Annotated in this window: 418 protein-coding genes, 4 tRNA genes and 10 pseudogenes (1 of these 432 cut by a window edge); 219 read left to right on the top strand and 213 right to left on the bottom strand. The window is 43.2% G+C overall.

Going from position 1 to position 461373, the window contains the following annotated elements; genetic code table 11:
* The first annotated feature begins 136 nt into the window (after positions 1-136).
* From FGL37_RS21335 to FGL37_RS21310, 6 genes are all read left to right on the top strand, one after another.
* Complete coding sequence (locus FGL37_RS21335; RefSeq protein ID WP_028070350.1) at positions 137-2356, top strand: RelA/SpoT family protein; 2220 nt, start codon at positions 137-139, stop codon at positions 2354-2356.
* 77 nt (positions 2357-2433) lie between these two features.
* Positions 2434-2925, top strand: coding sequence for a Fur family transcriptional regulator (locus FGL37_RS21330; RefSeq protein ID WP_028070351.1), 492 nt, complete (start codon positions 2434-2436; stop codon positions 2923-2925).
* A 130-nt stretch (positions 2926-3055) separates the two neighbouring features.
* Complete coding sequence (locus tag FGL37_RS21325; protein ID WP_028070352.1) at positions 3056-4333, top strand: adenylosuccinate synthase; 1278 nt, start codon at positions 3056-3058, stop codon at positions 4331-4333.
* 3 nt (positions 4334-4336) lie between these two features.
* Positions 4337-5626: an anthranilate synthase component I family protein gene (locus tag FGL37_RS21320; protein WP_028070353.1), complete on the top strand. Its 1290-nt coding sequence runs from the start codon at positions 4337-4339 to the stop codon at positions 5624-5626.
* A gap of 70 nt (positions 5627-5696) precedes the next feature.
* Entirely contained in the window at positions 5697-6356 is a 660-nt protein-coding gene (locus FGL37_RS21315; RefSeq protein WP_028070354.1) for a TatD family hydrolase, read from the top strand.
* Complete coding sequence (locus FGL37_RS21310; RefSeq protein WP_028070355.1) at positions 6353-7078, top strand: tRNA threonylcarbamoyladenosine dehydratase; 726 nt, start codon at positions 6353-6355, stop codon at positions 7076-7078. Before FGL37_RS21315 ends, FGL37_RS21310 begins: the two co-directional genes overlap by 4 nt.
* A gap of 94 nt (positions 7079-7172) precedes the next feature.
* Here FGL37_RS21310 and FGL37_RS21305 read toward each other — a convergent pair whose 3' ends face one another.
* Positions 7173-7682, bottom strand: coding sequence for a BON domain-containing protein (locus tag FGL37_RS21305; RefSeq protein WP_028070356.1), 510 nt, complete (start codon positions 7680-7682; stop codon positions 7173-7175).
* Between the two features lie 74 nt (positions 7683-7756).
* Complete coding sequence (locus FGL37_RS21300) at positions 7757-8227, bottom strand: hypothetical protein (protein ID WP_037533533.1); 471 nt, start codon at positions 8225-8227, stop codon at positions 7757-7759.
* Between the two features lie 144 nt (positions 8228-8371).
* Between FGL37_RS21300 and FGL37_RS21295 the strand changes: the two genes are divergently transcribed.
* Positions 8372-8462, top strand: a tRNA-Ser gene (locus FGL37_RS21295).
* A gap of 197 nt (positions 8463-8659) precedes the next feature.
* On the opposite strand, the gene FGL37_RS21290 is transcribed toward FGL37_RS21295, so the two are convergent.
* The 3 genes from FGL37_RS21290 to FGL37_RS21275 all read right to left on the bottom strand — a co-directional run bounded on the left by FGL37_RS21290 (position 8660) and on the right by FGL37_RS21275 (position 11783).
* Positions 8660-9775 (bottom strand): alpha/beta hydrolase, encoded by a 1116-nt coding sequence (locus FGL37_RS21290; RefSeq protein ID WP_232048757.1) that lies wholly within the window; start codon positions 9773-9775, stop codon positions 8660-8662.
* Between the two features lie 117 nt (positions 9776-9892).
* Positions 9893-10804 carry a helix-turn-helix domain-containing protein gene (locus FGL37_RS21280; RefSeq protein ID WP_028070359.1) on the bottom strand — a complete coding sequence of 304 codons (912 nt, stop codon included), beginning with the start codon at positions 10802-10804 and terminating at the stop codon, positions 9893-9895.
* Positions 10805-10835: 31 nt separating this feature from the next.
* Positions 10836-11783, bottom strand: coding sequence for an NAD-dependent epimerase/dehydratase family protein (locus FGL37_RS21275; protein WP_028070360.1), 948 nt, complete (start codon positions 11781-11783; stop codon positions 10836-10838).
* A 237-nt stretch (positions 11784-12020) separates the two neighbouring features.
* Here FGL37_RS21275 and FGL37_RS21270 point away from each other — a divergent pair, with 237 nt between their 5' ends.
* A complete protein-coding gene (locus FGL37_RS21270) occupies positions 12021-12605 on the top strand; it encodes a dihydrofolate reductase family protein (protein WP_037533539.1) in 585 nt (194 codons plus the stop codon).
* Positions 12606-12759: 154 nt separating this feature from the next.
* Here the strand turns inward: FGL37_RS21270 and FGL37_RS21265 are convergent, their stop codons facing one another.
* The 4 genes from FGL37_RS21265 to FGL37_RS21250 form a co-directional block, all read right to left on the bottom strand.
* A complete protein-coding gene (locus FGL37_RS21265; RefSeq protein WP_028070362.1) occupies positions 12760-13557 on the bottom strand; it encodes a class I SAM-dependent methyltransferase in 798 nt (265 codons plus the stop codon).
* 56 nt (positions 13558-13613) lie between these two features.
* Positions 13614-14066 carry a VOC family protein gene (locus tag FGL37_RS21260; protein ID WP_028070363.1) on the bottom strand — a complete coding sequence of 151 codons (453 nt, stop codon included), beginning with the start codon at positions 14064-14066 and terminating at the stop codon, positions 13614-13616.
* A gap of 181 nt (positions 14067-14247) precedes the next feature.
* Positions 14248-16311, bottom strand: coding sequence for a heavy metal translocating P-type ATPase (locus tag FGL37_RS21255; protein WP_051606979.1), 2064 nt, complete (start codon positions 16309-16311; stop codon positions 14248-14250).
* Between the two features lie 106 nt (positions 16312-16417).
* On the bottom strand, positions 16418-16840 hold the full coding sequence (locus tag FGL37_RS21250; RefSeq protein WP_028070365.1) for a Fur family transcriptional regulator: 423 nt from the start codon (positions 16838-16840) through the stop codon (positions 16418-16420).
* 252 nt (positions 16841-17092) lie between these two features.
* Between FGL37_RS21250 and FGL37_RS26215 the strand changes: the two genes are divergently transcribed.
* On the top strand, positions 17093-17623 hold the full coding sequence (locus FGL37_RS26215) for an ABC transporter permease (protein WP_197734499.1): 531 nt from the start codon (positions 17093-17095) through the stop codon (positions 17621-17623).
* 227 nt (positions 17624-17850) lie between these two features.
* Here FGL37_RS26215 and FGL37_RS21235 read toward each other — a convergent pair whose 3' ends face one another.
* The 4 genes from FGL37_RS21235 to FGL37_RS21220 form a co-directional block, all read right to left on the bottom strand.
* A complete protein-coding gene (locus FGL37_RS21235) occupies positions 17851-18180 on the bottom strand; it encodes a YegP family protein (protein WP_028070366.1) in 330 nt (109 codons plus the stop codon).
* 182 nt (positions 18181-18362) lie between these two features.
* The gene (locus FGL37_RS21230) at positions 18363-19439 is read right to left on the bottom strand and encodes a serine hydrolase domain-containing protein (protein ID WP_051606981.1); all 1077 of its coding nucleotides are present in this window, start codon (positions 19437-19439) and stop codon (positions 18363-18365) included.
* 10 nt (positions 19440-19449) lie between these two features.
* Positions 19450-21828, bottom strand: a complete 2379-nt coding sequence (locus FGL37_RS21225; RefSeq protein ID WP_160169498.1) for an ABC transporter permease — start codon at positions 21826-21828, stop codon at positions 19450-19452.
* Between the two features lie 183 nt (positions 21829-22011).
* The gene (locus FGL37_RS21220; protein ID WP_028070368.1) at positions 22012-22419 is read right to left on the bottom strand and encodes a hypothetical protein; all 408 of its coding nucleotides are present in this window, start codon (positions 22417-22419) and stop codon (positions 22012-22014) included.
* Positions 22420-22723: 304 nt separating this feature from the next.
* Between FGL37_RS21220 and FGL37_RS25870 the strand changes: the two are divergent.
* The 4 genes and pseudogenes from FGL37_RS25870 to FGL37_RS21205 all read left to right on the top strand — a co-directional run.
* Positions 22724-23098: pseudogene (locus tag FGL37_RS25870) on the top strand (alcohol dehydrogenase catalytic domain-containing protein); the annotation flags it as partial.
* 201 nt (positions 23099-23299) lie between these two features.
* A complete protein-coding gene (locus tag FGL37_RS25865; RefSeq protein WP_232048797.1) occupies positions 23300-23875 on the top strand; it encodes an MDR/zinc-dependent alcohol dehydrogenase-like family protein in 576 nt (191 codons plus the stop codon).
* Positions 23876-23893: 18 nt separating this feature from the next.
* Positions 23894-24418, top strand: a complete 525-nt coding sequence (locus FGL37_RS21210; protein WP_051606982.1) for a hypothetical protein — start codon at positions 23894-23896, stop codon at positions 24416-24418.
* 18 nt (positions 24419-24436) lie between these two features.
* A complete protein-coding gene (locus tag FGL37_RS21205) occupies positions 24437-24793 on the top strand; it encodes an SPW repeat domain-containing protein (RefSeq protein ID WP_028070371.1) in 357 nt (118 codons plus the stop codon).
* A 79-nt stretch (positions 24794-24872) separates the two neighbouring features.
* Here FGL37_RS21205 and FGL37_RS21200 read toward each other — a convergent pair whose 3' ends face one another.
* The 11 genes from FGL37_RS21200 to FGL37_RS21150 all read right to left on the bottom strand — a co-directional run bounded on the left by FGL37_RS21200 (position 24873) and on the right by FGL37_RS21150 (position 40902).
* On the bottom strand, positions 24873-26000 hold the full coding sequence (locus FGL37_RS21200; RefSeq protein ID WP_197734498.1) for a glycoside hydrolase family 26 protein: 1128 nt from the start codon (positions 25998-26000) through the stop codon (positions 24873-24875).
* The gene (locus FGL37_RS21195; RefSeq protein WP_037533542.1) at positions 25975-27120 is read right to left on the bottom strand and encodes a glycoside hydrolase family 26 protein; all 1146 of its coding nucleotides are present in this window, start codon (positions 27118-27120) and stop codon (positions 25975-25977) included. The genes FGL37_RS21200 and FGL37_RS21195 overlap by 26 nt, the downstream gene beginning before the upstream one ends.
* Positions 27117-28286, bottom strand: a complete 1170-nt coding sequence (locus FGL37_RS21190; protein ID WP_028070374.1) for an AGE family epimerase/isomerase — start codon at positions 28284-28286, stop codon at positions 27117-27119. Before FGL37_RS21190 ends, FGL37_RS21195 begins: the two co-directional genes overlap by 4 nt.
* Before the next feature lie 22 nt (positions 28287-28308).
* The gene (locus tag FGL37_RS21185) at positions 28309-29709 is read right to left on the bottom strand and encodes an MFS transporter (protein WP_232048756.1); all 1401 of its coding nucleotides are present in this window, start codon (positions 29707-29709) and stop codon (positions 28309-28311) included.
* 18 nt (positions 29710-29727) lie between these two features.
* On the bottom strand, positions 29728-30906 hold the full coding sequence (locus FGL37_RS21180; RefSeq protein ID WP_028070376.1) for a glycoside hydrolase family 130 protein: 1179 nt from the start codon (positions 30904-30906) through the stop codon (positions 29728-29730).
* Positions 30907-30941: 35 nt separating this feature from the next.
* Positions 30942-32726: an acetylxylan esterase gene (locus FGL37_RS21175; RefSeq protein WP_028070377.1), complete on the bottom strand. Its 1785-nt coding sequence runs from the start codon at positions 32724-32726 to the stop codon at positions 30942-30944.
* Positions 32723-33712, bottom strand: a complete 990-nt coding sequence (locus tag FGL37_RS21170; protein ID WP_028070378.1) for a glycoside hydrolase family 5 protein — start codon at positions 33710-33712, stop codon at positions 32723-32725. The genes FGL37_RS21175 and FGL37_RS21170 overlap by 4 nt, the downstream gene beginning before the upstream one ends.
* A 10-nt stretch (positions 33713-33722) precedes the next feature.
* Positions 33723-34877 (bottom strand): glycan-binding surface protein, encoded by a 1155-nt coding sequence (locus FGL37_RS21165; RefSeq protein WP_028070379.1) that lies wholly within the window; start codon positions 34875-34877, stop codon positions 33723-33725.
* A gap of 22 nt (positions 34878-34899) precedes the next feature.
* On the bottom strand, positions 34900-36672 hold the full coding sequence (locus FGL37_RS21160) for a RagB/SusD family nutrient uptake outer membrane protein (protein ID WP_037533547.1): 1773 nt from the start codon (positions 36670-36672) through the stop codon (positions 34900-34902).
* A gap of 21 nt (positions 36673-36693) precedes the next feature.
* The gene (locus FGL37_RS21155) at positions 36694-39891 is read right to left on the bottom strand and encodes a SusC/RagA family TonB-linked outer membrane protein (protein ID WP_197734497.1); all 3198 of its coding nucleotides are present in this window, start codon (positions 39889-39891) and stop codon (positions 36694-36696) included.
* Between the two features lie 183 nt (positions 39892-40074).
* Positions 40075-40902 (bottom strand): helix-turn-helix domain-containing protein, encoded by an 828-nt coding sequence (locus FGL37_RS21150; protein WP_232048755.1) that lies wholly within the window; start codon positions 40900-40902, stop codon positions 40075-40077.
* 282 nt (positions 40903-41184) lie between these two features.
* On the opposite strand from FGL37_RS21150, the gene FGL37_RS21145 reads away from it, so the two are divergent.
* The 12 genes from FGL37_RS21145 (at position 41185) to FGL37_RS21090 (ending at position 52194) form a co-directional block, all read left to right on the top strand.
* Entirely contained in the window at positions 41185-41904 is a 720-nt protein-coding gene (locus FGL37_RS21145) for a DUF3575 domain-containing protein (protein WP_028070383.1), read from the top strand.
* Positions 41905-42222: 318 nt separating this feature from the next.
* A complete protein-coding gene (locus FGL37_RS21140) occupies positions 42223-43275 on the top strand; it encodes a tellurite resistance/C4-dicarboxylate transporter family protein (RefSeq protein WP_037533551.1) in 1053 nt (350 codons plus the stop codon).
* Positions 43276-43338: 63 nt separating this feature from the next.
* Positions 43339-44403 carry a hypothetical protein gene (locus FGL37_RS21135; RefSeq protein ID WP_028070385.1) on the top strand — a complete coding sequence of 355 codons (1065 nt, stop codon included), beginning with the start codon at positions 43339-43341 and terminating at the stop codon, positions 44401-44403.
* A gap of 32 nt (positions 44404-44435) precedes the next feature.
* Positions 44436-46652 (top strand): molybdopterin oxidoreductase family protein, encoded by a 2217-nt coding sequence (locus FGL37_RS21130; protein ID WP_028070386.1) that lies wholly within the window; start codon positions 44436-44438, stop codon positions 46650-46652.
* Between the two features lie 21 nt (positions 46653-46673).
* A complete protein-coding gene (locus tag FGL37_RS21125) occupies positions 46674-47240 on the top strand; it encodes a 4Fe-4S dicluster domain-containing protein (protein ID WP_028070387.1) in 567 nt (188 codons plus the stop codon).
* Between the two features lie 33 nt (positions 47241-47273).
* On the top strand, positions 47274-47759 hold the full coding sequence (locus FGL37_RS21120) for a Rieske (2Fe-2S) protein (RefSeq protein ID WP_028070388.1): 486 nt from the start codon (positions 47274-47276) through the stop codon (positions 47757-47759).
* 12 nt (positions 47760-47771) lie between these two features.
* Positions 47772-48005, top strand: a complete 234-nt coding sequence (locus FGL37_RS21115; protein WP_028070389.1) for a DUF6755 family protein — start codon at positions 47772-47774, stop codon at positions 48003-48005.
* A gap of 27 nt (positions 48006-48032) precedes the next feature.
* Positions 48033-48788, top strand: a complete 756-nt coding sequence (locus FGL37_RS21110) for a helix-turn-helix domain-containing protein (protein ID WP_028070390.1) — start codon at positions 48033-48035, stop codon at positions 48786-48788.
* 25 nt (positions 48789-48813) lie between these two features.
* Entirely contained in the window at positions 48814-49980 is a 1167-nt protein-coding gene (locus FGL37_RS21105) for an FAD-dependent oxidoreductase (protein ID WP_028070391.1), read from the top strand.
* Positions 49981-50095: 115 nt separating this feature from the next.
* Positions 50096-50695 carry a DUF4142 domain-containing protein gene (locus FGL37_RS21100; protein ID WP_028070392.1) on the top strand — a complete coding sequence of 200 codons (600 nt, stop codon included), beginning with the start codon at positions 50096-50098 and terminating at the stop codon, positions 50693-50695.
* A gap of 133 nt (positions 50696-50828) precedes the next feature.
* Positions 50829-51317 (top strand): GNAT family N-acetyltransferase, encoded by a 489-nt coding sequence (locus FGL37_RS21095; protein WP_028070393.1) that lies wholly within the window; start codon positions 50829-50831, stop codon positions 51315-51317.
* Positions 51268-52194, top strand: coding sequence for a hypothetical protein (locus FGL37_RS21090; RefSeq protein ID WP_138097016.1), 927 nt, complete (start codon positions 51268-51270; stop codon positions 52192-52194). Before FGL37_RS21095 ends, FGL37_RS21090 begins: the two co-directional genes overlap by 50 nt.
* A 6-nt stretch (positions 52195-52200) precedes the next feature.
* On the opposite strand, the gene FGL37_RS21085 is transcribed toward FGL37_RS21090, so the two are convergent.
* Positions 52201-53352, bottom strand: a complete 1152-nt coding sequence (locus tag FGL37_RS21085) for a TlpA disulfide reductase family protein (protein WP_028070394.1) — start codon at positions 53350-53352, stop codon at positions 52201-52203.
* Between the two features lie 127 nt (positions 53353-53479).
* On the opposite strand from FGL37_RS21085, the gene FGL37_RS21080 reads away from it, so the two are divergent.
* A complete protein-coding gene (locus FGL37_RS21080; protein WP_037533554.1) occupies positions 53480-53677 on the top strand; it encodes a DUF2188 domain-containing protein in 198 nt (65 codons plus the stop codon).
* Between the two features lie 51 nt (positions 53678-53728).
* Positions 53729-54502, top strand: coding sequence for an Fpg/Nei family DNA glycosylase (locus tag FGL37_RS21075; RefSeq protein WP_028070395.1), 774 nt, complete (start codon positions 53729-53731; stop codon positions 54500-54502).
* Positions 54503-54530: 28 nt separating this feature from the next.
* Here FGL37_RS21075 and FGL37_RS21070 read toward each other — a convergent pair whose 3' ends face one another.
* Positions 54531-54989, bottom strand: a complete 459-nt coding sequence (locus FGL37_RS21070; RefSeq protein WP_028070396.1) for a GNAT family N-acetyltransferase — start codon at positions 54987-54989, stop codon at positions 54531-54533.
* Positions 54990-55175: 186 nt separating this feature from the next.
* Here FGL37_RS21070 and FGL37_RS21065 point away from each other — a divergent pair, with 186 nt between their 5' ends.
* The gene (locus FGL37_RS21065) at positions 55176-56060 is read left to right on the top strand and encodes an SDR family oxidoreductase (RefSeq protein ID WP_037533617.1); all 885 of its coding nucleotides are present in this window, start codon (positions 55176-55178) and stop codon (positions 56058-56060) included.
* A gap of 118 nt (positions 56061-56178) precedes the next feature.
* Here the strand turns inward: FGL37_RS21065 and FGL37_RS21060 are convergent, their stop codons facing one another.
* On the bottom strand, positions 56179-58431 hold the full coding sequence (locus tag FGL37_RS21060) for a TonB-dependent receptor domain-containing protein (protein ID WP_028070398.1): 2253 nt from the start codon (positions 58429-58431) through the stop codon (positions 56179-56181).
* Between the two features lie 173 nt (positions 58432-58604).
* On the opposite strand from FGL37_RS21060, the gene FGL37_RS21055 reads away from it, so the two are divergent.
* A complete protein-coding gene (locus FGL37_RS21055; RefSeq protein WP_028070399.1) occupies positions 58605-59609 on the top strand; it encodes a sensor histidine kinase in 1005 nt (334 codons plus the stop codon).
* Position 59610: 1 nt separating this feature from the next.
* Complete coding sequence (locus FGL37_RS21050) at positions 59611-60330, top strand: LytR/AlgR family response regulator transcription factor (protein WP_028070400.1); 720 nt, start codon at positions 59611-59613, stop codon at positions 60328-60330.
* A 33-nt stretch (positions 60331-60363) separates the two neighbouring features.
* Here the strand turns inward: FGL37_RS21050 and FGL37_RS21045 are convergent, their stop codons facing one another.
* From FGL37_RS21045 to FGL37_RS21030, 4 genes are all read right to left on the bottom strand, one after another.
* Positions 60364-62001, bottom strand: coding sequence for a RagB/SusD family nutrient uptake outer membrane protein (locus FGL37_RS21045; protein WP_028070401.1), 1638 nt, complete (start codon positions 61999-62001; stop codon positions 60364-60366).
* Between the two features lie 12 nt (positions 62002-62013).
* Positions 62014-65007 (bottom strand): SusC/RagA family TonB-linked outer membrane protein, encoded by a 2994-nt coding sequence (locus FGL37_RS21040; protein ID WP_081817896.1) that lies wholly within the window; start codon positions 65005-65007, stop codon positions 62014-62016.
* A 218-nt stretch (positions 65008-65225) separates the two neighbouring features.
* Positions 65226-67544 carry a TonB-dependent receptor gene (locus FGL37_RS25995; protein WP_160169499.1) on the bottom strand — a complete coding sequence of 773 codons (2319 nt, stop codon included), beginning with the start codon at positions 67542-67544 and terminating at the stop codon, positions 65226-65228.
* A 218-nt stretch (positions 67545-67762) separates the two neighbouring features.
* Positions 67763-68662 (bottom strand): Rpn family recombination-promoting nuclease/putative transposase, encoded by a 900-nt coding sequence (locus FGL37_RS21030; RefSeq protein WP_197734496.1) that lies wholly within the window; start codon positions 68660-68662, stop codon positions 67763-67765.
* 224 nt (positions 68663-68886) lie between these two features.
* Between FGL37_RS21030 and FGL37_RS21025 the strand changes: the two genes are divergently transcribed.
* The gene (locus FGL37_RS21025) at positions 68887-71253 is read left to right on the top strand and encodes a GAF domain-containing protein (protein WP_028070405.1); all 2367 of its coding nucleotides are present in this window, start codon (positions 68887-68889) and stop codon (positions 71251-71253) included.
* 182 nt (positions 71254-71435) lie between these two features.
* Here the strand turns inward: FGL37_RS21025 and FGL37_RS21020 are convergent, their stop codons facing one another.
* Positions 71436-74063: a TonB-dependent receptor gene (locus tag FGL37_RS21020; protein WP_138097014.1), complete on the bottom strand. Its 2628-nt coding sequence runs from the start codon at positions 74061-74063 to the stop codon at positions 71436-71438.
* An 8-nt stretch (positions 74064-74071) separates the two neighbouring features.
* Positions 74072-74917: a GLPGLI family protein gene (locus FGL37_RS21015; RefSeq protein WP_051606985.1), complete on the bottom strand. Its 846-nt coding sequence runs from the start codon at positions 74915-74917 to the stop codon at positions 74072-74074.
* A gap of 180 nt (positions 74918-75097) precedes the next feature.
* On the opposite strand from FGL37_RS21015, the gene FGL37_RS21010 reads away from it, so the two are divergent.
* The gene (locus FGL37_RS21010) at positions 75098-76669 is read left to right on the top strand and encodes a sensor histidine kinase (RefSeq protein WP_051606987.1); all 1572 of its coding nucleotides are present in this window, start codon (positions 75098-75100) and stop codon (positions 76667-76669) included.
* An 18-nt stretch (positions 76670-76687) separates the two neighbouring features.
* Entirely contained in the window at positions 76688-77383 is a 696-nt protein-coding gene (locus FGL37_RS21005) for a response regulator transcription factor (RefSeq protein ID WP_028070407.1), read from the top strand.
* 109 nt (positions 77384-77492) lie between these two features.
* On the opposite strand, the gene FGL37_RS21000 is transcribed toward FGL37_RS21005, so the two are convergent.
* Entirely contained in the window at positions 77493-77840 is a 348-nt protein-coding gene (locus tag FGL37_RS21000) for a winged helix-turn-helix transcriptional regulator (RefSeq protein WP_028070408.1), read from the bottom strand.
* A 69-nt stretch (positions 77841-77909) separates the two neighbouring features.
* Between FGL37_RS21000 and FGL37_RS26190 the strand changes: the two are divergent.
* Positions 77910-78906 (top strand): annotated as a pseudogene (locus tag FGL37_RS26190) (aldo/keto reductase).
* 190 nt (positions 78907-79096) lie between these two features.
* On the opposite strand, the gene FGL37_RS25445 reads toward FGL37_RS26190, so the two are convergent.
* From FGL37_RS25445 to FGL37_RS20980, 4 genes are all read right to left on the bottom strand, one after another.
* Positions 79097-79270: a hypothetical protein gene (locus FGL37_RS25445; protein WP_171019314.1), complete on the bottom strand. Its 174-nt coding sequence runs from the start codon at positions 79268-79270 to the stop codon at positions 79097-79099.
* Complete coding sequence (locus FGL37_RS20990; protein ID WP_138097012.1) at positions 79257-79481, bottom strand: hypothetical protein; 225 nt, start codon at positions 79479-79481, stop codon at positions 79257-79259. The genes FGL37_RS25445 and FGL37_RS20990 overlap by 14 nt, the downstream gene beginning before the upstream one ends.
* A 70-nt stretch (positions 79482-79551) precedes the next feature.
* Positions 79552-79956: a DUF5675 family protein gene (locus FGL37_RS20985; protein WP_232048753.1), complete on the bottom strand. Its 405-nt coding sequence runs from the start codon at positions 79954-79956 to the stop codon at positions 79552-79554.
* A gap of 3 nt (positions 79957-79959) precedes the next feature.
* Positions 79960-80721, bottom strand: a complete 762-nt coding sequence (locus FGL37_RS20980; protein ID WP_028070411.1) for a hypothetical protein — start codon at positions 80719-80721, stop codon at positions 79960-79962.
* Positions 80722-81106: 385 nt separating this feature from the next.
* Here FGL37_RS20980 and FGL37_RS20975 point away from each other — a divergent pair, with 385 nt between their 5' ends.
* Positions 81107-81307 (top strand): hypothetical protein, encoded by a 201-nt coding sequence (locus FGL37_RS20975; RefSeq protein ID WP_028070412.1) that lies wholly within the window; start codon positions 81107-81109, stop codon positions 81305-81307.
* A gap of 63 nt (positions 81308-81370) precedes the next feature.
* Here the strand turns inward: FGL37_RS20975 and FGL37_RS20970 are convergent, their stop codons facing one another.
* Positions 81371-82231: a hypothetical protein gene (locus tag FGL37_RS20970; RefSeq protein WP_028070413.1), complete on the bottom strand. Its 861-nt coding sequence runs from the start codon at positions 82229-82231 to the stop codon at positions 81371-81373.
* Between the two features lie 320 nt (positions 82232-82551).
* On the opposite strand from FGL37_RS20970, the gene FGL37_RS20965 reads away from it, so the two are divergent.
* The 3 genes from FGL37_RS20965 to FGL37_RS20955 all read left to right on the top strand — a co-directional run bounded on the left by FGL37_RS20965 (position 82552) and on the right by FGL37_RS20955 (position 83982).
* A complete protein-coding gene (locus FGL37_RS20965; RefSeq protein ID WP_028070414.1) occupies positions 82552-82926 on the top strand; it encodes a hypothetical protein in 375 nt (124 codons plus the stop codon).
* A 10-nt stretch (positions 82927-82936) separates the two neighbouring features.
* Entirely contained in the window at positions 82937-83476 is a 540-nt protein-coding gene (locus tag FGL37_RS20960) for a cyclic nucleotide-binding domain-containing protein (protein WP_028070415.1), read from the top strand.
* Between the two features lie 284 nt (positions 83477-83760).
* Positions 83761-83982, top strand: coding sequence for a hypothetical protein (locus FGL37_RS20955; protein ID WP_028070416.1), 222 nt, complete (start codon positions 83761-83763; stop codon positions 83980-83982).
* A gap of 57 nt (positions 83983-84039) precedes the next feature.
* Here the strand turns inward: FGL37_RS20955 and FGL37_RS20950 are convergent, their stop codons facing one another.
* The 3 genes from FGL37_RS20950 to FGL37_RS20940 are packed head-to-tail and all read right to left on the bottom strand — an operon-like array spanning position 84040 to position 90020.
* Positions 84040-85275 (bottom strand): TlpA family protein disulfide reductase, encoded by a 1236-nt coding sequence (locus FGL37_RS20950; protein WP_138097010.1) that lies wholly within the window; start codon positions 85273-85275, stop codon positions 84040-84042.
* A 30-nt stretch (positions 85276-85305) separates the two neighbouring features.
* Positions 85306-86658, bottom strand: a complete 1353-nt coding sequence (locus FGL37_RS20945; RefSeq protein WP_037533557.1) for a RagB/SusD family nutrient uptake outer membrane protein — start codon at positions 86656-86658, stop codon at positions 85306-85308.
* A gap of 2 nt (positions 86659-86660) precedes the next feature.
* The gene (locus FGL37_RS20940; RefSeq protein WP_160169500.1) at positions 86661-90020 is read right to left on the bottom strand and encodes a SusC/RagA family TonB-linked outer membrane protein; all 3360 of its coding nucleotides are present in this window, start codon (positions 90018-90020) and stop codon (positions 86661-86663) included.
* Positions 90021-90910: 890 nt separating this feature from the next.
* Between FGL37_RS20940 and FGL37_RS20935 the strand changes: the two genes are divergently transcribed.
* The 6 genes and pseudogenes from FGL37_RS20935 to FGL37_RS20910 all read left to right on the top strand — a co-directional run.
* Complete coding sequence (locus FGL37_RS20935; RefSeq protein ID WP_028070420.1) at positions 90911-91459, top strand: hypothetical protein; 549 nt, start codon at positions 90911-90913, stop codon at positions 91457-91459.
* A gap of 14 nt (positions 91460-91473) precedes the next feature.
* On the top strand, positions 91474-91776 hold the full coding sequence (locus FGL37_RS20930; protein WP_028070421.1) for a hypothetical protein: 303 nt from the start codon (positions 91474-91476) through the stop codon (positions 91774-91776).
* 55 nt (positions 91777-91831) lie between these two features.
* Complete coding sequence (locus FGL37_RS20925; RefSeq protein WP_028070422.1) at positions 91832-92521, top strand: hypothetical protein; 690 nt, start codon at positions 91832-91834, stop codon at positions 92519-92521.
* A 150-nt stretch (positions 92522-92671) separates the two neighbouring features.
* Positions 92672-93316 carry a Dag1 family anti-phage DNA glycosylase gene (locus FGL37_RS20920; protein ID WP_051606989.1) on the top strand — a complete coding sequence of 215 codons (645 nt, stop codon included), beginning with the start codon at positions 92672-92674 and terminating at the stop codon, positions 93314-93316.
* A gap of 430 nt (positions 93317-93746) precedes the next feature.
* Positions 93747-94004: a DUF7660 family protein gene (locus FGL37_RS20915; protein ID WP_037533562.1), complete on the top strand. Its 258-nt coding sequence runs from the start codon at positions 93747-93749 to the stop codon at positions 94002-94004.
* Positions 94005-94173: 169 nt separating this feature from the next.
* Positions 94174-94356 (top strand): annotated as a pseudogene (locus FGL37_RS20910) (IS256 family transposase); the annotation flags it as partial.
* A 39-nt stretch (positions 94357-94395) separates the two neighbouring features.
* On the opposite strand, the gene FGL37_RS20905 reads toward FGL37_RS20910, so the two are convergent.
* A complete protein-coding gene (locus FGL37_RS20905) occupies positions 94396-95601 on the bottom strand; it encodes a WYL domain-containing protein (RefSeq protein WP_028070425.1) in 1206 nt (401 codons plus the stop codon).
* A 441-nt stretch (positions 95602-96042) separates the two neighbouring features.
* Here FGL37_RS20905 and FGL37_RS20900 point away from each other — a divergent pair, with 441 nt between their 5' ends.
* The 4 genes from FGL37_RS20900 to FGL37_RS25610 all read left to right on the top strand — a co-directional run bounded on the left by FGL37_RS20900 (position 96043) and on the right by FGL37_RS25610 (position 98848).
* Complete coding sequence (locus FGL37_RS20900; protein WP_037533564.1) at positions 96043-97605, top strand: reverse transcriptase domain-containing protein; 1563 nt, start codon at positions 96043-96045, stop codon at positions 97603-97605.
* A gap of 66 nt (positions 97606-97671) precedes the next feature.
* Positions 97672-97971, top strand: a complete 300-nt coding sequence (locus tag FGL37_RS25620; RefSeq protein ID WP_028070427.1) for a transposase — start codon at positions 97672-97674, stop codon at positions 97969-97971.
* Positions 97971-98678, top strand: a complete 708-nt coding sequence (locus tag FGL37_RS25615) for an IS3 family transposase (RefSeq protein ID WP_197734541.1) — start codon at positions 97971-97973, stop codon at positions 98676-98678. Before FGL37_RS25620 ends, FGL37_RS25615 begins: the two co-directional genes overlap by 1 nt.
* Before the next feature lie 44 nt (positions 98679-98722).
* The gene (locus FGL37_RS25610) at positions 98723-98848 is read left to right on the top strand and encodes an IS3 family transposase (protein WP_232048752.1); all 126 of its coding nucleotides are present in this window, start codon (positions 98723-98725) and stop codon (positions 98846-98848) included.
* Between the two features lie 41 nt (positions 98849-98889).
* Here the strand turns inward: FGL37_RS25610 and FGL37_RS26185 are convergent, their stop codons facing one another.
* The gene (locus FGL37_RS26185; protein ID WP_028070428.1) at positions 98890-99150 is read right to left on the bottom strand and encodes a DUF4372 domain-containing protein; all 261 of its coding nucleotides are present in this window, start codon (positions 99148-99150) and stop codon (positions 98890-98892) included.
* A 474-nt stretch (positions 99151-99624) separates the two neighbouring features.
* On the opposite strand from FGL37_RS26185, the gene FGL37_RS20885 reads away from it, so the two are divergent.
* The 5 genes from FGL37_RS20885 to FGL37_RS20865 all read left to right on the top strand — a co-directional run bounded on the left by FGL37_RS20885 (position 99625) and on the right by FGL37_RS20865 (position 107773).
* Complete coding sequence (locus FGL37_RS20885) at positions 99625-100185, top strand: RNA polymerase sigma factor (protein WP_160169501.1); 561 nt, start codon at positions 99625-99627, stop codon at positions 100183-100185.
* 87 nt (positions 100186-100272) lie between these two features.
* A complete protein-coding gene (locus FGL37_RS20880; RefSeq protein WP_028070430.1) occupies positions 100273-101388 on the top strand; it encodes a FecR family protein in 1116 nt (371 codons plus the stop codon).
* Between the two features lie 172 nt (positions 101389-101560).
* Positions 101561-105055 (top strand): SusC/RagA family TonB-linked outer membrane protein, encoded by a 3495-nt coding sequence (locus tag FGL37_RS20875; protein WP_160169502.1) that lies wholly within the window; start codon positions 101561-101563, stop codon positions 105053-105055.
* A 112-nt stretch (positions 105056-105167) separates the two neighbouring features.
* On the top strand, positions 105168-106505 hold the full coding sequence (locus FGL37_RS20870) for a RagB/SusD family nutrient uptake outer membrane protein (protein WP_028070432.1): 1338 nt from the start codon (positions 105168-105170) through the stop codon (positions 106503-106505).
* 35 nt (positions 106506-106540) lie between these two features.
* A complete protein-coding gene (locus FGL37_RS20865) occupies positions 106541-107773 on the top strand; it encodes a TlpA family protein disulfide reductase (protein ID WP_051606993.1) in 1233 nt (410 codons plus the stop codon).
* 447 nt (positions 107774-108220) lie between these two features.
* On the opposite strand, the pseudogene FGL37_RS25605 reads toward FGL37_RS20865, so the two are convergent.
* A pseudogene (locus FGL37_RS25605) lies at positions 108221-108319 on the bottom strand (ATP-binding protein); the annotation flags it as partial.
* Between the two features lie 95 nt (positions 108320-108414).
* Between FGL37_RS25605 and istA (FGL37_RS20850) the strand changes: the two are divergent.
* A complete protein-coding gene (gene istA, locus FGL37_RS20850) occupies positions 108415-109416 on the top strand; it encodes an IS21 family transposase (RefSeq protein WP_171019313.1) in 1002 nt (333 codons plus the stop codon).
* Positions 109417-109421: 5 nt separating this feature from the next.
* Here the strand turns inward: istA (FGL37_RS20850) and istB (FGL37_RS20845) are convergent, their stop codons facing one another.
* Together istB (FGL37_RS20845) and istA (FGL37_RS20840) are read right to left on the bottom strand one after the other, a co-directional pair.
* Complete coding sequence (gene istB, locus FGL37_RS20845; protein WP_081817988.1) at positions 109422-110246, bottom strand: IS21-like element helper ATPase IstB; 825 nt, start codon at positions 110244-110246, stop codon at positions 109422-109424.
* 16 nt (positions 110247-110262) lie between these two features.
* On the bottom strand, positions 110263-111702 hold the full coding sequence (gene istA, locus FGL37_RS20840; protein ID WP_051607276.1) for an IS21 family transposase: 1440 nt from the start codon (positions 111700-111702) through the stop codon (positions 110263-110265).
* Positions 111703-111809: 107 nt separating this feature from the next.
* Here istA (FGL37_RS20840) and FGL37_RS20835 point away from each other — a divergent pair, with 107 nt between their 5' ends.
* The 3 genes from FGL37_RS20835 (at position 111810) to FGL37_RS20825 (ending at position 114903) form a co-directional block, all read left to right on the top strand.
* Positions 111810-112403 carry a Mu transposase domain-containing protein gene (locus FGL37_RS20835; RefSeq protein ID WP_407695586.1) on the top strand — a complete coding sequence of 198 codons (594 nt, stop codon included), beginning with the start codon at positions 111810-111812 and terminating at the stop codon, positions 112401-112403.
* An 80-nt stretch (positions 112404-112483) separates the two neighbouring features.
* A complete protein-coding gene (gene istB / locus FGL37_RS20830; protein WP_262709475.1) occupies positions 112484-113137 on the top strand; it encodes an IS21-like element helper ATPase IstB in 654 nt (217 codons plus the stop codon).
* Positions 113138-113280: 143 nt separating this feature from the next.
* Positions 113281-114903, top strand: coding sequence for an ISL3 family transposase (locus tag FGL37_RS20825; protein ID WP_138097002.1), 1623 nt, complete (start codon positions 113281-113283; stop codon positions 114901-114903).
* A gap of 165 nt (positions 114904-115068) precedes the next feature.
* Here the strand turns inward: FGL37_RS20825 and qatD are convergent, their stop codons facing one another.
* Genes qatD through FGL37_RS20805 form a run of 4 tightly spaced genes read right to left on the bottom strand, consistent with a single transcriptional unit; the run spans position 115069 to position 118482 of the window.
* Complete coding sequence (qatD, locus tag FGL37_RS20820; protein WP_028071707.1) at positions 115069-115800, bottom strand: Qat anti-phage system TatD family nuclease QatD; 732 nt, start codon at positions 115798-115800, stop codon at positions 115069-115071.
* Positions 115797-117155, bottom strand: a complete 1359-nt coding sequence (gene qatC / locus FGL37_RS20815; protein WP_051607275.1) for a Qat anti-phage system QueC-like protein QatC — start codon at positions 117153-117155, stop codon at positions 115797-115799. Before qatC ends, qatD begins: the two co-directional genes overlap by 4 nt.
* A 2-nt stretch (positions 117156-117157) precedes the next feature.
* Entirely contained in the window at positions 117158-117898 is a 741-nt protein-coding gene (locus FGL37_RS20810; protein WP_138097000.1) for a Qat anti-phage system associated protein QatB, read from the bottom strand.
* 2 nt (positions 117899-117900) lie between these two features.
* Positions 117901-118482 (bottom strand): hypothetical protein, encoded by a 582-nt coding sequence (locus FGL37_RS20805; RefSeq protein ID WP_028071705.1) that lies wholly within the window; start codon positions 118480-118482, stop codon positions 117901-117903.
* Between the two features lie 41 nt (positions 118483-118523).
* On the opposite strand from FGL37_RS20805, the gene FGL37_RS20800 reads away from it, so the two are divergent.
* Positions 118524-118802 carry a transposase gene (locus FGL37_RS20800; RefSeq protein ID WP_028071709.1) on the top strand — a complete coding sequence of 93 codons (279 nt, stop codon included), beginning with the start codon at positions 118524-118526 and terminating at the stop codon, positions 118800-118802.
* Positions 118799-119650, top strand: a complete 852-nt coding sequence (locus tag FGL37_RS25850) for an IS3 family transposase (protein ID WP_028071708.1) — start codon at positions 118799-118801, stop codon at positions 119648-119650. Before FGL37_RS20800 ends, FGL37_RS25850 begins: the two co-directional genes overlap by 4 nt.
* Positions 119651-119863: 213 nt before the next feature.
* Here FGL37_RS25850 and FGL37_RS20790 read toward each other — a convergent pair.
* Positions 119864-121024, bottom strand: a pseudogene (locus FGL37_RS20790) (KAP family P-loop NTPase fold protein); the annotation flags it as partial.
* A 104-nt stretch (positions 121025-121128) separates the two neighbouring features.
* On the bottom strand, positions 121129-121317 hold the full coding sequence (locus tag FGL37_RS20785; RefSeq protein ID WP_037533046.1) for a YbjQ family protein: 189 nt from the start codon (positions 121315-121317) through the stop codon (positions 121129-121131).
* Positions 121318-121569: 252 nt separating this feature from the next.
* On the opposite strand from FGL37_RS20785, the gene FGL37_RS20780 reads away from it, so the two are divergent.
* The 3 genes from FGL37_RS20780 to FGL37_RS20770 all read left to right on the top strand — a co-directional run bounded on the left by FGL37_RS20780 (position 121570) and on the right by FGL37_RS20770 (position 123062).
* Positions 121570-122013, top strand: coding sequence for a hypothetical protein (locus FGL37_RS20780; protein ID WP_138096996.1), 444 nt, complete (start codon positions 121570-121572; stop codon positions 122011-122013).
* Positions 122014-122022: 9 nt separating this feature from the next.
* Complete coding sequence (locus tag FGL37_RS20775; RefSeq protein ID WP_028069698.1) at positions 122023-122250, top strand: hypothetical protein; 228 nt, start codon at positions 122023-122025, stop codon at positions 122248-122250.
* Between the two features lie 92 nt (positions 122251-122342).
* Positions 122343-123062 carry a hypothetical protein gene (locus FGL37_RS20770; protein WP_028069697.1) on the top strand — a complete coding sequence of 240 codons (720 nt, stop codon included), beginning with the start codon at positions 122343-122345 and terminating at the stop codon, positions 123060-123062.
* A 221-nt stretch (positions 123063-123283) separates the two neighbouring features.
* On the opposite strand, the gene FGL37_RS25600 is transcribed toward FGL37_RS20770, so the two are convergent.
* Positions 123284-123520 carry a transposase gene (locus FGL37_RS25600; RefSeq protein WP_197734492.1) on the bottom strand — a complete coding sequence of 79 codons (237 nt, stop codon included), beginning with the start codon at positions 123518-123520 and terminating at the stop codon, positions 123284-123286.
* A gap of 241 nt (positions 123521-123761) precedes the next feature.
* A complete protein-coding gene (locus FGL37_RS20760; RefSeq protein ID WP_028069696.1) occupies positions 123762-125189 on the bottom strand; it encodes a TlpA family protein disulfide reductase in 1428 nt (475 codons plus the stop codon).
* A 1008-nt stretch (positions 125190-126197) separates the two neighbouring features.
* Here FGL37_RS20760 and FGL37_RS20755 point away from each other — a divergent pair.
* The 4 genes from FGL37_RS20755 to FGL37_RS20740 all read left to right on the top strand — a co-directional run bounded on the left by FGL37_RS20755 (position 126198) and on the right by FGL37_RS20740 (position 128593).
* Positions 126198-126437, top strand: a complete 240-nt coding sequence (locus FGL37_RS20755; protein WP_028069695.1) for a hypothetical protein — start codon at positions 126198-126200, stop codon at positions 126435-126437.
* Between the two features lie 177 nt (positions 126438-126614).
* On the top strand, positions 126615-127022 hold the full coding sequence (locus tag FGL37_RS20750) for a GNAT family N-acetyltransferase (RefSeq protein WP_028069694.1): 408 nt from the start codon (positions 126615-126617) through the stop codon (positions 127020-127022).
* A 51-nt stretch (positions 127023-127073) separates the two neighbouring features.
* The gene (locus FGL37_RS20745) at positions 127074-127853 is read left to right on the top strand and encodes a DUF4241 domain-containing protein (RefSeq protein WP_051606779.1); all 780 of its coding nucleotides are present in this window, start codon (positions 127074-127076) and stop codon (positions 127851-127853) included.
* A gap of 197 nt (positions 127854-128050) precedes the next feature.
* Positions 128051-128593: an HAD family hydrolase gene (locus FGL37_RS20740; RefSeq protein WP_037533042.1), complete on the top strand. Its 543-nt coding sequence runs from the start codon at positions 128051-128053 to the stop codon at positions 128591-128593.
* Positions 128594-128629: 36 nt separating this feature from the next.
* On the opposite strand, the gene FGL37_RS20735 is transcribed toward FGL37_RS20740, so the two are convergent.
* From FGL37_RS20735 to FGL37_RS20725, 3 genes are all read right to left on the bottom strand, one after another.
* Positions 128630-129286, bottom strand: coding sequence for a CPBP family intramembrane glutamic endopeptidase (locus FGL37_RS20735; protein WP_028069691.1), 657 nt, complete (start codon positions 129284-129286; stop codon positions 128630-128632).
* A 380-nt stretch (positions 129287-129666) separates the two neighbouring features.
* Complete coding sequence (locus FGL37_RS20730; RefSeq protein WP_028069690.1) at positions 129667-130617, bottom strand: helix-turn-helix domain-containing protein; 951 nt, start codon at positions 130615-130617, stop codon at positions 129667-129669.
* Positions 130618-130710: 93 nt separating this feature from the next.
* The gene (locus FGL37_RS20725) at positions 130711-131547 is read right to left on the bottom strand and encodes an SDR family NAD(P)-dependent oxidoreductase (RefSeq protein ID WP_028069689.1); all 837 of its coding nucleotides are present in this window, start codon (positions 131545-131547) and stop codon (positions 130711-130713) included.
* A 736-nt stretch (positions 131548-132283) separates the two neighbouring features.
* Between FGL37_RS20725 and FGL37_RS20715 the strand changes: the two genes are divergently transcribed.
* The 5 genes and pseudogenes from FGL37_RS20715 (at position 132284) to FGL37_RS20695 (ending at position 134487) form a co-directional block, all read left to right on the top strand.
* Complete coding sequence (locus FGL37_RS20715; protein WP_037533039.1) at positions 132284-132622, top strand: energy transducer TonB; 339 nt, start codon at positions 132284-132286, stop codon at positions 132620-132622.
* A complete protein-coding gene (locus FGL37_RS20710; protein ID WP_197734491.1) occupies positions 132619-133191 on the top strand; it encodes a metallophosphoesterase in 573 nt (190 codons plus the stop codon). The genes FGL37_RS20715 and FGL37_RS20710 overlap by 4 nt, the downstream gene beginning before the upstream one ends.
* 342 nt (positions 133192-133533) lie before the next feature.
* Positions 133534-133635 (top strand): annotated as a pseudogene (locus tag FGL37_RS26210) (transposase); the annotation flags it as partial.
* A gap of 101 nt (positions 133636-133736) precedes the next feature.
* The gene (locus FGL37_RS20700) at positions 133737-134315 is read left to right on the top strand and encodes an ATPase (RefSeq protein WP_028069685.1); all 579 of its coding nucleotides are present in this window, start codon (positions 133737-133739) and stop codon (positions 134313-134315) included.
* Positions 134305-134487, top strand: coding sequence for a DUF8506 family protein (locus FGL37_RS20695; RefSeq protein ID WP_028069684.1), 183 nt, complete (start codon positions 134305-134307; stop codon positions 134485-134487). The genes FGL37_RS20700 and FGL37_RS20695 overlap by 11 nt, the downstream gene beginning before the upstream one ends.
* A 492-nt stretch (positions 134488-134979) precedes the next feature.
* On the opposite strand, the gene FGL37_RS20690 is transcribed toward FGL37_RS20695, so the two are convergent.
* Positions 134980-137709: a DEAD/DEAH box helicase family protein gene (locus tag FGL37_RS20690; RefSeq protein ID WP_028069683.1), complete on the bottom strand. Its 2730-nt coding sequence runs from the start codon at positions 137707-137709 to the stop codon at positions 134980-134982.
* A gap of 470 nt (positions 137710-138179) precedes the next feature.
* Between FGL37_RS20690 and FGL37_RS20685 the strand changes: the two genes are divergently transcribed.
* Complete coding sequence (locus FGL37_RS20685) at positions 138180-138677, top strand: hypothetical protein (protein WP_028069682.1); 498 nt, start codon at positions 138180-138182, stop codon at positions 138675-138677.
* A gap of 134 nt (positions 138678-138811) precedes the next feature.
* Here FGL37_RS20685 and FGL37_RS20680 read toward each other — a convergent pair whose 3' ends face one another.
* The 10 genes from FGL37_RS20680 to FGL37_RS20635 form a co-directional block, all read right to left on the bottom strand.
* Complete coding sequence (locus FGL37_RS20680; protein ID WP_028069681.1) at positions 138812-139561, bottom strand: ATPase; 750 nt, start codon at positions 139559-139561, stop codon at positions 138812-138814.
* Positions 139540-139782, bottom strand: a complete 243-nt coding sequence (locus FGL37_RS20675) for a hypothetical protein (protein ID WP_028069680.1) — start codon at positions 139780-139782, stop codon at positions 139540-139542. The genes FGL37_RS20680 and FGL37_RS20675 overlap by 22 nt, the downstream gene beginning before the upstream one ends.
* A gap of 589 nt (positions 139783-140371) precedes the next feature.
* Positions 140372-141604, bottom strand: a complete 1233-nt coding sequence (locus FGL37_RS20670) for an MFS transporter (RefSeq protein ID WP_028069679.1) — start codon at positions 141602-141604, stop codon at positions 140372-140374.
* Between the two features lie 46 nt (positions 141605-141650).
* On the bottom strand, positions 141651-142748 hold the full coding sequence (locus FGL37_RS20665) for a hypothetical protein (RefSeq protein WP_051606777.1): 1098 nt from the start codon (positions 142746-142748) through the stop codon (positions 141651-141653).
* Positions 142729-143652, bottom strand: coding sequence for a dihydrodipicolinate synthase family protein (locus FGL37_RS20660; RefSeq protein ID WP_037533036.1), 924 nt, complete (start codon positions 143650-143652; stop codon positions 142729-142731). The genes FGL37_RS20665 and FGL37_RS20660 overlap by 20 nt, the downstream gene beginning before the upstream one ends.
* A gap of 21 nt (positions 143653-143673) precedes the next feature.
* On the bottom strand, positions 143674-145320 hold the full coding sequence (locus FGL37_RS20655) for a sialidase family protein (RefSeq protein WP_028069678.1): 1647 nt from the start codon (positions 145318-145320) through the stop codon (positions 143674-143676).
* A 52-nt stretch (positions 145321-145372) separates the two neighbouring features.
* Positions 145373-146053, bottom strand: coding sequence for a FadR/GntR family transcriptional regulator (locus tag FGL37_RS20650; RefSeq protein ID WP_028069677.1), 681 nt, complete (start codon positions 146051-146053; stop codon positions 145373-145375).
* 68 nt (positions 146054-146121) lie between these two features.
* Positions 146122-147579 (bottom strand): RagB/SusD family nutrient uptake outer membrane protein, encoded by a 1458-nt coding sequence (locus FGL37_RS20645; protein ID WP_028069676.1) that lies wholly within the window; start codon positions 147577-147579, stop codon positions 146122-146124.
* Between the two features lie 11 nt (positions 147580-147590).
* Positions 147591-150749 carry a SusC/RagA family TonB-linked outer membrane protein gene (locus FGL37_RS20640; RefSeq protein WP_051606775.1) on the bottom strand — a complete coding sequence of 1053 codons (3159 nt, stop codon included), beginning with the start codon at positions 150747-150749 and terminating at the stop codon, positions 147591-147593.
* Positions 150750-151099: 350 nt separating this feature from the next.
* Positions 151100-152026: an Rpn family recombination-promoting nuclease/putative transposase gene (locus tag FGL37_RS20635; protein ID WP_037533024.1), complete on the bottom strand. Its 927-nt coding sequence runs from the start codon at positions 152024-152026 to the stop codon at positions 151100-151102.
* 227 nt (positions 152027-152253) lie between these two features.
* On the opposite strand from FGL37_RS20635, the gene FGL37_RS20630 reads away from it, so the two are divergent.
* The 4 genes from FGL37_RS20630 to FGL37_RS20615 all read left to right on the top strand — a co-directional run bounded on the left by FGL37_RS20630 (position 152254) and on the right by FGL37_RS20615 (position 155603).
* Positions 152254-152478: a hypothetical protein gene (locus FGL37_RS20630; RefSeq protein ID WP_028069674.1), complete on the top strand. Its 225-nt coding sequence runs from the start codon at positions 152254-152256 to the stop codon at positions 152476-152478.
* 188 nt (positions 152479-152666) lie between these two features.
* Positions 152667-154082 carry an aldehyde dehydrogenase family protein gene (locus FGL37_RS20625; RefSeq protein WP_028069673.1) on the top strand — a complete coding sequence of 472 codons (1416 nt, stop codon included), beginning with the start codon at positions 152667-152669 and terminating at the stop codon, positions 154080-154082.
* A gap of 5 nt (positions 154083-154087) precedes the next feature.
* Positions 154088-154918 carry a helix-turn-helix domain-containing protein gene (locus FGL37_RS20620; protein ID WP_051606773.1) on the top strand — a complete coding sequence of 277 codons (831 nt, stop codon included), beginning with the start codon at positions 154088-154090 and terminating at the stop codon, positions 154916-154918.
* A 16-nt stretch (positions 154919-154934) separates the two neighbouring features.
* On the top strand, positions 154935-155603 hold the full coding sequence (locus FGL37_RS20615; protein ID WP_081817851.1) for an SDR family NAD(P)-dependent oxidoreductase: 669 nt from the start codon (positions 154935-154937) through the stop codon (positions 155601-155603).
* Here FGL37_RS20615 and FGL37_RS20610 read toward each other — a convergent pair.
* Entirely contained in the window at positions 155583-155942 is a 360-nt protein-coding gene (locus tag FGL37_RS20610; protein WP_028069671.1) for a winged helix-turn-helix transcriptional regulator, read from the bottom strand. The two genes, FGL37_RS20615 and FGL37_RS20610, sit on opposite strands and share 21 nt — an antisense overlap.
* Positions 155943-156070: 128 nt before the next feature.
* Here FGL37_RS20610 and FGL37_RS20605 point away from each other — a divergent pair, with 128 nt between their 5' ends.
* Together FGL37_RS20605 and FGL37_RS20600 are read left to right on the top strand one after the other, a co-directional pair.
* Positions 156071-156862, top strand: coding sequence for an SDR family oxidoreductase (locus tag FGL37_RS20605; protein WP_028069670.1), 792 nt, complete (start codon positions 156071-156073; stop codon positions 156860-156862).
* A 24-nt stretch (positions 156863-156886) separates the two neighbouring features.
* The gene (locus tag FGL37_RS20600) at positions 156887-157204 is read left to right on the top strand and encodes a Cif family virulence factor (protein WP_028069669.1); all 318 of its coding nucleotides are present in this window, start codon (positions 156887-156889) and stop codon (positions 157202-157204) included.
* Positions 157205-157322: 118 nt separating this feature from the next.
* On the opposite strand, the gene FGL37_RS20595 is transcribed toward FGL37_RS20600, so the two are convergent.
* A complete protein-coding gene (locus FGL37_RS20595) occupies positions 157323-158270 on the bottom strand; it encodes an NADP-dependent oxidoreductase (RefSeq protein WP_028069668.1) in 948 nt (315 codons plus the stop codon).
* A gap of 42 nt (positions 158271-158312) precedes the next feature.
* Here FGL37_RS20595 and FGL37_RS20590 point away from each other — a divergent pair, with 42 nt between their 5' ends.
* Positions 158313-159191, top strand: a complete 879-nt coding sequence (locus FGL37_RS20590; protein WP_232048751.1) for a helix-turn-helix domain-containing protein — start codon at positions 158313-158315, stop codon at positions 159189-159191.
* 31 nt (positions 159192-159222) lie between these two features.
* On the opposite strand, the gene FGL37_RS20585 is transcribed toward FGL37_RS20590, so the two are convergent.
* On the bottom strand, positions 159223-159735 hold the full coding sequence (locus FGL37_RS20585) for a ClbS/DfsB family four-helix bundle protein (RefSeq protein ID WP_028069666.1): 513 nt from the start codon (positions 159733-159735) through the stop codon (positions 159223-159225).
* A gap of 213 nt (positions 159736-159948) precedes the next feature.
* Here FGL37_RS20585 and FGL37_RS20580 point away from each other — a divergent pair, with 213 nt between their 5' ends.
* The 5 genes from FGL37_RS20580 (at position 159949) to FGL37_RS20560 (ending at position 164007) form a co-directional block, all read left to right on the top strand.
* Positions 159949-160920, top strand: a complete 972-nt coding sequence (locus FGL37_RS20580; RefSeq protein ID WP_028069665.1) for an aldo/keto reductase — start codon at positions 159949-159951, stop codon at positions 160918-160920.
* Complete coding sequence (locus FGL37_RS20575; protein ID WP_028069664.1) at positions 160921-161730, top strand: helix-turn-helix domain-containing protein; 810 nt, start codon at positions 160921-160923, stop codon at positions 161728-161730. It begins immediately after the preceding gene.
* Positions 161731-161777: 47 nt separating this feature from the next.
* Positions 161778-162644, top strand: coding sequence for a helix-turn-helix domain-containing protein (locus FGL37_RS20570; RefSeq protein ID WP_081817847.1), 867 nt, complete (start codon positions 161778-161780; stop codon positions 162642-162644).
* Positions 162645-162796: 152 nt separating this feature from the next.
* Positions 162797-163222, top strand: coding sequence for a YybH family protein (locus FGL37_RS20565; protein ID WP_051606771.1), 426 nt, complete (start codon positions 162797-162799; stop codon positions 163220-163222).
* Between the two features lie 32 nt (positions 163223-163254).
* Positions 163255-164007 (top strand): SDR family oxidoreductase, encoded by a 753-nt coding sequence (locus tag FGL37_RS20560; RefSeq protein WP_028069661.1) that lies wholly within the window; start codon positions 163255-163257, stop codon positions 164005-164007.
* A 108-nt stretch (positions 164008-164115) separates the two neighbouring features.
* Here the strand turns inward: FGL37_RS20560 and FGL37_RS20555 are convergent, their stop codons facing one another.
* The 5 genes and pseudogenes from FGL37_RS20555 to FGL37_RS26235 all read right to left on the bottom strand — a co-directional run bounded on the left by FGL37_RS20555 (position 164116) and on the right by FGL37_RS26235 (position 167884).
* Entirely contained in the window at positions 164116-164655 is a 540-nt protein-coding gene (locus FGL37_RS20555) for an MFS transporter (RefSeq protein ID WP_138096990.1), read from the bottom strand.
* Between the two features lie 93 nt (positions 164656-164748).
* On the bottom strand, positions 164749-165201 hold the full coding sequence (locus FGL37_RS20550) for an MFS transporter (RefSeq protein WP_028069659.1): 453 nt from the start codon (positions 165199-165201) through the stop codon (positions 164749-164751).
* A gap of 42 nt (positions 165202-165243) precedes the next feature.
* Positions 165244-166284, bottom strand: a complete 1041-nt coding sequence (locus FGL37_RS20545) for a bifunctional transcriptional activator/DNA repair enzyme AdaA (RefSeq protein WP_028069658.1) — start codon at positions 166282-166284, stop codon at positions 165244-165246.
* A 187-nt stretch (positions 166285-166471) separates the two neighbouring features.
* Positions 166472-167353 (bottom strand): annotated as a pseudogene (locus tag FGL37_RS25845) (DUF4932 domain-containing protein); the annotation flags it as partial.
* Between the two features lie 24 nt (positions 167354-167377).
* Positions 167378-167884, bottom strand: a complete 507-nt coding sequence (locus FGL37_RS26235; protein WP_051606769.1) for a DUF4932 domain-containing protein — start codon at positions 167882-167884, stop codon at positions 167378-167380.
* A gap of 198 nt (positions 167885-168082) precedes the next feature.
* Between FGL37_RS26235 and FGL37_RS20530 the strand changes: the two genes are divergently transcribed.
* Positions 168083-168991, top strand: a complete 909-nt coding sequence (locus tag FGL37_RS20530; RefSeq protein ID WP_028069657.1) for an SMP-30/gluconolactonase/LRE family protein — start codon at positions 168083-168085, stop codon at positions 168989-168991.
* Positions 168992-168993: 2 nt separating this feature from the next.
* Here FGL37_RS20530 and FGL37_RS20525 read toward each other — a convergent pair whose 3' ends face one another.
* From FGL37_RS20525 to FGL37_RS20500, 6 genes are all read right to left on the bottom strand, one after another.
* Positions 168994-170016: a hypothetical protein gene (locus FGL37_RS20525; RefSeq protein ID WP_028069656.1), complete on the bottom strand. Its 1023-nt coding sequence runs from the start codon at positions 170014-170016 to the stop codon at positions 168994-168996.
* A complete protein-coding gene (locus FGL37_RS20520) occupies positions 169998-170693 on the bottom strand; it encodes a hypothetical protein (RefSeq protein WP_028069655.1) in 696 nt (231 codons plus the stop codon). The genes FGL37_RS20525 and FGL37_RS20520 overlap by 19 nt, the downstream gene beginning before the upstream one ends.
* A 67-nt stretch (positions 170694-170760) precedes the next feature.
* Positions 170761-171882, bottom strand: a complete 1122-nt coding sequence (locus FGL37_RS20515) for a helix-turn-helix domain-containing protein (protein ID WP_028069654.1) — start codon at positions 171880-171882, stop codon at positions 170761-170763.
* Positions 171883-171936: 54 nt separating this feature from the next.
* A complete protein-coding gene (locus FGL37_RS20510) occupies positions 171937-173691 on the bottom strand; it encodes a serine hydrolase domain-containing protein (RefSeq protein WP_028069653.1) in 1755 nt (584 codons plus the stop codon).
* A gap of 262 nt (positions 173692-173953) precedes the next feature.
* Entirely contained in the window at positions 173954-174517 is a 564-nt protein-coding gene (locus FGL37_RS20505) for a hypothetical protein (protein ID WP_138096988.1), read from the bottom strand.
* 47 nt (positions 174518-174564) lie between these two features.
* Positions 174565-175131, bottom strand: coding sequence for a hypothetical protein (locus tag FGL37_RS20500; RefSeq protein WP_028069651.1), 567 nt, complete (start codon positions 175129-175131; stop codon positions 174565-174567).
* 666 nt (positions 175132-175797) lie between these two features.
* Here FGL37_RS20500 and FGL37_RS20495 point away from each other — a divergent pair.
* Entirely contained in the window at positions 175798-176982 is a 1185-nt protein-coding gene (locus tag FGL37_RS20495; protein WP_028069650.1) for an exo-beta-N-acetylmuramidase NamZ family protein, read from the top strand.
* A 132-nt stretch (positions 176983-177114) separates the two neighbouring features.
* On the opposite strand, the gene FGL37_RS20490 is transcribed toward FGL37_RS20495, so the two are convergent.
* The 8 genes from FGL37_RS20490 to FGL37_RS20455 all read right to left on the bottom strand — a co-directional run bounded on the left by FGL37_RS20490 (position 177115) and on the right by FGL37_RS20455 (position 186027).
* Complete coding sequence (locus FGL37_RS20490) at positions 177115-178227, bottom strand: TlpA disulfide reductase family protein (protein ID WP_081817845.1); 1113 nt, start codon at positions 178225-178227, stop codon at positions 177115-177117.
* A gap of 376 nt (positions 178228-178603) precedes the next feature.
* Positions 178604-179560 carry a hypothetical protein gene (locus FGL37_RS20485; protein WP_028069649.1) on the bottom strand — a complete coding sequence of 319 codons (957 nt, stop codon included), beginning with the start codon at positions 179558-179560 and terminating at the stop codon, positions 178604-178606.
* 24 nt (positions 179561-179584) lie between these two features.
* A complete protein-coding gene (locus FGL37_RS20480) occupies positions 179585-180346 on the bottom strand; it encodes a PoNe immunity protein domain-containing protein (protein WP_028069648.1) in 762 nt (253 codons plus the stop codon).
* 105 nt (positions 180347-180451) lie between these two features.
* A complete protein-coding gene (locus FGL37_RS20475) occupies positions 180452-180805 on the bottom strand; it encodes a hypothetical protein (RefSeq protein ID WP_138096986.1) in 354 nt (117 codons plus the stop codon).
* Between the two features lie 133 nt (positions 180806-180938).
* Entirely contained in the window at positions 180939-181877 is a 939-nt protein-coding gene (locus tag FGL37_RS20470; protein WP_028069646.1) for an SPFH domain-containing protein, read from the bottom strand.
* A 94-nt stretch (positions 181878-181971) separates the two neighbouring features.
* Positions 181972-184521 carry a tetratricopeptide repeat protein gene (locus FGL37_RS20465; protein ID WP_028069645.1) on the bottom strand — a complete coding sequence of 850 codons (2550 nt, stop codon included), beginning with the start codon at positions 184519-184521 and terminating at the stop codon, positions 181972-181974.
* A gap of 224 nt (positions 184522-184745) precedes the next feature.
* Positions 184746-185555: an SDR family oxidoreductase gene (locus tag FGL37_RS20460; protein WP_028069644.1), complete on the bottom strand. Its 810-nt coding sequence runs from the start codon at positions 185553-185555 to the stop codon at positions 184746-184748.
* 61 nt (positions 185556-185616) lie between these two features.
* Positions 185617-186027, bottom strand: coding sequence for a GlcG/HbpS family heme-binding protein (locus FGL37_RS20455; RefSeq protein ID WP_028069643.1), 411 nt, complete (start codon positions 186025-186027; stop codon positions 185617-185619).
* 163 nt (positions 186028-186190) lie between these two features.
* Between FGL37_RS20455 and FGL37_RS20450 the strand changes: the two genes are divergently transcribed.
* On the top strand, positions 186191-187105 hold the full coding sequence (locus FGL37_RS20450) for an AraC family transcriptional regulator (RefSeq protein ID WP_028069642.1): 915 nt from the start codon (positions 186191-186193) through the stop codon (positions 187103-187105).
* 1266 nt (positions 187106-188371) lie between these two features.
* Positions 188372-189007: an isochorismatase family protein gene (locus FGL37_RS20445; RefSeq protein WP_028069640.1), complete on the top strand. Its 636-nt coding sequence runs from the start codon at positions 188372-188374 to the stop codon at positions 189005-189007.
* Positions 189008-189247: 240 nt separating this feature from the next.
* On the opposite strand, the gene FGL37_RS20440 is transcribed toward FGL37_RS20445, so the two are convergent.
* From FGL37_RS20440 to FGL37_RS20425, 4 genes are all read right to left on the bottom strand, one after another.
* On the bottom strand, positions 189248-190069 hold the full coding sequence (locus tag FGL37_RS20440; RefSeq protein WP_262709474.1) for a pirin family protein: 822 nt from the start codon (positions 190067-190069) through the stop codon (positions 189248-189250).
* A 192-nt stretch (positions 190070-190261) separates the two neighbouring features.
* Entirely contained in the window at positions 190262-190987 is a 726-nt protein-coding gene (locus tag FGL37_RS20435; RefSeq protein WP_051606766.1) for an MBL fold metallo-hydrolase, read from the bottom strand.
* A 55-nt stretch (positions 190988-191042) separates the two neighbouring features.
* Positions 191043-191630, bottom strand: coding sequence for a Crp/Fnr family transcriptional regulator (locus FGL37_RS20430; RefSeq protein ID WP_028069638.1), 588 nt, complete (start codon positions 191628-191630; stop codon positions 191043-191045).
* Positions 191631-191787: 157 nt separating this feature from the next.
* Positions 191788-194175 (bottom strand): TonB-dependent receptor domain-containing protein, encoded by a 2388-nt coding sequence (locus FGL37_RS20425; protein WP_051606765.1) that lies wholly within the window; start codon positions 194173-194175, stop codon positions 191788-191790.
* 111 nt (positions 194176-194286) lie between these two features.
* Between FGL37_RS20425 and FGL37_RS20420 the strand changes: the two genes are divergently transcribed.
* Positions 194287-195381 (top strand): hypothetical protein, encoded by a 1095-nt coding sequence (locus FGL37_RS20420; protein ID WP_028069636.1) that lies wholly within the window; start codon positions 194287-194289, stop codon positions 195379-195381.
* Positions 195382-195466: 85 nt separating this feature from the next.
* Here the strand turns inward: FGL37_RS20420 and FGL37_RS20415 are convergent, their stop codons facing one another.
* The 4 genes from FGL37_RS20415 to FGL37_RS20400 all read right to left on the bottom strand — a co-directional run bounded on the left by FGL37_RS20415 (position 195467) and on the right by FGL37_RS20400 (position 198101).
* Positions 195467-195781, bottom strand: a complete 315-nt coding sequence (locus tag FGL37_RS20415; protein WP_028069635.1) for a DUF3817 domain-containing protein — start codon at positions 195779-195781, stop codon at positions 195467-195469.
* A gap of 2 nt (positions 195782-195783) precedes the next feature.
* Positions 195784-196242, bottom strand: coding sequence for a hypothetical protein (locus FGL37_RS20410; RefSeq protein ID WP_028069634.1), 459 nt, complete (start codon positions 196240-196242; stop codon positions 195784-195786).
* A 199-nt stretch (positions 196243-196441) separates the two neighbouring features.
* Complete coding sequence (locus FGL37_RS20405) at positions 196442-196876, bottom strand: TetR family transcriptional regulator C-terminal domain-containing protein (protein WP_232048794.1); 435 nt, start codon at positions 196874-196876, stop codon at positions 196442-196444.
* Between the two features lie 226 nt (positions 196877-197102).
* On the bottom strand, positions 197103-198101 hold the full coding sequence (locus FGL37_RS20400; protein ID WP_051606763.1) for a hypothetical protein: 999 nt from the start codon (positions 198099-198101) through the stop codon (positions 197103-197105).
* 316 nt (positions 198102-198417) lie between these two features.
* On the opposite strand from FGL37_RS20400, the gene FGL37_RS20395 reads away from it, so the two are divergent.
* Positions 198418-199290 (top strand): DJ-1/PfpI family protein, encoded by an 873-nt coding sequence (locus tag FGL37_RS20395; protein ID WP_037533019.1) that lies wholly within the window; start codon positions 198418-198420, stop codon positions 199288-199290.
* Positions 199291-199349: 59 nt separating this feature from the next.
* Here FGL37_RS20395 and FGL37_RS25990 read toward each other — a convergent pair whose 3' ends face one another.
* From FGL37_RS25990 to FGL37_RS20385, 3 genes are all read right to left on the bottom strand, one after another.
* Positions 199350-199628, bottom strand: coding sequence for a DUF6807 family protein (locus FGL37_RS25990; RefSeq protein WP_197734489.1), 279 nt, complete (start codon positions 199626-199628; stop codon positions 199350-199352).
* Positions 199629-199711: 83 nt separating this feature from the next.
* Entirely contained in the window at positions 199712-200344 is a 633-nt protein-coding gene (locus FGL37_RS25985) for a DUF6807 family protein (RefSeq protein WP_197734488.1), read from the bottom strand.
* 59 nt (positions 200345-200403) lie between these two features.
* Positions 200404-201768, bottom strand: coding sequence for a Gfo/Idh/MocA family protein (locus FGL37_RS20385; protein WP_028069632.1), 1365 nt, complete (start codon positions 201766-201768; stop codon positions 200404-200406).
* 504 nt (positions 201769-202272) lie between these two features.
* On the opposite strand from FGL37_RS20385, the gene FGL37_RS20380 reads away from it, so the two are divergent.
* A complete protein-coding gene (locus FGL37_RS20380; protein WP_028069631.1) occupies positions 202273-204006 on the top strand; it encodes an NPCBM/NEW2 domain-containing protein in 1734 nt (577 codons plus the stop codon).
* 150 nt (positions 204007-204156) lie between these two features.
* On the opposite strand, the gene FGL37_RS20375 is transcribed toward FGL37_RS20380, so the two are convergent.
* The 4 genes from FGL37_RS20375 to FGL37_RS20360 form a co-directional block, all read right to left on the bottom strand.
* Entirely contained in the window at positions 204157-204894 is a 738-nt protein-coding gene (locus FGL37_RS20375) for a YggS family pyridoxal phosphate-dependent enzyme (RefSeq protein WP_028069630.1), read from the bottom strand.
* Positions 204895-205135: 241 nt separating this feature from the next.
* On the bottom strand, positions 205136-206581 hold the full coding sequence (locus tag FGL37_RS20370) for an arylsulfatase (protein ID WP_081817850.1): 1446 nt from the start codon (positions 206579-206581) through the stop codon (positions 205136-205138).
* Between the two features lie 271 nt (positions 206582-206852).
* Positions 206853-207788, bottom strand: coding sequence for a helix-turn-helix domain-containing protein (locus FGL37_RS20365; RefSeq protein ID WP_028069628.1), 936 nt, complete (start codon positions 207786-207788; stop codon positions 206853-206855).
* Positions 207789-207843: 55 nt separating this feature from the next.
* A complete protein-coding gene (locus tag FGL37_RS20360) occupies positions 207844-208617 on the bottom strand; it encodes an SDR family NAD(P)-dependent oxidoreductase (RefSeq protein ID WP_037533016.1) in 774 nt (257 codons plus the stop codon).
* A 177-nt stretch (positions 208618-208794) separates the two neighbouring features.
* On the opposite strand from FGL37_RS20360, the pseudogene FGL37_RS20355 reads away from it, so the two are divergent.
* A pseudogene (locus FGL37_RS20355) lies at positions 208795-209322 on the top strand (O-acetyl-ADP-ribose deacetylase).
* Between the two features lie 108 nt (positions 209323-209430).
* On the opposite strand, the pseudogene FGL37_RS26175 reads toward FGL37_RS20355, so the two are convergent.
* The 6 genes and pseudogenes from FGL37_RS26175 to FGL37_RS20330 all read right to left on the bottom strand — a co-directional run.
* Positions 209431-209799, bottom strand: a pseudogene (locus tag FGL37_RS26175) (penicillin-binding transpeptidase domain-containing protein); the annotation flags it as partial.
* Between the two features lie 188 nt (positions 209800-209987).
* Positions 209988-210086, bottom strand: coding sequence for a hypothetical protein (locus FGL37_RS26170; protein ID WP_407695580.1), 99 nt, complete (start codon positions 210084-210086; stop codon positions 209988-209990).
* The gene (locus FGL37_RS20345; RefSeq protein ID WP_197734487.1) at positions 210083-210703 is read right to left on the bottom strand and encodes a LytR/AlgR family response regulator transcription factor; all 621 of its coding nucleotides are present in this window, start codon (positions 210701-210703) and stop codon (positions 210083-210085) included. Before FGL37_RS20345 ends, FGL37_RS26170 begins: the two co-directional genes overlap by 4 nt.
* A gap of 4 nt (positions 210704-210707) precedes the next feature.
* Entirely contained in the window at positions 210708-211781 is a 1074-nt protein-coding gene (locus tag FGL37_RS20340; RefSeq protein WP_051606762.1) for a sensor histidine kinase, read from the bottom strand.
* 7 nt (positions 211782-211788) lie between these two features.
* Positions 211789-213999: an outer membrane beta-barrel family protein gene (locus FGL37_RS20335; protein WP_028069626.1), complete on the bottom strand. Its 2211-nt coding sequence runs from the start codon at positions 213997-213999 to the stop codon at positions 211789-211791.
* A 118-nt stretch (positions 214000-214117) separates the two neighbouring features.
* Entirely contained in the window at positions 214118-216622 is a 2505-nt protein-coding gene (locus tag FGL37_RS20330) for a cation-translocating P-type ATPase (protein WP_028069625.1), read from the bottom strand.
* Between the two features lie 370 nt (positions 216623-216992).
* Between FGL37_RS20330 and FGL37_RS20325 the strand changes: the two genes are divergently transcribed.
* The 3 genes from FGL37_RS20325 (at position 216993) to FGL37_RS20315 (ending at position 219440) form a co-directional block, all read left to right on the top strand.
* Positions 216993-217727 carry a DNA-formamidopyrimidine glycosylase family protein gene (locus FGL37_RS20325; RefSeq protein WP_028069624.1) on the top strand — a complete coding sequence of 245 codons (735 nt, stop codon included), beginning with the start codon at positions 216993-216995 and terminating at the stop codon, positions 217725-217727.
* Between the two features lie 183 nt (positions 217728-217910).
* Positions 217911-218795, top strand: a complete 885-nt coding sequence (locus tag FGL37_RS20320; RefSeq protein ID WP_028069623.1) for an NmrA family NAD(P)-binding protein — start codon at positions 217911-217913, stop codon at positions 218793-218795.
* A 228-nt stretch (positions 218796-219023) separates the two neighbouring features.
* Complete coding sequence (locus tag FGL37_RS20315) at positions 219024-219440, top strand: VOC family protein (RefSeq protein WP_232048749.1); 417 nt, start codon at positions 219024-219026, stop codon at positions 219438-219440.
* A 769-nt stretch (positions 219441-220209) separates the two neighbouring features.
* Here FGL37_RS20315 and FGL37_RS20310 read toward each other — a convergent pair.
* Complete coding sequence (locus FGL37_RS20310) at positions 220210-220983, bottom strand: TspO-related membrane protein (RefSeq protein ID WP_028069620.1); 774 nt, start codon at positions 220981-220983, stop codon at positions 220210-220212.
* 115 nt (positions 220984-221098) lie between these two features.
* Positions 221099-221899: an inorganic diphosphatase gene (locus tag FGL37_RS20305; RefSeq protein WP_051606760.1), complete on the bottom strand. Its 801-nt coding sequence runs from the start codon at positions 221897-221899 to the stop codon at positions 221099-221101.
* A gap of 308 nt (positions 221900-222207) precedes the next feature.
* Here FGL37_RS20305 and FGL37_RS20300 point away from each other — a divergent pair, with 308 nt between their 5' ends.
* Positions 222208-223200, top strand: a complete 993-nt coding sequence (locus FGL37_RS20300) for an SDR family oxidoreductase (protein WP_081817843.1) — start codon at positions 222208-222210, stop codon at positions 223198-223200.
* A 4-nt stretch (positions 223201-223204) separates the two neighbouring features.
* Here FGL37_RS20300 and FGL37_RS20295 read toward each other — a convergent pair whose 3' ends face one another.
* Positions 223205-223813, bottom strand: coding sequence for an alpha-ketoglutarate-dependent dioxygenase AlkB family protein (locus FGL37_RS20295; RefSeq protein ID WP_028069618.1), 609 nt, complete (start codon positions 223811-223813; stop codon positions 223205-223207).
* A 253-nt stretch (positions 223814-224066) separates the two neighbouring features.
* On the opposite strand from FGL37_RS20295, the gene FGL37_RS20290 reads away from it, so the two are divergent.
* Positions 224067-225644, top strand: coding sequence for a Na+/H+ antiporter (locus FGL37_RS20290; RefSeq protein WP_028069616.1), 1578 nt, complete (start codon positions 224067-224069; stop codon positions 225642-225644).
* Positions 225645-225825: 181 nt separating this feature from the next.
* On the opposite strand, the gene FGL37_RS20285 is transcribed toward FGL37_RS20290, so the two are convergent.
* From FGL37_RS20285 to FGL37_RS20275, 3 genes are all read right to left on the bottom strand, one after another.
* Positions 225826-226011: a hypothetical protein gene (locus tag FGL37_RS20285; protein WP_028069615.1), complete on the bottom strand. Its 186-nt coding sequence runs from the start codon at positions 226009-226011 to the stop codon at positions 225826-225828.
* Between the two features lie 243 nt (positions 226012-226254).
* Positions 226255-227499 (bottom strand): beta-ketoacyl-ACP synthase II, encoded by a 1245-nt coding sequence (gene fabF / locus FGL37_RS20280; RefSeq protein ID WP_028069614.1) that lies wholly within the window; start codon positions 227497-227499, stop codon positions 226255-226257.
* Positions 227500-227501: 2 nt separating this feature from the next.
* Positions 227502-228053 (bottom strand): TetR/AcrR family transcriptional regulator, encoded by a 552-nt coding sequence (locus FGL37_RS20275; protein WP_028069613.1) that lies wholly within the window; start codon positions 228051-228053, stop codon positions 227502-227504.
* A gap of 216 nt (positions 228054-228269) precedes the next feature.
* On the opposite strand from FGL37_RS20275, the gene FGL37_RS20270 reads away from it, so the two are divergent.
* The 5 genes from FGL37_RS20270 to FGL37_RS20250 all read left to right on the top strand — a co-directional run bounded on the left by FGL37_RS20270 (position 228270) and on the right by FGL37_RS20250 (position 232461).
* On the top strand, positions 228270-228803 hold the full coding sequence (locus FGL37_RS20270) for an RNA polymerase sigma factor (RefSeq protein WP_028069612.1): 534 nt from the start codon (positions 228270-228272) through the stop codon (positions 228801-228803).
* A complete protein-coding gene (locus tag FGL37_RS20265) occupies positions 228784-229056 on the top strand; it encodes a hypothetical protein (protein WP_028069611.1) in 273 nt (90 codons plus the stop codon). The genes FGL37_RS20270 and FGL37_RS20265 overlap by 20 nt, the downstream gene beginning before the upstream one ends.
* Positions 229057-229066: 10 nt before the next feature.
* Positions 229067-229753 carry a ClpP family protease gene (locus FGL37_RS20260; RefSeq protein ID WP_028069610.1) on the top strand — a complete coding sequence of 229 codons (687 nt, stop codon included), beginning with the start codon at positions 229067-229069 and terminating at the stop codon, positions 229751-229753.
* 161 nt (positions 229754-229914) lie between these two features.
* Complete coding sequence (locus tag FGL37_RS20255; protein WP_232048748.1) at positions 229915-231033, top strand: DNA alkylation repair protein; 1119 nt, start codon at positions 229915-229917, stop codon at positions 231031-231033.
* Positions 231034-231375: 342 nt separating this feature from the next.
* Positions 231376-232461 (top strand): Atu1372/SO_1960 family protein, encoded by a 1086-nt coding sequence (locus tag FGL37_RS20250; RefSeq protein WP_232048747.1) that lies wholly within the window; start codon positions 231376-231378, stop codon positions 232459-232461.
* Positions 232462-232490: 29 nt separating this feature from the next.
* Here the strand turns inward: FGL37_RS20250 and FGL37_RS20245 are convergent, their stop codons facing one another.
* Positions 232491-232781: a hypothetical protein gene (locus FGL37_RS20245; RefSeq protein ID WP_028069607.1), complete on the bottom strand. Its 291-nt coding sequence runs from the start codon at positions 232779-232781 to the stop codon at positions 232491-232493.
* Positions 232782-233016: 235 nt separating this feature from the next.
* Here FGL37_RS20245 and FGL37_RS20240 point away from each other — a divergent pair, with 235 nt between their 5' ends.
* Positions 233017-233676 carry a FadR/GntR family transcriptional regulator gene (locus FGL37_RS20240; RefSeq protein ID WP_028069606.1) on the top strand — a complete coding sequence of 220 codons (660 nt, stop codon included), beginning with the start codon at positions 233017-233019 and terminating at the stop codon, positions 233674-233676.
* A 99-nt stretch (positions 233677-233775) separates the two neighbouring features.
* Entirely contained in the window at positions 233776-234987 is a 1212-nt protein-coding gene (locus tag FGL37_RS20235; protein WP_028069605.1) for an MFS transporter, read from the top strand.
* Positions 234988-235105: 118 nt separating this feature from the next.
* On the opposite strand, the gene FGL37_RS20230 is transcribed toward FGL37_RS20235, so the two are convergent.
* The 4 genes from FGL37_RS20230 to FGL37_RS20215 all read right to left on the bottom strand — a co-directional run bounded on the left by FGL37_RS20230 (position 235106) and on the right by FGL37_RS20215 (position 242223).
* Positions 235106-236977 carry a RagB/SusD family nutrient uptake outer membrane protein gene (locus FGL37_RS20230; RefSeq protein WP_028069604.1) on the bottom strand — a complete coding sequence of 624 codons (1872 nt, stop codon included), beginning with the start codon at positions 236975-236977 and terminating at the stop codon, positions 235106-235108.
* Between the two features lie 103 nt (positions 236978-237080).
* The gene (locus tag FGL37_RS20225) at positions 237081-240296 is read right to left on the bottom strand and encodes a SusC/RagA family TonB-linked outer membrane protein (protein WP_081817842.1); all 3216 of its coding nucleotides are present in this window, start codon (positions 240294-240296) and stop codon (positions 237081-237083) included.
* A 570-nt stretch (positions 240297-240866) separates the two neighbouring features.
* On the bottom strand, positions 240867-241814 hold the full coding sequence (locus FGL37_RS20220) for a polysaccharide deacetylase family protein (RefSeq protein ID WP_051606756.1): 948 nt from the start codon (positions 241812-241814) through the stop codon (positions 240867-240869).
* A 178-nt stretch (positions 241815-241992) separates the two neighbouring features.
* Positions 241993-242223 carry a hypothetical protein gene (locus FGL37_RS20215; RefSeq protein ID WP_138096984.1) on the bottom strand — a complete coding sequence of 77 codons (231 nt, stop codon included), beginning with the start codon at positions 242221-242223 and terminating at the stop codon, positions 241993-241995.
* Positions 242224-242431: 208 nt separating this feature from the next.
* Here FGL37_RS20215 and FGL37_RS20210 point away from each other — a divergent pair, with 208 nt between their 5' ends.
* From FGL37_RS20210 to FGL37_RS20195, 4 genes are all read left to right on the top strand, one after another.
* Positions 242432-243820, top strand: a complete 1389-nt coding sequence (locus FGL37_RS20210; RefSeq protein WP_051606754.1) for a glycoside hydrolase family protein — start codon at positions 242432-242434, stop codon at positions 243818-243820.
* 48 nt (positions 243821-243868) lie between these two features.
* Complete coding sequence (gene glsA, locus FGL37_RS20205; protein ID WP_037533012.1) at positions 243869-244900, top strand: glutaminase A; 1032 nt, start codon at positions 243869-243871, stop codon at positions 244898-244900.
* 115 nt (positions 244901-245015) lie between these two features.
* Positions 245016-245381 carry a VOC family protein gene (locus tag FGL37_RS20200; RefSeq protein WP_028069600.1) on the top strand — a complete coding sequence of 122 codons (366 nt, stop codon included), beginning with the start codon at positions 245016-245018 and terminating at the stop codon, positions 245379-245381.
* Positions 245382-245475: 94 nt separating this feature from the next.
* Positions 245476-245916 (top strand): carboxymuconolactone decarboxylase family protein, encoded by a 441-nt coding sequence (locus FGL37_RS20195; RefSeq protein WP_028069599.1) that lies wholly within the window; start codon positions 245476-245478, stop codon positions 245914-245916.
* Positions 245917-246062: 146 nt separating this feature from the next.
* Here FGL37_RS20195 and FGL37_RS20190 read toward each other — a convergent pair whose 3' ends face one another.
* The 7 genes from FGL37_RS20190 to FGL37_RS20160 all read right to left on the bottom strand — a co-directional run bounded on the left by FGL37_RS20190 (position 246063) and on the right by FGL37_RS20160 (position 257505).
* Complete coding sequence (locus FGL37_RS20190) at positions 246063-247502, bottom strand: TolC family protein (RefSeq protein WP_028069598.1); 1440 nt, start codon at positions 247500-247502, stop codon at positions 246063-246065.
* Complete coding sequence (locus tag FGL37_RS20185) at positions 247495-250659, bottom strand: efflux RND transporter permease subunit (RefSeq protein ID WP_028069597.1); 3165 nt, start codon at positions 250657-250659, stop codon at positions 247495-247497. Before FGL37_RS20185 ends, FGL37_RS20190 begins: the two co-directional genes overlap by 8 nt.
* A 20-nt stretch (positions 250660-250679) precedes the next feature.
* The gene (locus FGL37_RS20180) at positions 250680-251762 is read right to left on the bottom strand and encodes an efflux RND transporter periplasmic adaptor subunit (protein WP_028069596.1); all 1083 of its coding nucleotides are present in this window, start codon (positions 251760-251762) and stop codon (positions 250680-250682) included.
* A gap of 175 nt (positions 251763-251937) precedes the next feature.
* Positions 251938-252336 carry a hypothetical protein gene (locus FGL37_RS20175; RefSeq protein WP_028069595.1) on the bottom strand — a complete coding sequence of 133 codons (399 nt, stop codon included), beginning with the start codon at positions 252334-252336 and terminating at the stop codon, positions 251938-251940.
* An 84-nt stretch (positions 252337-252420) separates the two neighbouring features.
* Entirely contained in the window at positions 252421-253641 is a 1221-nt protein-coding gene (locus FGL37_RS20170; RefSeq protein ID WP_037533009.1) for a DUF763 domain-containing protein, read from the bottom strand.
* A 195-nt stretch (positions 253642-253836) separates the two neighbouring features.
* Complete coding sequence (locus FGL37_RS20165) at positions 253837-254487, bottom strand: hypothetical protein (protein ID WP_028069594.1); 651 nt, start codon at positions 254485-254487, stop codon at positions 253837-253839.
* A 93-nt stretch (positions 254488-254580) separates the two neighbouring features.
* On the bottom strand, positions 254581-257505 hold the full coding sequence (locus FGL37_RS20160; protein WP_051606752.1) for an FAD-binding and (Fe-S)-binding domain-containing protein: 2925 nt from the start codon (positions 257503-257505) through the stop codon (positions 254581-254583).
* 202 nt (positions 257506-257707) lie between these two features.
* Here FGL37_RS20160 and FGL37_RS20155 point away from each other — a divergent pair, with 202 nt between their 5' ends.
* From FGL37_RS20155 to FGL37_RS20130, 6 genes are all read left to right on the top strand, one after another.
* On the top strand, positions 257708-258211 hold the full coding sequence (locus FGL37_RS20155; RefSeq protein ID WP_028069592.1) for an FUSC family protein: 504 nt from the start codon (positions 257708-257710) through the stop codon (positions 258209-258211).
* A gap of 179 nt (positions 258212-258390) precedes the next feature.
* Entirely contained in the window at positions 258391-258864 is a 474-nt protein-coding gene (locus tag FGL37_RS20150) for an Lrp/AsnC family transcriptional regulator (protein ID WP_028069591.1), read from the top strand.
* Between the two features lie 54 nt (positions 258865-258918).
* A complete protein-coding gene (locus FGL37_RS20145) occupies positions 258919-259947 on the top strand; it encodes an EamA family transporter (protein WP_232048746.1) in 1029 nt (342 codons plus the stop codon).
* Between the two features lie 151 nt (positions 259948-260098).
* A complete protein-coding gene (locus FGL37_RS20140) occupies positions 260099-260860 on the top strand; it encodes a 5'-nucleotidase C-terminal domain-containing protein (protein WP_232048745.1) in 762 nt (253 codons plus the stop codon).
* Entirely contained in the window at positions 260838-261797 is a 960-nt protein-coding gene (locus FGL37_RS20135; protein ID WP_028069589.1) for a bifunctional metallophosphatase/5'-nucleotidase, read from the top strand. Before FGL37_RS20140 ends, FGL37_RS20135 begins: the two co-directional genes overlap by 23 nt.
* 157 nt (positions 261798-261954) lie before the next feature.
* Positions 261955-263166, top strand: a complete 1212-nt coding sequence (locus FGL37_RS20130) for an MFS transporter (protein WP_028069588.1) — start codon at positions 261955-261957, stop codon at positions 263164-263166.
* 51 nt (positions 263167-263217) lie between these two features.
* Here the strand turns inward: FGL37_RS20130 and FGL37_RS20125 are convergent, their stop codons facing one another.
* The 4 genes from FGL37_RS20125 to FGL37_RS20110 all read right to left on the bottom strand — a co-directional run bounded on the left by FGL37_RS20125 (position 263218) and on the right by FGL37_RS20110 (position 267216).
* Entirely contained in the window at positions 263218-265221 is a 2004-nt protein-coding gene (locus FGL37_RS20125) for a M13 family metallopeptidase (RefSeq protein ID WP_028069587.1), read from the bottom strand.
* Between the two features lie 105 nt (positions 265222-265326).
* Positions 265327-265536 (bottom strand): hypothetical protein, encoded by a 210-nt coding sequence (locus FGL37_RS20120; RefSeq protein ID WP_138096982.1) that lies wholly within the window; start codon positions 265534-265536, stop codon positions 265327-265329.
* A 97-nt stretch (positions 265537-265633) separates the two neighbouring features.
* The gene (metA, locus tag FGL37_RS20115) at positions 265634-266578 is read right to left on the bottom strand and encodes a homoserine O-acetyltransferase MetA (RefSeq protein ID WP_028069585.1); all 945 of its coding nucleotides are present in this window, start codon (positions 266576-266578) and stop codon (positions 265634-265636) included.
* Positions 266579-266688: 110 nt separating this feature from the next.
* On the bottom strand, positions 266689-267216 hold the full coding sequence (locus tag FGL37_RS20110) for a TlpA family protein disulfide reductase (RefSeq protein WP_051606751.1): 528 nt from the start codon (positions 267214-267216) through the stop codon (positions 266689-266691).
* Positions 267217-267427: 211 nt separating this feature from the next.
* Here FGL37_RS20110 and acnA point away from each other — a divergent pair, with 211 nt between their 5' ends.
* Positions 267428-270196, top strand: a complete 2769-nt coding sequence (acnA, locus tag FGL37_RS20105) for an aconitate hydratase AcnA (protein ID WP_051606750.1) — start codon at positions 267428-267430, stop codon at positions 270194-270196.
* A gap of 416 nt (positions 270197-270612) precedes the next feature.
* Positions 270613-271983 carry a WG repeat-containing protein gene (locus FGL37_RS20100; protein WP_028069583.1) on the top strand — a complete coding sequence of 457 codons (1371 nt, stop codon included), beginning with the start codon at positions 270613-270615 and terminating at the stop codon, positions 271981-271983.
* 53 nt (positions 271984-272036) lie between these two features.
* Here the strand turns inward: FGL37_RS20100 and FGL37_RS20095 are convergent, their stop codons facing one another.
* Positions 272037-272921 (bottom strand): DUF808 domain-containing protein, encoded by an 885-nt coding sequence (locus FGL37_RS20095; protein ID WP_028069582.1) that lies wholly within the window; start codon positions 272919-272921, stop codon positions 272037-272039.
* Between the two features lie 228 nt (positions 272922-273149).
* On the opposite strand from FGL37_RS20095, the gene FGL37_RS20090 reads away from it, so the two are divergent.
* The 3 genes from FGL37_RS20090 to FGL37_RS20080 all read left to right on the top strand — a co-directional run bounded on the left by FGL37_RS20090 (position 273150) and on the right by FGL37_RS20080 (position 275811).
* Positions 273150-273617: a DUF4256 domain-containing protein gene (locus FGL37_RS20090; protein WP_317132255.1), complete on the top strand. Its 468-nt coding sequence runs from the start codon at positions 273150-273152 to the stop codon at positions 273615-273617.
* A gap of 287 nt (positions 273618-273904) precedes the next feature.
* Entirely contained in the window at positions 273905-274366 is a 462-nt protein-coding gene (locus tag FGL37_RS20085) for a GyrI-like domain-containing protein (RefSeq protein WP_028069581.1), read from the top strand.
* A 158-nt stretch (positions 274367-274524) separates the two neighbouring features.
* A complete protein-coding gene (locus FGL37_RS20080) occupies positions 274525-275811 on the top strand; it encodes a chloride channel protein (RefSeq protein ID WP_037533003.1) in 1287 nt (428 codons plus the stop codon).
* An 80-nt stretch (positions 275812-275891) separates the two neighbouring features.
* Here the strand turns inward: FGL37_RS20080 and FGL37_RS20075 are convergent, their stop codons facing one another.
* Entirely contained in the window at positions 275892-277313 is a 1422-nt protein-coding gene (locus tag FGL37_RS20075) for an RtcB family protein (RefSeq protein WP_037533001.1), read from the bottom strand.
* Positions 277314-277788: 475 nt separating this feature from the next.
* On the opposite strand from FGL37_RS20075, the gene FGL37_RS20070 reads away from it, so the two are divergent.
* Positions 277789-278388 (top strand): hypothetical protein, encoded by a 600-nt coding sequence (locus FGL37_RS20070; protein WP_138096980.1) that lies wholly within the window; start codon positions 277789-277791, stop codon positions 278386-278388.
* A gap of 41 nt (positions 278389-278429) precedes the next feature.
* Here FGL37_RS20070 and FGL37_RS20065 read toward each other — a convergent pair whose 3' ends face one another.
* Entirely contained in the window at positions 278430-279686 is a 1257-nt protein-coding gene (locus tag FGL37_RS20065; RefSeq protein WP_037533072.1) for an amidohydrolase, read from the bottom strand.
* A 295-nt stretch (positions 279687-279981) separates the two neighbouring features.
* Here FGL37_RS20065 and FGL37_RS20060 point away from each other — a divergent pair, with 295 nt between their 5' ends.
* Genes FGL37_RS20060 through FGL37_RS20050 form a run of 3 tightly spaced genes read left to right on the top strand, consistent with a single transcriptional unit; the run spans position 279982 to position 282171 of the window.
* Positions 279982-280602, top strand: a complete 621-nt coding sequence (locus tag FGL37_RS20060) for a hypothetical protein (protein ID WP_028069575.1) — start codon at positions 279982-279984, stop codon at positions 280600-280602.
* A gap of 8 nt (positions 280603-280610) precedes the next feature.
* A complete protein-coding gene (locus FGL37_RS20055; RefSeq protein WP_138096978.1) occupies positions 280611-280967 on the top strand; it encodes a hypothetical protein in 357 nt (118 codons plus the stop codon).
* Positions 280968-280983: 16 nt separating this feature from the next.
* Entirely contained in the window at positions 280984-282171 is a 1188-nt protein-coding gene (locus tag FGL37_RS20050) for an oxygenase MpaB family protein (RefSeq protein WP_037532988.1), read from the top strand.
* Here FGL37_RS20050 and recR read toward each other — a convergent pair.
* On the bottom strand, positions 282159-282773 hold the full coding sequence (gene recR, locus FGL37_RS20045) for a recombination mediator RecR (RefSeq protein WP_028069572.1): 615 nt from the start codon (positions 282771-282773) through the stop codon (positions 282159-282161). The two genes, FGL37_RS20050 and recR, sit on opposite strands and share 13 nt — an antisense overlap.
* Before the next feature lie 114 nt (positions 282774-282887).
* Here recR and FGL37_RS20040 point away from each other — a divergent pair, with 114 nt between their 5' ends.
* Positions 282888-283592: an LOG family protein gene (locus FGL37_RS20040; RefSeq protein ID WP_028069571.1), complete on the top strand. Its 705-nt coding sequence runs from the start codon at positions 282888-282890 to the stop codon at positions 283590-283592.
* Positions 283593-284261: 669 nt separating this feature from the next.
* On the opposite strand, the gene FGL37_RS20035 is transcribed toward FGL37_RS20040, so the two are convergent.
* On the bottom strand, positions 284262-285704 hold the full coding sequence (locus FGL37_RS20035; RefSeq protein WP_081817839.1) for an exonuclease domain-containing protein: 1443 nt from the start codon (positions 285702-285704) through the stop codon (positions 284262-284264).
* 227 nt (positions 285705-285931) lie between these two features.
* Between FGL37_RS20035 and FGL37_RS20030 the strand changes: the two genes are divergently transcribed.
* A complete protein-coding gene (locus tag FGL37_RS20030; protein WP_028069570.1) occupies positions 285932-286213 on the top strand; it encodes a GNAT family N-acetyltransferase in 282 nt (93 codons plus the stop codon).
* Positions 286214-286315: 102 nt separating this feature from the next.
* Here the strand turns inward: FGL37_RS20030 and hutG are convergent, their stop codons facing one another.
* From hutG to hutH, 4 genes are read right to left on the bottom strand one after another with little or no spacing between them, the layout of a single operon-like run.
* The gene (gene hutG, locus FGL37_RS20025; protein WP_028069569.1) at positions 286316-287317 is read right to left on the bottom strand and encodes a formimidoylglutamase; all 1002 of its coding nucleotides are present in this window, start codon (positions 287315-287317) and stop codon (positions 286316-286318) included.
* Positions 287314-289332 (bottom strand): urocanate hydratase, encoded by a 2019-nt coding sequence (gene hutU / locus FGL37_RS20020; protein WP_037532985.1) that lies wholly within the window; start codon positions 289330-289332, stop codon positions 287314-287316. The genes hutG and hutU overlap by 4 nt, the downstream gene beginning before the upstream one ends.
* The gene (gene hutI / locus FGL37_RS20015; RefSeq protein WP_028069567.1) at positions 289332-290585 is read right to left on the bottom strand and encodes an imidazolonepropionase; all 1254 of its coding nucleotides are present in this window, start codon (positions 290583-290585) and stop codon (positions 289332-289334) included. Before hutI ends, hutU begins: the two co-directional genes overlap by 1 nt.
* 10 nt (positions 290586-290595) lie before the next feature.
* The gene (gene hutH / locus FGL37_RS20010) at positions 290596-292158 is read right to left on the bottom strand and encodes a histidine ammonia-lyase (protein WP_037532982.1); all 1563 of its coding nucleotides are present in this window, start codon (positions 292156-292158) and stop codon (positions 290596-290598) included.
* A gap of 75 nt (positions 292159-292233) precedes the next feature.
* On the opposite strand from hutH, the gene FGL37_RS20005 reads away from it, so the two are divergent.
* The 6 genes from FGL37_RS20005 to FGL37_RS19980 all read left to right on the top strand — a co-directional run bounded on the left by FGL37_RS20005 (position 292234) and on the right by FGL37_RS19980 (position 299011).
* Positions 292234-293142 carry a LysR family transcriptional regulator gene (locus FGL37_RS20005; protein ID WP_028069566.1) on the top strand — a complete coding sequence of 303 codons (909 nt, stop codon included), beginning with the start codon at positions 292234-292236 and terminating at the stop codon, positions 293140-293142.
* A 68-nt stretch (positions 293143-293210) separates the two neighbouring features.
* A complete protein-coding gene (locus tag FGL37_RS20000) occupies positions 293211-293501 on the top strand; it encodes an antibiotic biosynthesis monooxygenase family protein (RefSeq protein ID WP_028069565.1) in 291 nt (96 codons plus the stop codon).
* A 107-nt stretch (positions 293502-293608) separates the two neighbouring features.
* Entirely contained in the window at positions 293609-294115 is a 507-nt protein-coding gene (locus FGL37_RS19995; RefSeq protein WP_028069564.1) for an S-ribosylhomocysteine lyase, read from the top strand.
* Entirely contained in the window at positions 294116-294760 is a 645-nt protein-coding gene (locus FGL37_RS19990) for a nucleoside phosphorylase-I family protein (protein WP_028069563.1), read from the top strand.
* A 253-nt stretch (positions 294761-295013) separates the two neighbouring features.
* Positions 295014-297197 (top strand): bifunctional alpha,alpha-trehalose-phosphate synthase (UDP-forming)/trehalose-phosphatase, encoded by a 2184-nt coding sequence (locus FGL37_RS19985; protein WP_037532980.1) that lies wholly within the window; start codon positions 295014-295016, stop codon positions 297195-297197.
* An 11-nt stretch (positions 297198-297208) separates the two neighbouring features.
* Complete coding sequence (locus FGL37_RS19980; protein ID WP_028069561.1) at positions 297209-299011, top strand: glycoside hydrolase family 15 protein; 1803 nt, start codon at positions 297209-297211, stop codon at positions 299009-299011.
* Between the two features lie 74 nt (positions 299012-299085).
* Here FGL37_RS19980 and FGL37_RS19975 read toward each other — a convergent pair whose 3' ends face one another.
* The 3 genes from FGL37_RS19975 to FGL37_RS19965 all read right to left on the bottom strand — a co-directional run bounded on the left by FGL37_RS19975 (position 299086) and on the right by FGL37_RS19965 (position 300271).
* Positions 299086-299271 (bottom strand): CsbD family protein, encoded by a 186-nt coding sequence (locus FGL37_RS19975; protein ID WP_028069560.1) that lies wholly within the window; start codon positions 299269-299271, stop codon positions 299086-299088.
* A gap of 30 nt (positions 299272-299301) precedes the next feature.
* Entirely contained in the window at positions 299302-299571 is a 270-nt protein-coding gene (locus tag FGL37_RS19970; RefSeq protein WP_028069559.1) for a hypothetical protein, read from the bottom strand.
* 121 nt (positions 299572-299692) lie between these two features.
* The gene (locus FGL37_RS19965; RefSeq protein ID WP_232048744.1) at positions 299693-300271 is read right to left on the bottom strand and encodes a porin family protein; all 579 of its coding nucleotides are present in this window, start codon (positions 300269-300271) and stop codon (positions 299693-299695) included.
* Between the two features lie 181 nt (positions 300272-300452).
* Between FGL37_RS19965 and FGL37_RS19960 the strand changes: the two genes are divergently transcribed.
* The gene (locus FGL37_RS19960) at positions 300453-300800 is read left to right on the top strand and encodes a hypothetical protein (RefSeq protein WP_138096976.1); all 348 of its coding nucleotides are present in this window, start codon (positions 300453-300455) and stop codon (positions 300798-300800) included.
* Between the two features lie 107 nt (positions 300801-300907).
* Here FGL37_RS19960 and FGL37_RS19955 read toward each other — a convergent pair whose 3' ends face one another.
* Positions 300908-301153: a hypothetical protein gene (locus FGL37_RS19955; protein WP_138096974.1), complete on the bottom strand. Its 246-nt coding sequence runs from the start codon at positions 301151-301153 to the stop codon at positions 300908-300910.
* Between the two features lie 379 nt (positions 301154-301532).
* Here FGL37_RS19955 and FGL37_RS19950 point away from each other — a divergent pair, with 379 nt between their 5' ends.
* The 4 genes from FGL37_RS19950 to FGL37_RS19935 all read left to right on the top strand — a co-directional run bounded on the left by FGL37_RS19950 (position 301533) and on the right by FGL37_RS19935 (position 303950).
* Positions 301533-302033 (top strand): RNA polymerase sigma factor, encoded by a 501-nt coding sequence (locus FGL37_RS19950; protein ID WP_028069555.1) that lies wholly within the window; start codon positions 301533-301535, stop codon positions 302031-302033.
* Between the two features lie 69 nt (positions 302034-302102).
* On the top strand, positions 302103-302294 hold the full coding sequence (locus tag FGL37_RS19945; RefSeq protein WP_028069554.1) for a hypothetical protein: 192 nt from the start codon (positions 302103-302105) through the stop codon (positions 302292-302294).
* Positions 302295-302472: 178 nt separating this feature from the next.
* Complete coding sequence (locus tag FGL37_RS19940; protein ID WP_028069553.1) at positions 302473-302940, top strand: PA2169 family four-helix-bundle protein; 468 nt, start codon at positions 302473-302475, stop codon at positions 302938-302940.
* A gap of 44 nt (positions 302941-302984) precedes the next feature.
* Positions 302985-303950, top strand: a complete 966-nt coding sequence (locus tag FGL37_RS19935) for a DNA topoisomerase IB (RefSeq protein WP_028069552.1) — start codon at positions 302985-302987, stop codon at positions 303948-303950.
* Positions 303951-303952: 2 nt separating this feature from the next.
* Here FGL37_RS19935 and FGL37_RS19930 read toward each other — a convergent pair whose 3' ends face one another.
* Positions 303953-305155, bottom strand: coding sequence for an NAD(P)/FAD-dependent oxidoreductase (locus tag FGL37_RS19930; protein WP_028069551.1), 1203 nt, complete (start codon positions 305153-305155; stop codon positions 303953-303955).
* Positions 305156-305293: 138 nt separating this feature from the next.
* Between FGL37_RS19930 and ku the strand changes: the two genes are divergently transcribed.
* The 3 genes from ku to FGL37_RS19915 all read left to right on the top strand — a co-directional run bounded on the left by ku (position 305294) and on the right by FGL37_RS19915 (position 309136).
* Positions 305294-306049, top strand: coding sequence for a non-homologous end joining protein Ku (gene ku / locus FGL37_RS19925; RefSeq protein ID WP_028069550.1), 756 nt, complete (start codon positions 305294-305296; stop codon positions 306047-306049).
* A gap of 149 nt (positions 306050-306198) precedes the next feature.
* The gene (locus FGL37_RS19920) at positions 306199-306810 is read left to right on the top strand and encodes a hypothetical protein (protein ID WP_138096972.1); all 612 of its coding nucleotides are present in this window, start codon (positions 306199-306201) and stop codon (positions 306808-306810) included.
* 163 nt (positions 306811-306973) lie between these two features.
* Positions 306974-309136, top strand: a complete 2163-nt coding sequence (locus tag FGL37_RS19915; RefSeq protein ID WP_028069549.1) for a GAF domain-containing sensor histidine kinase — start codon at positions 306974-306976, stop codon at positions 309134-309136.
* A gap of 36 nt (positions 309137-309172) precedes the next feature.
* On the opposite strand, the gene FGL37_RS19910 is transcribed toward FGL37_RS19915, so the two are convergent.
* Positions 309173-309364, bottom strand: coding sequence for a hypothetical protein (locus FGL37_RS19910; RefSeq protein ID WP_028069548.1), 192 nt, complete (start codon positions 309362-309364; stop codon positions 309173-309175).
* Positions 309365-309542: 178 nt separating this feature from the next.
* Here FGL37_RS19910 and FGL37_RS19905 point away from each other — a divergent pair, with 178 nt between their 5' ends.
* Positions 309543-309797 (top strand): hypothetical protein, encoded by a 255-nt coding sequence (locus FGL37_RS19905; RefSeq protein WP_037532971.1) that lies wholly within the window; start codon positions 309543-309545, stop codon positions 309795-309797.
* 90 nt (positions 309798-309887) lie between these two features.
* Here the strand turns inward: FGL37_RS19905 and FGL37_RS25980 are convergent, their stop codons facing one another.
* Genes FGL37_RS25980 through FGL37_RS25435 form a run of 3 tightly spaced genes read right to left on the bottom strand, consistent with a single transcriptional unit; the run spans position 309888 to position 311319 of the window.
* Positions 309888-310016, bottom strand: a complete 129-nt coding sequence (locus tag FGL37_RS25980) for a hypothetical protein (RefSeq protein ID WP_262709473.1) — start codon at positions 310014-310016, stop codon at positions 309888-309890.
* Between the two features lie 31 nt (positions 310017-310047).
* On the bottom strand, positions 310048-311091 hold the full coding sequence (locus FGL37_RS19900) for a glycoside hydrolase family 43 protein (protein WP_081817838.1): 1044 nt from the start codon (positions 311089-311091) through the stop codon (positions 310048-310050).
* A gap of 57 nt (positions 311092-311148) precedes the next feature.
* Positions 311149-311319, bottom strand: a complete 171-nt coding sequence (locus FGL37_RS25435; RefSeq protein ID WP_160169482.1) for a hypothetical protein — start codon at positions 311317-311319, stop codon at positions 311149-311151.
* Between the two features lie 148 nt (positions 311320-311467).
* Between FGL37_RS25435 and FGL37_RS19895 the strand changes: the two genes are divergently transcribed.
* Both FGL37_RS19895 and FGL37_RS26230 read left to right on the top strand, forming a co-directional pair.
* The gene (locus tag FGL37_RS19895; protein WP_138096970.1) at positions 311468-311938 is read left to right on the top strand and encodes a hypothetical protein; all 471 of its coding nucleotides are present in this window, start codon (positions 311468-311470) and stop codon (positions 311936-311938) included.
* 25 nt (positions 311939-311963) lie between these two features.
* On the top strand, positions 311964-312293 hold the full coding sequence (locus FGL37_RS26230) for a four-helix bundle copper-binding protein (RefSeq protein WP_081817837.1): 330 nt from the start codon (positions 311964-311966) through the stop codon (positions 312291-312293).
* A gap of 35 nt (positions 312294-312328) precedes the next feature.
* Here the strand turns inward: FGL37_RS26230 and FGL37_RS19885 are convergent, their stop codons facing one another.
* The gene (locus FGL37_RS19885; RefSeq protein ID WP_028069545.1) at positions 312329-312985 is read right to left on the bottom strand and encodes a response regulator transcription factor; all 657 of its coding nucleotides are present in this window, start codon (positions 312983-312985) and stop codon (positions 312329-312331) included.
* A gap of 7 nt (positions 312986-312992) precedes the next feature.
* The gene (locus FGL37_RS19880) at positions 312993-313691 is read right to left on the bottom strand and encodes a hypothetical protein (RefSeq protein WP_028069544.1); all 699 of its coding nucleotides are present in this window, start codon (positions 313689-313691) and stop codon (positions 312993-312995) included.
* 358 nt (positions 313692-314049) lie between these two features.
* Between FGL37_RS19880 and FGL37_RS19875 the strand changes: the two genes are divergently transcribed.
* On the top strand, positions 314050-314556 hold the full coding sequence (locus tag FGL37_RS19875; protein WP_028069543.1) for an RNA polymerase sigma factor: 507 nt from the start codon (positions 314050-314052) through the stop codon (positions 314554-314556).
* Between the two features lie 413 nt (positions 314557-314969).
* Entirely contained in the window at positions 314970-316304 is a 1335-nt protein-coding gene (locus FGL37_RS19870) for a GH1 family beta-glucosidase (protein ID WP_028069542.1), read from the top strand.
* A 119-nt stretch (positions 316305-316423) separates the two neighbouring features.
* Here FGL37_RS19870 and FGL37_RS19865 read toward each other — a convergent pair whose 3' ends face one another.
* Complete coding sequence (locus tag FGL37_RS19865) at positions 316424-319306, bottom strand: two-component regulator propeller domain-containing protein (protein ID WP_028069541.1); 2883 nt, start codon at positions 319304-319306, stop codon at positions 316424-316426.
* A 176-nt stretch (positions 319307-319482) separates the two neighbouring features.
* On the opposite strand from FGL37_RS19865, the gene FGL37_RS19860 reads away from it, so the two are divergent.
* The 4 genes from FGL37_RS19860 (at position 319483) to FGL37_RS19845 (ending at position 327479) form a co-directional block, all read left to right on the top strand.
* Complete coding sequence (locus tag FGL37_RS19860) at positions 319483-322563, top strand: SusC/RagA family TonB-linked outer membrane protein (protein ID WP_028069540.1); 3081 nt, start codon at positions 319483-319485, stop codon at positions 322561-322563.
* A gap of 21 nt (positions 322564-322584) precedes the next feature.
* Positions 322585-324135 carry a RagB/SusD family nutrient uptake outer membrane protein gene (locus tag FGL37_RS19855; protein ID WP_028069539.1) on the top strand — a complete coding sequence of 517 codons (1551 nt, stop codon included), beginning with the start codon at positions 322585-322587 and terminating at the stop codon, positions 324133-324135.
* A complete protein-coding gene (locus FGL37_RS25580; RefSeq protein WP_197734485.1) occupies positions 324136-326187 on the top strand; it encodes a family 16 glycosylhydrolase in 2052 nt (683 codons plus the stop codon).
* Positions 326188-326453: 266 nt separating this feature from the next.
* Positions 326454-327479 (top strand): threonine aldolase family protein, encoded by a 1026-nt coding sequence (locus tag FGL37_RS19845; RefSeq protein WP_028069538.1) that lies wholly within the window; start codon positions 326454-326456, stop codon positions 327477-327479.
* A 97-nt stretch (positions 327480-327576) separates the two neighbouring features.
* On the opposite strand, the gene FGL37_RS19840 is transcribed toward FGL37_RS19845, so the two are convergent.
* Both FGL37_RS19840 and FGL37_RS19835 read right to left on the bottom strand, forming a co-directional pair.
* Positions 327577-328293: an MIP family channel protein gene (locus FGL37_RS19840; protein WP_028069537.1), complete on the bottom strand. Its 717-nt coding sequence runs from the start codon at positions 328291-328293 to the stop codon at positions 327577-327579.
* Between the two features lie 262 nt (positions 328294-328555).
* The gene (locus FGL37_RS19835) at positions 328556-329635 is read right to left on the bottom strand and encodes an NAD(P)H-dependent flavin oxidoreductase (protein WP_028069536.1); all 1080 of its coding nucleotides are present in this window, start codon (positions 329633-329635) and stop codon (positions 328556-328558) included.
* Between the two features lie 155 nt (positions 329636-329790).
* Between FGL37_RS19835 and FGL37_RS19830 the strand changes: the two genes are divergently transcribed.
* Complete coding sequence (locus tag FGL37_RS19830) at positions 329791-330783, top strand: 2-hydroxyacid dehydrogenase (protein ID WP_028069535.1); 993 nt, start codon at positions 329791-329793, stop codon at positions 330781-330783.
* A gap of 14 nt (positions 330784-330797) precedes the next feature.
* Here the strand turns inward: FGL37_RS19830 and FGL37_RS19825 are convergent, their stop codons facing one another.
* Entirely contained in the window at positions 330798-331136 is a 339-nt protein-coding gene (locus FGL37_RS19825; RefSeq protein WP_138096968.1) for a winged helix-turn-helix transcriptional regulator, read from the bottom strand.
* A gap of 119 nt (positions 331137-331255) precedes the next feature.
* Between FGL37_RS19825 and FGL37_RS19820 the strand changes: the two genes are divergently transcribed.
* Positions 331256-332677 carry an MFS transporter gene (locus tag FGL37_RS19820; RefSeq protein WP_028069534.1) on the top strand — a complete coding sequence of 474 codons (1422 nt, stop codon included), beginning with the start codon at positions 331256-331258 and terminating at the stop codon, positions 332675-332677.
* Between the two features lie 36 nt (positions 332678-332713).
* On the opposite strand, the gene FGL37_RS19815 is transcribed toward FGL37_RS19820, so the two are convergent.
* On the bottom strand, positions 332714-333847 hold the full coding sequence (locus FGL37_RS19815; RefSeq protein WP_051606746.1) for a 2-isopropylmalate synthase: 1134 nt from the start codon (positions 333845-333847) through the stop codon (positions 332714-332716).
* 78 nt (positions 333848-333925) lie between these two features.
* Here FGL37_RS19815 and FGL37_RS19810 point away from each other — a divergent pair, with 78 nt between their 5' ends.
* Positions 333926-334708 carry a helix-turn-helix domain-containing protein gene (locus FGL37_RS19810; RefSeq protein ID WP_028069533.1) on the top strand — a complete coding sequence of 261 codons (783 nt, stop codon included), beginning with the start codon at positions 333926-333928 and terminating at the stop codon, positions 334706-334708.
* 53 nt (positions 334709-334761) lie between these two features.
* Here the strand turns inward: FGL37_RS19810 and FGL37_RS19805 are convergent, their stop codons facing one another.
* From FGL37_RS19805 to FGL37_RS19785, 5 genes are all read right to left on the bottom strand, one after another.
* Positions 334762-337902 carry an error-prone DNA polymerase gene (locus tag FGL37_RS19805; protein ID WP_037532966.1) on the bottom strand — a complete coding sequence of 1047 codons (3141 nt, stop codon included), beginning with the start codon at positions 337900-337902 and terminating at the stop codon, positions 334762-334764.
* Positions 337903-337904: 2 nt separating this feature from the next.
* A complete protein-coding gene (locus FGL37_RS19800) occupies positions 337905-339407 on the bottom strand; it encodes a Y-family DNA polymerase (protein WP_028069532.1) in 1503 nt (500 codons plus the stop codon).
* Positions 339404-340150: an ImuA family protein gene (locus FGL37_RS19795; RefSeq protein WP_051606745.1), complete on the bottom strand. Its 747-nt coding sequence runs from the start codon at positions 340148-340150 to the stop codon at positions 339404-339406. The genes FGL37_RS19800 and FGL37_RS19795 overlap by 4 nt, the downstream gene beginning before the upstream one ends.
* A gap of 142 nt (positions 340151-340292) precedes the next feature.
* Positions 340293-341030 (bottom strand): LytR/AlgR family response regulator transcription factor, encoded by a 738-nt coding sequence (locus FGL37_RS19790; RefSeq protein ID WP_197734484.1) that lies wholly within the window; start codon positions 341028-341030, stop codon positions 340293-340295.
* Positions 341031-341041: 11 nt separating this feature from the next.
* Positions 341042-343135, bottom strand: a complete 2094-nt coding sequence (locus tag FGL37_RS19785; RefSeq protein WP_028069530.1) for a sensor histidine kinase — start codon at positions 343133-343135, stop codon at positions 341042-341044.
* A gap of 79 nt (positions 343136-343214) precedes the next feature.
* Here FGL37_RS19785 and FGL37_RS25975 point away from each other — a divergent pair, with 79 nt between their 5' ends.
* Together FGL37_RS25975 and FGL37_RS25970 are read left to right on the top strand one after the other, a co-directional pair.
* Complete coding sequence (locus FGL37_RS25975) at positions 343215-343622, top strand: prolipoprotein diacylglyceryl transferase family protein (protein WP_262709472.1); 408 nt, start codon at positions 343215-343217, stop codon at positions 343620-343622.
* Positions 343623-343669: 47 nt separating this feature from the next.
* Entirely contained in the window at positions 343670-344023 is a 354-nt protein-coding gene (locus FGL37_RS25970; protein WP_317132247.1) for a prolipoprotein diacylglyceryl transferase, read from the top strand.
* A gap of 4 nt (positions 344024-344027) precedes the next feature.
* Here FGL37_RS25970 and FGL37_RS19775 read toward each other — a convergent pair whose 3' ends face one another.
* The 3 genes from FGL37_RS19775 to rocD form a co-directional block, all read right to left on the bottom strand.
* The gene (locus FGL37_RS19775) at positions 344028-344690 is read right to left on the bottom strand and encodes a response regulator (protein WP_037532963.1); all 663 of its coding nucleotides are present in this window, start codon (positions 344688-344690) and stop codon (positions 344028-344030) included.
* Positions 344691-344914: 224 nt separating this feature from the next.
* Complete coding sequence (locus FGL37_RS19770; RefSeq protein ID WP_028069528.1) at positions 344915-345880, bottom strand: arginase; 966 nt, start codon at positions 345878-345880, stop codon at positions 344915-344917.
* A gap of 3 nt (positions 345881-345883) precedes the next feature.
* Positions 345884-347143: an ornithine--oxo-acid transaminase gene (gene rocD, locus FGL37_RS19765; RefSeq protein WP_037532960.1), complete on the bottom strand. Its 1260-nt coding sequence runs from the start codon at positions 347141-347143 to the stop codon at positions 345884-345886.
* 120 nt (positions 347144-347263) lie between these two features.
* Here rocD and FGL37_RS19760 point away from each other — a divergent pair, with 120 nt between their 5' ends.
* On the top strand, positions 347264-347716 hold the full coding sequence (locus tag FGL37_RS19760; RefSeq protein ID WP_028069526.1) for an Lrp/AsnC family transcriptional regulator: 453 nt from the start codon (positions 347264-347266) through the stop codon (positions 347714-347716).
* A gap of 44 nt (positions 347717-347760) precedes the next feature.
* On the opposite strand, the gene FGL37_RS19755 is transcribed toward FGL37_RS19760, so the two are convergent.
* Positions 347761-347946: a hypothetical protein gene (locus tag FGL37_RS19755; protein ID WP_028069525.1), complete on the bottom strand. Its 186-nt coding sequence runs from the start codon at positions 347944-347946 to the stop codon at positions 347761-347763.
* Positions 347947-348145: 199 nt separating this feature from the next.
* Between FGL37_RS19755 and FGL37_RS19750 the strand changes: the two genes are divergently transcribed.
* The 3 genes from FGL37_RS19750 to FGL37_RS19740 all read left to right on the top strand — a co-directional run bounded on the left by FGL37_RS19750 (position 348146) and on the right by FGL37_RS19740 (position 350569).
* Positions 348146-348388, top strand: a complete 243-nt coding sequence (locus FGL37_RS19750) for a hypothetical protein (protein ID WP_028069524.1) — start codon at positions 348146-348148, stop codon at positions 348386-348388.
* Between the two features lie 30 nt (positions 348389-348418).
* Entirely contained in the window at positions 348419-349063 is a 645-nt protein-coding gene (locus FGL37_RS19745; protein WP_028069523.1) for an NAD(P)H-binding protein, read from the top strand.
* A 93-nt stretch (positions 349064-349156) separates the two neighbouring features.
* Complete coding sequence (locus FGL37_RS19740; RefSeq protein ID WP_028069522.1) at positions 349157-350569, top strand: alkaline phosphatase; 1413 nt, start codon at positions 349157-349159, stop codon at positions 350567-350569.
* Between the two features lie 40 nt (positions 350570-350609).
* Here the strand turns inward: FGL37_RS19740 and FGL37_RS19735 are convergent.
* Positions 350610-350682, bottom strand: a tRNA-Thr gene (locus tag FGL37_RS19735).
* Positions 350683-350715: 33 nt separating this feature from the next.
* Positions 350716-350788: transfer RNA gene (locus FGL37_RS19730), tRNA-Thr, on the bottom strand.
* A gap of 271 nt (positions 350789-351059) precedes the next feature.
* Between FGL37_RS19730 and clpB the strand changes: the two genes are divergently transcribed.
* Positions 351060-353660 carry an ATP-dependent chaperone ClpB gene (gene clpB / locus FGL37_RS19725; RefSeq protein ID WP_028069521.1) on the top strand — a complete coding sequence of 867 codons (2601 nt, stop codon included), beginning with the start codon at positions 351060-351062 and terminating at the stop codon, positions 353658-353660.
* 47 nt (positions 353661-353707) lie between these two features.
* Here the strand turns inward: clpB and FGL37_RS19720 are convergent, their stop codons facing one another.
* Positions 353708-354202 (bottom strand): TlpA family protein disulfide reductase, encoded by a 495-nt coding sequence (locus FGL37_RS19720; protein WP_028069520.1) that lies wholly within the window; start codon positions 354200-354202, stop codon positions 353708-353710.
* Positions 354203-354359: 157 nt separating this feature from the next.
* Between FGL37_RS19720 and purN the strand changes: the two genes are divergently transcribed.
* Positions 354360-354932: a phosphoribosylglycinamide formyltransferase gene (purN, locus tag FGL37_RS19715; RefSeq protein ID WP_028069519.1), complete on the top strand. Its 573-nt coding sequence runs from the start codon at positions 354360-354362 to the stop codon at positions 354930-354932.
* Between the two features lie 246 nt (positions 354933-355178).
* On the opposite strand, the gene FGL37_RS19705 is transcribed toward purN, so the two are convergent.
* Entirely contained in the window at positions 355179-356414 is a 1236-nt protein-coding gene (locus FGL37_RS19705) for an MFS transporter (RefSeq protein ID WP_028069518.1), read from the bottom strand.
* A 93-nt stretch (positions 356415-356507) separates the two neighbouring features.
* Here FGL37_RS19705 and FGL37_RS19700 point away from each other — a divergent pair, with 93 nt between their 5' ends.
* The 9 genes from FGL37_RS19700 (at position 356508) to FGL37_RS19660 (ending at position 365794) form a co-directional block, all read left to right on the top strand.
* Positions 356508-357005 (top strand): DUF4442 domain-containing protein, encoded by a 498-nt coding sequence (locus FGL37_RS19700; protein WP_028069517.1) that lies wholly within the window; start codon positions 356508-356510, stop codon positions 357003-357005.
* A 40-nt stretch (positions 357006-357045) separates the two neighbouring features.
* Positions 357046-357462, top strand: coding sequence for a hypothetical protein (locus FGL37_RS19695; protein ID WP_037532943.1), 417 nt, complete (start codon positions 357046-357048; stop codon positions 357460-357462).
* A gap of 2 nt (positions 357463-357464) precedes the next feature.
* Positions 357465-358112: an SCO family protein gene (locus FGL37_RS19690; RefSeq protein ID WP_028069515.1), complete on the top strand. Its 648-nt coding sequence runs from the start codon at positions 357465-357467 to the stop codon at positions 358110-358112.
* Position 358113: 1 nt separating this feature from the next.
* Entirely contained in the window at positions 358114-358533 is a 420-nt protein-coding gene (locus FGL37_RS19685) for a c-type cytochrome (RefSeq protein WP_028069514.1), read from the top strand.
* Positions 358534-358744: 211 nt separating this feature from the next.
* A complete protein-coding gene (locus tag FGL37_RS19680) occupies positions 358745-359335 on the top strand; it encodes a TetR/AcrR family transcriptional regulator (RefSeq protein WP_160169481.1) in 591 nt (196 codons plus the stop codon).
* A 4-nt stretch (positions 359336-359339) separates the two neighbouring features.
* Positions 359340-360665: a TolC family protein gene (locus tag FGL37_RS19675; RefSeq protein ID WP_028069513.1), complete on the top strand. Its 1326-nt coding sequence runs from the start codon at positions 359340-359342 to the stop codon at positions 360663-360665.
* A 25-nt stretch (positions 360666-360690) separates the two neighbouring features.
* Complete coding sequence (locus FGL37_RS19670) at positions 360691-361848, top strand: efflux RND transporter periplasmic adaptor subunit (RefSeq protein ID WP_028069512.1); 1158 nt, start codon at positions 360691-360693, stop codon at positions 361846-361848.
* 36 nt (positions 361849-361884) lie between these two features.
* Positions 361885-365055 (top strand): efflux RND transporter permease subunit, encoded by a 3171-nt coding sequence (locus FGL37_RS19665; protein WP_028069511.1) that lies wholly within the window; start codon positions 361885-361887, stop codon positions 365053-365055.
* A gap of 127 nt (positions 365056-365182) precedes the next feature.
* Positions 365183-365794, top strand: coding sequence for an HAD family hydrolase (locus tag FGL37_RS19660; RefSeq protein ID WP_028069510.1), 612 nt, complete (start codon positions 365183-365185; stop codon positions 365792-365794).
* Positions 365795-365825: 31 nt separating this feature from the next.
* Here FGL37_RS19660 and FGL37_RS19655 read toward each other — a convergent pair whose 3' ends face one another.
* Positions 365826-367181, bottom strand: coding sequence for a hypothetical protein (locus FGL37_RS19655; protein ID WP_028069509.1), 1356 nt, complete (start codon positions 367179-367181; stop codon positions 365826-365828).
* A gap of 17 nt (positions 367182-367198) precedes the next feature.
* Positions 367199-367804, bottom strand: coding sequence for an RNA polymerase sigma factor (locus tag FGL37_RS19650; protein WP_028069508.1), 606 nt, complete (start codon positions 367802-367804; stop codon positions 367199-367201).
* 376 nt (positions 367805-368180) lie between these two features.
* Between FGL37_RS19650 and lysS the strand changes: the two genes are divergently transcribed.
* The 6 genes from lysS (at position 368181) to coaA (ending at position 374325) form a co-directional block, all read left to right on the top strand.
* Positions 368181-369899: a lysine--tRNA ligase gene (gene lysS, locus FGL37_RS19645; RefSeq protein WP_028069507.1), complete on the top strand. Its 1719-nt coding sequence runs from the start codon at positions 368181-368183 to the stop codon at positions 369897-369899.
* A 206-nt stretch (positions 369900-370105) separates the two neighbouring features.
* Positions 370106-371161, top strand: a complete 1056-nt coding sequence (locus tag FGL37_RS19640; protein WP_028069506.1) for a patatin-like phospholipase family protein — start codon at positions 370106-370108, stop codon at positions 371159-371161.
* Positions 371162-371192: 31 nt separating this feature from the next.
* On the top strand, positions 371193-372425 hold the full coding sequence (locus FGL37_RS19635) for a spore maturation protein (protein WP_028069505.1): 1233 nt from the start codon (positions 371193-371195) through the stop codon (positions 372423-372425).
* Between the two features lie 74 nt (positions 372426-372499).
* On the top strand, positions 372500-372880 hold the full coding sequence (locus tag FGL37_RS19630; RefSeq protein ID WP_028069504.1) for a methylglyoxal synthase: 381 nt from the start codon (positions 372500-372502) through the stop codon (positions 372878-372880).
* Between the two features lie 24 nt (positions 372881-372904).
* Positions 372905-373306, top strand: coding sequence for an OsmC family protein (locus FGL37_RS19625; protein WP_028069503.1), 402 nt, complete (start codon positions 372905-372907; stop codon positions 373304-373306).
* A 59-nt stretch (positions 373307-373365) separates the two neighbouring features.
* Positions 373366-374325: a type I pantothenate kinase gene (coaA, locus tag FGL37_RS19620; RefSeq protein WP_037532931.1), complete on the top strand. Its 960-nt coding sequence runs from the start codon at positions 373366-373368 to the stop codon at positions 374323-374325.
* On the opposite strand, the gene FGL37_RS19615 is transcribed toward coaA, so the two are convergent.
* Positions 374322-375170, bottom strand: coding sequence for a mechanosensitive ion channel family protein (locus tag FGL37_RS19615; RefSeq protein ID WP_232048743.1), 849 nt, complete (start codon positions 375168-375170; stop codon positions 374322-374324). The genes coaA and FGL37_RS19615 overlap by 4 nt on opposite strands.
* 178 nt (positions 375171-375348) lie before the next feature.
* On the opposite strand from FGL37_RS19615, the gene FGL37_RS19610 reads away from it, so the two are divergent.
* From FGL37_RS19610 to FGL37_RS19595, 4 genes are all read left to right on the top strand, one after another.
* A complete protein-coding gene (locus FGL37_RS19610; RefSeq protein ID WP_028069500.1) occupies positions 375349-377448 on the top strand; it encodes a heavy metal translocating P-type ATPase in 2100 nt (699 codons plus the stop codon).
* Between the two features lie 162 nt (positions 377449-377610).
* On the top strand, positions 377611-380166 hold the full coding sequence (gyrA, locus tag FGL37_RS19605) for a DNA gyrase subunit A (protein WP_028069499.1): 2556 nt from the start codon (positions 377611-377613) through the stop codon (positions 380164-380166).
* A 94-nt stretch (positions 380167-380260) separates the two neighbouring features.
* Complete coding sequence (locus tag FGL37_RS19600; RefSeq protein ID WP_037532930.1) at positions 380261-381361, top strand: tetratricopeptide repeat protein; 1101 nt, start codon at positions 380261-380263, stop codon at positions 381359-381361.
* 2 nt (positions 381362-381363) lie between these two features.
* Positions 381364-382536 carry a tetratricopeptide repeat protein gene (locus FGL37_RS19595; protein ID WP_028069497.1) on the top strand — a complete coding sequence of 391 codons (1173 nt, stop codon included), beginning with the start codon at positions 381364-381366 and terminating at the stop codon, positions 382534-382536.
* A gap of 672 nt (positions 382537-383208) precedes the next feature.
* Here the strand turns inward: FGL37_RS19595 and FGL37_RS19590 are convergent.
* A complete protein-coding gene (locus tag FGL37_RS19590; RefSeq protein ID WP_028069496.1) occupies positions 383209-383619 on the bottom strand; it encodes an OsmC family protein in 411 nt (136 codons plus the stop codon).
* A 152-nt stretch (positions 383620-383771) separates the two neighbouring features.
* On the opposite strand from FGL37_RS19590, the gene FGL37_RS19585 reads away from it, so the two are divergent.
* The gene (locus tag FGL37_RS19585; protein WP_138096966.1) at positions 383772-384023 is read left to right on the top strand and encodes a hypothetical protein; all 252 of its coding nucleotides are present in this window, start codon (positions 383772-383774) and stop codon (positions 384021-384023) included.
* A gap of 52 nt (positions 384024-384075) precedes the next feature.
* A complete protein-coding gene (locus tag FGL37_RS19580) occupies positions 384076-385260 on the top strand; it encodes an MFS transporter (RefSeq protein ID WP_028069494.1) in 1185 nt (394 codons plus the stop codon).
* Between the two features lie 133 nt (positions 385261-385393).
* On the opposite strand, the gene fabV is transcribed toward FGL37_RS19580, so the two are convergent.
* Entirely contained in the window at positions 385394-386596 is a 1203-nt protein-coding gene (gene fabV, locus FGL37_RS19575) for an enoyl-ACP reductase FabV (protein WP_028069493.1), read from the bottom strand.
* A 160-nt stretch (positions 386597-386756) separates the two neighbouring features.
* On the opposite strand from fabV, the gene FGL37_RS19570 reads away from it, so the two are divergent.
* Complete coding sequence (locus FGL37_RS19570; protein ID WP_037533058.1) at positions 386757-387695, top strand: DMT family transporter; 939 nt, start codon at positions 386757-386759, stop codon at positions 387693-387695.
* A gap of 24 nt (positions 387696-387719) precedes the next feature.
* Here the strand turns inward: FGL37_RS19570 and FGL37_RS19565 are convergent, their stop codons facing one another.
* The 3 genes from FGL37_RS19565 to FGL37_RS19555 all read right to left on the bottom strand — a co-directional run bounded on the left by FGL37_RS19565 (position 387720) and on the right by FGL37_RS19555 (position 391063).
* Positions 387720-389507: an ABC transporter ATP-binding protein gene (locus tag FGL37_RS19565; RefSeq protein ID WP_028069491.1), complete on the bottom strand. Its 1788-nt coding sequence runs from the start codon at positions 389505-389507 to the stop codon at positions 387720-387722.
* A 282-nt stretch (positions 389508-389789) separates the two neighbouring features.
* Positions 389790-390584: a S1/P1 nuclease gene (locus FGL37_RS19560; RefSeq protein ID WP_028069490.1), complete on the bottom strand. Its 795-nt coding sequence runs from the start codon at positions 390582-390584 to the stop codon at positions 389790-389792.
* A 17-nt stretch (positions 390585-390601) separates the two neighbouring features.
* Positions 390602-391063 carry a DUF4268 domain-containing protein gene (locus tag FGL37_RS19555; RefSeq protein WP_028069489.1) on the bottom strand — a complete coding sequence of 154 codons (462 nt, stop codon included), beginning with the start codon at positions 391061-391063 and terminating at the stop codon, positions 390602-390604.
* Between the two features lie 97 nt (positions 391064-391160).
* Here FGL37_RS19555 and FGL37_RS19550 point away from each other — a divergent pair, with 97 nt between their 5' ends.
* Positions 391161-391697: a lipocalin family protein gene (locus FGL37_RS19550; protein WP_028069488.1), complete on the top strand. Its 537-nt coding sequence runs from the start codon at positions 391161-391163 to the stop codon at positions 391695-391697.
* A gap of 15 nt (positions 391698-391712) precedes the next feature.
* Here the strand turns inward: FGL37_RS19550 and FGL37_RS19545 are convergent, their stop codons facing one another.
* Both FGL37_RS19545 and FGL37_RS19540 read right to left on the bottom strand, forming a co-directional pair.
* A complete protein-coding gene (locus tag FGL37_RS19545; RefSeq protein WP_232048742.1) occupies positions 391713-392018 on the bottom strand; it encodes a hypothetical protein in 306 nt (101 codons plus the stop codon).
* A 167-nt stretch (positions 392019-392185) separates the two neighbouring features.
* On the bottom strand, positions 392186-393490 hold the full coding sequence (locus FGL37_RS19540; RefSeq protein WP_028069487.1) for an ammonium transporter: 1305 nt from the start codon (positions 393488-393490) through the stop codon (positions 392186-392188).
* A 258-nt stretch (positions 393491-393748) separates the two neighbouring features.
* Here FGL37_RS19540 and FGL37_RS19535 point away from each other — a divergent pair, with 258 nt between their 5' ends.
* Positions 393749-394801, top strand: coding sequence for an outer membrane beta-barrel protein (locus FGL37_RS19535; RefSeq protein WP_028069486.1), 1053 nt, complete (start codon positions 393749-393751; stop codon positions 394799-394801).
* 234 nt (positions 394802-395035) lie between these two features.
* Here FGL37_RS19535 and FGL37_RS19530 read toward each other — a convergent pair whose 3' ends face one another.
* Positions 395036-396397, bottom strand: coding sequence for an OmpA family protein (locus FGL37_RS19530; RefSeq protein ID WP_028069485.1), 1362 nt, complete (start codon positions 396395-396397; stop codon positions 395036-395038).
* A 62-nt stretch (positions 396398-396459) separates the two neighbouring features.
* Positions 396460-396867, bottom strand: coding sequence for an NUDIX hydrolase (locus FGL37_RS19525; protein WP_028069484.1), 408 nt, complete (start codon positions 396865-396867; stop codon positions 396460-396462).
* A gap of 102 nt (positions 396868-396969) precedes the next feature.
* On the opposite strand from FGL37_RS19525, the gene FGL37_RS19520 reads away from it, so the two are divergent.
* Both FGL37_RS19520 and FGL37_RS19515 read left to right on the top strand, forming a co-directional pair.
* A complete protein-coding gene (locus tag FGL37_RS19520; RefSeq protein WP_028069483.1) occupies positions 396970-397989 on the top strand; it encodes a L,D-transpeptidase in 1020 nt (339 codons plus the stop codon).
* Between the two features lie 81 nt (positions 397990-398070).
* Entirely contained in the window at positions 398071-398829 is a 759-nt protein-coding gene (locus tag FGL37_RS19515) for a murein L,D-transpeptidase catalytic domain family protein (protein ID WP_232048741.1), read from the top strand.
* A gap of 85 nt (positions 398830-398914) precedes the next feature.
* Here the strand turns inward: FGL37_RS19515 and FGL37_RS19510 are convergent, their stop codons facing one another.
* Positions 398915-399574 (bottom strand): carboxylesterase family protein, encoded by a 660-nt coding sequence (locus tag FGL37_RS19510; RefSeq protein ID WP_171019312.1) that lies wholly within the window; start codon positions 399572-399574, stop codon positions 398915-398917.
* A gap of 276 nt (positions 399575-399850) precedes the next feature.
* On the opposite strand from FGL37_RS19510, the gene FGL37_RS19505 reads away from it, so the two are divergent.
* The 6 genes from FGL37_RS19505 (at position 399851) to gap (ending at position 407604) form a co-directional block, all read left to right on the top strand.
* Positions 399851-401056 carry a metallophosphoesterase family protein gene (locus FGL37_RS19505; protein WP_028069481.1) on the top strand — a complete coding sequence of 402 codons (1206 nt, stop codon included), beginning with the start codon at positions 399851-399853 and terminating at the stop codon, positions 401054-401056.
* A gap of 4 nt (positions 401057-401060) precedes the next feature.
* Positions 401061-404099, top strand: coding sequence for an AAA family ATPase (locus tag FGL37_RS19500; RefSeq protein WP_028069480.1), 3039 nt, complete (start codon positions 401061-401063; stop codon positions 404097-404099).
* Between the two features lie 83 nt (positions 404100-404182).
* On the top strand, positions 404183-404377 hold the full coding sequence (locus tag FGL37_RS19495; protein ID WP_028069479.1) for a hypothetical protein: 195 nt from the start codon (positions 404183-404185) through the stop codon (positions 404375-404377).
* Between the two features lie 295 nt (positions 404378-404672).
* The gene (locus FGL37_RS19490; RefSeq protein WP_051606741.1) at positions 404673-405767 is read left to right on the top strand and encodes an AI-2E family transporter; all 1095 of its coding nucleotides are present in this window, start codon (positions 404673-404675) and stop codon (positions 405765-405767) included.
* A 203-nt stretch (positions 405768-405970) separates the two neighbouring features.
* Positions 405971-406591 carry a redoxin domain-containing protein gene (locus FGL37_RS19485; RefSeq protein ID WP_028069478.1) on the top strand — a complete coding sequence of 207 codons (621 nt, stop codon included), beginning with the start codon at positions 405971-405973 and terminating at the stop codon, positions 406589-406591.
* A 5-nt stretch (positions 406592-406596) separates the two neighbouring features.
* Complete coding sequence (gene gap / locus FGL37_RS19480; RefSeq protein WP_028069477.1) at positions 406597-407604, top strand: type I glyceraldehyde-3-phosphate dehydrogenase; 1008 nt, start codon at positions 406597-406599, stop codon at positions 407602-407604.
* A 47-nt stretch (positions 407605-407651) separates the two neighbouring features.
* Here the strand turns inward: gap and FGL37_RS19475 are convergent, their stop codons facing one another.
* The gene (locus FGL37_RS19475; protein WP_028069476.1) at positions 407652-408431 is read right to left on the bottom strand and encodes a TIGR02757 family protein; all 780 of its coding nucleotides are present in this window, start codon (positions 408429-408431) and stop codon (positions 407652-407654) included.
* Complete coding sequence (locus FGL37_RS19470) at positions 408431-409465, bottom strand: quinone-dependent dihydroorotate dehydrogenase (RefSeq protein ID WP_028069475.1); 1035 nt, start codon at positions 409463-409465, stop codon at positions 408431-408433. Before FGL37_RS19470 ends, FGL37_RS19475 begins: the two co-directional genes overlap by 1 nt.
* A gap of 60 nt (positions 409466-409525) precedes the next feature.
* Between FGL37_RS19470 and FGL37_RS19465 the strand changes: the two genes are divergently transcribed.
* Positions 409526-411445 (top strand): ABC-F family ATP-binding cassette domain-containing protein, encoded by a 1920-nt coding sequence (locus tag FGL37_RS19465; protein ID WP_028069474.1) that lies wholly within the window; start codon positions 409526-409528, stop codon positions 411443-411445.
* A 131-nt stretch (positions 411446-411576) separates the two neighbouring features.
* A tRNA-Lys gene (locus tag FGL37_RS19460) sits at positions 411577-411649 on the top strand.
* A 739-nt stretch (positions 411650-412388) separates the two neighbouring features.
* On the opposite strand, the pseudogene FGL37_RS25830 reads toward FGL37_RS19460, so the two are convergent.
* A pseudogene (locus FGL37_RS25830) lies at positions 412389-413186 on the bottom strand (recombinase family protein); the annotation flags it as partial.
* A 26-nt stretch (positions 413187-413212) separates the two neighbouring features.
* Positions 413213-413374: a hypothetical protein gene (locus tag FGL37_RS25430; RefSeq protein WP_162835070.1), complete on the bottom strand. Its 162-nt coding sequence runs from the start codon at positions 413372-413374 to the stop codon at positions 413213-413215.
* 559 nt (positions 413375-413933) lie between these two features.
* Here FGL37_RS25430 and FGL37_RS19450 point away from each other — a divergent pair.
* Positions 413934-414566, top strand: coding sequence for an antirestriction protein ArdA (locus FGL37_RS19450; protein WP_138096963.1), 633 nt, complete (start codon positions 413934-413936; stop codon positions 414564-414566).
* 318 nt (positions 414567-414884) lie between these two features.
* On the top strand, positions 414885-415868 hold the full coding sequence (locus tag FGL37_RS19445; protein ID WP_028069471.1) for a hypothetical protein: 984 nt from the start codon (positions 414885-414887) through the stop codon (positions 415866-415868).
* A 27-nt stretch (positions 415869-415895) separates the two neighbouring features.
* Here FGL37_RS19445 and FGL37_RS19440 read toward each other — a convergent pair whose 3' ends face one another.
* The 14 genes from FGL37_RS19440 to FGL37_RS19370 form a co-directional block, all read right to left on the bottom strand.
* Positions 415896-416279, bottom strand: a complete 384-nt coding sequence (locus tag FGL37_RS19440; protein WP_028069470.1) for a response regulator — start codon at positions 416277-416279, stop codon at positions 415896-415898.
* Between the two features lie 288 nt (positions 416280-416567).
* Positions 416568-417881, bottom strand: a complete 1314-nt coding sequence (locus FGL37_RS19435; protein WP_138096961.1) for a hypothetical protein — start codon at positions 417879-417881, stop codon at positions 416568-416570.
* A gap of 458 nt (positions 417882-418339) precedes the next feature.
* Complete coding sequence (locus tag FGL37_RS19425; protein WP_370484274.1) at positions 418340-418744, bottom strand: DUF3872 domain-containing protein; 405 nt, start codon at positions 418742-418744, stop codon at positions 418340-418342.
* A gap of 54 nt (positions 418745-418798) precedes the next feature.
* Positions 418799-419356, bottom strand: a complete 558-nt coding sequence (locus FGL37_RS19420; RefSeq protein ID WP_028069466.1) for a conjugal transfer protein TraO — start codon at positions 419354-419356, stop codon at positions 418799-418801.
* A 17-nt stretch (positions 419357-419373) separates the two neighbouring features.
* Entirely contained in the window at positions 419374-420276 is a 903-nt protein-coding gene (gene traN / locus FGL37_RS19415) for a conjugative transposon protein TraN (protein ID WP_028069465.1), read from the bottom strand.
* 101 nt (positions 420277-420377) lie between these two features.
* Positions 420378-421703, bottom strand: a complete 1326-nt coding sequence (gene traM, locus FGL37_RS19410; RefSeq protein ID WP_028069464.1) for a conjugative transposon protein TraM — start codon at positions 421701-421703, stop codon at positions 420378-420380.
* On the bottom strand, positions 421690-421977 hold the full coding sequence (locus tag FGL37_RS19405; protein WP_028069463.1) for a hypothetical protein: 288 nt from the start codon (positions 421975-421977) through the stop codon (positions 421690-421692). Before FGL37_RS19405 ends, traM begins: the two co-directional genes overlap by 14 nt.
* Positions 421978-421990: 13 nt before the next feature.
* The gene (locus tag FGL37_RS19400) at positions 421991-422410 is read right to left on the bottom strand and encodes a hypothetical protein (protein ID WP_028069462.1); all 420 of its coding nucleotides are present in this window, start codon (positions 422408-422410) and stop codon (positions 421991-421993) included.
* A gap of 10 nt (positions 422411-422420) precedes the next feature.
* On the bottom strand, positions 422421-423044 hold the full coding sequence (traK, locus tag FGL37_RS19395; protein ID WP_028069461.1) for a conjugative transposon protein TraK: 624 nt from the start codon (positions 423042-423044) through the stop codon (positions 422421-422423).
* 13 nt (positions 423045-423057) lie between these two features.
* Positions 423058-424053: a conjugative transposon protein TraJ gene (traJ, locus tag FGL37_RS19390; RefSeq protein ID WP_028069460.1), complete on the bottom strand. Its 996-nt coding sequence runs from the start codon at positions 424051-424053 to the stop codon at positions 423058-423060.
* Between the two features lie 3 nt (positions 424054-424056).
* A complete protein-coding gene (locus tag FGL37_RS19385) occupies positions 424057-424689 on the bottom strand; it encodes a DUF4141 domain-containing protein (protein ID WP_028069459.1) in 633 nt (210 codons plus the stop codon).
* A 37-nt stretch (positions 424690-424726) separates the two neighbouring features.
* Positions 424727-427240, bottom strand: a complete 2514-nt coding sequence (locus tag FGL37_RS19380) for a TraG family conjugative transposon ATPase (protein WP_028069458.1) — start codon at positions 427238-427240, stop codon at positions 424727-424729.
* Positions 427237-427569: a DUF4133 domain-containing protein gene (locus FGL37_RS19375; protein ID WP_028069457.1), complete on the bottom strand. Its 333-nt coding sequence runs from the start codon at positions 427567-427569 to the stop codon at positions 427237-427239. Before FGL37_RS19375 ends, FGL37_RS19380 begins: the two co-directional genes overlap by 4 nt.
* An 11-nt stretch (positions 427570-427580) precedes the next feature.
* Positions 427581-427886 (bottom strand): DUF4134 domain-containing protein, encoded by a 306-nt coding sequence (locus FGL37_RS19370; RefSeq protein WP_028069456.1) that lies wholly within the window; start codon positions 427884-427886, stop codon positions 427581-427583.
* 560 nt (positions 427887-428446) lie between these two features.
* On the opposite strand from FGL37_RS19370, the gene FGL37_RS19365 reads away from it, so the two are divergent.
* Both FGL37_RS19365 and FGL37_RS19360 read left to right on the top strand, forming a co-directional pair.
* Entirely contained in the window at positions 428447-429490 is a 1044-nt protein-coding gene (locus FGL37_RS19365; protein WP_028069455.1) for a ComEC/Rec2 family competence protein, read from the top strand.
* Between the two features lie 3 nt (positions 429491-429493).
* Positions 429494-430204 (top strand): hypothetical protein, encoded by a 711-nt coding sequence (locus tag FGL37_RS19360; protein ID WP_028069454.1) that lies wholly within the window; start codon positions 429494-429496, stop codon positions 430202-430204.
* Between the two features lie 66 nt (positions 430205-430270).
* Here the strand turns inward: FGL37_RS19360 and FGL37_RS19355 are convergent, their stop codons facing one another.
* The 5 genes from FGL37_RS19355 to FGL37_RS19335 form a co-directional block, all read right to left on the bottom strand.
* Complete coding sequence (locus tag FGL37_RS19355; protein ID WP_028069453.1) at positions 430271-430909, bottom strand: hypothetical protein; 639 nt, start codon at positions 430907-430909, stop codon at positions 430271-430273.
* 2 nt (positions 430910-430911) lie between these two features.
* A complete protein-coding gene (locus FGL37_RS19350) occupies positions 430912-431187 on the bottom strand; it encodes a DUF3408 domain-containing protein (protein ID WP_028069452.1) in 276 nt (91 codons plus the stop codon).
* An 11-nt stretch (positions 431188-431198) separates the two neighbouring features.
* Complete coding sequence (locus FGL37_RS19345; RefSeq protein ID WP_028069451.1) at positions 431199-431621, bottom strand: DUF3408 domain-containing protein; 423 nt, start codon at positions 431619-431621, stop codon at positions 431199-431201.
* 5 nt (positions 431622-431626) lie between these two features.
* Positions 431627-432394: a ParA family protein gene (locus tag FGL37_RS19340; protein WP_028069450.1), complete on the bottom strand. Its 768-nt coding sequence runs from the start codon at positions 432392-432394 to the stop codon at positions 431627-431629.
* A 183-nt stretch (positions 432395-432577) separates the two neighbouring features.
* Positions 432578-432820 carry a hypothetical protein gene (locus tag FGL37_RS19335; RefSeq protein WP_028069449.1) on the bottom strand — a complete coding sequence of 81 codons (243 nt, stop codon included), beginning with the start codon at positions 432818-432820 and terminating at the stop codon, positions 432578-432580.
* 86 nt (positions 432821-432906) lie between these two features.
* Between FGL37_RS19335 and FGL37_RS19330 the strand changes: the two genes are divergently transcribed.
* The 19 genes from FGL37_RS19330 (at position 432907) to FGL37_RS19230 (ending at position 452680) form a co-directional block, all read left to right on the top strand.
* A complete protein-coding gene (locus tag FGL37_RS19330) occupies positions 432907-433143 on the top strand; it encodes a hypothetical protein (RefSeq protein WP_028069448.1) in 237 nt (78 codons plus the stop codon).
* A 40-nt stretch (positions 433144-433183) separates the two neighbouring features.
* A complete protein-coding gene (mobA, locus tag FGL37_RS19325) occupies positions 433184-433621 on the top strand; it encodes a conjugal transfer protein MobA (protein ID WP_028069447.1) in 438 nt (145 codons plus the stop codon).
* A 1-nt stretch (position 433622) separates the two neighbouring features.
* The gene (mobB, locus tag FGL37_RS19320; protein ID WP_028069446.1) at positions 433623-434921 is read left to right on the top strand and encodes a conjugal transfer protein MobB; all 1299 of its coding nucleotides are present in this window, start codon (positions 433623-433625) and stop codon (positions 434919-434921) included.
* A 150-nt stretch (positions 434922-435071) separates the two neighbouring features.
* Positions 435072-437072 carry a conjugal transfer protein MobC gene (mobC, locus tag FGL37_RS19315; protein WP_028069445.1) on the top strand — a complete coding sequence of 667 codons (2001 nt, stop codon included), beginning with the start codon at positions 435072-435074 and terminating at the stop codon, positions 437070-437072.
* A gap of 65 nt (positions 437073-437137) precedes the next feature.
* Positions 437138-437470: an ArsR/SmtB family transcription factor gene (locus tag FGL37_RS19310; protein WP_028069444.1), complete on the top strand. Its 333-nt coding sequence runs from the start codon at positions 437138-437140 to the stop codon at positions 437468-437470.
* 73 nt (positions 437471-437543) lie between these two features.
* Complete coding sequence (locus FGL37_RS19305) at positions 437544-438008, top strand: DUF6428 family protein (RefSeq protein WP_028069443.1); 465 nt, start codon at positions 437544-437546, stop codon at positions 438006-438008.
* Positions 438009-438027: 19 nt separating this feature from the next.
* Positions 438028-438642, top strand: a complete 615-nt coding sequence (locus FGL37_RS19300) for an arsenate-mycothiol transferase ArsC (protein WP_028069442.1) — start codon at positions 438028-438030, stop codon at positions 438640-438642.
* Between the two features lie 3 nt (positions 438643-438645).
* On the top strand, positions 438646-439677 hold the full coding sequence (arsB, locus tag FGL37_RS19295; RefSeq protein WP_028069441.1) for an ACR3 family arsenite efflux transporter: 1032 nt from the start codon (positions 438646-438648) through the stop codon (positions 439675-439677).
* Between the two features lie 465 nt (positions 439678-440142).
* Positions 440143-442314 (top strand): TonB-dependent receptor, encoded by a 2172-nt coding sequence (locus tag FGL37_RS19285; RefSeq protein WP_028069440.1) that lies wholly within the window; start codon positions 440143-440145, stop codon positions 442312-442314.
* A 3-nt stretch (positions 442315-442317) separates the two neighbouring features.
* A complete protein-coding gene (locus FGL37_RS19280) occupies positions 442318-443112 on the top strand; it encodes a cation efflux transmembrane domain-containing protein (protein WP_013407368.1) in 795 nt (264 codons plus the stop codon).
* A gap of 712 nt (positions 443113-443824) precedes the next feature.
* Positions 443825-444706 (top strand): DUF3347 domain-containing protein, encoded by an 882-nt coding sequence (locus tag FGL37_RS19270; RefSeq protein ID WP_028069438.1) that lies wholly within the window; start codon positions 443825-443827, stop codon positions 444704-444706.
* Between the two features lie 14 nt (positions 444707-444720).
* Positions 444721-445026 (top strand): hypothetical protein, encoded by a 306-nt coding sequence (locus FGL37_RS19265; protein ID WP_028069437.1) that lies wholly within the window; start codon positions 444721-444723, stop codon positions 445024-445026.
* 18 nt (positions 445027-445044) lie between these two features.
* Entirely contained in the window at positions 445045-447165 is a 2121-nt protein-coding gene (locus tag FGL37_RS19260) for a heavy metal translocating P-type ATPase (protein ID WP_028069436.1), read from the top strand.
* Positions 447166-447171: 6 nt separating this feature from the next.
* Positions 447172-447837, top strand: coding sequence for a DUF3347 domain-containing protein (locus tag FGL37_RS19255; protein WP_028069435.1), 666 nt, complete (start codon positions 447172-447174; stop codon positions 447835-447837).
* A gap of 10 nt (positions 447838-447847) precedes the next feature.
* Positions 447848-448372 carry a DUF305 domain-containing protein gene (locus FGL37_RS19250; RefSeq protein WP_002993268.1) on the top strand — a complete coding sequence of 175 codons (525 nt, stop codon included), beginning with the start codon at positions 447848-447850 and terminating at the stop codon, positions 448370-448372.
* 26 nt (positions 448373-448398) lie between these two features.
* Positions 448399-448818, top strand: a complete 420-nt coding sequence (locus FGL37_RS19245) for a hypothetical protein (RefSeq protein ID WP_028069434.1) — start codon at positions 448399-448401, stop codon at positions 448816-448818.
* Positions 448819-448850: 32 nt separating this feature from the next.
* The gene (locus tag FGL37_RS19240; RefSeq protein ID WP_028069433.1) at positions 448851-449306 is read left to right on the top strand and encodes a heme-binding domain-containing protein; all 456 of its coding nucleotides are present in this window, start codon (positions 448851-448853) and stop codon (positions 449304-449306) included.
* A 13-nt stretch (positions 449307-449319) separates the two neighbouring features.
* Complete coding sequence (locus FGL37_RS19235) at positions 449320-451593, top strand: multicopper oxidase family protein (RefSeq protein ID WP_028069432.1); 2274 nt, start codon at positions 449320-449322, stop codon at positions 451591-451593.
* Between the two features lie 259 nt (positions 451594-451852).
* Positions 451853-452680, top strand: a complete 828-nt coding sequence (locus FGL37_RS19230; RefSeq protein WP_028069431.1) for an RteC domain-containing protein — start codon at positions 451853-451855, stop codon at positions 452678-452680.
* A gap of 158 nt (positions 452681-452838) precedes the next feature.
* Here FGL37_RS19230 and FGL37_RS19225 read toward each other — a convergent pair whose 3' ends face one another.
* From FGL37_RS19225 to FGL37_RS19210, 4 genes are all read right to left on the bottom strand, one after another.
* Positions 452839-454923, bottom strand: coding sequence for a type IA DNA topoisomerase (locus FGL37_RS19225; protein ID WP_028069430.1), 2085 nt, complete (start codon positions 454921-454923; stop codon positions 452839-452841).
* A 103-nt stretch (positions 454924-455026) separates the two neighbouring features.
* On the bottom strand, positions 455027-456469 hold the full coding sequence (locus tag FGL37_RS19220; protein ID WP_028069429.1) for a DUF3945 domain-containing protein: 1443 nt from the start codon (positions 456467-456469) through the stop codon (positions 455027-455029).
* An 87-nt stretch (positions 456470-456556) separates the two neighbouring features.
* A complete protein-coding gene (locus tag FGL37_RS19215) occupies positions 456557-456961 on the bottom strand; it encodes a helix-turn-helix domain-containing protein (RefSeq protein WP_232048740.1) in 405 nt (134 codons plus the stop codon).
* Positions 456962-457128: 167 nt separating this feature from the next.
* Positions 457129-457977, bottom strand: coding sequence for an RteC domain-containing protein (locus tag FGL37_RS19210; RefSeq protein ID WP_028069428.1), 849 nt, complete (start codon positions 457975-457977; stop codon positions 457129-457131).
* A gap of 273 nt (positions 457978-458250) precedes the next feature.
* Here FGL37_RS19210 and gapS4a point away from each other — a divergent pair, with 273 nt between their 5' ends.
* Positions 458251-459186: a GapS4a family protein gene (gapS4a, locus tag FGL37_RS19205; RefSeq protein WP_028069427.1), complete on the top strand. Its 936-nt coding sequence runs from the start codon at positions 458251-458253 to the stop codon at positions 459184-459186.
* 4 nt (positions 459187-459190) lie between these two features.
* Positions 459191-460297: a GapS4b family protein gene (gene gapS4b / locus FGL37_RS19200; RefSeq protein WP_037532904.1), complete on the top strand. Its 1107-nt coding sequence runs from the start codon at positions 459191-459193 to the stop codon at positions 460295-460297.
* A gap of 485 nt (positions 460298-460782) precedes the next feature.
* On the opposite strand, the gene FGL37_RS19195 is transcribed toward gapS4b, so the two are convergent.
* Positions 460783-461022 carry a hypothetical protein gene (locus FGL37_RS19195; protein ID WP_051606739.1) on the bottom strand — a complete coding sequence of 80 codons (240 nt, stop codon included), beginning with the start codon at positions 461020-461022 and terminating at the stop codon, positions 460783-460785.
* Positions 461023-461317: 295 nt separating this feature from the next.
* On the opposite strand from FGL37_RS19195, the gene istA (FGL37_RS19190) reads away from it, so the two are divergent.
* A protein-coding gene (istA, locus tag FGL37_RS19190) for an IS21 family transposase (protein ID WP_232048733.1) crosses the window boundary here: on the top strand, positions 461318-461373 show its 5' portion. It continues 1522 nt past the right edge of the window; only the first 56 of its 1578 coding nucleotides appear in the window; its start codon is at positions 461318-461320; the stop codon falls past the right edge of the window.

The following is a 461373-nucleotide window of genomic DNA, read 5'->3' as shown; positions in this document are numbered from 1 at the left end:
ACACTTTTTAATTTGTCAATGCTATTAAATTTTGGTAAATTTATTACAAAATAAGTTAGCTTGAACACAGTATTCAAAATACATTAACTAAATTAAGCAAATTTACTCAAAAAAACATCATTTACCTGCAACGTTTATGAAAGATTATGTGATTGATATAGAAGCAGAAAACAAAGAGATAAGAAAACGTTATCGCGCTTTATTGCGTGCCTGTAAGCCTACGTTGCAGCGCGGAGATAAGCAGGAGATCCGTAAAGCTTTTGACCTTGCTCTGGATAGTCATAAAGAAATGCGGCGCAAGTCAGGAGAACCTTATATTTATCATCCGATTGCGGTAGCGCAGATTGCAGCCGAGGAAATTGGCCTGGGTACGACATCCATCGTCTGTGCTTTGCTGCATGATGTTGTTGAAGATACCAACGTGACACTCGATGAGATCGAGGAGATGTTTGGGAAGAAAGTCCGCCGCATTATCGACGGTCTAACCAAAATTTCGGGGATATTCGATCCTAATAGCTCCATGCAAGCGGAAAATTTCCGTAAAATGCTGCTGACACTGGCGGATGATGTGCGCGTGATCCTCATTAAGCTCGCGGACAGGCTGCACAATATGCGGACCATGGAGTTTATGGCTAGAGACAAGCAACTGAAGATCGCTTCAGAGACCAGTTATCTCTATGCGCCTCTGGCCCATCGTCTAGGGCTTTACGCCATTAAGTCGGAGCTTGAGGATCTATCGATGAAATATACCGACCCTGATACCTATAAATTTATTGCACGCAAGCTGAATGAGAAAAAGGCCGAGCGTGAGAAATTCATCGGCGATTTTATCGGTCCTATACAGGAGATTCTTCAGGAGCAGGGTATTAAAGCAGAAGTCTTCGGACGCCCCAAATCCATACATTCTATCTGGAACAAAATGCGCAAAAAGTCCATTCCATTTGAAGAAGTGTATGACCTATTTGCGATTCGTATTGTCATCGATGCGGTGGACGAAAAAGAAAAGACCGAATGCTGGAAAGTCTATTCCATCGTCACTGACCTTTATCGGCCCAATCCTGACCGTCTGCGCGACTGGATCTCCTCACCCAAAGGAAATGGCTATGAGTCATTGCATACCACCGTTATGGGCCCCAAAGGCCAATGGGTTGAGGTGCAGATTCGTACCAAACGGATGAATGAGATTGCGGAGAAAGGATTTGCGGCACACTGGAAGTATAAAGAATCGAACTCAGATTCAGGTTTGGACCAGTGGATCAAAAAAGTACGTGATGTATTAAGCAGTCCTGACCAGAATGCAATGGACTTTGTGGATGACTTTAAAATGAATCTATTTTCAGATGAGATCTTCATTTTCACTCCCAAAGGTACCTTGATCCAGCTGCCCAATAATGCAACAGCACTGGATTTTGCGTTCGAAATCCATTCAGATATCGGTGCAAGTTGTATTGGAGCTAAAGTGAACCACAAGCTGGTGCCGCTCAGCCATGTTTTGCAGAATGGTGATCAGGTTGAGATCATCACCTCCAGCAAGCAGTCGCCAAAAGAGGACTGGCTCAACTTTGTGGTAACAGCAAAAGCAAAATCCAAGATACGTTCGTCCCTCAAAGAAGAGAAGAGACGTGTTGCTGAAGATGGCAAGGAAATTCTTGAGCGTAAGCTAAAGTCGCTCAAAGTGACTTACAATACGGACAATATTAATAAGATTGCAAACTATCTAAAATATCCAAGTTCACAGGATCTTTTTTACAACGTTGCAAAAGGTGTGGTTGATATCAAACAATTACGCGAGTATGTGGCCCATGAAAAAGCTGTGGAGATCAATGCCGGCCCTGCCAACGGCAACCAGTTTAATGCCCATATCGGTGGTCTGGTGGAGAAAATCAATAAAAAGGAGTTTGATACCATATTGATCGGTGACGATATGCAAAAGGTGGATTATACCCTCGCCCCCTGTTGTAATCCCATACCCGGCGATGACATATTCGGTTTTCTGACGGTCAATGACGGTATAAAAATACACCGTACCAGTTGCCCCAACGCTTCCAAACTAATGGCAAACTATGGTTACCGGATCCTCAAAGCACGGTGGGCCTCGACCAAGGACTCCGCATTCTTAACGGGCCTGCATATTGTGGGGATTGACGATGTCGGCTTGGTCAATAAGATCACGACAGTCATTTCCCAGGAATTTGCGGTCAATATCCGCTCCCTGTCTATTTCGAGCAATGAAGGTATTTTTGACGGTAATATTATGGTCTACGTCAATGATACCCAACAGCTGGAAAGCCTCATGAAGAACCTGAAGCAAGTCAGGGGTATTACGGGAGTAAACCGTTACGAATCCGAAAGTTAATCAAATGAATATCACAATTTAGAAACGTTATCAAATGTCAATCTAAATTGGTAAATTTGTAAAAGAATATTTTTACTATGAATCAAGCTGAAAATTTTGCAACTGTAAAAAAGATCTTTGAAGCCTACTTAGAAAATAAAAATCTAAGGAAAACCCCTGAGCGTTATGCGATCCTGGAGGAGATCTATTCGCGTACTGACCACTTTGACGTTGAATCTTTGTATATCCATATGAAGAACAAAAAGTACCGTGTCAGCCGTGCTACAGTATATAATACCCTCGAGTTATTGGTGTCCTGTGATCTGGTGACCAAACATCAGTTTGGACGTAATATGGCTCAATTTGAAAAATCTTATGGCTTCAAACAGCATGACCATGTCATCTGTATTGAGTGCAACAAGGTGGTCGAATTCTGTGATCCGCGTATCAACCAGATCCAGAGTCTGATGGGTGACTTGCTGAAATTTGACATTAAGCACCACTCGCTAAACCTGTATGGTGTATGTCAGGATTGCCAGGAAAAGAATAAAAAAGAAGAAACTGTGGCTCACGAAGCTATTTCAAATTAATCTTATATTTTTGTTAAATATAATAGTACATTTGTTCGGGAATGTTCAGGGGGAAAATTCCTGAACATTTTTATTTTTTAAATGAGTCTATTTTTATTAATAACATTTTAATTACTATACTTTAAAAGCTATGCAAGTTGATGTGCTTTTGGGCTTACAATGGGGTGACGAGGGTAAAGGTAAAATCGTAGACGTCTTCTGTCCGAAATACGATTTGATCGCTCGTTTCCAAGGCGGCCCTAACGCCGGACACACGTTGGAATTCGATAACAAAAAATTCGTACTCAACACAATTCCATCTGGTATCTTCAATGAAGGTACACTAAATCTTATTGGTAATGGCGTCGTTATCGACCCTATTATCTTAAAAAGAGAGTTAGATAACCTTAAGACAGCTGGTTTTGATCCGGTGGGTAAAGGCAATCTGGTGCTGGCCCGCAAAGCGCACCTGATCTTGCCTACACACCAATTATTGGACGCCGCTTCAGAATCGAAGATGGGTGCAGGCAAAATAGGATCTACCCTCAAAGGAATCGGTCCTACATACATGGACAAAACCGGACGTAACGGTTTACGTGTAGGTGACACCACCCTCCCCGATTTTCAGGAGCGCTATCAGAAGCTGAAAGAAAAGCACTTGAATATTCTTTCGCACTACGGTGAGATTCCTGATTTCAGTGAAAAGGAAAAAGCATTCTTAGATGCGATCGAATTTATTAAAACTATTCCTCACGTCGATTCAGAGCACTTGGTCAACAAGTACCTTAAAGAAGGTAAGCGTGTATTGGCCGAAGGTGCTCAGGGTACACTACTGGATGTGGACTTTGGGTCTTATCCGTTCGTTACTTCTTCGAATACCACGACTGCCGGAGCCTGTACAGGACTTGGTGTGGCACCGAATAAGATCGGTAAAGTGTATGGTATCTTCAAAGCCTACGCTACGCGCGTAGGTGGCGGCCCTTTCCCTACCGAGCTACATGATGAGACCGGTGAGAGGTTGCGTCAGTTGGGCCATGAGTTTGGTGCGACTACAGGCCGCGCACGCCGTACAGGATGGATTGATATCCCTGCCTTAAAGTATGCCATTATGCTCAACGGTGTGACCGACCTGATCATGATGAAAGCCGACGTGCTGGATACTTTTGACAAAATCTATGCATGTACGCATTACAAGTACAACGGTGAGGTCATTGACTATATGCCCTACGAGATCATCACGCACCAGGCTGAGCCAATTTTGGAGGAAATCGACGGCTGGAAGCAGGATCTTACAGGTATTACCTCGGCAGATGAAATCCCTGAGGCATTGCAAAATTATATTTCTTATTTAGAGAAAGCACTTGAAGTTCCGATTACGATCCTGTCGGTAGGTCCGGATCGTAAACAAACCTTAGCTTTATCCAAGTAAACTATGCGGATCGAAAGTTTTGATCTTCTCGATTCTAAAGATAAATTTCATCAAAAAGCCCTGCACTGGTCGGGGCAATTTGATGAAATTTCTTTCTTTAATAGCAATGGGTCACCTGATCAGTGGGGAAGATATGAATGTGTCCTGGCTGTAAAGGCCCTGCACGCTTTTCGTGGACAAGACCATGTATTGGACGAGTTGCAGCAGTTTTTGTCCCGGCATCAACAATCATTTATTCCGGGCTACTTGTCCTATGATCTGAAAAATGAGATTGAGGAGCTGCGCACCACGACACCCGATCATCTGAGGTTTCCAGAAGCCTACTTTTTTGTGCCAGCCGTGGTTGTGCGCTGGACAGGTAATCTGGTCCATATCCAGGCAGATGATCCCAAACAGGTCTATGAGGCGATCTCTGCGACCACCATCCCTCCTGTTTCTACACCGCTTAAGGTGAAAGTCAGGTCCCGCTGGAGCAAAGACCAGTATTTTCGGGCATTCGACCGAGTGCAAGCACACATTCAGCGCGGAGACATATACGAAGTGAATCTCTGTCAGGAATTTTACGCGACTGACGCGAAGATCTCGCCTGTAGAGGTCTACCTTCACCTGAATGCGATATCCCCGACCCCATTCAGCAGTTTCTTTCGAGTAGGATCACATTATATCCTATGTGCATCACCTGAACGTTTTCTCGCCAAGCGACAAGGTCGGCTGATTTCACAACCGATCAAAGGTACTGCCAAAAGAGGCCGTACCGTGGAGGAAGACCAGGAAATCATTGACCGAATGCTGCGGTCCCAAAAGGAGATTGCTGAAAATGTGATGATTGTTGATCTGGTACGTAATGACTTGACGCGAAGTGCTCTCCCGGGTACGGTGCAAGCCACCGAACTATTTGAAATCCAGTCGTTCAGACAGGTGCATCAGATGGTTTCCACAATCACCTGTATACAAGATCCGGCAGTGTCCAATATGGACGTTCTGCGGCATACCTTCCCAGCAGGCTCCATGACGGGAGCCCCCAAAATCGCGGCCATGCGCATCTGCGACCAAGTTGAAGCCTCCAAACGGGGTGTCTACGCCGGTTCGATCGGTTACATTGACACAGTTCACGATGAATTCGATTTCAATGTTGTCATACGTTCATTGCTTTACAATGAAGCAACAGGATACCTCTCCTTCCATACGGGCGGTGCCGTTACAAATCAGGCATTGGCAGAACAAGAATATCAGGAATGCTTGCTGAAAGCCTCGGCAATCCTGCATGCCCTCGATACGACACTGGAACCATAAATCTATACTAATTTTGTAGAATATATTTTTTTTGCTTCAACTATTTTTTCGACCTTTGTGCAGTTTGACGATGCAACGGCCTTATATTGATATCCATACACACCAGCATTATCCGATGGGTGACAATGCGGTGATTTCTATTCAAAATATCGCCTTGAATCACCATGAGATCTTATCCGGGAAGCCCTGTTCCGTAGGCCTTCATCCATGGTATGTCCATGATGATTCGCTCTCCCTGCTCCAGCATATGCAGACCATTTTACATCAGAACAATGTGATGGCTGTCGGAGAATGTGGTCTAGACAAACATGTAGAAGTACCTTTCGCGCTACAGCAATATGTCTTTGAGGAACAGATTGCATTGGCTGCCAGATTCCAGAAGCCATTGCTTATTCATTGTGTCCGTGCTTTTCAGGAAGTGGTGCAAACGCTGGATCGAACCGCATTTAAGCAGGGGGTGATTTTTCACGGCTATCGTAAAAACTGGACTCTGGCGCAGCAGTTGCTGGCTTTAGGATATTATCTGTCGATCGGTTCGCATTGTCTAAACGGCAGCCAGGACCAGGTGCTGAAAAATATACCGCTGACGCAATTGTTTCTGGAAACCGATACATCAGCCGCAGCGACGGTCGAAGCTATTTATCAATATGTTGCTACCGTCAGATCTATTCCATTGGATGCATTAAAAGAAGCAATATACCGAAACTATAAGACACTATTTAATAAATGAAAGATTTAAGTTGGCTGTCCCGCACTGAGGCTTTGATCGGGCGGGCGGCGCTGGAAAAACTGGCAAATTCACATGTGATGGTTCTGGGACTGGGGGGCGTAGGTTCCTTTGCAGCCGAATTTATCTGTCGTGCCGGAGTTGGGAAAATGACTATCATCGATGGTGATACCGTAGATCCGTCGAACAGAAACAGGCAGCTACCTGCGCTGGCGACCAACCATGGAGAAGCGAAAGCCGAGATTATGCGGCAGCGGCTCCTGTCAATTAATCCTGAGCTCGACCTGACGGTGATACAGGATTTTATTATTCCCGAGAAAATTCCTGATTTGCTGGAACTGGCACCCGACTACTGTGTGGAGGCGATCGATAGCATCACGCCAAAACTATTTTTTATACGCCGGGCATTGGAGGCCAAAATTCCATTTGTAAGCTCTATGGGTGCGGGCGGTAAAGTCGATCCCACAAAGATCAGAATCGCCGATATCAGCAAGTCGTACAATTGTAAACTTGCCCAGCATATTCGCAAGAAGTTGCGCAAGCATGGTATCCGTGATGGCGTCAAGGTCGCTTTTTCGACGGAGCTTCCCGACAAAAATTCATTGCTCTATACCGATGGAAGCAATTTTAAGAAATCTGCCTATGGAACGATGTCCTATTTACCGGCAGCTTTTGGCGGCGCCATTGCATCCGTTGCTATTCGCGATCTCATAGAAAATACGTAAATTAGCCGCATAAATAAACATATGCATAAATAGTAAAAGCTACCTGTCCACCGGACAGCGTAGCTTTTATTTTGAGTTGTTGTCAGCGGATGTCCTATCGGCTGGTTACCCCTTTCATATCAATGCTCTTAGGTTTGATGTGTTCAAGCTTTTTGCGGAGTGTATCTAATTTCGCTTTTTCAATGTTGCCCGTTGCGATGATAACACCGTCCTTTACCTGCGCGGTTATCGTGGGGAACTCTTCCAGCACACGGTTGACATCTCTGGTCAACGTCGAGTCGACTGCTCCTTCCACGATCTCATGATACTTTTCGCGGGCGTCTTCCGGTTCAGGCAGGTTGACCATAATATTATTATGGATGGACTTAATATCTGTACCACCAGCCTGTTTCACCTTATCTTCGATCAACTGTTTTAAAGAATCTGATCCAATCTGTCCGTCCAGCGTGACATTTCCTTCCTCGACATCCACTTCTATACCTTGGTTGTCCGCCAAAGCTGCTTCGATGGTAGACTGTAGTTTATCGTCCGATTCCGGAGACCGACACGCCTGCGTAGCCAGCAGGACACCTAAACCTGCACAAAGTAAACTGTTTAATCTCATTTCTTCATTTTATATGCGTTCAATATAAGAACAGTTGTATGGCGATATTGTTTCCTTTCGGCGGTTTTAGGCTGCTAATAGATGCTGATGATGTGCTGTTCGTTTTTATTGAATACAAAGGTATCCCTTCTTTTCTTTCCCAGGAGTATCTGTCCGATGGGCGATACTGGGGAGATCACGAAAACACCGGTATCCCCTATTTTTAGCGCACCTACGCTGACCGCGATAAAATAGAACCCGGCATTGGTTTGAACGAGACTGCCCAGGCGGGCATGTTCATTGTTTTCGTCCAGCATTGAACTGATCGCCGCTAATTGCTGCAGGTCCTTGTTTGCTTCCAGTAGCTGTTTTTGATAGCGGTTGATATCCTGCTGGATCATTTCGCGCGAGGTCTCATATTTGTCTCCGGCACTACTTTTTGTGTCGTCATTGCTGGAGTCGCGCGCCGTCTCCAACGCAGCGTCGATCATAGCGATTCGCTCTTCTGTACGTGCCACAAGAACTTTGAGGAGCTCCTTTTTGATTGTAGAATAATCGTTTCCCATCCCGAAAAATAAGGAATAAGTTTAATTCAAAAAAAAATAAAAACAATCAGCTTAATCTCAATACAATATAAAAAAACTGAAGGCAAAATACCTAGTCAGCCTTGCAATGAATTAAAAAATTGCTACATTTGTGCACGGAAACACGGAAAGGTGTCAGAGTGGTCGAATGAGCAGTCCTGGAAAGACTGTATACGGGATGACTGTATCGAGGGTTCGAATCCCTCCCTTTCCGCCAGATGATACAAATGCCACGAATAATCGCTATTCGTGGCATTTCTGTTTTACGACTATAGAATACGCTCTGGAAGCCGCTTTAACCTGCAAGGTTCGAATCCCTTCCTTTCCGCATAGAAATAAAAACACAGTTTCGTGCATTTTTGGAAAGTTGTCGCAGAATCGTGGCAAAATGATCTGGCTTCAATCTATTCATTATCATTTTCCGAACAGTGCTTTTTTGAGCGCGAGAGCGCCTTGCTCTGATGAAAACTTCACGGCTTCAATATGATCTAGCGGATTCAACAAGCCATAATCATGGATAAACCCATTATAAGTCTGGATAGTAGTCGGAACGCCTGCTTCATCTAACTTTCTTGCATACGCCAATCCTTCATCAAAAAGAATATCGTTTTCAGCCAGCTGCACCAGTGCTGGTGGAAGCCCTTTAAGCTTTTCCAAAGGCGCATTGAATGGAGTCGCATAATATTCCTTGCGTTTCTCGGTGTCGGGAAGGTAATTATCCCACATCCATTTCATTAATGGAGCGGTAAGGAATCGTTCTTCTGCATATTTCTGCCAGGATTCACGGGTAAAATCCGCGTCAGTTACGGGCCACAGTAATAACTGAAATTTTATTTCAGGCCCGCCTTTATCTTTAGCCATCAGGCAAAGGACCGCAGTCATATTTCCGCCGACACTATTTCCTGCAGCAGCCATATTTTTGCCGTCAACACCGATTTCGGCCCCGTTTTCTGAAACCCATTTTGCAGCTGCATAAATTTGATTGATCGCTACAGGATATTGCGCTTCTGGTGAGGGTGTGTAATCGGTAAAAACTGCTGCCGCTCCGCTATGAACAACTAAATCCCTTACCAGTCTTCTATGGGTTGGATAATCGCCCAATACCCATCCACCACCATGCGTAAACATAAATACCGGAAGGTTTTCAGTAGTGGCATTAGCAGGTTTTACAATATGGATATTGACGGTGATGCCATCCTGGGTAATTTCCCTTTCTTCTTCCATAATTCCTGAATAATCTACTTCCACAGAACTTTGCGCATCAACCAAGACCTGTCTGGCTTCCCGTGGAGTCAGTGTTTCCAAGGGTTTGCCGCCGCTATTATTCAACCCATTCAAAAATTCTCTGATTCCTGAAAGGATCTGTGGATCGTTTTCAGCTTTAATATTGTTTGCCATAATTGAAATTTTAATGATTAACGTATGAGTAATAACCTTATTTAGGTCATCAAAGTTTATATTTTTTCCAGTTGCTCGACAACTACCTTTGCCATCTCTTTCGAGCTGAAGGGCTTTTGCCCCGTTATCCAATGACCATCAACAACAACATTGGAGGAAAGTTCGCAATATTGGATGATTTGGAAGTAGCCTAATTACAGGAATTAGTAAGCGATCTCTGTATTTCAACTTTATTTTAAAGCGACCTGATTAATTTAATGATGACCTGAATTCCAGCGGAGAAAGTGATGTTCGGCTTTTGAAAAGACGGTGAAAGGATTGCGGATGTTCGAACCCAAGCTGATAGGCAATTTCAGAGACCGACATGGAGGTGGTCGACAGTAATTCTTTTGCTTTTTCGATCAACCTGTTCTGGATATGCTGCTGCGTTGTTTGCCCGGTTTGCACCCTTAACATATCGCTCAGATAATTGGCACTCAGGTGTAATTGGTCGGCAATAGAGTGAACTGAAGGTATACCGTTAATGGTTAATTTATCATTGTTGAAATAGTCATCCAATAAAAGCTCCAACCTGGAAAGAAGGTCACTGTTGATTTTTTTTCTGGTCAGAAACTGGCGATTGTAATAACGGTCACAATATTTCAACAAAAGATCCAGATTAGAGACAAGCAGATCCTGTGTAAAGGAATCCATGTTGAAATCAATTTCCTGTTCAATATTGGCTATGATATCAAAAATGGTTTTCTCTTCCTTCTCAGAAAGATGCAAAGCTTCATTGGCTGTGTAAGAAAAATAACCGTATTCTTTTATGTGAGATGCCAGTCCATAACCATGCAGGAAATCCGGGTGTACCACCAGGACAAACCCTCTTACTTTGTCAAGCAGTATATCATCAAACTGAAGGACCTGATGCGGGGCAATAAAATACATGGTACCTTCATCGAAATCGTAATATTGCTGTCCATATCTGCATTTTCCACCGGCACAGTCTTTTTTCAAAGCAATGACATAAAAATCAGTGGTTATCGCACCAAGTATGGTCTCCGGTTCCAGCTTAACATCATCGAAATTAAATACACTGATCAGCGGGTTGGCGGGTTTCTTTAAACCCAAGAATTGATGAAGTGTACTTATAGAGGATACTTTTTCCGGAGTTTTCATATGCTGATTTTCGGATTTATACATGACTAATTTACTTAATTATCTTGTTAGGTGAAAGCTGTTCATCTTTGATGATACTGATTCCCTGCTTATAGGATGTGACCTGAAAGTCCGGAAATTTCGTTCTGAATTTTGAATCGTCAAATAGATTGTCATGTTCATATCGGGGAAGAAGCTCCAGCAGTTCCTTTACGCTTTTATTGAAAAGTGAGCCTATTTTGAACATCAGTTTTCGGACAACAGAATATTTCAGGTCTCTGCCGTAGATTCCTGCTGCCATTCGGATAAACTCTTTATAAGTAGGATGGCTTTTATCGACCGGCAGGTGCCATGTCTGACCAAATGCGTCAGGGGTATTTCCAATCAAAGCAGTAGCCCGGCTCGCGTCAGGAGTCCAGATCAGGCTTCTTTTCTTATTTGCGCTCAATGGAACCTTCAGCTTGCTACCTTCTTTGATATTGTTAAAAATCAAGGTATTGGTAATACTCTGCGTTTTGCCCGGACCGTAAAATTCAGGAGCACGACAGATCACCGCTTCAAGTCCGCCGGATTCAATTTCTTTCAACACCATTTCGGCCATTTTCCTTCTGACCCTTCCCTTTCTTCCCACAGGGTCAAAAGCGGTTTCTTCTGTCAATACGTGATCATCCTGGGGATACATATACGTATTGTCAAAGAATACGAGTTTGGTATGGTTGATCTTGCAGGCATCAATGACATGACGTAGGATCAGTGAAAACTGTTTCTCCCAGAGATCCGAACTGATGGGAAGCCCCAATGTGAAATAGGCAATTTCACTGCCTTTTACCGCTTCAACCGCTTTTTCACGAATGGACAGATCCGCAGAAAAAATCTCGTCCGTGTCATTTACTTTTTTCGCATTCCTGCTAACAATTCGTATAGAAGAAGTAAAATTTCTTCTAAGTTCTCTGGCGAGCTCTTCGCCAATCTGACCGTTAGCTCCTAATATCGTTTGCATATCTTGCTGCTTTAAATTATTATACAAAGTTCAGTAACCAGCCTAAAAGCAGCGTATCTGAATCAACGGAAGTTGTAACACAATCTCTGTTACATTACCTTTTTTCATTCTATTTCTTGTCATAGGAAAACTCCAATAATCCAAAGTCTTTTTAATTTTATGCATTAAAATAAGAGAACAGATTAATGTCTTTGAGACCGTGTGTGCCTACAGCGAATGACGATTTAAAATTAAATTATGAAAAAGCTTATTCTACAACAATTTATATCGCTAGATGGTTTTTGTGCAGATAGGGACAAAACCACTGGTTTTTTTGATGGAACTTATAATAGTATAGGTAATGAAATAACACCACATCAGGAAAAACTTATGGAAAGTATCGATCTGATTCTTCTTGGAAAAGAAACCTATAGCATGTTTAGCGCCTATTGGCCGGAGGCCGGAGGGGATGATGGCAAGATCGCAGAGGCAATGAACGATATTCCAAAAATCGTTTTTTCCAGCTCATTACAAGAGGTACATTGGGGCCGTCATGAAAACATTAGACTCGTTCCGGATGACGCTATTACTTTTGTCAGATCTATAAAACATAAAAACGAGGGAAAAAACATGATTATGTGGGGTAGTATTTCCTTGGCACAATCGTTATTGAGAGCTGAACTCATTGATGAGGTGCAATTAGTTATAGTACCTGTAGCTATTGGTAAAGGGTATTCTCTATTCCCCGAGGATTTTGAACTTTTTCATTTCGCACTTACAGATCACAAGGTATTCTCAGATGGTGTGGTTTTGCTTACCTATACACCACAGAAAAATTCTTAGCTTGGCGACATAATTGCTTTCCCTTTTATTTTGTCTATTCGGCCGAATGGTAAGAACCATCACCAAAGTCCGAGTAGCATCTGATATCAGCGGCACAGTATATTTTCTTATTGGTCGCCTGTCAGAAAGCGGACGAATTTGCAAAAGATTAAATTTATCCCTCCTTTAACGCCATAATAGCATAGACCATCGGAATTTTATCGTCCAAATGCTTGATCCTATATTTTTTAGGTTCTTGTTCGACTGTGTTGTTGAAGCAGTCGTAGGGCGAATAATCGTACTCTTCAAAAGACTTTATTAGCAGTCCATTCGTGATCAGACTAGTGATCACCTCGCTTAGACTATGGTTCCAGCCCACCGTTTTGAGCGATATATCTGCAGTTCTTTCTGCATAAGTGCCTGTTTCATAAGTTACAATGGGGCCTGCATTAAAATATCTGTAGGATATCTTATCAAAACTATCGTCAAACATCCATACCACAGGGTGAAACTCCACGAATATCAGCCTTCCATTGGGCTTCAGAAATCTGGAGATCAGGTTAGCCCACTTGTCGAGATCGGGTAACCAGCCGATCACACCATAGCTGGTGAAGACAATATCAAACCGCTCATTCAAGTAACAGGGTAGATCATATATGTCGCAGCATATAAACCGAACTTCCGCACCGGCTTCCTGTGCCAGCTGCTTTGCCCGCTCTATGGCGACATCCGACAGGTCTACCGCTGTTACTTCTGCTCCCAGCCTATTCAGCGAAATCGAATCCAGACCAAAGTGGCACTGCAGATGCAAGACTGATTTGCCGTTTATATCGCTCAGCAATTGTCTTTCAACTTCATTTAGCGAACTTTTCCCCGCAAGAAATCCGTCGACATCATAAAACTCTGACCGCAGATGAATCTCTGTTTTCGTATTCCAGGACTGACGGTTTATCTCTATATAATTTTCTTCCATCTGAGATTTATAAGTGCTGTTAAATCTACTTAAGCATGGCGCAAATCGGGCAGCTGTTACTTACTGTGCAAAGCTTTCCATTCCTCATAGCTGATCACACCAAGCTGTGGCTGCCCCTGACCGTCCAATATATGGATAAACTCAAGCTGATTGCCATCCGGATCGTCAAAATAAAGAGCCAAAGCCGGCATCCACGCAAAAACCATCGGCTTATTCGTGCCGTCCTTCAAAAAATTATAAGCTTCTAAGCCGTTGGATTGTAAAAACTGGTTGGCTGAGTCCAGGATAAATGACTTGCTACAATGAAAAGCGAAGTGCCTTTTCTGCAGATGCTCTTTTTGTTCCCACAATCCGAGCATTGCTTTCTTGTTTTCCCCGATCCATAAAAAAGCGATGGGCCGGGTGTCATCATAATGGGCGAGCTCCAGCCCCAAAACCTCTGTATAAAATTTTACTGCATTCTCCAGGTTACTTACCTGTACATGTGTTTCGTATAAACCTTCGATCATCTTTCTCCTATTAACAAATTTCCGCGAAGGGATCGTCTTAACTGCTTCCCTATACCGTTAAGATACTAAGTTACGCAAATTATAATTAATCCAGCCTCTACTGGGCGTGATGTTCTACGTTGTCGGCAAACGGGCTGTTTACTTACGTGTAAAAATAGGCCAACAGCTGTATGATCACGTTCTAGTCAAACCTCATACGTTGTATCCGAACGGCGTTCAGGATTGCCAGGAGTGCCACACCGACATCTGCAAACACCGCTTCCCACATCGTGGCCAGCCCACCTGCTCCCAAAATCAGCACCACTGCCTTTACGCCAAATGCCAGGACGATATTCTGTAGCACGATTCTTTTGGTCTGCCTGCCAATTTGGATAGCCATCGGAATTTTGGAAGGCATATCGTCCTGTATGACAACATCAGCAGTTTCTATGGCGGCGTCGCTGCCCAATCCTCCCATGGCGATCCCCACGTCACTCCACGCCAGTACAGGCGCGTCATTTACGCCGTCTCCCACAAAGGCAACAAGCCCCCGTTCCGTTCTGATGTCCTTTACTTTGTTGACTTTATCCTCGGGCAATAGGTCTCCATAAGCACTGTTAATTTGCAGCTGGTCTGCCACTTGCCGCACGACCAGGCTTTTGTCGCCGCTGAGCATGGTTGTATGCACACCGAGTTTATGCAGCTTACTTACCGCGTCCGCAGCGTCGGTCTTGACACTATCTGCGATAGTCACATATCCTGCATAGCGCCGGTCATAAGCAATTGCCACAACTGTCGAAGCGATTTTTTGGGTGGCCAGATCATAGCTGATATTGTATCGGTCCAGTAGTTTAAAATTGCCGACCAATAGTTCTTTACCATTGGCGAATGCACGAAGACCATGTCCCGGAATTTCTTCCACATTGTGCACCCGGATCTGGGCATCAGGTTCACCCCAGTAGTTACGGATGGCCGTTGCAATGGGATGTGTGCTCTGGCTTTCAAGTGCGTTGACGAGACCAAGTATCTGATCCCGGTCGTATTCGTTGCTGATGAATAACTCCTGAATATTAAAAACCCCTGCTGTCAAAGTACCGGTTTTATCCATCACCACATGTTGTACTTTGGCCAGTGCATCCAGAAAATTGGAGCCTTTAAATAGAATGCCATTTTTGCTGGCGGCCCCTATTCCCCCAAAATAGCCCAGGGGAATCGAGATAACCAGGGCACATGGACAGGAAATCACCAGAAATACCAAAGCCCGGTACAGCCAGTCACTAAAGACATAGTCATTAACGAAAAATGCAGGCATTAAGGCAATTGCTATCGCCAGGTAAACAACGATAGGTGTATATATTTTCGAGAATTTTCGAATAAACAATTCCGTAGGTGCTTTTTGCGATGCAGCATCCTGTACCAGTTTGAGTATTTTACTGAGCTTACTGTCACTATAGGCTGTCGTCACCCTGACTTGGCAGACGACAGTTAAGTTGATCATACCTGCCAGGACGGTTTCCCCTTTCCGCTTGGTGTCCGGTTTACTTTCCCCCGTGAGGGCGGCTGTATTGAAAGAGGCACTTTCTGAAAGCAGTTCAGCATCCAGCGCCAGCTTTTCACCCGGCTTTAGCTGCAGCACATCGCCTATGACAGCTTGCTCAGCAGGTTTGGTTATCAATTTGCCGTCCTGCAGTACGGTTACTTTGTCGGGACGCTGATCCAGCAACATTTTGATGTTGCGTTTCGCTCTTGACACCGCGAGCGTCTGAAAGGTCTCCCCGACAGCGTAAAACAGCATGACGGCCACAGCCTCAGGATATTCGCCGATTGCAAATGCGCCAATCGTGGCCAAGGTCATCAATAAAAACTCGGAGAACAAGTCTTTTGAACGTATGCTGTCTGCCGCTTCTTTAATGACCGGTAGACCGACAGGAATATACGCTACCACATACCATAGTAGCCTGACCCATCCCGCAAACCAGTCCTGCCTGAAATAGTTGTCAAGCCCAATGGCTGCAAGAAGCAGGATCAGCGAAATCGCTGGCTGTACAAAAAGACGGAAAGCCGACGAGCCCGCCGTCTCATGACTATGCTCATGTCCGTGACCGTGGTCATGGCTGTGATCTTCTTCCCGGATGCCCGCTCCTTTAGCGACGCTTTCTGAGGGATGACAGCATAGCTGCCCTCTCTCAGTGTCGTATTGATGTCCGTGATCATTTTTTTTGGTAAGTTCCAGACGATTATCTGTACTGCAACATATTTTTGACATAGCTGTTTATTTTAATGATTCAACAAGACAAAGCTATGTGGAGAGTTTGGCAACCTGGTTGCAAAGTGAGGTGAGCTGCCCTTGACGCAGACTAGTCTGCTGCAATCTAAGTTTTAAAAAAACGTGAGCAGTCGTCACAATACCCTTTCATGACGAAGTTGATGCTTGCAAGTAAAAATTTTTCAGGCAGCTGAATCGGGGGCACAGAGATACTTTCGAGACAAAAGGTATTTTTACAGCGTATGCAGTTAAAATGCACATGGAGATCATCGACGGTACACATGCAGTCGTCGGTACAGATGGAATATTTCATTGAACCGGAGCCATCATCAATACTATGAATGAGCAGATTGTCGTGAAATAAATTCAGCGTCCGGAAAATGGTGGACCTATTGACAGTTTCCAGCTCTACCTCCAGGTCAATCAAGCTGAATGCTCTCTTAAAACCATGCATTGTTTTAAAAATCAGTAATCTTACCGCCGTTGGCTTAATGTTTCTGTTTAACAACTTTTCTTCCAAACTTTTCATGTGTGCCCTCCCTTTAAATTTAATCCTTTCAATTCGACTAAATTTATGAAAGTTTACTATAAGAGTTTTATAATTTTTTGGTTAAGAGTTGTATAATGTACTGGGGTTTAGCTTCAGTATTTTTAATGCACCAGATATGTTCGCTAATGGACAGAACATGTCCGGATATGAACAGTAGGCGGCCGGATTGACATGATACATGCGTTTCTATTCATTGCAGGATTTATTTTAGTGATTGCCTGCATCAACTTTATGAATTTAAGTACTGCTCGCAGTGAAAATCGCGCTAAGGAAGTTGGTGTCCGGAAAGTGACAGGAGCCTACAGGAGCTTACTTATTGCCCAATTTCTCACCGAGGCTATCCTCATCGCTTCTATTGGCGGCGTCATCGCCCTTGCTGCAGTATGGCTCTGCCTGCCAGCTCTCAATAATCTGCTTGGAAGCAAAGTTGCTCTGGATTTCACCTCGCCGATGTTGATGAAGCCTACGTTAAGAAATTTAAAGACACTCGGCGACAAGGCATTCTGGCTGGAGCGTTTACTATCGTTACCATTTTTGTATCCTGTCTTGGCCTCTTTGCCCTGGCAGCGTATATGGCCGAAAAGCGCAAAAAGGAAATCGGAGTCAGAAAGGTCTTGGGGGCTTCTGTCTTTTCCATCACTGGCCTGCTGTCCATGGAGTTTACCCTGTTGGTACTTGTATCGTGTTTGGTCGCCTTTCCTTTATCGTATTGGTTTACCGATCACTTTTTTTTGCAGATGTACAGTTAACGTACGCCTATAAGCTGGAGTATCTTTATCCTCTCCGGGATAGGCACCCTGTTATTGGCTCTGGCTACCGTAAGTTCGCAGGCAATCCGGGCGGCTCTGGCCAACCCTGTGAAAGCATTGCGGGATGAATAGGCTGCCCGTGGCAACAAAAAAACACTGTGTCTGCCGGCAGAGTCAAGGTGTTTAAGAACAGGAAAGTTCCGTTCCCGGCCTTTCCTGTTCTTAAAAATCTGCACTGTACTAATCCAAGTCCTCGATTGTAGCTTTCGGGGCATTGGCTTTTACTGACTCAATCCCCTTTTCTCTGCCGCTCTCAGTTTCATATAATTCACTGTTGCCGATGACCTGGCCATTTGTAGCTTTGAGGTTAAAATAAAATTTGCCATTCGCGGCAATTTTACGTTCAAATTTGTTGTCGTCCTGTGAATTTCGTTTGACCGATTCCACACCATTCAGGCAGCTGGCTTTCGTGCTGTACCCTTCGCTGCTCAAAATGACCTGCCCGTTGCTCGCTTTAAGATTAAATTGGAATTCTCCGTCTTTTCGTGTTTTTACTACAAATTTTCCCATTGTATCAATTATAAATATGATGTATTGTGTTGGAATGTTGTTCCACCCCAATCATAACGATCTATTTTATTTTTATTGTAATACAATCTAAAAATTAATACGCTGCTAACGCTAAATTTATGGATTCAATCATTTTAGTAGCTTTTTTTCTACAAAGCATCGAGAAAACGATCCGTCGTTCACTACTCGTTACGGAGATCATACATGGTTTTCCTCATGGCATGGAGATACTCTCCCGGATCAAAAGCATCGCCTTTGTTGGTCAGTACGATCAAAGTGAGCTTATTTTTTAAATCCCGCCAGAATAGGCACCGAAATCCGTCCAGACCACCGGTATGGAATACTTCCATGGTTGACCTGTCAACATACCAGCCAAATCCATAACCCCTTGTGTTTCCTTTATCGATTGTAGGAATGCTGTACATCGTCTCGGTATTTTCTTTATTGAGGAGCGTCCCCTCTCTCAGCGCTTTATCAAATTTCAGTAGATCTCCTGTGGTTGAATAAATCCCTCCATCTCCTGTTGTTAATTGTCTATAGTCAAGAATCTGGTTTTTCTTATCAAAACCTGTCACTTTACCCGGAATCGGATGAGCCATATTGTCAAATACAAACGTGTGCTTCATGTCTAGTGGGGCAAGCACGGTTGTGCGCAGAAATTCAGCAAACGTTTTTTTTGTGATCCGTTCAATAATTATTGAAAGCAAGATATAACCCGAACTGCTATATTTAAACTTCGTCCCCGGTGGAAAATCCAGTGCAGCGGCCCGGCTAAGCCATGCTAATACATCAGCGTTCTTCAACGCATTAATACTCGTTTGTGTCGGTGCTTCATAATCTTTTATGCCCGAAGTGTGATTAAGCAGCTGCCGGATGGTCACATCGGCTGCATATTTTGGCAGCTCTTTAATATATGCGGAAGCATGGTCGTCATAACGCAGTAAATGTAATTCCTGGAGCTTCATGATGGCAGCCGCGGTTAAGGGCTTAGCCAGTGATGCAATGTAGAAACAGGGATCCGGTGTATTAAATTCAGTACCCAGCGAAGGGTTGCTGTATCCGAGTGCACTGTCAATAACGATCTGGCTGTCTTTTGCCAACAGTATAGCCCCGTTCAGTTTCCCCTGTTGGTAAAACGTTCTTGTGATGTCGGCTGCTGTTTCTTTTCTGCAGGATTGGAATGTGATCGAAATACAAATACAACAGTAAAGAAGAGCCTTTGCCGGGCGAGCTGACGTGAAAAAGGACTTTGACACCATACAATACTTACTATTCATTGCGCAAATCATCCGAAATATTGGCACGCGATACTCTGATAATATGGATGCCGACGGTAGTTGCCACGGCCAGTAGAATGCCTATTGCGCTCAATCCAAACAGCCAGCCAGTCAGGCTGATGCGGTAAGCAAAGCTCTGTAGCCATTTCTCTGCTGCCCACCAGCTTATCGGAATGGCGACCACGATTGCAACGGCTATGAGCTGTAAATATTGACTGCCGAGTAACACGCTAAGATGCAGTAAATCTGCCCCCAGTACTTTGCGTACGCTGATCTCTTTCTGGCGCTGTCCAATCAGGAAAGCCGTCAGTGCAAACAAACCTATCAATGAGATCATGATGGCAGTAATGCCGAAAAACGATACGATACGCTGCAGACGGATATGGCTTGAAAACAGCTGCTGAAAATTAGCGTCTAAAAACGAGTATTTTAAGTCAAAATCGGGTTCGATCTTCTTCCATACTTCTTCTATTGCCTCCACGACCCTTTTGACATCCGTTCCTTCGATTTTGACCAGGATGGCTCCCCCAGATTGGAATATGCACGCATTGTTACCTATGGTATATACCGCAGGCTGCACCTGCTGCTCCAGCCCCTGTACATTGAAGTCTTCGACTATACCTACCACGGATAACGGTACGCTATCGCAGCCAGCAAACGCTATTGAAGTAGCTTTCCCATGCCGATGTCCCAGTTTGTCGGCAGCGGCTTTGTTGATAATTGCCGAACGGGTATGCTGATCTGCATAACTTCCGTCAAAGTAACGCCCGCTTATCAGGCCAATATCCAGTGTTTCAAAATATGCTTCGCTAATTTTCACTGAATTCATCCTATAGGTTTGTCCCGCTGCATTAAATTCAATTGTTGTCGTGTCCACATGCTGGTCACCGGGTACTGTTGTTGTCTTTGCGACGGATTGCACGCCACTTATTCGCATCAGCTGGGATCTGACGGTTTCAAAATTCTCTTCCCTGGTACTCATTTTGTACGCCTGTATCCGTAGAACCTGTTCAGCAGAGAATCCCTTGTCCCGGGTCTGCATAAAATCGAGCTGATGGCTAACGACTGTTACGCCGTAAATGAAAAATGCCGCCACTGCAAATTGTACAATGATTAGTCCATTGCGGAATGCTATGCCCCCCCTCCCTCTTGAATAATCGCCTTTCAGTACTTTGGTCGTATTAAACCGTGTAAGAAAGAGCGCAGGATATAGACCAGACAGTACGACGACAATAGAAAGTGACAACAGTACCTGCAACACGAGGCGTAAGGTTATCCCGCTGTTTAAAAAGTTGATATTGACATTAAATTGTGCGTTGAAATGCGGCAGGATGAGCGAGAGCATCAGTATAGCCAAAACAAAAGCAATACTACATTGGATGGCCACCTCCCCCATAAATTGCCAAAATAGTCTGGCCCGGCTGGAACCCAATACCTTTTTGACGCCGACCTCTCTGGCTCTACGCAAGGAAGCTGCAATAGAAAGGTTGCTAAAATTGATGGCTCCTGCGATCAGCAGCATTGCTGCGAGCACTAGCAATATGGTCACGGTTTTGATGTTGCTGCTGCCATGTTTCGGAAAATTGTGAATGTCATGAGCAAAATCCAAAAACAGCCCTTCCTGTGATCCGCTCTTTTTAAATTCCGAATACCCCTGGTTATTGTGCTCTTTTCTTAATTGCTCATCGTAATAGATCCGATCCACTAACGTTTCAACAGCGACCCGGTTTACTAACGGTTTGGTTTTGATATAGGTTAAATAAGAATGGTTTCCCCAATGATAGTTATTCTTTTCATTGGGATTACGGAATACTGCCTCAATATTTAAATGCGACGGGCCTGTTGCTCCTTTCATCACAGCAGTCACGGTACACTCATAGGCATTAAATATCTTGATGGTTTTGCCGACCGCGTCCTCTTCTCCAAACATTTTTTTTGCCAGATGCTCACTGATCACGATGGCGTTGGGTTTATTGAGCGGTGCTATGCTTTCTCCCGCGGTGATTTCGTAGGGAAATACACTAAAAAATAGCGAATCTGCTGCTACGATCCCTTTCTGTATTATCCTTTTTTCTGCGGTGGACAGTGGTGTTTCGAAACTTTCATCCCGAGTCATGTTTGTGGCTGCTGCCACCATCGAGACTTTGTCGCGCAGTAATGCAGCCAATGGTGCCTGAGTCGATTGATATACATCCTCCTTTCCCTTTAGAGATACCCGCGCCACCCGCTCCAGCTCGGGGCTCCACCGGTCGTAGTTGAGTTCGTGATTGAGGTACAGCAGCAAGATCATGAAGCTGCATATGCCAACAGCAAGTCCGAGGATATTGATGAGCGAATAGCCGAACGAGCGTTTTATGTTTCTAAAAGCCAATTTTAAATAATGTCGCAACATACGGTGATAGAGGTCTAAAGGTTACACATGGCTTCACATAGTGCATATGCCGGACCATTTTTCTAAAACTCTATTTCATAGTTATTTAGATGGTTGACGCATTATCAACCTGTTCGAATTCGAACAGTAACTGTACAGAAGCGAACGACCAAAATCATTCCATTATTTAAGTTTCTTTTCCACGACATCCAGACGTTTGCGCCAAGCCATCATTTGAGGATCCTGATAGACTGGCTTGCCATCTTCGTCAATGAGGCCCAGGGCCTTCGCCAGATTCCGGCTGAGATCCGCAGATTTATCGTTTGATTTTTTCCATTCACGCTGGTCTTCGAGAATGTCTTTTTCATAGGCGCTGAGCGCTTTTTTAATCATACTTTGTTCTTTCTTGTAGGCCTTCTGCTTACGGTACAGGATCATCAGCCGGTTGTAGGCGGTGGTGTTCAGACTGTCTTTTGTGAGGATCGCCTTGTAGTCCTTTATAGCCTCTTCCGTCTTGCCTTCAGATTCTAGCGCACGCGCGTGTTTGAGCTGCTCATTGATAGAGACACGTTTAGCCTTGCTGTCTGCCATACTGTGTTACTTTCATTGTTTATGGTCAATAACAATCATCAGCTACCGTTGGTTTGAGGGCACTTTCTTCAGAACACCATGTTTTTTGGATCGGCTGAAAGTTGAAGGGGAAAATACGGACGTGCGCCAATTAATACGTTCTTCGTCCGTGATTGTGACATATACGCAAAATATCCAAACCATTACCGGCAATATAACCTTCATCAGTAGCAAGGTGACCATTTATCTTTAACCGGCAACGCTATTTCTCAGTTCCGCTAAAGATGATGTATTGAACTGAAGTTTAATTTAAAATATCTGTAATATGCTTGCAATGAACTACCGTGGACCATACCGTATTCGGGCCGACCGTAATATGCCACTACCAGAAATCCTCCATCCGCAGGATGCCATCGTCAAGGTGCTGCGTTCCTGTATCTGCGGATCCGACCTGCATCTCTACCATGGGCTGGTCCCCGATACCCGTGTTGGGACCATATTTGGCCATGAATTTATTGGCGAAGTGGTGGAAGTCGGTTCCGCCATCGACAACCTGAAGGTGGGTGACCGCGTGATGGTACCCTTTAATATCGCCTGCGGCAAATGTGCATTTTGCCAGCAGGGACTGTATGGCAATTGTCACGAGTCCAATCCGGAGGCCACAGCGGTCGGCGGTATATTCGGCTATTCGCATACTGCCGGCGGCTATTCCGGTGGACAGGCCGAATATGTGCGGGTACCCTATGCCGACGTGGGGCCGGTAGTCATCCCGCCATGGATGGATTCTGACGACGCAGTGCTGCTGACTGACGTGGTCCCCACAGGCTATCAGGCGGCAGAGATGGCCGGCATTCAGCCCGGAGATACCGTGGTGGTATTTGGTGCGGGGCCGATTGGAATCATGGCTGCTAGATGTGCATGGCTCTTTGGTGCAGGCCGTGTCATTATCATAGACCAGGTCGAGTACCGGCTTGAGTTTGCCGAACGGTATGCACAGTGCGAGGCGGTCAACTTCCGTTCCATAGGTGATCCGGTCGTATTCATTAAAACCATCACAGATTCACTGGGTGCCGACGTGTGTATCGACGCGGTCGGCTGCGAGGCTGCCGGCAATGCCATAAATACCGTTTTGGGACGTTACATGATGCTTCAGGGTGGCTCCACCACTGCCCTTCACTGGGCCATCAATAGCGTCAAAAAGGGTGGTATTGTATCCATCGTCGGCGTATATGGTCCCATCAATAGTCTCGTGCCGATCGGCAACGTGCTCAACAAGGGCATTACGATAAGGGCCAACCAGGCTTCCGTCAAACGGCTGCTGCCACGGCTCATCGAGTATGTACAGTCCGGCATCATAGATCCCAAGGCGCTGATTACCCATCGGGTTCCCCTCGAGGAGGTCGCAGATGCATACCACATGTTCTCCAGTAAATTGGACGGCTGCATCAAAACGGTATTGTTACCCCCATCCATGTAAAATTTAATATTGTCAATTATGATCACAGACCAAACCACATCCGAAGATTTTATCCATGACAGAAAGCATAACTATGCCCATATCAAAGGCTGGGGTATAGATGCCGATCGGAAAAACGATCCCACCTACCCCATCAAACAGCGAAACAATGCTGAGCATCGGGGCTATTCCTGGCAGCGTCCGCTTCCGCAGGACAAAACGGTGGAGATCCTGCAGTCTGTCGAGCGCCCCAATCTGACTGCCGTATTCGGTACGTCGGTCCCACCCGCTGGCATCAGTGGCATGGTCAGGCGCGTGGCGTTTAAATACAGCGAGTCAAGCTATGGACGCTGGCTGCCACTCATGCTCGCCGACCGCGTCCAGGTGCTGGAAGGCATTGTGAAAGATCTCAGCAGTGGACATATCCCCAATATACCTAAAGAGCTTGGCCTCTCATCCGAATGGAAATACAATAGAAAGGCGATGCTCACAAAAGCGGCCGTAGGCTTATTGGTCGCGGGAGCGGTCATATTCCGGCTCTGCAGATCAGGAAAGCGTCCATAACTTAAACTGACAAAAGCTATGAAAATATTCAGCACCAGGACTCACGGCTACCTGGATTATCTGGTAGGCGTTTTTCTCATCCTTTGCCCATTTTTATTTCACCTTGCCAATGATCGGCCCGAGGGAGCCGTGTTTGTGGTGCTAGGAATACTGACCTTGGTATACAGTGCGATAACCCACTACGAGCTGGGCTTGGTCAGAATCATTCCCATGAATGTGCATCTCGTCCTTGATGTGCTTTCGGGCTTGTTTCTGGCCTTCTCACCCTGGCTGTTCGACTTCGCAGATATAGTGTACTTCCCACATGTCATCATCGGTATTATCGAAATCGGTGTGGCACTGACGACGAAGACCAGATCCAAGGTTATGGTATAAGGCAGGGGCAGATACGGTCGATGGCCGGTTGTCTAGCGCCCTGTCCTTTTTTGGGAGCCCACTTGCTGCCTCGAAGATGCTAGTTTGACAAAAATACATCCGTCTTGTTTACGAACTTCTTAAAATCCACAGCTGCTGGATGGACTTTGTAGGGCACGTAAAAGTGCTGCGGTTTGTCGGCTTCATACGCATTTCGCCAGAACAGGATCCAAGCGAGCTTTTTGCCTCTAACCAAGGGATATACAATTTCCGAAAAGTATCCATTATCTTTTACCGCTTCCAGTCCCGTCTCACCGATTGTCGGGATTTTTCCCGATTTATCCGCATATGCTGTGACGATAGCGATGTTTTTGGCCATGGCAGACCTGTATTTTTCGATGTCTTTCGGGGAGCCGGCACCGGGTACATAACAGTCGAAAGCCACTAGATCAACGTACTCGTTGCCCGGATATCTTTCCAGATAATGTGCTTCATGGTCAGTTTCAGACGGCGAATAGCAGTAAAGGAGATGGTGGATGTTATGCTTTTGTTGAAAATAGTCGACCGTCATCTTCCACAGAGCTTTGTATTCCGCGGGTGTACACTGCTTGGCTCCCCACCAAAACCATGTACCGGTATGTTCATGGTAGGGTCTAAGCACAACAGGAATGAGATGGCCCTGTGTGTCTTTGAGACTCAACAGAAACTGCGCCACATTATCCAGCCAGCTCAAGTATTTCTGATGGTTACTTCCTGTTGGTAGAATAGAACGAACTACACTGTCCTGTGCACAGTCCCAGGCATTTTTACCAGATAGGATGTTGTTGCCATGCCAGCTTATTGTTGTGATTCCGCCCCGTTCGTGGGTGGCCTGTATATAACGGCGCATATCCTCGAAATAGACGGAATCCAGGTTGTAAGCTTTCCCCAGTTCTATATCGCCTAACTCCCAGCCTATGACTTTCGGATATTTTCCTGTCACGTCACTGACATCGCTTCTCCCATTCTGCCTGTACCAGCCATGTCCATAAGCCAGGGCGTCCTGATGCCCAACGGCGATCCCTTTTGTCCGGAGGCTATTGATTTTGTTGTATAGCGCCCGTGTTTCGGCAGTGGCATTACGATCTGCTGGCAATTGTGCCATGGCACTTAATCCCCATAGCCACCAGGACAGGCACATGCCAATCCGGCGCAGAGAGCTGTTAACGAAATTTCTCTTCATCATCATGTTTATATATCGTGTTTAGCGTGTTTAATAAAATAATATCTGTCGACCGGCAGAAGGCCTTAAAATCGGCTGCCGCGGGGTGGTCCGCTGTGGGGACGTAGTAATGCGCCGGAATATCGTCAGCATTGCGCCAAAGCATAAAATAGGCCAATGGCGATTTCCTGAGCATAGGCTGCAAGACCTGTGTAAACCAGTCCGGGTCCGATATGCGTTCCAGTCCTGTCTCCGTGAGGGCCGCAATTTTTCCCCGTTCCTGGGCTATCCCTGATACGATGCTCATTTTAAGCGATGCTGCGGCAGGGTCATTAGCTCCATCCGGCCTAAAATCCCAATAGTTGTCCATGCCCAGGATATCGACATAATCATCGCCGGGATAATGTGTCATGTAGTCACTTTTATTCTGGAATCGGCAGTCCGGCGAATAGGCAAAGAGCAGCTGATGTACCTTTAGATCATTCCTGAGGTAATCGACGGTATATCGCCACAGCTGGATAAACTCATCAGCAGTGGCATGGCCTTTGCCCCACCAGAACCAGTCCCCGTCAAACTCGTGGAAAGGTCTGAATATAATTGGAATGGGCTTTCCGCCGGAGTCATTACATCGTCGCAAAAAATCACGCATCCGGCGGAGGTATGACCTATATGTCCCATTGGCCTTACCTCCGGGAAGGATTTCCCTAACGGCGAGCTGTGGATTGCTCTGCCATTCGTATGATCCTCCATTTACCGGATTGGCCATATGCCAGCAAAAAGTGATGATACCACCACGTTTATACATATCTTTTACGGTGCGCACTAATCTAGCTGTTTCTAGTCTCCGATACTCTGTATCTTTATGTGTCAGCACATGAAAATCGAGGCCGAGCATTGCCGGATGGCTCCCTGTAACCTCTTTCACGTCGCTGCGGTCCTGGTCACCACGCCAGTACCGTCCATAACATAGGGCATCTTGCTGGCCCAGAATCATCAATCTCTGCGATTGCGCCAGTTTGAGGGATTGATATAACGCTATTGTGCCTTTTGTTGCTCTGCTGTCGGCAGTTAAGGCGTGCTGCGCGTACAGATAGTGGATCGATTGCAAGATCAGCATCGATCCGTACAGTAGTATTCTTCCGATCATAGTGTGTTTCCAAAATTTTCAAGCATCTCCATACACATCCGTCCATTATGATAAGGACACTTCCAGAATCCCGCTTTATCATCCGCTTTATTGACCTCACCGTTTTCGAGCCTGCTCCAGAACCATTCACCATCTTTTTTATCGATTATGCTGGAAACAATATAATCCCATGTATCCTCTGCTTTATCCATATAAAATTTGTCGCTTAGTAGTCGGCCTAGATTGGAAAATCCGACTACGGCTTCAGCCTGTACCCACCAGTGACGTTCCCGATCCCAGTGTTTATGATTCCTTTCGTAGGCCATGCTGCCATCAGGAAGGATGCCTTCAAGTGCGGCCTTTCCTATTTGTGGCACTATCATCCGGACCTTCTCAACCAATTGGGGATCGCCCAGTACCTCGGCGGCTTCCAATAGTAACCATGCCGCCTCAATGTCGTGTCCAAAAGACTGTATATCACCTTTGACATTCCAGTCTCCATCGAAAAATAGCTGTAGATGTCCGGTTCTCTTATCAAAGATTCGGTCCACAAACAGGGTGATCAATTCGCTCTGCGCTTCAATGAGCCTTTGATCGATCCAGATCCTGAGTAAATTTGTGTAGGGTTCCAGGATATGCAGATGTGTGTTCATGGTTTTGGCTTCGTTGGCATCTTTTTCACTCAGCCGCATATCAGCCATCGGCTGCCAGTCCTCGGTGAACGCTTCCCAATAGCCACCGAGTGCGTTATCCCTGCATTTCTCGATGATATTAAATTGCTGCTTAGCATATTCTAACGCCTCGGTATTACCCGTAGCACGATAATATTCAGAAAAACCATATAATGCGAAACCCTGTGCATACGTCTGTTTTTTTCGATTGAGGGGCTCCCCACGGTAATCCAGCTCCCAATAGACACCGCCGTACTGTCTATCCATGAAAAAGTCCCGCAGATATACATAAGCCCTGTCGGCCATCTGCCGGTATGCCTGCCTTCCGAGGAGGCGGTAGGCAGCGGAAAAAGTCCACAGGATCCGGGCATGCATGACAACACCTTTACCGGCCCTTTTATCGAGCACGTTGTGTCCATCTATCCGCCCATAAAAGCCCCCGTATTCTGTATCTATCATATTTTCCATCCAATAGCGGAGGATATTATTTTCAAGTTCTTCTTTAAATCCTTTCATTTGCTAGTTTTGATTTCGCTTGTCAAGATTTCCTGCGGCTGTCCAGCTCTTCAGTGATTGTCTCCATCTTTTTCTCAGTCAATGGGTAAAAGCTGATAAAGAGCACCGATAGCAGCGTACCTGCGGCCGGAAATATACTCAGAAACATTTTAATGCCGCTGATGGTCTCATCAGACTGCAGCTGGTTGGCCTGAAAGCCGAAATAACCGAGCAGCCAGCCTGTTACAGCGGTGCCAAAGGCCCAGCCGAGTTTCTGGCTCATGGACGAGGAGCTGAACACAAGACCTGTAGCACGGTTGCCCGTTTTCAGTTCTGAATAGTCCACACAGTCGGCATACATTGACCACAGCAGCGGGAATACCGCGCCGGCACAGATACTGATCAGCACCTGCAGCCCGAATATGCCCCATAGCTGACTTTTATCCAGCCAGTAGAATGTTACACTTCCCAAGGTGGCCGCCAGCATGGTCAGCACGAAGGTGTTTTTCTTGCCGATGCTGTTACTAAGAGGCGCTGCCAGTATCACACCGATGATATTGGCGGCCTGACCCAGTGCAAGATAGAGGCCGCTTAGTACAAAAGGAATATTGAACAGTCTGATGCCGCCGTAGTTCTCCTCATGGATGTAGTACTTGAAGTAATATAGCGTTGCCCCATCCCTGATTGAGTTAAAGACCAAGGTAGATACTCCGGCACCCAGAAGGATCCACCAAGGACCATTGTTGAGCAGGTCTTTGATGTCCTGTCTTAGGCTTGTATGCGTATCTGTTGCGGGCTGAACGCGTTCACGTGTCCATGCAAAGCATAGCAGAAAGAGGATCACACAGCAGGTCGCAATTACAGCAACGGCCATTACCCAGCCTTTCTGCTGAGCCTCTATTGCGAGGTTGTGACCGCTGAAGAAGTTGACCAGCGGATTAAACAACAGCAAGGTCACGAAACTACCCAGATAGGCAAAGCTCATTCGGAATGTAGCCAGTACGCTGCGTGTCTTCGGAGCGGTGCTCATGACCCCCAGGAGCGACGCATAAGGTACATTGATCGCCGAGTAAACCATCATCATCACCGAATAAGTAAGATAGGCATAGACAAGCTTGCCGCTATCCGTCAGCGAAGGTGTGTAGAATGTGAAAATACCGATCACACCAAAAGGGACCGCGACATATAAAAGATAAGGCCTGAATTTGCCCCACTTAGATTGTGTGCGATCTGCCAGGATCCCGATAATCGGATCAAATAAGGAATCCCAGACGCGGGTCACCAAAAACATCGTTCCGACAACTTTGGCTTCCAGTCCGAATATATCGGTATAGAAAAACATGAGGTACATGCCAAATAATTTCCAGAACATGGACGAAGCAGCGTCACCCAATCCATAACCGATTTTTTCCTTTAGGCTGATATGTTCAGTTTTTATCATCATTCTCGTTTTGCAATAAATTTACTTATTTTTCAGTTTCAAATTATTCGAAATTATACTCCGCAACGTTGCCACAGATTTTTTTGAACGCATGCCGTCTTCAGCCGTATGCAGACAGTAGTCGAGCAACTTTTCAACAGAAGTCACTGCAACATGCATACGGGTGTCGCTAGACGCATAATAGATGTATATCGTTCCATCCTCATCCGCGATCCAGCCGTTGCTGAAGAGCACGTTCGAAACATCGCCTATACGCTCTTCATTCATTGGAGCCATCAGGTGGCCAGCCGGTTCGGCGATCAGTCTTTCTGGGGCGTCGAGGTCGGTAAGATAGACGTAAAGTACGTAACGTAATCCGGCTGCACATGCCCGTACGCCATGTGCAAGGTGTAACCAGCCTTTGGCGGTTTTTATCGGCGCCGGTCCCTCGCCATTTTTTAGCTCTTTGATCGTGTGATAATAACGGTGGTTTATGATTTTTTCCTCCGCCACGATGGCGTTTTCCATCGTATCCACCAATCCCCATCCGATCCCGCCACCGCTTCCTGTATCAATGAAGCCATCCTGGGGCCGGGTGTATAAGGCATATCTTCCATTGACAAATTCGGGATGTAGGACTACGTTCCGTTGTTGGCTCTTTGATTGAAGATCGGGCAGCCTTTCCCAATGTTTCAGGTCTTTGGTCCGCACAATTCCCGCGGCAGCCACTGCGGCCGACAGATCGCCCGGTGCAGCATCGGGATCTTTGCGTTCAGAGCAGAAAATCCCATAGATCCAGCCATCTTCATGTGCTGTCAGGCGCATGTCGTAGATATTGGTATCCGGATTATCCGTTTCCGGAATATCCATCGGATAATCCCAGAACTTAAACTGATCTACACCGTTGGGACTTTCTGCAATGGCAAAAAAGGACTTTCGGTCGTTACCTTCTACGCGGACCACCAGCAGGTACTTACCCTCCCATTTAATTGCCCCGGCATTGAATGTCCCGTTGATACCAAAGCGTTCCATAAAAAAAGGATTGGTCTGTTCGTTGAGATCATAGCGCCAGAAAACCGGCGTATGGTCAGCTGTAAGGACAGGATGTTTATACCGTTGGTAAATACCATTGTTTTCCTTAACTGGATGGTTTTTTCTTTGTAATAGGGCAAAGTGATCTGCTTCAACATTTTTTAGACGTTGCTCAAATAATGTACTCATGATTCGAATTAAATATAATGTAAGTTCTTTTTTTATTATCTTGATTGTTCAACATGTAGAACGCGTCGGAATAGGTCCAGTCCCGCGGTATGAAATGCCTTTCCGGTGCTATGTCCATACGAGGGAAAGGCCATCCAGGATTTTTTGCTTTTCACCTGGTTATAAGCTGCGAAATTGATATGTGGCGGGCATACATTATCTTGCACCCCAATCCCCATAACCAACGGCACACGGATACGAGAAGCCATATTTTTAATATCAAAATAAGAAAGCGTATGGTATACTTGTTTCCAGCTCACTTCGGGATGCTGACTTAAATAATAGGCCACATCCGACTTGGGCCAAGGGGCGATTTTGAAGTAATCCTGAAAATCCGATAAAAAAGGGATACCAATAGCTAATGCTTTTACCCGAGGATCCAGCGATGCCGCAACGACCGACAATGCGCCGCCCTGACTTGATCCACGCACAGCAATTCGGTTGCCATCAATTTCATCTCTTGAACTGACAAAGTCCAATGCACGCAGCACATCCATAAACGCACCCCGGTAGTAGTAATTATCCTTATTGTCTATCCCATAGGTGAACCATGTACCAAAATGATTTGACTTTTCATTTAACGCTTGTCCCCGAACGGACAGCACAAAATAAGCAAAGCCATCCCAAGACTGATTTGGGAAATAAGGTTTTGATCCGTAGCCCATATATTCCACAATAACGGGATGCTTTCCTGCCTTTTTAGGTTTAGCATAATACCCCATGATAAGTTCATTATCCAGCGAACGCATCGACACATGGTACATCTCGTAATCCAGTTTGGACTGCTCCGGAATCAGCATCAATTGATAATCGGGCTGTATACGAGCAAGCTGCGCTTTATTCGCTTGCCAAAATTTATCAAAATCTGCCTTTTCATCATTGGGAGAAACAATTTTTTCAGGTTCATAACCTACATTCACCTGCTCTTCCAATTTTTGTCCTCCGTCCAGATTCAAACTAACTTTATAGTGATAAAATCCCGGTTTTGCATTCTTCAGTCCGAATATACCCGGCCGGGCAGTACCCTTTCCTGGAATATCGACTTTCAGTTCATGAGATTGGACCACCGCTCCATCATCCGTTGTCAGAAAGATTTTCAATGTCGCATGCAATGCTTTTTTTCCGCTATTAGCAATTGTCGGCGCAATTGCGATACTATCGCTTCCTAGAAAAATATAGTCTTCATCCTGGACATTGATTTTAAGCATCAGCTTATCCACTGTCGAAGCCGGCTCTACCTTCATCACAGTGCCATTCAAAAAACCACCAGCGGAGCTCCATCCATCAAAAAATTTAATAGCAATCAGGTTTTCGCCCTTAAGGTCAAGCGCTTCGAGCGGTACAAAATACCTGCGTTCATGATCAAAATAACCGGCAAAATTCTGCGGAAATTCTCCGGTTTTACCGACTAAGGTTCCGTTGACGTAGATCTCCTCACAGGCTGCAAATTTACCAAGGTCAATCCTGATACCTTCAGCCTCGGCAATTTTCTGCTGTAGTTGAGCTGGAAAGCTCAGTTTCTTACGGTACCAGCCAAAGCCCTGATCCAATTTTTGTCCCTGTTCTTTGAGTAGTTTATTGGATACTACGTTGGCCCAATGATTATCCTGATAGTCTATTCTACTCCAGCTGCTGTCCCTGCCTTCGCCGGCATGAAATTTCCAGTCCACGCCAAAGTTGTTTGATAAATTATTTTGAGACTGTTTCTGCGCATGGATACTGGGTAGAAAAGTAAATCCGCATAGCATCATCAATAGTACAGTTTTTATATACTTATTCATTTATTGATCGTTTTTAAATCTTGTCTTACCATTTTTCCCCAGGGTTTAAGCTGGCTCTGAGACCAGCCACTTGCAGGCGCTTGCTGATCAGTAATCATGGAACAGCTTTCATTTTTGTCCGCTATAGACCAGGCAATCCAGCTGAGTTTATGTCGGGCCATCCATTTTTTCCAAGCTTCCCATTCAGTCCAATCGATCGACCCATCACCATCGGCATTCATCCCTGCGCATTCCGACACAAAAATTGGAATACCTTTACCAAGTGCATATTCCGTACGTTCGCGAAGAAACTGCTTATGTGTGCCTGCATAGAAGTGTACCGTATACATCAGGTTGCTAAACCCCTCTAACGGCTTGTCAGCAACAAGGTGAATATCCTGATCCCAATTGGGGCATCCGACCAAAATAATATTGTCTGGGTCGATCGCCCGAATGGCGGGGATCACCTCTTGAGCATAAGCCTGAATTTCCACCCAAGTGGTATTCACGGGCTCATTAAAAATCTCATAAATGACATTCGGGTACGTCCCGTACTTCTGTGCCACAAGTCGAAAAAATTCCTTTGCCTGCTGCGGATGTAGTTGGTGTGCGTGCCAATCCACGATAACGTATACTCCCGCTGCTATTGCTGCATCTACCACCTCATATAAGCTTTTTAGCGCTGTCTCTGGATTTTGCAAGTAGCCCTGGTCAGGCTCTACACCAATAGCAGCTCTCACAACCTCAATATTCCAGTCCTTTTTAAGCCAGCGGATGGTCTGTGCATTATAAAACCGCGGCCACCAGTTGTGCCAGCCCAGGCTTACACCGTGGACGGTCACTGTATCGGAGCGCGCATCGACAAGTGCTGTGCCCGACACGCGGAGCTGACCGTGTCGGGCTACGACGGTTCTGGCATCAGATTGCGGACTGATCAATTTAGTTCGGCATGAAGCAGATGGCAACAAGGTCAACATTAGCAGACTACCATACAAACACTTTTTCAACTGTAACCTCCTATTTTTTTACGATCCGGAAATTACACACACTGAAGTCGTCATTGACATCCACAGTAGGCTGGTAAGAAAATACGAAAGCATTCCATCCTGCTTTAAGATAAGTCCCGTTGCTCTGAGAGGCATCTTTATAAAATTCGGTCAGATCGATCCGCATGGTCTTCCATTGGCCGTACGTATTCAGGGCACCATTCTCGGCTGGGTTGTAACGTGTCTCCTGCCTGTCCCCGCCCAAGATAAAATTCCCCTGACTGATAGAAGCCGTACTTTTGGTGTTGATCTCAAATTTGACATAGTAATCTTTAGGATTGGCCAGTATCGCGGCATCATTCAGATCAAAGCCAGACCAGAAAATGCCGTTCCAGGACCAGGCATCGAACGATCGGCGCACGCGCAGGAAACGGTCAAAGCCCGGTAGCAGTTTAGGATCGCCGCTGGCTTTACCATCCGTGACATAGTCCGAAAGGGACTTGATGTCCAGCATGGACAGTCCTTTTTCACGAAAGCTGATCTGCTTTGGCACTGCCACCAGGGGGCTCGAAACCGAGAGTACGGCACCATCTGCTGTCCCGGCAGGGATCACAAAGTAGATGGAATCAGCAACACTGCGCAGGGGCTTTAGCTCCTTGTTGTCGATCACAAATTTACCATTGGCCGTATCCAGCTTATAAAGATCCAGGTATTTACCGACGAGGACTGCTGTATCCCCCGCTGCCACAAACTCGTTGTAAAGCCCCTCAACGACCAAGTTGGGGATTCTGACTTCAAACGGAAATTCAGTACTTCCTTTGGCCGTCACCAGCGCAAGCTTGTTGTTGACCGTTGTCGGTACAACCCGGGGTATCGGTAAGGTGATACGGGACCTCACCGCGTATACCGTCGACAGATCGACCTCGACATCGTTAAATTTTATGGACTTGACTTCCGCAAGGTTGCTTCCCTGCAAAACTATCATGTCGGTCAATGCTCCGCTGCTGATGGACACGTTCAGGTCGCCCGCAGTGGAAATTTTTTCAATGACCGGAGGACCATTCGAGGTCAACTGGTCATCGTATGTGTTGTTATAGTTGGCAATATCTTTCTGACAGGCCACCGTTGTGCCAGCAAGGCCAGCACATACCAGCAGATATAATAAAGAGCGATTGTAGATTTTCATGTGAATTTAATTTAGGTGTACATTAATTCCATCCCGGGTTGTTGGTGGTGATCGTCGTATTGACCCCCACTTCTGAATTTGGTATCGGGTACAGCAAATGTTTCTCGGACCGTATTTTGACGACCCCCACTTCATCTGTTCCCCCAATCCTATTCATGACATCGAGGTAAATCCCCCAGCGGATCAAATCCCAACGCCGGTCGCCTTCAAGTGCGAATTCCATGGCTCTTTCTTCCAGTACTGCGGAGCGGAACGCACTTTGGCTGTCGATATTGCCATCACCTGTAAGCCGACGGGGCGAGGCATTGCTCCGCCCGCGGACCTGGTTGAGCTTTGCCAATGCCAATGTACGTGCTGCAGTACTGTTGTCTGCCTCATTGGCTGCCTCTGCATAGATGAGTAACACATCCGCAAATCGAAGGAAATACCAGGGGGCATCTGTACGTTCGAGTTTGTTGTTACTGACATCACTATATTTCGTTAGGAACGCCAAAAACGCCGGCGACTTCTCACTACGGTACTGAGCCCCGTCATTAAATGGCGCGACCGGCGGTACCCACTTGCCATTTTCGTCGGTATAACCCTTCGCTTTTTTCGTATATTCCTCGTTGTTTGGATAGTAAGACCCCCCGCCCCAGCCAGAGTCATCTCCTTGTCTGATCCAGCGATGCATCACCCCTTTGACGATACGTAGATCTTTGCTTTCGAAGAGCTTATACCAATGGTCACGCATGCCCCACCATAGTCCCGTTTGTATGTAGCCCTGGTCATTGTAAGTCCCGTTATAGCCCTGTGAAAACGTGACGCCGTATTTTTGATCCGCCGACATGGACTGTAAGGTCCAGATATGTTCAGTCTTGTTCTTGTGGGCACGCGACCACAAGTTGTCATAGCTCAGTAGACCGTAGTTTCCATACTCGCCGTTGATGACCTGAAGGGCTTTGTCCCGGGCTTTCTCAAAATACTCCTTGGCACTAAAACTTTCATAGCCAGCCACCTGTTTTTTGGATACGGTAAATGAAACTGGGTTGGTGTATACCTTTTCGCTTCCGTTCATACTGTAGGGCTGTCCACCTCTTACGGTTACATTTCCGGATTGTAAGGACGCTGAGGCCATTGTGACATATACTTTGGCCAACAATGAGGCTGCTGCACCGGCAGACACACGGCCTTCCTGATAGCCGCTGTCGGTGTTTTTATAGAGCATTGTCTCGGCCTTGGTCAACAGTTCGATGATATGCGCATAGACCTTGGCGATGGGCTGCCGGGGCTGATTGAGATCTGCACCCGAATTGACCGACGCAGTGCGTATAGGGACCTCACCAAAGGCGCGCACCAGCAAAAAATACGAATAAGCTTTCAGGAAATAGAGTTCCCCCATCCCGTTTTTCTTGACTGCTTCGGATGCTTTGCTCATGGGCTCTATGTTTTCCAGCGCGAGATTGGCCCGGTGGATAATCGCATACGGTTTTTCCCACATTGCCGTGGTGTATTCATTGTTCTGAAAGTTGCCTGCGCCGAGTGATCCAAATGACCAGTCAGGCCCCGTCATATAGTCACAGTCAAATTCGAGCGCCGGCGGAAACAGGCTCCACCGGAACATATCGTCCAGCAGCTTGCTATAGGTTCCTACGACCCATTGATTGACTCCTTCGTCCGAATCAGGGATATCCTCTGGATCGACAAAGTCAAATTTCTTTTCGTCCAGCATCTTTTCGCACGAACTCAAGCCTACAAGCCCAATCGATGCTATCAAGGCGTATTTAAGATATAATTTATAGTTTTTAGTCGTCATAATACATGCATTTAGGTTCTGTTAAAATTCTGCTTTAAACCCCAGGGAGAATGTTCTGCTGCTTGGATATGAATAAATATCAACACCTTTGCGGGAGGCGTCGCCACCGAAAGCATTGACATCTGGGTCAAACCAGCTGTAATCCGTGATGGTCAGCAGATTGGTAGCACTGGCATATACGTAAAGCCCATGAAGTCCTTTGAACGGATTTTTGAATGTATAGCCGAGATTGATATTCTTGAGGCGTAGATATGACCCATTTTCGACATATCGGTCTGAGGTTAACATCGTACGGTTGTAAGTTGATACCGCTTTTGGCCAAAGTGCCTGCTGCTTATTGGTTTCTGTCCACCGTGCGTCATAGATGTCCTGTGTGATGTTTCCGATATTGGCCATTTTCATATCGATCAGGTTACCGTTAAAGATATCGTTGCCAACAGAGCCCTGCCAGAAGAATCCCAATGTGAATTCGCGAAATTTAAAATTGTTGGTCAGACCAAATACAAAGTCCGGATTGGTATTGCCGATAATCGTGCGGTCGCTGGTTGTCAATTGCCCGTCCGCGTTCAGATCACGGTATTTGATCTCACCGATTTTTGAACGTACCAGGGCATCACTCGCATTGGCATAAGTAGCATCAGCACGCACTTCGGCCTCGTTGTCGTAAAAACCGTCTTCCACGTACCCGAATATCGCACCGATTGGCACACCGTTACGCTGGATGAAGATATTATCCGCGTTATACCACAGCCTTTCTGCAAAGCGGTCGGCAGCAAGTCCGCCAATGGCATTGCGGTTGAACGAAATGTTGGCGTCTATGTTCCATTTAAAGCTTTCACGGTCAATGGCAACAAATTTTCCGGTAAGCTCAAGACCTTTGTTGGTTACATATCCCGAGTTGACCCATTGTGTACGCATTCCGTTGCTGGAAGCGATATTTACATTCTGCAGCAGGTCGTTGGTCTTTTTGTAGTAAGCATCGATTGTGAATTGGATTCGGTTGTTTAAGAAAGCCATATCCAGTCCCAGGTTGTATTGGTCGGTTGTTTCCCATTTCAGGTTTTTGTTGAGCGCACCACGCCAGTCCACCTCGGCAAAGCCGCTGCTCAAGGCTCCTCCGAGTGGATAATTTGCCACTGCGAGATAAGCGCGTGTCTGATAGGCATTCACCCCCTGATTACCGGTACGTCCGTAACTGGCCCGCAGTTTCAGGTCGTTGAAAATGTTGAGATTTCTGACAAATTGCTCTTCCGAAAGCCGCCATGCCAATGCTCCGGAAAGGAAATTTGCAAATTTCTGACCTACAGTGAGCCGGCTGGATCCATCTCGGCGGAAAGAAGCGGTAGCAATATATTTCCCTTTATACGAATAGTTGGCCCGCGCCAGTACCGAGGCCAGCTGCGTGCGTCCGCGATTGCTGACAAGGGGACCGGGGTTGAGACCCGCGGACATGTCAAATTCTCCAGTAATATCATTTGGAAAATTGGTTGCTGTCATTGATTTGGAGGCGTAATTGGCCTGTTCGTACGTAAAGCCCGTCACCAGGTTCAGGCTATGGTCCTGCCTGAACGTCTTGTCAAATGTCAGCAACGATTCACTGGTAAGGCTCTGATACCAATTGTCGCTCTGTCCCGCACTGCCATTTTTAGGAGCTCTACCCTCCTGTGTATTCCGGTTATAATAGGTGTTCCGGTTATTATTCGAGTAGCCGAAGCCGAGGTTTTGACGGAAAGTCAAATAGGGCAACAGCTTGACGCTTGCATAGGAAGAGCTAAATACATTGTTTGCTCTGAGCTGGTCCTTAGCCGTATTGACATATACCCCAGGGTTGGAGGCGAGCCAGTTCAGCTGATCAGATTCAATCGTGCTCATATCCGGCCCATATGTTACCGGGAATATCAGCGCTGAGCGAATGATGCCGTAATCATATGCATTGGATTTTGCGAAGTTGGTAAGCCCATTGGTGTAATTGATATTGGCGCCCAGTTCGAGCCACGATCTGACCTTCCGCCCGATGTTGGTCCGCAGTGCCACCCGTTGATAGTCGGAGTTTTTGATGATACCTCCCTGGTTCAGAAAGTTTCCGGAAAACATGTGCCATCCCTTTTCACTCCCGCCCGAAACGCTGAGATTATATTCCTGAGAAAAGCCATTCTGGTAGATTTCATCCTGCCAGTCAGCTCCCTGGACTAACGTCTGATTGCCGTACTGATCCGTTCTGATGCCCTGATTCAGGAAATCCTCCGGTGCCGGCTGGTACTTTCCCGAGGAAGTTACAGGCTGACCATTTATGGTGGGGTAATTCCAAGTACCGGGGTAAGGTAATATCTGATAATCTACTCCTTCATAATATTTGCTATTGACAGCCTGTTCGTTAATGTAATTTGCGTAATCAAAAGGTTTAAGCATACTGACTCGCCGGCCAAGCGTAGCCAGACCAAAGTTGGCATTCAGTTCTACTTTTTCATTTCCGTTTTCTCCTCTTTTTGTCGTAATGAGGACAACACCGTTTGCTCCTCTGGATCCATATATCGCTGTAGCCGAAGCATCTTTCAGCACTTCAATAGACTCAATGTCGTTGGGATTGATTGACGCCAGGGCGTTGGCGGTCTGATTGTTGTTTTCGTTGGCGCTGCTGCTTGGTGTAGATGCCATGTCATAAGGTATTCCATCCACAATATAAAGAGGCTGTGAGTTAGTCGAAAAGGAATTGGTACCGCGGATGGTAATGGATACTCCAGCGCCCGGAGCACCGTCGTTTTGGTTGACACTGACACCCGCCATTCTCCCCTGCAGCGCCTGATTGATACTGGGCGCCGGATTTCCGGCCAGAATATCCCCTGCTTTTACCTGGCTCACCGCCCCTGAAAGATCTCTTTTTTTAACCTTGCCATAGCCGACGACCACGACCTCATCAAGTACATCTGCTTTTGGGATCAGGTAAATATTAAGCGATTGCTGGCCAGTGATTTTATGTGTTCGTGTTTCCATCCCGAGAAAAGAAACATAGAGGTTGTCCCCGACGCTGACCTCTAGCCTGTAGTTGCCATTTGCATCTGTGAGCGTAGACTGGCCGGCTCCGGTACGCACTGTCGCCCCAGCTATTGCCCCGTTGGTCTGCTGGTTAAACACCCTTCCGGAGAGCTGTGCCTTCTGGGCAAAAGTGACCATTGGTGTCAGTCCGGCGACCATACAGGCATAAAAGATTTTCTTGATCATTTTGAGTTCCCTTAAAATTGGTTATTTAAATTGCTTTATCTAAAACCAAAACTAGGGAGAATGTCGTCTCGTAATTAATACTTTTTTATCTTATCCTTATGGAATTACAACCAATAATCGTGATACAGGCTTTGTAGGATGTGTTTGTATACTGTATTATTTTAACTCTGCTATTACCGTAGCCTATAAATAGAATTTCGAATTGCGGTATTTATCCCGGAATGCGGTGGGCGTCGTTCCTTTTTTCTTCATAAAAATGCGGTTAAAGTTAGAAAGGTTATTGAAGCCGGAGAGCAGTGCTACTTCCGCAACATTGTGGGTTGTGTCGACAAGGAGGCGGCTGGCATGCCCGAGCCGGATATCGTTTAAGGTATCGATAAAGGTTCTGCCCGTCCGCTGTTTCAGGAACCGGCTTAGCGATACTTCCGTCATTCCGATCAGATCCGCAGCTTCGCTCAACGAGACCTCGCCTTGGTAATTCCGGGAGAGATATTGCAGTACCTTTTCGACACGCCTGCTGTCATGGCGTCTGATACTACTGTGGAAGGAACGACTGCAGAGCTCCCTCATATCGTCGTCCAGGGACAGCTTATAGAGCAGGTCATAGAGTCCTATGACCGAGTGGAAGCCATCTTTCTCTTTGCTCAGTTTCTTAATATCTGCACATACTCCCGCAATGGTACCTTTGCTGAATGTCACCCCATAGGCTGCTTTTTCAAACAGTTGACGTATGGATCGAAATTGATTTTTGTTGAGTAGGGTTTCGCCAAGCAGATCCGGCTGGAACTGAATGGTGATTTCCGAAATTTGCTGGGAGCGGCAGTTGTGATCAAACCAGCCATGCTCGAGGTTAGCGTTGGCGATCAGAGTCAATTCCATGTGGTCGATCTCTTCTATGCTGTCACCGACAATCCGCTGCGCCCCTGCAGCGTTCTCGATAAAGTTCAGCTCAAATTCCGAATGCACATGGATCGGGAAATCAAAACAGGATTTTTCTCTGGCAAACACCATGAAACAATCTTTTTCCGACAAAGGGGTTACTTCGCGCAGTATCATGGGTTTAAAATAGACAAATTTTGTTCAATTGATAAATTCCGGTTATCTTTTTTAACAAGCCAGTGATATTAACGTACGCTGATCCAACCAAATCGGCCCAAGGGACGTTTGTTTAAGGGGCGATAAGCCCTACTGAACGGTAATTTTATGAATATAAGAGAATTTAACAAATTGTATAATTTCATTGGATGTCAGCAGATAATCCGATATATTTGGTTCCTGTACACAGCATCGACTATGAAACAACATCACCTTATCCTGCTTTCGCTTGGCTTGTTCGCAGCAACGGCATTGAAGGCGCAGGAGAAATCCAATTTGGTCAAACTGAATCTTCTGCCGCTGACGGCTGGCAATGTGGCGCTTGAATATGAAAGAGCCCTTCAGGACCGCATTTCACTGAGCGGTACACTAAGCCTTCGGCCCAAATCCGGACTACCCTTTCGTTCACTATGGGAGTCTGCAGTTGATGACGAGTACGATATCCTGGGCGGCGCCAAACTCGGGGCTTTTTCGTTTACGCCCGAGGTCCGGTTTTACCTGGGCGACAAAGAAGCACTGCGGGGATTCTACGTCGCTCCTTTTGTCAAATATTCCAACTATACGCTGAGTACAGTACTTTCGGTCGACCAGTCGAACTACCAGAAAGAAGTCGCCATATCGGGCGCATTGAATGCCTTTACTGCCGGTGTAGCCATCGGTAGCCAGTGGCGCCTCGGCGAAGATATTTATCTCGACTGGCGTATCATCGGTCCCAGCTATGGTTTTAACAAGGGGACGTTTGAGGGCAAGACGCCGCTCAATGCGGACGAACAGCGCGAGGTGCAGAAACAGCTGGATGACTTTGACATCGACGTCATCGATCTCCAAAAAGAAGTCAGCGCTGAGGGGGTGACCCTCCGTACGAGCGGACCATTTGCCGGGATCCGCACAGCCCTGTCTTTTGGTTACCGTTTTTAGACTGCCGCCCTGAGGATCATCCACTGGTCTAACTGATTATAAATCACTTATCCTATTCGCTCTCAGGCGCAGCAGGATACCAGTTTTTAGCTTCAGACCTGTGCTCCGTTTCCATTTCCTTTTCTGCCAGTATTGCAGGATAACTGGTTCTAAGCGTCAGACCAGGCTAGCTGATGCGCCCAGCAGCAGCCTTGTGTCAACTAATGTCTCTCCGCTAAAACACAGCAGTGCTTTTGATTGTTAAGCTATCAACGTCTTTGGTCGCATCGAATGTGATACAGCCAAGGCTTAACAATATGCAGAAAACCATATAAGCCGATGAATGCACTTCAAAAACGGATCAAAGTCCTGCTGCCGGGGTACTTTGCCATGGTCATGGCCACAGGAATTATTTCCATTGCCTGTCTTCTGGAAGGATTTTCCGTCCTCGGCAGGGTACTTTTTTATCTCAATATCCTGTTTTTACTCACATTATTTGCCGCCAATCTCTATCGGATGATCCGTTACTGGCCCGATATGGTAGCGGATTTCAAAAATTATCAACGCGGACCCGGATTTTTTACGCTTATCGCGGCTTTGTGCATTATGGGCAACCAGGTTATCCTTTTTGAAGGCATGAGCGGCCTGGCTACGGCATTGCTGATTCTGGCTGCCGTGATATGGGCTTTTACGATTTACGGTTTTTTCTACAATCTGACGGTGACGGATGATAAAAAACCGTTGAAAGAAGGCATCAACGGGACCTGGCTTGTCATTATCGTTTCCATTCAGGCCATATCTGTACTGATCTCTTTTGTGTCGGATGGTCTGGGCGACGCTGCTGAGATCTACCTGTTCATTGCCGCCTGTCTATTTTCTGTGGGTTGTATCTTCTATTTGTATCTGATGTCTCTGATCATTTACCGGATTTCCTTCTTCCCCTTAAACGCGATGGAACTTGGTGCTCCATACTGGATCAATATGGGGGCCACAGCCATATCCACGCTTGCCGGATCCATGCTGATCCTCCATGAAAAGCAATTTACTTTCCTGGTCGAAATCCGGCCGTTTTTAAAAGGGTTTGTGCTGTTATTCTGGGCTGCCGGCACCTGGTGGATCCCTTTGTTGGTCCTATTGGGAGCCTGGCGGCATATTGTCAAAAAAGTGAAGGTGCCTACAACGGCCGCCGGTTATGACCCCACCTACTGGGCGATGGTATTCCCGCTGGGCATGTATGTCGTCAGTACTTTCCGGCTCAGTGAAGCCCTTGATATTGCCTTTCTGAAATTTATCCCCAATGGTTTCATCTACCTCGCCCTATTTGCCTGGACCGCCGTGATGACTGGCTTTGTCAGACAGCTGTTGAAGGTATTTTTGAGCCGTAAAGTTTAGCTGATTATACTGAGCAAACAATTTAAAATCTCTACTGTTATAAAAATAGACTAATAGATTTCTATGTTGAAGCTTGTAGACCTAAAAGCCTTTGTTATAGCCAGTGCTGCGACCCTTTTGACGCTCGGGATGATCCTGGTTGGATCGCGCAGGCTGCAGAATTTTGATGCAGCTCTGGTAGCCTATCTATTCGGTACACTGTTTGCCGTTTTTGGAATTGTCTATCGTTACACCGTCTGGATACAGCGTCCCCCCACCCGTGTTTATTTCAAGAGCAGCCTAAAGATCCTGTTTTCGGCGGAAGGACTCCGTTTTTTGGGATACACGGTCAAAGATTTTGTACAGAACATCGTTTTTCAGCGCTTTATTATCCGTAGAGGCCAGTCCCGAGGCTTTGCCCATCTGATGATAGCCATCGGCTGTATTTTAGCCTTTTGTATCACGATCCCTCTTACCTTTGGCTGGATACATTTTACACTTGTCCCCGCGTCAGGTTTGGATCCCGCTGCACCCAAAATTTATACCGCGCACTTCTTTGGATTTGCCGTGATGAATTTTCCGGTAAAGTCAGTCATGGGCTTCCTGACCTTCGGGGCGCTCAACTGGTGCTCGATTCTGGTGATCATCGGAGCCACTTATTTTCTGCAAAAACGGTTAAAGGATCCGGGACTGATTGCCACGCAGACTTTTGAAGGCGATATCCTGCCCCTGCTGCTGCTGATTCTCGTTTCTTTGACGGGTCTGGGGCTGACTTTGGATTATGAATTTATGCATGGAAAGGCTTACGAATTTATGGCCGTTACCCATGCTTTTTTTGTGATCGTCTTTCTCGTCTGGATGCCTTTCGGAAAGTTTTTCCATATCATCCAGCGCCCGGCCCAGATTGGTGCTCATATCTATAAGGAAGCCGGACGTAAAAAGGGCATGCAGCACTGCAAGTTTACCGGCAAGGAGTATACAACAAAATTGCATGTCGAAGATCTCAAAAAAATCACAAAACAGACGGGTTTCAACCTTGATAATGCTGAGGGAGACTCTATCCTGGATTATAGTCCCGAAGGAAAGCGGGATCTTCTCGCCATCGCGCATTATAAAGCCCGCAAAGAAGCCGGTGAATTTTTTGGATAATCTGTAGTTGGTACCTTAAATAAAAGAATTAAATGGCAAAATTACCCATACCCGTAGAACAGATCATTGCGCAGTTTGGTCCGCACTTACATTTTCCAGATCCTGAGGGTACTCCGGGCAGAGACGAGCCGGATAGAATTGTCGAAACCCACTGCTGCTTCTGTGGTATGCAATGCGGGATAAAGTTGCTGGCCAAAAATAATAAAGTGGTTGGATTTGAACCTTGGATGGAGTTTCCTTTCAATGAGGGAAGGTTATGTCCCAAGGGCGTGCAACGTTATTTACAGGACAATCATCCCGACCGGCTGACCAGTCCTCTGGTCAATACCCCCGGAAAGGGATATCTGCCGGTCGCATGGGACGAGGCCATGGACAGAACCGTATCCGAAATCAAACGGATTCAGGAGAAGTATGGCCATGATGCCTTTGCTGTTCTTTCGGGCGTATCCCTGACCAACGAGAAATCCTACATGATGGGCAAGTTTGCCCGTGTCGCTTTAAAAACCAAAAATCTGGATTACAATGGCCGTCTATGCATGGTATCGGCGGGTGCTGGCAACAAGAAGGCGTTTGGCCTTGACCGTACGTCCAACAACTATACGGATCTTGCCCATGCTGAGGTGATCATCGTTACAGGCGCCAATGTCTCCGAAACGTTTCCTACACTGACCTATTGGCTGTGGCAGGCCCGTGACAACGGTGCCAAGATCATTGTGGTCGATCCGCGGCAGATACCCCTGGCGCGCACAGCAGATATCCATCTAGATATCAGACCGGGAACCGACTCGGCACTGTTTGGCGCGATTCTTAACTATATGGTTCAGCACGATATGCTGGACCACGAGTTTATTGCCAACCATACTTCCGGATTTGAGGATGCTATCGCGGCGGTCAGGGACTATAGCCTCGAATGGGCCGAAGAAGTCACCGGTGCAAAAAAGGAAAAAATAGAAGCCGCTGCAAAGCTCTGGGGCAAAGCTTCCACCTCCTTTCTATTGCATGCCCGCGGTATCGAACACCATACCAAGGGGGTCGAAAATGTGCTGAGCTGCATCAATATCGTACTGGCTTCGGGCCGGATCGGACGCCCCTACTGCGGTTATGGCACCATTACCGGGCAGGGTAATGGACAGGGCGGACGCGAACATGGCCATAAATGTGATCAGCTGCCCGGTAATCGCGACATTGAAAATCCCGAACACCGCCAGTATATCGCTGAGGTCTGGGGAATAGATGAAAAAGACCTTCCGGGCAAGGGGCTCACTGCATACGAGATTATCGAAGCGATTCACCGCGATGAAATAAAAGGACTCCTGTCCATCTGTTTTAATCCGCTGGTGTCGCTGCCCAATAACAATTATGTGCGCGCCGCACTTGAAAAACTGGAATTTTACGTGGGTATCGATTTTTTTATGAGCGAAACCATCCGCCACTGTGACATTATCCTTCCCGGCTCCCTGCACGAAGAAGAGGACGGTACCGTGACGACTGCCGAAGGGCGTGTGGTGCGGATCCGGAAAGTCGTCGACCCACCCGTCGGCGCACGGCCCGATTCGGAAATTATACAGGAGATCGCCCGACGCCTCGGTGCAGGCGACAAATTCTCCTATGCCAGCAGCGAAGCGATCTTTAACGAGCTCCGTATAGCTTCTAAAGGCGGTACAGCCGACTATTACGGCATCACCTACGAGAAAATAGAACGGAACATGGGGGTCTTCTGGCCCTGTCCAGACCTGGATCATCCCGGCACACCACGGCTCTGGGAGGACCGCAAATTCAAGACACCTGATGGAAGGGCGCACTTCAATCCGGTGCAATACCATCCCAGCATGGATCCGACGGACGCCGAATTTCCGGTCATACTGACCACAGGCCGCGTGGTTTCACAATATCTCAGTGGTACACAGACGCGACGCATCGGCAAGCTGGTCAAACAGTTTGCGCAGCCCTTTCTGGAGATACATCCCGTGCTGGCCCACACAATGGGGATCAGTCAGCATGAAGACGTACGTGTAGTCACCAAACGCGGGGATGCTATTTTTCCGGCCAATATTGTGGAGACCATCCGTGAGGATACAGTGTTTATCCCCTATCACTGGCCGGGGAAAAAGTCAGCCAATCAGCTGACCAGCGGTTTTTTGGATCCTATTTCCAAAATCCCTGAGTTTAAGGTCAGCGCCTGCCGCCTGGAACCTCTGGGAACGCAGTCATATATTGGCAATGACGCACGGGATTATCAAAGTATCTAAATCACTATAAACGGAAAGACTATGGCAGAGTATTATAAGTTACAGGAAGAATTTTTTGTCGACATGCAGCGCTGTATCGGCTGTAAAGCCTGTGAGGCGGCATGTGCCGAATGCGAAACCAACGGACAGGAGTCCATGATCCATGTCAATTATGTGGACCGCAGTACCACCATTCAGACAACCGTGCAGGTTTGCATGCATTGCGAAGACCCCGTCTGTGCCAATGTCTGCCCTGCTGATGCGATTAGCAAAGACGAGTTTGGCGTGGTGCATACTGCCAACACATCGCGCTGCATCGGCTGTTCAAACTGCGTGATGGCCTGCCCTTTTGGTGTGCCCAAAAAGATGGAATCCTACGACCTGATGATGAAATGCAATATGTGTTATGACCGGACCAGTGTGGGCAAGAAGCCCATGTGTGCCACCGTATGTCCCAGTGGTGCCCTCTTCTATGGTACGCGTGAGGAGATACAGGCCAAGCGTCCCAATTCAACCCCCATTAATACCTTTCTCTTTGGAGAGGAAAAGGTCAACACAAAAGTCAACCTGATGATGCCCAAAGGCAGCACAGAACTGCGTGTCCTATAATCAGTGGTTTATGTGATTTTAATCCCTTTTGCTATGAGCAATGAAGATAAACATTGGAAGAGAGATTTCCCGATCAGCCGGCCAGAATCAAACGAGGTCAGCCGGCGGGACTTTGCCCGGATCTTAACAGTGGTATCGGGCGGGATGGTGCTGGGAAACGCTGCCATCGCAGCAAAGGCCTTCTTCACCAAAAAGGAAAGGGCTTCGAAACGACAGCGGATCTGCAGCACCAGCGATATTCCCGTGGGCGGCACAAAATCTTTTGTGCTCGAAAACAGCGCGGTCCCCTATATACTGGTCCACACCGAAGATGGTAACTTTTATTCGTACGAACAAAAATGCACCCACCTTTCCTGTGCGGTGTATTATCGCCCCGGCACGATGAAAATAGAATGCCCGTGCCACAATGGCTGGTTTGATGTCAAGACCGGCGAGGTGCTCCAGGGACCACCGCCCAGACCGCTCAATAGACTTGATGTTTCCATTGAAGGTGACGATATTTACGTGCAGAAAACTTAATGATCAAACCGTATGAGTACATTTAGACGAGGACAGGAACAGTCCCACCCCCAAAAGAAAAACATGATCATGTCCACGCTGATCGCCGTATTGCTGATCAATCTGCTCATACAGATCTGGCTGCTGTATACGGCGCTCAACAATGCGCTCGAAGGTCATCCAGAGGTAGCTTACAGTACTTTTGTGGCCTCGCTTATACTCTTTATTGCCTGTGTTGTCTGGCTGTATCTTTTACCACGCAAATAGGATGCGTCCGAAAATCTGGTCTTGATCATGACTACCGAATTCTCTTACCGCTTTATTGAGCCGGACAGCAGCATTGCTGATTTTGTGGAAAATCTGGGCACCTTTCGTAATGACGGTGACCAGCCCAAGGAAGTGGTGGTCGTCCCCGACGGCCGCGTAGATCTGTTTTTTTCAGTTTCTCCGGCAGCACCATTTGAAGTAACCCTTATCGGACTGGAAACCTACCCCGAACAGCGGTATATCCCGCCGGGGATGACCGTCTTTGTCATCAGTTTTAAACCGCTTGCTGTAGAATATATCCTGCAGACGCCGCTGGCAGAATTTCTGAACAGCGCATGTGAGCTGCCGCCCGGATTCTGGGGTTTTGAGCCCGGGGATATCGCGGATTTTGAACGATGCTGCGCAAAGGCGACCCAAAAGATCAGCGCCCTGATTCCTGCCGACGTGGACGATCGGAAGCGCCGGCTATTTGAGCTGATCTATTCTTCCAAAGGAGAAATGAGCGTGCAGCAGCTCTCCGATGCCGTGGGCTGGAGCAGCCGGCAGATCAACCGTTATTTTACCAAACAGCTGGGATTATCTTTAAAGACCTACACAACGATTTTGCGCTTCAGAGCATCGCTGGCGCATATCGCTCAGGGAAAACTGTTTCCTGAACTGAATTACACCGATCAGAACCATTTCATCAAGGAAGTCAAAAAATACTGCGGCGTGCCGCCAAAGGAACTGTCCAAAAACCGAAACGACCGATTTGTACTATTATCGGTTCTCAAAGGAGCATAATTTTGCAGGGTAAATGTAAAATAACATGCTGATAGACAACAAATCAATTGCTATTGTCGGCGGTGGTCCCGCCGGCCTTACCCTCGCGAGGCTTCTGCAGCTGCAGGATGCCGAGGTCAACGTGTACGAAAGAGATATCAACCGACATGCACGGGTCCAGGGCTCACCCCTCGATATGCATGAGCATTCGGGGCTCGCAGCTTTGCGGGCTGCCGGGCTCCTGCAGGTGTTCCGGACGACTTACCGCCCCGGAGCAGACCGGACGCTCATCCTCAATCCGCAAGCAGAGCTGCTGTACAGTGATCATGACACCAAACCGGCAGAAAATTTTGGACACGAGCACTTTCGGCCCGAGATCGACCGTGGCCCTCTGCGAAACATGCTGCTGGAATCGCTACGGCCCGATACAGTGGTATGGGATAGTCATTTTCTGTCCATGGAACCACATGGCGACGGCTGGTTGCTGCATTTCAAAAATGGTACCTCTGCCTACGCGGATCTCGTTGTCGCTGCCGATGGCGCGAATTCCAGAATTCGTTCTTATCTGACTGCCATTAAACCCATGTATTCAGGGGTGATTATGCTCGAAGGCCATGTCGCCAAAGAGAATGCACCCCAGATCAACGCCCTGATCAAAGGCGGTAAAATCATGGCATTCGGAAACAAACAGAACATATTAATGGGACAGAAAGGCGATGGCGAACTGGGATTTTATGCAAGTTTTAAGGCCGATGAAAACTGGGCTGTTGCCAGTGGACTCGATTTTTCGGATAGCACGCAGGTGCTGGAGTGGTTTAAACGAGAATACGTAGGCTGGAACCCGTTGTGGCAGGAACTGTTTGCTCATGCTGACGTTCCGTTTATTCCCCGGCCAATTTACTATATGCCACTTGATCAGCATTGGGAAACCAGTCCAAGCCTCACATTGATCGGTGATGCGGCACATGTGATGCCTCCCTTTGCAGGAGAAGGTGCCAACATGGCCATGCTCGATGCGCTGGAGCTGAGCGAGCATCTTAGCGACCCGCGGTATGCGACATTGAAAGATGCCATTGCGGCCTACGAAGACAGGATGCGACGCCGTGCGGCAGCCGCTACTCAAGAGTCTCTGGATAATGGTGAAAGAATGCATTCCTCAACGGCACTGGAAACCATGCTCGGATTTTTCGGCGGACATGCTGAGCAGATCTGAACAGGATGACCATGGATCGGCTGCCTTGTTTCGGCCCGTCCGGCATATTATCTAAGTTTTTTTGAACGATCAGACGCCGACTGCTGTTCAGATTACAAACTAAACTCACAAAGCAATGAAAAGAACATTTTTGACCCTGACGATTGCCTTATCACTTTTTGCGATGCAGAGCTGTGGTGGCGGAGCATCCAAAGACAGTAAAGATACTGCAGACAGTATCAACGAATCTAAGGCACCTGATCAGATCGCCGACAATCCAGTAGCAGGCACACCGGTGGCTGTTAATGAATCCGATGCCAAATTTGTGACCGAGGCCGCAAACGGCGGCATGGCCGAAGTGGAGTTAGGTGAACTGGCACAGCAGAAAGCGCAACACGCCGACGTCAAAGCCTTTGGTGAGATGATGGTAAAAGATCATTCCAAAGCCAACGACGAGCTCAAAACGCTTGCGCAGTCCAAAAACATCACACTGCCCGCCGCGGTAAGCAGCGAACAGCAGAAAGTCAAAGACGATCTTTCGAAAAAATCGGGAGCTGACTTTGACAAAGCTTATATCGATGAGATGATAAAAGATCACGAGAAAGATATCAAACTGTTTGAGGATGCCAGTAAAAACCTCGCAGATGCTGAATTGAAAGCTTTTGTCGACAAAACGTTGCCGACCTTGCGCAGCCATCTCGACCACTGTAAAAGTGTAAAGGAAAAAATGAAATAAGGTTATCCGGGCGATAGCTGCCGTATGAAACAAAAAAGGTTTTTCCGCAGGAAAAGCCTTTTTTTGTGTTGTCATTGCCTATCAAGGTCACATTTTGTCTATCTTTGGGACACAAACCTACTAAATCACGATCATGAACAACGCATCGTTCCGGCTCGCACTGAGGCCGACCACAGTTGAGGACCTTGAGACGCTCTTTACATTCCAGCTCGACAAAGAATCCAATTACCTGGCTGCTTTTACTTCGGCTGATCCGGCGGACAAGGCTGCCTATCTGGCTAAGTACAGCCGTCTGCTCAACGAACCCAGCGTAAATAATCAGACTATTCTTATTGACGGAACGATTGCTGGCAGTATCGCAAAGTTTGTCATGGAAGGCGACCATGAGATCACCTATTGGATTGACCGCAGGTTCTGGGGACGTGGTATAGCGACACAAGCATTGCGTACACTTTTGGCGCTGGAGAAGGTGCGGCCTATTTTTGGACGGGTTGCCTTCGATAACCGGGCTTCGCAAAAGGTGCTGGAACATTGTGGCTTTGTCAAAATAGGCAACGACAAGGGCTATGCGAATGCCCGACAATCCGAAATCGAGGAGTATATTTACAGATTGGATACATAGTATAAGACGATTGCATATGTTTAAACTTATTTATTGCGCTGCAGTTCTGATCCTGACATTAGTCAGAACCTGTGCGGATACACCGGCACAGCAGTCCGCCGCCATCGAGAATAAGCCGCGTCCGGCCTGGCTGAAACCGGTATACCATGAGGCGGTGATGATAGAAGATTCCGATTGTACAGAAAAAGACGGTACCTACCTGATTGACCGCGCCGTCGATTTCCATCCCGATAGCATGGCGGTGTTTTTTGTTGCCGCGAGGCTGCCACGCGAGCTGTTTGAAAATGCGGAAGGGTTCTATCCCCAGCTCAGGGAGTTCATTCTGGTGATGCCCGACTACGAAGCCTATGAACAGGTCGCCAAGGATGCGGAAAAGCAGGGCATCACACTGGAGCCTGCTGTCAGCAATTATTACTACTACGTCAAGCGCGAGGACGGGAAGGCCACCGTGGACCGCTATCACCTGACGGGCGAAGGGCAGCCGCAGCTGCACTACGCTGCACCAAAGATTCCGAAAGATAAAATACTGGTCTATCGCACCGAAAGCTATGGATCTGTCTGTTGTCCCAAAGACGAGCGGCGCGTACTGGAGGCAGCTGATGCCTCTTTCATCCGGCAGTACGAGCAACAGCAGGGTGTCCAGATTAAAGGCAGCTTCCGCCAGATCAACGGCAAGGAAGGCGAGCATAATAACTACTACACGCTCAGCGGCCTCAACAGCCGACAGCGGCTGGACTTTTTGCTGGCCAAAAACAGGCAATGGCAATTTGAAGGCAAAACATTGTTGCCAACATCGGGAAAGCAGATCATTACGCCGGCGCTGGTTCAGATAGAGACCGAAGGAATCCGCAAGCTGGAGCCTATAGCCTACCGCTAATTACAGTTAATAAGTCGCCTTGGCGAAAATCGTCCGCAGCTGATCTTCCAGTCCCTTGCCCCGCAGGTTGCGTGCGATGATCCTGCCCTCAGGGTCGAGGAGGAAACTTGCTGGAATCGCATTGATGCCATACAGCTTGGCGGCATGGCTATCCCAGCCTTTGAGATCGGAGACCTGTGGCCAACGGAGCCCATCATCCGCTATCGCTTTTATCCACTGCTGCTGCTGTGCTGCCCGGTCGAGCGACACCCCCAGTATCTCAAAACCCTGTGACCTGTATTTGTCGTATAGTGCCACAAGGTTGGGGTTTTCTTCCCGGCAGGGCCCGCACCAGCTCGCCCAGAAATCCAGCAGCAGGTATTTGCCGCGGAAATCAGAGACTTTCATTGTTTTGCCCCCGGGGGTCAGAAGCTCCATATCCGGAGCCAGCTGCCCGACTTTGGTTTTTACAGCCGATTCCAGCTGCAGGGGGATCTCCGCAGCCAGCGGGTACTGTTTGAGCTGTTCGGATATACCTGCATATACCTCGGCCGCAGCGGCAGCGAACTTTTCCTGGCCGGCCACAAAAGACAGGCTGATCAGGCTGAGGTAAGACGCGGGGTGCTGCCGCGCAAACGCCAGATGCACAGCATACAGCTCATCCATAATCGCTTTTTCCCTATCGATGAAAACGGCGCGCACCGCCGAATCAGCCTGCTGGGCCGCTGGCAGGGCGGCAAACTCCTTATTCAGAGCCGTAAACTTGTCGTCAACGCCGCTTCGCATCTTTCGGAAGGTGTCCTGATCTGCGTTCACCTGCGATCCCGTGATCACGATATTTTTAAGGGAATCCGCTGCCCGCATATGCATCACAACAGGTTCGAGATAAAAGCGGAAATAGTCCATCTGCTCCTTCGGTGCCAGCTTTTCGACGTAAGGGTTTTTATGAAGATACAGGGTCGAGGACACAGGATAGCCGATCCTGCCCGAAAAGGAAAATTGGCCTCCCGCTGAGACGGTGGAGTCCACCACCGAATTCCCGTCAATCTCGTATATCAGAAAAATTTTGGAACCATTTTTTAACTTGTTCACCTCCCCTCTGATCGTGTAGCTGCGCTGTGCGCAGGCCACTACGGGGATTATGCAGAGCCATGCTAGCCATATTTTTGGGACTGTCATCGTCGTATCAGGTTTATATCCAAACTATTGTCTGTGCATAAATATACAGATTATTCCGCAGTCACTGTATTTCCAATGGGTAAAACTATCGTGGGACCGTTTTTGTTCCTGTCTAAAAGGAGGAACTATGCCCTGGTATAATGGAAACTACCCACCGTCCTATAAGAATCAGCCTGCTAGGATCCGTGATAAGGCGACCGAAATCGCCAACGCCATGCTGGAAGAGGGCGTCGAAGAAGGCATTGCAATCGCCACCGGACTCAAAAAAGCGCGCGAATTTTATGGTGAAGATACGCAGGATGAGCAAAATCAAGAATCCAAATAAGAAAGTGAGCACCCGGGAGTGCTTGAATTGTTGACGTTAAATTGAAAAACTATGCCAGAACTACCCGACTTACAGGTTTTCAGCAAGAACCTCAACCGTATGATCAAAGGTAAAACGCTTGAAAAAGCGATCATTCACAACAAGCAGAAGATCAAGGTCAAAGAAGCGGAATTGCAAGCCCTGGAAGGAAAAACACTGAACAAGGTCTTCCGCCGGGGCAAAAGGCTCTTCCTTGATTTTGGTAAAGATGCCATCCTTGCCATTCACCTGATGCTACACGGCAAGCTGGAATACAGCGATACGCCCGATCCAAAGTATGCCCTTGTGTCCCTGACTTTTAAGGGAGGTAAAATACTTTCTGTCACCGACTTTCAGCAGATGGCCAATATAGAGCTGAATCCGCCCTCTGCGGAAGCCATCGACGCGCTGTCTCCCCAGTTGACGGCGGACAAGCTTGAGCAGCTTTTGAAGGCCAGCAGGGCCAAGATCAAGACCGTTCTGATGGATCAAAAACTCATCGGTGGCATCGGCAATGCGTATGCTGACGAAATCCTCCATGCGGCGCAGCTCTCACCGCTCTCCATTGCCGGCAAGATCCCCAAAAAGAAGGTGCAGCAATTGGCTAAGGCCATCAAGGACGTGCTGGAAGATGCCGAACGGCAGATCCAGAAGACGCATCCGGATATCATCAGCGGCGAGGTCAGGGACTTTCTGAAAGTGCACCGCAAGCAGGCAAAACACGATGCCTCCGGGCAGACCATAAAACAGACCAAAGTCGGGGGCCGTATCACCTACTATACCGCTGATCAAGAGGAGTTCAGCTAAAATGCATGGCCAGGATGAGCCGTGCGGGTTAGATCTCCATTCGCATTTCGAGCAGGTTGGGCTTGAAACCTGCTTTGGTATACGCTTTTTTTGCGCTTTCATTGGCATCGTAGACCTGAAGTCGTATTTCGGAGATGCCCCTTGCCCGCGCCCAGGCAGTCAGGCCTTCAAGGATCATCCCATTGATCCCACGGCCACGGTAGTCCGGTCTGACATACATAAATCCCAGATGGGCAAACTGCCCGTGCTTCAGATAAGGTCTGGCCGGCAAGATTTTAGCGTATCCTGATCCAACGAGCTCTTCCCCTGCCGCCGCCACCAGCACCTCGGCATCCGGAGAACGAACCAGTTCCAGGAGATCGTAATAATGAATCTCCCCTTCCTTTAATGTGCCGTCATATGGACGCTCAGCTTCGACAATACCTTGTTCAAATTCGAGTAATCGATCGATTTCATGTGCCTGCGCCGGCCTGATTTGTATTTCCATTTTCGAAAGGATGTTATGTACAGCGTGAATACACAAATATATTCAATAAAGTTTATAGTTAGCGGACAGAAGGCACCAAACTGTGACAGGGGCATCGCTTATCGTCTTTTTGATTTTTTCTAAACGATTTTTTAACGGAAGAGGTTCACCTAGGAGACTATGGATGTTAACAATAAAATCAACACTATGACACAATTTAAAAATCCACACACAAAATATCCTGTACCGCCATTTCCCAAGCAGGAACAGGAAGTTCCCGGTACAGAAGCAGCGATGCAACCACAGGCCGACCACGGCGAAGAAAGTTATGTCGGCAGTGGCAAGCTGACTGGTGCAAAAGCGATTATCACCGGCGGTGATTCTGGTATAGGCCGCGCAGTGGCCATAGCCTATGCGCGCGAAGGTGCAGATGTGGTCATCAGTTATGGTTACGATGTGGAGGATGAGGACGCTGCCGAAACTGCACGGCTGGTGGAGAAGGAAGGCCGTAAAGCCATACTTTCCAAAGGCGACCTGCGTGAGGAAAGCTATGCAAACCAGCTGATTGAACTCGGTGTCCGCGAACTGGGCGGCATCGATATCCTGGTCAATAACGCCGCCTATCAAATGGCACATAAAACGCTCGAAGAATTGACCGCCGAGGAATGGGACCGTACGTTTGAAACCAACATACGGAGTATGTTCTATCTGTGCAAGGCTGCCGTACCACATATGCAGCCGGGCAGTTCCATCATCAATACTGCATCGGTCAATTCCTATCATCCCAATGCGGTGCTGCTCGACTATGCAGCCACCAAAGGGGCGATCCAGAACTTTACCGCCAATCTGGCGCAGATGCTGCTCGAACAGGACAAAGGAATCCGTGTCAACGCCGTTGCTCCCGGTCCGGTGTGGACACCGCTGATTCCGTCAACAATGCCGGAGCCCGAAAACTTCGGTAAGGACAGCCCGATCAAAAGGCCGGCACAGCCTGCAGAGATCGCACCGGCCTATGTATTTCTGGCCTGCGAGGATAGCAGCTACATTGCCGGAGCGACTATTGCCGTAACCGGCGGCAAGGTTGCCATGTAAGAAAATAAGTAATCTCAATCTCTCTCTTTTTACGTATTAGCCTCATGCCATTTTGGTTCATGAGGCTTCTTATTACAACAGATAGATACTTCGGCGACCATGCGCCCACGGCACACCGCTATTGACCGGCTTTTTTTTGGTCGTTATTTCTGATCTGCTTTTCCTTTGAGCGGTAAGCATTCGGTCTGTTTTTGCCAAACTGCCATGAAAAGGACAGACCAAAGGACCTGAAAGGCAATGCAAAGTTTCCTTTTTGAATAAACAACGGCGTTTCAGAATAGCTGCCGAGGTTTTTACTATTGCTAAAAGGGTCGACGATGGTGAGTCCCAGTATGGCTGCTTCGTTCAATACTTTCTTCTTGAACGAAATGTTCCAGAGGTTGAATGCAGCGAATTCCCCCTGGAAAGTTCTTTGGGGCGAATCATGGAATAAATAAGAATCCAGCATATAGCCTTTACCGAGATTCAGGTCCAGTCCGGCAAAGGTTTTATAGATCACAGTGGTTTTGTTCGCCATGCGCGAACTGTACAGAAACTTTTCTGCCGGATCGTTTGCATATGTGTATACGTCCATATTTGCCTTAATATTCACGCCTTTGAACAGCGTTATCGAAGTAAACACGCTGGCTCCGATGTTTTTGTTGGTTCCGATATTCTGAAAAGTCTGCAGGAGGACCGTACGCCCGCCGGCGGTTGTTGTCTCCAGTATAGGCTCTATGCTATGATCCGTGCTCCTATAATAGACAGCGGCATAGAGCTGTCCCCTGTTGCGCAGCAATGCAAAGTCGGCGCCGAGCTCAACGTGCTGAATGATCTCTGACCGGAGATTGGGGTTGCCCTGCATCTGATTGCTCCTGTCTGCTTCATTTCGGAAGGGATTTAAGTAATATAAGCTTGGCCTCTGGATCCGTTTGGCATACGACATTTTAAGCGTGGAGTTTTCACTGTAATTATACGAAACACTTAAGTTAGGAAACAGATCGTTTGTATGGTTCATAAACTGCGCTATATGCGCTGACTCTTCGGCTTTCAGTATGGTTTTTTCCCAGCGCAGTCCTGCCTTTACGTTGACAGATTTTCCGATGGGAAAGCCTACGGCAGCATATCCTGCCCACACCTTCTGTGTATATCCGAAGGAATAGCTGCGCTGCATATCCCGCACAGTTTCACCTATCTGTGTTGACGAATCGATGGCAACTGTCGAGCTGATATTCCGGTCCACGAGCTTAACACCAAAATCCAGCGCTATTTTCTGGATCGAACGTTTAAAATCCACTTGCGCTGTATACTCGTCACTGTTACCTAGGTTTTGCCCTCGCTCGGACAGCAATCCGTAGATGCCCTTGTATGTGGTATTATTTTTACCATTCAGGTATTGAAACGACAGTGAGATCTCCCCGGCCTTTTTGCTGAATTTACGAATATAATCCGTACTGAAATCGAAATTGCCGGCCGGTTGCCGGTTGTCCACACTGGCTCCAATTGCAGTACCCTCCTCCCCGTAGACAGTCTGCATTTTATTGCTGGTGACGAGCAGCAACTGGTTGAAATTAAGATTGGATACCAGCATGGTGTTTGTGTCCAGCTCATAATCCATGGCTACTGAGATCTGCGTTCCGTTACGGCGGTTTCTGCTGTCGTTGGTCTGTGAAAATATTGTCTTTCCGGAGAGTGTCGAATTTGCTGAGGTGATGCGGCTTGCAATCGGATAACTCCAGGTATTGCCCACACTGCCGGTGATGCCAAAACGGCCGATCCGGCCAGCTATGCTGCTGTTTTGGTTACTCTGCCGTGTACCTATGGTCGTGCCGATGCTGCCGTTGACGCCTGAGACTGTTGGTCTGCCGGTCAGGATGTTGATGATTCCAGCAGCACCTTCAGCATCATATTTTGACGAGGGATTTGTTATGATTTCCACGGATTTAATCTGTTCCGAAGGCAACATCCGCAGGGCCTCCGCGAGATTGCCCCGGGTGATGCTGGACGGTTTGCCGTTGATAAAAATCCTGACGTTCTGGTTGCCACGGAGTGCTGCTTTTCCATCGTAAGACAGCGATACCATAGGCAGCTTCCGGAACACTTCCTCCGCTGTGGTACCCCTGAGACTGGCATCCTTGGCCACATGATAGATGATCTTGTCCTCCTTATTTTCAATTACCGGCAATCTTCTCCGGATCTCGACGGCCTCCAGCCTATGCCGGCCGGCAAGATCAGTCAGACCAGTGTCGGGTGTATGCGCAGGTTTTGGAACTTTGCTATCCATTTCCGCACGACGGGCGGAATCAGCGTTCTGCGCATATGAGTAAGTGGTACATGCGGTAAGTCCGAACAAAAGAAACAGTAAGGTCAAGGGAATGATTTTTTTGGTCATTTTTTCTTTTAAAACTAGATACAACGGGATCTTAATTCTACATTCTTTCCGTCAACCGTCTGATATTTTACGCCAAGCGCATAGTATACCCGAGAAAATATGTTTAACATTACGGGAAAATTAATTCAGCAGGCTAACGGTATAAAAATGGCCGTTAAAGTATATACATTCATATGAATCGAAAAATCTATGAGGTGATCCTATTGATCTGGTTTTTATCGTCCATTTATCTGTTATTCGGCGCCATAATATTCAATAAAGCCTCTTCCTTTGGTGTCGCGCTGATCATCCAGTCCCAGATCATTCTGCTGATCATCATTTTGTTGACGGCCACCTCCATCTTTCCAAAAAACTGGGAAGCAAAGCGATGGGGATTGATCTCTTTTCAGATCATCGGCCTTAACCTGATCTGTGTGCTGATCCGCTACATTGTCGAGGAGATTATCTTTGTCCGTCTGGGCTTTCCAAAGAGCGAGCCTTTCAATGCCCTGTTTTTTGTCTATGATAACTTTTACTATTCACTTCCCGGCTTCTTCATCGGTTTTATTACCTTCTTGGTTTTTAAAACCATTGCGGTGGAAAAGCGCAACAGCGAGCTTCGGCAGGCCGTACAGGAGGCCGAATTAAACCTGTTAAAATCGCAGATCAATCCGCATTTTCTGTACAACGTGCTCAACTATATGTATGCTGTTTCTCTGCCCCTTTCCGAACGGCTTTCGGGTACGGTTGCAAAATTGGCAGGGACCATGAGGTATACCCTGACCAAGTCGGACGTCCAGATGGTCCCGCTGCGGGAAGAGATCGAATTTATACAGGACTATATTGATCTGCAATCCACGCAGTTTGACAAAGGCCTGCACTACTGCCTGCACAAAGAACTCGAGGATGACAGCGTGATGCTACCCACTTTGATCCTCATTGCCTTTATTGAAAATGCATTTAAGCATGGTGTGGTCGACGACCCCGCACTGCCATTAATAATAGCGGTCAGATCGACCGACAAGGACCTAACCCTGGAGGTGGAAAACCATATCCAGCCAAAGCGGAAAGATCCGGGCAATGGAATCGGCCTGGTCAATGTACAGCGCCGGCTCGAAATTCTCTATCCCGACAAACATGTGCTGCGGACGGTCTGTACGGACGAGCGTTTTTCAGTTTACCTTCAATTGTCTTTATAGAATGGAACAGCCACAGCGTCTCAATTGCCTGATCGTCGATGACCAGGCTTTTGCTATCCGGATACTGGAAAACCACCTTGCACATTTTCCGGAGTTTAAGTTGGTCTATGCAGGATCAGATGTGTTTGAAGCGCTTCGTTTATTGACTGAATGCAACATTGATCTGGTTTTTCTCGATATACAGATGCCCGATATGAGCGGGCTTCAATTCCTGAAACTGAGCCGAAGCAGAGCGCGGTTTATCTTTACCACGGCCTACCCGAAGTATGCCTTTGAGGGTTACGAAAATGATATCACTGATTTCTTGTTAAAACCCATCATCTTTGCGCGTTTCCAGAAAGCGATCGGTAAATTTAAGCAGCAGGTACAGGTGGAGTTGCAGCAAAATACAGCCGCTTCAAAAGACCATGTACTGATCAAGGGAGACGCCAAACAAAAATACCATAAAGTTCAGCTGGTGGATATTCTTTATGTGAAAGGACTGGATAACTACATCAGTATTAGTACAACGACGGGGGTAATCGTCACGTACATGAACCTGAAGGATCTGACGGCCCTTTTGCCGGCACACAGATTTTGCAGGATCCATAAATCGTACATTGTGTCTTTGGAACATATTGCGTATGTGGAAAAAAATTCAGTTCGGATCAGGGATGACTTCTTTCCCATCGGACCTGCGTTTAAGAAGGACTTTTTCCGGCGTTGGGATTTAAGGCGCTAAAAAAGCGCCCCGGCCTGGGGCGCTTTCATTGGTTTATTGATAACCTTGGTTTTGCGTAAATTCGTCCTTGTTGGTGATGGCATCCAGCTGGTCCTGCGGAATAGGTCTCACCTTATGGAAATCCTGAATATTTTTGGCGATATCCGGATTGTGAGCCCTTACCCTTTCGACCAGTTTTCCCGTACGTTTGAGGTCAAACCAGCGGATCTGCTCGCCGGCAAACTCCCGGGCTCTTTCGTCGAGGATGAAATCAAGAGTCATCTGACTGGCGCTCACTTTCATTTTTTCCTCCGAGCCGGGCTGCGCGGCACGCGCGCGGATGATATTGACCCAATGTGCCGCCGAGTCAAGATTGCCCAGCCGCAGCTGTGCCTCCGCAGCATTTAAATAGAGCTCGGCAAAACGGATCACGAAGACGTCCCGCGCACTCTGGGCCTCATCGGACGAGGGCCGTGTAGGATCCAGAAACTTGCTTAAAGTCGGGTAACGCATCTGATCATTGACTTTACCGTCACTTGCATATATGTAGTTTCTGTCGTAGATCTTATACGGTTTGTTCACATTGCCAATAGCACGTCGGGTGGCATACACTGCAGTATCTCCCAACTTGATGACCGAAGTGGTCTTGGGATTATTCGCATAAAACACCTCCTTAAAAGATGCCGCATAGCGGCTGTCGCCTTCGGGGTACAGGTCCAGCAGAAAACGGGTCGGCATATAGCGGTTGAACGGGCGGCCGTTGGCCAGGTCACGTACCATGCCTGTTTCTGTATCATACTTCATTAAAAATAACAGGTGGCCGTTGTTGCTGCCGCGGTTGTGACCCAGTGGATTTGAAATTTCGTTCAATTTATCGTTGAGGACCAAATTGGTTGAATAATTGACGGCGTAGACCACTTCTTTATTTTTCAGATTGGCCATATTCCAGAGATCTGCATAGTTTTTGAGCAGTTCAAAACCGTAGTTGCCTTTGATGACCGACAATGCATAGTCGTTGGCCTCTTTATATTTCCCTTCCGACAGGTATACGCGCGACAAAAAAGCGCGGGCAGCGGGATTGGTCACGCGGCCATAATCTTCGCTTGTATTCGGTAGATCCTTGATCGCTGCGAGCAGGTCCGATTCAATCAGGGCGTAAAACTCTTCGGGCGCCGTTTTATTAGCCGTTGTGAGGATGCCCACGGTTTCGGTGGTGGTCAGGTGCACGCCGCCCCAGGTCTGCAGGATATGCCAATAGTAAAAAGCACGCAGGAAACGTAGTTCGGCCAGTCGGATCGCCTTGGTGGTGGAGTCAAAACCAGCAGCGTCAATGCGGCCGACACCTGCATTGCAGACATTTACAGCTGAATACAATGCTTTCCACTCTGCCTTCAGCGCATCGTTGCTGCCCTGCAGGTTGGAATATCTCATCAGGTCGGGAAAGGTGTCGCCGGCACCGCCCATCCAAAGATCGGTTCCCATTTCAGACATGCTGTACCCCTCCTCCTTACCATACCACCAGCGCTGATACGAATACGCCGCATTGACCAGGGTCTCGAAGCCCTCGGGCGTGGTGAAGACCGTTTCGGCGGTCAGGCCGCTGGGGTTGTATTCGTCCAGAATCTTTGAACAGCCTGCTGATGCCAGCGCCACCACTGAAGCCATGACAATATTTTTGATAGTTCTTTTCATTTTTTGTAGCAATTAAAATCCAACATTCACACCGAAAACAAATAATTTGGTCATCGGGAAGTTTTCCGATCCACCCCTTTCCGGATCATACGAATTGAGCAGGTCCGATTTGGTCCAGGTAAATGGGTTCCTGGCCGTACCATATACCCTTAATTTTTTGATAAAGCCATCCTTCAGTACCGACTGCGGAAAATTGTAGCCCAGTGATATATTCCGGATGCGCAGGTAAGACCCGTCCACATAACCCAGCGAGCTGGAGTACAGTGTGCTCGCCAGTGAGAGCCCAGAGTTGGGCCGCGGATAGGCGTTGGTCGGATTCTCCGGCGTCCAGTAGTCTATGATGGCCGCACTCTGACCCAGACCCTGCGGATCGTAGCGGCGCAGGAAGTTGGGCTGTATGGTCTGTCCCCAGCGGACAAAAAGCAATACGTTGAGGTCAAATCCTTTATAGCTAAATGTGTTGTCCCATGAACCGAACCATTTTGGCCGTGGAGTACCGATGATCACGCGGTCATTCTTTGAATCGATAATCCCGTCGCCGTTGACGTCGCGCACGCGGATATCACCCGGTGTCTGGTTGAACTTGGCAGCTTCCTCCTCCTGCCCCAGCTGCCAGATACCCAGTTTGTCGTAATCGTAGAATACCTCCGTGGGATAACCGATAAACCAGCCGTTTCCGATATCATCCGAACTGGTAACCAGCTCGACAATCTCCTCTTTATTACGTGTATAGGAGATTGAGGTATTCCACTTCAAGTTGCTGTCTTTCAGAATAGCTGCATTTACGGTTATTTCGAAACCGCGATTCCGGGTTTTTCCAATGTTCTGGATCACATTGCTTACGCCTGTCGAAGGCGGCAGGCCCCGCTCGAGCAGCAATTTCGATGTTCTGGAGTCATAGTAATCCAGGGTACCTGTAACGCGTCCATTAAGTATCCCAAAGTCGAGTCCCGCATTGGTCGTCGCTGTGATCTCCCAGCCCAGGTTGGTGTTGCCGATCTGCGGTGAAAAAGTATAGCCTGTTGCCGAATCATCGTCGTAGGCAAAAGCCACACGGCTGAGGTCGTTTTGTGTTGAGTATGGCGACACCGCGTAGTTGCCTGCCCGACCCCAGCTCAGTCTGGCCTTGAGTTCGCTAAATACGCTCTGGTTTTTCATAAAGGACTCATCGACAATGCGCCAACCTGCAGCAATGGACGGGAAGAAAGCCCATTGGCTGCCCTTTGCCAATATGGACGAACCATCAGAACGGCCGGTGGCTGTCAGCAGGTACCTACCTTTGTAGCTGTAGTTGACACGGCCGGCAAACGAGAGCAGATTGTTCATGCTGTATGCCGTCGTCGTCGCCAGATTTTTGGAGGCATTGCCCAGAGCATAGAAAAGCTGTCTATCGAGGAGCAGGCCCTCACCCGAGGCGTCGATACGGTCCGAGCGATTCCACAGGATACTGTTGACAGCCGTAATGTTCAGGTTGTGGTCACCAAAGGAGTTCTGATAGGACAATACATTTTCCCAGTTGATCAGATGGCTATTTTCCGTACTATAGGTGGCTTTCGATGCCGATCCATTGCGGTCGATGGTATACATCCCCGCAAAGGTCCCCTCGCGGTTATTATTGAGGGTCACCCCGATGGTCGACTTGCCCGAAAATCCTTTCCATGGTTTCAGTTCGAGATAGCCATTGATCAAGGTGCGGGTCACAAGATTCTGCGCATCATAGGCGTTAGGTTCGAGGTCAGCCAGCGGATTGATGGCCGATCCGTTGAGCGGATAGAGGATCAGGCTGCCGTCGTCGTTGTAGATTTTGCCGAGGGGGCTGATCTTATTGGCCTGATTGAGCGGGTCGCGTGCCGCCTGAATTTTGTAGTGCGTCACCTGCGACTGCATTCCAGCCCTGAAGTACGTGCCCAGTTCCTGGTCTATGTTGAGCCGGCCCCCAAAACGGTTGGATTTATCCTGTTCGAAGATCCCCCGTTCATTCAGGAAATCTCCGGAGAAGTAGACCTTTGTTTTTTCCGTCCCCGCGTTGATGCCGACCTGATAATTCTGTTGGAAGCCCTCTTTGACCAAGTGATCAAAATAGTTGGTGTACTCGTTGTTTTTGATAGCCTCGAGCTCGGCAGTATTGAAAATAGCCGCATCGTTAGATACGTCGTTCCATTTACCCGTGGTACGATAAGCCTCGCGTCGAAGTTTCACCCATTGGTCGAGGTTCATGACTTCGGGATAGCGGGCCACTTTAGACACACCGGCGTAGGCATTGAACGCAATCTGTGCAGCACCGGTTTTTCCCTTTTTGGTGGTGATGATAATGACCCCATTGGCTCCCCGGGAGCCGTAGATCGCCGTAGAAGAAGCGTCTTTGAGTACTTCCATCGATTCGACATCATTGGGGTTGATATCCTGGATATTGCTGTACTGGATTCCGTCAACAATGTATAGTGGACCATTTTGTGCCGTGATGGACCGGTTGCCGCGGATGGTGATATTGACACCCGAGGATGCCGAGCCACTGCTGCGTGTCACATCCATACCCGACACCTTGCCCTGTACCGACTCCAGCATATTGGCCGAAGGCACCTTGGCAATCTCATCCCCTTTGACAGAGACCACCGAACCTGTCAGGTCACGTTTTTTGACCGTACCGTAGCCGACGACCACCACCTCATCCAGCGTTGCGTCGTTTGACTGCAGGACGACCGAAAGAGGCTTGCCCGGTACGATGGTCACCTGCTGGGCGTCAGCCCCCAGATAAGTGATGGACAACTGTGTGACCGTGGCGGGTATTTTAATCGAAAAATTTCCATTGGCATCGGAAGATGTTGATAAGCTGCTGTTACCGACAGCACGGATCGTCGCTCCCGACACAGGCTTTCCCTGCGCGTCTTTTACTGTACCGTTTACATTTTGTTCCTGCGCCCTCACATAAGGAGCGGACAATACAAACATGACACTCAGAGCAGCAGTTTTTAGGATACTGCTTTCCCATTCAATCTTTGGTATCATAAGGTTTATAAAGTTTAAAAATTGTTTTCCCTTTTCGGTTGGATGCAACCGCTTGCATAAACTGAAATTAGAAATTTAAAATGCAAACTGCTAAACTTATTTACGCAAACGTTGCCGGTAGCCCCGTTCCGTAGCCCCGTGTGGAGGCTATAAAAGAAAAGCTGCCCCGAACATCCAAGGTGCGGGGCAGCTTTCTGTATTTCATCAGTTGGGAGGAGCTATAGGTCAAACTGTATCCCCAGGTTTGCCATGGTGCCCGTACCCTTGATGTAATAGCGGCCTTCGTTGGTAGCGCCACGTACTTCGGCATGCACAGGGTAATAATCGGCGTTGAACAGGTTGTTGACCGAAAAGGAGAACGTGAATTTCTGATACCTGTACCGTGTCTGAAAATCCACCAGGTTGTACCCTGATATCGGGTACTTTCCATAGTTGTAAGCCTCCACAGGAAACACATCCCTTCCGCCGAGATGCAGGTACTGTAAATATACATTCCATTGGTCGGTGAGTTTGACATCCACGTTCAGATTGATTTTGAACGGTGAAATGATCGAGTTGTCCAGTTTATCTTTGTAGGAACCCTCATTTTTCAGGTCCTGGCGGCCATCCATATAGCCCAGTACCGTGCCGAGGGACAGCCATTGCAGGGGTCTTACATTTCCGACAAACTCCAGACCGTAAATACGCTGAGGCACCTGGCTCAGTTCGTAGACGCCGGGCTTGGAAGTTTCGGCAAAAGTCGTCCCTTTCTTGGAAGTACTGTAATAACCGGTCAGCTGATAGTCCCATATGGACAGTTTACCGTTGATGCCCAGTTCGAAGTTGTTGACCACGACCGGCTTGGGGTCGAGCTGGCTCAGCGGAACCCCATTGCGCAGGATCAGGCCGACGTCTCCTATGGAATAGCCCTGTGAGAAGGAGGCAAAAGGCTGGGCGTAGCTGTATTTGTTGTACCGTGTCGCCAGGTTGAATACAAAAGCGTCTGAGTTATTTTTCTCCCCCTGCGTCAGCTTTCCGTTTTTGGTCAGATCACCGACTTTAAAGCGGATATTCTCGTAGCGGACCCCACCTTTCAGAATCCAGTCGGCAGCCAGATTCAATTTACCCTGCAGGTAGAGGGCCAGATTATTCATATTCATATCCGGCGTGACCAGTTCGTCTTTCAGTGTCTTCTGCACGGTATGGTCCTTCAGCAGGTCTACCCCATAGATCAGCGACAGTGTGGAGGAGCCGCTCAGCTGAAAAGGCGTATTGAAATTGAGCCGTGCACCTTTATGGTCCGAATAATTCTGGTTATACGTTTCGAAGACCGTATTCATATCCTCGTAGTACAGGCTCAGGTTTGCCGCGGTCTTGCCATATTGGCCGTCATACTTGAGGTGAAGTGCTTTGTTGTACGGCGTTCCGCCGTTGATAACAGTATCCGAAGGAATGCCAATGGCCGGCGATTCACCAAATTTACCGGTGGTACCCACATATTTGCTGTCCTGCAGGCTACGATAATAGTTGCCCATAAACTCGACACGATGATCGGGAGCAATCTGATAGCCTATTTTAGCCAGGGCATTGTAGGACTTTGTTTCACCGAGCCCGTAAAAAGGGCTGACTACCGCTGCATCGGCACTCCGCACTACGCCAGAGCGGCCGATTTTGCCCTGTACGACGTAGTCCCATTTATTGACTTCACCCGAGAAGAGCTGAGCGATATTATAGCCATAGGTTTCGTCCGGTTTGACAAGGCTCAACGAATTGTTGAGGTAAGTGGATGAGCTTAGTTTCTTCCCTTTTTGCGGTTTTTTGGTAATATAGTTGATCACACCGCCCGCTGCCCCGTTGCCATACATTGCCGTGGCACCATTGATCACCTCGATGTGGTCTATGGCACTGGCGTCTATCGTCCTTAGGTCACGGCCACCATTGCGCAGTGGCGTGGACTGCGGGATCCCATCGATCAATACCAGAAAGTTGCGTCCCCGGATTTTGGCGATAAAGTTATTCTGGCTTTCCTCACTGGGCGATATACTCGGCACTTTCTGCATCAAGATCGATGGCAGGTTATCATTGATCTGCCGTTGCTGATCCAGCGTATTACCGCCAATATAGGTAATGGACGATGGCACCTCGTCGATATGTTCTGCCAGTCTGCTTGCTGTGACAACAACCTCATCCAGACTATGCTCGGCAGCTGTCAGTGTAATGGTCTCGAGCAGGTGCTGTTCCTCCAGCAGTTCAAGATCGAGGGCGACATTTGCGAAGCCCACTGAGCTCAACGTAAGGCGGTATTTCCCATAATTGATATCCGATAACCGGAAAAAACCATTTTTATCCGACTTGGTACTCTTTGCTCCGTGCAGCTGTACATGCACGTTGGCTAAGGGGGCGCCCTGGGCATCCACCACCTGACCGGTTATCACACCCTTTTGCTGGGCCTTGTCGATAGACAGGTGAAATGGTCTATTGCCGGTCATTAGCCCGCCTGCTGCTGATACGGGTAAGGAAATGGAACAACATAATAAAGCGGCAGTTATTTTAGCCATGCTGTTTGGATTAGCTTTCATTGCTTGTCGAGGTCTGGTAGACAGTTATGGTGTCAGTTTTAAATTCAAAATAATAACGGGGCCAAAGATATTATTATTTTGAATAAATCTAAATACAAGTCAATAAAAAAACATCTGGCCGTGGCTATTTATGGCTAAAAATAGAAAGCGGCTGAATTTTTACTTTCAGCCGCCTCTTATGTTATACGAAAACTTTGTTATTTCAACTTCTCGATTTCTTCAACAGTAAGCCCTGTGCCCTTAGCAATGTCTTCTAACGGCAATCCCATTTTTTTAAATTCCAAAGCAATCGCAATCGCTTCTTCACGCTTACCTTCTATTTTACCTTCTTTTTTTGCTTTGTCCAATAAATACTCGTTGGTGCCCATAACAATGTTCCTCCCAGATTTTGTCTTTAGTTCCTGTTCAAATATAGTTAAATTAACCTGATCTTCAAAACGCACATAGTACATCAGGAAGTCATAAATTCCTTTACGTGTCTTTCTGTCCATGTCCCTGTTTATCATTTCATTATATAGATCGTGTTTAATATCTTTTAGTTGATCGTCGCTTAGCTTCTTGTTTAATATGGCCAACAATGCAGTAAGCACTACTACTGCAAAAGGATTTTGATTTGCCCGCAACTCAGATTCATCTTGATCCAGAATTTTGTAACAATTGAAAGTGTAGCTCATCTGTGTCCCCATAAATTCCTGTACATAGAGGGATGGTCTATAATTGCAATTGTCATCTGCCAGGATAGCAATTGCTGTAATGGGGACTTGATATTTGTCAAATATTTTGTAAAAATATCGGAACATGCGTTCGGCGAGATCTCCCTTCCCCTTTCGGGACTGTACCTCGATGTGGCATAGTACAAATTTTTCACGTCCGTCTTTTAGATAAACCTTCACCAGCTTATCCACAAACCGGACCCCTTTGCCATTTGGCTCGGGCGGGAATAAACTCTCGAACTCTTTGTCGAGATAATCAAACCGTTTGGTTAGATCGAAGATTTCATCAGCTCCAACAAAGAAAAAACGAAGGAAATGTATGAAAGTATGTTCTAAAATAGATTTCCACAATAAGTCATCTGTTCGATGTATCAATTTTGCCATTACTTGGTTATAATCAGTTCATGTTCAAATATAAGAAAAATTAATACAAAATACTAATATTTTTAGTATAAATAATTATATTGATGTGTACTTCAATATCGGTGAGGGTCGACGCTTATATTAAACCTAATGTCATTTGTTAAAAAGTAGCTGTTCAATAGCCAATAAATTCCTATTTTTGTACGGCTTCCAATAACAATCTAATTTAGTCAGTAACACGCATTATGCAATTTAACTTCTCATTCGATTCCAGTCCCTTCAAGACACTGATTTCCTTTCACAGGATCATGAAGTCATTTGAGGAGACAGCACTATCCGAAGTGGATTTTCAGGCCAGCTATGCGCGGTCGCTGCTGGAGGAAATCAAGAAATATCCCGAGCTGATCAATGGGATCGAGAAGACGGAAGATCTGCACCGCTACGAACCCATCATTAAGGTTCTGGTCGCTGATTTATTTCCGCACTCACTGACGAAAAACGAGATAAAAGCCATCACCATCCCGTTTCATCTGTATACCTTCAATCATACCGAACGGCTGGAAAAAATTCTGGAAGATGCCGGAGATCATTACCAGTTTAGTTTCAGGGATCTCTCCGCAGACTACTATTACATTCTGAACTGCTGTGTGATCATAAGCCATTACTATGGATTTAAGGTTGATGCGATGGAAGCGCCCCTGTTTCTGGATATCCCGGACAAGAACAACATCATGCATCATTACCGTGTCTTGTTCAACGCCGATTTTCTGGATATCGTCCCGACCGAGCGCGCCGTGGAACTGTCGGAAGAAGACATTATCGAGCTCATCGACAACTTTTCGGATATCAGCCTTTGGAAGTCCAAATTTCCGGAGCAGAGCTGGATCCTGAAGGGCTTTTCCATCATGACCCTCTTCGATGCGACGATTGAAAATGCCGTATCGACCTTCAAGAGCAATTTGCTCCGCGAAGAGAGCACGATCCAGATGGACGAAATTGAAGCGATATTCAGATCAATTTACAAAATCGACGACCTGCGGATCGGGCTCACCTCCTTCGAGAAAGTCAGGGAAGAGTTTAATCTGAGACTCGTTGAAAAACAGCTATACAGCCACCTGCTGTACAATTCGACGATTGCAGAATGTGAAGAGATGCTCTGCAATGACACGTTGGAGAACATGCTGACCAAACAGGAGATGCTGGTGGTGCCGGATATCGATAAGATGCCCCTCGCAGATCCCAAGCAGGCCTGCTTTATCCGCAAGCTCAAGCAGCAGAATGTGAAGAGTTTTATCTTTGTGCCCTTGGTTCAGGATGACAAGGTGCTGGGCCTGCTGGAAATGTCCTCTTCCAGAGTGCGCGAACTCAATTCGGTGAACGCCAATAAGCTCAACTTTATCCTGCCTTTTATCAAGGACAAGGTGTCCAAAGCATTTTTCGAAACAGAAAACAAGATCGAAGCGATCATACAGAAGGAATATACCTCGATTCACCCCAGTGTTAAATGGAGGTTTCAGGAGGAAGCCATCCACTACCTCAACGACAAGGCCTTTGGAAAAGACTATACGCTCCAGGAAATCGTGTTTGAGAACGTATATCCCCTGTATGGGCAGATCGATGTGCAGGGTTCGTCAGAATCCAGAAATCAGGCCATCAAGCAGGACCTGATCCAACAGACCAGCGATCTGATCGCAGTATTTACACAGATCAACCAGGTCCACAAGCTACCTCTGTTTGAACAGAAAGTCTTTGACCTCGAACGGCATCTGGAGAACCTTCAGCAGTCGCTGTCGACCGATACGGAGCAGGTCATGCTGGATTATTTTCATGCCGATATCCATCCCATACTCGAAAACTTTAGAAAGAACAATAAAGACAGCCTGATCACCAACGCGATCAACAGCTATTTTGACCGGATAAATGCCGCTATCGGCGGTTTTTACGAAGCGAGACAGGACTACGACAACTCGATCACGCTGATCAACAAAAAGCTGGTGACCATTCTTGACGAGAAACAGCACGAAGCACAGGAGTATTTCCCCCATTATTACGAGCGTTTTAAAACAGATGGCATCGAGCACAATATGTATATCGGTGCATCGATCGCTCCGGACCGCAATTTTGATGTCTACTATCTAAAAAATCTGCGTTTGTGGCAGCTGCAGGTGATGTGTGAGATGGAAGAACAGTTCAGAAAGCTACAGCCTGAGCTGCCGCACCAGCTGGAGGTGACCTCCCTGATCCTTGTTTTCGGCAATCCGATTTCCATCCGTTTTAAAATGGATGAAAAACAGTTTGATATCGACGGTTCTTACAATGTCCGCTATGAGATTGCGAAAAAACGTATCGACAAAGCCAAGATAAAAGGTTCGGCCGAGCGCATCACGCAGAAGGGAAAACTGGTCATCGTCTATTCTCATCTGCATGAAGAAGCGGAATATATGGGTTATATCAACCTGCTGCAGCACAAGGGATTATTCGAAGGTGAGATCGAGAAGTTTGAGGTAGAAGATCTACAGGGGCTCATCGGACTTAAAGCACTCCGCGTGCAATTTAAGTTCCCGCTGGCCAGCCAGCAGCCGGATCAGCAGGCCCGCATACAGAATGTATAGAATCAAGTGGAAGCCCTTAGAAAAACGGAGGCCGGGCACCGCGATACCCGACCATTCCGTCAATCAGCAGAAACGAAATTCTGTCGATTATGAACAAACCAAAGCCGTGTTCGTTTGCAATAATTAAGCTTTCTTGCTGGCCTGCGTTTGCCCTTCATCCCGGTGATGCTCCGGTAAAAACATCAAAACAAGAAGCTATATTTTAACACGGACTGGAAGCCCCGCAATGGAATGGCCTGGCGGTTTTCCAGATTTGCACTGATACTATAGCTCGAGTACAGTCTCTTATTGAGGATATTGTTCACATTCAGCTCGAGGCTATGTTTACTTTTGAGGGGCTGGTAGCGGATTGAGGCGTCCAGGAAGCCGTTGGCAAACGGATCAAGCGCGCTGCTTCGGTAACTTCCATAATTCCATGTACCTTTTACAAATAAATAGGTACCCACCATATACAGTGCGCTCAGGCTATGTGTTTGTGAGATAAACTCGCTGGACTGTTGCTCGTGCTGACCTTTCAGTTTATTCAGCAGCCTGCTATAAGCGTACTGATAGGACAATGTCGTATGCGAGATGCCCTTGTATTCGAGCCTCGGGCTTACGTTCAGCGCCATGCTTGTTGCAGACACCAATTGCTCATTCAACAATTGCTGGTATTTGTTTTGATTGATCCCCCCGTTAAAGCCCAGAAAAACACCTTCTTTCAAAAAAGATTTGGAGACGCCCAGCGTCAAGGCATTACTGCTGGTTTGATTGGCCTGAGGGATCAATTTGCTGATGATTCCCTGTGGTGTCACGTCCTGTCCCAGCAGATAATCGGTTTTCGTTTTCAGATGCGAGGCCGTTACATTGACATACAATAAGCTGATCGGCCGCTCCAGAGCATAGCGGAGGATATAAGACTGACTTGAAGTGAAATACAGCGGTACATCGAAACTTTTGATTTCCCTAAAATTACTCAGTATCGGGTTTGGATAGAGCTGGTCCAGATCCGAATTTTCCCGGTTGAAACGTAGCGTCAGCAGGAAATTGTCCCGGTTTGGTAAGAAAGCCTGCAGGGAAACAGCTGGTGTAAACAGCAATTTTTTGGTCAAGCTTGTTTCATCCGCTTGGCGGTCCTCTATATTCCATCTATTCGCGGTCAGTGGGAAGTTTCCGGAAAATATAAAATCTTTATTTTTCCAGTCCAGCTTTATGCCCGCAGAGGCCTGAGCTTGTCTCCACAGCAAATCATTATCCGGAAAATTTTCATGTGCGTATACACTCCCATCTTTGACCAGGTTCAATACCGAGCCCAGCTCTTTGTTGAGGTAACGCAGGCCCGCGAAGTATGTCCGCTTCAAGCTCGACCTGTTGCGTGTGTAAGCGACCTGAATATTGCCGTTGGTCTGCGGCAGCGTAATGGACTGGCGGACGGCATCGTAAGGCTGCGATTGATTCAGGTAGTCAGCCATCACACCGGGCAGTACTTCCAGCCGGTCCCGATGCCATTTGCGCGCCACATCGAGGTTGAAAGTCAGCAGATCCTTGTTCTTTAGCTGCGGCGTGTATTCCATGGATTCTGAGATAAAGCTCAGCCGGTCCCGGCCCCACTGATCATAGCGAGTGGCATCGTCCAGCAGCCAGGTATGATGATTTTGGTTTTCGGCTTTATAGCTGAGGCTGTTTTTAAAGTAAAACCTGTTATCGTTGCCCTCCAGGGTGAAGCTTCCGCGGCCAAAAAGGGGCTTCCTGGTCGTATGGTACGTATTGGTGTAAGTGACCTGATTGCCATCGGCCAGCAGGTATCTCTGCGTCCCACCGCTACTGCGCCGCTCACGGTCGGCCCATAGGTTGCCATTCAGACTGGCTGTCCAGCGCTCCGACGATTTATAAAATTGATTGACATTAAGGGCCAGAGATCGGTTGTCGTAGTATTTGTTCTTTGGCACAGAGGGCGTTGCAGCAACGATCGGCTCGGCGAGGTTGAATGAACTGATCGGTTCGACATCATTGTCGATGCCCTCACCGATTGAATTGTATTGCAGGGTATTCAGCGTCTTATATTTCTTTTTAAAGCTCATGGCATTCCCATTGACAAAAGCATCGGCCGGAGCCGCCAGTCCCAGTGTGGCTTCACCCGACCAGATCATTCTGGCGTCTTCATTGAGGACCAGGTTCAAAGCCACATCTTCCGAATTGCTTACGCCCTGTTTCACCTTTTTATGCTCATGATTCTGTATGAGGTCCACAGACTTTACCGCCTTGGGCTGTATGGTCCTGGTGCCGACACCATAGCCATTCTGAAACACGTTGTCGCCGTCCACGTACATGCGGCTGACGGTCTTGCCATTATGTTTGATGACGCCATTGTCGTCCACCTCTATGCCGGGCATACGGCGCAGCACATCCCCGATGTTCCGATCTTCGGGCGAAGCAAAGTTATTCACCGCGTAGCGGGTGGTATCACCGGCACGGCGCACAGCCAGCGGTTTGCTCTTGACCGTGACATCCGCGAGCTGAATGGACTTTCTGACCAGCTCAAAGTCCATTCTTTGGCCAATATCCTTATACTCCTTACGGATTTTTTCGTATGAAATATGGCTGACCTCGATCCACTGAACCTTTGCCCTATCTTCTTTGGTCAGATTGAACACATACTCCCCTTTGCTATTGCTCCGGACCGTCTGGAGGCTGCTGTTGGCATAGCCGATGACAATGGTGGCATAAGGTACGGCCTGTTTGCTGCTGCTGATGGTTCCCGCGATTTGCTCCTGGGCAAATAACACCGCGGGGCCCATGGTCAGACATAAGCTACATAAGAAACTTTTCATCCGGATCCTTAATTAATAGTACGTTCGACAGGGTTATTCAGCTGAAATTGCTGTTTGTCTTTCCCTTTCTCCTTCATCAGCGCTTCGGCCTGCTCCCGGGAGATTTCCCTGCCATCCTGGGTCTTGAATTTGACAACAGCGCCCGGGGGCATTTGAGCCATCATGGCGCCCAGCTTATTCGATTTGCTGTTTTCAAGTGCCTTCCGGTATTTTTCGTACGGGAGCTCCGGCAATTTATCGATGTCCATCAGGGTTATCCGGTCCGTCACCTTGTCGAGTCCCGCATAGCGAAAGCGCACCTCATTGGTAGAATCTGCCGCTTCGAGAATCGCACCCGGTAAGCCATGAAGCTTCCACGGTCCTACCGGAAATGGGATTTCTTCCGTAAACCAGGCCACATAGTTGCGGCCGCCGAATTGGCCGGTGGCCTTGTGGCAGGTATAGCCGCCGATATCCTTCTTTTCGTCGGTGATCGTCCAGTCGATTTTATAGCCTTTATTGGGCTGTACTTTATACAGGCGGCCCAGCATGGCGACCAGACAGGGTGCCTCGCCAGCAGCAAAAGGCGTATAGAGATTGACCAGTGCATCAGATTGGTCAACGGCATCCATACTCATGTGGAAAGCGCCCTGTGGCTGGCTTTTTTCCATAGGTGCCATGGCGTAATAGGAATTCTCATCAGCGATGTACAGGTATACCGAACGCGTAATGGGTTCTGTTCTTTTACTGCTGTCGGCGATATGTTCAAAATCGTATTTGATAAACATATTCACCTGGTTGTTTTGCGCCAACAGCTGCTGGCCTAAGAGCAGCAGACCGATAATCACGGCCATCGAAAATTTTGTTGTGTTCATTTTTATTACTTTTAGGATGTCAATGCACCAAAAGTAGAATGGAACGGTAGGTCGCGCTCCACTGGCTTTGTTAATTACTGTTAATCGAAGCCCGGATTGTTAACTACTGTTAAGTAATGTTATGAACTGTTAGCAGATCTTTGTTTTTCGCAGATTTTAGCTAGCATTGTAGGATTAATTATGACTACACATCAAAAAACACGCGTTATTATCACCCTGTTGATTGCCAGCACGATCGCTGTGATCGTCATGCAGGCATTCTGGTTGTCCAATGCGTTCAGGATCAATCAGCAAAAGGAAAAGATGGTCGTCCAGAGCGCCGTCAAAGATGCCATAGATGTGGTGCGGCTCAAGACATATTTTGGTATAGATAGCTCACTGTCCAAAGAGCAGTCCTCCATCCTGCGTGCGATGGGTGGCATACTAGACCAGGTCTCCAACAACCAGCTAAAGGACGTACAGATCCACCGGGAGATCAAGACGGACTCCATAGATAAAAAAAATGTGGCGGCACCTTCCAAAAAGATCGCCCATGAGTTTACCATGAATATTGCGGCGGGCGCGAAAAATGCGGAAAAAAAGCGGATTGATTCGATCATGAGAGCCGATCTGGCAGGCAAGCGGCCCAAGCACATCAAGTTCACGACCCGTCATTTGCCAGATACCCCTGTTCAGACTGTCCCGCAGAAGAAGCCATTCGCCAATTCTATCGTGAAGGTCTATTCCACTGAATCCACACAAAACGACGTGGATACGCTAGTCATTGGCCAGCTGCTGGACTCGCTGATCGGCAGCAATTTTGATGAATTGCAACTGAAGAATCGCTTTAAGGTCTCTTTTTGCGCCATACAGGATAGCTTAAAAAAGCCATTGGACTCCGTCGGGCAGTACCTGCAGGTGCGGAGCGCCATCAGTCCCGCCTATCTGGCAGAGATTACGGTCGAACCAGACGTGCTGAATAGTTTAGAAGGCATGAAATGGTTGCTATTTGTGTCCCTGCTTATTTTGGGCATGCTTTTTTATACGGCACTTGCCCTGATCAATTCCTTCAACCGCGAGAAGCAGATGACCGAGATCAAGAATGATTTTATCTCGAATATGACCCATGAATTCAAGACCCCCATCGCAACGGCGAGCCTGGCGGTGGAGCTCATGAGCAAATTCGGGATCAAAGACAATCCCCAGAAGCTGGATGAATATCTGCAGATCTGCGGAGCCGAACTGAAGCGCGTATCATCCATGATCGAGACCGTACTTCGGCTGGCGCAGGACAATCCCTATATGCTGCAAAAAGAGCCCACAGATTTCAGACTGATCCTCGATGATTTCCGCCGGCAGACACGGTCCAAACTCGAGGACGCGCAGGGCACATTGTCCCTGACGATTGCCAATGATTTTCCATCGGTCGATGTGGACAAGGCCCATCTGGAAAACATCCTGTACAATCTGCTCGACAATAGTCTGAAGTACAGCGATCAGGCCCCCGATATCCGCGTGGATGTCAGCCTGCAAAAAGAGTACCTGCGCCTCTCCTTTTCCGACAATGGTATCGGCATTCCCAAGGACTATGTTGACCGCGTATTTGATCAGTTCTTCCGTGTGCCCAAGGGCAATGTGCATGCGACAAAAGGATTTGGGCTGGGTTTATCGTACGTAAAAAAAATCGTGGAGCTACATGGAGGCACGATCCGGGTGGAGAGCCAGGTCGGCAAAGGGACCACGTTTATCCTGCATATTCCGGTTAAATCTTAATTGAATGTTATCGACTGTATGAATAAAATAAAAGTACTATTGGCTGAAGATGAACCCATGATGGGCAAACTGATCAAAGAAGCGCTGGAGCTCCGTGACTTTGAGGTCGTCTGGGCTGTGGACGGGCTCAAAGCCTATTCTTCGTTTTGTGTCGCGCGGCCCGATATCTGTATATTTGATGTCATGATGCCTTACAAAGATGGCTTTACACTGGCGCAGGAAGTACGTGGGCTCAGCAGTGAGGTGCCCATTATCTTTCTGACGGCCAAGTCCGCCATTCAGGACCTGGCGACCGGCTTCGAAGCCGGAGCCAATGACTACATCAAAAAACCGTTCAGTATGGAAGAGCTGATCATCCGGATGCGCGCCCTGCTGAACAGACAGTCCCTGACGAAACCATCAGGTACACGCGATGGCGAATATACACTCGGCAAATTCCGGTTTAGCTTCAAAAACCTTCATCTGAGCCTCGGCGACCGGCAGCAGCTGCTTTCCTACAAAGAAGCCCAGCTGTTAAAATTGCTGATCGACCACCGCGATGCTGTACTCGACCGTAAGGTCGCCCTGGATTATGTCTGGGGAGATGACAGTTATTTTAATAGCCGTAGCATGGATGTTTTTATCAGTAAACTGCGCAAATTTCTGGAAGCCGATCCAGCCATTAAGATCGTTAATATTCGCGGTAAAGGTTTTAAGCTGGTTGTCAATACATAGACGCGCCTAGGTGAGTAAGCGATACAACAGCGGTGCATTACCCGGATGCACCGCTGTTGCTGATTACCAGCTCAGCAACATGAGCAATTATTGCATTGACAGGTTATGATTAGGCTTTAAAAAACTGTTCCAATTCATTCCTGTGATCCTCGCCCCATTGGGCCGTTACCTCGATGACCGGCATAAGGCTTTCACCCAGCTCAGTCAGTTCATATTCTACTTTCCGCGGAAGCTGATCAAAGTCGGTTTTCTTGATTAATCCATGTTCAGTCAATTGGCCAAGCTGCGCATCAAGTACACGGCGGGTTGCATTGGGAATTTTCCGCTGCAGCTCACCCGGACGCTTGATACCTGAATGGATGGCCCAAAGCAGATTTATTTTCCATTTTCCCTGAACCACCTGTAAAAACAGATGTAAACCACAATCTAAATTGACCGGAAGCTTTTTTTCGTACATAGCTGCTATATTTTCCGAAGGTATAAAGTGGGTATAGATAAATTTATCCGTAATTGATACGGTTACTTTATGCCCTTAACTTTGCTACAAAGTAAATATAAAAAGATGAAATACAAGTTATTTGGATCAAAAACAGGACTGCATGCCAGTGAAATAATTTTAGGAGCTGCCAACTTTGGAACAAGAAAAGGCTACGGAGCCGATGCCGAAGAATCAAAAAAAATTTTAACAGCATATGCAGAAGCAGGTGGTAATTTTATCGATATATCGGATGTCTATCAATTTGGAGAGGCAGAGGAAATCGTAGGTAACTTTTTACAGGGACAGCGAAGCAATTTTATCATCTGCTCGAAATATACCCGAAGCAGCGATCCCAGCCCTGCAATCAGTAATTTTGGGAATAACCGTAAATCCATGCGGCAAGCCGTTGAACAGAGTCTAAAAAGGCTGAAGACGGACTACATAGATATTTATATGCCTCATTATGATGATGGTGTAACTCCATTGGAAGAAATAGCCTTGGGGCTACAAGATCTGGTCAGAGAAGGAAAAATACTGTATGCGGGACTGACGAATTTCCCAGCATGGAAAGCGTCGGCCATTGCATCAGCAACAAAACTCACTGCTTTACAGATTGAATATAATTTATTGCAGCGTACCGCAGACCGTGAACATCCCGATGGCAAAGGAATATGGTCTTGGTGTGATGATGTACTCGCCGCTGGCTGGCGGACTGCTGACCGAAAAATATAGAATGGGAGAAGCCGGGCGCATCAGTCATTCTTCTGACGCTGGATATGCTGAAGACGAGAAAACCAAACTGATCATTGATGAACTGCTATCAATCGCGGAAAAATATGAAGCAACTCCCGGTCAGATTGCGTTTGCATGGAATTTATCAAAAGAGGCATTCCCCTTACTGGGAGCACGCCATATCAATCAATTTGAGCAAAGTATTAAAGCTGCTGAAATTAATTTGACAGCCGATGAGCTGACCAAACTGGATGCTTTAAGCTCCATTAGCCTCGGGTATCCGCACGATCTGCTGAATACGGTACGTGGTTGATTTTGAAAGATTGAATCTAATACAAATACGAAAGAAGTATTCCAGCGTCATAGCGAGGCCAGGATATACAAATCAACATGGCTGCGGTGCTAAACTGGTGGCATTCACACCATATGCCCGAAGAGCCCGTCAAAGCCATAAAAGGAAGCACCACCTACGATGCTTCCCTTTTTTGTGGCCTAAGGCAGCCTTACTTGCGTCCTTTTGGTTTCCACAGGCTCAGCAGTTTGCTTGTAGCAAAGCTGACCAAGGTACCCAGCGCAGCCATGAGTGCGGTCTGCGCGACATCCCCAAGGGAAATGCTCGCCCAGATGGAGCATATGGTGCCGCCGAGCGTGGAGATGCGGATATCATTCATCTTCATCGCCTTCACTCCTTTCCCCGGACAGCTTGGCATTTGGGTCCGTACCCTGCTCCGCTGCGGCTGGCCGCTCCTCGTTATCCAGAACGGTTTCCGCTATACCCAGTCCCACGGCCAGATATTTTAATACGTTGCCCAGCTTGCCGGGCAGTTTGACCGGCGCTGCCAGCACGATCTGCAGCACCCGTCCGATCTTGTTTACAATTTTTCTCATGATCATCAGTTTTCAGCTAGTGAAATACAGGAGGACAACGAATGCAGCAGCTTCATGTCCTCCTGAAGGTTTACCGGATACTCAGATACACTTCATCCCCCATATCCCAGAGACAATAGACCAGTGCTTTCAGCTTGGCCAGAGCCTGCCGGCTTCCGATGCCCTGCCCCTCACCGGTCAGTGAGGTGACTGGGGCAATGCAGCCGAGCAGTTCCTTTTTGGCATCGTTGGCAGCATGGATCAATATGGCCTCCCGTCCAATCACATTGGGAATGCCGATCTGTTCACCGTGGCGCCTATACCTGCATTTTTCCAGCTTGTACTGTCCGGGTGGGATACAGCTGATCCGCGGCATGTTGTTGCGGTCCGGCAGTTCGATGGTATGGCAGATATGCTCCCCGTTGTAGGTGACCGTCCCGTTGGTGCCCTCAGCTCCATATTTCCGGAGGAGCTTGAGGGTGTGTCTCATTTTCATACACTAGGGCTGGTTCACCTGGACGAAGGTCAATGCATTGAACAATCCATTTGCCAGGGGATAGTAACCACCGTTGACAAACTGGAAATAGCTGATCCCCATTAAAATCAGCACGGCACTATCCGGTTGCGGCTGCAGCTGTAGCGTAAGACTTTCCGCCGGAGATGAGTCACTCTTGGCGATGTCCAGATAGCTGGACCGGCTTACGGAAAGACCCTCGGCCTCCAGATTTTGCGCATCGAACTCAGCAGCCACCAGCTGCACCTGCACATGAGTGGCGCCACTGAGTACCTTGATCTGGTTTTTAGCGATCATTTCAGGTAGTTCAAGTGACCCAGTACCGCTGGCTCGGTCATAAACGGGACGGGATTTGACGAAAAACACTTCCGAGAGCTGTGATTTGAGGTTGCACTCCAACCCGACCAGCTGTCCGAGATTTTCCACCAGTACCTGACGGTCGCCCCTGCCATTGACCTCATCCGCCCGCAGGATGCGGTTCATACGTCCAGTCAGACGGTTAGGAAACTGCGCGTCTGCACCTTGATTGAGCAGCTCCCGCAGCTGCTTGCGAAGGCCCTTGGCGGCATTTGCCGCACGGCCAAACTCCACACCGTTTTCCTTGGTGCGCTGGAATCGCGGATCAGAGTTGATCTGTTCTTTGGTCGGTCCGCCTTTCATACGAGCCTGATAACCGCGCTTGTCTTTGTAGAAGGATAGATCCCCGATCTTGCCTTCAAACTTTACTAAACTAACTTGTCTTGCCATGATATAAAATCTTGGATTACAGTACAAAGGTGCAATGGCGAACCCGGAGCGCTGTCTTAAATGGCCTCGTATGGGGCCAACTGTATCCATTTGGGGTCAAATGGGGTCATATGTCCCTTTTACATATAACATAATGTTCTGTAATTTTAGATTAATAAAAAACGATGAATAAACCAGCAATTGCCTAAGCGGTAGCTAGCCTGCATACAGCAGCACAGATGTAGCACATGTTAAGCACAGATATAGCACTATCATAGTACTATTAACGTACCTAGCGAAATGTGCTTTGATAGTGCCATATCAGAGCTTTGGTAATGGTCCCCTGGACCGCGAATAACGGCTGATTATAAACCACTTTTTTTAACAAATAAATAAAATAACAATTATGAGCAATCAACGCGTATGCATTTATGCAAAAGATGTGAGTATTCTTTTGGGAAAGAGCTACAAGCAGGCTGTACGCATCCTGAGAACTATTAAAGATGCTTATGGCAAAGACCTAAATCAGTACATCACCGTGGAAGAATTTTCGGCCTATACGGGAATTGATGTAGAAATCGTCCGGCAGCAATGTCTTAGAAACTGATCGGGTCGTTATCTGCCATACGTTAACCGGTCCAATACTATGTTCCTTTCTCTAATGCTGGGCCTATCCGACAACGCGTATATGCTGCATGTGGGGTTTCTGAGCGAGTTCATACCAGGTCAAAAATCTTTTCCGATCATTTTTATTGATCTTTAAATATCCCTTACACGGCTCCTTCAAGTATAGCCGGAGCGTTCTGCTGGTCTGATCTTTTTCATAGCTTTCAATACCGCGAAACTGGACTATCCACCCACCCGTCGAAAAAAAGCGGTCATCATGAAGCAAGAGTTTTTTGACCTCTTTTAGTGCTGTATAAGACAGCCTGTGTTTTTCACCCTCGCTATCCGTGCCCATTACCCGCCGATCATCCAATTCAATAAGATAAAACCTGCCGAAGAGGTCCGTATCATCAGAAAGGTTGCCGTTGAAATTCAGTTCATTTCGTCTGTACTTTTGAAGTGTGGCATTCCGGGCCAGGACCGTGCTATAATAGATTCCGAAAAAGGCGAGCTCAAACCCAGCGAAAACAAGGATCATGAGCAGCGAAATCGGGAAGATCACTTTAAGGTAATTATAGAAGTTAAATGGCGTTCTGAATAAAACGAAATATGCATATGAAAGGCCTATCACTACCAGTGACGGGATCAGTATTCCTTTTAAAATCAGCAATAACCAGGACTTGGTGCCATATTTGAGCTTTGAAATCATGGGTCTCTTCCAAGCCATAATCCAGCCGATGAATACGGACAGCGCGAAAAATCCGAACGTGTTGACGGCAAGCTGGAAGCGGAAGCCGGGCTCACTAAATATTTCGAAGAAGCCCTCCGGCTCACCGTAGGCCAGTAAGATATAAGAGCCAATAAAAGAGACCGTAATTCTGCCAAAATTATAAATAGCTTTCCGTCGTTTGTACAACCGATGCATAGAAAATTCTTTAAAAAATATTAGAAATTATAGGTGACGCATTAGGCAGCGTCTCGATAAACGTCCAATATACGTATAAATAATTAATGTTAAACACATATCGCGCGATTATTACGCAATAATTTAAGTATATATGTAATTTTTATATACTAATAGCTACACCTTGCTGTGGGGTTATTGGAAAAAGATGTCCTAATTTCTCAAAAATTGCCCCGATTTCTCAAAATCGGAATTTCCGGTTTTCCTCGGGTCCATGTATTCTATAGATTTGGAAATATTAAATCATCCGCAATTTTCTAAACATTTTAAAAAACTAAACTATGGTAACAAAAAAGTATCCATTAACGTCGGCAGGCGTGGACGGGAAAATATCCGATTTGTATGGTCAGTCCGATGCCCAGATTGAGTCAGAAGCCATTGCTGTCGAAAGCGATTTGTACAGCTGGATGAGTTCCAACTTTGAACTCAGGCCGGAACAAGTAAGTTACATGTACGCCTTGGGTAGTGAGTTTGCCGTTCAGAATGGTCGTGTTCTCGCCTACTGTTTCAGACACCGTCTGGGCGTCACCCTTACCAAGGGAGATCTAGCTTTACGAAGTTCAAAATTTATCCGCCGTGAAGAAAATGTGGAGGTTACCTCCCAGCCGGATCAGGAGGATCAGATCTCCGGAAGCGTGGACTATTTTATCAGCTAAAACAGATGCCATGGATAGAGAGCCGACAGCGAAGCTGATCAACAAGATTGTACAGCATGTGTCTCTATTGCCAGAGATACAGCAGCAGTTACTATCCCATGTATTCGTCAAAAGAATCCAGAAAGATCATTATCTATCGCTCCAGGAGCGAGATCATTTTTATCTGTATTCGGGAATTCTCAAAAAGGAAAATCAAGAGAATGGCGACATTGCCCACTTTATACTGGAGGGCGATTTCGGCGTATTTCCTTCGGATTATGGGCATTACAGCTTGGTAAGTATCGAACCCTGTGTGTTATTTGTGATCCGTGCAGGCGATATCGACAATCTATTGTCGCGGCACAAACAGTTGATATCTCCCTATCGGGAGCTTCTGTTCGATTGGGCCAGGAAGCGGCAGCAGCGTATTGAGTTGATGCTCCTGCCTGCCGCCGAGCGAAAGGCTGTGCTGCTGGAGCGCTTGGGCAAGTCGTATAATCGAATCCAAAACAAGGATCTCGCGAACTATCTCCATATGAACGTGAGTTACTTTAGCCAATTGCAACTGTGAAAATTCATAGCCGCCTTTATTAATTTTTGCGTTAAGGTCTTTGACTATATAAATCCAACGAGCTCAATCTCTTTCGAACTTAGTGGTAAGAAAAGGAACATAGTTAAGACCAGTTGAAAAACATCTTTGGGAGACGTAAGTTCAAGGGTTAAAAAACGGTCTGGCAAAAGGGGTACCCCACCAGACCGTCAGTTACTTTCAAAGGTAACTAATATGGGGGCCGGTATGACTGCAGCGTACTGAATTGTAAATCTAATTGTGAACACCAAAAACGAAAAGTAATTATGGCTTGGTTTAGCTTTACAGGGACAAACCCTACGAATCCAGCACATTACACCGACGTTGGAAGTACACCGCCAAGCTGTACGGGAAATGATAGCATCTGTGCTATCCAAACTACAGCTAACGCATCCGGTCAGCCGCAACTGACAGACGCATTGAAGAATGAGATGATCGTTGCATTAAATGACCGTACTCCATCCAGTAATGTATTGCTAAAACCCTAATCGTTATCAATTTAGGGTTTAATAGAGCAAGGGGATTTAATATCCCCTTGTTTCATTTTAGATTTCTTCAAAGACAACAACATCAATCTCACGTTCATCGGGTATGAGTTTTAAACCATAAGTAGACAACTGCTGATTTAATTCTGCTATATTTTTGAATTCCCCGACAGCAATATTATCCTTACTTTTCACTTCATCTATGACTGGCGGGTACTGCTTTGTATAGTCGACTATAAACGCCAGCACAGATGTCCCTTCCAAATTCTGACGCTTCTCTATATTTGCCTTTGTGGCATTGCTTATTGGCACCTTCTTTAACACCAAACATTTCCTTTTCGCTGTGCCGTAGTACACATTCAGACCAAAAAAATTGTTCAGATCATTGTAAACAACCTTTGCCTGTTCCCGCTCGGTGCGCTTGATTTTATCGATACGCTCATAACATATCGCATTTTTCGCTATCCATCTGGACGGTTCCTTCTCCTCCGAGCCATAATTGTAAAGCGTTTTGTCCTTGACCTTCCATTCCACCCTGTCATTGGTGATTAGAAAGTCTTTTTTGGCAATTCTCCCTAGTAGGGAAAGATAGATGTTGAATAAAGGCAAATTATTGAAGGATGTGTGATATTTCTGCTTTACAGTATCCAATTGATATGTAAACCCACTCTGTTTGAGGCCGGAGTTAAACGATGAAACTTTGCTAAATGCGATATTATTGGTTGTTCTACCGTCTTTACTTTCTAGGGGTAGGTAATCATCTTTACGAGGCAAATTTATAGCTCCGTTAGACAAAAGATCCTTTATATTCTTGCTATTGAGCACATCCGCAGCCGTGATGGCAATGACATTTCCTCGGTAAATCCACACTACATGTGGCGACGATTGATGTGGAAATAACTGATGCAAAATGGTATCTGAAACGATGGTAGTCGGGTATGCCTTATGCTCTTTAAGGAACTTATTGGTACGGAAAAAATTTTGGATCGTCTTTTTATCCTGCCAGGTTACCTGTATCAGCTTTACTTTTTTTGCATACTCCTTTTGTAATGAGACCACCTTTGGCATATTGGCTATGCAGGACGAGCAAAAGGTGTCAAAAAAATCAAGGATGAGTAGATCTTCTTTATAATTGTCAAAGTCAAATTCGGCTTCCTTGTCGTTTAATACTTCTACTACTTTACTCAACTTAAAGGCATTGCCGATCTTCAATTCTCTACTCCGATCTACTTTGATCTGAGCTAAACAGCTAATTGAAATGATTACATATAAAAAGCTAAATATCAATTTATTCATTTTCATTTTATTTGTTCTATCTTAAAACTATTATCTTCTATTTTGGATCAATCCACCGACATTAATGGCACTCAACGGCAGTAAAATTCCGTATGACAGGCTGTTTGGTTCAAGATGGTATATGATTCCATTTAGGCGTCTTGTTAGCGTTGTCTGATATTTGGAATCTAGGTTCAACCGCTTCAGGTCCGGCCATCGTAGGCCCCTAAAAAGCAGTTCCTTTCTTCTTTCTTGTAAAATCACGGCAAGTAACTTGTCCGGATTCTTCTCATTGATATACGTATAGGTATCCTTTGCCCAGCGTTTCGCCAGCAAAGTATTTATAGCCGTATTCGCGATATCAAGCTGTCTATTGCGAGCAGCACATTCTGCGCGGATCAGGTAAACTTCGGCAGTAGTCAATCCTACAAAAGGGCTTCCAAAAGAGTTATCATAAGAACCTTTGAAAACCGTATATTCGGGGTCACTGGGAGAACTTTTAAAGAACAATGCTTTCCTTAAATCATTTTGCTGATACAGTGCATATAGTGATGTATCCGTAAGACAGTAATATTCACCAAAAGCTTCGCTAAATGAAGCGGTGGCAGGAAATAACACTTCTTTACCAAACCGCTGAAAGGGCAGATTGCTATCCGAGTCAATATTATTATAATCGAATAAAAAGTCGTTTTCCTTTAATGCCGAATCAGCATACTTTTGAGCTTGTACATATTCCTGCATATCAAGGAAAACCCTGGCTAAGGCAGCATACGCAGCAGCTTTATTGGGCATACTTTTCCCAGCAGCTACGTTGGGCAGATTATTGGCTGACACTCTAAAATCAGATATCACCTGATCGTATGATGCCGAAAGCGAAGACCGTGGTGTACTTTCATCAATGTTTGGCGTGACACGAATAGGAATTCCAAGTTCCGTCGAAGCGGATTCCCTTTTGAAAGCGACCGTATAAGTCGCTACTAGTTGCTGGAAAGCAAAAGCCCTAAAAAAGTGTGCAGCACCGTTCAGCTGCTTCCATTTTGCTGCATTGGCCGTTGGATCCAGTTTATTCAATAACTCGATCACCTGATTGGCTATATAGACTACTTTATATGTATTCTGCCAAGACAAGGCATTGGTAAGTGGCGCCTCATTCCAGCAATACAGATTGCGATGATCTATTTCCGAGATAGCCAACCAGTTGTCGTAACTTAGAAAATAGTCGTCACTTGAGATTTCGCCCTGATTGGGATAACCTGTATTCATTGCAGAATAGTTGTTAAGCAAAAGTTCGGCATCTTCCAGTGTAGTTGGAATGGCCATTTTGATATTAGGTTTGTAATCAAGATAATCTTTACAAGAAATACCCAAAAACCCTATCATCAAGAATATTATAATTCTGTTCATAACTATTGAAGTGTTAAATTGAGACCTAGCGAGATTGTCAGAGGATCAGGCCAATTAAATCCGAATTCAGGGTCAATACCATATTTATTTGCTCTCCAGAGCGTCGTAATATTCTGGGCATAGCCATATATATTTAGGTTTTGAATTCCTATTTTTTTTATGCTACCAAATGAATAGCTTAATTGTAGGTCGCGCAGTTTTATCTGGTCCGCAGGTGTAACCAAGGCTGATGAAAATGCATAAAAGTTGGTCGCAAACATATTTGCGGGATAGCTCAATGCGGGCACATTCGTATGCAGCTCATCCCCCGGTTTTTGCCAGCGTTTTGCGAAATCTGCATGCCCTGCCCCCATACTGACAAATCGATAGTTTTCAAATGATGTACGTTGGAACTTATGGCCTAACTGATAGCTTATGTTAAAAGACAACTCTAGTTTGCGATAACGGAACGTGTTCCTTATAGACCCAAAATATACAGGAACTGACGATCCATTATTATCCATCTCCCATACCGATGTGTTGCCATACAACGTGATGTAGTCTTTTGAAATTTCTCCATCCACATAACCCTGCGGAGCGCCCGTCTGTGGGTCAAGCCCTGCCCATTTAAAGCTGAGTAAGCTATAGAGATCCATTCCTTCAAAAGGAGTTACAATTGGATTTGTACTCACATAACTATCTCCCAATATATTCTCGTTGTAAGACTTTTTGACGATGTTCCTGTTATAGCTAAAAACCAGGTTAGTCAACCAGGAGAATGATCGCTTTTGTATATTAACTGATTGCAACGAGAGATCCACACCTTTGCCACGTATGTTTGCCGAATTGAGCAGCATTGCTGAGAATCCAGTACTGGGATCCAATTGTCCCAAGGCAATCAGATCTTTAGCATCTTTTACGTAGTATTCAATGGACCCTGTAATTCTATTCTTCAGCAGCCCATAGTCCAGTCCAAAGTTATATGTACCGATTCGCTCCCATCTCAGGCTGGGGTTGGGCGGAGACTGGATATAACCGTAAGGTTCATTGGAGATGTAATGAGGCATACTCTCCCTGTACATAATTGGATATGCTGACGTTGAGTTATTTATATTTCCATTGTAACCGTATGTCACCCGTAGTTTCAGTAGGTCAAATACGCTTGGTGTAAACTCTTCTTTGTTAATCACCCATGAACCGCCTATCGACCAGAATGGCTTTCCTTTATCGTTGGTCTTTACACCAAATAGATTAGATGCATCTTTCCGAATAGAGCCAGACACAATGTACCGATCTTTGAACGCATAGTTTGAATTTAGAAAGATTGCAGTATAACGGTTTGTAAAACCAGAAATACTACTAAAATCCCTCAATATGCCCGAGCCGGCTATACCGTTGAGCAAGGGTACTGTCTTTCCCCATTGTACAGGAGTAAAGTTGCCGTTATCCTTGTTGTATCCATAGTACACATTGCTTGTACCATCACTTTTTACCTGCCTGATCTCTGCTCCTGCCAACATGTTCAGTCGATGATCCTCTCCCCACAGTTTTTCGTAATCTACCTGCGCCCTAGCCAGCTGAGTGGTGTTGTCCATCTGCTGTTTATTCATATAATCACCTAGTGGAAGATTATAGGTAACCTTGTCTGCATCCCATGAGGCATAATAATTTAGAGTAGCACGATGTTCGACCGATCCTAGTCCCCGCCAGATTTCCATAGGCTGGCTGGCGCGTTGATACGAATAGTTGGCCGAAATATTCAGCTTAGGCAACAGTTCATATTTGAGTACAGCATTGAACATGATCTCCCGTACCCGTCCTATCCTGCTCGTTTCATTCAGCTCGTCAAGAGGTCTGAATTTCCAGTCTAACAGTCTGCCTCCAGCAACAGTATCTCTAAAGGCCGGATTATAGCCGATCGCGTCTACGACCATTGAGTTCCCGTTTTTGTCTGCCAGTTCCATATAGGGGAAGTTACCCATGCCCCGCCCCATTACATTATAATCCCAATTGGCGTCAGCATCGCGCGATTTGGCCTCCGTATAAGTGATACCAAGATCTATCAACAATTTGCTAATTGGTCGTATCTGTGTATTGTTCTTTACTGTCAGCCGCTCGTAGGAAGATGTGACTAGATTCTTTAAATTTTTATCGTAGCCGAGTGAGATCAACGTATTCACTTTTTCGTTACCACCTTTGAGCTGCATATTATACTGTTGATTGACGGCCGGTCTATAGATATACTTTAGAAAATCGCTGCGCATATCTATTTTTCGCAAGCGATTCAATTCAGCATCCACGTCAGCCTGCGACAATTGTCCCAGCCTTTGCTTCTTTAGCAGTTGAATCACAGGTGTTATGTTATAGGAATAGCGGTTCATATTGCTATTATAATAGCCCTTGCTGAACAGGAATACCTCTGCATCAATATAATCCGATGTATTCATCTGCGGCATATAATAGAGATCCGGCTTTTGCGCTATTGTGAGATTGCTGTTAAAGGTTAATTGAAGTGGCTGGTTGAATTTTCCTTTCTTAGTAGTGATCACGATCACCCCATTACCAGACTGAGCACCCCAGATAGAAGCGGCAGCAGCATCCTTCAAAACAGAGATGTTTTCAATGTCGTTGGGATTAATGTTATTGAAATAACCTGTAAGATTATCAAAGTTGTTTACATAAGGTACTCCGTCTATCACGATCAAAGGCCAGATATTCGAATTGATACTGCTAACTCCTCTAACATTGATATTAGGTAATTTACCCCGATTTGAAGCAGAATACTTCGACGTTGAGATACTTGGCACAATATCTTCCAGTCTACTTAAGATATCAGTAGATACCTTTCTATTTAGTAATTTGTTATCTATAAACTCGAAGCTGCCCGTCGCCCGCTCTTTGGGAATCTTTTGGTAACCGGTAGAGACCACCTCGACCTCTTCCAATTGATTCTCCAGCGGTATCAACTTTACTCTTAACGATACCCCAGCGGAATAAGGCAGAGTTAAAGGCTTGAAACCGACATGGCTAAACTTCGCCTTACCTGTCGAAGCAGTTACCGGTATGGAGAAAGAACCGTCACTCTTGGTGTTTGCTCTACCCTTTTGATCCTCCACGCTAACAGACACGCCCTGTAAAGGCTTACCGTCAATGGCAGATACTACGATACCGGAGGCTGTTAAAGGCCCATTGGCCCCGCTGTCCTTGCGGGGCGTCTGAGCCGATAAACTAAACATATGAAACAATGCAATACATGTCAAAAGCATCGATGTGCTCTTCAAAGCCTTGAAGAGGCAAATAAAAACATTCAAAATTGCAGGAGCTGGTTCATTGACCACTCCTGCTAAAAAGGCAATACGCTCCCCGTTGCAAAATTTTTGCATTTTAAAAATGTGTTGTGCAAGCGCCATAACTATGGCTCCTGCTGATCCAACAATAAAGAATTAGCTTATCCGAAAAGCGCCGCCAAAACGGTTACACGGCATTGATTAGGAATAATTATGGCGCTTCCTACCGGAATAAAAAGACAAACCGACCCATAACATGATATTGTATTACAATAAAAACTAACGATTAAAAGTTTGGATTCAATAAAACTTTGCTTAATTTTAAGGTGCGAATATTAAAACAAGTTGATTTCATTGGCCAATATTACCTTTTTATGCAATCATTTAAATGTACAGGTCGGTGACAGGCATTAAAGCGGGAATTGGACTGGACAAGTTTCAGCCGTCTTTTTATTGTGAGGAAAGTCATCCCTTCCCCTTTTATGCTTTACAGCCTGTTTTAATCAAGCGCAATCTATTCAGGTGCGCGAAATACGTTCTTTAAAAGTGATTTGCGGGAATACCTCGGTTGGCGATCTCGGATCGGCTGCAGGTAATGGGTGTTTGGTTTGTTTTTCGTTCTCATAATCATGTTTGGTTTATGTGAACGATGTTAATCAAACATTGAAAGAGTCAATTGGTGTAAAACCAATAGGGCGAACTCCAATGCTTTCGAACGCGGCACGACCAAGCGCCTAATAATCAAAAGATTATTTTCCACAAAAGACCGACATGAAGTTCGCCCTATTAGACTGTATCGCTAAGATATAAAAATCTAATAGAAAAGGCGAACTCACGATTAGCTCATGTGGAAGTTTTGGTCGTTTTCGTTCATGAGTAACATCGTTAAGTTAGGGATATATTCCCCTACTCTATCGCTATTAATAATAGCAAATATAGTTAACACTTATCAAAATATCAAATTAAAATTATAAAAAGTGTAAGGTATGAACTGGAAACAAAACCTTTCAAGCATAATAATAAACTCTGGCTACCAATTATCGGAAATTTGTGCATGGACAAATATCGAAGTACCAACACTTTCCGGTATGAAAAATTTAAAACATCCAAACTTTACATGTAAAGAATTTTTGTTACTTAAACTTCTGCTGAAAAAACAGCACACTACTTTTCTAAATGAGATTTTTGGTGAAGGCTATTTTGACGAAATAAAAAAAGTTAATTATACTCCTAAACTCACAAGACTAGGAGAAATATTGAGAGATAAGCATCAATTTGAAGTTTTGCCAAAAAAGGAAGTTGTTGAAAATTCTAAGCTAAAATCAAGCAGGATTGATTATTTAGTTTTTCAGGAAGATGAAAGTATAAGAATAGAGGAAATTACTAGACTAGAATTAACTTTAGGGGCGAAATTTGGCTATTTATGTGATCTTAGATTTCCAGATTTACGAATCAATTCCGAAGAAGAATATCTGATCAAGCTAGAACAAATAAAAGAGTATAATCGAGAAGGCAATAACAGGAGAAAGAAATAAGTAAATTCAATAGGATGTCAGAAAACTACAGAGAATATTTAGTTAAAACCGTGTTTGAGCTTGATAAATTTTTAGACGAATTAGATTTGAACATAACTAATCTCGCTATGAATGGAGAATTTTCCGAAGCGAATGATCTATTTGATGAGGGAGATACGCTTTCTCTTAGCATTGCAGATTTTGAAGATGCGAATGATATGAACGTAAGAAAATTAATTAACGTTTTTCATTTTCTTACTGATATCAAAAAATCATTAAAAAATGTCAATGCTATCTCAGACGAAGAGATAGATAATTATGACGATTTGCCTTTTTAATTGACGATTTCACACATACGACCAAAAAATTACAAGCCCTACAATAACCGTATCTATGGAAAATATAGTAGTAAAATCAAATACCATGAAAGGACTATTTGAAAATTATAAAACACTTCTTGAGCAAAGACTGAATCACAAACCTTTACTACATATTGGAGAAGACAGTATACGTTATGACTTTTTTGCGGCGTTAATGACCACGTACGATTTAAAACCGTATCAAATAGAACTCGAAGTTCCTCTACATAAAGACTGTTTTGTGGCTAATCAGAATATAAATTCTACAAGAAAAGAAAAACCGATGATAGATTTGGTAGTCAAAAACGAGCAGATAAATCTCTCTGTGGAATTTGGTCTTTTTAGGCAAAACAGTAATGAAACGAGTACGATAAATAAAACATCTCGGACTGTAAAAATGGTCAATGACATGTTGAGATCATCCCTTGAAGCGAAGTATAATGAAAGCAAAGGACTCTTCATTTGTGTAGCAGATAATAAAATTATTGGGCATAAACTACGTAGTGGCCATTTAGGTGTTTTTCCTTCTGATTACATTATCGACAACGAGTACCTACTATTCCAGTCGAACCAAAAGACAAATAACATTGATTCCCGATTTTTAAATTCGTTTAAACCTTTAAATCAGAAAATTCATGCTAAAATAATTTATAATGAACAGCTCAATGCTAGGAACATCATAAATGAAACGCGAGTCATAATTTGGGAAAATGAAATACGATAAATTGTGGGATTTCCTTTTTCTAGAGATTTCTCTCAAAGCCAAATATACAGGTTTCAGTAGGGCATCATCGCTGGGAAATGACAGTTTATTCTTTGTGTATTTACAGAAAGATCTAAAAATAATGATAAACTAGACAAGCTAATATAGCCTATGGAAAATATAACAGCAGAAGCAATAAAGAAAAAACTGGAATTGCTTCAAAACTCTATTGACGTCCCTCGAGAAAACAATACACAGGTAAATCTTCCTGCGGTTAAAAATGCAGGTAAAGCGCTTAAAAAATTAATAAGAAACTTCCCTACTCACGATAATTTAGATGAGATTTATCTTAAAGTAGTTGCTATAAACAGTTTGTATAGCACAAATATTTATGACACCTATAAAATAGCATATCATATCAAAGAAAGGGTAAAAAATATTGATTCCAGATTAGAAAGAGGCGATTTAACATTGGTTCATGAGATAGCTTCTGGTCACCATATAGAAAATAAGGATGGGAAGGAGAAATTATTTTACTCCTTTGCGACGAAATACTGTAGTTGTCATAATCCTGAACACTATGCCATCTATGATACGCTGATCCAGGACATATTGATAAAAGACTATAATGTAGGTAAAAGTGGCAAAGAGAGAATCAACTATGAAAAATTAAGGAGTTATGAAAATTTTATGAACGTAATAAGCGACTTTAAACACCGTCGCAATCTCGCCGAAGTAAGTCTTAAAGATATCGATATGTACCTTTGGATTACAGGCAAGGAAAAAGAAATGGAGAAATCTAATCCTTCCGACTAGTCAGTTTCACAGAATACGATCGGCAAGCGAATTACAGGAGAAAAAAGTGAATAATTTAAAAAATATATGCCATCAGTAGAACAACCTAATTATTTAAAAAAATCTATAAGAATATTCAGATTCTATGGAATCACATTTCTTTTTTCAATTTTCACTATGTCTTTCTTAAGATCCGTAAATGAGAATTTTAAAATAGTTTATGAAGCGCTTTTAGCCTTGCCATTTTTTATCATGTTAGTGTTAGCCCCACTCGGCTTGTATTATAGTTGGAAGAGCCATAAAGCGAAAGAAGAGCCTAGAAAAAAGCGGACAATGTTTTTCATGGGACACCTTTTCTTTTGTATATTGATAGTATTGTTTTTTATGGTGATAGTTAAGGATCTGGCTTCTCTAAATTGGTAAAAAAGGATTTTAAAATTTATTAAAAAATATGGTTAATCAATTGTACGAATTGAAAGTCACAGACAGAATGAGTTTCATTAAATTTCTTGATCTTCTGCACCAAGATTTGCTCGAACAACCTGAAACTTGGGAAAACAAAACCTTGTCTGATTTTCTGGAAGCTTTGGCGGCGTATACAAAAGATATCCAAGGGTATTATGATAATACAGATGCAAATGTAGATGCTGAAAAAGCTGCGTGGTCAACATTTGCTGATATTTTCAAGGGTGCTAAAATATATGAATAATAAATTATAATTGCAGACAATGAAATGTTAGAACCTCTACTGTGTGGTAAACCTTACATAAACTGTGTCAGAGGAATAATTCAATAACATTATTTATATTCAATTATTCAAACGACACGGTCATGAAAGAAAAAGACCCATTCGATTTTTCGTTAGTGTTTGTTTTAAAATGAACTCAAGAGGACTTCGCCGTTTTGAACGTTTCAAGGCAGAAGCCATGCAAGGTCTTTACCAAGGTAAAAGTTTGTCTCCCAATGATGGCGTCCTAGCGCCGTTAATGAAGCATCTGTTGGAATCGGTGATGGATGGAGAACTGGAAAACCACTTGAACGAAGAGAAAGCTTCGGGCAATAGCCCTAACCAGTATCTTTAACCGACGTTATATTCTTAACTAAAATTTAAGTGCTCTGACACTTTTTATTTTATCAAAATTAAAACTTCTCATTTCACGTTTTTTACAGCAGAAGCCATGCAAGTAGTTACTTGCTTTTTTTGTTGCGCCTAAAACTACAAATGCGTTCTTTAAAACCCTTCTTACTAACTTATCAGAACCGTTTAAATAAGTTACCATTAAATAGCTGTTTTCGTCACTAAACTTATCAACAAAAGCCAATAGCTCACCTAATAATTTTTCAGGATCTAATGCTCTATCACCCTTCCTAAAATCAAAATTTGGATAAACTTCGTTATAATAAATCTCTTCTTTTGACTTAATATCCATAACTCCATCGAAAGGAATATCCAACACTTTCCACTCTTGATGAATTAAATCATAAGTTTTCAATGAATACCTTCCATTAACATAGGTAACCTCACCAATTTCTAGTAACGAACTCTCCTCTTTTTTCGACGGATCGTAATTTTTTTCTTGCGTATAATCATATAAATAAAATCCCTTTTTTTTATCCTCGTCAATCTCCCTTAATATTGTCTCAACGTTTTCTAATAATTCAAAACATTCGTTAGGCAATAGTACTTCTGTCCACTTATCTGCCAAAGCATTATAATAACGGCATTTAAAGAAAATTTCTGTATTAATTCTTTTTCTATCTCCTGATTTAGAATCGAATTTTCCAATAGGTTTGTCTTCTTCTAGCTTAACATCAATAATTTGCAATGGCGGAGCAACAAAATTTAAAAGCGAATTACACTCAGAAATTTTATCATTCTTTTTGTCGTGGAGCTTTGTTTCTTTAATTTTTTCAAGTTCCAACGTAGAAGTGGTAAAAATTACGTCTTTATTAGCATACTCCTCGAGTAATCTTTTTCTAAATTCTATGCTATTTAGACCCGAATTATTTTGAATAAAAGCGTCTTTTCTCGAAATTATTTTTAAAGAATCAAAGTTAAACCACGCTTCACTGAACGCATTTGATTTTAAAGAGAACCACATGCATTTACATTTACCGTCACCTTTTAACGATAGTTTTTCACCTGTTTCTTCGTTGTAAGAAGTTCTAGTTTCATTATAGATTTCGATTACCACCATAAGTGGTATTACATTAATTGGTTCACCGGATATATTTATATTGGTTAAATCTTTAAAATATGGGTGGCTATTTACGGATACGATATCTCCTATTTTATACTTTGACATTGTAATTTTTGTTAATAATAAAGCTTTGTTAAAGATAACAATTTTTACTATATTTGAAAAGCTTCGCAAAATGATGAGGGTTATAGCAACTAGTATGGATCGCCAAATAAATTATTTACTTTCAGCGATGGCTGAATAGGAAGGAAATCAGTGAAGACTGTGAGGAACATGCCTCCTGCCCTCCATAGCATCGATGCTACTACGGCCAGAAGTGCCCCATCTATAATAGAAGGAATTCCAATAACAGAACATACTGTGACCGCAAGATAGTTATATATAAATATACGAATTATTTGCATAACATTTAATTTTATTTGTAGATTACTTATTCTTGTTGAATCAAACGATAGTGCGACTCAGAATAACTGGGTAATGGTCTTAATATGATAATAAATGTATGCTATATAAATCCCGTAGCACTGTCATTTTCGAAGCATTTTTATGAAAAGTAAAACAAATAATTGGTTAAAAAATAGAGGATATCTTCATGTAACAAACCAATTGAATATTTCAAAGGATAGAAATAAATTGATTTCTCTTATTAAAAATAAAGATTTCGTATCATCCTACGCCTTTTTCCCCTTAATTCACTCCATAATTAAAGAGAGAAGATATAAACAGAACCCTCTTAAGGAAAAGGGCATTAAATGTCATTCTTTCAAAGATGGAGAAAAGAAGAAATTAAATGCAAAAAAGCGTCCCCTTCATTACGCCACACATATGGATGCAGCTATATTCTCATATTATTCTGAGTTAATATTAATTGAATATGAAAAATACTTAAAGAAGCATCCGTCTTTATCGGAGTCTATAACAGCTTATAGGAGAATACCTAAGCCTGGCGGGATTAAAAACAAAAGTACAATAAATTTTGCCCATGATGCTTTTATGGAAATTCAGAAAAGGGCTCTAAAAGAAGATTGTATTGTCCTCAAATTCGATATAAAAAGCTTTTTCAATGAAATAGACCATTTTCTGCTAAAGAAGCAATGGGCCGAAATATTAGGATCAGATATGCTGCCGACAGATCATTACAATGTATTTAAAGGGGTAACGAGATTCTCCTATATTATGAAAGACTCGTTTAGAGTTGGAGAAAAATACAAAGGACGTCGTCCAGGATTTAATGAAAAAAAACTATCGCAACACAGAAAGAATAAAATTCACTCTTTTTTTAAATCACCAAAAGAATTTCGAGAAGCGATTAGAAATAATGATATAAAGATCCACAAGTTCCCTTTTAGAAAAGATGGTGTTCCTTGTGGCTTTCCACAAGGTCTACCAATCAGTTCGACTTTAGCCAACCTATATCTTCTAAAATTCGACGAGGCAATAATTGAAAATATTGTAGTAAAACTTAATGGATACTATAGAAGATATTCAGATGATATAATTGTGCTGACAACAAATGAATACTCTGCTCAAGTTGAACGATTTGTAATAAATGAAATTAAGAAGTATAAAGTAAAGATTAGTGAAGAGAAAACTGAACGCTTCATTTTTAGAAAGCATCTGAATAAAGGAGAAGTACGGGTAGAATCTATAAAAGTGAATGAAGATGATAGCTTAAGTTGCAACATACCTCTTACTTATCTCGGTTTTGAATTCTATGGTTACAAGACACTAGTAAAGTCTGCAAATCTCGCTAAATTTTATAGAAGACTTATTAGTTCCGTAAAGACAAAGACGAAAAGGGCCCAACAGTCGCTTGAAAAAAAACCTACAAAGCAATATGCTATTTACAGAAATCAACTTTTTCGACTATACGCTCGCTATCCACTTTCTGCTGGATCTTTAAAAACTAGAAGGAAATCTTGGGGCAAAAATTCTTTAGGCGAATATTATTCCCAAACACAAACATCACCTGCGCAGCACAGCAGCAATTATTTATCTTATATTAATAGAGCTAGCGAAGAAATGAACGAACCCGCATTGTTGAAACAGGTTAAGAGACATAAAACGATTCTACATACTGCTATTTACAAACATCGTTTAAAAAATTAGCACTGGAGTTGCTAACTTAGTCGGCAGATCAAGTTAAGAACAATAAAATATCTTAATTTTGAAATAATGATTAAAGTCCGTAGAAAGTACGATCGCATTTTTAAAAAGCGAGCAGTTGAATTAAGTAAAAACAGGAAGAATCTTTCTGAGCTAGCTCGTGAGTTAGGAATCTCTGCTGCCCAATTATATAAGTGGCGTAAAGAGTCAGAAGAGTTTGGATCAGGAAGTTTCCCCGGGAATGGAAATATGAAGCAAACGCCAGAACAAGAGCGGATTAGTTTCTTGGAGAAAAAACTTAAAGACTCAGAACTGGAACTAGAAATACTAAAAAAGGCCATAGGCATCTTTTCCAAGAGCGATCAGTAATATATAGTTTTATCAAGCAACATCAGGGGCTATATTCGATTGAAAAGATGTGTAAAGTTATGGGCGTTGGATCTAGAAGCTATTATGCTTGGCAAAAACGGTCCCAACAGACAAAAAGCGGGAAATGCAGCAATCTGGAGGACAAGATAAAGGCTATTTATTTCGATAAGAAACAACGGTATGGCAGTCCTAGAATAACAGCGGAGCTGTTGGATGATGGAATTAAAGTTTCTAGAAATACAGTCGCTAAGTATATGAAAAATATGGGGCTACGCAGTAAAATAGGCAAGAAATTTAAAGCTACAACCGATTCAAAACATGCACATAAAATAATGGACAATGTATTAGACCGAAATTTCAAAGCTTCAGAGCCTTCAAAAGTCTGGGTATCTGATATTACTTACATCCATACCAAAGAAGGTTTTTTATATCTAACCACCATTCTGGATTTATATGACCGCAAATGTATTGGTTGGAGTATCAGTGATGGGATGAAAACTGAAGAAACTTCATTGGCAGCTTGGAAAATGGCAATTAAGCACCGCAAACTGTCTCCTGGTCTAATTTTTCATTCGGATCGAGGCGTACAATATGCATGTGAAAAATTTAGTAACACGTTAGATTCCTATAAAATCATAACAAGAAGTATGAGTAGAAAAGGTAATTGCTGGGATAATGCAGTAGCAGAAAGCTTCTCAAAACGCTAAAATCCGAGCAGATTTACGGCAATAAGTTGATTACCAAGGGTCAGATGAAAGCAGAACTATTCGAATACATAGAAATCTGGTATAATCGAGAACGTCGTCACTCCACATTGGGAAATCTTACAATTGAGCAATTTAATAACAAAGAGCAAAAAATTAAAAAAGCTGCTTAACTAGCACTGCCGATTTTATTTGCAAGTCCAAGGATCTGAAACTAATGGACGATAAGTTTGATATAGGATATATTAGACTTACTTGGAGCTCTTACTACACCTAAGTGGTTCAGATTACCAGTGGTACTGCGTAGACCGTTACTAATATCACGAACCGAATCTGCCGAGGAAAAATGACAGAAAAGCATACAGCTGTTGATCCCTTTCTGATGTTTGTCACTTTTGTGCTTTGAAACCAAATCTTTGAATAATTCGCGGTCGATAAGAGATAAAATCTGACTAAAAACATTTAAATTTATCATGGCGGTGTGTTATAATTTTGCAATTTAAATATAGCAACTTTGCTATATCCAAACACCGCCACTTTTTAAACGTTTAGGACGCAAGTGAGTTTAAATGTAACAAGACAAAGTTCCACATCTACGAGCGGTCAGTTGTAGTTGAATCGTGGATATTTCTAACCAAATTGAGGGTAGATTTCAATATGGATAATTCACAAAAATAGATGCTAGCTAAAAACATAATAAATTTGTTTTAAAAGGTCGGTAATTAGATGGTTCAAGTTCCATTTTATAAATGATCAACAAGAGAACAAAACACAAGCGAATAATTTAATCGATGATCCAGTACAATCTAAATTCAGTTTGAAACGGAACAAAACACACTAGCAATGAGCTTCATGCATACTTTCGAAAACCTTTCAAACAAAATGTTTACGAACAAAGCCCTTCAATATTTAAAAATTTCGTATATTGCCGCACCTAATATCTACAACCGTGTACAACAAACTGAGTGATATAGAACTTATTGACCTACTCAATCAGTACGATCATAATGCTTATACAGAAATCTATGAACGATATTGGTCCGTTTTATATGTGCATGCCTTTCGTATATTACAACATGAAGATGAAGCATTGGATTCCATCCAGAATGTTTTTGAGAATTTATGGAATAAGGCTGGAAGTCTCGTCGTGCAATCTTCATTAAAAGCTTATTTATTTACCTCTGTGAGAAACTCTTCCTTAAATGCTATTGAAAAAAGCAAGACACGAAGTATGTATATAGATTCTTTAAATGAATTTGTGGATATTTACCGTTCGTCAACAGAGGAGGAACTATATTTTAAAGAGCTATTAAAAAAATTCGAATCTGAAATCGAAAATTTACCCCCAAAAATGCGTGAGATCTTCTTAAAGAGTAGAAATGAAGGATTGTCTTACAAAAAAATAGCAAAAGAGCTGAGTATAACTGAGAATACGGTAAAAACCGTTCTTCACAGAGCAGTTTTACAGTTAAAAAAGAAGCTAAACACACTAATAACATTCCTTTTCTAAAATTTTTTTGTTTTTTTTAAAATCAACGTATACTTTCACTCTTTCCGCCTGTCTTTATATTATAGAGTTTAGACTATAAAGAAATATATGGACAACAATAAAGCTGAAAAGCTTCTTGAAAGATATAATAAAGGTAAATGTACCATAGAGGAAAAAAAATTAGTTGAAGACTGGTACCTCCATATGCTGAATAAAAATGAGCATATCACAGCATCGTCTGAATTGTATAAAGTAAAAGCCAAATTGGACAGCCGTCTCTTTTACCAAAGAAAATCTAGGGTGTTCTACCGCTATGCTGCCGCTATTCTTGCATTTGCAACATTCACTGGCATACTTTACTATTCAAGTGATCTGCCTCAGAAAGCACCAAACCAGAAGATTGATAATAAAGAAATTGCTGCCGGAGGGAATAAAGCTATCCTCATACTCGCAGATGGAAAACAATTTGATCTAAGCTCGTCAAAAATAGGTACTATCACACAACTGAGTGGAATAAAAGTCGACTGCGATACTGTTGGGCAGATAACTTTCAATGTTCAAGATAGATCACTTAAATCTTTCTCTGAAAAGATGAACAGCATTGTAACTCCAAAGGGAGGCCAATATAAAATCATCCTTGAAGATGGCACCAATATTTGGTTGAACGCGCAGTCTATGCTAAAATTTCCTGAAAGATTTGCTAAGGATAACCGCTCGGTCGAACTAGTTGGAGAAGCCTATTTTGAAGTTGCGAAAAATAGAAATAAACCTTTCATTGTTAGGACTAAAGAACAGAATGTAAAAGTACTGGGAACCCATTTTAATATCAGCTCATACGCTGATGAGCGTATAGCCCGTACGACGCTTGTTGAAGGCAGCGTCTCAGTAAGCGACAATATCTCACATCGATCTGTTGTATTAAAACCTGGAGAGCAGATCCTGATCAGTGGAAATTCAATAGCAGTCAAAAAAGTAGACACTCAGGTCGATGTGGCCTGGAAAGAAGGAGACTTTATTTTCAAGAATGAAAATATTGAGAGTATTATGCGAAAGGTCTCCCGATGGTACCAAGTAGATGTGGATTTCATAAGCAAGAAGGAAGATATCACCTTCAGCGGTATGATATCCAAATCAAACAATCTGTCAGCTATACTGACAATGCTGGAATCAACAGGACAGATCAAATTTAAATTAGCAGGAAGGAGGATATCTATTATGATGTAAACAAATTGATAAACTACTTGAGAAAAGAAATCTGGAATGCGCTAACATCCCAGATCAAAAAACTTTGGATCAAGTAGTTAAATAGAAGCTCGAACTCAATTCAAATCACTAACCCAAATTAATCAAATATATGATTTTTAAATTTATTCCCGTTGAAAGACGGAGATTCTTTATGCGAGTAAATTTATCACTTGTTTGCCTTGTCGCCATGGGGGGGCTCCAGGCATATTCCAAAACCTTTGCGCAGATTTCAATTCAGCGCCAGAACATTACACTACCACAATTATTTCAGGAAATTCGCAAACAGAGTGGCTACGACTTTTTTTACAATGAAAGCTTATTGTCAGATAAAGATCCTGTAAATATTCAAATGCAGAATGCCTCTATTGAGAAAATCCTAGATTATTCGCTAAATGGAAAGTCCCTCACTTACGATATCAAAAACAGAATAGTTGTTATTAAACAATTAGAAAATAAGCAGCGAAATATTGTTGGAAGGGTTATCACCGAAGATAGATCGCCTCTATCTGGAGCCAGCATTAAAGTAAAGGGCCAGCCAAGAGTATTTTTTACAGACGAGAATGGTCATTTCTCTATACCCGCATCGGATAAAGTAACAGAACTTGTAATTTCATATATCGGCTATAAGGACTGTATTGTCAGGCCAGGTGATGAATTTATGGAGATTAAGATGGCCAAATTGGATAATCAGTTGGCCGAAGTGAGTGTAATTTCGACGGGTTACCAGAAGATCAAGAAAGAACAGCTTACGGGTGCCGCCTCCACATTAAGCGAAAAGGACTACCAACAGCGGGTAGCCGTAACCGGTAACTTTCTAGAAAATCTGGAAGGAAAAGTCCCAGGACTAGTCTACAATAGTATTTCTGGAGAAATTTCCATTCGTGGTGTCAGTACTTTTGACGCAGTAAAAAAACCACTTATCGTGTTGGATGGTTTTCCTACTGAAATCGACATAAACTCCATAAACCCAAATGATATCATATCAGTGAGCGTGTTAAGGGATGCAGCAGCAGCTTCAATTTACGGTGTACAGGCATCAAACGGTGTTATTGTTATAGAAACCAGAAGGGGAAAATCCGGTAAACCAACATTCACTTTTAGAAACACTTTTGCTTTTGATTCAAAGCCCGATTTCGATTATATGCGCTATCTCGATACAAAGGAATTCGTAGACTTACAGCGTGATATGGTCAGTACAGGCGGTGACGAAAGATACTTTTACTCAGATTATAACCCAATTGACCCAGTTACAAGTATACTATTCGATCTTAAAGATGGCCTTATAGATAACAAGCTTGCAGAGGAGAAAATTGGCGCTATAGCTTCTTACAACAATCTTGCGGAGTATAAACGGTTATTTTATAGACGTAGACTTGTCAATAACATCAATTTTGATATCAGCGGAGGTACGGAAAAAAGCACATATCTAATTGGTGTCAACCATATCGGAGAAAGAGCTCAGAAAGTAGGCACAGATAATAAAAAAACCATTTTAAATGTTGCCAACACTTACAAGTTCAACAAGAATATTTCATTTGATTTTAAAGGAATTTATTCAAATAACAGAGTAAAAAATGGCACTACACCAGATTATAGTGACCTCCTCCCCTTTGAAAGGATTGTCGACGAAAATGGTAATGCACTTCCGGCTACTTTTGGTGAATTCAGAGAAAAATTTTATGTAATAAATAAAGATTATAACGAGAGAGCCAAATCCCTAGGTTTGTATGACCAGCTTTATTACCCATTCGGAGAATTGTCCGCTACGACTCAAAAGACATCACTCAATTCTTTCAGGGCACAAGGCCGACTTAATGCCAAAATTACTGAGTGGCTAAATATCGATCTTGGCGGCGCTATTGAAAATGAACAGGGTGTGAACGACCTGCTTAAAACAGAAGATTCTTATAGAGTAAGGTATCTGGTAAATACTAAGGCAAAAAAAGATCCAGCAAAGGGAACCCCTTTATTCACAGACCTGCCACAGGGAAATTTTCTGACAAAAGAAACACTTAAAAATACAGCTTACACCCTACGTGCTCAGGCAAATCTCAATTACGAAACAAAAGATAAAAAACATAGTATTTCGGGAATCATTGGTATTGAACAAAGGCAAGTAAAAGCTGAATCATTTAAAACAACATTCTTTGGTTACGATGACCAGTCTCTTATCAATAAACCTGTCAATCTTCAGGTGCTTAATTCAAGGATAAAACCAGCCTTCAAAGAAGTCGGGGACTACGGATCAAGGTTTAACAGTAATGACTATTTTGGAGAAAAATATAGCGACAGAAGGTTCCGTTCATTTTATGGACAAGGAACTTATATGTTCAAGCATAAATATATCGCTACTGGAAGTATCCGTATAGATCAGTCTAATCTGTTCGGAGTAGACGATAAGTATAAAAACAAACCGCTTTGGTCCTTAGGAATGAATTGGCGTATGGGCGAAGAGGAATTTATTAAATCTGTTTCCTGGATCAATTCATTACAGATTCGGGCCGCCTCCGGCTTTAACGGCAATGTTCCAAGTAGCTTTAACGGACCTTTCCTGATCCTAACATCCGGACTTAATAATAGGTTTAACACTTCAGAGGTCTTTTATGATGTACTATCACCTGAAAACCAATCCATCCGCTGGGAAACAACAACTAACTATAATCTGGGGTTAGATTATGGATTATTAAAAAATAGAATATCAGGTTCTGTAGACCTTTATTATAAAAGAACAAAAGATGTATTTGGTACGATGTCCGCAGATCCAACATTAGGATTTAACCAATATAGTGCTAATACGGCTTCTATTGAGAATAAAGGTCTTGAAATATTACTCACTAGCGTAAATATTGATAAGGGCATCTTCAAATGGCGAACAAGTGCAACTGCATCCTTCAATAAAAATAAGGTTATTGAAGTACAGACCAAAGATAAAACTTCATCCCTGGATATCGTATCAGGCACAGACCTACAGAAAGGTTATCCAATGAATGCACTATTCAGTTATAGATACGCTGGACTGAATAATTTAGGGCACCCTGGAGTTTACGATAGAAACGGTAATGTGTTAGTTTTAAATACATACGACGATGCCGTCATTGATGTCGATTTTGATGATCTGGTCTATAGCGGTACAACAAATCCCAAGTATGTGATCGGTCTCAATAACCAGTTTTCTGTAGGCTCTTTCGATTTGTCTTTTCTTTTTATGTATTACGGCGGCCATGTTATGAGAGTTCAACAACCCAATCCTGATGAACTACAGAGCGGAAATGCGATAAAAGGTTCTTCAAACTACTGGAAAAAGCCTGGAGACGAGCTCGTAACTGCAATACCGGGACTCCCTGAGTATGGAACTCCTGAGAACTTTATGTATTCCGCACGGGACGGGTATACCTACGGAGACAGATATGTACGTAAAGCAGACTACATTCGGCTGAGAGATATCATCTTAACCTACAATTTGAAAAATGACTTCCTGCAAAAGGTCGGTCTATTCAATACTCAATTTAGGTTTCAGGTTCAGAATCCATTCAAATATACATTTAGTGGAAATGATATAGACCCCGAATCAATTGATAGACGGACAGGAATAAGGACTCTGCCACAAACTTCATTTTATAGTTTGACATTTTCCACTACATTCTAGCTTTTGTTCGGAAAACAAAAAAGATAAATATCGAAAAATATGACTTTAAATTGGCTAATAAGTTCCATAAAACAGCCAAACCCATCTTCCTGATGGAATAATACATTATAAAATGATGAAAAAAATACTATTGAAATTTTTGATTTTATTAACACTACTAAGTATTCTATCCTGTGGAGACTTTCTGGAAGTAAAGCCCAAGGGTGTAGTCCTGCCGGAAAAATTGACTGACTTTGAAAGCATGTTAAATTCCTTCACAATGACCCAGTCTTTTCCTTCTGCCCTACTTTATTGTACAGATGATTATTATGGCACTTATAGCGCCAAAGATAAAAGTGTCAACGCCAACCTATATTTCTGGCGGGAGGAAAAAGATATTAATGACCAGGTGAGCCCGGTTATCTGGGGGCAATTGTACAGGATCATCTACGATGCAAACGTTATCATCAACAATGTAATGTCTGCTACCGGCAGCAATGAACAAAAGAAAAAAGAAGTGCTGGGAGAGGCTTTATTAGCTCGTGCAGATGCCTATTTTACACTCCTAACAGTGTATGCAAAGAGCTATAATATAAATACTAAAAATACGGACCTAGGACTACCATGGGTAACAACGACAAATGTAACTGATAAAGTCCCCCCAAGAGCATTAATCCAGGATAATATAGACAGTATTGTCAATAACACCCTGCGTGCAATTGACTGTTTGCCATTAAATAATGTAAATCGCTACAGAGCAACAAAAGGTGCCGCAAAAGGATTTCTTTCAAGAGTCTATCTATATATTGCCGACTATACTAATGCCGAAAAATATGCCCTGGAAACTCTGGCCGTAGCCCATAAACTAACGGATTATAATACAATTGAGTCAAGTGATGACCTACCTATTGCCGATCTTGATCCTGAAATTTTATGGCAGCGTGGAAGTGAAGATAGAAATGTCCCGGTATTTATGTTGTATTCTGATGAGCTAAAAACATATTTTGATGAAAATGATCTAAGATACAGCATTTTGACGATCAGTAACAACAAAGGAATCAATCGAGGGGGAGCATATGGGGAAGCAAATTTTGGAATAACTTTTCCGGAAGTTTATTTGACCCTTGCTGAACTGGCGGCTCGTTCTAACCGTACCGCTGCTGCTATGGAATATCTAAATATAATCCGGAAAGTTAGAATAAAGGCTTCTGCTTATCAGCCCGCTACTTCACTGAATAAAGATGATGCTTTAAAATTGGTATTGGCAGAAAGGAGACGGGAATTAGCTTTTGGAGCCACACGCTGGATGGATATGAAAAGACTGGATAGAGATGGCCTGATGAAAGACGTCAAACGTATTAACAGGGAAAATTCTGAACTTCAGGAGACATTAACGCCACAAAGTAATCGTTACACTTTTCAGATACCAACTCGGGTGAGAAAATTCAATCCCAACATGCAAGTCAATTAAATGAACATAAAAAAATTAAACAAGATTTTTATCACATGAAAAATATAACACTATTCCTATTTTTATTCTTGAGCATTTCCGCTTTTGCTCAGTCATCTAAGCCAGTCCTTGTTGACGATTTGGTCCCAGAAAAATATAAGATATCAAATAACTACTTTCCAATTATAAAAGGTAGCTATCTATACAGTATATATGCATTGTCAACAAGTGATTTTATCAGTAAGGCAAGATCGCTACAAAAAGATATCAACGATACTTTTACTAATGAAACGGATACAGGTGCCAAAGCTTTAAAAACAAAAGATGTAAATTATTTCATCAAGGAGCTCGCAGACACTTACCGCAGAGGATATGGAAAAGATTCTGTTTCTTTGGAAGAATACTATAGACTTATTGGAGCAAAAGCAGATAAAAAGCAGCTGGATTCGGCCTATCAAAAAGCATATCCAAAGAAAATGAGCGAAAGTGACAAATTGCTATTGCAAAATTTCATCGCTGAAACTGAAGAAAATGTCAATGATGAGGACATGTTTAAAAGGTCTGCCAGCTACAGGGAATGGTTAGAAAGTAGAATCATCAAATTAAAGCAAACTAAATATAACGAAGAATCCCCCTTAGGGTATGACGGCGAATACATCGTCGAACTGAATGTCATCAATAGAGAAATTACCAACCCATTTATGAGGGAATATCTTAATTTTGACTATACCTGTTCTATTTTAAAAATGGTAAAAAATATTGAAGCGAGAGAACAGGCCTACTCTAATTTTATGAAGGTGGTTGTAAGCCCCTATTATAAAGATGAAGTATCAAAGGTATACGCTAATTTTAGAAAAACAGCTGATAATAAACCATCTCCGGAGTTCAATTTTAAAGATGTAAACAATAAAAGCGTATCCCTTAAAGATTTACGGGGCAAATATGTATACATAGATATCTGGGCAACCTGGTGTGCCCCTTGTAAAGCTGAGATTCCTTATTTGCAGAAGATAGAAAAGTTATATCACAATAAAAAAATATCCTTCGTAAGTATTTCTGTTGACAGAATGAAAGATTATGAAAAATGGTCAACTTATGTAAAATCCAACAACTTAGGGGGAACACAACTTATCGCTGATAAAGACTTTAATTCAGATTTTATAAAAGATTATAACATCAGTGCAATCCCTAGATTTATTTTAATAGCCCCTAATGGAACAATCGTATCTGGAAACGCAAAAAGGCCATCAGACCCGGAACTAAAAAAGCAATTAGATAAAATACTTTAAAATAAAAAGATTAACCTCTTGTGTACGATTAAAAAGTAAACAAGAGGTTCTCTTATGACCACTAATCCTTGAAAATAATGTATATTTCGAGTACTCTTTCCAATATTTATAATTTGGTAATTATCTGAAAGCCTGTTTACACAAGTACGGAAAAACGAATTGCATAGGGATAAATTTATCCCATATTGTATATTTTCGAACATTGACTTAATTTTGGAATATGTACGAAAAGAAAATACCTTTAAGTCTCAACTGTGGTTTAGACCTGATTGGTGAAGTTCTCTATGGTAAATGGAAAATAAGATTATTGTGGTTTATCAATGAAGGGTACAAACGCCCAAGCGAACTCCGGCGCAAAATGGATATAATGTTGAAGTTGACCCCTCCGCTGGACATACTGACCCCTCTATCAAGGCTTTCTTCAGTCCAACTGATGACCTGACAATATTACTTCTTTTTTCTTAGACTTTCGCCTTTAAGTTCGATTCTGTAAGATCCATGGATCAGTCTATCGAGTATTGCGTCTGCAATTGTATCTTCACCGATTGCATATTCCGGAGTAAATTGACCCCCTTGGTTATTTTGATTTATTTGGGATAAGATTTTTAAGAGTTATTCCAATGGCCGGTAAATCAAGACCCATGAGTCAGATAAAACAATTGATAAGATTGAAACAGCAGGGCTATGCCATAAAAGCGATAGCACGTTGTTTATCACTGAGTAAGAACACCGTAAAGACCTATCTTTTCAAGATCGGTCAGGCAAAGCTCAACATGAACGAGCTGCTGGAACTGGAGGATCCGATTCTCGACGGGCTTCTGAATGCCGGTAATCCAGCCTATCGTGATGCCCGGTTTGAGGATTTCAAAGAGCGGCTTTCCTATTTTCAGCAAGAACTCGGCCGTCCCGGTGTTACCCGTAAACTTCTTTGGGAAGAATATAAGCAAAGCGTGTCGGACGGCTATGAACTTTCACAGTTCTGTTTCCACCTGGGGCAATATCTCAAAGTACAGAAGCGCAGCTCGATGGTCATGGAACATACGCCAGCAGATAAACTTTATATCGACTTTTCCGGCAAGAAGCTTCATTTTATCGATGGCAATACCGGTGAGATCATAAATTGTGAGATATTTGTGGCCTGTCTTCCTTTTTCCAATTATTGTTATGCCACAGCTGTGCCGAGCCAGAAGACACCCGACTTTTTGGACGCGCTGGATAAATGTATACAGTTTCTTGGCGGGGTGCCAAGATGTATCGTTCCGGACAATCTTAAGTCTGCGGTTATAAAAAGTGACAGGTACGAACCGGAAATCAACCGCTGTATGGAAGATCTGGCCAATCATTACGGTACTGTTATCGTTCCTGCACGCGCTGGAAAGCCCAGGGACAAGAGTGCCGTAGAAAACCATGTAAAGATCATTTATACGCAGGTATTTGCCAAACTTCGAAACAGGAGCTTTTTCTCATTATCAGCCCTCAACAGCGCCGTTGAAGACTGTGTATTGAAGCTGAACCAGACGCGTATGCAGAACAGGAGTTATTGTCGGCAGGAACGGTTCCTCAGCTGTGAAAAACATCTTCTGTCAATTATCATCAGAATGCCGCCACCGATTCTCACTAAAATGCCTCCACTAATATCATAAAAAAATCATTCATTCTCATGCTCCCCGGTTAATTCGCTTTCCTGTTTTCTTGGTCTTCCTCTTTTTCCCTTTGGAGCTTCTTCGTTCGGAAAGAGATCCTGCAATTCCATTAGGTTTTTCACCCGATAACTATTGCCATTGAGTTTTACGATGGTTGCATGATGGACTATCCGGTCTATGATGGCCGAAGCGATCACTCTATCCCCAAAGAGGTTCCCCCAGTCCTCGAAGTTTCGGTTGGTGGTGATGATCATCGATCCTGTTTCGTACCGTCTGCGTACGATTTCAAAGAAGTCCTCCATACTGTTCTGTGGCATTTTCTTAAAGCCAAGTTCATCGAGTATCAACAGATCCGGCTTCAGGAAGCGCTGCAGTGTCGTCGCGTAGCTGCCGTCGGCCCGTGAGGCAAAAAGTCGGTCGACCATTTCGTTGGTGTGCACGAACAGCACCCTTTTACCTCTCTTGACCGCTTCCAGCCCGATAGCATTTGCCAGATGAGTCTTTCCCACTCCGGGTTTGCCCATGAATATGGCGTTGGAGCGTTGTTCGATGAACCTGCACGATGCCAGATCGGACAACTGTCTTCTGTCGAGTCCAGGTTGGTAAGTCAGGTCATAGCTATCAAGTATCTTTTGGGTATCCAGACGGGATTCTTTTAGCCGGGACTGGTAACCATTGGCCTGTCGTTTGACCGTTTCATCTTCAACGAGCAGCTCGAGGAATTCCAGATAGCTGATCTGTTTTTCCAGGGCATGTCTGTTTCTCATTTCCAGGTTTTGGGCCATCGTGGCCAATTTTAGGTGGCGTAGGCTTGCCAATAATGTTTCCATATTATATTTATTTATATTAGTTTGTTAAACGGTCATATAGACCCAGTTCGTGTTCGTATTCACAGGAATAGGCCATCGGGACCGGCTCGTCATAGTTCTGCTGGTACAGCTCGTTCTCGCATATCCGTTTGACCTGCTGGTAGCTGAACGCCCTGAAGTGGAGCGCACGTTTGCACGAAAGGTCAATCTGCTGGTCGGTAAACCGCTTCCTTAGTTTAAGGACCCCACGGGTCATGGGGCCCCAATGGGTAGGAACCGCGGCCACAAGATGCTCAAAGAAACGTGCCGTGTAGGGGCCAATTCCGGCCATCTGATGTTGGTATTCCTCCCTGCTTACGTTCTTTTTGTATTCTGGTCGATGTTCCTGGCGGGAAACGTACATACCGATCTGCCCGCTGACCTGATGGACCGCTATCTGGATGCTCCCGTCAAATATTTTCAAACAGGTGCCGTTACTCTCCAGTCTGACGGTCTTACCGGCGTAGGTAGACGGTACCGAGTAGTAATTATGGCGGTAGCTGACATGTGCCAGCCGCGTGACCTTTCTGGAGCCGACTTCCAGAATCTCGTACCGGAGCAGCGGAAGGTCCATCAGTGCCGGCTTTTCGCTTTGCTGGAACATCGCCAGTGGTACACGCCGCGTGGTGCCGTGGACACGCTTATTACAGGTTTCTTCGTTCCAGACCTTTAGTCCGCAAAGCAGATCGTGGTAACTGTTACCTTCAAAGCCCTTCAGGAAATTGTTCTTTACATATTTGATCGAAGATTCTACCTTTCCCTTATCCTGCGGCCTGCGGGGACGGCAGGCAATCCCCGCGCACCCATAGTAGGATAGAAATTCCGAATATTGCCGCTGCAGCTCCGGTTCATACAGGTCCGGAGTGGTCACTCCGGACTTCAGGTTGTCAAGTTTGACCGTACGGGGAACCCCGCCGAAATACTCGAAAGCTTTGATATGGCAATCCAAGAATTCATCCACACGTTGACTGGTAACCAGCTTATAGAAGCTGTACCGGCTATGGGAGAGAACCATGGAAAAGACCCATACCTTGACAGGACGCCCGTTCCGTCGAAAGATACCCAGATAGCCGAAGTCTACCTGCCCTTCCTCTCCCGGGTCGCTGTGCAACGGTACATATACTTCCTGTTTCTTTAGTCTCTCAATGCTCCTGGCCACACTCGGGTAGGATACATCCAGCCCATGTCGGTCCCGAAGCCGCTGGTGGATGAGTACCGCGCTCAGCCCCTTGTCCCTATATTCCCGGATATCTTCCAGATAATCGTCAAGCCGCTTTGGCCTTATCTGGGGCAAGGGTTCTTCAAGCCCACGGGCCAGCGATTTCTGGATGCGTGAAACGGTCTTGCGGCACATCCCAAGTTCCGAGGCTATCTCACGAATCGACTTCCCGTGGGACAGCAGTGTTTTTATCGTATTATACATTGCCACTTTATACATACTGTCGGAGATTAAAACTTCCCGACAAATTAAACCTTAATTAAATATCAAGGTGGCGGCATTTTAATGAGAATTAGTGGGGGTGTTTTAATGAGAATTAACATCTTCTGTTACCATTACCCGAGCATCGCTTTGCACTAAAATATTATGCGGAGCTTAAGATCGGTGAAAACGGGCACGTCTATCTTGGCAGGGACAGACACTTCTATAGTGCACCCAGTTGCTATATCGGAAAGAAAGCACAGGTTATCTACACCAAAAATCTCGTGCACATCTTTGTTGGAGGAAAACAGGTCGCCCTGCATCAGAGGAGCCCAAAACAGAATGCTTATACCACCCTGGAGGAACATTTGGATGCCAAGTACCGTGAGTTCAGAAAAAAGAACCCTGCCCATTACCTGACAAGAGCAAATGCCATATCCCCGGTATTCAGTGAACTGGTACAGATGATCTTTGACCAGAAGCGCCATCCTGAACAGCTTTACAGGACATGTGATGGGCTGTTCAGGCTTCAAAGGACCTACAGCGACCTGTTTATAAAGGCCTGTCGGGTGGCTATTACTCATCGCCAGCTACGGTATAAGTTTGTTGAAGGTCTTTTAATAACCGGTATGGTAAACTTTCCGGAGCACGGCGGGGCACCGACCGAAAAAAAACTTCCCCTGCACGAAAATATCAGGAACCGGGAGTATTATTCATAACATAAAAATCAATTACAGTGAACATCGAACACAACATGAGAAGTCTCCGCCTATTGGGTATGTAGCGTAGCTGGAAAGCATTGGTAGAAACGCGTCGTATGACAGAACTTAACTTTGAGGATGGATTGCAGCTTCTCCTGCAGTCAGAGCTGGACAGCAGGGAAGAAAAACGGTTTGACAGACTAAAAAAGAATGCTGCCTTTCGTTATCAGGCATCGATTGAGGAGTTCAATATGGATCCCAAACGCGGTATGGACAAAGCCCAGATTGCAGACCTGATTACTGGCGGGTATATTGAAAGAGGTGAGCCGCTACTGATATCGGGCGCGACGGGGTGCGGAAAAAGCTTTCTGGCCTCAGCCCTTGGGTTAAAAGCGTGCTCACAGGGAAAAAAGGTCTTATACTTCAATCTACAGAAGCTGCTCCAGCGAACCAAGATTGCCAGACTGGAAGGATCAATGCACAAACTTCTGGACAGGATTGCAAAATCTGACCTGCTGATCCTGGATGACTTTGGTCTTGTAAATCTGGATCAGCAGCAAAGACTGGACCTGATGGAAATTATTGAAGATAGGCATGCCAGGTCATCCACCATTATAGCCAGTCAGCTTCCGGTCGCAAGCTGGTATGATGTGATTGGGGAAGATACAATTGCGGACGCTGTATTGGACCGGATTGTACATACTTCTCACCGAATTGAACTTAAGGGTGAAAGTCTAAGAAAAAAAAGGTAATATTGTCAGGCTATTGGTAAAAATCCCCCAGATAACCAAAATCAGAGGGGTCAGTATCGCCGGAAAGGGGTTAACATCAGGTTCTTCCCCACTTTTGGTGGTAATCTTATCATAATTGTCGTGTGCAGACCGTTAAGATTATAATGAATGCCTCAAAACTCGTTTTTTCAAACGGGGATCGCTTCAAAGTGATATCGGTTGACAACAGACAGGACGAACTTCGTATTTATGTTCAGAGTGGCACCGGGTCTGTTAGCTGTCCGAACTGCTGTATCCCCTCGAAAAGAATCCATAGTTATTACACACGTAAAATCGCAGATCTTCCGGTTTTTGGAAAAACATCCGTGATTTTTCTTCGCTCGCGTAAGTTTTACTGCCGTCATCAGGAATGCCCGTTTAAAGTATTCACTGAACGTTTCGAGCATTACTTTAAGCCTTACAGGCGGAAGACCGACCGTTTGGAAAACAAGATCCGGCAGCTGGGACTACTGGCCGGAGGCAGACCTGCTGAGCGAATCTGCGACTTAGTGTCGATGCCTTCCAGTGACACGACTATACTGCGACTGATTGAAAACGAGGCTTTTTCACCATCAGAAGGTGTGACTGCTGTCGGGGTGGATGACTGGGCCTATAAAAAACGGAATAGCTATGGTAGTATCCTGGTCAATCTTCACACAGGGAAAGCTATCGACCTTCTGCCTGACCGGGAAGAAGAGACGTTGCGAAAATGGCTGGAAATGCGTCCGGAGATTAAGGTAATGAGTCGGGACAGATACAGTAATTACCAAAAAGCCATCATCGCCGGTGCACCACAGGCTATACAGGTAACCGACCGTTGGCATCTGTTGAAAAATCTAAGCGAAGCAGTACAGAAAGTATTGGTCAGGCAGTATAGCAAAGTCAACGCTATGCTGTCCCCGAAGCAACCCCTGAACGAAGCGGAAAAAGCGGTCTGCGGCCAAAATATCTCTGGTGGAGACAAAAGGTCCGAAGAGAATCCCCAAGGTGGAATCCGCCTTCAACGGTTCAAACAGCTTAAAGAACTGCAGGGAAAAGGGCACTCTATACGTGCGATGGCACGACATCTGAACATGAGCAGGCGAACTATCAAGAGATATCTGGATATGAAAACCTTACCCCGCAGATCACAAAGCCGTAACAACCCGATAGAAAAATTTTTTCCGTACATCAGAAAGCGTATGGAGGAGGAATCCGACATCTTGCTGACTACAATATGGCAGGAGTTAAAATCCCAGGGATACAAAGGAGCCTATTCTACCTTGTCAGAAGCCTTGAAATACTATGGGGTACAGGTAGGTAAAAAAGCTGGGCGTACAAAGAAGTTGCCTACGCAGGCTGGAGCATCCTTCAAACCAGCATCAACAGCGATCTGGTTCGTGTCCGATCACGCTAAGTTAAAAGAAGGCCAGCAAAAGCTTATCAGCGAATTATGCACATCTTCCGAAGACCTGCAGGAGATTTTCACGCTTGCTCAATCCTTCCGAAAAATGATGTCTGAACGGTCAGGTAATACGGATCTGAAAGAATGGATTGACAAATCAAACAAATCCGGAGTAAAGGAGATGGCCTCTTTCGCCAAAGGGCTGCTGGCCGATTGCAAGGCTGTTGAAAATGCACTCAGCCTACCGTGGAGCAATGGTCCCGTAGAAGGAAACGTTAATAGACTGAAAACGATTAAGCGGCAGATGTACGGGAGAGCTGGGTTTGATCTGTTGAGGAAACGTGTGGTATATTCTCCTTCATGACACCAAAAGTGGGGAAGAACCAACATCACCGGAATATGCAGAGGGGTCAGTATGTCCAGCGGAGGGGTCAACTTCAACATTATATCCATCACGAGCTGTTACAATTTATCGAAACACAATTTGAGCGATTTTAATATTCAGGAGCTTGCATGAGCAAACTCCTTTCTATTTAATATAGTTGAGAAGATTATAGAAATTTAATCTAATAATCTCTTTTACATCTTTTTCTGTAATAAGCCATTCTTCCGACAAATAGGAAATCACGGTATTTACTTGGCCAGGTTTTATAGGATAATCATTTTCATTGATAAAAGGCCCATCCGTTTCCGTCAATACGAGATGCTTAGGCAATTTAGAAATTATCTTTCTCCCTGAAATAGATTTTATCATAGCAGGATTAATAGAGAAAAAATATCCTGCCTTAGCAATAGAATCAATCAAATTTACCCCTCCTGAATACCAATGAAAAATTGCAGATTGAATATTATTCTCAATTAAGAGATCAAGAACTTCTTTCTCTGCTTTTCGGGAATGAATACTCAATATTTTTTTTTGCCCTGAAATAATCTTAAGTATTTTAGAAAAAGTATCTATTTGAATATCTTTTGTAAAAATACCTTCTTTGGAAAAATCCAATCCAACCTCTCCAATATATGATGTTCTATTAATGTTTTTTCTAAATAAACCAAACTCTTTTTTATGAGAGTCAGCCATTAAGGGATGCATTCCTAAAGCCAATCGTATCTTTTTTAATGATTGGAAATGGGAATACCCCATTTCAAAATGGCTTGGCAGATTGGTCATTGCTAATACAGTTATATCAGCCCTTACACAATCTTGCAGAACTTTCCTTGGATTTGGATATAAATCTATATGGCAATGTGTATCAATAATCATCTAATTCCCAACTCAGATTTTACAAATCTGTTCCCTTTATCATTAAACAATTGCAAGACTTCTTGTTTAGACCTTAATACCATCTCTGCATATTCTGTAAGATTATGAATTTCAATATTTCCGTTCACTAATAAATCTCTTTTCATTCTTTCCAAAGATATATTTTTTCTCAAATAATTGATTAATGCAGGTAAATCATTACTGTAATTCCGTGAATCAGCTTTAGTAATAAAGTTACCATAATGATTTTCGTTATCTAATCCTGCTTTGTTTAAAGCGGCTCTTCTATAAATGCAAGGCATACAAATTCCACACTCTTGAACTCCAATTTTTACTTGCCAATTTTGTCTCCTACCTCTTTTACCACAAGAAACTGAATCTTGAAAAATGCTTTGTAAAATCCTTTGATTCGTACATTCAATAAACATTTCCCCTTTCGTTTTAAATGTATAAGGATTATGTATTCTTGTAAATAGCCCTAAATCTGCAAGTAATTCTTGAGTGTTTTTTAAAACATATGGATGAGTTGTTCGTGTACTTAAAGAGCTTACTCTTGATGGAGTAAGAGGGTAATTGATTGAGATTGTACCATTCTCAGGTATTATTAATTCGTCAATTGGAGATAGATAGCAACCTAAACCAATGAAAAATAGAGAACGACTGCGGTAATTATTCTCAATGGTTACTCTATTTCCATCACTGTCTTTTCTTGATAATGCCAATTTTGATTGCACCCAATATATTCTATTTGGATATTGAGCCACTAAATGCTTCAATAACTTTTTCTGGTCTCCATTCGGACCAGGAGATTTTGAATCAAAATGAGAGACTAAGAGTATTCTTTCATTATTACTAAGCTCTTCCAATTTATCAATAACTCCAATTAAAGAATCTAAACCGCCTGAAAATAAACTTACGGATGCAATATTGTCCTTTTCATAACTTGGAATTTTCCTTCTGTTAGCACGTGGTTGAAACAAATCAACATCTTCTATTTCTCGGAAAGAAATTTGCCAATTATCTCCGGTTAGAAAATCTAAAATCTGTTTTAATTTTTCTTCTCTACCACTCCAAATAACTAAATTATTCACCGGAAACTCTACTTCTATATCCCTTGTCCAACCATCATTTGAATAAATAGCCCTACTAAGTAAATTATCTACACCATAAACTATTGCAGATACAAGAAAGAAATCAAATTTTACAGAAGTAAAATCGCTCGTAAAATCAAAAACTCTTTCATAACCTAAGAAAGATAATGGAACTTGTCTATTCACTCCGTTATCTATATAACAAAGTTGCAAGTCTGAAAATTTGCCATAATCTGCGTTATCAATAACTATATTTACTCTCATAACTATTCAAATACGGTTAATACATCTTGTTGAATATTTTTCACTAGTCTATCAGCTTCATCAGAACTCCAGTCAATGTTCTGTAGTGGATTCCTTTTATGCATATCGTCAACTCTTTCAAATATGAAATTTTTTATCTGACTGAATAGATTACTACAATCACTTTCACTCTTATTTTTTATTAAATTTTCATAGAACCACTTTGATAAAAGCTCATTGATGTAATATCCAAAATATTTTACTATTACATCTTCCAAAGTATTTGTGGTAAAAGTCTCCTGTAATAAAGTTTGCACTTCATCAATGGTTTCAGCTTTCCCCATCAGTTCTTCTATTAATAATCTTGTAGCTTCTTTTGCCGCATTATCATCAATTGAAGTTGCATTACCTGAACAGTACTCAATCAAATGATTAATTACATCGCCAACCGTTTTATTATCAATATTTGCTAAACCGGTAGATTCAAGCGTTTCTCTAATATTATTACCCGAACTGATAAACTTTGAAAAGACTCCTCCGATTTTCTTCGCGGTTCTAATACTGCTTCGTCCTCCTGCTTTTGAACCGCCCCGCCCTCCTGTTGATGCTCCGCCCAATGTTGAAACAAAATGCCCCAGAATGTTCTGTAGCTTCTGAGCTGGAAGAACAGAAGAATCACAATTTGAGGTAAGCGAAGAACTAAGCGTACCCCAATTCGGAACCATTGAGTGTTTTACATCAGAAAATGATTTAGATGTTCCCATTTTTATTTTTTTAGATTAAATGCTTTACTCGCTTTCGATTTACCATCTTTGAAATATTCCTTCAGGAAATCTCCAATTTCGGGTTCTGATTTAAAATCTGCTAATCTTGTCGCAACCGCAGGTTCTATATCCGATATACTTATTATTTTAAGAGTTTCCATATAGTGATAAATTGTATTTTCTATTTTATCTTCTGTCATTGCATTAAAAATGTCATACAACCTCTTTTGCTGAGGATTCCTTTTTAAATTTGAAGATAGAAGATTGAAAAACGCGTCTTTTTCAATATCACTAAAAGGTTGAAATTTTGCGGTTAATAGAGATTTTGTAACTGTTGCCGTCATATTATCGGGTAATAACTCATTAAATAATTCTCTTACCATTGGTGGAACCATACTGGTTGCAGTAATAGAATTTTCTAATTTATCACGGGCGATCCAATAGTAATCTCGCAAATCAACCCCTGATAATAGAGGCTCAATCTGAAACCATTTTATAATTTTAGGTTTACTCCATTCTTTGAAATCTGATTCTTTTATTTCTGCAATAACGTCTTCAATTCCTTTCTCTATAGTACTCCCCAAAAACTGGACAACTGCGTAAATGTTTAAATTAGCAGTTGAAAATGAAAAAGGAACGTAGAAAATTCAGTTCAGGCTTTAAGACGAAGGTAGCCATAGAAGCCATTAAAGAGCAACAGAGCATCCAGGAACTGGCGGCGAAATATGAGTTACATCCCACGCAGATCAACAGCTGGAAACGTGAATTTCTGGCCAATGCCGAACAGGTGTTCGCCAGTGAAAAGAGAGAAGAGAAAGATGATTCGAAAGAGAAAGAACTCTATTCCAAGATCGGTGAGTTACAGATCCAGGTGGATTTCTTAAAAAAAGTATTGGGGAAATGAGCATGGAAGCGAAACGCAAACTGGTTTCCCCGTCCGAAAAAAAGATCAGCGTTTCGGAGCAGTGCAAACTTATCGGCCTTCCGCGCAGTAATTATTACTACAGACCCAAAGGGGAATCGCTGTTCAACCAGAGAATAATGAGGCTGATAGATCGGAAATTCCTTGACTGTCCCTTCTATGGAGTGGAACGGATGACATCCTACCTGAAATATGACTTGGGTCATCCAGTGGGGGAAAAGCGGGTAAGACGTCTTTACCACATGATGAACCTGAGAGCTATCTGTCCGAAAAAGAACCTGAGCAAGGCAAATAAAGCGGATTACAAATATCCCTATCTGCTCAGGGGACTGAAAATCGAACGTGCAAATCAGGTATGGCAGGCCGATATCACCTATATCCCCATGTTCCGTGGCTTTATGTACCTGTTTGCCATTATTGATGTGTACAGCAGGAAGATTGTTGGCTGGTCTGTGGGCAATACCATGAACGTGGAATGGTGCAGGGATGTGTTATTGGAAGCCATAGGGACTTATGGTGTGCCTGAAATATTCAATACCGATCAGGGCTCTCAATTCACTTCTCCCGTATTCACCAAAGCGCTAAAGGATCATCATATCGAGATCTCAATGGATGGTAAGGGCCGTGCACTGGATAACATATTTATTGAAAGGTTCTGGGGATCAATCAAAAGGGAGAAAATCTATATCAATCCCCCTAATGGAGGGGTTGATCTCTACCGACAGGTCAGAGATTATATCGCCTTTTATAATTCTGAGCGACGGCACAAATCTATCGGTAGGGTTACACCTGATGAAAAATATGCAGATAAAGTGAAAAATGTATCTTAATTTAGTGAAATAGTTGTCCAACCAATGGGGAGTATCATACTCTTTACATATGGATTCTATCTCTGTTATTTCTTTTGGTACCCCATCTTGAATTATTTGCCATTCAAACAACTTCTTGAATAACTTAGGTTCAGAATATTCAAGTATCATCATTTTTGCAAGAACGGCATCATTAAAACTTTGTAACGATGCAACTTCTGCAAGTCTTTTTCTGATAGTATAAGTATTTAGAAACCGCTTGATCTGTCGGGGATTTCCATACAAACTATTAGTAATTAAAGGGACTAATGAGGGAATTGTAATTACATTGTCTTTAACTTTTCCGAATTCCTCAGGTTCTAAAATCTTTTCAAAGTTTGACAATCCAAATGCCGAATACTTATTTGTTAATCTATACTTCTTAAATTCATCAAGTACATTTTTAAACATGGTATCGCCTATCTCTTTTTTACAGATAAGCATTGATATGTAAGTTTCAACTTCAGATTCAGAAAGTCTTGGCAAGGAATAAGGAAGCTGAATTAATTTTTCTAAGTAATCAATAACAATTCGGTTGTTATCTTCTTCAATTTCTTTATTGTTTTTGTACTTATGCTCAATAGCGTATTTTACTATTCGAGGGTCTGCCCCAACGATAAATGCTGTTTTGGGTACATTTAGAAAAAGTTTAATCGCCTCAAGATTTTCAATAATTCTTTCAGGGTTACATCTATCTAAATCATCAATAATTACAACTAACCTTTTGAAATTTGTGGCTTCTAAAAGATCCGAAAAATCTTTTCTGAATTCTGCAACTGCATTTGTAGCATTTTTATCTTCTCCTTTTCCTTCTTTTACAAAGGCTTTATATATTTCCTTCCCTTCTTCCGATTGAAGTTTCTTAATTATTTTTTCTGGATTATCTCCCCATTCAGTTAGCTTCTGAATAGCAAAAGGAACTAAACTAAGACCTCCCGTAAAATATGCAGAAACAGCGGGCAAGGCAACATTTTTCATAACCATACCGGCCCCACGCATCCAATCAATAGATTTCCAAAGCTTCTTTGCTTTTTCTTTTATTGTATCCTTTAGTTCTTCGGCAATTTTTTTGTTGTCTTCCAATTCTTTAAGAATTGAATTTAACAGTGCAGCTTTAGCATCATCATACCCTTCAAAGGTCCATCCATTAAAATATATGCAGAGAGAATCCTTATCATCATCCTTATCAAACTCTTCTTTTACTATTTGCAAGATACTGGACTTCCCACTTCCCCAATCGCCAAAAACTCCTATTGTAATTGGCAAAACAGATTCATCCTTGATAATATTGATTAATAAATCTGCGTGTACTTTAAATCCTAACAGGTCCTCTGACGTTTCGTTATCTGCCCACATAATTTATACTTTATTAAAATTAAACATGTTGATTTTTACTTTTGACCTTTTTATATTATGGCTATGACAGGAATCATCTTATACTCACGACTCATCACTCAAACTTAGGTAACACGCTTGTACATCTCCTGCATTTTCTTCTCATAGCCGGCAGAGCGACCTCCAAAGAAATCTACATACCCCGCCCCTATATCGCTAAAGATATTGGTGCCGATGATAACATTGGCTGCTATTGGATCATTATATCGTGAAATCTCTCTCCCTTCGATGGAATTGGTCGTGGTTATTATCATTGCATGCTACTTTTCAATTGGGTAAGGTTAATACCCAAGCCTAATATACATTATTTATTTTGAATTAATATGTTTGTTGTTACTAGCTTTCAAGATTATTACAAACTATAAGGCTAAGGTATGGGGTTGAAAGGATGGCTGGTTACGGGAAACCGTAGTATTAAATAGTTTTGAAAGAGGATCTTCGTATTGTCTTTATAGATTGAAATGTATTTATCAGTGCCTTATATGATTAACAACGATATCAAAAACATGAAAACATATTTTATTTTAGCAGCAGTATTTTTTACAGCATGCTCTTCACCATCACCTCAACCAGCAGTGCAGGAAACTCCCGTTGAGGTTATTGAAAACAGTCAGCCTACTACAGAAACAGTTCTGGACTACGCGCCAAGAAATTATACTTATAATGAAATAGCTAAATATGCTATTGCAACCTTGATGTTTCAGCAGCCCGAAAACCTAACGGTAAAAAATGAAGGCGAAATTTATATTGTCTCCTACTTTAAAGACTCACAACAGTATAATTGCAAAATAAAATTTAATCAGGATCAGATAATATGGGGTGTAGCAGATGGGCGATGGCGAGAGCATCCAATGGATGAAAAGTTATCCTATAAGGAAGCCGGAAATGAATTGCAGATCATACAGCATTTCACCGACGGCTCTAACTCAATAAAGGAGTTTCAAAAATAAATTTTGAATATGGCGCAAAGGAAATCTTACAATCCAAATACGAAATATGGTCGTCGCAAATCAAGGGAAGATGATTACCGTCGAGTGGCAATTATGACAGACGACGAAAGAAGCAAACTGGGAGCCAATACTTTTGGATGTATGCTATTATTTATCATCACAGGTGGTCTAATTGTATTTTTTCTTTTTGGCGGAGACGGACTTATGAGATGGCTTGGTGGAAAACACCCCTATTAAACAATCCATTTAAACTCTAGATAGCTTAGAGTACGGGGAACCATAGCAAATCACAAAATTTAACCACGGTATATACTTGATAAAATACTATAATGAAAAGATTTCAAATTATATTTCTGAGCATTACAATACTTTTTGCTAGCTGTCTAAATTCAGAAACAACTGAGCCTACTGAGTTGACAGACACAACTAATAATGAAACAAATATAGCGGCACCAATTAAACTAAGCGGATACACGGTATCACCGCCAACCATTTCTACAACACCGACAAAAACCTTATATAGAGCCGACATCATATTAAAGGGTGACGATGGATTAAATGATGAAAACAATAAACAACTCCTACTCCATCTATATGATTCTATAAGGAATAGTGATGCAAGCCCGAATGCAGTCAGTCTATTTCTATTTCAAACGGAAGAGCACAGTAAAAGCGGTATGGGACAATGGGTGGCAAGGCTTTCAAAGGCTAAAAACGATGATGAACCTACCGTAGCTGCACAGCATTTTAAAATTCCTTCTCCGGAAAATGCACCATCTTATCGTAAATCACTTACACTTGAAATTCGAAAAGAAATATTTAAGCTGATTATCCAGGCAGAAGACAAGTCGATGCAGCTGGCCGAAAAAAAATATCCATTGACGAGCTTTAGTAACGTAGAGAAGAATGATACTTATCAGCATCAACTGGCAAAAAAGTTCAAGGCCGAGATCCAAAGAAAATATAATGTAGACCAGAAAACACTGAAAACAATATCATTGGAAGGGTTGGAATATAATTGGCCGATGCCACAATACCTGAAAGACTGAAATAATAGGGACTGTCCCACTAAGTGTGTAAATAAAAATACGGAGTTCAGTTATGTTCTCTATAACTGGACTTTTTTTTCAAATAAAGTTAAGAACTGATGTAGGATAATACCCCAATTCTGGATAGGCATTATCCGCTTTTTAGAGCTTTCTCTCAAAGCCAAATATACTGATTCCAGTACAGCATCACGGTGGGAAATGACAGTTTATTCTTGGTGTATTTAAGGATTTTCCCATTCATGGTTGTCGATGATATTGGTCGTATTGATTCTTCGTCGGATCTCAAGTGGGAAGTCGTAAAAGACGGTCAGTTCGTCCCGGTTCTCCCGCCATGATCTGTCAAACCGACTAATTCCCCCTGAGAAAACATCAGCTTCCCGAGAAGCAGCTATTTTTAGTTGATCGTTAAATTTATCAATTTGGTATTCCTCCGTAAACATATGATCATCTTCACACATTAAAATATACTTATGATTTTTCTCCTTAACAATTTTTATTCTATGACAGAAGGATTTCCATAGGCCAAACGACCCTACTAAATCTTCGACAGCATTAACAATTGTGACATCAAATTCACTTTTTCCTTCAAATTCATTGAGTATATTTTTATAGCGATCAGAACGATGCTTTAAATTTATTATATAAGTGGGTATTTTTTCATGTGTTAAAAATATAATCAAATTCCATTATGAGATACATTTATTTGCTCAATGCGCTCTCTATCCACTTTGTAGAAGTATCTGTCAAATTCATGGGGGAGGTACTTTTTTGAGTTAAATTACCTCGCTTATCAAAAACCAAATAACTAGGAATATATTCAAACCCAAATTGTTTTAATGCACTAGCGTACTGATCTTTATAAACATAATAATGCTCCCCACCTAATATTTTTGTATATTCCTGAAACACATTGGGATCCGATGATTCATCAGTTAAATAAACAAATACTACATCATCTCGGCGTTCATATTTTTTCTTTACTTTATCCATTTCGGAAAAAGCTTGTATGCAGGGACCGCACCAAGTAGCCCAAAAGTCAATTATGATCACTTTATCTTTATATTTTTCAACAATTGACGTAACGATCATCTCATTTTTCTTATCAAATGGAAGAAAGAATACCTGTTGATCACCTTGTTGATGATTTATTTTTTTTACCTCGTTTTGAAGGAAGATATAATTAGTTAATTGTTTATTATTAAGAGCGTTATCTATATGATATTGATCTTGATGACTTAATAAATATCCATCATTTAGATGATAGATATAAGCAGCAGCTATCATCATGTCGTAAAATAGGTTATCTTTATCTTGAAAAGTTTTCCCAAACAAATGGACTAAACGACCTTTAAAATCCGAAGGGCCTACTTTGGTGATATCGGGTATCTGCAATAACGAATCTTGGTAAATTCGAACCAAAAGATCAAAGTAGCCTGAAGGCATTAGTGTAAGGGTATCTGCAAAGTTAGCAGTGATGATATCGTCATAGTAATTTTGTGTCCGCTGAGGAATTTGAGAAAAAAGAATATTAGGAATTTTAAAAGCGCTAATAATTCCGGCATAATAAGATTTAAGCATTCCATTAGGAAGACCTTTAGTTAAAGAATGCGTCATATCCGCTACAGCTTCCAATTGTTTCTTTTTAAAATCGTCTGCAGAACTAAAGACTTCTGTACTTCCTTCGCCAGCGTTAGGATACGAAAGCATATTCATAATAAGGTCCTCCTGTAGAGCGGAATTATCAAAAATCTCTTTAAAACGACCTTCAAATTGTATATTATAATTGGCCGAATCCTTCATAGATACCGTAATTACATTAGTCTCGTTGGGCAATAACATAGTTGATAGATAACGTCCATTTAATCTAAAATAAACCGCAGTCGGTCCATATGTATATTCAGATAAATAAAATGTGGAATCATTGAGTTTGATAAATACAACCGGCTTATCCTTTAATAGAGAATTGCTCATCATCGGCATTGCGATGTCAATTTCATTGAAGAGAAGTGAAGGTTTACCTTTTATTGTAAGTGATAGATATCCACTGGATAAAAAATTGGATTGTGCGTAAACGTTTAATTGTAATGAACAATAGAACAAAGTAAAATATGCAATAATTTTGACCATGATGAATTAGCTTTTATAATTGTAACCTAATTTGATTTTTGGAAATACTTATCAAAAAAGAGGTTACATGTAAAACATATAATCTCCGAAAATCAATAATTAATTAGGAACGCATCCGTATATACCCATGTAATATGTGCATGTCCCATCTCTGCCATCTCTTGTTCTACAATAGCCTCCAGTTGCAACATTTATCATTGGAAATACCAAATATGTTCTCCTTATATTTCTGTCACAACTGTTAAATAAGTATATGGCCAATCTTCCTTTTGTATAGAACATAAAAAAGGAGTTTCAAAATTAGAACAGTCATAATTACCTTTTTTCATAGCTACACTTTCAACACCGTACTCAGATAAAGTGTCTTTAACAGACAGTAATGACGGATAATTGATATGATCTTGAAGCAAGTTTTCTAGAGGTATATCTTATTCCAAATTTATTGAGCAAAGAAGTACATACAGCTAAAACATTACTTTCACGCTCTTTTCGTAAAATTGAAAATATACTCATAATTGACTTTTCTTGGCTTATAATTATCCTAAAGATAGGAAAATATTATGAAATGTATAGTGTTTTAAAAAACATATTCAGTACATTGGTCTGGCCAACAAGATATTCTGCAAATTCATTCATAAGCAAATATGTTGAACAATCTGAGAAAAAACTATCCTTCACCATTCCAAGCATTTTTTACACTCTGGTACTTTATCAAACAAAACACCGGTTAATGTATCAAAAATAAAAATATCAATTTCTTCTAACGGCTTCATATGGATCTTTAGATGGGAGTAAAAATAAGAATTTGGATAAGATCCGGGATACAAATAGATATAGAAATTATAGCTTCTGAGTTATATATTTTGTCTTTTGAGTGCTGTTTTGTAAATTCAAAAAATAGTGAGCCATATTTCATGGAAGACGAAAAGATAACCTTTAAAAATTACTATTATTGGACGCTTCGTTATGGAAAAAATTTAGTTATTATTAGATGGAAATGGTCATTTATTGCGGGATTCAAGCGAGCGTAAAGAGACCTATGGCATAAATTTCAACGACCTGCCGAACTGGCAAAAAAGAGGAATTGGAATATATTGGGAAAATGGTAAGTCAACAGGTGTTAATCCCTTATCGAATGAAACAGTTGAGGTTACCCGGAGACAATTGACCACTGATATGGAACTGCCCATGGGGGAAGCTTATAATCGCTATATTGCCCGGCTAATCCAAAAGAATGAAGACTTATGAACTAGCATATGAAAGCAATATTTGAACATGTATCAAAAAAACTATATAAATCCATTATGTTTCCAATAGATCATGAATTTGTTTTTTACGGTTTATAATCTGCCATTTCACATGTTCGCATATTTACGAACGAAGAACATTTACTTAAATATACTGACGAAAACCACGGAATAATATATGAACATAACCATTAGCCTTAGCAGAGATTTGGACGAAAATGACATACTGCAACTTTACCAAGCCAATAAATGGAGTGCTGCCGAAAAACCAGAATTACTGATGAAAGCCCTCTCAAATTCGCATTCTCTGGTTACAGCGTGGGATGGTACGACATTGGTAGGCCTAGGGAATGCCATTTCCGATGGGTATCTCGTGGTATATTATCCTCATCTACTAGTACTACCCTCCTATCAAGGGAAAGGGATTGGTCGTTTGATTATGGATAAAATGCAAGAGATTTATAAGGGTTTTCATATGCAGATGCTCACCGCCGACGGAAAGGCTATTGACTTTTATAAAAAGAACGGCTTTGAAAGAGCAGGAGAAACAGAGTCGATGTGGATCTATTCTGGTGGTGATCATTAAAATATAGGTCATTCGGTAGAGTCATGAATTAAACAAGGAGAATCATTCCCTATGCATAAAAGATCAATAACAATATGTATGATGGCCGTGGCACTATTTTCATGTACTTCGAAAAACAAAGTTCCAAGTAGTACTAAGGACATCCTCCGAACAACAAACGAATTTGACCTAACAGATACCATACCGAAAATAACCATTAAGGACACGTCGCTGGCATTCCCTCGGATATTCGAGGGAAGTTTCGTGAACAGCACAAAAGTAGCCCAATTCGGCACGGAAATAACCTTTGAGAAGATAGCTGTAGGAAACCTAAAGATATCGTCAGGCCAGATTATCGCTACTGATCCTGTTATGTTAAGCGATGCGGTAGCTTTTAGTGAGAATTTTCCGGTTGGTGAGTTTCCGGTCGAATTGGCAATGGCAAATATCAATGCCAATAACGATCGAAGGGTCGCATTTGCACGAGTAAAATTCTCCGATAAGCCCATCCGTAAATGGGAGTTTGCGTTATTACCGGGACAGGCGCCAATCCCCCTCAAATCCAAAGAAATATATGGATATGGAGTAGATGCAGGACTAGGTCTTTTCGTCGATCAAGTCGCAAAGAATAGTCTGAATACGCTGCTCGATAAAAATTGGGACAATATGTTTTCCGAAGAATTCGAGCATTATTTAAATTACAGCTTTCAGAATCAAAATGCCGTCTTTTTCTCCACGGGGTATGGAGATGGTTTTTATGCTACTTACATCGGAAGGGACAGTGAGGGTAAAATTTGTCAGCTGTTGACTGACTTTGATATTGTACTGTGGCGGAATGTTGGGGAGTACTAAAAAGAAGCCAATAATGAAACGACTCATAAGTTCACCTTTGAAAATACTAGGTTTATTGACAATCCTACTTGGATTGCTGATTGTAGTTTTCACATATGGTTACCTCATTGTTTTAGCATTGATCTTTATTGGAGTCGGATTCTTCGAGGAATTTGGATATTAAAGTTAGATCCCGCAACTGAATCTGTATAAATAATATGAAAGAAGCTCTTTTAGTATTGGATTTGGACGAGACATTGTTGTACGCAACAAAAGATAGGTTGGTACAGCATGAAGACTTTGTTGTAGGGCAGTATTATGTGTATGTCCGTCCAAATTTAGCCTATTTTTTATCAGAGATGGCTGGGGATTTTAAACTGGCCATTTGGAGCTCTGCGGATGATAAGTACGTGCAAGAACTCGTTGATAAAATAAAACCAGCCACTGTCAATTTTGAGTTTGTCTGGGGACGATCTCGCACGACAAAAAAACGGATGAGTGTGACTGATGAGTATTATTACGTTAAAAGGTTATCCAAAGTAAAACGCAAAGGCTTCTTATTGGAAAGAACGCTTATCATAGATGATACTGCCGAAAAATCAATGTTAAACTATGGCAATGCGATCCGAATACCTGAATTTACAGGGAACGCTAACGATGATGAGTTACTCCTATTGGCTTCCTATTTGAAGAAATTTAAAAATGTTGATAATGTCAGGAGAATTGACAAAAGGCGTTGGAGGGATGAAGTAAGGTCTTGAATAGCAGGCGAACATAATCCTGTTCACAGAAATGGTTTAAAAGGAGAAAACTCCCAATGCATTCTTATAGATAAGGATAAGGGTAATAGTATCAAATAATGCATGGGAAAATATTGCAGCCCAAAGATTGCCAGACTTTTTATACAAAATAGACCAATAAAGTCCGCCCATCGCTGCGGCAACAACAGCAAAGATGTCTTGTTGCAAATGATAAAGACCAAAAAGCACACTTGCTATTAGCACGCTGACAATAGGACGGTACCTTTTGAATATTCTATTCTCCAGCACATTTTGTATATAACCTCGAAATACGACCTCTTCGTAAAACCCGCCAATTATCAAAGCTGCAGCGATAGTTATCACGAGTCTTGCCAAACTACTTTTGATGTAATTGTATTCTGAATATTCTGGAACTTGAAAAAAGTATTTTATGGTAGGTATATAAACTAATTGCATAAAGGCAACCCAGACTATTGCAGTAACTGCACCTAAGAAAAATGCTTTGAAGGTTAACTTTTCTTTTAGTAGCCCTATATCTCGAAATGTCTTCTTATCTCTTCTCAGCATCAGGTAGATTGCTGTGAGACACACAATAGCATAGGAATAAAAAGGTAAAGGAACGAAATGGGGAAATACTACAAGAAATATGATAAATCCAATATTTTCAATGGCTGAAACTGTCATTCTTTCCATCACTGGTAAAATAAAATCCTTTGTTAAATTAAGTTTTGTAACAGCAGTAAAGCTTATAATAAAGTTATAGAAATTATGCTTCTTAAATTATTTTTGTATCGAAAGATACTCCGAAAACTTTTCATTCAAGATCTCACATTCTTGCTGTGGTATTCCCGAATCAATTTCCTAGCTGATTAGCGTGCACCATGACACCATGCTATGTCGAGAAAGAAAATCATATGATACTAAGCTAATAATTAAGCTGAAACTTTACAGCCATAAATTTGGGATTTAATAAAAACAGTGTTACATAATGATCAGGAAACTGGAATTTTTTTATCATAATGCAGATGGATGCAGTAGGTGAAAATACCGGTGAGTTTAATCAATTGTAAAAATTAATTGAATTGAGCTCTATATTGCTGTGGGCTTTGTTTGGTTTTTAGTTTAAATAATCTGCTAAAGGATTGAGGCTGTTCAAAACCCAATTCAAATGCAATTTCAGAAATACTGAGAGCTGTGGAAGATAGCTTATTTTTAGCACGGTAAATCATTTTATTATGAATGATTTGTTGAGTGTTTTGCCCTATAAGATTTCTTAATAGATCACTTAGATAACTTGCTGACATATGCAGCTGGTCAGCGAGATAATTAACGGTAGGAACTCCCCCACTCAGCACCTTATCGCTATTAAAATAATCCTCCAACAATTGATCGATGCGCTCGGCTATACTCGGATAGTTTTGTTTTCGGGTCAGAAACTGCCTGTTATAAAATCGTTGGGCATAATTTAGCAAAAGTTCAATCTGGGAGATGATCACATGATGACTCATCTCGTCTATACGGTTCTCAAGTTCGTCTTCTATATTTCTGAAAAGTGACAGAATGGTTTCTTTTTCTTTGTCCGAAAGGTGCAACGCTTCATTGGTAGCATAAGAGAAAAAGTGGTACTGATGGATCTTTTGTGCTAGCGGATATTGCAGTAAAAAATCAGGATCTATAAGCAGTGTAATCTGTGGGCTAAGCATTTTTTGTTCTTCAGTTTCCTTTTGCTTATCTTCTTTAATAGATGAGAGAACTTGCTGGGGAGCCACAAAAAACAAACCACCCTCTTTAAAATCAAATTTGGTATGACCATACATTAATTTACCTCCAGCATCCGGTTTAAAAGCTATTTTATAATAGTTCAATACATGCCATTTGTTAGGAGCTCGACCTTTAAGTGGTTTGTCTACACCGTTCAACAAAACGATTAATGGATGCTTTGGGGGTGGAAAACCAGATGCCACCATTACGTCAGCCAGCGTATTAAATCTTTTTACAGAATGATTCGATTTTTTTGAAACCATGTTATAAAATTCGAGATTACAAGTTAAGCAATATTCGCTTTTCATTACAAAAAGAAAAGCGAATAAAAGCGTGTCAAAAATATCTTAGATGGATTACCCTTGGGCTGCTTCTGAAATAGTTTTCCAAGTTTCCCATTCCTGGATGCGTTCAGAATAGATTTGTTGGATATGTGGCAGATCGTTTTTACCCAAAAGTAATCTCAACGGCGGATTTTCAGCATCGACAACAGCAAATATAGCTTCGGAAGTGGCTAAAGGATTTCCTCGTTCCAGTTTTTGTAAATTTTCCATCAAACTGCTTTTCAAATCATCATAAGCCGCTAGTTTTTTGCTGGCTATTTTTAGCGATTCAGCACTGCCAAATTCTGTACTATATGCTCCCGGTTCAATCAGCGTTACTTTGATACCAAATCCGGCAACTTCTTTAGATAAACTATCGTAAATGGCTTCAAACGCAAATTTTGAAGAACAATAGTACCCAATAAGAGGATTACTATAAATACCAACGGCGCTGGATGTCCCCAAAATATGGCCATGCCCCTGGGCCCGCAGTATAGGTAATGCTGCCTGAATCACATGGATAGGTCCCATAATATTGGTTTCGTACATGGCTTTTACCTCATCGGTGCTGCTCTCTTCGATGGTTCCTACCAAAGAATATCCGGCATTATTAAACACAATATCCAATCTTCCAAAATATTCGTTGGCCTTGTTAATAGCGTTTTGTACTTGTGACGCATTGGTTACATCTACTTCAAGAATCAAGACCTGATCACCATATTTTTCTTTTAATGTGGCAATACTATTGATATTGCGTGCTGTAGCAACGACTTTATCTCCTCGTTTCAAAGCGGCTTCTGTCCATATTTTTCCAAAACCTCTTGAAGATCCTGTAATGAACCAAACTTTTTCTTTCTGTTTATTTTCCATGTTTTAACTGTAAAAGTATATCTGCAAAGTTGGTTCTAAATAGATATACTTACGTTGCTAAAATGAGGATTATCCTAACCAAAATGAAGAAAAACAAACTATTAAAACCAAATCGTTATAAAAAACAAATATTAGAGATATGGAATTCATAATTTATCCGGAACACAGCGTCAGAAACTGAAATCCCGCTTTTTTAGCCATATTTATTATCGAAGAAGTATGAATACATAAATGATAAAGAGCAGAAACAGTAATCACCCCGATTTTCTAGGATATTGCTTCCACATCTTTTTTATTTCACCAGTTTTAGAATTTGGATTTTCGGACTCCCGAAAATCCAAATGGCTGTGTGGGTACCACAAAGTTGAGAAAAATATTTCATGTTTTTGAAAGGGGATGCATCCCCTAAACTTTGGTAATTGCATCCATTGATGTATCCCGAACGATTTCCACCGCTTTTTTGTTCAAATTCTTCCATATTTGGAGAAAACTGATGTTTGAAGTCATTTATAAACGTAATATAATCAATCAATATCTGCCTTATAATTAGATTAATCATTTTGTATCTTGATACAAAATAGATATGTAAATTAGCTACTGAGTTATATATATTAATACTATGGGAATTTTCTCGATCCGTAAGTTATCATTTATATGTATTTTATCAATAGGCCTGTTATCGCAAGCTTTTGGACAATCCCTTATTTCGGACTCAATAGCGGAACTTCCGCCTCACATGAACGAAGTATTTCCTGAGCCACCTTATGGTACTAACGGATTTAAAAATTGGGTTGTTAAGAATTATAAGATTCCAATGGAAGCCAGGAAAGCAAAAGTAAACGGCAAACTGATCATCACTTTTACGGTTGGGGAAGATGGTAAGCTCAGTAATTTCCAGATAGCCAAAGATATTGGTTATCAAACTGGTGAAACGTTAATATCATTGGTTAGGAAATCAAGTCCGTGGAAACCAGGATATCAAAATGGCAGTGCGGTAAAATGCGGCTATACATTTCCCCTATCATTTAGTAATGGTGAGATAAAATTAGATAATGATACAAAAAGACAAAGATGAAAATCCACATAGTTAGCGATCTGCACAGAGAATTTGGATACAACGATTTCAATCTGAAATTAGCAGATGTACTTGTATTGGCTGGAGATACTGATCTAGGAGTAAAAGGGATCAGCTGGCTAAAATCACTCTCATTGGATATACCGATCATTTATGTGCTGGGCAATCATGAATATTATAAGGGAGCGTATCCGAAAACATTATATAAAATCAAAGATGCAGCAAGTAACTCAAATATCCATGTGTTGGAAAATGAATCTTTGAAGATCGACCACGTTTGTTTCCATGGCTGTACACTCTGGACTGATTTTTCCTTAAAGGGCAATCCCGCCGCATATGGATCGCTATGCCAAAGCCGGATGAATGATTATAAGAAGATCAGATTAGGAGACAATTATGCCAAATTGAGAAGTATCGATACCTTTAGAATCCATCAAACTTCGAGGCAATGGCTGGAGGAAAGTCTTAGCTATAGTGCAGCGGAATGTAATATCGTCTTGACGCACCATGCGTCGAGCATTCAATCCCTGCCGATGAAGTATTTGGACGATCCGATAAGCGCCGCCTAAGTCTCAGATATGGAAGACTTTATAATAAAGCATCAACCCTCCTACTGGATCCATGGCCATATACATACTCCTGTAAATTATAAAATCGGTAACACCGAAATAATATGCAATCCACACGGCTATATCAATGAAACGTATAATGGATTTAAAAATAATCTTGTTATAGAAGTATAAATCACTTTTTTTAAATTGACCACGTCTTGTGCTTTTTCAAACGGATTTTGTAAATTCAATGCATAAGCCATAGTATGAAACAGTTCATAAAAGTATTCTATATTTCTGCCTTTACTATCCTCGCTATTGGGTGCCAAGATTCCTTTCGCACAAAGACAATGGATTTTGGTCTACGCCAAAGGAATGAGCACACGGGCGATAAGCGATTTTATATGCGAAATGTATGCAATGGAGATCTCTGCCGCAGAAATATCGCGTATTACCGTAAGTGGAGAATACACCTGGCCCAAGTAATATGCAGATATGAGTTTAAAAGATAGCTGGTGTCTTATAATTCAGCCAATTTTCCTTATTTTGACAAAAAAAATCATATGCCAAATATCTATATCATCTCGGGATGCAATGGAGCTGGAAAAACAACTGCGAGTTATACTGTATTACCAGAGATTTTAGATTGCCGAGAATTTGTAAATGCTGACAATATAGCCGCAGGTATTTCTCCATTTAACCCACAAAGTGTAGCCGTATCAGCTGGGCGTATTATGTTGGAACGTATAGCGGAATTAATAAAGTCCAAAGTTGATTTCGCATTTGAAACAACACTTTCTACTAGGAGCTATAGAAATTTAGTAATAGATGCTCAAAAAATCGGCTATTCAGTCACAGTACTTTACTTTTGGCTCGACTCACCTTTGCTGGCTATACAACGTGTAAAGAAAAGGGTAGAAAACGGAGGGCACAATATTCCTTCTGATGTAATAGAAAGACGATATCAACGTGGTTTAGAAAACTTGTTTAACATTTATATTCCAATATGTGATCGCTGGTTGGTCTTTGACAACATGGATTTAATACCTGAAATAATTGCTCAGGGTGATAAATTTGGAGAATTCGTTGCAAATAGCGAAATTTGGTCAACACTAAAATCTAAATACCATAATGAACGATAAGGTAAATATTGAAAATATCAATCTTGCTGAACGAATTCGTTTAGGAGTGCAAAAGGCTTTACGAAAATTAGCAGAAGAAAGCGCAGCAAAGGGTGAGAGCTTGGTGGTAAAGGTTGATGGTAAAATACAAGAAGTGCCTGCAAAGGAGCTACTTATGAATTTACCAAAATAGTTTCTTTTCTTTCACTTGCTTCTTCAATTTCTCCCAGTTTGGATGTATGACTCATTGCTGTCTCAAATGAATAACTAATACCATATTCGAGTAAATGATACCGTGTAAAAGAGGTAATAAGCGACGCTTGTAGCTATGTATCCTTCGACTTGTCCACAATCATATTTTCGCGAATAGCAATAGATATCGGATGCCCAGAAGCTTCAGCCTTTTGTAAAAGCAGTTATTGATTGCTCCTGACAAAAAATTAATCCAAGTCCTCTTGAGTAAGCTTCACTGACGAGGCCCATCTACACGTTTTTCAACGACATATCCGTTCTCTACAACCTGAATAGATAAATCTAAGCTCTGTTCTCCTTATTCGCAATTTCGGAAGCCGGTTTTGCTGCTTGATTTAACTTTTTGCGCTCTTCTCTTGATTTTAATAATGATGCCGCAGTGGCGGATTTCGGGAATGTTGAACCAAACGCATGCTGGGCGTTGGTTTTCTTGTTATCTCCATTTGTTTATATGTTCAACTTTGTTGTCAAATTGTGCTGCCAAGGATTTAACTCTTGATTTCAAAAGTAACTTTCTTCCTTCAATTGTCCTTGTAAAAATCAACTCGCAAGCTCCAACAAGTCTTTCCCATTGGCTTTGGAAATATTCAGCTAAATTTCTATTTCGCCCGAGTATTTCAGGAACAGAATGATAGTCTTTTTGCTTAACGAAAAGCATAAATCTATTCTTTCTAATAATCACATACCTTGGATTGTCAATTGGACCAATGATTTCTTGAAGTGCGTTAATAAATGTTGATTTGTCAAATGTAGTTCCACCTTCTAAGTGACAATAAACAGCCCCCCAGTTGTCAATAGAGGTGTCAACTTTTAATTTTGAGTTGTCCGTGCGAATTACTCCTGCCTTAATCAACGAGTTCAAAAGTGCGTCTCCAATTTGTCGAATGTCCTTTGAAATGTCACGGTATTTGAAATACAATCTCAATGTCTTAAAAGTCAGTCTGCCAAAAATAGCCATTCCAATAGCTGCGAAAATTGCGAGGATAACATATAAGTCTTGAGTAGTTTTAATGTTCCTTGCTACTCGTCCAAGTCCTTGTAAACTCTCCAAACCGAAACCAACTAAACCCGAACCTAAAGTCGCTAAAAGATTACGAATTGTCTTGTTCAAATACATTGACTTGACTGCTTTGTATTCTTTGCCTTCAGGAAATGGGATTTTGATTTCTTCAATAAGTGTAACACCTGTTTCAAGTGCCGTTTTCCATCTTTGTTTCAGGCTTTCTCTGTCTCCTGCATAAGAAAACATTTCAATATTCTTTTTCTCGGCTTCTTCTTTATGATGAATATTTTCTGGTAAATTTAAACGGCCAATCCCATTTTCAATTCCGGGCTCTTCTTTGAATGAAACACCAACGAAACTTTTAAAGCGTCTTTTTAGTAAGTCAAAATCATCACCGCCTGTGGGTGAAGTCGGGTCAATACAGACTAAATGCCAAATATTTCCTGTCTTGCCACCATTTCCGTTTTGTGTTCTAATGGCTCTTCCGCGCATTTGATTAGAAAGAACATATGAACCTACAAAACTTGCTAAGATTAAAGAGTTGATTGCAGGAGCATCCCAACCTTCACCAAGCAAAGATTTTGTGCCAATCAAAACTTCAATTTCTCCACGTTGAAAGATTTGAGTTACTATGTGAACAATATCGTGTTTGAGTTGCTCAGTTTGACTTATTAAAATGTAATTGCTGTCAAAAGGAACAGGATTAGAACTAATTTGCGTAATCCCATATTGTGCAGCTTTGGCTTCAAATGCAGGATAGGCACTAACAGGAATGATTATCATTGAACCTGTCAAAACAGCAATTTTCTTGTTCTCTTTGTTTTCTCTTCTTAATTTTTCAAAGATTGGGATTACACCGATTTTATTTAGTTCAAGATTGTTGTCAGGAGAGTTGATATAAAACTCTTTACGGATGAAGTCGGAAAGAATTACTAAACGCAAATTGTTCCCTAAACTGTTGTATTCAAAATCAACAATTTCTTTGATGCCATTTAGTTTGCTGATGCTTGAAGTCAAAAATCCTGTAACTCTCTTGTTATGCGAAAAATTGATTTGCCTTCTTTCAATTGCTCCGTATCTTCTTAGTCGGTTTTCAAGATTTTCTTGATGTCCTTCAAATGTCTTAAAGTGTTCTTTTCCTTTATACAGATAAAAGTCCAAAAGCGTTTCAATCCATTCGTAATCGAGTTTGGGAATTTCAAATTTCCTATCTCCGATTACCTCAAGATGTCTTTCGGGAATTTCTTTATCGTTGGCTTTTAGAAAAATTAAACAAGCTGAATAGTAGGAAATGTTGTTGTAAATCCAATCTAACTGCTCTGTCGGGTTTTGCCAAACTGGATGTTGTTCGATTGCCTGAACGATTGTTTCATCACTTTTAATTTCCTGAAAAAGCTTTTCAATGTTTTGTCTGAAATCAACAATGCTTTGATTTTCTTTCTCTGTGGGGAGTGTGAAATAAGCGTAATCTTGGTGGGGGCATAAATCACCTTCAATTACCAATTCAGGGACGGAAATTTCTGTATCAACAGGTCCGTTTAAGTCAATGTATCGCTGCCATTCTGTGGCTGTGACGTCATAAGGCGGTGTGGCTGTCAAGCCAACAATAATTGGGTCTAATTTTTCTTTAACTTTTGTCAGCGTTTGCCACCATTCATTTTTTAAATGGTGTGCTTCGTCCACCACAATGGTCTTGACATTTTGTGCCTTTAGTCCGCTTACAATGTTGTCAAGATTGGGATTTGTTGCTCTGCCACTTCCATTTGCTTCTTCTGTTTCTTCTTCGTCGCTTTCAAGTTCTTCTTCGTTAATCCTGCAATTATTACAAGCTGCGTGAAGGCCTTGATAAGTTACAACTGTCATAAATTTTGGATTGCGAATGTCTCTCGAAATCCACTCGGGTGCCAAGTTGGTTAGAAGGAATAGTTCACAAAAGCGTTGTATCCATTGGTTACGTATTGCAATTGTCGGGGCAAGAATTAAAGTCGGTTTGTTTAGTCGAAATGCAACTTCAAGTCCTAAAACTGTCTTACCCGAACCTGGGGGAGCAATTACGTGCAAATGACCGTCAGTTAAGTGGTCTTGTAAGTCGTCAAGCACTCGCTGTTGGTATTTTCTCCAACCGTATTTGAATTTTATGTCTTTAGGATATTCTGTCAATGTATAATATGTTGATTAAACTTATGCCTAACAGTTCCCAGCTATACGCAGGTAGCGATGTAAGTACTAGCCTTCCTATGAGGAACTGGACTTCAAATTTACTACTTTCCTGACTGACCTACGAAGCGCGAAAACCCTGCTTGCGTATAGGTGATGTTCTTGCTTCACTGTTCTTTTTCGTCCGGTAGTTTGTCGGTATTTTTGGTTGTGCTCCTGTAAGTATCCCCATTTTTCCGACAACTAGATTGGACTTTTCTAAGTTACGTTACTAATTGATTTATTTGTTGTCGGTTCGTAATATTTTTTGACAATTCTGTCGGAGTGATGACCTTCCCCCGCAAAACAGGACATTTTAAAGTAGAGAATTCGGACTTGAAGTACTCATTTAAAAGGGAGGAAAACCATTAAAAGTCTTAAAAAGGGAATTTATCCTTGCCATTGGGTGCAAAGATCCATCTCGCACCAAGACAATGGATTTTGGTCTATTTACGCTTGAAGCTCCTTATAGATGGGAGGAGGTCAAACAAAACGGAATCGACAGTTATGTCGGCGCAATTGCTGTAGACAACGCGGATACGCTTTACTTTGATCTGGGTATGTATTCAAATACGCTGACAGAGCCAAATATTCAGGTTATCACACGACAGATGATGGAAGAAAATAACTTGGACTCCTCCGATTTCATTGTGGTGAAAGATATCATGTCAATGAATATTGATGCCGACCTGTACAGAAAACAAAATGTATCCTGGGATACCATTGATAACAGACGTGCCAAAATCGTATTCCCAAGAATATCCGGAAAAGGTACGACTGGAATATACATCGGCAGCCTCTGGGGAGACTCTTCGAGAGTCCGATTTAATCTCCACGGTTCAAACCTGAAAACACAAACAGAAAAGGACCTTCTTAAAGCAATAAAGACATTGAGATTCTACAAACGTAATATAGATAATGAAGAGAATTAATGCTCCCCTATTTGTTCATCTCAGTTTTATGGCTTTGACATTTTATGTTCTGCTAACAGATAGTTTCTGCTACCACGTAGAGTTCAAAAGATAATCTTGTGCTTAGTAAGCCAAATAGCCATAATAAGGAAAGCCTATTCATTAATTTTATTGACAACGTATTTTATAAACCAATTTGGAAGCTTGTTTTCCGGCAATAAAATGGTGATCCCGCCGTGCAATACTTCCGCTATCAAAACCATCGTTTCTCCGGAGTTATCAAATAAGTAAGCTTTTTCGCAAGCTTTAATTGCAGGCAATAAATTGGTCAGTGTACGATAGTATCTATGGACAATTTTATCCTGTGGCACGCCATGGCCGCCTTTCTCTTTTCTAATTTCAACCCGGGAAATATTAATCAATGGATCATCTAAGCAAACAAAATAAAGATAGGTTCTAAATTTTCTTTCACTTGCTTCTTCAATTTCTCCCAGTTTGGATGGATGACTCATTACTGTCTCAAATGAATAACTAATATCATTTTCGAGTAAATGATACCGTATAAAAGAGGTAATAAGCGACGCTTGGTAACTATGTGTATCCTTTGACTTGTCCACGATCATATTTTCGCGAATAGCAATAGATATCGAATGCCCAGAAGCTTCAGCCTTTTCTAAAAGAGTTATTGATTGATCCCGGCCAAAAAATTGCTCCAAGTCCTCCTGAGTAAGCTTCAATCCAAAGCGACTAAGATTTATAAAGCCTGCTTTACTGATCTCCTGTTCAATCTCATCTGAATTAACAAAATAGCCAGTATTAAACTGGCTACTGATTTGTTTATATAAAGTTGATTTACCCGAACCGTTTGGACCGGCAAACACTCTTAACCTTTTGGCTCTAGGCATAAAACAATACCTTTTTTTAATTTCACTTTACTCTTAATCCGATCTATCTTTTTTATAATCTGACGAGTCCCATCTACACGTTTTTCAACGACATATCCGTTCTCTACAACCTGAATAGATAAATCTAAAGCTCTGTTCTCCTTATTTGCAATTTCGGAAGCCTGTTTTGCTGCTTGATTTAACTTTTTGCGCTCTTCTCTTGATTTTAATAATGATGCCATAATAACCTCCCTGATCTAAATATACAAAATATTTACCAACTTGTTTTGAATAAGATATATTTAGAGCCAAATCTCGTAAAACAAAATTATAAAATTTTTGCCAAATGCATTTGTCGGATTAAAAACATAAAATCTCAGTGATTCCTGGTATTCCTTTGCTATATTTTCTATGGAATCTCCATTTGAATATTCAGCTAAGAATATGCTATGTTATGTGCTTACATTTCCCTTATTCAAAATCCGGCCAATCATCGGTACGGAATGGTGATACCGGCAGGCCTCTGCTATTGAAAAGATTGGGTGTAGCGCTGTTGGTAAAACCAAAACGCACTGCCTTCGGTACCTTTACCTGATCGGCGAATACCAGTAACTGAGCCCCCCTCAGCTGATGTCTGGCAGGGTAAAACTTACGGTCCTCGCCCGCGATGTACAGATTATCAAGTAACAGGCAATTATAAATCCTACGTTCTTTTTCATCTTTTTTTGTTTATGCGCCAGCGAGACGCAGTTTGTCGCTTTTAAACCCTACCCTCCTGCCGAGTTTATTGTTTGCTTTCATTTCGTGCAGGGAAAGGCTATAGCTCTTATTTTATTGTATCGTATCGTTTTTAACTTTTACCAGCAGCAGGGACAGCGCAGCCAGCAGCAGCCCGATTGCCACAACCTGATAGGTAATCGCCAGGCTCACGTCGGCATCTTTCAGGGCGCCCCCGACGTAAACCATCAGTCCGCCGACAATGGTGCTCAAAAAATTTAAGAAGCCATAGGCCGTGGCGCTGTAGCGGCTGTCGGCCACCTGCCGTAAGAGCGGCATCAGATTGGCATCATTGAATCCGCGTGCCAGTCCGAAGACAAGCATCGCGAGAATTGCCCAGGTAAAAACATGGGTCCAGGCCATAAAGAACAAAAAGGGGGCGCCCAGCGCAAAGCCCAGGACGATCACATACAGCCGGGCGCGCTTATTCCGGCGTTGCCAGCGGTCCGCCAATAAACCGCCCATAACGACACCGGCAAAAGAGCCGATCTGCATATATCCGGTGGCCGAAATGCCCGCCTGGCCGAGATCAAGGCTGAACTGTTCCTTCAGAAATGTGGGAAGCCAACCGTTGATCAGCCAGTTTGCCATGCCCAGAACGGCAAAATAGATCATAATGACATAAAAGGAAGGCAGGCGAAATAGGCTTTGCAAAATGGCTTTGAGCTGCACCGTCTCTCGCTGCTCTGGTGCCGGTTCGTTCGGTGCAGCAGGAACAACCCGGTCGCGTAAGGTATAGGCCAGTAGCAGTGCGTACACAACACCGAAAAGACCAAAGACATGAAATCCCTGGCGCCAGCCCCAATATTCGGCGATATATCCCCCCAGACCGCCCATGGCCATTCCCGTATAGAGTCCGCACATATGTAGCCCCGTGGCCAGGGAACGCGTACGGCCACTATGGTAATCACTGATCAATGCCAGGGCAGCAGGAATATAACAGGCCTCGCTGACGCCCATCAACACCCGTGTCAGCAATAATTCGGGAAATGAGCGCGCATAGCCCGTCCAAAGCGTAACCGCAGACCAGACGAATACCGAGAAAAGAATTACTTTCCTGCGGGAGTACCGATCGGCCATATAGCCCCCAAAGGGACTCACAATGCCATAACACCATAAAAAGACGGCCGTCAGCAAGCCGAACTGCGCATCGTTTAACTGAAATTCGCTGAGAATCGGATCCCGCATCGAAGTCATCAACAGGCGGTCAAAATAATTTAGAAAGGCGACCACCCACAGGAAGATGACGATTAGCCAGGCATAACGTTTTGATGTCGTGTTTATCATTATTTTAGGTTTATACAAGTTCTTTTAACTGCGATCGTTTAGGGTATCAAGGTTTAAAATGGATCGTTAATATACGGTTGGTCCGCACACCGGGCCGCACCTCACCCATGGGGATAAGGATCTGATCATCCTGCTGCAGCAGCCCCGTCGTCACCGGAGGCAGCAGCTCTGTTGCCGGACTCTCCCCTCGCCCCTTGTTTTTGCGGACAGGAATCTGACCGGCATCGGTCCATTTGCGCTGCCGGATATCGTATGCCAGGATCCGGTCTGAAAAGCCGGGATGCCCCACTGGGCTTGCCGCAGCCAATGTGCCGTCATCACCGCCGAAAATCAGGAGCTGTCCCGCCCCGGCGTCAAGGGCGGCGGGACTGGGGGCCGCTGCGACAGCATGGACAAGCTCGGGCAACTGCTGCCACATTCCATCCGCTGTCAGCAGATAGGCGTCTTTCAGATACTTCCGCTTACCATTGATCAGTGTTACACCTGAAAGTATCAGCAACTCCCCGTCGGCGTTACCCGCGACAGCAAGCATGCGTCCCGGACCAGGGATGGCGCTCAATACCGTCCAGCCTTTTTCGGGATGATCGAGATCCAGCCGCCAGCAATTATTGTTTGCCGTCAGGGCATCAGGGCTATTGATGCCACCGAGGACATACCAATAGTTTTTGATCCGGACCGAGGCACAGTTGGCGATCGGAGCAGGAAGATCTGGCAAGCGTGTGAACCTGCCGCTATCCACCGAAAGCTCAAGGCGGTAGGTGGTCTGGAGATGGCCCGACTGATCACTCCCACCCGCCAGATAGATACAGTCCTGATACGAAGCATAGGCTCCGTAACCCATTGGACGGGGCAGCTGAAAGGAGGCTTCCTGCGAAGACCCGTCGCTATTCAGGATAAAGATCCGGTCGGTCCAGACCTTTTTCCCACCTTCCCAAGGTGGAATCCCCGAAGGAAAATTGGCTCCGCCCAAAGCGTACATATGTCCTTGTGCATGACCAACATAAGCCCCGGCATACCCCCTCTGATCAGGGACCTGAGCAGCTGTATCCCAAACCATCCGATTGCTCAGAGCCTGTGCTATTCCATCACGATATCCCATAAACAAAAAATAAAATAAGAGAAGTTTACTGATATAATGCCACATGCTCCAAGAATTTAGAATGTTCCAATTCGGCAAGCAGCTGCTGCTCATTGTCTTCATCCAACAGCGTCAATGGAAGCCGGGGCTGCCCCAGATCTAATCCGATCTTTTTCATAATAGCCCGCTGCACTGGGATCGGCCCATATTTTACCAGCAGTTGCACCATCTGCACGGCTTCAAAATGCAGGTTACGTGCCGCTTCATGGGCACCAGCGTCAAACCGGCGGATTACCTCCAGATAAAGGGGCGCAGCGTAATTGTAGGTACTGCCAATGGCACCGGTCGCTCCCACTGCCAGTGCTGGCAAGAGCAGTTCATCGTAACCAAACAGGATATCGTACTTGCCCTCTTTATATTGTAGGCAGGCCTGGTATTCATGTAAGGTGGCCGCTGTATATTTGATCCCCTGGAAGGTTGGGATTTTCTGCTCTGCCAAGGCCAGGAAGTGGAGCATATCGATCTGCAGGCCTGTGACAGCAGGGATATGATAGTAGTAGAAAGGTGTATTGGGGGCCGCGGCCGCAATGGCGGCCATGGCATCGACCAGATTTTCCACGGATGAGGGCTTGAAATAGAAAGCCGAGACCGCTGAAATATAATCAGCACCGATGCTTTCGGCATGTGCTGCCAGGTGTTTGGCTTCGGCAATGGAGCTATGCCCCACATGGACAAAAGAAAGGACCCGCCCGTCAATGGCCTTGATATAACGTTCGGCAACTGCCATGCGCTCGGCCGTGGAGAGACTCGGTCCCTCCCCGTTGGTTCCGCAGATAAATATCCCCCGCAGCCCCTGTCGGACAAGGTGCTCCGTCATGGCTGGAATACCGTCCAGGTCGATATTTCCGGCTTGGTCATAATTGGCAAATGCCGCGGCGATCAAGCCTTTTATTTTATGCTTTTTATTCATTTTATCTAGCAATATTTGAGATTATAACAATTCTTTTAGTGGTATCTGCTGGAATATTAGATCCGCCTGGCTACCTTCATACAGCACGCCGAGTGTCTGCTGATCCACGGAAGTAATGCAGGAGTATCCCCGCCCCTTGCCTTCGTCGAGCAGAACTTTGGGCTGCCAGGAATCACCGTTGTCCTTGCTGACCTTGAGGGTGATATTGGCGCGGACAAATTTGGAATCGGGATTACAGAAGACCAAGACAGAGCTGCTGTTCCCTTCTGTTTGATAGACATGTTTGTGGATGCTGGCCATACAGGTCGGTTCGATCAGCGCCTTGTGTGAAGTGGGATGCTCGGTCCATGTTTCGCCCAGATCATTGGTCAGGGCGATGGCACGGCCATTGTCATCGCCCTTGTGGGTGGCATTGTAGTTTGACCGCATATTTAGCATAATGTCCCCATTGTCCAATTGTACGGCCATGCATTCCGTTGTGGATTCCGCGAGTGCTGGATTGGAAGTTTTCCAGGTTTGGCCACCATCCTTGCTGTAGGTGATATTGGAAAATGCCTTGCCTGTCTCATCACGTCCCTGGCTTGGCAGCAGCAGTGTGCCGTCCTGCAGGCTGATGCCATGTCCGGGGGCTGGAGCCCAGAGCCACCATTCCGCCCGTTTCAGATGGGTGAGATTGACCGGTTTGGACCAGCTCAGGCCATTGTCCTCGCTTTTTACCAGTAGAAACTGGGACGTCTGTTTGATCCCAAAACCCGGCTGCGATCCCTTATTTTTCCATTGATGATTATGGATCTCGCGGCCTTCTTTGACCCCGGGGTACCAAGTGCCTGTTTCGTCCAGCACACCGTGCATCCACAGTCCTGCAACATAGATCGTCCCGGTTCGCTCGTTGAGCAGGATATTGGGATCAGAGACTCCGTTGAATTTTTGCGGCAGCCCGCCGAATGTGCCCATATCGATCGCAATCTCCATGGGCAGCCAGCTACGGCCACCATCCAGGCTGCGTGATACGCCGATATCGATGTCACCCTGCAGGTCCCTGCCCAGCTCTCTGCGGGCATCGTATACCGCGACCAGACTGCCGTCTCTGGCCGTAATTACCCCCGGAATACGGCTGGTATGGACTCCCTCAGCACCTTGCCGGCGTACGGCAACAGCCGGTCTGTAGCGCGCAAACTTGCCCGAAAGCTGGGATTGGGACGGTAGCCCCGCTAGGGAGGCCTTCGTTATGGCTACCTCAAAAGTCTGATCCAGCTTTTTGAATGGATGAACCTTGGCGGTTACCCACAGGTAGTTGACACCTTTTTCCAGTTTCAGCGACACCTTTATTTTTCCGGTTCTCCCCTTCCATTTTTGTGCAGCTACGCGCTGATGTGCGGCGCTCGGCGTATGCGTCAGCAGGGTACTGTCTGTACCGGCAAACCAGCAGCTTAGGCTATCCAGCTGTTCCGCTGCCAGTGCGTCGGTCTTTACGGTAAGTTCCGCTTCAACCTGCTGCTGCTTGTCGGCTGTAAATTCCAGCCGTTTGAGAATATTGATCGGCTGATCCGCTAATACCGGTAAGGTATAGTGGCGCTCGGCAATCCGAACCTGTGCAACTGCCGCCGTAGCGGCCAGCAGCAGGAAGAGGGTGAACAGACTGTCTTTTATTTTTGTGGTTATTTGCATATTTTAGGTACTTATGTACTACATAAAAATTTAAAAAAATAGAAAGAAGGGGCTAACGCTCCTTCAGAAATTCAAGATGCGGACGCAGATGTTCGCGCATGGCATCTGAAAAAGAATCGCGGTTACCGTTTTTAAGGATCTGCAGCAGATCGCTATGCGTGACTTCCGACTTAATGCTATGGTGGCTTTTGCTCAGCACAAAGCCAAAGATCGGCATCAACATGGTCTGGAACCGTTTGAGGGTGGTATTGCCCGTGATTTCATAAAGTTTGCCATGAAAAGCAATTTCCTGGCTGATTCTAAACTCCTCGGCATTGGCATTTTTATCTTTCTTGACAATCTGCTCCAGTTCGGCGATATCCTGATCTGTCTTGCGCAGGTAAAGCAGTTCAGCCATGCCCAGTTCGAGGACCAGACGCAGTTCGAAGATATCCTTCATGGTATCGTCGTCCATCAACTGCGGATTCAGTACGCGTTCAAACGAACCGAGGATATCCGGTGTGGACAGCACCATACCGCGCTTCTTTTTGGTTTCGATCAGGCCCAGCATGCGCAAGCGGCTCAGGGCTTCACGTAGCACGTTGCGGCTGACGTCGAGTGCCTCGGCAAGCTCCAGTTCTGTCGGCAGCGTGTCGCCCGTTTTTAATTTCTTGTTGGAAAGATATTCTCTTATGCGTATTTCAACTATGTCAGCGCGGGTACTCGTCGCTATTGGAGTGAGGTCGTTTATCATATACTAAGCAAATAAATCATTTATTATGTTCTACAAATTAACAAAAAAAGAATAGCAATCCAAGTGCATTAATTGTAACCCTCGGTCTGTTTGATATTGGGATTGGTGTTGATCGAGCTGTCATGTACAGGCCATAAAAGGATATTCTTTTTGGACTGCTGATTTTTCAGGCTCTCCACCTCGTTGAATACGACACCCAGCCGGATCAGGTCCCACCAAAGTTTGCCTTCGGCTACAAATTCCTTTTTCCGTTCGCTGAGTATGGCAGTATTGATCGCATCGGCCGGCAGTCCGGCTGCATAAAAATTGTCCATTCCATAGGCCCGTTTTGCAATCTTGTTGAGCTGCTGCACGGCGAGCTGCTCATTCCCCAGCGCGTTTTCGATTTCGGCGCTGAACAACAGGGCATCCGCATAGCGGTAGACAACCAGGTCCGACTCAAAGATCCGTGTGCCATTGACCCATTTGCCTGCATATTTATTGATCCATTGGAAGGTCAGATTTTTATCTTTGTCGAAGGCCGTATCAAAACTAACTTTTGCCCTCGTGTCGGCGGCATTTTCCGTCAAAAATGTTTTGTAATTATTCGTCAGAAAGATCCACTGCTGATGCGAGCCGACCTTAATGGGGTTTTCAACCAGGCCCGGTGAAATATATTGGATCGGAACCAGAAAGTCCGAAGGATATCCGCCCGTAAATTCATCCTGTGTCATACGCCAGCAAAAGATCAGTTCGGGATTTAATTCCGTGGTAAAGACATCTGCAAATTTCTGCATCAGGGCATGCTTGCCTGTCAACACTTTATCAACCGACTGTTTCGCCAGGTTCAGAGCGGCTGTGCCCCCATTCTGCTGTTTTGCCATCCACAGGTAATAATCCGTTTTGAGCAAACGGATGGCGTCCAGATTGCCATACTGCGCTCTGGTTGCTGTCGCCGGCATCAGTTCCTCTGCCCGGTCCAGATCCTGTTTGACCAGCTGGAATACAGCCTGAACAGGCTGGCGTGAGGGATATAGGTCCTCCTGATTGGGCGACTCAAAGCCTGCGGTCAGCACCGGAGCATCGCCCCAGATCCGGCCGATCCAGTAATAGCAGAATGCGCGGATAAAATATGCCTGTGCCAGGTATTCATTCTTCTTTTCGGGTGTAGCAAAACTGATTTCTGGCACATGCTTGAGGATCAGGTTGCAGTCGTTGATCGTGGTATATAAATTATTCCAGTTGGCATGAGTATGGGTGCTGTTGAGCTGATTTAAGAAAGCTGTACTGTAGTTTGCGTTGGTTTCGAGACCGGGCCCCCAATAAGCGGTGCGATATTCGCCCCAGAAAATATAAGCTGTCGCGAAGGTATTACGCATGCGCACGTAGGCTCCTGTTACGGCGGCTTGGGCATCGCTTTCGTCCTGCCACATCGAATTGGCATTGATGGCGGCTTTTAGGTCTACATCCAGTCTGTCCGAACAGGCCACAGCTGATAGCAGGCCGAAGGATATCATCGCTCCGTATAATAATCTTTTTGTCTTCATTTTCATTTCGTTTATAAGGTTAACTTAGCGCCGATCGCGATTTTACGGATGGCCGGATAGTTATAATAGTCGTTGCTATAGGTCGTGGATGCGCCCACTTCGGGCGATATTCCTGTTCCCCGCAGGGCAGAAAAATAAAAGAGGTTCTGTCCCGAGACAGACAGCTGCATGGAGCGGATCCCGATGCGTTTGCTCCAGGTATCCGGCAGCTGGTATAGAAAGGACACTTCGCGCAGGCAGAGGTAGTCGCCTTTGTAGTTGAACACGTCAGAGGTCCGCGAGAAATTGCTGTTACCGGTATCGGGATCATTGGCCGTAAACCGAGCATACTTCGACTGATCTCCAGCATTTTTCCAGGTCTGGTTGACCTCCTCCACCAAGGTATAGTTGTTAGCAAAGGTATTCATGAAATAGCGCATGTAGGCAGTATGGTTGATCGAATGTCCCAGTGCCCAGTCGACAAAGATATTGAGTCCGAAAGAGCCATAACTAAAGTTATTGGCCAGTCCACCCGTGGTATGTGGCACGGTAACACCGAGTTCAAACTGGTCCTTGCTGCTGATGACGCCATCGCCGTCGCGGTCCTGCCATTCGTAGTCCCCGGCAAGTTTGCGCCCTTTGACGTTCTTTTTGTCCGTCGGACTCCAGCCACGGGCCGACTCATCGTAACGGGCCACGGCAGCCTCCTCGGGCGTCTGCAGGATATGGTCCACCTTGTAGCCGAAATAACGGTACAACGATTCGCCCTCTGCGGTGCCACCAAAAGCTGTACCATCGGCCAGCTGAATCCCACCGATCCGATTTTTGTCGCGGCCATTGTCAGGCAGTTCCAGTACCTTGTTTTTTACAAAACTCAAGGTCAGCTTGCTGTCCCATCGGAATTTGTCCGACCGAATATTGTCGCTAGCGATTTCAAAGTCAAATCCCCGGAACCGCACTTTACCCACATTGGTCTGTACCGTGGAAAAGCCCGAGGTATTGGGTAGCTGCACGCTGAAAAGCAGATTTTTGGTGGTCTTATTGAAGTAATCCGCCTGGATATTAATCCGGTTGCTGAACAAGGCAAGATCAAAACCAAGGTCAAACTGCGTTGAGGTCTCCCAGGTCAGGTCGCGGTTGGGCATCGTGGAAGCATAAATGCCAGCTGCGCCATCGTAACGGATATCGGTGGTAAATTTGCCTAGCGCATCGTATAGTCCAATGGAGTTGTTTCCTGTCTGTCCATAACTGGTACGGAATTTTAGGTAGTTGACCGTTTGCTGATCGCGCATAAAAGGCTCCTGGCTGACCACCCAACCCGCTGAAACACCCGGGAAAAATCCCCAGCGGTTTTCCTTGGCAAAGAGCGAAGAACCGTCATAACGGAAGGTACCCATCAGCAGGTACTTTTGTTTGAAGGCATAATTGGCACGGCCGAAATAACCGATCAGGACCTGTTGCCAAACGTCTTCATCGGCACCCGTTTTGTTCGGTCCGGCGGAAAGCGTGGGCACCTTGTCGGAGCTGGCGCCGTTGACGGTGGCACTAAAGGAGTTAAAATCCGTCTGCTGATACGAATAACCGCCCAGCAGTGATAAGGTATGCTCCTGGTTCCAGTTGGCATCATATTTTAAGAGGGCATCCACTTTGCTGCGATCCAGCTGGGACTGACTCGCCTTGGTGCTGCGCAATCCCGAAAATTCATGTGCCTTTTCAAAATAGTGATAGTTGGAGAGATGGGAATAGTTGGATATCTGTATCTGCGCTTTAAGCCCATCAATAATTTCATAGTCAAGACCGCCGATCAACGATAAACGTCGGTCTTTGGTACCATAATCGCGCGTATAGTCCCACCATAGCGGACTTGGCGAGGTGGCATTGTAACCCGGTGTCGGCCGGCCGTTGTCAAAGTACATCTTCTGTGTTGGCGGAGTCGCCAGTCCCCGGGCGATGACGTTTGTCTGATTTTCAAACTCCTGGGAATTGGTGAGGGAATAGTCAAAGGCTGTGTTGACCGACAGCTTCCTGGAGAGGGTTACATCGCCCTTGCCTCTTGCGGAGAATCGGTTGTATCCTGTACCCAGGGCTACACCGCCGTCATCCGTGTAACCTGCACTCGCTGCATAACGGACAAGCTGGCTGCCACCATTGACACCCACGTAGTAATTTTGCCAGCCCACATTCCGAAAGAGGAGGTCCTGGTAATTATTGTCCTGAAAGATCAGCGTTTTGCTCGGGTCCAAAGGGTCCGGCATGCTCTGATAGCCCGTAGGAACAGCCTCACCGGCCTGGAGGTAACGGGTGGAATAAATGGAGTTGGCATCGTTGCCCGAACTGGCCGAATAGCCCGAACTCGTATTGTAATTGGGATTGGGGCTCAAGGCCACCGCAGGCCGCACGATCTGGATATAATCCCGGGCACTCATCATATTCATCTTTGATTCCGGCTGCTGGAAAGCATAGGTGGCGTCGAAGGTAATGGTCGCCTGTTCAGCTGTTTTTCCTTTTTTTGTGGTAATCAGCACCACGCCATTTGATGCCCGGGAGCCGTAGATCGCTGTTGATGCCGCATCTTTGAGCACCTCAATGGATTCCACATCATTGGGATTGACACCCGAGAAAGCACGTTCAACGCCGTCTACTAGAACCAGGGGATCGTTGGTTTTATTGATCGAAGAGCCACCACGGATGCGAAAGACGGGATCAGCCCCGGGACTGTTGTTTGACTGATACACACGGGCGCCGGCCACTTTTCCTTTCAGACCCTCGCCCACCGTGCTGACCGGTACATTTTCCAGTGCCTTGCCCTCCACTTTACTGATGGCAGTGGTCAGCGTGCGGCGTGACTGTGTACCGTAGCCAACCACCACGACCTCATCCAGGCTCCGGTTTGTGGCGGTGAGTTCGACAGTCAGCGGGCCGTCGGCCGACACCTGTCGGTCCAAAGGCTGATAACCGACCGAGCGAAACTGCAGAGTGTCCGGCAGCCGCTGCAGGTCAAGCTGGAATTTTCCATTGGCATCGGTCTGCGTCCGGTTGCCCGAATGCCGACCCGAAACAGTAATGGATTGTAAAGGTTTCCCCTGTTGATCCCGAACCGTACCTTCGACACGCTGCTGCGCGTACAAGGATGATACGAGGAAAATTTGGGTACCTACAAATAAGCTCGCTTTTTTGCTTGTCCAAATCATAATTTATGGTTTTTAAGTGTAAAAAACAAAATGGAAATGAGCGTTGCCTGCAGACGCTCCTCCAAACGATGACCTATCCTAATTATTACAGCCCAGCACGATATTCCATTATTTTTAAGGCTTAGGATCAGCCATATTATCACTCTATTGGTATTCTGTTTATGTAGAATAGTTGTTATGTACTACATAAAATTAGATAATAAAAATTGATAAAGCAAAAAAAAATATTATTTCATTCATAATGCGTTTGATTTCAGCAATCTTTCTTCCTTTTCTTAAGGCAATGTGGAAAAATAAAGGCCGCTTGGATATCGTCCAAGCGGCCACAAAACCCTAAATAATAATTTGTTCTATTTTCCTTTAGACATCTCTGCCTCGATCTGTTTTACAAACTCTACAGTGACATTCGCCAGTTCGGCAATATCCGAAATCGAAAATTTATTCAACGGCAAAAGTTTTTTGATTATCTCAGCTTTTCCTTCTACTTTTCCTTCTGCTTTTCCTTCTGCCATTGCTTTTTCGCGCGCCCGTTTCAAGAGCTCTTCCTGACTACTCCGGATACTCTCCGCATCCCATTTATTCCTTAAACTTATGTTGTACATTTCTCGTTCCTCCGGTTTTAGTTTGCCATACTCTGCTAACTGAAATAACTTTTCAAATATCGGTTTCCGCAAATATTTTGAAAGTCCCTTTAGCGAGGACATATTTTTGAGTATATAAAGCCAACGATCTAAATCATTATCTAACTCTGCCTCAGCTTTAACAAAGTTAACCAATTCAATATAAATAAAGCCTAGATCATCATAAAATATTTTACCGTGATCCCGGTAACATAGACAAATATCGTGCAAAAAATAGTTTTCCTCAACCGCATCAGGCATCCGAAATCCATCCATTAACACAATGATATAGACTTCACTAATTGCATAATTCCAAGCCCTGCGGTTGCCTTTGGGGGCCTGGTCCGCAATCAACTTACTACTGTAGTAAAGCATGCGCTTTTTCAAATTAACCTGTGCCGTGCGCTGGACTTCAATAATAAAACGTTCGCCATTGTCTGCCGTGCAGGTCAGATCAAAAATAACGGTACCGACATCCTCGGTATCGCCAACATGCTCGTTTTTGTTATAATATAAATCAGCAATGATTTTACGCCCCCTGAAGAGTTCGTTTAAAAAAGCGATGAGAAGATCTTTATTCGTATCTAATCCGAAAATTTTCTTAAACCCGTAATCTGTCGTGATATCGATATATTTCGACTGCTTTAACTCGATCATAATACATTGTTTTTAAATTGGTTAATACTACAAAGATAAGTGAATAAAATTTAAATTACTAATATAATTAGCAATTTATCTCGGTAACGAAGGAAAGACTGCCTCCTTTGTTGAAGGGACGGGATGATTTTCTGATCTCCATAAAATTCATATATTGAACCTGAAATAAAGACGATCCACTATCCATCGGATAATGTGAGCTTGCGTGAGTTCTTAGTGAATGAGTTATGAAAAAGGTATTAACTATAGTAGGTGGAAGCATAGGCTTATTATTTTCAATTTTGGACTCAGTAGTAAGTTACTCGGATACTGCTCCTATAGATGAATATGGAATTAGCATTATTTCCTGGCAATTCTTTATCAAAAAGATGGTAGTATATATTCTGATAGGAGGCGGATTGGGATGGTTGATAGGTTTTATTGTTGATAAATTAAAAAGAAGTAAAAATTGACCCAAATATCTGGGTGTTAAGGGAAAATCAAAAACTACTTATATCTTTCATATAAAGACGGATGCCCTTATAGTTGAGCCTTTCAGCAAAGTAATCTGGACTTTCTAACAAACCTTCGAAGACGGTAGCGAAGTAATTTTGTGTTAATGATAACGATGCTCTTGAGCGGAGTTTTAAAAGACAGCAAAATGAAAATAATCAACCAGCATTATGTCGATGGCCAATTTCGGCCTTCGACAGGTACCGACAAGATGGATATAATTAATCCTTCGGATGAAAGCCTCATCGGTCAAGTCGTATTGGGCAATGAGCAGGATATGGAGGCTGCAATAGTTGCTGCATCAGCAGCTTTACCTTCTTTTTCTCAAACAAGCAGAAAACAGCGCATGGGCTACCTACAGCGATTACACGATGCGCTGATGGAGCGTCTCGACGACCTGCAGGAAGTAACCACAACAGAGTACGGTGCAACAGTACAACGGTCGCGCTGGTCAAACCAGTATGCTGCAGAGACCTTCCTCTACTTTAAGGAAATCCTTAAGGATTTTTCTTTCGAACGCCGCATAGGCCAGTCGGCAATGGCTATGGTGCCGGTCGGCGTAACTGGTATCATGACGGCCTGGAATGCCAATTCAGGTTCCATATGCGTGAAGCTGGCGGCAGCGATTGCAGCTGGCTGTACCGTCGTGATCAAGCCGAGTGAAATGAGTGCGATGCAATCTCAGGTTCTGGTCGAGTGCTTCGACAGGGCAGGCCTTCCAGGCGGCGTAATCAATATGGTCCATGGACGCGGAGATATTTTGGGTACGGTGTTGTCTACCCACCCTGCCGTGGCCAAGATTCTGTTCACAGGTTCTACAATGGTCGGAAAGATCATCGCCCGTAATGCAGTGGACACGATGAAGCGCGTCACACTGGAACTCAGCGGAAAATCACCCAACATCATTCTCAATGATGCTGATCTCAATACTGCAATACCAATGGCGATAAATGCAGCCTTTATGAATAGTGGTCAGGCCTGTATTGCTGGTACACGACTGCTGGTACCGGAAGCAGATTTGCCAGAGGTTAAAGATATCTTGCTTAAAACGATGGCTACACAAAAAGTAGGTGATCCAAGAGATGAGCATACGGTCATCGGGCCGATGGCCAGTCAGAAACAATTTGACCGGATACAGCATTACATCAGACGTGGCATCGACGAGGGAGCGGAAGTTTTAGTTGGTGGTCTGGGCAAACCGGATGGATTTCAGAACGGATTTTACGTCAAACCCACTATATTTACAGGTGTAAGTAATGATATGACGATTGCACAGGAAGAAATTTTCGGGCCTGTATTATCCGTTATTACCTACAAAACTGAAGAAGAAGCTATTGCCATTGCCAACGATACCGTATATGGACTGCATGCTTATGTAAGCAGTTCAGACATCGAGCGGGCGCAGCGAGTGGCTGCACAGATCAATGCAGGCAGGGTCGCGATCAATACGATCTCTCACGATGCACTGGCGCCATTCGGCGGATTTAAACAATCGGGTCTGGGAAGAGAAGGAGGCTTATATGGCCTCGAAGAACAATTAGAACCAAAAGTAATCATAAGCTAATCGATATGGAATGCAAAAATGATATTTCTGAAAAAGCAAAAGATGCTGCTACAGGCCCTAGAATAGTGCTGAATTCGTATTCCGGCAATACGATCGAGGGCGAAGCGTTTGTAGCAGATCATATCTTCAGCTATATCCTCCAGGGTAAACAGGATGTCTGGCTTGCTGATCAAAAGCACTCTTATCATGAAGGAGACTTCCGGTTTTTCCGACGCAACCAGCTCACCAAATACGTGAAAAGTACTACAGACGGAAGTTTCAGGTCTATAGCTGTGCATATCGATCAATGCACCTTAAAGGAAATGGAAATGAGCGAGCAGTACGGGTTGAAAGCCGATAGCATAATTAATCCCCATACAGCAATGCTGATCCAGTCGGGCGCATTACTGAAAGGTTTTGTAGATTCTTTGGTTCCTTACCTGCAGCAGCAAATGGATGAACGCATTGTTGCTCTAAAAGCTAGAGAGCTTGTTTTGCTGCTTATTCAGCATAATCCTGCCTTTAAAAATGTGTTGTTTGATTTTAATGAACCGGGTAAGATAGATCTGGAAGCTTTTATGAACAGCCATTACCGCTACAATGTACCTATGGAACGTTTTGCTTTTCTTACGGGCCGCAGCCTCTCGGGGTTTAAGCGCGATTTTGAAAAGCAGTTTCATACTAGTCCGGGCAGATGGCTGTTGCAGAAGCGTCTGGATACAGCCCGTTTCTTGATCGAACAGCAAAAAGAGAAACCATCCGATGTGTACCTGGATCTGGGGTTTGAGGACCTCTCCCATTTTTCCTTTGCCTACAAAAAGGAATTTGGTTATGCGCCAAATAAAAAACATTCATAACAAAAAATCATTTAAAATGGACATACAATTAAAGGGTAAACGTGCCCTGGTAACCGGAGCTAGTTCCGGATTGGGCGAAGCTATTGCCAAAATGCTCGCGACTGAAGGTGCCATGGTAATTATACATGGGCGTAACGTTGAACGTGCCGAAGCTGTAGCTGCGGAGATTGACGCTTCCGGTGGATCAGTAGCAGTAGCTATCGGAGACCTTATGACAGATGAAGGCGCCGATGCCGTAGCTGCAGCAGCACTCTCATGCGGACCGGTGGATATACTGGTCAATAATGCCGGAGTTACTTCGCACAAAGCGTGGGGTGAAGCAAGTACGCAGGACTGGCTTGAGCTGTACAATACCAACGTGGTTTCTTATGTACGTATGATACAACGCATCGTTCCACAGATGAAGGAGCTCGGCTGGGGCAGAGTGATACACATCGGTGGTGGTCTGGCCATACAGCCCATAAAGGAACAGCCACATTATAATGCTACTCTTGCCGCGCGGCATAATATGTCCGCTTCGCTGGCGAGGCAGCTTAAAGATACGGGTATCACCTCTAATATCGTATCACCCGGAGCCATCATCAATCCCATGGTGGAACAATGGCTCGAGCAAGCAGCTCCTAAATTTGGCTGGGGAACGGACATGGACGAGATTTCCTTCCACTTATCCTGGAATTCGTTTTAAAATTACTCTTCTCAGTCGTTCTTCGTGTTGATCACCCCAGTGTCCCAATGCGGAAATCACCGGAATCAAACTCTTCCCAAAATCTGTGAGCGAATATTCTACTTTTGGTGGTACGACAGGATATATTTTCTTGATGACAAGCTCGTGATCCTCCAGTTCTTTCAGCTGGATGTTCAGTACCCGTCGAGAGGCATCCGGTATTTTACGCTGCAATTCACTGGGTCTTTTGTGCCCTTGTTCAATAAACCAGAGCAGCCGTATTTTCCATTTGCCATAAAGCACTTCACCTATCAGGTCAAGACCGCAGTTCAGGTTCGGAATTATTTTTCTCTCATACATATTTCAAAATTAAAGGTATGTTCCGATTTGTACAATAGGGGAAGAATTTATCCCTATTTGAATCGTAACTCCGTACTTGTACAGGCTGTTTTTATAGCCCAATTTTGTCCTATAAACAATTCATAAAAATGGAACAATTTAATTTCAACAATGAGTTATCAGACAAGATTGCCTTGGTAACAGGTGGTACTAAAGGTACTGGAAGGGCTATTGCGGAAAGGCTGCTACAGGCTGGTGCAACAGTGGTGATTACCGCCAGAAATTCACCTGAACTAGAAAACAGCAAGCTGCATTTCATTGCTTCCGATCTGAGTACAGCAGAGGGGGCTCAAAAAGTAGTGAGCGAAGTGCTTTCGAGCTATGGCAGACTAGATATCCTGATAAACAACCTCGGTGGATCATCTACGCCTGCTGGCGGGTTCGCTGCACTCAGCGATGAGGATTGGGAATCGACATTGCAGGCTAACCTTTTGGCTCCGATCCGTCTGGACAGGGGTTTTCTACCGCAGATGATAGAACGCAAAAACGGAGTGATCATCCACATTGCATCTATTCAGGGCAAACTACCTCTATACGATTCAACTTTACCTTACGCAGCGGCTAAAGCAGGATTGAGAAACTATAGCAAAAGCTTATCGAACGAGGTTACTCCTAAAGGCGTTCGTGTGCTGACGGTTTCTCCCGGCTGGATCAATACCACCGCATCGGAGGCCTGGCTGGGCGAAATTGCAAGAAAGTCCAACAGTACCATAGAAGAAGCGCAACAAGACGTAATGGATGCGTTGGGAGGTATTCCTTTCGGTAGACCTGCTGAACCTGCAGAAGTAGCTGAACTCGTCGGCTTCCTTGTTTCGCCAAGAGCCAGTTATCTAACAGGAACAGAATATGTAATTGACGGCGGAACAGTACCGACTATTTAACAATCATCTAGAATAATAGAAAATATGAATTTACCAAACATTATCTCTGACCTAGTGAAGGCACAAAATGAATTTGACAGTGCAGCTTACGCAAATTGTTTTACTGAAGATGCGGAAGTATTTGATGAGGGAAAAACCCACAATGGAAAAATTGAAATTGAAAACTGGATTAACATAGCCAACAGAGAGTACAGGGCGACTATGAAACCATTGGATTTTAATGAAAGCGAAAACATCTTATCAGCAGAGATTTCAGGTTTATTTCCCGGTAGTCCCCTTGTTTTGAAATATCATTTCAGATTGTCTAACGGCCAAATTAATTACCTGAAAATAACGACTTAGCATAGCAAAGTTCTAATTAGTTTAAGCTGAAGTGTAAACCTCAGCTTTTTGCGTTTAAACTAGTTTATACGTCTTGATATTCAGTTATATTCAAATTTTATTTCTGCATGTATTTTGCTCATAACTTGACGACAACTTTACCAACTGTATGGCCCGTTTCAATCTGCATATGTGCCTTACCCACTTCGTCAAAACTGAAAATATGGGAAATGTGCGGTTTCAGCACTCCGCTCTCCAGTAGCGATGCAATGGAACGCATATCATCCCCACTGGAGTACACCGACATAAAATAACAGGCATGAAGTTTCTTCTCCTGAGCTTTCCATTCATCGGCCTTAACATGCCCCGAAGGTAAGGTTACTATTGTCCCAAATGGCTTCAGCACATGCACGGATTTTTGAAAATTACTACCACCAATGGCTTCAAGAACAAAGTCAACGGGCTCCAACACCTCCTCAAAGGCTGTGCTTGTATAATCCATATATTCGTCTGCCCCCAAACCTAAAACAAAATCTTTGTTAGCTGCTGATGCAGTTGCAATAACATGCGCTCCGATATATTTTGCGATCTGTACGGCAAAATGCCCCACTCCGCCTGATGCTGCATGAATTAGGACGCGATCAGTCGGTCTCAGTTTACCATAACTATCGAATGCCTGCCATGCGGTCAAAGCTGCGAGTGTGCTTGCAGCAGCTTCCGTATGGCTTATATTACGAGGTTTTAGGGCAAGCTGATCTGCTCGTGCTGCGACATACTCCGCGTAGGCTCTGCCGTGACCGGGGAAATTGACCATCCCAAATACCTCATCTCCAATGGCTAGGTGGCTTACGGCCTCCCCTTTCTCAATAATCTCTCCTGATATATCCCAACCCAGGATCAGGGACTGGTAGCTTACGAGATCTTCTGCCAATGGAGCCTGTCTACCACGCACTTTGACGTCAACAGGATTAATGCTTAGCGCTTTTACTTTAATCAATACCTCATCGGCTTCAATTTTAGGCTTTTCAATATCTTCATAGGATAGATTTTCGATGCCGCCAAATGTTTTCAAGACAATTGCTTTCATGTGTAATTATTTGTTTGATACAAAAATAGACCGATAAATGCTATGAAAACAGGTACATTTAAAGTGTATTTGGGTATCTTTGCACCTATGGCCAGAGAGAATTTGTATGAATCGTTGGAGGTATATTATGAGAAAGTTGACTGCTGTCCTTTACGCGACCGCCAGTTTAATTTCTTTGAATTTGTTTATGTTATATCGGGCGAGGGATACCACGTGATTAATGGTAACCATGTGGCTTTCGCTGCCGGAGATTTATTTCTGATCACACCTAAGGATTGTCACGCATTTGATCTCGATGGTATTTGTGAATTTATGATCATCCGATTTGCCCCAAATTATGTCAAGACTTACAGCTGGCGGAGCATAGACCATATCGAATGTTTATTATACTATGCATCCCACCTTTCCGGATCTATTTTGGTTAATGCAGATGATAGGCAGGCGGTTGCTTCTTTAATTGCTGTTATCCAACGTGCCGTTGGCCAGCACAATGTTTATCAAGAAGATCTGTTAAGGCATCTTGTCAACGCAATTATTGTTGTTGCGGCGAGAAATATATCGGTTACAAAACCTGAAAATCTTTCAGCTCATGCTGATGTGCGTATATTAAATATCCTGAATTACATACAGGAGCACATCCGTTTCCCGGACCGACTGAAAATTGGAATAATCGCCCAACAGTTTAACCTATCGCCAACTTATCTTGGTAACTATTTTCGCAAGCAGTGCAATGAATCCATACAGCAATATATTTCTTCCTACCGCATTCGACAGATTGAACACCGTTTGCGGTTCAGCGACCGAAGGGTGCATGAGATCGCAGCTGAATTTGGTTTCGCAGATGAGAGTCACATCAATAAGTTTTTCAAAAGACACAAAGGATTGAGCCTCAAAGCTTATCGCATCGGTATACGTAACTGATGTTTCCTATCTGACGTTGTTTCAGCGAACCCTATGTAATGTTATGTTGTTTTTTCCACTGACGAATCCTCCTTCTTGAATTAGTATAAGGCGAAGAGGTATTAAACTGGATCATTCTTCCTAAAGTCCATTTCTCATACCAGGAGATCTGATACAGTTCAGCATTGGATTTTTGCTCAATTAGATTAAGAACCTGAGAAACTGTCTCATCTAGTTTATCACATAATGTACGAAAGTCAAGGTGCTCATAATCTTTATAGAATTTCTGTGCGAGCTTGCCGAGCTCATTCCATTTATATCCAGTTTCTGGAAAATCTACCAGCTCATTATTGTCTTTTTTCCAATTCCACTTCAGTACCAATTCTCCCCATCCAATCAGATAAGAAACAAGATTATTAATACTCATTGTGGTACCTTTTGCGTGTCCTTCTAGATCTGTGACGGTCGTTAATTCATCAGGAATGGTCGATAATTCATTTTTCAGCTTATCATAATTCGTTTCAATAGCTTTTTTTAATTCTTCTTTATTAACGGGTACAGCCATATCGGATAAAATAGATTTTTATCAAATTTACAAAAGCCATTTCAAACCGCGCTTCTTAAAAGATCATCCAAAGTGCTGTTACATGCACGGTCTAGACGACGACTTCATCGGCTCGGTGTCACTGGACCGTACAGACAAGTAAATTGGACCATAGGAGAAAGCTGGGAAGTTTATAAATTGAGATCTTTGTTCTGTAACATTAAAATCGATCACATGTCAGAAATTACGAAAATTCAATTAGGTCATAACGGACCTATGGTTTCAAAACTTGGTCTGGGATGCATGCGGATGTCATCAGTATGGGGTGGCCCGACAGCGGATGAAACGGAAAGTATAGCTACTATTCATCAAGCCTTGGATAACGGAATCAACTTCCTGAATACGGGAGACTTTTATGGTGCAGGTCACAACGAAATGCTCATTGGAAAAGCGATTAAGGGAAGACGGGATGATGCTTTTATCAGTGTCAAATTTGGCGCTATGTTCCACAACGGTCAATGGATCGGTCTGGATCTGCGGCCTGCATCAATCAAAAACTTTGTGAATTACTCGCTGACACGGCTGGGAATTGATACGATTGATCTTTACCAGCCGTGCAGAATGGATGGCAGCGTTCCGACTGAAGATATCATCGGAACAATCGCCGGACTTGTTGAGGAAGGCAAAGTCCGCCATATCGGCGTGTCGGAGATAACTCCCGAGCAGCTTCGGGAAGCCAACAGTGTTTATCCGATCAGTGCATTGGAGATCGGCTATTCTTTGGCAGACCGTCAGATCGAACGTGAGCTGCTGCCCGCTGCTAAAGAATTGGGAATTGCTGTAGTAGCTTTTGCCAATACGGCTGAAGGCCTCTTAACGGGTGACCTGCAATTACCTTTCCCGCTGGAGGATTACCGAAATCACTTCTCCCGTTTTCAGGGCGATAATCTCATACATAATCTCAAAAAAGTCGACGTTCTGAAGGAGATGGCTCGCAGCAAAGGTGCCACACCTACACAGCTGGCAATAGCCTGGGTCAAGGAACAGGGCGAGAACTTCATGCCATTGGTCAGCATGAGCCGAAGATCAAGACTGCCTGAAAACATAGCGGCTATGGATATTGTCTTTACAACGGAGGAAATGAACATTTTAAACAGTACCTTTGCAGCAGGGGCCATCAAAGGCAGCACCTATCTAGAACGATAAATGGAAAGCCCAGCAGAAATCCTTCCCGGCATTATATTTTATTCGTACCTCTCTTCGCAGCGGAAAGAAAAGGCCTGTGTCTGGAACCACCACACGTTGGTCATGCAGGTTTCGGGTCAGATGACGCTGGAGACTTCGGAGCAGAATATCGTCATTAGTGCCGGAGAAGTACTGCTTGTCCACAAAAATCAGCTAGGGACACTCACCAAAACACCAGAAAATGGTGGCTATTATGAAACGGTGGTCATATCGCTTCAGGAGGACCTGATGCGCAAAATCGCTCTTGAAGAAAAACTGGAGGCTCAGGGTAAATATACGGGGCTCCTCAATCTATGTCTTCCGAATAATGATTTTTTGAAAGGGTACTTTCAATCCATCCTTCCCTACGCCCGCAGCTCTGGTGCTGAAATGACTGATGAAATGGGACTTTTGAAGGTGAAAGAGGGAATCAAATTGATGTTGCTTGCTGTTCCGGCGCTCCGCAACTTTTTGTTTGATTTCTCTGAACCTTATAAGATAGACCTGGAAAGATTTATGCTCAGTAATTATCATTTCAATGTTCCTGTTGAAAAGTTCGCTCAGCTCACAGGGAGAAGCCTCTCCAGCTTCAAAAGAGATTTTCAGAAGACCTTTGGCATGCCCCCACGGAAGTGGCTGCAGCACAAAAGGTTGGACGAGGCGCGGCATCTAATTGAACGTAAGAACAAAAAGCCCTCATCTATCTATCTGGATCTTGGGTTTGAAACCCTCTCCCATTTTTCTAACGCCTTTAAAAAGAAATTTGGAAAGGCACCGACTGCTGGTAGATAAGGTTAATCGACAAAAAAACACTAACTTAGGAGATCAAAGTACTTGATATGTCGAAACATGGTGCTATTTTATTGAACAGTATGGACTACAGCAGTAATATTGTTGTTGGAGTTTGGGACGGATCCACACCGGGCATTATAAAAGCTCTAAATCCGCACAGGCATGACCACTATACGTGCATGCTGGTTGGATCTGGAACGCTGGAAGTTATCTTCGATTTTGAGCGCTTAACGATGCCTGCGGGAACTCTTTTTGTTTGTCCACCCAACCAGGTTCATCAGATTATCAAGGTCGTAGGTGCAGCAGGCTATTACATTTCATTTGAAGGCCGCCATCTTACCGAATCCGCAAAGACAGCGCTTGAAAGTTCTTTAGCAGACACGTGGATAGTCCCCCTATCCGGCATTGAATACGGGTGGTTTAAATCAACTCTTGATTCAATGATAAAATTGAAAGGCCTGAATGGAGGCTCCCGGATGGAAGTAGAACAGCCTCTTCTTTCAGCCTTTATTGCCCAGGCGGCCCTATCCTTTGAGAGTAGCATGTTGGACGACTCCAGCAAAGCAGGGACGCGGGCCATCAGCATCGCAAAAAAATTCAGAAATCTTGTAAAGGCGGATTTTCGCACATTAAAGCGCCCCTCGGAGTATGCAGAAAAGTTAAACATCTCTGTGGCACACCTTAATGATGTAGTAAAAAGGGTGACAGGCCATTCTGTGTCCCAGCTCATCCAAAAGGAGCTATTGAATGAAGCACAGCGCTTGCTCTATTACTCGGAAATGACTGTCAAGGAAATTTCCTATCAACTGGGCTATCAGGATCCAAAGTACTTCATCCGGCTGTTCACAAAAAAAGCCGGAAGATCGCCAGGTGATTACCGTAAGACATATCGCCCGCAGCCCAATCAGCCCTAGGTCACTGCTGCATTCAGCTTTTACCGCCTATTCCCTTTTTTGTCCACCTTTTACCGTCGTTTGTGAGTGTTGGGGCATCCATATATTGATCAATTTTGCATTATGATAAGTAATGCCATAGTGCATTGTGTTTAATGTAATTTTTTGATCGTATGGAAGGTTGTGAAATCGCGGGAAGCCCAACTTATAGACTGTCGGCCACCCCTGAAGGAATTGTTGATTCTCTTGTGGATCATTTTAACTCCCGAGATATTGAAACCATGCTTAGCTTCTATGAGCATGATGCAGTCGTTATCAATAGCAAAGGAGAACCAAAGCGCGGAAGAAACGAAATTGCCGCCGAGCTACTGCATTCTTTCGGATTCGGGCTGCCAATAAGAATTAACGTTAGAAATATCTATGCTGCGGGCAACCTGGCTGCATTGATATTGGACTGGAAAATTATCGGGACAAAAAAGAACGGTGATATTGTAAATATATCCGGGACTTCCAATGATTACGCGAAGAAAGGAATTGACGGATACTGGAGATGCTGGTTTGGAAACCCGTTTGGTGTGCGGGTACGTAACTTATTGTAATCAATTGTATGAAACTTAAATAATATATATATATGAAAATCTTAGTAATCGGTGGTACAGGTCTTACCGGAAGACTAGTCACAAAGAAATTGAAAAATCTTGGCCATGAAGTGATCATTGGTTCGCCCTCGCATGGAGTGGATATCATCACTGGAGAAGGTCTTTCCATCGCCCTGGACGGGACAGAGATCGTGATCGACCTCTCGAACTCCTCGTCTCCGGAGGAAGAAAATGCCATCAGGTTTTTTGAAACGGCAGCAAAGAATCTGGTGAAAGCTGAATCAGCAGCAGGTGTTAAACATCATATCGTTCTTTCCATTGTCGGGACAGACGATGGGCAGGATATCGGTTATCTGCGTGCAAAGAAACTTCAGGAAGATCATATTAAACATTCAGGAATACCGTTTACAGTCGTCCGCTCGACACAGTTTCATGAGCATACGGACGCGATCATCGCGGTACAGGGAAACGGAGACAAGGTATTTGTTTCCAAGGTCGAGTATCAGCCTATTGCGCTGGAAGACGTCACAGATTTTATTGTCCGGTACGCGCTGGAAGAGCCAAAAAATGGTACTGTAGAAATTGCGGGACCCGTGAGAGGAAGTATGGATGATTTTGTTGCTAAATATATAGAGATAACTGGAAAGCCCACAAGAGTGGTATCTGATGAGGAGAGCAAATATATGCATCTGTTGATTCCGGCATCCTTGCTGGTACCTGCAGGACAGTACAGTGCTGGGAAGGTGTATTTTGAGGACTGGGCACTACGTACTTTGGAAACGTAAAGTGTGTGGTTCTATTTCAGACCATGCCGCCATTGATGACTGCATTTGATTGAAGGTGTTGGCATCGTACCTGTCACGGACGGCTGCCAACACACTACTTCGAAAGCTTTATTCAAATTTATGTAAGATTGCTTTTTTCGGTTTGTAAGAATGAGGTAGTTTCGATAACATGCGCCACACTATGATCAGAAAAAAGATGCCCACCGACAATCCCACTTGTAGAGCAAAAAGATAATTATTCTTGAAGTATTCATGCTCCAAAACTGAGTAGAAAATTCCGCCGATGATACTTATTCCTAATGCAGAAGCTGTCTGCTGAAATGTAGAGAATATTCCCGAAGCAGCACCTGCATCTTTTTCCTCAATACTATCCAATACCACGTTTAATAGAAACGGAAGAACTAAACCGTTGCCTAATCCATACAGTCCTATCAACAGCATAGAAATGAATGGATGGTCTCTGTGCGAAAAGAATATCATTTGTAAAACAAAGGATACTAAAATGATCGAGAGGCCCAGCTGAAGAACACGCCTGCCATATCGTGGCAGGCGTGTTCCCGCACAGACCGATGAAAGCATAAATAGAATAGCATGGGGAATAAAATACATACCGCAGGCCGCCCAATCCACTTTGTAAATAAACAGCAACAATCAATAAATAGGCCGTGTGAAGCATAAAATGAAACAGTACGGCGTATAAACCTACTTTAAAATCTTTTAATTTGAATAATGAGATATCAATCAAAGGATCTTGTTTGCGTGCCAGTTTCCTTTGTTGAATGGTAATAAAGCTGCAACTGCTCTTTCCCTGTTGTCTGTGAACAAAACTTGAATTAATGAAATAGACTGAGTTACCATAAATGCGGAACTAACGCCTTGAAAAAAACGTGCGATATTTAATTGTGTCGCATTTTGGCATAATCCGCAAATGCAGGATGTGATTGTAAATGCCAGCATTCCCCCAAAAAAAACTTTCTTTTTACCTAAATAGTCACCGGCTCGCCCGCCAGTTACCAGAAAGCAGGCGCTGCCTAACAAATATGAGGCTATTACTAATTGTATTTCACCATCGGAAGCGTGTAGATTTGTCTTGATGGTCGGAATCGCGATATTGATAATAAAGATATCAATTACATATAGCAAGGGTGCAGTAAGCACTACACATAGTGCAAGCCATTTGTTAACGGTTTTCATAAGAATAAGGGATTTAGTATTGTAGACCGGTAGAGGGAGTGCCTAAGATTTTTTGCCCTCCAGTTCCAAAAGCCATTTTTTACGCCAGATACCGCCTCCATAACCGGTCAGGCTTCCGTCTGTCCCAACGACGCGATGACAGGGTATTAAGATCGAAATTTTATTCAATCCGTTCGCGTTTGCGACCGCCCGCACCGAATCTGCGCTGCCTATGGCAATTGCTTGTTGCTTGTAGGTTTTAGTTTCGCCATAGGGAATGTTTTTGAGCGCTTCCCATACCCGGTTCTGGAACTCCGTTCCGGGGCTATATAGAGGCACTGTAAATTCTTGCCGCTTTCCTTCAAAATACTCTCTGAGTTCCTTTTCCAATAAGGGAAAATGGGGATTGTCGCCCTGCACGACCGTTGCGTTAAGTGTTTTTGCTAAATTTTTAAACTCTGTTTCCAGCATTTTTCGATCTGTAAACTCGAGTAGACATATGCCTTGCGTTACAGCACAGGCATACATTGTGCCCAGCGGAGTTTCGATCCTTTTTAGATCAATTATAGTTTGTTGCTTGCTATGTTTAGGAGAAACTCCAAAAATATGCTTAAAAGAATCCGCAAAACCGCTAAGGGATTCGTATCCTGACTTAAAAGCGACGTCTGTTACAGATTCACCGTTTTGGATCTTTTTAAATGCTGAATTTATACGGTACATCCGCTGATAAGCATGAAATGTCATACCGTGGTTTTTTAAAAACCAGCGTCTCAACTGATGGGGCTCGACACCACGCTGACGTAAATCATAGTCTTTGAATTTTAAGCTTGGATCTGCAGATAACTCGGAGATAATCTTTTTGATATAGGAAGGCGTCTCGCTCAGCAGCTCAAGTGGATGACATACTTTACATGCCCGATATCCGCGAAGGATGCATTCCTTAGTAGACCTGAAAAACTCGATATTTTCAGGTTTCGGCTTTCTTGCGGTACAGGATGGCCGACAAAAAATACCTGTTGTCCTCACGGCAGTAAAAAACACCCCTTCATATTTGATGTCTTTGTCTAATATTGCCTGATACATCTGCTCAAAACTTAATTCCATAATACAATTACCTATGATTTATGAAACAAATTTACCAGTGTTAGAACCTATCCACAACCGAAAAATTAACAAGTATTTTTCTCACCTCGTAGCAAGGTCATGGATTTCTGTTTATTTAAGATAGCGTTCCCAGTGAATGATAAAGGATGAAATTTGCTGGAATAGACAGCTGTGTGGAGCTTAGTCCCTATTTTGTGCTGAATTTTAAATAATGATCTTTAATCGGTATTCCGTCGGCAGTTTTGAATGAGTTACCTGTAATGATGATCTCGTAGCTTTTATTTGGCTCTAATTTCCAATCAATAGTAACAGATTGTTTATCCAAAGAATAATGGTGTCCTTTTATCTCTGGAAAGTTTTCTTTGGAGACGCCTCTAAATGATCGCCCTTGGCCCAACAATGGTTTGTCAAAATTGATCTTCAGCTGGCCCAAGGTACTGCTGACATTGCTTTGTCCATCCTGAAGCCCTTCGTAAGAGATGATTTTTGGTCTTTTTGCTTCAAAGGAATCATTGAGAGATGAAATAGCTGACGCATAGGAGCGATAAGCGTCGGCAATAACAGGCATATAGCTTTCTAACGTTGGATATCTATCTCGCCGACGATCAAAATTCTCAAGTTCGTCAACAAGTTTCTCAATCCACAGAAACCCGCGGTCAAGTTGTTCATTTGTCTCCTTGGAGATCTCTTCGGCGCTGAAATTATGATCCTTTTGATATTTAATAACTGCGGCGCGAACCAATGCCTCATTTAGCATCGTCTGCCAGCTACCGTAAGCCTGTCTATTCATTTTATCTTTGACAACCTCAAACAATTTCTCGCCGCTATCCTTAAAAATTGCAGTATCCTTTTCTAATAAGTAATTAACAAAGGAATGATTAAACTCATGAAGTAATGTTGGGAAATAGCTTTGTAAAGGAAATTGTGCCATGCCAACACTATCCATACTCCAAGTTCCCATAATTGCATAAACTTCTTTGTGGCCGTTAGGACTTTTAATACCTACGCCGTAATTACCTCCTCCATCTCCCAACGCGTTGACGATTATAAACTTTTCGGATGGTTTTTTGCCATAGAACCGCGGATACCAGTCTTATTTCAGATGTTCGTATATGGGAAGAAAGCGTGCTTCCACCTCATTATAAAGGGCCTGATTATCGTGAAAGAATCTTTTACTGTCGCTGTCCTTGTAAAACTTCTTTAATAGTTTCGCAAACTGCTTAGCATTGTCCCTACTCCATCTCTTGTCCAATGTTTCGTCAATATTCTTTTGCTTAAGATTAAACTGGCCATCGAGATGTATAGCCATACTCATCACTGCATCGTAACCTATTCCATTCTCATTTCTAATCTTTTTGGTAAAGTTGATCAATTCGTGTTGTTTAAATGGATTATAGTGTTCATTGATACGATCAACGTACCGCTTAAAAACATCAGAGCTATACTCTCGGCTGCCAGCGAGCCTAAACACTATACTGAGGATTTCGATACGCTCATCAACTTTGGGCTTATCCATAACTTGTTTGCCCTGAGCAAAGGCGATTGTGAATGATAAATTGAATCCAGCGATCAGTATATATTTTATAAAATTTCCGAACATGTTAAAGTGTTTTTAAAGCCATTTTTATTCATAGAATGAACCAAATATCTTGCCTGCGAAATAGAATACTGATAATAAACATTTTATAAGACTTGGTTTGAATTAAATATTGATCATTATCGAACACTTAATGTTCGATTCCGGACAGAGGTGGCTCGATTTTTGGAAACAGCATAATTTTAGTTAAGCACTTTTACTATGTCACATTCAGTTAATTGCAGCAAGTACTGTCTTACACTCCTACTATTATTAATCCTTTTATTAAAAGGGCTAGATGTAAGAGCGCAACTGTTTAGTCAGGACAGCCTGAAATTAATATCCCGGCAGTTTGCCTTTACAGAAGGACCAGCAGTGGACAAAGAAGGTAATATCTATTTTACTGACCAACCTAATAACAAAATCTGGAAATACAGTACAGCAGGTGAGCTTTCTCTTTTTAAAGATGCAGCAGGCCGTGCCAATGGATTGTACTTTGATCATCACGGTCAGCTACTTGCCTGTGCGGATGAAAAAAACGAAATTTGGTCGATAAGCAAAGATGGCAAAGTCACCGTGCTGCTATCAAATGTAGATGGAAAGAAACTGAATGGTCCAAATGATCTATGGGTGGATAAGAATGGAGGCATTTACTTTACAGACCCCTATTATCAGCGTGACTATTGGTGCAGAAAAAAACCGGAGATGAAGGGACAGAATGTTTACTACCTCCCTCCAGGAAAAGGGAAAAGAGCAAAGGTCGTGGCTGATGATGTAACGAAGCCCAACGGTATTATAGGATCGGCGGATGGTAAATATCTTTTTGTAGCAGATATCGAGCGGAATAAAATTTACAGATATAATATTGAATCTGACGGTGAGCTCAGCGGACAAACGTCGGTCATAGACCAGGGATCTGATGGGATGACATTGGACAATCAGGGAAATATTTACCTGACGGGCAAAGGGGTATCTATCTATAGTCCGAAAGGGGTACTGATAGGACATATCGAGATCAATGAACCATGGACCGCCAATGTTTGTTTTGGCGGAAAAGAGCGGACCGATCTATTTATCACAGCTTCAACAGCTATTTATAGGCTTCCGATGTATACAAAAGGGCACGAATAGCGCTAATAAATTTTGTCCAGCCAATGAATGATATTCAATAAAAATTGTGCATTCTGTCCTGCATTGGGATGGTTCATACCCCTTTTTTCACTTTTAATGCCCTGAAGCTGCGCCGAGAACGGTGCGCCATCCCCAAATATGACAATCCGGCCCTTGCCAAATTTGAGATATGCGCCGTTAACCAGTCCCATACCTGAGATATGGGGAACGGTATCTGCTACTCTCTTTTTGATCTGGGAGACATCACTGGGAAGGTATATCTTATAATTTTCACCAAGTACGGTAATAACCCGGGCATGCGGCGGAACGATAAAACCCGTTCCGCCCCAGCACATGACGCTGTCGATTTCCATTCCGGTATAACTTGTGATCTCGTTAGGCAAAAGCGTCTTTCTTTTCTTCGAGAATACTTCCGGCAGACCATCCCTGCGAACGGCAAATCCGTTCAGTATGTTGATTCCGAACCTTTCTGCCAGCTCGCTGACAGAGCCTCCACAGGGCATGTGATCTGTAACTAAGAACAAACTGCCGCCATCGGCAATCCATTCTGAAAGATCGTTTATTTCCCGCCTGGAAAAGGCCGATCGCGCGGGCAGATTCCAATCCTCTAGGTCGTACATGGCATTGACTGTTACATAGATCTTAGCTTTTTTGAGCATCTCCAAAGTCACCTTTTCCTTGCTTGCGACCACAGTGTAACCGTCTGTTGTAAGCAATTTGTAGAATGCAGAATATGCACCTTTTAAAGTCGAGGCATTACTGTGTGCCTCGTCGAATAATAGCAGTGGACCGCTTCCTAAACTATATTTGGGATCCATAATTGAGTAGCTGAAATTTTCGTCAGATACCTGCTGCCCGACACCCACGTTGGCCCAAAGAGTGAACAAGATCAGAACCGAAAAAGGTGCTAATTTTAAAATTAGAGTATTTAACAATAGTTTCATCATGTTTGAATAGATTGGTCTTGAGTCAGAGACAAATTCGCCGTCTACTTTTAGTGTTAATCTTACTTCGATATTTTCCATATATCATTTTCAAAACAGATGACTTTTGTTACCTTTCCATCTGTCAGCTCGAAAGTCAGTGGGAACGTACCTTCCGCATTTAGGAAAAAGGTTTCTGATCTGGGTGTAAATGAAATTTCCTTATTGTCCCATAGCTGTTTTATTATCAGCTCGTCTTTTACCGAACGTACCTGCATCTTAATGTTGTTATCATCTGCCAGGACGTAGTTGCCTTCTAGCCTTTTGAGCTGGACGTCCGATAGCCTCCTGACGATTTTAGGATTGAAAGAAACTTTTGATGCCACTATCCTTCCCAATAACTTGGCTTTGGTAAAATGGCCGTCATTGTCGCTGAGAAACTCGATCTTGTGCCCCTCCTGCTTTGTTTCAAAATTCGTTTCGCTTACTTGGTTCAACTGGTATTCTTTGCCATCCCAAAGCTGTCTTGCTTTCAAAACACCATCCTCTAAATTGAATTCGATAAAGGCGACTTTGTTAGGGAATTGATAAAATCCCACGAGCTCTTCCTTTACTACCTTTTGAGAACGCTGTTTCCCATTTTTTAGATTGGGACTTGAAGTGACGGAAGCCTGTGCAAAACAGTGCGTCGTAAATAAAAGGGTGGCGAGCATGAAGCTGCAGATAACTGCCTCAAATTTTGTCGGAACTGCCCACAAGACTGATTTCATTGTTTTCATAATTATCTTTTTGAAACAATGATAAGGATCAGATAGTGTGAAAAAGTTCGTTTGGATGTAGATGAACTTATTTAATTCCCGTTTCTTTTGAGTTTGCTCTGATGTATTCTTTTGGTGTCAGTCCTGTCGCTTTTTTAAATGTCGTATAAAAAGTTGTTTTCGAATTAAAACCTGCCATGATAGCCACGCCGAGCATATCCAGGTGCTTGGTGTTATCCGACAACAGAAGTACTTTCGCTTCTTCAGTACGCAGTTCATTGATAAACTGGTAAAAGTTCTTTCCTAGCCCATTATTCAACACATAAGATAGTTCATGGGGGTTGATACCTAGTTGAGCCGATAGCGCCGATAGCGTCAGCGCAGGATCAAGATATATTTTTTTGGATAGGGTATCTCTCAATACGGTGTCCCTGAGTGCAGTGACCTGTTCTGTGGTTAGTCGTTCATGGGGCTCTCTTTTGGGTTGTATTTCGTTATCATCAGGCTGCTGGTACAGCTCGACGGAATAGATGGACCTTTGGGTCAGTGTTGAGTACGCCAAAGGTATAATTGCGAAAAAATACAGAGCTGGTGCAAAGTTGGCTGAGTGAATATTCCATAGGCCCCAAATGCGGATCAGGATGAGCAGAAGCACGGACATCAATAGAAATTTTAGCCATCCCAGGTCAATTTTTTCAGTAAATGAAGCGAGCTTCCTTATGTTTTTTTGGTGTCGGCGGAACAAAGAGAAACAAACGACCCAATAAAAGACCATCTGGACAAAGAAAAAGTACTTAATGGTAAAACGCATCCAATATGGTAGCCGGGGGATATGGTTTTCATAATCAAAGAGAACCGGCATAAGGTAGACGATGGAAAACAACAGGAACAGCAGAAAAGGCACGAAATGGAAAATCCAGTCTTTGACCGAAGAAGAAGGTGAAGTATAATGCCGGACTGCCATAAACAGACAGGGAAACATCGCCCATCGGGGAAGCTCGAGCAGGTGGACTAAAAAATTTCCTCCGATGCCAAATTCTTCGAGAAAAAGTTGTGCAAAGGTGCAGGCAAGAATAAAATAGAATAGCCCGAGCCATCGATTGGCTCGGGAACTCGTTGTGTCGGGCTTGAATAAGAGCATGGCTCCCAATAAGATCAAGGCACCCGAAGAAAAAGCGTAAAATGCAGCAAAGGTGTTTATTTGAGACATTGAATACGTTGGACGGTTTACGTAAATTTAGGGTATTTATTTTGAATCTATGAATTACATTAGCCAGACGGGGATGCCGATCCAGCCGTGCACGGCAAAAAGCACAACAAGGTAGAAGAGGAAAATGGTGTTGAATGCAAGCGCGATTTTTATCCATTTCTTTCCTATTTTCATCCAGCGCCTATATAATAGGCAGGCTGCCACCGCAACACTGATTCCTAAAAAGAGCATCCCAGCGAAAATGGAAAAGCTTGTCATATTCATATAGGTTAACAGTTCTTTGCTTACGGCTTCAGTCTTTCCCAACAGACGAAAAGAAACAAAAAATGCGATCATTCCGAGGCTGGGCAGAAGTACCAAACAGAGATCTATAACACTTATTTTACGTAGTAGCGCCATCGGTATACCTACAACTGTGTATATCATCGAAAGTAGTGCAGCGATCAGTCCAAGGTAAATAAGTGTCTTCTGCAGCAGCACTGGACCATAGGGAGCCTTCCTATAGAAACCGTTGCCATATCCATGGAAGAAAGGCCTTCCGTCATCGTCAGTTCCCACAACCACTGAGGGGATGATGTCACCTTTGACCCGGAAGATCTTATTACCCATATGGATTAATGAATCAATCTGACCATGGCCTCTATCAACGATCAGTTTGTCACCAGCCACAGAAAGGAGACGTATTCCTCCAAAAATTCTTTTGTGGAACTCCCATCGTTCATTTTTTGGATTTAAAAATTGATAATATCCCAGCATCGGTTCTATCTCATGGCCATCTAGCTCTACGCTGCTCAGTATCGGCGCGGAAACATCCTGAGTCAGATACTCTTCGATAAGCTGCGATACTGGATATAGGTTGACATTGGCGTTGGCAGAGATGGCATAGGCAACGCCCTTTTGCCGGTTGAAAAAAATCCACGATACTATCCCCTCTCCTTTACCGTTGTGCCCCCTCAACGGTATCTTTTTGTTATTGGGAAAAAGATCATTACCCAAAGCATATCCCGTTTGCAGCCCTCTTTTGCTCGCCAGCGTGCTGTGTACTCTTTCCATCTCATCGAGATCTTTGGATTTAAGGATGTTGCTATTTTCGTCGGCTGTGAGTAGATAATGCAGGAACCTGGACATATCCGAGGCGTCTGAGACCAGAGCGCTACTGGCTCCATTGGAACTTGGCCCATATAGCGGAAGAGGCTTAAATTTGCCGGCGCTAAAATCATAACCCTTCGCAAACGAAATGTGGCTGTTGCCACTTAGGTCAAAAGTAGTGTGCTGCATGCCAAGTGGATCAAGTAGTCTTAACTTTAAGAATTCGTTCCATGGCCTTTTGGAAATTTTTTCTATGATATACCCCAGAATATTATATCCGGGGTTTGAGTATGATGTTCTCTCTCCCGGTTTCCATCGAGAGGTAAATGAACTCTTTACGGACTGGATGGCATCTATTCCTTTTTGGGGTATTCGTTCGGTATTGACCATTTTGCTCACATGGATGTCTTCGAAGCCTGCTGTATGCTCCAATAGATGGACGATCCGGACTGGATTAGTCGATTCCCAGGGATTAGTAAATGGAATTTCTGGGGCTATATCGTGCAATCGATCATTGAGGTCCAACCTACCCTCGGATATCAATATTTGGATACCCATAGCGACGAAAAATTTTGTAACGGATGCCAGATGGAACTGCGTATTTGCATTGACCATGATTTTTTGCTCCAAGTCGGCGTATCCCAATCCCCCCGAAAAGAGGATGCTGTCTTTCTTAACGATCGAAATCATCAGACCGGGAATATGTTCCTTCTCTAACACCGCGACAAGCTTTTTTTATAAACGCTGCATTTCAGGGTCCGAAGAACTGTCGTGACGGGTAAAGGCCTTAGATAAATTGCACAATAAGACCGTAAGAAGAAGGGCAAGGAATGTAGTTATGTTCGTTCTCATTATTGGTTTTTCTGCCAAAATAAACACGTACAATAGTGTTCAGGTTCGGATTTATCCAGACGAACTAAACAACAAGATTTCTCACAGCTACAGTCAGAAGCAGGATGAGTTTTTAAGAACTTACATTGTTCTATAAACCCTCAGGCACGCTATAGGTCATGATCTCCATGCCGTTGGAATTTCTTACGATCTCTTTTGTATTCCTAAGAATTAATGTATGACTTCCTAGTTTGCTGTAGGATATAAAATCTCCATCCGACGTCTGTCTGCATATAACAAACATATGCCAGTCCCTTTCTGCTGGAAGTGAGATGATTACTTTCTTTCCAGACTTCAGTTCATTTTCTATCGTTTGAAAAAGGCTGTCTATCGGAAAGCTGGCATCCCGGGGCAAAACAAATTTTTGGGAGAAAGTAATACCGTATAATTCTTTATTGTCAAAGTCGCGAAAAGAACCGTCTGCTTTGTTCTGCCATGCGTTTTGAAGGTCGTAAAAGTCAAAATCTACTACTTTATAATACTTTAACACCATTTCGACAGCAGAAGGAATGCACGACATTGGAAAAAGCTGATTGTGATTGTTGATGACAGTATCAAAAAAATCAGGATTATCACTTCTTCTTGTTTGCGCCTTCAAATGAAGAACAAATGGTGTGGCTATTAACACAACTAAAGTAAGGAGGATCTTTTTCATCAGTTAACTTATTTTATGATTATAACACAGGAGATGCTGACATCACCCTACAGACCAGACGCATTGCTATAGGTCATGATTTCTGTACCCCTAGACCGTCTCACCAGTTCTTTCGTATTCCTAAGTATTAGCGTATGGGTTCCTAATTTGCTGTAAGAAACAAATTCTCCGTCTGGAGTTTGTTTGTGGACAACAAAAATAGGCCAGCTGTTTTCCAGCTGCAATGCGATAATAACCTTTTTTCCAGACTTCAGTTCATTTTCTATCGTTTGGAAAAGGCTGTCGATCGGAAAATTTTCATTTCGTGCCATCACAAACTTGTGCGAAAATGTAACACCATAAAATTCCTTATTGTCAAAGTCGTGGAAAGAGCCGTCGGCTTTATTCTGCCATTTATATTGCAGGTCATAAAAATTAAAACCCACGGCTTTACAATACTTTAGCGTCATTTCTATGGCTGACGGGATGCCTGAAACCTCAAAGACTTGATTGTGATTGTTTACGACAGTGTCAAAAAAATCGTATTTGCTATTTTTTTCTGTTTGTCCTTTCGCCTGAAAAATAACCCATGTGGATATTGACATGACTAAAACAAGGAGCATCTTCTTTATCATTTAATTTACTTTTTGATCAATGGAGCATTCGTTTCCTGAGAGGCATCGCTCAAGATACTTGTAAAAGATGTGGCATTTCGTTCACCATGATATAATTTGCTCTTACGATGCCGGGATTTAAAGCATGCAGGAAGGTTCTTCTTTTCATTTTTGGTTTATTTTTGATCTTGATTTATTTTATAATTGATTTTCACCCTGGTTTATTATCTAGACTGCCCCCTATTGGATTATCAACCAAAAATGGAACTGCCCGCCTTTAATGCTTAATATTATGCAATATCGTTTAAAGTTTTATATTTTTTGAAAGATAATTTAAAAACAAAGAGATGAACAGCCTTTCTGTTTCAATTTGTTACCGATTTTTATCATTATTATTCTATGTTCTCTTTGGTAGTCGACACCTCTGTCAGAATAGATTAAATTAACGCTAGAACTTAAATGCAGGATGGATTTGTTTGTGGATTTATTTATCGGCACACTAACATTTATATAAGCTCAAAACGCATACGTTATAGATTATTTTTGCGTTTTCTTGCGTATTTGGTTTTTTATCTATATTCTTATATTAAACTTTAGAAAAAGTGTATATCAACTTCTGATAAAGCTTATATCCATTATAAACTTATCTACAGCACCTTTTTACTTAGAACATAAATCCTTATGAAAATGAAAAAATTCACCGCCCTTATCTGCCTCTTCTTTTTGATTGCCCAATCTGCAATTTCACAGATAACACCGGGGGCAGATCGAATACCGGAATATATTGACTACCTGAAGGGTAAAAGAATTGGGATGGTGGTGAACCCAACTTCTCGTATTGGAAACAAATTAAGTGTTGACAGTCTCTTATCCTTGGGAGTCAACATAATTAAAGTGTTTGGTCCTGAGCATGGTTTTCGTGGTGACGTTGGAGCTGGTGTCAAGGTAAAAGACGATGTTGACTCCAAAACGGGAATAAAAGTAGTTTCCCTTTATGGAAGAACGAACAAGCCCACGAAGAAGATGTTAGAGGATGTTGACTTAATGATTTTCGATATACAAGATATTGGAGTGCGGTATTTCACCTATATAGGAACCATGCACCGTGTTATGGAAGCTTGTGCGGAGAATGGCAAGGAACTGCTCATTTTGGACCGGCCGAATCCGAACGGATACTTCATCGACGGTCCTATCCTCGACATGAAATATCAATCGGGCATTGGCATGCACCCGGTGCCAATTACTCATGGTATGACAGTTGGCGAATATGCTCAGATGATCAATGGTGAAGGCTGGCTGGCAAATGGCATCAAATGTAATATAAAGATTATACCGGTCGCCAACTATAGTCATGACATGGAATATATTCCACCTGTTCATATGTCGCCTAATATCAACACCTACCAGGCTGTTCTGTTGTACCCGTCTACATGCTTATTCGAAGGAACGGTATTGAGTGAAGGAAGAGGTACAAAATTTCCGTTCACGGTAATTGGAGCGCCGCATTTCAAGGGCATCTATGACTTCTCATTCACGCCTCAAAGTATCGCGAACATGAGTGCTACGCCGATTCATCTAGGAAAAGTGTGTTTTGGACTGGACTTGCGAAATGTGGATCTAAAGAAGGTTAGAAGTGACAAGAAAATAAATCTGTCATGGCTAATTGAAACCTATCGCAACTTTCCTAATAAAGAAATATTCTTTGATAATAAACAGAGCAAGGAAATTGTCATCTTCGATAAGTTGGCAGGAGGCCAATTGTTAGAAGAGCAGATAATATCAGGCATGAACGAAGATGATATCCGTAAAAGCTGGAAGCCCGGCCTTGATAGATACAAGCTGATGCGTGAAAAGTATTTACTATATCCATAATTGAACGCTCGTAAGCACTTTCGACTTGACAACAACCAGGAATGATTCCTTCATGGCGCGAATCTAAGGGTTAAAGGGGCCCGTGGCGTTTTCGGTTAAGATCACGGGCGACAAAGCAAAAAGTAGACGATCTTACTTAGTTTGCGCAATTAGTTTTTCCAATACCGTTTTTAACTCATGACCTCTAAGGTTGCGCGCCACAATCTTTCCGTTCCTATCTAACAGAAAGTTATCTGGAACACCGTTGAGACCAAAGATCTGGAAGAGTTCACCTTTAAAGCCTCCACTATCGGATAGGTTTGTCCAAGTCAAATTTTCGTCATGGACAGCCTGAAGCCAATCTTTTTTTATTTCATCGATGGATATTCCTAAGATCTCAAAATTTTTCGATCGATATTCGTTATACAGTGACCGTAAATAAGGGAATTCCTGGCGGCATGGGCCACACCAGCTCGCCCAAAAATCTACCAAGACATATTTTCCTTTGAAATCGTCGAGGCTAATGAGCTTTCCATCAGCATTGGGCAGTTCAAACGTGGGAAGGCTTTTTCCAATCTCCAACTGAGCAGATGCCATCATCTTTTTATACAGTAATATACCGGAATAACTATTTTTGAGCTGGGCAGACAGGCCGTTATACAATGAGTCCAATAATTCAGGTTGATCTTTCCAGGTTCGAAACGATCTGTTCAGTAGGTAGAGGCTGTAAAAGCTGTTCGGATTATTTTGAATAAATCTTCTTTTTAAGCTATCTACCTGTCTCGTTTTATTGTCTTGGTCTTTATCGGTAAGATATAGGGTTCTTTGCTTTTCAACATAGTCTAAGGCTGATTTATCCAGCGCCGAACCTTTCAATTCATATTTGGACTCGTCTGTATACAAATTATCTTTACTGCCCGACAGCCAACCTGTAAGGCCATGGAAAATTAAATTGTCACCCGGAGAAACCCAAAATGCGTATACAATTTGATCTTTTACCAGCCGGGGATTGAAAGTATTGTCGATAATTAAATTAAAGTGTGTCGGTTCTCCGATACTGCCTCTAAAAGTAAAGGTTCGATCAGCCGACAACTGTAGTGAATCACGAATTACTTTATCATTATTTTTATACATGATCCGATATTTTGCATTCGGAATGGTGTCGATCTTACCATGAATAGTAAAGGTCTCATCGGTCTGCCCTATTGTGATCAAAGGGATTGATAGTAACGGAACCAAAGCTAATTTGACTGGTTTTCTCATCATTTTTGAAATAGATCTATAATTGACTAAGCTATCAGCTATTGGGCAAGAATCCAAATTATAAATTGATCAGATCTGCTCCGAACAATACGCCATTGAAAGTATGCTTACAACAAGAACAGAACGGCTTCATATCCTTAGCGGTTAATGTCGGATTGGTGATTTGAAGTAAGCGGATTGTGTTTAATGCCGCAAGTCTTGGCATTGACTCTTCTATATAATGGAGCCTTCTCTTTATGCATACAGTTCTTTGCTGTTTTATCGCTGTGAAATTCTGGTTCTTCAAAACAATTGTTTCTATCAGCGGAAGTTCAGTTGTTGAATTTTACTTTCTTTAGTGATTGTCGTGTGCCATAGAAATGATCAAATCATACGCTGCTTAGTTGCTTCTCCCGACGACTTTCCTTATTGCTTCTATTTTTGCTCTGTAACCGCGATAAAAAGGAACAAAATCGCTGATTAATATGTCGTTTAAAAACTGGAGACTACCTTCAAATGGTTTAAAAATTTGCGGTTTATAGTCTGGAGACTCACGTATAACATGGCTAGCTTCCCTTAAATACTCGTTTTTTAATGGAAGCTCGATACTATTATTAACAACATTTTTTAGCTGGTAAAGACCCAAAAGAAACACCGGGACGGTTTTATTCAGCCCTGCTTCCCGATACCAGCCGGAAGACAGCCACTGGCACCTGCTATAACACTGTTCCATTTCTTCGAAGTTCGCCCTAATGAGCTGGTAATCTCCTGTAATCACACCATATAGGTATTCTAAAAACGCTCTGTCAAACTTTGATGTAACCTCGCCGATTAATTTTGAATAGAGTTCCTTTGTCTCATTCTTCAAATCAGGCTCGATCACTATTGCTCTGAGTAGGTTTCTACTTAACAGCAGTGTTTTGTCATAGGAAACCGTATTATCCAAAGCAAGTGACTTGGTGTATACTAAACCTTGCAGTTCGGTGTCGTTGTTGACTGCACCTTCGACTATGATCCAGTCAGCAGGTCCGGAAAGGTATGCCCGATTCAACAGCCTCAGTCGTGAATAGGTAAATATGCCGTTTAACAGCTGCTTATAGTCGTTGTCAACGACCGCTTGGTAAATGGCGATATTCAATATTCCCAGTATCTCCTTGTCATTTAGGTTCATCAAAAATAATTCTGAGAATGAGAGCTTATGATAGTGATCGCCCCAGGTATTGGAGTTCAACAAACCGCAATACTCATGATTAGAAGCGGCGGCCATAACCCGGTCAAACAAGCGAATTAACGATTGTTGTATCTCATCAAAATTTTGATGGACCGAATTATTAAACTCCTTTTCAATCTTTTTCATCTATTTGAATTAGTTTCAGCCCTTTTACTTGGATAAAAATATGTCGTATGGAAAATATGGGTTGTCTTTGAAACGACTGCTATCCAATTCCATTTTTTTGGCAATTGCAGCGGCTTCCCATGACCAGTAACCGGTATAGCCCCATTCTCTTAGATGTGAATCGTACCACGCTTCTTCGTTGTGAAGAGAATACCACTCTTCAAGATATTGAACAAGGGCTGCTCCTGCTTCTCGAATAGGAAGATCTATAATTTTTTGTAAGACAACAAATGGTTTGTAATCATTGGTACTTATGCCTTTATTATCAAGTCCTGTAAGAAAATAAATCAATCGGACTGGTTTAAATGATGATTCTATAGGACTGTTTTCCCAAGCGTTTATGAAACGATGCACCGCTGCAGTGTGCTCCTGTAACCTGTCAACAAGAAATAACAATGAACAGCATTTAATAAATAGTGAATTATTTTTGAACTCTTGGGGATCTGCCTTAAGGAGAAAGTCTATCGCTGCATCTAAAGTGGGAATTAATTGATCGATCGGCTCTCCTTTAGCGTAGTCAACCTGAAGTTTCTGAAGCCTGATATTGCAGGCTTCAATAAAATGATGGTTTTCTAGCCTACCGTTTTTCTCTTCATACCGTTGGAAGTCTTCATCGTCATCGCTAATCCACAAATTTATTCTTTCGAGCTCCTTATTGAAGTATTTACTATCTTTATACTGGGCCCTTACTTTTTGCGGTTCCTTATGCTCTCTTGTTGCCCCAAAAATCTTACTGAAAAATCCCATGCTTTTTATTGCTTTAGTAACCAGTTGTCTAGAGCAACCTGATTAAACGAAATCCTAAGGCCACTCTGTACATTTGCTGATCAAAGAGGCAAGCGAGTATAACTTTTATTTAAATCTTACGTACTTATTCTCTATACCTTCATACAGAACCGTCAATGTATCATTCTTCACCGTATATATCCCCTCAGTCTCGTCTTTGGTTTCATTTTCCACGGTAATTAATTTATTATTGTGAATTCTATAGGTGGACTCGATCTTATTCTGCATTTTACCTTCTCCCAGATACTGAATAAATTGTCCATCTTCTTTAAATTCAAGAATAATCTTTTCGACCGGATTTCCTGTTTCTGATTCCTTCATCAAGCCGCTCCACTTACCGAGCAGCTTAGCATCTTGCTGCATCTGGCTGTTGCAACTCATACTTAGACACCAAGCTAAAATAAATAATATCTGCTTCATCTTAATTTTATTCCTTATCAAAATCAAATATTCTTCCAACAGCTGATCTCATTAGGCAAACTTTGGACTCTTTTTATGTTCCTATGCTGCCGATGGATGCCCACCTGATCTGGAATTTAAATTTAACAGTTATTTATTCCTGAGGGCCTCTGGTTCTGGGGAAGTCCGACGATTGGACTTTGTTGTCTTCATTGATTTTTTGCGCTGCTGCCATAGAAACGACCAAATCATTCAACATGGAGCTCGCCGCTGTCGGCGAGTTGGGCAGCAGCACCAAATTGCTTCGGCTATTGGCTCCAATGGCATTCAACGTATCGTAATGTTGAGTAACGACAATTAAAGCAGAGGCTTCCTGAGCGTTAATATTAGCGGCGTTCAACATTTTCACCGATTCCTCCAGTCCTTTGGCAATCTCTCTCCGCTGGTCTGCTATCCCCTGCCCCTGAAGTTTTTTGGATTCTGCCTCGGCCTTCGCAACCGCAACAATTCGTATTCTTTGTGCTTCAGATTCATACTCTGCAGCTGTTTTTTCACGCTCTGCAGCGTTAATCCTGTTCATGGCGTGTTTTACCTGTTCATCGGGATCAATATCCGTCACTAAAGCTTTGATAATATTGTAACCATAGCTTTGCATGGCGTCCTGCAACTCGCTTTTTACAGCGTTTGCTATATCATCTTTTCGTACAAAAACATCATCCAATTTTGTTTTCGGCACTTCCGCACGAACAACATCAAAAACATAGGATGTGATCTGATTTTCAGGATTTTCCAGACGATAATAGGCGTCTTTCACATTTTCTCTGATCACTTGGTACTGAACAGAGACTTTTATCTTTATGAAAACATTATCCAATGTTTTGGTGTCGATGATCACATCCAATTGCTGTATTCTGAGATTCAAACGTTTGGCAATCTGATCCAAAAAAGGAATTTTTAAATGCAAGCCGGCGTGGCTTACCTTTAAAAACTTGCCTAATCGCTCAACCACAGCGGCGGTTTCCTGTTTTACCGTAAAAAAAGATGCAAATAATGTGATAAGTCCGAAAAAGACGATAACTCCTAAAAATATCATAACTTAAATTTTGATTGATGATACACAAATTTACGTCTTTACATCGTCATTCCTATAGCAATCCCATTATTTTTCGGTAAGAATAAGTTGCCAACTACTTTTTGCTCAATTTCTGTAAACGCTCTTTGGCAGATGGAACGATATCGTCATTGCCTTCATAATTATCAATTAAGCTTTTCAATGTACTCTTTGCCTGGAAAGTGTCGCCCTTGCGGGTATAGATATCTGCTAACAATAGGAAACTTCTGGCCACCCAGTACTCGTGTGCTCCCCTATTATTGATCACATCAAAGGCCGTTTCTTGGGCTTTATCGTATTGCTTATTTTCATATTGCAGTTGTCCAACACGATACCGTGCCTCTGCACCGACCGCTCCCTGGCTCTTGAGAGCGGCGAGACTGAGCTCTTTCATGGCGGACTCTTTGTTACCCTCCTGTAATAAGGCTCTTCCGCTATATAAGTATGCCTTGGCAATTTCCTCCTCAGAAGCGCCAGGGTACTCTTTTATCAACTTTACATACTTGGCCATCTGCTCCATATCGCCGAGTTCGAAATAACACGCGATCAAGTTAGTTACAGCGTAGCCATAATGTTTTCTATATTCTGAATTGAGCTCTAATTTTTTGAGGTGTACTATGGCCTCATTGTACTCTTTGAGCTCCAGATATAGCGCAGCAACCGTCAGAAGGGTATTCTCTGTATATTTGCTCGTCCAGTCATTCAGGATGATATTTAGGTCGTGCAACGCCTCCTTAGGATGCCCGGTACGATATGAGCTGACCCCGCGGATGTAACGCGCGTATTTCTCTTGTTTGGGCTTTGGAAACTTATCAAAATAGGCGTTGATCGCTTCCACAGCTGCGGCATACTCTCCCTTGGTAAACAAAGAATGGGCTGCTTTGAACGCCATATCATCTTGCTCCGAAGGACTCAGGCTACTGACATCAGTGCCGATCGCATAACGGATATAGCTCGACGCATCGCCCTGATCGAGGTAGATGTTCTCGATGAAACGCATTGCTTGTTGTGCCTCATCGGTCTTGGCATATCTCTCCACGACCTTTTGGAAGGTCGCTTTTGCTGCCTCGGGCTGATCGTTGTTGTACTGCACGAGTCCTATCGTCATTAATGCCCGGGGAAGATAGCTACTACGTGGATACTTGTCTATCATAGCCTGCAAGCCTTCGATAGCCCGGTCATAATCTCCCATAGTGAAGTATGTGTATGGGATCTCAAAAGCCGCGTCATCTGCATAGTTGGAGCTTGGAAATTGTTTTACGACAGACCGCAGGGTACTTAATTTGGTTTCATTGTCTCCCTGCAATCCAAAGATAACGCCTCTTTGGAACAAAGCGTAGTCCTGATTGGGAGCTTTACTGTTGATCAGCTGATCATAGTACTGGTTGGCGCGACCATAGTTGCGTAGACACAAATAAGAATCGCCCAAACGTGCGATGACGTCATAACGTATGCTCTGATCTACAGAACTTCCCTCGGCAGCCAGAAAACGTTCAAAATAATCGGCCGCCATACCAAAACTGTTATTGCGGAATGCTGCATATGCCAGGCCATAATTTGCATAATTGTATACTTCAGTATTTCGGGCGGCAGGCAACCGAAGGAAACGGGAGAAATTTTCCACCGCCTCGCCGTATTTCCGCACTTCATACATCGCTTCCGCTTTCCAATAGGTGGCCAATGCAGCCATTTCTGCATCAACCGGAAATTTTTCCGATCTCATGAACATCGATATACTATTTTCGAAAGCACGTTCGTTATAAAACTCCAAGCCACGGTAGTACGTTGCCTTTTGATAGGTCGCATCTGTTTCCCTTGCCCGATCCTTTATCGATTCCAGTAGACTTACCCCAGCATGAAAGTTACTGGTGCCCAGTAAGATTTGAGCTGACAGTGTTTCGGGACGTTCTTGTTTTTGGGTACCCGGATCAAGATCACCATATTCTTGAGTGATATATCTCGTGAGAACTTGCTGTGCGGCCTGGGTAGAGTCCAATTCGAACAGGATCTTGGCATAGTTATATAGTCCATCTACTTTTAATTGTGGGTCGAAATCCAAGTTCATCGCCTTAACAAATGCATTTCGTGCGCCTTGTTTATCGCCAGTTTCCATCGCAATATGACCTAAAGTCATTATGGAACCTTGATAAAAAGCATCTGAAGCCACTAGCGACCGCAAGATAGAGGCCGCTCTTTCGTATTCGTGTGCTTGGTAGGCCAGAAAGCTAATGCGATAATTATCAATATTGTTGCGTGAAGCATTGGGATGCCGTTTCAGTAACTCGTGGTAATAAGCTTGCCTGAATCCCTTTCTTGAAAAATAGGTAGCGGTCGCAATTTGGCGCAGTTCAGCTTCAATGGCTTCCCGGTTGATATGGCGCATATCGGGACTTCTGCGAACCTTAACGGCATCGGCCAACAACGGCCGGTAGTCGCGTACGACATCAATGGAATCCATAGTGGCCACTTGCCCTTCATCCCGTTGCTCACTGGACTGTGGCTTCTCTTTCTTCTCTTTTCGCTGCTTGTCCACTTCCTGCGCATATCCTGTAACCAGCGTTGCCGAAAGTACCCCGGTAAGCAGGTATTTCAGGTAGTTGTGGCTGATTCTTTCTTTCAATATCATTGTTCGTCCGTATTTCTGAGTTTTCCAAACATTCCCTTTGTAGAGGAGACAATATTTTGATGTTTCTCTAGTTAGTACAACCAAAACTAAAGAATTCCGATCACAAATTAGGTAAACCGTCCGTAAAAAATTGGACATGTACCACTATCGACAACAGAATGGGATTATGGGGACGGATGCTCTCAGCGTAAGAAGAAAGGCGCCCTTTTGGCGCCTTCCTGTAATTAAATTGTATTTTCCCAAGCTTTTAACTGATGATCTTTCAACATGTCTTCAATTACCTTAGGAACGACATTTCTGAATTTTCCTTCATCAGAAGGTACAATATCGATCATACGGTCGATCATTTCTTGCGGATCCATTTTGCCCTCTGGAGTTGCAAAGAAGTCATCAAATCCTTTGCGCAGGTCAGCTCGTTTGGTGAAGTTGACTTCATCATCTAACCAACGGAACGGATTGTCTGCCATGGTTTCATTATAGCCAGTGTAATAGGCTCCCGGATTGATAGTCTGTACTTTGATCCCGTATGCCTGAAGTTCTTGCTGCAAGGCTTCTGCAAAGGATTCCAGTGCGTGCTTGGTAGACACGTAGGTTCCCCAGTTGGCCGGTGTAAACAAACCTCCCATGGATGAAGTGAATACCACTTTTCCCTTTTTACCTTCTCTTACCCATCGTTGGACGACGCCCTGAGTTAGAACTAAGGGTAAAAAGACATTGACCTCATAATTTTTTCTGACCAGATCCACAGGAATCTCCCACACTGGTCCTGCTTCTCCCATACCTGCATTGTTCCAGAGTATATCAAAATCCCATTTTAAAGCTTGCTTGATGTCATACTGATCGGTAAGGTCCAGACGCTCCACACGGATCTTATTGGATAGACCCAATGCTGCTACTTCTTCGCGAAGTGGGGTCACCTGTGACGATACATGCACTGTGGCGATGATGTTATGTCCGTTTTTAGCCATCCCTATTGCTGCTCCTTTGCCGAAGCCTGAACCTGCTCCTGTAATTAAAATTGTTTTAGTTTTCATTATTGTAAATTTTTGAGTTAGTAATTATTATTGGTTATTGCCTTTGTGTTTTTTTGAACTATTAAATTGCACTTTGATGGAAAATTTCCGCTCCTGCGGTCGCTATTTGAAGGTCTTCGGTAACTGCTCCCCCTGAAACTCCGATGTATCCAATGATTTCGTTATCCTTTACAATAGGCAGGCCACCTGCGAAACCGACTAATCCGCCGTTTGTGTCTATCATCCCATAGGTAGCGGCTTCGGGCTTTAGATATTCGCCCACGTTTTCGCTGCTCGTTCTGAAAAGACTGGCGGTCTTCGCTTTTTTTATGGCAATATCCATTGACCCTAAAAAAGCATAATCCATTCTTTCGAACGCTTTCAAATGCCCCGCTGTATCTAAGACAGCAATGTTGGCATTTACATTCAGTTGTATCGCTTTGGCTCTGGCCATCTGTACAACTTGTCGTGTTTCATCAAGATTGATTTCCATAATGTTGTAAGTTTTATATTTGTTTCATTCTGCTATGACAAAGTTGCAACAGATTTAACCGGTTCCTTATAGGAAAAAAATCCCTGTTATTATGAAAATCAAACCTGTTGTCCTTTTTTCCCACTTTTCCTATCTTTATAGGACAAAACCAGATATTAGATCTATGAAAACCCGTTCGGACCACAAGGAAATTGACCTTCTTCGAAACTTTCCTGAGTTGACGCCTATTTATAGGGAATCCCTTGATTCTAAGCAGATCAAAGTATTTAATCGAGAAATTGAGGATTGTAGAAATTATCTTTCGGCCAATAGACGGAATTTCTATAAAATACTAATGATCACGGGCGGCTACGGAGTGTTTACGCTGGGGCTAAACAAGTATCAGATTGACAGACCTACGATTATTTATATTCATCCAAATGATATTATCTCCTGGCAGAAAACATCAGGTGAATCCGCTGGGTACTACCTATTGTTTAAGAAAGATTTTATCAATCATCATCCTATGCTGAAGTCTACAATTGACAGATTGGCCTTGTTTAGCGACAAAAACAAAAGTGTAATCTGTGTTGAAGAGAGTGATTTACCCGGATTTAAACAGCTTTGGGAAAGTATGTATCAGGAACAGGAAAATCAATTGGGTGCAGAAGCTATCCAAGCATATATCCAATTGTTGATGATTGATAGTGCAAGAATGTCGAAAACTGTCGTTCCCGAACATACAGAAGATGATTATGATCATATCCACCGCTTTTTCGGACTGCTTGAGCAAGAGATTGCTAAGATCAATTATGAGAATCCAATTAAGCTGAGGACCGCTCAGGAATTTGCCGATTCCATGCAGCTGCATCCAAATTATTTGAATCGAATATTAAAAAAAAGAACCGGGCAAAATGTGAGTACGCACATAAAGGCAAGGTTGTTAGATGAAAGTAAAGCTCTTTTGCTGCAGACATCATGGTCCTTAGAACAGATAAGTTATGCCGTGGGATTTTCGGATCAGCCCAATTTTAATTTCTTTTTTAAAAAATACACAGGTGTAACACCCAATACGTATCGAAAAACGGCAATACGGTAGCCATGGCTTTATTATTTTCGTTTCTTCTCTGCTTGGCTATCCGAAAAATTCAGTCAAAAGAATGTAAATGTGCGCGGTATGCGGTACAAGTTACCCGTTCAGTTTCGAAGTACTGATGCGGGCCTAACCGTAATCCTTCTATTTGCATTTCTTCCAAAATTTTTAGATACGAGTCATTGGTCTACCAAGTTTAAGCCGAAATGTCGCTTTCCATCTTGTGCTACCGTCACTAAAATAGTTTATACTTCTTGCAGATAATTTCTCTTACCGGGATTTAGTTTTTTCTCAGATTCTTCCGGAATCTCCAATATATGAGGCCACTCGACCCCACATATTTTCAGTCAGTACTTATCCTTTCGGAGCGAATAAATCATCTGAAAAATCTGTGGATCTACCATTGATTTAGTAAATTTCTATTAAATTTACTAAATCAATGTAATTCGACCTCATATTAAAAAGTATCGCCGAGCATGTTACATTAAACCTGCAAGAACAGGAATTTGTAATTTCACTTCTGAAAGTCAAAAAGGTAAGACGTCGGCAATATTTACTTGAAGCAGGAGACATTCAACGACATGGTATTTTTGTTAACTCCGGCTGTCTACGAAGCTATTCGGCCTGCAAAAACGGAATTGAGCGTAATCTGCAGTTTGCCCCTTCAGGTTGGTGGATCGGAGACCTCAATAGCCTAAAATATAGACAGCCCAGCATATTGTATATAGATGCGATATTCGATAGTGAAATAATCATGCTCGCAAACTCGGACCAAGAAATGCTTTATCAATCTATACCTCAGATGGAACGGTACTTTCGGTTAATTACTGAGCGAGCTTATATACGAAGCCAACAACGTTTGGTCGAGACGTTGAATATGCAGGCAAAAGAACGTTATGAGCAATTTTGCAAGCATTACCCCGACTTGATCAGGTCTCTTCCCAAAAAACATATTGCTTCTTATATTGGTGTGACCCCTGAATTTTTAAGTACTATAGTCTAATAGCTATAGTTTTTATTCTTTTGATATATAGAGTCCCATTGATCACAATGTGGAATACTTAAGGTATATTAAGTTTAATACTTAATATACCTTATTCTTCGCCATAACTTCTCTCTTTAACTTTACCTAACGAAAGCAAACGGCGCACCTATCCTTTTGGGAGTTTATAACACACCCGTACTGTTTGAAGTGAAAGGAACTATTTGCGACCTTTTAAATGTTAAACAAATTAGTTAAATAATTAAACACTCGTATCAAATTTAAAAGTTATGGCACTTACAACACGGATAAATGCGAATGATGTCGCATTTCTATTAATTGATCATCAGAGTGGTCTATTTCAGACAGTGAAGGACATTGAAGTACCCACGTTAAGGAGTAATGTTGTTGCACTCGCTCAGATCGCGGCAGTCGAAAACATCCCTGTGATCACGACGGCCTCTGAACCAAAAGGGCCTAACGGCCCTTTGATGCCTGAAATCCACGAGATTGCGCCTCATGCGCAATATGTGGGTCGCACAGGCGAGGTAAATGCTTGGGATACTCCTAGCTTTGTTGAAGCTGTAAAAGCTACTGGTAAGAAAAAATTGGTTATTGCCGGTGTATTAACAAGTGTTTGTGTGGCTTTCCCTGCAATTTCCGCAGTTGCCGAGGGTTATGATGTTTTCGCTGTCATAGATGCTTCCGGCGATATGAGCTCGTTGTCTACCCAGGTTACAGTAGCAAGATTACAAATGGCTGGCGTCATCCCAATTACTACCACAGCTGTAATCAGTGAGATACTGAAGAGCTGGAAACATACGGAAGCTCAAAAATATGCCAACGCACTTTCTTTGGTGATGCCTAATTATCAGGCCTTGATTGAAAGTTATTATAAAGCACAGGAAGTCGCTCTTGAAAAATAAATTGGCGTTCTAGTCGCATGTTCTACCGCGGGATGATATTGAATCGTTCGTCCCGTGGTAATCTTGTCCTCTTCACCCATTCGGATATCATGCCTTCATGGATACTAAGTTCGCGGGATAGGTATTTGATGCTCAAATGGGTGTTATTGCAAAAATATTGCCCCTCAAAAGTTTTAGTCCAACTTTTGAGGGGCAATTCTCTTTTTGAACAACCGTATTATCGATTGCTATGATGATAGCTTAATCGAGTGTCCCGAATTTCCCAGCCTGATAATCTTCAAAGGTCTGATAGATCTCTTCCTGAGTATTCATCACGAAAGGACCGTAACTTGCAATGGGCTCATTGATAGGTTCACCACTCAAAACGAGCAATACGGCTTTTTCCGTCGCCCGAATAAAAATCTCTTCTCCGTCATTTCTAAACAGGATAAAGCTATGCTCTTTGACTAATTCTTCATTCACCTCGATCTCACCATTAACGACGAGTATAGCCGAATTATGCGTTCGGGGAAGCGAAAAATCAGTGCGACCGCCTTTTTCCAGTTTGATGTCGAACACGTTCACCGGCGTATACGTACTCGCGTGGCCTTTTGTATCTTCGAAATTTCCTGCGATTACATTGACGAGCCCTGCTCCCTGAGGCAGCTTCACTTTACCCATTTGGTCAGCCGCGATCGCCTGATAATGTGGCGATGTGACTTTATCTTTCGCAGGCAGATTCACCCATAATTGTACCATTTCAAAAGGACCACCTGTCTTCGAAAAGTTTTCCTCATGATATTCTTTATGCAATATTCCCGCGCCAGCAGTCATCCATTGTACATCGCCCGGATGGATAACTCCACTATTGCCGGAACTATCATGGTGAGCAACGCTTCCTTTATAAGCAATTGTCACTGTTTCAAATCCTTTATGGGGATGGACATCAACACCGCGAGGATGGTCAGAAGGGCCAAAATCATACTCAGCGTTAAAATCTAATAACAAGAATGGACTCATTCTTTCCTTTGTAATACCCCTACCCGGCACCATATTAAACACGCGGAAACCGTCACCCACCATACTTGGGCGGGCTGGACGAGGAAAGATTTTTTCAATTGATTTTTTCATTTTATGAACTCCTATTTTACAGCTTTATCGCATCGTTGATCAGGCTGAGAATATATTTCATCGTTACATCAACGGTGTATACAAATTTACCTTATATAACTGCTCTAAAGATTAATGTACATTAAGAAATAACATCCATGTGTATCACTCATTAAACTTAATACTCGAGTGACCTTTGTACCAACGATCCGATTTTAGCAGCTGCGTAGCCACAAATCGCTCAAACTGATGATCGGTATTTCGCATGACGGGTCCGTGTCCAAAACATATGATAGCAGGACTCAGTTTTGCTAATTTCTGCAATGATTTGATATTGAGTTGCTGATCTGAAGTAAATAGCTTTGGTGGCAGCCGCAGGCCTGTGGCTGTGGTAAGCAGATTCATATTCGTCGCTACGTCACCGAGTATGAGAACACCGTCTCGTTCACGGAACAAAGAAATGTGCCCGGCCGAATGTCCGGGTGTCTCTATGACCCGAAAGTTTCCAATCCTATCGTTTTCTACGACCGTCCCTGCGACGGAATGCCCCTGCCCTGCCCAATATTTTTGTTGAAGTCTGGCGACGCAATGATGCGGAGCTGGGTAGTCGCTGGTTACCAAGCCTGATTCGGTTCTGAATACTTCAGCAGGATGACAGAATAAGGGAATGTCAAAATCCGCACATACCCGATCGCTACAGCCTTGGTGATCTGCGTGTGCATGCGTCAGGATATGTTGGTAAACGTGAATGCTCTGGAGAGCTTGCTTTATGGCCGTATAGGAACTTCGTATACCGGAGTCTACCAATACACCTTCTATAATATAGCAATTAATGCTATCGCGGGGCAGCAGTGAAAGCTGGTACACTTCAGGAGCAATTTGACGTAACATAGTTCTTTTTACGCAAATGTACAGCACTGATTTCTCATTGATAAGGACATTTGTCCTATAATACATTGAGTTTATGTATTTGTCCTTTGGCACGTGTAAGCGACCGCTGGGTGATGCCGAGGTAGGATGCGAGATCTTGATTAGTTACGCGCTGGACGAGCATCGGTTCACTGCACAGGACATGGCGATATTTATCCACTGCAGACCGATTGTTGTAGTTCAGTAGATAACGTTCTTTCTGTTTATACTCCTGCTCCAATATCAACTTTATAATGCTGTTCCAAGCATTGACATTAAGTAGCAAATGCTGATAGCCGGGATAGTTTATTTCATAGATTATACTATCTTCTATCGCCTGGATACTCCTGCAGGATTTTTCCTGCGCCACAAACTCAGCAAACGAGGTGACAAATTCGTTTTCAAACTTAAAGCAGGTGATATTTACCTTCCCTTCGTCGTCGGTAGCATAGGCTTTTACGGCTCCGCAGGCAATAAAGCCTATGTGGCGACAGAACTCATCTTCACGCATAAAAAAGTCGCCCTTTTTTAAGATGATGCGCCGGAAGAACGGTATAGAACACTCGACTTCCTCAGCTGATAGCTGTCCTGTTGAAAATAGATAACTTGTTAATACATCAGCCATTATGTGTTATTTCGATCTTTTATTTCGTTCATTTGCTGTCTATGGATTATATGGTAGATCCTGTCTCCAAATCTAGCAATTATCGTACGGGCAAAAAAACGTAGCGAACGAATTCTTCGGCATGACGCCTGCCAGTATCTGACGCATGCGGCATTTATTATATGATTAATTTTAAACCGAACGAAATATTACGGCCGGGAAGTGGCGCCAAGTATTTAAGGGTTGAGTTTTGCGGACGTGCTTCGGTATTCAGTAGGTTTGTTCCACTAATGAAATACATAATTTCATAGCTTTTAATTCTCATTTTATAACCCAATTGTCCTGCTACCAGCGAGTAAGCAGGCATTGCCGGTTCCATATTGATATTTTTACCTAAATATCGTTGTTTCAAGTACCGTTCGAAATTGCCACTTCCGAAGAAGTTTTTGAATTGTACTGACAATGAAATTCCATATCGGCTTGTTGGTAGATTTGGCATGTAGTCGCCTTCTGCCCATTTACGCATGCTGTCATCGGAGGTATTCATATTTTTGACAAGATCAGCATAAGCATTCATTTCTACCTGGCGATTTGCAGACCATGTATGCATATAGCCGCCTTCCAGTTCCCAGCCGTGAATTTCCGTGTCCGATGCCCGCCATTCTTTTACCAAGAATCCACCAGAGCGAGAAATGCCGGTATGGGCAAGATATAAATAATTCTTAAAAAAGCTTCGATAACGGGCGGCCGATAATTTAAACCCACCATGTTTTATTCCCCCAGAAAACTCATAGGAGTTTGAAAGCTCCTTCACTAACCGGTCGTCCCCATTCTCCTCTACCAACATTGCAAAATGATCATTACCAGCGTAAAGCTCATTAACCCCTGGCGCGCGCTCCGCATGGGAGCATGTAGCTTGTACATAAGCAATATCAAATAAGGTATATCGCATATCTCCAGAAAGCTGGTTTAACTGAAAATGCCGGTCAGAGAGACTTCCTCCGGAAAGCCCCCGGCTCCGCTGGTAAGTGGGATCGCTCAGCGCACGGCGGCTAGCCCAATCATGACGATAGCCCAGCTTAAAAGCAATCGGGTAAAAATCAAGCGACTGCAACGTAAACATCCCACCTTCACAACTCGAACTATTGGGAATATAGCGCCGCTCACCTTGTCCCTTTAATTCCAAATAGGAAAAGTCAAATCCGCTGACACTATGCCAAAAAAACCTGAATTGCTGTGTTAGCTCTGTACGAAGCGTATGGCGCTGGCTATCAAACTTATTGACACGATATTTGCCCAGAAGTTCGCGATCATCGGATAGTTCACCTCTATACTTCAGTTTGATCTCTGACATCAGTTTTGTTTTTGTTTTTAAGGCAGATTCCAATTGCCAGGCATAGGAATAAGTACGTGTATTGATTGCTTCATAGACCGGAATCCAGGCCGCTGTATGGCTGTGGACAGGCCTATTCAGCTGAGCAAATCCGGGGACACCATAATAACCTTCAAGGGCATATAATCCCAGACCTATCCGAAAGTTTTCCCTGAGGTAACTAGCTCCTGCATTAACCGAACGTCTGTCGGCATGACTGTTGGGCATTATGCCCTTTTTCACAGGAGCGTAATCTGTAATCCCATGGACAACTTCGGAATAAAGTGGCGTATTTGGATCTTGTCCCGCGATATATTTGTCATTTTTAGGGTTCGGTACCCTTTCGCCATTGATAAACGAATAACTTTCGAAGGTATATAGATCAGCTTCGGACAAGCCCCAGGTTGGATCGCCCATGTTATCGAGTACAAACCGGCTCAAATACGGATATAAGGTCAGATTTTGAACGGTCTCGCGCTCGACGTTTACCTGTGCCATGGCGGCGGTTAGTGGATCAATTGTTGGATCATAGGCAATCGGAGCTTTAGTATTACCGGGTATTTTGAGATGACCATGCGCTTGTCGCATAGCGCCGATATGTGCCACCCAGTAATTTCCAATATTGGTGTTCAGAGAGAGCGATTGGATATTTCCGCTATTCGTACCCAATTCTGATACCGCCTGGCCTTTGATCCGCTTTTCTAAACGAGCTATAGGAATCGTATTATCTTGCAGATTTACCGCCCCACCGATCGCTTTTCCGCCAAATAATACAGTCGAAGCTCCTTTATACAGGTCTACTTCACGTAGATTGTGGATATCAATATTGGGGTTTAGGTTTGGACTGATTCCCGATAAATCATTGATCGAAAGACCATTGTTCAACACACTGACTCTGCTTCCGCTAAGACTGCGTATCATGGGCATCCCCACATTGGGCCCAAAAGAAGCGTTCTGCACGCCTGAAATATGGCTCAAAGTCTCGCCAATCGTCTGTGCCTGGGCACGGTCCAGCTGATTTCGATCAAGCTTTGTCTTCTGCCATTGATCCATGATAAGGCCAGTCGCGCGCGCGGTCGGCAGCTTGATGTTTCGCAATGTATCGACTGATGCTTCGTTTTGTGCCTGTACAGATCCTGCAGTCACCAACGTAGCCAGGGATGCGAAAAATATTCTTTTCTGATGGGGTACCATATTGTAATCTATTCCTGTGTGTGCTGCAAAAATAGAAAAGAAAGTATTAAATGCAATAATGTTGCATTAATAATTTACAATCATTACCTTCGTCAAAATTTTTCAAACGATATGAAATACATCAACACACGATCTGCTATTACAGCTGCCCTGATCCTTATGTTCAGCGGTCTATCATCCTGTAAAAAGGAAACAACCCCCGCTCCTTCTGAAATCCTGCTGTCGTTGCCTTCGCAGGTTAGTCTTCGCTACGGCGAGACCCGGGAGATTAAATTGTCGGATAACCTATTCTCAGCTGCTGGACTGACGTTCAGCTTTGACTTTTCCCAGACCCAGGATGTCAATATCGGTAACGGATATAAACTCAGCGACAGACTAAACCAGGCTATTAAATATCATAGCGAAAGCCAAAGTATACAGATTAACAGTGCACTGCTGTATCCAAATGGTGCTCAGTCCATCGATGCGCGTATTCCTGATGAATATAGGATCACGTTGGTTGCTAAAGAATCGCATGGTGCGGTGGTAGCCAAGGAAAGTTTTTCATTAAAAATAAGTAGTGGAATGATTGGTATCAAGGGGCTAAAAAGCGACAGCGGGTTACCTTATTCCTACGTGCTGTATAGTGACCAAGCGACTGTTTTTGAAATCGATCCTCTTGGGCTTCCTACTGCTGGCGCTAGCTTTCATTTAAAAATGAAAGATGGGCAGGAACATATAGCTTCCATCGTGGGCGCGAATATCAAACTTTCCAAAGATGCCGGCGATCCGGAAAAGAAAGCTGAACAATCGTTCGAACTAACTCCAGAACTTAGGAAAGATGGTTTTCCTGTGGCTTCGACAACCTTAAGGGTCATCCTCATTCCACAAATTAAATTTTTGTTTGGGCAATATTACCCCGACCTAAATCTGACCATCGATTTCAGTCTCCTCCATATTGGTCTTTCAAACGGTTATGTGTCTGCAGCACCTACTCTTTATCCCGAGAAATATAAATCTACTTTTGAGCTTGTTTCGATACAAAAGGATGGGCTCGCGTTTGCTGATACGGAAAAGCTGTTTAGCGTAAATACCCAAACAGGGGAGATTACCGTGAAGAAAAGTGAAAGCTTAATGGCTGGTAGCTACAAGATAACGATTAAGGCACTGACAACTACAGGTCTTGAGTTTGTTACGTCCCTTACGCTAGTGATGTCCGCAGGATAGTCAAACTAACTATACATTTACCGCCATGCCCCAAAAAAGGCAGGCGGTAAACATCCATGAAATATTCAATGGCTTATTCAATGGCTTAGTCCCGCGAATCGAGGTTGCGAAGAATGCTGTAATCGATATAAAATGTGCCAAAGGGCACAAAACAGGCCAAAAGGACCTTCCAAGTCGTTTCCCGAAATTTCCACCGCTCTTCGACGCCAACCCGAAGTGCATTGAAAATGAAAAGAAGAAACAATGCGCCGTGCACAGGACCTATAGCCTTTACAGCTGCAGGGTTGTCAAAAAAATGTTTCATCGGTACTGCTACAAAAACAAGTACGAGCAAAGAAACGCCTTCCAAAAAAGCGAGCAGCCTTAGCCGGCCGACAGATGTAATAAAATAGTGTTTCATCTTTAGTGTATTCTTAAATAGGGTCTATTCGCCAGTGGTGAAAATGGCCAGGGTATAGCGATAAAAATGATTAACAGAGCGATTGAATACCAGAGGAGCATGGTCCTAAACTTTTCCCGATCAGCAGTCCTGCGCTTGGCGAGGGCCGACCCGATGGTAAGTATCACGATAGAGGCCAGCATCAGGATCACATGGATCAGCCCAAAAAAGGTCATGTCGAAATCCTGAAATGATTCCGATGACCAGTAGCCCTTGGCGATCTGACTATTCGTAAACAGCATGATTCCCAGCATCAGTTGGACATGCGCAATAGTTGCCGTCCAGTGCCTGACGCTGTCATCGGCCTTGGTGAACGGGGTGTCTTTGAAATACCCTATGGATGCCTTGTAGATCGCATAAAGCAAAAAGCCCAGTACAAGCCATCGTGTCCATGAATGTAAAAGTAATAATGTGGAGTGCATTGTATGTTGATATTTGTCTTTGTAATACATTATTTGCGGAATGGATACGCGCCGAATTTGTGAACGCGGCTCCCGATTTCAAAGATACATTAAAAACATACTATATGGTATGTTTTTAATGTAAAAAAATTACTCCGGTTAGCTGTAGCGGGCAATTGAGCATTACGTTCAGCATTGCCTGCAATATAGCCCAATGCAGTTATCTGAGGCTCGCCAAGTAATTCTTTAATTCTTTCAGGTAGGGCAAATAAACGGTTTTGCTGTTTGCCAGTTTTCCGAAATTCCGGATGCCCCAATAGCCAGATATGACAAAAAGCGTAACTTGCCCAGGCACCACATCGGCGCGAATCAGCCCATCCTGTTGCCCTCTTTCAAGTGCCGCCACCATGACCTTTGCCCATTCATCCGCAAGCTCTTCCAGTACTTTAGTGAACTTGGAATCCCAGGGCGTCATTTCCTGGGTGAAATTGGCTGCGGGACAGCCATATTCGACCTGTAAGAATTCATCTTCCAACAATAGATAACGGATCAGCCCGTAGATGCTATGGACAGGATCTGCCCCAGACCGTAAAGGCTCGATAAAACTTCCGTTTAAAGTCGGTTTTAGTATTTCGTTTATGATGGCTAGGCCCATTGCATCTTTCGATTTGAAGTGATAATAGAATGCTCCCTTGGTCACCGCTGTGGTGGCAATTATTTCGTCGAGCTGGTGTTCCGGTATCCTTTTGCATAGATAAGCTCAAAAGCTTTACGAAGGATCATTAACCGGGTTGTTTCTGCCTTTTTCATGGTAAATACGCTGTGTTCGTTATTGTCCTTTGAAAGATACCCATAATTGGGTGTTCTCTGCGTTTTAATTTTCATTTCTTCTTGTCAAGCTGCTCAATATAATCTAAGATTAGCCTGATGCCCTCATCGTGAGGAACGGTCGTGCCGATCTTGGGCATATGAAGCTCACCGGAAATGGTGATTCTGCCGGCAATTTTCGCTTGCTTGAACAAGATACCTGTCTCATTCACTGGAGTCTCATACCTCAGGTCAAGTTGGGTAATGCCGCCAATACCCCCGGGACTGTGGCAATGTGCACAGTTGATGTCCAAGTAAGCCCGTGCCCGCTGGTCCAGCGGTGTGGAAAGAGCCTTATAGTCGGTCATCTTGTCTATTGCCGCTAACGATTTGAGTTCCAGCTTCCCCCTTTGTCTGAGGTAATCCAGCTGATTCACTCGCTTATCCCCTCGGTCGATTTGGACATTGAGATTTCTGAGTTTGGGGCCGATCGGAAAGAGACCACTACCCTGCCGGTGGCATGCGATACAGTCCGCCCTGGATGGAATTTTGTAGGCAGTTTTCCTATTCCTTCGCTTTTCATCCCAGAACGTAACTGCAACGGTATCGCCCCTGGTCAGTAAGAAGGCGTCATCTTGCCTCTCGTTCCATCTATAGGTAGCTGCATTCCACTGCGATTTATGCTTAATCAGCAGTCGCGTTTCTATAATACGTTTTCCGGCTCCAGGTTTTCTAACGGTGTCGACATAAAAAAAGGTCTTGGCCAGTATCGTACCGTCCGGAAAGTCGGGAAGCCCGCTCCCTAGGGCAACCATCTTTCCACCTTGGGGAAGCAGAAGAATACGTTGCTTTTCAGCATAATCGGTAAAGAGCGCTGACGAAACTTCTAGCTGCTCAGCCTCTGCTATTGGCGTAAGGTCTGACAACTTACCCTGAAATAATCCGTATTGGGAAAGCTTCTTCTTGAACTCAATATTATCTTCAATATTTGAATTTATGCCATTGTCGTTTAGTACGATCAAAAGTGCCGGTATAAAGATAATACCCAATAATACGATATAAGCCTTATTCATGAATGTTGACTCGTTTTGGACCAATGGCACAAATGTAAAACAATAACATACTATATAGTATGTTTTTAATGTCAATTTTCGCTGAAAACTGGATAAAATCCTTGCGAAGATCTTCCACCGAGCTTAAACCACGCGAAACGCGATAGCTATTTATTCACCTTTTCATATAAATATCTTTTTTCGTGAACGGCATAGTTCTCGAAATTGTTATGTTTTATAGTTGAAGACGGTCTACAAGCGAAATCTTCTCAGCTTTCGACTTAAGTATCACGCAGTTTGCACAATTAAAAGAATCGCTAATCATAAAAAATATATTATGGCATTATTTTCAAACGATTTAAGCAAAGAGCCGGTATTTGACGGCATTGGTTATGAACCGTCGTTCTTTTCGAGAAAGGCAATGGTCTCGACCAAAACAGATTACAGCAAAAAAAAGTACAACGACACCAACAAGGATACCAGAAAAAAGATCCTCGTTCTCTGTACAGAACAACGCTATATGACAATGAAAAACGGAAAAAAATTCTCTACAGGTAATCACCCTGTAGAGACGCTGGTACCTATTCTTCATTTTGAGCAGGCGGGATTTGAAGTTGACTTTTACACGCCAAATGGCGATTCAGTTAAGTTTGAAATGTGGGCGATGCCCTATGAAGATGAACACATCGGTAAGATCCTCGAAAAGTACAATACGCAATTTTCAAATCCTCATAGCCTCAAAGACTTTATCGCTGACAGCCGGAAATCTTATGTGGACTATGTGGCTGTGTTTATTCCGGGAGGGCACGGAGCAATGTTGGGGCTGCCAGAAAGCAAAGATGTAAAGGAGCTGATCAATTGGGTGGTTGCTGAAGACAAATACTTGCTGGCGATCTGCCATGGCCCTGCGGTGCTCTTAAGTGCAGCGGATGCTAGCAGCGAGGGCAACTTTCCGTATAAAGGATATAAGATCAATTCTTTTCCTGATGAAATGGACCTTACATTGCCAGAAAGTGGATACCAACCCGGAGAGATGCCTTGGTTTAATGGAGAAAAATTAAAAAAGCTTGGTGTGGAAATTCTAAACAAGAAGATCAGCGGCGATTGTCATGTGGACAGAAAACTAATTACAGCAGACAGCCCACTTGCCGCGGATAAATTTGGTAAAATTTGCGTGGAAGAACTTCTTGCTTACGAAAATCAAAGATAAAAAAAGGATCGCTTTTAGGTTGCCGACCCCTCCGGTCCGGCAACCACTTGTAAATGAAATCATCGGGACTTAGCAAAATTGTCGGACAACCGGCCGATTTCTTTTGTAGACAGTCTTTTATTATCCGACGCGATCACGATGCGATATCGAAATGTGACAGACTTTCCCGGTTTCAATGTCAAATTTAGGGCTTCAGCACCTTTGCTGAACACTTTCTGTCCTAATGGATTGGCGGCAAAAAGCCCATAGCCTCTCGCATGCCAGTAGGTTGGATATCCTATATTGTCGGGGTGGTCCATGATAACAATACTGATCGTATCCCCCCCCTTTCTTCCCATAGAGCATACACCATCTGGCCCTTGAGCCCCATGCTGCATCTCCGGTCTTGTCCTCGCTGGTCAAATAGTTGCCGGTAACCGTGTTAGGATTGCTCTTTACTCACTACACCATGCGTATCGGTAAACTGACGTTCTTCATCGGACGGTAATTCCAGTTCATGAGCAACACGCAGGCCGAGTAGACCATCTTTAACATCGGTAAAAGATACTGGTTGCTGAGCAGTGAGGATGGTAGTACGGTCAATCGTTCGGACCCTTCCTGTTGACTGAAAGACTAGCGTGGTACTTTCTTTCAACAAAACCTGTTGTTTTATATCGCACCAGTTCGCGGTATAGTTTATGAGTCCCGTATCGCCACCTTTAGCTTCGTTGATGGCAGTCGTCTTAATCCAGCCGTATTTGTTGTTTTTATCCGGTGGTATGGCAGAGGAATTGTTCCAAAAATCGAGTCCGTTCACACTTTCATAGTTCATCCATAGGCCAACGTGATGCGGATGGTCGGTGGGTTCATTCGCTCGTGACATAAGTGGATAGCCACGTGTAATAACTTCTCCATTGGCGGCATGGATGGGGAATAGCGTCGGTTTTTCCAGATCATCAGGATAAATAAGAGCAGTAAAAGGTTGGCCATCTGCTTCGACAGTAACGCTTTTGTGCAATTTATCGTGTCGGACGGTGATCTTTTGTTTATGTTGTGCATATATGGGCCCGACCATGGTTGCTAAATGTAAAAGAGATAGGATAAAATGTTTCATGTTGGTTAGCTATTTTAAACTTAATATTTGAATACCTTATCACCGGCGATAACTTCCTGTCGTTCACGGTCGAAGATTACTTTTTGGCCCGTACGGTAGGCAGCGTTGGCCATAATGACGGCGATCGAATGATTATAGCCCGCCTCGACGGTCGCATTGGGTTCCCTACGACTGCGTACACATTCCATCCAATTGCGTATATGGGCCATGGTTACGGGATCACCTCCGGTATCAGCCGATGTCGCTACACGAATATCATTTAAGCTTGTTTCGGGTAATAGATTGGGCTTGAGGCCCATCATGCTGGCATATTTTTCGGTAAGGCCTCCTAAAGGCGTGATTTTATTCGTATCGAGGTTAAGTGTCCCGCCATTACTGTAGTATATTTCTTTTACCTCTTCCCCATCTGCAACACCGGAATTAGTCTGTCTCGACTTGAACAACACCTGAAACCCTTTGGTCTTATCATCAAATGGGCCGTAATCAAATACTGCAGTAAATGTATCGGCATTCTCGCGTCCATCTTTCCATACATAATTTCCGCCGTTGACTGCTACGCTGCGTGGATGGGGAAGGCCGCTAAACCAGTGTACCGTGTCGATCTGATGACATAACCATTGTCCGGGAATACCAGATGAGTATGGCCAAAATAACCTGTATTCGAGATAATGTCTCGCATCGAATGCTTCATACGGCCTGTTGAGCAAAAAGCGCCGCCAATCCACATCTTCTTCCCGAAGCTTGGCGACTAAGGATGGTCTGCGCCAACGGCCAGGCTGATTGACATTCCACGTAAGCTCTACCATCACAATATCGCCGAATTTTCCGCTTTTTATAAAATCATCCGCGGCAAAATAATTCGCTCCGCTCCTCCGCTGCGATCCAATCTGTACAATCTTGCCACTATCTCTTACCGCTTTTAATACGGCTCGTGCGTCATCCATGGTTTCTGCCAGCGGTTTTTCGACAAACGCATCTTTACCGGCCTTAACGGCTTCAATTGCATGCAGCGCATGCTGGAAGTCCGCCGTTGAAATCATTACAGCGTCAATGTCTTTCAGTCCATAAAGCTCTTCATTGTTCCGACAAGAGGTGATATCGTGTCCCAGCTTTTGTTTCCAAAAGTCAGTTCCTTCCTCCCGACGTAGTCTCCAGATATCGCTCACAGCAATGATGTCAAAATTTAAATCTTTGTAAGCGGCCAGAAACGAGGGCGCGTGAGCTCCCTTGTGGCGGTCAGAAAATCCAATTACACCGATATTTATGCGTTCATTTGCACCAAGGATTCTGCGATAACTGGAGGCACTGAAAGCATTAGCCCCAGTATACAGACTTGCTCCAAGCAAGCTTGCTTTTTTGATAAAATCTCGTCTTGAACCATTCATTGAATTAAGTTTATATACCTAGTAATATAATATGACATGTTTTTGTTTTGCCCGATAAAACGATTTGGTAATAAAAACGGTATTTATCATACATCGGAAGATAACATTCGCTAGGATATCGGCGATGTGCTTGATATATTAAAATAGGTGATTAATTAAATTTTTCTTACATTAGCTACGTGCAACCGTAGTATTACCACATGTTGCAGAAAATTTAATAAACCGACAGAAGCATTGGTCGAAATAGATAATGCTTTGAAAGTTAATCAAAATTATGATATGCATATTTTAATCGGACCGCAATTTTTTGCACCTTGGTAATGAGTAAAATGTCTGTGAAGATTTCAAGCAGGCTTTGTCCTTGAATCTCGAAAATAATCCTCATTTTGAAGTACACGAGAATTGTAGAAAATTGAAGATGTTATGTTAGACAAACATTCGTAAGGCAATCTTGCAGTTTTCCTTAGACAAATATGTTTTTTAGGCAACCCAAAATAGTGTAAATTGAACGTACAAGTAGCTAAGAAAATTTTCCGAAAAATATGGCTGTCCATTTTGTTATTAACGTTTAGCCATTTCGTGCACGCGTCTATACAAACCAGCAACAATAAACATGTTAACACAGTTCGGGTTGTTTATTTTTACGCTGCTGACGTAGAGGCGCCTCAAGGTTGGAGTAACCGCCTAGATCGAATTCTTAGAGATATCTCGTCCTATTACAAAGAGGAACTTGAAAATTCAGGCGTTAAAAGTAGCGGAATTCCATTTGAAACGGAAAATTCGGGCTATCGATACCACCTCGTTCAAGGCTGTAAGCCGTCAGCTGATTATAACATAAATTCTGGGACAGAAATAGAAAAGGAAATTTTCGAAAAGTTAGCCCCTGTTATGAATCCAAGTATAGAGCATATCCTTGTAATTACTTCATTAAACTATAAAAATGAGAAAGGTACCTATGTATTTCATTCGCCATACTACGGAAGGGGATCTGCTTCCTCTGGGTTGTGCATGGTTGCAGACTGCGAACTTTTGGACCCGGAATTCCTAAGCGACTCAACAACAAAAATGGTTTTTACAGAAATGTTTGCCACCGATAAAGAATGTTCTGTCGGAGAGTTCAACAGTTGGTATTTAGGGGGAATAGCTCATGAAATGGGCCATTTGTTCGGATTACCACATGACAACGGCTTTCCTGGCGAATTCAATAAAAATAAAATCTCCTTAATGGGAGAATATGGTAGCCGACATTACAAAGAAGAAAAATGGGGTGGTATAGTCTCCTCTAAGTTATCCCGGGCCTCGGTGTTTCAGTTGAGTAGTCATCCGATTTTTACTCAAAGGCCAAAATCTATTTACAATAAGAATGAATTTCTACTGCAATCCTACAACTTATCTCTTTCCGAAAGTAATACGAAGCTAAAACTGTATTACCATGCAGACACAATACCATACGGCGCTGTCACGTTAGTTCGTCCTTACCATATCTCAGAATATCTGAGCAGCAGCTATATCACGGTCATCAATCAAAGAAACTCAGCAGAGATTGACATTTCTGGTTTTGAGCTCAATACACCTCATGAAATCAGGATATTATTTTTGTTTAACAATGGATCTATTAAAGAATACCGAAAAATGATACTGCATAACGATGGTGGTCATTTTTTGACTTTGGATAATTATGGTCAAGCAACTGTAAATGACCTTATCAGATTAATAGAACGCGATGACCAACATAGTCAAAGACAGACAAAACTAAAACTATTACACCAATTGTTGCAAGACCAAACACCAGTAAGCCTTGACAACACAAATCTTGACAGCATTTTTCTTTCGGATGCAAAATGGGATGACGCATCTGTAGGCTGGGAAAACCCCGCACGAAATTTTTACACTACTGAATCGAACAAACTATTTTTCCTGGAAAGCAATGGTAAGATATTTAATAAAGGGTTATATGCACATTCCCCTTCTGTTTATAAGTACAGTCTAGCAAGAAAGTGGAAAAAACTGCATATCATGGCTGCTTTACGGGACGGAGCAGACAAACCCGAAGGTATTCAATTTTTCATTCGAGGTAATGGAAAAATACTGTCTTCGCACGATGTCAAACCAGGCGAACAGCATTGTTTTGATCTAGATGTAACAGAAATCGATGATCTCGAGCTTTGCACACAAGATAGGACAGGAAACAACTTTAATGCTTGGTCGATCTGGTGTGAACCACAGCTGACTAGATAGTATGTGAAAAAGCTGCCTTAGGTCTTTTTATTCTTCGCACGGTCTAAAAATGTCACCAGAGTTTTAATCGTATAAAATGTATGTTCATTTTTAATTGATTTAATCTTGAGGGCGATATCAAGAACGCAACGCATTTAAACTGTCTATCTTTCAAACTCTATTATTTTCGTCCCAATAAAAGCTATCTGGTGTCGGCCTGTGCCCGAAAATAGCTGTTCCTATGCGAATCATTGTCGCCCCCTCTTCAATCGCTATTTCCATATCACCACTCATACCCATTGACAGTTCATGCATATTAACATGATCAAAGTTATTAGAAATGATCTTTTGTTGTATCTCCTTTAACAGACGGAAGCACTTCCGGACTTTTTCTGCCTTATTACTCAGCATGCCTATTGTCATCAGCCCCTTAATCCTTATCGTATTCAATTTGGAAACTTTCTCGACGAGTGCTAAAACGTCATTCGGACTTACCCCATATTTACTCTCCTCGTAGGAGGTGTTGACCTGTATGAGAACCTCCATTTGCCTTCCTTCGAGTAGCAATCTATGATGTAGCTTTTCCGCAAGATCATATCGATCCAGAGATTGAATGCACGTCACATCATATTTTAGAACTTCTTTAATCTTATTGCTCTGTAAGTGCCCGATAAAATGATTGACGTGTAGAAGTTCCTTTAGGCCCTCAAATTTCTCTTTCAATTCCTGAATCTTATTTTCGGCAATTAAAGTATATCCAGCTTCCAAGGCAACCTTTATACGAGCGACAGGCACTGTTTTGGTCGCCAGCAATAGCTTCACTTCGTCTGGATTACGGCCGCTGGCAGCGCATGCCTTTACTATTCTTCTTTGTACAGAATCTATATTTTTAACGATGTCCTGATTCATATCTTTGTCGTTATACCAAGTCATTTACTATATTATCTATTTGGAATATCAGCAGATAAATGTATCTGTGTTGTCTTTTAAGATAGCGTAAAGGTAAATGAATATTGGGCTACCCGATTGGTGCAGCTTTGAAAATTTCACATGGTCCAGTGTTTATTTTTGACGTAACAAAAAGGACCGCCTGAAGTTGTTTCTAGGCGGTCTCACTTTATGCTTTAAGAGCTTTTACTAACCTCTTTTGTTATTTTTTACTCGTCAATGGGAAGATAGGCGTTTCCACATGTGCTTGTTCAATCAGAATACGTAATTCTCTCACTTTCTTCGGATTATCTTGCGCTACGTTCGTTTGTTCTTTCGGATCGCGTCTGAGATTATACAACTCCTCAACTGGACTACCACTGATGACCTTTTGTAGAATGAGTTTCCAGTCTCCTTTTCGTACGGCCTGACGCCCGCCGTCTTCATGAAATTCCCAATAAAGGTAGTCGTGGTGCTTCTGTTGCTTGTTATTACCCAATAGCGTCGGCGCAAACGAAATACCATCGGTATAATGTGGTTGTTCAGCCTGGGCGAGTTCTACAAGCGTCGGCATGATATCCCAAAACGCCCCGAGATAGGTGGACGTTTTTCCCTCGGCAATTTTACCCGGCCAATAGGCTATGAATGGTGTTTTGATACCGCCCTCATATAGATCGCGTTTATTGCCACGTAGACCTCCGGAACTGTTAAAAAAGTTTGGATCTGCCCCCCCTTCTTTATGTGAACCATTATCGCTAGTAAAAATGATGATGGTATTGTCAAGCAATTGGTGCTGCTTAAGCTTATCGATTATCTGACCAACATATGCATCCATGCGGCTGACCATACTGGCGTACATGGCTCGTGGTTTATCTACACTGGCATAGCCAGCCACAGTTGCCTTGAGACCGTAATCATTTCCTCTGTGGACTTTTTCTTCGAACTTAGTGGCGTATTGCTGGTAAAACGCATCTTCCGGTCCTGAAAGTTCGGCATGAGGCAGTACGGTGGGTACAAAGAGGAAAAAGTGTTTGTCTTTGTTTGCATCGATAAATGCAAGTGTCCGTTCTTGTATCAACGCCGGCGCATACTGGCCCTTTGCCATCAGTCCGTTACCTTCAAGTTCGATACGCTGATTATTATGCCAAAGATGGGTCGGATAGTAACGGTGTGATTGTCGTTGACAATTGTAACCATAGAATTCGTCGAATCCTTTCTGATCTGGTGCACCGCTGGTGTTGACCATGCCCAAGCCCCATTTACCAAAGGCACCTGTAACGTATCCCGCCTTCTGCAGCAGCATTGCGATAGTCTGCACCGAATCTGCCAATGGTTGCTGGCCTTCTGGTTCAATTTCCTTATTGCCCCTAATATAGGTGTGCCCCGTATGCTGCCCAGTCATAAGCGATGAACGTGATGGCGCGCAGACTGAAGTACCCGCATAAAAGTTGGTAAACTTCATACCCTGTCTGGCCAGAGAATCTATACGCTTGGTTTCTATTTTTTTCTGCCCGTAGACGCCCAGATCTCCATATCCGAGATCGTCTGCCATAATAAATACGATATTGGGCCTTCTATCCAAATTCTGTGCAAATGTTGCTCCAGACAAGAGCATTAGAAAAATAGCCGTCACTGTTCTTCTGATATTCAATGTTTTGGGTGCTTGCATATATAAAATTAAATTCAAGTATAAGTTGACTCCCATCTGGAGGAATCACATAGCCTCATTCAGTACACACAAAAAATGGTTGATTCCAAGAGGCACAAGAATACACTAAGGTCTATATTGAATAAAGATATAGATTATTATAATTAAACAAGAAATTTAGAGCAAATTGATCCAGGAGAGCGTTCATATACCGCTATTTTGGCCAACAAAAATCTATACTTGGCTCTCTTCTGGCGTCGACATCCCTGAGTAGACTGCCTTTCACGAAAAATCAACAACTAGAATTTTGATTAAATAAAGAACGAAATTCCAATGGTGTTATCGATGTCTTCTTTTTAAATAGTTTGCTGAAACTTTGAGGATGTTCAAAACCCATCTCATATGCAATTTCGCTGACTGTCAACTGTGTAGTTGTTAATTTTTCCTTTGCTTTTTCAATTAGTTTATGGTGAATATACTGCTGAGCAGTCTGTCCGATAAGCGACCGTAATATATCGCTTAAATAACCCGGCGAAAGATTTAACTGCTTAGATAGATCATGTACAGTAGGAATGCCTTCAATTAAAGACTTCTCACTATTGAAATATTCATCCAAAATAGCTTCAGTTCTTTGAAGAATATCGTTGTTAATAATTTTTCTGGTGATGAACTGGCGTTTGTAAAATCTATTGACGTAGCTCAATAGCAGCTCTAACTGTGCGATCACAACTTCGTGGCTGAATTCATCAACGCGGCTGTTGAGCTCTTGTTCCATGATGTTATAAATAGAAAGGATAATCTCCTTTTCAGACTCTGACAAATGCAGGGCTTCATTAGATGAGTACGAAAAATAGCCATACTGCTTAATCTTATTGGCTATGGGATAGCCCCGAAAAAAATCGGGATGGATCAGCAGAATGTAACAATAGGTTTCGCTATTATAGTCTGTGCTTCCGACCAATTGATTCGGGGCCAGAAACAACATACTGCCTTCATTGTAATCGTAGTAATTGCGGCCATATTTCAACCGTCCTTTGTTTCGTGTGATAAAAGTGATCTTATAGAAGCTCAGGACATCATAAATGGGTGCCATCTCTGTATTGAAAGGATTATCCTTATTGAAATGAACGAGGCTAATCAGCGGATGCTGTGGTGCGGGGAGCCCGAAAGCCTCATGGCTTTCCGATATGGATATAAAACGGACCAATTTATTGTCTTTGCCTTTCATGTTATAAATGTAAAAAACCTATGATAAATGATCATAGGTTTTGATCTCAAAAAAATTACCACGGCAGAATGTTACCCTTTGCACTGAAAGAGGCTGGGCCGGTAAAACTACCTGTCGGAAGGTCTTCAGCCAGTGAAACGCGGATGGGCTCCTTTGCTCCCTCCTCTACGGTATCCGTCCCCTGAAAATTATTGAGCGCTGTTGCTGTGAATCCCGGACTGACGAGGTGAACCTTAATACCCGTATGCTCCAGTTCTATTGCTAAAGACAGAAATATCCCATTGAGCGCGGTCTTAGAAGCGCCATATACTGCATCAAAATGAACACGATATGGATTTTCGGTATTGGAGTTGATTTCAAGGGATCCTAATGCGCTTGAAACCACTACGATACGTGCAGTTGCTGTTTGATGGAGTAAAGGTAAAAAGGCCTGGGTGACGGCAAGTGTTCCAAACACATTCGTCTCCCACACGGTTTTAAGTTCACTAATGGATGCAATACTAGCACGCTGGGAGCCCAAAATTTCTTCCATGGTACGGCCGGGCTTTCCGGCATGCGAGATCGCAGCGTTGTTAACCAAAAGGTTAAGATGTCCATACATACCTTTTATGGTCTCAACCGCTGCGTTAATTGACTGATTGTCTGTAATGTCCAACTGAATAACTTTAGCTTTGTCGCCGATCTGCGATACGGCCGCTTCCCCTTTTTCTAGGTTCCGAGATCCAGCGTAAACAACATAACCGTTTTCCGCCAACGCTTTGGCGATCTGAAATCCTACACCGGTATTCGCTCCAGTGACGAGGGCCACTTTTGTTTGGTTTGTCTGCATAACTTGAATATTTAAATTTTGTAGAACAAAGTTGCCAGATCACAGGTCATTAACTGTAGTCATATCGGGAAATTTTGTAGCCAATTTAAGGATATTTACTAATTTTAGATGTTTATTGAACATATACGTGATCCTATAATAAACGTATCAATATTCACGGACATAATTCCATAAACTATGGCTCAAATAATTAAAGTCATCAAAGGAGATATCACAAAAATAGAGGTAGACGCCATCGTGAATGCAGCGAACTCCTCTTTATTAGGCGGTGGCGGGGTGGACGGTGCTATTCATAGAGCTGGCGGAACGGCTATTTTAGAGGAATGTCGAAAGATCGTCGCTTGACAAGGTGGCTGCAGAACAGGCGAAGCAGTCATTACTACAGCTGGTAACCTACCTGCTAAGTATGTGATCCATACTGTCGGCCCGGTTTGGAATGGCGGCAAAAAAGATGAAGAGCTTTTGCTGAGAAACTGTTACATAAACTCTCTCCTATTAGCTGCAGAGTATAAGTGCTCCACTGTTGCCTTTCCAAACATCAGTACAGGTATATATAGGTTCCCAAAAAAGTTGGCAGCGGAACTCTCGGTCAAAGCTATAAATCAATTTCTGGAATCGGACAATACGATCAAACAGATAAAAATCGTTTGTTTTGACGACGAAAATTTTCAGCTGTTGAGTGCAATTCAACCTAATGATGTATAATTTAATACTCACCCACAGGTGGTCATCGCAGAACGACAGACTGAGCTAATCATAATAAGCTCAACAGAATCATTCAATACTGCTGCGCTAATTCAGTACATTTCCCTAATTGCATTCCGATAAGTATTTAAGATACTTGTTCTTACCTATTCGTTTGGAGAGCTCAATAAACGCCCAACCGGCTGAAACTTCAAATGCCTCTTTCACCGTTATATCGCGATAGATATCGGGACGGTAACCATATTTGACCGTATCTGTCTTCACCGGCCATTTGATGATTTCATTTTCATCTTTGATAGTGCCTGTTTCTAATGCAATAAGCATGTTGACCACCTAAAAGGTGGATGCCGGTAGCACTGGTGTTTTTACGCTTAGCGTATCTGACACGATTAGCATCTGTTTGGCATTATCGTAAATAACAATAGCGCCGTTCACTTGGCAATCACGAAAATATTTGTCGAAATCAGGCCTAATAATTGTCGTTCAGCACGGTTTTATAGTCGTTGATGGCGGAACTGCCCGCAACTGGCCAAATGCAAGCAAGGGAAGCATACCTATTATTGAGAGGATACGTGGCAACATCCGAATTATACTAAACATCATTACACATTGTTTGCTAAGTACTCTTTTATAGCCATATTGTTTCATGCCTATGTATCGTACAACTAATTATCACCTATGATCAATCGCAACACTTCATCTTTTAAATTCCTTGCTATCGGCACTTTATGATTTGCTATTTGAAGCTGATTGCCTTCGATCATCGTAACTTTTTGCTTATTGATAATATAAGATCGATGACAGGATATAAATAAATTTGAAGTAACATGGTGATCATCTGCTGGAGTGTAGAGTAGATAATTTCTTGCGAGTAAGTTGTTTGAATAACGATATAGTTACCGAGGCTATGGATAAAAAGTAGATCATTATATTGAATCTTTTTTAGTTTTTTGTCAACTTTTACGAAAATATGCTGCTCTTGAACACTATGTTGGCCACCAATAGTCAGAGAAGCGAAGCCAAGGCTCTCTCCTGCACGATTTGCGGCTTTAAAAAACCTTTCAAAAGAAACAGGTTTCAATAAATAATCGACGATCTCCAATTCGTAACCTAGGAGGGCGTACTGTTCATACGCAGAAACGACAATGACTTTAGGCGGATTTTTGAGTGTGGCAACATAGTCCAGCCCAGACATTTCGGGCATTTCGATGTCCAAAAAAAGAAGATCTATCGGATGTTGTCTTAAATACTCATGTAACGCCATTACGTCTTCACACTCGACAACCAATTTCAAAAAACTTATTTTTTCTATATATGATGCTAATCCTTTTCGCGCGAATGGCTCATCATCGACTATAGCACATTTTATCTCCATTTGCATATAATTATATTTTTATTCTTAATTCAGCAAGATAACAATGTCCTTCCTGCTGATTAAATTGCATTTCTGTAGATAGCTTGTGAGCATTAGGGTAGACTAACGCCAATCTCCTGACAAGATGTGCCAGACCTGATCCTGAATCGGCCTTCTTAGCTATCTTTCCCTTGTCAGGATTTAAACGATCGTCCAGACTATTCGAGATACCGAAAGTTATTTCCCGATCCCGCAGCTTAATATCGATCTTAATTTCGTATTTACCACGGACATATTTAAAAGCATTTTCTATCAATGGCTGAAAAAGTAGCGGAAAGATACGTATTCCCTGCCAGTCCGGATCAATGTTCATTTGGACATTTAATCTCTCCGGTAACCGTTGTCGTTGAAACGATACGTAAGATCTGATATAGACAATTTCCTGGTCCATGCTTACTTTTTCGTCAACATTATAAATTTGATAACGCAATAATTCTGAAAGTTGTTCAATGCTCCTTTTCGCCAACGTATTGGTATCTTCAATTTGAAAGTATACCGTATTCAATGCATTAAATAGAAAATGCGGGTGATACTGGCTCTTTAATAATTGAAGTTCAGCACTTAATTTATCTGATTTTATCTTTTCTACATATATACGGTTACTGGCCATGGCATGGTCAATTTGCTCATTTCGCATCAGTGTATAATAAAGTAAAAATAGCGGTATATAAATAGCATTGACCAAGATATAATCGATATAGCCATCCCCCATATATACCCATCCAAAATGCTCGGCACTATAAATAACAGGATTAAGCAGGATAACAATCTGAATGATAACGGCTAAATATTCTCTCGCCACACTAACAGAAAAGACGGACACGTCACCAAAGATTTTATCAAGTCTCCTGCGCCATAGTGCTGTCAAAACATAACAGAAAGCTATGGAAATAAAAAGACCTATCGAGTGGATCCGTATACCCCCTGACCAAAACTGATCTTTTTTAGTTAAGTCGGTAACCACACGCAGAATATTGAAAGAAGTTATCCCCCAAATTGCGGGGCCTAGATAACGTAACGGATTTGATCTTGTAATAATACTCATACTAAGATTAAAAGATAATTCTATCGTTTTCCTTTAAGCGATCGCCTGACTGAGCATTTTTACTAACTTTTTTGCTATTAAATATGTTGTAAGATACACTGACGCCAACGGCTCTACTATCATATAGCTCACGGTATCTTCCTCTCATAGACTCTCCGTTAAAAATTATCCTAGGCTTATTTGTTTGCAAGATGTCATTGGTATAAATATACAAAGTTAATTTGTCTTGAAGGAATTTACGATGTAGTCCCGTGTTTATAAACCATAATGGCGAAATTGTTGCCTGCCCTTCAGCCTTCGGTCCATTAAAAAAACAGTTGATTTCGAGGTTCATTTTGCCAGGAAGATTGACACTATTTTGTATTTGTAGCGTTGGCGTCAACTGCCGGTTCCTTCGGTTTCCTGCCATTGCCCGCCATTCAAATTGCTTGTAAATGAGATTAGCGTTTAATTGTATATTCCATTGCTTTATGGGAGTCATACTTGTTCCGTTTAACCGCAGCCCTAAGATGGATACGTATTGTATATTCATGGGCTGCACGACCGTGCGACCATACGGGTCGAGATGATAGCTTTTACTGATCGCATCCTTTATTAAGCTATGAAATAAGTGTAAGGAGTATAAATTTTGGTATAACCAGCCAAGTTCGATAGTATTTGTAAAATCTGGCTTCAGCTCGGGATTTCCGCGCTCGTAAAGATAGGGGTCGTTGACTTCAACAGCGGGGCTCAGATCCCGAAAGTTAGGCCGGTTAACCCGCCTGTTGTAATTCAATGACAATTGATGTTTTTTCCGTAAAGCGTAGGTCATAGTCAAGTTTGGAAAAATATTTCTGTACGACCTGTTAAGAATATTCCGATCTGACGCGTTGCGTGTCTGGCTATCGAAAGATGCGTCCTCATAACGTAACCCAAAACTTAAGTGCATGCGGGCAGATGCCGCATATCGCACCTGTGAAAATAGAGCCTTCAAATTTTCATGATGCTCAAATTCACTGTTAAGATCGCTGCGCTGTTTCCAATCCGTTCCATTGAAGCCATGAAAAAACGACGCCGTCGACATAGCCACATGTGTAAGTTTAGCGCCCAGAATGGCGGTGATGTCTGGTCCCAAATCAAGCGTATATTTGGACTGTAATGTCGAGATTCGGACTTCTCCCTGCGCCGTTCCATTTAATGTATCCAGGGCCGCAGCAGACCGTTCATCTGTAAATTTATTTATCATTTGGTCCTGCCATTCCGATTGTTGGAAGTATTGCCGATCAAATGAGGATTCCCATTTGGAATGATCTTGCATATGGAAAATCAGCTGACCGCCGGCTCCTAAATTTCTAAAGTTTTGTCCCATCGCATTTCTGGCCTCTGTAGTTGAATCGGCCACCGATTGATCGCTAAAAAATAGTGATCCCGCTATTTCATCTTTGCTCCTTTTATTATCGCTAATAAGTAAATATGTACTTAGTTTTATAGTTTTGCTCGCTGTATAATCCAATATACCATTATAGTAGTGATTCTTATAGTTCTTATTCCTAATAGCATTCATATCAATCTGTAGCGGGGTGCGACCTGCAAGGCCAGTTATATTTCGGGTGGACATAACGTCCACTAGTTCACTTCCTCTTCTAAATGCGTATGTATTTGAAAGACTGAATTTGTTCCGCGTAAACACAACATTTAAATGATGATGATTTCTGTGATATTTACCTTGCTCGGCATTTGTTGAAATAATGAGCGCTAGATCTTTTTGTGCTGTGTTTGCCCTTTTTAGGTTGATAAATCTTCCATGGCCGTTGGCATCCAATACCGCGTTGGGCTGTGTAATCAGTTCGACTGTTTCCAGTGATGACGCCGGCATCGAAGCCAGAAAGGTAATCAGATTTTCTGCGGTAAGAAAGTTTGTCTTTTCATCAATAAGTATCTGTACACCCTCTTGTCCATTTAGGCTTATGCTTCCATTGGGCAAAATCGTTACGCTTGGCATTTTCCGCAGCAGATCCAAAACGCTACCTGAAGTGTTGCGTGACTTATTGGAAACTCGTATGCTTATTTTATCAGGCGAAAGTTTAACAGGGTTGAGTTTTCTGGTAATAGTCACTCCGCTCAGCATAATAGATTTGTCCCGGATGGTATCCTGTGATGTGTATTGTTTCTTTGCATGGGTGACTCTTGATAGTAGCAAGACGATAGTTAAAACCAAAAAGATAGTTGCTCTTCTCATATTCGTAAAATAGTTGTTTACGAATGTACTGGCTCTCGGAGCTTTACCTAAATAATTTATTTGAATGGTAAATTTTACGGGATCAATGGAAGTCAGCCTTTAAAAATCCGTTGATTTTTTACTTGTCAGAATTTCTTTTTATCTTTTTATAAACTTCAAACCAAAGTACGGATACCGCCGAAATAGCCAATGCAGTCAGCAACTCAGATATACGAAGTGCAGTAACGTCAAAAAATGATGATACTGGTTTACAGTAAAGAATAAACAGCAGCAGAATTAGCACGGTTAACGTAATACTAACGAGCAGTAAATTACGATTCTTAAAACTCTCTATAATGCCATAATAAAATGATCGGTTTGCGTAACTCAGAAAGATATTCGCAAATATTAGGGTAGTGAAAACCATTGCCCTTGTTTTTACTTGGTCACCGCCCTCCATGATGCTAAGTTGATAGCTAAACAATACCCCAATTGTAATGGCAAGCCCCTGAACGATACTTATACCAAGTTCTTTGATATTCAAAAATGTCTTTCCCATAGCTCTCGGCGGCTGATTCATCGTATTTTTTTCAATAGGTTCATTCTCATAGACAATTGAACAGGTGGGGCCCATGACAAGTTCCAGAAAAATGACGTGTACCGGCGTGAATATCTGCGGATAGATCCATCCTAAGAACAAGGGTAAGGAGACTGTAAGTATAATGGGAATATGAATAGAAATTATGTATTGAACCGCTTTCTTAATATTCGCATAAATCCTGCGGCCCGCGGCTATGCCTACAATAAGCTTTTCCAGATCGTCATTTGTAATAATCAACGCTGCAGCTGATTTAGCAATTTCCGTCCCTTTATTCCCCATGGCCACACCGATATGAGCAGCTTTTAGTGCGGGGCCGTCGTTAACGCCGTCTCCGAGCATGGCGACCACCTCACCTTTCTTTTTTAATGCGTTGACAACGGCGAGCTTGGCATCAGGAAACATGCGTGTAAATAATGTGGTGCGATCAGCTATCGCTACAATTTCCTCCTCTGTATGGCCCATGATTTCACTTCCGTTGATTGCTGGCGTATCATTGGTGATGCCCGATTGTAAGGCGATGGCTTTAGTTGTTGCAGCATTGTCTCCCGTGATCACCTTCACCTTTATCCCAGCAGCATAAATCTGCTGAAAGACTTTTTCTATTCCAATCTTTGGTGGATCGTAGAACACAGTTAGCCCTAAAAACTCAAAGTTAAAATCCTGCTGCTTAGCGGGAAATTGATCGCCCAAAAAATGTGATTTGGCAACACCCAAAATGCGATAGCCCTGTTGGGCAAAGCGCTCAACAATATTTCTGATCCGCAGCCTCTCGTTATCGGAAAGCTTAGAGACGCTCAATATCGCTTCGGGGGCTCCCTTAGCTGCAATAATCCTCTCCTTCTGTTTGCTTTCGAAAAGGTGTGTCATCATCGGCGGTCTGCCCTCAAGAGGATACTCGTAAAATAATTCATAATTCTTTCTTAAATCTTTGCTGTGCGTTTCCTGATATATCTTATGTAACGTGATCTCCATAGGATCGAAAGGTACCGGCTCACTGCTCCACATGGCGTAAGCAATCAGCTCCTCAAGCAACTCATTATCAAAGTGATCTTCCGAATAAGTGGTATCGGAGCGATAGTCATAAAGTTGTTTTAACTGCATCATGTTGGCGGTTATTGTACCTGTTTTATCCGTACAGATCACCGTTGTACTTCCGAGGGTCTCAACGATGCTGCTTCTTTTTATAATAACACCTTCACGCATAAGTTTCCATGCGCCCAAAGCCATGAAAGTGGTAAATGCAACGGGTATTTCTTCGGGCAAAACGGACATTGCTAGGGTCAGTCCGCTGAGTAAACTAACAATTACATCTTTGGTATCCAAATAACTATATAGACAGACCAACAAAAAAATAATTACTCCAACGATTGCCATCGACTTAACAAATTTTTGGATCTGCACTTGCAGGGGTGAAATCTCTTCTTTTATGGTACGAATGGATTCGCCGATCTTGCCTACACGTGTTTGTTTACCTATCTTTAATACTTCAAAAACAGCAAGGCCTGACACTGTTACTGTACCACTATACACCAAATTATCTTCCGTCGTACTATCTTTAAAAACGGAGAAACTCTCTCCGGTGAGGGACGATTCATTAACCGAAAAATCATTGCTATGCAAAATCCGTCCATCTGCATTGATGACACGTCCTTCTTCTGTAATACACAGATCGCCAACGACAATTTCACGGGTAGGGATTTTAGTTACTTGCGCATCTCTGATAACTGTGCTCAACGGCTCGTTGAGTTTCTCAAGCTCTTGCAGCGCCCTCTTGCTTCGGTTATCCTGATAAAAAGAAATAGCTGTGACTGCTACAATCGCCAAGGCCATAAAAGCTGCCTCGGCATAATCCCCCACAATGACATAAATAAGGGAAATGGCGATAAGCAAAATCAGCATGGGTTCTTTTAAAATGCTGATAAGAAGATCAAGCCAACTACTTTTTTGTTGTTCTTCCAATTGGTTATAGCCATATTGCGCCCGAGCTATACTTACCTCTTCCTGGCTAAGGCCTTTGAGATGACTGGGGATATTGTATTCCATAGTATAAGGTTATGTAAGTAAAACTGATGATGTTTAGAATATAAAACAGTCTTTATATTTGTTGTTCTCTTACTTTATTAGGAAACAATATTTTCTAGAATATGTTCTTGGCGAGGCGACTAAAGTTCTTTGCTAAGCTAGCGATGCATTGACGTACTTTTCGAAAAGGTGTTCAAGATTTTATCAGACACGACGTCTCATTTTTAATGAGACGAGCCTTTAACTACCGGATGACCACACTAGCGTAAAACTATGCCTGCGGAAGTATTGTTCTAAGTCAGAGTGCCATAAATGTGATTATGGCTCATAGTAATAAACGTCAATGACGAAATGTCCATTACGCGAATGCGCTTAAATTATCGTGTCGAATATGCCAGAAGGTCCATCCATAGTTCTGATAAAAGAGAATCTGCAAAGGTTTGTCGGTCACACCATCACTGCGGTTTCAGGAAACGCCAAATTCGAAAAGGATTGGCTTGTAAATGAAGTGCTTTTGGGTATAAAAACGTTCGGAAAGCAATTGTATCTCGTATTTGAGAAGGCGGTATTAAGAATTCACCTGCTCCTGTTTGGTTCTTATAGTATCGACGAGCAAACGAAACCTGAAAAAAGCCTACGCTTGGGGATCTGGTTTGACAGCGGTAGCATATTTTTCTATACCTGCTCAGTAAAGGAAGTTGAGCATAGTTATTTAACAGAAATCGACTGGCAAGCAGATGTAATGAGCGATATATGGGATCCTAAAAAGGCTGTCAGGAAGTTGATATCTTTGCCGGACACCTTGGTCTGCGATGCACTTCTGGACCAGCAAATTTTTTCTGGAGTTGGAAATATCATCAAAAATGAAGTACTCTTCAGGATCGGAGTTCAGCCAGAAAGTTTGATCGGCGACCTGCCAACAGCAAAGTTAAATCAATTAATCGCGGAAGCGCGTAATTATAGCTTCGATTTTCTAAACTGGAAGAGAGATTTTGTGCTGAAGAAACATTGGTTGGTACATACTAAATCCAACTGTCCTATTTGCGGGGAACGACTGATCCGAAAGCACCTGGGTAAAACTAACAGAAGGTGTTTCTACTGTCTGAAAGATCAAAAAAGATACTAGGCGCTTATGGCTTAACTTTAAGAGTGAGCGACACTGAGGACTCTGTGAAATGTGGCCTGAAGAAAGGAATCTAGAATATCGGCACATACAGATGCATCTGGGTATCTGGATACAAAAAAAGTGGATATGGATACAAGCGGAATCCGCTCCTTGCAGAACTTTGGGTAACAAAATAATTTTACGATGAACATAGTTGTTACAGGTTCTCTTGGGAACATCGGAAGACCATTAAGCATGGCATTAGTAAAAAGTGGACATTCAGTGGAGGTGATCAGCAGCACTGATAAACGCGCGATAGAGATTCAGCAAATAGGAGCTACTTCGTTGATTGGCTCTTTGGATGATGACGAATTTTTAAGTAGTTCCTTTGCTGGAAAGGATGCCGTGTTTTGTATGGTTCCACCGAGCTATACACAGCCTGATCAGATCGCCTATTATAGGAGATTGGGCGAAAAATACAAAAAGGCTATTCTAAAAACAGGAATTAAAAGAGTGGTATATTTAAGCAGTTACGGAGCTCATTTGCCGTACGGAACAGGCTTTATAACAGGTGCATATCATGTGGAACAAATCCTGAACAGCGTTCCTGATATTTATCTGACTCATCTACGTCCGACCTATTTTTATTACAACTTACTTGCCTTCATACCCATGATTAAAGCAGTTGGCAACATTGGAGCAGTCTATGGAGACACAGACCGATTACCAATGGTCTCTCCACAAGATATCGCCGAAGCTGCGGCAGAAGAACTGGTTAAGACACAGAACATTTGTGCTGTCCGTTATATCTGTAGCGATGATAGAAACTGCAATGAAATCGCAGCGGTAATCGGCCATGCAGTCGGCAATCCAGATCTGAAATGGGTAAGATTAGCGAAGGACTTGGTACTTAATAGTCTTTTGGAAAATGGGCTTTCGAACGAACATGCTGCCAATCTCGTTGAACTCAGCGAAGCGATCCATAATGGCACGCTCCATGAAGATTACGACAGGCACACGCCGACGATGGGGAAAGTAAAGTTGGAAGAGTACGCTATAGAATTTGCTAGCGTGTTTGCGACCACATAATTAAACTTACACAAACCGTTAATACATCATCAAATATTAAGAGTAGCTATCCGTTTGCGGGATGGCTATTTTCCGCCTCTTGGCATTGGATAGCGATTTTGAACAATGGACTCAACGAATAATAGATTTTTTGATATTTAATCTTCGTCATGACAAACTGTTGTCAATAGTAATCCGATTTTTGCTCAACACGATGTAGCTCAAATTAATGTTCAATAGATATTATATATGATGAATCTTCTTTCTATAAGGATTATTACAGCAAATGTAAAGCAGTTAACTGATTATTATGAAAAAATAACAGGTCTGAAGGCAGTATGGTATACGCAGGACTTTGCTGAACTGAAAACTGATGCAGCCACACTGGCATTTGGCAGTACCAAAACCCTGGAATTGTTCGGTGGAGATCATATAGCCAAACCCGCACAAAACCATACTGCAATCATTGAATTTATTTCACCAAATGTAGATAACGATTACGATCGGATAAAACAGTTCATTGCGCCGCATCTTGTACAGGCGCCTACAACGATGCCGTGGGGGAACCGATCGCTACTATTCAGAGATCCCGACGGAAATCTGATCAATTTTTTTACGCCAGTGACGACTCAGGCTGTTGAAAGGTCTAAGGGACGCATCAACTGAGACGCTCTATTAGAATAACTTTTTTTCATTTTTATCTTAATTTATGAATCAGCGATATTTTCCTTCTAAAGAGCAGAAATTCGACAATAGTACATAGCAAATAAAGTACTGAAAAGACAAATAGTAACTTTAATGGAGCTGCTGTTACGCCATATTGGTATGTATCTCCCAAAATAATGACTGTAAGAAAAATAACGCTAATGAATGGTACACCGGAAAAGGTGATTAACGATAAGAAATAACTGTTCCTAATTTTCTCGATTTGATTCAAAAAGAATAAAACTGACCCTAAAGTGATTACTACAACATAGACAGTTGAAAGATAAGCATTTAAAAACGCATCCACTATACTAAGGACTTTTTCAAAGAATGTTGAATCAACAAGCTCACTATCTAGCATCAAGAAACGATATAGTACAAATAAAAGTATACTTAACAGGACGTTTACCAACCAGAACCTAAATATGATATTCCCCATATATTTCTAAGTATTGTGTATTATAGTGCACATCCAATTTCAATTCGCAATAACACCTTTTTGTTTGTACGTCTCCCCGATTACTAGTAGAAGCGCAAATTTTCTTCAATCGATGCCGTCTATGCTATTTACACTTAAATGTATGTTTTTTTTTCTTCCCGACAAGTATGAATTAATATTTGGTGACAATTTATTATTATTCGTGGTATGTTTATCTATCGTTGCTTACAAGCGCGTCGTGTGCAGTCTTGAAAACGATAACTGTATACGGCAACGTAATCTTCTCTTTTGTTATCGGGTTAATGGATCTTTTGATTTTCTCACAAAGAAAATAATGATATTTATGAAAATAATAACTGCTGACACGATAGCTGCAATATAGATGGTATAATCGATGATGTGATTAGCAACTGCAATAGCCAGTAATGCCCAGACCGCGACCAAAGCGAATGCCGGCATGCCGCGTTTCCAAATCATAAACAGGTGGATGACCAGCGCGAAGACAAATAGCGCGATAGTCCAGCTTGTTTCTGATATGCCAAAACCATTCCATGCGATTTTCTTGAGATATGCCGCAACGTTGGCTATTAATGCGACAGAGACCCAACCAGCATATATCTGAAAAGGTAGTCTTAAAAAAATAGTCATAGCGGCAGACTGCCGATGGCGTCCTTCTTCAGTCTTTTCGATGATCGTTAGAAGCGATAGCAAAAGTAAGATCATGAACAATACACTGCAGAAGGTGAAATCATATAGCCAGATTAGTACCCAAAGGCTGTTGGCAAAACAGGAAATTACAAACCACCAGCCAATCTGTTTCAGTACACATTCTTTTTCTTGTGTCTGTCTCGTTATAGGACCAAAATAGATGATAAAACCAAAGAGAAGTAGATAAATTAGACCCCAGATGGAAAATGCATAGCCCGCTGGTGTGAATAAATTCTCATATTTTGCAGATATTGTGCCCATGGTCTCACCATTAAAAACTCCTTTGTTGGATAGATAACTAATGATAATTGTTGTTACCAGCGCGATTCCATTCGTGGTCTGAAGTGATTTTTTCATACTATTATATTTTTAAACCATCTTTTGCCGACTCGGCTCACGGACGGCGTCGTGAACAATAAAATATGCTCATATAAGGACATTCAAAGCCAATAGCTTCCGATATCCACTTAGCTTATAACAAGCCTACTGTACTTTGCCGGATAATCAGTTGTTTTTGATCAAACTGTTGTTCTAGATGCTGCCGAAAGGAAGCCCAATAGTCTCTATCAATCTCGGCGACCATGACCTCATAAACAATGATGCGGTCTTTGATTTCCTTTTGATCTTCATCGGACCAGACCCCCTCCGCCGGAGCTTGCGTATAGGCAGTCACGCCGCCAAAGTCTTTAATTAATTTCCTTTTTACATTTCTGTAGAGATAAGCTGGAAAAGGTTTTCCATTGTCATCCGATAAAGGCACGAAAATCTCAATCTTCCGGATCGGTTCCATGTTGTTCTTTGCGGTCGCTATTGCTTTAACCGCGTCTTTTGCGCTGATGACTTTTAGTGGTTCAAAATCTTTGCCTTCTATTTGACTATAACAGCTAAAGAAGTATTGCAGTTCGGCCAGGATATCATCTGGTAGTTGTACTGCCCGTGTCAGATTGGCGAATACCTTTGAGTTTTCTGGAACGACGAGAAATCGATCATTTTCGATTATTAAACCGTCTAGCTCCCGCTGTACTGCTTTTATAGCACCAATAACCCTACATTTCAGAAAGCTGCCCGGGAAACTGCCCTGTTCCGCAATGACAATGACATCCAACGGATCACCATCTTGGCCCATGGTTCCCGGAATAAAACCAAAATCATAGGGAAACACAAATCCCAAAGGCAAGTATTTCGCTACTACAAGACCACCAAGCCCGGGGTCATAATTGTATTTTGCATTGGAGTTTTTCGGTGTCTCCACCATACATACAACATCTTTCATCACTAAATCGTGGTAGGTTAAAATACTTAAAATTGTTTGTTATGATAAAATGAGAACAACCACCAACTGGAAAAAGTTTACGGTTGACCGCCAATCTGCGCACAGCTCATTCTGGTGCACATAGTGCTGTGTTGTACGATAGACACCATTGTTTCAGCATTAATGACTTCGTCGGCGTGATTCTACTCATTTAAGGTGGTATATACCCGTTTTTAGAAATTGGAGAAAGATGTTTCAACCAAGAAGGTTCAAGCCCTGTTATTTTGGAAGAAAGTAGAGCGGATATCAATAGACAAATAAAATAGCATATGAAAAATTTAACTAGCATGGGTAGAAGGACGGCAATAAGCAAAATGGGGGCAGGTATTTTGGGCTTTACCTTACTCGGTGGCTGGCAACCTGCCCAATCGCAACAGCAGGGGGATGTGGCTAATCCTGTCAAAGAATACCCCAAACCGCCTTTTAAAAAGCAGTCGCAGCCTTGGCCGGGGCTTTGCAGCCAGATGAACCCACGTCCCGATCACGGCGAAACAAGCTATAAGGGGTCAGGCAGACTAAAAGGTCGTAAAGCTCTGATCACAGGCGGTGATTCAGGCATGGGGCGCGCAGCAGCTATTGCCTATGCGCGCGAAGGTGCCGATGTTGCTATCAATTATCTCCCGGCAGAGGAACCCGATGCAAGGGAAGTGATTGCCTTGATCAAAGAAGCTGGTCGTAAAGCAATAGCCATTCCTGGAGACCTACGTAATGAAGATTTTTGCACCAAACTGGTTGAAGATGCAGTTCAGCAACTGGGTGGACTGGATATATTAGTTAATAACGCGGGCCGGCAGCAAACGAAAGCGTCAATCTTAGATATCAGCACAGAGGAATTTGATGCAACGATGAAAACCAACATTTATGCGCCGTTTTGGCTTATTAAGGCGGCACTTCCCCACCTAAAACCGGGATCTGTCATCATAGGCACTACTTCAGTGCAGGCTACCGATCCTTCTGGCGACCTCTACGATTATGCCCAAACCAAAGCTGCCACCACAAATTATGTCCGTTCCTTGGCCAAGCAGCTTGGCCCCAAAGGCATCAGGGTCAATGGAGTAGCTCCGGGCCCCATATGGACGGCATTGCAAGTCAGCGGTGGTGCTACACAGGAAAAATTGGTGAATTTTGGTGGCGATACTCCTTTAGGTCGTCCCGGGCAGCCAGCGGAACTGGCATCCATCTATGTTCAGTTGGCAGCAGCTGATGCTAGCTATGCGAACGGACAGATCTATGGAGCCGCTGGTGGTGGCGGGCAACCTTAAGTGATCATTCTTCTCGGATCAATCGGAAGGTAAGGTTGATCCGCGGAGTCATCGCCTGCGAAGATTTTGCAATCCGATGTTCCCAAGACTCCTGCAAATCGCCTTTCATAAGCAATAGGGAACCATGTCTTAAAAGTAGAGACCGCTTTTGCGAGTGATCGTCTACTCTTCGGAAATCAAAATAGCGGGCTTGCCCTAAACTGAGTGATCCGATGACAGGCCTATTTCCAAGCTCACTTTCCCTATCGCGATGCCAAGCAACGGAATCGTTTTGATCACGATAGAGATTCAGCAAAACAGAATTGAATTGACAGTTAAACCTTTGTTCGATCTTTACCTTTAAATCATACAGTGGCGTTAACCACTGGTTGGCAATAATATTTCTGCCCCCCAGCCGATACGAAGTATCCTCTTCGCCATACCAGGCAGTCAGTCGTGGCGTCGTGACAATCCTGTCGTACATTTTTTGAGCAGTGTGCTGCCACGGTACTTCCTGTAACAGTAGCTTGAATAACGCATCAGCCTCTTTATTGGAAAGAAAATGTGGTTCGAACTGCAAGAGTTCCTCGGGGAACTGGTACCCTTCATTATCAAATAAACTTAACTGTTCCATTTCATGTTAGAGATTCGTGAAATAATTTGACTCACCACTGTCTCGCTCTTAGATGGTAATTGTTTGTACAATAGAACAGCTGCTAATGATGAAGGTTTGCTGGCTAACGCTCGGAATGCAAAATCGATGCAAGCAGCAAATGTTCATTACTTTCGTGCAGATCTATTCCATTATCCCTGAGCTCATTAAAATTTACGTCGGTTATCCGTGTTATTCGGAATTTAATATATATTTATATATCTAAAAATTACCGATGTTAGAACATTTTGAATTTTATCTTTTTATAGTTCTGCTCATCACCATGCTCATCATGCTAGCCAAGCGCGTCCAGGTTGCGTATCCTGTCTTGCTCGTGCTGGCGGGGCTAATGATCAGTTTTATCCCGGGCGTGCCGGTGATAAAAATAGAACCCGAGTTAATTTTTATCATTTTTTTACCTCCACTACTGTATGAGGCCGCCTGGTCAACTTCCTGGAAAGAGCTCTGGCGATGGCGGAGGATTATATTCAGTTTTGCTTTCGTTGTGGTGTTCTTTACGGCGTTATCGGTTGCTATTTTCGCCAACTATTTTATTCCGGGGTTTTCGTTGGCCTTGGGCTTCCTATTGGGTGGAATTGTTTCTCCACCGGATGCGGTAAGTGCTGGCGCTATATTAAAATTTGTCAAAGTACCCAAACGACTCGCCTCCATCTTAGAGGGTGAAAGTCTGCTAAACGATGCCTCATCCTTAATTATTTTCCGCTTTGCGATGATTGCAGCAGCTACAGGTCAATTTGTCTGGTATCAGGCCGCTACAAGTTTTGTGTGGATGTGTATTGGTGGTGTCGGAATTGGGCTGGTGATCGGATATATCTTTTTGAAAATGCACAAACTGTTGCCCACTGATCCCAATACAGATATCTTACTGACGTTTATCGCTCCATTTTCGATGTATCTTGGGGCCGAACAACTGCATGCATCCGGAGTTCTTGCAGTAGTAAGTGGGGGGCTGTTTCTCTCTTATCGTAGTCATGACTTTTTGAGCAGCGGATCGAGGATCCGTACGGTCACTGTCTGGGAAACCTTTTGTTTTTTCCTGAACGGAGTGGTTTTTATGCTCATCGGTTTGGATTTACCTGAAATAGTATCTGGTCTTGGCGATACCGATATCTACACCGCAATGGGCTATGGACTGGCGGTAACTGCTGTGCTAATACTGGTTCGGATTTTTGCGGGATATGCGGCAGTAATCACCACATTGATCATGAGAAATTTCATCACGGTTGCAGATCCCGAAACCCCAGGCTGGCAGACGCCTCTGATCATAGGATGGACCGGTATGAGGGGTGTCGTTTCTCTGGCCGCTGCACTTTCGATTCCTTTAACCCTTGACGATGGCACCCCCTTCCCCCAGCGCAACCTTATCCTTTTTATAACGTTTTCCGTTATCCTTTTGACATTGCTGGTTCAAGGCCTTACTCTACCTTTTTTACTCCGGAAGTTCCGATTGATAGACCGCGATTTGGTACGGAGCGAAAAGGAAATTGATTACGAAATTCAGCACATGCTCGCTCAGGTAGCGGTCGATAAAATTCAACGCGATTATGCAGATAAAATCGAGAGCTTCCCGACCCTGAAAGATCAGCTGCAAAAATACGAAAATCAGTTGAGGAGTTCCGAAATTATCCTTAATTATGCTGAATACCGGAAAATCTATATTGATATCCTTGAAGCACAACGGATCTGGCTTATCAACAAAAACCGTGAAGAACTGCTGTTGGACGAAGAGATTATTCGGAAACATCTCCGCCTACTCGACCTTCAAGAGGAACGATTGAACATGAAAAGTTGAGAAGGGCAGCAGGCTCTCCTCAACTTTTCATGTATTTCACCAGTTGCAATTTCTCCTTCATGTTCACTATTAGCAACCTCAAACTATATACCATCCTATGCCTATGCTAATAGGCTACTTGTTCGCATTTATTTTCCACGTATTGATTTCCTTTTATTAGACCAGACGAAGCCATGATACATCAGGATTCATCTTTTGTATTCTTGACCAAGCCGATTCCTGCGAAAAAGAATATCAACCCCAAAACGCCCACAACCCCCAATGTCGTGTAGCCAGCGCTTTGGTTTATCAAGTGATATCCTGTGTAGACTAAGCCAACAATACCTAGAATGGTAAGAATGGCTCCAAAGGTGCGTTTTAAGTTCATATCTTTATTGTTTTCCTTATGTTGATGTAACAAATCCTGAAAGGCAAAAGTTTGACTTTATTTTTCCAGTCAAAACTGCTTTGCAGCTGTCTGTCATCAAGATTAACTTATGAAGAAGACTTAACATACAGAATTTGTGTTGTGTACTTCGATCCTACCAGCCAGTGCTCCATTGAAACTGTCGGATTCGGAAGAAGTTAGAGCAGTTATCAGCAACATGGTTTGACAGAATACTATCGGCTCTTATTCAGAATATTTTTTAAAAATACTAGTGGCAATATGCCCACCAAAACCAAAGGTATTGTTCATCGCGTAATTGACTTTCTTCTTTCGACTTTTCGCCAAAGTAAAATCAAACATATCTTTATATTGCGGCTCAAGTATTTGGGTGTTTATGGTTGGTGGAACGATGTCTTCGTTAACTGCTTTGATGCAAGCTATTGCTTCAACAGCCCCTGCTGCGCCCAATAGATGGCCGGTCATCGATTTGGTAGCGCTAATACTAAGATCGCTGGCCTGTCCAAATACTCGTTCAATGGCTTTCAGCTCACTTAAGTCGCCCGGAGGCGTAGAGGTTGCGTGCACATTCAGATAGTCGATTACTTCAGGCCCAATGTTGGCATCTTCAAGAGCCGCGAGCATCCCAAGATAGGCTCCTTCACCTTCAGGATGTGTACCAGTAAGATGATAGGCATCTGCTGCCATACCACCACCGACGATTTCGGCATATATTGTTGCTCCTCGTTGTTTTGCACTTGTCAGATCCTCCAAAATCACTGCGCCGGCACCTTCGCCGATGACGAAACCGTCGCGGCTTAGGTCGAAAGGTCTTGATGCAGTTTGTGGATGATCATTGTTGGTAGATAACGCCTTTGATGCATTAAAGCCCCCAACTGAGCTCTCAGTGATAGCGGCCTCAGAGCCACCGGTGATAATCATGTCGGCTTTTCCCCACTTGATATAATTGTATGCATCGATAATTGCCGTATTGGATGTTGCACAGGCAGAAACAGTGGTAAAGTTTACACCCCGTAGTCCATATTTAATAGAAATTACCCCTGAAGCAATATCCACGATCATTTTCGGAATAAAGAAAGGGTTAAACCTAGGCGTTCCGTCGCCTAGCGCATACTCGGTAACCTGCTGTTGAAAAGTCTCAATCCCACCGTTACCGGAGCCCCAAATTACGCCTATACGGTTTCTGTCCATTTTATCGAAATCTATATTACCGTTCTTGATGGCCTCTGCTACGGTGGCCAATGCATACTGCGTATATAAATCAAATCTGCGGATCTCGGATTTTTCCATAAAATCTAAGGGATTAAACCCCTTAACCTCACAAGCAAACTTGGTTTTAAACTTCGAAGCATCAAATCTTGTAATCGGGGCTCCGCCACTTTTCCCTTTGGTTAATGCGTTCCAAAATTCATCTGTATTATTTCCTATCGGTGTCAAGGCTCCGATACCTGTTACAACTACACGTCTCATATTTATGAAGTTAAATCGTCAATAATAATATATTTAATTTCCTGAAAATTGTGATGATATGTGATCCTTGATAAATGCTCTGCTCCAAGGATATTGGTAATAATCATCAACGCTTTGGTTCGATCATCGGTACTATATCGAAACAATCCTTCTTTTTTACCCTCTTTGAGTGTATCTGTAAGCCAATTGAGCGTATTGTCTGTTAATATTTTAAGCTCTGTTTGGACTTCGGGCTCAAACGAGTAGTAATCATTAGATAACGCACCCAAGATACTGATACGCCCGCCAGATTTGGATATCGTATAAACACAAAGAAATAGAATCATTTTTTGTACGGAGTCCTGATCCTCCACACGCCGCTTAAACTTTTCCAGTAATGCCATGTGCTTTTGAATGATAGCAATTACCAATGTTGTCTTGGTCGGGAAATGATAGTGTATTGAGGCGTTCTTTACACCTAGCTCTTTGGAAATATCACTGAAACTAAAGGCATTGTATCCTTTTTTACGAATCAGATCATCACCTATTAAAATTATTTTTTCACGTGTATTCATAGTGCAAATATACATATACCTACTAGTAAGTAGGTGAAAATAATAAATAATTTTTACTTTTTACTATATGTCTTTTGTCCGCGAATCATATAGAATTACTTGTCTCAGCGCTTGAAGGTATTAAAGACAGCCTTTCGTTATTCATCGCCTTATTTTTTTTTTGAAACAGGGTGATACTTTGTCGAAATTAAGTACATTGTTATAAAAGAGAATCATATGCAGACTATTAGTAATTCAAATGTAGCCTCAGGACGCCGGGCGCTCTTTATGGAACTGTATCAAAAAGGCTTTCCGGCAGTAGCCAGATATATCAGCAGCATGGGTGGCAGCTTTGATGAAGCCAAGGACGTATTTCAAGACGCTTTGATAGCGTATTATGAAAAAGTTGTTTTATCTTCCCTCGTACTGGACAATGACATTGCTTACCTATTTGGCACGGCAAGAAATATCTGGCTGAAGCGTTATCATCAAGGCAGGCAGAAACTACCATTGGATCAGATGGATGTGGTTTTACCCGACGAAAGTTTACCTTGCAACAAGCGTCTTTTCCGCTTCCTGGAGACAGCAGGTCGTAAATGTATGAGCTTGCTTAAGAGCTTTTACTATGACCAAATGTCACTTCAGGAGATCGCCGACGATTTTGGTTTTTCAGGAATAAGAAGCGCGACGGTACAAAAGTATAAATGCCTGGAAAAAATACGTGAAACTGTTAAAGAAAAAGCATTGCTGTATGAAGACTTCTTGGAATGAGATACGACAGATAGAGGCACATCTGATGGGTACACAGGTTCCTGCTGACGCTTTACTATTTGAAGCGCATATACTGCTAGACGACGAAATGACTGGGAGAATAGCTGCCCAACAGAAGGTGTATGAGATGGTATGGCAATTTGGACGTAAAGAACTGAGAAAGGAAATCGAAGCCGTGCACCAAACACTATTCACACAGCCTGAGCACATCCCATTTAAGCAAAAAATAAAACGTTTCTTTAAGACAACTTAAATCACAAATCATGAATATTGACAAAAATGAGTTCCGCAAATTTGCGGTAGGGCATTGCTATGTCCCAACAAATCGGGTTGATCACTACATCGGGGGGATCGAACGCTCGTCTATCCCCTTGGCAATGACTCCGTACATTACTGAAGAACGCGAAATGCGTGTTTCGCAGATGGATGTCTTTTCGAGGCTGATGATGGACAGGATTATCTTTATCGGTGCACCCGTCGAAGCTAATATAGCGAATATCGTGCAGGCGCAGTTATTATTTCTGCAGTCCGTTGATCCCAAAAAGGATATTCATATGTATATCAATTCGCCCGGCGGTGAAGTGTATGCCGGGCTAGGTATATACGATACCATGCAATTAATAAGTCCTGACGTAGCAACGATTTGTACGGGCATGGCTTTATCTTTTGGAGCGATTTTACTTTGCGGTGGAGCTCCAGGTAAACGGAGCGCGCTCGCTCACGCTCGTGTCATGCTACACCAGCCACTTGGTGGTGTGCAGGGACAGGCCTCGGACATTGAGATTACAGCCAAACAAGTATTGAAGATCAAAAAAGAACTGTACGACATCATTGCCGAGCATAGTGGTCAGAGTTATCAGAAAGTACATGATGTAAGTGACAGAGACCATTGGATGGTGGCTTCGGAGGCAAGAGAATTTGGTATTATTGACGAAGTACTGACATCATAGCTTGCAGTTAAACGAAAGATCAGTCCTTTTGATGCTATATTCCGCTTTTGACAACAGGAACGGTCATTCATTCGTCTAAAGACTGGCTGACTTCTAAAGTAAACACCGACTATTGACAATCAGTTGTCAATATCACCTAGTAGCTTTGTCCTCAACAGACAATGAACTTATCCTTTTCAGTAATGGCACTCATCAAAGACATCTACTCAGTTTCCTTTTATCAAACTATTGCTGATGAATTTCAGCGCGTCGATTCAAGTTTTAATAAACAACTATTTATCAAGCGTATTTTCGATGCCGATTTCACTAACATGGAATGGAAACAAAGAATGAAGCATAGTACTTCGGTATTACATGAGTCTTTGCCGGGTCATTTCCCGACAGCGGCCTCGCTGATCTGCCAGGTAATACAGCATCTGATTGATCACGGGGTCTCCGGCGGTCTGGAGTACGCTATTTTTCCTGACTATATTGAGAGCTATGGTTTAAATGATTTTGATACCGCAATACGCTCATTTGAAGTTATAACAAAATTTATAAGCTGCGAGTTTGCTGTCCGTCCCTTTATCATTAGATATCATTCCCGCATGATTGCTGAAATGGAAAAGTGGTCGCGGGACACGCATCCACAGCTGCGACGGCTCGCCAGCGAGGGCTCCAGACCCCGGCTCCCCTGGGCAATGGCAATTCCGTTTCTTAAGAAGGATCCCACCCCTCTCCTGCCAATTCTCGAAAATTTGAAGGACGATCTCGCCGAAACTGTCAGAAGAAGCGTAGCCAATAATCTCAATGATATTTCCAAAGATCATCCGGATTTCGTGCTGGGGATTGCACGGCGTTGGAAGGATTACAGTATACATACTAACGGGATCATTAAACATGGCTGCCGTACCTTACTCAAACAAGGTAATCCGGAAATATTGCATTTTTACGGATTGAAAAGCTCCGATTTTACAGTGTCGCAACTGACTATTCAAACGCCAATCGTCAAAATTGGCGAGCACGTAGTCTTTTCTTTTCGGATCGAAAATAAAAGCGGTCAGTCGAGGCTGTTACGTTTGGAATACGCTGTCTATTACAAAAAATTAAATGCGCAATTATCCAAAAAAGTTTTTAAAATAAGTGAACGGACATATGCAGCTGCGGAAATAAATTCTATCCTACGCCGACAATCGTTTAAACAGATAACAACACGAAAATTTCATCTTGGTAAACACAAGCTTTCGATTATTGTAAATGGACGAGAAATGGGTGAAATAGATTTCGAACTGGTACCGTAGTTGGGTCTTGACACTGCGCCCTCGAAAAGTTCTTGGCCGAGGCCGAATAGTGAGATCTTATCAGAAACAAAGTCCATCAACCTTTGTTTATACATAAAGCTGTCCTCCATCATTGTCGGTAGACTCGGGAGGATTGAATACTTCTATTTTCTAATATGTCCTTATGATGAATAAAGACGAGTGCTTAGCGTGCTGATTACTTGTCGCTATACATATACTTATTGGCAATTTCAATAAAAACGCATCGCATACCTTTGTACTATTCTCCAATATAAATGGCATATGAACAAAATAGTAAGAGCTATTCTTTTTTTATGGATAATGATTTTAATGAATCCTACAATGGCACAAGAGAAACGAACTAAAATCCTTGTACTCATACACTCCGACCAAGGGGGCACCTACAAAATGGCGAATGAAGTAGCCCGAGGTATAGAAGTCGAAGGTCGGGCAACTGCGATTATTAAAAAGGTGAAACAGTCTGACCATCCCGCTCTAAAAGATGTCCCTTTGGCCCGTGTTGAAGAGCTGCCTTTCTATGACGGCATCGCTTTCGGCTCACCTGTTTATTTTGGCAATATCAGCACTGCCATGAGTGAATTTCTAGCGCAGACGACTTCTCTATGGACAGAGCATGCCTTGGAAGGCATGCCGGCAATGGTATTTATGTCTTCCGGAAGTGGTGCAGGAAGAGAGCTCGCTTTACAATCTTTTTGGAACGCTTTGGCGGTGCACGGTATGGTGCTCGTTTCGAACGGGATACGGGGATATGAACACATTGATAAGAGCATACCACAGGGAAATACGGTATTAGGTACAACTAGTCTAGGTTCGTTGAAGCAGGTTCCGCGACCTTCGGACGGAGAACGCTATCTGGCGCAGGAACAGGGCAAGTATTTTGCCAAAATTTCCTCAGCGCTACAAGGCACCTTCGGTCAAAGGTCTAAAGGAGTTACTATAACCAAAGGTATTGATATCAACGAGGTGCTCAAAGATAAACAGATCGTATTGCCGGAAGTGCCTGCTCCTGCAGGTAATTATCAACCTTATGTACGTAGCGGAAACCTTGTCTATATTAACCAATATGCGTTGAAAAATGGTAGCATTATTTTTCCCGGAAAAGTTGGTGTGGATGTCACCGAAGCACAGGTAATGGAAGCAACGGAGGTCACGATGCTTAATGTACTGAGTGTATTGAAAGACGCGGTTGATGGAGATCTGAACAGAGTCAAAAAATGTGTGCAATTAACAGGAATTTTCAACGCTCCTCAGGATTTTAAGGACCATGCTAAGTTGATGAATGCAGCATCTGATCTTACTGTTACAATCTTTGGCGATAAAGGCAAGCATGCACGGGCAACTCTCGGTGCATCCTCGGTCCCCGGAAACTCTCCCGTTGAAATACAGGCGATTTTCGAAGTTGAGTAACCCGCGCGATACAAGCTGATAATGGTACATCAGGACCCCGCTATAGGGGTCCCGAATATACCAACTGCCAATTCAGCCCATATCAATAAAAATCCGACGACGATAAAGCTGCAAAGCAGGACTCGATATCCGAAAGTCCTCACTCCTCTCCATACAAGCTCCCATAATAGTGCCGTGAGCGTGAGTAAAGCACCCATGACCACAAAATCCCAGCCTGTCCATTTCACCTCTTCAGTAAACTGCATAGCGATTAGCGGTATGCATAATAGAAGGGCAATACCCCCCAACATGATAACTAACCTTTGTTTCGATATTTTCATAACTTTAAATATTAAAAGTACTTTGATATTCAAAGTAATAAATTAATCCTCAGGTTTACAACATATTTCTTTTTTATTTCTTAATCTTCGGAAAATATGACTGGTTTCTATTGGCATTCCTTCACTTGCTTTCATCGAGAAATATGCGAAGGGCGCTGGCAGGAAAGAAATTTAAAAACGCTATTGAAAATAACAAATTTATTTTAACTTTGCATTCATCAGATGATATGATCTCATGAGAAATGAAGCGATTATTCGACGCTCCCTGGCGGAGGAGGTAGCGACTGCAATTGAAGAAAAAATTAAATCGGGGGAATTTCCAATAGACAGCAAGTTACCTACTGAACCCGAATTGATGAAACAATTCGCCGTTGGGAGATCAACGATACGTGAAGCTGTCAAGTATTTAAGTCAGTCGGGATATTTACATGTACAGCAGGGATTGGGTACTTTTGTCAAGAGTGTTAGAGACAATCGTGTTCTCGATGCAAAAATTGAAAAAGGTAATTTCAATGAAATTTTTGAAGTTCGGCATATACTTGAACTTAAAATTATTGAAAAGGCCAGCATAAATCGCAGTCAGAGGGATCTAAAAGCTATGGAACGTGCACTCAAAGATCGAGCGGAATATGCTAAATCTGGTAATTTGAGCGCCTGTGTGGATGCCGATATCGCTTTTCATACTGCAATCGCAGCATCTTGTGCTAACAACATTTTAGCAGAGCTATATACGACGTTGTCGCTGCACGTAAATAAATTCTTTATGGAGATCTATAAAGACACTACGGCGCTGTCACAATCGCAGAAACAGCACGAAGAATTGATGGAAGCAATCAAGGATAAAGATGTAGAGAGGGCCAAACAGATCGCTGATCGAATCATCTTGCACAAATAAAATTTCGCGACCAAAGTATAATCCATTATTATTATAGTAAAGAAAATAGACGTTAAACATATCAGCACAACAAACATCAGATGACCTGATGTATTAATTATGAAAACACAATCTTTAACTTCCGGTAGCGCTTGGAACAGTTCCGAAACAGTCTACCCAATTCTATTTGCGATTAGCATTTCGCATCTGCTTAACGACTTGATACAATCGGTAATACCGGCGGTATACCCATTATTGAAGTCGAACTATGCGCTCAATTTTACGCAGATCGGTATTATTACTTTAGTTTTTCAGTTAACAGCATCTATTTTACAGCCTTTTGTCGGCTTATATACGGATAAAAAACCGACCCCCCGATCACTGGCGATAGGCATGTTATTCTCCCTGGCTGGATTAATCTGTATTTCCTTTGCATCTAATTTCTTTTACATCTTATTGTCAGTGAGCCTTATTGGCATGGGCTCTTCTATTTTCCATCCGGAAGCATCACGGGTAGCTCATTTAGCTTCGGGGGGAAAAAAAGGTCTTGCGCAATCAATTTTCCAGGTTGGTGGCAATGCCGGTGGTGCTATAGGTCCTTTATTAGTCGCACTGATTGTGATTCCTTTTGGTCAACAGTATATAGGGGTATTTGGCGTGCTGGCAATTATCGCAGTTCTGATCTTAATGTATGTAGGTAGCTGGTATCAAATACATCTGCAACCCAAAGATAACCTCGCTGTTTCGGATGCACGCAAACCAAGCCTTTCAAAGACCAAAGTAATGTTTGCGTTAGTCGTTCTCCTGGTTTTGATTTTCTCGAAGTATTTCTACATGGCTTCAATGACGAGTTATTTCACTTTCTATTTGATCAATAAATTCCATGTATCGGTACAGGAGTCACAAGTTTACCTATTTATATTTCTTGCATCGGTGGCTGCAGGGACCATCATGGGAGGGCCATTGGGAGATCGCTATGGACGTAAACTCATTATCTGGATCTCTATCCTCGGAGCTGCGCCCTTTACGCTCTTATTACCGCATGTAGGGTTGGAATTGACAATTCTGCTAGCTATTTTAATTGGACTGATCATCTCGTCAGCTTTTTCAGCTATTTTAGTATATGCCACCGAACTCATTCCAGGAAAAGTAGGAATGATTGCTGGCCTCTTTTTTGGTCTGGCATTTGGTATGGGAGGCATCGGCTCGGCTGTATTAGGCTGGCTGGCAGACCGCACATCCATAGAACACGTATTCAACATCTGTGCCTACCTACCCTTGATCGGCATTGTCACGGGACTGCTTCCGAATGTGAAGAAAAACATTCTGTAAACAAAAGAGGGGCCGCCCAATCTCCTTGAGCGGCCCTCTACATCGGTACTTCCGTAGCTTTCCAACACGCTTCTTTTCAAATTTTCAATCCTGCCTCGTTAGTCGATAAGTGCTTTCGCTAATATCCGGGGTTTTGGATTAACTTCGTATTCCGGTTGATTTCGTCACGATGTAATGACGTAAAATACATCTTGTCGTTCCAAGCCCGATTTTCGATCCCCGGATCAATGTTTGATACAACGTATTTATAACTATAGCTGTTAGGATCGTATTTATATAAAGTGACTTTCTTATTGTCTTTTAATGTACCCGTAATATTGATGATGTTTGCTTTGCGACCAAGTGTCTCCTCGGCAATCATCCATCGTCTTGCATCAAAAAAGCGATGTTCTTCATAGGCAAGCTCGATCCGACGCTCATTTCTATACCGGTTTTTGAGGGCTTGTCCTGTCTCAGTAATCGCTGGCATACCTGCCCTGAAGCGAATTTTGTTTAGCCAGGTTCTCGCTTCCTCCTCCTCACCGAGCTCGATGCATGCTTCCACGTAGTTCAATACAGCCTCTGTGTAACGCAACATAGGCCAAGGAATACGTTGCCTTGTGTTCTGATCTTCTTGCGCTGGATCGGGATCGATAAACTTCCGCATATAATAGCCGGTTCTAGAACCATTCCAATCTTCAATTGGACTTTTACGGGTATCTAATCCAAAATGAATCGTCTTCTGCCCCTCGCCATTGATAATCTCGTATTGTCCTGTCTGTATTTGATTGTTGGGATCCCGCTGCGCTACATCCGCTGTACGGGGCTTCCACTCCGCACCATCATATAAAATCGTGGCTTTGAGTCTGGGGTCACGATTTTGGTACGGATTGGCCGCCATGATCGGATTTGCCCAGTCAAATTTCTGCCCGCTAAGCATTTCATAGTCATCCACCAACAGTTGGATTGGCGTATTTCCGGCCCAATTGTGGTATCCGTTAGGCCCATTATCTCTTCCTACCCATCCCCCACGTTCATCTTTTTCGTCAACAAAAAATCTACCTAGAATAATGTCTTTGGCGGCAGCCGCGTCTGCCATTTTGCTTCCGCCTCCCAGAGACAGAGCCATATAGTTTGCAGTACCCTCATTTGCCGTTGCAGGACTAGTCAAGTCCAGTTTGTAAGCAAATTCTGCATGATCCAATATCGCTCTGGCTGCTTCTTTTGCCTTGGTCCAACGCGTCATCTGGCTGCCGCTGGTATACATGAGATATTCAGGTTTTTCGTAGCCTTTCAGCAGCGCGGACTTTGCACCGGCTTTGTTTGCGTCATGTAGATCACTGGCCGCATAGAGAAGCACGCGCGCTTTCAGCGCCAATGCAGCGGTTTCTCCCGCACGGCCCTTGGGCACTTGGACACCTTTGAGGAGTAAAGCAGCACTGTCAAGGTCATTGACTATCGCATTCACGCATTGTTCGTAACTATTCCGTGGCACCATAAAGTCTTTGTCGTTAAGTGTATAGACCTTGTTATCGACTGGAATACCTCCATAAAAGCGCAAAAGCTGCTGATAGTAATATCCTCGTAGAAAATATGCCTCTCCCAGAAGCTTATTGGCCCTTGTCTGATCAAATCTCGCCTCTTTTAAATTGGAGATGGCAATATTGGTGGCACGAATACGTACATACATGCGTCCATATTCGTAGGTATCCATAACATACCCCTGATCGGCCGGGTTGGACCGAGACTCTGTAACAGTGTTTATACCGCGGTTCGGGTGCGTGAAGAGCGCTTCATCGGTCATTGAAGCCATCTGTTGCTCGTAGAAACCACCAACACCAAAACCATTATATATTTCAACGACGAAGGCCTCAGATAAACCTGCATCCGACCAAACCAGTTCCTGGGGAACCTCGCTCAGTGGCTTAGTGCTAACAAAATCATCGTTACAGGACTGCAGGCCTGACGACAATGCGAGTATAATTAGTGAAGTATTTACAATTTTTTTCATTTTGTTTTTTTTTGTAACAATGCTACTCCATACCAAGAAATACGACACGTTATGGCTTTGTGTGCGCGTATTCGGATCGGTAGGATCGCCAGGTGAATACTAATTAAAACGACAACAAGACTCCGGCATTAATTAATCTCGCCTGCGGATAGTATTGCCCTAGCGCATTAACTGCTTCGGGATCGTACATTTTTATCTTGCTCCAGGTGATGAGATTCATACCATTGGCATAGACACGCAATGAGCCTATGCCGATCTTATCGCAGATCGTCGAAGGCAGATTATAACCGAGCTCTACGTTCTTCAGACGTAAGTAATCTGTACTGCGCATCCAATATGTGTTGTTATACGAATAATATTGGTTACTGCGGTCAGTCAAGCGTGGGTGAACGCTACTTGGATTGGTAATGCTCCAGCGCTTATCATAAAATTCCTCCAAAAAATTGCCGATTGCGCCCGATTCATCTGTGCCCACGCGGATTTCCCCACCAGTTGCACCTTGGAAGAGCACGGATAAATCAAAGTCTTTATAGGTCAGACTAAAATTGAATCCGCCTTGAAATGTCGGATCGCTATTTTTGTCTCGTCTAACTTTGTCGTCCGGCGTTATTTTACCATCCCCATTATAATCTCTATATTTCATATCACCAGGACGCAGCGTTTTGGTGATCGCGCTGTAATCAAGTTTATTTGCTGCAATATCGTCCATATCTCGGAATACCCCATCGTAGATATAATAAATATCCGTTTTGATCGGCTTACCTGTGCTTCGCTGCCACTCCGGAGCGCCCGGTGCCTCATCCCAGAAGATAATCTTATTTTTAGCATAACCTCCATTCACTCCAACAGAATATCCGAATTCGCCCACTTTACCTTTATACCCGAGATTAAATTCCCATCCTTTGTTATCGACCTTGCCAATATTTTCCGCAGGAAGCGTCATCCCTGTACTCTGGGGTACAGAAGCATTTTTCCGCCACAAAATCGAATTCCGACGGTTTTTAAAAATATCAAATTCAAAATTCAGCTTTCCTTGGAAAAATTGAAAATCAAAACCTAAATTATAGTTGTTAGCTACCTCCCAAGTGACCATCTCATTTGGCACCCGGCTTTCAAACAGTGTTTTGGCTAACTTGTCGTCTACGATATAAGTTCCAAATGAATAAGTGGAGAAGTACTGGTACTCTTGTAATTTATCCTCCCAATAGATGTTATCATTCCCCATCTGTCCATAGGAGGCCCGGATCTTAAAGTAATTGATGGCCGAAATATTCTCTTTCCAAAAGCTCTCCTCAGAAACTACCCACCCTGCCATTGCTCCTGGGAAAAACCCAAATCGCTCGCTTTCAGGGAACATATAAGAGCCATCATAACGCCATAAAAATTCAGCGATGTACTTGCTTTTATAATTGTAACCGAAACGGCCGAAATAGTTCAATCTAGCTCTTTTCCAAGCGGTTCCGTCGTTATTTTTCTCCTGCTCACCGCCTGCGAATAAATAATCGATAGCGTTTGACAAAAAGTAACGCCGGTATGCACTAAATTTATCATTGTCTATGGTTTCTCTATTGACACCAGCGATTGCATTTACCTGATGATCACCAAATTTACGCTCAAAGCTTAAGATACCTCCTAGAAGAATGTTCAACTGATCTTCATTGCTCTGATTCAAATTCGGGTCAGCGGGACCACGACGCCCTGGCTGGAGCAATGGCGTCTTGCCGTCGGCTTCATATCCCCCCGACCAAGAATACAATGTCCAGGGTGTCACCCAAGTTTTCTGATTCTTCACATATTTATCTACCGATGCGTTTAACGTCAGTTTGAGTCCTTCTACCCAAGGATTGGTGATGTCGACTTGTCCATTGGTTTGAAAATAATAACGTTTGTCGCGGTCGTAACCTGTAGCGTTGGTTGTAATGACGACCGGATTCTCGCCGTTCTCAATATCAGGTCCCGGTTTGCCATTTGGCCAGAAGGCGGGTTGGGTGGGATTTCCGCGCATGAGCATCCTGAAAATCGTACCAGCGCTCTTGGTTGGGAAATTACGGTTTTCCTGTCTGCCGAGCACACCAAACTGCGTTTTGATATACTGGCTGATATTGGCATCCAAGTTAATCCGCAGGTCATATTGTTTATAGCCCGTAGCTGAATTTTTATAATACGCATCTTGGTTTTGATAACCCAGCGACAACAGATACTTCACATCTTCTGTACCACCATTTACCTGCAGATTGTGACGTTGTTGAGGCGACCAGTCCTTCAGTGTAGATTTATACCAGTCCGTATTGGGATGACCCCAAGGATCCGAACCATCTCTGTATTTCTGTACATCTTCTGGCTTAAAAGGGGCACCAAGAACTGTTCCGTCTTTTTTTGTATAGGAGCCACTGCTATTTAGCGCCGTCAGCGCGGCAGACCATTCATCAACAGGCAGATTGTATATTTCGAGTTCATTACGGATTTCGGCAAACTGGACTGCATCAGTAAGTTTAGGAATGACGGTTGGCTGCGAATACCCCTGATTAAACGTATACGAAAATTGAGGTTTTCCTGTTTTTCCGCGTTTTGTAGTCACGAGGATAACGCCGTTTGCCGCACGTGCGCCGTAGATTGCGGCGGAAGCGTCCTTAAGAACAGAGATATTTTCGATATCACGTGGATTCAGCCGTTCAATACCGCCTTCACGGGCAGGTACCCCATCAATGACTACTAGCGGACTACTATTCCCCAAGGTATTCGTTCCCCGGATTTTAATGGTGGACCCGTCGTTGCCAGGTTCAGCACTTCCGTTGGTCGCGATTACGCCCGGAATTCTTCCTGTCATCGCATTCGAAACATTCAAGGCTGGCGACTGGGCGAGATCACTGCCTTTAACCGTCGCCACAGCTCCAGTAACAGTCTCTTTCCGTTGCTTTCCATAGCCGACCACGATAACCTCATCGAGACTGGATTGAGAACTCAATAACCTAACATCGATAGTGCGGCGACCATTCACGGGTTCATCCATAGCTTGTTTACCCACCATCCTGAAATTGAGGGTTCCAGCAGAAGGAACTTTTTCCAGCTTATAACGTCCCTCACTGTCGGTTTTGGTAGCCAGAGTTGTACCGTTTACAGATACGGTAACACCTGCAATCGGTGTACCTGATTCATCGCGCACGATACCCGTAACGCTTACTTCTTGCTGAAAGAACATACCGTAAGCTGCAAAAGCTTCAGCATGGCCAATGTTAGGGCTAAGTGCGACCAATGAGCACAGTGACCCCGTCCAAAAAGCATTCTTCCATTGATTCGAGAAAAAATGGCAATTAATCATAAAAACTGTTTAATGGTTTAAATTGTATGTTTATTAGTTATTTTTTGCCTTAGCAAGTTTCACGGTTTAGGCCCCCTGCCGTAGGCGGTTTATAATTGTTTTATTTGTGTTTTGAAAATACAAAAATAAATATACATTGCAAGTGTTATTTTTACACTATTAAGCACATTGGATGCAATTAACTAAATATCAGGTCGATATATTTAAACAAATTATTTGATTGTATCTTCAATTGCAAAAAAAATGCATATGTCAAAAACAGCGATGCAGGCCGATTGGGCGTTTTGCCATTAGAAGAACAAGTTGATCATTCGAGAGAAGTTGTGCGTGTTTTTTTACGAAAAGTAGAACGAAATAATACTAAAGGAGATGTCGCGACCAACCTTTGCCTATAAACTTATTTTAGACCAAATCAAAACAGTAATTTTTCTCAGCTATTTTAGCGAATGGGGCCATTCGTTAAAATAAACAATTAGAGCAGATAATAAATTATTTTATTAATGAATGTTGTGAAGCGGTGGGCTATATGTACTGCTGATAAGGCAACGCGTTTAGCTCACATGTCAACATCTAATATTTTATCGGATAATCCTGCATAAACTCAAACTGATAGCCTTCGCTTTTTAAAATATCGATCAAAGACGATAACTGCTGTTGTCCTTTTTTCGTCTGAAACATATCATCATGCATCAGAAAGACCACGTTATTTGGCACCATCGAACTTTTATTGTTCATAAAGTGGCGAATCTCCTTCACAGTCACTTCTTGGCTTTGAATTGGATTGCCCGTTACGCTGTTCAGCCGCCATTCCACATCCCAGCCATAAATACTGTATCCATTTTTATGAAGGATGTCCGCTGTACTCGCACCATTCTTTAAATCAATCTTCCGCACATCACCATACATCCAGATATTCCTTCCGGGCAGCCGCACGATTTTGTGTTTTAGATTGAGGTCCTTCTCATTTTTTTCAAAGTCGGCGAAAGCTTTTTGTGGATTATTATAAAATCTTGAATATTGATTATTGGCATGCGTGTAACTGTGATTATAGCAGGCAATCAGGGGGTTAGACTCATATTTTGCAAGATCACGCTTTCGGCCTTTACTCATATTGGCATGTTTACCGATTAGGAAGACACTCACTTTGACGTTTTTTTCTTTTGCGATGGAATCGATTGCTGCACTACCGATCAAGGGTCCGTCATCAAAGGTAAGATAAATGTGTTTGGGATGTGCATCAAATGCGCGGCGCAATGAGTCTTTCAGACTACGTTTTTGTTGTTTTATAGAAACAGGGCGCAGACTATCCACGGTAAAATGGATCTGATTTTTCTGAAGCGAATCCCACTTGTTTAGTAAAACCGGAACGCGCGCTTTGTCAATCAGCTTTGTATTTAATGTGTCATTGCTGATCTCCCTGTCGCTACCTAATACTTTGCTGGAGAAATCCTTACATCCAACCGATCCCAAAACTACAGCAAATGCGAGCGATGCTGCCATCAACCTTCTACTCTTCATATCTTTTTTAATCCTATGTGATCTTTCGATGCTCAAAATTACTATAAAAACCTGCTTAAAATGTATAAAATTTTATAAATCCCCAAATTCAGTGATAAATAGCTACAATATAAGTACCAACCAACTTCCAACCAACTTCGGCCGTTCATCGGGTTTTCATCGGGATGGCATCGGGAATTCATCGACTACACCCGATGAATTCCCGATGAAAACTCGATGCCAGTAGCATAAAAGGCAGAAGAAGTTCGGGAGTTAACTGTTTTTTTGTTGCTGCTTCGTGCCAGCTTCGGTAAGTATTCGAGACGGTTTCGAGAAAGGTCTGAAGTGAAGCCGAACAATTGCCGAAAATAGTCCCGATGTAGGTCGCATCGACTTGCTCTAACAGGACTTTGCCACGTGGGAATTTCATAACTAAAGACCAAGTTTCTCTGCTATTAGTGTTAAAGGAAAATGGTTTACACAGAAAGTTTTTTGCGCCAAATATGCTTCTTTTGTGTATTTTCACAGCTAGCAATTTAGCTATGTGTAGCTTTTACTCGCATGGCCTAGATTGAGAACTCGACTTGAATGTATCCTTTATGAATGAAGTAAGATAAATTTTAACATTAATAATTTGTATGAATCAACAATTAATCAGAATATGCTGGACCTGCATCCTCTTCACTTTTGCCTTCGGCCTATGCTTCGCGGCACCCAAAACGACCGATGAGAAGGAATATCCTATGTTTTGGACATGGTTGGGTTATCAGTCGCCAAAACAGTTTGATTCCGTATGTCGTGACATGAAATATTTGGGGATAGAGGGCGTCATGTTGAATGCGGCAAGTCCAGATGAATATCGTACTGCCATACCCATTGCGCAGAAATATGGGATCCAGGTTATTGCCTGGCTATGGACGATGAATTTGGAACATGATCGGGATAAAATTCTTCGTGAACATCCGGAATGGTTCAGCGTCAACCGAAATGGCAAAAGCCTCGCGGACACTACGGCTTACGTAGACTATTATAAGTTTCTCTCACCGGTAGTACCTGAAGTAAGGGAATACCTTAAGCGAAAAATACAGTCTTATTGTGAAATCGATGGACTGGCGGGAATTTCTATCGATTACCACCGTTATGTTGATGTAGTGCTACCTACGACCCTATGGCCGAAGTATGATATTGTGCAGGACAGGGAGTACCCTGCCTGGGATTATGGTTACCACCCCCTATCTATCGAAAAATTTAAAAAGCAATATGGTTACGACCCGCGTGAACAAAAAGACCCTTCAAAAGATTTGACCTGGCGACAATTTCGTTGTGATCAGATTACCGAAGTGGCAAATATGATTGCCGAAGTGGTGCATGCCAACGGCAAAACCATGGCTGCTTCTCCTTTCCCTACACCAAAAATGGCTTCGAGGATGGTCCGCCAGGATTGGGGCAAATGGAATCTCGATATCGTATTCCCCATGGTATACAGTAGTTTTTATACAGAGGACCCCAGCTTTATACAGGATTGCACTCTTGAGAATGTCCGCGATAAAGGAGCAAATACGATCCTATACTGCGGTTTAATGGCTAAAAACAATGCAGATATGTTTACCGACATGGACGAAGCCTTCAGACATGGTGCACAAGGCATTTCCATTTTTACAATAAATAGTCTTCAAGATTCTGATATAAAAAAGCGTTTTAAAGCTTATACAGCAGCAGCGAAAGCCAAGAGAGATAGGTATAATGTTACATTGAACATTACAAAAAAACAGGTCGAAAACAATCCGTTCAAGAAAAATGGCGTGATGCAGTTAATTACTGCGAAGATACAACAGCTGGTTGAGGTTGAAAATCCCGCGGCCAAGCCCATTGTATTATCGGCCTATAGAAAAGTTGATGAATATGATGTTACCACCAAATATGTTGTTCAGGATAGGGTTAGTAAAAAGAAATTCTTCGTAACATTCTTTTTCTATGGTGGGATCCTGTCGGGCTGGAACGTTGATCCGGCTCCGGTAAATAGCTAAATTAATTGCTTTACTCTGCTATATTCGACGTTTATTAAAAATGAAGCAATGACAAAAACCCTACATATTACTGTTTGCCTGCTGATATTTGTGTTTCCGTCAGCGGTCCATATTTCCTATGCGCAGCAATGCACACGCCCCAAAACGTTAAAGAATACGTTGCCAATTGATCAAGCTTCTCTCCATCAGATCTTATCGAATAACCGGACCTTGTTTAATCAAGGGAAAGTAGCTGACTATATTCCCGAGCTAGGCAAAGCAAATGCGCGAGATATTGCATTGTCGGTCGTGAATTGCGATGGGACAATCATTAGCACAGGAGATGTGGATCAGAAATTTACCATCCAGAGCATATCAAAAATAATTGCGCTGATGATTGCAGTTAAGGAAAATGGCGAAAAAACTGTATTCAACAAAATGGGCTACTATGGCACAGACAAGCCTTTTAACCATTTTGCGAATCTCGAAACGACTGGGAAACCACTTAATCCCATGATGAACGCAGGTGCTATTCTGACGACTTCGCTGATCAAGGGTAAAGCTGATGAACCCTTCCATAAAATTCTTAAGATGATCCGATTTATCACCAAAAATGAAGCAATAAATTATAACCCCGCCGTGTACCATTCGGAAAGAATAACTGGCAATCGGAATAGAGGAATGTTCTACCTGATGCGCAATAGCGGTCTAATTGAGTGTGAAGATGAGACTCAACTAAACAATTATTTCAGACAGTGTTCTATCGAGATCACTGTGGAAGACCTTGCTAAAATAGGCTTTTTCTTTGCTAACCGATGTATTCGTTATGACGGAAATAACTCCTATGAGGACGCCGATCTTGCACAGCTGATCCTTTCACAAATGCTAATTTCCGGCATGTACGAATTCAGTGGCGAATATGCCCGCACGGTAGGCTTGCCTAGCAAATCCGGCGTCGGCGGCGGCATTGCCGTAAGCGTTCCGGGGAAAATGGGAATTGGTGCTTACAGCCCTGCTTTGGATCAGCACGGCAACTCGCTCGCAGGGTACCATATGATCCTTGATTTGGTAAGGTCGAGGCACCTGAGCATATTCCAATAAAACTCATTATCTTAAATAAACGAAACGGAATCAAGGGCAAGCGTGTTTATCCGGAAAGGAGTTGAGCTTCCTATTTAGTCCCAAAAATTCCTGATTAAACCAAATCAAATACGCCATGATCAGAACGGAAACCATTATCGCAGTTGAAAGTGTCTCCAGAAGTTCCGCCTTTTATCAAAAGCTGCTCGGTTGCACCAGCGCACATGGCGGTGATACTTTTGATATACTCACTGATGAAGAACGGGTGTTACTCTGCCTTCATAAATGGGGAGAGCATGATCATCCAACAATGCGGCGTCCAGAACACGCCGGGAATGGACTGATTCTGTTTTTTCGGACCGATAAGCTACAGGAAATATTTGACCAGGCTATTGCCCTGGATGCTACCTTCGAAAAAGAAATCCACTATAATGAGAATTCGCTAAAACACCAGTTTATTCTACGTGACCCTGACAATTATTACTTAATTATCTCCGAATGATATAGCCACATTGTAAAATACCTTACTTTCTTAAACCAGTTTAACTTTATTACTCTGGATTTGTGCCAATTTTGCTTTATCAAAATATATTACTATGGCAACACGACTAAATATTGCGAAGGTAAATACTGCAGCCTACAAGGCAATGATGGGACTCGAAACTTACCTCGAAACAATTTCCTTGACGCCCATACAGAAAGAACTGATCAAAATCAGGGCTTCTCAGATTAATGGCTGTGCCTTCTGCCTGGACATGCACAGCAAAGATGCCTTAAAACTCGGCGAAACTGCTCAGCGCATATTCCTACTGAGTGCTTGGTGGGAGACGGAATTATTCTCTGACGAAGAGCGGGTATTATTGAAAATGACGGAAGAGATCACTTTGATTCACCAACAAGGTCTTACAGACAAAACCTTTGAAAAAGCGAAAGAGTTTTTTGATGAAAAGCAAATTGCAGAGATTATCCTGGCCATCATCACAATCAATGCCTGGAACAGGATCGGTATTAGCACGCATCTTGAATTACTGAAGTAGAGATCTTGTGCTACAATCACCTCAATGCCCCCCCTGCTGGGGCATTTTTGTTTCATCAGCTGGCCTTCTTCCCTAGCAGAATGCGCTTTTCCACCAAACAGATCATGGAAGAACCCCGCCTAGCGGGGTCCATTCAAACAAACAACTTATTTCCAGCCTCCTCCCAAATCTTTATAGATATTCACAACAGCATTGAGCTGCTGCTTCTTTGTCTCAATTAGTTCCAATTTAGCGTCCAGCACATCGCGTTGTGTCATCAATACCTCCATATAATCTGCTCGTGCAGATTTGAAGAGATCATTTGACACGCCCACAGAGTTATTGAGCACATCAACTTCTTTGGTTTTGAAATCGTAGCTTCTACCGAGATTTTCTACGTTGGACAGTTGGGTCGATACTTCCAGATAGGCATTCAGAATAACCTTTTGGTAGTTGTATACGGCCTGTATCTGCTTGGCGTTGGCTGTGTTGAACTCTGCTTTCAACCCGTTCTTATTCAGCAATGGGGCCGCCATTTCCCCAATAATATTATACAATATCGATTCTGGCATTTTCAGCAGGTAAGATGGTTTAAAAGCCTGAAGCCCCAGAGCCGCTGAGATTTCCAGCGAGGGATAAAACTCCTTCCGTGCAATCTGCACATCGAGCTTCGCAGCTGCCAGCTCATATTCAGCCTCCCGGATGTCGGGTCGGTTGCTCAGTAGCTGACTTGGTAATCCTGTCTGGACTTTGTTGGGAATCAAATTGGCAAAGGTCTCTTTGTCACGTTTTATCTCCTGCGGGAAACGGCCCAGTAGAAAGTTAATGCGGTTTTCTGTTTCCTTGATCTGCTGGCGTGTTTCATATTCCATTCCCTTAGTTTTCAACACCTCCGCTTCAAACTTCTGAACAGCCAGCTCAGTTACCCGAGCTGCCTGTTTCTGTAATTTAATGACTCCTAGCGCATTATCTTGTACGGCGATATTCTCCCTTATTATCGCCAGTTGATTATCTAGTGCCAACAGTTCATAGTATGAACGGGCTACTTCAGCGATCAAGCTGCTCAATACAAAATTTTTACCCTCCACTGTAGCAAGGTAACGATTTAATGCAGCCTGCTCAGAGTCTTTCAGCTTTTTCCAGACATCTATTTCCCAGCTCGCATAGGCACCTATAGTCAAATCGCCGAGTGGATCGGGCATTTCTTTCCCGGGCGCGATTTCGGTGCTGGCGTCGCCGGCACCCTGACTGGTATAACGGCCCACCTTTTCAACCCCGCCACCAGCACGCAATCCAACTGTGGGCTTCAGGGCCCCTTTACGCAATAGAATATCATTTTTGGCTATTGCCAGCTCCTGCAGAGTCACTTGCAGTTCTTGATTATTTTTGAGGGCGGTATCTATGAGGGCCACAAGATTGGGATCAGTAAAAAATTCACGCCATTTTACTGATGCCGAGTTGACCGTATCAGTAGCTACCGTCCCGCCGAACTGCTGGGGCATCGTATTGTTTTCATGGATCTGGGTCGCCTTAGGCACACTGCAGGCAGCGGCTGATGCACATAGCCATATCCCTAATCCCCATTGTATATTTCGTTGACTAAACATTGTGATCTATTTCTTCTGTTAACGGATTTTCATCCTCGTGTTTAATAAGTTTACGTCTGGACGCCAGAGTTCCAAAAATAAAATAGAGGCCCGGTATGACAAGTATGCCGAACACCGTGCCGAATAACATCCCGCCCGCCGCGGCAGTGCCGATTGTTCGGTTGCCCACTGCTCCGGGACCGGAAGCCAGTACCAAAGGTATTAAGCCGGCGATAAATGCAAACGAAGTCATTAAAATTGGCCTAAACCTTACTTTAGCTCCTTCCAGCGCAGCTTCAATAATGCTCAATCCTTGGCTGTGCCGCTGTACGGCAAATTCGACAATTAACACTGCATTCTTCCCAAGCAAGCCAATAAGCATAACCAATGCGACCTGTGCGTAGATATTGTTTTCGAGACCTAGTAATTTGAGGAGAAAAAACGCTCCGAAAATTCCAATGGGTAGCGAAAGTAATACAGCAAATGGCATAATAAAGCTTTCGTACTGAGCCGAAAGGATCAGATAAACGAAGCCAAGACAAATCAAAAAGATATAAATCGCTTGATTACCTCGGCCTACCTGATCTTTGGAAATACCAGCCCAGTCTATACCATACCCGTTGGGCAGGGTCTTGGCTGCGACTTCATTGACGACCTGAATCGCTTCTCCACTGCTATAGCCTGCCGCCGCAGATCCTGATATTTCTGATGCCAGATACATGTTATGGCGGGTGATTTCTGAAAGGCCGTATACTTTTTCCATGTGCATGAAAGCCGAAAACGGAACCATCTCATCTTTCTCATTTTTCACGTAGAGTTTCAGGATATCTTCGGGCAATGCCCGGTACTGTGGCAGTGCCTGCACCATAACCTTATATTGTCGGTCATACTTAATAAAATTAGTCTCGTAGTTGCTGCCGACGAGGGTAGAAAGGGTATTCAACGCATTTTCGATGGTAACACCTTTCAATTGCGCCATATCGTTGTCAATATGTAGCATGTACTGTGGGAAACTTGCACTGTAAAAGGTAAATACGGAGGAAAGTTCGGGACGTTTATTCAGTTCCTGGACAAACTCTTTACTTACGGTCTCCATTCTTTTATAATCACCCGAGCCTGCTTTATCAAGCAGACGCAGCTCAAATCCACCAGCCGCTCCATAGCCCGGTACCGCTGGTGGCTGAAAAAACTCAATAGAAGCACCGGGGATATTTTTCGCAGCTTGCTCAAGTTGTTCAATAATCTCCTGCGAGGATTCTTTGCGCTCTTCCCAGCTCTTTAAATTAATCAGACAAGTGCCGGTATTTGCACCTGTTCCTTCTGTCAATATCTCATATCCTGCCAATGAGGATACGGATTGGACACCATCGATGTCTTCTGCCTCTTTTTGTAAAGTCTGTGCGGCGAGATTAGTTCGCTCAAGTGTAGATCCCGGAGGCGTCTGGATAATAGCATAGATCATCCCCTGATCTTCATTTGGGATAAAGCCCGCGGGTACCGAATTGTTCAAAAAATAGGCACCGATACAAAAACTGATCAATACTACGAAAGTAAATAATCTTTTGTCAACAATACCTTTAAGCAAATACACGTATTTGTTGGACATTTTATCGAAAAGTCTGTTGAAGGCTTCCAAAAAACGGTCCACGGCCGATTGTTTGCGTGCTTTTCCGTGATTGTTCTGTAACATTATGGCGCAGAGCGCAGGAGTTAACGTCAGGGCTACCACTCCTGAAAGTATAATGGAGGTAGCCATCGTAATGGAAAACTGTCGATAGAATATCCCCACAGGGCCAGACATGAAAGCCACCGGAATAAATACTGCTGCCATCAGAAAAGTGATCGCGATAATTGCACCGCTGATCTCATGCATGGCCTTTTTTGTGGCCTTGTAAGCCGAAATATGGAGCTCTTCCATCTTCGCGTGCACGGCTTCGATAACCACAATGGCATCATCTACCACGACGCCTATGGCCAAAACAAGTGCAAACAAAGTGATTAAGTTGATCGTGATACCAAAGAACTGCATGAACAAAAACGAACCCACGAGTGACACCGGGACGGCAATCGTTGGAATAAGTGTTGAGCGCCAGTCCCCCAGGAATAAAAAGACGACAATGGCAACAAGGACGAATGCTTCGATCAGCGTATGGATCACTTTCTCCATAGATGCATCCAAAAATTTAGACACATCGTAGCTGATCTCATAATCCAGCCCTTTCGGAAAGGAGGCTTTAAGCTCTTTCATTTTATCTTTTACGTCCTGAATCACCTGCGATGCATTGCTACCATAGGACTGCTTGAGTACAATGGCTGCAGAAGGCTTGCCATTCAACGTTGAGTAAATATCATACATCGCTGAACCAAATTTAATATCAGCCACGTCCTTAAGACGGAGCATCTCCCCGTTACTATTCGTCCGGAGCACGATATTTCCGTAGCCTTCCGGAGTAGTAAAACGCCCCGGATATTTCAGTACATATTCAAATGACTGGGATGTTATACCCGACGACTCACCGGCTTTGCCGGGCGAGGCTTCCAGACTTTGCTCCGATAAGGCCTTCATGACTTCCTCTGCCGAAATCTTGTAGGCAGTCATTCGGTCGGGCTTCAACCAAACGCGCATGGCCAGCTCCCGTGTACCTAAGATATTGGCAACCCCTACTCCATCTACACGGCGCAGCTCTGATACAATGTTCATATCGGCATAATTGTACATAAAATTGCCATCAAGCTCCTTATCCTTACTGAACAGGTTGATGTACATCAGCATATTGGATTCCTCGCGGGTTATCTTTACCCCTTCACGCACGACAATGGGTGGCAGCTTATTCACAACGGAAGCCACGCGGTTCTGTACATTCAGAGAAGCCTGATTAGGATCAGTCCCCAGGTTAAAGACAACCTGTATGCTGGCCTCCCCATCATTGCCGGCATCCGAAGCCATATACTTCATCCCCGGTACTCCATTGATAGCTCTTTCAAGTGGTATGATGACGGACTTGATCATAAGTTCGCCATTAGCCCCGGGATATTCGGCTGTGATGTTTACTTTGGGCGGTGATATAGAAGGAAACTGTGTCACCGGCAGTTGTACCATTGACAAAATGCCGAGAAACACGATAATCATCGAAATGACAATGGACAGAACCGGCCGATTTATAAAACGACTAAACATAGTAATTACAAGTAAAAGGGTTATTCAGTTTTTAACTTCAAATCAGAGATAGCATTTCTAGGCTGCACAAAATTATAGGAGATCTTCTCATCCTCTTTTGCTTTCTGGATACCATCAAGTAGAAATCTATCTTCCTTCTCAAGTCCGCCCGTTACTATATAAAGGTCGGGCAGTGAATTGCCGATGGTTATATGTCGTGCTTTAAGTTTCCCGTCTTTGTCCACTATGTAGACATACTTGCGGTCCTGCAATTCATAGGTTGCTTTCTGCGGAATGATCAACGCCTGTTTTAACGGAAAGCTCATTACGACTTTACCGCTTTCGCCATGTCTGAGAAGCCGGTTGGGATTCGGAAACCGTGCTCGAAATGCAATGTTACCCGTTTCGCTGTCAAATTCACTTTCAATAGTCTCGACCAAACCCTGTTCGGTAAACAGCTCATTGTTGGCAAGTTGTAACGATACATGAGTGTCGCCACGTTTACTGACATTTGTTTGGTAACTAAGATATTCGGGTTCTGACACATTAAAATACACAAGCATTTGACTGTTGTCAGACAGACTTGTCAGCAGCTCGCCTTCGTCAACCAGACTGCCCAGTTTCAATGGTATCCGGTCGATCGTGCCATCAAATGGAGCCCGTATTTCTGTAAAAGAAAGATGTAGCTTGGCAATGGCAGCAGCAGCTTTCGCTTGCTCAAGCTTGGCTTTGGCCATTGCCAGTTCATTTGGGGAAACGACATTTTTGTCGGCAAGAGTCTTTGTGTTCTGAACCTCGATATCTGCTACATTGACCTCTGCCAGCGATTTTCTATATTCCGCCTCGTACATCTTAGGCATGATGCGAAATAAAAGTTGGCCTTTACGTACAAATTGGCCTTCATCCACGAAAATCTGCTCCAGATAACCTTTTTCCTGTGCACGCAGTTCAATATTCCGGAACGACCGGATCTGAGACACAAAGTCTTTCCGGATGATGGTATCCATTTCAACTGCCGATGTCACATTAAATTTTTCCTTTTCTTCTTTTTCTTCCTTCTTGGAAGTGCACCCAATTTGGCATAGCAAAGCAGCCAAACTCATGAGCATAAATACTCTTTTCATTGTAAAAACGACTAATTAAAAATAAGTTGAATTGTTTGTTTATGTGAGTGGTTGAAATGCCTTCAATTTGAGCTACCAAAGGCGCTAGGGAGCTACTAATAAAAATGGAATAGCATCATCCTAAACCGCCAACGGTTCAGAAAGACTAAAATCGAGACATTTCAGGGGTTAGCTATCAAATTCTCCAGTTACGTTGCAGGAGATAGAGGTGTGGATGCAGGTATGCAGAGAAATTGCAAAAAGGGATTTTCTTTGCATACCGAAATACAAAAATGAAAAGCACTACAGCAAAAAATACCAACGTCACAAAATCACTGGCCATCTGCAGGTTTCTTGTCAATTGAAAGTTCTCACTGTCAAAATCTTCGATAAGGGGATTCTCCGTGGGTAAGTTTCCCTCTGTGCGGGAATCAAGGTAGACAGCCGAAGCGATTTTGTCCTTGTGCTGATCATCGCCGTGCTGGTACATAAAACTGATCGCTGGACGATCAGAATCGTTGCGTACGACATGACTGTTGCCACTCCTGATCAACAAGAAGCCTATAAAACATATAATCGCAATGACCGCTTTCATTTCGAGGCAAATATACTAGCGTATAAATAATTTCGAATAGGTTTAACACAATTTAACAAAATGATTACAATAAAGCGATATTGACTAAAAAAGAGACAACTGTGTCCCGCTTGCGGCCACATTTCCAGCTGGCGGGTTAACAGATCCGTAAACTGTACGTCCCCGATATTGCCACGAATTCCGCCGCTCTTCTTCTATTACCTGCTGGATGTCAAACTGTGGCGTAAAATCAGGTTCAGTTTGCAGTACGATCTGATGAAGCTTATTGATTGATCTGAGCTTCTCTTGATTTCCTAATTTTGATTTCTCGATTCCCCGCTGAAGCATCTGAATACTTTTGTCGTATATATCAAGAGGAACAGGAAAAGGATGCCCATCTTTTCCGCCATGTGCAAAAGAGAAACGCGCGGGATCCATAAACCGAGCGGGAGCGCCGTGAATGACTTCACTCACTAACGCGAGCGACTGCAAGGCACGCGGTCCCATGCCTTTCAACAACAATAGATCTTCAAATTGCTGCAGCTGGTTTTCACGCGCAATGTAAAGCATTGCTCCCAATCGTTTTAAATTCACATCTGATGCACGCACGTCGTGGTGCTTAGGCATAATCAATTTAGGGAGATCAGTAGGCCTCAACGCCGATTCGTCACTAACAAGCCGCATAATGCCCTTCCTGTTTGGAGCTGCTGCAGAATCGGTCAGATTCAAAATAATGCCCTGTGAACGTCCGTTGATACCCGCATGCGGTTCCTCAATAAAGGATTTTATCTTCTCTGAATGCCAATGATACCTCCTCGCTGTCCCATCACGCTCGTGCATGCCCTGCTGGACCACAGCCCAACAGCCATTGTCGGCCACAATAAAGTTGTGCAAATACAATTGATACCCGTCTTGGATCGCTGTACTGTCCACTTTAGCAACCAGTCTGCTCGCCCTAGTCAGCGCTGTGCCATCCAGCCCCTTTCTGTGAGCCAGATCAACCAGTTCTTGTGGCGTTTCCCTCGATGCCTTGCCCTTGCCTCCACATATATATAGACCAAAGGTCTGTGAGTCCGGATTGATGGCGCGTTTTAGTGCCCCCATCACCGATGTCGTAATCCCCGATGAGTGCCAGTCCATCCCTAAAACTGCTCCAAAACTCTGGAACCAAAATGGATCTGCCAGCCGCCTCAAAACTTCCTCCTTACCATAATCCGAAAGAATAACCTCAATAATTGAACGACCTAAAGCGCTCATGCGCTCGTAAAGCCAAGGAGGTACTTTCCCATAATGTAAAGGCAAATCTGCTGTACCGGAACGCTTCATTTAAAAAAAAACTAAAATTATTAGTACAAATGTAGGGTATTTTGGATGAGTATGCAAATTTCCTATAGCATTAAGACGTTCATCAACGTTGAGATCTGTCAAAAAAAGGCTGGGCATCACCCAACCTTTTTCATTTCTTTACAATTTGCATCGAGATTGCTTTCTGCTCTTTAAGTAGTCCGTTTGGTACAACTGTTATTTCCCCGTCAATGCTGATAGCAGTCCGGCACGGAAGGAAGGATCTTTTTCGGAAAACTCAATGGAATGCTTATAGGTATCTACATTAAAGAAAAGTTCTGCTGGCGCTGCCTTTTTATTGTCAAGAAACAGCTTAAAGCTGTACGCTGTTTTCTTTGATAGGTCCACATTCACTTTATTGGACGAAAAAACGTTGGGATGAACGACATCTTTTGTAAATGCTTCCTCGGTGGGCATCTCGAATAGATCTCCTAAAGCTTTAACCAAATTGTTGGATTGTGTGCCAAGGGATTTGATCTTGATTTTACCTTTGGTAAAGCCTACATCGTCACTAGGCTGGCCATCGATAATACCAGCAGGAATAAAATCAATTATTTCCACTTTAATACCTACCGTATCCTGATTATACAAGGATTTGGTTGTATAGATGCGGCTTGAATCCGTTTTGACCTCATCGGTGATTCGCAGGAAAAAATTCTTCTTATCCGGTCCGGGTTTGCCATTCGTAAATTTTTCTATTCTTACCCGTTCAATCGTACTCTCTGTCGCAGTGTCTCTACCGTCAGTTTTATTCTGGCTGGAGTTTCCGCAAGCAGCTATCATCATGCTAGCTGTCGCAAGTAAGGCTATGGATTGGATCTTGTACATGGTGAATTGTTTATTATCAGTAATTATTGAGATATTGTTTTATAATATTACCATTATTACTGATAACAAACAACTATGACCAATGTTTTTATCTTATTTCAATAAAGCATCGTACAAAATTTCTACGGGATGCAAAGACTTTCTGCCTGTACCATCTTTAATCTGGTGCCTGCATGAAGTCCCAGCTGCGGCAATCAAAGTTTGCTCATCTGTATTTCGCACTGCGGGCAGCAGTACCAATTCTGCCACTTTCATGGAAACATCGTAATGTTCGGCTTCGTAACCGAACGATCCGGCCATACCGCAACATCCAGATGGAATGACCTCCACACTGTAATTCGACGGAAAAGAAAGCACCTGTTCAGTCACTGCGACCAAATGGAAAGCTTTCTGGTAACAATGTCCATGCAATTTAATCTTGCGGCTGGCTACCGTAAACTGCTCTTGATGAATCCGGCCAGCTTTTATTTCGGCGAGCAGAAATTCATCGATCATTAAGGCGTTTTTCGCAAGCCGCTGCGCATCTTGTTGCATATCCTTGTCCACTAAGCTTAAGTATTCATCCCTAAATGTGATAATACCCGAGGGTTCAATGCCCAGCAGTGGCGTTTCATCCGTGATTAGATCTTTTAAAAACATGACATTTTTATGTGCAATCTTCTTTGCCTCCTTTACAAAACCTTTAGATAAAAAAGTACGGCCGCTCTGGACATGGTTTGGAATCACGACTTCATAGCCTAAGGCAGTAAGTAATTTATAAGCAGTAATGCCAATTTCAGCGTCATTATATTCGGTAAACTCGTCAGAAAAAAGATATACTTTTCGCTTACCACCCATGGAGCCTGAGCGCTGCTTTTTTACCCAGTGGCTTAATGCGGTACCATTGACCATAGGCAGCGAACGTTTAGGGGCAAAACCTACTGCCCTCTTTACCAAGCCGGACAAAAACCTGTTGTTTATAACGAAATTGTATAGGGGAGCGACAAGTGACCCCAATCTTTGGGAATCCGTGAAGTTAGCGATCAGTCTTGCCCGGATACTGGCCCCATGCACATCGTAATAATGCTGTAAGAATTCTGCCTTCATTTTGGCTACGTCCACACTCGATGGACATTCCGTTTTACAACCTTTGCAGCTTAAGCAAAGATCCATCACCTCCTTGATTTCTTCATGATCAAAACGGTTCCTTTGGGTTGAATTAGTCAGAAATTGTCGCAGGATATTGGCTCTGGCCCTTGTTGTATCCTTCTCATCCCGTGTAGCCATAAAAGAGGGACACATAGTACCACCAGTAATTTCACTTTTCCGGCAATCTCCCGAGCCTGAACACTTTTCTGCCAGGCGCAGGATCGACTCCTCTTTGGAGAAATCAAAATAAGTCTTGATCTCTGCTCGGTTGTGATTGTTATCATACCGCAAATTAGCATCCATTGGGGGGGTATTCACGATCTTATCGGCGTTAAATATTCCATTGGGATCGAAGATAAATTTTACTTTTTCCAGAAGTTTATACACCTTCTCTCCAAGCACTTTCCCAATAAATTCTCCACGCAGACGTCCATCACCATGCTCGCCACTAAGTGATCCATTATATTTTAACACAAGACTGCTGGTCTTTTCAAGTATAGAACGGAAAGTACGTTTACCAGCTTCTGTCTTCAGGTTTACAAAAGGTTCAATATGGAGCTCGCCAGCGCCAGCATGAGCATAATAAGAGGCATGTACTCCCTCCTCTTTTAGTAGTTGCTGGATATCGCTGACATAAGCAGGTAAATCTTCAGGCGACACCGCGCAGTCTTCGATCAAATTGACCGGCTGGCTATCCCCGGGAAGGTTACGGATAAGTCCAAGTCCTGCTTTTCGAACATCCCAGACCATATTTGTCTCTTCAGCTCCTGTAATATAAGGATAAGCATAGCCTAAGCCTTTTGCTATAAGTTCCGCCTTCAAGGCCATTGCCTTCGCCGCAGCCTCGTTAGCGTCGCGTCCACGGAATTCGACAATCAATAGCGCCTGTGGGTCACCCTCAATAAAAAAACGGTTATATTTATAGGTTGGGTGCCCTACCGTAAAATCCAAGATATATTTGTCAACCAGTTCGGAGGCCTCCGGCCGATGGTTTAAAGCTACAATATTACCTTGCATACACTCAACCATATCCGCAAAATGCACACATAGCAGACCGAGCTCCTGAGGCGGCAACGGCATTAACCTCAGTTTGGCCTCCGTTACAATAGCAAGCGTACCCTCGGAGCCGGCAAGGAGATTGCACAAATTAAACGGCCGGGACTGGTCGCTGAGGATGTCGAGAGCGTATCCCGTATTACGACGTGTAATAGACCGTTTGGGATAACCAGAATTAATATCAGCCCGGTTTTGCTCATTTGTCAAGAGCTCATTCAACTGTCGATAGATATCGCCTTCACGACCAGACTGTAATAGCTTTTTAAAAAAAGTAGCTTCGTTCAATTGTTCAAAAACGGCCTCAGATTTATCATCCAGAATCACATGGGCCGAAATCAGATTGTGCCGAGTGTCACCCCATACGATCGAATGCAGACCCGACGAATTATTACCTATCATTCCACCTACCATGGCCCGGCTGGCTGTCGAAGTCTCGGGTCCGAACATCAGTCCGAATGGCCTGAGGTAATTATTCAGGTCATCGCGTATGACACCAGGTTGTACACGTACCCACTTTTCTTCTACATTCAGCTCCAAAATGCGATTGAAGTGGCGAGAGATATCGACGACGATACCGTTTCCCACAACTTGTCCGGCCAGGGAAGTACCAGCTGTACGCGGAATCAAAGTCGTCTGGTATTTCCGTGCAAAATCAATTAGATACTTGAGATCATTGATATCAGAAGGAATGGCCACCGCCAATGGCTTTTCTTGATAAACAGAAGCGTCCGTCGAATATGCTAGCAACATCGTCTGGTCTGAAGCGGTATCACGATAATACAACTCGCCTTTCAGTTGAGTTGCCAATAAGGCTAATTGATTGTTATCTTTCACTGAATTTGCATTTAAAGTAGAAAACAAATTTAGTTAAATTTATCATTCATGAGAAGCATTATTTGCAAGAAACATGCAGTATAAAATAAAGAAAACGCACAAAAGTGCAAAAACACAGGCTTAAACTCATTTTAGTCTTTATGAGTCCAATGATTGGATGTATTTTTGCGGGGCAGTAATTATTAATTTGATTTCTTTTAATATGCGTAATCTCATTCTGCGGTACACATTACATTCAGACTTCATCATCTATACTATACGGGTGCTCATCGGTTTCTTACTGGGCTACATTCTTTTTGTGTCATTTCCAGAATATTCCGTTTCATGGACCCTTATCTCCATCATCTTGGTGATCTCTCCTCAGGAGAACGAATCCCAGAAAATTGCGATCGATCGGGCTAAATCTAATTTTATTGGATCAGCTATCGGCCTTACCTTATATTTTGTTCCTATTTCGCAGCTATATGCCATGATCATCGGCATTATCGCTTCGTTAATCATATGTAAAACACTTAATATCATGGCGGTAGCTCGCACATCCATGGTTGCACTGATTATAGTCTATCTGCACGAGCAGGAAAGCCGATCATATTTTGCTGCTTTAGATAGATTCGGCTGTGTATGCGTTGGTTGTCTCATCGGACTGGCAGTCATCCTTTCGACGCGAAATATTATCATACAGCTCAGAAATAGATATAATTGTTGATTATACCAAGGAATCAATCAAACAAAACTCTTTGATGAGCAGCCTAGTAGCCTATCGTCAGGTATCAATCAACCTTCACCGAACATAATTTTGTATCAACCCCAAGATGCCAGAATAATATTCATTATATATAATAATATTTTGAATATTGTGCAATATTCATTATCTTTGCACTCGAAATGACAAAGGTAGAATATAATTTGGATCAAGTTGATTACAAAATTCTGCGTTTAATGCAGGATAACGGACGAATCAACAACGCTGACATTGCGAGAGAACTTGGAATGGCCCCTTCTGCTATATTAGAGCGAGTGAAAAAGCTTGAACAGAAGGATGTTATATTAAAGTACAGTGCGAGGATCAATCCGGCAGCGGTCGATCAAAAACTGTTGTCGTTTATATTTATCAAAGCCAATGATATTATCGGGGAGCAACGCGTGGGCCTGGCACTCGCTGAAATCCCTGAGGTACAAGAAGTTCATGATATCGCCGGCGACGATGGTTATCTTATTAAAGTGAGAACCGCCGATTCAACAGGCTTAGTGGATTTGATGCGAAACACTTTGAGTAAAATTGAGGGAATTATTTCTACTCGTACTACCATCGTACTTCAAACAGTAAAAGAAGATCAGCAGGTTGTTATACCTGAATAACAGAAAGGAGGTTTAGTTATGTTGCAAGGACAAAAGAGGTCTGCAAACCCATTAATGGTTATTATTGCATATTTTATTATTTATGTGGTGTGGGGTTCAACGTTTTTCTTTATAGAAAAAGCCCTTCATAGTTTTCCACCGTTTATCTTAGGTTCATTCCGTTTTATAACTGCCAGTGCTATACTGATGACGATCTGCGCGCTAAAAGGTTATAAACTGTTTAATAAGCGCTCCATCCTGCAGGCGGCATTTGTTGGCTTCCTCCTCCTATTTATTGATATGGCTGGTGTGATCTGGGCAGAGCAATATGTTTCCGGCGGTATTGCGGCAATTATTGCAGCAGCGGCTGCCATTTGGTTTATTATCTTAGACAAACCAAAATGGAAAGAGAATTTCAGTAGCCTAACGACAGTCGCCGGCGTCGTTATGGGATTCCTGGGTGTTGTGATGTTGTTCGCCGAACAGATCGTCGCTTCCGACAATAATGCAAACGGCACTTTAAGAGTAATTGCGCTATGCATCCTTGTTCTGGGTTCTATTGCGTGGACGGTAGGGTCGCTGGTCTCCAAATATTTCAAGAAACCTGCAGAAGGAGAAAAAGAAGATTTACACGTCATGGTCAAAACGGCCTGGCAAATGGTTACAGCAGGTATCCTTTTTAATGTGACCGCCCTCCTTACGGGTGAATATGCATCGTTTGAGGTAAGAAATGTAGCGCCTGTGGACTGGTTTAATCTGGGTTACCTAATTACTTTCGGTTCTATCCTGGCCTTTAGCTCATACATCTGGCTTCTGCAAGTCAGACCGGCAATGGAGGTGAGTACATACGCCTATGTAAATCCCATCATTGCACTTATACTCAGTCACTTTTTCACCTCTCATGCGGTCACTTCATTACAGATAATCGGGCTAACCGTAATTTTATTCTCTGTATTGTTGATGAACTGGAAGGCATACCGTAGCAAATTGGCTGACAAAAACAAAAATAAGAAGAAGCTCGATGGAGCAATGCCGGACACTCCACCTAATCATGCTGATCGGAGATCTCTGGATCATCTTCCCGAAGCAGAGCTCGTGCCTTAGGTTGTTATTTTTCTAATTATATGACAAAGCTTAATGTAGATTTATGTTAAGCTTTTGTTTTTTTTATGTTTTCTGCGAAATTACCACTCGCCGATAAGATATCTTCATTTTTAAATGGCTAACTTTGCCAGCATATCTGTTAACTAACTATATGAATTTATCAAAACAAATTGCCTTTATAGGTAGTATCGGGATTATCTCAGTTTTGATGGCCTCAAGCTGCTCAAAACAGCTTTATCCTACGCAAAAAGATTTTCGGCAATACTCCATCAATAGCGAGGTGCAAGCAGATCCCACAGTGGTATCGATATATGAGCCTTTTAAACAAAAAATGGAAGCTGAGATGAACCGTGTCATCGGTCACGCAGGTAAAGCGCTGACAAAAGACAAAACTCCCGAAACCTTGATGGGAAACTTCTTCTGTGAAGCATTGTTATGGATGAGTGATCACTTTGCACACAATCCGGCTGATCTGGCTTTTGCAACCAAAGGCGGAATCCGTAATGATCTTAAAGCTGGCGACATTACGGTTGGACATATCTTTGAAGTAATGCCGTTCGAAAATACGCTGACGGTCATTGAGCTAAAAGGAAGCCAAATACGTCAACTTGCTGACTATATCGCAAAGACACATGGACAGCCTATAGCGGGTATGACGTTGATGATCTCAGCTAACGGGGCGCAGGATATCAAAATCAAAGGGCAAGCTATCGATGATAATAAGCTATACAAGCTGGTAACCTATGATTACCTTGCCAACGGTGGTGACAACCTTACCCTGTTGACGCAATCAGTGTCACGGATAAACTATCCACAGCGGATGCGCGAAGGACTGATCGAATATGTGAGTCAATTAACGAAAGAAGGTAAAGAAGTAAATGCGGTATTAGATGGAAGAATTAAAATCAATTAATCGAAGAGCGTTTATTAAGCAGGCTGGCGCTCTGTCTACGGCTCTTGCATTGAGCTCGCTGCCTTTCGATACGGAGGCCAGAAGTAAAAAAATAAGGCTGACCATTTTGCATACCAACGATGTGCACAGCCGAATCGAGCCCTTTCCTATGGACGGCGGCAAATATCAGGGTTTGGGCGGTGTGGCACGGCGTAGCACATTGATCAATAAAATACGCAATGAAGAAGAGCATCTGCTATTGCTGGATGCAGGAGATATGTTCCAGGGAACCCCATATTTTAATCTGTTCGGTGGAAAATTAGAGCTGGACCTGATGAGCAAACTGGGCTATGACGCCGGCACATTTGGCAATCACGAGTTTGACAACGGGCTGGATGGACTCGTAAAATATCTGGACCATGCCAAGTTTCCTTTCCTTACCGCAAATTACGATTTTAAAGGCACGGTGCTCGAAGGAAAAACCCAGGATTATACGATATTCCATAAGGGAGGGATCAAAATCGGAGTATTTGGTCTCGGGGTGGATATTGAAGGTTTGGTGGACCCCAACAACTATAAGGGGATGAAGTATTTAGACCCTATAGCGGTATCTAACAAAATCGTCAAAATCCTGAAAGAAAAGCATCATTGTGACCTTATCGTCTGTCTGTCGCATCTAGGTTACAAGTATGAAAATGACAAGGTCTCGGACCTGATACTGGCAGCCAAAACAGCAGATATTGACTTAATCATCGGCGGGCACACACACACTTTCCTTAAAGAACCAACGTTGGTCACTAATCTCAAAGGCGCACAGACTGTCGTTAACCAAGTGGGCTTCGCTGGTATCAACTTGGGACGTATTGACTTTATTTTGGAGGCTGGGTCCCGTAAAAAACAGATGGTAGCCACTACATATCAGGTTGATCCAACAATACAGGATACGCTGCTGGCATAGGATTATTTAATAATAAGTATTGCAGATAACAGATGCCAAATTGACCAAATCAATTTGGCATTTTTCTGAAAATTGAACCAACTATTCCTGGAACCGTTTTCAATACGTATCAGATGTATAAGGGAAGATTGTTCACTAGCGCAAAAACATCATTTGGATGAAGAAAATTATATCCATTTATCTAGACTCCTTTAAAGGACTCTCACAGGCAGCCTGGCTTTTGGCTGTTGTTATGCTGATCAACAGAATGGGGAGTATGGTTATCCCTTTTTTGGGTTTATATATGACGCAGGTCCTTCATTTTAACATCAAGCAGATCGGAATAGTTCTGATGAGTTACGGCATCGGTTCCGTATGTGGGTCCTATATCGGTGGTTGGCTTACCGATCGCATTGGCAGCTTTAAGGTACAGTTTGGTAGCTTGGTGCTGGCTGCCCCACTGTTCCTGTTGATTCCCTGGTTTAAGGAGGTTCAGTCCTTATCGGCAATGATTTTCACGCTCAGCCTTATATTTGACGCATTCAGGCCAGCGAATTCTGTATCTGTCGCAAGCTACGCCAAACCAGAAAATATTACACGTGCATTCTCCCTAAACCGTCTGGCGATAAACTTGGGATTTTCCATTGGCCCGGCAGTTGCGGGATTTCTCGCTACCATCTCGTTCGACTGGATCTTCTATGGAAATTCCTTTGCCGTTATGTCCGCCGCAATTATTTTCTTTATGTTTTTCCATAAAAGACAGAAACGGACAGTCGTCAAAACAAACAAGGAAATACTGTCAGCGACTGATACCGTGCAGAGCAGAAACCCCTATACCGACATCCCATTTATCCTGTTTAACATTTTCTGTTGCATCTTCTCGTTCTGCTTCTTTCAGCTTATTACAACATTACCATTGTTTTATAGACAGGTGCATCATTTAGATGATCATCAGATTGGCTTTCTGTTGGGCTGGAGTGGCTTTGTGATCGTACTTTTGGAAATGTTCGTGGTTCACATCGCCGAAAAAAGATTCTCTCTGATCAGTACACTGGTATTCGGAACATTTTTATGTGCAAGTTCGTATGCCATGCTTAATTATATGGGTGGGCTGGGCTGGCTATATTTTACATTTCTTATTTTTGGTCTTGGCGAAATGCTTACCCTGCCTTTTATGGCGACGGTCTCGGTCAACCGGTCTACCCCAAAAACGCAGGGAGCATATATGGGATTCAATTCATTGGCATTCTCTGCTGCAAACATCTTCTCTCCGATCCTTGGCACTTCAATTGTAGATTCCTTTGGCTTCACTACCCTCTGGTGGGCAACTGCACTTACCTTATCACTGACAGCCTTGGGTTTCTACGTGGTATTGAAATGGATGCGATAATAAAAGGGCTTTGTCACAAGAAAACAAAGCCCTTTAAATGTCAGCAACTGATTACCAGATTTTGATCCTTTTGTCCATTGGCACATACATCTTGTCGCCAGGCTTTGTATTCCAGGCTTCATGGAAAGCATCCAGATTGATGATAGGTGCAAATGCCCGGTATTGCGCCGGAGAATGTGGATCGGTTTTTACCTGATTGACGACAAATTCATCCGTTGTTTTCGTGCGCCAGATCGTAGCCCACGAAAGGAAGAAGCGTTGATTCTGCGTAAATCCGTCGATCAGGCCTGGATCCCCTTTATCTTTTAAATAAAGCTGCAACGCATCAAACGCTACCGATGACCCTCCTAGATCACCGATATTTTCACCGAGTGTAAAGCGTCCGTTCACAAAGACTCCCGGTACAGGTTCATAACTTTCAAACTGTTTCACCAACGCATCTGCAGCCGCTTCAAATTTTGCTTTGTCAGCGTCTGTCCACCAATTGTTTAAATTACCGTTCCCATCATATTTTGCTCCCTGATCGTCAAAGCCATGTGAAAGCTCATGACCGATCACAGCGCCAATTCCACCAAAATTAACAGCAGCGTCAGCTTTGTAATCGTAAAAAGGAGGTTGTAAAATGGCGGCTGGAAATACAATCTCGTTGAAAAGTGGACTATAATAAGCATTTACGGTCTGTGGTGTCATGCCCCATTCCGATTTATCCACAGGTTTCCCTTGCTTTGCAAGATTTTCATAAAATGACCACTTGCTTGCTGCAACTACATTACCATATAACGAAGTGCCAATATCGAGTTTGCTATAATCCTTCCACTTGTCCGGATAACCGATCTTCACCTTAAATTTCGATAATTTCTCAAGTGCTTTCACCTTCGTATCAGCAGACATCCACGCAAGACCATTAATATGCTGCCCAAAGGCTTTAATCAGATAGCGGACAAGTTCTTCCGCATCAGCCTTGGCCTGTGGCGGAAAATTCTGTTTAACATATAACTTCCCGAGGAGCTCGCCCGCAATGGAGTTGACAAATTCTACACCTCGTTTATCCAATGCTCTCTGCTCCTTCTGTCCTTTCAGCTTGCGGCCCCAAAAGTCAAAGTACAAATCATTGAGCTCTTGTGTCGTATAGGAGGCTGCGGTATTCAACACATGGAAGGTCAATACATCTTTGATAATAGGAAGATTCTGAGGATTGAAAAAAGCATCGAGATTTTGATAGTACTTTATTTCAGATATAATGACGGTGTCTGCTTTGAAACCCACATCCTGTAGATATTTCGCCAGGTCGATGTTTTTTACCATTCTCTTCAAATCAGCTACCGCAACCGGATTATAGCGACCGTTGGCATCACGGGACTGTTCAACAGTCTTAAGATGGGCAGCAGCCTGCTTTTCAAAAGCAACGATTGCCGGTCCTTTCAGGTCCTTTGTGCGTTGGCCGGATTTACTGTACAATGCGGAGATATAATCCGAATAATCTCTTAAAGTCTCTTCATTCTTCTGATCGTTAACCTGATAATAAGACCGCCCCAATCCGAGATTGGCAGCAGCTAAATAGACAGTATTCACATCAGAATTTTTAAGATGCGCCGATACATAACCGCCGAAGAAAGGATTACCTCCCCTGGGCGCAGCTTCAACGAGGTAGCTATAGAGATCATTGAAGTTTTTAATCGCCGCAATTTTTTCTAGGTAAGGCTTCACAGGTGCCAACCCAAGCTGATCACGGGTTTTCATATCGACAAAAGAACGATACAAATCACCAATTTTTTGGTTATCAGTACCTTTTTCAAACTTGCCGGTCAGCGACTCTTGCAATACCTTCAATGTAGCGATGTCCGTATTCTCACGTAGTTCGTCAAACGAACCCCAGCGCGCTTTATCAGATGGTATTTTGGCGGTTTTCATCCACTGACCGTTTACAAAGTTGTAAAAGTCGTCCTGAGGACGGACGCTTTTATCCATGTAACTGACATTGATAGCCTGATGTTGGGCTTGGCTTGACAATGCACTACAGGCCAGCAAAGCGGCTAACAGTATATTTCTCTTCATGTATAATATTAGTTTGTTATCAATCGGTACAAACTTAAGAAAAGTTCTGCGATAGTTTCTGCAACAAAAATATTGTTTTGCGGATAACGCCTTTGTCCATCCGGTTTAGGTTTCTCTCCGGTTTCTGGTAGCTCTACGTAGGACGAGGAGAAAGACAACTAAAAATAACGCTGCACCGGCGATCCACAGCCAAGGGTTGGCATACCATAAGGTACCGCTGGCCTCTTTGAGCTTCTGTTCTTCCTTAATCGGCACCTGCGCTTCCAGCTGAAACAGAGGAAGCAACAAACAACATGCTAATAATATCTTTTCCATATCACTCCAGATTTATTAGTTAGAATACCTTTCTAACTATTTTTGTTTTTAGGAAGTGAATTTTATGAGCAAGACTTCTGGCAGCGTCTATACCTGCTTAATTATTTTGCCGGATCTCGCCTAAGTGCACTACATCCTTTAAATCAAATGGCGTTTCTTGATAAACAAAATAATTGAGCCAGTTGTTAAACAGTAGATTAGCATGGCTTGTCCAACGGACCAACGGTCTGTTTTCCGGATTATCGTCAGTATAGTAGTTGACTGGCATCTGAATTTTCTGTCCTTTTTCCAGATCCCGCCTGTATTCTTCATCAAGCGTGAACGGAGCATATTCTGAGTGTCCTGTTAAATAGAATTCCCTACCGCCACGGGAAGAAGCAATGGCAATCCCCGCTTCGGGAGATTCGCAGAGAATTTCTATGCCCTCCGTTGACAATAAATCTTCTTTTTCGACAGTGGTATGTCTGCTGTGAGGAATAAAGAATTCATCATCAAACCCACGGAACAAAGGATGCCGCTTATCGAGTGCAGTATGCTTGAAAACACCAAAAAGTTTCTCATCCAATGGTTTCTTCTCCACTCCGTAAAAATGATATAACGCTGCCTGTGACGCCCAGCAAATGTATAAACTCGAAGTCACGTGCGTCCTGGCCCAGTCAAAAATAGTCCGAATTTCATCCCAATAGGTCACTTCTTCAAACCGGACCATCTCTACTGGAGCTCCAGTAATAATCATTCCGTCATAGAAATTCTCTTTTACTTCACTAAGACTTTTATAAAACATCTCTAGGTGTTCCTCTGGAGTGTTTTTGGAAACGTGCGTTTCCAGTCGCAGAAACTCCATCTCGACCTGCAAAGGATTGTTGGATAACAGACGGATAAAATCGGTTTCCGTCGTGATCTTCAATGGCATCAAATTAAGGACCAGGACACGAAGCGGCCTGATATCCTGTTCATTGGCCCGAAGGTCACTCATGACGAAAATGTTCTCCTTTTTTAAAAGCTCAATCGCGGGAAGATTATTAGGAAGTTTGACTGGCATATATAATTTCTCCTTGTACAATGATGTACAAAATTAGCAAGAATATAACAGAAAATTAAACAAAACCTTAAATTAACAAGGTATTTGTTTACGTTTTATTATTGCCACACTCACTCATCTGTTAGCTGCTGAAGAGCTTTCCTGAACTTCTTCGAACCAAAGTCCATCCCCCCCACATGCTTATTGACCAGTTTCCCCGCCTTATCAAGAATAATCGTCGTCGGTATGCTCCGAGTATTCAGTTCTTGCGGCAGGCTGGTATGCAGCTGGTACAACGGAAGACTATACCCTCTCTTTTTTAAGAATTTAGCTGATTTTTTTAGGTTACCATCCATATCTACGGCCAGAAATACAATATGATTATTATACTGAAAGTCTTTGTACAACTGATCCAATGATGGCATTTCGGCCAAACATGGCGGACACCAGGTTGCCCAAAGGTTGATGACGACAACTTTACCTCGTAGTTGCGCTAAGCTCACCTTATGCCCCCTGCTGTTCTTAAAGCTCAATTCATATTTTTTAGATACCGGCGCTGTTATAGCTGCCGCTGCGCCAGTCGGCTTCGCATGACCGCCTACGTAGCAATACAAAGAGAAAAAGATCGTGCCGACAACACACCTGAACTTATGTTTCATTGAATTATCCTATTATTTCGATCCCATTGGGTGGATCAAAAATAAGATAAATTCCGTTCTATCCGAAATACAGATCATCCAGAATCGTTTTGGAATCCTCTATCACGGACTTTATCGGTAAGTTCTCAAGCACCGAGACCGGCCTGTGAAAAAGTTATTACAAACAAATTCGCCCCTAATCGTATTATATAAATAAAACAAGTTATTCAATATGAGCAAAGAAAAATCGATCCGTGAATTGCAAATTAATGGACATGTCTATCAATACAGTTCCATCAAAGATCTTTCTGAGGGCAAGGTTGACCACCTCCCCTTCAGTATTCGGATACTATTGGAAAATGTGTTACGTAATCATGATGGCTTCAGTATTACTGATGAACATATTAGCACCTTAATCAATTGGTCTCCGCAACCTGTTGACAAAGATATTCCATTCAAACCGGCGCGTATCCTGATGCAAGACTTTACAGGTGTACCAGCCGTTGTAGACATGGCTTCGCTTCGTGCCGAATTTGTCCGTCATGGCAAAGACGGACAGAAAATCAATCCTGCCATACCTGTTGACTTGGTGATTGACCACTCTGTACAGGTTGACTATTTTGGAACAGAATATTCTTACGATAAAAATGTGGAGCTCGAATATCAGCGTAACCGCGAACGTTACGAACTGCTCAAATGGGCGCAAAAAGGACTAAAAAATTTCACGGTGGTACCTCCCGGTATGGGCATATGTCATCAGGTAAATCTGGAATATCTAGCGAAGGGGGTTATTGAACGAGACAACTGGCTTTTTCCAGACACCCTCGTCGGTACAGACTCCCATACACCGATGGTCAACGGAATAGGCGTTTTAGGCTGGGGTGTGGGCGGTATCGAGGCTGAGGCCGCTATGCTTGGGCAGCCCGTTTTCTTTACCTGTCCAGAGGTCATCGGACTCAAGCTCACGGGTAGAATCCCGGCGATGTGCACTGCGACGGATATGGTGCTGTCAATTACCAAAATCCTACGCGACAAGGGTGTTGTCGGCAAATTTGTGGAAGTGTTTGGTGATGGACTGGACAGTTTGTCTGTAACGGATCGGGCTACCATATCCAATATGTCACCCGAATTCGGATGTACAGTCACCTATTTTCCCATAGATGACCGCACATTGGAATATATGCACAGTACAAACCGCACCGCGGAGCAGATCAAAATCGTGGAAGAATATTGTAAGCGCAACCTCCTTTGGCGTACGGGGCATGAGCAGATCACCTATTCGTCGGTTGTAGAATTTGACTTATCCACTCTGGAACCTACAGTTTCGGGTCCAAAGCGGCCACAAGATAAAATTCTGGTACGCGAGCTAAAAGACAAGTTCTCAGAACTGCTGGATAGCGAGCATCATAGGCAATATGTGCCTATCCCTCAACGATCGGAGTCTGCCTGGCTTTTGGAAGGCGGTTCTGGCACAGAATTTACCTTCGGGAAAGTTCCGGTCGAACATGCATCACCGCATGAAGTCATTGCCGAATCGATACATGGCGTGAGAATAAAACACAATCATAAAGAATATGTCGTCAGTGATGGCAGCATTGCGATCGCGGCCATCACGAGCTGTACGAATACCTCGAACCCTGCTGTTATGATTGGGGCGGGTCTGTTGGCGAGAAATGCTATAGAGCGTGGCTTACGGACAAAATCTTGGGTTAAAACGTCTCTGGCTCCTGGCTCAAAGGTGGTTACACAGTACTTGGAAAGGTCAGGGCTTAGTGCAGACCTTGATGCGCTGAGATTCCATACGGTAGGTTATGGCTGTACCTCCTGTATTGGAAACTCGGGACCATTGCCCCCTCAAATTGCTGAAGCTGTGGAGAAGGGCGAACTGATCGTCGCCTCGGTACTTTCAGGCAATCGCAATTTTGAAGCCCGTGTTCACCCACAAGTAAAAATGAACTTCCTGATGTCACCAATGCTCGTCGTAGCGTATGCGCTTGTCGGTCGCATTGACGTCAACTTATTGGAAGAACCTCTCGACTACGACCCAAATGGCCAGCCCGTATACCTTCGGGATATCTGGCCCAGCCGCGAAGAGATTCAAAAAACTGTCGCCGATTGTGTTAAACAGTCGGACTTTCAGGAAGTCTATAATGTCATTTTTGACGGCTCTACGGATTGGCAGGAACTTAAGGTCAATTTGGACCAAAACTACCAATGGGATCCGGCCTCAACGTATATCAAGGAATCGCCGTTTTTTGAAAACCTTCAAGCGGTTCCAAAACCAATCCAGGACATCGAGAATGCGAGGGTATTGCTTTATCTCGGTGACTCGGTAACGACGGACCATATTTCTCCTGCCGGTTCATTTAAGGAGAATACTGCAGCGGGACAGTATCTTAAAGCCCATCAGGTAGACAAGGAAGACTTCAACTCTTATGGATCTAGACGTGGTAATCACGAAGTTATGATGCGGGGTACTTTTGCTAACGTACGAATCAAAAATAAAATTAGCGATCGCGAGGGTGGATTCAGCCGTTACCTACCGACCAACGAAGTTAAAACTGTTTACGACACGGCAATGGAGTATCGTAAAACAAACACACCACTGATCGTATTAGCCGGCAAAGAATACGGTTCGGGGTCATCACGGGACTGGGCTGCCAAAGGCACATTCTTGCTCGGTGTACGTGCTGTAATTGCCGAAAGTTTTGAACGTATACACCGAAGCAATCTCGTGGGCATGGGTGTGGCGCCGCTTGTTTTTGCCAACGGTGAAAATGCAGAGAGACTTGGGCTTGATGGAACTGAAGAATATAATATTACAGGCCTCGCAGAAGATCTGACACCACACAAGTTGTTGCAGGTAAAAGCGACACACGAAAATGGTAAGACTACGGAATTCCAAGTTAAAGCCCGGTTGGATTCAGCGATAGAAATTGAGTATTTTAAAAATGACGGAATCCTACAATATGTACTGCGACAATATTTGAAAAATAATTAACACGGAGCACCTCCGATATAAATAGAAAATGGGGCGCTATACACAGTAGCGCCCCTTATAACCTATATAAACCTACCAGAGTCTCATCAGACAGTATTCCAGCATGCTATGGACATATATCTGTTATATATTACTGTATGGCTGCACAAAAATAGTATTGCCAACTACTATATTTACTCCCTGAAAACCGCCATTTTTTAAAGATCGCTCTTTGAAGCCAAGTAAAAGGGGTATAAGGTACTCCCTTTGCCAACGGTAGCCCCATAGCCATTGAACAATTTCATTTCGGACATGCTGCCCATCCGATCTTTGTCAGCCAGCTAGCCTTATTAAATAACGGATTTCAGGGATAAAAGAGGCTACTATGAATGTGCATCTTTGCCACTCAAAATTGATTGCTCACAAAACTTTTTCTGATGAAAAAAACACTTCTGTCCCTATCGGTTCTATTGGCAGCAAATAATTTATCATTTGCTCAAATCCAAAAAGCATTTAAAATCAATTATGCGTTTGTCTTGACTGACGGTAGTCAAGAACGTGGTGAGGAGGCGCCCGTTACCCTATTTGAAGCATATGTAAACACTGAAAAGATCAAAGTCATCTCTCTTGCACAAGAATCAATTTTTCTCGCGAAAAAGAAAGAAGACAAATCTATCGTTGTCTACCCTGCATTGTCAAAGTATATCGTGAATGCAGAGCAGGCCGTGTCATATAAACTGAAACTAATTGATGGCGAAACGAAAACTATCGCAGAGTATCCCTGCAAGCTGGCACAGCTTGAGCTAACAAATATTAACGATGCTGAAGAAAATACGATCCTTTCGGTCTGGTATAGTGATAAACTTCCTGTCACCTATTGGGAAGGAGCCGATATTTTCAAAAAAATTCCTGGTGCCGTATTGCAGGTCACTACGCCCTTTGGCACGGATCTCGTCGCGCAAAGTGTTGAGAGTAGCCAGCTAGACGATAAGGACTTTATTATACCAGAGGATTACGTTCAGGTTGAATCCACTTCTCAGGATGCGCAGAGCGATCTGACAGATAATCAGGTCGCAGAAGATCGATTTTTATATGAAGACGAGTCAGGTCGCGTCGGCCTAAAAAATGGTAAGCAGGATATCATTGTGCCAGCTATATACCGTTATATTGCTCCATTTGTCGGAGCGACCGGCATTGCTCAATCTGAAGATAACAAATATGGTGCTATCGATGTTGCTGGTAAAGTAACCGTCCCCTTTGAATATGATTATTTAGCTTATGATGACAATACAGGACAATATATTTTTGGGATAAATGAAAAATACGGCATACTTGGCAACGACAGCAAAACCATTATTCCAGCAAAATATGATATGATTTCTTTTATCAAAGACGGATATGCAGTATTCCAGCAACAGGAAAAATATGGGATAATAAACCAATCTGGTAAAATTATTGTTCCGGCCAACTATAGTTATATCTCTGAAAACAATGGTACTCATTTTATCAGCATTGACAACGATCTATACAGCCTGGTCGAACTGAAATCCAATAAAGTCGTTTCCTCTACCTACGATTTTATTTCCATCACTGACGAACCGACACGTTTTCTAGCCAGCAAAGATGGTAAGTATGGTTATCTAGATGGACAGGGACAAGTTGCTATTCCCTTTATTTACGAAGGTGCCACTGCATTTTATGACGGATTGGCCTCTGTTACCGTCGAAGGCTCCGATGATGTGATCCTGATTAATATCAAAGGCGAGCAAGTGGAAATAGATGCTTCTGCCGAGGAAGAAGTTGATTAATGGTAGGCGGGCAGACGATATGCCCGCCCATATCCCAAGAATGCGCGGCACGATCAATGCGGGCTCACCACATTCTTTTTACCGACTATTTTTTTACCGATTGTGAATAATGCGACGGCAATAATACCACCGGCAAGACCAAATAATAATTCCTTGACTATTCCTGGAAAACTGGGCAGCACATGGTGAAGAAAATCAATATAGTGGGAGAAAATACCACCAGAAACCAAGATCAGTGCAATCGTCCCTACGACAGCGAGCAGCTTTATAATTAATGGCAAAGCACGAACCAGCAACCTTCCCAAACTGGCTACTGGCCCTTTCTCATTCGCGGTCTTAATCAATTTATATCCGGCATCATCCATTCGGACAATCAACGCTACAATACCATATACCCCCACTGTTGCTAAAAGAGCCACTACACAGACGGTAATAATCTGTAAAGTGAGACTCTTATCCAGCACGGTGCCAAGAGCAATAATGACGATTTCCACGGATAGTATAAAATCGGTGGTAATGGCTGATTTAACTTTTGCTTTCTCCGCCTCCGCCGTATTCTCCTCGATTACTTCCTCTACATTGGTCTCGCCCTCATGGTGCTTGCGGTGAAATAGATATTCTATGATCTTTTCTACACCTTCAAATGCCAGGTAAAATCCTCCCAAAATCAAAATGTACTTGATGGCTATGGGGAAAAAGACATTCAATAATAAGGCAATCGGCACAATGATCAGTTTGTTGACAAGCGAGCCTTTGGTAATGGCCCACAGGACCGGTAGCTCGCGTGATGCCAAAAAACCGGTCGCTTTCTCCGCATTTACAGCGAGATCATCCCCCAGTATTCCAGCGGTTTTCTTGGTTGCGATCTTGCTCGCCACAGCAACATCATCCATGAGTGCGGCAATATCATCTAAAATTGCAAATATTCCTGAAGCCATATATGTTAAAATTCTGAACGTAAAAATATAAATTAAATCCAATTTCGAACTCACGATTTAATTAAACTTTAAAAATTAGCTTCGAATAGATTGGCTATAATTGCGTATTTTAGAGATAAAATAGACCGCGTATGAAAAAAAACCTTTCCACCGAAGACCGAAGAACAATTAGCCTTACTCCTAACGCTAAGATCAAGATTCGAAGCGAACCTTTCCAGACATGTCGGACTGAAATGGGATAGCATTCAGCAACGGCTGGAGGCGGCCCCACCCAAACTGTGGAGCTTGCAACAAATGGAAGATACTGACGGACAACCAGATGTCATCGGTATAGATAATGATACCGGTCAATACCTTTTTGTGGACTGTGCTCCGGAAAGTCCCAAAGGGCGCCGTAGCCTATGTTATGACCAGCGGGCCTGGGAAGAAAGAAAGGAAAATCGGCCCGACGATAGTGCTTTGGGAATCGCGGAAAAAATGGGCGTACAATTGCTTACAGAACAACAATACCGTCAGCTGCAGAAATTAGGAAATTTCGATCTTAAAACGTCAAGCTGGATTTTGACTCCACCGGACATTCGTAAGCTGGGCGGCGCTCTCTTCTGTGATCGACGCTATGATCATGTCTTCACCTATCATAACGGTGCCACTTCTTACTATGCGGCTAGGGGTTTTAGGGCTATACTATTTGTGTAGCCCATATACACCTCATTTCAGGAAATTGAGTATGGCAAATGAGCTTAGCCAGCTTTTAAGTTTCTGTAGGCCTGTTCTGTCGACACAACGGTCTTCACCGCTCTCTATTTATCAAGCCGGGAGGACCGGTTTGAGGAAAAGATAGTCTCATGTATTAAATTAATTGATTGCCTCCCACTGATGACATAGGTTTGTCATTGATAGGGTTTATTTTTGATGCAATTAGACAGACGGCAAATACCGACAAGGATGTCAGTACCCGTCATGACAACAATCATTTAATATATATGGAAAATACGCTTATCCCTTCTTTTAACATCATCGGTATTTCGGTTCGCACCTGGAATCAGGGCGAACAAGCAGCCAGCGATATCGCTGCGCTTTGGAACGAGTTCTTCCAAAACAATTTGATACACAGGATTCCCAATAGGATCGGCGATGATGTGTATTGTGTATACACTGAATATGAAAAAGACCACACGGCGCCGTATACGACAATACTTGGCTGTAAAGTAGCCTCATTGGACGACGTACCAGAAGATATGGATGGAATCCGCATTTTAGAAAGCCATTACAAGCGGTTCGAGGCAATAGGAAATCTACAACAGGGTGCGGTGTACCAAACATGGCAACAAATATGGACGGCAGATTTGCCTCGTGCTTATACCGCAGATTTCGAAGTTTACGGATCAGACTCAAAAGATCCAAAGGATGCGAAAGTTGATATTTTCATCGCTATTAAGGAATAATATACCCTTTCTTCTCCGCCAAGGTGACGTGACGCGTCGTCTTGGCGTTATGTTGCGTACTATGGGCGATTGAGCAACAAATCTTAAGTCATAGCGATGGAGCATTTATTTTAAATAAAATAACACTTACCTTTGTGGCGGTCTAAAACGAATATACTATGCAGGGCAATACCGCACATCGGAAAAAAATTATTCAATATAGCTATTTAAAACTTATCGGAAGTTCAATTTTTGTAAGTATAATTTGCTGTGTACTTGCTTATTCTTTAAAACATTTCACAGGGCATGTACAGGATCAGCTATTCGAATGGGTAAACTCATGGGACCGCTATCTTCTGATTATCTTTCCGAGTATAGGCGTCACAGCAATTTATTTCTTACGTAAATACGTCTTCCAGAATAGAAAAAATAAAGGGATCAAAGAGATCTACACGACACTGGAAACGCGCAAGGACCATCTGCCCTTCTTCAAAATTCCCTCACATTACATCAACGGTTTCCTGACCGTGATTTTTGGAGGCTCCACTGGCGTCGAAGTTTCTACTGTTGTTGCCACCGCTACTGTGGGCAACCAGGCTTACAAACGTTTGCATACCTCCTGGGCTTATAAGACCGAGTTAATCTGTGCAGGAGTGATCGCTGGAGTGACATTGCTGTTTGGAAGTGCGCTAGGCGGCCTACTGTTTGCCTTCGAAGTGATCGCCAGAAAGCTTAATAGAACCTTATTAATCAGCGGAATAAGTTCCATGCTTGTTGCATCTGTATTTGTGCACTACGTAGATTCCAGCCCGCTATTCGGGTTTGAGGTGAAGCAATGGCAGTGGGAGACTACGCCTTATGTTATCATCTTAGGTCTAATTGGTGGTGTATTTGCGCTTTATTTCACTAAAATCGTTATTTACGCCAAAACGTTTTTCGGTGGTATAAAAAACAATTTTATACGGGTCAATTTGGGTGCGGTTACTGTAGGTTTGTTTATTTTTTTCTTGCCCGCGTTATATGGAGATAGCTACCATGGTCTCGGCAAGATACTAGAAGAGGGAATGCATTCGCCGGACAAGCTCGTCTATTTTGTCCCTGTAATTCTATTGATCTTCTTAAAGCCGCTCGCTGCTTCATTGACTTTAGGTGCAGGTGGTGATGGAGGTGTTTTCGCTCCGAGCATTGTGACCGGAGCTTTTTTAGGTATTTGCTTCGCACAGCTGTGCAACCATTACTTAGGAAGCCATCTGATTGTGATCAATTTTGCGTTATTTGGTGCCGCTGCCATGCTTTCAGCTGCTATCCACGCTCCTTTTACAGCCATATTTATTATAGCAAGTATTGTTCCTTCAGGGCATTTACTACTTATTCCGCTCTTGGTCTCAAGCCTTATTGCGAAAGTACTCGCCAAAAGGATCTACCCGTACAACGTATATACCTATAAAGAAGTTGCTCACAGCTAAACATCCGAATCTGAATGCAGCGCTCCGCCCCAGCTTACTGAGGGACGAAGTTGGAAGCGCAGCGCTGCATGACATCGTCGTCAATCTTCCCGGCGACCGTCGTCAGCCATTCGTACCATTTTGGGAGCAAACTGTGCGACTACATCCACCAAGTCTTTCTGAGCAGCCATCACCTCATGGATATTTTTGTATGCCATTGGCGCCTCATCCATCCCAGCTCCAAGTAGTGTAACTCCTTCATCAGCAAGCAATCTATTAAGGTCATCTGTAGAAAGAGTTTTAACCGCCTGTGTACGGCTCATCAAACGGCCCGCGCCATGGGATGCAGATGCAATCGACGCGGTCGCGCCTTTTCCACGGACCAAAAAACCAGGCGAAGCCATGGAACCGGGAATAATGCCCAGGACACCTTTGGCGGCCGGGGTAGCTCCTTTACGATGAACGATAACCTCCTGTCCGTTCCATTTTTCTTTCCAAGCAAAATTATGATGATTCTCTACTTTGGCAAGTAACCCCGCCCCTAACGCCAGCCTGATCTTTTCGTGGATGACCTCATGACAAGCTGACGCATAATCACCTGCAAGGTTCATGGCCAACCAATATTCCTGCCCCTCCGCGCTGTTTAAGTCCAAATAAGCTAGGTTTTCCGCCTTATAGGGTAGTTTACACAAGCTTTTTGCTAATTTAGTATAATGTGCAGCAACTGTCGCACCCAATCCACGCGATCCCGAATGGGTAAGCAAACCCAAATATTGCCCCTTTTCAATATCGAGCCTTTCATCTCGCTCAGTAAACTCGACGATACCGAACTCGACAAAGTGATTGCCTCCACCCGAAGATCCCAATTGTGTCCACGCCTTATCTTTCAGGGACGCCAGCAAAGAATTCTCCTTAAATAAGGGGTCCTCCAAAACGACATGGTCCACGCGCTCGTGTTTCAGATAGCCATTGCCCGCTCCAAACCGTGTATGCTTCATAATGACGTCCTTTAAAAAAGCCTGATGCGTCTCTAACAACCCTATTGGGAGATCAAAGATCGAAAGTGCCATACGGCAGCCGATATCCACGCCAACTCCGTAAGGGATGACGGCATTGTTTGTGGCCAACACACCTCCTATCGGAAGCCCGTATCCTTGGTGGGCGTCGGGCATCAATGCGCCAGCCACTGTGACAGGTAGCTTCATGGCGATATGCATCTGATCTTTGGCACCCGTTTCTATCGCTGATTCGCCATATATTGTGAAGGCCAGCGGGCGTTCATTGAGCGGTATCAACGAAGCATCAATAGCCTCTTCATCCAAAATGGCTGCAGCAAGTACCTGAAAGATAGCATCCTCAAGATATTCCGAAGGGTTGTCAAGTACGGCCTTAAACTTCGCGAGCATTTCTGTACGGGTGAAACCATGACGTTTACTGTTGATTTTTAACGCAATACCTACTGTATGATTTTCTTTGTAGCCCAAAGCAACAATATCATTACCATTAATTCGTTTATTTTCCATATTTCTCAACGTTTAAAATTAAGGGGAAAACCTAAGTTCCCAAAGCAGGCGGCAATACCTCTTTACCATTACCGCCTGCGCCTCTTTTTAGCCAACATCTCATGATGGCCAGATATTCATATGTGCCATCAAAGAATTGTTATCATTGACATGACAAAGATCGTGACCTCATAACGCAAGTAATCTGCGTAATACATTAAGCAGAAGAAAAAGTTCTTAAGTAAGCTATAATAATCTGATTATAAGTACTAAAATTTACAATTCACGATCAGCTCATATCGTAAACAAGCCATGTACGCAATTAGATTGCGTATACGTTACGTTATACGATTTTTTTTGATATCATTTTCCAAGTTTCGAAAAGAGAACATCTTCACTTCTCTTTAGCTAACATCAGAAAATATCACTATATTCCGCTATATGGACCGAAAACAAAAAGAGCTAATTTAACGCTTTAAATATTATATTACATAACATGATGAATACCACCCCGCTTTATTCTTTATGTATCGTCGCCTTAACTGCTGCAGCCTGTACAAACAATCGGCACGGCCATATTCAGGAAACAACTGCCCACCGCAATCCTGTACATAGTGAATCCATTGGGCTCGCGAAAGACACCGAGCTGTTGTTATCCAAAAGAAGTGACCCCGGTAAAGATTGGCTGGAAAGCCTGTTCCAGTGTCATGGAAGTGAGACCGGCCCTTATTGCTATTACCTAGACCAAGAGGACAGTATATGTACAGCAAGGTTCAAAGCATTTCTGGAAGACGCAAACGCTATTTATGGACCATCAAATCTAAGCGAAGCTGAATTGGCAGTAGCGGAATCGGCGTATAAAGCAAAATGGAAAAGCATTTATCCGCTCCTTACGCAGGAAGTATGGCTATTTGGCCGCGGAAATGATGATGCTATCAGTATCAAAGACGTGATCATTTCAAAGATATCGTCTGATAGGTATATGGTTAATATTGACTATGGCGAGGGCATAAAAACACGAAACGAGGTACGGTTAGTTTTTGTGAACGGCCGGTTTAAAATCGATTATTGCCGAACCACATTTACAGAAAGCTGAATGAAGGGCCTTTTTTTTGCTTAGAAAAACAGGCCCTTCATTCATAGTTTAGCAGTATTGCGCCATGTAACGATATTTCCCCGATGCAATAAAGCTTCGATATTAGAGATGCGCGATACAGCTTCAGCAGAGCAGATGGCATCAGTCAAAATCAAACTGGCCTCATCGCCTACTTTTGGCCATGTCCTGCTGCCGTTATCGTCCAGTGGCATATGGCCATTCGTGGCATAATGCAGACAACGAGACAACTCAAATTCTGTTTCATAGCCATAAAGCTGCGCCGCAAGATTAGCCTTTTGCAACATATTGCCGCTACCAAAAGTTCCCCAATGGTCCTGTACGTTGTCATTCCCAGTCAGTACTTTTACGCCGGCTCGCATCAGCTCCGGAAATGGCATCAGTATATTCCTAAAAGGAACAGAACTCACTATTCCAACCTTAGCAGCCGCCAACTGTTCAGCAGTATGCTGCATTTCTTTTTTTGACATATGCGCCAGCGCAAAAGCGTGACTGATAAATGTACGTGCTTGCAGCTGTGGATTCTCAAGGATCTTGTCGACCAGATAGTGGATCGTTTTGTATCCAGACTGCCCACTCTCATGCAAGTGAATATCGATTCCTTTTTTATGTTCCAATGCGAGCTGTACAGTAAAATCGATTGGTTTTTCGATACTTCCGTCGATCGTATAAGGGTCTAAACCGCCAATATAATCCACTTGATCCCAAGCGGCGACTTCGCGCATCAGCATAGACGAATCCGTATAATATAAACCATGCTGCGGAAACGCCACCAGCTCAGCGGCAAATGTGTCCTTGACATGTTGCATTGCTTGCAATAAATGTTCCAATGATCGTATGCCAGATGTCGGATCCACATTGAAATGCGTACGCGCGAAATTTGTGCCGTAGCCCTGTAAAAGCATAATCAATTGTTCTGCCCGTGCAACCGAAGTCTTCAGTAATTCGGGAATAATTTCCTGTTCACGGGCAATCATATCTTTTACAGTCCTGTTTTTGGGGTAAACCGCTTTCCAGGGCAGACCATATAAGGTTTTATCGAGGTGAATGTGCATATCCCTAAATGATGGCAGAGCCAATCTACCACCTACGTCGAACTCCGAAGCTGTCCCAGTTCCTGTACTATGAGCTGGCTGAATCGCGTTTATTATTCCAGCTTCTATCGATAAGTCAAATAATTCGGTATGCGTCCCCGTTACTTCTCCCTCATCGTACTGGAACCCTGTCTCAAGCCGGACATTTTGAAGCGTATAGCTAGTCTTATCATTCAATTCTTTCATATTGACATTCATTTTTTCAAAACTAGTCGTTTCGAAGTTGCTAAGCTTGTAAATATTATCACAACATTTGTAAATATGGTGGCGAAGATAAATGATAAAGTCTTGATTGCCGAAATCGGCTCAACTACCGACACTAAAGTTTTTATTAATTGTAAACTTATCGAGGTATTTAGCAAAAATATAGCTATTTTGACTTCGTGCAAAAGATCGAGACTTGTTTCCGGTTGTCAGAAGCAGGTCCGAAATATTGTGATAAAAAAAACAACATCAAACTTGACAATAGCTTTACATCGCCATGCAGATCGAAATTGATCATCGTTATTATGAAATTGTTAGCTGGGACAGGGATTACATTCAGATTACCGGCAGTGGCGCCCCATACCAGGTATTTGCACCGCCTTATCAGGATATCGATTCGTTAAGACAATATATCAGGTTGCATCCGCCAAAACATAAAGACGAAGATATTCCTTATTTCTATCTCGACGCTCCATACCAATTATTCCGAAAGTCGTACTTCGTGAAAGTATATCACGGACAAAGTAACACACATGTGCAACTCAAATCAAGCAGTATCTGCATCTATCAGCGTAAAAATGCTGACACTTATAAACTCCTCAGAAAGTGGAGCGAAGAACAACTATATCAGGAAATCAGCAAACGTGTCGCTTTTTGGGAAGAACAGCTAGACTGCTATGCAATTACTGCTATACATATCAGTAGGATGAGCAAACGTCATTATAAAATTGTGGGTACCGAACTTTATTTTTCAAATTGCCTCATGGATGCGGATAGCGGACTGTTGAATTTGATTATTTTAAAAGCTTTTTGTAAATTCTCAAAAAAAACGAAGGGAGAAACAGAAGCCATTTTGAATCTATATATTCCAAACTGGAAAACGCTTATCCTCTGCTAAATATACTAATGACTACTACAGCTCTACAACTCAGACTTCAAATTGACCAAGAGGTTAGGAACCTATCGGATCATTCGTATTTTCTGCAGTTATTGACAACCACACAATCGGACAAGATTGCCGACCATGTCATCGCGCACATGGACAAAGATGGAGCTCCGATGCTGACCGATTACCATATAAATAATATGCAATATGACGAAGCGTCTGACACAGGTTCCTTCCGTTTACATTTTCTGGTTGCTCGGCAGTTCTGTTGCAGCGATAGTGTTTCCTGTCAAACTGATTATATCGATTTTAAATTTACAAAGTCAAGCAAAACAATCTATTTAATAGGAAATTATACCTATTGGAACACTCAATAGAACAACAATTCTTTGGATGAAAAATCCCGAACGTTATCAAATCAATACTACATCTTTTGCATTCTACTGGTCCAAAGGTACAGGGAGAGAATTGCTAAGCAAGTTGAAAGTGAAACCTCTTCTTTCCGACGCAAATCAACTTGTACCGCTCCTGTACGAAAGAGACCAAGTCTGTGACCAGCTTGTCGAACGCTTGCATTTGCAGATAGGTTTTGCGAAAGGACAGCAGCTTGTCCGTGATTATCTTCGTGGTAAACCTGTCGATAGTTTTTATCGGACGTTGATCTCAGAATTTTTAGATACCGTGGTTTTTGAACCTAAATGGCTAGACTGGAAAAAAATCCAACACGGCATCGAACTATGTCACCGCTCAGGACTCTCAGGACTTATCGTATTAAGAGATTACTGCTTAATGGGTGGTTATGAGTCGAGTGCGATCAATAAGCCGCTCATTTTTACGGGCGCGTTAAAAAAGGGTGCTGTAAAACGGCTGACGGAGACAGTGAGGTTCTGGGTTGACATCACCGGCGACAATGCTTTAAAGCCGGGCGGTATCGGTATTGAAGCTATCCTATTGACTCGCTGCATTCATTCTTTTTCGCGGTTGCTCATTCTAAAGCAAAAAAACTGGTCGATAGACAAATGGGGCATTCCTTTAAACACCTGGGATATGCTCGCAACAAATTTAGGTTTTTCATTAGTTTATATAACGGGATTGAAAATAATGAAATTCAATATTTTAAATAAGGAAATTGAAGGTGTATTTCATCTATGGAAATATATTGGAACATTGCTAGGGATACCGCCGGCCTTATTACCTGATACAGAAGAAGAAGCCATCCAATCACTTTACTATTGGACGATGACACAAAAAGAAGGTGACCAAGATAGCATAGCGTTAGCTGGAGCGCTGATGCAAGAACCGGTCGATGCCGCTTATCCAAGAAGCAAATTTAAGAGAGCACTGATGCGTGAAATACACTTATATTATAATAATTACTTGCTGGGCAGCTATTCTTGCAAGCTTTTGGGGCTCAAAAAAACACTAATTGGGAGAATAGCTTATCTTAAACTACTAAAAAATAGAAGAAGCAATAGTCATATACTAGATAGAGCATATAGACGCCTGCAAATTGACAAAGGCAGAAAAGTGCACGAAGATATCAAACAGATCTATCTGAACTACAATGATCAGCCTACATGACGCTCGTAGGGCACCCGCGTGGCGATAGATCTTCCCAAAGTCAATTCATCAACATATTCCAATTCGCCACCAAAAGCAATGCCGCGTGCGATCGTTGTGATTTTGATATTAAATTCCCGTAATTTACGATAAAGATAGAATATGGTTGTATCTCCCTCCATAGTAGCGGACAAGGCTAAAATCACCTCTTCCACTCCGCCCCGCTGCAAACGGTTGAGCAATCCCTCTATTTTCAGGTCGGCAGGGCCGACCCCGTCCATCGGCGAGATAAGTCCGCCCAAGACGTGATAGACACCTTGATAAGAATTCGTATTTTCTATAGCCATTACGTCACGCGTATCCTCCACCACACAAATTAAACTCTTATCGCGTTTGAAGGACGTACAAACGTCACAAATCGCTTGGTCCGAAATGTTAAAACATTCCTGACAATACTGAATATCTTCCTTTAGACGGTCTATGGACGCTGTAAAACGTGCTACGTCTGGATCCGGCTGCTTTAATAAATGGAGCACCAGCCGTAAAGCAGTCTTCTGTCCCACACCGGGAAGTTTACCAAATTCCGCGACCGCGTTTTCAAGAAGTTTCGAAGAAAAATTCATAATGCAAATGTAAGAATAATCGCAAAAAGTAGCTAGTTTTAAAAAAATAGCTATCTTGTATTCCTTTTGAAAAAAATAGGGTTTAGAAACTAATGTATAAAGTAATTTATGGACATTACAAAAGAAGATAAAATCATCCGTGCCTTTGAGAACAAAACGTGGCAGGAAATCAAAGTAAAAGATTCTTGGCAGATCTTTAAGGTCATGTCAGAATTTGTAGATGGATTCGAAAAACTCGCTAAAATCGGTCCCTGTGTATCTATATTTGGATCCGCAAGAACACCCCGAGAACATAAATATTATAAAATGGCCACCGATATCGCGGCCTTGTTAACTGAGCGTGGTTATGGTATAATATCTGGTGGCGGCCCCGGCATTATGGAGGCAGCCAACAAAGGGGCTTATGAATCCGGCGGAAAATCAGTAGGTCTCAACATTGAATTACCTTTTGAACAATTTCACAATAAATATATAGACAGGGACAAATTATTGGAATTTAAGTACTTCTTTGTACGAAAAGTAATGTTCATGAAGTATTCTCAGGGATATATTGTTATGCCGGGAGGATTTGGTACAATGGATGAACTCTTTGAAGCGATCACTTTGATCCAGACAGGAAAAATCGCTCGCTTTCCAATCGTGTTGGTCGGTTCCGAATATTGGAAGGGGCTGATGGATTGGGTACAGAGCACTATGTTATCCAACAAATATATCAGCGAAGAAGATCTAAAGCTATATCGTATTGTTGATACTGCACAAGAAGCTGCTGATCATATATTCCGTTTTTACGACAAATATCTGCTGAAACCAAATTTTTAATCAGCTTGAAAACTGATATGCTCAAAGAGCGTCCAGAAAAACTCTGTACGCTCTTTTTTATGGACATACAATCCCGTCTGTTGATCGTCCTATACCACTACTGATTGCAATCAGCGGCGTAGTTTGGACTGCATATATCCAAAAAAAAGGGCCTAAGCCCTTTTTATATAAAGATATGGATAAGATATACCGTAGCTACTCTTAGAAAACACCCCATATTCGTTTTGCTAATTCCGCTGTTACAGTATGTGTCAACTAAAATACATAAATTAACTCCACAGAGAAAAAACGAAAAGGGGGACAAAAGGGGGACAAATCATACTCACCTGAAAACGAGCAAATTGACATGTAAAAAAAATGCAGCAGAGAAAAATTCACATATTTAAAATAACTGTATAATTTGTTTGTGCATTTTTGGTAGAGAATTGTAGTGGGAGGACTTTTTCATTCAAAAAAAGACCTGAGGTTGGGAGCCCCAGGTCTAAACTAACCAATTATTAACCTAAATTATGAAAAGTCTATCTAATATTCTACATACAGGATATTTCAACTTTTGGACCAAAAAAAATGACAACTATCCATTTCACATTTATTTAACACATTAGTGAGATTATTATGACGAATACTCCTTGTTTGATGATATTTTTTCAAATTCAACGCAACTAGAAATCAAAAAAGACGCATGGAAGTCAGTTTGTCATATTCGCTGTCACCTTCCGCTGCCACTGACGATGGGGCCGACATAGTAAGCGGATACACTTTATTAGGATACCTTTCTGCCGCCTGGCTAATTAATTCCATCATGTAATAATTACTCTGATACACTTTTACCTGCGTTCTGACACTTTCCAGGTCATTACATTGACTATGTTCATCAATGTATCCCATGCCATAAAACCGTCCATTTTCGACTACGATACAGCTTCTCTCTTCTGCATTCCTACCTTTATCCACCAAGACGTAGGAAGGCCGCAGCTTTAACCATTCGGCCACACAGCACTCTACATGCATATTATGTAGTTCGCGGTCTGGCAGATCTCCTAGTGGCGCTATCCGACCCGCCATACCTGCACTGCCAAATTGACAAAAACGGGGATTTATGGCGCCTTTTCGTATAAATGACTGCAGTAATTGAATTGCATCGTATTCCCGATGAAATAACTGAATACAATCTTGTTGCCGAGTTATTTTGCCTATAGCAAGATGTAAATAACCATTTTGATCCTCATAGCAAAATAGTCCAAATTTAGGTTCGTACCGCTTTAAGGCGCGATTAAATTTAGGCCAGAGCCGTTTGATCTCTGCGCACTCCAACAACAGTGCCATCAGTTCTGTACCGCAACATTCAAAACTGATGTGGTAAATCTCTTTCAGAAAATTTTGCCGTTGTGCCTGAATATTATTGCCAGCGAAGTGCGATTGCACTCGTTTTTTTATATTGATTGCTTTTCCGACGTAAATTACTTTGCCCTCTTTATTATGAAAATAATATACCCCTGGCGAATCTGGCAACTGTTCGAACTCCTTTAAATCCAGATGTGGCGGAAAGCGTTGCGCGATTGCTTTATGTTTAATCATCTCCTGAAACACCTGTTCGGTGTCCAATGCCCGAAGAAAGGCAAAAAGAATTGCGGTAGCATCAGCATCGCCACCTGCACGGTGCCGGTTTTGGATTGGTATATCCAGATAGTCGCACAAACGGCCTAAACTATAGGATAAAAGCCCAGGCTTAATTTTTCGGGCATAACGTACCGTACACAGTTTAATAGCCGACCATTCTATCCCTGCTTCCTGCAATTGAAAGCGGACAAAAGAATAATCAAAGTTCACATTGTGTGCCACGAAAATACGATCTTTCAACAGTGTGTAGACTTGTAATGCCACGTCTTCAAACAATGGCGCATCCCTCACCATATCATTATTGATACCGGTCAGCGCAAAAATAGAATTCGGGATTTCCTTACCTGGATTTATTAATGTTTCCCAGCGTTCCAGCACACGATTGCCGTCGTGTACCACGATTGCGATTTCGGTAATGCGGCTCGATTTTGCATTGCCCCCTGTAGTTTCTATATCTACAATGGCAAATTCTTGTCTTTTGCTTTCATTCATAGTACTTCTTGAACAAATATACTAATTTTCTTAGCGAAACAAAGGTTTGCCAACAAAATTTCAGAACCTCACAATATACCACCAAATAATGCCAAAAGGGAGTATGGGAAAGCTACAATTCGGTCAGTTCTACGTAATATCCATTAAAATGCCGACGCCATGGGAAAGTGTTAAGCAGAATTTACTTAATTTGTATCAACTATAGATACACCAAAAAATTATAATCAATGGAAGTCATACAAAAAGATGGGGAGAGACATGGGAGTTTCGAAGTAACAGACCAAGGGAGATCTGTGGCCCAGATGACCTATACCTGGGCTGGTCCCACAAAATTTATTATTGACCATACCGAGGTTAGTGAGAACTATACCGGCAAAGGGCTAGGTAGGCAAATGCTCTCTGCAGCAGTTGACTTCGCCCGAGAGAAAGGGTTAAAAATACTCCCACTCTGTCCTTTTGCAAAGTCCGTTTTTGATAAGGAGGCCGACCTTGCAGACGTACTTTTCTAAAAGTAGCTGCTAACTGGGCAGCTAAACAAACCGACAAGCGCCGTGAAAGCACTATACTGTCCCTACCGGCGTTTGTCGATTTTAGATTACTGGTACTTCATGCTATAGCCGATCAGTGGCGCCGTTCACAAATTTAAAAAGCAGATCCGCAGCTAGTTTAGCTGTACGTCCATCAATATCATAGCGCGGATTTAACTCTGCGATATCCAGTGATCTTAAATTGGGCAGCTTGATGAGTGTTTCAAATAAACCGAAAAAAATTTCGTTCGGAACAACGCCATTGAACGCCGGTGCGCTCACCCCTGGAGCGTACGGAGCAGCAAACATGTCCAGATCGATTGTCAAGTAAAGATAGTCTACTTCGGCAGCAAATGCTCGTACCTGGTTTTGTAGTTTTTCCAAGTTGGATGGAATCAGATCATCGCTCCGGATCAGCTGTACGCCCTTAGTCTGTGCATAGTCACAAAGTCCTCTGGTGTTACTGATCTGCTGTATTCCGATCGCTAAATAATGAAACGATGCTCCCATAGCTCTCAGATCCTGTTCGATTTGATAAAACCCAGTGCCCGAGTTCCCAAAACCGCCAGGCAGTGGGCGCATGTCAAGATGCGCATCTAAATTGATAAAGCCGATTTTGTGGCTGCTCCCCCCTAAGTGTTGCTTTATACCAAGATAATGTCCATAAGTGACCTCATGCCCGCCACCAAAGACGATCGGAAATCCGCCGCTACGAAGCACTGTCGCCAACGCTTGACCCAATGCTTCTTGAGAAGATTCTAAATCACTATCCATCACCAAAATATCGCCACAATCTTTTACTTTTACTTCATCTGAAAAATACACAGGCAAATTTGCAAGAACATCTCTGAGCGTAGCCGGTCCATCTTTTGCGCCTGCCCGTCCTAGGTTACGGGACACGCCCTCGTCACTGCAAAAGCCCAGAATGCTGTATGCGCCAGCCAGATCTGGCACTGTCAGCAGATCAACGCAGCTGACCCACTGGTGCCAGCGCATCCAGTCCTTATCTTCACCGTCTACACGTCCTTTCCATCGGAAACGGTCTGCGGCAACATATAACTGTTTTTGTTTAAACAAATGGCTCATTCCAATTCCTTAAATAAATTATCAATGATCGTATCGTCGACCAGCTGCGCCCGAGTTACCATAAGCGATGTATTGGCCGCCATCGCCCTATCCAGTGCGTGATTTGCTTCCTTGTTTCGCGCCCATGCCCTCCTAGCGATACCGTTGTTAACGTCAAAATATAGCATGCTTTCCAACCTTACATCAGAGGCCACTGACCCATCCAAAAGCATTCCAAATCCACCATTGATGACTTCGCCCCAGCCAACACCTCCACCGTTGTGAATGGATACCCACGTGGCACCTCTAAAACTGTCTCCAATGACATTGTGAATAGCCATATCCGCCGTAAATTGACTTCCGTCGTAGATATTGCTCGTTTCCCGATAGGGAGAATCTGTTCCGCTAACGTCGTGATGGTCACGTCCAAGGACAACAGGGCCTTCTAGCTCCCCTTTCCGGATTGCTTCATTAAATGCTTTTGCGATAGCAATACGTCCGTTCGAGTCCGCATATAGAATCCGAGCCTGTGATCCAACAACTAATTTATTTCTACCGGCCTCCTGAATCCATTGGATGTTGTCACGCATCTGCTGCTGTATTTCTTCAGGTGCAATCGTTTGCAGTTCGCGCAGGGCAGCGATCGCCAGCTTATCTGTTTTTTCCAGATCGGAAGGCTTACCAGAGGTACAAACCCATCGAAATGGGCCAAAACCAAAATCAAAACACATGGGGCCCAAAATATCCTGCACATAAGATGGATAGCGAAATTTGTCTCCAGCATCATTCCATACAGCTGCTCCAGCTCGACTGCTCTCCAGCAAGAAGGCATTTCCATAATCGAAAAAGTAAGTGCCTCTGGCAGCATGGTTGTTGATCGCCTGCACGTGCCGGACCAAGCTGGCACGCACAAATTCTTTAAATTTGTCCGGCTGCGACGCCATCAAATCATTTGCTTCTTCAAACGTAAGGCCCATTGGATAATAACCTCCTGACCAAGGATTATGCAACGAGGTCTGGTCAGATCCTACAGTAACGTGGATATTCTCGCGGTAAAAGGCCTCCCATACCTCGACGACATTCCCAATAAATGCAAAAGAAATCGCTTCCCTTGCCACAATTGCCTGGCGTACTTCCTTAACCAGCTGATCCATATTATCAATCAGCACATCCACCCAGCCCTGCTCGTACCGTTTCCTTGCAGCCACAGGGTTGACTTCTGCACATACGGTGATGCAACCCGCAATATTGCCTGCCTTTGGCTGTGCACCACTCATACCCCCCAGCCCAGATGTCAGAAACACCTTTCCGCTAATATCCTCCCCTTTATTTAGGTGTCGGCGGAACGCGTTCATAACTGTAATTGTCGTACCATGAACAATGCCCTGGGGCCCAATGTACATGTAGGATCCCGCTGTCATCTGTCCGTATTGGGTTACTCCCAATGCATTATAACGTTCCCAATCATCGGGTTTGGAGTAGTTCGGAACCATCATGCCGTTGCTGACTACTACTCTTGGGGCTAGCTCGGAGGAGGGAAACAGTCCCATAGGGTGACCGCTGTACATATGTAAGGTCTGTGTATCGCTCATCTGCGAGAGATATTTCATGGTTAGACAATACTGTGCCCAGTTCTGAAATACCGCCCCATTACCACCATACGTGATCAGCTCATGGGGATGCTGGGCAACAGCGGGATCTAGATTATTCTGTATCATCAGCATGCTGGCTGCTGCCTGTTTGCTTTTTGCTGGATAATCCTCTATTGGTCGTGCGTACATGGCATAATTTGGCCTAAACCTATACATGTAGATTCGTCCGTAATCACGTAGCTCTTCGAGAAACTCAGGAGCCAACGTAGCATGCCATGCTTTAGGGAAATACCGGAGGGCATTCCGCAGGGCAAGCTTCTCTTCCTGAAGCGAAAGTATATTTTTACGCTTTGGCGCATGGCTTACATTCTCATCCCGCTCCATTTTTTTTGGCAATTCTGCCGGAATCCCGGCTGTAATTGCAGTCTTGAACGTATTATCCATTATTGTTCGATTGAAAACACTTTATTACCGTTCTTCCAAACAGCAGAGGGCTGCATGCTTCCTTGATAATAGGTGATATTTTGGTAGTTGTCTGTTTGAAATAAAATAAAGTCGGCACGCATGCCGCTTGCTAGCTTTCCACGATCCCTGAGATTTAGCGCATATGCCGAACGAAACGTCATTGCCGCAAGAACCTCCGCGTTACTCAGCTTTTCCATGGTGGCCAATACACATGCACTGGTCAGTAGCTGTCCCATTGGTGCCGAACCCGGATTCCAATCGCTGGCTATTGCCAAAGAGGCACCTGCATCGAGCAACTTTCGTGCAGGACTAAATGCACAACCTATACCTATCGAAGCTGCTGGTAGGGCGACGGCAATGGTATCAGAGGCTGCAAGAAGTGCGATCTCAGTTGCTGTGGAAGCTTCTAGATGGTCTGCAGATCTTGCGCCCAGCTCAACAGCAAGCCGGCTTCCTGATGTGCTAAACTGATCGGCATGCACAGTCAGATCAAAGCCCAATGCACGCGCTCTTTGCAGATAAGGTTTTATGGATCCGGCATGAAAAGCCGTCTTTTCCACAAAAGCGTCTACGCGTGCTGCAAGCTGCTCGGCTTTTAATTGTGGCAGAAGAACTTCCGCCATAAGATCAAGATATTCATCTTCTGATCCTGCAAAGTCCCTCGGTAGCATATGAGCGGCCAAACAGGTTGGAACTAGATCTGCCGCTGTGTCGCCGTTGGCCCTCTTTATCGCTCGTAAGATTTTAAGTTCTTCTTCAATTTGAAGCCCGTAACCGCTTTTCACTTCAATAGTTGTAATACCCTGTCGAAGCAAAGTGTTTGAGCGGTCGACAGTCAAGCGAGCTAATTCAGCCTCTTCACAGTCGCGTGTATGGCTGACTGTATTCCAAATACCCCCCCCTGCCTCGGCTATTTCAAGATAGGATGAACCTGCATTCCGCAGCGCGAAATCATTTGGCCGGTTGCCAGCATAACAAATGTGTGTGTGGCAATCCACAAAAGCGGGCAAAGCAACATAATCTCCGTTCTGGGCAATATAATCTGCTTCAGGATGCCATCGTTTATATAAGCTGTCAAAGTTTCCCACTTCTTGAATAAAACCGTCCGAAACGAGCATCCCTGCCCTTTCGACAATTTCAAGTTGCACATCCTTTAATGCTCCTTTCAATGGCAAATTGTCCATGGACAACAACTGGCTAAATGGTCCTATGAGTTTTAATTTTTTTTCCATATGACTGCTTCTAATAAGTTTCGAACGCGGCGGCAAGTTGATCGGCTACAGGAAGCTGCGGATTGAACTGCTGTCTTAAGTAAATCAGTTCTCCCGATTTTATCAGCATCTCTGCATCGGTCAACAAGGCTTCCATGGGCTGATCTTGCTCAATGTGGGGGATTGACTGCCGGATACGATGATGTATAGCTTCAAGCGCATCAGTAGACTGTAACGGATGATGATAGTCCTTAGCCTGTGCCGCACACAGGAGCTCAATGCTCAGAATTTTATCAACATTATCAATGACCTGTAACAATTTGCGTCCGGAGATGGATCCCATACTGACATGGTCCTCCTGCCCCAATGAGGTGGGAATACTGTCAGCGCTAGCTGGAAAACACAAGCCTTTATTCTCACTAGCAATCGCTGCCGTGCTATATTGGAGGATCATAAAGCCCGAATTGAGGCCGGTCGATTGCATTAACAACTTAGGGACACCATTGGTTTGCCCCTCCAAGGATAAATAAACGCGGCGATCTGATATGTTACCGATCTCCGAAGTCGCGAGCGTCGCGTAGTCCATAGGAAGAGCAATGGACTGTCCATGAAAACTACCGCCACTTATGGTTAACTCATCATTAATGATGACTGGGTTGTCAGTTACCGAATTAATTTCCACTTCCATCGTTTCTTTCAGGTGGAGCCAAGCATTCCGAGACGCACCGTGCACCTGTGGGATACAGCGCAACGAATAGGGATCTTGCACACGTGAGCAATCTTTATGGCTATCCAAGATAGCCGACCCATTTAACAGGGCATAAATATTGGACGCCACAAACCGGTTTCCAGCATGCGCTCGCAGCTGATGAAGTTCAGGAAAAAATGGTTTAATTGAACCGTTTAATCCTTCGATCATCAAAGCTGCAATGATATCTGCGTTCTGCAGCACACGATAGAGCTCGATGACCGCTTTTACCCCATGGGCGGCCATAAATTGTGTTCCGTTAATCAAAGCAAGTCCTTCCTTGGCACCCAATTGTAGCGGTCGTAGTCCATGCGCTTCTAATACAACGGCAGTTGGATGTACCACTCCTTTTACTTGCACCTTGCCTAAGCCGATGAGCGGTAGGAAGAGATGTGACAGCGGAGCAAGATCGCCCGAGGCACCTACTGAGCCCTGCTTGGGCACTACGGGTATTATATCCTGTTCAATATGCCAAATAATACGCTCAACAGTCGTGTATTGAACGCCAGAGAAGCCTTTGGCTAGCGCGTGAACTTTCAATATCAGCATCAGTTTGGCCAAATCATTGGCAATCGGTTCACCCATGCCAACAGCATGACTTTTCAGAATATTTTCCTGTAGCAGCTGCGTCTGGTCGGCATCGATCAGTGTCGTACATAAGGGGCCAAAACCGGTATTTACACCGTAGACCACCTGCCGTTTCTCAACAATGTGTCGAACATACTCCGCACTTCTTTCTATTGTAGCCTTCACTGAGTCCGATATTTCGCCACGTATCCTTCCTGCTGCTATTGCCAAAGCAGTAGAACACGTTAAATATCCACTGCCATATAAAAATTTTTCCATCGTCGTAAGCTTTTCTCAAATTTACTTCCTACATTTAATAATTAGAAATACCATTTTGATCATCAATTGATAACTATGAATTATCAAATAGAACTCCGACACCTTTTGTATTTCAAAGTGCTGGCCGAAGAACTGCATTTTCGCAAAGCAGCCGAACGCCTTTACATCGCCCAGCCCGGATTGAGCCGTCAGATCAGACAGCTGGAGGATTATTATCGGGTAAGGCTATTGGAGCGTAATAAACGAAATGTGTCTCTTACCGAGGCAGGAAAATATCTCTTTGAAGAAGTAACCCGACTTTTGCGCTATCTGGACCAGATCGAAGTTCAGCTACAGAGCCTGGCAAATGGCAAGATAAGCACACTCCGCCTCGGCTTCATAGGTTCTGCCGTACAGACTATACTTCCACAGCTGCTCGTCCGCATCAAACAGCAGCAGCCTGATATCGAACTCTCCCTCCATGAGCTGGGTAACGAAACGCAACTGGAACTGTTGCAGCGAAAAGAACTCGATCTTGCTTTCGTGCGCACGTCTGACGTTCCGCCTGGGCTGTGCGGGCTACCTATCCATACCGAACATTTTAGTCTCGTTGTCCCTAAAGAGCATCCGATATTGAAGAGTGCCAAGCCCAGTCTGGAGCAGCTAAAGCACGAATCCTTTATCTTATTCTCCAAAAATTACAGCCACTCCTATTTTGATCTGGTCATGAGTATTTTTCAGGATCATCAGTTTATACCCAAGGTAACGCTACGTACAGTCAATGCCCTGACGATTTTTAACATGGTCAAACAGGGGCTCGGCGTGGCCATAGTTCCCTCCTCCCTTAAAAATGGATATCATGTTGACGTCGCTTTTCTTGAGCTGGACGATTTGCCTCAGCGCACTACACTTTACTTGGCCTGGAACGCTGAAAACCGCAACCCCGGTATACCCTATGTGCTCGACATTATTGCTACATCGGCTCCTTGGACGGGTGCAAGCTGACTAATTTTTTTTCGGTGAAAATTATTAATATATTTACTTACGCTAATAGATATAAATAAGAATAAATTATGATTTTAGAAGTCGCTGTATTACAAATTATTGAAGGTCAACAATCGAATTTCGAACGTGATTATAAAACCGCCTGTCAGTATATAAGCGCCAGCAAAGGTTATATCACACATTCACTGCGCAAATGTATTGAGAAAGACAATCAGTACATTTTATTGGTGGAGTGGGAGACACTGGAGGACCATACCATAGGCTTCAGGGAGTCAGAACTATTCAAAGAATGGGAAAAGCTTTTACATCATTACTACGATCCTTTCCCGACCGTCGAACACTATGAATTGTTAAAATAGCAGTTTTATCCGTCTTTTTTCCGAATATCTACTATCTTTGTAGAAATTTAAACGCAACTTTTAACCTGCTCTAGGGTTTCTCTCACTGGAGCAATGAACAAAATAAGATGTATACAAAAGAAAAAGCAAAAGTAAACAGTTTTACGGTAGATCATACCAAGCTAAAACAAGGGATTTACGCTAAAACTTCGAGTACCAATACTAGTCATCTAGACAACTATACCACCTATGATATTCGTATGATCAGGCCTAATTCGGCAGAACGTATGTTGTCACCCGAAGTGATGCATACGCTGGAGCACTGCTTTGCAACGGAAATCAGGACGATCTTGGGCGACGAGGTAATTTATGTTGGTCCGATGGGATGCTGTACAGGTTTTTATGTGGTATTGGCAGGGACGGACAAAACACCACAGGATATCGCTGTACTAATGAAAGAGGTGCTCGAGATCATTCTAACTGAAGGTTACGAGGTGCCTTTCCAAAATCCGGTAAGCTGCGGTAACTATACCTTTATGGATTTCGCTTCTTCAAAGCAAGCTTGTACTAACTTCCTGCAGCTGATCAATGCGGCCCAGCTTGATTTCGAATACCCTTACATTGAAGAAAACTAGATGATCCTAAACAAAGATATTGAAACGATTATCCTGGTAGCAAATAAGAACGAATTGGCTTTCGCTACTACTGACAGTTCTTCTCTGGTTTATGAAATAGGTGTAGGCAAGGTGAACGCACTATTGTCCGTTGCTACGCTATATGATGAAATCAAAACACTGGGAATCAACCCTGTACTACTCAATGTTGGCACTGTAGGTTGTACTAGACATCCCATTGGTCATGTGTTGTACCCCGCCTATTATGCGCAAGGTGATGCGTATACAGACGGCTTCTTTTTGGAAAATACCTTGTTCTTAAAAGGGCAGGGAAAGATAGAATCGGTCCCTCTTGATGAGTTTCGCTACGAAGACGCCATATTAACTTCGGATCGCTTTGTCAATATCAATACCCCTTTTTATCAAGATGTTAAACACTTTAATCCATTGGCATTCGACATGGAGTCTTATGCGCTGGCCAGCTTCTGCTTCCATAAGCATCTGTCTTTTCATAGCATTAAAATAGTATCCGACAACTGTGATGGGACAGTGAAAGATTGGGAGAGCATTCTTTTTGAGATTTCCGGTCGCCTAGGAATCATTCTTGACAAATTTATGAAAGAAAGACTTGGGGCTGCCAAATTAAGCACCTTTAATATTTCCTAAGACTCATTATGGATACAAAAAAGACCTGTAAAAAATTACAGGTCTTTTTTGTATCCATATTCTCCCCTCTTGCGTACGACGGTGATCTCCTTTTCCAGCAAGTATAACGCTCTCCACTGAAGCCCTAGTCCGGTGTTAATTTGAATTAATGAAAACTATTCCCATCAGTAGTTGTTCAACTATATGGATTGCAAGCCCATCGTTATAGTTTTATATAACTCTTCCACTACAAGTAAATCGATCTAATAGTTTTATGAAGAACAAAAAGAAAATAATAATTTCAAATAGACTGCCGATACAAATAGAACGAAAAAAAGATAAACTGATCATCAGACCAAGTGCGGGAGGCCTGGCAACAGGGCTAAATTCAGCTTTTGATTCGAACGAAATCCGTTGGGTCGGATGGCCAGGCATTGTTCCAAAAGACGAAGCCGAGAAGCACAAGATAATTGCGTTGCTCGAACCCATGAACCTTGTACCCGTCTTTCTTTCAAAGGAGGAAATACGTAACTTCTACGAAGGATATTCCAACGAGGTACTTTGGCCCATCTGCCACTATCAGCCTAGCTACATTCACTTTGACCGCGAATATTGGTCAACCTATGTATTTGTCAACAAAAAGTTCTGCGAAGCTGCGTTAGCTATCCGTGCAGCATCAGACTTTATCTGGGTGCAAGATTATCAGCTGATGCTTCTCCCCCAGCTCCTTCGACAAGAAGATAAGGATCTCAATATCGGATATTTTCATCATATTCCCTTTCCTTCCGAAGAACTGTTCATGAATATCCCCCAAAGACGGGAGCTCGTAGAAGGGTTGCTGGGAGCGGATCTAGTCGGCTTTCATACGTTTGCTGACAGTCAGAATTTCCTAAACGCCTGTAAAAAGATATTGAACGTTCCCACCGGTCACAACCAATTAAAATATCAAGACAGGCATATATTTATCGAGTCCTTCCCTATGGGGATTGATTATGACAAATTTGTCAGCGCCAGTGTTGAACCCAAAGTGACGGCGATTGCCGAACAGTTTCGAAGTCATTTTCCGCATCAAAAAATCATCATTTCCGTTGATCGTCTAGATTACAGCAAAGGTATTCTGGAGCGTTTGCGTGCCTTCTTGACTTTTTTGGAAAAATACCCTGAATGGCATGGTAAGGTCGTCCTTTATATGCTGATAGTTCCTTCAAGAGACAAAGTCTCTCAATATAAAAAACTCAAAGATGAAATAAACCGCAAAGTAAGTGAAATCAATTCCATTTATGGTAATCTAAGCTGGACACCGGTTCTGTATTTCTACAAATCACTTCCTTTCGAGGAACTGGTCGGATTGTATGTGGCTTCGGACGTTTGTATGATTACGTCAACCAGGGACGGCATGAACCTGGTCAGCAAAGAATATATTGCCTGTAAAACAGCCTCAGAAGGTGTGTTAATCTTGAGCGAGTTTGCCGGCGCATCAAAGGAACTAGTCGACGCCCTAATCATTAACCCATTTAACAGGGCGGAAACAGCAGACAGCATCTTCCATGCGCTACGGATGTCGCCCGAGGAAATTCGTGAACGGACAGAAGCCAACCTTCAGATTATACGTAAATTTAATATACAGCACTGGGTACAGCTGTTTACCAGCAGACTTGCTGAAACCAAAGCCATACAACGCGATGAATGGGCTAGACGTATTTCCGACAAGGTCTTCAATAGTATTGCAGACCGCTATCGAAAAAGCCATAATAGGCTGTTCTTTCTAGATTATGATGGGACACTTGTCAAATTTCAGAACCACGCCCAAAAGGCAAGTCCAACTGTTGTCTTATATAACTTGCTGGACAATATTATCTCCGATCCGCTCAACACATTAGTAATCATTAGCGGACGATCACAGGAAAGTCTATCCTCTTGGTTCGATGGCCGGTCTTATTACTTGGTCGCAGAGCATGGAATCTGGTCCAACTTTCCAAACTTCAATTGGTCTTATAAAAAAGGACTGGCTTTACATTGGATGCCTGAAGTCAAAAAACTCATGGAGAAATTAGCCGATCAGACGCCCGGCGCCTATATTGAAGCCAAACCCTACTCTCTGGCCTGGCATTACAGGAAGGTAGAACTCGGTCTCGGCGAACTGAAAGCGGCCGCACTAAAGGAAAGCCTGAATCCGATGTTGAACGATTATGGACTGCAACTTCTCGATGGGAATGCTGTCATTGAGGTAAAGAATACTGAGGTTAATAAAGGCAAAGCCGCACTCGAAATCGCAGGCCACATCAAAGCTGATTTTTTACTGGCCATCGGCGACGATGTCACGGATGAAGATCTATTTCGTTATCTTCCCGCCTCTACAATAAGCATTAAGGTGGGCAGCAACAAGTCGGCAGCAAAATATTACCTGGACCAACAGGAGGATGTCATTCAATTTTTAAATCAACTTATACTAAAGTAATGGCGGAAAATATGAAAACAAATAGGCACGTATACCAAACAGGTATCATCGGCAATTGCTCCTATATTGCGCACGTCGGCGTTGATACAAATATATCCTGGCTGTGCTGGCCCTCTTTTGAAGATAGTTTTGTATTTGGTGGTTTAATTGATCAAAACAGTGGCGGCTCATTTGCTATACGCCCCGAAGAAGAGGTAGTCGAAACAAAACAATATTACATCAAAAACTCTAATATCCTCTGTACAGAAATTCACACCGAGTCCTTTGCATATCGCGTTACTGACTTCGCTCCCCGGTTTGAACAATTTGGTCGGTACTTTAAACCGTTAATGTTAATCCGCAAAATTGAACCGCTGCGCGGTGCACCTAGCGTTAATATCCGCTGTCAGCCGACTGCGGATTATGGACGCAAAAGTCTAAAAGCTACTCGTGGGAGCAACCATATAATGTATAGTAGCGATGGTATCGGCGACCGTATCCGTCTGACAACCGATGTTCCGATATCACATTTTTTTCAGCTGGACAGCTGGACAATTATCAGTGAGAACAAATATTTGATTCTCACCTACGACGCTGCTTTTGAATCCGCTATCGCCACTACCTGTGAGGACTTCCTACAAAAGACACTCAGCTACTGGCAGCGTTGGATTAAGCGTTGCAGTATCCCCAACATCTATCAGGCTGAAGTTATTCGTTCTGCGTTAGTGCTTAAATTGCACCAATATGAAGACACTGGCGCTATTATAGCAGCATCAACCACCAGCTTGCCCGAACATCCTGGCTCTGGAAGAAATTGGGATTACCGATACTGTTGGGTACGCGACAGTTATTACGTCCTGACCGCATTAGCGCATATCGGTCAATTTGAAGAGATGGAGAGTTTCGCTAATTATATTGCTGGTATTACCCACCACAATCCCGGAAGACTGCAACCGCTTTATGGCATTTTGGGCACCTCTGAACTCACCGAGCAGATACTGCCATATCTAAAAGGCTATCTGGATAATGGACCTGTACGCATCGGAAATCAGGCATTTGAACATATCCAGAACGACGTCTATGGTCAGGCGATGATAGCTCTTCTTCCCTTATTTACGGACCAGCGTTTCAAGATTCATGAAAATAAGAATGTCTTAGGCTGGGTAAACTTTATTCTGGAAAAGATTGAAGCGACTATTGATGAAAAAGACGCGGGAATCTGGGAGTTCAGAAATTTTGCCAACCATCATTGTTATTCCAACCTATTTCAATGGGTCGGTTGTAAAGCAGCCTTGCTGATTGCTCGTCAGAATGGATATCAAGATATGGAGGAACGGGCCAATGTATTGCTCAAAAAAGCCGAAGCTTATATCGAAGCATGCTATGATGAAGAACGGAAAGTATACCAAAATGCACTTGACAGTAAAAACTTGGATGCCAGTACACTGCAACTGATTGTCATGGATTATCTGGATCCGAAGTCGGAACGGGCACAGGCCCATTTAGCAATGCTGGAAAAAGAACTGAAAGGTGAAAACGGATTATTTTATCGGTACAAACATCAGGACGATTTTGGCAAACCGAAATCTACTTTCCTTGTATGTGCGTTCTGGTACGTGGAAGCCCTTGCATGCGTCGGAAGAGTCAGCGAAGCGCAGGAAATACTCGACCGCCTGCTGACGTACAGCAACCACTTGGGCTTATTTAGTGAGGATGTCACCGAGGATAATGGTAGCCAATGGGGCAACTTCCCGCAGGCATATAGTCATGTGGGTCTTATGAACGCCGTCTATCGCCTCGCAATCAAACTGGATAAGCCCATCTTTTCTTTGTAAGAATTCATAAAAAAAGCGATCAATAATTCATATTGATCGCTTCTCTCCTATTTAAGTTTAATTAGTGGAATTGCTTACATGTTGTTTAACCAATCTTCCACCTCGTCTTTTGTCTTACCAGTCTTTTGTTGCAGCTTGCCCAATAGCTCATCTTCTTTGCCTTCGGCATAGAGCAAATCGTCATCGGTCAGATCAGCATATTGTTGTTTCACCTTTCCTTTTAATTCGTTCCAACGTCCTTTCCAAGTTAAATTACTCATAATACTCCTTTGTTTTAGTGAATTATATAATTAAATTAAAGTTTGTTTATACCTGTCAAAATGCTCACATACCTCTTCCATACCAATCCGTTTGCCCATTAGATCAATGAATTTGTTCTTATAAAGCGAGAATATATACATCCCCGTTGCAAGACTTCCGATGACGAAGATACCTTCATGCTCATTACTTCGGACGACCTTATCCTGCAAGCGGCACTCCTTCAACAAGGGAATGTTGTAAGAAGACCATTTCCCCATGCGGTCCCGTAGAACCAACCCAATGTCTTTTCTCGTTCTCATTTTCCTGATCTTTTAAATAAAAACAGTTTTGGACATACAAAAGTTTCGACCTTCACCACTCTCCTCCACGGAATCAGTGTTTATTTTCCGGATTCCGTATTTATACGGACGCATACACAGCTTACCGGCGTCCAGGTAAGTAAATCTGGAATCCGACACCTACGCCGAGACCACTTGCACCACTGCCGGTATTGATATTCGCTTTACTATAATTATATCCGAAGGTAGCTTCCAATGCGACCGTACGGGTGATAAAATGAGCGTAGCCGAGATTCGCTCCAACCGCTAGCGATGCACCCTTACCGACAGAGCTCCCAGATATACCAATGTCTCCCTGGCCAAAAAAACGGCCAGTCGATGAGCCTGCATTAGGGAAATAATAACGCACAAATGGAGCTATACCATATGTCCAGTTGTCTTTAGCATCCTTCACTGTGATAAGCCCCACGTTAGCTTGTGCACCAATAGCAAGGCCGTCTGAGACAAAATATCCTGCCCTTGGCTGTAGAGCGGCGTTGAACGACTTACCTTCGAAACTATATCCGATACTACCGATTGATCCACCAACCATCCAATTTCCTTGGCGGATCGGTTCGATACCCACCTCGGATACCATTTGTGGTGTCGTCTCAATTTTCTGGGCGCTGGCGTGTCCAACACCAGTGGCAATTAATAAAAATAGCGTTAGTTTTTTCATCATATACTGTTTAATAATTACTTTAACTTAACAACAAGATTAATAGCAGAAAAGTTTTGAATTTATTATTAATTACTGTGATTCAATGTGTATTCAATTGTCTTCGATAGATATAGTAAAGGCCGTCAATTTTATAAAAAAAACAACCAAATTTCTTTGCCAACTGTTCACCTTAAAAAAGATTATGAGAACGACAATCCAATTTCGAAGCGGCATGCCTTTAACAATGGAGGATGCATTCATACTTTTAAACGAAATAGACCCTTTAGGCAATAATCCCGGTACCGATGATGGCGCTCCAACACGCAGGCCGCCTAAAGTTCCGGACTTGGATGAAGTCACACCTGATCGGTACTATCCCGAAAATGCCGAAGGTCCGGACCCTACTGAAGAGGAACAACGGGACAGAGATCAGCTTGAAGACATAGATCCAGATCACGAAAGAGATCATGGGCAGATTGATCATCTTGATGAAGATATTTATACGCCAGAATCTGATCCTGACGAAGACGTTGAGGAACGAGGTCTGTAACATGAATTAAGGGCCGTTTATTAATGGCCCTTAATTCTTTTATTCAATCCTGATTATCATATTGCCCTGCCTGTAGTCGGTGGACATTTCAGCGAATGTTATATCAATTAGCGGGTCGGACCGGATATACTATCTTTGTTGTTGGCAGTATCTACCAATGTGGTATCTTTCTGCATACTCAGTTTTTGTTGTTCGCTCAAATTGTATCTCGTCTCGTCAACATCACTTGGTGGAATATTATCGGACTGAGTGCTTTTTTCAGGATTATTTTTTGAATCTGTGCAAGATAACATCGACGCGCCAGAGGATACAGTCAGACAAACTGCCAGTAAAACTTTATTTATCTGTTTCATAGTAATTTGAATTGTGTTCATTTTATAGAAGGAACGGATCTAGTATATCTTTCGTTCAAAAAAATTAAAAATACTCTTTTACTGTTTAAAAAACTGAGCAAAGTGCTTCACCGCCAAGAAATCGCCACACCCGTAATTCAGACATTTATCCAGAGTTAAATACCCTTTTTGTAAGCGTATAATTTTCTGTGGGTTAAAAGATAGGTCTTGAACAAGTCATTTCTGCAGCGCTTTAGCGATGACATAGCCAAGTTTCCGTGCCACGTATTTTCCACATTTAAGTGTCTAAACAAGTTTAAGCTCTATTTCGCTATACAATTTTAGCATTTTAATTGTGGTAAGCTCAAGGAGAGAACATCCTACAAAAATGAATGCTATTATGAACAATTCCAGTATAAACATCCTTGTCGAAGAAAAAAAATGTTTATTGAAGCATTTTGCGAGCAAGTTTACCGCCGACCCTGATGAAAAGGAAGACCTCGTCCAAGAAACGCTGATCCGAGCATGGCGATCTATAGATGACCTCGTCAAGCACCCGAAACTTATGTCATGGCTGTATGTCATCATGAGAAATGTTTATATCAACCGGTATCGGAAAGCGAGGCGCGGTAGCGAAATACATGACACCTATATTGATCTTGAATCAAGCAATACCATTGAAAACAACAAAGCAGAGAATAGGTTTATCGCTGATGATATCGAAAAAGCGATGTGTAGTCTGTCCGACGAAAATTACCAGCTCTTCCGGTTGTTTCTTGATGGTTATAAATATCACGAAATAGCCGCTCATTTAGCGATGCCTGAAGGCACTGTCAAAACACGAATACATATGCTACGCAAGAAGCTGCAACGGCAATTAAAAGTATATCGACTTGATTAAAACCAAAATGCTACTGCTAACGTTACTTTACTAAAGATCTAACAACATACATCAAAAAATAACACATATATGAAATCCGAAATAACAATACGCAATGCCGGGCACATGCCGATATTATTAATAATCTGCGGCGGACCTATTGGAAAAAATAGCAACAAAGAAATTCCCCGGGACGCAGCGGTGACTTCAATAACAAAGAAACAAATGGAAGGCAATAACGAGAAACAAAAAAAGCCTTCTTTAGCAGTCAAGACCAAATAGCTAGCTAAGATAATCAGGCCCGTCAGGTCGCTAGGGCTGTTCAAAAATTGGACAGCCCATTCTTTTTTTCAGGAACACATTTTTCCAGTCCTTGGTAAACTGAAAGCTTACCACACAGGTTCTTTCCCTGAACAACATATTGAAATCTGAAAATAATATAAAACAAAAAAATAGAACCATGGAATCCACTACAATAAATGACAGCAGCCTGATCAACGATCTAATCCAGATCAACAATGACCGAATTGCCGGTTACCAAAAAGCAATAGAGATTGCGAACCGTCATCACCTCGAGGGGGGCTTGAATAACATTTTCTCATCCTATATAAACCAATCTCAGATGTTTATTGAAGAACTTACACCTTATCTCGAACAGCAGTCCGAAGCAGCTACAGACGGAACCATGATCAGCGGGAAATTATTTAGAATCTGGATGGAAATTAGAGTTGCGGTTTCCGGCAACGATGCAAAAAGCTTACTGGCTAGCTGCGAACAAGGTGAAGATGCTTTTAAAAAGACTTATAAGGACGTCGTGGACAATGAAGACTGGGAAATTACCCATGATCTCTTGCTACTGATCGAAAAACAGCTCGGTATACAGCTCGAAGCACATGAGTATATCAAGACATTACGGGACAACGCTTAACGGTCAAGTTGACTTTCTATACTATTATAACGTTACCCTGCCTTATGAAGACGAAGCATACCGAAGGTTATACAAGACGAAAAATCAGAAATAAATTCAAATATTACGATCCATCGGGTCAGGTGATCGAGGATGCCAAGATTTTAAAAAGGATTGGTGCCCTTGTCATCCCGCCCAACTGGAAGGAGGTCTGGATTTCTAGAAGCCCGCGTAGTAATTTACAGGCTTATGGTTACGACCAAAAGGGCCGTAAACAATACGTTTATCATCCAAAGTTTGTCAACCAACAGCAATCCGAAAAATTTAAACAGATTCTATACGTGGGTCAGTATCTTCAGGAATTGCGGAAGATCAGTTCACGCCAGCTCAAACAGGAGACCTGGAATATGGAAAAGCTATGTGCTGTAGCCTTCAAAATAATGGACAGCACCCTCATCCGCATAGGCAACAAACGCTATACGTTGGCTTATAAATCATATGGCCTGAGCACATTGGAAAAAAGACACGTTAAAATCAGCGGTAACACCATCACGCTCGCCTATAAAGGAAAGAAAGGTGTCTTTCAGGAGAAGACCTGGCGTAACAAACAACTCGCGTGTTTATTAGGACAACTGATGCAAATTAAGGGGAAAACGGTCTTCTGTCTTGACAAAACAAATTGTGAAGGCCGCTTTTGCGGGCGCACCTTCAACAGTTACCTGCGTACACATTGTCCCGGAAATATCAGCTGCAAGGACATCCGCATATGGGGGGCCAGCAGGGAAGCATTCAAACTACTTTGCAAAGCTAAACAGCCTGATGAGCCTAAGGCACGCAAAAGACAATTAAACTCTGTCATAAAAGCCGTCGCGAAGGAATTGGGCAACACCAAAGCTGTTTCTGAAAAATACTATGTCCATCCAACAATCCAACGGGTTTACATGGAAAGTAAATTTCCAGTAATAAACAAAGAGATTCCTTTGGAAAAGCTTGAATTTAAGCTATTTCGCTTCCTGCTCAAATATAGTTAGCACTACCGACCAAAACGAAACCATTCAGAAAGCGGATGTTTTTTGTTGTTTATCCAGTGACACACCATGTCCATCGCAGCAACGGAAAACGTAATACCGTTTCCGCCAAAGCCACACACAAAATAGCTGTTCTTATATTTTTTGTGCTCTCCAATATATGGTAGACCATCTTTCGTCGCACCAAAAGTGCCCGCCCAGTTAAAATCGCGATAAAAATCCCTGTTAAAAATCTTATGAAAAGACTTCTCCAGTTTTAAACACTTTTGTTCAATCAATGCGTCTCTTTTTTTTGCGTCCTGGAATTCCTCATCTTCACCTCCTATCAAAAATCGACAGTCATCCGTTGTCCGCATATATAAATACGGGTCTGAGGTATTCCAGACCAACAAATCATTATACTGTTTATACAATATAGGGTCGACCTCAGAGACAATAGCAAAAGTGCTCAGCAACTTCACAAATCGCTCCGGAATCAATTGTACTGTCTCAAAACCGGTACAATAGACGACTTTTTTTGCACTGATCTCCACGCCGGTAGACACACGGACCAAATTGCTGCGTGCATTACATTGGACTGACAAAAGCTCTGTTTTATCGAAAATTTCTAGACCTTTTTCTGCATTATGGCGGAATAGCTCATGGGCAAAGCAAAACGCATCCATACTGCCCCCCTGCTTGGATATAATTCCGCCATAGGCTCCCGTCAGGTCATAACGAGATCTGATCTGCTCTTCCGATAACCATTGCACATCAAATCCGGCAGCTTTCCGCGCTTCAAATTCTGTCTTTAGCCAAGCGACATCCTTCTTGCGAGAGGCATAATAAAGAGAATCTTTTCTGCGGAAGCCTGCTTTGGATCCGATCTCTTTCGAAAGCTGTCCGAGGGTATCGATAGCCTCGCTGCATGCCCTGTAACTGGCGAGTGCTCCAGTTGCGCCGATGAGCTCCTTCAATTTGTAAAGTGGCATATCGATTTCATACTGTAGCATCGATGTTGTGGCGGCAGAACTTCCGTTTACAAGTTCTCGCTTATCAATAACAATACATTTTTTGCCCATTGACACACATTGATGGGCAATTAAAGCACCGGTAATGCCCCCGCCCACAATCAGAATATCGCAGGATTTGTTTTCATGCAACGAGGGATAGCTTGCCAACAGGCCATTTTTAACCATCCAAAATGGTTCATGTGATTTCAAGTCCATAATAAATTCAGCAATCGTCATTATAACCACTTCACAACGGAAAAGTTTTTTTTCAAAGTCTAAACTTTTCGGGGTTTATACGAGTTATTAGTCTAAACATCACTATCAAAGATTTATTAACTAAAATCGAAGCTAAATATGCGAGCAATTTGGACAGGAGCAATCGGATTCGGCTTGGTAAACATTCCAATAAAATTATACAGCGCAACGGAAAGCAGCAGTTTGGATCTTGATATGCTCGACCGTAAAGATCTGGCCAATATTAAATTCAAACGGGTAAACGAACAGACAGGTAAGGAAGTAAAATGGGATAATATCGTCAAAGGGTATTTTATGAAAGATCATTATGTGGTCCTTGAGGACGCTGATTTTGAAGATGCCAGTCCAGAAAAAACAAAGATGGTCAATCTGCATACATTTGTTAAATTGTCAGATATTGATAGCATCTATTTCGAGACTCCATATTATCTAGAGCCTCAAAAGGGCGGTGAAAAAGCCTATCAGCTGCTGGTCAAAGCTCTGGACAAAACAAAGACCGCGGGCCTCGGAGCTTTTGTCATGCGCAATGTCGAACATCTTGCTATCATCAAACCATACCAGAATGCACTTGTCCTCAATAAGATAAGATATCAACAAGAAATCAGGGAGCTCGATGAACTTAAATTGCCCACCTCAGTCAAAATTCAGAAAGCGGAAATGGATATGGCTACACAATTGATCCAGCAGCACAGTTCTAGTTTTGATATCAGCAAATACAAAAATGAATACATGGAAGATCTGATGAAGATCATCAAACAAAAAGATAAAGGTAAGCGACCGACAATCAGAAAAATTAAAGTCGAAAATACAAAGGCAGACGATTTGCTTGCAAAGTTACGGGCTAGTTTAGGTTAACGTACTGAGAAAACCTCAATCTATTGGAATCCCAATGATAAAGCTTCTGGTTCCTGATGTGGGATCTACACAAAGAGTGTATGATTAATACAACACTGGCGATTCTCCGCCAAACTAAATCTAAGCGAGCTATGTTCTCTACAAAAAACATGAAAAATATCATCCCGGAACAAAAAGAAGGTAAAAAGCTCGACTGTTTTGAAACTGTCGATTTTGAGAGTACAGCGGCAGCAAGCCATGCCTTTGACACTGTCTGCGCACATCTCGCACGTGTCAACCAGTGGTATGAACTGGCAGAAATCCCAGCCACTACGTTTCAACTGACCGACCGAAGCGGGCAGCCTATAGACCGCCCTATCCAACTACATGACTATATCCGGTTAGATATACCTGGCCCTGGATTACCGAGCAGCGATGGTTACGACTGGGTAACTGTGGTCAATATTGTCGATGAGGGTACCGAAGAATTAAAGCTTTATGCGCTAACACTCAAACCATGCCCGGATCCTAGACATCCCGACAATAGAGATACAGCCCACTTTTTTGAAGGAGTTTCTTCGTCCACCTTTCTAATCGAGCAGCGGAGAAACAGTATTCTCATACAATATGCAGGAAGAAATGAAATTGTTAATGTTGAAAATAGCCATCTGACAGACAACATCAGAAACTTTATTATCGGTTTGGGGGCTAAAGTTGGCGCATCATATCCGCAATGGAAATCGCTGGTTAAAGGTCTAGCCAATAGCGTCAGTCAAAGATAGTTTTCACATCGCTGTTAGACTATCAGGCGCTGCCTGCTGATTTTAATTTGACGTCAAATTATTCCCCATTATAATAAAAAATACGACAACTGGTTGGAAAATAATCCGGTATTGTTGTAATTTTTTTGTACATTTATGATAGCACAAGGAGTTTTTGGCGAATATGGAGACTATTTTTCAAACTTGCGATCTTAAGACCATCAAACTTCAGCATTTCGGCTGTCTCCTGGTCTTAGACCAACATGACCATATTGTCGGTGTTAGTGACCAAGCGGCAAAGAAAACAAAATTCGCTAGTACTGCGCTATTAGGCAGAAAGTTCCTGGCTGGTTTTTCAAATGTATTTGGTGACAATGCTGTAAAAATCCAAAACGCTATTAACGAGTTCCGTGAAAGCGGCCAGTCTCGGCATATCTTACCATTAAAGGTAGATGGCGAACGTTTATATTTTAAATTTCGAAACCATCAGAGTTTTCTATATGTTGAATGGGAAAGGCAACATAAAAAATACATATCAGCCAAAAAGATAAACGAGTTCAACTTCCTGCTCGATACAATTCATCCTGATAGCTGGGAGCGCGTATGTTTCGCAATCAATAAACTATTAGGTTACGACCATGTTTTCGTTTTACAGATCCAAGAAACTGGTTTCAGCAAAGTCATTGCAGAACACACAGCAGACGGCACTGCCTGCTATAGAAATAAGGCGTTTTCCCGTGATTTTATGCCTCCTGATGTGATAGCATATTACAGCGCTTATTCTTATCGCTATGTCCCGCATATCGACGAAAATCAACAGAACTTTATTTATATAGAAGAAGATCTAGACACAGTTTCGAGTTTGCTCCAGCCGATCCCCGCTCTCCATCAGCTTTTCCTCCAGCAGATCAATGCCAAAAGTGCACTCTTTTTCCGCATCTGTATCGATGGGCAATTTTGGGGCCTGGTCATCGCACGGCATACGAAGAAAAAACAGATCGACTTACAACAACGTAAACTCTGCGCTTTCGCGATACAAGCAGCGGCTAGCAAGTATGAAAGCCATATCAAACAAAATCTACTCGAGCGATCAGAGCTGCTCAAAATTGCTGAGGATGAATTAAAGAAAAGTCTGTCAGAAAATATGATGGTCAACTGCGCACTAGTACAGCATATGGATATCCTGACCCAGCTTGTTCATGCCGACGGACTGGCGATTTTCAACCAAGGGGATGTATTTCATTACGGACAGGTACCTCCGAAGTCACAATTTTATGAAATCGTCCATTTCCTACAGCAACATACAGATAAAGCACTATTTAAAGACTATAATTTCAGACTAAACCATCAGCCTACGTTTCGTGAAAAACTGAATTTTGCTGGTCTAATGTACCTTAAAATAGGTTTGGAAAATGATTATTATCTGGTCTGGTTCAGAAAAGAAGAGGAGAGCCGTGTCATTCAACTCAAAATGCAAGACAGTCAGGGGCTCAGAATTTCGGAAGATATCCAATATGATACAGCCAGACCGTGGAATGATGCCGAAATCAATTTTGTGCTTCGACTCAACCACATCATTAAAGAGTCGATATTCAGAAAGCTTAAAGAGCGACAGCTCCTTAATGAAGAGCTACTCAGCTTAAACAACGAACTGGAAATGTTTACCTATACGCTATCACATGATTTAAAAAATCCACTCTCGATTCTGAAAATGGGTATACAGTTTTTGCAACAGCATACTGACAATATGGACAGGACCAAATCCAATAAATGGTATCAGAATTTTAATCGCAGCATCAGTAATATTGAAGACATTATCAACAATATGGTCCAGCTCAGCCAGCACCGTGCCAATGCTCTGGACAAGGAGCCTCTGCCACTTTCATATACCATTCAGCGGATTTTTCAGGAAAACAAAATCCTTTACAACGCTACCAATTGTCAGCCATCTTTCGGACAGCTCTTCCCAGTGTGGGGTGAAAAAAGTGCGGTTTATCAAATATTCACCAATCTGATTGTGAATGCCATTAAATACTCAGCTCAGGCAGACAATCCCACTGTCCGAATCGAAAGTATCCTTGAGGATGAACACACCCATTACTGTGTTATTGATAATGGCATCGGCATCCCTTCTGCACATTTGCCACATATCTATGAGATGTTTTCGAGAGCCGATAATGTGGGTAATATAAAGGGAACAGGAATCGGTCTGTCCCTTGTCAAACGCATCATGGAACGGCTGGGTGGACGTATAGAAATTAATTCCCAAGTAAACGAAGGCACAATAGTACACCTTTACTTTCCTATCGTCAAACCTTTTCCGGATCATATGCTGAATGACTTATAATAAACAGCAAAATGGATTTTGATCCTCTATTTTACATCACTCTTTTTTCTTCTGGTACTTTCTTACAATTACCAGTGTCATGACAAAAATAAAAATGAATACAAAAAGCCACACCCCTGGCTCTGTATACCATTCATTGGAATTACCAGTATTCAGCGCTTCGGTCGTTTTTTCTGTTTGTACATCAACAATCAGCGCGATAACACTCAATATAAGTCTTACTTGCATAACTTCTTCCGTTTCAGAACATCAGTATGAGAACCGCCGTTCCTGCTATGTGGTTTTTATGAATATGTAAAATTGCCGTTATCAGACACGACTACGTTAAACCAATCGCCAATCAAAGTTGTTCTATGGATAAGTGAAGGCTTGCATCAAGCGCACCCCTATCAAAATTCAATATCAGATGGAAAGCATTGTAAAGCATACGATAGTAAAACAAGGTTTAATTATTGCATACTATTTCAGCAATAGGTGGTTTGGAAAGCGATTATTCAACGGACCTGAAACAAAGGACTCAAATGACAAAGAAGCCGAGAACTCCAAGCCCGGGAAAATGGAGCGCGAGGCGCCTCAGGAGGCCAGCCGTAATCGTCAAGACGATAATTTGGATTGGGACGAAAATGTCGAAAATCCGGCAATTCCCAAAAAGACTGATTAGCTTACCTTAGTTGGATTCATATTCCGATCTAAGCCGCATAGACCGGATCTCTGTCTACCTGATCTAACAATTGGAAGACAAACTCATTTATTATCCGGTGGATTGTACCTCAGCTTCGGTCTTGCGGGGCAGTTCGGGGATGATTGGATGTTTCTTCGAAATCACCCCAGTCCCATTGTTGAATAATATTTTTCCAATTAGAATTTCTCTGCTCTTCATCTGGTAATAGCAGCGTGGAATCTTTGAGAGTTCAACGGTCCTCGGCTTCCAACAGTCTAAATTTTTCACCATTAAACTTCGGCACCAATAGGTTTCTACTATTTGCCACAAAATCAACTGGTATGATCGCGGTCCGCCGAGGGGCTACCTGAGAATTCGAATAATGGGTATGGCAAACATAATACCACTGTTCTCCGCTTCGGAATAAATCACCGTGACCAGTTCCAGAAAAACCACTGTTCCTTCGGCTTAGGAAAGGATTTCCTTCGAGCTTGGTCCATGGCCCATAAACCTGCTTCGCAACAGCCACGCCCACAGCGTAGTCGGGATTCCTAAAATCATTAGCTGAATAGAACATGTAGTATAGTTCACCGAAACGTTGTATGGTAGGTCCCTCACTCACGGTCCACGTCACAGCGGCTGAATTTTCCCAGCCATGTTCCGCATGAAGACACTCTTTAAGCGTCTCTTCCTTAATACCTGAATAATCATCTTTTAGTTCGGCTATAAATATTCGGTTTCCATCAGTGAGCCGGACATGGAATAAATACTTTTTTTCATCTTTGTCTACAAATACGAAAGGATCAATCTGCTTGCCTTCCGCAATAATAGGTTTGGCTGTCTCTTGCTTAAAGGGGCCGATCGGTGAATCGCTTTCTGCAATCGCAATGTTTTCATTTGCGGTATAAGCCATGTAGAACCGTCCGTTTTCCTCCCAAACCTGCGGAGCCCAAAATCCTACTGTCCCAAATACATCCTTACTAATTAAAGCGAAACCCGCGTTCGCTCCTATTGGACCAGTCCAATGGTGTAGATCTGCTGATCGATAGACTTTGAATCCTTTAAGGCTATCAGCGTCGACATTTGTACCATAAAGGTAATAATAGCCTTTGTAATAGAAAATGGTGGGATCTGCCTGAAAAATCCCGTTTTCTTTTTCAGAAGAGAGTCCCGACACATGCGATGTGGCAAAGTCAAAGGGCTGAGCATCTTTTGAAGAGCACAAGGACACCAGTGCGTAACCAATGAAAAGCAATGGAACGATCTTTTTTATTTGCTGAAGGATATAAGTCATACCCTAAATTGGCTAAATTATTTCAGTAGCACGGGGTACAATCGTATCAATTAATAATCATTTTGTATCTTTTTTCTTGTTTTCGCTTCTGATTTCTTTTTTGTTGTGTGTTATATCCTCGCCTTTAAACATATTTTCGGTCGACTCTCTGCTATCAAGATTATTCTTATTGAGCACCGTATTGCCTTTACCAGTACGTGTAGTCTTGAAATTAGTTTGTGTTTTCATGAGCTGATTTTTAAATATGAAACAATATTTACCCAAAGAACCATAGCCGGACGATGTTAGTTGGACTAAAATAAAAAACGTTTTACTCTCTACACCTGTTCTATTTAAAATAATATGGACTATTTATAAAACTTTAAATGCATGTGTTATGACACGAATTTCTATGATTCTTCCATTTGTCACCAGCATCGTGTTGGTAATGGCATGTGATAACCAGACTCCACAACAGAAAGCTGAAGACCGGATGCAACATGCTGAAGAAAAAGCTGCCCTAGCCTCCGAAGATGCAATGGCGACGGCTGAAGACGCAGCTGCAAAAAACACAGAGGCCGTTGTTTACGCGAATATCGCTGCAGCCAATGAGGCTGTGGCTAATATACCTGCACCGGTACTGTCCAATGAGGAAGCAAAAAAACTATACAAAAAGCTGGGACGCACAATTGTGGACCGTATTAACGTTAAAACAGCCGCGGAAGCAATGGATAAAGAGCACGCAATCACTGAGATTAAAAACGAGCTATTAAATAAATTGCAATCGGGAAAAATCACGCAGGAAGATGTTGATCAGATACGGAAGTATCTTGCTGACTGCCTTGTGGCTGCGCAATCGACACGTTAGCTTTTATCTATAACTAAAGACAGTCATGAATATACAATTACATCAGGATTGCATCGAAGCTTGCTGGAGGTGTTTAACGGCGTGTCAGCACTGTGTTATGAGATGCACAGCGGAAAAAGATATCGCGGTCCTGGCCCAATGCATTGCCCTGAGTATGGAGTGTTCAACCATTTGTTCCATGCTCGCACAATTGATGTCCATGGAAAGTTTCTATGCTAAGAAGCTGCTGAGCATTTGCGCTGAGATCTGTTCCAACTGTGCAACAGAATGTTACCAACACAAGAATATCCATTGTCAGGCCTGTGCCAAGGCCTGTGAGGCTTGTGCAATTGCCTGCAACAAACTACTGACGTAGCACCATTATCTTAGACAACCAATACGAATAGACTTTTAATTTAAAATGCCGTGTTCAAAAGCAAATTTTACCAAATGTGCTGTATTCTTCACCCCAGCCTTTTCTATTAAATTCTGGCGATGTCCTTCGACGGTGCGCTTGCTCAAAAATATTTTATCGGCGATCTCTATATTCGTGTATCCTTCGGCAATTAATTTCAGAACTTCCAGTTCACGTTCGGAAATATCGAAGTCCATTTGTAAAACCGTAGATGATTGTATATACGTTTGCCCTGAACGCACTTGTTCTAGCAACAACATCGAAATCTCCTCACTCATATAACGCCCTCCGGTGGCAATGTGCTTCAAAGCAAATAGTAGCTCGTTATAACCGACATTCTTGACCAAATATCCCGCAAGGCCATATTCAAACGCCTCGATCACATAGTTAATTTGGTTTAACATAGATAGGATAACGACTTTGACATCCGGATAAGCCTCTTTCAACTGCTGCAAAAGTTCCATGCCGTCCATCTCCTCCATACTGATATCTGTTAAAACGATATCGGGAGAAGTATGGGTATACAAGAAGTTCAGTGCTTCACGACCATTTGACGCTTCTCCTACTACTTCAAAGTCGTCTTGCGATTCCAGTAGTAACTTAATGCCGTTACGTACCACCATGTGGTCCTCCACCAATAAGATTTTTATCATTGTTTTTTTAAATCGTTAATTTCAATAAAATACCTGTTTCTACCGTTTCATTGAGGATATCTGCGCTGTATAGCTCCGCGATTTTTCGTAATCGCAAAGGAGAACTACTCGTTTTGGCACTAGCTCTTGAGCCATCCTTTCGAAAATAAGGAAGTACTTTGATAATGACTGCAAAATCGATAAGCTGAACCGATAAGGAAATGGCTTGTACGGTAAGTTCATCTTTCAGATATTCAAACAATGTAGTCAGAAGTTTGAAAAGATGAACTTGCATATAATGTGGCATTTCTTTAAGGTTTGGATCAAGCAGGATATCAATAGATAAACCCAGTCGCTGCTTGTAAGACGCCACGACCTCGTCTACTGCATGAAAGATCCCCAGATCATTCAAAATCGGATTATACAGTAAAACAGCTTTGTTGCGCAGTTCTATTACGAGCGTGGTCAACGCATCCCGAAGGCAACGTAATTCTTCAAAGTCACCATGTCTATTGGTAAAATTTTGCAATGAGATCCGCATTCCGTATAATTCTTGGGCAAGCTCATCACGAAAGTAACGACCTATCCGGCCCAGATCATCCTGTTGACTGCGTATAATAGATTTATAAAAATCTTCCTGGCTTCCCTCCCATAGTTGATTTGTATCCTGCAGACGCTGTTCTGCCCGCGACGGATCTATATAGATACCTTTGTTATCGTCCCCCATAGTATTTCGCTTTCATGTTATAACTAATAACCGTTTTCATGCAGCAACTGTTTTTAAAAAATCATAAAGTTGTCTCCTTTAAAGGACTACGTATAAATACGTATTCGCCTCCATTAAGGTGGGGATAAAACTCTGGGAAAACACTTGTTGTTAAAGTAAAAAACACCTTAATTCGGATTTAACCTCATGCTCATACGAGCAAGAAACAAACCATTAATAAATTGTCACACAATCATTTACACAATACAAGAACTCAGTTGGCTGAGTTTTTTATAGTTTGTCCAGTGGGTGCTTGCTGAATTTTCTAGCACCTTAATTGTAGTTACTTACGCACTGATATACACTAAAATTAGAGCATATGGAAAATATCACAATCGATCAACTGTTTAAAGAAAAAAGACCTGCATTAAAATATTTAGCGGCGCAGTTTACCAATGATCCAGACGAAAGAGAGGACTTGGTACAGGAGACCATGGTGAGATCGCTATCTTCCATAGAAAAGTTCTTGAAGCACCCAAAATTGATGTCCTGGCTTTATATCATCATGAAGAATACCTATATCAATCAGTATACGCGCAACAAACGGCTGGAAAATTACCGAAATGAATATATAAGTATGGGCTATGCTAACGAAATTACCGGCAATAGAGGTGAGAACAATTTTGTTGCTTCTGATATTCAACATGCGCTCCATTGTCTTCCTAAAGATCACTACAACGCATTTGCAATGTTTTTGGAAGGTTTTAAATACTATGAGATTGCCGAGCATTTGCAGATTCCGGAAGGAACAGTGAAAACACGTATACATATGGCCCGGAAATCCCTTCAGAAGCAACTCAAGACGTACTCAAAAAGCATATTCTAAATAGGGTAAGATTTTATAGTATAAGCAGGGCGTTCAGATGGGAAACGCCTTGCTTTCTTTTGGGAAACCTATGTTACAGACCTTGTGAGACATGCTTCTACCTGCCGTTGAAGGGCAAGTACAAAAATAATCCAATTTTTCATGACCGCGTATTGATTGCATATAAAGTGAATTTACTTACTTTTAATAATTAATTCATATCCAAGTAATACCGTTTTCGTTACTTTATTATAGGAGAATTCATATAGTCAGGAAATAATTAAAAACAAATGAAGACGATCAGCTATTTTTTCCAGCGGATGATATTACGGATGTTCTTACGCCGATTCAGTTCTTTCTATTCACCGCTTCGATTCCATAAAACGTAAACGTATCAAGCTGGATAAGTAATTCGGCAATTATTTTAACGATAAATGCATTTAACCAAAGATGCCTTTGGCAAAGATTTCATCTGGGGAGTATCTACCGCGGCTTATCAGATCGAGGGGGCACATGATCTATATGGGAAAGGGCCTTCGATCTGGGATGTCTTTGTACAAAAAAGGAACCGTATATTTCAGAATCAGCATGGCAATATAGCGTGCGACTTTTATCATCGGTACAGCGATGATCTATCGCTGATGCGAAATATGCATATCCCGAATTATCGGTTTTCACTTTCTTGGAGTCGCATAATTCCACAGGGGACTGGAGCTATTAACGCGTATGGGTTAGATTTTTACGATAGGCTGATTGATCTTTCGCTTGAACTGGGAATCACGCCGTGGGTCACCCTTTATCATTGGGATCTCCCGCATGCACTCGAAAAAAGAGGAGGCTGGGTAAACCGCGATGTGAAAGAGTGGTTTGGGGAATTTGTCGCCAAGTGCGTCCGTGCTTATGGCGATCGTGTGAAGCATTGGATGGTGTTGAATGAACCCACCGTATTCACTGCGGCAGGATATTTTTTTGGTGTACATGCACCGGAGCGGAAAGGCTTGGGCAACTTTCTGGCCGCTACGCATCATGCAGCGCTGTCACAGGCTTATGGAGGCCATATAATCAAATCTATATTGCCGGATAGCTATGTAGGTACAACGTTCTCCTGTTCTCATGTCGAGCCCTTTTCCGACAAAAGTAGAGATATCGTGGCAGCAAAAAAGGCGGATGTACTCCTCAATAGACTATTTATAGAGCCCTTATTGGGGCTCGGGTATCCAACCGAGGAGATCAGCATTCTTCGCCGCATTGAAAAATATATGAAGCCAAACGATGAGAAGGAATTACGATTTAACATGGATTTTATCGGTATCCAAAATTATACCCGCGAAATCATCCGCTATGCTCTGTTTGTCCCCTACCTTCAGGCAAAGATTGTATCCGCCAAAGAACGGAAAGTCGATATGACAGAGATGAACTGGGAAGTCTATCCCGAATCGATTTATCAAGTGTTAAAAAAGTTTGGCGCCTACCCTAATATGCCCCCCCTCATCATTACGGAAAATGGTGCCGCATTTGCAGATACCGTTGAAAATGGCCTCGTCAATGATCCCAGAAGAACAGCATATCTACAACAGGCTATCCAACAGGTTTACAGGGCCAAGCAGGAAGGTATACGAGTAGACGGTTATTTCGTCTGGACCTTCTTAGACAATTTTGAATGGGCAGAAGGCTATAGACCACGTTTTGGACTCGTGTATGTAGATTTTGAAAGCCAACAGCGTATACTAAAGTCCTCCGGACGCTGGTATGCTGATTTTTTAAAATAACGCGCAGCTTTTGCTTATCATTAAATACGCCAAAGACGCTATTAGTTTATATAACTGTCCTAAGATTCCTTCCTAAAGTTCCTTTTTGGGTATTGCTGCTCCATCCATATCCCATATCCTTAAAGGGTGTTCAGATAATCACTTAAAGACAGTTCCGTACCGATCTGCAGTTTCTTTCGAAGTCTATAGCGGTGGATCTCAACTCCTCTGACAGTAATATTCTGCAATTGCGCAATCTGTTTGGAAGTAAAATGAAGCTTGAGGTAAGCGCATACTTTAAGATCATTTCGCGATAAGCCAGGATGTCTCGCCTTTAATTTGTTCAAAAAACCGTCGTTGAGTTCGTCGAAATGAGAGGCAAACTGATTCCAGTTCGCACTGTTTTTATCAATATCTTTGAGCAGGTTATTGATGCGCCTCAAATTAGAATCCTCGTCATCTCCAGTATCAAGTTTTGCCAGCTCATCCCTGATTTTGATTAGGGCACCTGAATTTTCAAGCAGCTGCATGCTGGTACTTGCCAATTCCTTGGTTTTATTGATCACTTCGTTTGCCAGCCTCTCGTTATTCAGTTTCACAATCTCTTTTTCATTTTTTTCTATTTCCAGCTGATGGATGTAACGAAGCTGTTCCATCTGTTGCTCATGCTTCTGTTGTTGTCTGGTCCACCGTAGTTGCTGCCAGCGCATAAGTCCAATAACACAGAGAACGGCAAGTAGACCGTACAGCATCTCTGCCCATATGGTCTTGTACCATGGTGGTAGTACGACAAAGCGGTAAGATGTAACTGCTGACTCCTGATTCAGATTGTTTCGCACCTTGAGTAGAAACGTATATTGACCTTCCTGTAAGTTCGTATAGGATTTATCAGATTGGGACGACCAGGAGGACCACTGCTCATCATAACCGACAAGCTTATAACTAAATTCCAGGTGCTGATAAATCCCATAACTCGGCGAAGAAAAATTAAATCGGAAAGCGTTAAATTCAGAAGGCAGTTCCGGAGATTTTTCTACGTTTGTAGTTAACGCTTCCGAAAAGTAGCCGGCAAAAATAAGACTGTCCTTCTTGCCGGTCGCCACGACCCGTGACAACATCGCCACTGGTTTAGAAGGCTGTTTAATATACTTATCAAAATTGATATGAATAACGCCTTTTTCAGCACCTATGTAGATATTGTTTCTATTAAAACAATAAATATGTTCAAATCCGGAGGTGTTCATACCTTCAATTTCGGGAAAATTAATCAGCTGGTAATTTCCACGTTTGGAGTCAAATTTCCCAACGCCCACCATTTTTTTTGTGCAGAACCAAACATTACCATCCTGATCATCCCGCAAATACCGTATCGTCAAATTTTTAAAGGCGGCAAAGTGTTCCGCAGGCACAAATTTCTCTTGGTCATAGTCATATCGATATAGGCCTTTCTCGGTCGCGAACACAACTTGATTCTTAACTTTGAATACATAATTTTGGTAGTCGGCTGGCAGACCATGCTTCTTTGTATAAAGCTTGGTATGATACGACCGTCGGTCCGACGATAGCAGGATACGATATATTCCTCTATAAGGATGTGAAGCCCAAATTGTTCCATGTTCATCCTGTTCAAGAAAACGAAATGAGTCTGACAATCCTTTCAACAGTCCACTTGAAAAAAAATTTCCTTCTTTAAACCCCAGTAATCCCAGCCCTTGATAAGTGCCAACCAATGTATTTTCAACAGGATAAACCATGCTAAGGGGCAAAAGCCTCCAAGTGCCTATGTCCTGTGAGAGCGGTAGAAGATGTCCTTCCCTGATCTCAAAAAGGCCTTTGTTATGCCCCAAAAGCAGACGTCCATTAAGCTGTTCGAGGCGCCAGGCCTCACCCCCGTCACTCCGCTGGAGCAGCGAAAATGAGGCCGGAGACCGGCTATGATCCGATATCCCCTGTTCTATCGCTGCATGATAAACGCCATTTGAAGAAGAAAGATAAAGCCGTTGATTAAAAATCAGTGACGAATAACCAGTCACATCGTTCTCCAAATTTGGTCTGAAATAACGTATGGCACTACCATGGCTGATAACGGAAATGAAGTTATCTGTCCCCACCCAGATATTTTTTTGCCGGTCGACAAAGACTGCTGTGACATTCTTGTTGTGCAGGCCTTCGCGAATACCGATCCGTTGTAAGGTATGGCCATGAACATCTCGAATATGGCAACCATCTTTCGCATTGCCGGATACAAAGGTAGAATCATCTATTTTCGCCAGGGATGGTGTATAACTACCATCCCAGGACGACAAATTGAGAGGAGTTAATTTTCCATTTTGAAGGGCATAGCTCTCATTATTTAAAGTCGACAATAGCATACGGTTAGCTGTCGAAGGTAATATAGATGCTATTTTAGTATTTTTAAACGGTAGATCCGGCAGATAAGGAATCCATTTATTCTCATGGTATTCCATAATACCATGCTGCCTGTCCTGTGCAAATAACCTGTCTCCGGACCTTCCGATATAGAACCATTCAGCAGCAGCAGGATGACATTGTATTGTTTGCCCTTTTAATTCAAAAATAACATCTGTACCCCGAAAAAAAATAGATTGCCCCAACCCAACCGTATTCCAGATATCGGCAAAGTTACGATACTTTTGAGGGACCAAATGTCTTAGTGAAGTATACTTCAGCCCCATTTGTGCCGAGCGCTCAAAGTACCCAAAATCACCCTGCCCTCCAACATAAATGCGATCGTTGTCATCCACCCATAGCGAGCGGATGTTCGTATGATTGGGCAGAGGGAAAGTCTTCCAATATCTTCCATCAAAGGTAAGCAAACCTTCACTATTGCCAAAATACATGATACCGTGACTATCCTGTTTAATATCCCAAGTACGGCTCCCTCCCTGATAGACAGATTTACCATAATTATAGACAAGGGGAAGACCAAGCAGATCCTGGCCCCAGAGCCGGCATGAAAACAAAGTCGAGAGGATGAAAAAAAGGATGACAAAATACTTCATAATAATTCCCTTCAATTGGCTGACGTAAACTTGACGTACCCCAAATATATTGATTTTTGAGAGATACCAAGATATGATGTAGTGTTGAAGTACCACTAAAATTCGATATTGCAGCCACTACACTTAATTTTGAAATTGATAATTATAAACAATTCCTAAATTTTAATTCGTTACACATGAGAAATACAATCAGTATTATTGCCAGTGCTGCCCTATTCTCCTGCCTGACCAACAATGTAAACGCGCAGAGCAGGACGATCAGGGGGCGGATTACCAACGAACAGGGGGCACCTGTCGTGGCCAGTATTATTGTACAGGGCAACTCCAAAGTTGGTACAAGCAGCAACGAAAACGGGGAGTTCACGCTGTCGCTTGCTCAGCAGTACGGCGATCTTGTCATCTCTTCATTAGGGTACGAAACAAGAACAGTATCCATCGGTGGCGATATTTTGAACATTGAGCTGAAACCTAAAGAAGATTTCAACTTGGAGGAAGTGGTAGTCGTAGGCTATGGCACCCAACGTAAGGGAGATCTGACAGCACCCATCGGCACTGTGAATATGGAAGAGATGAGCAAAAGAACGGTTACAAATCCTATGGACGCTCTCCAGGGAGCAGTCACCGGCGTCCAGATTGTCAGTTCCGGAGCCCCCGGATCGAGTCCATCCGTGCGTGTTCGCGGTGTTGGATCGTTTAATAATGATAGTCCGTTATATGTCGTTGACGGCATGTTTATGGATAACATCGATTTTTTGAATCCAAATGATATTGCTGATATCTCCATTCTGAAAGATGCATCCGGTGCCGCGATCTATGGTGTACGAGCAGCTAATGGCGTTATCCTGGTCACCACCAAAAAAGGCCGCCTAAATATGCAACCCAGAATTACCTACAACGGTTTTGCCGGTTTTCAGACGCCCACCAATGTTCTAAAGATGGCGAACGCACAGCAGTATGCAGCTTACGCAGTCGCGACAGGAAATGAAGCTTTTGTCAAAAGCTCGGTGGAAAAGTTTGGGGGCACCGAATCCCATCCAGCAATGGATACAGATTGGTTTAAAGAACTGCTGCGCAGTAAAGCTCTCCTTACTAACCATAACCTCGACATCATGGGCGGTGCTGAGAAAATAAGCTATTCAATGGGGCTCAACTATAGCAAGCAGGAAGGAATTATGGATGCCAGCAATATGAATCAAAAGTACAATATCCGAATGCAGATGGATGCTAAAGTAACCGATTGGCTAAAAGCAGGATTTACGGCACATTTTAACAATTTCAAGACTTACTCGCCCGACAATGCCGCTTTTAGACAGGCCTATTTTGCATCGCCCCTCTATCCAGTCTACGATCCGTCACTTGAACTCGCTAAACCGGAGAAATTTGGATCCAGTACAGCGATCGGTATGCAGTCGGGATTCTGGTACAACAACCCCATTGCCACGGCATTTTATAACACAAATCAGACCAGAGGCTTTCAGATTTTGCCTACCATCTACCTAGAAGCCGCATTGTGGAAAGACAAGATCACATTTCGTTCACAGCTTAGCCAACGTTACCAGTCTACCCATAACATTAATTACGATCCCGTCTATTATATTGATAATGACCAACGCAATGATCGCTCCTTCTTACGCTCCGCCCAGGCACGCAACAACAACTATATACTAGACAATCTCCTGACGTACAAAGATCAGTCCGGCAAGCATCACTGGTCCGTACTGCTGGGGCAATCCTCCCGTGAGGAACGCTGGCGCGAAACGTGGGTACAAGCTAATGACGTTCCGGCATCGGAAGAATTCTGGTATGTGGGTGTAGGCGCTCAAGGTATTGGATCTGCGACTGGTTATGGTGAAAACGGCTCACGGAATGCCGGTATTTCCTACTTTACCAGAGGCACTTATGATTATGACAACAAATATCTGCTAACGGCCACTTTCCGTACCGATGGAAGTTCAAAATACCAAACTAAATGGGGCTATTTTCCATCGGTAGGTTTAGGTTGGGTGCTGACCCGTGAAAAGTTTATGGAAAATCAGCATCTTTTTAACCAGTTGAAGATTCGCGGGAGCTGGGGTAAACTGGGTAATGACGGCATACAGCCCAATGCAGGTTACGCGACCGTGTATTCTGGCAATAATTTCTCCGGAATTTTTGGAAGCGAGGGCACAACAAATGGAACCCGTGTACCGGGTTATCGTATCGGCCGTTTTTTCACACAAGTACGCTGGGAAGTTGTTGAAGAATGGGATGGTGGTATTGATTTTGCAATGTTCAACAATCGCCTGAACGGTACCATAGACTACTATCACCGTACAACTAATGATCTCGCTTTCAGCAGGCCGATCCCATTCTCCTGGGACCGTGTTTATGGTAACTGGGGACGTGTGGCCAACAGTGGTTGGGAATTTGGGCTACAATGGAAAGACAAAACCGGTGATTTCGGCTATGCGATCGCAGCCAATGCAACGACGCTCAAGAATCGCGTCAAGGATCTAGGAGGACTGGAAAATATCATGAATGGTTACCCCGAATGGTCAGCTGAATTTCCAGCGCGCATCGAGCTCAACCAACCAATCAACTTCTATTATGGCTACGAAGTAGCGGGTGTGTATCAAAATCAGGCCCAGATTGACGCTGACCCCATTGCCAAAAAATACAATCAGCAAAACCCCAATTCACCCATCCTGCCGGGCTACCTCCAATACAAGGATCAGAACAATAATGGTGAACTGGATGAAAAAGACCGGGTCAACCTTGGTAGCTATCTTCCGAAAATCACATACGGCTTTAATCTTGCATTTGATTATAAGAAATTTGACCTTAGTATTGCCTTTCAGGGCGTAGCTGGCAATAAGATCCACAACCTGAACCGCGCCATGCGCCGAAAGTATAATCAGATGAATGCTGACGCTGCGTTTATCGAAAGTCTCTGGACAGGCGAAGGCAGCAGCAATACACATCCTTCTGCCGGAGGTTCGGTGGCCTCCTGGAATCTGCAAGCGAGTTCATTTTTTGTGGAAAGTGGTGCCTATCTGCGGATACAGAATATCCAGCTCGGGTATAGCTTTGATCTCAATAAAATACCAGTTCGTATTTTTGCAACAGCTGACCGCCCCTTTATTTTTACCAAGTATAATGGATTTACGCCTGAAATTAACGCTACTGGATTAGCTCCTGACGTCAGAGGGATGGGATTCGATGCTAACGTCTATCCAGTGGCGTCAACGTATAGTGTTGGTATAAAAGTGTCTTTTTAATTACACCCTAAATTTAATCATATGAAAAACTTCAGATATATCTTGATCGCAAGTTGCTTAGGCCTTTCATTGTGCATGAACAGCTGCAGTAACTTTTTAGATAAACCGTTGGAAAATCAACAGCGTTCCGAAGAAATAGATTACAGCAACACCGCACTGATGTATGGTCCTGTATCAGGTGTCTACCGTTCTGCTGCCGATGATAACCTCGTTCACTGGATCGATCTTTCCATCCGATGCATGCGAGACGACGACTATCAGCAGGGCGCTCCAAGTCCGAACGATAATCCTGAACTGATGGCCATCAAGAATTTTCAGAATGATGTCACCGTACAGTCCTACTGGGGACTCAATCAATCTTGGATCAGCTATTATAGTTTAGTCATCGCGGCCAACAACGCCTTAATTGAACTAGATCAGTTTGCCGCTAAAATTCCGGCAACAAATACAGCGGATCTTAAGCTCAACAAACAGTATAAAGCCGAAGTGCGATTTCTTCGAGCTTACGCTCATCTGATGGCTTCGCGTCTTTTTGGGAATGTCCCAATACTGACCGACAGTGACAATATAGGACGTCTGGCTACTATCAACAAAAGTACCGCAGCGGAAGTCCGACAGTTTATCATTGATGAAATGAACAGCTGTGCAGAAGATCTCGAAGATGCCCGTCCCAACCAATCCAAGCATGCTGGCGCTGTCACAAAATATTCTGCGTTACTGTTAAAAGCGAAAGCTGCTGCAGATCTGGCAGCTAATGACAATAGCAGTGTTTACTGGAATGAGGTATTGGATGCAACAGACAAAATTATAGGAAGCGGCAAATTTTCACTGTATCCTAATTATTATGAACTCTTCAAAATACCAGGGAAATTAGCCAATGAATCATTATTTGAATTACAATATTCGGACTTCGGACTAGGGGCCGGTGACATCGTACGGCCGGGGGTGGATTGGGGCACCTTCTTTAAATGGCAAGGTCCATCCGGGGATCAGAAAGGCAGTCCGATTTCTGGTGCCGGCTGGGTGCCTCCTTCGCAGGATGTTGTGGATTTTCTGACCGGCCGTGGCGAGACCGAACGTTTAAAGACGACTATTCTCCACTGTGGCATCAATGGCAATCCGGCAACGACCGCCACAACTCCGAGCGGAGATGTAGTCTATGGAAACCCCTTTGGCATCAAATATTTTAATGGCAAAGCCTATCTACCAAAATCGCAGATGACGCCCGGAAGGATGGAGTATGGGGCCAACAATAATGTCCGTATATTGCGCTATGCAGATGTGTTGCTGCTCAACGCCGAAGCGAAAGTCAGAAAAGGGCAAAATGGCGACGAACCTTTTGGACTGGTCCGGGAGCGGGCCAAGTTAGCACCGATACACAACGTTACACTCTCCCAGATTTTAGACGAACGCAGAGCTGAATTCGCCTGCGAATGGTGGGGCGAACGTTTTAATGATCTCGTGCGCACAGGGCGTGCAAAAGATGTATTCGGCGGTAAATTTATACCCGGCGTAAGTGAATATTTGCCTATTCCACAAACACAGATTGATGCTAACCCTAATTTTAGATAAATGATGATATCTGAAAGAATATTAATTTTTGCAGCGATACAGCTCTTGCTGCTAAACTGGACATGGGCGCAGGAACAACAGGCAGTCAAGACAGAAATTGTCAAACTGAAGGAGGGCTACACCATCATGCGTGACGGACAGCCGTACTTTATTAGAGGTGCCGGCGGTACCAGTAACATGGAAAAACTGAAAGCGTATGGAGGAAACTCCATACGCACCTGGAGCCCACAAAATGGCACAGAAATCCTGAACAAGGCGCAGCAGCTGGGACTCACTGTGACCTTGGGGCTTGATGTAAAAACCGAACGGCATGGTTTTGACTATAACGATGAAGTCGCAGTCGCCAGGCAATTGGAATACCTGCGTACCGTAGTTGGCCAATATAAGGACCACCCTGCACTGTTGACATGGGGAATCGGTAATGAGCTCAACCTGCACTACAGCAATCCCAAAGTTTGGGACGCTGTCAATGCAATTGCGAAAATGATTCGCGAGATCGATCCAAATCATCTGATTACTACAATGCTGGCTGGGGTCAATCAAAAAGAAATCGATTATATCAAGGAGAAATGTCCCGAGTTAGACCTGATCGCCGTACAGGTCTACGGTGGACTCGCTGCTGTACCTCAGCAGCTACGAAGAGCAGGCTGGGACAAGCCTTATATTGTAACCGAATGGGGGCCTACTGGGCATTGGGAAAGCATACAAACCCCTTGGGGTGCCGCCATAGAGGAGAGCAGCCACGAGAAAGCCACCGTTTATAAGAATAGATATGAGACTTCTGTAGGCAAGGACAAGAATTGTCTAGGGTCCTACGTCTTCCTCTGGGGGCAGAAACAGGAACGTACACCCACATGGTACGGTCTATTTACAGAAGCTGGGGAAGAAAATGAAGTAGTGGATGTGATGCAATTTCTTTGGTCTGGCCAATGGCCTGCCAATAAAGCTCCGAGACTGGATTCTCTCATTCTGGATAATAGAAAGGCGAAAGACTTCATCTATTTGCAGCCCGGCAGGGACTACCCATTGGAGGTATTTGTCAGCGATCCTGATGGCGATCAGTTGCAAACACGCTGGGAACTGCTCCATGAAAGTACCGACTTAAAAGAAGGAGGCGACCGTGAGGAACGCCCTGACTCGCTCGGAGGACATATCAAAAAACAGTCCAGACAGAGGGCCATCTTAACAAGTCCCCTACAAGAAGGAGCCTACCGCATCTTTGTGTATACAAGCGATGGTCACAATAACGTAGCTACCGCCAACATCCCCTTTTACGTCACCGGTGATACGACCAAAACCAAGGCTCTCGTCTTCCGCTTTTCGGACTCTCCTGTATGGTTTGATGAATTCAATGACAAAGGTTTGCCTGACAAGACCAAATGGTCATACGACGTAGGATCGTTACACAACGGCTGGGGAAACAATGAACTGCAATATTATATGGACGCTTCACTCAAAAATTCGATCATGGAGAACGGCGTGCTGAAAATAAGGGCAATCAAAGAAAGCAGAGAAGGTAAGGCATATACATCAGCCCGATTAGTCAGCAAAAATAAAGGTGACTTCACTTACGGCAGATTTGAGGTCCGCGCCAAACTCCCTAAAGGCCGCGGAACATGGCCAGCTGTCTGGATGCTGCCTACAGACTGTACCTACGGAGGTTGGCCCAACTCTGGCGAGATTGATATAATCGAGCATGTCGGATACGATCAGGATATGGTGCATATTTCTACACACAGCAAAGCTTATAATCATGGTATAAATACACAAAAAACGGGAAATAAGCGCGTACTGGGTACTACCGATAATTTCCATCTTTATCGCGTGGACTGGACCCCATCCTATATCAAGGGCTTTGTCGATAATGTTGAGATCTTCCACTTTGACAATGAGCATAAAAGTTTTAGCGAATGGCCCTTTGATCAGAAGTTTCACCTGCTGATCAACTTGGCCGTGGGCGGCAACTGGGGTGGAAAAGAAGGAGTGGACGACTCGGTATTTCCCGCTACTTTTGAAATCGACTATGTACGCGTGTACGAGCTTTTAAGGTAATTTCCGGCATCGACACGGGGCCCAAAAAGTTCGATAGCCCCGTTTCTAAGCAACTCTACCGTTTATCTACAGCTTCATTTCAGATATCTGATTCTGAAAGGTGCGTCCTTCACGTTTTTTCATATGCTAAAAGTACATCGATGATGATACCACTTTTTTACATACACCAAGTAAGAAATTAAGTCTATTTTTGAAACATAGCAGCAGGCTCTGCCATATCCGGCAACAAATGTGAAGTAAGAACGCAGCAATAAGAAATAATAAATATGTATAATTTTAAAAACGATTATTCCGAAGGTGCACATCCAAGGATTCTAGATAAACTCATCCAGACCAATCTGGTGCAGCAGGCTGGCTATGGTGAAGACGAATATGCACAGCAAGCTAAGGCAATTTTGAGAGACAGGCTTCAAAATCCGGATGCCGCAATTCATTTTGTCTCGGGCGGCACGCAGACAAATCTGTTGGTTATCTCCTTTCTTTTGCGGGTACATGAAGCTGTAATCAGCGCAAAGACCGGACATATTGCAGCAAACGAAACGGGAGCCATCGAAGCAACAGGGCATAAAGTGATCACCGCTGAAACCGCAGATGGTAAATTGCGGACAGCGGATATTGAAAATGTCTTAAAGGCGCACATGTTGGCACCACATGTTGTAAAGCCAAAAATGGTTTACATCTCCAATTCCACAGAAATTGGTACCATTTATAGCCTTGGAGAGCTCGAAGCGCTCTCTAAGTTTTGCCATGCCCATGATCTGCTGCTTTATCTGGATGGAGCCCGCTTAGGGCACGCACTTGCGGCCAAAAATAATGATCTGACCATGGAAGCACTGGGGCACCTCACGGACGTTTTTTACATCGGCGGCACCAAAAACGGCGCACTTCTGGGTGAAGCTGTGATTTTTAACCGTGCGGATCTGGCTATTGATTTTGATTATGCCATAAAGCAAAAAGGGGCTATGCTCGCTAAAGGACGTGTGCTTTCCATTCAATTTTTAGAGCTCTTCAAAGATAATCTCTATTTTGATCTGGCGCAACGAGCAAATGCATTAGCTGCGCGTATCGCGAAGGCCGTCAGCGACAAAGGGTACAGCTTTCTAACGGAGTCCACGACCAATCAGATTTTCCCCATACTGCCCAATGAGGTGATTGAGCATTTAAGTCAAAAGTATCAATTCTACATCTGGAAATCTATCGATTCGGACCGCGCAGCAGTTCGCATTATTACGTCCTGGGCCACTGATGAAGAGATGGTCACAGCCTTTATTGAGGATTTAAATGGGGTCTAGTTGTCAAAAGATAGCACTGTTATAGAGGAAATAGCATATAGCAACAAAGCGCACCGGAGGGTATTTCCCGGCACGCTCCGCTATCTCGCTGAGTGGACTAATCCTTTGGTTCGACAGCGCGCCACACAATCGCAGCCACAGCAGCACCGACTACTGGCGCAACGATAAACAACCACAACTGCGACAACGCTTTGCCGCCTGCAAGGATAGCTGGTCCGAAGGAACGGGCAGGATTAACAGATGTACCCGTAACTGGGATGGCAACAAGGTGGATCAGAAGCAGGGTAAAACCGATCGCTAAGCCTGCCATCGTGCTATTTCCTACTTTTGAAGTCGTCGCCAGTATGACAAATAAAAAAAGAAATGTTAAAATAGCTTCGATAAGAAAAGCAGAGGCAGTTCCATATTCATTCTGGTAGCCTGCTCCCCAGCCATTGGATCCGTAAGCCCACTCACCTGCTGTAAAGCCTGCCAACTGACCATTTAAAAGCTGTTGCAGCACAAAGGCGCCCAAGAGAGCTCCAATGAATTGCGCTACAATATAGACCACCGCATCCTTAGCAGACATCCTGCCCGCCAATAATACTCCTACAGTTACAGCAGGATTAATATGACAGCCTGTAATACCGCCGATAGCATACGCGAATACAACCACTGAAAGGCCGAAAGCCACGGCTATGCCCAGTAGTCCCAGACCAGAAAGCCCGCCCATGGTATTCGCGCCAGCAATTGCAGCAGCCCCGCAGCCAAATAGAACCAAACCAAATGTGCCGATTAATTCAGCCACAAATTTTGAAGATGTTTTAATTTCCATATGAATCTGTTTATAATTTAGTTAACTCTAATTTAATCATTTTCCGTATAAAAGACGAAAAACGAATAAATTATTGTAGAACAATATCTACAGAAACTTGCCATAGTCCATGAGGCAAGTTATTCTAAGTACCTTCCATCACTGACTATGGACGACTTCCGGGCGGGTGATAACGCCATTCCCGCAACTCAGGGAATGACTCAGACACAATCTAGGAGCTCATCACCTGCGATCCAACAGGAGTGGTAATGTAGAAAAACGATTAACCCGCGAGCCCATGATGCAATTTTTCAACTTGAACAATCAAGTTACCTAAGATATCTTTTGTGGATTCTTTACTATATGGATGGATGGACTGTCCGGCCCAGAGACTGACAAAATCAGCATTACGACTGGATTTAGCAATCTTCCGAAGCAGATTTGTTAGCTTATTCTGATAGGGATAAGGGAGAATATAGGGAGAATTATCCACCGCATCAATAAAAGCATTTCGGATTCCTCTGGCATAACGCCCTGAAAAACTTCGTGTCAGCACAATATCACCTTCTCGGACCTGTGCCAAACGTTGCTTCTCAAAATCCAGCAATGCGCTTTCTTCCGAACACAGAAGCAGGCTCCCCACCTGAAACCCCGAGGCCCCTAGCACTTTTGTGGCAAGTAAAGTATTTGCATTATATATCCCCCCTGCATAGATTAATGGTTTGTCCACCTGTTCTCGTACCTTGGACAGTAAAGAAAGACCACCAATCTGGGGGATATCCATATCGTCAAAACTTCCGCGATGCCCCCCTGCTTCTAATCCCTGTACACAAATGATATCTATGCCTGATGTTTGCAATAGCTGCGCTTCCTCAACAGCGGTGCAGGTGCCAATAAGTATGGTATCGTGCTCCTTCAGTATACGGATGCTTTCGGCATCTAAATTTCCAAAAGTAAAGCTGACAATTTTGCATCCTTTCTCTATAATAGCCTCTACTTGTTCGTGATAATCCGTCAACCGGATTTCATTAAATTCAGGCAGCTCAACTTCCATGTGATGTGCTTGCGCCAAGGATTCGATGAAAGTCTTCGTCTGCTTATAATTTGCCTGGAGTTCTTCGGAAGCTTCGGGTATTGAATTGACGAAAATGTTCACGGCGAATGGACCATCTGTTAATTTTTTCGTTAACTCTATAGCTTTAATGCATTCTTTGTAAGGTAAATCGCCCAAAGCTAGGGATCCCAGTGCGCCTGCGCCAGAAGCAGCAGCGACCATTTGCGGGGTCGTAACACCAAACATCGGTGCTTGTATAATCGGATATGCAGTTCCTAATAATTGCGTAACTTGAGTAGACCAGTTCATACTAACTTATTTTTACTATTGACCAACAGCTCACTAGAATTGCAAAGCAAGTTACGGCTTTTATGATGCAATTTACAGTACTAAATGTCATTTATTGGCGATAACAATTAGTAGAATCAAGCGAAATGCAGTATCTTTAGTTAAAGATTTATTTTATGAAAATAGCATTCTTTTCTTCCAAGCCCTATGACCGCACATTTTTTGAGCGCGAAAACGAAAACTATGGCTTTCAGCTACATTTTTATGAAACGCACCTCGGCCCGCATATCGTCAATGCTATTGATGGAGAAGAGGTCGTCTGTGCCTTTGTGAACGATAAACTCAATCGTCAGGTAATACAGGTGCTCGCTGAAAAAGGTGTCCGGCTGATCGCACTGCGCTGTGCAGGATTCAATAATGTCGATCTACAGGCTGCTAAAGAATGTGGCCTCCAGGTTTGCCGTGTTCCGGCCTATTCTCCCGAAGCAGTTGCTGAACACACCATGGCGATGTTACTGACGCTCAACCGTAAAACCCACAAAGCCTATAACCGTGTTCGCGAACAGAACTTTGCCCTGAATGGCCTGTTGGGCTTTAACATCTTCCAAAAGAAAATCGGCGTTATTGGAACCGGAAAAATCGGAAAAGCATTTATCAAAATTGCCATGGGATTCGGAGCAGAGATCATTGCCTACGATTTATATCCCGACCCCAGTCTGATCAGTATGGGAGTTCAGTATAAGTCGCTCGACGAATTATTTGGAGAATCAGATATTATTTCATTACATTGTCCGCTAACAGCAGACAATCACTATTTGATTAACCAGGAGACACTGGCCAAAATGAAAGATGGTGTTACGATTATCAATACCAGCAGAGGCAACCTTATCCATACAAATCATGCTATTCAAGCGTTGAAAGAACACAAGATCGGATTGCTGGGCATAGATGTCTACGAGCAGGAAGATAAATTGTTCTTCAAAGATCTCTCCACGACGATTATTGAGGATGACACCATTCAACGGCTCATGAGCTTTCCAAATGTGCTGGTCACAGCACATCAGGCTTTTTTTACTACAGAGGCCCTGACACAGATCGCCGAACGCACTTTAAAGAGTATATCAGATCTATTGACCACCGGCAAGACAGATACAGAAGTGTTGTTGTAATCGAATGTCATGCATTATGGACGTTCCTTCCTGTAGCTCGCCCACCATTGGTCGAGCTGCTCAATAACTGGTAGTAAAGTTTTGCCCAGTTCGCTCAATTTATATTCAACCCGAGGCGGCGATTCCGCATAGGTCTGCCGGCATAATATACCATCCCGTTCCAGTTCACGCAACTGTAGCGTCAAGGTCGTCTGCGCCATGTCCTCCATCTCCCGTCTCAGTTTACCAAATCGTTTCGGACATTCCCGAGCAATCGCTTTGATGAGAAGCACTTTCCACTTCCCGCCTATAATCTTAAATATTCCATTGACATCGCAACAACTGCCAAAATTTTCTATTTTTTTTTCTTCCATAATCTGCTCATTCTGACCATTAGTTCATAAAACCATACTTAGTATGGTTTTTATAACTACTTGACTAAGTAAAATAACCCTGTTACTTTTAACGATAAAATTATTAAAAAACTCTTTATATGCGACTACTCAACAAAGAATTAATCCAGATAGGCTTACTTTCCGTTGGTATTTTTTTATTTGTCATCGACCTGTTCATCATCAATGTCTCTCTCCCCACTATGCAGCATGCTTTAGAGCTGGACAACAGTGCGACCCAATGGATTATCGTGCTTTATGTCATCGGATACGCCAGTCTGCTGATCAATGCAGGCAATGCCGGCGATCACTATGGCAAAAAAAGACTATACTTGCTGGGCATGGCTGGGTTTACAGTGGCTTCAGTTGTCTGCGGACTTTCCGGCAATATCTATTTGCTGTTACTTGGGCGTTTGCTACAAGGCATCAGTTCGGGTTTGATGGTGCCGCAGGGAATTGCACTCATCACTGTACTTTTCGAAGATCCCGGCAAACGCACTATGGCTCTAGGAGTCTATGGAACCATCGCAGGGCTTGCTTCTGTAATCGGACAGCTTATGGGAGGCATCCTTCCGGATCAGGACTGGATAAGTGAAAGCTGGCGTCTTATTTTTTTAATCAACATTCCGATCGGCATCCTGGCTTTTGCTGCGGCCTACCGCAATATACCCCTGGATCACGCCAGTGCCCGAACTAAGATCGCCCTATCCCCGATGGTCAGATTATTTGTTTTATTGATGGGTATCATATATCCTTTAATTATGGGACCTGAATTGCACTGGCCCTTCTGGACAGTACTGTTATTGGGAGCATCCATTATGTTAACTGTTCTTTTTATAAAAAGAGAGCGCCGACTGTATAAAACCAGTCGACAAGTACTCCTTAACTTTTCCTTATTCCGTAGCAGAACCTTCAATCTAGGGCTCTTGGCGGCATTGAGCTACTATATGGTTCAAGATGCCTATTTTATTATTAATTCCAACTTCCTGCAAGCCCACAAAGGTTTTACGCCGACGATGACCGGGATCGCTTTTGTCTATCAAGGGGTCGGCTATGTACTGGCCAGTATGCTGGTCGGTAAGTTGGTACAACGCTTTGGAAAGGCGGTGGTGTTGACGGGTTTACTGATCATGATACTGGGCCTTGCCGTTCACCTATTTATGCTGGACAAGCAAATGGTGCCCGAGGGCCAGATTCACGTCCTGTTCTTTTGCTACGGCATAGGTTGCGGTAGTGTACTGCCGGCATTAATGACGCTTGCTCTTAAGGATCTTGACAAAGAGCTGATCGGTGTAGGCTCAGCTATCTACCTTACCGTACAACAGCTTGCGATCTGCCTGGGAATAGCCTTTATCGTCGGGCTTTTTTTACATCACAACGACGTATCGTTTTTTGGCCTGAACAACTTACGAACGGGCTATGGATATGCCACCTCATTATCCATTGTACTGTTATTAACGGTTGCCTGCGCGATCGCTTTTTTGCCGGCTGGTACACACCAGCCAGCATCTTCTGATGCATAGCTGCACGCCAATAACGCGGGTATTTGTCCTGAGTGGCTACAGCAGCCACTTCAGGTCTTCGTCCTCAACAAAGCGCTTCTGGTCGGCAAGAACCAGAAATCTGCTATATATCTTTTCAAAATCGTCTGCCGCAAAGGTTAAGGAAAGAGCATTTAAGCGGTCCTTCAATGCTGCCCGACCGCTTCGCGCTGACAAAACGAGGTCGGGCAATGTGCCGCCGATGATCGCCGGATCTATAATTTCATAATTTCTGCGATCTTTTAATACACCATCCTGATGAATACCGGAAGAGTGGGCGAATGCATTTTTTCCTACAATCGCTTTATTCGCCTGAACGGGGTTGGACATTGCCTTGGATACCATCGAACTCAGTTCTACAATAAACTTAGGGTCAGCCTTTGTTGTTATTGATAAGTTATCTTTAACAAGGAGTATCAGCAATATCTCCTCCAAGGCTGCGTTTCCAGCCCGTTCCCCTACACCGTTGACCGTCCCTTCTACTTGTCCGGCACCAGCCATCACGCCGGCAATGCTATTGGCTGTGGCCATCCCGAGGTCATTATGACAATGCACTGACAGTATGGCCTTATCCTTATCCTTTCTGTGTTTATTGACATAAGCAATCTTCTCGTAATATTCAAAAGGCGTACAAAAGCCGTTAGTATCGGGCAGATTGACAATTTTTGCACCAGCTTGCACCACAGTATCCGTCATTCTGACCAAAAAATCATTGGAAGCCCTCCCCGCATCCTCGGCAAAAAACTGGACCTCATCGCATCGGCTTGAAGCATAGGACACCATATCAAAGGCTTTTTCCAAGATCTCTTCCCGGCTACTGTTGAATTTATATTTAATGTGGATATCGGAAGCCCCTATCCCGAGCTGTATACGAGCTGTTTTTGCATCGCGCAAGGCCTCAGCAGCGCTGTCGATATCTTTCTGATGTGCCCTTGCCAAAGCACATACTGTTGCGTTTTCAACAATGCCGCTTACTTCAGTAACGGCCTTAAAGTCCCCCGGCGAACTGATCGGAAACCCAGCCTCTATTACATCCACGCCCATAGCATCCAGCTTAGCCGCTATCGCTAATTTATCTTCTAACGTCAGTTGGCAACCCGGCCCTTGCTCCCCGTCCCGCAAGGTCGTATCAAAAATCTTTACCTGTTTCATGAGTATATTATTATGAGTCAAAACTAATACTACCAGCCGATTTACTATATTTGAAAATAAAACAATTGTTATTGAATAATGCCAAAATCTACCATTACGAATTTTTCCTGTGCAAAGTCTTTTCCGGATGGAACGATTGAATTACGGGAGTATGGTCAATTCAATACCGTCATGCATTATCATGAGCAAGTCCAGATTCTGAGTCCGGCAAATGGGACCTTATTTATCTATACCGAAGGAAACAGTGTCTGTGTGCCAAATGGTTTTTATGTGCAGATCCCAGCCATGACACCACACAAACTCCTATCCCGGTCGCCCCGTCTATTATTGAAAACAATATTTCTGGATATGGAACCAATCCAGGATAAGCTCAGTGTGTACCCGCCGCAGGAACTATTGGATCATTTTTTACGATTTGGCGAAAAACACTGGAATTTGGATACCGCCGAAAGCATGACACAGACAAGTATCCAGGCTTTTAAATCCATGGTACCACTGTTACTGACAAAATCTTTTCAGGCAGAAGTTGTCGCTGCACAGAGCGACGTCATGATTGCTGTCAGCACCTATATATTGGACAATCTCCACAACAAAATATCCATAGCCGAGATTGCAGAAGCCTTCAATATGTCACAACGATCGCTATTCAGGCAGTTTAAAGATGAACTGCAGCTTACCATATTCCAGTTTATCAAACAACATAGGCTCTTGCGCGCCCTTCAGCTATTGGAAAACAAAGATTTACAGATATCGCAGATTGTATATCAGATCGGTTACGACAGTACATCCAATTTTTCAAATTTGTTTAAGGAGCACTTTGGGCTTTCGCCACAGCAATATCGCGCTAATTTATCACATTAGGTTAAACTGAAGAGTTAATGCGCTTTTATGATGTTCCACAAAAATTAAATTGATCAATGAAAGTTCCGTCCCTTATGAAAGACGTTGTATACATCCTCTTGTTCGGCTGTCAGTTCTCCGAGCAGCCCCGACATATCAAAACAATGCTGAACAATCACATGAATTACCTCTCCTTCTACCTGCAACCTCCCGGCAACCATGAGCAATTTGGCTCTTAGAATTTCTTTACGATACTTTTCAAACACTTTACTCCAGACAACTAGATTAGCAAAGCCTGTCTCATCTTCAATCGTAACAAATAAAACACCTTTGGACGTTCCCGGCCGCTGTCTGACAGTAATCAGTCCACAGACCCGCACGGGCATATTGTTTTTGATTTGATTTAATTTCCCTGTCGGAACCACATGCAAGGTATTCAGCCTACTGCGCAAAAAACTGACAGGATGTGCTTTAATAGATAATGAGGTCCGCGCATAGTCAGCCACAACATGCTGGCTCTGGCTCAATAGTGGCAGTTCGATATGGCTATCATCTGGGCACTGTACCGGTTGTCGTTCAAACAGTCCGATAGGGCAATCTCCCAAAGCGCTGATTTCCCAGAGCGCTCTTCGTCGGTCGATGCCAAGTGAACGAAAGGCATCAGCATCTGCCAAAAGCTCAAGCGCTGCCAAAGACAAGCCTGTTTCGAGCATGCTGAAGATGGATGTGTAGCCCAATCCGCGTCTTAGCGTAAGCAAAACAGCATCTTCTTCCGAAAATCCTTTGATCTGCCGTAATCCGAGACGTAGATGATGAGGCCTGCCCTGCTCGCCTTCGAGCGTATTATCCCAAAAAGAATGATTAATATCTATCGGAAGCACCTTTACCCCATGTTTTTGAGCGTCAATGACAATCTGTGCCGGCTGATAAAATCCCATAGGCTGGCTATTGAGCAAAGATGCTGCAAAAATATCGGGATAATGGCATTTGATCCAAGAAGAAACATACACCAGCAAAGCAAAAGAGGCTGCATGGCTTTCTGGAAATCCGTAGCTACCGAATCCTTCCAATTGCTGGAAAACCCGCAGAGCAAATTCTTCGCTGTAATTTTTTTTGACCATGCCGTCCACCATTTTTTTTCGGAAAACCGACACCTGTCCTTTGGATTTAAATGTGGCCATACTGCGGCGCAGTTCATCTGCCTCAGCTGGCGTAAACCCTGCAGCCACAATGGCTATTTCCATTGCCTGTTCCTGAAAAAGGGGAACTCCCAAGGTTTTCCGGAGAATTTCCCTGATTTCAGGATTAGGATAGTCAGTATCTTCCTCACCACTGCGTCTCCGAAGATAGGGATGCACCATATCCCCCTGAATGGGGCCCGGACGAACGATAGCCACTTCAATGACCAGATCGTAAAACTCTCGAGGCCGCAATCGGGGCAACATCGACATTTGAGCACGGCTTTCAATCTGGAAAACACCCAAAGTATCCGCATGACAGATCATGTCATACACTTTCGAATCCTCTGTTGCACCGATTTCGGCCAGGGACAGGTCCAGACCATAATGTTTTTTAGCAAGATCAAAAGCTTTACGCACGCAGGTCAGCATACCCAGTCCCAATACGTCTACCTTTAGAAATCCAAGAGCCTCCAGATCATCTTTGTTCCACTCCAGATTAGTCCGGTTATCCATCCTGGCATTTATCAATGGACAAAGTTCATGTAAATTACCTTGTGTAATGACAAAACCTCCTGTGTGCTGTCCCAATTGCCGCGGGAAACCAATGTATTGATGAGTTAATTCCAGCACTTTTCGAAGATGGATATCCTCTGGATCAAACCCCTGCTCAGCCAAACGGTCCAGATCAATATAATCGTCCCAATGGCTACTCACCACAGCGGCCAATCGGCTTACAGCATCCACAGAGAGGCCCATAGCTTTTCCGACATCCCTGATGGCGCCTTTGGAACGGACCTGCGTGACTGTCGCCACAATAGCGGCACGGTTACGGCCATATTTTTCGTAAATATACTGAATCACCTCCTCACGGCGTTCATGTTCAAAATCAACATCTATATCAGGCGGCTCGTCCCGTGCATCGGACATAAAACGTGCAAAAAGTAGCCTAAACTGCCCTGGATCTACAGAGGTAATCCCCAGACAATAACAAATAGTAGAATTGGCAGCAGAGCCTCTTCCCTGACATAAAATTCCTCTTTCTTTCGCAAAGCGTACATAATCATAGACCGTCAGAAAATAAGAGGCATAATTTTTCTGTTCAATAAAATCCAGTTCCATCTGTATGGTTTCCCTGACGGCATCTGGAATTTGACCATGAAATTTTTCTTTGGCACCTTCCCATGTCAAATGAGCCAATTCTTCCTGCACAGTACGCCCTGGAGACGACAGTTCGTCTGGATACACATATTTTAAATCATCCAATGAAAACTGGCAGGCCTGCGCTATTTCTTCCGTGCGCGCAATAGCCTCAGGATAAGCTCCAAACAGACGCTCCATTTCTGCCATGGGCTTCAAATATCGCTCTGCATTCGGATAAAGCTTAAATCCCGCGTTATGAATCGTGCACTTTTCCCGGATACAGGTCAAAATATCCTGTAGTTCACGCCGCTCAGGTATATGGTAGTAAACATCCCCCAAAGCGGCAGTAGGAATCGACAACCGTTCGCCAAGCTGCTGGATCCTGAACAGTAATTTGGCATCATCCCCTAGGTATAACCTTTTCATGCCCAGATAAAGTGTGTCCGTCAAATGCTTTTTATATTCTTTTACCCTATCAATAAAGAATTGATCCAGTTCGAATGAAGCTGTCAGGCGATCTGGTGGACATACGATAAACTGCATACCTTCACTGTATGGATAGACATCGGCACGGTACAGCTCACATTTACCTTTTTCAGCTCTAAGATTACCTATTGTCAATAAAGAAGACAGCCTACCATAAGCATCTTTATCCTTTGGATAAGCCAACAAACTTGGACCATCCAGCAAATCCAGCCTACAAGCAGGAATTAGCCGGAGCCCCCACTTTTTTGCAGCAATATGTGCGCGGACCATGCCAGCAAAACTATTCCGGTCGGTCAGAGCGACAGCACTATAGCCCAACTGTGCGGCACGCTCAATCAGTTCCTCGGGATGGGAAGCCCCCTGTAAAAAAGTAAAATTACTGGTGATCTGTAGTTCACAATAAGCCATCCTTAAGCAAAAAAACCATGTAAAAACCATTGCTTGGGCAAACTCTCGTCGTAATGCCCCGAGCGATAAAGCCAAAAACGTTGGCCCTCTTCATCTTCAACAGCATAATAATCACGGTGTTCACCTTTGTCTATCCACCACTCCCGTTCAATCCGCTCGGGCCCGTCTGCTTTCTTAATGGTATGGACGCGCCCTTTATAGCGGAACAGCATGGGAGGATAATCTGGAATTGGTGCTGTCACAACGATAGGCTCCGGCGTATGCAGCAATCGGGTTGGCCGGGGACGTCCCTGTTGCCAGTCAACAGTAGACCGTTCTTGAAGTGAACAGGCGGCCTGCATGGATCTTTCTGGCCAGTAACGCGCAGCAGGAAGATATCGGGAAATATCACAGCTGGGATCTCTACTCTTCAGCCGGTCCAGAAGTTCTGTCAGTGCCGGATGATCCAGTCCGATACGATCGCTCCAAAGATTCTCCTGGACTGAGGGCGCCTCTTCCACTTTGGGTACTTCCAGCACAAACAGCTCAATACCTAATCCAGGCTCAATCTGGGAAATCTTAAGAGCAAATAACTGAAACAGATGTTGCACCTGTGCGGTTGCCCTATTGGTTCCAATAGCGACCTGTTCTATTTTGCCATCCATGCGATGACAAAGCAGCACAGCTTCCCGCAGGCCTTTACCTTCACTCAACAAACGGGTGCAGATTCTCACCAGTAGTTCCTGGACGGCTAGCTCAATCCCTTTAGCCGTTTGGATGGGCTCTAAACAAGGTAAACGTTCTTCATAGGGAACAATCGGCTTAATGGGCATAATAAACTCATCCGTATTCCCCATTGCCTGATCCAATCGGAGCAGCAAATGATGACCAAAACGCCGGCGCAAAGCAACACGCGGCATGTTGGAGAAACTTCCTATCGTTTTTAATCCAAGGGCCTGAAGACGTTGCAAAACGGTGGGTTCTAGCCGCAATGCCTGTGCGGGCATAGTTTTCAACACTTCAGAAAGTGTTTTGGGCACAACAATAGGATCACCTTGTCCATAACGAGCTACGGCCCATGCTCCACCTATACTATCTGCAATACTCATGCGTACATCATAGCCATGCTGCTTTAATCTCGAGATAATATGCTCCAAATAAGCCTTTTCTCCACCCCAGAGATGCGCACAACCACTGATATCCATTACAATACCATCAGGGAGGTCCAGAGCTGCAACCGGCGTATACCGGATACACCAATGTGCTATGGCATGAAGCAGCTTTTGTTCCAGTCCGACACGTTCATGGATGACTTTTAAATCAGGTAAAATAGCTTTTGCATCGGCGATGCCCATGCCCGGAAAGACTCCCTCCTGTTCGGCTAACGGACTGCTTGCACTCACGACAATTTTTCCATGTGTAGAAATAGCTAAAACAAAAGGTATTTCAGCCAGCCGAGGTCGGCACACTGTCATCCAATCTGTTTTAAGATGACGAAACCACAGTGATGCAAATCGCTTTTTCATGCCAAACTGAAATTTTGGTAACGTCCACCCCAGTCTGCAATAACTTTTTTCTCTTTCGTAATGGCTTCAAAACCATTTGCTGTCCAGCAAAACTGCCAGCAGCCCGGCTGACCATTCCGCACTTTCAACAGTTCAACGTTCCAGCCCGGATAGCCTATTCCCGGCAATCCGTCAACTGTGATGCTGGGCAGTGAAGAAATCTTCCATCGGGCGGCACAGGTGGTTGCACCCAATTGCCGAGGATTATGCTGCAGAATAAACCCAGTTACACGGCTTTTTTCAACCGCCAGCTGTAGACGCCTGGACTGTACAAAATTCAAATGGTGAACTTCTGCCAGTACAGCCGTGATGCCTTCACATTTTAATGCCTCTTCCATTGCCCATAAAACATCGTTCTCCCGCTGCATGCACACAAATATCACATCTTCCGGAACCACGCCAAAGGTTTTCAGAGAAGCTGGAAATAAAGTGTGAAAAGTACTTATCCAGATACAGACACCATGATTCTGCATCAGCTTGCCTAGCAAAGTACTGATGAAACCACAGGAAACCGCGGCACCTATCCGATCAAAACTGACAAATTCATGAATTGCTCCACGCGGAAAAACACCATTAGGAAAGGCTTCCTCTAATGGCCCCAATCCCATCTGAAGCAAGTCGGCTGATCGCTGCGGGATTCCCTGCCACAACAGCAAATCTTTTTTCAACTTGCTGATTAAAGCTTGTTTCTCATTTGATTTCATGCCTCCTCCATCTTAAAATCTAAGCAAATTTAATACTAAAATATTTAGTATAAAACTAAATTGCTATAATTTTTAGTTTTTCATCAAACTAAAGACGCGAGCAGCTGTTTGTTATGTCCAGACCAGTATCTGATCCGCACAATTAAATATCATTCAAAAACTGCTGAATGACATCTTTTTTTCGTGTAGCCACAGGAATCATTTTGCCATCCGCCATTTCCAGTTGTCCATCCTTATAATATTTTTTGATTTGGTTTGCATTGATCAGATAAGACTGATGACATCGTATAAACTCGGTTTCAGGAAGCATGGTTTCAAAGTGTTTAAGCACTTTGGAAACCATCATTGGTTTATTATCCTTTATATAAAATGTGGTATACCCCTTGTCGCCCTGGCAGTACAGAATATCATCAATATGAACTATTTGTGTAAATTCAAAAGTCCGCAATGCTATTTTACGTGGTTTGTCGGGGGTCTTCAGATAATTTTCGGCCATAGCTAGCTGCCAACTATTGAATCGAAACTCGCTATTTTTTTTATAGCATTTTTCGATGGCCTCGACAAATTGATCCGGAACCAATGGCTTGAGGAGATAGGCAATGGCACCAATATTTAATGCTTCAATCGCATACTGGTTGAATGCCGTTATAAAAATGGTACTGATATCCAATTTTAACTCGGAAAGAAAAGACAAACTCGAACCGTCTTTAAGCTGGATATCAGCTAAAATCAAATCGGGATCTGCTGCTGGCAACTCGCGCTCTGCCTGCGCAATGCTCGGGCTATAACCAACCAGCCTCACATAAGGAATACTGTCCAGCAGGGACTTAACATATAAGTATATATTATACTCATCTTCAAGAACATAAACTTTCATCATCGTAGTCTCAATTAAAATAAAACAAGCGGAATATAAATGTCCACTTTATAACCGCTTTTATCTTCGTTATAATTTGGTGTTATTTCAATTCTGGCCCTGGCTTCTGCTTCTGCAAACAATAGTTCAAGACGTTCTCTGGTAATCGTTTGTGATAAAGATGTCTTGTGTTTCACTTGCTCCGTATGCATCTGCACGCCCCATCCATTGTCGCTGACTGTAATATGCAATTGTTCATCATCTTCCCTGAACGAAATTCGCAGCTGCCCCTTGTGGGATAAATTTTTAAAAGCATGCTCAATGGCATTTTCCACAAATGGCTGTATCAGCATAGGAGGAATCATTACATTATCCAGATCCAGATCTCCAGTCTTGATTTCAAAATCAAACACATCCTGATACCGCATCTGCTGCAGAAGGATGTAATTATGTAAGGATTTAATCTCTTGTTCCAGAGAAATATAGTCTTCCCTGTTCAGTTCCAAAATGTCACGGATTTGTCGCGATAATAAAAGTAAATATTGATTCGCTTTCGCCTTCTGCTCACTACTGATCAACCCCTGAAGATTTGCTATCGCGTTATAGATAAAATGCGGATTAAGCTGATTCTGTCTAGTCTTTTGCTCCAAGATCAGCTGTTTATTTTCCGCCATAATGCGCTGATTGATATTTTGAAGTAATTTCTGCTTATTTCTAAAATAAATAAAAAACGCCAAGCTAAAAACTAGAGCGAGCAGAATGACAAATATCCAGCGCTGCTGTACCATGATTTTGTGGCTGAATGCATTGGTCGTTTTTAACAGTTTTATTGCCTGGTCTTTTTTCTCGGTTTCATACTTGGTATTGATATCATTCATTTTTTCCCATTCCATACGGGTAGCATTATTCTTATACCCACGAAAGGCTGAATCCAAAGAAAAATAGGCCCGTTCATAATCTCCTTTTAGAGCATAAGCCGCCTGCAGATTCTGGTAATAAAACAAGGTATTATGCTTGATCTTATTTTCCTTGATAAACCTGAGACCAGCATTAAAATACTTTATCGCCGAATCAATCTGCTGATTGTTCATAAAATTTTTGGCCAGATTTGCAAAAGCATAAGCATTCAGCGCGCGGGATGAGCGCAAATAATCAAAATATGCTCTGGATGCTTCCACTGCTCTTTTGTTGTCATTAATACTATAATAATACTGTGACTGCAGATCATACATGCGCATTATAGTAGCAGTATCTCCAGTTAGTCTGGCGTAATGTCTACAGCTATCCAGAGATCCTTTTAGCTTCGCAAAGTCACGCAAAGCCATATATTGCATAAATTTGACTTCCTGATAAACCTGCGAAACACGCGGATCGGCTCTCTCTGGATGATAAAAATACCAGGATTCAATATCGCGCAGTGCCTGCCGATAGTCTCCCCGCCGGTAATTGGCATTGGAAAGTAGATTATAAAACAGGAAAGTAAAAGTGCTCTTGTTCTTCGCGGCAAATTCCTTGGCATCAATGAGCTTTTTCATCAGCGTCACATTGGTCATTTCATCAAAACTAAAATCAGCCCTGATCATAAAATAATCTTTCAGAACAGCCTGATCCGGATTCAATGGTCTTCCTTCAAGCGCATGCAGCACAATGGGTATAGAATCAAGCCGATCCTCCAACATGTATGCATAGGCCAAGTATATCGGATTATATGGGGAACGCACAAAATACGCCTTCTGCAGTAATTCATTTCTTTTTTTTCGGACAATAGACTTATCTTCCAATTCCTGTTTGGTCAGATGGTCTAATAAAAAATCTCGGTAGCGCATATCCAGTGAATCTACAAGCTTTTCTTCCTCTTTTGCTGTATCTGGCTTTCTGTTTTGATGACAAGAAAACAGCTGCAAAAGCAGTACAATAAGGATAAGATGTACTAATGCTCCGGTCTGACGTATTTTCATTCGAAAATTGTTCTTTCTTGCGTAACTCAAGCAGGCACCGGCCTGCGGCACCATGATTTTAACCGAATATCGGAATATTCTGAAAAATACGACATGGCTGGCTGCAAAATAATTCTCTTTTCTGATATTTAAATAGCGTGACAGATCAACCTGCTTAGCAAATCCCTTCACATGATTTAAAAAATCGAAAGATAGTTGTAACAATTCGCTCTTCGTGCATACCTATTGTCCACACTTTAGCTATTCAGACATGATAACAAGCAGCTCTGCATTACATTTAAACTATATTGTATGGAACGTTGAAAGCGATATCCTGACCCTGCCGATCATCGATCACTCCATACGCTGGTATGGACTGTTTTGGTTGTTGGGAATAATATTAAGCTATCAGGTACTTCTGGTTATCTTCAAAAAAGAATACCGGCCAGCCGAACTCCTTGATCAATTAAGTATTTATATCCTAGTGGGAACTGTCATCGGTGCACGTTTAGGTCATATATTTTTTTATGATCCTGCCTACTATCTGAGCCACCCTTTTAAGATATTGGCTATTTGGGAAGGAGGTTTGGCAAGCCATGGTGGCGGTATCGGTATTCTTATCGGCATTTTCTTATTTGCAAGAAAACACAAGCTTTCTTTCCTCTGGGTAGCTGAATAGCACTGGTGGTGCCTATCGCCGGCGCCTGTATCCGTCTTGGAAATTTAATGAACTCGGAAATGATTGGCACGCCGACACATTTCCCCTGGGCTTTCATATTTACACATATTGATCAAATCCCAAGGCATCCTGCACAATTATACGAAGCACTCTATTGCATGCTACTGTTCGTACTACTATACAGCTTATGGAAAAGACCTTTCTTTAGAAATCAAACCGGCAACAGCTTTGCGCTGCTGCTGATTTTACTATTTTCTTTCCGTTTTTTTGATGAGTATTTAAAAATTAATCAGGAACGTTTTGAAGACGCTCTATCGATCAATATGGGCCAGATACTGAGTCTGCCGTTTATCCTGGCCGGATTCATTTTACTGATTGTCAACAGTCGTAACAAAGCTTAGGCCGCTATTTCAGCAGTCCGGATTGAAATGCCACCTTGACCAGTTCAGCAGTATTTTTGACATTTGTCTTTTCGATCAAACTTTGTCGATGTCCTTCAACCGTTCGCTTGCTCAAAAAGATTTTGTCGGCAATCTCCACATTCGTATAACCATCTGCTATGAGCCTAAGGACTTCCATCTCGCGTTCACTAATTTCCAATTCGGGTATTGCCGGATTGGAAAGCACCTGGCCGCTTTTACCTGAGGCAACATGGTCCAACAAAGCTATACTGATCTCCGCACTTATATACTGTCCTCCTTGCGCCACATGTTTCAAGCCAAAAAGTAATTCATTATAATCCACATTTTTCAATAAATATCCTGAAAGACCGTAGCCAAACCCTTCAACAACGTAGTGAATCTGATTCAGCATAGAGAGGATAACAACCTTAATCGAAGCATACTCCCGCTTAACAGCCCGCAACAGCTCCATGCCATCCATATTGTCCATGCTGATATCCGTCAAGATAATATCAGGCAACAATCCATCCCCTATCAACTGCAACGCTTCATCCCCATCCGAAGCTTCACCTACAACTAAAAATTCTTCCTGAGACTCCAATAATAGTTTAATACCATTCCGTACAACCATATGATCTTCAACCAATAGTATTTTAAACTGATTCATCTTTCGTGCATTTAATATCAATAACTTTTCTTAGTCCCATAATGGCTACTTCTGAGTTTGATGCCCTGCTTATCATTGGAAGATAAAACAGCCCGACAAACTAACATAAACCGCATAAATATACAAAATTCCCCACACCTGAGCACTTAAAAACCCCTTTCAGCGACCAGCAGGACTAAAAGGGGTTTTCATTTAAACGCTATGCCAGCAAAGCTTGTGCGACATCAGCGCAGAGATTTAAGTTCAATTAAGGGTGTGATATGCTCCAAGATTGAAAAAGCAACTTCCGCCATCTTATTTCCTTTGTTGTCCAATAGAGGATTTACCTCCACGATCTCGAAACAGACTACCTTTTCTGAACGAATGATCTCTTCAAGAATGAGAACAATCTCTTTGGGCAGGAAACCTTTAGGGACCGGCGTTCCAGTTCCATCTGAAATGAGCTCGCTGTCCATACTGTCCACGTCAAAGGAAATATACAGCATATCGCAATCTCTTAAGCGTTCCATCGCCTCTGCAACGCAGGGCTTAATACCACGTTGCCGCGTTTCCTCAACACGATAATTTTTTATTTCCAGCCGGTTGATGACGATATCCTCTGGTTCCTCCGTGTCGCGAACACCAAAATAGATCAGATGATCCGCCTTAATTTTGCCCACAGGCCCAGCAATGCGTTTGAGTTTATTCCACAACTCCTGAGTCGACTGATCTATTTCATTGATTGAACAGGACAGGTTGTCTTCATTCAGCATGGCTGCCAGCGGCATCCCGTGCATATTGCCGGAAGGTGTGGTGTAAGGAGAATGGATATCCGCATGCGCGTCCACCCAAATGACACCGAGGGTCCTATCCGGATATGCAGATTTGATACCACTGATAGTGCCCATGGCCGAGGAATGGTCTCCTGAAAATACCAACGGAAAGTTGCCGGCCGACAGGCTATCTTCGACGGTAGAGGCCACCTGCTTACATTGTTCATAGATCTGCTGGATATGTTTACCAAAAGGGTGGTTATCATTCTGATAAATGGAGTTGTTGCGCGTGGGTACGTCAACAAAGGGATAGTTTATAAAATATTGGCTGCCCTTGTTGATTGCTGCAATTTCGATTGCATCAATCCCCAAATCCGAACCACGCGTGCCTGCACCAATATCAGATCTATTCTTGATCAGTTCAATCATTTTCTTCATACATCAATTCAGATTACTCAACGATTGCTCAATGATGCCCAGACATGTATTGACCTGGCTTTCTGTAATGACCAATGGCGGTGCCAAACGAATTTTATTGCCGTGCGTCGGTTTTGCCAAAAGACCATTTTCCATAAATTTCAAGCAAATGTTCCACGCCAGATCGCTCTCTTCACTCGCATTGATCACAATTGCGGTCAGTAACCCCCTACCTCTAACCTCCTGTATAAGATCAGATTTGGCAGCAATTTTTCGCAGGCCTTCTAAAAATAAGTTTCCCATCCGTTGCGCATTCTGAATGAGGTCCTCATCCAATACAACTTGAAGTGCCTCCATGGCCACTGCACAAGCCAACGGATTGCCACCATAGGTAGAACCGTGCTCACCCGGCCGGATGCATAACATAATCTCGTCACTGGACAAGACCGCAGACACCGGCAACACACCGCCGGATAAGGCCTTGCCCAATAGCAGTACATCAGGCTTACTGTCGCTGTTTGGGTTGTTTATATCATAGGAAGCCAGCATACTGCCAGTCCGGGCAATACCTGTCTGGATCTCATCTGCAATAAATAATACATGATGTGTATCACATAGCTGGCGTACACGCTTCAAATAATCCGCATCGGGGACCACAATGCCTGCTTCCCCCTGAATTGGCTCAACGATAAAGCCCGCAATTGTAGGATCCTGTTTGAACAGCTGTTCAAGAGCTTCAATATCATTATAAGGCACAAGTAGAATACCTTCCACAAAAGGACCGAAATCATCCGTGGCGGTACGGTCATTTGAAGCAGATATCACAGAAATTGTACGACCATGAAAATTATCTTTGGCAAACACAATTTTCGCCTGATTGGCAGCGACACCTTTTACCTTATATGCCCATTTACGGCAAAGTTTCATCGCCGTCTCCACGGCTTCCACTCCGGAATTCATCACCAAGGCCTTGTCAAACCCGAAGAGTTTGCACATCATTTCTTCAAAGTCGCCTAATCTATTGTTATAGAAAGCACGCGAAGTCAGCGTCAGCTGCTGCGCCTGCCTAGTCAATGCAGCCAGAATACGGGGATGACAATGCCCCTGGTTGACTGCCGAATAAGCCGACAGGAAATCAAAATAAGATCGACCGTCCACGTCCCATACCATGGCACCCTCTCCCCGCTCCAGTACCACCGGTAAAGGATGGTAATTATGTGCTCCATATCTTTCTTCCTTGGCAATAAACGCCATTCCTTTTCCCTGTATATTTACTTTACTCATAATTTTTGATTTTTTTCAATACGAACAAATATACAATTTTTACTTTTTCAACAACAAAATAAGGCAAATTAACACTAAATTAGCATCGAAATATTTAAATTAACTTTAAACCTGTTTACTATGAACGGCATTGACGAATTTGATCTACAGATTTTAAAATACCTTGACACAGATGGCCGCATGGCTTATTCAGCAATAGCCGCTGCGCTTGGGGTCTCCAATACCATGATACACCAACGGATCAGCCGACTCATGGAACAAGGTATATTAACCGGAATTAAGCCCGTATTGGACGAGAAAAAATTAGGTTATGACTGGGGTGCGTTTACTGGACTTAGTCTGGAAAAAGATCACGATTCCGGCCGCATTATTGAAGAGCTAAAGAAAATTCCAGAAGTGACTGAATGTTATTATATCACCGGCAACTATACACTTTACATAAAAATAATCGCCAAAAATCACGAGCATATGCGTAAGCTGCTATATGAAAAAATAGATAACATCCCCGGAATCGCAAAAACCGATTCACTCATCGAATTAGGCTGCGCTTTTAAACGCAATATTATCTTCTGATCTTAAGCTCTAAGGTCTTGAATGGGACATTGAAGGCCTCAGAGCTACTTTCCGATTTTCGCTAGCTCATCCTCCGTCCAATACAATAATTCACGCAATACATAAACGCTGTCATAGCTGCCGAGCCCATCAATGTAGTCCCACAGGTCCCCCTCAACTTTAACCGGCCGGCCATGATGCAATATATCATACCCTTTGTCCAGCCAATTTTGTATCTGTTCTCTATCCATCTTGATATAATTATCTATTTAAAATGATCCTATCAAACTTAAATAAATTGCTTTTCAAATGCAATAGCATTTTGTTTTATGAACAAAGCATGTCTTTTCGTTGTTCTATTAAAATCCACACATATAAACGATTGATGAGCAGGCAGCTAATTTTAAAATAAAATAAGCTATATTAGCAATAAATCAAACATCAAATATTATGGCAGATTTTTTCTACGTAGGCTTAGAAGGAGAAGATGACTTGCTGGAGCTGGTTGCCGTATCCACCATTCAGTCCTTATTATACTTTCAGGACGCTGATCAGGAGGATTTCACTACCATTAAAACTTCTATTGGGCAGAACTTTATCGTCGAAGAGGATCTGATCACTGTCGCTGACACACTGCGGCTGGATCAAACCATTGTACGGTTCACTCCCGGAAAACCAAACTATCAAGATTAGTGTTCTCTTGATAGAACAACACATCAATATATGCGAGCAGTTATCATCGGCGGTTCGGGCGCAACCGGAAAAGCACTTGTCCAATATTTATTAAATTCTGTCGATTTTACGGAAATTGTCTTACTGTTGCGACGTGAGGTCTTTCCTGCGCACCCCAAATTGAAGCAGATTATCGTAGATTTTGGCAAACTTCAGGATGTCGAACGCCTTATTTATGGTGACTTGGCGATTTCCTGCCTAGGGACGACGCGAAAGGATGCCGGAAGTAAGGATGCTCAATGGAAAATAGATCACGATCTCAATCTACATTTTGCCGCCTTAGCCAAAAAGAACGGGATCCCTGTTTTTGTTTTGCTGTCCGCCGTCAATGCAGATGCTGGTTCAAGAATCTTCTATAACCGCATGAAAGGCAGTCTCGAACAACATATCAAAGCTTTAGATTTCAGCAGGCTGATTATAGTGCAGCCCGGCGGCCTAATCCGTCCAGACACCGACCGTGCCGGAGAAAAACTAGCGATAGGTGCTCTGCGGATTTTCAATCGTATAGGCCTTCTCAGGAGCTATGAAGCACTGACAGTGGACCGCGTGGCTTTGGCAATGCTCAGATCAGTGAGTCGCTGCCGTGAGAAAATCAATGTCATCTCTGTCAGCGATATTAAAGACCTCTCCGAATAGTATGACTGTATCTTAAAGCAATTCATAACATTAGCTTAACATCAAGGTAATCCAGACGGGGTAACTTGCGGATTGAAAGAAACTACTATTTACATGAAAAAACACTTTTTATTTCTTTTTTTCCTTGCGGTTATTCAGGTATTCCCAGCCTTCTGTCAAGAGGCGAAATATATCTTTTATCTGATTGGAGATGGAATGGGCTTCAATCAGGTTAATCTTACTGAGATCAATCAGGCAGCGATTCAAAACAAAAACAGTACGGTGCCGTTGGTCTTTACGCAGTTCCCGCACACGGGTTTTGCCTCTACGCACTCACTGTCCAACGGCGTCACCGATTCCGGCGCTGGCGGCACCGCCCTGGCCGTTGGTAAAAAGACCAAAAATGGCGTTATCGGCATGGACAGTAGCGGAACAACTTCCTACAAGAGTATCGCCTATGCAGCCAAAGAACGGGGACTAAAAGTCGGGATTGTGACCAGTGTGAGCATAGACCATGCAACGCCGGCTTCCTTTTATGCCCATCAGCCCGACAGGGATATGTACTATGAAATCGGACAAGAAATTATCCGTTCCAATTTTGATTTCTTTGCAGGCTCCAACTTTTTAAAACCCGAAATGACGTTTGACGGCAAGCAGGCTCCTTCTCTTTTTCCACAACTTAAAAACGCTGGTTACCAAATTCTAAAGGGAAAAGATGCTTATCTAAAGCACAAAGAGAAGTCCGATAAAATTATCCTGATGAACACTGACGGTAGCCCAAAAGAAGCACTAAAATATGCTATTGATCAACAGCCCGGCGACCTCAGACTGGCCGATATCACCGCTGCGGCCATTCAGTCGCTCCAACATCACAATGATAAAGGCTTTTTCCTGATGGTGGAGGGCGGTAAGATTGACTGGGCCTGCCACGCGAATGATGCAGCCACTACAGTGCAGGAGGTACTTGATTTTAACGCGGCGGCAGCTCTGGCTTACGAATTTTACCAGAAACATCCAACGGAAACCCTTATCGTCGTGACAGCGGACCACGAAACTGGCGGCCTTGGAATAGGTAATGGAAGTTCTACTTTAAAAACAAAGTTGCTTTCGGAACAAAGCGTATCGCATAGTGCACTTTCAGCACAGATAGGCGATCTCCGCAACAGCAAAGTTAACGTAACTTGGGAGCAGCTCAAACAGTTGCTAGCTACTCACACAGGTCTATATACTGGCATCAAGGTCAATGAAAACGATGATAAACTATTGCGAGAGGCTTATCAGAAGAGCTTTGTTAACCATCAGAATGAAACAGCAAAGAGCCTGTATGCCAATGACGATAAGATTGCAGCTTTAAGTATTGCTATACTGAACAGAATGGCTTCTATCGCTTGGGCTTCCAATAACCACTCGGCGGCATACGCCCCGGTGTACGCGATCGGTGTCGGAGCTGAGCTATTCAACCACAAAATGGACAATACCGATATTCCTAAGAAAATCGCCAAAGCTGCGCAGCTCAGTTTAGATTAAAAAAAAGACCCCCAAGAGATGAATCTTGGGGGTCTTTTTGAGCCTCTTATCGGGATCGAACCAATGACCTACTGATTACAAGTCAGTTGCTCTACCAGCTGAGCTAAAGAGGCTTTTTAAAGAAGTTTAATGAGTATTACTCGATGAGCCTCTTATCGGGATCGAACCAATGACCTACTGATTACAAGTCAGTTGCTCTACCAGCTGAGCTAAAGAGGCGTTACTTCTTTTCAACCTTCAAAACGTTACCGCTTTTAAGATGCTGCAAATATCGAAAGCTTAGACCAAAAATCCAAATCCCATCTCGCAATTTTTGCACTCAGGTTTTCAAATCGTTAAAAATCAGCATTATTATTTTTATAACCTGAAAATTTGTCATGAAACAATAAATTTCAATGCCATTTTTTCCGTATTAACACCCAAAAACTGAATGGCATCCCAATTGTTATAACAAAACATATCAACAAACTTTAATTAAGATATTTTACGGATGAATTTTAATAACTATACCATTAAGGCCCAGGAGGCCATACAAAAAGCTTCGGAAATTGCTGCTGGTCATCAGCAGCAGGCGATCGAAACTGCTCATATCCTAAAAGCTTTGCTTTCCGTGGACGAAAATGTGGTTAGCCACCTTCTGAAGAAATTAAATGTGAATATTACTTATCTTGGAACGGAACTAGATAAGCAGATTGAGAGTTTCCCGAAAGTCAGCGGTAGCAATATTTATTTGAGTAGCGATGCCAATACTGCCTTGCAGAAAGCACAAGGATATCTTAAAGAATTCAACGACGAATTTGTATCTGTCGAACATCTGCTTTTGGGGATGCTGGCCACTTCGGACAAAACGTCAAGCTTACTGAAAGCACAGGGCGTCACCGAAAAGGATTTAAAGACTGCGATCAAGGAACTGCGGGGCAACAGCCGTGTGACGGACCAAAATGCTGAGGCAACCTATAATGCACTGGGAAAATATGCCCGTAACCTGAACGAGTATGCCGAGTCGGGCAAGCTCGACCCTGTCATTGGGCGTGATGAGGAAATCAGGCGCGTCATGCAGATCCTCTCCCGACGTACCAAAAACAACCCCATTCTTGTCGGTGAGCCCGGAGTGGGTAAGACGGCTATTGCCGAAGGTATTGCTTATCGGATCATCAAAGGTGATGCTCCCGAAAATCTCAAGACAAAAGTTGTGTTTTCACTGGATATGGGGGCCCTAATTGCTGGAGCCAAATATAAAGGTGAGTTCGAAGAACGTTTAAAAGCAGTCGTCAAGGAGGTGACTGACTCCAACGGCGAGATTATTCTGTTTATTGATGAGATCCATACCCTTGTCGGTGCAGGAGGCGGCGAAGGCGCGATGGACGCAGCTAATATTCTGAAACCCGCCTTGGCCAGAGGCGAACTGCGTGCCATCGGTGCCACCACATTAAATGAATACCAAAAATACTTTGAAAAGGACAAAGCGCTTGAACGCCGGTTTCAGAAGGTCATGGTCGAAGAACCTGACACCCAGGACGCGATCTCTATTCTTCGGGGACTGAAAGAACGCTATGAAACCCATCATAAGGTACGTATCCTGGATGAATCCATCATCGCTGCCGTTGAACTGTCGCAACGCTATATTTCGGACCGCTTTTTACCGGATAAAGCAATCGACCTGATCGATGAAGCTGCGTCAAAACTGCGTCTGGAAATGGACTCTGTGCCAGAGGCAGTGGACGAACTGGAGCGCCGCATCATGCAACTCGAGATTGAACGGGAGGCCCTAAAACGCGAAAACGACGACAAAAAAGTCCAGGAACTCTCGGAAAGCATTGCCAACCTGTCGGCCGAACGTGATACCTTGCGTGCTTCATGGCAGGAAGAAAAAAATCTCGTAGACCATGTCAACCAAGAGATTGAAAATATTGAAAATTATAAGCTCGAAGCGGAACAGGCGGAACGCTCCGGCGACTATGGAAAAGTAGCTGAGCTGCGTTACGGACGCATTAAAGAAGCGCAGGAGAAGGTGGAAAGGCTAAAAGCCGAACTTGCTGAAAAGCAGGAAAGCAAGCGTATGCTGAAGGAAGAGGTGACCTCCGAGGACATTGCCGATGTAGTGGCCAAATGGACTGGCATACCCGTAAGCAAAATGATCCAGTCGGAACGTGAAAAGCTTCTTAATCTGGAAGAAGAACTGCACAAACGTGTTGCAGGACAGAACGAAGCTATAGAAGCTATCTCTGACGCAATACGCCGTTCAAGAGCTGGCCTGAATGACGCTAAGCGCCCTATCGGTTCTTTTATATTTTTGGGAACAACAGGCGTCGGAAAAACAGAGCTCGCCAAAGCGCTTGCCGAATTTCTGTTCGATGACGAGCAGTCGATGGTGCGTATCGATATGTCCGAATACCAAGAAAGACATGCCGTGTCTCGCCTTATCGGTGCGCCTCCCGGATATGTTGGTTATGATGAAGGCGGTCAGTTGACTGAAGCTGTCCGAAGACGCCCCTATTCTGTGGTGCTATTGGATGAAATTGAAAAGGCCCACCCAGATGTATTTAACATCCTTTTGCAGGTACTTGATGATGGACATTTAACAGACAACAAAGGGCGTACTGTCAATTTCAAGAATACGATTATTATTATGACGTCCAATACCGGCTCGCATGTCATTCAGGAAAATTTCAGTCATTTGCGGGAAGACTATAAAGATGAAATCATTGCGAAAACTCGCAACGAAGTTTTCGAACTCCTCAAACAGTCGATCCGTCCAGAGTTCTTAAACCGTATCGATGAGGTCATTATGTTCACACCGCTGAGCAGGGACGAAATCGGCGATATCGTTCGTCTGCAGTTCGCCCATGTTCAAAAACAACTGGCTGAACAAAATATCTTTATCACAGCATCCGATGAAGCCATGGACTGGCTGGCCCAGCTAGGGTATGATCCAGTATATGGTGCAAGACCGCTGAAACGTGTGATTCAAAAACGTATCCTTAATGAGCTCTCCAAGGAGATCTTATCAGGGAAAGTAAGCCGAGATTCGGTCATCCGGCTGGATGTTTTCAATGGGAAATTTGTCTTCATTAACAAACAGGAAGCATAAAAAAAAAGCGTTGCTATCGCAACGCTTTTTTTTTATTTTATAAAGAGTCAGTCTATACCATTCACTGACTTCAACAGTTTCTTTACATCATCTTCCCCGTCCAGGTGCTGCAACAAGGTCTTTGTTTTGGCATCATATACATACAGCGAAGGATAATTCGTAGGATTAAACTTTTCAATAAACTGTGTGCCCGGATCAAATAAAAATTTCACATTCGGGGCGTTCCTTAGTGGCTTGGCATGCATATTTATAAAACCGTCCACATAAGGTTTATCGTTCATGGAGATAAAGTAAAAATGGACGTTTTTAAATCTGGGCAAATTCTGGGCGATACCCGCGCCCATTTTCTGGCAATGTCCGCAACCCGGATCGTAAAAATCAAGCACGATATAACCTGCCTTAGGCAACTTATCCGAACTGAACCGGCCAGCCTGATAGACCTCGCCAAAGGAAAAAGCCGGCAATACTTTAGGCGCCTGAGCAAACAGCGGTTGAAGAATAAAAAACAGACCAACAAAAAAAAGCAAACGGAACAACTTCATATTAAAGAATTTTAAAGCAACAATGAATAATGCATTAATTTTACTCAATTATACTTAAAAAGGCGCTTCCATCTGTCATTATATTAGTTTTTTTACAAAAAATGCGTAAGTTTGAACTAATTTTTAAATCGATCAAATCTATAAATATCCAATAATCGTGAAAAAACGAATTGCCATTTTTGCTTCAGGTTCAGGTTCCAATGCACAGAAAATAATGGAACATTTTAAATATTCAGATGAAGCTGAGGTCGCTCTAGTTCTCTCCAATAATCCAGATGCCTACGTTATTCAACGGGCAGATAATTTTGAAATACCTTCCCACATATTTGATCGTAACGAGTTCTATAACACCGACAATGTCGTAAATATTCTTAAGAATCTCAATATAGATCTTATTGTCCTGGCGGGATTTCTCTGGCTGGTACCTTACAACCTGCTAAAAGCTTATCCAAACCAAATCATCAATATCCATCCTGCTCTCCTTCCGAAGTATGGTGGTAAGGGTATGTATGGCGACCATGTACACAAAGCTGTACTGGCTAACAAAGAAGAAGAGCATGGTATCACTATCCACTTTGCTAACGAACATTTTGATGAAGGGGAGATTATATACCAGGCGCGGTTTAAAATTGATCCCAGTGACACCCTGGACATCATAAAATTTAAAGGACAGCAACTCGAACATCAGCATTTTCCGAAAGTGATCGAAAATCTTCTTAAAAAAATGTAAAATCGGCATTTTTATTTAGAATTATTTTAAACAAATAGTAACTTTGCCCTATGAACGAAGTTATTGAGTCTGTTGTAGAGCACGACCAAATGGACAGCAAGGCAAGCCCATTTCAATTTAGAAGTGCGGCATTGCATCCGTTTTCCGACTTTTCCTGCGTGTGTTTTAAAAAATGCTGTAAGAAATACAAAGAAGGAAAACGCTGCAAAAAATGTCCCGGAAGAAAAAAATAGTTACGGCTGGGGATTAATGTTCCAAATAATTCAGGTCTTTGTCAAAGCTCTCTTCCAGCTGTGTCAAAGAATAAATGGCAATACCGGAAAGCAACAATACCATGGCTATTGCTGCAGGTACGATACCAAAAGAATTGACCAAAAGTCCGTACAACATGGTCGAGGGGATCAATGCCCCCCTGACAAAATTGGGCGCTGTCGTCGCCACAGTCGCCCGTAGATTGGTACCAAATTGTTCTGCTGAAATCGTGACGAAGGTAGCCCAATATCCCACTCCCAGTCCCATCACAAAAGCCAGCATCAGAAATTTATTTGCCGAAATACCGTTACTGAAAAGATACCATAACGAACTGCCAATAATAATCAGCTGACAGATGAAAACAACTTTTTTGCGGGATTTTAATACCTGCGCAAAAACACCCGCGAGTACATCCCCGATCGAAATGCCAATATAGGCAAACATTACCCCCTTGCCAGCGCTCAGCGTCTCTGCCGCACCCAGTGCTTTTCCGATTTCAGGGGCCTGCGTAACCAGTACGCCTACCACAAACCAGATGGGAAGCCCAATACATAGGCAATTCATATAGCGCTTCAAACGGTTTCTGTCGGTAAAAAGCATTCGGAAATCGCCCCTGACAACCACCTTGTCGGCTTGCTCCTTAAACAAACCGGATTCAAATGAACCCACACGCAGCAAGAGCAGTAATAGCCCCATGCCGCCGCCGACGAAATATGCTGTACGCCAATTGTACACTTCGGAAACAAAGTAGGCCAAAATAGCCCCCAACACACCGACACTCGCAACAAGCATGGTACCGTAGCCCCGTTTGGATTTATGCATACTTTCTGAAACCAACGTAATTCCTGCGCCCAATTCTCCAGCCAGTCCTATTCCGGCAATAAATCGGATCATCCCATACATCAGCACATCATGTACAAAACCATTCGCGATATTGGCAAGCGAATACATCAGAATAGAACCAAACAGCACTCTCAGGCGACCAAACTTATCGCCGATTATCCCCCATATAATCCCGCCTAATAACAGTCCACCCATCTGCATATTGAGCACAAACTCACCTTTGACCCGCATCTCCTCAGCCGGCACTCCAATATCCGTAAACGACTGTATCCGCACAATCGAAAAAATAATAAGATCATAGATATCGACAAAATAGCCCAATGAAGCGATGGTAACCAATAACCACACTTTTTTGCTTGTCGTCTGTTCGTCTCTCTGTGTTGACATTTTAGGTTCTTTTGATCCCGTAAAAATACCATAGTGCAACAAGAAAACCAAGATTTCAGGGAATAATCGCCTACATTCTGTTACTTTTGTATCATGAGATACAGTCCCCTTGCACTTACATGGCTATTACGCGTCTATCCGCCCTTTCTTTTTCAGGGCATCTGGGTCAAAAAAATCAGTCCGGGATTTAAAGGCGCAGAAGTAAAAATTTATAAAACATTATTTAACATCAACACCAACAAAACTCTCTTTGGTGGAACCATATTTGCTGCTGCCGACCCGATATTTCCGATCTTGCTCGATCAATATCTCCAAATGACCGGATTTAAAAAGACCGTCGCCTGGCTCAAATCTTCAACGATTGAATTTAAAAAGCCCGGAAAAACCAGTTTGAGCTATAAGGTGGAACTTCCGGATCAGCTCTTGTCCGAATGCACCGAGGCGATTCGTAGCAGAGGGAAGATCGTCAAAAATTTCAGTCTGGAGATAAAGGATCGTTATGATGAATTATGCGCAGTCGTACGTTGTGAGACTTATATTCGTGACCTGAATTTTACATTCCCACCAAGAAATCGGGAGGCAGGACAATAAGAAATTGATATCTTTGTCCAATCACCAAATAAATAGAAACATGAAGAAAATCGCTTTCATGGCTATCGCGTCCCTGGCAATAGCGGCATGTGAAAACGCGGGTACCAACAAAGTCAAAGCCCTGCAAGATTCAACGATCAAAATCCACGATGAGATCATGCCTCAGATTGCTCACTTTGACCGTGACGCCATCAAAATAGATTCCATCCTGAACAATTTAAAGTCCATTAAAGCAGCGAACGCGGGGCTGGATACGGCTGACGCCCGAAAAGAGCTCAGTATACTGAAAGCTAATCTGGAGAGTGCAACTGATCATATGATGGATTGGATGAAGGGCTACAATCCTGATACGACAGATACCAAATATTTTGAAGTTGAACTGCAAAAGGTAACCGACATGAAGAAGATATTTGACAATGTTGCTAAAGAAAGCCAGGAAAAATTAAAGAACTTTTAACGATGAAATCCATTTTTAACTTTTGTTGCGCTGCAAGTCTATTGTTGGGTTTCTTTTCATGCAAAAACAACAATCAGACTAGTTTACCGATCTACGGCGAACGTGAAGCCGTCGAAAAAACCGTTGATGGCAAAAAAGTAGTAGACACCATTTATCATACCATACCTGCCTTCAGCTTTTTAAATCAGGACAGTGTGATGATCTCCGAGAAAAACTTTGAAAATAAGGTATATATCGCCAATTTCTTTTTCACGCATTGCCCAAGTATCTGCCCGACGATGAACCGTAATCTGCTGAAAATCTATGAACAATATAAAGACAACGATGCCGTACGCTTTCTTTCACACAGCATAGATTTTAAGTATGACCAGCCTCATGTCCTGAAAGATTACGCCAATAAACTTGGCGTGAGCAATGACCATTGGCAATTCGTTTCGGGCACCAAAGCATCCATATACGGCATTGCCAATGACTATTTGGTGTATACAGCCGAGGACAAAAACGCTCCTGGCGGGTATGATCATCAAGGCTATCTGGTATTGGTAGATAAAGATAAACGCATCCGTGGGGCCTATGACGGCACCAATGATGAACAGGTGCAAAAGTTACTGAACGATCTGCCCAAGCTACTGAACGAAAGCAAAAAATAACATGCGTACACTTGTAACGACCTGCTGCACTATTGGTTTCCTGCTGCTTATGTTCGTCGGCTGCCAAAACGAGGTTGATATCAAAACTGCCCAATATGCGGTGAATGGCCAAAAAGTATATGTGGCACATTGCCAAAATTGTCATGGCGAAAGCGGCGAAGGTCTCGGCACCCTCTACCCGCCCCTCACTGACAGCAACTTCCTGTCGGCAAACCGTCAGAAGCTGCCCTGTATCATCAAAAATGGCACCAGCGGAGAATTGGAAGTGGCAGGGAAGAAATTTAATAACAGCATGCCCGCTTCAAATCTTTCCAACGTAGACATCGCTTACGTACTCACCTACATCAATACCAAGATCAATAAGGGAAAGGAAATTTATCCTGTTGAAGAGGTGGAAAAGCAATTGAAAAATTGTCAATAAAAAAAGGAACTTTTTAACAAAGTTCCTTTTTTTATGGGAGGCCTATCAATTTTTGAAAAAATAGTCGTGGATGGCAAAACAATTTGAACCTTTTTTCCTTATTGTATTGTTGGCTTGGAGTGGCTTTTAGGATTTATTGATTTATAACAATAATTTGACATTTTGACACCAATTTAATCGCTAATTTTGCAACCGAATGAACGTTCGATTGATGAATTCAAATGAAAAAATTGCAGCTGTTTTTGCTGCCACACTTAAACTGATACACACCAATGGCTTCCACGGGACGCCGATGAGTAAAATTGCTCAGGAATCTGATGTTGCGATAGGAACGATTTACCATTATTTCCCCTCCAAAGATGACCTGATTTTCGCGCTGTTTAAACATTGCCGTTCTTTATTGAACGATTATATTTTTGACGGGATCAAAGATGATTTTGATTATAAAGCGTCTTTTTTTCATGTGTGGCGCAATTTCGTTCAATTTTATCTGGAAAACGGGCCGATATTCAGTTTTTTTGAGCAGTTTTTCTCTTCGCCCTACTACGAAAAGAACAAGGCAGAAATACAGGAACCTGTAGGTGGCCAGAATAAGGTAGTGGACTTTCTGCAGGAAGGTATTGATCGAAAAATTTTGAAACAGGTAAATGTACACCTTCTGGTAGCCAGTTATATTGGTGTAGCGTTGTCGACAGTGCATAGCATCAAATTTAAAGACCTTCAATTTTCCGAGCAAAATATGGAGGAACTGATGGAAATAATCTGGGATGGCGCTGTTAATAGAAATAAAATAATTAATTAGATATATGAAGTTCAATAAAATCGTATATTCCTTAGTGACCTTGTCGCTGCTGAATAATACAGGATTTGCTCAACAGCAGTCTGAAAGCTTGCCGCCAAATGCGACCCTTCAGCAGCTGATAGATTACGCGCTGCGAAATAAGATTTCGATCAGACAGGCACAACTTGATGAATCAATCGGCGAAAAGGATATCGATATTTCGCTTTCCGGCTGGTATCCTCAGATCGGCTTAACCGGCAACTTTAATCATAACGTAAAACTGCCAACCATGTTTTTTAATGGGGCCAACATTCCCATGGGAACCAAAAATAGCAGTGCGTTAACCTTACAGGCAGACCAGCAACTTTTAAATCCAGCCTTAATGCAGGCCAAGAAAGCCGCTGAACTGATTCGACTGGGCAATAAGCAGAACACAGAAAGCCAAAAAATTGACGCTGTTGTTGACGTCAGCAAAGCCTATTATGATATCTTGACCTCAGAAGAGCAAATCAAGATCGTTCAGGAAAATATTGCACGTCTTCAAAAACAATACAATGACGCTCATGCGCGCTATGAAGTTGGTGTTGTAGACAAAACGGACTACAAACGTGCGCAGATTGCTTTGGCAAACGCCAGGGCAGATGAAAAACGTACGGTTGAACTACGTAAATATAAGTACGACTATCTCAAACAGCTCCTCGCGCTGGACAAGACGCAGAACCTGACGTTGTCATTCAATAATGCCAATATGGAAAGTCAGATACTATTGGATACCACTGCAGGTGTCAACGTTACAAACCGTATTGAATTTCAACAATTGCAGACTTCTAAGAAAATCCAGGAGCTTAACACGCAATATTATAAATGGACTTATCTTCCAAATGTCAGCGTGTTCTACAATTATGCGTTCAACTATAGAAACAATAGCTTCGGCAAATTGTATAACGACAATATCCCGAGTTCAGTAGCTGGTTTAAATCTTTCGCTTCCCATTTTTCAGGGATTTAAACGGAAGCATCAGATCAGTCAGTCCCGATTGCTGGAAGAACGCATCGACTGGGATATCAAAAATCTGGAAACTGCGGTAAATACAGAATATTCCTTAGCGAAAGCCACGTATAACGCTAATTTGAGTGATTGGAAAACGGCGAAAGAGAATGTGGACCTGTCAAAGGAAGTGTATGAGACGATCAAATTACAATACGACGAGGGAATCAAAACCTACCTTGAACTTATGACAGCAGAAACGGATCTTAAGACAACTCAATTAAACTATCTAAATGCATTGTATTCCCTCTTGGCGAGCAAATTGGATGTTCAAAAAGCAGTCGGCGCAATTCAGACAAATTAATCAACTAACGGAAACTAATACAATCATGAATAAAAGACAATTATTATTCGCTTTCTTCCTTGGGACGGCTTTAGTATGGACCTCTTGCGGAAATAAAGATGCAAACAAGCAAGGTGCAGCACAGGCACCTGCTGAGAAGGTCGTTCCGGTTACCTTCGGCGTAGCATCACATGAGATTGTGACGGGAACGGTGAGTTACCCTGCGACAGTCAAACCGTTGAACGAAGCAGACTTATTTGCTGAAGTAAGCGGTTATATCACCAAAATATATGTATCAGACGGTGCGGTCGTCTCTAAAGGGCAGGCACTTTATGAAATTGACGGCACACGCTATAGTGCAGCAGTACAGCAAGCTAAAGCAAGCCTTCAAGTCGCACAAACCGAACTTGACCGTCAAAAAAGAGACCTTGCCAGATATCAGGCACTTGCGGACAAAGATGCGATCGCAAAACAAGTCTATGACAATGCCGTGTCTAATGTGGCCGCTTCGCAAGCACAGGTGGAATCTGCACGTGCCGCATTGGTAACAGCCAACACCAACCTGTCTCGTTCTACGATCCGGGCGCCATTTGCCGGAACAGTAGGGATATCGCAGGTTCGCCTAGGCGCTTTGGTCAATCCGGGTACTACCTTACTGAATACGTTATCGTCGACCAGCCCGATTGCGGTGGAATTTCAGGTCAATGAAAAAGACATCAATAAGTTTGTGCAACTGCAAAACAGCCGTTCGTCATCGGATCTTTCCCTCCTCCTGCCCGACGGCAGCAACTATGAGGGTAAAGGCTCTATTACCACGATCGATCGTGCTGTGGATCCAGCGACAGGAACAATCAAAGTAAGAGCAACTTTCCCGAACAATGCCAACGTGTTAAGAGCTGGCATGAACATCACCATGAACGTATCTTCTACGTCAGCCACAGAAGAAGTGGTGGTCCCGTATAAAGCGATTTTCGAACAGCTGGGTGTATTTAACCTGTACACCGTTAACGATAGCAGCAAAGCCGAGATCCGCCAAGTAAAACTAGGTATTAAAGCTGGCGATAAAATTGTGATCAAAGAAGGTGTTAAAGATGGAGAGAAAATCATCGTCGATGGCGCCATGAATGTCCAGAATGGTGTTAAAGTTGTCGATGCCACCGTCGCTGCCCAACAAGCTGCAAAAGGTGCTCCACAAGGAAAATAACAGCATAAATTTTAAAGAGAATCTAAAAGATATAGCATGATTTCAGAAGTATTTATAAAGAGGCCAGTTACCGCAATCGTAATTTCGATATTGATTTCCATTATCGGGGTGATTGCCGTATCTACCTTACCTATTAGCCAGTACCCCTCTATTGCGCCTCCAACAGTAACGGTAACAGCCAACTACACTGGAGCAGATGCACAGACGGTTGAGCAGACGGTAACGACGCTGATCGAAAGCCAGATCAATGGTACGCCCGGCATGATATATATGTCGTCAAACAGTACTTCAAATGGTCAGGCAACCATTACTGTTACATTTGAAGTAGGTACTGACATTGACATCGCGACCCTGGATGTGCAAAACCGGGTGGGTATTGCCGAACCGGCACTTCCCGAAGCAGTAAGACGCCTGGGTATCACTACCCGTAAGGCCAATAACGATATATTGATGTTGGTTGCTTTAACTTCACCAAAAGGGACAAGATCCGAAAATTTCTTAGCAAATTACAACAACTTATACGTTAAAGATGCGCTATTACGTGTTAAAGGCGTCGGTGATGTAACCGCTTTTGGGCAACCATTTTCAATGCGCGTTTGGCTAGATGCGAACAAATTAGCCAATCTAAGCATGACTCCCGCTGATGTATCGACAGCAATTGCGGAACAAAATTCCCGAATACCTGGCGGTAGTGTTGGTGGACGTCCACAAGAGTCTTCGACAGTATTTGAGTATCCAGTCATTACAGACAGTGACTTATCCAATCCCGAAGACTTTGAAAATATCGTCGTCAAAACCAATAAAGATGGATCTATCGTACTCTTAAAAGATGTTGCTCGTGTCGAATTAGGTCAATTCAATTATGGTACGTCATCTACCGTAAATGGCATGACCTCATCTGCGATGATGATTAACCAGACGCCAGGAGGAAATGCAGTAGAATCCGCGGAAGGTATCGTTGCAGCTTTGGAAAAGTTAAAGAAATCTTTTCCAACTGACGTGGATTATACGATCAGTTACGAAACAGTTTCGGTAGTAAACGCATCCATTTCTTCGGTTATCCACACACTGGTAGAAGCCTTGATTCTGGTGACTGTCGTGGTGTTCTTCTTCTTACAAAGCTGGAGAGCCACATTGATTCCAGTCCTGGCCATTCCGGTGTCCATTATCGGTACATTTATCTTCTTCTTGATATTTGGCTTCTCGGTCAATAACTTGACCATGCTTGCCTTTGTACTGGCCATTGGTATCGTGGTGGATGATGCGATCGTTGTGGTGGAAGCTGTGCAACATTATATCGACCATTACAAGCTAGATGCCAAAGAAGCAACCCGCCGCGCGATGGGCGATATCACGGCACCGGTTATCGCTATTGCCTTAATCTTGGCAGCAGTATTCGTACCGGTAGGATTTATTCCGGGGATGGTGGGTAAACTGTATCAACAATTTGCGATCACCATTGCGGTATCGGTTATGCTCTCGGCATTTATTGCCCTTTCGTTGACACCCGCTTTATGTTCGATTTTACTGAAACCAACAACTGTCCATGAGGGCGCAAAAGGATTGAATAAGTTCTTCTACAAATTCAACGTATGGTTTGAAAAAGTAACAGTCAAATATTCAAGAGGTGTAAAACAATCCATAAAAAAAGCACCTCTTGTATTGATTATCCTTTTATGTATTTTTATTGGTACAGGCTGGATGTTTACGACCAAGCCAACAGGATTTATACCTTCCGAGGATGGTGGGGCATTTTTTGCAGGTATTACGCTGCCAGAGGGCTCTTCTTCAGCACGTACCAATGAAGTACTTAAAGAAATTGAAGCCGACCTACATAAGACTTTTCCTGAAATTAAGTATGTGACGGCGATATCGGGTATTAACATCCTGAACCGCGCGTTTAAATCCAATGGTGCAACAGTGTTCGTATCTTTAAAACCTTGGGAACAACGTACTCGTACAGCGAGTGATATTGCTGGTATGATTATGGGGAAATACATGGGCTACACCAAAGCTAGAGTACTGGCTGTAACTCCGCCTGCAATCCCTGGTTTAGGTACGTCAGGAGGTTTCTCTTTACAGGTACAGGATTTGCAGACCGTCAATATCAAGGATTTCGAAGCTACGGTTGGTAAATTCCTGATGGCGGCCAATCAACGTCCTGAAATTGGCATGGCCTATACGATGTTTAACACCAACTCGCCTAACTACAAATTGGAAGTAAACCGTGAACAGGCGAAACGAATGGGTGTGCCAATTTCAAGTATATATTCGACAATCTCTTCGTATCTGGGAAGTAGTTATGTAAACGACTTTACAAAGTACGGTCGTAGTTACCGTGTCGTTACTCAAGCCGATATCCCTTACCGCATGAATATTGAAGACATTAATAAATTGTATGTCAACAATACCATGGGCAATCCAGTACCGATGGGTACCTTGGTGAAATATGAGCTGACCACCATGCCGTCGATCATCAACCACTACAATATCTTTAGAAGTATTGAGATCAACGGTAGCTCCGCTCCGGGTTATTCTTCGGGTGATGCACTAAAAGCTTTGCAGGAAGTAGCCGCACAGACGTTGCCTGAAGGTTTTGATTACCAGTTCTCCGGTCTTTCTTTACAGGAGATGCAGTCCGGATCAAAAACTATCCAGATCTTCGCGCTATGTATCCTATTCGTGTTCCTGTTATTGGCAGCCCTATACGAGAGCTGGTCAGTACCATTCTCCATCCTCCTATCCGTACCGCTAGGTGTGTTTGGAGCAATTTTGACGCTTACGTTGATCCCATCACTCGACAACAATATTTATGCGCAGATCGGTCTGGTCACCATCATCGGTCTCGCTGCTAAAAATGCGATCCTGATTGTCGAATTTGCGAAAGAGCGGGTCGATATCGGAATGAACCTCTACGAGGCGACATTGGATGCCGTAAAATTGCGTTTACGCCCCATTATCATGACTTCTTTCGCCTTTATATTGGGTATCATCCCATTGATGCTGTCTCATGGCGCAGGGGCGATTTCCCGTCAGACGATTGGCTGGACGGTATTCGGCGGTATGACAGCGGCAACACTCCTGGCGATCTTTATCGTGCCGGTTTTATTCGTTGTCATTACCAGAATGGCTTATGGAAAGAAAAAATTAGCCGAACTGGAAGCTAATTTTGACGAAGAAAAAGCGAAAAACCTGAGCGCTCACTAAGAGCCTGATAACGGATTGCTAATACCAGGTAATCTTTAGCAGAACGCCTTTCCCAGAATCCGGAAAGGCGTTCTGCTTTTTGTGCTTCCAATTATAATGTTTATTTTTGCAGCTCACTAATAATGATATGTCACCTGAATCACAACGTAAATTTGAAGTCCTGAATCTACTGGCCGAATCTTATGATGCCCTGCTATTTGATGTCGATGGTACATTGGCTGATAATATGGATGCCCATAAACAGGCCTATAAAGCAGCTGCCGAGCACTATGGCGTCCAGCTTGATGTGACCATTATCGACGAAACTGCGGGGTGGCCTACCGTCGCCGTCGCAGAGGAAATCAGCAAACGCTACGGCGTACCCTTTGACTATGAGGAATTTTCAACGCTCAAATCCACAATATTTCGCGATGAATATGTGTTTAAGACCAAACCTGTTGATTACGTAGTGGAGCATCTAAAATATCAGAAAGGAAGAAAACTTATCGGGGCAGTATCTGGTGGTACCAGAACAACCTTGTCTATGACCTTGTCTACTATAGGGGTATGGGACGATCTGGAAACCTTGGTATGCGCCGGAGATACACCCGAGGGAAAACCTTCGCCCCAGCCTTTCCTGTTGGCCGCCTCTCAACTGAATATTGCGCCTGAACGATGTCTTGTATATGAAGATGGATCACCGGGCGTCGAGGGCGCGAAAGCTGCAGGCATGGGCTGGGTCCGTGTTGATGAACTCTAACAATAAAAGCCTCTTGCGGGGCTTTTTTATTTTAAAAGCTGGTGATAATCTTCACACCGCCATTGGTATAATTTAAATCGGAGGACCTCAGTCCACCAACAGGTATCTTGTAATATGGCTCGACAGAAATGGACAGCTTGCCGACCCGCTGTTTGCGCCCCACCGATAAATTGATAAAGCCGTTGACACCTTGGTCATCCACATTTTTTTCTGTGGATTTTTGTCTATATTCTGTATTATTGGTTTCATAGATTGTCGCACGTTCCTGATCCAGGATCCCCACATAGGATACCCCTACAGAAGTATAGAAGTTTTTATTGATCGAATACCGGACGTCAACAGGAATATCCACAGTCAGAATCTTTCCTGAAACCCGCTCATTGCTTTTTGCTTCTTTCGCATCTGCTGTACGCATTACCGGAGAATTGTTGAGCCCCGTCTGAGAAATATAATTGGGGGCATCTGCAACAAAAGAATTGGAAGCAAGAGCCGGCGTGATAGGTGAATTGCCGGACACGGCTCCATAATGCTGAATAGACGCTCCTGAGCGGATACTGACCTTAGTTGACACGTTGTAAGCCAAGGCGACTCCACCACCGAGGGTTATGCTTTTAGAAGTGGAAGCCGGTGAGACAAAAGCACCCATCTCCCATTTTTTATCCCCATGATCTTGCTGTACGACCACGCTGCTTCTACCCTGCTGCATAGCGTATAACTCCGACAGCCGTGCTGCTTCACGCTGGGTCTGTGAAAAAGATGAGGTGCCACTGGAACGAAGTTGTTCCACTGTACGTGGATCTGCGACAGCGGTAACAGATTCTGCAACATGATTGTCCTCGATATGGATCGATGCCAATGGTGTGGTCGTCTTCTGCTGCATAGACTGTGGCCTACTAACCCCCGCCAAGTTGTCTTTACCGACGACTGGCAGCCCTTCATAGCCATTACCTCCAAATAAAGACAGTTGCTGTCTCCCTGACGGTGCGATACGTCCTTCATCTATTTTAGAATATGTGTAAGGTCGGTGGGACATCAGCTCTGGTGCGCCTAGGCCCGGCTCCTTGGTCGCCTCCGACAAGGAACGTTTAAGAGATTCTTTTAGATCCCGGCTGTCAGACAGGACCTCCTTATTTTCTGGTACGGTTGTTAAAACTGTTGGCGATGGACTTACTACCGCGGAATTATGTTGCAGGCCCCAATACCCCACACCAAAACACAAGAGCACCGCCGCCGCAGCACTCCAGTATTTCCAGCCGGACGAAGGCGGTGATTCAACCCCATAATTTGAAGCAAATTTCTCCCATGCACCTTCTTTATAAGGAAGCTCGTGGTTTCTCAATTGCCCAACGATCTCTTCTATCAATTCCTTTTTCTTATTGCCTTCCATTTTGTAACAACACTATTTTATCTTATTTCCTGAACCACACCAGTATAATCCAGGTATAATTTTCTAAGCTTCTGTTTTGCCCTTGTCAAATAAGTACGCGAGGTGCTATCTGGTATATTGAGCATCTGGGCGATTTCGTCATGCGAATACCCTTCAATTTCATAGAGATTAAAAATAGTTTTCTGGATTTCTGGAAGCTGGTCCAACAGACGTAAAATCTCATTGACCTCCAGACGGCTGTCGAGCTGAACAGCAGGTGTATATATATCGCCCTCCGCCAGATCGTCCACCGAGTAAAATTGTTTTTTGCCCCGCAGGAAATCAATGGAGATATTCGCAGCAATACGTCCGATCCATGCGCGAAACGATTTATCGAGGTTTTCCGCATCGATATCCATATTAAAAGATTCCAATTTTCTGAAAATCCGGACAAAACTCTCATTGACCAGTTCCTCCGCATCGACATCCTGCTTAACATAACGGATGATAATCGCCATGAGGTAGCCATAATATTTTTTATAGACAAAAGCTTTGCCGTCCTCACGATTACGAAGACAACGCTCTAAGGCATCATGTAAAGATGATAGCTTCTTGTTATAAAAATATGACTGAATAATTCCCACTTAAACTATTTAAATATTAAGTTCAAATAACGAAAATAAAATTATAAAACTTAAAATCAAATAGTCGAATGTCCCCGCGTAATTTCACTATTTAACTATTTTCTAGTCTTTAACGATCAAGGCGGGTAATTCGCTACAGCCCTAATAAAAAATCTTCGCCACTTTAGGGAACTCACCGCCGGTCAAAAACGCGACTTCGTCATCGCGACATTATGCGCAGGTACAAGGATGCCGCTCCTTGGATTCCGAAGATCAATTAAGGCGTGCCGCGCAGCTGCCTGGGCGTTTCACGGACTTTCAAAAAATTCAATAAAAAGAATTGAAAAAAATGGCTATTTTTGCATGATTTTCACATTTTAAATATTATTCATACGGAATGAGTACTGTATTATCCGAACAGGAACAACTTAGAAGACAGGCGATGCAATCCCTGCTGGATATGGGAATCGATCCTTTTCCAGCAAATGAATTTGTCGTTAATGCACATGCGGCTGATATATTAAAAAACTACGATAGAGATAAGCTGAATTATAAAAACATTACCCTAGCTGGGCGTATCATGAGCCGCCGTGTCATGGGCAGTGCTTCCTTTTTTGAAATTCAGGATGCTACGGGACGTATCCAGGCGTATATCAAACGTGATGATATATGTCCGGGAGAAAATAAAGATCTGTACAATGTGGTTTTTAAGAAACTTTTGGACATAGGCGATATCGTCGGTATCAGAGGTTATGTCTTTACGACACAAACGGAAGCCATTGCTGTGCACGTGGAGGAGCTCACCGTATTATCCAAATCATTGCGACCTTTACCGGTCGTTAAATCAGCAGAGGGCAAAACCTTTGATGCTTTTACCGATCCCGAACAGCGCTATAGAATGCGTTACGTCGACTTGATCGTTAATCCAGCCAACAAAGATATTTTTGTAAAACGTACCAAGCTTTTCAACGCCATGCGTCAGTTCTTTAATGATGCAGGCTACATGGAGGTCGAAACTCCAGTACTTCAATCCATTCCTGGTGGTGCGGCGGCGCGTCCGTTTATTACACACCACAATGCACTGGACATTCCTTTGTACCTCCGTATTGCCAACGAGCTGTATCTAAAGAGACTGATTGTCGGCGGTTTTGACGGTGTATACGAGTTTTCGAAAAACTTCCGCAACGAAGGGATGGACCGTACACATAATCCAGAGTTTACGGCGATGGAAATCTATGTCGCCTACAAGGACTACAATTGGATGATGGACTTTACCGAACGGCTCCTGGAGCACTGCGCCCTGGCCGTAAACGGTACCACTGAAGCTACCTTTGGCGAGCATAAAATTGATTTCAAAGCACCTTATAAACGGATTTCCATGACAGACTCCATTAAAGAGTTTACGGGATTCGATATCACCGGCAAATCCGAAGAAGAAATTCGTATCGCAGCCAAAGAAATGGGTATCGATGTCGATGATACCATGGGTAAAGGTAAGCTCATCGATGAGATCTTTGGGGCAAAATGTGAAGGAAACTACATCCAGCCAACATTCATAACGGATTACCCGAAAGAAATGTCACCATTGACCAAAAAACACCGCGATAATCCAGCGCTCACCGAACGTTTTGAGCTGATGGTGTGCGGTAAAGAGATTGCGAACGCCTATTCGGAACTGAACGATCCGATTGATCAGCGTGAACGCTTTGAGGATCAGCTTCGTCTTTCTGAAAAAGGCGATGACGAAGCCATGTTCATTGACCAGGATTTTCTACGCGCATTGGAGTACGGCATGCCGCCTACCTCCGGTCTTGGAATCGGCATGGACCGCCTGATCATGTTTTTGACCAACAATGCATCCATACAAGAGGTTTTATTTTTCCCGCAGATGCGTCCCGAGAAAATAGTAAAAGTGGCTGACGTGAAGGATTATGAAGAACAGGGAATTCCGGCCGTGTGGGTACCAGCATTACAAAAAATGGGTTTTACGACCATTGAAGCCCTCAAAGAAGCCAATCCGAACAAAGTGTTCAACGACCTTGGTGGTATGCGCAAAAAAATGAAATTGGATGTTGCGATGCCGTCAAAAGATGATGTGTTTGCTTGGTTTAATTAATAGCACTCCTATACAAGAAGGTCGGCCCCACAAGTCCGGCCTTTTTTATTATGGCCCTGTGTCCCCCAATCTCCTCCAACCCGTCGGCTAAGCCCTTTCCTACTCCCCAGTGATAAACTTATTACACAACAGCGAGGCCATAAAGGAAGAGCAAATTCCAAACATTTTCTATATTTACGTATCGTGAATAAATACTTTGTTAGCATATGAAGAATATCCTTGCCCTGGATGGTGGTGGCATTCGAGGAATCATTCCGGCTATGGTGCTTGTGGCATTGGAAGAAAAATTGCAGAAGAGCACCATGGACCCCAATGCGCGCATTGCCTCCTACTTTGATTTTATTGCCGGCACAAGCAGCGGCGGAATTCTGACGAGCATACTCCTTTTCCCGGATGAAAACAACCCCAGCCAACCTAAGTTTTCTGCACGGGATGCTCTAAACCTCTTCGTCAATCATGGTACAGAAATTTTCAACGCGTCCAAATGGCGGCATTTTCTCAGCAGCTTGGGCCTGGTCAGCGAACTTTATTCATCTGCTCCGCTGGCAAATGTGCTTGACAAGTATTTTCAGAATGCAAGGCTTAGCCAGCTCATTAAGCCCTGTATCATCACCGCCTATAATATCGAGTTACGGAAAAATCATTTCTTTAGGCAGCAAAAAGCCATTACACATGGTGAAGCCCGTGACTTCTATCTTAAGGATGTCTGCAAAGCGACCTCAGCGGCCCCGACTTTTTTCCCGGTGGCAGAGATCTATTCCGTTTCGAAGACCCGGTATCCGTTGATTGACGGCGGTGTCTTCGCACAAAACCCATCTATCTGCGGACTGCTGGAGGTACTTAAAGCATTTAATAGCACCCAAATCAATGATATGTTTATGGTATCGTTGGGTACGGGAATGTCAAAGACTGCTTATAATTACGAACATTTTAAGAAAAAGCTCGCCATCCAGATCGGCCCTGCCTTGGTAGACATCATGACCAGCGCCTCTTCGGAGAGCACAGAGTATTTTATCCGGCAGCTGTTTCATAGCAACGGCAAAAGCCAAAACTACATACGTCTCGAACCAGCAAATCTCTCGAGCATCAACCCCTCACTGGATGCAGCTTCTGCCAATAACATACAGAAGCTGATTTCCTTATCAGATCGTCTGATCAGTGAACATGAGGGAACACTGGACTATATTGTGGCTCATCTGCTCAAAGAAAAGAATCAGAACAAAAAGAAAAATCCATGGAGTAAGTTGATGGATAAGTTCTAAAAAGTTACTTTTACGCATATTTTAAATCTATATGGCATTAAACTACGTCTGGGTTGCATTTTTTCTAATTACATTTGCCGTTGCCCTTGTCAAACTGATCTTTTTTGGTGATACCGAGATCTTCCAACAAATTGTCAATTCGATCTTTGACAGCGCTAAAACCGGAGCCGAAATATCTTTGGGCCTGATCGGAATGATGAGCTTCGCTTTAGGAATCATGAAAATCGGCGAAAAAGGTGGTACGATCGCCATCTTTGCCAAGATCGTTGGCCCTTTTTTTCATAAACTCTTTCCCGAAATACCTAAAAATCACCCGGCGCTCGGCTCGATCCTCATGAATTTTTCGGCAAATGCTCTCGGTCTTGACAATGCAGCGACGCCGCTCGGACTTAAGGCCATGAAGGAACTTCAGGAGCTGAACACTGATAAGGAAACGGCAACCAATGCGCAGATAATGTTTATAGTTCTCAATGCATCCAGCCTGACGCTGCTTCCGATCTCGATTATGGCCTACCGGAAGGAAGCTGGCGCGCCAGATCCATCGGATGTGTTCCTCCCTATTCTTATTGCCACATTCTTCTCCACGTTGGTCGCATTGATCCTTGTGGCAATTTATCAGAAAATTAACTTGTTTAACAGGGTCGTCTTAGGTTATTTGGGTGGTATGTGCTTATTTATCGGGGGCTTGTTATATTACTTCTCAGGCTTACAACAGTCTGAGATCGAAATATTCAGTAAGGTTTTTGGCAATGTCATCTTGTTCAGCTTGTTTACTTCCTTTATCGGCCTCGCACTGTTCCGAAAGGTCAATGTTTACGATTCTTTCATCGAGGGCGCTAAAGAAGGCTTTGACGTTTCGGTCAAAATCATTCCTTATCTTGTTGCCATGCTCGTCGGCATAGCTGTGTTCAGGGCCTCGGGCACAATGGATTACATGGTTACCGGTATATCCAGGGCAATCGCATTCTGTGGGCTGGATACTTCGTTTGTAGACGCGCTGCCCGTTGCATTTATGAAACCACTTAGTGGCTCGGGAGCAAGGGGGCTGATGGTTGACCTCATGAATGCCAAAGGTCCAATGGATTTTGCCTCGCGCGTAGCCTGCGTTATTCAGGGATCCACCGAAACAACATTTTACGTACTGGCCGTCTATTTTGGCTCGGTCGGCATTCGTCGCACACGGCATGCCCTGCCCTGCGCATTACTGGCTGAACTTGCCGGCGTGGTTGCTGCTATTATTATTTCCTATATTTTCTTTAAGTAGCTTGAAATACAGCATAGAGCTATCAACGATTAAACATATATCAACAGCGGTAAAACTTATAAAAAACGATACAGATGAAAAAAACAATTGCACTTATTGCACATGACGGTAAAAAGCCGGAAATGGTGGCTTTTGTCAAAGACCATCAGGATCTCCTTGAACACGCCGATATAATTGCAACAGGAACGACAGGTTCGTATGTACGTAAGACTGGACTACCAGTTGAACTGAAACTGAGTGGTCCCATGGGCGGTGATGCCCAGATTGCAGCACTGGCTGCGGAAGGTAAAGTCGATGGTATCATCTTTTTTCGTGATCCGCTCGGAAAGCATGCACATGAACCGGATATCCAGATGCTCATGCGTGTCTGTGACCTCTATAACGTTCCATTGGCGACCAACCCCGCTACGGGCAGTTTGATCATTGAAGGACTACTGGAGGATCTAATTGATTAACAAAAAGTAATTTGAACAGAAATAATGGAAAACGAAGTTGTCGTCACCATCGGCCAAGTGCCCTATACCACAAGCGTACAATATGGCAAGCATCAGATCATTGCTGACGAGCCGGAAGAACTTGGTGGCGAGGATCAGGGAATAAACCCGACTCCGCTATTACTGTCTTCTTTGGGGACCTGTAAAGCGATCACCGTAAAAATGTATGCCGACCGTAAAAAATGGCCGCTCGAAGAAGTGATCGTTCGACTGACCTATGAGGTACAAATCGGCGAGCAGCAGCAGACGACCTATATAAAATGCCACATCAGCTTTAAAGGAGATCTCGACACGGAACAGAAGACAAGGTTGTTCAAGATTGCAGACCGCTGTCCAGTACACAAAATATTAACTAATCCTATTGTAATAAGTTCAAATCATTTGTAGCTGTTTCTTGGGATAACCGAAGACACTATTTATATTTGTCCGCACAAAAAAACAAAGCCATGCAATTGGATCCACAAATAGCAATAGACTCTCCTTTTAGATCAATAAAGCGGGAAGACTGGAAAAATCTAAATGGAAAAGTCCTGCACAGCTTCAGTCCGGAAGACCTCGAAAAGTTGCATGCACTCAACGAGCCGCTGACCAATCAGGAGATCGAAGAAGTATATTTTCCGTTGAGCCATTTGCTCGAGATCCATATTGACCGCTTTCAAAGCCTGCACCAGCGAACCAACCGTTTTTTTGGCAAAGTAGAAAGCAGATTGCCTTATATCATTGGTATCGCGGGTTCGGTTGCTGTCGGAAAAAGTACGACCGCAAGAGTATTACAGCGTGTACTTAGCATGCTTCCATCCAAACCAAAGGTGGACCTGGTGACTACGGACGGCTTCCTTTATCCCAATAAACAGCTTATTGAAAAAGGCATACTAAACCGCAAAGGTTTCCCCGAAAGTTACGATGCCAAACGTTTAATCCATTTTTTATCTGCAGTAAAGTCCGGTGCGCCAAAAATTACCGTCCCCGTATACAGCCACTTAGTTTACGATGTACTGCCCGACACCCAACAACAGATCATTGAACAGCCTGACATCCTTATCGTTGAAGGCATCAACGTCTTACAGGTCAACTCCCAGCGGCCACGTAAAGGACATAGCGTTTTCGTCTCCGATTTCTTTGACTATTCGATCTATGTGCATGCCAGCGAAAAAAATCTTATTGAATGGTATACCAATCGATTTGAGTCACTGCGCGCCACAGCGTTCCAAAATCCTGAATCTTTCTTCCACAAATATGCCGATATGACACCGACGGAAAGTCATGCCATGGCCGTGAGCATCTGGAATGAGATCAACAAACCCAATCTGATCAAAAACATTCTGCCCACGCGTTATCGTGCAGATCTAATTCTCGAAAAAGGTAGCCACCACTTTGTCAAAAACGTGAAGGTCAGGAAGATCTAAACAACGGTCTTTTTAAATTGCAACACCTCATTCAAGATTCTGCTCTGCACTTGCTGATGGATCTTATTGCTGGATGAGATCGTCGTCACCTCCACTTTATATTTAATAAAGTCCTTGCCCACATCCGCAACTTTTACCGTAAATCCCTGTGCATGGTCTAGATTGGGATTGCGCCCAAACAATGGCTTAAAGTAAAGTTCCAGTTCTTCAACGCCGACCGCCCGGTCAATGGGCAATTCAAATTTCACGACTATTTTATTGGATTTCTGGGAAGTCTTATTGACCAGTGTCGCCGTAAACACCAAATTATTGGGAATCATGACGGCGTCATCATCTTCATCCCTGACAACGAGGTTTGCGAGTGTTATATCCACGATTTTCCCCTGATATTCTCCGATTTTAATCCGGTCACCGATGGCAAACTGATCTGAAAACATAATAATCAGCCCTGAGATCATATTCGTGATATATTCCCTGAAAATAACAGCAATGGCCATGGCCACAATCGTCAGGCTGGTGATAAACTCCTTCGGGTTGATACCAGCGGCAATCATCAGGCTGACAAGGATAAAAAAGACATTGACTACCGTTGCAACGCGGGTCACGCCAAGCACAAAATTGCTGCGCACGACCTGCTGTTCATTTCTGCTATTGTACAACTTCACCAAAATAAAATGACCGATCGAAATCAGTACATTGGCAGTGAGGAAAGTATTGAGACCATAGGCGATATTCCGTATGGTTTCTTTTTGCTGATAAAAAGCGTCAAACTGCACAAACGAAGCAGTCAGCGCAATCCATAGAATAATCCTCACAACAAAAGAAACGGAAATAGATTTAGTCATCTTCTTCATTTAGCTCTTTGCAAATAAAAGCAAAATTATCGTTTTCTTACTGGCAAAGAAAGATTTTGCGTGTTAAAAAGAAAATAAAAAACTTTTCATCGCGACACGATTTTACTTTTACGTAAAAAGGAGTATCTAGAAATACCTATCTTTGCATAAAGACATGACATGCCACTAAATGAAGGAATCCAACGTGCAAACTGAACTGAACGTAACCGGAATGCACTGTACAAATTGTGCAATTTCAATTCATAAATATCTGGAAGACAATGATGCAAAGGACATTTACGTCAATTTTGCTTCAGATGAAGTCCGATTTTCTGATATACCTGCGGATCGAGTTCCAGCGCTTGTTAAGGGCATTGAATCTTTAGGTTATAAAGTCGTGAGGGACAACGATAAGCGGCCGAGTGTCTGGAGATCGGTAGAACTTAAGTTTATTCTCTGTCTGTTGTTTACGATCCCTTTATGGAGCCACATGTTTATCCGGCTTCCCTTTTTGCATGAACCTTATGTGCAGCTGGCGCTGTGTGCACCGGTTTACCTGATGGGATGCATCTACTTTGGAAGCAGCGCCCTGCGTTCCTTATGGAATAAAATGCCCAATATGGATGTTCTGACTTTTACGGGCTCCACAGCTGCATTTGCTTATAGCCTGATTGGCACTTATTACCAACTCGGGCACGACTACCAATTTTACGAGACCTGTGCCACCATCATCACCTTGGTGTTCATGGGCAATGTGCTTGAAAAAAGGGCGGTTAAAAAGACGGGCTCCGCTATTGAAGACCTGGTCAGTTATCAGGATGTCAGCGCCACAAAGATTGAAGGAGATACCGAATCCGAAATCAGCGCCAGAGATATCAAGTCCGGCGACGTACTCAAGGTGAATACCGGCGAGCAGATTCCTGCCGATGGAGATATTTTAGAAGGACATGCTTGGGTGGATGAATCCATGCTCACAGGGGAAAGCCTACCCGTAGAAATAGATAAATATGATGCCGTGATCGGCGGGACCATGCTAACAGAAGGCAATATCCGTATGGTTGCCACCAGCGTCGGAACGAAAAGCGTTCTTTATCAGATTATTCAGTTGATCAAGGATGCTCAGCAAAAAAAGCCCCCGATCCAGAAATTTGGTGATAAAGTGGCGGCGTACTTTGTACCTATTGTAGTAGCCATTTCCTTTTTTACCTTTTTCATTGCTTACTTTATCGCGCAGCTATCCCTGCAGCAGTCCTTAATGAACGCCATAGCGACACTGGTGGTATCCTGTCCCTGCGCCATGGGTTTGGCCACTCCCACTGCCGTGATGGTCGGATTGGGCCGCGCAGCCAGACAGGGTATTCTGATCAGAGGAGGCAGTACGGTTGAAGAGCTGTCTGATATCAAACAAATGGTCTTTGATAAGACAGGGACGCTCACCACCGGTGATTTTAACATCAAAGCCATTCAGACGTTTGGCATCGAACAATCTCAGGTGGAGTCAATCATTGCACAGTTGGAGGGCTATTCCAACCACCCAATTGCCAGATCAATCCGCAAGCAGTTAAAAGAGGTGAAATCCTATCGTATCATTTTTAAAGAAGTCAACGAAGTCAAGGGCCAGGGCATTTTTGCAACCGACACCAATGGCAACAGCTATTCTATTTGCAATGCCAAAATCGGTAAAAAAGACTATTCCAACCGGTACGATCTTACATTAACCATCAATGACGTTGTCATCGCAGGCATCGTGCTGGAAGATCAGCTCAAATCTTATGCGAAGGAATTAATACAGTTTTTGAAGGATAACGGTATACGTCCCATCCTGCTAAGCGGAGACCGAAAAAGCAAATGTGAGCGCACCGCACAGAAACTGGGTATCGCGGATGTGTATTGGGAAAAATCTCCAGCGGAAAAACTTGACGTCCTATCCGGAATCAAAAAATTGGGACCGACAGCCATGGTCGGCGACGGCATCAATGACGCTCCGGCTTTGACAGCAGCAACGGTGGGAATCTCCCTTGGTGACGCCACCCATGTCGCGATACAGTCCGCTAAAGTGGTGCTTCTGAACAATGATCTGCGGTCCATAGAAAAGCTGCTACGCATCGGAAGCCATACACTATTGACAATCAAACAAAACCTGTTCTGGGGTTTTGCTTACAACATCGTCGCTATACCGCTGGCCGCAGCGGGCTATTTGGGACCAATGTTAGCCGCCCTGAGTATGGCCTTTTCAAACCTTATCGTCATCGGCAACTCCATCCGGCTCCGTTTTAAAAAACTGAAGTAAAAACAAGACCGCATAAGTACCTGGAGAATCCATAAAAGATTCTCTTTTTTGTGTATATTAGGGCTCAATTCATTCGCTTTTGAGGTTAATTTTTTGTAACTTCGCATGCGTAGCAAGCCAGGTATAAGGCTTGCTTACTAGTTTTATTGAAACCAAATTCATATGGCTGAAGAAACAGAAAACGACAACAATCTTGTTCCGGCAAACGACCGGATTATCCCAATTAATATCGAGGACCAGATGAAGTCCGCCTACATTGACTATTCCATGTCGGTCATTGTATCCCGGGCCCTTCCTGACGCGCGTGATGGTATGAAGCCTGTTCACAGACGTGTGCTTTATGGTATGTTGGACTTGGGGGTAACCAGCGGCAAGCCTTACAAAAAGTCTGCCCGTATCGTGGGGGATGTATTAGGTAAATATCACCCACATGGTGATTCTTCCGTGTACGACACGATGGTCCGTATGGCACAAGATTGGAGTTTACGCTACCCCTTGGTAGACGGTCAGGGTAACTACGGTTCCATTGACGGCGATCCACCTGCGGCAATGCGTTATACCGAGGCAAGATTAAAAAAGATTGCCGAAGAAATGCTGTCCGACATCAACAAAGATACTGTAGACTTCCAAAATAACTTTGACGACTCACTACAGGAACCTACCGTATTACCGACTCGGATACCCAACCTTCTTGTCAATGGCGCTTCGGGTATTGCGGTCGGTATGGCAACAAATATGGCTCCCCATAACCTTTCAGAAGTTATTGACGGCACCGTGGCCTTTATCGACAACCGTGATATTGAGGTGTCCGAACTGATGCAATATATAAAAGGTCCCGATTTCCCTACCGGAGCATTAATCTATGGATATGCAGGGGTGCAGGACGCGTTCAACACCGGACGTGGCCGCATCGTCATGCGTGCTAAAGCAGAAATAGAAACCAGCAGTTCAGGCAAGGAGCAGATCATTGTAACCGAAATCCCTTATCAGGTAAATAAGGCCAATATGATTGAACGTACTGCCGAATTGGTTAACGAGAAAAAGCTGGAAGGAATTTCCGCTATCCGTGACGAGTCAGACCGTTCGGGTATGCGCATTGTTTACGACATCAAACGTGACGCCAACGCCAATGTCGTATTAAACAATCTCTTTAAATATACCGCACTACAGACTTCTTTTTCAGTCAACAACATTGCTTTAGTTAAAGGCCGTCCACAGCTTCTGAATCTGAAAGATATGATTCACGAATTTGTCGAGCACAGACACGATGTTATCGTCAGACGGACCCGTTATGAATTGGCGGAAGCTGAAAAACGCGCACATATTCTGGAAGGCTACCTGATCGCCCTGGATCATCTAGATGAGGTCATCAGATTAATTCGTAATTCCGAAACACCGGAAGATGCACGGGTTGGATTAATGGACAAATTTGGTCTATCCGATCTTCAGGCACGCGCAATTTTGGATATGACCCTGCGGCGCCTAACAGGACTGGAACGGGATAAGATCAAAGAGGAATACGCTGAATTGATGAAAACAATCGACTATCTGAAATCGGTATTGGAAGATGAATCCTTGCGGATGAAAATCATCAAGGACGAATTGATTGAAATCAAAGAAAAATATGGCGATGAACGTAGATCCCAGATCGTACATTCTGCGGAAGATATGCGGATGGAGGATTTTATTGATGACGAAGAAATTGTGATCACGATCTCTCACAATAGCTATGTGAAGCGTACACCATTGTCAGAATATAAACGCCAGGGACGCGGCGGCCGTGGTTCCATCGGCACCAACACCCGCGAAGAGGACTTCACCGAACATATCATCACAGCCTCGGCACATAACTATATGCTGTTGTTTACCGAGGCGGGACGCTGTTTTTGGCTACGGGCTTTTGAAATTCCTGAAGGTAGCCGGACGTCACGTGGCCGTGCACTTCAAAACATCATCAACGTTCCGAAGGAGGAAAAGATCAAAGCCTATATTCTGGTTAAAAATCTGAAAGATCAGGAGTATCTGGAAAACAATTTTATTATCATGTGTACCAAGAAAGGTACCATTAAAAAGACCTCACTGGAGGCGTACTCACGTCCGCGGGCTAATGGTATCAATGCGATCAATATCAACGAGGGTGATCAATTGATCGAAGCCTGTCTGACCACTGGAAGCAGCGAAATCGTGATGGCACTCCGTTCGGGACGGGCAATCCGTTTCAATGAATCTACCGTTCGTCCAATGGGTAGAACAGCTACAGGGGTGCGCGGTATCACATTAGCTTCGGAGACAGATGAAGTAATTGGCATGATTAGTGTAAATGATTCAGAAACAACCGTATTGGTGGTTTCCGAAAAAGGCTATGGAAAACGTACAGATATCGAAGATTATCGGGTCACCAACCGTGGCGGTAAAGGTGTAAAAACCATCAATGTAACGGAGAAGACAGGTGAACTGGTCGCTATAAAAGGCGTTACGGATGCTGAAGACCTCATGATCATCAACAAATCAGGCATCGTTATCCGCATAGCGGTAGAGGAACTGAGGGTCATGGGCCGTGCGACACAAGGCGTCAGACTCATCAATCTGAAAGATAATGATGAGATTGCTTCCATCACTAAAGTAGACCGTGAAGAAGAATCTGATGAAGAAATCGGAAATCCGGAAACTACGGAAGGCTTTGCTTCTGAAGAAAACACAGATTCAAACGAAGAATAAATTGAATGAACTACCATGAGCGTAAATTTAGCTCAGTACTGAATTAAATAAACACGCAAGATGGATTCATTACTTATAAAAATCAATTATTCTAATGAAGAACTTACTGATATCATTGTTCATATCTGCAAGTAGTTTAACTGTTGCTGCCCAATCGAATCTGAAAGAGGGTAGCAACAGTTTTGCTTTATATACCAAAACTGGCGAATTTAAAAATCTTGAAAACGCAAGAAAGTTTGCAGATGCTGCATTCCAGTCCCGAAAGGACTCGGCCTCTGTCAACAACAATCTTTTAAGGACATTGGTTTACAGCTCGTTGGCCGTCGCCGACTCTACACGGAAACAGCAGTACAAACTAGATCCAATCGATGTGTCCATCAAATCGCTGAAACTTCTGGACGCGAAAAAAGCACGGCGTAACTTTCCGGCAGAAATGGATTACATCCGGCAGAATCTTGCAGGGGCTATCTCCTATCAGGCTGGTCTGGCGCTAAAGGAGCAAAAATTTGACAAAGCTTATCAAGCCTACCTGCGCATAGATTCATTGGGATTTAAGAATGCTGACCTTAAATACAATCTTGCTGTGCTTGCTGGCAAGAATAAAGATTATCTGAATTCGATCAGGTATTACGATGAACTTATTAAAGGCGAGAATCCAAAGCCAAACTACTTTTTAGAGTTAGCACAAATTTATAGTTTGGGAGGTACTAAACAAGATGTTCTAAGCGTTTTAGAAAAAGGACATTCAGTATTTCCGGAGAATAAACAATTGCTCTTTCGGTTGATCGATGTGTATACGGCGAATGGCTCCTATGATGCGATCCTGAACGTAATTGCTGACGCGATCCGCCTGGAACCTGAAAACATTGAATTAAACTATATTGCTGGTTATTCATACCAAAATGCCAATGATCTAAAAAAAGCTAAGGAATATTATAATAACGTGCTGAGGCTAGATCCGAATAACTACGAGTCTAATCTGGCATTAGGTTTAATTAATCTGGAGACATTATTGAAAGATCCGACAAACCAGGATATCCAGGATCTTACAATTGAATACCTTTTGAAGGCAAACGAAGTAAAACCATACGATGTTAATGCCCTTAGGGCCTTGGCAAAATACTATACACTTATTGACGATGCGTCTCAACTGGACAGAGTAAATTTATTATTGAATCAATTAACAGTTAAATAGATATGAATTTAAAATCTCTATTATTATTAGCAGCGATCGGAACTGTTTCTACATCAGTTTCTTTTGCGCAGTCAGGTAACGTTAAAAAAGCAAAAAGTGGTCTGGCCAAATTTCAGGAGCTGAAAGAAGCTGGTACCGCCCAACTAGGCTTACCAAACCTCAAGTCAGCAAAAGAAGCTATTGATGCTGCTGTTGTCCACGAAAAAACAAAAGATAATGCGGAAGCATGGACAGTATATGCTTTGGTCAATGCCAACCTATCCACAATAGACAAATCTGCCGAATTGGCAAAATTAGCTGAAGATGGAATTGCCAAAGCCAAGCAACTGGATACTGACGGTGCCAATAAAGCTAATATTACCGTGGCTGAACAAATTCTTGGGCAGTACAACTTTAATATTGGCGCGGAGGAATATCAGGCACAGAAATATGCTGATTCATACAACTCATTCACAAAGGCATTGACCTTTCTACCCGGAGACACCTTGGTGACTTATTATAGCGGTGTGGCAGCCTTATCCAATAAAGATTACAAGAACGCAATCGAACGTTATAAAGAGCTGATTCCGAGAAAGGATTTCTCTTCCCATAAAACAATTATGGTCGATCTGCCTAAACTATACCTGTCGGTACAGGATACAGCCTCCGCTTTAGAGTATGCAAAAAAAGCCGCTGAAGCTTATCCGGATGACAATGCAGCGATGACGCAGAATATCGAGCTGAATTTAATTACCGGTCACGAAAAAGAAACCATCGATGCCATTACATCCCAATTGGCTAAAGATCCGGGCAATAAGAATTTAAACTATTATTTAGGAATAGCGCAATCAGCTGCGAAAAATGACGAAGCCGCAATCGCTGCTTATAAGAAAGCGCTGGAAGCCGATCCTAATTTCTTCGAAGCCAACACCAATCTGGCAATCACGCTAATGAATAAAACACGTGAAAAGCTGAACGAGGTAAACAACAACAGAAAGCTTACCCAAGCACAATACAATGCCGAAGTGGACAAAATTAAGGCCGAATTAAAGCCTGTATTACCTTATTTGGAAAAAGCAGTAGCGCTACAGCCAAAGAATGTCGATGCTTTGACCAATTTGAAAAACTACTATGTCTTCATGCAGGACGAAGCGAAGACTGCTGAAATTAACGCAAAAATTAAAGAGGTCGAATAATAAAAATCAGTATAATATAAAAATCCCCGGATCTCTGGGGATTTTTTATTTTCCTTAAACCCTACGCTTTTTCATCTTAGGAGGCAAACCTTTCCCTGAAGGGATACCAAAAACTCTTTAAGTGATTTAGGATTACATCAATGCGGCAGACTTTTCCCTCAAGGCAACGCCAAAACTCTCTAAGGGAATTTAGGATTACATCACTGGGGCAGACTTTTACCTTAAGGGAACGCTGAGACTCTTTAAAGGAATTTTGGATTGCTTCAACGCAACAGACTTTTCCCAGAAGGTAATGCCAAAACTCTTTAAGGGAATTTAGGATTACATCAATGCGGCAGACTTTTACCTTAAGGGAACGCCAAAACTCTTTAAGGGAATTTGGGATTACATCAATGCGGCAAACCTTTACCTTAGGGGAACGCCAAAACTCTTTGAAAGAATTTAGGATTACATCAGTGCGAAAGATTTTTCCCTTGAATTCAGACTAGAATTTGAGACATCCAAAATCGGCCTTTAACGACGATAAATCAGATTTTCTAATATAATATTATTGTATACCAATAAATTTTAAGAGGTAAAATACTGCCAAACGCAGTTCTCAGCATGATGCATTTTGGCGGAATTTTACCCCTTTTAAGACCGTCAGGCCTCCAAATGAACAAGCGACACTAGCTATAGCAACGTTGCCTGTAAGGTCTTTTCGAAACTAAAGGCTTTACTCACTGGACAATTGTCTTTTGCCTTTTGAGCGAGTTCCTGAAATTTGATATTGTCAATGGATGGTACTTTTGCCGTCAGCTCCAACTCAGAACGTACGATCGCTCCGTTTTCAAAAACAATAGTGGATACAGTTTTGAGTTCATCTGGAACAAATCCAGCTTCTGTTAAAAATGCGCTCAATTGCATGGTGAAGCAACCGGCATGTGCGGCCGCCAGTAATTCCTCAGGATTTGTACCGACACCATCTTCAAATCGGGTTGAAAAAGAATACTGTGTCTCGTCCAGGACTGTACTGTCTGTCGTCAGGTTTCCTTTTCCTTCTTTTAGATTGCCATTCCATAAGGCTGTTGCTTTTCTTCTCATGAGTATTGTATTTATTCAAATGTTTGTTGTAATCCGCTTTAAGGGCATCGCCTACTATAAAACAACACAAAGCACAAAAAGTTGCATTCGTACTATAGTTTATGTCGCATTTCTAGATGAAACAACGTTTATCAGGGTATAAAACTAAACTCATGAATAAACTTTCCTTTCTTTGTGTCTTTGTTGCAACTTTCTCCGCTTGTAAAACCCAGCAGGGCAACCGTCAGGTACTCATACAGGACTGTCCTGATGAAAAAATCATCAACAAAATTCCCGGTCCTCCGGTAAAAGGAGAATCCGAAAAGGTTTATTATATTTATCAGGGGAAAAAGCTGTCTCCAAAACAATTTGATCAGGAGTGGCTCGAGAAGAATTGTGAGATTAAAGAGACAGTAGTCTATTGATTTTATTTTTGAAAACAAGCTCAAAGACGTATTTTTGCCTAAAATTTTTAAAATGACAGTTTCTTTACGGGAGGTCAATAAAAAGATTTTAGGCTACGTTTCTTTAACTTTTCTCGGTTACTTCACGATCGGCCTATCACTTGCAACCTTGCCCATCTTCATCCACCAAATCTTAGGATTCAATACGATAATTGCTGGGCTGGTCATCAGTGTACAATATATAGCGACCTTTTTACTTCGCGGTTACGCTGGAAAAATTGTGGATACCAAAGGTCCTAAGGTATCTGTATTGCGCAGTATGTTATTTTTTGCGCTTTCAGGTATTTTTCTTTTGCTGGTTTTTCTCTTCAGATCCCAACCGTTCCTAAGTCTGGGTCTATTGTTGGTGACGCGGCTATTTACGGGTATCGGCGAAGGCCTTGTCGGTGCCAGCCCGATCAACTGGGCGTTATTGGAGCTGGGAGATGAACATGCAGCCAAAGCCATTTCCTTTAATGGTATCGCCAGTTATGGCGCCCTAGCCCTGGGTGCACCACTGGGTGTATTCATGGCTGATCATGTGAACTACCAATCGCTGGCCATTCTCACATTTGCTGTCGGAGTCCTCGGTTACTTTTACAGTAAATCAAAAAAACCTTACCGCGTGGCGTTTAAGAAAACTGCTCCAGTCAGTTTCAAACGTGTACTTTTGACTGTCGCGCCGTTCGGAGCCTGTTTGGCTTTGGGTGGTCTCGGTTTTGGCAGCATTTCGACCTTTATGACGCTTTACTATGAGTATTTCAACTGGCAAAATGGAGCCGTATGTTTAACAGTATTTGGCATTTTCTTTATTCTGACGCGGCTCGTGTTCAATAAGGCCATAGACCAATTTGGAGGTCTGCGCATAGCATTAGTAAGCCTTTTTGTGGAAGCCTTGGGCTTACTTGTCATCGCTCTTGCCTTACATCCAATTTGGACGCTGGCGGGAGCTGCGTTGACAGGATTGGGTTTTTCGCTTGTCTTCCCCGCTTTGGGTGTAGAGGCCATTAAAAGAGTAGACGGCAGTCAACAAGGTTCAGCGCTGGCGGCCTATGGGCTATTTATTGACATTTCGCTGGGAATTACCGGACCGCTGATTGGCTTCGTTGCCAATAATATTGGGATGACCAGTATCTACCCTTTCAGTGCCATTATGGTCGCCATCGGTTTTGCCGTAGTGGGAAATTTATATTATCATAAAAGAACAAAACTCGCCTGACATCTTTACTTACCATAAGGATCTCTAAAAAACGTAAAGCCGCTTGAATTTTCATCCAAGCGGCTTATTTAGTCATGTATATGAAACTATGGAAGCAGCGCTAAAAGCCGCATGCTCCAAAGATTGCAGTCAACTAATCCGCAATACTGGGTACCGATACCATTTCATTGGTATCAGCGTTGTAATCGATGCCGTCAAAGTTGAATCCGAATAGATTGAAAAATTCGTTTCGGTAACCTTCAATATCCGAGATCTCAGCGAGATTTTCAGTTGTGGCTTTCTCCCACAGCGCCGCAACCTCGGCCTGAACATCCGCACGCATTTCCAGATCGTCCACACGGATACGGCCTTTATCATCGAGTAATACCTTACCGTCGGCGGTATATAAACGCTCTGCAAACAGACGTTGCATCTGTTCAATCGTGCCCTCGTGAATTCCCTTTTCTTTCATCACTTTATACAAAAGTGAAATATACAAGGGTACTACAGGGATCGCTGAGCTTGATTGCGTAACCAGCGCCTTATTCACAGATACATAAGCGACACCATGAATATCGTTTAATATGTCGTTAATTGCAGGAACAGTAGCCTCCAGATCATCTTTTGCGCGACCTATTGTTCCGTTACGGTAGATTGGATAAGTCAGTTCAGGACCAATATACGAATAAGCTACTGTCTTCACCCCTTCTGCAAGAACACCTGCAGCTTTTAAATCTTCGATCCAGAACTTCCAGTCTTCTCCACCCATGACAGCTACGGTATTAGCAATATCTTCTTCGTTTTTAACAGGTTGAATTGTAATATCTGACACAATACCTGTATGAAAATCTACTGTCTTATTGGTAAACGGCTCCTTGATTGGTTTTAGCACAGACGCATGCGCCACACCAGTTTTCGGGTGTGTACGACGTGGAGATGCCAAACTGTAAACCACTAAATCTACTTGTCCTAAATCTTTTTTGATCAGATCAATCGTCTGCTGTTTGATCTCATCTGAAAATGCATCACCATTAATGCTTTTAGCATATAATCCAGCGTCATGAGCTTCTTTTTCAAATGCAGCTGAATTATACCAACCGGCAGTTCCGGGTTTGCCTTCTGCTGCAGGCTTCTCAAAAAACACACCGATTGTAGCAGCTCCAGAACCAAATGCTGCAGAAATCCGGGATGCAATACCAAAGCCTGTAGAAGCACCGATAACCAATACTTTTTTTGGCCCGTTCGCGATCTCACCCTTTGATTTCACGTATTCAATTTGATTTTTAATGTTTTGCGCAGCCCCTTGTGGATGCGAGGTTAAACAAATAAAACCTCTAGTTCTTGGTTGTATAATCATCTTGATTAATTTTCTTACTACTTGTTTTATTGATTAGGCAAAATAAGGAATTTTAAATGAGAAAATCGCCATAAAAATCAATTACTTTTTGTTTCATTTCGAAATGAACATGCATTTGCTTACTTTCACAGAAGCAAATAAACATACGTCCTATTTATTTATGCCATTCCAATTTACAACAAAAAAAAGTAAACGTACAGCACTTTTCTTAGGTATCCTTGCGGCCTTTTTCTTCGCCAGCACCTTTGTGCTCAACCGTATTATGGCTGTATCAGGTGGCAGCTGGCAGTGGACGGCTGCGCTCCGTTTTATCTGGATGCTGCCGGTGTTATTCATTATAGTCTGTTTGAGAGGCAATCTGTCTGGCCTTTTGAATGAAATAAAAGCCAATGTCGGAAAATGGCTACTTTGGAGTACGGTAGGTTTCGGACTATTCTATGCCACCCTGACATTTGGAGCAAGTTATGGCCCCTCCTGGCTGGTTGCAAGCACCTTCGAATTTACGATTATTGCCGGTATGTTTATAGGCCCCTTACTGGAAAAGAAAGGGCAACGAAGGGCCATATCCAAAGGGTCGCTTCTCTTTTCGCTTATAATATTTATAGGCATTCTTCTCATGCAGATTACCGAAGCCCAGCGTACTTCTCTGCGTTCAATATTACTCGGAAGCATTCCAGTATTGGTCGGAGCCATAGCCTATCCTCTGGGCAACCGCCAAATGATGAACATAACAGGCAACAGGCTGGATGCTTTCCAGCGCACACTGGGCATGACGCTCTGTAGTATGCCCTTTTGGATTATATTGAGTTCTTTTGCATATGTTGAAAGTGGCTGGCCGACGAATCAGCAACTTTTTCAGACAGCCATGGTTGCCCTATTCTCAGGTATTGTTGCCACCTTGCTATTTTTCACCGCTACAGATATGGTGCATACCAACCACAATGCGCTTGCCGCCGTCGAGGCAACGCAGGCCGCGGAAGTAATTTTTACCCTTTTTGGGGAGATTATCCTGCTACATGCTGTATTCCCCAATATATATTCCTGCGCAGGTATTGTTCTGGTAGTCGCCGGAATGATTCTCCATAGCCGGTCAGGCTGAAGCTGCCAAGTGTGTGCCGACGGATCATTTGTCGAAGGAAAGTGTCTTGCTGATCTTACCGAGGTTCAAACTATTTGCCATCGCAGAAAATATAGCGTAATACGTGCCTTTGCGAGCATAGAGATCCTCATGCTTGCCCTGCTCAACGACCCGCCCCCTCTCCATCACTACAATCATATTCGAATCGATAATTTGCGATATGCTATGTGAAACAATGATGACCGTACGGTCCCTTTTAATGGCATCCAGACTGTTTTTGATCTGTTCAGTAGCAATAGCATCCAGATTAGCCGTAGGTTCGTCCAAGAAGATAATGGGAGGATTTTTCAAAAACAGGCGCGCAATGGCAATACGCTGCTGCTGTCCCCCCGATAGTAGCTGAGCATCCGACTCATATCCTTTTGGTAATTCCATAATCTGTTGATGAATATAGGCTTTCTTGGCTGCCTCGACAATTTCTTCTTTTGAACTCCCTATTTTACCGTAGGCGATGTTCTCGTATATCGTCCCTTTAAAGATATGATTACGTTGTAGTACCATGCCGACATGTTCGCGCAGATATGCCGTGTCATAATCGGCCAGGTCCACGCCGTCCAGAATTATCTGTCCGCGCGAAGGCTCATAAAATTTGTCCAGCAGATTGATCACTGTACTCTTACCCGCTCCACTGAGGCCTACCAAAGCCGTAATTTCGTTGTGCCGTATCGAAAAATTCACATTTTTCAAAGCCAATGTACCATTGGGATATGCAAAAGATACATTTTTCAATTCCAGATTCCCCTTAATGCGTGCTGGACGGTTAGTGCCTCTCGATTCGATCTGTTCATCCGCTTCCAAAATCTCAAAAAAGGATTCAGAGTAGATCAGCGCATCGTTTACTTCGTCATAAATGCGGTGCAATTGCCGAATCGGTGCCGACACGTTATTAAACAGCATAATATGAAACATGATCGCGCCAATACTCATCTGTGCTGACAATACCAGATAGGCTGTCAATACGATAATGATGACTACTGCAATTTGTTCGACAAAATTTTTGATGCTATCATATAGGAAACTCGTTTTACGGGTCTGCATCTGATTTTCCGTCATTTCAAACTGAATCTTTTCGTGCCGGGCAGCCTCTTCAGGTTCGCGGACAAACGACTTGATAACCAAAATAGAATCAATCAAACTAATGATACGATTGTTTTTTGATTCACGGTAGTTTCGCATCTGCCGCCTAAAACCCGAAAGTTTTGTTGCCTGTGACTGGCTGATGTAAAGATATAACGGGATCACCGCCAGCCCCACTAGACCGACATAGACATTGGCATAAAACATGCAAGCCAACGCAATGATAGCATTGGCAAATAGCGGTAGAATATCAATAAAGAAATTTTGGACCAAGCGGGTCAATGAACTAATGCCCGCATCGATTCGCGTCGCCAGCTTTCCGCTTTCGTTGTCCGAAGAGGTATAAAATGCAAGTTTATAGCTCAGGACGCGGCTGACAATCGCCTGTGAAAAATCCCGCGCAATATAAATCCGTAATTTCTCGCCATAAAATTTCTGCCCAAACTGCACTAAGGCATAGACTACCTCTTTAAGCATCAGCACAAAACTGATGATACCGACAATATACAGCCCTTTGGACAATAGTTCCTTGGCGATCATCAGCGCGTTGATCGAATCCACTGTGTAGCGGAGAATAAATGCATTGATCTGTGCGGCAAATGACCCAACGACAGTCAACAGTAGGGTGTAAATGATCAATCTGCGGTACGGACGGGCAAAAGGAATTATTTTTTTAAACAGCTGTAGAATAGTCATGAAACACCGGCGATTATAAAAGTGAAACAAATAAAGCCCACACTTGGTTTAAAGGTAAATAGAAATTATAGAATTTTATCGGCCGTAAGGCACAATAAGCAAAAATCCTTCAAGCCTTCACAAGCACTGACGCGCCAAACACAGTCAGAGGGTTCTTATCCCGTAGAGCTCACTTGGCACGCCGAAGGCTAAGGAAAGAGTATAAAAAAAATGGAACCGCAGAAAAAAGGCCGTATCAAAAATTTCTGACACGGCCAAGTCCTGATGATATCGGAGGCAAAGTTATCCAAAAATACGATTAAGCACCTTAGCAAGCCGCAGCCCGCCCTTCAACAAACATTGCTCCATAACATCCTTGTTCTGGTAAACATAGGAGTACGATAAGTTAGCATTATTGGCTACATCCGCATAAATTTTCTCAGCAAGCTGGTTAGACTCGTACAGCCAGTTGGACAGTTCTCCCGCCGCAAGCTCTTTGTTCTCCTCTTTGCTTCTGACGTCAAGCACCGTCGCGTATTCCGTATAGCTGTATTTCTCATTGTCCACCAAATCGCTATCCCAAACACGATGGATATTCGATTTCTTTCCGAACCAGCTTACTTCAATTTTATTTCCGCCCTGATCTTCTGCCCTACTGACATGCATGGGCTGATGTGCATCCCCTAAAATATGGATCAGGAAGTAGAGATTCTGTTTTTGCTGTTCCATAGAGATTGTTTTATCTGCGAAAGATTTCTCCAAATGGATAGCTGTCTTATACAAATTTTCATCTGCAGAATTATCCAAGCCCAACTGGAACTCGGCCCAGGGCAAGTTTGCATTTAAATTGATAAAATGAGAATTGCCAAGCTTTTTAAATTCTGGCCTTGGGTCTGATTTAATGAAATCACCCCAATTCGCCCAATAAGCCAATTTCTGCTGTCCAATGATTTTTCCAATCTTCTTCTTTGCTTTTTTATTCAAATGGCGTTCAGCTATTTCGGCCACGACACGGTGCCCGATCGTCCCCCAGGCGAATACCGATGAAAGCTGAAAACACAACACGAGAGCAAGCATCCCCTTAATCATTTTTTTCATTGTTCTATCTATTATAATTATTTGAAAATATTGAAAGCATATTTTGCGTCCGACCAAAATTCATCCAGCGCAATAATTCTCGATTTAAAAAATGAGATCAGTGTGCCCCATTCTGATTCATCGAAAATACTGTGTCCTTCCAGTACCGTGTAAATCTGACATACCGGTCTGCCATATTCATCATGGCCATCCATTTCCCATGTCCATTCTTCTCCTAGAATCGCGTGGAGCACAGCCTTGAATTGCATAAATTGCTCCGCCATCAAAGCACGGATTCCAGCATCCGGCTGTGACCAGCTGATCGCAATCTTCGCCTCGTTTTTGTCAGCATCCATCCTGAAGTACAAGTGCTTAATTCCGGTTTTGTAGTTAACCCAGTTCACTTTCTCCCTGTCCGCTGACGGGTGCAAAACCATAAATTGGCCAAACTTAGTCCAGAATAGTTGTTTTATCTGCTTTACTTCCTCTCTAGAGTACACATTTCTATTTTTAAGTCACAAAATTAAGAAAATAGCTTGGGATGCTTAAACCATAACGCTATTTAAATTGTTGTTTTACCAACAAAGGATAAAAAAAATGAACTTAGATAAGAAAAAGTCTTTACTCTTGCTTGGTGCGGTGGCGCTTGGCACTGTGGCCTACAATGCATTGAAACCCGTCGTATCACGTCCTGATGTCGTCGAGCCTTTTAACCTCGATAAATATCTCGGAAAATGGTATGAGATAGCCCGTCTTGACTTCCGATGGGAAAGAGGCCTCAGTCAGGTCACGGCCGAATACAGTAAAAATAAGGACGGAAGCATCCGTGTCAACAATCAAGGGTATTCCGAAGAAAAAGAACGCTGGAAGCAATCTCTCGGCAAAGCAAAGTTTGTCAATGGGCCACAGAAAGGTGCCCTGAAGGTATCTTTCTTCGGCCCATTTTATAGCGGATATAACATTGTCAGAATAACTCCAGATTACAAATACGCTCTTATTTTCGGCGACAACCTCGATTATATGTGGATTTTAGGAAGAGATACCGAAATCCCGGATAAGATCAAAAATGAATTCTTAACGTATGCATTGCAATGCGGATACGAAACCGGTAAGCTTGTGTGGACAAAACATTGATGTCTGGACAAAACGCTAGTCAAAAATTGGAGCAATCACCTGATAATTCAATGTCGGATCCCCGGCCACAACCTCAGCAATCTCGTGGAGGTCCTTTTGGCTAATGCGGTTTCTGACACCGGCATTGTATAAATTTGCCAGAAATAAAGCCGCCTCATGTTTATCTTCGGGCAACAAAATCGAACTGCCGACATAAAAGTTGAGAACAGATACAGCATAATCGCCGAATATGTGGAAACCAAATTCGCCACTCTTCTGTAATGAATGGCGCATCATTTTCTCAAAATCAGAACGCAGTGTTTCTTTTATAGCATCTTTCATCAATAAAACTCGTTATAAAACCTTTCGGCCAAAATGTGTTCAGACTGCAGGGCGACGTATTTCCAGACCTTGTGACGAACAACCAAACAGAGCAAAAATGCAAAAAAAATCCCAAACAAAGCAGTTTCAACGCTTTGTTTGGGATTGCTTATTCAAAAAGAACGGTATTAGAGCGCTTCAGCGTGCTGGGTTACATCAAGGCCCAGCTCTTCCTCCGTTTCCTCAACACGTAAAGGCGAAATGAGATCCGTCACCTTCAGAAGGATCAAAGACCCTACAAAGGCAAAGAAGGACACAGCAAATAGCGCTACCGTGTGAACGATAAACAGCTTTGTTTCACCAAAGAATAGACCATTGTCAGCTACAATCGGATTGACATTGTGATGCGCAAACACCCCAGTCAGTATCATACCGACCATCCCCCCTACACCATGACATGGAAACACATCCAGTGTATCATCTATGCTGGTTTTACTGCGCAAATAGACAACCAGGTTGCTGACCAGCGCGGCAATTAAACCAATGACCATCGCATGCGGTATACTAACAAAACCAGCTGCCGGTGTAATGGCAACAAGTCCAACGACAGCGCCAATACATGCGCCCATTGCGGATGGTTTTTTGCCTCGGATGATATCCACAAATATCCAGGCCATGGCCGCCATCGCTGAAGCCGTCGTCGTCGTCGCAAAGGCATAAGCTGCCAGACTATTGGCTCCTCCTGCTGACCCTGCATTGAATCCAAACCAGCCAAACCACAATAATGCTGTGCCCAGAATAACATAGGTAATACGCGCCGGATTATGCGTTTGCGTCTTACGCCCTTTTAAATAGATAGCCGCAGCCAACGCTGCCCAACCCGCGGACATATGGACTACAGTGCCCCCGGCAAAATCAAGTACGCCAAATTTTGCCAATATACCTTCTGGATGCCAAGTCGCATGTGCTAGCGGCATATATATAAAAATTCCGAATAGAATAATAAATAACATATATGAATTGAAACGAATCCGTTCAGCAAAAGCACCGGTAATCAGCGCAGGCGTAATAATCGCGAATTTCAGCTGGAACATAGCAAACAGCACCAACGGAATTGTTGGTAAAGCGCCCCATGCGACCTCCCCAAGCGTGCCTTTCATCATAAAAAAGGTCGCGGGATTACCGATAATACCGCCAATATCTTCACCAAACGCCAAACTGAAACCGAAAATAACCCAGAGAATAGTCATCAGACACATGCAGATAAAACTTTGCATCATGGTCGAAATAACATTCTTTTTGCTCACCATACCACCGTAAAAAAATGCCAGTCCCGGAGTCATGATCAGCACCAATGCCGACGAAGTCAGCAGCCATGCGGTATCTCCTGTATCAAACTCCACTTTCTCAAGTGCAGTCAAATCTATGGAGGGAAATAAAAGTCCTAGTACACCCAAAAGTACAAGAACCAAAAGTGGAATAATTTTTTTCATTTGTTTAAACTGATTAGCTTATTAATACATCAATAAAGTTGTTAAAAAAATACAAAAACAAAACAAAAACCCTTTCTCATTTATTGTTTTGACAAATATAAACTCTTTTTATTAAAAAAATAGTATCAAAAATTATTTTTTGTTATTTTTTTTACATAATTTCACAAAAACAAATACAAAAACCACACAAAAACCCTAAAAACAGCCATTTTAAAACACAAATAAAATTAAAAACATCAAACTTAAACCAAAAAAGACATGAAAAACACCTATCTAATTCTATTTTTCTTGATATTTTCTGTAAAAACTCTAAAATCACAAGAAGATAACAAAGAAAAACCATTAGAAATATCAGGATCAGTAGATACTTACTGGAAATATGACTTCCAGAACAAACCAAACATCAATACCTATTTTACTGAAGACAACAATTCCGTGTCTATTGGAATGGTTGATCTAGCCTTAAAAAAGAGTTTCAAGAAAGCTTCTTTTGTTGGTGAACTTTCTTTTGGCCCACGCGGACAATACCGGTCCATTATGAATGGCGATGGCCAGCCCGGAGATGATAAAAACAGTTTCCATATCCAGAATCTATACATAGGATATAATCTTACAGACAAACTCAATCTTACAGCTGGTTTTATGGGTACATTCGTGGGATTTGAAGTTATCTCTCCAACATATAATTTTCATTACTCCACCTCCTATCTATTTGGCGCCGGCCCCTTCCAGGATGCCGGATTGAAAGCGACCTATAGCTTCTCCGATAAGTTTGCGCTAATGGTCGGTATTTTTAATGACTGGAATGTCTATCAGGACATGAACGGCGTTTCTCATGTTGGTTCCCAGTTAACGTACAGACCAAACGAGAAAGGTAGCTTTTACCTCAACTTCCTGACAGGATCTTCAGCCGGCGGCAAATCAAACTATAGCTCGGGAACTCTTGTTGATTTTGTAGGCAATTACGACTTTACGTCTAAATTTTATTTAGGCCTGAATGCCACTCATTACAAAAAAAGGGATGATGGTGGCTATACCGGCGTAGCGCTTTATCCACGCTACCATTTCTCTGAGCACTTCGGACTGGGACTTCGTGAAGAGTTTTTCCAGACTCATAAAGAGGAAGCCAATGGTATTGAAAGCGCCAATATGTTGGCAACGACACTAACTGCAGAATATAATTATCACGGGTTTAAATTTATTCCGGAAGTACGGATAGACAGAAGCAACCGGGAAAAATTTATTAAAAATGATCTTTCTCCGACCAAATCTGCTGGCCAATTTTTATTAGCCTGTGTGTATAGCTTCTAAATCACACTTATCGACGTAAGTATATACCCAGCTGCTATTTGTTCAAGATAAAATAGCACATGCAGTACAGCGCATGGAGTCAGTAATACAAAAAAAGGAGCGGCATCCGGCCATCAGGAGGATACCGCTCCCCTTTTTGTTGGGGCCTAAAATCGCACAACAGTCCACCGCAGGGCATTCAGCCTGTACGGCAGCACGACGTATCTTGCTGCCTGTGCAGCAGATCCAAAAACGTTATCGTACACTGACCGAAACGTGCCGGTCCAATATCCGGTCTGCTTCAGGAGCGTCTGCAGGATACTTCGCAAATTGCGAACCATATCCTTCCGCCCCGACAACCTGTTTAGCAAGTCCCGATTTATCAAGATAATCTTTTACAGCGTTGGCACGGTCCAACGACAGTTTTTTATTATATTCCTCATTGCCCGTCCTGTCGGTATACCCACCGATTTTGACATGCGCAGCGGGAAAAGACTTGAGGATGGCAACCAAATTGCGGAGCTGCACCTCGCTCTCAGGTAAAACCTTTGCGGTTCCGGTTTCAAAATTGAGATTGTCAAAATCAAACCAAGTATTCTTTAAGGAATCTTCACCTAGGGCCATATAATCGGATTTCAGAAACTGCACCAGACGGTCTTCGATACCACCTTTAAAAGCGGTTAACTTACTGCCATCCGGCAAATCCACATCAAGCTGCTGGCGCGCAGGCGTAGATGGATTCGTGCCGGCGACCGCTCCCGAATCAAGCTGCACCTGATTTGTGCTGGTATCTGTTGCACCATCCTTTTTGCCACCACTGCAGCCTTTGCCAAATAAAAACCATAGCACGGCCACAACAATCAACGCAACCACAATCTTCCACCAGCCACCGCCCGAGGAATTTGCCGTCGTCATTGCCGCTTTTGCGTCATCCGACCTCGGCAGAGACAGCGGTTCCTTATGCGCGCCCAATTCTGTTGCGGGATCTATTCTGCCAGCCCCTCCAGATATACTGCCAGAATCGCCTGCTGTTGCTCCGATGTTGGAGACAGGTTCATCGGGAGCCGAAAAGACCCCACCATCAAATAACTTCCCAAATGCCCCCAGGCCCAGACCGGCCGGCACAGCAGCGGCAAACGACGCTTTATTTTCCCGCAAATGCTGGGTTATGGCGCTGGTGTCCCAATTCTGCCCTTTATTCGTCAGACTGGAAAAGACAGCAGGAAGCGACACCTGCATCAGCTGCTGTATGACCGAACCGCTAAAGCCGAGATAGCCTCCCAAGCTGCTCAATACCGTTTCGAGCCCGCCGCCCAATATAGAACTGAGCATGCCGCCCGACTCCGCGGCAGGCACTTCAGTTTCTTGCGTAGCAGACGAATTGCCACCAAAGAGATTATCGAAGTCAAATCCCGCAAAATGCTGTTTCGCACGATCTAAAATACCTGCAATACCGCCGCTTTCCGCCTGTTGACCTAGACCTAAGAACAAGGCTGGCACAACAGCGTCCACGCCCTGTTTTACCTGTTCCTTATCCTGATGCAGATGCTGACTAAGGCGGCTCAGAACCTCCTCATTAAAATAGTCCTTTGCTCCTTTTAAAAGCTGATTTTCCATAATTTTTGTTTATTGATTCAAACAATCAACAAACAAAAACTTATATTGTTCATAACCAGCGTCTAAAAGACACCCGACAGCCACTTCGGAACAACGAACTCAGCTGCCAGATGAGCCAACCGATACATTTGCCAATGTTCCTTACTTATCCACACGACCTCTTCCAGCTCTGCCTGAGGTCGAAAGACAGTCTCCATCCCCAATGTCATGGCATAAATATGCCCCTCGACCAGCGTGTCCGGCTCGTTCACAGCCTGTGTCACATGATTGCCGATGAAACGTAGCGCTGTCACCTCTACTTCCAGCCCCAGCTCTTCTTTTAACTCCCTTGTGAGTGCAGCCATGTCTGATTCACCAGCTGCAATTTTCCCGCCCGGCAGCTGGAAATAAGCCGAACTCCGCTTGCGTACCATCAACATATTGCCTGCCGGCGACAGTATCATCGCCGAACAGATCACGATCTTGTTCATATCTTTCACTTGAAGAGACAAAACTAACTTTTTACCAAAACATTTAAAAAATATGTTTTATTCTTATATTTATAAGAACAAATTAGAATATATTATCCATATATGAAGCCAGGATTAGCAACTCTTATACTTAACCTATTATTGCTGACACTGGGCTGCCAGCGGGAACACAAAAACGCAGTGCACAAAGAGCAGCCTATCAAGCATTCCAACGAAGCTCCCGTCGTCAAACAGCCAGAAAAACCTAAAATGGTCACTGCCGATGATATTATCATAAAAAAAGGTCTGCTTTACGAAAAGTACAGGCTCGAAGACACTTACCCCTATAAGGATACCATCAGGAGCTTTCAGTGGGATAAGATAAAAACACAGCTGGCTTTTGTGGAAAATTTTCAACGCCATCCTTCCCGATATGGGGTACTACAAAATTATCAGAATGAGAAGGGTGAAGCACCGACAATAAAGAACTTTAAACGTGATTCTTACAAACGGGTTTCAGACAGTTTCAACGTCGAGCGGTATCAAGCCGCACCTCTATATGATGTCACAACAGACCAACTCGTACGCTATGGACGTGACGGCTGGCTGGTGCAGGTTGTGGGTACGGATACCCTAGCAAGAGTACCTATTGCCGGTGTATCTTTTGAGGGAAAATACACCGTCCCCAAAAGATACCTTCGCCTGATAAATGACAGTGTACAATTCAACATCATCAATATCGTCGATGTAAGCAACCAAAACATATGCACATTGGAAAAGGTAGGCAAGGAATGGCTGATACGCAGCATGAACCCGGCCACCACAGGTCGCCACAAGCCCCCTCACGCTCAAGAAACCCCAACCGGATTATTTGTCGTCCAGCAACACAAGTCCAAGATGTTCTATTTCGAAGATGGCACGCGTACCTACGGCGGTTTCGCCCCATACGCAACCCGCTTCACCGCAGGTGCCTACATCCACGGAGTTCCGGTCAATGACCCGAATGGCCGCATCATCGAATACAGTGAGAGTCTGGGAACCACGCCCAAATCCCATATGTGTGTTAGAAACGCCTCGTCACACGCCCAATTTGTCTATAAAAGGTCAAAAGATCTCTCTTCGCTCGTAATTGTTATTGATTAACACTATTTAACATTCTGTAAATCAAATATGTATTAATTTTAATATTATTTTTGTAAACATCTACACAGAAAAGGGAGGAGAATGGGAAATACGTTTATGTTTCTTTTGATGGCACTCAATACAGCCTTGTCTTCAAAAGAAGAGTTAAAAACAACAGATCAACAAACCAATATTTATCATGTCAATGTCGAACGTCAGCGAACAGAAGTAGATTCGCTATATGACGAAATGAACCTAAGCCCTGTATTAAAATATGAGGCATTCCGACAGGCAATGGAAGGCAGAAAGGAAATTCCAGCACATAATAAAGATATTATGACAGTCATCGATTTTTCCTTGGCTTCTACCGAAAAAAGGCTCGTTGTACTCGATTTAAAAAACAAAAAGGTGCTGTTCCATACCTTGGTATCGCACGGTAAGAACAGCGGCGAAAATTATGCCGTGGATTTTTCAAATCAGCAGGAATCGCTAAAAAGTTCTTTAGGCTTTTTTGTGACAGAAAATACTTATGATGGTGAAAATGGCTACTCTTTGGTATTAAATGGTCTGGAAGAAGGGATAAATGACAATGCCAAAGCACGCTACGTAGTGATGCACGGTGCAGATTACTGTAGTACAGGCACCATTGCAAGCCTTGGCAGACTGGGTAAAAGCTACGGTTGTCCGGCAGTGCCCAGAGAATATGCCGGCCCCATCATCAATACTATCAAGGACGGGACACTGTTGTTTATCTATGCAGATAACGATGAATATTTGGCCAAGAGCCGTCTGATTCATCAGCCAAACATTTTGATGGCGCATTATCAAAAGAAACAGGCAGTCCATGCAGATGAAGGATAGCATAAAAAAATCCTGATGAACGAATTCATCAGGATTTTTTTATGGCCAGCCTCATAGCACTAAATTTTCATCCCACCTCAGCGCATTAAGACTTATGTTTTTTTCTGAATTTTAACATCCAATTATAAATCGCATCATCGTGAAATAGACGTTCCACACTACCATGTGTACCACCTTTGATGACATTCAGACTAACCTCAGCATCCGGATCTGCTTTCTTTATTGCATTCATGATCTTACGCGATTCAGAAATAGGGACCGCCCGGTCAGCAGTGCCATGATGTAGCCAGATTGGCACCTGTGTTAAGTTGACTGCATACTGACTGGATCCGCCGCCACAGATAGCCACAGCCGCAGCAATTCGTTCAGGATATTTTCCCGCCACATCCATGGTGCCGTAACCTCCCATGCTCATACCGCAGACATAAATACGCTCTGGGTCAGCATTATAATGCTCAATGGCATAATCCACTATTTCGATCACCTTGTCCGGATCCCAGCCTCCTCGCGACTGGGGAGCCACAACGATACCGGGGACCTCTTGCCCCTTGTTTATAGCATAGAGAACGCCATAGCGTTTTACCCGGTCGAGATTGCTTCCCGACAAGCTCCTTCCATGAAGAAATACGAAAAGTGGCTGTTTTTCCAGATTCTCAGCTGAATTGACATTTTTCAGTAGAAATGGATACGCAGTTTCGCCCCGTATCGCCTGTATTTCCTGTGCGCCTAACGAGCTGAAAAACATAGTTAAAACGCACAAAAAGAAATAAAACTTATACATAATACTAATTTCGTCTACGATTATTTAGCTTAATTTGGAGCATTAAAAATACAATTTAATGATTTTTAGACATCGCATTTAACAACTTTTAACATTTTACCCATACCTGTTATACCATGGACAAAAGCGCAGATAGGACGTCTTCACGATGGGTTAAACTGGTCTGATATGCAAATTTTATTGCATATCAGACCAAATTTATCTTAGTTTGTATTATTGACGCTAATATCAATCGACATCATGAAAATATTGCATACCGCCGACTGGCATTTAGGGAAACGACTGGACAGCTTTTCGCGGATGGATGAGCAGATTGCAGTGATGGAAGAAATCATTCGGCTGGCTGACGAGCAGGATGCCGATCTTATTATTATCGCCGGTGATCTTTTTGACGCATTCAACCCGGGCGTTGAGGCCATTGAACTCTTCTACAGGACCATCAAAAGGCTGGCGAAAAACGGCATGCGCCCCGTCATCGCGATCGCCGGCAACCATGACTCACCTAACCTGATCGATGCCCCCGACCCTTTGGCGCGCGCATCAGGTATCATATTGATCGGACACCCACAAGCTATGGTAGCTCCGTTTACCACCGAAGGCTTTTCCGTTCTGCGCTCGGACAAGGGTTTTATTGAGCTACAGATCAACCACTTTGACTATCCTATCCGAATCATTCATACAGCATATGCCAACGAAATCCGTCTCAAGCAGTATCTGGGTGAAGACAAAGAAGTACAGTTGAATAAAGCGCTGGCAGCCAACTGGAAGCAGTTGGCAGAAAACTATTGTGATGACCAGGGTGTCAATATACTGACAGCTCACCTCTATATGAATAAATACGGCATGGCTTTACTCGAGGAGCCTGATGGCGAAAAGCCGATTAAAATAGGAAACGCCGACCTGATTTATGCGGAGTCCATCCCACCGCAGATTCAGTATACGGCCTTAGGTCATATACACGGGTATAAAAACATCGGCACGGTAGACAAGCCCGCTGTTTATGCCTCGTCTCCACTATGTTATAGCTTTTCGGAAGCGGGGCAGACCAAATACGTCGCTATGATCAATGCCGTACCAGCCACCAATGTCTCGGTCGAACGCATCCCATTAACACAGGGAAAACCACTGATCCGGAAATCATTTGACGATATTGCCGAATGTGTCGGCTGGCTATCCGACAATCGGGATGCGCTGGTGGAACTCACCTTGAGATCCACTACCTTCCTGAAAGCCGAAGACCGCAGGCTGATCTATCAGACCCATCCGGGCATCGTTTATCTGATCCCTGTGGTACAACAGGAGGAAACAAATGCCCCCGACACAAAAGAAATTCGTCTGACAGAGGATATTTCAACGCTGTTTAAGGACTACTTCAGATCAAAAAATGCCAATCAGGCACCAAACGACGACATCCTCGACCTTTTCCGCGAAATACTAAATTCTTAATTGCATGATTCCATTAAAATTAATTGTAGAAGGCTTATACTCTTACCAACAACGTCAGACCATCGATTTTAGCGAACTGTCGGAGGCTGGCCTATTTGGTATTTTTGGTGCGGTAGGTTCGGGTAAATCATCCTTACTGGAGGCTATTACCTACGGCCTGTATGGTGAGACTGAAAGACTCAATGCGCGCGACAAACGCGCGTATAATATGATGAATCTCAAATCCAACCGCTCCTATATCGAGCTTGACTTTGTCAACTTTGAAAATCGTGTATTCAAGGTCACAAGGGAATTTAAGCGCAATTCTAGAAATTTTGAGGATGTCAAGTCTCCGACAGTTATCTTATACGAACAGATCGAAGGACAATGGATCCCGCTGGAAAGCAGCAACGTCCAAGCGGTCATCGGATTGAGCTATGAAAATTTCAAACGGACAATTATAATTCCTCAGGGACAGTTTAAGGAATTCATAGAACTGGGAGCTAAAGAACGTACAGATATGATGAAAGAGATCTTCCAGCTTCACCGCTTCGATCTGCAGGATAAGGTCTCCCTTCTTTATAAAAATAATCAGTCCGAACTGGATCAGCTCAATGGTCAGTTGCTGGGATTTGAAGGTATCACCGATGAACATGTCCAGACAACACGCGCACGATTACAGGAAGAACAGCAGGCCTTTGCAGCTGCCGAGCAGCAAAATAAAGTTATTCAAGAGCAGTATCAGACCCTGAAAAGCCTAAAAGAAGACTTTCTGGAACTGGAGAGAATAAAAGATATATTTCAGGAACTTTCCATGCAACGTACAGCAAAAGAAGATTTGCGTAAACACGTGATGCGTTATGAAGCGGCGCATGCTACTTTTTTTCACCTGATTAAATCAAAAGAGAAGTTAGATCAGGAAAATCAGGAGCAATACCAGCAGCTACAGGCCGCAACGGCAAAATGGAAAGCAACGCAAACACAGACACAGGAGTTATCCGATCGACTTGCCGAACTCAGAGCTCAGTACGACCTTCTGCCGCAACGGCGCACAAGTGAACTGGACCTGGAGCTGATACTACAACTGCTGGTCTTTTCGGATGAAATTAAAACACTAAAAGAACGTGCGGAAAAAGGGCGGAGTTTTGTTCAGGAGGCCAAGCAAGAGCAGCTGCAATGGAAATCCAGGATTCAGGAGACCGAAGCCATGCTTGAACAGCTGAAAAGGTCCAGACCCCCGGTCGACGAGTTGATGGCGGTGGGTCAATGGTATACGACACAACAGAACATCCTGCAGCAGGAAGTGGAACTCACCCAGCAATATCATGAGCTGGCGACCTCAATAAGCGTCCTGCGGGAGGAACAGGAAGCGCTGCCGATCAATAGCGAAGACCTGGAAGCTGATTATCAGCGCACATTGATGGAACTCGAAACCAAAGCCAGCAAACTGCAGGACGAGAAAGCGCATTTATTACTGCAACAAAGACTAACCCAGTTTGCCTCAGACCTAGCTGATGGATTCCCTTGTCCCCTATGCGGTTCGCTTGATCACCCCGCTGTGGCTATTGGCGACGATATTACCGAAGAGCTTAACGAAAACAACCGCTTGGCTACGGAAATCAATGCACTGATCAAGCTGAAGACTGAACAAAAATTTCAGGCCGGTAAACTGCTGTTCCGTCTACAGGCTTTAGAGGAGCAATCTACGGAAATTCAGCGCAAACTGCAGCTTGTCCATAACAGCAAATCTGATCATTTGAAGCAATTTATCTGGCCGAATTATAAGAGTGAAGACTACGCTGGGTATTTAGCTAAAAAACAACAGCTTGCAGCAATAGAAAACCAGATCAGCAATGCCGAACAACTGCTTGTCAAGCAACAGCAGAACTTAGCAGACATTGAAGAAAAGCTGGAAAAATACAACAAAAAATTAAGTGAATTTGAAGTCGATGAGGCGAAAAAACAGGCACAGATCAGTCAAAATTTGGATAACTTAAAGTTGCTGTCCTGGTCAGATTACCGATCCAGAGAGCAGGCGACGGTAAAAAATGAGTATGAACAGTTAAAGGCTTCCAATTTGCGTTTAGAGCAGGATTATACAGCATTATCCAACAGATTAAACGCGGCCAATAGTGAACTTGCTGCACAAAATAGCCGTATGCTGGCGCTCAGTGACCAGCTGGCCAAAATCAATGACGAAAGGCAACAATTAGCGAATAATATCCAGCTGCTGCTTCAGAGCTCAGCTTTCGAAAGTATCGAAGAAATCAAAGCGCTACTTGCAGAAGAACTGCCCGTTCAGAAGATCAGAGCAGAACTCGAACAGTTTCAGATCCAAGTGGAGACAACGAAAGCACAAATCAGTCAGCTGGAGAAAAAGCTGGCGGACCAAGTTTATGATGACGAGTTGTTTCAGCGGCAGCAAACAGCCGCTGGGGAAGCCCTGCAACAATTGAAGTTGCTCACCGAGCAGGTTGCACGGTCCGGGCAAGAACTCCTCCAACTGGAAGCAGCTCTTGAAAAAAAGAAAATTTTGCTACAACAACAAGCAAAATTAAGCTTGCGTAATGATAATTTAAAACAGCTGTTTAATTTATTCAAGGGAGCAGGTTTCGTCCAATATGTATCTTCTATCTACCTACGACAGCTATGTGATCACGCCAACATCCGTTTTCACCGTATGACCCGCAATCAGCTCAGCCTGCAGATCAATGATAACAATGATTTTGAAATTATCGACTATCTTAATGAAGGCAAAAGCCGTAGTGTAAAAACGCTGTCCGGAGGCCAAGCCTTTCAGGTCTCCCTAAGTCTCGCTCTGGCACTGGCAGAAAGCGTACAGTCCAACACACGGGCCAGTAAAAACTTCTTTTTTATTGACGAGGGATTTGGCACCCAAGACATTGCCTCTGTCAATATTGTCTTCGAAACCTTGCTGGAGCTTCGGAGGGAAAACCGCATAGTCGGCATCATCTCCCACGTAGAAGAATTGAAAGAGCGCATCCCGATTTCACTTTCCATTGAAAAAGACGAAGAACATGGCAGCCAGATTTTCATTAATTAGTTGATCATGTAAAAGTTATTTAGTATTTTAGTTATAGAGGCAGTCTTCGATACAGTTGCCTCTATAACCAAAAAACGAAGATTATGGGCTTATTTTCAAACAATCGAAAAGGGAAAGGGTCTCATCCATTTTTTCATAAGACGAGCAAAACGGTCGTTGGCTCAGGTCCTGGTAAAGGCAATGTAGAGGGAATACGTACGCATTCGACATTATTAGTCAAACAATACGATATACTCCATATCCTTAAAGAGATTCTTATGCCGCAGAATCAGAATTAAAATTGGCCGGCGCAAAGTGACTTTAAATACATTACCCTATTACTCCGTTTATCCCCTACCTCTCTCCGGGATCGCCCATCCTTTGGCCCCCTCTTCACAGCTGCAAGCGGCAAGGTAAAGATATATAAGAGGCCATATCATGGATGTCAGCTGGAAACTTTACCCAAAGACAAAAAGAATATCAAAAAATCATTGAAATTATAAAAAAGGAAGTTTAATTTAACAATATAAAACTTTTCTATAAAAATATTGTCATACGATAACACACACAACAACCTCATAGTGATATAAACAGATGAAGTACAAACAAATAAACAACAATTCGATCAATCAGATTATGCTCATCATTATCATCCTGCTGATCTGCATATTGATATTCACCAGTTTATTCTATTATCTTCCGGGCTTTCTTGGCGCAGTGACCTTATACATTTTGTTTCGCAAAGTGAATTTTAAACTCACCGAAGAGCGCAAATGGAACAAGTCGCTGGCAAGTCTGCTACTTATCCTGCTAACGCTTATCTTTCTGGTAGGCCCGCTTTACCTACTGATCAACTATATGGTCCCCCAAGTGACCGATGTCATTAATAACAAAGATGAAATCATACAGAAATTTGATTCCATAAAGACCTATTTTAAAGACAACCCTTACCTCAGTAATATCGACCTGTCTGATTCGGCATTAATGGGTGCGCTGCAGCGTGCGGCCAAATTTATTCCAAATATCCTCAATTCGGTTGCAGAAGTAGGTGTCAACACACTGGTTGCGCTATTCGTGCTATACTTTATGTTGGTCAGCAGTAAGCAGCTTGAGCAAACTATTTACAGGGCCATTCCATTTTCTACGACCAGCAAAGCCGAACTATGGCAGGAGTTTGACATGATGGTGAAGTCAAACGCAATAGGCATTCCGATCCTGGCGATGTGTCAAGGGGTAGTCGCAGGAATTGGTTACTGGTTTTTTGGTCTGGAGAACCCTATTTTTCTTGGCATTTTGACCGCGGTATCTACCATTATCCCCATACTGGGAACTATGGTCGTGTATATTCCCGCCGCAGTATTTTTGCTGGCCAACGGTCAGTCAGGGAACGCGATCGGTCTGGCTTTGTATGGAATTATTATCATCGGAAGTATTGACAACGTACTTCGTTTTACCATATTGAAGAAGCTAGGCGATGTACACCCGCTGATCACCGTTTTTGGCGTTCTGCTGGGACTGAATCTATTTGGTATGTTGGGCTTAATATTCGGTCCCCTAATCCTATCCTGTGTCGGTGTACTACTTAAAGTATATAGCATCGAATTTGGACGGGGGACACCGGAAATCATACAGTCCACCTCCTTGACAGAACCGACCAGCCCGCCGGACATTATCGACAGCACGAAATAAACAGTGCACGCCTCTATAAGGCTATTTGCCGTAAAGATAACCAGCAAACTGTCATAACTGAAGATTGCTTACCGCTTAATTCTATTTTTTTTATAGTTTTGAGCTTCCAACGGCCAAGCTAAGAAACGGCTTTTTGCAGGAGAATACTGATGCAAGGCTGATAAAAATTAAATCCCGAAACGGATGAAAACAAAACGTAGTCTATGAACAAAAAAATAATTTTAGGATTAACCGCTGCGCTTACGGCGGGTATGCTTTATTCATGTAACAACGCGGGAAGCCAAAAGCAGGATACTGCGTCTGGTACGGCGCAGGAAAGTAGTTCGGGAGATCATGACCATACCGGACACGACCATGCAGACCATGACCATGGACAGACTTCGTCAACGCCGTCCTCGGGCCCGGCAGCGATTCTCCCTAACTTTGCTTTCTATCAGCTCCGCTCAGGCATACGGGTGACCAACGAAAATCTGGCGAAAGATAAAAACACCATATTTATCCTATTCGATCCCGGATGTAGCCATTGCCAGCATGAAGCTGCTGAACTGGAGAAAAATATCGAGCGCCTCAAAGACATCAATATCTTCTACATCTCCATGAACGATCCGGCATTGGTATTAGGCTTTTTCGACTCCTTTGCTCCAAAATTATCCAAATCGTCAAACGTCGAAGTGCTGATTGACAAAGATCAAACATTCATTCAGAGCATCCATGTGCCGTCACAGTTTCCGGCCAACTATGTTTATGGTGCTGACGGAAAATTGAAAGCACACTGGGAAGGGGAAAAAAATATTAACGAAGCAATCGCTCAGTTTCATAAATAGCCGCCATGCTCAACATCGCGATAAACGGATTTGGCCGGATAGGCAGAAACACGCTGCGCAACATTTCGCTACGGAAAGCGTCGGACCAGCTACGTGTAGTGGCTATCAACGACCTGACCGATACAGAAACCTTAGCCCATTTATTTAAATACGATTCCGTACACGGCCCTTTTTCTGGTGATGTCAGCCATGATGACAATCACATTATCGTGGACGGACAAGCCATTCTGGTCCTTAACGAAAGGGATCCGGCGCTACTTCCCTGGAAGTCCCTGAATATCGATGTCATTATCGAATCGACAGGTCATTTCACGGGTCGGGAAAAAGCGTCCCGTCACCTCGATGCAGGAGCGAAACAGGTCATCATCTCAGCCCCACCGACAGATAGGGACATTCCTACAGTTGTCCTTGGTATCAACGATCAGGAAATAGACCTCTCCGCGCCTATTCTTTCCAATGCCTCATGTACGACCAACAATGTCGCACCGCTGGTCAAAATACTAGACGACCATTGGACAATAAAAGACGGGTACATCACCACAGTTCACTCGATGACCGGAGATCAGAATCTACATGATGCTCCACATAAAGATTTACGCCGCGCGCGTGCTGCATCCGCAGCTATTATTCCGACAACCACAGGTGCGGCAAAGGCGATTACCAACGTCTTTCCACATTTACAAAACAAACTCGGAGGAGCCGGTATCCGGGTCCCGGTATTAAATGGATCGTTGACAGATTTTACCTGTACCCTGGAGAAGGAAACTAGCGTCGAAGAGATTAATAAAGCTTTTAAGACTGCTTCAGAAAATGAATTGAAGCAAGTGCTTTATTATACAGAGGATCCGATTGTTTCTGTAGATATCATCAACAATCCTTACTCCTGTATTTTTGATGCACAGCTGACTTCAATTGTCGGCGGGCTCGTAAAAGTTGTAGGCTGGTACGATAATGAATTTGGTTACTCCAACCGCTTGGTGGATTTACTGATGAAGATTGACGAAATACGATAAAAAAATCCCGTATGCCTTCATACGGGATTTTTTTAATGTCTTATACCTTACAGTTCTTTTTCTACCCCCAGACCGAAGAGTGCAAAATCATACTTCACCGGGTCATCCCTATCGAGCAGCCGCAGATTCTCAGTCAGTTCCAATGCGGTCTTCCAGTTCACCTTGTCCAGGGTGATCAGCCCAAATTTGCGGGCAACGCGTTCTACATGTACGTCACATGGACAGATCAGATCCTTCGGTGAAAGACGGTTCCACAAACCAAAATCCACACCGTTTTTGTCCTTCCGTACCATCCAGCGCAAAAACATATTGATACGCTTGACTGTAGACTTCTGTGCAGGACTGCTGATATGTTTACGCGTGCGCAGCGGATAATCAGGCAGAGAAAAGAAATAATCTTTAAAGGAGTTAAGTGCCTGTTCAAGATTAATTTCGATACTTGTCTCCTGTCCTACCAAAAAAGCGTCATCCAGCGAGTCAAAACGGCTATAATGGGCTTTAAAGAATGCGATAAAATACAGAATGTCAGTATCATTAAACGTACGGTGCCGGAAACCGAGCAACGTTTTCAGGTCCTGCTCTTGATGATTGATCACAAAGTCGTAAGGTGCGCCGTCCATGCGTCCCACTAACTCATTGCATTTGTTGATAATGGTTTTTCGCTGGCCCCAAGCCATAATCGAAGCCAAGAAGCCCATGATTTCGATATCCTGTCTGCGGGAAAACTGATGCGGAATACATATGGGATCATTGGGGATAAAAGCAGGTTGGTTGTATTGCTCCACCTTCTTATCCAAAAAATCCTTCAGGTTAAAATCTGCTGCCATTATCGTCCTGCCTGCAATATTCCTTTACAGATATTGGCGACCAGTCCGGGCCCTTCATAAATAAATCCTGTATAAACCTGTATGAGGCTAGCGCCCGCATCCAGTTTTTCGATGGCATCTTTGGCCGAATGGATTCCGCCGACTCCGATGATTGGAAAAGCCCTATTGGATTTGTCGCTCAAATAACGGATAACTTCCGTAGAACGCTTGGTCAGTGGCCGTCCACTAACGCCACCCGCTTCCTGCGTCAACGCTACCGGGCTTTTCAGCCCGTCCCTGGAGATTGTGGTATTGGTAGCAATTACACCTGCAATCTTTGTCTCCAACACAATTTCAACGATATCATCGAGCTGACTATCAGTTAGATCCGGCGCAATTTTAAGCAAAATAGGCTTAGGTGCAATTTTTGTGTTGTTTAACTCCTGCAAAGTGTTTAAGATGTTTTTGAGCGGCTCTTTTTCCTGTAAATCACGCAAGCCTGGAGTATTTGGAGAACTAACGTTGACAACAAAATAATCTACCTGATCAAATAGCGCATTGAAACAATAAATATAGTCGTTCACCGCTTCTTCATTTGGTGTGACCTTATTCTTCCCGATATTGCCGCCGATCAGAAGCCTCTTCCGGTCTTTCAGATTTTTTAATCTGTTGGCGGCAACGTCCGCCCCTTGGTTATTGAAGCCCATCCGGTTGATTAAGGCTTCGTCTGATACGAGGCGAAACATACGCGGTTTATCATTTCCGGGCTGGGGTTTTGGTGTTACGGTACCTATTTCGATAAAACCAAATCCTAAATTAGCCATATCCGATATATACTCAGCATTTTTATCAAAGCCAGCAGCCAAGCCTACAGGATTTTTAAACCTTAGGCCGAAAACTTCACGTTCCAGACGGGGATCTTCGACTGTGAAGAATGCGTTCAGCAGCTGCTTTGCACCCCAGATTTTTGAGAAAACATTCAACCCGCTGGTCACCTTATGATGCGCCGTTTCGGGATTCATGGTAAAGAATATAGGTTTGACTAATTTATACATAATCGCAAAGTTACTCAAACAAGAAGAAATATTCATTACTTTTGTACTTTTGCAGTTGAAATGATATCAATAAATAATTTAACGTTTGAAATAGGATCTCGTTCACTTTATGATGAGGCCAACTGGCATATCAAGCCGGGCGACAAAGTCGGTTTAATCGGGGCCAATGGAGCAGGCAAATCGACGTTATTGCGGCTGATCGTTGGACAGTACACCCCTACTTCCGGCACAATTTCCATGGCCAAAGATCTCAAGATCGGCTATCTCAATCAGGACCTATTGTCTTACCATTCTGACAAAAGCATTTTGCATGTCGCGATGGAAGCATTTGAGCGCCAGAATCAGTTACATACTGAGATCGAAGACTTACTTCGTAAGCTGGAGACCGATTATTCCGATGAAATTCTGAACAAACTAAGTGATAAACAGCTGGAATTTGAAGCCTTGGACGGATACAATCTGGAATTCAAAGCCCACGAAATACTTGCTGGTCTGGGTTTCTCGGAGGAAGAACAAAAACGCCCCCTTGCGACCTTCTCAGGAGGCTGGCGCATGCGTGTTATGCTTGCGCGAATCCTATTGCAGGCACCTGATATCCTGCTATTGGACGAGCCTACCAACCATATGGATCTGCCTTCAATCAAATGGCTTGAAAGCTACTTACAGGCATTTGACGGCGCCATCGTCATCGTGTCCCACGATAGGTATTTCCTTGACCGGATCATCAAAAAAACGGTAGAATCCCGCAAAGGAAAACTAACACTCTATTCGGGTAATTACAGCTATTATCTCGAGGAAAAGGAGCTCAGAAATGAACTGCAGGCCAATCAGTTTAAAAATCAGCAGGCCAAAATCAAGCAAGAAGAGCGGCTGATCGAACGTTTTCGCGCCAAGGCGTCCAAAGCAAAAATGGCGCAATCCCGGATCAAGGCATTGGACCGAATGGAAAGGATCGAAGATGTAGATGACGATAATCCAACAGTCAACTTTAGCTTCAAGTTTTCAAAACCCTCAGGCCGCCACGTGGTCACATTGGATAATATTTCTAAGTCCTATCCAAACCTGGAAATATTGAAAAATACGTCTGCCATTATTGAAAAAGGCGATAAAATTGCATTGATCGGGGCCAACGGAAAAGGTAAATCTACATTATTGCGCATTGTTGCTGGAACTGATGATCAGTTTGACGGAAAAGCAGAGCATGGCCATAATGTATCACAGACCTTCTTTGCGCAACACCAGCTGGAAGCATTACACCTGGAGAATTCTATCCTCGCAGAACTTCAGGCTTTTGCGCCAAAACATACTGAAACCGAATTGCGGTCCATTTTAGGTTGTTTCCTGTTCACCGGTGACGATGTCTTCAAGAAGATCAAAGTTTTATCCGGAGGAGAGAAATCCCGGGTTGCGCTGGCGAAAGCCCTCACAGCTGACGCGAATTTTCTGGCGCTCGATGAGCCAACGAACCACCTGGACATGCAGTCGGTCAATATATTGATACAGGCACTTCAGCAGTTTGAAGGAACCTTTATTGTCGTTTCCCACGACCGTTATTTCCTGGATAATGTCGCAAACAAAATTTGGTATATTGAAGATAAACAGATCAAAGAGTATCCGGGTACTTATCAGGAATATGAAGAATGGGCAGCGAGACGTGCGATAGCATCTCCGATCAAAGCCGAAAAAAAAATCAGGGAGGAAGTCAAGCCCAAGAAAGAAAAACAAGAGCCCACAGAAGATAAAACACGCTTGCTCAGCAAAAAGAATAAGGAATTGGCCGCTTTGGAGCAAAAGGTCGAAGATCGGGAGGCAGTCGTCAAGGAACTCGAATTGAAGCTGGCGGATGAAGCCGTTTACTCAGATGCCATTAAGCTACAGGAAACCACTCGGGCCTATAATTCGGCAAAGGCTGAATTGGCACAATTCCAGAAACAGTGGGAACAACTTGCTGACGAAATTATGGAACTGGAAGAACGTTAATTTTTCAAGCTTAAAATCAGCTTTTTAAGGTTAACGAAGCGATTAATAGACTCAATTACTTGCATAGGCAGGATTAAAACCCTACTTTTGCGTCACTTCAAACAAGGAACAGCAGTTCAAGAAAGAAGGAGGATTCCGTAGCTCAGCTGGTAGAGCAATACACTTTTAATGTATGGGTCCTGGGTTCGAGTCCCAGCGGGATCACTTCTTGGGACAAGTCTAAAAATGATAGACTTGTCCCATTTTTTTTACTCTGTAACTTGCTGTTATTCTGATAAATAAGAGCAATCGCAGAATTTAGTCTCGGAGTTCGATGTCTTGTTCCGTCAAATTCCAAAAATTCGGGGAACATCGAACTCACTATAAGCCTTTTTTCCTCAATATCGCCGTTTATATAGCGTCTATCAATGTTTGCGACCTTTTTTAAGGTGGATGCTACCAAGTCTTTTATCTCCGTTCCGACTATTGCCAAGTCGTTTAATCTTCTTTCCAAAACCTCAATCTTTCCTTTGGTCAATTTCTTTACTTCTTGGAAATCGTCATCTGCCATTTCTCCATCGGCATTTTTTAAAAGCGCATTTTGATAACGTTTATTCAACACATCAATCTCACCTATGATATTTGCCCGTTCCGTGTTTTGGGCTTTGGTTTTGTTATTGAAGTCTTTTATAAAGGCTTCAATAAAAACATCGACCATACCCTCTTTTGGCGACATATACCGTAACTGTTTTAAGAAAGCCTCATTGGCGGTTTCGGCTTTGAACCGCACTCCGCAGGAAGAAGTACAATGATAGTAGTAATAGTAATTACCCATCTTGCCCTTTGAGGCACTTCCTGTGAGCATCCTATTACAATTGGGGTTAGGACACTTAATAAACCCTCTAAGCGGTAGATTGTCCATAGCCACGATTTTAGGCTTTACAACCCTCTTTCTCCCATCGAGTATATCCTGTACATACGCAAACGTCTTTTCGCTGATTAATGGCTCATGCTGTCCTTTGACAAAATATCCTTTTTCCTCTTTGTAGGGAGAAATGAATATTTTGCCACAGTACAAGGGGTTTCGGACGGCTACCCAAAAGTTATTTTTGCTGAAACGACCTTTTCCATCGGCTTTCTCCCGAACCATTTTCCATATCTGTTCGGTATTGAAGTTATTGGAAATGATTTGCTCAAACGCCCATTTTAATATGGGTGCTTCAAAGTCATGCGGTGCTATGAATTTCTTTTTGCCCTCAGTTATCTTATTGACATATCCCAAAGGAGCAGTACCCATATACCGCCCCTCTTTTTTCGCCCTGCGCATTCCGTGAAAGACATTTAATGCACGCCTGTCGTTCTCAACTTCCGGTGAAGCGAGATAGAATGCAAGCATGATTTTATTTTCGGGAATGGTAAGGTCTAAGGGCTGTTCTATCGCAACAGGCTCAACGCCATGTGTCCGTAACTGGTTAATCATCTGATAGGCATCCCCTGCGTTTCTACTGAACCTATCCCATTTGGTAAATAATATTATTGACCCCGCTTTGTTGTTCTTTGTTTTGCGTAGGTTGGATAAATATTTCTGCCACTCTGGACGCTTGAAAGATTTTGCCGAATGGTCTTCTATGTAAACACCCCTTACCGGAATACCTTTTATCTCACAATATTTTCTTAATCGGTCTTCTTGGTCACGTTGCGAATATCCCTTGTCCGCTTGCTCGTCTGTCGATACACGTATGTATAAATCTGCCTTTCTCATCACAACAGTTTTCCTTGTTCATTGGGTTAAAGTTTTCCTCTTAGATACTGGTTAACTGCAATGTGAGCTATCTTTTTGACGAACTCCAAGATGGTTTTTGCTTCCTCTATATCGACCTCTGTTCCTTTCTTTTTCAAGATTTGTACCACTCTTTCGGGTGTTAAATCGTTCGCTTTTTCTTTCTCCATTTTCAATTGATTTTTGCCTGTTAACCACACGGATTAATCCGTACAGACAAACTTATTACACTGATGGAGTGGATATTGAATTGTGTCTTTGGGTTGAATTACTTGGCTTAGATTGGCTCAAAGTGTTACAATAACCTAAGCACATTTACGGCGTTCGCTCCGCTACTGACCGTAAAAGAGCTTATGTCTATGATTGTTAACAGGAGATTGAAGATGTCGTTCCACAGGTTGGGCTGTTCCACTCCAGACTTCAATCACCTGTTACTGTACGGGCGAACATTAAATTCTTGATAAACCATTTCGGCAATGCTATCCTCATTACTTCCACGTTTGGTTACGCCTAAAAGCGAGTATGCCTGTTGTTCACGTTTCATGGAGCAAAGGTATGTCCGTGTTCTTAACGTAGGCAAAAGGTCATGCAAGTTTGGAAAAAAATCTCCAGCCCGTTGGGTGTATTTTTTGTCCAAAACCTTGTGCCTACTAAACACTAACCTTTCATGCTCCCGAAACGAAACACAGCATACACCGACTCTTTACACGAATAAAAAAAATGTCAGGCATGAGGAATACAAGCATTGAAAATGGTATTGAAACAAAACAACAGCACCACCTCTCATTGCCGAATAAATCAAAAAATTTAATTCAAAACAGTAAAGAAATGACACATCAAATAAACACATCGGAAGCAAGGGTATATGTCGGCACATACGCAAAATATAATGACGGTTCAATCTTCGGAGAATGGCTAAAGCTATCCGATTATGCGAACAAGGAAGAGTTTTACACCGCTTGCAGGGAGCTACACGATGACGAGGAAGACCCCGAATTTATGTTCCAAGACTACGAAAATATCCCAAATGGATTAATCGGCGAATGTTGGATAAGCGATAGCATATTTGAGATTTTGGAGGCTTTGGAAGATATGGACGACGCCCGAAAAGAGGCATTCCTAATATGGTGCGACAACGGACACCGTAAGCTGTCCGAGGAGAATATAAACGACCTAATAAGCAACTTTGACGATGACTATATCGGCGAATACAAGGACGAGGAAGATTTTGCCTATGAACAGGTAGAGCAAATGGACTTGCCCGAATTTGCAAAAACGTACTTCGATTATGAGGCTTATGCCCGTGACCTGTTTAGCGGTGACTATTGGAGTGATAGCGGTCATGTATTTTATAATTCTTGAATTTTCGGGAACGGTGCGCCGTTCCCATTTTTATTAAATCCGGTAGGAAAAAAGACAGATCCTTTCGGTGGTCGGGACCGTCTTTTTGCGGAAAGCGGAAAAACCCTTTGTAAAATGCCTCCGCCTCATCATTCCTCACACCTGCATTTTTCAAATAGGTTACATTCGGATTAGACTACTTTCTTTCGTGAGTTGAGACGAAAAAGAAAGTAGCAAAGAAACCAAAGATTGTAGTTGATTAACTTTTACATTAATTGCTGATAATGAAAGCTTTTTATTCTTTAAATTTGTTACTACAACCAGATAAACGCAATAATAATGAAAAAATACATCTACTATCCAAATTTTGAACCTCCTGAAAATGAATGGTTAAAATTCTCAATTTTATATTTAGATAAGTTCGAAAGTATTATACCATATAACCGACAACATTTGATTAGTAACGACTATCGGAAGCTTCAAAATGAAACGGATTTGGTGGACTTTTTCTCTCCAGAGTACTATCAAGGTGAACAAGCTTCATTGAAAGCCATTTCCGAAGCTGAAAGAATTATAAAGAGAACTTACGAATCAAGCTTCCTTTTTAACAGAGTTAATATTTTTAGAGATTGGAAAAATCCAAATACTTGGGACTACCAAATTTATGGAGAAAAATTTTCAAATTCTTGGGTTGAATTTTGTGAAGGCGAAAAGATTGGACGAAGAAATGCCGATGGTATTGTATTACCAAGAAGCCTTGCTTTCTTATATATGACACATCTCGCAAAAGCAATTGCATTTGAAAGAAATGGTAGTATTATTACAGACAATTTAGAATACGATAAATATACAAGTTATGCCCAAATAAAGTCAACCAATACCAATGTCCGTGATAAGTTTATTCGTGGAATAATTAAACTGCAAATTCCTAAAAATATTGGCAACATACCATTTGACACTTTGATAGAATTTAGAAATAGGAATAGAAATTTAATTGGGAGTTTTAACTCCCAAATAGACATAATTGAAAATTCAATTGGGAACGGAATTTCAGAACAGCAATTTATCGACAACTACAATTATACGTTCAATGAAATAGCAAGAGAAATCATAAGACTTGGGATTGATATCGCCACCATACCTCTTGCATTTTACACTTTAGCCCATAATTCAGAAGCTTTAAATCAAGAATATATAAAAGAAGTTTTTGGAAGTTTAAGTATTATTGGTGGAGGATATTATGGTATCCGCAAATCACTTTATGATAAACGAGATGAAAGAATATGTAAAAAATATTTAGCAAGACTCCATCATTTAAAATAAGACAAATATTAAGTATGAAGCATTCATCTAACTACCATTGACCACCCCGTCAATGGCTTTTTTCATGTCATTGCCAATCAGCAGATATTTTGAAAAGCCAAGCTCCGCAAGTTCTCTGATAATTTTTTCTTCATCCATATCAGTATGGGCAATTAGCTTCAATTTAGGGTATTGACTTCTTAATTCCCGTAAATGCTTCATGATGCCTTTATCAGAAAAATCAAGATCGATGATGCAGATATTGGGTAACGATTTTAATGCTGACAGTTGATTTATCCCATCCACAACGTTATCAGAGCGAAAGACAACATCTACCCCCGAAGCAACGAGGTCATCATGTATTAAATCCATCACTGGACTTTTATCATTGATAAATGCTGTGGTAATTCGGCTTATGTTCTTAGTCTCCATATTGACGTAGTTTTTCATTTTGTATGGAGTTCCTGCATTAAAAAAAAGCGCAGGCAACTACACTTACCGATACTGGGGCACTGGTATGCCTGACAACGAATAAGCGAGCACCCACGCCTATGGCGTGAGCATTCCTACTTATCGTCTCGTTGTCTTAAAAATTACCAGTTTTCAGTATCGAGACTTAAAGTAACAACACTTTAAGATTTTTATATTTTCAGATACAAATATAGTGAAGCCAAAAAGGTTCAACAAACGTAATATGCATAATTTGCAGTGTGACTCTCATTAGAAAGTTTTGATTTTACCATTTTCCAACCAATTCGGAATTTCAAAGCTCTTCGCTTTGGGATGTTGATGGAATATATTTCTTAAATTTCTAAACACTGAATAAGCATCACTTATAATTTGTTTTTGTTTATCAGTAAACTTCAAATCATATTGGTTTTCACTAATTCTATGAGCCGGATTTTGTCTTTCTCTTCGTATTTTCTTTAACGGTTTAAAAAGTTCACTGATTGTACCGTCTCCCTCTACGTTAAAAACTGAAGTTAGCCATTCTTCGAAAATTTGTAGTGTACCTTTAGACTGCTTTTCTACCAAGCCATTTCCTAAGTCTTTGTATTCAAATAGTTCAACCTTCCTCTCGAAAAAATCTTTATTGATGTTTTCTGAAATCATTTTATCAAGTAGCAATATGAAATCATTATAATTTTTCAAAGTTGGTGTAAAGAAAAACGTGAATTCCTTTGGTCTATTCTCTTCTTCAAATGTTTTTCTAAATAGAGCCTTGGAAAAAATCAATTCAGTTAGGTCGTTTATGCATTTTTGTTCTCCAATGAAGCCAGAAAAAATAGAATAAGAAGATGACCAGTTGCCTTGAATTGTATTCTGATGATATTCTTCAAGCATTTTACAGTTACCTGATTTCTCTCTGCTTTTCCAATAGATTTGATGCTCGGCGGTTAAATCCTTTAGGTATCTTAAGTAAACTACCGCCAACCTGTTTCCATTTTCATCGAAACCTAATCCAAATGTTTTTAGAAAGATGTCGTCCTCATCCCTTACAATTGGCTTTTCATTTTCATCATATCTGCAAGAAATACGTCCAGAATAATCTTCAAACTTGAAATCAAACCGAGGGTCATTAGAATACCTATCCAATACTTCTATTTCAAAAAAAATTGGTTTTAAATGAGGTTCTCCGAGTGCAAGCTGTTGCGTATAACAAGCGTTACCAAATTCAGCTAAAGTTCTATTCTTGCTAAGGAAAATTTTACTTGGATAGAGACAAATGGGGAATTCTGTATTCTCAGATGAAATTTTGAAATCACCAAATGAATGAATAACTTCTTTAATTTTTTTTGCTTCTTCCAAAATACTTAACTGGCTCTCAATTGGATAATGCTGAAAACCTATAATATGAGGATTGGTGCTTGACTGAATTGAAACGATATCTTCAATAACAAGTTCTTTTATTAAGTCTATTGAGGCTTCATATTCTATATTAAGCTTTTGGGAAATATTCCGTAGTGGAATTCCGTTGAAGTCCGAAGAGTTCACGAAAAAATCATATACAATAGTTTGAATTTTATTTTTCAATTTATTAGTGTTTTTTATTAGGCTTGCCACTTATTAGAAATTTATTAAAGTAAAGGATGCTTTACGGTTTATGTATCTCCGTATTTTGGGATGCCTTTTCTTGTGCCTTTTTCTGTCTTGAATAACTCCACAGGAAAAGCACACCGAATATAATCAAAGCATAAGCTATCCATTTGCCCAAACGTTCAGAAGTTTTAATAATAACGGATTTTTCATAAGATGAAAAGCCTTCCGCTCCTGTCGGGCTACGCCTGTAAAACTTCCTACGGTTAATCCAGTACCGCAGACCTAAACCCAAAACCAATGCTATTATGCCTAAAACCAGTGAAGCTCCCATAATGATAAACGCCTATATTTCAATCTCTAAATTTACAAAATGTATTCGTTTTGCTCTACAAGAAAAAATAGAACACCGTTTAATCAAAAAATCCCGCCACATTGGACGAGATTTTCTGTTTTTAATCACGACTGTTAAACTGGAAACTTATTTGTTTTTCATTCCCGAAGTTGTCCAAAATCCAAATATCCAACGACTGTGATACGGTGGATTGCGAAGTGTAATACAGCCTAAACTTTGTCTGTGGCAACAGGTACACATCATTGGGCATATAAGGCGGTTCGTTGTAATACCGCAATGTTCCCTGTCCGTCAAACTGGAAATAGCGGATGTAGTATTTCGCATCATTGAAATTGCCCGACCGTTGAATGGTAATCCGTATTTCAACGGTCTGTCCGTTCGTTACCTCTTTGGGTACAGGCATCACCTGTACCTCAAAAGGGTAATTCTGTTGTATATCAAGTTCGTCTTTTTCACACGAGGTCAGCACCACGGCGCAGACCAACATCGCCAAGAGCATGAACATTGCCTGCAAATGTAGCCCGTACTTCCTGATTAATATTTTCATCATAAATCAATTTTAAAAGTTAAACCTTAGTCCAATCCCTGCCGATGGACGGAACTGTTTCAAATCCGTACCCCATAATACTTTTGTCCGCCCTTGCAGGAGCAGGACAAAGCGGTCGGACAGGTACGTTTCGAGCGTGAGCCGTCCGCCTGTGCCGTAAACGAAATTGTCTTTGTCGAGGATGGTCGAGCCATCCGGTAGCATGGCTTCGCTCCGGTTGATGGTTTCATAACCTGCCACGGCTGTAAGCCCTGCATTCAGCGTGACGGTCTTTCTTGCATCGCCCAATAGCTGAAGACTGTAACCCACCTCGCCCGTATAGGTTTCAAGCGGTATCTGTACATCCCTGTAACCGGAAAACTGATGGGTGTACTCCGCACCCCATATCCAGTAATTGCCGTTCTTTCTGTTCACGGTCAATGTCAAATTCAGATAGTAATTGTCGCTTATTTCTTTGGACAGCATACCTGCGTTTATTTCCAATCCCTTTTGTTTGGGGAGCATCCGCTGTGCCTGTACTGCCGTCATACTTAGCATGGCAAGCACCACGGCAAAAATGTATCTCATCATTGTTCGTTCTTTTTGGGTTAATTAATCTTTAGGTGCATATCGCTTACCAGCTTGGCGTGTACGATGTCTGAATTTTCCACCTGCAATACCTGTTGTCTGCCCCCGTTCTTTTCAAAAATTTCGATAACCAAAACCTTGTCATCCGTGATGGTAAACTGGTCAAGCAGGAACACGTTTTGGTCGGTGGTGTTGCTCGTTATTTCACCGAGCGTTTTGTACATACGCAACGGGTTCATTGCCTTTTCCTGCACCACGGTACGCTTGGCGACTTTCTTGTCCACGATCTTGAAACTCACAAAGTCAATGTTGAACGGCACATTACTTTTGTTGCGCAGTTCCGTATGGAAATAGAATTTTCCGTTATGGACGTAAATACCTTTTAGCAGGAATTGTATGCCGTAGCTTTTTGCCCCGATATGCTTTACAATCCGTTTATTCTTTTTGTAAATCGTTTCCATGAGCAAGCCTGCCAGTGACGGCGAATTGCCCCCCAATTCCTCAAACAGAACATCGTTGCCGTTTTCCCTGTCCGATGCCTTTTGCATGACCAGCAAATCATAATTCAACGCCAGCGGATAAGGGCTGTAATAGACGTTGAAATTGTAAAACCGACCATCGTCCGTAATGACCGAAAAATTGGTTTCCTCGTCAAAATCCCTTACGCTTGCCTTGATGCGCAGTACGTTTCCCGCATCCTCGGCTTTGCCTGCGATAAGGTACTCACTGCCCAAATCCACGTAGCGGATAGCGGACGGGAATATGAGGTGCGAGGTTTTGCTGTACGTCACCTGCATTTCGTAAGGGTCAACCTTGCCCATGCTCAATTTTGTTGTACTGGATGCAATTTGCTGTGCATTTGCACCTGTGATGAAGACCGTTAAACAGACCATTGCCATGAGGCTTTTAAATATTGCGTTCATATAGATATTATTTGATTTTTAATGGAGATATGGAATGTCCATGTGTATTTGTCTTTTCGGAAACATGGACATTTCATTTTCTTTTTGATTTTAGTTGAACATTAATTTTTTGAAACGAGGAATAGCTGATGACCGGCTTTGACGGTCACTTTCGGTGTCCTTACTTTCTTGGAGAAGTAACCCGACACCCCTTGCACCACGCCACGGGAAAGGTCACCTGCCATCTGTTGCCCTGCCGAGCGTGTCATCATGATACTTGTTCCTCCCGTTTGGCTCATGTTGGAGGCAATCTCTGACAGGGCATTCATTTCGGGGGAATATGGCACATATAGCCCTTGCTGTCCGTCCACATCATACACGGTTATATCGACCGGAATAATGTTGCCCTCAAATTCGATGGATGTTACCTTTAACTGCAACCTGCCACTTTGGAACTTGGCATTAGCCGTCAGTACCGTTCCTACCGGAATGGAACGGACGGGAGTTTGCGCCGTTTCCAACAAACGCAAGCGTACACCGCTTTCGCCTGTCACGGTCTGTGTTTCCTGCACCACAGCCCTTATGCTGTTTTTCGGTTGTATGACCTGCTGGGAAACGCCTGCCGTATAAAAGCCACGGTTTCGGGTTTCGTTCCAGTTTTCTAAAAAAGCATTGTCGGTCGGCTCACGGTACAATGCGGAAACCGTATTTTTCCTTACGGGGGTGAATGCCACGAAATGTTCTTTTTGCGAGGCACTCTTTGCCGATGCTGTTGTGTCCGAATTACCCGTCTGTGCCGGAGTTGACGGCAGGTAACGGGATGCCATTTCGTATGACTTTTCCATCAAAGCCAGTTGGTCTTCCACGGTCGTTACAGGCGGTACGTCTTTTTCTGCCAGTTGCTCTTTCAGTTCCTCAACCTGTCTGCGGAGTTCCTGCGTTTCGTAATCGCTGTTGTCGTAGAACGAGGTCAGCGTACTTTGCGCACTTCGGTAACTGTTCAGAGCAGGGTTGCTGTTCCTGCGTGTACCACCGCCGTAAGCGAAGCCGTCTTCGTAGTCCTCATCCGGTTGCTCCGCTTCCGGATCGGCGGTACTGTCCTCGCTCCAATAGTCGGATAGTGAAAGAAGCGCATTGCGCTTTTCCTGCATTTTCTGTTCGAGCATTTCCTGTTCATAAGCCTTTTGCTTATCGGATTGAAGCCCTGCATCGGTCGCCTGTGGTACGGCATCGTTCAGACCAATATCCTCAACCGTTTTCTTATCGGAGGATGGTTTGAAGATTAAATACATACAGCCGAGGAACACCACGCCCATGAGGACAAAAATGATTGGCTTTTTCAGCTTGTCGGCTTTGTTCTGCGCACCGTCCTGCGGTGCATCCATTCCGTTTTTTAGGTCGTCATCTTCGACCAAAAAACTTACCCTTTTGTTTTCACTGTCTTTCATACATTTTACGTTTTAAGATTTTGTTAATACTGTCCTGCGGAGAAACCGAGGATTTGTTTTGCCCGTTAATCGGGTTTTCGATATGCTCTATCGTTAGGGTATTATCGGAGTGCGCTACATCGTAGCACACTTTCAACAGTACGGCAACGGACAATAGCGCATAGCCCAAAAAGAGCAGTAGCGTATAGCGGTGCTGTTTTTTAACAGGCATCGTCCGCCACTGCCCATCGAGCCTGTCAAACCAATTATTGATTGTTGTTCTTAGATTTTTCATGCCTTGACCATGTTTAGTGCTTGAAACGCCTGTTTTGGGAAGTAGCCTTTTGTGCAGGTGCATCGCTGACCATAGCGATTGCTTCCTTTGCTTTGGGAGCGGTCACGACCGACAGGTCGGTCAGTTCCGATTGTTTCAGCACTTGCCCGTAACGGTCTTTTTTCGCAACTTCCATGCTGTTAAGGAAGAATTTGCCGTTTAGGTACTTCACCCTCATAAGGCATTCTATCCTGGGCAGGTCTTCGCCTGCCCATTGCAGAAAGCAGGTCAGCAACAACTCCTGTTTAGCTACACCTTTGGGGCTACCTGCGAGATATTCGCTGATGCTTGCTTTCAGTTTTCCGGCATACGCACCCCGCGTATGGAAATAGCCGTCATACCCTTTTGCGGTAAGGATTTTGGCGAACGTGTTCAAATCTGATATTGCTTCCATAATCTTGGCTTTAGCGGTCTACGACTTCTACGTCTCTGTTTTCCAACACGGCAAACTTTTCGATATTGAAGCCCTGCGGATTGTTGTCAGACTTGACCGAGTTCAACAATAGGCATGAAGTGACCAAATTCCGTTTGGTCACGTTGCTTGGACGGATGATATACTGTTTGGCATACGTTCTTACGGCATAGGGATAGGTGTCGAAGTTGCAGACCACGCTGTCCACTTCGATACGCTGTTGCACATTGCCCGAAATGATACGGTTGTAGTATCCTTTTTCTGAAAGGTCTTTGTAATAATCGAAAGCCGATTTGTCGGCAAGGTTAAAAGCCCTTTTCATGTTGCTTTCGATAGCGTTCTTATCGGGGGCGAGCGTAAAGAACAGTTCATGGAAACGCTTAACGTGTTCCCGTGCCTCAACAGGTCTGTTGATGCTTGCATCCTGTGACAGTGCCAGCATCAAGGATTTACCTTTGTCCAGTACATATATTTTTTGTCGTTGTGCCTCGGCAAACTGGTAGGACTGCCATACGGCATAACCTACCACAGCGATGCAGAGTACCGCAAATACAATGGCATACAGCCGTATTTGCCTAAAGCTGTTTTCGATATTTCTTAGTGTCTTAAATTCCATTGCTTCTTGATTTTTATTTGTTCATTAACCTGCCACCGATATTGCCTGCAACAGCCCCCGTTCCCGCTCCGGCGATGTTTCCGGTCTTCGATGCCGTAGAGTTTACGTTGCGCATGAAGTTTCCTGCGCCTCCGGCTTGGATAACCCAACCTGCCACCGTTGGAATGGTGAAATAGCCCACAATCCCAATCAGCATGAAGATGATATACACGGTGTTGGATGTGTCGGGGATGTAGGTCGGGTCGGCAAGCATATCAATATCCCGTTCGATGATGAGGGATTGTATCTTGGCGAGCATGGAGCTGAACATATCGGCGATGGGCAACCACAGGTACACGCTGATATATCGGGTCAGCCATTGCGTAAGTGTGGATTGAAAACCATCCCATACACTTATCGCAAAGGCTATCGGCCCGAGAATGGACAGCACGATAAGAAAGAATGTCCGTATGGTGTCTATGACCAAAGCGGATGCTTGGAAAAGGACTTCCAGTAGTTCCCGAAACCAGTCACGGATGCTTTTCTTTAAATCGTACATTCCACGCTCCATGTACATACCGGATATGGCAACCAAATCGGACGGCGACCATCCCAATTCGTCCAGTTTCTTATCAAATTCCTCATCGCTTACGAGGTAAGCGGTTTCGGGATTGCGGAGCATCGCCTCTCTCTCCAACAGGTCTTTTTGTTCCTGCAATTTGTTGAGGTCAAGCACTTGGTTTTCGAGCATGGCGTTTGTGCCTTTTACGACCGGACTTAATACCGCATTGATAGTTCCCAATACGATGGTCGGGAAGAACATAATGCAAAGCCCGATGGCGAACGGTCGCAGGAGCGGAAACACGTCTATCGGTTCTGCACGGCTCAATGCCTGCCACACTTTCAGTGCCACGTAGAACAGTGCACCCAATCCGGCGATGCCCTTAGCCACTGTCGCCATATCGGCGGACAGTGGGAGCATCTCATCGTACAGCGAGCGCAGGAGTTCGTGAAGATTGTTCCATTCCATAGCTTACCAGTATTTTTGTTCAGCCGTTCCGTACAGTTCAAGCACCCTTTTGGTGTTGTTCTGTTTCTTAGCCCTCAAAATGCTTACGGAGATATTCTTGTTGGTGAAATACCTTACAAGACTGTGGTAATTCTTGACCTCTTTGTAAACCCTGTCGATGATGTCCATACGTTCCTTGTCATTTAGGGAAAGTCCGGTCGAGCTTACAATCTGTTTCAGTTCTTTGAGCAGTTCGGTACTCTCGTTCAATAGCGTGGAATAACCGTTGGCAATTGCCGTCAGTTCCTGCGGACTGAAATTTGGGTCGTTCATCATTTTGCCGAAATTGTTCACGTACATTTCGGACACATCGCCTACGAGTAGCACCGTTTGTTGCACCTTACGGGCATCTTTCACCAAGTTGTTTACGGCTTTCAGTTTGTCGTAATACTCCTTGCCCTGTTCATACACTTTTTTTACCTCGTTGAAATTCTTTACCACGTTTGAAACGGTGGATGAAGTCTGTATGATTTCATTTGCACTGTTGATGATACCCGATGCAAGGTTTGCAGGGTCTGTAACAACAAATTGTGCCTTAGCGGACGGTGCAACGGCAAGCATAAATGCCGTAAACACCAGTAACATTGCTTTTTTCATTGTCTCTGATTTTTTTAAATGATTAATAATTACCTGCCTACCGGACAGGCAGGTTTGCGTTCTCACGTCTCTGTTGGGCAATGCGTTTTATCGCCAGTTCCACATTGCCTTCCAGTTCGGATGCCAGTTGCACGACTTCCATTTTTTCGGTTTCCTCTGTGGTGTATGCCAAATATTCTTCGAGCGAAACCTCTGTGGCATACACGGCGGAATGCGTGCCGCCAAGCCCAATCCATACCTCTTTGTAAAGCCTTGACGGGTCATTGTTCTGATTGATGGAAAGGATTTGGGATTTTTCCTTTTCTGTAAGCCCCAACATTTCCTGTATCGCATCGAATTTGTTCATGTACTTGCGTTGGTCAAGCAGGATTTTACAGTCGGAATTGTTGATGATACTTTCCTTGACCACGGGTGACTGGATGATGTCGTCCACTTCCTGCGTGACCACGATAGCCTCACCAAAAAATTTGCGAACGGTCTTAAACAGGTACTTGATGTACTCCGCCATTCCCTCTTTGGCGATGGCTTTCCACGCTTCCTCAATCAGTATCATTTTGCGCACACCTTTGAGCCTGCGCATCTTATTGATGAATACTTCCATAATGATGATGGTCACTATGGGAAAGAGGATTTTGTGGTCTTTAATCGCATCAATTTCAAACACGATAAAGCGTTTGGAAAGCAGGTCAAGTTGCTTGTCGGAGTTCAGCAGATAGTCGTACTCTCCGCCCTTGTAATAGGGTTCAAGCACGTTCAGAAAATTTGCGAGGTCAAAGTCTTTTTCCCTTACCTGTTTGTCTTCCAGTACCTTTTTATAATCACCCCGTACATACTCGTAAAATCCATTGAAAGAGGGATATTCATCGCTTTGCTTGATACGCTCGATGTAACCGCTCACGGCGTTGGACAACGCCACTTCCTCTGAACGGGTCGGCGGTTCATCGTCACGCTTCCACAAAGTCAGTATCAAGGTCTTGATACTTTCCCTTTTCTCAATGTCGAATACGCCGTCATCCGTATAAAATGGATTGAATGCTATCGGGTTGTCTTCGGTGTAGGTAAAATACACACCGTCTTTTCCCTTTGTCTTCCCCTTAATCAGTTCGCACAGCCCTTGATAAGAGTTGCCCGTATCGACCAATAGTACATGAGAGCCTTGCTCATAATACTGCCTCACCATGTGATTGGTGAAAAAGGATTTTCCCGAACCTGACGGACCAAGTATGAATTTGTTCCGGTTCGTGATAATGCCTTTTTTCATGGGCAGGTCGGAAATGTCCAAATGGATGGGTTTGCCTGTCAGCCTGTCCGCCATCTTGATACCGAAAGGTGATGGCGAACTTTGGTAATTGGTTTCTTCGGTGAAGAAACACAGCGCAGGTTCGATGAACGTGTAGAAACTTTCCTCTGCCGGAAAGTCGCCTGCATTTCCTGCCATGCCTGCCCAATACAGTGTCGCAACATCCACTGTGTTATGCCTCGGCTTGCACTCCATCAAAGCAAGCGCACTGCCCGTATCGTTCTTTAGCTGTTTCAGTTCGTTCGGGTCATCCGACCACGCCATCACATTGAAGTGCGCACGGATAGCCGAAAGCCCGAAGCTGTGCGCTTCGTTCAGATACCTTTCAATCCACTCTTTGTTAATCTGATTAGCACGGCTGTACCTTGCCAGTGAGTGCATATTACGGGCAGACTTTTCAAACTTCCGCAGGTTCTCATCGCTGTTATCCAAAAACAGGTATTGGTTATAGATATGGTTACAGCTAAGGAGCAAGCCCACCGGAGAGGCAAAGGACAAGAGGCAATCGCTCCTGTCCGTGGACAGCTTTTCATACCTCGTATTTGCCGATACCGTGCCCGGCAAATCGTCCGTATCGGACAGGGTGTGCAGGCACAGCCTTTTGTTGCCTATACGCACGTCCTCGCTTCCCAAAGCTATATCCTGCATGGGCGTTCCGGCTTCCCTCGACAGGGTAAGGTACTGTTCGAGCAATCCCTGTTGGTCGCCTGTGCCGATGATGTCATCCTCGGTCAAGCGTTCCAGTTTCACAAAACCGCTATCGTTGACAATGCGCTCAAACTGTGCCACCGCTTCCATGAACTTTCGGACGGTTTCTTTTTCCCTTATTTCTTTCGGGATAAGGACACCTTTGCAGAGCGAACTAAAGTTGCTCTGCATCCGCATCCGTTCTTTGGTGGTCTTGGTTAGGAACAGGTAGCAGTAATGGTTTAAAAATGGACGTTCGTTGAAATGCTGTTGATAGGACTTTGCAAGGAAACTCAACCCGTTCTGTGCAATATCCGGCGCATAGCTTTCCTTGATGTACCAGTCCTGTTTGTGGACAATGGTGTAGTTCGGTAAGGTCTTGATAGCCTTATGCCAAGCCGAATGAATGGCATCGTACTCCGCCGATGCAACCGTAAATAACTCCGGCAGGTGTACCCGAAAGCAAGCCGTGATGTCTGCATCCTTTGAAATGATGCAGTTGTGTTCCACCGCCAGTAATGGAAACTTGCTTTCCAACGTTGTGGCTTTCCCTGTATTTCTCATAAATGACTGGATTTAGAAGTGAATTTTAAATAGCGGTGTACGGCTCTGCGACAGATGATGTATTTCGGATGCCTTTTCTTTGCCCCGACTTTCATCAATCCGTGTTCGCCGTATTTGCCGTTCAATGCGAATGTTTGCCAAACGATGAGCGATGCACCGCCTGCCCCGATGAACAGGCACACGTAGGAGTTTACGCCTGCCATGTACATGACCATGACGAGGATAAGCACGCCGAGCAGACCACCTGCGAAGATGAACAGGTACTGTGCTTTCAGTCCTTTGAACTCAACCGTTCTGCCGATACCTTTATTGATATTGTAATTGCTCATAATACGCCAGCTTAAAGGAAGAATGAGCGGAGAATGGTCGCCGCTACGATGAGGAAAATACAAGCCCCAAACCACGACGCCGCAGTCTTGCTTGTATCGGGGTCACCGCTACTGAATTTGTTGTACACCTTTACGCCACCGATTAACCCGACCACAGCCCCAATCGCATAGATTAATTGGGTCGCAGGGTCGAAATAGGAGGTCACCATCTGCGTGGCTTCGGTGATACCTGCCGAGCCGTTGCCCTGTGCGAACACACCGAATGCCGACAGGAACGCAACGCCTGTCAGCAACACTTTTTTGCTTTGTTTTTCCATGATTTAACTGAATTAAATTGTTACTAATTCCCACCTCGTGTGGGCTTTCGCAACAAAAGTCTTATGGAAATCGAAGCGTTATGGGAAACTGGAAATCAGCGGAATTAATTGGCAGTGAGTGGCGGAGTTATAACAAGACAGTATGATAAATTACCATTATAAAGACAGACTTTTCTACCTAAGTTGAATCTCAATCAAATGTATGTGTATGTCAAAATGTCGTTACTAAGGTTGTTTTTACGCCTGTTTGACATGAGACTGAATTAATGACAAGAAAAACCCCCAAAAAATAGCGATGGCAACGATTTTGATAGTGATAAATTGGACTAACTGTGTGTTATAAATCAATTGTTTACATTATATTTTGTTAGGGTGTTTAGACCTTATGTTGTTAGAACCGTAGATTATGAATCCTGTCTAATACTAAACTCTTCTCCCACATTTTATACTGCTATTACGTCCTATTTAATTTTAAGAATGAAATTCAAGGGTTACCCCGATTAATGCTCGCGGTCGGTTGTAACTTGATTTAGTGCGAGCCAAAATTATATATATTGCGTATGATAGAACAATTACAAATTGATTTTCTGCCAGTAGACAGTGGCGAAAAAAGTGGAGATGCTATCGCATTCCGGTACGGGGATTTTTCAGAACGTTCCCGTTATCAGGTTGTGGTCATCGATGGCGGAACTAAGGATTCCGGTAACAGGCTCGTTGAGCATATTCAGAAACTCTACGATACTAATCACGTAGACCTTGTCGTATGTACACATCCTGATGCAGACCATGCTTCGGGTCTTCGACAAATTATGAATCAGTGTTCGGTAGGAGAACTATGGATACACAAACCTTGGGAACATTCACCTCATATTTGTGACCTCTTTCATGATGGCCGGATTACAGACAATAGTCTAAGTGAGAGGCTACAGAAAGCGTACACTTATGCTTATGAACTTGTACAGCTTGCGGAGGAAAAAGGTATTGATGTGCGTGAGCCATTTGCAGGAAGAACGAGTGAAGATGGTGTAATTACAGTTTTAGGCCCCAGTATAGACTACTACAGGGAGCTTATTCCTGGCTTTGCAAGGAGTCCTCAACCAAAAGGAATTCTTGAGAAAGCCTTTAGCTCATTCGAAAAAGCAATCACATGGGTACAGGAGGCACTTGATATCGAAACGTTAAGTGAAGATGGTGAAACATCTGCGGAGAATCGTTCAAGTGCAGTTTTACTTGTTCGCTTTGCAAACAAAAAATTTCTGTTCACCGGAGACTCTGGGATAGAGTCTCTTAAAAATGTGATAGATTTCGCAAACGAACAGTATATAGATATTTCCCATGTCGACTTTTTTCAGATTCCTCATCATGGAAGTAAGAGAAATATTTCGCCGTCAATACTTAATAGCATTCGTTGTACTACTGCATATGCTTCAGCTTCTAAGGACGCTCCTAAGCATCCAGCGAGAAAAGTAACTAATGCGTTGTTAAGACGAAATGCTAAAGTTTATAAGACGAATGGCAACATTCTTGTTCATCAGCACAATTCATCAAGACAAGGTTGGGGGCCTGCAGAAGCTGTACCATTTTATAACGAAGTTGAAGAATAATATATGGATAGATACAGTTTAACTGCGAGGGTTTATCCCATGATACTTTTCTACTTGCCCTTAAGCGTAATGTTAGTGGTTACTGTATGGGATTTCCAACAGTATTACCACTATGGCATACCTGTAGGGCTTATTGGGGTACTTGCTTACTTAACATCACATCTTGGTCGGGATGCCGGAAAAAAAAAGGAAGCAGATATTTGGCGTGATTGGGGTGGTGCGCCTACTACACAGTTGTTTCGTTGGCGTGATGCACACTTGGATAGACATACCAAAACGAGAAACCATTTAAAGATGGAACAATTGTGTCCTACAGGAGACAGTGTTGATGAACAGTTTGAAAGACTGAATCCTGATGATGCAGATGAAGTTTACCGTGCTTGGACAAAATTTGTTATCGGGAACACTCGTGATATAAACAAGTATGCACTCATTTTTAGAGAAAATATGGGATACGGATTTCGTAGAAACTTATTAGGACTTAAGCCTTATGCCATAGCTTTAATAATATCACTGATTTTAGCTACTTACGGTTTTTTTGTGTATACCAGTGGAGTATGGACAGTGGGTCAATTTCCCGAGATATTCTTTATCGCTGAAATATTCTTAATTGTTATCCTAATATTTTGGATAATAAGGGTTACGAAACAATGGGTCAAGCTAACTGCATTCGCCTATGCTGAACGTCTACATGAGGCTATAGAAACTTTATAAGATAAAGCACTTCAGGATGAATTGAATCCTGAAGTGCTTTTTAAAAAACAAAGGGAAGCTGTCTTTTCAGACAAACTCCCCAATGTCGAAATCCTCTAAATCACTTTTCCGCAAATCGGGAGAACTGAAATCCGTTCCGGCGGAGAGGCTCTTGTCCAACAACTCTGCAATCTTCCGTGAAGCCCCATCCATTGAGTTTTCGAGCAGACTTAACAATTCCGTTCCCTGTAATCGCTGAACTATATCCACCGCTTTCTGTTGCTGGGCAGGTTCAAGTGTATCTTGCTCCAACCATGCCCCCACGGTTGTCAGTTCATCAAAGGTAACCCCTGTGGCAAACTCATTGTCGCTGTCCTCAAACCCGTATTCATCCCATTCGTCTTCCTCATTTTCAAAATCGGACATACTCCCGAAAACTTCATCCGGCTCTCCCTCAATCTGCGGATTTTCCAATCCAAAACCTATCCCGTAGGTTTCTGTTCCAAAATTATCAGCTATCCCGTCACGTTCGCCCGATTGTCTCTTTGTGGCATCCGGTGGCAAGGTGTGGCGTTCCACAGGCTTGGGAAGCCCCATAATATCCGGCAGGTCGGGGCTTTTCTTTTTCGGTTTTATTTCCCTGCGGACGTTCTTATGGATGACCACCTTATCTTTCAGCAAAAGGATAATGACGATGATAAGGCATATTACAATCAATGTTTCCATAGCTATAATATTGGCTTTTGGTTTCGGGCATGGATTGTATTTATTTCCTCGCCGAAATCCTCAAAGTGGTGTTTCAATACACTGTTCGGGTAATCGGTAAGCGTAATATCTCCCTCTCCGAGAATACAGACGATACGGGATAATTTCTTGTGGAAATCGGGGCAGATATATACCGACTTTCCGCACCGTGCGACAACTCCGGTCGGTCTTAAAAAAGCCGACTTATATCGGGCTATTTGCAGTACCTTTTTAGGTTCGTTTTGCTGTTGCTTTTTCATAATCGAATATTTTAAAAAATGGGTTTAAACTTATTGTTGAAATCATCGGTGATGGCTTTCTCGAACTGTTCAAAATGATGTTCGAGAATATTGTCCAAATAAGCGTACAGGGGTATTTTATCCTCGCCGATAACCTGCACGATACGGGAAAGCCGTTCGTGGTAATTCTGCCGGATGTAGATGCTCTTATCACCACGGCGTGTCATGGTGTGGCTGTTGAGAAACCGCTCGCCATAGCCCGTATCGGAAATCCTCTTTTGTCGGGTACGCTCTTTGGCTACGGGCTTTTCCATTGGCGTTTCCTTTGTCGGCTCTGCGCTCGGCTCTTGGGGGGCTACCGCCTGTTGGGGCTTCTTTGTTTCACCTGCCATAATGGACATGAGATATGCCTCGTCAATCGGGGCATTCGGCTTTTTCTTGTTTTCATTCTCCATAGCGGTTACAGTTTGACGGTTCTTAAAAATTCACTGATGAACAAATCCAAGCCGGAGGCTTTCATCAATCTTTTGTCGGGAGGTAACAGCGTGGAGCGGAAGACGGTCTTTGCCGTTGCCTCGCTCTCCTTGCGGAAGCGTTTGCTATCGGCAATGCGTGTTTCCATTGCTTGCAGTCCGACCTCGTTAATGACGTTGCCGTAGATTTCGTACAGTTGCGATTTTTCCCTGCCATCGACCATGTTCCAAAACAGCCGTATGGTTTCGATGGAGGTCTGACCTTGTTTCATAAGGACATTGGTCAGTACATCGGTAAAGCTCAATGTGCTTTCCATGACCACACGGTCTGCCGTGATGGGCGAAAAGATATGGTGCATTCCTGCCAGTGTGTTCAGCAAACCCGAAGTGTTCACCGTTCCGGTCAAATCAAAGAAAACCACATCCACGGGAACGGTCGAGGACTGTACGAATGCTTCCGCATCCGTTAGGGCATTGTCAGCCTTGCTTTGCAGTACCGGATAGGCTTTCTTGTTGATGGTGGAAAATTGGCGGTGCGCCAGTTTTTTCAGCACCTCGTTTTGCATGACCGCTTTCAAATCCCGTTCCCTCATTTGGCAGATGCTGTGCTGTGGATAATCGCAGTCAAAGACGGCTACATGATAACCCATTTGGTAATGAAGTATGCTTGCCATAACCGTTGTAAACGTGCTTTTCCCAACGCCCCCTTTTTGGCTTGAAAAAGCAATGAATTTTGTCCTGTTTGTTGCTTCCATTTCTATTCTATTTTTAAGTTTCTATTTCCGTGGACTGCCTGCCATCCGGCGTGAAACAGGGCTGTCATCCCTCCGGCGTGAAACAGGGCTGTCATCCCTGCACACCGTCCGGCAGTCTTGATACAATCCCGTCTGTCGGGCTTGCCATCGTTCGTTCAATCAGCCGTGCCGTCATTCCGGCTTTCACACGGGCAAGACCGATGGCTTGTCTGTCGTCCTGCCTGTTGGAATGGCTACCGGATAGTTTTCATGCCGTCCGGTATTCCTGCCTGCCATGCGGAACGCCGTCATGTGTTCCGGCATTCCTGCGCTCCGTCTTTCACAACTGCCATCGGGAGCGGATGCCTGCAAACAGGCTTGCGTGACTGATAGCGCAAAGAAGCAGGTTATTCCGTTCCATTGATTTAAAGCGGTAATCCACGGCATTTTTTGGCAATGTTTGGTCGTGACGGATAGGTCAATGCTTTGAAAAAGCTACCCTTACTTTGTAAGGGCTTAAATGCAAGGGGTGAATGGAAAAATCATTGGAGTATGGACGTTATGGGCGGAACGGCACAAAGCCGTTTTTTTCCGCTTTATCCAATCCGCATCCGCCGATAGGCGGACGGATTTTCTGTTCACCCGAACAGAGCAAGTTATGTTTTGAGATGCTCGAAATAAATTCCCGCACCTCAAAACCACTTGCTCCGCCAGTTGGCGGAGAGCTTTTAAAACACCCTCCGAAGTCGGGGTTTATGTTAATTAACTAAAGTTGAGCTTGCTGAAGCTCGGTTATTAATGGATTTAGATATGGAAGACAACAAAAGAAACCGAAAAAACAAAGTTGGTCGCAAGCCTAAGAAAGACCCTGCCATCCACCGTTATTCGATTAGTCTCAACGACACGGAAAATGCACAGTTCCTTACACTGTTCGAGCAATCGGGAATGAAAGTAATGGCGCATTTCATTACAGCCTGCATCTTTCAGAAGCCAATCAAGACTGTAAAAATTGATATGGATGCAGTCGATTTTCATACGAGGCTCACCAATTTTTACAGCCAGTTTAGAGTGGTCGGCGTGAATTACAACCAAATCGTGAAGATACTTTACCGCAATTTCTCGGAGAAAAAGGCATCGGCTTACCTCTTTAAACTGGAAAAGCAGACGGCAGAAATGGCGGAATTGTGCCGGAAAGTGATTGAGCTAACACAGGAATTTGAAAGAGAACACCTGCAAAAACACGGATAGGATGATAGCAAAAATTGGAAAGGGTGAGAATTTATACGGGGCTATCTCCTATAACCAAAAGAAGATTGACAGTGAAAACGGGCAGGTTTTGTTACTAAATAGAATACCCGAAACATTAGACAATACCTATTCGACCAGTTACCTGCACCAGTGTTTTGAGCCGTATCTGTCCGCAAATATCAGAACGGAAAAGCCAGTGCGCCACATATCGCTGAACCCCGATCCTGCGGATAGGGTCAGCGATGGGCAGTTCGTAAAAATGGCGCAGGAGTATATGGAGCGTATGGGGTATGGCAAGCAACCTTATATCGTTTTTAAGCATACCGATATTGAACGTACCCATATCCATATCGTAACGGTCTGTGTGGGTTTGGACGGGAAAAAGCTACCGGACAGTTACGACCATCCACGTTCGATGGCAATCTGTCGGGATTTGGAACAAACGTACAATCTTATACCTGCCACGGAAAAACAGCGTACTGGAAACGAGCAGGTATTCCGTCCGGTGGATTACAGAGCCGGAGACGTTAAGAGCCAAATCGCATCGGTGGTGCGACACCTGCCGAAGTATTACAGTTACGCAAGCCTCGGAGCGTACAACGCTTTGCTATCGCTTTTCAATATCACGGCGGATGAAGTCAAAGGGGAACTGCACGGACAGCCTAAGAACGGTCTTGTCTATTTTGCATTGAACGAACAGGGAGAGAAAGCGAGCAATCCTTTTAAAGCATCCCTTTTCGGTAAACAGGCAGGACTGGACGAACTGCAAAACCAATTTGCACAGGCTAAGGGGAAAATGAAAGCCGACCCCACAAGAGCCGTACTGAAAAGCACCATTGAAGTAGCGATGCACACCGCCACTAATGAAGCCGATTTTAAAAAGCAACTGTTGGAGCAGGGCATTAATACCGTGGTACGGCGCAACGATGAGGGGCGTATATATGGTATGACTTTTATAGACCACGAAAGCCGTACCGTTTGGAACGGTTCAGCTTTGGGCAAAAACCTATCGGCTAATGTCTTTAATGATTGGTGGAACGGGCAGGCGGTCGGGCAACGCCAAGAAACTGAAAAAGCAACCGCACAAAATCAGTCATCGACCACAGGCAACACCGTAGAGAAAGAGGAAGCCCATGCACTTTTTAACTTCCTAAATAAAGAACAGCAGACCGATGATTTGTTGATAGACGGATTGGGTGGGCTACTACCGGAGGCACAGGGCGAAGACTACGAGGAACAGGAATTTGCCAACCGTATGAAGAAAAAGAAGAAACACCGAAAACGGGGAAGACAACAATAGCTTTTTTGACCATCAAAGACCAGGATTAACATCTTGGTCTTTGTGGTTTTTAAAGTTACTGTCAAACTAAGCCACCAAAAGCCATCCGACCCCCCTTTGTATAAGTGCTTTTAAATAGCCTCTAAATTCCCTACACTAATTTTTTTTGTTATGCAAGGAGAAGACGATTTGAGAGGATTAGCCAAAATCATGGCTTTTATGCGTGCCGTAAGTATTCTTTTGGTACTGATGCACTTTTATTGGTTCTGTTACGGGTTCTTTGCCGAACGTGGATGGACACTGGAAATTATCGGTAAGATACTGACCAATTTCAACCATACCGCAGGACTTTTTTCGCACACGCTTTACACCAAGATTTTTGCCTTGCTGATGTTGGCGTTAAGCTGTCTCGGCACTAAGGGCGTAAAGAATGAAAAGATAACATGGGCTAAGATTTACACCGCCTTAGTTATCGGCTTTGTGCTGTTCTTTCTGAACACGCCATTGTTAAAGCTGTCGGCAGGTGTTGCCACCTCGCTTTACATCCTTACAACGAGTTTGGGTTATATAGCCTTGCTCATGGCAGGGGTATGGATGAGCCGACTACTCCGCAATAATCTGATGGACGATGTTTTCAATAATGAAAACGAGAGTTTCCAACAGGAAACCCGTCTGATAGAAAATGAATACTCGGTCAATCTTCCCACAAGGTTTTATTACAAAGGCAAGTGGAACAATGGATGGGTTAATATCGTAAACCCTTTTCGGGCTTCGATTGTACTTGGTACTCCCGGCTCCGGAAAATCCTACGCCATCGTAAACAACTACATCAAGCAACACATCGAAAAGGGGTTTGCGATGTATATCTACGATTTCAAGTTTGACGACCTTTCCACGATTGCCTACAACCATTTGCTGAAACACTCCGATAAGTATAAGGTAAAACCCAAGTTTTATGTTATCAACTTTGACGACCCACGCCGTAGCCACCGATGCAATCCGCTAAGCCCTGCCTTTATGACGGATATATCCGATGCCTACGAAGCCTCTTATACCATCATGCTTAACCTTAACAGGTCGTGGATTTTTAAGCAAGGGGATTTTTTCGTGGAAAGCCCAATTATACTGCTTGCCTCAATCATTTGGTTTCTGAAAATCTATGATGATGGAAAGTATTGCACGTTTCCCCATGCTATTGAATTGCTGAATAAAAAATACGCAGACGTATTTACGTTATTGACCTCATATCCCGAACTTGAAAACTACCTGTCGGCTTTCATGGATGCGTGGCAGGGCGGAGCACAAGACCAGTTGCAGGGGCAGATAGCATCGGCAAAAATACCATTGTCACGGATGATTTCGCCACAGCTTTATTGGGTGATGACGGGTGATGATTTTTCACTGGACATCAACAACCCACAAGAGCCGAAAATCTTGTGCATGGGTAATAACCCCGACCGTCAAAATATCTATTCCTCCGCTTTGGGATTGTACAATTCGAGGATTGTAAAACTCATCAATAAGAAAGATAAGTTAAAGAGTTCGGTTATCATAGACGAGTTGCCCACAATATATTTCAGGGGATTAGATAACCTTATCGCAACGGCACGTAGCAATAAGGTGGCAGTATGCTTAGGCTTTCAAGACTATTCGCAATTGATAAGGGATTATGGCGACAAGGAAAGCAAGGTCATCCAAAATACCGTAGGCAATATTTTCTCTGGTCAAGTGGTGGGTGAAACAGCCAAAAACCTAAGTGAGCGTTTTGGGAAAGTGTTGCAGAAAAGGCAAAGCATGACTATCAACCGTAATGACAAATCTACTTCTATATCCACGCAATTGGACAGCCTTATTCCGGCTTCCAAAATATCTACGTTGACACAGGGAATGTTCGTGGGGTCTGTTTCAGACAATTTTGATGAACGTATCGAGCAGAAAATATTTCATGCTGAAATCGTGGTGGATAACGAAAAGGTTTCTGCCGAAACCAAAGCCTATAAGAAGATACCACAGATATTATCCTTTGCCGATGAAAACGGCAACAACAATATGAAACAGGTCATTGAAGCCAATTACAGGCAGGTCAAAGCGGACGTTGTTCATATTGTGGAAAGCGAAATGAAGCGGATTAAGAGCGACCCCGATTTACAGCATTTGGTGCAACAGGAATAATTTTTTTATAAATTTCTTGTGTGATTAAAAGATGCATCGTAATATTGCGATATAAAAGAAAAGTTATGGGGCTTACCAAATCAGAAATATTTTCGGACGAACAGAATAAGCTGTCTTCACTATTTAAGGTTTTGGCACATCCGGCAAGGATTGCTATACTTCAATATATAATCAATCAAAAAGCCTGTATTTGTAATGATTTGGTTGAGGAATTAGGTTTGGCACAGGCAACCATTTCACAGCATTTAAAAGAGTTAAAGAATATCGGTATCATACAGGGAACTATTGAGGGTAAATCTGTTTGCTATTGCATTGATGAAAATATATGGAAAGAAATTCAAGCCGAATTGAACACTTTTTTTAATCAAAATGTACAAGTTACCAAGTGCTGTACGTAGTGTTTTTTTTAGCATTTAACATCGTTATATTGCAATATTAAGTTTACTATTTCATTTTTTAAATTCAGTTATTATGAAACTATCAAAAATCAAAGAAATCTTGCCAACATTGGACAATGTTGAATTTCAATTAGAGAACGGAACATTTGTTCCCGAACATTTCCACGTTACGGAAATAGGGCAAATCACTAAACATTTTATTGATTGCGGTGGTGTAGTCCGTATAGAGAAAGCGGTAAACTTTCAACTGTGGGATGCCAACGACTATGAACACAGGTTAAAGCCCGCCAAACTATTGAACATTATCAAGCTATCAGAAGAAAAACTGGGAATGGAAGATGCCGAAATCGAAGTAGAATATCAAAGCGAAACGATTGGCAAATTTGACTTAGACTTTGACGGTCAACATTTCATCCTAAAGAACAAACAGACGGCTTGTTTGGCAAGCGATGCCTGTGGCATTCCTGCCGAGAAGCAAAAAATAAACTTATCAGAACTGAACAGCACTTGTTGTACACCTAATTCGGGATGTTGCTAAACACTAAAAACAAATCGTAATGTATAAAAATTTAGCTGAAACCATAAACGGGATTATTGACGTCCAAACCGTAAAAGAGGAACGTAAAACCACACTGCAACCGCTGATAGATTTTGTACGGCAAAAAGCAAACAGCGGTGAGGATATAAACCTCAATTTTATCTGTACCCATAATTCACGAAGAAGCCATTTAGCACAGGTATGGGCGCAGTTGGCAAGTGCATACTTCAATATCCCGAACGTACATTGTTATTCGGGCGGTACAGAAGAAACAGCACTATTCCCGAAAGTGGCGGAAACATTGACCAATCAAGGTTTTCATATTTTCAAGATTGCGGAAACCGATAATCCTGTATATGCGATAAAATACAGCGATAATGCTTTGCCAGTCATTGGGTTTTCAAAAAAATACGATAGTCCTTTCAACCCTGCATCGGCATTTGTCGCCATTATGACCTGTTCGCAGGCGGACGGTGGATGCCCATTCATTGCCGGAGCGGAAAAGAGAATACCCATCACATTTGAAGACCCCAAGATTTCGGACGGCTCACCCGAACAGGCACAGGTATATGCTGAAAGGAGTTTGCAGATAGCGCAGGAAATGTTCTATGTTTTTTCAATGATTAAAAGTTAGCCGATGCAACCAAAACTAAAATTTCTTGACCGTTACCTAACGTTATGGATATTCCTTGCAATGGCGACAGGAATAGTATTAGGGTATTTCTTTCCGAGCATTTCCAATGTTACAAATGCCTTATCCGTAGGCACTACCAATATTCCTTTGGCGATAGGGCTTATATTGATGATGTACCCACCTTTGGCTAAGGTGGATTATTCATTGTTGCCCAAAGCATTTAAAGACACGCAAGTAATCGGCATATCTTTATTACTGAATTGGGTAATCGGTACAGTATTGATGTTTGGTTTAGCCGTTTTGTTTTTACGAAACGAACCCGATTATATGACGGGTTTAATATTAATCGGTTTGGCAAGATGTATCGCTATGGTCATAGTATGGAGCGACTTGGCGAAAGGGAATAGAGAATATACGGCATTATTAGTCGCATTGAACAGTATCTTTCAGATAATAAGTTACAGCTTCTTTGTTTGGCTATTTATTAACGTATTACCCAATAAATTAGGCTTAGCCAATTTCAATGTAAGCGTATCAATGAAAGATGTAACCGAAAGCGTATTGATATACTTAGGTATTCCTTTCTTAGCAGGTTTTATAAGTCGTTACGCACTTGTAAAGTCAAAAGGTATAGAATGGTATAACCGCAAATTCGTTCCCAAAATATCACCCATTACATTATATGCTTTATTGTTCACCATAGTATTGATGTTCAGTCTGAAAGGTGATAAAATATTGGAGTTGCCAATGGATGTAGTAAAAGTAGCTATACCGCTTATCATCTATTTTGTACTGATGTTTTTCGTGAGCTTCTTTATCAGCAAATTCTTAAATGTTCCTTACGACAAAAACGCATCCATCGCATTTACAGCCACAGGAAATAATTTTGAATTGGCAATAGCCGTAGCAATAGCTGTTTTTGGCATTCATTCACCACAGGCTTTTGTGGGCGTAATCGGCCCACTGGTGGAAGTTCCGGTACTGATACTATTGGTACGAGCAAGTTTGTGGTTAAAGGGAAAGTATTACACATAGAAAAGGTTTTTTTTAAGGGATGAAATAAGAGTAGAGATTTGAAAACTAATTTTTTTTACCTTTGCATAATGAAATATTTATCATTCATATTAGCTTTAATGGTGTTGGTGTTATCAACAGCACCTTGCTTTATGGTAGATAAATGCCTTGACCTCGCATACCAAACATCAGATAGTCAAGAACAAGACAACGATGATTGCGGGATGGATTGTTGCTCCCCTTTTTCTAAATGTAATACCTGTACGGGGTTTGTAATAACGTCATTTTATTTTTCAATTGCTAACTCTTTCCAATTACCTGAAAAGAAATTAGGAGTAATAACTACGTCACCTATTTCTGACTTCCCCTATTCTATTTGGCATCCACCACAAATCGCTTAATGTATAGTGCTTCGGCACAAGTTAGTTAGTAACGATGCTTTGCATCGTAATTGTTTATTTCTTCACATTAAGCATCATTTTTACAATGAAAAAAATACTCATTGTGTCATTTTTCATGGCACTAAACCTTTGTGTATATGCACAAAATACATTAACCGCTGTCGTAAAAAGCAGTGGAACGAAAGAACCTTTAATTGGCGTAACGGCATCTATAAAAGGCACTTCAATTGGAGCAACATCTAACGAGAACGGGCAAATTACATTATTCAATATTCCTAATGGATTACAGGAAATACATTTTAGTTATATAGGCTTCAATGAACGTATTGATACATTAGAATTTCCATTAAAGGACACCAGTGTTATTGAAATCCTACTCAAAGAAAGTTCAGAGGAGTTAGACGAAATTGTCATATCCTCTACCAGAAGCACGAGAAGCATACAAAATATTCCTACCCGTATTGAATTTATCGGAGGTGAAGAATTGGACGAAAAAGGAAATATGAAAGCAGGGGATATTCGTATGCTTTTGAGCGAGAGTACAGGTATTCATGTCCAAACTACCTCACCCACAAGTGCCAATGCAAGTATTCGTATTCAAGGACTTGACGGGCGATATACGCAAATTTTAAAAGACGGTTTCCCGATTTATTCCGGTGCTTCAAGTGGGTTAGGTTTGTTGCAAATTCCACCGCTTGACTTAAAGCAGGTTGAAGTTATTAAGGGTTCAACATCTACGCTGTACGGTGGTGGAGCAATAGCAGGCTTGGTAAACTTAATTTCCAAGACACCAACGGAAGAAAGGGATTTGCGTTTTCATTTAAACGGAACATCGGGCAGAGGATTGGACATCAACGGTTTTTACGGACAAAAGTTTAATAAAATCGGAACAACAATATTCGCTTCGCACAACCGAAACGTAGCTTACGACCCTGCACAAATCGGACTTTCTGCCATTCCCCAATTTGAAAGGTATGTATTGAACCCCAAGTTATTTGTTTACTTCAATGATAAAACTAAAATGAACTTTGGCATCAACGCCACCATTGAAAACCGTTTGGGTGGCGACATGCTTTATATAAAGGGCAAAGCGGACAACACACACCAGTTTTTCGAGGAAAACAAAACACAGCGTTATTCCACACAATTTGTTTTTGACCATACAGTAAATGAAAACAGTTTTGTCCAAGTCAAAAACAGCGTAAGTTATTTTAACCGTAATACAGCTATTCCCAATTACGAGTTTGAGGGAACGCAAACAGCCACTTTTACGGAAGCGAGCTATACCCACAGCAAAGAAAAGTCTGAATGGATAACAGGTGTTAATATTTGGACGGATAACTTCAAAGAAAAACAAATTACCTCATTTCCGTTAAGGGATTACAATCAAACGACATTCGGGGCTTTCGTTCAAAATTCTTTTAGGGTTACGGACTGGTTTCAATTGGAAACAGGTTTAAGAACGGATTACGTGGTGGATTACGGGGCTGTTTTTCTACCAAGAGTATCGGCATTGTTCCATATTGCAAACGGATTGACTTCACGCATCGGGGGTGGATTTGGGTATAAAACACCAACCATTTTTACCGAAGAAAGCGAACGCATACAATATCAAAACGTTATGCCTATTGATGATAATACCAATAAATTAGAAAAGAGCTACGGTGCAAATGCAGACATCAATTACCGCACGAATATGGGCGATGACTGGACGTTCAGCATCAACCATTTATTCTTTTACACCTATTTAGACAATCCATTGTTGCTTCAAAATATGGCAACAAATACTTATCAGTTTATCAATTCATCGGGTTACATCCATACCAAGGGAACAGAAACCAATGTGAAAATCGGCTATGATGATTTGAAACTATTTTTGGGCTACACATTTACCGATACCCGATTGCTGGAAAACGGAACAAGTACCGAAAATCCATTGACCCCAAAACACCGTGTTAATTCCGTACTGATGTACGAAATAGAGGATAAATGGAAGATTGGTTTGGAAGCCTATTATTTCAGCCCTCAAAAGTTGAATGACGGTACAACTGGAAAGGACTATTGGATGTGTGGCTTTATGGCTGAAAAGATTTGGGAACGGTTCTCTTTGTATATCAACTTTGAAAACTTCCTTGATACAAGGCAGACACGTTTTGACAACATCTATACAGGCACAATAACCAACCCTGTTTTTAGAGACATCTATGCACCGTTGGACGGATTTGTAATTAATGGTGGAATAAAATTTAAACTTTAAAATATGAACAAAACCATATTCAATATTACCAAAATGGATTGCCCCAGTGAGGAGCAATTAATCCGTATGAAATTGCAGGATTTTGATACGGTAAAGTCATTGGAATTTGATATTCCCAATAGGGAATTGAATGTTTATCATAGTGGAAACCCCGAGCCGATTTTATCGGCTTTGGAAACTTTGAACCTAAATACAACGTTGATTTCAACCGAAGAAACTGACGGAGTTATTGAAACGGATACAAGCAATAGACAACGGAGGCTACTTTGGACGGTACTGGTTATCAACTTCGTTTTCTTTGGAGTGGAAATGTTGTTCGGTATTTTTTCCAACTCAATGGGATTGGTAGCGGATAGCTTGGATATGCTTGCCGATAGTATCGTCTACGCTTTGGCTCTGTTTGCTGTAGGGGGTACGGTCGCAAGAAAAAACAACATAGCCAAATTTGCAGGGTACTTCCAAATCTTGTTGGCTGTTATCGGTTTTGTGGAAGTAATAAGACGTTTTTTAGGTTTTGAAAAGATGCCCGATTTTCAAACGATGATTATCGTTTCAGTTTTGGCACTAATGGCAAATGTGCTTTGTCTTTACCTGTTACAAAAGAACAAAAGTAAGGAAGCCCACATGCAGGCAAGTATGATTTTCACATCGAACGATGTCATTATCAATTCGGGCGTTATCGTTGCAGGTCTCTTGGTTCATTGGCTTAATTCAAGCTACCCCGATTTGATTATCGGAGCAATTGTATTTGTAATTGTGGCAAGAGGGGCATATAGGATATTGAAGTTAGTAGAATAAGTCGTTATATTTTCAAGTGATAAGCAAGCTGTTTTAGAAATGCCCTTTTTCCGGCCAATTTTTTATTGTGGTTGGCGAAAAAGGGTATTTTGTAAATCCTGGAAAAGTGGATAGGTGGTTTTGCTCAGATAAGCAAAAAAATCTTAAAAATCACATAAAAAACCAATCTAATTTGTAACTTTGTTGCGTTGAAAAATTATAGAATACATATAGGCATTTTGACATTGTTCTGTTTGGTTTTCTTTATGATGCCAAGTCAGAGCTATGCCTGTTCCAAAAATTCAACAAAGACCGAGCAGTCTTCCTGCTCAAAGGAGAAATCCAAAAAATCAGAACATAAAAAAGGTTGCAAGGGCAAATCCTGTAAAAAATGCAAAAGTGACAAATGCGGGGGCGGCTGTTCACACAGCTCTTGCAGGTGCGGTGCTTCAACCACTTCCCTAAATGTCCCAACCATAATCGAATTAAAGGCAAAAAATCACTTAGCAGCAGTTAAAAAGCAAAAATTCGGTTTCAAAGAAGCCTACTATTCTTCGGGCTTTTTCTCCATTTGGCTACCGCCTAAAATAAGCTAAAACTATGGCCTGATAGCCATAGGTGTGTCCTGTCAGAAGCTGTTCCGGCTTTTGCAAATCCCCTATTTGTATCATTTACTTAAAATTTAAAACAGAAACGGGTTTATCAATCCCCCGTTTCTCAAAATGTAATTATTATGAAATCATTATCAAAAATAGTGATGGTAATCGCCGTGTTACTATCATCAATAAACGGCTTCGCACAAATCAAGAATGCGAAAACAGAAACCGTAAAGATTTACGGCAATTGTGGTATGTGCAAAACCACCATCGAAAAAGCAGGTAACGTAAAAAAGGTAGCCAGCGTGGACTGGAACAAAGATACCAAGATGGCTACGCTCACCTATGACGGCGACAAAACAAATCAGGATGAAATCCTTAAACGTATTGCTTTGGCTGGTTATGACAGTGAGAAGTTCCGTGCGCCGGATGACGTATATGCTAAACTGGCTGGTTGCTGCCAGTATGATAGACCCGTGAAGACGGTTGCCAAAAACAAAGAGGCGGGAATGGACATGAATGCCGGACATGGCAATCACGACCATGGCCAAATGGCAGCATCCGCTAACAAAGATGCAGCCCAAAACCGATCACAGCTAAAAGCTGTATTTGACAACTACTTTTCAGTGAAAGACGCTTTGATAAAAACCGATGCGGCGACCGCATCTGCCAATGCCGCTGAATTGGCCGCATCCCTTAAAGCAGTCGATATGAATAAGCTATCGGCAGAGGAACATACGGCTTGGATGAAAGTAATGCAGGACTTAACGGCCAATGCGGAAAGCATTTCAAAATCAAAAGACGTTGCAAAACAAAGAAGTGATTTTGCGGCACTTTCGGGAAGCATCTACACACTGGCTAAAGTGTCTAAACAGGACACCCCCGTTTATTACCAGCACTGTCCTATGTACAATGGAGGTAAGGGAGCCAATTGGCTAAGTAAAGAGAATGCGGTTAAAAATCCATATTACGGCTCACAGATGCTCACCTGCGGAAGTACGGTCGAAACCATTAAATAACAGGTCTGAAAGCTATGGTACAGTACAATGACATGGTGCAGGCACTTAAAGACCTAAGACAGCGTGGGTACAGTATGGACTTTAGTCTGTTGCCGGACTGCCTTTACTGTGCGTCAAGGAGCCTGAAACTAAAACCGGAGGATTTTACGGTTACGGAAACTCATAGGTTTGAAAGCCTCGACAGCAGTCCTGATAACAATGCCGTAATTTATGCCATATCGTCTAATGATAGTAAGAATAAAGGCGTACTTGTTGATGCCTATGGTACTTATGCCGAAGAAATGACCCATGAGATGGCAAAAAAATTAAGTGCAACATAACTTTTAAAACCCCTTGTTATGAAAAAATATACCTGTCCTATGCACCCACAGGTGCTAAAAGACGAACCGGGCAAATGCCCGCTCTGTGGCATGGCATTGGTTCCCGTTGGCGGTGCGTCAGTTTCTCATGAACACACATCAGAACATGGGCATTCCGGGCATTCTCAACATGGCCATGCTGACGAAAACTTTAATAAACATGAGGGACATCATACAGGTGATTTCCTCACTCGTTTTTGGATAAGCCTTGTCATTACAATCCCTATACTGCTCCTGTCGCACATGATACAGCAATGGTTAGGTTTCTCGCTTGCTTTCAATGGCGATAAATATGTGCTGCTGGCATTGGGTACGGTGATTTATTGCTATGGAGGCTTGCCGTTCCTAAAGGGAATGATTGGCGAGGTGAAAGCCAAAGCCATAGGGATGATGACCCTTGTTGCTATCGCCATATCCGTAGCCTATGTCTATTCCGTAGCCGTTGTATTTGGCTTGCAGGGTATGGATTTCTTTTGGGAACTGGCAACCCTAATTGACATCATGCTGTTAGGGCATTGGCTGGAAATGCGTTCCCAAATGGCTGCATCACGGGCATTACAGTCATTGGTAGCGTTACTGCCCAACGATGTTACCGTGGAACGTGGCGGAGAAGCCGTAAAGATAAAGCTCGAAGACCTGCAAAGCGGTGAAACGGCTATCATAAAACCGGGTGAAAAAATTCCAGCCGACGGATTGGTTCTGGATGGGCTTTCATATATCAACGAGAGTATGCTTACCGGAGAAAGTGTTCCCGTAAAAAAGGAAAAGGACGGAAAGGTCATCGCAGGCTCTATCAATGGCGATGGTGCGCTGAAAGTTAAGGTAACAGCCGTGGGAAAAGAAAGCTACCTGAATCGGGTCATCAATCTTGTGCAGGAGGCACAGGCTACTAAGTCCAATACACAGAACCTTGCGGACAAAGTTGCCAAATGGCTCACCTTTATTGCCATTGCCGTGGGCATAGGCACATTTGCCTATTGGTATGCAAGCAGTGGAGATATTGCCTTTGCGCTTGAAAGAATGGTGACGGTGATGGTAACGGCCTGCCCGCACGCATTGGGCGTGGCTATCCCTTTGGTGGTCGCCATTTCCACAACGCTTTCAGCGACCAATGGTCTGCTCATCCGCAACCGTACGGCATTTGAAACCACCCGTAAGCTATCTACCATCATTTTTGACAAAACCGGAACGCTCACCAAAGGTTCCCATGCCGTGGAAAAGGTTATTCCCTTTACGGACGAATACAATGCCGATGCAGTTATCCAGTATGCTGCCGCAGTACAGCAAAATTCGGAACACCATATCGCGAAAGGCATTATGGCTACATTGAAAGAAAAGAGGCTTGCGTTATGGAAGTCTGAAAACTTCAGCTATATGCAGGGCATAGGTGTTAAAGGTGTTGTGAACGGGAAAAATGTCGTAGCTGGCGGCCCGAATTATTTCACCGAAAACCACCTTTCCCTGCCGGAAATTCCAAACGAAATCAATCAAGAGGCCGAAACGGTCAACTTTGTCCTCATTGATGACCGGGTAATCGGCATCATTACTTTGGCAGACAGCATCCGTGAGGGTTCGGCACAGGCGATTGAGGAACTCAAAAAAATGGGCATCAAGTCCTTTCTGCTCACCGGGGACAACGACAGGATTGCTGCTGCCGTAGCCGGAAAATTGGGTATGGACGGGTATTTGGCTAATGTGCTTCCGCACAACAAGCAGGAGAAAGTAAAGGAGTTTCAGGCAAAAGGCGAAATCGTAGCAATGACTGGTGATGGTGTAAATGATGCACCTGCACTGGCACAGGCAGATGTTGGAATTGCCGTGGGTTCCGGTACGGACGTGGCTGCCGAAACAGCGGATATCATATTGGTAGACAGCGACCCGAGGGATGTGGTCAAACTGATTGACTTCGGCAAACTTACCTACAAAAAGATGGTACAGAACCTGATATGGGCGGTTGGCTACAACGTGGTGGCAATACCGCTTGCGGCAGGCGTACTCTATCCGAATTTTGTTTTAAGTCCCGCTATGGGTGCTGTGCTGATGAGTGTAAGCACCATTGTAGTGGCTATTAACGCAAGTTTTTTAAAAATCAAAAAATAAATAAAAATGAAAAATCTAACATTATCAATCATTGCTGTTATCATAGCATTTGTAACAGTATCATGCAATCAGGCATCCAACAAAAACGAGCAGTCTTCAAGTGATACTGCTGTTGTATCACAAGAACAGTCAGCTTCCCAACCAAAAGAGGATGATACGGTAGCTGCGCACGTTGTGAGTGAAACTCCGAGCGGTCAGGAAGCAAAAGCAACAGGAAAAGAAGAAGCAAAAAACTTTTCTATTGCGCCCATAGTTACCGATTATCTGTCCTTAAAGAACGCCCTTGTTTCGGACGATGACAAAGCTGCCGCCAGTTCAGGGAAAAAGCTGTTAGCTACCCTGAATAAAGTGGACATGAAAGCCGTTCCTGCTGATAAGCACAAAAAGTACATGGACATAGCGGACGATGCTAAAGAACACGCAGAACATATCGGGGAAAATGTCGGCAACATTCACCACCAGCGGGAACATTTGGCCTCGCTTGGCGAAGATTTGAAAGACCTGATTGATTTGTTCGGTACATCGCAAACATTGTATCAGGACCATTGCCCGATGTTCAATGACGGTAAGGGTGCTGTTTGGTTCAGCGAAAACAAGGAAATCAAAAACCCTTACTACGGTTCTAAAATGCTGACCTGCGGTAAGGTGGAAAAAACAATTAACAGCAAATAAATTTCGGGTTATGGAAAATATGCAAAACAGTCACCATGCGGGTCATTCCTCGGAGCATGGCACGCACAATACAAAACATGCTTCGGCCATGTACAAACGCTTTGCGGTGATGGCTGTCGCAATGTTCGCAGTGATGTATTTTATCATGTACGCCATGATTGACGGGTGGCAGAACCTGATACCCAATATCAACAATTTGTACATGACCCTGCTGATGACCTCGGCAATGCTGCTTATCGAATTAGCGATAATGAAAGTAATGTACCCCAACAGGAAGATGAATTGGGCGATAGCCATCATCTCGGTTGCTGTTGGCATCTTTTCATGGTTTGGTATCAGGGAACAAATCAATGTCGGGGACAAGCAGTTTGCAAAGGGTATGATACCCCATCACGCAGCAGCCATATTGATGTCCGAAAAGGCACACCTGACCGACCCGGAACTGATAGAGCTGCAAAAAAATATACTTAAAACCCAAGCGGAAGAAATTGAACTAATGAAGCGCAAGCTAAAAGAGTTTGAAGAAAGTAAATAATAAAATTTAAAAAAACAAGTTTGGACATGAACAAAATAATAATTGGCTTTATTTCCTTATTAACCCTGCTATTCACCGCTTGCGGTCAGGCGGGGTCAAATAAGGATGAAGCGGAACAGCAGCATTCGCAGGCAACTCCGGAAAGCAACGGACATACTACCCAAACAGGTGAATTGGTTCCATCGGATGAAGTCTGCATGGTCAACGATGCCTATATCGGCAAAAAGCAGTTTGAAGTAAAATTTGATGGTAAAACCTATTACGGATGTTGCGAAATGTGTAAGGAACGTATTCCAAAAGATGTGACCGTGCGGATGGCGATAGACCCCTATTCCCATAAGCAGGTAGACAAAGCTAATGCGGTGATTGCTGTGACAGGAAATAACGGTGAAGTTTCTTATTTTGAAAACAAGGCGAATTATGCCAAGTATGTGAAAAAACAGTAGACACAAAAAGATGAAGCCACAATAAAATAATTATGACCATAAAGAAGAAAATCATATTGGGGCTGGCTGTCGTCCTGATTGCCATACAGTTCTTTCAGCCCTTACGGAACCAGGCGGTTGAAGTGCCAGCCACCCATATCGAAAGGGTGTACGCCGTACCCCAAAATGTAAAGACTATCCTTGTTCAGTCCTGTTATGACTGCCATAGCAACAATACCCATTATCCGTGGTACAGCCGTATCCAGCCCGGCGCATGGTACATGGCAGAGCATATAAAAAAGGGGAAAGAGGAACTCAACTTTAGCGAATTTGGCGACTATTCTGTCCGCAGGCAGCGAAACAAGTTCAGGGCTATGGCCGGGCAGGTTAAGGACGGGGAAATGCCGTTGTCATCATACACACTAATTCATCGCAATGCAGTATTGTCACCGGAGGATAAGCAGGTTTTGATAGCGTGGTTTAGCACAATGGAAGACAGCATTAAATAAAATTTTTCAAATCATGAACAGATATAATAAAATACCTATAAGAATTTTGCAAACAGTGCTGATACTGCTTTGCACGCAAACGCTGTTTGCACAGAGAGTGGTGCATTACGAGCTGTATGTAAAAGATACGCTTGTCAACTATGCAGGTAAGCAAAAAAGGGCAATTGCCGTAAACGGGCAAATCCCCATGCCCACCCTTACCTTTACCGAGGGCGACACTGCCGAAATAGTGGTGCACAACCAATTGAAAGAAAGCACATCACTTCACTGGCATGGCGTGTTCCTGCCCAATAAAGAAGACGGTGTGCCCTGGCTTACACAAAAACCCATCGCACCGGGCACAACCTACACCTACCGTTTTCCGATTATCCAGCATGGTACGCACTGGTACCATTCCCACTCAGGATTGCAGGAGCAGATTGGCATGTACGGAAGTTTTATCATGAAGAAAAGAAGCGATGATAAGACATTCAGAAAAGGAATTGACGATTTGCCGACCGTTCCAATTATATTAAGTGAGTGGACAAATCTTAACCCCGATAATATCAACCGTATGCTACACAATGCAAATGATTGGGCGGCCATTAAGAAAGGCGCAACACAATCATATGTTGAAGCTATTAAGGAGGGAAAATTAGGGGTAAAGGTAAAAAACGAGTGGAAGCGGATGCTGGCGATGGATGTCAGTGACGTTTACTATGATAAAATCCTAATAAATGGTAGCCATAGCACCGATTTGAAAACAATTGATGGTAAAAAGCTAAAAGCAGGCGACAAAGTCAGATTGCGTGTTTCCAATGGAGGGGCGTCTTCCTATTTCTGGCTACGGTATGCTGGAGGAAAAATTACAGTAGTAGCGAATGATGGGAATGATGTTGAGCCTGTAGAGGTGGACAGGTTAATCATTGCCGTTTCTGAAACTTACGATATTGTAGTGACTATCCCTCAAGATGGTTTGGCTTACGAGTTCTTAGCAACAACCGAAGACAGGACACAATCTGCGAGTTACTTTATAGGTGATGGGGTCAAACAGCTTATTTCTCCACTCCCACGATTGAAGTATTTCGAGGGGATGAAGATGATGAACGATATGATGAAAATGAATGGCGATTTGGACGATATGGGCATGAAGATGAGCCTTAACCAAATGGACATGAATGTAGTGATGTATCCCGAAATTACCGGAGATGCAACAAAAAAAGCAGACCACAGTAAGCATGAGGGTATGGATATGGATAACGACGCTAACCGTTACAACGCTAATGCCTTGGGAGACATCAAAACATTAAATTATGCTATGTTGCAATCACCTTATAACACCTCTCTTCCAAATGATGCGCCTGTAAAAGAGTTGAAATTCACACTTACTGGCAACATGAACCGCTATGTATGGAGCATGGATAATAAAATACTTTCGGAAACTGACAAAATACCTGTAAAAAAAGGAGAAATTCTACGGATTACCATTTATAATAATTCAATGATGCGGCATCCAATGCATCTTCACGGATTTGATTTCAGGGTGATAAACGGAAAAGGCGAAAAATCGCCGCTTAAAAATGTGTTGGATATCATGCCTATGGAAACAGATACCATTGAGTTTTTAGCAAATGAGGAAGGTGATTGGTTCTTTCATTGCCATATATTATATCACATGATGGCGGGAATGAACAGGGTCTTTGAAGTTGGAGACTACAATAACCCCTATCTACCCGACAAGGCAAAAGCCTATAAAGAATTGCAAAGAGAAAGTAATATGCCTCATTTTATGGCACAAAATGATTTTGCAACCAATGGTAATGATGGAGAAGCTATGCTAATGAATGCACGCTACCAATTAGGAACAGAATGGCGTTTAGGCTATAATAGTATGCACGGTTATGAAGTAGAAACCCATTTAGGTAGATACATTGGAAAGATGCAATGGTTCATGCCCTTTGTAGGTTTTGATTACCGCTACCGTAAAATGGGAGAAGATGAACACGAAAAGAACATATTTGGACAAACCAACAAGAAAGATACCCGCAGGGCGTTCAGTTTAGGGTTTATGTATACGTTACCTATGCTCGTCAATTTTCAGGCAGAAGTATATCATGATGGAATTGTGAGATTGCAGTTAATGCGTGAAGATATACCAATTTCAAAAAGACTAAGAGGTGGTTTTATGGTGAATACCGACTTAGAGTATATGGGAGAACTTAGGTATATCATTAATAAGAATATAGGTATCCGTACCCACTATGATAGCGATATGGGCTTTGGTGTGGGGCTGGCATTGACTTATTAAAATTAAATAACTAAGGGTTGTAAACTGCATAACCGTAAAAAAATATCGGTAAAAAAAAGGAGGTGATGCAGGTGTAATTCGCAAAGACTAACCTGCATCATACTACAACCCTTTAAAGTATGCAACAAAAATCTATCTATCGTTCCATCATCAATACGGTAGAGGTTGAATTTTTTTAAGCAGTAATTGCATCATAAGCTAATACGAACAGTGTTAGCTTTTCTGTATTAACCAATAACATCTATTTCAAAATAAACAGATGAATAAATTCTATAATGAAACCCTACATAAACTGGAAACAGCAATCAATGAATTAGAAATTGAAGCCGATTGCTCCATACAACGTATGGAAGCGGTTATACATCTCATTCTCGAATGCCTGTCCGAAGTAAAAGAACATGTTCTGAAAAGAGGATTTAAGAACATCGAAGAAGAAATCAGATTTTTTAAATATCAGAAACCCGTAATCCTGTCAAAACTCATTTACTACAACGCCATTTACAAAATCGAGACAAAGAAACCCTATGGTGCAAAGCCCATAAGGAAATACCTCAACAAAGAACTGAAAAAGCTAAAGAGGTTCTTTGACAACAACCTTGATTTTTACAAGTATTACCGTAGCAATAACTCGCTCCTTGACGAGAAATATTTTGTTCGTGGCAGGCATGATATAAAGCTGTGGTTGGATACCTATTATTTCCAGTCCGACCAGTCCTTTTCAACCTCTCACGACTACAAGGTCGCCAAGATAATAGCCAACGATTTGATACAGGTCTACATCGAAGACCAGTTGTATCACAAATTCAAAAAAAATAAATCGAAAGCCCAAAAGAAGCTGAAATGGACAGGTAGCAAAGTGGCGTTGATAGAACTGATTTATGCCCTGCATTATCAAAACGTGTTTGACAACGGGAACAATGATATAAGGGAAGTAGCCCAATATTTTGAAAGTGCCTTTGGCATTGACTTGGGCAATTTCTATCAGACCTATTTGGAGCTGAGAAACCGGAAGATGAACCGTACTAAATTCCTTGATGCGCTTCGGGAGGAACTTATACGGAGAATGGACGAGCAGGATGAAAAGTAGGCTTTGGGCGTGCCACCGTCTGCATTTTATACCCATGCCCAGGCTAAAAAAATGCAGACGGGTCGGGCTATCCGCTATATCTTTTGCGGATCTGCGAGGACCGCAAAAGGATGTCGCTTCTATCCCTCACGCTGTATGCCGTCCAAAAAACAAAACATTTATTTCCTTTTTGGTTTCCTGTTATCAAACTCAAAGGAGGTTTCGGCTTTATCGTTCATGACGATATAGGCATTGAATTTATTGCCCGAATTGCTTTTCATGCCTTTGATAAGGTTGGTCTTTCCTTTGGTCAAAAGACTTTCTATATCGGCAAGGCTTAACGGCACTCCGCAAACAATACGGAATTGAAGCCAACCACAAGCCTCATCGGGGCATTTTACAACCTTGTTCCAAATCAATAGCTGACGGCTCTTGCATTTAGGGCAGTTCAGTTCGGGTTGCTTTTCATCGGCAATGCCCGTGTCCAAAAGTTCCCGTGTAATGGAAGTGGCATAGGCTTCCATTTCACGGTGAAAAACACCTGCATCCGCCTCGTTGTTTTCAATTTTCTGCAATGCCATTTCCCATTCGGCGGTCATGGCTACATCGGCAATCTTTTTGTCCTTTACAGTCCCGTAAACCTGCAATCCCTTATGGGTAGGAATAAGGGATTTCTTTTCACGCCTAATGTAATCCCTCTTAAAAAGCGTTTCTATAATAGAGGCTCTTGTAGCAGGTGTACCGATACCGATGTCTTTTAGGGCTTTCCGTTCGTCCTCGTTATGGGGTTCCTTTCCGGCATTTTCCATTGCGGACAACAGACCTGCCTCGGTGTAAAGCACAGGCGGTTTGGTTTTCTTTTCCAGTACGGATGCCTCTTTGATTTTCAGCTCATCGCCGACCTTTAATTCCGGCAGTTCCTGCACAGGCTCGCTGTCCTCATCTAAAAATTTTTCTTTGATGCCACGCCATCCGGCTTCGGTAACTTTACATCCTTTCAGTGTGAAATCATAGTGTAAAGCCTGCAATCCGATGTCGGTTATTTCTTTGGTACAGGCAGGTGAAAGGGCTTCCAACAGGCGGTGCGCAATCATATCATAGATAACATTTTCGTGTGCGGACAGTTCGGACGGGATTTTCTCGGTAATCAGCAGACCATGGTGGTCTGTGACCTTTACGTCATTCACGATGCGCTTATTGAAACGACCCCATTTCACTTTTCCGACCGCTTTTTTGCAGGAAGCCCGTGCTTCCAAATTTCTTACCAGTGCAGGGATTTCCGACCACATACCTCCGAGGATGTACTTGCTCCCTGTACGGGGGTAGGTGATAAACTTCTTTTCATACAGACTTTGGGCAATGTTCAATGTTTCTTCGGCAGTGTAGGAAGCCCTTTTGTTTGCTTCTTTCTGCAATCCCGTAAGGTCGAACAGCAAAGGCGGTTGCTCCGACAGCATTTTGGTTTCCACCGCCGTAACGGTCGCTGTTCCGTTACGCTGAATAGATTTCAGCGTATCGTCAGCGAGTTTTTTGTCATCCCATTTGGTCTTAGAAAGGCTCTTAAAGTCCACAAATTCTTTACGGTGTTCCAACTGGATTTGAAAGTATTTCTTGACGGCAAAGTCTTTGTTTTCCAAATACCGCTTACAGATAAGGGCAAGCGTTGGTGTTTGTACTCTACCAAGCGAGTAAACGCCACGCCCTGCCGAAATGCTCAACGCCTGCGAGGCATTGATGCCCACAAGCCAATCGGCTTTGCTCCTTCCTTGTCCGGCTCTGTATAGCCCATCAAAATCGCTTCCGGCTTTTAGGTTGTCAAAACCCTGTTTAATTGCCTTTTCTGTGAGCGAGCTTATCCATAGACGTTCAAAGGGTTTACGGCATTTTAGGTATTCATAGATGTACCTAAAGATGAGTTCCCCCTCACGTCCGGCATCAGTAGCCACGATAATACTATCGCATCTACCGATGACCTGTTCGATAATCTTCAACTGTTTTAACGCTCCGTTATCGGGAACATAACTTTTGTCCTTTTTTATCTTCCGTACCGTAAGGATAAAAGGGTCGGGCAATATGGGCAGGGCTTCCCTTTGGAAGCCCGACACCCCGTAATCTTCGGGCATCGCCAGTCCGACCAAATGCCCCAATGCCCACGTAACCTGATAGCCGTTCCCTGCGAGGTAGCCATCCCGTTTTTCGGTCGCTCCCAATAGGGTAGCTATTTCCCTCGCCACACTTGGCTTTTCTGCAATGATTGCTTTCATAATACTATCTCATTTGAATGGTTGAATGTTAGATTTCTCTTTGAGAAACCCCTCCGTTTTCTGTGAGAGGGGATTTCCAAAGAGAAATGTTTTTTTAATGGTGTTATCTCCTTACCCCTCTGGATTTAGCCGGACGGTTGTGTTCATTCTGCCGTTGCTGTTGTGTTTGATTTTTCGGCTTTTGTTGCTCCGGTTTCAGAGGCTCGTTGATGTGCTTGGTAGCCTCGTTGGTTTTCCCGTTGGAGTTTACGGCAACCTGTGTTTTGTGCGCCTCGGTAGGCTGTGCCTTATTTTTCAACGCATTGGGGTTTTTAAAGCTGAAATCATAATTTCCCGTCTCTTTGTTAAGCGTGACATATCCTTTATACGGGTTTCCTTTTCCATCCTTGAAATCCGAAACGTAAATCGTCTTGCCCTCGGTGAGTTGCTTGTATTGTTCATCGGAGAACGTTTTGCCACGGTAGTATTTCGGGTCGTTTTCCTGTGTCTGTTTGGGGGCTTTATCACCAAAGAGAAACTCCGTATATTTTTTGTCGGCGTTGAACTGCACATGGGCATTTTTGTTCGTACTGTTCTTAAAATCCAACCCCTCTAAATAAATGGCTTTCCCATCTTTCAAATCCCGTTTTTGGTCTTCGGTCAGTTTTACGCCCTTAATCTCATCGGGTACTTTTATCCTGTCCTGCCGGAATGCGATAACCTCGTTCGTTAGGTGGTCGATACTGATAACGGAGGGTATCTTTTCGCCTGTCTTGCGGTTGGTCAGTTCCACCACACGCCCCATGTTTCCGGTTTTGAGCAGGTTTTCCCTGTCCTCTTTGGTAAACTCGTGACCAAAGAAAGGGGCTTTGAGGTTGGGTTCGTGGCGTACACCGTACATCATAAGTACAGGTTTTCCGTCTTCACCGTCTTGAAAACCGAGCCTTGCATCCGAGCGCATGATAACCGCACCGAAATTGACACTTGTGGGATATACGTTATTGGTCTTATAGCCCTTTAACAGCAAATCCAACTGCCCGTCCTTTTCAAGCCTCTCTTTGTTTATCCCAAATTGCGCTAAATAATTCCAGTCCACATCTTCCGCCTTATAGCGGTATTCGTTTTTCTCCTGTACTTGCTGTGTTTCCGGTGACGCCTGTGGTGCTTCCACATCCTTTTCGGTTTCCTGTTGTTGCTCTTTTGGCTCTGTGACCTCATGCTTTGCCATGACAGCCTCGCCCTCTTTGGTGGGCGCATTGACCTGTTTCTGCATTTCTTTGGCGGTTTCCACCGCTTCCTTTGCAGGTACTTTGAAGAACGAGAAATGGGTCGGGTCTTTAAGCTGTCGCCAAAAGTTGGAGAAGAAATTCGTGAACAAATCTCCGGCTCTGTCCACCCGCATAAATTGGCTTTGGTTTTTCTTGGTGGCATCAACGGTTTTCAGATTGCCGTTTTCGTCAACACCCGTGACGGCTTGGATTTTCTTTTTCTCCTTGTCCATCACCAACAGCACATCCGAAAGCTGTTCGGGATATTGCTGTGGATTTTCATTTGTCTGTTCGCTCATGATATTGATTTTTTAAAGTTTACATTGTCCGAAAGTAGATGAAGCAGGTACGGCATAGCCGTACCCGTCTTTTCGTGGTAGGGTTTGTCATCGGTTTTCTTTTGTGCGCCGTATAGGGGCTTTGAAACTTTCCCTGATGAACTGGTGTACATCCGATAGTTTGTAGTACAGTTTTCCGCTGATGGTGTAATACGGTAACTTGCCCGTGGAGCGGTATCGTTGCAGAGAGCGGTGGCTGATTTTCAGCATGAGGAGCAGGTCTTGGTTGTCCAGTAATTCCTCGCCGTCTATGCTGTGCCGTTCTTTCTTGATGTTTAGGACGTACTCTTTCAAAATATCGAAACGCTCCATAATACGTTCCATCCATGCGATAAATTCCATTCTGTCAATGTTCATAGCAATACTTTTAATGATTTCTAACACCACAAAATTGGAGTGATTGGCGGAGGCTGTCGTCCGATACGTGTCTATCAAAAAGGCATTTTTTTTCATTTTTTTACAATTCAAGTAAAGTGCCGTTTTTAGGGTTTTTTCGCACTTTTGGTTAATTGGTCGGCATCCAAATCAATGGATTTGCTGATAGACACATATAGGCAAACGGGCAAAAAAAGGACAGCACCGATTGATGCTGTCCTTTTTGATGGAAAGAGAAGACAAAATTACAAGTTGTCTTCCCTGTCCATATATTCCTCTAAGCTGTATTTGAGTTGGTCTAAAAACAACGTTCGTGAGCCTGCACGGGTTTTCATCCGGTGGAAGCTGTTATGGATGTCGTTCAGCGAGATACGGAACAGGATTTGGAATACCATGCTGATTTTGCGGATGCCTATTTTCCCGTGCGAAATGGCATCGCAGGCGTAGAGTGCATAAATCAATTCGATAAGGGCATTTTTTGTCTGTGTCCAAAAGAAGTCTTTTGTTTCTCCGTGTTGTAGCAGTACATCGGGGTTTTGTTCGGGGCTTAGCTTTGTCGTCAGATAGTTATAGATTAATTCGTTGGCTATGATTTTTGCCACTTTGTAATCAAAGTAGGTCGAAAATTTGGGGTCGATTTCAAATACAAAGCTGTTCAGCCCATCATAATAATTAATGTTTCCCAACGTGAAATAATGCCCGTCACGGTCGGTTCTGCCGGAACGGAAGTACCTGTAAAATTCAGAATTGCAGATATGCTCTTGGTACTCCTGTTTTAAGTCACGCAGTTGCAGAGCGAAATAGTTTTGATACAAGTGTCCATTACCCACGGGGCATGACGTTTCAATGCGGTACACCTTATTGTAATAGATAAGTTTTCCGAGGATATTCGGCTTTACCTGTTTGAAAAAATGTATTTCCTCATCCTTACTTGAAAAGCCGTCTTTTATTACGTCATCTTTGACAGTACTTAATAGCTCTTGGAGGTAAACCGTCATCTTGTATACCTCGTCAATGAAACTGGATGTTTCGGCTGACAATTTTCTTTCTTGCTTTTGTATTTCAGCCACAATATTGTTCAAAGGATGTCTCATAGCTAAGGTTTTTTTAAATTGAACAGTATCACTATCTAGACACAAATATTGTCCTTAACAATGGGTTTCTTTCATGAGACAGGTCGAAGTCAGGGAAGATAATTAAAGATTAAATGAGCATCTTATTCCTTGTTTACGCTTTGACAACATCATTTTTATGATATTTTTATCTATATTGTCAATATTTTTTGTTTCAGCCGTTTTTACTGATTTCTTTTAATCTGTAAAAACGTTATCAAACCGTATGTAACTTTTAAAACCAACAAATTAAATATGGGAGAATGGTCGAAATCCATTGGAGAAAAGGGCGAATATATAGTCAAATTTATTTTTGAAAATATCTTGAACTTCAACTCTTTAATAGAAAACCCTTCAATCGACTGTATTAAGGGCTTTAAACATAAAGACAAATATGCAGAATCAAACAAATCGTCTCACGGAATAGACGGGCTGATTAGCTATAAAAGTCCATTAGAAGACTATAGTCTTGACATCGGCATTATTTCATCTAAGTATGTAGGAGGTGAATACCCCAAATATCCGTCAACCCTGTTCAAATCCCACATAAAAGATTTAGCTCAGACTTTAGAGTGTTTTTACAACTCTAAATTAAAAAACAATATAAATCAGAATTTTACAGGTGTTAACAAAACAGAAATTTTCGGCATTTTAGTTTGGTTGTCAAATACAAGTGATTTGAATTTTGATTTAGTCTCAAAGGTTGATAACATTCAAATTGATACGGACTTAGTTTTTGATAAAATAATACTATTGGACAATAGCAAAGTCAATTTCTTATATGAGAGTATCTTTAGAACAAAAGAAATATTTGGGAACGATAATGTTGATTTTGTCTACCACAATAGTGGTCTAAACTTCACTTCCATTCAAGAAAACTCTTATGGAAAAATCTTTCCTTTAAACTATTTATACTCCGACATAATTGCACTAAGGACAGCAAAGAACAACAGAATTACATTAAGTATATTCATAAATGATGACTTCGAAGAAGAACAATTTGTACAACTTTTAAATTTTGCAAAATCATTTGACCATTTAAATGCAGTTGATAAAATAATCTTGAGCTATAAGACGTATGATTATTTGACAAATGAAAATATTGTGAAAGAAAAGCTTGTAAAATTTCCGATGTATAAGCTCGGTGAAAATTTAGAAATAAAGAAGTTCCCGTCTGATTTTAGAAATTAATGATATGAATAAAGATATTTTACCTCAAGGAGATTATATAAGACAGCTACTTGTTAAATCTAATGTCACAAACGCAAACATAAACTTTCTTATGAGAGAAAAAGGAGTGTTTCTTGGTCATAACGAGAAGAATAACTCTGTTCCATTGTTAATGAAAAGTGTTATAAGTCCGAGGGATTATTCTGTTTTATACGACACGCAAAAAACGAAAGAAGAAAGTATAAAATATAGGACTTCTTCAATCAAATGCAATTCAGACTTTGATTTTACAGATATTTTTGATACTGCAATTGACTTGCATACTCTAATTGTTGACAAACATACATACAAACCAAATTATAAAATCATTGGTAATCCAACTTTCTATTTCGAAGACGAAAACACTGCAATATTTGAATATCAGATAGAACGAGAGAACCTACTTAGTGATTGGACAAATAATAAAACCTATCACAACGGAGCGATAACACTGAAGAAAGTTTCTGAACAGGACATTCAGATTTCAGTACAACAAAACTCAACATCAAAAGAGACTTTTGAAGTCAATAATTTGATTATGAATGTGGTGAAAGAAAAGCTCTTTCAAAAATCAATAGTCAGTTCAAATGATGATATTATTACCGTTAAATTTAATCATTTTGATAATTCTTCAAGAATTAAATTTTTCTATTCCTTTGCAAGTGACTTCAATATTTATCTCGAATTCAAATCTATAACTGACATTGATGTTTATTTAGATGAGAATGTTGAAAGCCATAACGATGTAAAGATATTTTTAGATGAAATAGACAATTTAAAACTGAATGGAAAAGGGCTACAGAACCACATATTACTTAATAAGGTCGAATACTTTCCCAAATTAATATTTGGCGCAGTAAAATTTAGATATAAACTGAATTATAGTGGTATTGAAGGCTTTGCAATAATTAATCTTGGCTTTCCTGATTATGTGAAATCTAAAGACGAAAATTCAGATTTTCAAATTTCAATCGACTTAGTTCTAAGTAAACAGGACAAAAATCAAAAAACTGACAATGCTATAAGAAAAAAACTACTGGAATTATTTGAAATTAAAAAAGTTGAAAGCTATGAAAAATTCAAAATAATATAGCTGAGGATATTACCTTTTAAATTTTCTCCCTTTAATGGTAGATATGGATTCTTTAGTTTTATTAATCTTTTCCACGAATATATCAGATTGGTACGGACTGTCTTTAAGTTGGTTTAATCGTCTTAAATCTTCCAGAAAAGAGTTCGAGTTCTGTACCAACGGGATCACAAAGAGCGTGCTAAAGCACGCTTTTTTAATTTAATTCATATCTTTTCGGCGTTTCTTCACTAATATTCAATTCATTTAAAGATATATAAAACCATTACCATCTGATGTCCATTGTGGTACCCATGTTAATGGCTTATTTTTGGACACCACGAAGAATGATTGCTAGTGATGATTTGGTTTGACCTGTATCACCCCGCCTGATTTATATAATTTGTCCTTAAAAGGAAGGACATCACTTGACCAATAATATCCACTTAAATATTTATTATAGTTAGTATATGCTTGTTGTTTTCATAATAATATGTTTTGGAATTATACTAAAGCCCATAATGCTCCAAATACCTATCCCTAAACATAAATGCCTCTGATGTCTCATCCACAACAAAATTCACCATCCGCTTTTCCACTCTTCCGTTATCACCACTATACTGCTGAGCATCGAAGGATGCAGGGAACGGAAATTGATTGATAGCATCAATGTCCATTTGCGATTTAATACTGTCAAGCTCCGCCTTGGTTATCTTTTTAAAGGTTTCTACTAAATAGGAACCAAACATATCGTACACCAAATTTGCGTATTCTAACGGCGTTATAAGCTCATTGAACCTATTAGAATAGCCGAAAATGGAAACTTCTGGATATACTTGAACAAGCTGACCCCTCAAAATTGAAATAGATTTAGGGATGCATATTGCGTTTAAAGCTGTTATTCAACTGCCATACTGGCTCATGTTGACCCCCTAATTTATTTTTCAGTTCATTTCGCTGGAGCATACTGACCCCTTAGCAAGTAGTTTTTGTTACTTAGTGATCAAACAATTTGGATCACTGATGGCTGGAAAACCAAAACGAATGAGTCAGATAAAGCAATTAATCAGATTGTACCAGAGCGGTAGCGGGATAAAAAC

It is taken from the genome of Sphingobacterium thalpophilum (genome assembly GCF_901482695.1).
Taxonomy (GTDB): Bacteria; Bacteroidota; Bacteroidia; order Sphingobacteriales; family Sphingobacteriaceae; genus Sphingobacterium; species Sphingobacterium thalpophilum.
Note: the sequence above shows the minus strand (reverse complement) of the source record. Positions and strands in the feature narration are given on the sequence as shown.

Excerpts from the sequence above, each read along its gene's own strand:
- FGL37_RS20490 (WP_081817845.1), bottom strand. The coding sequence starts at position 178,227 with ATGATGAGAAAACCAGTCAAATTAGCTTTGGTTCCGTTACTATCAATC.
- FGL37_RS20675 (WP_028069680.1), bottom strand. The coding sequence starts at position 139,782 with ATGGCATCATTATTAAAATCAAGAGAAGAGCGCAAAAAGTTAAATCAA.
- FGL37_RS21315 (WP_028070354.1), top strand. The coding sequence starts at position 5,697 with ATGCAACGGCCTTATATTGATATCCATACACACCAGCATTATCCGATG.
- coaA (WP_037532931.1), top strand. The coding sequence starts at position 373,366 with ATGCAATTGGATCCACAAATAGCAATAGACTCTCCTTTTAGATCAATA.
- FGL37_RS19960 (WP_138096976.1), top strand. The coding sequence starts at position 300,453 with ATGAGAACGACAATCCAATTTCGAAGCGGCATGCCTTTAACAATGGAG.
- FGL37_RS19540 (WP_028069487.1), bottom strand. The coding sequence starts at position 393,490 with ATGAAAAAAATTATTCCACTTTTGGTTCTTGTACTTTTGGGTGTACTA.
- FGL37_RS20180 (WP_028069596.1), bottom strand. The coding sequence starts at position 251,762 with ATGAAAAGAGTATTTATGCTCATGAGTTTGGCTGCTTTGCTATGCCAA.
- FGL37_RS19220 (WP_028069429.1), bottom strand. The coding sequence starts at position 456,469 with ATGAGCGAACAGACAAATGAAAATCCACAGCAATATCCCGAACAGCTT.
- FGL37_RS19845 (WP_028069538.1), top strand. The coding sequence starts at position 326,454 with ATGTATAATTTTAAAAACGATTATTCCGAAGGTGCACATCCAAGGATT.
- FGL37_RS19595 (WP_028069497.1), top strand. The coding sequence starts at position 381,364 with ATGAATTTAAAATCTCTATTATTATTAGCAGCGATCGGAACTGTTTCT.
- FGL37_RS20585 (WP_028069666.1), bottom strand. The coding sequence starts at position 159,735 with ATGGCTGTACCCGTTAATAAAGAAGAATTAAAAAAAGCTATTGAAACG.
- FGL37_RS26185 (WP_028070428.1), bottom strand. The coding sequence starts at position 99,150 with ATGATAAATTTAAATGTTTTTAGTCAGATTTTATCTCTTATCGACCGC.
- FGL37_RS19535 (WP_028069486.1), top strand. The coding sequence starts at position 393,749 with ATGAAAAACACCTATCTAATTCTATTTTTCTTGATATTTTCTGTAAAA.
- FGL37_RS20425 (WP_051606765.1), bottom strand. The coding sequence starts at position 194,175 with ATGGTACCCCATCAGAAAAGAATATTTTTCGCATCCCTGGCTACGTTG.
- FGL37_RS19590 (WP_028069496.1), bottom strand. The coding sequence starts at position 383,619 with ATGAGAAGAAAAGCAACAGCCTTATGGAATGGCAATCTAAAAGAAGGA.
- FGL37_RS19995 (WP_028069564.1), top strand. The coding sequence starts at position 293,609 with ATGTATACAAAAGAAAAAGCAAAAGTAAACAGTTTTACGGTAGATCAT.
- FGL37_RS21050 (WP_028070400.1), top strand. The coding sequence starts at position 59,611 with ATGGAACAGCCACAGCGTCTCAATTGCCTGATCGTCGATGACCAGGCT.
- FGL37_RS19280 (WP_013407368.1), top strand. The coding sequence starts at position 442,318 with ATGAACAAAACCATATTCAATATTACCAAAATGGATTGCCCCAGTGAG.
- FGL37_RS19660 (WP_028069510.1), top strand. The coding sequence starts at position 365,183 with ATGTCACCTGAATCACAACGTAAATTTGAAGTCCTGAATCTACTGGCC.
- FGL37_RS20360 (WP_037533016.1), bottom strand. The coding sequence starts at position 208,617 with ATGCAGACAAACCAAACAAAAGTGGCCCTCGTCACTGGAGCGAATACC.
- FGL37_RS20565 (WP_051606771.1), top strand. The coding sequence starts at position 162,797 with ATGGAAGGTTGTGAAATCGCGGGAAGCCCAACTTATAGACTGTCGGCC.
- FGL37_RS20415 (WP_028069635.1), bottom strand. The coding sequence starts at position 195,781 with ATGAAACACTATTTTATTACATCTGTCGGCCGGCTAAGGCTGCTCGCT.
- FGL37_RS20945 (WP_037533557.1), bottom strand. The coding sequence starts at position 86,658 with ATGAACAGAATTATAATATTCTTGATGATAGGGTTTTTGGGTATTTCT.
- FGL37_RS20340 (WP_051606762.1), bottom strand. The coding sequence starts at position 211,781 with ATGAGTATTATTACAAGATCAAATCCGTTACGTTATCTAGGCCCCGCA.
- FGL37_RS21055 (WP_028070399.1), top strand. The coding sequence starts at position 58,605 with ATGAATCGAAAAATCTATGAGGTGATCCTATTGATCTGGTTTTTATCG.
- FGL37_RS20975 (WP_028070412.1), top strand. The coding sequence starts at position 81,107 with ATGAGCAATCAACGCGTATGCATTTATGCAAAAGATGTGAGTATTCTT.
- ku (WP_028069550.1), top strand. The coding sequence starts at position 305,294 with ATGCGAGCAATTTGGACAGGAGCAATCGGATTCGGCTTGGTAAACATT.
- FGL37_RS20600 (WP_028069669.1), top strand. The coding sequence starts at position 156,887 with ATGAATTTACCAAACATTATCTCTGACCTAGTGAAGGCACAAAATGAA.
- metA (WP_028069585.1), bottom strand. The coding sequence starts at position 266,578 with ATGCCAGTCAAACTTCCTAATAATCTTCCCGCGATTGAGCTTTTAAAA.
- FGL37_RS20295 (WP_028069618.1), bottom strand. The coding sequence starts at position 223,813 with ATGGAACAGTTAAGTTTATTTGATAATGAAGGGTACCAGTTCCCCGAG.
- FGL37_RS25445 (WP_171019314.1), bottom strand. The coding sequence starts at position 79,270 with ATGAAGATGAATGATATCCGCATCTCCACGCTCGGCGGCACCATATGC.
- FGL37_RS19635 (WP_028069505.1), top strand. The coding sequence starts at position 371,193 with ATGGCATTAAACTACGTCTGGGTTGCATTTTTTCTAATTACATTTGCC.
- FGL37_RS20545 (WP_028069658.1), bottom strand. The coding sequence starts at position 166,284 with ATGGAATTAAGTTTTGAGCAGATGTATCAGGCAATATTAGACAAAGAC.
- FGL37_RS20685 (WP_028069682.1), top strand. The coding sequence starts at position 138,180 with ATGGATTTTGGTCTATTTACGCTTGAAGCTCCTTATAGATGGGAGGAG.
- FGL37_RS20055 (WP_138096978.1), top strand. The coding sequence starts at position 280,611 with ATGACTACTACAGCTCTACAACTCAGACTTCAAATTGACCAAGAGGTT.
- FGL37_RS21020 (WP_138097014.1), bottom strand. The coding sequence starts at position 74,063 with ATGAAAAGTTTCTTATGTAGCTTATGTCTGACCATGGGCCCCGCGGTG.
- FGL37_RS19830 (WP_028069535.1), top strand. The coding sequence starts at position 329,791 with ATGAAAATAGCATTCTTTTCTTCCAAGCCCTATGACCGCACATTTTTT.
- FGL37_RS20135 (WP_028069589.1), top strand. The coding sequence starts at position 260,838 with ATGGAAGAATTAAAATCAATTAATCGAAGAGCGTTTATTAAGCAGGCT.
- FGL37_RS20210 (WP_051606754.1), top strand. The coding sequence starts at position 242,432 with ATGAATCAACAATTAATCAGAATATGCTGGACCTGCATCCTCTTCACT.
- FGL37_RS19215 (WP_232048740.1), bottom strand. The coding sequence starts at position 456,961 with ATGAAAAAAAATGCCTTTTTGATAGACACGTATCGGACGACAGCCTCC.
- FGL37_RS19745 (WP_028069523.1), top strand. The coding sequence starts at position 348,419 with ATGCGAGCAGTTATCATCGGCGGTTCGGGCGCAACCGGAAAAGCACTT.
- FGL37_RS21015 (WP_051606985.1), bottom strand. The coding sequence starts at position 74,917 with ATGAACACAACAAAATTTTCGATGGCCGTGATTATCGGTCTGCTGCTC.
- FGL37_RS20740 (WP_037533042.1), top strand. The coding sequence starts at position 128,051 with ATGAAAGAAGCTCTTTTAGTATTGGATTTGGACGAGACATTGTTGTAC.
- hutI (WP_028069567.1), bottom strand. The coding sequence starts at position 290,585 with ATGGAAAAAAAATTAAAACTCATAGGACCATTTAGCCAGTTGTTGTCC.
- FGL37_RS19815 (WP_051606746.1), bottom strand. The coding sequence starts at position 333,847 with ATGAAACAGGTAAAGATTTTTGATACGACCTTGCGGGACGGGGAGCAA.
- FGL37_RS20665 (WP_051606777.1), bottom strand. The coding sequence starts at position 142,748 with ATGTGGCATTATATCAGTAAACTTCTCTTATTTTATTTTTTGTTTATG.
- FGL37_RS25620 (WP_028070427.1), top strand. The coding sequence starts at position 97,672 with ATGATTAAAGTCCGTAGAAAGTACGATCGCATTTTTAAAAAGCGAGCA.
- FGL37_RS21175 (WP_028070377.1), bottom strand. The coding sequence starts at position 32,726 with ATGAATAAGTATATAAAAACTGTACTATTGATGATGCTATGCGGATTT.
- FGL37_RS20575 (WP_028069664.1), top strand. The coding sequence starts at position 160,921 with ATGGAAAGCCCAGCAGAAATCCTTCCCGGCATTATATTTTATTCGTAC.
- FGL37_RS19235 (WP_028069432.1), top strand. The coding sequence starts at position 449,320 with ATGAACAGATATAATAAAATACCTATAAGAATTTTGCAAACAGTGCTG.
- FGL37_RS19600 (WP_037532930.1), top strand. The coding sequence starts at position 380,261 with ATGAAGAACTTACTGATATCATTGTTCATATCTGCAAGTAGTTTAACT.
- fabF (WP_028069614.1), bottom strand. The coding sequence starts at position 227,499 with ATGAGACGTGTAGTTGTAACAGGTATCGGAGCCTTGACACCGATAGGA.
- FGL37_RS19495 (WP_028069479.1), top strand. The coding sequence starts at position 404,183 with ATGGGCTTATTTTCAAACAATCGAAAAGGGAAAGGGTCTCATCCATTT.
- FGL37_RS20235 (WP_028069605.1), top strand. The coding sequence starts at position 233,776 with ATGAAAACACAATCTTTAACTTCCGGTAGCGCTTGGAACAGTTCCGAA.
- FGL37_RS19520 (WP_028069483.1), top strand. The coding sequence starts at position 396,970 with ATGAAGCCAGGATTAGCAACTCTTATACTTAACCTATTATTGCTGACA.
- FGL37_RS26235 (WP_051606769.1), bottom strand. The coding sequence starts at position 167,884 with ATGTTCGGAAATTTTATAAAATATATACTGATCGCTGGATTCAATTTA.
- FGL37_RS20900 (WP_037533564.1), top strand. The coding sequence starts at position 96,043 with ATGAAAAGTAAAACAAATAATTGGTTAAAAAATAGAGGATATCTTCAT.
- mobA (WP_028069447.1), top strand. The coding sequence starts at position 433,184 with ATGGAAGACAACAAAAGAAACCGAAAAAACAAAGTTGGTCGCAAGCCT.
- FGL37_RS19965 (WP_232048744.1), bottom strand. The coding sequence starts at position 300,271 with ATGATGAAAAAACTAACGCTATTTTTATTAATTGCCACTGGTGTTGGA.
- FGL37_RS20030 (WP_028069570.1), top strand. The coding sequence starts at position 285,932 with ATGGAAGTCATACAAAAAGATGGGGAGAGACATGGGAGTTTCGAAGTA.
- FGL37_RS19800 (WP_028069532.1), bottom strand. The coding sequence starts at position 339,407 with ATGAAAAAGCGATTTGCATCACTGTGGTTTCGTCATCTTAAAACAGAT.
- FGL37_RS19935 (WP_028069552.1), top strand. The coding sequence starts at position 302,985 with ATGAAGACGAAGCATACCGAAGGTTATACAAGACGAAAAATCAGAAAT.
- FGL37_RS20550 (WP_028069659.1), bottom strand. The coding sequence starts at position 165,201 with ATGAAAACCGTTAACAAATGGCTTGCACTATGTGTAGTGCTTACTGCA.
- FGL37_RS19790 (WP_197734484.1), bottom strand. The coding sequence starts at position 341,030 with ATGATGAAAGTTTATGTTCTTGAAGATGAGTATAATATATACTTATAT.
- FGL37_RS21005 (WP_028070407.1), top strand. The coding sequence starts at position 76,688 with ATGAATAAAATAAAAGTACTATTGGCTGAAGATGAACCCATGATGGGC.
- FGL37_RS20185 (WP_028069597.1), bottom strand. The coding sequence starts at position 250,659 with ATGTTTAGTCGTTTTATAAATCGGCCGGTTCTGTCCATTGTCATTTCG.
- FGL37_RS20315 (WP_232048749.1), top strand. The coding sequence starts at position 219,024 with ATGATGAATCTTCTTTCTATAAGGATTATTACAGCAAATGTAAAGCAG.
- FGL37_RS21250 (WP_028070365.1), bottom strand. The coding sequence starts at position 16,840 with ATGAAAAGTTTGGAAGAAAAGTTGTTAAACAGAAACATTAAGCCAACG.
- FGL37_RS19500 (WP_028069480.1), top strand. The coding sequence starts at position 401,061 with ATGATTCCATTAAAATTAATTGTAGAAGGCTTATACTCTTACCAACAA.
- FGL37_RS19330 (WP_028069448.1), top strand. The coding sequence starts at position 432,907 with ATGGAAAAATCATTGGAGTATGGACGTTATGGGCGGAACGGCACAAAG.
- FGL37_RS20400 (WP_051606763.1), bottom strand. The coding sequence starts at position 198,101 with ATGAATAAGGCTTATATCGTATTATTGGGTATTATCTTTATACCGGCA.
- FGL37_RS25580 (WP_197734485.1), top strand. The coding sequence starts at position 324,136 with ATGATGATATCTGAAAGAATATTAATTTTTGCAGCGATACAGCTCTTG.
- FGL37_RS20310 (WP_028069620.1), bottom strand. The coding sequence starts at position 220,983 with ATGAAAAAATCACTTCAGACCACGAATGGAATCGCGCTGGTAACAACA.
- FGL37_RS20190 (WP_028069598.1), bottom strand. The coding sequence starts at position 247,502 with ATGTTTAGTCAACGAAATATACAATGGGGATTAGGGATATGGCTATGT.
- FGL37_RS21310 (WP_028070355.1), top strand. The coding sequence starts at position 6,353 with ATGAAAGATTTAAGTTGGCTGTCCCGCACTGAGGCTTTGATCGGGCGG.
- FGL37_RS20155 (WP_028069592.1), top strand. The coding sequence starts at position 257,708 with ATGCGTAATCTCATTCTGCGGTACACATTACATTCAGACTTCATCATC.
- FGL37_RS20365 (WP_028069628.1), bottom strand. The coding sequence starts at position 207,788 with ATGAAAGGCAAAGACAATAAATTGGTCCGTTTTATATCCATATCGGAA.
- FGL37_RS19705 (WP_028069518.1), bottom strand. The coding sequence starts at position 356,414 with ATGTCAACACAGAGAGACGAACAGACGACAAGCAAAAAAGTGTGGTTA.
- FGL37_RS20940 (WP_160169500.1), bottom strand. The coding sequence starts at position 90,020 with ATGCAAAAATTTTGCAACGGGGAGCGTATTGCCTTTTTAGCAGGAGTG.
- FGL37_RS19930 (WP_028069551.1), bottom strand. The coding sequence starts at position 305,155 with ATGGACTTGAAATCACATGAACCATTTTGGATGGTTAAAAATGGCCTG.
- FGL37_RS20475 (WP_138096986.1), bottom strand. The coding sequence starts at position 180,805 with ATGAAGCAGATATTATTTATTTTAGCTTGGTGTCTAAGTATGAGTTGC.
- FGL37_RS21100 (WP_028070392.1), top strand. The coding sequence starts at position 50,096 with ATGAAAAGAACATTTTTGACCCTGACGATTGCCTTATCACTTTTTGCG.
- FGL37_RS20670 (WP_028069679.1), bottom strand. The coding sequence starts at position 141,604 with ATGATAAACACGACATCAAAACGTTATGCCTGGCTAATCGTCATCTTC.
- FGL37_RS20140 (WP_232048745.1), top strand. The coding sequence starts at position 260,099 with ATGAATTTATCAAAACAAATTGCCTTTATAGGTAGTATCGGGATTATC.
- FGL37_RS19880 (WP_028069544.1), bottom strand. The coding sequence starts at position 313,691 with ATGGGGGACGATAACAAAGGTATCTATATAGATCCGTCGCGGGCAGAA.
- istB (WP_081817988.1), bottom strand. The coding sequence starts at position 110,246 with ATGGAAACATTATTGGCAAGCCTACGCCACCTAAAATTGGCCACGATG.
- FGL37_RS19245 (WP_028069434.1), top strand. The coding sequence starts at position 448,399 with ATGAACAAAATAATAATTGGCTTTATTTCCTTATTAACCCTGCTATTC.
- FGL37_RS21090 (WP_138097016.1), top strand. The coding sequence starts at position 51,268 with ATGCCCGACAATCCGAAATCGAGGAGTATATTTACAGATTGGATACAT.
- FGL37_RS20195 (WP_028069599.1), top strand. The coding sequence starts at position 245,476 with ATGGCAACACGACTAAATATTGCGAAGGTAAATACTGCAGCCTACAAG.
- FGL37_RS19490 (WP_051606741.1), top strand. The coding sequence starts at position 404,673 with ATGAAGTACAAACAAATAAACAACAATTCGATCAATCAGATTATGCTC.
- FGL37_RS20930 (WP_028070421.1), top strand. The coding sequence starts at position 91,474 with ATGTCAGAAAACTACAGAGAATATTTAGTTAAAACCGTGTTTGAGCTT.
- rocD (WP_037532960.1), bottom strand. The coding sequence starts at position 347,143 with ATGAGTAAAGTAAATATACAGGGAAAAGGAATGGCGTTTATTGCCAAG.
- FGL37_RS20495 (WP_028069650.1), top strand. The coding sequence starts at position 175,798 with ATGAAAAAATTCACCGCCCTTATCTGCCTCTTCTTTTTGATTGCCCAA.
- FGL37_RS20465 (WP_028069645.1), bottom strand. The coding sequence starts at position 184,521 with ATGATATTGAAAGAAAGAATCAGCCACAACTACCTGAAATACCTGCTT.
- FGL37_RS26215 (WP_197734499.1), top strand. The coding sequence starts at position 17,093 with ATGAATTTAAGTACTGCTCGCAGTGAAAATCGCGCTAAGGAAGTTGGT.
- FGL37_RS21305 (WP_028070356.1), bottom strand. The coding sequence starts at position 7,682 with ATGAGATTAAACAGTTTACTTTGTGCAGGTTTAGGTGTCCTGCTGGCT.
- FGL37_RS19450 (WP_138096963.1), top strand. The coding sequence starts at position 413,934 with ATGAGGAATACAAGCATTGAAAATGGTATTGAAACAAAACAACAGCAC.
- FGL37_RS20650 (WP_028069677.1), bottom strand. The coding sequence starts at position 146,053 with ATGATAAACGACCTCACTCCAATAGCGACGAGTACCCGCGCTGACATA.
- FGL37_RS20700 (WP_028069685.1), top strand. The coding sequence starts at position 133,737 with ATGCCAAATATCTATATCATCTCGGGATGCAATGGAGCTGGAAAAACA.
- recR (WP_028069572.1), bottom strand. The coding sequence starts at position 282,773 with ATGAATTTTTCTTCGAAACTTCTTGAAAACGCGGTCGCGGAATTTGGT.
- FGL37_RS19265 (WP_028069437.1), top strand. The coding sequence starts at position 444,721 with ATGGTACAGTACAATGACATGGTGCAGGCACTTAAAGACCTAAGACAG.
- FGL37_RS20590 (WP_232048751.1), top strand. The coding sequence starts at position 158,313 with ATGAAAACAGGTACATTTAAAGTGTATTTGGGTATCTTTGCACCTATG.
- FGL37_RS20150 (WP_028069591.1), top strand. The coding sequence starts at position 258,391 with ATGACAAAGGTAGAATATAATTTGGATCAAGTTGATTACAAAATTCTG.
- FGL37_RS21150 (WP_232048755.1), bottom strand. The coding sequence starts at position 40,902 with ATGGTGTTTGCCAGAGAAAAATCCTGTTTTGATTTCCCGATCCATGTG.
- FGL37_RS19375 (WP_028069457.1), bottom strand. The coding sequence starts at position 427,569 with ATGAGCAATTACAATATCAATAAAGGTATCGGCAGAACGGTTGAGTTC.
- FGL37_RS19355 (WP_028069453.1), bottom strand. The coding sequence starts at position 430,909 with ATGGAAACATTGATTGTAATATGCCTTATCATCGTCATTATCCTTTTG.
- FGL37_RS20640 (WP_051606775.1), bottom strand. The coding sequence starts at position 150,749 with ATGATTTGGACAAGCAAAAAAGCGAGCTTATTTGTAGGTACCCAAATT.
- FGL37_RS19700 (WP_028069517.1), top strand. The coding sequence starts at position 356,508 with ATGAGATACAGTCCCCTTGCACTTACATGGCTATTACGCGTCTATCCG.
- FGL37_RS19580 (WP_028069494.1), top strand. The coding sequence starts at position 384,076 with ATGACAGTTTCTTTACGGGAGGTCAATAAAAAGATTTTAGGCTACGTT.
- FGL37_RS20570 (WP_081817847.1), top strand. The coding sequence starts at position 161,778 with ATGTCGAAACATGGTGCTATTTTATTGAACAGTATGGACTACAGCAGT.
- FGL37_RS20480 (WP_028069648.1), bottom strand. The coding sequence starts at position 180,346 with ATGGGATTTTTCAGTAAGATTTTTGGGGCAACAAGAGAGCATAAGGAA.
- FGL37_RS21075 (WP_028070395.1), top strand. The coding sequence starts at position 53,729 with ATGCCAGAACTACCCGACTTACAGGTTTTCAGCAAGAACCTCAACCGT.
- mobC (WP_028069445.1), top strand. The coding sequence starts at position 435,072 with ATGCAAGGAGAAGACGATTTGAGAGGATTAGCCAAAATCATGGCTTTT.
- FGL37_RS20730 (WP_028069690.1), bottom strand. The coding sequence starts at position 130,617 with ATGGTTTCAAAAAAATCGAATCATTCTGTAAAAAGATTTAATACGCTG.
- FGL37_RS21265 (WP_028070362.1), bottom strand. The coding sequence starts at position 13,557 with ATGGAAGAAAATTATATAGAGATAAACCGTCAGTCCTGGAATACGAAA.
- FGL37_RS21330 (WP_028070351.1), top strand. The coding sequence starts at position 2,434 with ATGAATCAAGCTGAAAATTTTGCAACTGTAAAAAAGATCTTTGAAGCC.
- clpB (WP_028069521.1), top strand. The coding sequence starts at position 351,060 with ATGAATTTTAATAACTATACCATTAAGGCCCAGGAGGCCATACAAAAA.
- FGL37_RS19420 (WP_028069466.1), bottom strand. The coding sequence starts at position 419,356 with ATGATGAGATACATTTTTGCCGTGGTGCTTGCCATGCTAAGTATGACG.
- FGL37_RS20525 (WP_028069656.1), bottom strand. The coding sequence starts at position 170,016 with ATGGAAAATATCGAAGTAAGATTAACACTAAAAGTAGACGGCGAATTT.
- FGL37_RS19250 (WP_002993268.1), top strand. The coding sequence starts at position 447,848 with ATGGAAAATATGCAAAACAGTCACCATGCGGGTCATTCCTCGGAGCAT.
- FGL37_RS20270 (WP_028069612.1), top strand. The coding sequence starts at position 228,270 with ATGCAGACTATTAGTAATTCAAATGTAGCCTCAGGACGCCGGGCGCTC.
- FGL37_RS19475 (WP_028069476.1), bottom strand. The coding sequence starts at position 408,431 with ATGGCAGCAGATTTTAACCTGAAGGATTTTTTGGATAAGAAGGTGGAG.
- FGL37_RS19915 (WP_028069549.1), top strand. The coding sequence starts at position 306,974 with ATGGAGACTATTTTTCAAACTTGCGATCTTAAGACCATCAAACTTCAG.
- FGL37_RS25980 (WP_262709473.1), bottom strand. The coding sequence starts at position 310,016 with ATGAAGAGCAGAGAAATTCTAATTGGAAAAATATTATTCAACAATGGG.
- FGL37_RS20125 (WP_028069587.1), bottom strand. The coding sequence starts at position 265,221 with ATGAAGAGAAATATACTGTTAGCCGCTTTGCTGGCCTGTAGTGCATTG.
- FGL37_RS19570 (WP_037533058.1), top strand. The coding sequence starts at position 386,757 with ATGCCATTCCAATTTACAACAAAAAAAAGTAAACGTACAGCACTTTTC.
- FGL37_RS20625 (WP_028069673.1), top strand. The coding sequence starts at position 152,667 with ATGAAAATAATCAACCAGCATTATGTCGATGGCCAATTTCGGCCTTCG.
- FGL37_RS19950 (WP_028069555.1), top strand. The coding sequence starts at position 301,533 with ATGAACAATTCCAGTATAAACATCCTTGTCGAAGAAAAAAAATGTTTA.
- FGL37_RS19775 (WP_037532963.1), bottom strand. The coding sequence starts at position 344,690 with ATGAATCAGTTTAAAATACTATTGGTTGAAGATCATATGGTTGTACGG.
- FGL37_RS21065 (WP_037533617.1), top strand. The coding sequence starts at position 55,176 with ATGACACAATTTAAAAATCCACACACAAAATATCCTGTACCGCCATTT.
- FGL37_RS20865 (WP_051606993.1), top strand. The coding sequence starts at position 106,541 with ATGAAAAATATAACACTATTCCTATTTTTATTCTTGAGCATTTCCGCT.
- FGL37_RS20070 (WP_138096980.1), top strand. The coding sequence starts at position 277,789 with ATGATGAATACCACCCCGCTTTATTCTTTATGTATCGTCGCCTTAACT.
- FGL37_RS20300 (WP_081817843.1), top strand. The coding sequence starts at position 222,208 with ATGAAAAATTTAACTAGCATGGGTAGAAGGACGGCAATAAGCAAAATG.
- FGL37_RS20455 (WP_028069643.1), bottom strand. The coding sequence starts at position 186,027 with ATGGAAATCAATCTTGATGAAACACGACAAGTTGTACAGATGGCCAGA.
- FGL37_RS20275 (WP_028069613.1), bottom strand. The coding sequence starts at position 228,053 with ATGAATACACGTGAAAAAATAATTTTAATAGGTGATGATCTGATTCGT.
- FGL37_RS20230 (WP_028069604.1), bottom strand. The coding sequence starts at position 236,977 with ATGAAAAAAATTGTAAATACTTCACTAATTATACTCGCATTGTCGTCA.
- FGL37_RS20445 (WP_028069640.1), top strand. The coding sequence starts at position 188,372 with ATGGCACTTACAACACGGATAAATGCGAATGATGTCGCATTTCTATTA.
- FGL37_RS21320 (WP_028070353.1), top strand. The coding sequence starts at position 4,337 with ATGCGGATCGAAAGTTTTGATCTTCTCGATTCTAAAGATAAATTTCAT.
- FGL37_RS19340 (WP_028069450.1), bottom strand. The coding sequence starts at position 432,394 with ATGGAAGCAACAAACAGGACAAAATTCATTGCTTTTTCAAGCCAAAAA.
- FGL37_RS19425 (WP_370484274.1), bottom strand. The coding sequence starts at position 418,744 with ATGTTCATGCTCTTGGCGATGTTGGTCTGCGCCGTGGTGCTGACCTCG.
- FGL37_RS21095 (WP_028070393.1), top strand. The coding sequence starts at position 50,829 with ATGAACAACGCATCGTTCCGGCTCGCACTGAGGCCGACCACAGTTGAG.
- FGL37_RS19655 (WP_028069509.1), bottom strand. The coding sequence starts at position 367,181 with ATGGAAGGCAATAAGAAAAAGGAATTGATAGAAGAGATCGTTGGGCAA.
- FGL37_RS20620 (WP_051606773.1), top strand. The coding sequence starts at position 154,088 with ATGGAATGCAAAAATGATATTTCTGAAAAAGCAAAAGATGCTGCTACA.
- FGL37_RS19240 (WP_028069433.1), top strand. The coding sequence starts at position 448,851 with ATGACCATAAAGAAGAAAATCATATTGGGGCTGGCTGTCGTCCTGATT.
- FGL37_RS20935 (WP_028070420.1), top strand. The coding sequence starts at position 90,911 with ATGAACTGGAAACAAAACCTTTCAAGCATAATAATAAACTCTGGCTAC.
- FGL37_RS20505 (WP_138096988.1), bottom strand. The coding sequence starts at position 174,517 with ATGAAAAAGATCCTCCTTACTTTAGTTGTGTTAATAGCCACACCATTT.
- FGL37_RS20470 (WP_028069646.1), bottom strand. The coding sequence starts at position 181,877 with ATGATATTTTTAGGAGTTATCGTCTTTTTCGGACTTATCACATTATTT.
- FGL37_RS19255 (WP_028069435.1), top strand. The coding sequence starts at position 447,172 with ATGAAAAATCTAACATTATCAATCATTGCTGTTATCATAGCATTTGTA.
- FGL37_RS19300 (WP_028069442.1), top strand. The coding sequence starts at position 438,028 with ATGTATAAAAATTTAGCTGAAACCATAAACGGGATTATTGACGTCCAA.
- FGL37_RS19405 (WP_028069463.1), bottom strand. The coding sequence starts at position 421,977 with ATGAAAAATCTAAGAACAACAATCAATAATTGGTTTGACAGGCTCGAT.
- gyrA (WP_028069499.1), top strand. The coding sequence starts at position 377,611 with ATGGCTGAAGAAACAGAAAACGACAACAATCTTGTTCCGGCAAACGAC.
- FGL37_RS19345 (WP_028069451.1), bottom strand. The coding sequence starts at position 431,621 with ATGGAGAATGAAAACAAGAAAAAGCCGAATGCCCCGATTGACGAGGCA.
- traJ (WP_028069460.1), bottom strand. The coding sequence starts at position 424,053 with ATGGAATGGAACAATCTTCACGAACTCCTGCGCTCGCTGTACGATGAG.
- FGL37_RS25865 (WP_232048797.1), top strand. The coding sequence starts at position 23,300 with ATGGCTGCTAGATGTGCATGGCTCTTTGGTGCAGGCCGTGTCATTATC.
- FGL37_RS19585 (WP_138096966.1), top strand. The coding sequence starts at position 383,772 with ATGAATAAACTTTCCTTTCTTTGTGTCTTTGTTGCAACTTTCTCCGCT.
- FGL37_RS20960 (WP_028070415.1), top strand. The coding sequence starts at position 82,937 with ATGGATAGAGAGCCGACAGCGAAGCTGATCAACAAGATTGTACAGCAT.
- FGL37_RS19505 (WP_028069481.1), top strand. The coding sequence starts at position 399,851 with ATGAAAATATTGCATACCGCCGACTGGCATTTAGGGAAACGACTGGAC.
- FGL37_RS20515 (WP_028069654.1), bottom strand. The coding sequence starts at position 171,882 with ATGTCTCAAATAAACACCTTTGCTGCATTTTACGCTTTTTCTTCGGGT.
- FGL37_RS19680 (WP_160169481.1), top strand. The coding sequence starts at position 358,745 with ATGAATTCAAATGAAAAAATTGCAGCTGTTTTTGCTGCCACACTTAAA.
- FGL37_RS20245 (WP_028069607.1), bottom strand. The coding sequence starts at position 232,781 with ATGAAAATATCGAAACAAAGGTTAGTTATCATGTTGGGGGGTATTGCC.
- FGL37_RS20630 (WP_028069674.1), top strand. The coding sequence starts at position 152,254 with ATGAAAAAGGTATTAACTATAGTAGGTGGAAGCATAGGCTTATTATTT.
- FGL37_RS20395 (WP_037533019.1), top strand. The coding sequence starts at position 198,418 with ATGGCATTATTTTCAAACGATTTAAGCAAAGAGCCGGTATTTGACGGC.
- FGL37_RS20165 (WP_028069594.1), bottom strand. The coding sequence starts at position 254,487 with ATGTACAAGATCCAATCCATAGCCTTACTTGCGACAGCTAGCATGATG.
- FGL37_RS20530 (WP_028069657.1), top strand. The coding sequence starts at position 168,083 with ATGTCACATTCAGTTAATTGCAGCAAGTACTGTCTTACACTCCTACTA.
- FGL37_RS21155 (WP_197734497.1), bottom strand. The coding sequence starts at position 39,891 with ATGATCAAGAAAATCTTTTATGCCTGTATGGTCGCCGGACTGACACCA.
- FGL37_RS20450 (WP_028069642.1), top strand. The coding sequence starts at position 186,191 with ATGAAAACCCGTTCGGACCACAAGGAAATTGACCTTCTTCGAAACTTT.
- qatD (WP_028071707.1), bottom strand. The coding sequence starts at position 115,800 with ATGATTATTGATACACATTGCCATATAGATTTATATCCAAATCCAAGG.
- arsB (WP_028069441.1), top strand. The coding sequence starts at position 438,646 with ATGCAACCAAAACTAAAATTTCTTGACCGTTACCTAACGTTATGGATA.
- traM (WP_028069464.1), bottom strand. The coding sequence starts at position 421,703 with ATGAAAGACAGTGAAAACAAAAGGGTAAGTTTTTTGGTCGAAGATGAC.
- FGL37_RS20605 (WP_028069670.1), top strand. The coding sequence starts at position 156,071 with ATGGAACAATTTAATTTCAACAATGAGTTATCAGACAAGATTGCCTTG.
- FGL37_RS21125 (WP_028070387.1), top strand. The coding sequence starts at position 46,674 with ATGGCAGAGTATTATAAGTTACAGGAAGAATTTTTTGTCGACATGCAG.
- FGL37_RS19760 (WP_028069526.1), top strand. The coding sequence starts at position 347,264 with ATGAACGGCATTGACGAATTTGATCTACAGATTTTAAAATACCTTGAC.
- FGL37_RS20655 (WP_028069678.1), bottom strand. The coding sequence starts at position 145,320 with ATGCAAATAACCACAAAAATAAAAGACAGTCTGTTCACCCTCTTCCTG.
- FGL37_RS19690 (WP_028069515.1), top strand. The coding sequence starts at position 357,465 with ATGAAATCCATTTTTAACTTTTGTTGCGCTGCAAGTCTATTGTTGGGT.
- FGL37_RS20580 (WP_028069665.1), top strand. The coding sequence starts at position 159,949 with ATGTCAGAAATTACGAAAATTCAATTAGGTCATAACGGACCTATGGTT.
- FGL37_RS19510 (WP_171019312.1), bottom strand. The coding sequence starts at position 399,574 with ATGTTTTTCAGCTCGTTAGGCGCACAGGAAATACAGGCGATACGGGGC.
- FGL37_RS19470 (WP_028069475.1), bottom strand. The coding sequence starts at position 409,465 with ATGTATAAATTAGTCAAACCTATATTCTTTACCATGAATCCCGAAACG.
- FGL37_RS19230 (WP_028069431.1), top strand. The coding sequence starts at position 451,853 with ATGAATAAATTCTATAATGAAACCCTACATAAACTGGAAACAGCAATC.
- hutG (WP_028069569.1), bottom strand. The coding sequence starts at position 287,317 with ATGAGCCATTTGTTTAAACAAAAACAGTTATATGTTGCCGCAGACCGT.
- FGL37_RS25995 (WP_160169499.1), bottom strand. The coding sequence starts at position 67,544 with ATGGCTAAAATAACTGCCGCTTTATTATGTTGTTCCATTTCCTTACCC.
- FGL37_RS21140 (WP_037533551.1), top strand. The coding sequence starts at position 42,223 with ATGAATGCACTTCAAAAACGGATCAAAGTCCTGCTGCCGGGGTACTTT.
- FGL37_RS21180 (WP_028070376.1), bottom strand. The coding sequence starts at position 30,906 with ATGAGTACATTATTTGAGCAACGTCTAAAAAATGTTGAAGCAGATCAC.
- FGL37_RS20110 (WP_051606751.1), bottom strand. The coding sequence starts at position 267,216 with ATGAAACATAAGTTCAGGTGTGTTGTCGGCACGATCTTTTTCTCTTTG.
- FGL37_RS20220 (WP_051606756.1), bottom strand. The coding sequence starts at position 241,814 with ATGAAGAGTAGAAGGTTGATGGCAGCATCGCTCGCATTTGCTGTAGTT.
- FGL37_RS19940 (WP_028069553.1), top strand. The coding sequence starts at position 302,473 with ATGGAATCCACTACAATAAATGACAGCAGCCTGATCAACGATCTAATC.
- hutU (WP_037532985.1), bottom strand. The coding sequence starts at position 289,332 with ATGGATAATACGTTCAAGACTGCAATTACAGCCGGGATTCCGGCAGAA.
- FGL37_RS20615 (WP_081817851.1), top strand. The coding sequence starts at position 154,935 with ATGGACATACAATTAAAGGGTAAACGTGCCCTGGTAACCGGAGCTAGT.
- FGL37_RS19970 (WP_028069559.1), bottom strand. The coding sequence starts at position 299,571 with ATGAGAACGAGAAAAGACATTGGGTTGGTTCTACGGGACCGCATGGGG.
- FGL37_RS20370 (WP_081817850.1), bottom strand. The coding sequence starts at position 206,581 with ATGCAAGCACCCAAAACATTGAATATCAGAAGAACAGTGACGGCTATT.
- FGL37_RS20260 (WP_028069610.1), top strand. The coding sequence starts at position 229,067 with ATGAATATTGACAAAAATGAGTTCCGCAAATTTGCGGTAGGGCATTGC.
- FGL37_RS21230 (WP_051606981.1), bottom strand. The coding sequence starts at position 19,439 with ATGGTGTCAAAGTCCTTTTTCACGTCAGCTCGCCCGGCAAAGGCTCTT.
- FGL37_RS20695 (WP_028069684.1), top strand. The coding sequence starts at position 134,305 with ATGAACGATAAGGTAAATATTGAAAATATCAATCTTGCTGAACGAATT.
- FGL37_RS20715 (WP_037533039.1), top strand. The coding sequence starts at position 132,284 with ATGAACGAAGTATTTCCTGAGCCACCTTATGGTACTAACGGATTTAAA.
- qatC (WP_051607275.1), bottom strand. The coding sequence starts at position 117,155 with ATGAGAGTAAATATAGTTATTGATAACGCAGATTATGGCAAATTTTCA.
- FGL37_RS19485 (WP_028069478.1), top strand. The coding sequence starts at position 405,971 with ATGAACAAAAAAATAATTTTAGGATTAACCGCTGCGCTTACGGCGGGT.
- FGL37_RS21335 (WP_028070350.1), top strand. The coding sequence starts at position 137 with ATGAAAGATTATGTGATTGATATAGAAGCAGAAAACAAAGAGATAAGA.
- FGL37_RS19945 (WP_028069554.1), top strand. The coding sequence starts at position 302,103 with ATGAAATCCGAAATAACAATACGCAATGCCGGGCACATGCCGATATTA.
- FGL37_RS20965 (WP_028070414.1), top strand. The coding sequence starts at position 82,552 with ATGGTAACAAAAAAGTATCCATTAACGTCGGCAGGCGTGGACGGGAAA.
- FGL37_RS19465 (WP_028069474.1), top strand. The coding sequence starts at position 409,526 with ATGATATCAATAAATAATTTAACGTTTGAAATAGGATCTCGTTCACTT.
- FGL37_RS19985 (WP_037532980.1), top strand. The coding sequence starts at position 295,014 with ATGAAGAACAAAAAGAAAATAATAATTTCAAATAGACTGCCGATACAA.
- FGL37_RS20065 (WP_037533072.1), bottom strand. The coding sequence starts at position 279,686 with ATGAAAGAATTGAATGATAAGACTAGCTATACGCTTCAAAATGTCCGG.
- FGL37_RS25850 (WP_028071708.1), top strand. The coding sequence starts at position 118,799 with ATGAGCATGGAAGCGAAACGCAAACTGGTTTCCCCGTCCGAAAAAAAG.
- FGL37_RS20435 (WP_051606766.1), bottom strand. The coding sequence starts at position 190,987 with ATGTTACGTCAAATTGCTCCTGAAGTGTACCAGCTTTCACTGCTGCCC.
- FGL37_RS20170 (WP_037533009.1), bottom strand. The coding sequence starts at position 253,641 with ATGAAGCGTTCCGGTACAGCAGATTTGCCTTTACATTATGGGAAAGTA.
- FGL37_RS21040 (WP_081817896.1), bottom strand. The coding sequence starts at position 65,007 with ATGATACCAAAGATTGAATGGGAAAGCAGTATCCTAAAAACTGCTGCT.
- FGL37_RS19675 (WP_028069513.1), top strand. The coding sequence starts at position 359,340 with ATGAAGTTCAATAAAATCGTATATTCCTTAGTGACCTTGTCGCTGCTG.
- FGL37_RS21160 (WP_037533547.1), bottom strand. The coding sequence starts at position 36,672 with ATGACGACTAAAAACTATAAATTATATCTTAAATACGCCTTGATAGCA.
- FGL37_RS20920 (WP_051606989.1), top strand. The coding sequence starts at position 92,672 with ATGGAAAATATAACAGCAGAAGCAATAAAGAAAAAACTGGAATTGCTT.
- FGL37_RS19840 (WP_028069537.1), bottom strand. The coding sequence starts at position 328,293 with ATGGAAATTAAAACATCTTCAAAATTTGTGGCTGAATTAATCGGCACA.
- FGL37_RS20760 (WP_028069696.1), bottom strand. The coding sequence starts at position 125,189 with ATGGTCAAAATTATTGCATATTTTACTTTGTTCTATTGTTCATTACAA.
- FGL37_RS20955 (WP_028070416.1), top strand. The coding sequence starts at position 83,761 with ATGGCTTGGTTTAGCTTTACAGGGACAAACCCTACGAATCCAGCACAT.
- FGL37_RS20745 (WP_051606779.1), top strand. The coding sequence starts at position 127,074 with ATGCATAAAAGATCAATAACAATATGTATGATGGCCGTGGCACTATTT.
- FGL37_RS19835 (WP_028069536.1), bottom strand. The coding sequence starts at position 329,635 with ATGAACTGGTCTACTCAAGTTACGCAATTATTAGGAACTGCATATCCG.
- FGL37_RS20460 (WP_028069644.1), bottom strand. The coding sequence starts at position 185,555 with ATGAAAACTAAAACAATTTTAATTACAGGAGCAGGTTCAGGCTTCGGC.
- FGL37_RS19870 (WP_028069542.1), top strand. The coding sequence starts at position 314,970 with ATGCATTTAACCAAAGATGCCTTTGGCAAAGATTTCATCTGGGGAGTA.
- glsA (WP_037533012.1), top strand. The coding sequence starts at position 243,869 with ATGACAAAAACCCTACATATTACTGTTTGCCTGCTGATATTTGTGTTT.
- FGL37_RS20215 (WP_138096984.1), bottom strand. The coding sequence starts at position 242,223 with ATGAAATTCCCACGTGGCAAAGTCCTGTTAGAGCAAGTCGATGCGACC.
- FGL37_RS19380 (WP_028069458.1), bottom strand. The coding sequence starts at position 427,240 with ATGAGAAATACAGGGAAAGCCACAACGTTGGAAAGCAAGTTTCCATTA.
- FGL37_RS20980 (WP_028070411.1), bottom strand. The coding sequence starts at position 80,721 with ATGGCAAGACAAGTTAGTTTAGTAAAGTTTGAAGGCAAGATCGGGGAT.
- FGL37_RS20645 (WP_028069676.1), bottom strand. The coding sequence starts at position 147,579 with ATGAAGACAAAAAGATTATTATACGGAGCGATGATATCCTTCGGCCTG.
- FGL37_RS21025 (WP_028070405.1), top strand. The coding sequence starts at position 68,887 with ATGCAATTTAACTTCTCATTCGATTCCAGTCCCTTCAAGACACTGATT.
- FGL37_RS21030 (WP_197734496.1), bottom strand. The coding sequence starts at position 68,662 with ATGGCAAAATTGATACATCGAACAGATGACTTATTGTGGAAATCTATT.
- FGL37_RS19665 (WP_028069511.1), top strand. The coding sequence starts at position 361,885 with ATGATTTCAGAAGTATTTATAAAGAGGCCAGTTACCGCAATCGTAATT.
- FGL37_RS20130 (WP_028069588.1), top strand. The coding sequence starts at position 261,955 with ATGAAGAAAATTATATCCATTTATCTAGACTCCTTTAAAGGACTCTCA.
- FGL37_RS20240 (WP_028069606.1), top strand. The coding sequence starts at position 233,017 with ATGAGAAATGAAGCGATTATTCGACGCTCCCTGGCGGAGGAGGTAGCG.
- FGL37_RS21205 (WP_028070371.1), top strand. The coding sequence starts at position 24,437 with ATGAAAATATTCAGCACCAGGACTCACGGCTACCTGGATTATCTGGTA.
- FGL37_RS21060 (WP_028070398.1), bottom strand. The coding sequence starts at position 58,431 with ATGACCAAAAAAATCATTCCCTTGACCTTACTGTTTCTTTTGTTCGGA.
- FGL37_RS19895 (WP_138096970.1), top strand. The coding sequence starts at position 311,468 with ATGACACGAATTTCTATGATTCTTCCATTTGTCACCAGCATCGTGTTG.
- FGL37_RS21300 (WP_037533533.1), bottom strand. The coding sequence starts at position 8,227 with ATGGGAAACGATTATTCTACAATCAAAAAGGAGCTCCTCAAAGTTCTT.
- FGL37_RS20825 (WP_138097002.1), top strand. The coding sequence starts at position 113,281 with ATGAATGCCTCAAAACTCGTTTTTTCAAACGGGGATCGCTTCAAAGTG.
- FGL37_RS21165 (WP_028070379.1), bottom strand. The coding sequence starts at position 34,877 with ATGAAAATCTACAATCGCTCTTTATTATATCTGCTGGTATGTGCTGGC.
- FGL37_RS20035 (WP_081817839.1), bottom strand. The coding sequence starts at position 285,704 with ATGAATGAAAGCAAAAGACAAGAATTTGCCATTGTAGATATAGAAACT.
- FGL37_RS19975 (WP_028069560.1), bottom strand. The coding sequence starts at position 299,271 with ATGAGTAATTTAACTTGGAAAGGACGTTGGAACGAATTAAAAGGAAAG.
- FGL37_RS19310 (WP_028069444.1), top strand. The coding sequence starts at position 437,138 with ATGGGGCTTACCAAATCAGAAATATTTTCGGACGAACAGAATAAGCTG.
- FGL37_RS20305 (WP_051606760.1), bottom strand. The coding sequence starts at position 221,899 with ATGAAAGATGTTGTATGTATGGTGGAGACACCGAAAAACTCCAATGCA.
- FGL37_RS20485 (WP_028069649.1), bottom strand. The coding sequence starts at position 179,560 with ATGAAAAAGATTGAAAAGGAGTTTAATAATTCGGTCCATCAAAATTTT.
- FGL37_RS19805 (WP_037532966.1), bottom strand. The coding sequence starts at position 337,902 with ATGGCTTATTGTGAACTACAGATCACCAGTAATTTTACTTTTTTACAG.
- FGL37_RS19515 (WP_232048741.1), top strand. The coding sequence starts at position 398,071 with ATGGGAAATACGTTTATGTTTCTTTTGATGGCACTCAATACAGCCTTG.
- FGL37_RS20405 (WP_232048794.1), bottom strand. The coding sequence starts at position 196,876 with ATGGGCCTAGCCATCATAAACGAAATACTAAAACCGACTTTAAACGGA.
- FGL37_RS21280 (WP_028070359.1), bottom strand. The coding sequence starts at position 10,804 with ATGAAAACTCCGGAAAAAGTATCCTCTATAAGTACACTTCATCAATTC.
- FGL37_RS19560 (WP_028069490.1), bottom strand. The coding sequence starts at position 390,584 with ATGAAAAAAATGATTAAGGGGATGCTTGCTCTCGTGTTGTGTTTTCAG.
- FGL37_RS25430 (WP_162835070.1), bottom strand. The coding sequence starts at position 413,374 with ATGGAGAAAGAAAAAGCGAACGATTTAACACCCGAAAGAGTGGTACAA.
- FGL37_RS25435 (WP_160169482.1), bottom strand. The coding sequence starts at position 311,319 with ATGAAAACACAAACTAATTTCAAGACTACACGTACTGGTAAAGGCAAT.
- FGL37_RS19750 (WP_028069524.1), top strand. The coding sequence starts at position 348,146 with ATGGCAGATTTTTTCTACGTAGGCTTAGAAGGAGAAGATGACTTGCTG.
- FGL37_RS20325 (WP_028069624.1), top strand. The coding sequence starts at position 216,993 with ATGCCAGAAGGTCCATCCATAGTTCTGATAAAAGAGAATCTGCAAAGG.
- lysS (WP_028069507.1), top strand. The coding sequence starts at position 368,181 with ATGAGTACTGTATTATCCGAACAGGAACAACTTAGAAGACAGGCGATG.
- FGL37_RS20595 (WP_028069668.1), bottom strand. The coding sequence starts at position 158,270 with ATGAAAGCAATTGTCTTGAAAACATTTGGCGGCATCGAAAATCTATCC.
- FGL37_RS19615 (WP_232048743.1), bottom strand. The coding sequence starts at position 375,170 with ATGACTAAATCTATTTCCGTTTCTTTTGTTGTGAGGATTATTCTATGG.
- FGL37_RS26170 (WP_407695580.1), bottom strand. The coding sequence starts at position 210,086 with ATGATCGAAGGCAATCAGCTTCAAATAGCAAATCATAAAGTGCCGATA.
- FGL37_RS25610 (WP_232048752.1), top strand. The coding sequence starts at position 98,723 with ATGAAAGCAGAACTATTCGAATACATAGAAATCTGGTATAATCGAGAA.
- FGL37_RS20120 (WP_138096982.1), bottom strand. The coding sequence starts at position 265,536 with ATGGAAAAGATATTATTAGCATGTTGTTTGTTGCTTCCTCTGTTTCAG.
- FGL37_RS21220 (WP_028070368.1), bottom strand. The coding sequence starts at position 22,419 with ATGGCAGACAGCAAGGCTAAACGTGTCTCTATCAATGAGCAGCTCAAA.
- FGL37_RS21070 (WP_028070396.1), bottom strand. The coding sequence starts at position 54,989 with ATGGAAATACAAATCAGGCCGGCGCAGGCACATGAAATCGATCGATTA.
- FGL37_RS20770 (WP_028069697.1), top strand. The coding sequence starts at position 122,343 with ATGAAAAGATTTCAAATTATATTTCTGAGCATTACAATACTTTTTGCT.
- FGL37_RS25970 (WP_317132247.1), top strand. The coding sequence starts at position 343,670 with ATGAACTCGGAAATGATTGGCACGCCGACACATTTCCCCTGGGCTTTC.
- FGL37_RS19810 (WP_028069533.1), top strand. The coding sequence starts at position 333,926 with ATGCCAAAATCTACCATTACGAATTTTTCCTGTGCAAAGTCTTTTCCG.
- FGL37_RS25985 (WP_197734488.1), bottom strand. The coding sequence starts at position 200,344 with ATGGTCGGGCCCATATATGCACAACATAAACAAAAGATCACCGTCCGA.
- FGL37_RS20520 (WP_028069655.1), bottom strand. The coding sequence starts at position 170,693 with ATGAAAACAATGAAATCAGTCTTGTGGGCAGTTCCGACAAAATTTGAG.
- FGL37_RS19640 (WP_028069506.1), top strand. The coding sequence starts at position 370,106 with ATGAAGAATATCCTTGCCCTGGATGGTGGTGGCATTCGAGGAATCATT.
- FGL37_RS19770 (WP_028069528.1), bottom strand. The coding sequence starts at position 345,880 with ATGAAGAAAATGATTGAACTGATCAAGAATAGATCTGATATTGGTGCA.
- FGL37_RS20680 (WP_028069681.1), bottom strand. The coding sequence starts at position 139,561 with ATGCCTAGAGCCAAAAGGTTAAGAGTGTTTGCCGGTCCAAACGGTTCG.
- FGL37_RS20285 (WP_028069615.1), bottom strand. The coding sequence starts at position 226,011 with ATGAACTTAAAACGCACCTTTGGAGCCATTCTTACCATTCTAGGTATT.
- FGL37_RS20950 (WP_138097010.1), bottom strand. The coding sequence starts at position 85,275 with ATGAATAAATTGATATTTAGCTTTTTATATGTAATCATTTCAATTAGC.
- FGL37_RS19740 (WP_028069522.1), top strand. The coding sequence starts at position 349,157 with ATGAAAAAACACTTTTTATTTCTTTTTTTCCTTGCGGTTATTCAGGTA.
- FGL37_RS19350 (WP_028069452.1), bottom strand. The coding sequence starts at position 431,187 with ATGAAAAAGCAACAGCAAAACGAACCTAAAAAGGTACTGCAAATAGCC.
- FGL37_RS20440 (WP_262709474.1), bottom strand. The coding sequence starts at position 190,069 with ATGGTGGGTGACGGTTTCCGCGTGTTTAATATGGTGCCGGGTAGGGGT.
- FGL37_RS20200 (WP_028069600.1), top strand. The coding sequence starts at position 245,016 with ATGATCAGAACGGAAACCATTATCGCAGTTGAAAGTGTCTCCAGAAGT.
- acnA (WP_051606750.1), top strand. The coding sequence starts at position 267,428 with ATGAGCAAAGAAAAATCGATCCGTGAATTGCAAATTAATGGACATGTC.
- FGL37_RS21270 (WP_037533539.1), top strand. The coding sequence starts at position 12,021 with ATGAAAAAGCTTATTCTACAACAATTTATATCGCTAGATGGTTTTTGT.
- FGL37_RS21085 (WP_028070394.1), bottom strand. The coding sequence starts at position 53,352 with ATGACAGTCCCAAAAATATGGCTAGCATGGCTCTGCATAATCCCCGTA.
- FGL37_RS20635 (WP_037533024.1), bottom strand. The coding sequence starts at position 152,026 with ATGATCGAGTTAAAGCAGTCGAAATATATCGATATCACGACAGATTAC.
- FGL37_RS20375 (WP_028069630.1), bottom strand. The coding sequence starts at position 204,894 with ATGAATCAGGACATCGTTAAAAATATAGATTCTGTACAAAGAAGAATA.
- FGL37_RS19905 (WP_037532971.1), top strand. The coding sequence starts at position 309,543 with ATGGAAAGCATTGTAAAGCATACGATAGTAAAACAAGGTTTAATTATT.
- FGL37_RS21135 (WP_028070385.1), top strand. The coding sequence starts at position 43,339 with ATGTTGAAGCTTGTAGACCTAAAAGCCTTTGTTATAGCCAGTGCTGCG.
- FGL37_RS25600 (WP_197734492.1), bottom strand. The coding sequence starts at position 123,520 with ATGTGTGAAGATGATCATATGTTTACGGAGGAATACCAAATTGATAAA.
- gapS4b (WP_037532904.1), top strand. The coding sequence starts at position 459,191 with ATGAATAAAGATATTTTACCTCAAGGAGATTATATAAGACAGCTACTT.
- FGL37_RS20810 (WP_138097000.1), bottom strand. The coding sequence starts at position 117,898 with ATGGGAACATCTAAATCATTTTCTGATGTAAAACACTCAATGGTTCCG.
- FGL37_RS19530 (WP_028069485.1), bottom strand. The coding sequence starts at position 396,397 with ATGGAAAATCAGCTTTTAAAAGGAGCAAAGGACTATTTTAATGAGGAG.
- FGL37_RS19920 (WP_138096972.1), top strand. The coding sequence starts at position 306,199 with ATGAAAAATATCATCCCGGAACAAAAAGAAGGTAAAAAGCTCGACTGT.
- FGL37_RS19875 (WP_028069543.1), top strand. The coding sequence starts at position 314,050 with ATGGAAAATATCACAATCGATCAACTGTTTAAAGAAAAAAGACCTGCA.
- FGL37_RS20660 (WP_037533036.1), bottom strand. The coding sequence starts at position 143,652 with ATGAATAAAAAGCATAAAATAAAAGGCTTGATCGCCGCGGCATTTGCC.
- FGL37_RS19440 (WP_028069470.1), bottom strand. The coding sequence starts at position 416,279 with ATGGAGACTAAGAACATAAGCCGAATTACCACAGCATTTATCAATGAT.
- FGL37_RS19210 (WP_028069428.1), bottom strand. The coding sequence starts at position 457,977 with ATGAGACATCCTTTGAACAATATTGTGGCTGAAATACAAAAGCAAGAA.
- FGL37_RS20080 (WP_037533003.1), top strand. The coding sequence starts at position 274,525 with ATGCAGGGCAATACCGCACATCGGAAAAAAATTATTCAATATAGCTAT.
- FGL37_RS19670 (WP_028069512.1), top strand. The coding sequence starts at position 360,691 with ATGAATAAAAGACAATTATTATTCGCTTTCTTCCTTGGGACGGCTTTA.
- FGL37_RS19610 (WP_028069500.1), top strand. The coding sequence starts at position 375,349 with ATGAAGGAATCCAACGTGCAAACTGAACTGAACGTAACCGGAATGCAC.
- FGL37_RS20250 (WP_232048747.1), top strand. The coding sequence starts at position 231,376 with ATGGCACAAGAGAAACGAACTAAAATCCTTGTACTCATACACTCCGAC.
- FGL37_RS19755 (WP_028069525.1), bottom strand. The coding sequence starts at position 347,946 with ATGGATAGAGAACAGATACAAAATTGGCTGGACAAAGGGTATGATATA.
- FGL37_RS20430 (WP_028069638.1), bottom strand. The coding sequence starts at position 191,630 with ATGGCTGATGTATTAACAAGTTATCTATTTTCAACAGGACAGCTATCA.
- FGL37_RS20330 (WP_028069625.1), bottom strand. The coding sequence starts at position 216,622 with ATGGAATACAATATCCCCAGTCATCTCAAAGGCCTTAGCCAGGAAGAG.
- FGL37_RS20320 (WP_028069623.1), top strand. The coding sequence starts at position 217,911 with ATGAACATAGTTGTTACAGGTTCTCTTGGGAACATCGGAAGACCATTA.
- FGL37_RS20060 (WP_028069575.1), top strand. The coding sequence starts at position 279,982 with ATGCAGATCGAAATTGATCATCGTTATTATGAAATTGTTAGCTGGGAC.
- hutH (WP_037532982.1), bottom strand. The coding sequence starts at position 292,158 with ATGGAAAAATTTTTATATGGCAGTGGATATTTAACGTGTTCTACTGCT.
- mobB (WP_028069446.1), top strand. The coding sequence starts at position 433,623 with ATGATAGCAAAAATTGGAAAGGGTGAGAATTTATACGGGGCTATCTCC.
- FGL37_RS20735 (WP_028069691.1), bottom strand. The coding sequence starts at position 129,286 with ATGGAAAGAATGACAGTTTCAGCCATTGAAAATATTGGATTTATCATA.
- FGL37_RS19195 (WP_051606739.1), bottom strand. The coding sequence starts at position 461,022 with ATGTTTGGTTCCTATTTAGTAGAAACCTTTAAAAAGATAACCAAGGCG.
- FGL37_RS21145 (WP_028070383.1), top strand. The coding sequence starts at position 41,185 with ATGAAACAACATCACCTTATCCTGCTTTCGCTTGGCTTGTTCGCAGCA.
- FGL37_RS21325 (WP_028070352.1), top strand. The coding sequence starts at position 3,056 with ATGCAAGTTGATGTGCTTTTGGGCTTACAATGGGGTGACGAGGGTAAA.
- FGL37_RS20880 (WP_028070430.1), top strand. The coding sequence starts at position 100,273 with ATGGACAACAATAAAGCTGAAAAGCTTCTTGAAAGATATAATAAAGGT.
- FGL37_RS21110 (WP_028070390.1), top strand. The coding sequence starts at position 48,033 with ATGACTACCGAATTCTCTTACCGCTTTATTGAGCCGGACAGCAGCATT.
- FGL37_RS19795 (WP_051606745.1), bottom strand. The coding sequence starts at position 340,150 with ATGAAATCAAATGAGAAACAAGCTTTAATCAGCAAGTTGAAAAAAGAT.
- FGL37_RS20000 (WP_028069565.1), top strand. The coding sequence starts at position 293,211 with ATGATTTTAGAAGTCGCTGTATTACAAATTATTGAAGGTCAACAATCG.
- FGL37_RS19990 (WP_028069563.1), top strand. The coding sequence starts at position 294,116 with ATGATCCTAAACAAAGATATTGAAACGATTATCCTGGTAGCAAATAAG.
- FGL37_RS20145 (WP_232048746.1), top strand. The coding sequence starts at position 258,919 with ATGGTTATTATTGCATATTTTATTATTTATGTGGTGTGGGGTTCAACG.
- fabV (WP_028069493.1), bottom strand. The coding sequence starts at position 386,596 with ATGATTATACAACCAAGAACTAGAGGTTTTATTTGTTTAACCTCGCAT.
- FGL37_RS20345 (WP_197734487.1), bottom strand. The coding sequence starts at position 210,703 with ATGCAAATGGAGATAAAATGTGCTATAGTCGATGATGAGCCATTCGCG.
- FGL37_RS20095 (WP_028069582.1), bottom strand. The coding sequence starts at position 272,921 with ATGGCTTCAGGAATATTTGCAATTTTAGATGATATTGCCGCACTCATG.
- FGL37_RS19260 (WP_028069436.1), top strand. The coding sequence starts at position 445,045 with ATGAAAAAATATACCTGTCCTATGCACCCACAGGTGCTAAAAGACGAA.
- FGL37_RS20780 (WP_138096996.1), top strand. The coding sequence starts at position 121,570 with ATGAAAACATATTTTATTTTAGCAGCAGTATTTTTTACAGCATGCTCT.
- FGL37_RS20875 (WP_160169502.1), top strand. The coding sequence starts at position 101,561 with ATGCGAGTAAATTTATCACTTGTTTGCCTTGTCGCCATGGGGGGGCTC.
- FGL37_RS20225 (WP_081817842.1), bottom strand. The coding sequence starts at position 240,296 with ATGATTAATTGCCATTTTTTCTCGAATCAATGGAAGAATGCTTTTTGG.
- FGL37_RS19865 (WP_028069541.1), bottom strand. The coding sequence starts at position 319,306 with ATGAAGTATTTTGTCATCCTTTTTTTCATCCTCTCGACTTTGTTTTCA.
- FGL37_RS20255 (WP_232048748.1), top strand. The coding sequence starts at position 229,915 with ATGAACTTATCCTTTTCAGTAATGGCACTCATCAAAGACATCTACTCA.
- FGL37_RS19335 (WP_028069449.1), bottom strand. The coding sequence starts at position 432,820 with ATGCCGTGGATTACCGCTTTAAATCAATGGAACGGAATAACCTGCTTC.
- FGL37_RS20785 (WP_037533046.1), bottom strand. The coding sequence starts at position 121,317 with ATGATAATAACCACGACCAATTCCATCGAAGGGAGAGAGATTTCACGA.
- FGL37_RS20175 (WP_028069595.1), bottom strand. The coding sequence starts at position 252,336 with ATGAAAGCGGTCATTGCGATTATATGTTTTATAGGCTTCTTGTTGATC.
- FGL37_RS21195 (WP_037533542.1), bottom strand. The coding sequence starts at position 27,120 with ATGATCGGAAGAATACTACTGTACGGATCGATGCTGATCTTGCAATCG.
- FGL37_RS25990 (WP_197734489.1), bottom strand. The coding sequence starts at position 199,628 with ATGGGAAGAAAGGGGGGGGATACGATCAGTATTGTTATCATGGACCAC.
- FGL37_RS19545 (WP_232048742.1), bottom strand. The coding sequence starts at position 392,018 with ATGAAAGATGCTATAAAAGAAACACTGCGTTCTGATTTTGAGAAAATG.
- FGL37_RS21080 (WP_037533554.1), top strand. The coding sequence starts at position 53,480 with ATGCCCTGGTATAATGGAAACTACCCACCGTCCTATAAGAATCAGCCT.
- FGL37_RS20610 (WP_028069671.1), bottom strand. The coding sequence starts at position 155,942 with ATGTATGAGAGAAAAATAATTCCGAACCTGAACTGCGGTCTTGACCTG.
- FGL37_RS21000 (WP_028070408.1), bottom strand. The coding sequence starts at position 77,840 with ATGTACGAAAAAAAGCTTCCGGTCAATTTAGATTGTGGTTTACATCTG.
- FGL37_RS19445 (WP_028069471.1), top strand. The coding sequence starts at position 414,885 with ATGAAAAAATACATCTACTATCCAAATTTTGAACCTCCTGAAAATGAA.
- FGL37_RS19550 (WP_028069488.1), top strand. The coding sequence starts at position 391,161 with ATGAACTTAGATAAGAAAAAGTCTTTACTCTTGCTTGGTGCGGTGGCG.
- FGL37_RS21210 (WP_051606982.1), top strand. The coding sequence starts at position 23,894 with ATGATCACAGACCAAACCACATCCGAAGATTTTATCCATGACAGAAAG.
- FGL37_RS21200 (WP_197734498.1), bottom strand. The coding sequence starts at position 26,000 with ATGATGATGAAGAGAAATTTCGTTAACAGCTCTCTGCGCCGGATTGGC.
- FGL37_RS19720 (WP_028069520.1), bottom strand. The coding sequence starts at position 354,202 with ATGAAGTTGTTCCGTTTGCTTTTTTTTGTTGGTCTGTTTTTTATTCTT.
- FGL37_RS19980 (WP_028069561.1), top strand. The coding sequence starts at position 297,209 with ATGAAAACAAATAGGCACGTATACCAAACAGGTATCATCGGCAATTGC.
- FGL37_RS19370 (WP_028069456.1), bottom strand. The coding sequence starts at position 427,886 with ATGGAAAAACAAAGCAAAAAAGTGTTGCTGACAGGCGTTGCGTTCCTG.
- gapS4a (WP_028069427.1), top strand. The coding sequence starts at position 458,251 with ATGGGAGAATGGTCGAAATCCATTGGAGAAAAGGGCGAATATATAGTC.
- FGL37_RS19955 (WP_138096974.1), bottom strand. The coding sequence starts at position 301,153 with ATGAAACAGATAAATAAAGTTTTACTGGCAGTTTGTCTGACTGTATCC.
- FGL37_RS19625 (WP_028069503.1), top strand. The coding sequence starts at position 372,905 with ATGGAAAACGAAGTTGTCGTCACCATCGGCCAAGTGCCCTATACCACA.
- FGL37_RS19400 (WP_028069462.1), bottom strand. The coding sequence starts at position 422,410 with ATGGAAGCAATATCAGATTTGAACACGTTCGCCAAAATCCTTACCGCA.
- FGL37_RS20800 (WP_028071709.1), top strand. The coding sequence starts at position 118,524 with ATGAAAAAGGAACGTAGAAAATTCAGTTCAGGCTTTAAGACGAAGGTA.
- FGL37_RS20500 (WP_028069651.1), bottom strand. The coding sequence starts at position 175,131 with ATGATAAAGAAGATGCTCCTTGTTTTAGTCATGTCAATATCCACATGG.
- FGL37_RS19270 (WP_028069438.1), top strand. The coding sequence starts at position 443,825 with ATGAAATCATTATCAAAAATAGTGATGGTAATCGCCGTGTTACTATCA.
- FGL37_RS20710 (WP_197734491.1), top strand. The coding sequence starts at position 132,619 with ATGAAAATCCACATAGTTAGCGATCTGCACAGAGAATTTGGATACAAC.
- FGL37_RS25975 (WP_262709472.1), top strand. The coding sequence starts at position 343,215 with ATGATAACAAGCAGCTCTGCATTACATTTAAACTATATTGTATGGAAC.
- FGL37_RS26230 (WP_081817837.1), top strand. The coding sequence starts at position 311,964 with ATGAATATACAATTACATCAGGATTGCATCGAAGCTTGCTGGAGGTGT.
- FGL37_RS20750 (WP_028069694.1), top strand. The coding sequence starts at position 126,615 with ATGAACATAACCATTAGCCTTAGCAGAGATTTGGACGAAAATGACATA.
- FGL37_RS19365 (WP_028069455.1), top strand. The coding sequence starts at position 428,447 with ATGATAGAACAATTACAAATTGATTTTCTGCCAGTAGACAGTGGCGAA.
- FGL37_RS20385 (WP_028069632.1), bottom strand. The coding sequence starts at position 201,768 with ATGAATGGTTCAAGACGAGATTTTATCAAAAAAGCAAGCTTGCTTGGA.
- FGL37_RS21045 (WP_028070401.1), bottom strand. The coding sequence starts at position 62,001 with ATGAAAAGAACTATCAAAAATATTGTCATGGCTTCAGTGGTGGCGCTG.
- FGL37_RS19630 (WP_028069504.1), top strand. The coding sequence starts at position 372,500 with ATGAAAAAAACAATTGCACTTATTGCACATGACGGTAAAAAGCCGGAA.
- FGL37_RS19860 (WP_028069540.1), top strand. The coding sequence starts at position 319,483 with ATGAGAAATACAATCAGTATTATTGCCAGTGCTGCCCTATTCTCCTGC.
- FGL37_RS19855 (WP_028069539.1), top strand. The coding sequence starts at position 322,585 with ATGAAAAACTTCAGATATATCTTGATCGCAAGTTGCTTAGGCCTTTCA.
- FGL37_RS19385 (WP_028069459.1), bottom strand. The coding sequence starts at position 424,689 with ATGAAAAAAGCAATGTTACTGGTGTTTACGGCATTTATGCTTGCCGTT.
- FGL37_RS20410 (WP_028069634.1), bottom strand. The coding sequence starts at position 196,242 with ATGCACTCCACATTATTACTTTTACATTCATGGACACGATGGCTTGTA.
- FGL37_RS21130 (WP_028070386.1), top strand. The coding sequence starts at position 44,436 with ATGGCAAAATTACCCATACCCGTAGAACAGATCATTGCGCAGTTTGGT.
- FGL37_RS20560 (WP_028069661.1), top strand. The coding sequence starts at position 163,255 with ATGAAAATCTTAGTAATCGGTGGTACAGGTCTTACCGGAAGACTAGTC.
- FGL37_RS21260 (WP_028070363.1), bottom strand. The coding sequence starts at position 14,066 with ATGATCGAAGGTTTATACGAAACACATGTACAGGTAAGTAACCTGGAG.
- FGL37_RS19225 (WP_028069430.1), bottom strand. The coding sequence starts at position 454,923 with ATGAAAGCAATCATTGCAGAAAAGCCAAGTGTGGCGAGGGAAATAGCT.
- FGL37_RS20775 (WP_028069698.1), top strand. The coding sequence starts at position 122,023 with ATGGCGCAAAGGAAATCTTACAATCCAAATACGAAATATGGTCGTCGC.
- FGL37_RS21275 (WP_028070360.1), bottom strand. The coding sequence starts at position 11,783 with ATGCAAACGATATTAGGAGCTAACGGTCAGATTGGCGAAGAGCTCGCC.
- FGL37_RS21235 (WP_028070366.1), bottom strand. The coding sequence starts at position 18,180 with ATGGGAAAATTTGTAGTAAAAACACGAAAAGACGGAGAATTCCAATTT.
- FGL37_RS20925 (WP_028070422.1), top strand. The coding sequence starts at position 91,832 with ATGGAAAATATAGTAGTAAAATCAAATACCATGAAAGGACTATTTGAA.
- FGL37_RS20290 (WP_028069616.1), top strand. The coding sequence starts at position 224,067 with ATGTTAGAACATTTTGAATTTTATCTTTTTATAGTTCTGCTCATCACC.
- FGL37_RS20725 (WP_028069689.1), bottom strand. The coding sequence starts at position 131,547 with ATGGAAAATAAACAGAAAGAAAAAGTTTGGTTCATTACAGGATCTTCA.
- FGL37_RS20990 (WP_138097012.1), bottom strand. The coding sequence starts at position 79,481 with ATGAGAAAAATTGTAAACAAGATCGGACGGGTGCTGCAGATCGTGCTG.
- FGL37_RS21255 (WP_051606979.1), bottom strand. The coding sequence starts at position 16,311 with ATGTCAAAAATATGTTGCAGTACAGATAATCGTCTGGAACTTACCAAA.
- istA (WP_171019313.1), top strand. The coding sequence starts at position 108,415 with ATGAGTCAGATAAAACAATTGATAAGATTGAAACAGCAGGGCTATGCC.
- FGL37_RS19305 (WP_028069443.1), top strand. The coding sequence starts at position 437,544 with ATGAAACTATCAAAAATCAAAGAAATCTTGCCAACATTGGACAATGTT.
- FGL37_RS21185 (WP_232048756.1), bottom strand. The coding sequence starts at position 29,709 with ATGATGATAAAAACTGAACATATCAGCCTAAAGGAAAAAATCGGTTAT.
- FGL37_RS20905 (WP_028070425.1), bottom strand. The coding sequence starts at position 95,601 with ATGTCAAAGTATAAAATAGGAGATATCGTATCCGTAAATAGCCACCCA.
- FGL37_RS19525 (WP_028069484.1), bottom strand. The coding sequence starts at position 396,867 with ATGAACAAGATCGTGATCTGTTCGGCGATGATACTGTCGCCGGCAGGC.
- FGL37_RS19910 (WP_028069548.1), bottom strand. The coding sequence starts at position 309,364 with ATGCAAGTAAGACTTATATTGAGTGTTATCGCGCTGATTGTTGATGTA.
- FGL37_RS20265 (WP_028069611.1), top strand. The coding sequence starts at position 228,784 with ATGAAGACTTCTTGGAATGAGATACGACAGATAGAGGCACATCTGATG.
- FGL37_RS19695 (WP_037532943.1), top strand. The coding sequence starts at position 357,046 with ATGAAGAAAATCGCTTTCATGGCTATCGCGTCCCTGGCAATAGCGGCA.
- FGL37_RS19825 (WP_138096968.1), bottom strand. The coding sequence starts at position 331,136 with ATGGAAGAAAAAAAAATAGAAAATTTTGGCAGTTGTTGCGATGTCAAT.
- FGL37_RS19360 (WP_028069454.1), top strand. The coding sequence starts at position 429,494 with ATGGATAGATACAGTTTAACTGCGAGGGTTTATCCCATGATACTTTTC.
- FGL37_RS19885 (WP_028069545.1), bottom strand. The coding sequence starts at position 312,985 with ATGATAAAAATCTTATTGGTGGAGGACCACATGGTGGTACGTAACGGC.
- FGL37_RS20915 (WP_037533562.1), top strand. The coding sequence starts at position 93,747 with ATGGTTAATCAATTGTACGAATTGAAAGTCACAGACAGAATGAGTTTC.
- FGL37_RS21010 (WP_051606987.1), top strand. The coding sequence starts at position 75,098 with ATGACTACACATCAAAAAACACGCGTTATTATCACCCTGTTGATTGCC.
- FGL37_RS20985 (WP_232048753.1), bottom strand. The coding sequence starts at position 79,956 with ATGAAAATGAGACACACCCTCAAGCTCCTCCGGAAATATGGAGCTGAG.
- gap (WP_028069477.1), top strand. The coding sequence starts at position 406,597 with ATGCTCAACATCGCGATAAACGGATTTGGCCGGATAGGCAGAAACACG.
- FGL37_RS21115 (WP_028070389.1), top strand. The coding sequence starts at position 47,772 with ATGAGTACATTTAGACGAGGACAGGAACAGTCCCACCCCCAAAAGAAA.
- FGL37_RS20420 (WP_028069636.1), top strand. The coding sequence starts at position 194,287 with ATGAAATACATCAACACACGATCTGCTATTACAGCTGCCCTGATCCTT.
- FGL37_RS19900 (WP_081817838.1), bottom strand. The coding sequence starts at position 311,091 with ATGACTTATATCCTTCAGCAAATAAAAAAGATCGTTCCATTGCTTTTC.
- FGL37_RS20075 (WP_037533001.1), bottom strand. The coding sequence starts at position 277,313 with ATGGAAAATAAACGAATTAATGGTAATGATATTGTTGCTTTGGGCTAC.
- FGL37_RS20970 (WP_028070413.1), bottom strand. The coding sequence starts at position 82,231 with ATGCATCGGTTGTACAAACGACGGAAAGCTATTTATAATTTTGGCAGA.
- FGL37_RS20100 (WP_028069583.1), top strand. The coding sequence starts at position 270,613 with ATGAAAAAAACACTTCTGTCCCTATCGGTTCTATTGGCAGCAAATAAT.
- FGL37_RS21105 (WP_028070391.1), top strand. The coding sequence starts at position 48,814 with ATGCTGATAGACAACAAATCAATTGCTATTGTCGGCGGTGGTCCCGCC.
- istA (WP_051607276.1), bottom strand. The coding sequence starts at position 111,702 with ATGTATAAAGTGGCAATGTATAATACGATAAAAACACTGCTGTCCCAC.
- traK (WP_028069461.1), bottom strand. The coding sequence starts at position 423,044 with ATGGAATTTAAGACACTAAGAAATATCGAAAACAGCTTTAGGCAAATA.
- FGL37_RS20870 (WP_028070432.1), top strand. The coding sequence starts at position 105,168 with ATGATGAAAAAAATACTATTGAAATTTTTGATTTTATTAACACTACTA.
- FGL37_RS19685 (WP_028069514.1), top strand. The coding sequence starts at position 358,114 with ATGCGTACACTTGTAACGACCTGCTGCACTATTGGTTTCCTGCTGCTT.
- FGL37_RS20050 (WP_037532988.1), top strand. The coding sequence starts at position 280,984 with ATGAAAAATCCCGAACGTTATCAAATCAATACTACATCTTTTGCATTC.
- FGL37_RS21120 (WP_028070388.1), top strand. The coding sequence starts at position 47,274 with ATGAGCAATGAAGATAAACATTGGAAGAGAGATTTCCCGATCAGCCGG.
- FGL37_RS20085 (WP_028069581.1), top strand. The coding sequence starts at position 273,905 with ATGGAAAATACGCTTATCCCTTCTTTTAACATCATCGGTATTTCGGTT.
- FGL37_RS20005 (WP_028069566.1), top strand. The coding sequence starts at position 292,234 with ATGAATTATCAAATAGAACTCCGACACCTTTTGTATTTCAAAGTGCTG.
- traN (WP_028069465.1), bottom strand. The coding sequence starts at position 420,276 with ATGAACGCAATATTTAAAAGCCTCATGGCAATGGTCTGTTTAACGGTC.
- FGL37_RS19820 (WP_028069534.1), top strand. The coding sequence starts at position 331,256 with ATGCGACTACTCAACAAAGAATTAATCCAGATAGGCTTACTTTCCGTT.
- FGL37_RS20335 (WP_028069626.1), bottom strand. The coding sequence starts at position 213,999 with ATGAGAAGAGCAACTATCTTTTTGGTTTTAACTATCGTCTTGCTACTA.
- FGL37_RS19565 (WP_028069491.1), bottom strand. The coding sequence starts at position 389,507 with ATGACTATTCTACAGCTGTTTAAAAAAATAATTCCTTTTGCCCGTCCG.
- FGL37_RS19285 (WP_028069440.1), top strand. The coding sequence starts at position 440,143 with ATGAAAAAAATACTCATTGTGTCATTTTTCATGGCACTAAACCTTTGT.
- FGL37_RS21190 (WP_028070374.1), bottom strand. The coding sequence starts at position 28,286 with ATGAAAGGATTTAAAGAAGAACTTGAAAATAATATCCTCCGCTATTGG.